Here is a 349,204-nt window from a genome sequence, read left to right as displayed (position 1 = left end):
CCCTTGTCCTGCAGTACGCCGAGCGGCGGGGTCAGCTTGTGGAGTTCGGGCATGCCGTTGGCCTTCGGGCCCTGGAAGCGCACCACCACCACCACGTCRCGGTCGAGCTCGCCCGCCTTGAASGCGGCGGTGACCTGGTCCTGGTCGTCGAACACGCGGGCCGGCGCCTCGATCGTCCAGCGGCYCCGCTCGACCGCGCTSGTCTTGAAGGTGCCGCGCCCGAGATTGCCCTGCACCAGCCGCATGCCGCCGTCGGGCTGGAACGGGCGGCCGTGCGGGCGCAGCATCGCRTCRTCGAGCGGYTCGGCCGGGGCATCGGCCCAGGCCAGCGCTTCGCCGTCGAGCCGGGGCTCCCTCGCATAGGCGCCRAGGTCGTCGCCAGCGACGGTCAGGATGTCGCGGTGGAGATAGCCGCCGTCGAGCAGGGTCGCGATGACATAGGCCATGCCGCCCGCCGCCTGGAAATGGTTCACGTCGCCCGCGCCGTTGGGATAAACCCTGGCGATCAGCGGCACCGCCGMGGACAGCCGGTCGATATCCTCCCAGTCGATGACGATTCCGGCGGCGCGCGCTATCGCCGGCAGATGGATGACATGGTTGGTCGAGCCGCCGGTCGCGAGCAGGCCGACCGCCGCGTTGACGACCGCCTTCTCGTCGACGCAGCGCCCCAGCGGCCGATAGTCGTCGCCGTCCCAGCCGATCGCACCGAGCCGATGGACCGCCGCGCGGGTCAGTTCCTGGCGCAGCTTCGTCCCCGGATTGACGAAGGCGCTGCCGGGGATGTGGAGGCCCATCACCTCCATCATCATCTGGTTCGAATTGGCGGTGCCGTAGAAGGTGCAGGTGCCGGCACCATGATAGGAGGCGCTCTCGGCCTCGAGCAGCTCGGCCCGCCCGACCTTGCCCTCGGCATAGAGCTGGCGGACGCGCTGCTTCTCCTTGTTGGCGAGCCCCGAGGGCATCGGCCCGGCGGGCACCAGGATCGTCGGCAGATGGCCGAAGCGCAGCGCGCCGATCAGCAGCCCGGGGACGATCTTGTCGCAGATGCCGAGCAGCGCCGCGCCCTCGAACATGCCGTGRCTGAGCGCCACCRCGGTCGACAGAGCGATGGTGTCGCGGCTGAACAGCGACAGCTCCATCCCCCGCTGGCCCTGCGTCACCCCGTCGCACATCGCCGGGACCCCGCCCGCCACCTGKGCGGTGATCCCCGCCTCGCGCGCCCACAGCTTCATCTGCTCGGGATAGCGGCCATAGGGCTGATGCGCCGACAGCATGTCGTTATAGGCGGTGACGATGCCGATGTTCATCGCGCCGCCGTCGCGGATCGCGGGCTTGTCCTCGCCCGACGCCGCAAAGCCANTGCGCCGACAGCATGTCGTTATAGGCGGTGACGATGCCGATGTTCATCGCGCCGCCGTCGCGGATCGCGGGCTTGTCCTCGCCCGACGCCGCAAAGCCATGCGCCAGATTGCCGCACGACAGATTGGGGCGGTCCACACCGCTGTCCCGCTCGCGCGCGATCAGGTCGAGATAGGCCGAACGGCCCGCGCGGGACCGCTCGATAATTCGCGACGTCACCGCCTCGACCACTGCGTGCAGGCTCATCGTCTCACTCTCCCATGCCGGGGCCATCCCACGCNCGATCAGGTCGAGATAGGCCGAACGGCCCGCGCGGGACCGCTCGATAATTCGCGACGTCACCGCCTCGACCACTGCGTGCAGGCTCATCGTCTCACTCCCTCGGGCACTTCGAATCCGGCAAGGATCATCGGTACGGCCTGATCACTCATGCCATGTGACGCCGTCGCGCTCGGTGAGTGCGATCGCGGCCGACGGGCCCCAGGTGCCCGCGGTGTAGGGCCTGGGCTTCATGCCGTTGGCGGCCCAGCCATCGCGGATCGCATCGACCCATTCCCACTGCGCCTCCACCTCGTCGCGCCGCACGAACAGCGTCTGGTCGCCCTCGACCAGGTCGAGCAGCAGCCGTTCATAGGCGATCCGNATCGACCCATTCCCACTGCGCCTCCACCTCGTCGCGCCGCACGAACAGCGTCTGGTCGCCCTCGACCAGGTCGAGCAGCAGCCGTTCATAGGCGATCCGCCGGCGGCTGTCGGCAAAGGCGTTGGGTAGCGAAATATCGAGCGGCACCTCGCGCAGCATCAGGCCGCCGCGGTCGAGCCCCGGCTCCTTCGCCATGAGCAGGAGCCGGATATTCTCTTCGGGCTGCAGCCGGATGACCAGCTTGTTGGGCTTGAGGGCGCGAGCACCGAAGATCGAGTGCGGCACATCGCGGAACTGGATGATGATCTCCGACTGGCGGCTCGGCAGCCGCTTGCCGGTGCGCAGGTAGAAGGGCACGCCCCGCCACCGCCAATTGTCGATATTGACCTTCAGCGCCACGAAGGTCTCGGTCGCCGACGGCTTGCCGAGCTCCTCGACATAGCCCGGCACCGGCCCCCCCGCCATCGCGCCCGCGCCATATTGGCCGATCACGCTGTGGCTCGCCGCCGTCGCCCGGTCGATCGGCCGCAGCGAGCGCAGCACCTTGACCTTCTCGTCGCGGATGCCCGTCGCATCGAATCGGGCGGGCGGCTCCATCGCGACCAGCGCGAGCAGCTGGAGCATGTGGTTCTGCACCATGTCGCGGATCGCGCCTGCACCGTCGTAGAAACCGACCCGGCCTTCGAGCCCCACCGTCTCCGACACGGTTATCTGGACATGGTCGATCCCGCCCTCGCGCCACAACGGCTCGAACAGGCTGTTGGCGAAGCGCAGCGCCAGCAGGTTCTGCACCGTCTCCTTGCCCAGATAATGATCGATCCGGAAGATCTGCGCTTCCGAGAAGACATGCGCGACCGCATCGTTGATCGACCGGCTCGATGCGAGGTCGAAGCCGAGCGGCTTCTCCAATGCCAGGCGGACATTGGAACCAGCCAGCCCTGCGCGGGACAACCCCGCGATGCTCGATTCGAACAGCGAGGGTGCGGTCGACAGGAAGATCGCCACATCGTCGGATCTGCGCGATCCCACCGCGTCGGCCAGCGGCCCGAAACACTCCGGCCTGGAGGCATCGAGCGGCACATAATCGAGGCGTTCGAGAAAGGTGGAGATATCCTTCGGGTCGCGGGCCTCGACCGGCAGATATTGCTCTAGCGCCGCACCCGTCATCGCCCGGAAGGCATCGCCATCCTCGTCGGTTCGCGCGGTGCCGACGATCCGCAGGTCGGGCGAGATCAACCCGTCGGCATGGAGCCCGAACAGGGACGGCAGCACCATGCGCCGCGCGAGATCGCCCGTCGCACCGAACAGGAGAAGCGTCTTGGCCGAGTCCGGCATCGAAGACCCTATCGGTCCCCGCAGACCGTCATCGGCACCGATCGATAGTCGATGCGGACGTCCGATATCGACAAGGCGAGCCCCGCCCCGCCCGAGAGGATGAAGGGCGTCGTGATCTTCGACATGTCGAGGCCGTCGCGCCGGAAGCAGCCCAGCGGAATGGCGAGCGTCGACCAGGCGCCGGGCTTCGCGCCGGCGATCGTGCGCGTGACCGTCATCAACTGGCGCCGATCGCGCGTGCCCATGCCGATCGCGACCGGCCCCCTGCCGGCGCTGTCGCGCCGATAGTCGACCACGAGGCTGATCTCGCCATTGGTCTCGCGCGCATAATCGAGCGCCCTGCCCGCCTCGATCCGCACCTCGGCAGGCCCGGCCCAGGCGAAGCGACGCGAATCCTCCTGCCTGATCCGGTCGATCGCCTTGATCTCGATCGGCGCCCCGTCCGGTGCGGTCCGGAAGCTCCACCCGTCGGGCATCCGTCCCCTGGCCCAGAAGGCGGTCGGCGTGCCGGCGGCCATGCCCTTGGGCCGGCGTTCGTCGAGCGGGCCGATATGCCCGGGTTTCGCATAGCTGAGGCCATAGCCATAGGCGAACAGCGGATCATAGCCCTGGTCGCGCCGGTTGAGCCGGTACTGGTCGGGTCGCTTCGGCCAGGAAAAGCTCAGGCGCCCGCGGAAATCATGCGGCACCGATCCGTCGGGCGCGCGGAACAGCATATCGGCCACGCCGCCGCCCTCGGTGCCGGGCAGGAAGGCCGCGACGAAGGCATCCGACGCATTGATCTCGGCGTTCACCCACAAAGGCCTGCCCGACAGGAAGACCGCGACGACGGGGATGCCCGCCGCCTTCAGCCGGCGCAGCAAGGCCAGGTCCGCCTTGTCCTCGGGACTGAACTCGAGGGTCGGGCGGTCTCCCCTGAACTCTGCATAGGGCTTCTCGCCGAACACCACGATCGCGGCGTCGGGCTTCCCGGCGAAATGGCCGTCGGGCGAAAGCGTCGCGCTTCCGCCCGCGGCCTTCACCGCCGCGGCGATCCCGCTCCAGATCGACTGGCCGTTGGGGAAGGCCGAATTGGGCACGTCGGCTCCCTGCCAGGTGATCGACCATCCACCGGACTGCTGGCTGATGCTGTCGGCCGCCTCCCCCGCCACGAGGATGTTCTGGGCGGGCCGGAGCGGCAGCACGCCTTCGTTCTTCAGCAGCACCATCGACTCGCGCACCGCCCGCCGCGCCAGCGCGCGATGCCCGGGCGATCCGATCGCATCGAACCTGCCCGCCATCGCCCGCGACGAGGGGCGACCGCGCTCGAACAGGCCGGCGCGGATCTTGACGCGCAGGATCCGGCGCACGGCATCGTCGAGCCGCGCCATGGGAATGATGCCCTTTTCCACCTGGGCGAGGGTATTGGTATAGAGCTTCTTCCAGCCCGGCCCCGAATACATGAACATGTCGAGCCCGGCGTTGATCGCCTGCGGGCAGCTTTCGTTGGTGCAGCCCTTGACCTGGCCATGGCTGTTCCAGTCGCCGACGACGAAGCCGTCGAAATGCATCCGGCCCTTGAGCACGTCGGTGAGCAGGCTCTTGTTTCCGCTCATCTTCTCGCCGTTCCAGCTCGAGAAGCTCGCCATCACCGACTGGGTGCCCGCTTCGAGCGCCGCCGGATAACCGCCGAGATGCACGTCGCGCAGGTCCTGCTCGGATATCCGCGCGTCGCCCTGGTCGCGCCCGCCGGTGCCGCCGTCGCCGAGGAAATGCTTTGTGGTCGCGATCACATGCGTCGGCGACAGGAAGTCGGCGGTGCCGACCTTGCCCTGCACGCCCTCGACCATTGCCCCCGCATAGGCGGTGGGGATCGCCGGCTCCTCGGAGAAGCTTTCATAAGTCCGCCCCCAGCGATCGTCCTGCACCACCGCCAGCGTCGGCGCGAAGGTCCAGTCTATCCCCGCCGCCGCCGTCTCGAGCGCCGTCGCAGCGCCGATCCGCCGGATCAGGTCGCGGTCGCGCGCTGCGCCGAGCCCGATATTGTGCGGGAAGAGGGTCGCGCCGACGATGTTGTTGTTGCCGTGGACCGAATCCGTTCCCCACATGATCGGGATGGGCGGCCGGCCATCGGTGCGCGCGATCGACGCGTCATAATATTCGTCCGCCAGGCGAAGCCATTGGGCCGGCGGCGCATAGTCGTCGCCATAAGGTCCCGAATTGCCACCGCTGAGCACCGCTCCGATCTTCCAGCGGCGGACATCGGCCGGGTCGATGCTGCCGATATCGACCTGGATCAGCTGGCCGACCTTGTCCGCCACGCTCATCGCCGCCAGCAGCTTGTCGATCCGCGCCTCGACTGCGGGATCGCGCCGGGGCTGCGCCTGCACCTCGGGCCAGAGTTCGGCATGCGCGACCGGCGAATGGGGATCCGCGGCCGGCTGCTTGCCGCAACCCGCTACCAGGACGAGGGCTGCGAGGGTGGCGGCGGTGGAAAGCTTCTTCATGGAACGATCCGACATCGGGCCTCGACGCGCTGGCGTCCGGCGGTTGGGGCAGGTTGCGGGAACAAGGCGGCGCGGCTCCGTCCGATCGGGCGGCGCGGGCATGTCAGCTGGACGGGGCCGCGGGATGGCGGTGGCAATATCGGCCGAACAGCGCGATCAGCATGTAGCAGATCGCCGGCACGATCAGCGCGAACCGCAGCGTGGCGGCGTCGGCCGCCCGCCCCGCGATCAGCGGCACGATCGCGCCGCCGACGATCGCCATGCAGATGATACCCGAGCCTTCGGCGGCGCGCCTCCCCAGCCCTTCGCTGGCAAGGCTGAAGATCGTCGGGAACATGATCGAGTTCATCAGCCCAACCGCGAGCAACGACCAGCCCGAGAGCGCGCCCGTGCTGTTCGCCGAGATCAGGATCAGCGCGATCGCACCCGCCGCGACGGCCATCAGAACCCTGGCGGGCGCGACGACGCGCAGCGCATAGGCCCCGAGGAAACGGCCGGCGAGCGCGCCGCCCCAGTAGAACACCAGCAGCTTGCCCGCGTCCTCGGCGGCGAGCCCGAGCACGTCGCCCTGCGCCAGATAGTTGACGATGAACGAGCCGATCGAGACTTCGGCCCCGACATAGAGGAAGATGCCGAGCGTGCCGAAGGCGAAGCGCGGCCGCGCAAGCAGGCCGAACGCCGCGAGGATATTGTCGTCCGACCGCTTCTCCCGCAGCTGGTTGCGCCCCAGCCAGACGACCGCCGCGATGATCAGCAGTGCAGCCGCCAGCGCGATGTAGGTGTGCACGATCGTCCGGGTTTCGGCGATGCGGAACGCCTCTAGCGCCGCCCCCGACAATGTCTGCGGGTCGACCGTCGCGAGGCTGCCCAGGATGACGATCGAGCCGACCGGCGGAAAGATCGTGGTGCCGAGCGAGTTGAAGGCCTGCGCGAAGGTCAGCCGGCTATGCGCGGTCCGGGCCGCGCCCAGCATCGAGATCAGCGGGTTGGCGACCACCTGGACGATGGTTATGCCCGATCCGAGCACGAACAGCGCCATCAGGAACAGCGAGAAGGTGCCCGACGACGAGGCGGGGATGAACAGCAGGCAGCCACCCATCATGGTGAGCAGGCCGATCGAGGCGGTGCGCATATAGCCCATCCGCTGCACGATCAGCGCCGCCGGCAGCGATATGATGAAATAGGCGGCGAAGAAGGCCGACTGGACCAGCATGGCTTCGTGATAGCTGAGCGTGAAGAGCCCCTTCAGCTTGGGGATCAATACGTCGTTGAGGCTCGTGATCCCCCCGAAGATGAAGAACAGGGCGAAGACGAACCAGCGCAGGCCGACGAGCGAACCCGTCGCCTGTGCCGGAGCTTCGTCCTCCGCCGTCGCTGCCGAAACCGGTGCCGGACCCATGATCAATTCCTCTCCCTGCCGCCGACGGCGATCGGTCCGCCCGCCGCGTTCATGGCGCCATCCGCCGGGCGGCGAGATCGATCGTGCCTTCGGCGATCATGTCGGTCGCCGACCGCCCGATCCGGAAGCGCCGCGCGCCACCATCGACGATCCAGCTTTTCGACGCGCTGTCAAAACGCGCGAACGTCCGTGGTTCGAGGGGAATGCGGACGTGCCCCGTCTGGCCGGGCTCGAGCGGTACCCGCGCGAAGCCGGCGAGGCGCCACCGACTATTCCCCTTCGGGCCCTGCACATAGACCTGGGCGACGTCGGCGCCGGCGCGACCGCCGTCATTGGTGATGTCGAGCGTCACGACCGGGGCCGCGCCGCTCTCGACGATCGGCTTGCCATAGCTGAAGCGCGTGTAGCTGAGACCGTAGCCGAACGGGAACAGCGGTTTCTGCCCGGTCTTCTCATACCAGCGATAGCCGACGTCGGCGCCCTCGCGATAGTCGACGGCGAACGGGGCGACACCGGCGGACATGCCGTAGTCGATCGTGTTTCCGGCCTTGCGCCGCGCGACCGCGGCCTTGAGATTGGCCAGCCCCATCGGCATCGGCCGGGGCGCCTGATCGGCCGAGGCCGGAAAGGTGATCGGCAGGCGGCCCGACGGATTGACCTTGCCGACCAGGATATCGGCGATCGCCTCGCCGCCGCGCTGGCCCGGATACCAGGCCTGCAGGATCGCCGGCACCTTCTCCACCCAGGGCATCAGCACGGGTCCGCCCGTCTCGAGCACGACGAGCGTCCGGCGGTTGGCCGCGGCGACGGCATCGATCAGCGCATCCTGCCCGTCGGGCAGCGAGAGCGTCTCGACGTCCTGGGCTTCGCTCTGCCATTGCCAGGCAAAGACGATCGCCATGTCCGCACCGCGCGCGGCTTCGGCGGCCGCCTTGGCGTCGGTGCCGTCGACATAGGTCACTTCGGCATGGGGGGCGGCGGCGCGGATCGCCTCGAGCGGCGACGACGCATGCCAGGTCATCCGCGCGAAGGAAGCCGCCTCGCCCTCGGTCAGCGCGATCTCGACGGGTGCGCCGCCGGTCGACCGGACCTGCGACGATCCGCCGCCCGACAGCACGCCGACGTCGGCATGCGCGCCGATCAGCACGATCCTGCGCGCGTCCTTCGCCAGCGGCAGCAGGCCGCCATCATTCTTGAGCAGGACCATGCCCTGCTCGGCGACGGCCTGCGCGACATCGGCATGGGTATCGAGGTCGATCGGCTGCGGCGTTTCGGGGACGGGATCATCCATCAGTCCGCTCGCGATGACGCCCGTCAGGATACGACGGACCATGTCGTCGAGACGCGCCTGCGGGATCCGTCCCGCGGCGACCGCCTTCTCGAACGGCTCGGAGAAGAACATCCCGCGATCGAGCTCCTGGCCTGACTGCTGGTCCAGACCGCCGAGCGCCGCCTTCTCGGTCGAATGGACCGCGCCCCAGTCGGACATCACCCAGCCCGGATATTTCCAGTCGCCCTTGAGGACGCCGTTCAACAGCGCGTCGTTCTCGCAGGCATAATCGCCGTTGACCTTGTTGTAGGCGCACATCACCGAGCCGGGCCGACCGCGCTCGATCGCGATCTGGAACGCGAGCAAGTCGCTTTCGCGCAAGGCCGCCTCGCCGATCCGCGCATCGAGGACATGACGCCCCGTCTCCTGCGCATTGAGCACGAAATGCTTGACCGTCGATACGATATGCGCGCTCTCGACCCCGCGGATCGCTTCGCCGCCCATCACGCCGGCGAGCAGCGGATCCTCGCCGAGATATTCGAAGTTGCGGCCGTTCCACGGATCGCGCGTCAGGTTCACCCCGCCCGCGAGCAGGATGTTGAAGGTCTTGGCGCGCGCCTCCGCGCCGATCATCGCACCGCCCATCCGCGCGAGCTCGGGGTTGAAGGTGGCGGCGGTCGCGAGGCCGGCGGGCAGGGCGGTGGCGGTGTCGCCCTTGCGCTGCTCGACCTGGTTGGCGACGCCGAGACTCGCGTCGCTTTCGCGCAGGGTCGGTATGCCCAGGCGCGGCACGCCCGGGATATGCCCGGCCGACGGAATCATCCCCAGTTCCTTCGCCGGCCTGGCGAGCGGCGGGAAATAGCCGTGGACGAGCGCGACCTTCTCCGCCGGCGTCATCGCCGCGACCAGCGCGGCGGCCCGCTCGCCCGCGCCGAGCGAGCGATCCTCCCACCGATGGGCCGAAGCGGCGGCCGACAGCGACAGCGCCGCCGCGCCGAGCAGCAGCCACGGCCTTCGGAAGCAAAGAGGCGACGGTGCGTGGGAACGCACCGTCGCACGAGGAAGCTGACGCGGGAATTGGGGCATGATCGACGTCAGCGTTCTGGTCATGGCCATCGGGGTCAGAACGACGCCTTGGCGCGGACGCCCCAGGTGCGCGGCGGCTGCAGGTTCGACAGGAACACCGGCGCGTAGCGGGTCGGTCCGAAGGTCGCGGCGTTGGTCCGGACGTGACTGTCCTCCAGATTCTGGACGAAGGCCTCGACACTGTAGCGATCGGCCGGTGCGGTGTAGCGCAGGGCCAGATCGGTGCGGGTATAGGCTTTCTGCTTGTCGAAGCTCGACCCGTAATAGACCTGCTGCCCTGCGGCGTTGGTCCGGGTGGTCCGGTCGCCGTTGAAGAAGGACAGCCAGCTGCGCGTCTCATAATGGATCGCCGCGCGCGGCGTGATGCGGCCGCCGCTCGCCAGCTCGAAATCATGCTCGTAGCTGGCGGTGCCCGAGAAGCGCGGCGCATGGGCAAGTTCATTGCCCTTCAGGTCGCGGATCGCAGTGACGTTGGCGGAGTCGTCAAAGCGCGCGTCGATGCTGAGCAGCGTCTTGAGCTTGGTCTTCTGGAGCGTGCCCGACATCTGGATCCGGTCGTTCGGCGTGATCTCGGCGACCAGCTCGCCCTCGAGGCCGTAGGAGGTCGCGCCCTTTGCATTCTGGGTGACGACCTGGCTGGCGATGGTGTTGCCGTTGGCGTCGCGGGTCGCGACGACCTGGTTTACCTGATAGCCCTTGAAGTCGGAATAATAGGCGGCGACGTTCAGGGTGAGCCGGCGATCGAAAAAGCGCGACTTGAAGCCCATCTCATAGTTGGTGATGCTTTCGGGATCGGTGGTCTGGCCGCCATCCTGAATGTTGCCCGACTTGAAGCCCGTGCTGACGCTGGCATAGCCCAGGATCGTGTCGGTCAGGTCGGCATCAACGCGGGCGAGCCAGGTGAGCTTGTTCCAGCTTCCCTTCACGTCGTTGTTCGAGATCGAGAAATTGCCGCCCTGCGCGTTGAGCAGCGCCACCAGCTCGGCCGCGGTGGCGTGCGGGAACTGGCCGAAGATGTTGACCGAGCATGAGATATCGGTCGGCGTCGGGCAGCCGAAGGCCGTTACGTTGCGGCCGCCGACATCCTTCTTCTTGTCCCGGGTGTAGCGCAGGCCACCGGTCAGGCGGATCTTGTCGTTGAAGTGATAGATCGCCTGCCCGAAGCCGGCCATGGAATCGATCTGGCGATGCGCCTGGATGAAGCTGCCGACGAACGCGCGGGTCGAGCCGCCGCGATAGCCGTCGCGCTGATCGACGTCGAAGCGGATCTTGTTGACCTCGTGAGAATAATAGGCGCCGATGATATAATCGAGCTTGTTGTCGCCGGTCGATTTGAGCTGAAGCTCGTGGCTCTGGAAGTCGTAGCGCGAATTGACGGTGCGGTTCTCGCCGAACGCACCGAGGTACAATTGTAGCCCGGTCGCGGGATCGAAGCCTCCGGTCGGCGGCAGGGCCCCGGCATCGGCATCGGTCTGGGTGCTGCCGCCGATCCGCGAGAAGCCCGCGATATAGCTGATCTGGGCGCTGTCGGTGATGTCGTAGTCCATCGTGCTCCGCACCGCGACCGAGTAGCGGTCGGTGTCGGGCGCGGTGTCGCTCAGGGTCGACCAGCGCTTGGTGCCGGCGCGTGGGGTCTGCAGCAGGCCGATGACCGGGGCGCCCTGATCGAGGAAGCCTTCCGCACTCAGGAACCAGCGGAATCTTTCGCTGGGGCGGAAGATCATGCTGACCCGGGCGGACTGTTGGTCCTGGGCATAATATTTCTTGCCGTTGGAGATGAAGGCCGACTTGTCGACGTTCGGCACGTTCGGCGCCGGCTGATAGTCGGCATAGCCGTCATGCCGCTCGGTCACGAAGGCGACGCGGAAGGCGAGCGTATCGCTGACCGGCAGATTGATCATGCCGCGTGCGCCGAACCGGCTGTAATTGCCAGCGGTCAGCTCGACATTGCCATGAACGTCGTCGAAGGTCGGCCTGGCCGAGATCAGGTTCAGCGCACCGACGGTGGCGTTGCGGCCGAACAGTGTGCCCTGAGGACCACGCAGCACCTCGGCACGCTCCAGATCGTAGAACAGCGTCGATGCGCCCTGCGAGCGCGGGGAATAGATGCCGTCGACATAGATCGCCACCTCGGGGTCGGCGACTTCCGTATAGGCGCTGTCGTTACCGATGCCGCGCAGGGTCAGCAGCACGGCCGACTGGTCGCCTTGCTGGGTGAACTGAAGGCTCGGCACGAAGCGCGCGAGATCGGTTACGTTGCTTACCTGCTGCTTGTCGAGCGTCGCCTGGCTGAAGGCGGACACCGCAACTGGCGTACGCTGAAGACTGGTCTCGCGGCGGGTGGCGGTTACGATGATGTCGCCGACGCCGTTCTGGTCGTCGGCCGCCGGCGCCGCGGCGGTGACCGCCGACTGCGCAGACGCCATCTGCGCCCAGGAGAACGCCACGCCGATTGCGGTGCCGGCAGCGAGAAGGGCCCTGTTGTGCATAAGAATCTCCCATGGCCGCACGCCGGCGGCGCAATCATTATTGTCGGAACTATAGATGATCCGATGATTTCTAAAATGAATGGCAGCAGAAATCGCTCGCCCATGCACGATGGCACGACGATCAAGGCGATAATTCTCTACTGATACCATGTAACCGCGCGGTGCGCGTCTAGGCCGTGCTTTCCATGAGCATTCCTCTCTCGCGTCGAGGCTCCCTGACCTCGTATGAATCGCCTTTAAGCAGAAATTAAGAACGTTCACAACAATAAATATCGGTCCAGTTTGGGATTGCAGTTCGGCCGATATCGTCGGATAGACCGCGCGGAGATCTGGCTGGAGCCAGCCGCGTACCCGGGGGTGCAGATGCGATCAGTAACGATCAGGCACGTCGCCGAGGAAGCCGGCGTTTCGTTGCAGACCGTGTCGCGCGTCATCAACAACGGCCCCAACGTCACCGACGCGCTGCGCGAGCGGGTGCGGGCCGCCGTCGAGAAGCTCGGCTATGTTCCCAACATCGCCGCGCGCCGCATGGGCGGATCGAAATCCTATCTGCTGGTCGCGTTCAACGACCGCGAACCCACGCTCGAGAAGTGGCGCGCGGGCCGGGGCAGCGACTGGGTCGCGCAGATGCTGCTCGGGGCGATGCCGCGCTGCGAGCGCGACGGCTATCATCTGCTGATCGAACTGCTCGACGGCCATTCGAGTGGCTTGCATGCCAGGATCGACGCGGTCATTTCCTCGCTGCGACCCGACGGCGTGATCCTGACCCCGCCGCATTCGCAGGACGTCAGGATCCTCGACCAGCTGGAGCGCCGCGGCGTGCGCTTCGCGCGGATGAGCCCCGGCGACGGCGATGCGCGGGGATTCCGTGTGATGATGGACGAGAAGGAGGCGGCCGCCGTTGCGACGCGGCACCTGATCGACCTCGGCCATCGCCGCATCGGCTTTCTGACGGGTAGCCCCGACTATGCCGTCAGCGCTGAACGACTCGCAGGATTTCGATCGGGAATGGCGGCCGCGGGTGCCGCGATCGACGAACGCTGGATCCGGCAGGGCGAGTTCAGTTTCGAATCGGGGCTCGCCGCCGCGGATGCGCTGCTGGCGCTGGAACAGAGGCCCAGCGCGATCATCGCCAGCAGCGACGAACAGGCCTTGGCCGTGCTGCACCGTGCCCAGGATGCCGGCCTGGCCGTCCCGTCGGACCTGTCGATCATCAGCTTCGACGACACCCCGCCGATCAGCTTCAGCCTTCCGCCGCTGACAGCGGTCCGCCAGCCGACCGCGGCGATGGCCGAGCGCGCGGCGTCGCTTCTGATCGGAGAGCAGGGATCGTCCGACTCCGGTGCGGATTCCCAGATCCTCCCCTTCGAGTTCGTCGTGCGGGGCTCCACCGCGCCCCCGCATGACTGACCCGGGCCAGCGCCGGTTCCTCTGGCTCTATCCGCTCGCCAATGCCGGCGCCTATATCGCCTTCCTGCCGCTGCTGACGATCATATTGCCGCTGCGCGCCGAGGCGCTGGCGGGCGAGGCCAAGGTGACGCTGCTGAGCGAGGCCCTCCTCGCCGGCGTGCTGGTCGCCACCATCGCCAATGTCGCGGCAGGCATGGCCAGCGACTGGACCCGCGCCCGCATCGGCACGCGCATGCCCTGGCTTTGGGCCGGCCTGGCCGGAACATGGTTGTCCTACGCCGTCATCGCGACCGCCTCCGAGGCCGTCGTGCTCGGCATCGGCCTGATGCTCTTCCAGCTCTTCTTCAACATGTTCTTCGGGCCGCTGGGCGCGCTGCTGGCGGACAAGGTGCCGGACCATTTGAAAGGGCGGGTGTCGGGGCTCGCCAATCTGGCGCTTCCCGCGGGCACGCTTGCCTCGGGCCTGGTGGGCCTGCCCTTGTTCGCGACCGACGGCGCCCGGCTGATCGCGGTCACCATGCTCACCGCGGCACTGGTCCTGCCGCTGCTGATCGCGGCGCTCGGCCACTGGCGCGACGTCGATACGTCCGATGATCCGCATAGACGCGGCGGTCCGCTGCCCCAGCGCGGCTGGCGCGCCTTCTTCAGCCTGTGGGTGGCCAAATGCCTTGTCCAGCTTTCGGGCAATGTGATGACCAGCTATTTCCTTTTCTATCTCAAGGACGAGGTCTTTCGTGGCGACGGGCCGTCGGACATATCGGCGCAGACCGGCTTTGCGGGGATCATCGTCATAGCCACGTTCGTCGGCGCCGTGACGTCGATCGGCGCGGGCCGCTGGTCGGATCGATCCGGCCGAAGAAGACCCTTTCTTCTCGGCGCCGTCGCCTTGATGATGGTCGGCCTGTCGGCGCTTCTCATCCGCAGCGACTGGGTCACTGCCCTGTTCGGCTATACCGTCTTCGTGGCCGGCCTCGGCAGCTTCCTGACGATCGACATCGCCCTGGTCGCGCAGATCCTGCCGTCGGACCGGCACCGCGGACGCGACCTGGGGATCATGAACGCGGCGAACACCGTTCCCGCGATCCTCGCGCCGGCCCTCGCCCTCACGCTGTTCGACCAGTCGCACGACGGCTACGGCCTGTTGTTCGCCTTCCTGCTGCTGGCGCTCGCGGGAAGCGGCGGTGCCCTGCTGACGAGCCGCTCGCTCCGGTAACGGTCGCATCGCGACCGGCGCTCATCGCCTTATCTCTACCCGACAGCTCGATCGCCGAACCATGATCCGGACGATCCCCGACCATGCCGGAAGGATCGAACGACCCCGTACCGACCGGTCACAGTCCAATCGGGAAAGCATTAGTCGCATCTGAAAAGACTCGGAACTGGCCCCGCCCCCGCCCGTGCGGGACTATGGCCCGGTCGACGATCCCACCTTGTTTCGGCGCCATGATCCGCCCTCGACTGTCGGGGCGCGTCGGGCGGCGCCGGGCACCGCGCCACCACGAGAAGCGTGCGGATCTCCGACATTTAGGAGAATTCGATGAACCAACATAATCCTATCCAGACCCGCCCCGCCTTTCTGAACGGCAAGCCGAAGAAGCTGCTGATCGACGGGAAATGGGTGGAGGCCCTATCGGGCAAGAGCTTCGGCTCCTTCAATCCCTCGACCGGCGAAGCGCTCGATCCGGTCGCCGAGGGCGGCAGGGAGGATGTCGATCTGGCGGTCGCCGCCGCCCGGCGCGCCTTCGAAGGCCCGTGGAGCAGGTTCAAGCCGGCCGAGCGACAGCGCGTCATTCTCAAGCTCGCCGACCTGATCGAGGCGAATTTCGAGGAGCTGTTCCTGCTCGACGCCATCGACATGGGCTCGCCGATCGCCGCCCTCCCCTTCCTGCAGCGGCTGGTCGTCGACACCTTCCGCTTCTGCGCCGGCATGGCGACGGGAATCCAGGGCGAAACGCTGCCCAATTCGGTTCCGGGCAACATCCTGTCCTACACGATGCGCGAGCCGGTCGGCGTCGTCGGCGGGATCGTGCCGTGGAACGGCCCGGTGTTCAACGCCACGTGGAAGATCGCGCCCGCGCTCGCCACCGGCTGCACGCTGGTGCTGAAGCCGGCGGAGCAGGCATCGCTCAGCGCGCTGCGCCTCGGCGAGCTCTGCCTGGAAGCAGGCGTGCCGCCAGGCGTCGTCAACATCCTGACCGGCTTCGGCGAGACGGCGGGCGCGGCCCTCGCCGCGCATCTCGACGTAGACAAGGTCGCGTTCACCGGATCGTGCGAGACCGGGCAGCGGATCGTCCAGGCCTCGGCCGGCAATCTCAAGCGGCTCACGCTCGAGCTCGGCGGCAAGTCGCCCGACATCGTCTTCGCAGACGCGGACCTCGACGCGGCGGTGCCCGGCGCGGCCATGGCCGTCTTCGCCAATTCGGGCCAGGTGTGCAGCGCGGGCAGCCGCCTGTTCGTCGAACGCCAGATCTACGACGAGTTCGTCGAGAAGGTCGGAGCCTTCGCGAAGTCGCTGCGCGTCGGCAACAGCCTCGACCCCTCCACCATGATCGGTCCGCTGGTCTCGCAGGGGCAACTGGAGCGCGTGACCGGCTATCTCGAAGCGGGCGCCAGGGAAGGCGCACGCGCGGTCGCGGGCGGCAGCCGGCTCACCGACGGGGACCTGGCCAAAGGCTATTTCGTGCCGCCGACGCTGTTCGCCGATGTCGACGACGACATGACGATCGCCCGCGAGGAGATTTTCGGCCCGGTCATCTCCGCGATCCCGTTCGACGATGTCGAGGAGGTCGTGAAGCGCGCGAACAACACCGTGTTCGGCCTGGGCAGCGGCGTATGGACCCGCGACGTGAAGAAGGCGCACAAGCTGGCCGGGCTGATCCGCGCGGGATCGGTGTGGGTCAATTGCTATCAGGCGATGGATCCGGCGGTACCGTTCGGCGGCTACAAGATGAGCGGCTACGGCTCGGAGAGCGGCAAGCACCATCTCGACGAATATCTCAACGTCAAGTCGGTGTGGATCAATATCGACTGACCGGCTCTTCCTCCGCGAAGCCAGCCTGCCCCGTCCGCCCTTCCGGCGGATGGGGTTTTTATGGGCGTGGCAGGATCAGCGCGGCGCTTCCCAGATGTCGGGGTCGCCGCGATCGGCCAGTTTGCGCGCCTCCTGGATCAGATAGGCCCGGATGTCCTCGGCGCCCTCGGGGCGGATATATCGGCCGAAGCCGACCATCCCCAGATCCTTGAACGCCCCGTCGAGCACGACCGCCCGGAAGCTGTCCGGATCCTTGACGATCTGCGAGCGGCGCAGGTCCGCGGTGAAGCGTCCGCGCGCGCTGAAGCCGTGGCAGACCAGGCAGGTGTCGTTATAGGCAGCCAGGCCACGCACCGGATCGCCGCTCGTGACAACCCCGGTCAGGTCGACCGGGGCGGGTTGCGGGATGTCGTAGGGCTTCGCCTTCGCCTTGCCGTCGATCGCGAACACCATCAAGCGACCGGGCAGGCGCGGCCGGTAGGGAACGATGGTGCCGTACATCGCGCTTGGCCCGCCATAGCCCACCATCACCGCGACATATTGCCGCCGGTCGATCGCGTAGCTGATCGGCGGCGCGACGATGCCGTTGACGGTGGGATAGGACCAGAGCGTGGCACCGCTGGTGGCGTCATAAGCCTTCAGCGTCCCCTCCCCGGTTCCCTGGAAGACCAGCCCGCCCGCGGTCGCCAGCACGCCGCCATTGACGAAGAACGGATGCTTCGCGCGCCAGCGCACCGTTCCCGCGAAGGGATCCCAGGCGATCAGTTCGCCATAGACCGACGCCTTCATCCGGGCGAGTTCGGCGGGATCGTCGGGCACCGCCAGGGTACGCGTATCGATGCCGACGTTCATATGGCCGGGGCGATAGGTGAAGGCGGGATCGCGGGCGAAATACTGCGCCATCACCTGAGTCGGTATGTACACCAGGCGGCTCTGCGGGCTGTAGGCCATCGGATGCCAGCTGTGCGCGCCAAGCCCCGAGGGCGACTGCAGGAAGGGCTTGTCCTGGTAATGCGCGCCGGGGGCCATGATCGGCCGGCCGGTCTTCGGATCGATCCCCTTCGCCCAGGTGACCTCGGCATAGGGCTCGGCCGACAGAAGCTCGCCGGTCGTACGGTCCAGGACGTAGAAGAAGCCGTTCTTCGGTGCCTGCAGCAACAGCTTGCGCGGCCGGCCGCGCCATTCGGCGTCGAGCAGCATGATGTGCTGGGTCGCGGTATAGTCCCAGCTGTCGCCGGGCGTGGTCTGGTAGTGCCACAGATATTCGCCCGTCGCCGCCTTCACCGCGACGATCGACGACAGGAAGAGATTGTCGCCCTTGCCGTCGGAGCGGATGTTCCAGTCATAGGGGCCGCCATTGCCGACGCCGAAGTAAAGCACGCCGCTTTCCGGGTCGTAGGCCATCGAATCCCAGACGGTTCCGCCCCCGCCGGCCTCGCGCCAGCCCTTGCCGAACCAGGTGGGCCCGGCCAGTTCGCGCAAAGGCTTGTCGGAGGGCTGGCCGTCCGGCTTCCCGTCCGGATGCGGGACCGTGTAGAAGCGCCAGGCGAGTTGGCCGGTCGCGACATGATAGGCCGAGATATAGCCACGCACGCCGAATTCGGCACCGCCGTTGCCGATCAGCACCAGGTCGCCCGCGACCTCGGTCGCGCCGGTGATCGTATAGGGCTTCGACGGATCGACCGTCAGCGTCGACCAGAGCCTGTGCCCGGTCTTCGCGTCGAGCGCGATCAGCCGCCCGTCGAGCGTGGCGACGAAGACGCGCCCGTTCGCCACGGACACGCCGCGATTGATCGCGTCACAGCAACTCTTGGCGAGAGTGGGCTTCGGCACTTCGGGATCGAACGACCAGAGCTGCCGTCCGGTGCGGGCATCGAAGGCGAAGACCTTGGACCAGGCCGAGCTGACATACAGCACCCCGCCGACCATGATCGGCGTCGCCTCCTGGCCGCGATCGGTGTCGAATTCATGATACCAGGCGAGGCCGAGACGCGAGATGTTGGTCCGATCGATCTGCGCGATCGGCGCGAAGCGCAGCGCGGCGTTGGTCCGGCCATAGACGGGCCACTCGACCGGCTGCACGGCGGGCCGGGCCGATATCAGCGTCATGGCGGCGAGCACCGCGACCGAACATTGCTTTACTGCCTTGGCCGCACGCATTCCAACCCCTCCCGATTCGCTCCCGCGCCATCGTGACGCTGGTATATTTGCAGAGAAGCTATAGATCGCCGGCCCCACATCGCCATGGCGGTAACGTCATCCTGGCCCAATAGGCAAATAAAATGCCAAATTTCCACAGTTAAGAAACGTTACTATGAAGTCCATTTTGTGAAATCTTGATCGTAATTCGAAAGTCCTTCGGAATTAGGATCGCTTTTCGCAATCTATACGCGCTTCCACAAAGGTGCGCGAGCATCCCGCCTCTTTCATTGCAGTCATAAATCCAGCGTCGGCTCACCACATCCCGGTGGGACCGATGACGACAATGGCCGTCACCAAGAACGGCCGTGCCTTTTGGAGAGGGGATAAGGATATGCGAAGCAAAGATATCCGCTGGCTGCTGCTGTCCGCATGCGCCGGCGTAATGATCCACCAGCCGGCGCAGGCGCAGCAGCCGGACGAGAGCAGCGGGCCGCAGATCGAAGAGATCGTCGTCACCGCGCAGAAACGGGCGCAGAACCTGCAGGACGTGCCATTGTCGGTCACTGCCTTCACCGGCGAGTCGCTCAAGGCGCGCGGCATCACCAGCGTCGGCGAACTGACGCTGACCACGCCGGGCCTGCAGATCCAGCCCGGCGGCGGCGGATCGGTCATCCCCTTCCTGCGCGGCATCGGCAGCACGGCGGCGGCGGTCGGCAACGAATCGAGCGTCGCGGTCTATCTCGACGGCATCTATTATACCCGCCTGCCACCGGGCTTCCTGACCCTCAACAATATCGAGCGGGTCGAGGTGCTGAAGGGTCCGCAGGGCACGTTGTTCGGGCGCAACTCCTCGGGCGGCGTCATCAACATCGTCACGCCCGATCCGTCGCACGATTTCGCCATGCGCGGGAGCCTGGGCTATGGCCGCTTCGACATGTTCCACGGCGACGCCTATGTCACGGGCTCGCTGGGCGAGAAGATCGCGGCGGACCTGTCGGTCGGCGGAACCCGGCAGAGCGACGGCTGGGGCACCAATCGCGCGACGGGCAACCGGGTCGGCTTCGTCGACGATTTCACCGCGCGCTCGAAGCTGTTGTTCGAGCCGGGCGAGACGACGCGTTTCGTGCTGTCGGGCTTCTATTCCTATTCGAAGTCGGGAAGCCAGGGGAACAGCTTTCCCGGCTTCACGCGCGGCACCCGGACGGTGCCGGGCCTGATCACACCGTCGCTCGACGATTTCTACGATCATGATTCCGATGTCGACGGCCGCCTGATGGCCCAGTTCTGGGGCGCGTCGCTGCGCGCCGAACAGGATTTCGGCTTCGCCAGGCTGACGAGCATCACCGCCTATACGCGCGACAAGGAGCGCGCGAAGGGCGATGGCGACTATGGTCCGCTGCCCGACTTCATCTACCACCAGCGCGCGGACCTGAAACAGTTCACGCAGGAGTTCCAGCTGGGCCATTCGGGGGGCCGCTTCGACTGGCTGCTCGGCTTGTTCTACTATGACACCAAGACGGCTTATCCGAACGACTTTTCAGGCCTGTTGTTCGACGCAACGATCTTCCCGGGGGCGCATCTGTTCCTCGAGAATTTCCAGCACGTGAAATCCTATGCCGGCTATGGCCAGGCCACCTATGAGGTGGCGCCGGGGCTCAGCCTGACCGGCGGCCTCCGCTACACGCGCGACGAACTCAGCGGCAACGGCATCCAGAACCTCGCGACCCGCAACGCCGTGCTCAACCCCGGCACGCCGCTGATTCCCATCGCCACCGCGTCCGACAAGACGACCTTCGAAAAGGTCACCTTCCGAGCCTCGGTCGACTACAAGTTCACGCCGGACATATTGGGCTATGCGTCGTTCAGCCGGGGCTACAAGTCGGCAGGTTACAATCTGATCCCCTTTTCGGCGCCGCCGCAGCGTCCCGAAACGCTCGATGCCTATGAGGTCGGCTTCAAGATGGACCTGTTCGACCGGCGCGTCCGGCTGAACACCGCCGCCTTTTTCTACGACGTCCAGGATCCCCAGGTGCAGCTGCTCCAGAACGGATCGCTGGCGCTGTCCAATGCCGACGGGTCGCGCGTCCATGGTTTCGAACTGGACGGGCAGGCGGCGATCTCCGACGCGCTGACCGCGCGCTTCGGCTTCACCTGGCTCGATTCCAAATATACGTCCTATGGCAGTATCGATCCGACGACCGGCCTATGCGTTCGCTGCGCACCGAGCGGCCCGCCCTCCCCAACGGGCGGTGCGGTATCGCCGCTGCTCAACATCGTCGCCGACGGCAACCGCACGCCGCTGGCTCCCAGGGCGACCTTCAACATCGGCGCCGATTACGGCTTCGATGGCGCCGGCGGACGCTGGACCCTCAGCGCCGATTATTATCACAACAGCGGCTATGACTTCGAACCGGACAACCTGCTCCACCAGCCGTCCTACGACCTGGTGAACGCCCAGGTGACGTTCGCCCCCAACGACAATCTCGCCTTCCGGCTGTGGGGCAAGAACCTGTTCGACGAGAAATATGTCTCGCTCGCGCTGACCCAGGAAGGCGGCCCCGGCTATCCCTTTCTGGCCGGCGCGCCGCTGACCTACGGCGTCTCGGTCGACTTCAGCTTCTGAAGCCGCGATGGAAAGGGCTCCGGCGCGGTGCGTCGGAGCCCGTTTCGGTTTCACCAGACGAGATCGAGGCTTTCGAGCCCCATGGTCTGCCCCTTGCGCACCACCGGCACATAATCGGGCGCGGTCCGGAACGTCGGGATCGCGGCCAGCCATTCCTCCAGGCACACCCGCAGTTCGAGCCGCGCGAGATGGATGCCGGCGCAGGCATGCGGCCCGGTATTGAAGGCCAGATGGCCCCGCGCGTCACGGTCGAAATCGACCGTCAGCGGGTCTTCCCATTGCCTCGGATCGTTGGTCGCCGCAGCGAGCGCGCCCAACACATGGTCGCCGCGGCGCAGACCGACGCCGCCCAGTTCGGTGTCGCTCATCACCCGACGGCCGGTGTTCACGAAGGCGTGCCGGCGCAGCATCTCCTCGATCGCCCTCGGAATGGTGCCGGGGTCGTCGCGAAGCCGCTGCTGATGATCCGGGTTTTCGGCCAGGAAGCGGGTCAGGAAGGTCAGCGCGTTGGTAACGGTATCGAGCCCCGCGGTGAACAGCAGGTTGCAGATGTCCAGGACCATCTTCCGGCTGAGCTTTTGACCATCGACCTCGGCCTGAAGCAGGAAGCTGATCGGATCGTCGCCGGGATTGCGTTCCCGCTCGTCGGCGAGTTGCCCCTGATAGGCGTAGAGTTCCTCCATCACCCGCCCCCGGTCGCCGTCCGAATAATGGCCGATGATGACGTGGACCCAGTTGATGATCTCTCGCCGCCGCGAGAAGTCCATGCCCATGATCGCCATCCAGATGCCGACCGGCAGGCGCGACGAGAATTGCTCGACATATTCGCACGCCCGCCCGCCGGCGACGATATCGGCGATCAGTTCGCGCGCCAGCGTCCGGACGGTGGCCTCCATCCGCCGCACCACCGACGGCGCCAGGAACCTGTTGAGCAGGGCTCGATATTTGCGATGCTCGGGATCGTCCATGTCGAGCGGCGGGAACGGCACGGCCAGTTCCGGCGGCGCCGCGGGAACGGCGGTGCCGCTGCTGGAGAAGATCGCGGGACTGAGCATCATCGTCCGGACGATGTCATAGCTGGTCGCGACCCAATGGCCGCCGTTGCGGCGCGTGTAGAACAGGCCCGGCGCATCGGCGTGGAGCGCGAAATAACCGCGATGGAGATCCCGGTCCAGCATGGGATCGCGGTGCAGGTCGAAGTCGAAGATCAACTCGGGCGGGACATGGCCCGGTACGTCCTTCATGTCGATCAGCTGGTCCATCCCGCCCTCCTTTATCGTTTAGGTCGATCGACCGACCTATACCCTCCAGGCGAAAAGCTACCAAGCCATCGAGGCTTTTTTCACTTGTCGAAAAGGATCATCGCGTTGCATTTGCTGACGGCACGGACGGTCGCCAGCAGCCCTTCGGCTTCGGCCGATGCCATGTCGCCGAGGCTGCGGTTGTGGAGCAGGCGCATCAGCGTGATCGGCCCGAACAAGGTGGTCGCGACCAGGCCATGATCCCGCCTGTCGCCGCCCAGCGCCGCGGCGAGCAGGGCGGCGGCGGCGGTGACGATCGGCTCCACGACGCCGCGATGGATCCGATCGACCTCGGGACCGCCGATCGCCAGTTCGCGCATGCCGAACTGGTTGGCCGCTTCCGCTTCATGCCCGGTCGCCAGCAGCGAGACCGCGACCGCGTCGATGAGTTGGACGAGCGCGTCGCGCGCCTGTTCGCGCGTCGGTCGCGCGGCGGCGATCGCTTCGGCCCGCGCCACATGCGCCTCGATCGGCGCGAACATCACCGTCGCGGCGCGATCCGCCACCGCTGCATAGAGTTCGGGCTTGCTGCCGAAATGATAGCTGATCGCCGACAGGGCGACACCCGACGCGCGGGCGATGTCGCGGGTCGACGCGCCGTCATAGCCCTGCCCCGCGAAGATGCGCAGCGCCGTCGCGATCAGCTGCTCGCGGGTCTCTGGCGATGCGGAGGGCGGGGCAGAGGGTGGCGCGGTGGACATCGCCTCCGTCGATGCGGTGCTTGCCATCGACGGTCAAGGCTCCTCGATCGGCAACGGCGGCACCATCGGGTCGCGCCTATCCGGCGGAGAACGGCTGCCGCATGCCGGTTTCGGCGGCGCGGGCGATGGTTTCGAGCTGCCGGTGCCGCATCACGCCATGGTCGAAATCGAGCGGGCCCGGCCGATCCTCGACCAGCGCCCGGGCGAAGTCCTGGAACATGTGCGCGACGTTGAGCGGCTGGGTATCGGGCGTCTCTCCCGGCACGGTGCGATATCGGGGCGGGATGCTCAGCGGTTCGAACGCGCCGCCAAGCTTCGGCGTGCCGTAGATGAGGTAATCATTGGGGACGCCGGGGTGGCGCTCGCTGGGATCGAGGTCGCCCTCGGTGGTGATGATCAGCGCGCCGCCCGATCCGCTGATCTCCAGGTGGAAGGGCTTATAGGTGGGCGAATTCTGCTTCATCACGATCGAAGCCACCGCCCCGCTGTCCAGTCGGCCATTGACCAGGATATGATCCTTGTGGGTCATCGGCACGACCTTGCCGCTGTCCAGCCGGATCTCCTTCATCCCGATCGTCATATAGGCCTGGAGATCGACGAACTCGCCGACATAGGCGGCCAGCGTGTCGAGCGCATGACCGCCCATGATGCGCAGGCCGGCATTGGCCTGTTCGAGAAAGTCGACATAGGCCTGGCTGACGGCCATCCGTGCGGTCTGATCGTTGGCACGGTCGAAGTTCACCGACCAGAGCGTGCCGACATAGCCCTGCGCGATCAGGTCGCGGACATAGGCGACGATCGGCGCGCAGCGATTCTGCAGACCTACGAGCGTGCGCACGCCCTTCGCCCGCGCGGCGTCGCGCATCTCGAGCGCCTGCGCCATGCTGGTCCCGAACGGCCACTCGCAGAAGACATGCTTGCCGGCCTCGATCGCCGGCATCACGAACTGATGATGATGCGCCGAACCGGTGCTGACGATGATCATGTCGAGATCGGGCTGCGCGAGCATCTCGTGATAATCGCCATAGGCGCGGGGGATGCCGTGCTTGGCGGCGGCGGCATCGGCATTGTCCTGGTTGCGCGAGGCGACGGCGACCAGCTCATATTCGGGAAGCGACCGGAGCGCCGGTATGTGCGCGGCGCTCGCCCAGGCGAAGGGGTTGGCGCTCGCCCCGAGGATGCCGATCCGGATCTTCGCGTCCCGCGCCTTTCCGTCATTGCCGCTCGCCGTCATCCGCGCCTTCTCCCGTCGTCGTCCTTCGCTTCCTTACCCTATGACGGTGGCATCAGCGCGCCAGCGCCGATCCGATGACGATTGCGAGCAAGATTCTCCCCTGCCGATCAATGTCCGGGATGACCCGGCAAGGTGCCCAGGACGCGCATCTCGGTGAAGGTCTCGACCGACGCGGTGGCGTTGAAGGCGACCGCCCGGATCGGCCCCTCGGGCGCCAGCTCCGCCAGCGGATCCTGCTCGAGCGAACCGAATTCGATGAAGGCGTCCTCGGCCTGCCAGGCGCGCAGCACCTGGTTGCTGCGATCGGTCGGCGAGCAGCACACCGTCCGGTCGACGAAGCCAGCATAGTTGACATCGGGTATCTCGCGCACCGTCAGGGTCTCCGACCCGCCCGCATTCATCGCGGCGACGCCCGCGGCATCGAGCTCGGCGCCGATACGCATCCGCATCGTGATCAGGCGCTGGCCCCGCCGGCTGACCGTCACCTCGAAGGCGTCGACGCTGGTCGGCACGAAGCGAATGTCGGCGAACTTCTTGAGCATGCCGAAATAGACGCCCCAGGGGCCCATGATGTCGACATGCGTCTTATCGCCGTCCAGGCTGTCGATATATTCCCAGCCCGCAAAACCCTTCACGCCTTCGAACGCGGTGTGCCCGCGGAACTGGAAGCCGTGATAGGGCGTCACCCGCCCGTCCATGGGCAGGGTGTTGCGGCTGGTGAAATACCAGGCGTGAACCTCGGGCGGCTTCGACCGGTCGACCTTCAGCGGCGGCGGAAGGATCAGCTTCTCGATCGCTTCATAGCTGCTGCGGAAGGTGACCATATAGACGGTCATGTCGGGGAAGCTCAGCCCGTCATATCGGAATGCCGCCCCGGGGCGGACGCCGGTGAGGTTGAGGATACCGCCGGTGAAAGCGTCGGTCGGCTGGGCCATGGCGGCTCCTTGCAGGACGGGAGGCGGCCCGATCCGGACCGGACCGCCTCGAAGGTTCAGAACGAGAAGAGCAGGTCGAGACCATAGGTGCGCGGCGATCCGGGCATCGCCGAGCTGCCGCGCGCGCCATCGCTCTGGACCTGCGCGACGTAATATTTTTCCTTGGTGATGTTCTTCGCCCAGGCGCGGACCGCGAAACGCTCATATTTGCCCGGCAGCGTATATTTCACCTGCGCGTCGACGAGCGAATAGGAAGACTGCCGCAGGGCATTGTCGGCATCCCAGGCGAAGCCGTCATTATAGGCGTAGTTGACGTCGAAATTGAACTTGCCCGCCTCGGTCACCAGTTCGTAGTTGAGACCCAGGTTGAGCGTCCATTTCGGCACGCGCACCATGTCGTTGCCGGTGGCGTCGAGTGGCGCGAAGCCGTTCACATAGCCGCCGACGGGGCCCAGCGCCGGATTGGTGTTGAGATTGGGAACCGGCGTCTGCGCGTTCGGGAAGTCGGTATATTTGGAGTCCAGATATCCCGCGCCGAACCGCAGCGTCAGCCCGCGGCCGAGCGCGGCCTGGCCTTCGAGCTCGCCGCCGTAGATCCGCGCGCCGGGCGCGTTGATGATGATCACGGTCGGTCCGTCGAACTGCTGGAACTGCGCGTTCTTGAAGTCATAATAGAAGGCCGCGCCGTTCAACCGCAGGCGCCGGTCGAACAGCTCCGACTTGAAGCCCAGTTCGCTGGCGTCGAGAATTTCCGGCTTCGCCGCGGTCGGCAGGAAGGGCAGCGTGTTGAACAACCCGGCCTTGTAGCCGCGGCTCTGCGACGCATACACCATCAGGTCGTCGTCCAGCCTGTAGTCGAGCGACGCCTTGTAGGTGAACTTCTTGAAGGTCTGTGCGCCGGTGATGGTCGCCCCCGGAACGACCGGACTGCCGACCAGGTAGAAATCCCCCCGGCCGCTGCCGCGGAGCTTGTCCCGCGTGTAGCGGCCGCCCAGGGTCAGGTTCAGCCGCTCCATCAGCGGGACGGTCGCCTGGCCGTAGACCGCGGCCGACTTGGTGCTCGAACGGCCATAGGTGTCGCTGACCGCCGGCAGGCCGCCGGCCGCGAAGTCGATCGCCGCGCCGGTGAACCGCGACGGCACATAGGCCGAGCGCGAATCCAGGTAGAAGGCGCCGACCAGCCAGTCGATGCTCGAGCCCTCGCGCGATGCGAGCTGCAGTTCCTGCGAGATCTGCCGGACCCGGCCGAACAGGTCGGCGCGCAGGAGATTCTGCCGGCCGAAGTCGGAATCGAAAGTGATGAAGCTCTTGTCGCGGCGATAGGCGGTGATCGAGGTCAGCGTCGCGAAGGAGAGATCCTGCTCGAGCTTGCCCGAGACGCCCCAGTTGCGGCTGCGGCTGACGGGCGTGTCGTTCGCTTCGATATCGTAGAAGCCGAGGCGCGGCTGCAGGCCGAAGGGCGGCAGGTCATAACCGCGCTGGACGCCCGGCAGATATTGGCTCTGCGCGATGAAATCGTTGTTCGAGCGGTTATAGTCGCCGGTCAGCGTGATCGTCGTTTCGTCCCCGGCTTCCCAGCGCAACTTGCTCCGGATCGCCTTGGTGTTCTCGCGGCCCCAGTCGCGGCCGTCGACGACATTCTTGCCCCACCCCTCGCCCTGGTCGATCAGCAGGCCGCTGACATCGATGGCGAGCCCCTCGGCCAGACCGGTCGAGGCATAGATGCTGGCGCGGGTCGTCTGGTAGTTGCCGTAGCCGATACTGCCCTCGATCACCGGCGTCTGGCTCGGATCGCGGGTGACGACGTGGATCAGGCCGCCGCTGGCGTTGCGACCGAACAGCGTGCCCTGCGGCCCCTTGAGCACCTCGACCCGCGCGATGCTGTTGAGCTGGAGCAGCGTCGAAGGCACCCGGACGAGATAGACGCCATCGATATAGACGGCGTTGCTCGCCTCGTTGCCGACCAGCGAACCGGGGTTGCCGATGCCGCGCAGAAACGGCTGGACCGAGCCCGAGGTGGCGAAGATCGTCAGCGACGGCACGAGCCGTCCGAGGTCGTTCGCGCTTGTAATGTTGGCGGATGCCAGCGCGGTGCCGTCGACCGCGCTGACCGAAACCGGCACGTCCTGCAGGTTCTGGCTCCGCTTCTGGGCCGTGACGACGATTTCCTGCAGGCCGTCATTGTCGTCGGCATCGGCGGCTTGCGCCGAAGCGAGCGAGGGCAGGCCGATCGTGGCGACGACCGCCAGGCCCGACAGCAACTGGCGACGAATTCCGGAATATTTACGCATCAATCCTCTCCCCCCTTTTCGTCCGTCGTCGCGTTCGGCCTGGTGTAGTTCCAGATCACGCTCGGCCGGTCGCGACCGGCGCATCGTCCTGAACGGGACGCGGACCATCATTGGTGCCTCCGTGATGAAGCGGAGGATCGCGGGCGACAATCGCCCGGGCCCAATCGAAAATGTAAAAGTCGATTTTCGAAAGCCTTGCACACCGCGCCCGCGGGCCATCCGCCACATAAAAACGCATTATGCCAAAGTCATGGATATTGCCTGGCGCATCGGTCCCGCGCGATACAGGGGTGCCAGTTCTTGTCACCTCGTGCGACAGCGGCAATGCTACGGAAGAATCAGACGATCAGGCTGAGGTGCCGCGATGCAGGCCGTCCTTGAAAAATGCCCGTCGACCATTATCGCCGAACGGCGTCTCGATGACGCCGCCATCGGCATTATCGACTATCAGTGGCAGGAATCCTTCATCTACCAGGATCGGCTGGACAGCATCCATTATCGGCTGCTGCCCTTCAGCCTCGACCTGCGGGGATCGCTGAGCGGGGGATCCGCGCACCATCTGGGCCACGTCTCGCTGTTCCCGGCGGGATCGACGCTGAAGGTCTTCGTCGACGACCCCGGCCACCATCACGCGCGCACCCTGAAGTGCAGCTTCTCGCAACACTGGATCGAAAAGCTCCTCGGCCAGAGCTTCGATGTCGGCGAGGTGGAGGTCGACAAATATCTGGGCGTGAAGAACGGCAACGCCCGCGCCTGCCTGCACCGGATCTCGCTCGAACTGCTGGAGCCGGGCTTCGCCTCCGACGCGCTCATCGAGTCGCTGCTGCAGACCGCCGTGATCGAGATCATCCGGGACGGTGGCGGGCAACGGACCGCCGGTTTCGGCGCCATGCCCGAAGCCAGGATGGGCCGGCTGTCGCCTGCCCAGCTCAACCGCATCCTCGCCATGGTCGAGGCACGGCAGGGCGACATTCCTACCGCGGCCGCGCTTGCGGGCGAGCTGGGTATGAGCGTCTCGCATTTCCGCCGCCGCTTCCGCGCGACCACCGGCCAGTCGGTGCTCGAGTTCATCTCGGTCTCGACCGTCGAACATGCCAAGAGCCTACTCGCGAACAGCCATCTGTCGATGAAGGAAATCACCTACCGGCTGGGCTTCACCTCGCCGAGCAGCTTCTCGGTCGCGTTCAAAAGAATGGTGGGCTGCTCGCCGAGCCAATTCCGCACCCAGGCGCGCGCTTAGCCAACCTCCGCCTTCGCCGACGGCAGGGACGGTCTCAGTCGGTCAGCGCCCGCATCTGTCCGCGTCCGGTCAGGAACAGCAGCGCCATCACCGGAAAGGACAATCCGCTGATCAATGCGATCGAATAGCCGACCGCAAGAGGATCGCGCATCACATAGTCGGTGACCAGCCCGGTCGACAGCGGCCCGAGCCCCGACCCGACGATCGCGCCGATCAGGATATAGGTCGCCGTGACCCGCCCACGCACCGCGGGCGGCGCGATCTTCTGCCAGGTCGAATAGGATGCGGCCGAGATCGTCCCGAACATCACGAGACCGCCGCTGAGCATCATCAGGGCGACGTTCGGCGACGCGACGAAAAAAGCGCCCGCGAACAACGGCGTCGCGATCAGCGAAGCGATCCCGGCGACGAGGAAATAGGCGTCGGTCCGGCCGCCGCGATAGATGCGATCCATGAGCACGCCGCCGAGGAAGGCGCCGGACGCCCCGGAAAGGCCGACGATCAATCCATAGGTCCAGCCGACATCGGTCGCCGACCATTTGAAGACGCGGATGAAGTAGGTCGGCGTCCAGGCGGTGATCGCGTAGCTGACGAAGGCGGCGATGCCGAAGCCGCCATAGGCCAGCGAAACCAGACGCCAGCGTCCGCGCAGGAAAGCGGCGACGCTCGCCTGGGCGGGCCGCGACCGGATCCTGCGCAGATGTTCGGGCGATCGCGGTTCGTAGATGGCGAAGGCCAGGAAGGCCACGATCACGCCGGGCAGGCCGGTGGCGATGAGGACCGCCTGCCAGGGCGCGGTCGCCCCGATGATCGGAAGGTCGACGACCGGTTGTCCGGAGAAAAGGCTGACGACCCAGCCGCCGACGGTCAGCGCCACGCCGCCGCCGATGTAGAAGCCGGCCGAGTAGACGCCGAGCGGCGTCGCCACCCGGTCGCGCGGGAACAGGTCGCTGATCAGCGACACGGCGGTCGGGCCCATGCTGGCCTCGCCCACCCCGACGAAGGTGCGGCCGATGAACATCTGCCAGAAGTTGCGCGCCAGCCCGCAGGAAGCGGAAGCGACCGACCATATCGCGATGCCGGCGAACAGGATGATCCGGCGTGGATAGCGATCGACCGCCCAGCCAATCGGCAGGCCCGCGACCGCGTAGAGCAGCGCGAAGGCCAGGCCCTGCAGCAGGCCGAGCTGGGTGTCGGTCAGCCCGAGATCCTGTTTGATCGGGTCGACGAGCAGCGCGATGATCTGCCGGTCGAGGAAGGAAAACAGCGAGAAGATCAACAGGATGCCGACCGAGCACCAGGCCGCCACCGGCCGATAGGCGGGACTGTCGGCCAATGCGGGAGCAGCCGCCGATCCGGACGCCCCTCCGCCGCCGAGGTCGGGCTGGTCGAGGGGCGGCGGTTCGGCCAATCGGGTCATTCGGACACCTGCTCCCGGAACGGAAAGGGCCGCCGGACGCCTCGTCCGGCGGCCCCCGCCTTGGTCAGAACTTGAACGAGACGGTCGCCCCGTAGGTCGCCGGCATGCCCGGGAAGCGGACGATGACCTCCGACACGCGGATCACGTTCGTCCAATAATATTTGTTGAAGATGTTCTTGCCCCAGATGAACGCCTTCCAGCGGCCGTCCGCATCCTCGACGCCGAGCTGGCCGTCGACCAGCATGTAGTCCTTGATATCGAACGGCTCGAGATTGGGCTGCGGCGTCGGCGGCGTGAACACAGCCGAGGTGCTGCTGCGGTAGGAGACGTTCACCCCGACAAAGCCGTTGAGGCTGCTGCTGACCGGCCGTTCATAGTTAATGTCGCCGTTCACGCTGTATTTCGGCGTGAAATTGAACGGCGATCCCGACTGGTCCTGCAGGACGCCGTCGACCGTCTGACCGGTGTAGCGGAGGATCTTGCTCTCGATATAGGTGCCGCTGGCGCCGAGGGTCAGTCCGTCCATCGGACGCAGCGTGGCCGAGGCCTCGAAGCCCTTCAGACGCGACTTGGGGATCGTGTCCTGGGCGTTGATGTTGCCGAACGGCGGGCCGACGAAGACGCGGGCGCGCAGTTGCTTGTTGGTATAGTCGTAGCGGAACAGCGCCGCTTCGAAGCGGAACAGCCGGCCGAGATTGAAGCGGCCGCCCAGTTCATAGGCCGTGAGCTCTTCCTGGACGACCGGGTTGTACGCAACGTTGTCGGTCGTGTTGAGCGTCGAGAAGTTGCCGGCCTTGAAGCCGCGGCTGACCCGCCCGTAGAGCAGCGAGTTCGACGAGGGCTTGTAGTTCAGGTTGACGTTCCAGGGGACATTGTCCTGCTTCAGCGTGCGGTTGGCGAAGCCCGGGGTCAGCAGCGGCAGGCCCGCCGTATCCTGCTGTTGCGTCGCCGCCGTCGTGTAGAAGGAATAGCAGTCCCCGGCCCGGAGCTGCGCGATCGGGGCCAGCCCGGCGCCGCCGCGGAACGTGTTGACGAGCGCAGTATAGCCCGGGCCCGAGAAATCGTCGATCGGCGCGCCGCAGCCGCGGAACTTGCGGGTGTCCTCGCTCAGGCGAATGCCGCCCGACACGGTGATCCGGTCGGTGATCGGGATATCGATACTGCTGAAGATCGCCCAGTTCTTGATCCGCTGACGCGCGAAGATCTCGCCGCCGTTCGACGTGAAGCCGAACAGATTCTGCACGGCCGACGCGTTGCGGAGGAACTGCGCGACGTCGTCACTGGTGCGGTCGCGGCCATAATTGGCGCCGACCAGCCAGTGGACGCCGGAGAAATCGGCGGTGAAGCGGATTTCCTGCGCGAAGGACTTGATCGTACCGCGCTGGAAATTACGGAGATTTTCCGACGCCGCCGTGCCGTCGAACTCGGCGTTCTGCTCACGCTTCAGATGGGCGTAGGAGGTGATCGACGTCAGCGCCAGTTCGTCGTTGAGCTGCCATTCGGCGCGCACCGAACCCTGGTAGAACTTGTCGTCGCGATCGAAATCCTGGCCCGCGTCCCAGTCGGCCCGGCGGGCGTTGCTGCCGGGCAGGAGACCCGGGCGAGTGACGACCGGATCGGTCGCGGCGGTGATCCGCGCTCCGGTCCGCGCGTTGATCGGGCAGCCCGGCAGGCGGCCGACCGGGGCGCTGCAACTGGCGGGGTTGCCGGCATCGAGCACCACCAGGTTGCGGTCGACATTGAACGAATTGCCCGGAAAGACCGAGACGAGCTGCGGCGCCACGGTGTCCGACTTGTCGATCCAGCCATTGGCGTTGAACGTCACCTTGAAGGTCTCGGCGGGCTCCCATTCGACGATCGCGCGGCCAGTGAAGTTGCGGACCTTGCCGAGGCCATCATCGCGGGTGAGGCTCTGCTGCCAGGTGTCGCCGAAGCTGCCGCGTACCGCGACGCGTGCCTTCAGGGTCGGCGCGAGCGGGCCGCTGACGAAGCCTTCGACATTGCCGCGCATGAAGCGGCCGAGCGTCGCCGAAATACCGGCCGAGAATTCGTCGGTCGGCTTGTTGGCGATATAGTTGATCGCGCCGCCGGTCGAGTTCTGGCCGTAGAGCGTCCCCTGCGGACCCTTCAGCACCTCGACCCGCTGCAGATCGAGCGTGGTGCCCTGCGTCATCACCGGATAGGCGAGCGGAACTTCGTCGACATAGATGGCGACCGAGGAGCTCGAACCGATCGACGGCTCGTTGATGCCGACGCCGCGCAGCGTGTAGATCGGCGTGCTGAAGCCGCTGTCGCTGACCGACAGGCCGGGAACGAGCTTAGACAGGTCCCCGACATCGGTGAAGTTGCGGGTGCGCAGCGCCTCGCCGCCGATCGCGCTGATCGACATGCCCACGTCGGACAGCAACTGTTCGCGGCGCTGCGCGGTCACGACGATCTCGGCCGTGTCCGTATCGCGAGCCGAAGCCTGCGGCGCGACATCCTGCGCGAACGCGCCCATCGGCATCGCGGCCAGCGCCGATGCCGAGAGCAGCAGAATCTTTCTGGAAATCATGCGGTCCTCCCCAATGCCTGAACGGGTATTCTTCGACCCTGAGATTTGCGGCGGACGAACGCGTCCGACGATGCTTTCTTAGACCAACGCGCTCTTTTGCCTTCCCCGTTTCGATTATCGGATGAGAGCTTCATTTTGGATTTCGGCGCATCCCCCCCGCGCTATGCGCGCATGCTCGCGCGCGGAAGAGATTGTGGAGAAAATCCGCGGGATTTTCGCTGAAATTCCGTCCGAAGCGATCCGCCGGCGGGGCCGTATCGTCCCGGTGCGTTCACATAGTCATTTGACGGCATGCGCACCGAACAGGATGCGGCGCGCTTCGTCGTCCATCATCGCGTGGTTCTTGACGACGGGGCCGCCGGTGAAGTCCGCCATCGTCGCATAGGCGCGCTCGACCGCCGGGCGTTCGCGGATCGACAGGAACCAGCGCTTGAGGTCGGGCAAGGCGTCCAGGTCGATCTGGTCGCGGCGGGCATGGGCGAAGATCCACGGGAAGCAGGCCATATCGGCGATCGAATAGGCACCGGCGATATAGTCACGGCCCTGCAGGCGACGATCGAGCACCGCGAGCAGCCGCTCGTTCTCGGCCCCGTAGCGCTTGAGCGCATAGTCGATCGGCTCGGGCGCGTAATTGCGGAAGTGGACGATCTGGCCGCCCATCGGGCCGAGGCCGCCGACCTGCCAGAACAGCCATTGCAGCGTCTCCATCCGTCGCACCGGATCGGCCGACAGATGCGCGCCGAACTTCTCGGCGAGGTAGATCAGGATCGCGCCCGATTCGAAGATCGCCAGCGGCTCGTCGGAAAAGGCCGGCGCATGGTCGACGATTGCCGGAATGCGGCTGTTCGGCGAGATGCGGACGAAGTCCGGCAGATATTGCTCGCCCCTGCCGACATTCAGCGGCGTGAGCGTGAACATGCCGCCGACCTCTTCCAGGAAGATCAGGATCTTCTGCGCGTTCGCCGACGTCCAATAGAACAGCTCGATCATCCTCGCCTCCATGTTCCGGCTGTGGTGGTGGAGCATGCGCACAGCCGGCGCCCGCGCGGCAAGGGCAGGCGGCGGAATGGCAAAGGCTTGTCGCGGAAACCTAAGCCATTGGCGGTGATGGGACCCGGCCGCGCCCGCTAAGCCATGGCCGACCGATCATGGCGCAGGAGACAGACGGTGAAATTCGGCCTTTCCATCCCCACCCTCACCGGTTTTCCGCGCGCCACCGAACCCCATGGCGGATGGAAGATCCGATGGGAGCGCACCTATGAGCTCGCCGCGCTCGCCGAGGATCTCGGTTTCGACCTCGGCACCGTCGGTCATCACCGCTTCACCCCCGAGCGTATCGACTCCCCGCAGCCGATGGTCGCGCTGGCGGCTCTGGCGGCGCGCACCTCGACGCTGCGGCTGTGCACCAACATCTGCATCCTGCCGCTGCACGACCCGCTCGATATCGCCGAGCAGGTGGCGATGGTCGACGAGATATCGAACGGTCGGATCATCCTCGGCGCGGCGATCGGCTATCGCCCTTATGAATTCGAGCAGATCGGCCTCGACTACAAGAAGCGCGTCGGCCGGTTCGAGGAGGCGATCGCGATCCTGCGCCAGGCGTGGAGCGACGAGCCGGTCCGCTTCGATGGGAAGCATTTCACGGTGAACGGCGCGGACGTCAGCCCCAAACCGGTGCAGAAGCCGTCGCCGCCGATATGGATCGGTGCGCAGGTCGACGGCGCGATCGCGCGCGCCGCGCGCCTGGGCGACGGCTGGCTGACCGACAATATCGAAAGCGCGGCGTCGCTGGGCCCGAAGATCGCCAGGTTCCGCGCGGACAGCCGCATCGCCAGCCGCCCGGGCGCGGTCGCGCTCAACCGCAAGATCGGCATCGCACCGACCCGGCGGCAGGTCGAGGACGAGTGGCTGCCGCCGATCCTGGACGTCTATCGCGATTATGTCCGCCTCGGTGTTCCGTTCGACGAAGCCTTCGTTGCCAAGCTCGGCTCGGGCAAGCGCCTGCGCCTGTCGGATCTGCCGCCCGACCAGATCGTCGGCGGCACGCCGGAGGACTGCATCGCGGCGCTGCGATCCTGCGTTGCCGCGACCGATTGCGACTATCTGATCGTCGACTTCGGACGCGGCGCGCATGGACAGGATTATGCGCGGCTGCGCGCGCAGATCGAATTGTTCGGGCGGGAGGTGATGCCCGCCTTCCGCTGAGCGTCGCGCTCAGGCCGGTTCGAGCGCGACGACGGGAATCGGCCGTGTCGTGCTGTTCTGGTAGGTCGCATATTGCGGCGTCTTGGTCTCGGCGAAAGCCCAGAGCTTCGCCCGCTCATCGGAATCGAAGTCGAGGAAGCGGGCCCGGCGCAGGCTGGTCCTGCGGTCGACGATGATCTTCGCGCGCGGATTGGCGCGCAGATTCTCCATCCAGAACGGATCGTTGGTCTTCGCCCCGTTCGATCCGATCAGGTAGATCAACCCGTCCATCTCGACATAGGGCATCACCGTCGACCGCTCGACGCCCGACTTCCGTCCGATCGTGTAGATCATCAGCACCGGCATCGGCGGAAAACCGACCATCGCCGAGAAGGTCTTCATCAGCAGCGAGAAGCCCGTCGTCCGGACCAGGAACTTGTCGATCTTCTTGCCGGTATCGCCACGCATGAACTGCACGAACTGCTTCCCGGGCCTGGTCCGGATCACGCTGGCCAACATTCCGCTCGCTCCCTTGTCCCGTGAATAGGCCGCGAGCGCTATCATGGCCGCATGGGCCGCCGCCATCCGACGACGGCCTTTTGCTCCAACGCCCAAAGAAGTCGCCACTTCCCTTAAAAGGCGCACCGGCCGCATTCGCCGCGGATGCGATACCCAATGGCCGAACGCCCCATGGGAAGATCGACATGACCAGCGACACCTTGCCGAACGAGATAGACCGGCAGCTGACCGATCCCGCCTTCTTCGCGGGGGGCGGGCATCACGAACTGTTCAGGCGCCTGCGCACCGAGGAACCGGTGCGCTGGACCGACGGCACCGCCGCCCGCCCCTTCTGGTCGGTCAGCCGCCATGCCGATTGCGTCGCGATCCTGAAGGATCCGCACAGCTTCAGTTCCCGTCTCGGCGGCCTGATGCCGCTATCCGCGCGGGAGCCCGACGAAGCGGAAAGGATCGCCGGCGGCTATGGCTTCATCCCCACCCACACCGACCCGCCCCGCCACATGACCCTGCGGCGGCCCTTCAACAAATTCTTCTCGGCGCCGACGCTCGCCCCGATGCTGGGGCGCGTCCAGCGATGCGTCGACCGCATCATCGACGAGATCCTGCCGCGCGGCGAATGCGATCTGGTCGACGATGTCGCCGCCCAGCTGCCGACCCGGATCGTCTGCGAGATGATGGGCGTTCCCGAGCGCGACCAGGAACGCATCCGCTATCATTGCGCCGCCTTCCTCGGCGCGCAGGACCCCTTCTACCAGATCGACGGCGATCCGCTGAAGACGCAGCAGACCAACATGCGCGCGCTGTTCGACTATATGTTCGAGCTGGCGATGCGCCGGCGCGGCGCGCCGACCGACGACTTCACCAGCGTGATCGGCAATCTGGAGATCGACGGCGAGAAGCTGAGCGAGCGCGACGTCGGCTGGTGGTGTTTCTCGATCGTCGCCGCTGGGCTGGAAACGACGCGCGACACCGTTTCGATCGGCATGCTCGAATTGCTCAACACCCCGAGCGAGATGGCACGCCTGCGCGACCAGCCCGAGTTGATGAACCTCGCGATCGACGAAATCGTGCGCTGGGTGAACCCGGCCATGCACAAATTCCGCATCGCCACCCGCGACGTCGAAATCGGCGGCAGGACGATCCGCGAGGGAGACTGGGTGGTGGCCTGGCTCGTGTCGGCCAACCGCGACGAGACCGTGTTCGAAGATCCCTATCGCTTCGACGTCGGCCGCAAGCCGAACCCGCATCTCGGCTTCGGCGTGGGCGAGCATAGCTGCATCGGCCGGCATCTCGCCCGCATGGAAATGCAGCTCATGATCACCGCGCTGCTCGATCATGTGCCCGACATGGAAGTCGCCGGACCTTGCGAGTGGCTCGTCTCGAACAAGCACACCGTGCTCAAGAGCCTGCCGGTCCGTTTCACCGCAAAGCCGCGCATGGCGGCCTGAACCAACAGCAGGGAGGAACGAGATGGCAAAGCTGCTCGAAGCCCGCAGCCGATTGTCCGCGATGGTCGCGGACGGGCGGCAGCCCTTCGGAATCTTCATATCGTCGCTCGATCCGGCCTCGACCGACATCATGGCCGATGCCGGCTTCGATTTCGTGATGCTCGACGGCGAGCATGGCCGGTTGGGCCGGATCGAGGTCGAGCAGCATGTCCGCGCCGCGCGGGCCGGCGATATGATCGCTTTCGTGCGCATCCTCGAAAACGCGCCCACGCTGATCCAGGCGACCCTCGACGCCGGTGCGGACGGCGTGATGGTGCCGCACATCGATACCGCGGAACAGGCGCGCGCGGCGGTCGCGGCGAGCCGCTACGCCCCGCGCGGCCGGCGCGGCATGTGCCCCGCCTGCCGCGCCGGCCGCTACACGCTCGAGGGTTGGCCCGAACATGTCCATGCGTCCGACGACAATGTCATGGTCATCCCGATCCTCGAATCGCGCCAGGCGATCGAGAATGTCGAGGAGATCCTGGCCGTGGACGGGATCGACCTGGTGATGTTCGGTCCCGGCGACCTGTCCGCCGACATGGCGATCGATTTCTCGACCCAGGGCCATCTGATGGATGCGGCGTGGGAACGCGCGCTGGCCGCCACCCGGGCCGCGGGCAAGCACATGCTCGCGCCGGCGGGCTTCACCTATGACGATGCCGACATGCTGATCGTCGAAATGGAACTGATGCTGCTGCGCCGGACGGTCGGCCGCCTGGTCGCCGATCATCGCGCGGCCGGTGACGCTCCCCGCCACGCCGCCGAAGGACGAGGATGACAAGCGACATGGAAGCCCCGTTCCAGACCAGCGCGCTGCGCGACGGCCTGCCCTTCGGCGCCGCGATCACCGGCCTCGATCCCACCCGCCTGTCGGACCCGCGGGTCCGCGAGGCGCTGCGCGAGATATGGACCGACAAGGGGGTTCTCGTCTTTCACGGATTGGAGGGCGAGGACGTCCATCTGGAACTCAGTCGCGTGTTCGGCACCCTGGTCCAGCACCCGACCCGCGAGACGCGCGCCGCGCATCCCGAACTGATGACGGTGCGCTACCGGCCCGAGACCGGCTGGCTGATCGACGTCGACGGCGAGCTGCGCGGTACCTGGCTGCCCTGGCATTCGGACCTGATCTATGTCGACCGCATCAATCGCGGCGGTATCCTGCGCCCGCTGGTGTTGCCCAGCAGGCTCGGACAGACGGGCTTCATCGACAAGATCGGCGCCTATCGGACGCTGCCCGATGCGCTCAAGGCGCGGATCGAGGGATTGAACGTCATCTACAAATATGACCTCGACGCCGCCCACCAGCGCTTCGGCCGTACCACCGACGCGAAGATGGTGCGGATCAGCCCCGACGTCGCCAGCATCCAGGCCCGGCTCGACGACTTTCCGCGCGTGATCCACCCGATGGTCTACGAACAGCGCGAGACGGGCCGCAAGGTGCTCAACGTCTCGCCCTGGTTCGCCGTCGGCATCCAGGGAATGGAGACGGCCGAGGGCGACGCGCTGCTGGCGGAGGTCGCCGACCATATCGTCCGCAGCGAAGAGGTCTACCTTCACGACTGGCAGCTCGGCGACATGGTGCTGTGGGACAATTGGCGGGTGCTGCACAGCGCCACCGGTTGCCCGCCCGACGAGGAACGGTGGATGCTGCGCACCACGATCGAGGGGGATTACGGCCTGGGCCGGACCGAGGCCGACGCCGCGATCGACCGCAGCGACTACATCACCGTCTGACCGCCGAACCGGAGACCATCATGGCAAGCATCCTCATCACCGGCGGGACCGGCCTCATCGGCTGGTGCGCTGCCGAAGCCCTGGTCGAGCAGGGCCACCGCGTCGTGGTCTATGATCTGAAGCCCAATATCGCGAACATCGCCCATTTCGGGGAGCGCGTGACGGTGGTGTCGGGCGATGTCACCGACCTGCCCAAGCTGCTGCATGTCATGCGGCAGAACGCGGTCGACCATGTCCTCCATCTCGCCGCCTTCATCACCGACCAGGCCAAGCTCGATCCCGCCGGCGCGTTCAAGGTCAACGCGGTGGGCAGCGCCAACATCTTCGACGCGGCGCTGGCGCTCGACGTCCGCCGCGTCGTGTGGACCAGCAGCGTCGTCGCGTTGGGCGTTGGTTCCGGCTATGACGGAACCCCGGTCGACGAGGACTACGCCACCGTCTCGCGCTCGCCTTATGGCGCGTCGAAATGGGGGTGCGAGGTTATCGCCGACGGCTATCGCGATCTCGGCCTCGACGTGGTCGGCATCCGCCCCGCGCTCAGCTATGGCCTCGGCCGGCTGACCGGGGGCACCGGCGTCTTCAACAACGCGATCCGCGAAGCCGCGCTCGGCCGCGCGACCGGCATCATGGCGTCGCCCAGCGGCCTTCACCAGCCGATGTACAACCGCGACATGGCCGGCCTGCTGATCGAGGCGATGCTGGGGCCGAAGACCGAACATGCGATCTTCAACGTCCCGGCCGAACATGATTACAGCGACACCGAGATATTGGAGATCGTCCGGCGGCTCTGCCCCGGCGTCGCGGTCCATACCGATCCGGTACCGGCCTATATCCCGGCCATCCCGCTCGTCGACGGCGGCCGGGCGCGGCGCGAGATCGCCTATACGCCGCGCTACAGGCTGGAGGACGGCATCCGCGAGATGGTCGATGCCTTCCGGCGCGAGGGAGGCTGAGCTCCTCCCGCCCATCGCGCCATCGCCGTTGCCGAGCGACCTGGGTTCAGCGAACCTGGGTCTGGTCCGCGCGGAAGTCGACCGGGGCCTTGTACCAGGCGCCCTCGTACAGCGCACGGACGTCTTCGGCGACCTCGCCCATGCCCACGAGCCGCGCCCGCTTGACCGCCGGCCGCGCTCCCATCGCGTGGAACCAGCGCGCGACGTGCCGGAAATCGTCGAGCGACTGGCCGTGCATCGGGTGGAACCAGGCCCAGCCCCAGCAGGCCATGTCGGCGATGCCGTAATCCGCCCCCGCAACCCATTCGCGATCGGCGAGGTTGCGATCGAGCACGCCGTAGAGACGGGCGCATTCCTTGACATAGCGGTCGGTCGCATAGTCGTTGCCTTCGGCGGCGTAGCGGCGAAAATGATGCGCCTGCCCCGCCATCGGCCCGAGACCGCCCATCTGCCACATCAGCCATTCGAGGGCGCGGACCCGATCCGGGCCCGAGGGCGCCAGGAAGCGCCCGGTCTTCTCGGCAAGGTAGATCAGGATCGCGCCGGACTCGAACACCGATTGCGGCTCGCCTTCGACATCATGGTCGACGATCGCCGGCACCCGGTTGTTGGGGCTCACCTTCAGGAAATCGGGCGCGAACTGCTCGCCCTTGGTGATGTCGATCCGGTGGATCCGATAGGGCAGCTCCAGTTCCTCGAGGAGGATGGCGACCTTCCAGGTGTTGGGCGTCGGGAAATAATAGAGATCGATCATGGCTCAGAAGTCCAGCGGGAGGCCGATATGACGGCGGTAGATCCTGTCGCGATGCTCGATCAGGATCGGGTCGAGCGCGGCGGCGATTTCGGGGCCGGCGTCGGCATAGCGGCTGTGGAGCGCCTCCGGCATCGGCGCGTCGGCGATCGGCAGCGGCGCGATCATGTTCGAGAAGCAGGCCCAGTGCAGGTCGCAGCCGCCCACCCGGTCGCCGACCAGATAATCCGATCCGGCGGCACGCTGGGTGTGGAGCCTTCCGGCGAGCATGCCGAGGATCGCGACGATCCGGTCGACAGCCTCCCCGGCGGCGGCAGCCGTATAGCCATATTGGCGACACATGTGCAGGACGTGCGGCGGCGCATCGGGCGCCACGTCGCCTGGTCCGAAATTGTCGCGGAACATCAACAGGCGCCGCGCCCAGCCGAAGCCTTGCGGGGCGCAGATCTCGGCCGAGATGCCGATCGACAGCGCGCGATCGATCGAGGCATCCGGCAATAAGGATGGTCCGGTCCCGATCCGCTCGGCGAGCATCAGCAGGTCGAGCCAGTTGCTGACCGGCGGATCCTCGTCGCGCATCGCGGTCGGCGCATTGCGCGAGCCCGTCCAGGCGACGAGATCGTCATTGGGTTCAAGTATCTTCTGCTCGACCGGATGATAGGGTACGCCCCGCGCCTTGAAGATCGCCTTGGCGGCCTCGCCCCAGGGCCCCGGCACATGGGCGGACAGCACCAGCCGCAATCCCGGCATGGCGCGCGCCTCGTCAACGCTCAGATATTTCATCTCGCTCCTCTCCCATCGGCGGGCGCAGTCTGCCCACCTGCGCGGCGCCGCGCCACCGGGCGGGCGGCGATTGTACCGATTGAACAACAGACGATCGATATCGCCAACGGGCCGGCGCTGCCGCCGGGCCGAGCCTGCCATAACCTGCGCAACGATCCAGACGGCCAGGGCCGCAGTGCAGGAGAGACAGGTGAAGAACCTCAAGGACAAGATCACACTCGTTACCGGCGGCGGGGCCGGCTTCGGACGCGCCATCGTCGAACGCTTCGTCGCCGAGGGTGCGAAAGCGATCGTCGCCGACATCGACGAGACGGCGGGCAAGGCCACGGCGGCGGCGGTCGGCGGCCATTTCGTCCGGACCGACGTGTCCGATGCCGCATCGGTGGAGGCGGCCATCGCCTTCGCGGTCGAAACCCACGGCCGGCTCGACATCATGGTGAACAATGCCGGGATCGAGTCCGCACAGGCGCCGATCCACGCCTGCACGATGGAGAATTGGCGCCGCGTGCTCGACATCAACCTCAGCGGCGTCTTCTACGGCATGAAATATGCGCTCGCCCAGTTCGTGAAGCAGGGCAGCGGCAATGTGGTGAACATCTCTTCGGTGGCGGGCATCGTCGCCTGCGCCAACCTGCCGCCCTATTCGGCGGCGAAGGCGGGCGTGTCGAACCTGACCCGCGAAGGCGCGCTGGAATATGCCAAGCTCGGCATCCGGGTGAACGCGGTCGCACCGACCGGCGTGATGACCGAGATGAACGAGCGGATGCGCCAGGTCGCGGACGATCCCGACGGCTTCGTCGATTACCTGACCTCGATGAACCCGATGCCGGGCACGCCGACCGCGGAGGACATCGCGGCCGCGACCGCCTTCCTGGCCAGCGACGACGCCCGCTTCATCAGCGGTGCGATCCTGCCCGTCGACGGCGGCTATACCGCCCAGTGACGGGTGCCGGGGCCGGACGGGATCAGCCCCCGTCCGGTCCCCGCATCGCCATGATGAAACGGGTCGTGGCAGAGGCGTGTCGCAACGGGATGCAGCGACCGTAATCCTCCGATTCCATGAACGCCCTTGCCCGGTCGAGCGAGGGGAATTTCAGGATGAAGAGGTGGTTCGCGGGCGGCGCGCCTTCGAACAGCAGAGGGCGATCGTCGCCCGACACCAGCTCGACATCGCCGAGCGCCGCGATCAGCGGAAGCGCGCCGTCCCGATAGCGGGCATAGCCCGCCGCGTCATGGACGTCGATCGCCCCGACCAGATAAGCCGCCATCGGGAGACTACAGCGTTGCCTGGTAGCGCTGCTCCAGCGCGACGAACTCGTCGAGCCGGGCTACGCGCATCAGCGCCAGGGGGTCGTGATAGGGGCCGGGATTGGCGGCGACATAATGCGCGTCGGTGCCCTTCTCCATCATGTCGCGGAAGACGGCGGCGACGGCGTTGGCCGCGACTCCCAGCGCGGTGCCCGCGAACATGGTGAAGGCATAGCCTGCATCGGCCAGGTCGGCGGTGGTGTAGCCGGGCGGCGGGCTGCCGCCCATGTTCATCACCGGCCCGTCGATAGCGCCGATCAGCCGGCGGGCCCACGCCATCTGCTCCGCGGGCGGCAGGCCGAAATAGGACTCGCCCTCGACCTGCATGATGATCGGCATCACCATGTCGGCGCCGGCCTCCAGGAACAGGTTGCAGCGCTCGACCACCTCGTCGAACGAGATGGTGTCGCCATCGGTGCGCGCGACGATGACGAAATCGGGGTCGGTCCGCGCATCGAGGGCCGCCTTGACCCGATCCACCGCCTCGGCGCGGCTGACGACCTTGCGCCCGGCGAGCAGCGGGCAATGCTTGGGCAGCGCCTGGTCCTCCAGGTGCACGCCGGCCACCCCGGCGCGTTCCATCTCCTGGATGGTGCGGCCGACGTTGAGGACGCCGCCGAAACCGGTGTCGATGTCGGCCAGGATCGGGATCGACACGGCGGCGGCCATGCGGGCGGCATGCTGCGCGATCTCGCTCATCGTCATGAGGCCCAGGTCGGGGGCGCCGAGCTGCGCCGCCTCGACGCCGAGGCCGGTCATGTGGATCGCCTTGAACCCGGCCTGCTCGGCGAGCCGTGCCGAGAGGGCGTCATAACAGCTGGGAGCGACGACGAGGCCCTTGGCCAGTTCGGCGCGGAGCTTGGTGGACATGCGCATGCAGTATCGGTCCTGTCTTGTCTGGATCGAGGGAAGGGATCAGGCGGCCGCACCGACCCGGCCGAGCGCCCAGTCGAGGCTGCCGCCCGCCTCGACGATATCGAGGATGAGCGGCGAGACCGGCTCGAACCGCCTTGTCGCGCAGCTGGTGCGGTTGGTTGCCTCGCCGCTGGCCAGATCGATCTCCAGCTGGTCCCCCGAGGCAGCGAAACTCGTGATGCCGGGGAAGGCCCATGTCAGGAAACCCTGGTCGATGGCGCCACGCTGGAACAGCGCGTTCACGCCCTCGCACAGCAGCGCGGCGATCCCCGCTTCCTTGCAGGCCATCACGGCGGCCGTGTAATAATGGGCATGGCCTCGGCCGAGATTCTCGCCGGCGATCACGATGTCGCCGGGGGCGACCGTGGCGCTGAACGCCGGGTCCACTTCCTCCATCAGATGCTTGCGGCACTCGGCCCAATCATGGCTCATGCCCGCCTTGTCATGTCGAGCCGAGACGATGTCGGTGGCGCCCAGTCCGTTGCCGAACACCCAGGCCTTTCCACTAAGCTTCATGGCTCGCCTCCATTGCGCGCGCGAGATAAGGGGCGGGGTCCGCGATCCGGCCCTCGATCGCCGACGCCGCCACGACGGCGGCATTGGCAAGCATCACTTCGGACTCCTGGCTACCCATGCGGCCCCGTAGCGTCTCGACCGAGGTCGAGATGCAGCGCTCCCCGTCGCCCAGTTTCAGCGGCGAGAGATTGCCGCTGTAGCAAGCGCCGCAGCCTGGCTGGGTGACGGTCGCTCCGGCGTCGAGGAACACCTCCAGCAATCCGGCATGGGCGGCCTCGCGGTGGGTGTCGGCGGAGATCGGTGTCACCACCAGCCGCACGGCGGGATGGACCTTGCGATCGCGCAGGACCTCCGCCGCCAGCCGCAGATCGGACAGCCGCCCGCTCGAGCAGGAGCCGATATTGGCGGCGGTCACCTCCAGCCCCAGCACATTGCCGAGCGGGCGAACCAGTTCGATGTCATGAGGCCCCGCGACCAGCGTGTCGAAGCTCGACAGGTCATAGTCGTAGGTGGCGACATAATCGGCATCGTCATCGGCGGCGACGGGCTCGAACCCCTCCCGCGCGCGACCGTCGAGATAGTCGGCCAGCACCTCGTCATGCGGGAAGACGATCGTCAGGGCGCCGATCTGCACCGCGCCGTTCGCGATCGCCAGCCGGAAGTCCATCGGCAGGCTCGCCACGCCGGGGCCCGAAAACTCCAACACCTTGCCGCCTACGGTCTCGCTCAGGTCGTCGATCAGCCGATAGACGACATCCTTGCCGTTCAGCCCCTGCGGCAGGCTGCCGGTCAGGTTGATCCGGACGCATTGCGGGACGATCATCCAGATGTCGCCGGTCAGGATGATCGGATCGACACCCCACAGGGCCGGCAAAGCGAAGCAGTTGGCCGCGCCCATCGTCGAGCTCTGGGTGTCGGCGCCGATGCAGACCGCACCGGGCAGCGCCCAGCCCTGCTCGACCGGGATATGGTGCGAAATGCCGTTGCGGCCGACATCGTAGATATTTTCCGCCGGAACGCCCTGTTCCTTCGCGAAGCTCTTTATCTTGGGATGCTCCTTGCCAGCCTGCTGCGGAAACCATTCGGGCTGGAAGAAATGGTCGAAGCAGAAGATCAGCCGCGACGGATCCCAGACCTTCAGGTTCCGCTTGCGGAACGTGTCGATGAAGGTCGTGCCGTCGAGGCAGGTCATCAGACTGACCTTCGCCAGCACCGCCGCACCTGTCTCGGCCCGCTCGATCCCCGCCGCTCGCGCCAGAATCTTGGCCGCCATCGTTGAACCCATGACGCGCTCACCCTCCTGCGGCGCCCCGGCCATCCGGGACCGCCATGATCGAGGACTAGCCTGTCTGCTTGGCCGGGGGGAGCCGGCTCGGCTTGCGAAATCCGGTGATCGCTTTGGCGCGCCGCTCGCCCGCCGCAGAAAGCCAAAGAATATGCCATTCTCGCAAATGTGTCTCGGTTGCGCCCGCCATCGGCCCTGTCATGCTGCCTGAAAACCCGGGAAAAGGATGTCCCCACGTGGAGACGGATGACGAGATGGCCGCCATGCGGGACAGGATCGGCCGTATCGAGGACCGCCAGGCGATCCACGATCTGCTGATGCGCTATTGTCGCGGCGTCGACCGGCTCGACCGCGACCTGATCCTGTCGGTCTATCATCCCGACGGCTGGGACGACCACGGGTCTTTCCGGGGATCTCCCGAGGCCTTCGCCGACTGGGTCCTCTCCGGCCATCGCGACACGGTCGCCTGCTGCACCCATTTCCTCTCCAACAGCCTGGTCCGCTTCGACGGTGCCGACGTCGCCCACGGCGAATCCTATGTCATCGCCGTCCACCGCCGGACGATCGACGGGGCGCTCCACGACATGATGGGGGCCGGCCGCTACATCGATCGCTTCGAGCGGCGCGACGGCGAATGGAAGATCGCGCGCCGCACGGTGATCGGCGACTGGGACCGGATCGATCCGGTCGACCGCCAATGGAGCGGACCGCTCACCGAGGCGCTGGCGCCGGGGCGGCGCTCGCCCGACGATCCCTCCTATGCGCTGGGAATGGCCGTCGCATGACGCGCCGCCGATCCGGCCCGGTCACGCCGAAGCTCGCCTCGCTGCTCGAAATGCTGCCGCTGCCCGCGCTGATGGCGGCCAGCGAGGCATTGACGCTCGAAGGCCATGGCTCGGTCGTCACCTATTCCCCGAAGGTGTTCATCCCGCTGACCCGACTGTGCCGCGACGTCTGCCACTACTGTACCTTCGCCAAGGTGCCGCGCGAGGTCGAGAAGCCGTTTCTGTCGCGCGACGAGGTGCTCGCCATCGCCCGGGCCGGAGAGGCGCTCGGCTGCCGCGAGGCGCTGTTCACCCTCGGCGACCGGCCCGAGGCGCGCTATGGCGCGGCGCGGCAGGCGCTGGCCGACAGCGGCCATCCGACCACCCTCTCCTACCTCGCCGAGATGGCGCGGGCGGTGGTCGAGGAGACCGGCCTGCTGCCCCATCTCAACCCCGGCCTGCTGACCGCCGCCGACTATGCCGCGCTCAGGCCCCATGCGGCATCGATGGGGATCATGCTCGAGAGCACGTCCGAACGCCTGTGCGAACCGGGCGGGCCACACCATGGATCGCCCGACAAGCACCCCGCGCGTCGGCTGGCCGCGCTGCGCGCCGCCGGCCGGGCACGCGTGCCGCTGACCACCGGATTGCTGATCGGCATCGGCGAGACCCGCGCCGAGCGGATCGAGGCACTGGCCGCGATCCGCGACATCCATCGCCGCCATGGCCATATCCAGGAAGTGATCATCCAGAATTTCCGCGCGAAGCCGGATACGCAGATGGCCGATCACCCCGAACCGTCGATCGACGAGCATCTCTGGACGATCGCGGCGGCGCGGCTGATCCTGGGGCCCGCGATGACCATCCAGGTGCCGCCCAATCTGCAGGCGCCCGAGACGCTCGCCGACATATTGCGCGCCGGCGCGAACGACTGGGGCGGCGTATCGCCGCTCACCCCCGACCATGTGAATCCCGAAGCACCCTGGCCGCATCGCGACCTGCTCGAACAGGCGACACGGGCGGCGGGCCGTCACCTCGTCGAGCGGCTCGCCATCGGACCGCGCCATGCGCTCGATCCCGCGCGCTGGATCCACCCCGGTCTCGCCCCGCGCATCTGGCGCACGGTCGACGGGCGCGGTCTCCCCCGGCCCGACGGTTGGGCGCCGGGACGCGGCGACGCGATTCCGGCGATCCTTCACACGGGCTCCTCGCGGTCGGCCTTCGACCGGGTGCTGTCCTCGGCCGGCAGCGGCGAGCGGCTCGACGAGGCCGACGTCGTCGCGCTGTTCCGGGCCGAAGGCGCCGATGTCGCCGCGATCGCAAACCAGGCCGATCGCCTGCGCCGATCCGCGGTAGGCGAGCAGATTTCCTATGTCGTGAACCGCAACATCAACTACACCAATATATGTCTATACAAATGCAGCTTCTGCGCCTTTTCCAAGGGTAGCACCCGTGCCGCGCGGGGCGCCGCCTATCGACTCGACCGCGACATGATCGCCGGCCGGGCCGCCGAGGCGGCCGAGCGGGGGGCTACCGAGGTCTGCCTGCAGGGGGGCATCCACCCGAGCTTCGACGGCAACACCTATCTAGACGTGCTGCGGACGGTCCGCGACGCGGCGCCGGGCCTGCATGTGCACGCCTTCTCGCCGCTGGAGATCATGCATGGCGCGCGAACGCTCGACCTGCCCCTGCCGCGCTATCTGGAGATGCTCGCCGCCGCTGGGCTCAACACCCTGCCCGGCACCGCCGCCGAGATCCTCGATCCGGAGGTGCGGGCGATCCTCTGCCCCGACAAGGTCACCGCCGACGAATGGGTCGAGGTAATGCGCGCCGCGCACCGGATCGGCCTGCGCAGTACCGCGACGATCATGTTCGGCCATGTCGACACCTATGCCCACTGGGCGCGCCATCTGCTCCGCATCCGCGACCTGCAGGAGGAGACCGGCGGCTTCACCGAGTTCGTTCCCCTGCCCTTCGTCCATATGGAGGCGCCGATCTGGCAGAAGGGCCGAGCCCGCTGCGGCCCGAGCTATCGCGAGGCGATCCTGATGCACGCGGTGTCGCGGATCGCGCTCCACGCCACGATCGACAATATTCAGGTGTCCTGGGTGAAGATGGGTCGCGACGGCGCGGCGGCGATGCTCCAGGCCGGGGCCAACGACATCGGCGGCACGCTGATGGACGAATCGATCACCCGCGCCGCCGGCGGCACCAACGGGCAGCAGTTCGGCCCGGAGGAGATCGGCGCGCTCGCGCTCAGCATCGGCCGGCCGCACCGCCAGCGGACGACCCTCTACGGATCGGCGGCGTGACCGCGGATGACGGCATCCCGAAACGCGGGACCGCAAAACATAAGAGACGGACGCGGCATCGCGGCGGCCCCGCCATTAGGATGCGGTAACCGACAAGGAAGGACTGGCATGGCCGCGACCGAACTCAAGCGCTATCAGATCACCCCGGACGGCTGGGAGCAATTCCTGGAGGTCTGGCGCCGCATCGTCACGGTTCGCCGTCGCCACGGCTTCGGCATCAAATTCGCCTTCGCCGATCGCGAGCAGAACATGTTCACCTGGGCGATCGACCATGACGGCGACTTCGACGCCGCCGCCAAGGCCTATTATGAGGATCCCGAGCGCATCGAGCTGGAGATCGTCGAACGCTACGTCACCGGCTTCGAGATCCGGAAGGTCGAGGTTCTCGACCTGCCCTGACGGTCGCGACCGCCGCCCCCCGGCACGTTCCCCGGCGCGCGCGTTTTCCACAAGAAAGCGCCGGTATCGCCATTTGACGGCTCCCATCGCTCCGCGCATCATGCACGATATCCCCGTTCCGACCTACCGGCACGGAAGAGACATCAGGATGCGGCCGACCGAACGATCGAGAGTCGGGGGCCGCGATGGCGAGAGGACGAGGCGTGGACGCGGCGCATTCCCAGCTTGGCGGCAAGGGCTACCACAAGCACGTCTTCGTGGAGCGCGCGACCAGCGGCGCCGCCATCGAGATCGTCGACTATGAATTCGACGGCACCGAGCTGGAAGGGTGCGAGGATCGGTCGCTGCTCCGCTGGCGGATCACCCCCGACTATTTCAGCTCGTCCTGGCGGCTCGGGCGCCGGGATGATTTCGTCAAGCTGGGCAAGCTGATGTTCCTGCCGGGGCGCGTTCCGTTTCGCGCCCGGCCGTCCAACCCGCTGCGATCGACCCGCAACCTGGTCTGCCATTTCCAGCCCGAGCTGGAACGCCGGATGCTGGGGGAGCTGGAAAACTGGAGCGACAACCAGCTCGCCGAATGCCAGGACATACGCTGTGGCCGGATCGAACTGACCTTGCGGCGGCTGTGGCAGGAAATGCTGCATCCGGGGTTCGCCAACGAACTGCTGATCGATGGCCTGCTGGCGACGCTGGTCGTCGACATCAGCCGCTATTTCCGTCGCATGGGACCCGTCGCCGACGACATGCCCAAGCGGACCAGCGCGCTGTCCAACGCCGACCTGCAGCGCGTGCTCGACTTCATCCACAGCGCGCGGGGCGGTTGCCCGACCGCCGGCCAGCTCGCTGCCGTATGCGGCATGAACCTGTCCAGCTTCCGCAACCGGTTCAAGCTGACCACGGGCCGGAGCGTCCATTCCTATGTCGAGGAGGTCCAGCTCGAGCGCGCCAAGGACCTGCTGGTCAACAGCGGCATGCTGATGAAGGAAATCGCCTATGAGCTGGGCTTCACCCATCAGGCGACCTTCACCTCCAGCTTCCGGCGCCTGACCGCCATGTCGCCAAGCGAGTATCGCACCGCCCATCTCAACTGAAGGCGGCGCGGCCGCGGCGTCCGTTCAGTAGAGCCGCGTGGTGGCTTCCAGCGTATAGGGCTTGAAGGGCTCGCCGCTGCGCGCCCGCACCGCCCATTCAGGATCGGCGATCAGCGAGCGGCCGACGCCGGCCAGGTCGAACTCGCCGGCCGCCATCCGCGCCATCACCCGATCGAGTCCGCTCGCCGCGATCGCCTGCGTCTCGGAGGGGCGTTCGTAGAGATCCTTGCTCAAGCCGATGCTGCCGACCGCCATGGTCGGCTTGCCGGTCAGCTTGCGGGTCCAGCCGGCGAGGCTCAGGTCGCTGCCTTCGAAGCCCGGCGCGTCGAACATCCGCGTGCTGGCGTCGAGGATGTCGACGCCGGCATCGACGAGCAGCCCCAGCCACGCACCGAGTTCATCGGGCGTGTCGGCGATCCGGGCGTCGAAATCCTGCTGCTTCCACTGCGAGAAGCGGAACATGATCGGCATGGCGGGGCCGACTTCGCGCCGGATCGCGCGGATCACCTCGGTCGCGAACCGGGCGCGCCCCGCCAGGTCGCCGCCGAAGCGGTCGTCCCGCCGGTTCGTGTCCGGCCAGAAGAAGACGTCGAACAGATAGCCATGGCCGCCATGCAGCGCGATACCGTCGAAGCCCACAGCCTTGGCGTTGCGCGCGCTGCGGGCGAAGGCGTCGATGACGTCGGCGATCTCGCTTTCGGTCATCGGCTGGGTCGGCGGCAGCATCGCCTCGACATAGTCGGCGGCCGACGAGGTGCGGCGCCCCGGCGGGCCCCATATGCCCGATGGGCGCATCGAGGGCGCATCGGGAAAGCGCCCGCTGCCCGCGATCCGCATGACGCCCTGATGCCAGAGCTGGGGGAAGATGCGGCCGCCCGCGGCGTGGACGCCATCGACCACCGACCGCCAGCCGGCCAGCGCCGCTTCGCCGAACATGTCGGGGACCGCGAATTCCTTGAGCCCGGCATTGCCGACCGCCGCCGGATGGTCGACCGCGACCCCTTCGGTCACGATCAGGCCGACATCGTTCTCGGCCCGGCGGCGGTAATAGGCCGCGACGTCCTCGCCCGGCACGCCTTCGGGCGATCGGTTGCGGGTCATCGGCGCCATGACGATGCGGTTTTGCAATGTCAGCATGTCGTTGATCCGCAGCGGTTCGAACAGCGGGCGGGAATCGACGCTCATCGGTGGATATTCCCTCAGGCGACCGCGCGCGGCTGGGCCTGGACCTCGAGCCGGAGCCGCGACAGCCGGATCGAGGCGAACAGCCATTGCCCGTCCCGGCGCACATAGGTTTCGTGATAATGGCCGGTGCCGTGGATCTCGCTCGCACCGGCCAGCCCGCGCGCACCGGGCGGGAAGTAGAGCGCGTCGCGCATCGCCCAGATCCCCCGCGCCTCGTCGGTATCGAGAATCTCGATCTCGGGCATCACGGCATGGTGGATGGTCACCCCGCCTTCCAGCGCGGGCCCCACCCCCTGCATGAAATCGTCGATCGACGACGCGGCATCGTAATTTTCGGGGAAGTACAGCGTCGCGTCGTCGGCGAACAGCGTCCGGAAGGCCGCCCAGTCCTGCGTGTCGACATAGCGGCAGTAGCGCGCCTTCAGGATCTTTATCGCCTCGACGGCGGCCAGGCGCTCGACGGTGTCCATGGGAAGCTCCTCTCGTTCGTCGCGTTTCTGCCTCAAAAGGGCGGACGTCGCCAAAGCGACCACTGTGCCATTCCAAGCACGATATGAAGAATCCGGGCAACCGGCCGCCCGTCTGCCGGAAAAGACAAGGGCAAGACGGCAAACGCAATCACCCGCCGTTGATCCACCGCGAGATGCGATCCCAAGCTGCGCGTCGAACCGGATATGCGATGAGGAGAGCGAAATGGGTGAGCTTCGACTGGACGGGCGGGTCGCCCTGGTGACCGGTGCCGGACGCGGCCTGGGGCGGGCACATGCCCGGCTCCTGGCGGCGCATGGCGCAAAGGTCGTCGTCAACGATCCGGGCGTCGGGCTCGGCGGCGAGGGCGGCGACGAGACGCCCGCCCGCGACGTGGTGGCCGAGATCGAGGCCGACGGCGGCACCGCGGTCGCCAATTTCGACACGGTCGCGACCGAGGACGGCGCCCGCGCCATGGTCCGCCAGGCGATCGACAGCTTCGGCCGGATCGACATCGTCGTGAACAATGCCGGCAATTTCTTCACCCGCCACGGCTTCGTCGAGACGAGCAGCGAGAGCTTCGCCTCCATCTGGCAGGTCCATGTGATGGGCAGCGTCAACGTCATCCGCGCCGCCTGGCCCCACATGGTCGATCAAGGCTATGGCCGGGTCGTCAACACCGCCTCGCACACCGGCTATCTCGGCTCGCGCCACAACCTGGAATATTCGGCCGCCAAGGCCGCGATCCACGGCCTGACGCGCACCCTGTCGCTCGAAGCGGAGGGGCACGGCATCGCGATCAACGCGGTCGCGCCGGGCGGCATCACCCGCCCCGTCAAGCTGATCGAGGGCATAGTGGAGCGCATGCCCGCGGGCGCCTTCGAGCCCGAGCTGGTCGCCCCCACGGTGGTCTGGCTGTCGCATGAGGACTGCAAGGCCAATGGCGAGATCTTCGGCGTCATGGCCGGCACCACGACCCGCATCAAGGTGGTCGAGACGCCCGGCTATTGCTCGCGCACGCCGACCCCGGAAGCGATCCGCGATGCCTTTGACGACGAGATTCTCGACCAGGACCGCTTCGACCGGTCGGGGCTGGTGATCGGCCGCGAAGCCGAACTCCGCGGCCTCGACCTGGTCGAGCGCTTCACGAAGGCGTGACGGCGCCCCGCGAGGCCAGCGTCTCGACCATGTAGAGCGCCAGCGAGCCGCGATCGAGGAACTTCTCCTCGTCGCGGCGGATGGGCTCGCCGATCGCGGGATCGGCGAGCGCGTCCAGCATGCGCTGATAATCCTCGACGCTGGCGAAGCTGATCTCGGTGACGACGTCGAAGTCGGGCCCGGTGAACCGGTCGTCGACATGCGCGGGCGCGAAATCGTAGCGCGCGTCGCGATAGTTGCGCTCATAGGCGGTGAAGAAGGGCAGCAGCCGCGTGATCAGCGGGACGTGGTTCGCCTCATAATAAGCGCGAAACGCCTCCGCGCTCATCCCGGCCTTGCGCTTCAGCAGGCATAGCAGCTTCATGCCCGGTCTCCCTCTCCGTCGGTGATCGTCAGCAGTTCGAGCAGATTGTCGTCGGGATCGCGGAAATAGACCGAAAGTCCGGCCGCGCCGTTCGAGGCATGGCGCTCGGACGGCCCGTCCTCGATCGCGACGCCCTCGCGGGCCAGCCGGTCCTGGGCTGCGGCGATCGGTCCTTCCCAGCGAAAGCAGATGTCGACGGCCCCCGGTGTCGGGCGGCCGGCGACCAACGGATGGCTGTGCCCCGCCTGATGAAGATTGACCATCGCGCCGCCGATGCGGAGCTGGCGCACCATCACCCGGCCGTCGATCTCGTAATCGCGGACGATCGCGGCATCGAGGACGTCGATGTAGAAGCGGGTCGAGCGATCGAGGTCGGCGACGGTGATCGCGACATGATCGATACGGCTGATCGGATGGGTCATCGAGCCTCCTTTCGCACGAGGATACCGGGCCAGCCCTCGGCCGGCCAACGAGGCGGTTTAGGAAAAGCGACCAGTCCTTACGGGCACCGTCCGATCGCACCGGCCATGCTTGCACGCGTCGGCACGGTGGGTCCAAGCGGGCCGGATCAGCAAGGAGAGCAGCATGCACCACCGTCGCCTCGGCCCCCGCCTCTCGGTTTCGGCGCTCGGGCTCGGCTGCATGCCGATGTCGGGCAATTCGGCCGGCAATTACGGCGCGATCGACGAGAGGGAGGCGATCGACACCATCCGCCGCGCGATCGACCTGGGCGTCACCTTCTTCGACACCGCCGAGGCCTATGGTCCATGCGCCAACGAAGCGCTGCTCGGCCGCGCGGTCGCCGGCCGCCGCGACGCTCTGGTGCTCGCGACCAAATATTCGATGCGCTACGACGAAAGCGGCCGCCAGGTCGGCGGTTTCGACGGCGGCCCGGCCAATGCCCGGCGCAGCTGCGAGGCGGCCCTCCGCCGTCTCGGCACCGGCCATATCGATCTTTTCTACCTTCATCGCGTCGACCCTAACGTGCCGATCGAGGAAAGCGTCGGCGGCATGGCCGAGCTGGTGGCCGAAGGGAAGGTCCTGCACCTGGGCCTGTCCGAAGCCGCGCCCGACACGATCCGCCGGGCGCATGCGGTACATCCGATCGCCGCCCTCCAGTCCGAATATTCGCTGTGGGAACGCGCGGTGGAGGACGACATCCTGCCGGTGACCCGCGAGCTGGGTATCGGGTTCGTGCCCTTCTCGCCTCTGGGGCGCGGCTTCCTGACGGGAAGCTTCGCCTCGCGCGGCGACCTGAGCGACGGCGACTATCGGCTGAGCGACCCGCGCTACGCCGAAGGCAATTTCGACCGAAACCTGGCGCTGGTCGCGCGGGTCCGGCAGGTCGCGGTTCGCCACGGCACCTCGCCCGCCCGCGTCGCGCTGGCCTGGCTGCTCGCCCAGGGCGAGGACATCGTGCCGATTCCCGGGGCGAAACGGCGCGTGACGCTGGAGGACAGCATGGCGGCGGTCGACCTGCGCCTGTCCGCCGCCGATCTCGCCGAGCTCGACGATGCCGCGCCGGTGGGCGTCGCGGCGGGCGACCGCTATCAGCCCGACGGCATGCGGATGGTACGCCTCTAGCAGCCCGATGCCCGGCGCGCCGCACGACGCGCCGGGTCCGCAGGTCAGCCGGCGGCGAGCATGCCCGCCGGCAGCGCGACGCTGACCGGCGCCTGCTCCAGGGCCTCGGAACTGTCGACGGTGGCGACGCGGCGCATCTCGCGGCGCTCGGTCATGTCGAAGCGACGGCCGCGATGCAGCACCGATCGGTTGTCGTACAGGATGACGTCGTGCGGTTGCCAATAATGGGAATAGACCCGCTCGCGCTGGCCGATATGCTCGATCAGCTCATGCGCCAGCGCCCGGCCCTCCGGGATGGACATGCCGGAGATCTCGCAGACCTTGCTGTCGCACCACAGCAGCTTGCGGCCCGATCCCGGATGGGTCCGGACCATCGGCCAGCGCACCGGCGGGAACACGCGCAGATCCTCGGGCCGGTCCTCGATCCCCAGCCATTGCCGCGTGAAATGCGAATAGAAGGTCGCGGTCCGGTCGGCGATCAGCGCCTTGGTGTCCTCGTCGAGCGCGTCGTAAGCGGCGCGCAGATCGGCATATTCGGTCGCCCCACCCTTGCTCGCTACGGTCTTCGCGGTGAGGATCGAATAGCGATACGGATGGCGGTCATAAGAAGAGTCGCTGTGCCAGAAGCGGTTGCCGACGTTCATGATCGCCTGCTTGTGCTTGCGGTCGGCGACATCGCCCGAACTGCCGTCGACATTGGAAATGTCGCTGATCGCGGCGCTGGCGTAGCGATCCTGCACCTTCTTCATCAGCTTTTCCTGCAGGCCGACATCGAGCGGACCGAAGCTGGCGCCGAAATTGACGAGCTGCTCGTCGGTCAACGGCTGGTCGTGGAAGACCAGCACCGCATATTTGTCGCTCGCCTCGACGATCGCGCCGACGCTTGCCTCGTCCAGCGGCCGGCTGAGGTCGACGCCGCTTATCCTCGCGACATAGTCGGCGCTGTCGGGCTTGATCTGCAGGGTCATGATGTAGGTTCCTCGATGGTCACGCCGGTATCCCGGCGCTCTGGAGCTTTCGGCTCTGCAACTTCCAGACGCCGTCCTGTCGGGCATGACGGCCACGAGCCGGACGCGAACGTCCCATTCCCCCGCGCTGATCCTACCGCGACCGATCGGGCCGGCAGGACGGTCGGTTTCGAACGCATGATCTGACCTCTCCGACGCTTGCAGCCACCTGCAGGAGAGCTATCCCCGCCCAGCGCGAACTCAATCGGCAAGTTTTTCGAAAACCGCCTCCTTATTGTCGATCCCGCTCATCGCGCTCCCGCCGTCGGCGGCGGCACCCGGAATCCTTATCATAAGTGCGGTTTCGAAAAGAGGATCGCTTTGCCCGCCCCCTGCGCGCGCGCCTAGGAATTCGGGGAGTTCAAGCCCGGTCGAACGCCGGAATGGGAGTTTTGGAAATGGATCAGACGATTCTCGAGGGCGAAGCATCGGGCGACCGCTGCCCGATCACCTTCACCGATCCCGAGACGCGCAAATGCCCCTTCCCCGTCTATCATCAGCTGCGCGAGGAACATCCGGTCTACAAGGATCCGGTCAGCGGCAATTATGTGCTCACCCGCTATGAGGACGTCCGCAAGGCGGTGATGAACAACAAGACGCTGTCCTGCAAGACCGGCGTCATCCAGACCCGCAAGTCGAGCGTCAGCGACGAGGTGGACCGCATCTTCCGCGAGACCGGCTATCTGCCGATGGACACGCTCGTCACCAACGATCCGCCGTCGCACAAGGCGTACCGTACGCTGGTCGACAAGGCCTTCACCCGCGCCAAGGTTCTCGGCCTGGAACCCCAGATCGAAATATCGACCAACGAGCTGATCGATCGCTTCATCGACAAGCCCGAGGTCGAGTTCTTCGACGAGTTCGCGATGCGCCTGCCGCTGACGGTGTTCACCGATATCCTCGGCGTCACCGACAAGGATCTCGACAAGTTCAAGCGCTGGAACGACCTGTCGCTCGAATCCAGCAACCCCGCGCTCGATCCGCAGCGCGAGCTGGAGATCGTGCCGGTGGTAACCGAGCTGCACCGCTATCTGGCCAAGAATGTCGAGCGGGTCCGCGAAACGCCGGACGACAGCCTGCTGAGCACGCTGGTCCATGCCGAGGTCGACGGCCGCACCCTGGACATGCGCGAGCTGATCTCGATCCTGTTCCTGCTGTTCCTTGCGGGCGGCGAAACCACCGCCAACGCCATCGCCGGCGGGGTGAAGCTGCTGATCGAGCGGCCCGAGCTGGCCGACGAGATCCGCGAGGACGACGCCAAGCTCGACGCCTTCGTCGAGGAGACGCTGCGCATCATGGCGCCGGCCACCGTGATGTTCCGCCGCGCGACCGCCGATATGGAGATCGGCGGGGTCGCGATCCCCGAGGGATCGATCCTGGAGACCCGCTTCGGCGCGGCGAACCTCGATCCGTCGATCTTTCCCGATCCCGAGACGGTCGATCTGGAACGCCCCAACATGCGCAGCCACCTGACCTTCGGCGCGGGCATCCACATGTGCATCGGCAACCAGCTGGCGCGCGGCGAGATGCGCATCGCCTTCAAGGCGCTGGTGACCCGGATGAAGAACTTCCGCGCGACCCGCGGCGACGACAGCTACGACTACACCACGACCTATGTGGCCTTCGGCCTGAAGCAGCTCTGGCTGGGCTTCGACAAGCGCTGATCGGAAAGCGAGGCCGCTTTCGGGCGGCCTCCCCTCACGCGGCCGGCCTGGCCGGATGCCAGAGGCGACGATCCGTCCCCGCCTCATAGCCCTTGCCGCTGGGGAAGCTGACCAGTTCCAGCTGCATGCCCCAGGGCGACAGGAAATAGACCCAGCTCTGCCCCGCGCTCGGCCCTGCGGTGCGCACGGTCGGCTCGCCGAGGACGCGGATGCCCGTGCCCCGCAGATAGGCCACCGCGGCGCCGATATCGTCGACATAGAGCGCGAGATGATGGCCGCCGACATCGCTGTTGCGCGGCGGTGCGCGACGCTGATCGGGCGCCTGATATTCGAACAGTTCGAAGTTCGAGCCGTTGCCGCAGCGCAGGAATTTCAGTCTTCGCATTACTGCGCGGGGATGGACGTTGAGGTGGGTCTCCATCCAGTCGTCCTCGGCCTGGAAGGGCCCCAGCTCGTAAAAGGGTTCGCATCCCAGCACATCGACGAAGAAGGCGATCGCCTCGTCCATGTCGGGTACGGTGAAGCCGATATGGTCGGTTCCCCGCAGCCCCGGCAGCCCCTTCGCGTCAGCCATGATCCGCTCCCAGCCCCGTGTCGTTGACGCCGACGCTGTAGCCGCCGTCGACATGGATGATCTGTCCGGTGGTATAGCCGGCATGCGGATCGGCGAGATAGAGCGCCGCATGCGCGATCTCGTCGGCCTGGCCGATGCGCCGCATCGCGGTCTTGCTCTCGAAATAGGCGAGGATCGCCGGATCCTGCACGATCGGCCGCGTCATCCCGGTCAGGATCGTACCCGGCTGGACGATATTGGCGGTGATGCCATGGGGACCGAGTTCGACCGCGAGGTTGAGGGTGAAGCCGGTGAGTGCATGCTTGCTGGCATTGTAGGCGCCCATCCCCGCCTGGGTGAGCCGCACGCAAACCGAGCCGATATTGACGATCCGGCCGGCCGCCGACCGCTTGAGCGCCGGGATCGCCTCCACGCAGAGCCGGGCGGGGCCGGTCACGTTGGTGGCGAAGGTCCGGTCCCAATGGTCGCGGTCGATCCGCTCCACCGGTACCATCTCGAACAGGCCGGCGGCGTTGACCAATATGTCGATCCCGTCGAACGCCCCGGTGGCGGCGTCGACGATCTTCCCGGCCGCGTCCGGGGCGGCGACATCGGCAGCGAACGGGATGACCGCCGCGCGGCCGCCATGCGCGGCGGCGAGCGCGTCCGCGTCCCGCGACACCGCCAGCACCCGGGCGCCTTCGTCGGCGAACAGGGCGGCGATCGCCCGCCCCATCCCGCTCGACGCGCCGGTGACGATCGCGGCCCGGCCCGCGAGCCGGCCGGCGCCGCTCATTCGGATCGCTCGACGTCGACCGCGCAGACCATCACCCGGCCACGGTCGAGGAATTTCTCCTCGTCCTCGGCCACCTGATCGAACACGCCGGGCGCGCGGAAGGCGTCGAACCACCGCTCGCAGGCGGCGCGGTCCTCGAACTCCATCTCCGTCACCACATCGAAGCCGATCTGATCCTCGTCGCGCTTGAAGGGTTCGTCGAAGTTGAGATAGTTGCGGCGGTAGACCGCCATCCTTGGGGCGAGCCGGCCGACCAGCGGTGCATGGTTCGCCTCGTAATAGGCGCGGAATTCCTCCCGCGAAATGCCCGGCTTGCGCGCCAGGAAAGCCATGACCTTGTACATCCCCGTCCCTCTCCTCTTCATCTCGTTCAGAAGGTGACCTTTACCTCCGCCGAGCGGGCGACCGCCTGGCAGGCGAGAATCAGGCCATCGGCCAGATCGCGGTCGTCGAGCACCTGATTCTGGATCATGTCGACCTCGCCCGCGTCAAGCTGGCAGATGCAGGCGCCGCAGGACCCCGACCGGCAGGAATAGGGCGGGCTGAGCCCGGCCTCCTGCATCGCGTCGAGCATCAGCGCGCCGCCCGCCCAGTCGATGGTCTCGGTCTTGCCGTTGAGCGTGAGTTCGAGCCGCGCGGCATCGGCGGCGGGCGCATCCCGGCCGGGGACGCTGGTGACCGGCTGGGCCGCGGCGAAGACGAAGCGTTCGAGGTGGACCTGGTGCCGGTCGACGCCGAGCTGGTCCAGCGCGGCGGCGGCGGCGTCCATGAAGGGCGCGGGGCCGCAGATGAAATGCTCGCGCTCGGCCAGATGCGCGGCATGGGCCGCCAGCAGCTTATGCGTCGGCAGGCCCTGCACCGTCTCCAGCCAATGGGTGACCGAAAAGCGATCGGGATGGTCGTTGGCGAGCCGGTTCAATTCCGCCTTGAAGATCACCGAGCGCTCGTCTCGATTGGCGTAGAACAGCGAGACCCTGCCGCCCGGCTGCCGCAGCCGGTCGCGCGCCAGCGACAGGATCGGCGTGATCCCGCTGCCGGCCGCGAACAGCGACAGATCGCGATCGCCGTCGCGCGCGACGAACATGCCGGCCGGCCGCATCACCGACAGCTGGTCGCCCTTGCGGACCTTGTCGATCATCCAGTTGGACCCGGGTCCGAACGGCACGCGCTTGACCGTGATCCGCAGATGCTCGTCGAGGCCGTGAACGCTCGACAGCGAATAGCAGCGTTCGAACGCGCCTTCCTCGGTGTGGCACCGAACCGTCAGGAACTGCCCCGATCGATAGCCGAACTGATCCCGCTTTTCGGCCGGCACCGCCAGGATGAAGGATCGTGCGTCCTCGCTCTCCTCGATGACGTCCAGAACCTCGAGCCAATGATGATTGTCGCTCACGCCGCTCCCGCTCCGTTACTTCGCGGCGGATTGTCTCAGCGGGCGATGCCGGGCGGAAGGCGCGGCGCCATGGCCAAGCTGCGCAGAGCATTGCCAATCCGGACGCGAGGCCCGGGCAGCGCGCCGGGGCGAGGCTCAAAACGTCAATGCAGTGATCGGTTTGTCACAAGCTTGTCGACTGCGGTCCGCAAGGCGCCGGACTAAGCTTCCTTCCATCCTGGAGGCCGGCTGCCCGAACGAGGCGCGGCCGGCGGCAAACAAGCATGGGAGCGTCTATGGTAGAGGCAGCTTTGAAGGTTATGCAGGGCGAAAGCCCGTCTCCCGCCGAACTGGTGGAGCGCGCCCGCAGCCTGATACCGGTCCTGCGCGAACGCGCGGCCGCCGGCGACGCGGGCGCCAATGTCGTCGCCGAGACGATCGAGGACATCAAGAAGGCCGGCCTGTTCCGTATCCTCCAGCCCAAGCGATGGGGCGGTTACGAGATGAGCCCGAAGGTCTTCTACGACGTCCAGATGGCACTGGCCGAAGGCGATATGTCGGTCGGCTGGATCTACGGCGTGATCGGCGTCCACAACTGGCAGATCGCCCTCTTCGACGACCGCGCCGCGCGCGAGGTGTTCGAGAACGATCCCGACGCGATCATCGCGTCGACGTATATGCCCAAGGGCAAGACCGTGCCGGTCGAGGGCGGCTATCGCTTCACCGGACGCTGGCAGTTCTCCAGCGGCTCGAAGCACGCCCAGTGGTTTTTCCTGGGCGGCCTGTTTCCCGGCGGCGGCGAGGGCATCCCCAATATGGGCACCTTCCTGATCCCGCGCGAGGATGTCGAGATCGTCGAGACCTGGAACACCCATGGCCTGAAAGCCACCGGCAGCCATGACGTGATCGTCAAGGACGCCTTCGTTCCCGACTATCGCACCCACACCCACCGCCAGGGCTTCGAATGCGACAGCCCGGGCAATGCGGTGAACAGCGGGCCGCTCTATCGCCTGCCGTTCGGCCAGGTGTTCCTGCGATCGGTATCGACCGCATCGATCGGCGCGCTCCAGGCGCTGCTCGACGAGGTGATCGGCTTCGCCAGCGGCAAGCTCGGCTCGTTCGGCGGCAAGACCGCGGACAATCCCTTCGCCCAGGTCGCGGTGGCCGAGGCGTCGGCGACGATCGCCGACCTGAAGAACACGCTCTATGCCAATTTCGACCATCTCGAGGCGCATGCGGCGGCCGGCACGACCCCGGCGATCGAGGATCGCCTGCGCTTCAAATATCAGTCGTCCGAAGTCGCCAGCCGCTGCGCCAACGTCGCGGGCAAGCTGTTCCGGGTGGCCGGCGGCAGCGGGCTGTTCCTCGACAAGCCGTTCGCGCGGATACTGGCCGACATCCAGTCGGGCGGCCAGCACCAGGCCAACAGCCACGAACTATGGGGTGCCAATTTCGGCGCCACGCTGCTCGGCCACGAGAACCAGGACATCTTCCTCTGACGGCCGCCGCATCGGCGGCCCCCCGACCCCATCGGCGCCCGCCGCGGCGGCGCCGGCACCACGAACATGGGATCGCCGCGCGGGGATCCCGCGAGAGGATCGAGATGAGTTTCATTGTACCCGATGCGTCCGAATATGATGTGGTCGTGGTGGGATCGGGCGCCGGCGGCATGCTGTCGGCGATCCGCGCGCACGACCTGGGCCTGCGGGTGATCGTCATCGAGAAATCGGACCGCTACGGCGGCACCTCGGCCGTCTCCGGGGGCGCGATCTGGATCCCCAACAACGCGTTTCTGGGCGACAAGGACAATCCGGACAAGGCGCTGGGCTATCTCGAGAGGGTTACCGAGGGCAAGGTGCCGACAGCGAAGCTCGGCCGCTATGTGAAGCTCGCGCCCGAGATGGTCGACTATCTCACCAAGCTCGGCATCGACTATTATGTCGATCCCCATATCAGCCACCCGGACTATTATCCGACCGTCGAGGGCGCCCTGCCGTCGGGTCGCACGATGTTCGTCCGGCCGATGGACGGCGCCGCGCTGGGCGAGGAGTTCTTCCGGCTGCGGGAGAGCTATCCCGAGTTCAAGATGTTCGACAAGATCTCGCTCGACCTGCTCGACGGCGGGATGATCGTCTCGCGCGCCAAGGGTTGGCAGCGCGTCGTCGCCCGCACCCTGTGGCGCTACTGGAGCGATCGCAGCTTCCGGAAGCGGACGCATCGCGACCGGTTGCTGACCATCGGCAACGCGCTGATCGGCGGGCTTCGCAAGGCGATGATCGATCGCGACATTCCGCTGGCGCTCAACACCGGAATGACCGGGCTCGACCTCGACGGCCGCCGGATCGTCGCGGTGAAGGCCTTCGCGCAGGGACGGCCGGTGCGGATCGGTGCGGGCAAGGCGGTGATACTGGCCTCTGGCGGCTATGAACAATCGCAGCAGATGCGCGCCGAGAATTTTCCGCAGGCGACCGAAGCGCGCTGGAGCGCGACGCCGCGCGACAACAATGTCGGTGATGCGCTGACCGCGGTGCGCGCAGCGGGCGCGGCGGTCGAATTCCTCGACGAGGCCTGGTGGGCGCCGACGATCAGCATCCCCTATCGCAACGCGCCGAACATGGTGCGCAACCAGGCGCTGTTCTTCGAGCGCGGCTATCCGCACAGCCTGGCGGTCAACCGGCTGGGCAAGCGCTTCACCAACGAAGTCTGCTCCTATCACCAGTTCGGCAAGGCGATGCTGCGCGACAATGCCGAGAGCGGCGCCAACCTGCCTTGCTGGCTGATCTTCGACGCGGAGTTCCGGGCGAAATATCCGCTCGGCGGTCTCCAGCCCGGCTGGGCGCTGCCCGACGCGAAGCTGCCGCCCGACTGGTTCGACACCTTCCTCTACAAGGCGGCGACGCTGGACGCGCTGGCGACCAAGATCGGGGTGCCGGGGGACACGCTCGCGGCGACCGTCGGGCGGTTCAACGACCATGCGCTCAAGGGCGAGGATCCCGACTTCGGCCGGGGCGGCAACCAGTACAACCAATATTTCGGCGATCCCGCGCACAAGCCGAACCGCAATCTGGGAACGGTCGCCAAGGCGCCCTTCTACGCGGTGCGGATCGACCTGGGCGACCTGGGCTCGAAGGGCGGGCCGCGTACCGACGAACAGGCCCGCGTGCTGCATGAGGACGGCGCGCCGATCGACGGACTCTATGCGATCGGCAACTGCTCGGGTTCGGTGATGGGCCCGGCCTATCCCGGCGCGGGCGCGACGCTCGGCGCGGCGATGACCTTCGGCTATGCCGCCGCCGCCCATATCGCCCGCAGGAACATGGCTTCGGAGGCCGGCGAATAATGGCGACCCACGACGATCTCATCCCCAAGGCCCCCTGGCGCGCGATCCACGTGACCGATGGCGACTGGGATGCCGCCGATCCGGCGCTGCTCGGCACGATGCTGACCGAGCTTCACCTGATCCGGGCGTTCGAGGAGAAGGTTCTCGAACTGGCGGCGCAGGGGCTGGTCCACGGTCCCGCCCATTCGTCGGTTGGCCAGGAAGGCGGTGCCGTGGGGTCGATCCTGCCGCTGCGGTCGTCGGACCACATCAACGGATCGCACCGCGGCCACCACCAGTTCCTCGCGAAGTCGCTGGTCCATCTCGCCCCGCAGATGGAGCCGCGCGCGACGTTCGGCGAACCCGTCCGCGAGCTGATGCAGAAGACCCTCGCCGAGATCTGCGGCCTAGCCCAGGGCTATTGCAAGGGGCGCGGCGGATCGATGCACCTGCGCTGGCTGGAGGCCGGCAACCTGGGCACCAACGCCATCGTCGGCGGCGGCGCGCCGCTCGCCGCGGGTTCCGCCTGGGCGCATCGCCATGCCGGCACCGCCGACGTCGCGGTCAACTATCTGGGCGACGGGGCGGTCAATATCGGCTCGGTGCTGGAGGCGATGAACATCGCGGCGGCGTGGAAGCTGCCGCTATGCTTCTTCATCGAAAACAACGCCTATGCCGTCTCGACCCATGTCGACGAGGTGACAGCCGAACCGCGCCTGTCGTCGCGCGGGCTGGCCTTCGGCATCCCGTCCTGGAAGGTCGACGGGATGAACCCGCTCGCCGTTCATCTGGCGATGGAGGAGGCGTTGGCGGTGATGCGCTCGGGCGACGGCCCGACGATCATCGAGGCCGACTGCTATCGCTATTTCCACCAGAACGGCGCCCTGCCGGGCAGTGCCTTCGGCTATCGGTCGAAGGAGGAGGAGGCGTCCTGGCGCGCGCGCGATCCGCTGGAGATGGTCGCCGCGAAGATGCAGCAGCGCCAGTTGACCGGCGAGGACGAGGTCGCCGCCCTGCGCAGCCGCTGCCTGACCCTGATGGACGACGTCGCGGCCGAGCTGCTCGAGAAGGTCGACGGCAAGACGCGGATCATTCCGGCTCTCTGGCCGCCGGCCGAGTTCCGCGATGTCGGCATCCGCGGCGACCTCTCCGAATTCGACGGCGTCCGCTACGAGGAACTGGAGAGCTTCGCCGGGGCGATCGTCGAGGACGAGAAATATATCAAGACCGTCGCCGACGTCATGCATCGGCGCATGAGTCAGGATCCACGCATCGTGATCATGGGCGAGGACATCCACCGGCTGAAGGGCGGCACCAACGGCGCCACCCGGGGCCTGTCGACCGAGTTCCCCGGCCGGGTGCTCGGCACGCCGATCAGCGAGAACGCCTTTTGCGGACTGGCTGGCGGCATCGCCATGGACGGTCGCTTCCTGCCCGTCGTCGAGCTGATGTACCCGGACTTTCTGTGGGTCGCGGCCGACCAGATCTTCAACCAGATCGCCAAGGCCCGCCACATGTTCGGTGGCGAAAGCGACATGCCGCTGGTGATGCGGATGAAGATCGCGATGGGCACCGGCTACGGATCGCAGCATTCGATGGACCCCGCCGGCATCTTCGCGACCTCGGTCGGCTGGCGCGTCGTCGCGCCGTCGACGCCGTTCGACTATGTCGGCCTGATGAACAGTGCGCTGCTGTGCCGCGATCCGGTGCTCGTGATCGAGCATGTCGACCTCTATAACGGCAAGGGGCCCGCCCCGGCCGACGACCTCGACTATTTCATCCCGCTCGGCAAGGCGAAGGTCGTCCGCCCGGGCACCGCGATGACGATCCTCACCTATTCGGCCATGGTGGCTCCCACCCTCGCCGAGGTCGAGGCGTCGGGCTTCGATGCCGAGGTGATCGACCTGCGCAGTCTCGATCGCGCCGGCCTCGACTGGGAGACGATCGAGGCATCGGTCCGCAAAACCAACAATATCCTGATCGTCGAGCAAGGGTCGATCGGCACCTCCTATGGCGGCATGCTCGCCGACGAGGCCCAGCGCCGGTTGTTCGACTGGCTCGACCAGCCGATCCAGCGCGTCCATGGCGGGGAGGCGTCGCCGAGCATCTCCAAGATACTCGAAACCGCCGCCTGCGCGGGCAAGGACGAGATCGCCGACGGCTTGCGCCGGGTGATGCGCGACCAAGGCCGGCTGATCGCCGCCGAATGAGAAAAGGGCTTCCGGTCGCGAGACCCGAAGCCCTTTCATTTCCGTTTCCGTCGGACGTACCGCCTCAGCAGCGCGCTTCCTCGATCCACCGCATCGTGGCGATCCGCCAGCCCTCGGGGGTGCGGACCAGGCTATCGGCATAGCGGCCATAGGCACGTTCGATCGCATCGGAACCCTTGTCGCGCATCATCGCCACGATCGTCCAGCGCGCCTCGGCCTCGTCGCCCCGCACCTCGACGAAGGGCGAATGGATCGCGTGCCACAGCCAGTCGCGCACCGGGCTGATCCCGTCGACGAGGAAAGCGATGATCGCATCGCGGCCCTCGAGCAGGCCATTGCCGTAATCGGCGACGGCATCGGGCGCGAAGACTCCGCGCAGCACCTCCGCCGCGCGGCCGGCATCGGTCGGCAACAGGTCGGCACCTTCGCAATAGAGCGCCTTGAGCGACTGGATCGCCAGCGTGTCGGCAACGGCCGCCTGGGTCATGGCCTCGGTCATGCGCGCTCTCCGCTTCCGGTCATTCGGCCAGGAAGGCGAGGCAGGCGCTGTTGAACAGCTCGGCCTCCTCGATCATGAACCAGTGGCCGGCCTGGTTGGAGATGATCACCCGACAATTGTCGATCTTCTCCTGCATGATCATGGCGTGGTTCACCGACAGGAATTGATCGTGATAGCCCCAGAAGGCGAGAACCGGCACCTTGATCTCGTGCAGCCGATCCCAGATCGGGCGGTGGATCGCGCGGGTGTAGATCTCGATCGGCTGGCTCTGGGCGATCGGCAGCCGCTCGGAGATCACCGCGTCGGTGAGGTGGCGCGGATCCCGGACGATCAGCGTCAGCAGCGTGCGGAAGCTCTCGGCCGTGAAGTTCTGCGGCCCCGCGCCGACCGCCGCCGCCATCGCCTGCAGGCCCGGCGACGACAGGCGGGTGCTCTCCTCGTGGACGCCGCCCGGCGCCATCGAAATGATCCTGGGCACCATGTCGGGATAGGTCAGCGCGAAGGCATGGCCGTAGAAGCCGCCAAGCGAATTGCCGACCGGAACGACCTGGGTCACGCCCAATTGCTGCACCAGCTCGTGCAGCATCGAGACCTGGTTCTCGGTGCTGTAATCGAAGTCGCGCGGCTTGTCCGAGTGGCCATAGCCGAGATAGTCGACCGCGATGCAGTGATAGCCGGCCTCGGCCATCGCCGGGTAATTGTTGCGGAAATTGCTGTAGCCGCTCGCGCCCGGTCCGCTGCCGTGCAGGAAGAGTAAGCTCGGCTTGTCGTTGGGCTGGTTGAGTTCATGATAATGGAACCGGAAGGTTCCGTTCCAGACCTCGGCGAACTTGCCGACCGGGAAGGCGGTCTCGGCGGCGGCGGGGGCGAGGATGTTCATGTCGCTCACTCCCCCTTGAACTTGGCCTGGTCCGCCGCCCAGCATTCGAGCGGGACGGTCAGATCCATGTCGAGGTGGAAACGGTCGGTCATCTCCGGCGTCACCGCGCCGGCGTCGACGTAGAATTGCTGGTACCAGCGGCGAAGCTGGTAGATCGGGCCGTCGAACTCGGACAGGATCGGGTTGTCGACCCGGGCCTTTCGCTTCCACAGCTCGACATCCTGGAAGAAGGCATCGACCGCCGCCTTGCCAAACGACCGGCCGAGCGCGATGCTCTCCTCCTCCGACACGCCCTCGACCCGCTTGGTGGTGACCCCGGCGTGCAGCATGAAGCTGTTCGGCGACACCGGATAATGGGCATTGATCAGGTAGAGCTCGACCGGCTTGCCGAGATATTCGGCGGTCTGGTTCACGATCATATAGGCCGGACCGTAATAGGTCGCGGAGCTGCGGAAGTCGAAATCGCTCTTGTCGGTCTCGACCTCGCCAAAATTGACGTCCTTGCGGGCTTCGAACCAGGCGTTCTGCGTCGCCATGTGCCGTTCGAATATATTCTCGAAGCGGTTCACGCTCCAGCCGTGGACATAATAGAAATGGGTCGCGTCGGCCGCATTGTCGATCAGTTCGCGACAGTTGGTCGGGATGTGAATCGTCTGCCATTCCCACGGCAGGGTCTCGCCGTTCATCACCGCGTCGATCGCCGGAATCGCGACCTCGGGCGGGGGCGGGTTGCCCTCCGGATCATTGTAGACGAACAGCTGCTGGTTCTGCTCCATCACCGGATAGGACTTGATCCGGGCCTTGCGGGGGATGCGCGGCGAATAGGGGATATGGGCGCATTCGCCCTTGCCGTTCCACTGCCAGCCATGGAATGGGCAGGCGACGTTTCCGTCGACCAGCGTTCCGGTCCCGAGATCGGCGCCCATATGCGGGCAATAGCCGTCGAGCGCCGCCATCGTGCCGTCGGCCTGCTCGAAGATCACCAGCTTGCCGCCAAAGGCCTCCAGCGTGTGGGGCTTGCCGCCCTTGAACAGCGCGGTGAGGCCCATGCAGTGCCAGCCCCTGGCGAAACGCTCGGGAGGCAGATCACCGCCGGCGCTTCCGAAAAGGGTCTTCTCGCTCTGATAATTCATGCTCGCCTACACACCCGCTATGGCGAACCGCCTGCGCGAACCGACAGGCATGTCGGCGGCGACCCGGCTGTTCCCGATCCTAAAACTCCAGGAAGATTAGCGGCTTTGATGCCCCGCTACAGCGCAGGGGCCTTTGGCGATCGGTGCATTCTGTGTGAAAATTGATCGGGGTGCCGGATGGCGGCACCCCGATCCGATCACTGGCGGAAACGGTAGCGATAGCCGCTCGGCGTCTCGCCCGAGCTGCGCTTGAAGGTCGACGAGAAGGTGCTCGAATCGGCGAAACCGAGCCGGTAGGAGATTTCCTTGAGCGGCAGGTCGGTCTCCGCCAGCAGCGACTGCGCCTTCTTCAGCCGCAGTTCCTCGACATATTCATGCACGGTCTTGCCGGTCGTCTTCTTGAACGAGCGGCGCAGATGCGCGGCGCTAATATCGCAGAGATCGGCGATATCCTCGATGCTCGGACAGCGATTGCTGAAGCTGTCGACATATTCGTAGATGCGGTTGAGGTCCGCCTGCGACAGCTTGCCGTCGCGGGTGCGGACGCGCAACGGCTCCTTCATGTCCTCGAAATAGCGCGCGATCTCGATCGCGATCACCGTCGCCAGCGATTCCACCATCAGGGAGCTGGCGAAGCCGGGGTCGGCCGCCTCGGCACCGAGCCGCTGGATCGCCTGCTCGATGCGCAGGTTGCGCATGTCGAAGCAGCGGGAAAGCTCTTCCTTGCTCCAGTTGGACGAGCCCGACCAGACCTTGCGGAACCAGCCGGCGTCGAACCGGCACATGATGTTGCGCGTCAACTCGTTGTTGTTCGCGCTCGCGGTGCGGATCTCGACGTCCGCCGGGAAGAACATCAGCTGGCCGAAATTCTGGAGGTCGCCTTCGGGCAGCCGCGCCGCGACGCTCACCTGCGCCGGAAACGGCCGGTAGCGCAGGATGAAGTCATGCTCCAGCTCCTGGATCTGCTCGCCGACGTTCCAGCGATAGTCCAACACCTGGATGTCGACTCCCGGCACTTCCATATGCGCCGCGACATTAAATGCTCGTGCGCTCATTCCTCTCTCCTCCACCCTCCGGCGACGTTACGGCATGTTTTTATCTTCGCCGCGTTTCACCAGCGATCGGTCATATACGACAGCCACCACTCGCTTCTATTGTCTGGGCCGTAACCCAACTTGCCTGATCCGATGCCAGAAAAGCTACGACATTGGCGATTTCTTCGACAGAACCTAATCTGCGCAACGCGGTGAGTCCAGAGACATACGCCTTGGTGTCGTCGGACAACCAGCTGGCGTTCATGTCGGTATCGACGATCCCCGGAACCACGGTGTTGACCGTGATGCCCCGCGCGCCGAGCTGCTGGGCAAGGCCCAGCGCCATATTCTCGATCCCCGCCTTGGTCAGGCCGTAGACCGACACCTCAGGATAGGCGATGCGGGTGCAGTTGGACGATATGTTGACGATCCGGCCACCTTCGCCCATCCGCTCCAGCGCATATTTGGTGACGAAATAGGTGCCGCGCAAATTGGTCGAGACGATCCGGTCGAAGATCTCCTCGGTGGTGTCCTCGATATAGGCGCTGGTCAGCGCCGCGGCGTTGTTGATCAGGATGTCGAGCTTTCCGCCACGGGCGTCCAAAGCCACGAACAGCTTCCTGATGTCGTCCATGCTGGCCAGGTCGGCTTGAATCCCGAACGCCTGTCCGCCGGCGGCCTCGATGGCGGCGATCGTCTCGCCGGCCGCCGCCCCGTCCCGTCCGTAATGGACCGCGACGGTCGCGCCATCGCGCGCCAGCCGCTCGGCTATGCCGCGGCCGATGCCCCGGCTCGATCCGGTCACCAGGGCGGTCTTGCCACTCAAGCCACTCATTCACCAACTCCCATGCAAACCGGAAAGGGGGCGCCGCCCGCGACAGGCACCGACGGGGTCGGTGCCATCATGCAACGCGTCGCGCCGGACGTGGCATGGTGGCCAGCCCGGTCGATATCGGATGCGGCGAGCGGAACACCGCACGCGCAGACGCTTTCCGTCGCTCCATTTCCTCTCCCGGCCACGTTCTTTGCCCGCACCTTATTACGCGCACGCAGGGTTCGCCGCCATATTGGTTGCGCGCATCGCCCATATGTTGCTCATTTTGCCAACACCCCCGCGATGTCTCGCCATGTCCGGACGTCCTAAACCCGACCCCGAACCTCGAAAAAAGTCGGGGGAAGAGGACGTCATGGCAATCAGCGAACTTGGTTATATCGTGCTGCGGTCGGCGAAGATCGACCAATGGCGGCATTTCGCCGAACAGGTCGTGGGCATGCAGGCGATCGATGGTCCCGACGGCGCGCTCTATCTGAAGATGGATCGCCGCAATCATCGCTTCCTGATCCTGCCCGGTGCCGAGGAGCGCTATGTGGCCTCGGGCTGGCTGCTGCGCGACAAGGCCGATTTCGACGGCTTCCGCACGCGCCTGGAAGCGGCGGGCGTGCCGCTAACCAACGGGTCGCGCGAGGACAGCGCGCTGCGCAAGGTGCAGGATTTCTTCAGCTTCAGCGACCCCGCCGGCAACCGGCACGAGGCCGGCTGGGGGCCGATATCCAACTTCCAGCCCTTCGTCTCGCCGATCGGCACGGGCCGCTTCGTCACCGGCGAACTCGGCCTGGGCCACACCGTCCTTCCCGCCCTCAACATCGAGGAGACGTTGGAGTTCTGGACAACGGTCATGGGCTTCGAGGCATCCGACAGCCTGCTCCAGCCGATCACCGAGGACCTGACCGTCCAACTCTATTTCCTGCACTGCCGCAACCGGCGCCAGCACAGCCTGGCGCTGGCACAGATGCCGAGCGACGTCGGCTGCGTCCACCTGATGGTCGAGTTCGCCGATTTCGACGATGTCGGCCGCGCGCTCGACCGGCAGCAGGCGAACAATGTCCCGCTGGCCATGACCCTGGGCAAGCATGTCAACGACGACATGATCTCCTTCTACATGATGACCCCGGGCAAGTTCATCATCGAGCTGGGATGGGGCGCGCCGCCCAAGGAGTGGGAGAACGAGATCTTCTTCGAAACCACCCTGGGTTCGCATTGGGGCCACAAATGGGTGCTGCAGGATCCCGACTTCCAGCTCGATTAGAGCCTGCTTCTCGGGACAAAGTGCGCGCGATTTACCAAAGGCCGCGATCACAATGCGTAAATAAGGCGCGCTGATCCAAGACCACGGGCCGCGATGACGCGAAGGGCGCCGGTTAGAACGACCTCGTGCGCTCACGCCGCAGCTCGCCGCGGCCGACGGAGAGGATCATCATGAACGACATGCAGCTGAAGCGACGGGCCCATGAGGAGCTGGCCGCCTATCGGGCCGAACATGTGCCGCTGTTCAACGACCAGCCGCTCAAGTTCGGTGTCTTCTCCATCAACTCGAACGGATCGGTGTTCATGAGCGAACCGCCGAGTTCGTTCGAGGTAAGCTGGCCGCACAGCCTCGCGATCGCCGAGCAGGTCGACCGAATGGGTTTCGAGCTGATCGTCCCCGTCGCCCGTTGGCAGGGCTTTGGCGGCACCACCAACTGGGCGGGTGAAAATTTCGAGACGCTGACCTACGCCGCCGGCCTCGCCGCGCGCACCAGCAAGGTGATGACCTTCGCCACCGTCCACGCTTCGGTCGTCAATCCGGTCGCCGCCGCCAAGGCGATAACCACGATCGACCATATCTCCAACGGCCGCGCCGGCCTGAACGTCGTGATGGGCTGGAACGAGGCCGAGATGGCGATGCTGGGCGTGCGCATGCGCGAGCATGGCGACCGCTACAAGCTGGGGGCCGAATGGCTGGAGATCGTCGACCGCCTTTGGACCGAGACCAAGCCGTTCGACTATGACGGCGACTATTTCCAGCTCAAGAATCTGGAAGCCGCGCCCAAGCCGATCCAGATGCGGCCCGTGGTGATCAACGCCGGTGGGTCGCCCGCCGGGATCGACTTCTCGGCACGCTATGCCGACGTCAACTACACCGTCTTCACGACCTCCGAGCAGGCGTCGCGCTATTGCCAGAGCATCCGCGCGACCGCGTTCAACGACCATGGCCGCACGCTCCAGATGGTGACGATGGTGATCGTGGTGTGCCGCGACACCGAGGGCGAGGCGAAGGCCGCATATCAGTCGATCATCGACCATGGCGACTGGACCGCCGCCGGCAATTTCGCGCGTGGCCTCAATATCCAGACCTTCGGCGAGCATCTCAAGCCCGAGATCCTCGCCAAGTTCGTCGCCGGATCCGGCAGCCACGCGATCGTCGGGACGCCCGAACAGGTCGTCGACGGCCTCCGCGCGGTGAAGGCCGCCGGCATCGACGGCGTCTTCCTGGGGCTGATCGATTATGTCGAGGAGCTCAAATATTTCGAGGAGCGCGTGATGCCGCTGCTCGGACAGGCCGGGCTCCGGCGCTGACGCCGTCGGCCCTTCCCCTCCCAAAAAAGACGATGGAGAGCGATCGTGCGCCAGGAAGAAACCGAGATCACCGTCGAGGAGCTGCTCGACCGTGAGAAGATCCGCCACAATATGGCGCGCTACAGCCGGGGAATGGATCGGCAGGACGCCGACCTGATCGCCTCGACCTACTGGCCGGAGGGCTGGGACGACCACGGCGTGGTCGAAGACACCGGCCGGGGCTTCGCCGACGGCATGCTGCCGATGTGGCCCACGCTGCGAATGGGCCATATGCTCGGCCAGAGCTGCATCGAGATCCACGGCAATCTCGCCAATTGCGAAACCTATTTCTTCGCTTATCACCGGATGGGCGACGGCGAGGCCACACGCGATGTCTATCTCGGCGGCCGCTACAACGACCGGCTCGAGAAGCGCGGCGACAGGTGGAAGTTCATTCACCGCGTCGCCGTCTACGACTGGTGCCGCGATGCGGGGCCCAGCGTGCCCTGGAACGACTTGATATTCCCCTTCTCGGCCATGCCGGTCCGCAGCTACGGCGCGACCGCCGACGACTATAGCTGGGATCTGTTCGCCAATGCGCCCTCGAGGAAGGGCACCGACTATCCCACGGGTCCGGGTGGCCACAAATGAGCAAGGCATGCCTGAGCGGCAGGGTGGCGCTGGTCACCGGTTCGTCGCGCGGCATCGGCGCCGCCATCGCGGTGCGACTGGCCGCCGACGGCGCCCGGGTGGTGCTGCACGCCAGCAAGGACGGCCGCGAGGCGACCAAGGTGGCCGAGGCGATCGGTGCCGCCGGCGGCATCGCTTCGGTGGTGCTGGGCGACCTGTCGACCGCCGAGGCGCCGATCGAGATCGTCCGTGCAGCCTTCGGCCTGCACGGTGCGCTCGATATCCTGGTCAATAACGCGGCGGTTTCCGAATATGGCCTGGTCCAGGATTTCACGGCCGACCGGATCGATTTCGAGCTCGCGCTCAACCTGCGCGCGGTCCTGCTCACCACCGCCGAGTTCGCGCGGGTCACTGCAAGCCCGCATGGCCGGATCATCAACATCTCCTCGGCGGCGGGGCGCCATCCCGCCCATGGCCGTTCGGTCTATTCGGCGACCAAGGGTGCGATGGAAGCCTTCACCCGATCGGCTGCGCAGGAACTGGGCGCGCGCGCGATAACCGTCAACGCAGTGGCGCCGGGAACGACCGTCACCGAGCTGTTCGAGGCGAACGAGCGCAAGGACAGCCGCGACTGGCGTGGCCTGTTCGCGCGCTGGACCGCGCTCGGCCGGGTCGGCCAGCCGCAGGACATCGCCGACATCGTCGCCTTCGTCGCCAGCGACGACGCGCGCTGGCTGACGGGCAACACCCTGTCCGCCGACGGCGGACTGGTCACGACGGGCGTGAACATCGCCCGCAATACGCAATAGGAGAGGGACGATGCGCAGGGTCATCACCGGCGTCGACGCCAACGGCAAATCCACCATACTCTACGACGGTCCTCCGCAGTCGATCCACCATGTCACCAATACCAAGGTCGGCCAGTTGCAGATGCATCACGCCGAGACCTTCCCCGCCGAAGTACCCGCCGGCCATTGCTGTGCCGTCGATATCTGGGAAACCACCGGCCTGCCCCGTCCCGACGATGCCGATCCGATGGCAAGCCCGCAGCCGTTCGGCATCGAGCCGGAAGGCAAGGGCCTCCGCGTCCGCCACCAGACCTGGGGAGCGAACGTCGACTCCTCGACGATGCACGCCACCGACACGCTCGATATCAACATCATTATCGAGGGGTCGGTCGAGCTGCTGCTCGAGGAAGGCCGTTCGGTGACGCTGACCAAGGGCGATTCGGTCGTACTGCCCGGAAACGAGCATGGCTGGCGGGCGGGACCCGAGGGCGTGACGATGATCAACATCATGCAGAAACTGGCCTGACGGGGACACCATGACGGAGGGGGAGCAGGAGAGGCCGCCGACGGCGGTCGCGCGGAGGATTTTCGCCCTGGTGCTGGGAGTGACGGCGCTGCCGTTGCTCGCCGGCGGCGGCTATCTCCTCCTGCTGGGGGGCTCGCCTTATTATGCCCTGGCCGGGCTTGCGCTGCTCGCGAGCGGGCTGTGGCTGTGGCGCGGCCGGACCGAGGGCCCGCTCGCCTATGCCCTGCTGCTGTTCGCGACGCTGCCCTGGGCGCTGTGGGAAGCGGGCTTCGACGGGTGGGCGCTGATGCCCCGGCTGGTGGCGCCCGCGGTGCTCGGCATCCCCTTCCTCTTCTCCGCGATCCAGCGCGGCATCGCCACGCCGAACCCCACCGTCGCGCGCCTCGCCCGGCCCCGCCCGCTGCTGCTCGGCGCACTGGCCGCGCTGTTGGCCGGCATCGGCCTGGCCACGGTCCGCACACCCGATCCGGTCGATCCGATCGATCGGACCGTAGCGTTCGGCGGCAGCATCCCGGCGGCCTCGCGCGGCGGTGCGGTCGACGGCGACTGGCTGCATTATGGCCGCGACGAAGGGGGCAGCCGCTACAGCGCGCTCGACCAGATCACTCCCGCCAACATCGCCGGCCTGAAGCCCGCCTGGACCTTCCGCGTCGGCGAAACCCATGGCCTGGAGGTCACCCCGATCAAGGTGCGCGACAGCCTCTATCTGTGCACCGCCTATAACGACGTGATCGCGCTCGACGCCGAGACCGGCCGCCAGCGCTGGCGCTTCAACGCGAAGGTGAATCGCGAGAAGGTGCCCTATCATGTCTGCCGCGGCGTCGCCTATTTCCGCGCGCCCGGCGCGAGCGGCACCTGCGCCGAGCGGATCATCACCAACACCACCGACGCGCGCCTGATCGCGCTCGACGCGCGGACGGGCCGGCTGTGCCCCGGCTTCGGCCGCAACGGACAGGTGTCGCTGCTGACGGGGCTCAGCAGGTCGCCGGCCGGCTATTATGCCGTAACCTCGGCGCCGACGATGGTCGGCGGCAAGGTTGTGCTCGGCGGCTGGGTCAGCGACGGGCAATATTGGGGGGAGCCGGCCGGCGTCGTGCGCGCCTTCGACGCGGTCACCGGCGAACTGGCCTGGGCCTGGGATATCGGCCGTCCCGACCGGCGGACCCTGCCCCCGCCGGGCGAGACCTATACCCATTCCACGCCCAACGCCTGGGCGCCGTTCAGCGCCGACGAGAAGCTGGGGCTGGTCTATGTGCCGACCGGCAATCCGGCGATCGACTATTTCGGCAGGCGGCGTCGCCCGTTCGACGAGGCGTTCGGCACGTCGGTGGTCGCGATCGAGGCGGCGACCGGCAAGACCCGCTGGGTGTTCCAGACCGCGCATCACGACCTGTGGGACTGGGACGTCGCCTCGCAGCCGACGCTGGTCGATATCCGCTACCCCTCCGGCGTCCGCCAGGCGCTGATCCAGCCCACCAAGCGCGGCGAGATCTTCATCCTCGACCGCGCGACCGGCAAGCCCCTGAGCCGGGTCGACGAACGCCCTGTGCCCCAGCGCGGCGCGGTACGCGAGGAGCGGCTGGCCCCGACCCAGCCCTTTTCGGTCGGCATGCCGTCCTTCGCCGGCCCAGATTTCACCGAGCGCTTCATGTGGGGCATCACCCCGCTGGACCAGCTCTGGTGCCGCATCCGTTTCAAGGAATCGCGCTACGAAGGGACCGCCACCCCGCCGGGCCTCCAGCCCAGCATCGCCTATCCCGGCTTCAATGGCGGCATAGATTGGGGCGGCATCTCGGTCGATCCCGAGCGGCAGCTGCTGTTCGTCAATTCGAACCGCGTCGCCAATTACGACCGGCTGCTGACGCGCGCAGAGGCCAATGCCCGGGTCAGGCAGTTCGTGGCGCGAGAGGTGGGCGGACCGGTACGCCAGGGCGGAACGCCCTATGCCGCGCATATCCAGATCTTCCGTACGCCGCTGGGCATCCCCTGCAACCAGCCGCCTTATGGAATGCTCTCTGCCATAGACCTGCGATCGGGCAAGCTGGTCTGGGCGCAGCGCTTCGGCAACGGCCGCGCCGCCGGCCCATGGGGGATAAGATCGATGCTGTCGATCCCGGTCGGCACGCCAAATAATGGCGGATCGCTGGCGACGCGCAGCGGCCTGCTGTTCGTCGGCGCGACCCATGACGGCGACTTCCGCGCCTTCGACGTCCGGAGCGGCAAGGCATTGTGGCACGTCCGCCTGCCCGCCGGCGGACAGGCCACGCCGATGACCTATGTCTCGCCGAAAAGCGGGCGCCAGTTCGTCGTGATCGCGGCGGGCGGCCATCCGGCGCTGGGTTCGGTGCTCGGCGACTATATCATCGGCTATGCGCTGCCGGCACGGTGATCGACAGCGGGGTGCGATCCTTGGCGAGCCGGACGACCAGATCGGCGCGGCCCGGCATTTCCGACAGGATGTGCCGGGTCAGCCGCTCGTAGAAGCGGATGAAGCGTTCCACCTGGGCATCGCTCATCACGCCAGAGGCGTCGGCACCGGCCGAGCGCGCCAACCCGTGCTCCTGCTCGACGCGCCAGTCGCGCACCGCCTCGAAGCCCGGGGCGGCCAGCAGGACCAGCATGTCGAGGCGGGCGAACAGCGCCTGATAGTCGCCTGCCAACGCCCTGTTGACGGCACGGCGCCAGCGCCCTTCGCCGTCTTCCACGCGTTCCAGTTCATTGACGGGTTCGACCAGCGCCCCATCCTCCTCGGGGCGGGCGCCGACGCACCACCCCTCCAGGATCAGCAAGGCGGTATCGGCCGGGGCGATCTCCCAGGCATCGGCCGGCGCACGGTCGTCGCGCGCCTTGTCGAAGCGCGGCAGCGCCGCCTCCCTTCCCACGGTGAGCGCGGCCACGATGTCGAGTCCGAGGCCGACGTCATGCGTACCCGGAACGCCGCGCACCCCGAACAGCGGATGGATCTCGCGCGCCATGCGCTCGCGTTCGGCCCTCGTGCGATAAAGATCGTCGATCGACAGCACCGCCGTGGGGACGCCCTTCTCCCGCATCCAGGCGGACAAGGCGTTCGACAGGGTCGACTTGCCGCTCCCCTGTGCGCCGCAGATGCCGAGCACGAAGGGGCGACGCGATGCACCGGCCATCGCGGTCCGGACGGCGTCTCCGATCGCGCTCAGCGCGATGCCGGCGTCAGACGACACGATCGGGCGGCTCGCGGCCGTCGAGCACCGCCTCGAGGTTGTTCACCGCCGCGCACCCCATCGCCTCGCGCGTCTCGACCGTCGCGCTGCCCAGATGCGGCAGCAGCACGAGATTGGGCGCTGCGAGCAGGCGCGGATCGACCGCCGGCTCGCCCTGATAGACATCGAGCCCCGCCCCGCCGATACGTCCTTCGGTCAGCGCCTGGGCGAGCGCCGCCTCGTCGACCACCGAGCCGCGTGCGGTGTTGATCAGCACCGCGTCCGGCTTCATCCGGCGCAGCATCGCGGCATCGATCAGATGATGCGTCGCCGCACCGCCGGGGCAGTGAAGCGAGACGATATCGGCCCCCGCCACCAGTTCCTCGGCCGATCGGCAATAGCGGGCGCCCAGCGGATCGTGAGCGGGATCCAGAGCGCGGCGGCTGTAATAAGCCAGCTGGACGCCGAGGGCCGCCTGCGCGCGACGGGCCGTCTCCTGCGCGATCCGGCCATAACCGATCAGGCCGAGGGTTCGTCCGTGCATCGAGCGGCCGAGCAGATGGGTCGGCCGCCAGCCGGTCCATTCCCCCGAGCGGAGCTCGCGTTCCCCCTCGCCGGCCCGGCGGCTGACCATCAGCATCAGCAGCACCGCCAATTCCGCGGTGGCCTCGGTCAAGACATCGGGGGTGTTGGTCACGATCATCCCAGCCGCCCGCGCCGCTGCCAGATCGATATGGTCGACCCCGGCGCCAAAATTGGCGAGCATGCGCGCACCGCCCCCCTGCCCGATCACAGCGGCGTCGATCCGGTCCGACACCGTAGGACATATCACGTCGAATGCGCGGACCGCCTCCGCCAGCGCCTGCTGGCTCATCGGCCTGTCGCTGTCGTTGCGATGGAGGTCATGGCGCGCCGCCAGTTCGTCCTCGACCGCGCGGGGCCAGCGCCGCGTCAATAATATCCGCGCCAAATCCGTCCTTTCTCAGCCGTGGCTCGCCCAGCTATATTCGTGCTGCCCGGTCTCGAGCGAGGCGACATAGCCGGCACGGTAAGAACCGTTGCGGATGTCCTCGATCACGTCCAGATGGCGCGGCCTCCAGCCCAGCTCCTCGACCGCGCGTCGTGCGATCGAACGGCTGTTTACGGCCAGCGCAAGATCGACCCAGACATCGCCCCAGAGCAGGCAGGCCTCGTCGTAATTCAGGCTCTTGGTGCCACAGCCCACCACGCTGGCGACGGCTTCCGCGATCGAGCGGAAGTTAGCCTCGCCGCAGACCGTGTGATACAGCGCGCCGGGCCTGCCCTTTTCGACGGCGAGGCAATATGCTTCCGCCAGATCCTCGACATGGACGGCGGAATAGAGGTTCAGCCCATGCCCGAGATAGCAGGCCATGCCGGTCTTGCGGGCGGACTCCAAGATTTGCGGGATCTGGATGCTGCCCGCATTGCCATAAATCAGCGGCGGCCGGATCACATAGGTGCTGAGCGTGGCGTCCGATCCCTCGCGCACCGCCGCCTCGGTCTTGATCCGCACCGTGCGGTTGTGCCGCGCCGGAAAAGGAAAGGGATCGTCCTCGGCAAAGGTATATTGGCTCCACGCTCCGTCCTTAGCCTCGATCGACAGCACGCCGGTCCCCGAGGTGAAGAGCAGGTGCCGAACCTTTCCCGCCCGGCAGGCACCGACCATCGACGTCATGATGTCCAGTTCGTCCTCGAACGGCACCATCCCGGCCATCACGACCACGTCGAAGCCGGCGACCGCCGAAGCCAGCGAAGCGGGATCGCCGGGGGAACCGTCGCGCGCGCCGAGGCCGGCCCCCGCCAGGCGCTGGCGGCCGCCCGCATCGCGTGCCAGGCCGGAAACCTCATGGCCACGCTGGGCGAAGGCCTTCGCGACATGCGAGCCGACATAACCCGTCGCACCGACGATCAATATCTTCATAACGGCACCTCTCCGCATTCCATCGGCGCCATGCCTAGTCCGCCGGAGGCGACGCTCCCAACCCAAAGCGGCGCCGAATGCGTACATTATGTGGTTCTTTCGTGCACAGGAGCCGCGTGGCGCCGACATCTCACCGGCGGCCAGACCGCTTTGGCACATTGATCATCGAAAATCCCAAGCCTCGGGGACTCATCATCGCCCCGCCCGGCCCCCTATGAGGATCGACATCCTCGATGCTGGCGACACTCGTCCGTTGCGCGGGGATATCGGAACTGCCGACCGGGACCGGACCAGGTCGATGCATCCCGGCCCGGTCGCAGCGGCGGCGGCATATTGCCGCGGGCCGAGCCCGTCGGCGACGGTCGCCGCCCATCGCCCACCGTCCCAAGGCGGCACCGGCAAGAAGAGGCTTGGCGGTGGCCAGCGGCTTTCCAGCATAACATGGTTGTGTGACACGGGTGCGGGAATGGCGCAGGTCGACCGGGCATATTCCTTGATCGAGGTCCGATATGCCGCCGCGTGCCTTCGATCGGCGCCGTCCGGAAATGGCAGGATCCGAAATAGGTCGCCGGAGCGCCTCTCCTTTCCCCTTTCCGGCCGTAGTTGTCCCGCCCCGTCGGGATTATGGCGTGGCGGATCGCCAGGAGCTGAATGTCACAGGATCAGGCGTCAGCGTCGATCTCCGGGCACTGCTACTCGACGTCCTGCGCTTATTGTCGTCCGAGAAGGCAAATCGGCTGGACACGGCGACGCGCGAATAATCCGCCGGAAAAAAGGCGTGCAAGCTCGGGAGGGGACCATATGAAGACGTTTACCCATTCATGTTGCTGGGCGGCTCTAGCCATCGCCATCGGTGCATCCGGCAACGCCCTCGCCCAGGAGCGCGCGCCCGCCGAAGCGATCACCAACAGCGCCGATGCGACGGCGGCGGCCGGGGACATCGTGGTGACCGCGTTGCGCCGCGACCAGCGTCTCCAGGAGGCTCCGGCTGCCATGTCGGTGCTGACCTCCGCCACGATCGAAGCCGCAGGCATCAAGAATCTCGACGACGTCAGCAAGCTGGTCCCGAGCCTTCGCTTCGAAGCCGGCCTGCGCGCGGGCGTTCCCAGCATCTCGCTGCGCGGCATCGGATTGGTCGCGAAGGCATCGGTAAAGAAGAACTCCCCGGCCGCCTCCACCGTCGCATAATTGTCGACCTGGAATTCGAGATGATTGCCGTCCGGATCGTTATAATAAAGCGAGGTTGTCGGCCCGTGGTTGACGCACCACGCCGGCTCGATCCCCCGCTCGGCCAGTCGCGCATGATTGTCGAGGAGCTGTGTGAGCGAGCCATAGGTGAAGGCGACATGGTGCATACCCGCCGCAGTACCCGGCTGCTCGCCGAGGCCGGGGACATGGATGAAGGCGACGCGGTGGTGTTCGTCGTCATAAGCGAGGAAGGCGATGCCTTCGTCCTCGAACGCCATCGAGCCGTTCAGGACGAGCCGATACCAGTCGATCATCTCCTGGAAGCGCGATGTCTTGAAAACGATATGGGCCAGCTTGATGGGCGAGACGATCCCGTCCGAACCCTGCGCGGTCCCGTTCCCTGGGGTCTCTGCAGCAACCATCGCCATCTCCTGTAACCAAGTCCCCTGAGGGCTCTCGGTCCGGTTATGACAGCGTGGAGATATATCTCACGATGATGCTTTTTATCATGCGATACCCGCCTGCTATCGATGGAAGCGCCTGGGGGGGTGTCTTGGTTGAAGCGCAGGCTGCGACGCAGCGCCAGATCGCAGCGGCAGGCTATTACAAATGACCGTTCCCGCTGCCGCCGGCAGCACCAGCCGATCCTGTCTCCGCGGACGAGCGCGCCTGCTCGTTGACCCCGCGGCGGTCATGCTCATCGCCGGCTCGTTATTGCCCTTCGTCGCCCCCCACGGTTCTCGCTGGTCGACTATCGCTGCTGTCGCCGACGACTACCGCGTCGCCTGGCCGGCCAACCACAGGAAGCTTGCGACCGATCCCGGCTTTCTGCCGGTCGGGATCGAGCTGAACACGGGATACCATGCGCCGTCCCGCGCCCCCCACGGCACCTCCAGCGTCGCGCAGAGGCACCGGAATCGGCGCGCGGCGCGCTGACTGATATAGCGCAGCGTGTTGGCCTCTCCCGCCGAAGAGGGCGATTTTTCCATGCACCATTGAATTTATGTCAAGGCGTGGGAGGAGCTCGATCAGGGGTGGGGCGCGACCAGACTGTCGCGGCCGAGATCCGCGATCCGGCCGGCTCCCGTCAGCGTCATCGCCACGCGCATCTCGGCCTCGATCAGCCTCAGCATATGCGCAACGCCCCTCTCGCCGCCGCCCGCGAGGGCATAGGCCCAGGCGCGGCCGAGCAGCACTCCCTTCGCGCCGAGCGCCAGCATCCGCACGACGTCGAGGCCGGAGCGCACGCCGCCATCCGCCAGCACGGTCAGACGGTCGCCGACCGCTTCGGCGATCGCCGGCAGTGCGCGGGCCGTCGATGGAACACCGTCGAGTTGGCGTCCGCCATGGTTCGAGACCACGATCCCGTCCGCCCCAGCATCGGCCGCCGCCGCCGCATCCTCGGCGTCGAGGATGCCCTTGATGATCAGCGGTCCGCCCCACGTCTGCCGAATGAAATCAAGGTCGCGCCAGCTGACCGATGGATCGAAATTGTCGCGCATCCAGGCGAAGAAGTCTTCGAGCCCGCTGTTGGCGCCGAGGACCGGCGCGACATTGCCGAGTTGATGGGGTCGTCCCTTCACGCCGACGTCCCACGCCCAGCCGGGACGCCGCATAGCCTGCCAGCCGCGGCGCAACGATCCCGCGATCCCGGGAGCACCGGCTAGGCCCGAGCGGTAATCGCGATAGCGCGAACCCGGCACCGGCATGTCGACGGTGAAGACCAGCGCCGAACATCCGACCGCCTTCGCCTTTTCCAGCAGATCGCGCATGAAGCCCCGATCCCGGATCATGTAGAGCTGGAACCACAACGGCCGGCTTGCGGCGGCCGCCACCTCGTCGAGGGGGCAGGCGGAAACCGTCGACAGACAGAAGGGGATGTTCGCCGCATCGGCGGCGCGAACCGCCTGCACCTCGCCGCGACGGGCATTCATCCCCGCAAGGCCGATGGGCGCGAGCGCGACTGGAAGCGCCACTTTCCGCCCGAACAGCTCGGTCGACGGATCGACCTGGTCGACGCCGGTGAGCACGCGCTGGCGCAGCGCGATCGCCTCGAGATCGGCCAGGTTGCGGCGCAGCGTGACCTCCGCATAGGACCCGCCATCAATATAGTCGAAGAGGAAGGGCGGAAGTCGCCGCCGCGCGAGTGCTCTGTAATCGGAAATGGACGCTGCGATCACGATGGACCTGCCGATCAATGTGCGAATGGATCATGTTCGCCACGCGAAGATCTTCGGCCGCGGCGGACGCTATGCCGAGCCCGCATAGCCCAAAACGAACCGCGCTCAATTTCCAAAACCAACAATGATAATTTCCGCCATCGGCGTTGACCGGGCAGCATGCCAAAGCCATGCCCCGATCATGTCCGACTTCCTCTCCTACATGATCGATCAGGGGCACGGCCTTCCGCACAGCCCGCTGAAGGCGCTGGTGGCGCCGCGTCCGATCGGCTGGATTTCGACGCGCTCCACCACAGGCGTTCTCAATCTCGCACCCTACAGCTTCTTCAACATGATCTGCGACAGCCCCCCACTGATCGCCTTTTCCAGCGGCGGGCGGAAGGACAGCCTGAGCAATGCGCAGGCCACCGGGGAGTTCGTCTGGAATTTGGTGACCCGCCCCCTGGCGGAAAAGATGAACATGACGTCCGCCGCCGTCGGTTCGGACGTGGACGAGTTCGATCTCGCGGGACTCACGCCCATTCCCGGGATCGCGATCGGAACGCCTCGCGTCGCCGAAAGCCCCGCCGCGCTCGAATGCAGGGTGACGCAGATCCTGCGCCTGACCGCGCTGGACGGCAGCGAAGCCGACCAATGGCTCACCATCGGCCAGGTGCTCGCCGTCCACATCCGCGACGACTTGATCACGGAGGGCATCGTGGACACGGGGGCCGCGGAGCCGATCATGCGCGCGGGCTATGCGGCCGATTATGCCGCGATCGACCCCGGTTCGATGTTCAAGATGCGTCGCCCGGACGTTGGCCAGGGCTGATCCCGGTCAGGTCACGCGACGGCCGATTCCACATTGCCTTCGGCCGCCGACTCCGACCGATTTTCCCGGCGGATCATCTTTTCGATCTCCCGCCGCACCCGCACCGATGCGACGTCGCTGCTCAATATGGCGGGCCGGAGCGACCAGAGTTCGGCGCCCTCCATCCGTTCGTCCACCGCTTCGATCATGGGATTGTCCTCGGTGACGAAGGCGGCGGTCTGCGCGGTGCGGATCATCTCGGCGAGTTCGCGCTGCTCGGGGCCGAACACGCCGCAGGTGCCATAGAAATAGTGGGTCGTCCGCTCGGTTTCGGGCGTCAGGATGTGGACGGCGACATCCTCCGGCTGCTGCACGGCCGGCGCGCCGGGCGGAACGGCGCCATAATCCAGCCGCATGGCGCTCGGCGCCATCCAGACGATGTTGGTCCACTGATCACAAGGCCGGCCGAACAGCGCGCTGTAGATCGGCGCGATGGTGCCCGGCATCCACAGATCGGCATGGATGGCGCCATTCTCCTCGTGGACGTTCACCTTGTGACCGCGCATGCTGTCGTTGCCGAGGGTGCCGCGGTGCAGATAATTGACGTGACTGAGGTCCATCAGATTGTCGATTTCGAGCAGGTAGTTCGCCCGGACGTGGAGATGGTTGCCGATATTGGCGCACTCGCCCGGGTCTTCGGGAATGCACGACAGATCGGCGATGCGATCCGGATCGGCGAGCGCGGCCTCCCCCATCCAGATCCACAGGATGTGATGCCGCTCATGGACCGGGAAGGTCCGGACCTTCGCCTGCGGGGGTATCGTTTCTCCCGCGGGGTTGTGGACGCATGCGCCGGCCGAATCGAACCGGAGCCCGTGATAGGCACATTCGACCTGGCCATCGGCGAAGCGCCCCATATGAAGCGGCGCGAAGCGGTGGGGGCAGCGATCGTGCAAGGCGACGACGCTGCCGTCGTCGCGGCGGAACAGGACGACCGGGATGTCCAGGAGCCTGCGCGCCAGCGGGCCTTCGCCCACTTCGGAAGACCAGGCCGCCATATACCAGGCATTCATCGCGTAACCCACAACGCCCTCCTCGACACTATCGTCTATTATTCGACACAATAGTAGCACAGGCTCTCGGGTCGGCAAAGAGGCCGCCTCACCGCCAGTCGGAACAGGCCGAGGTCTGGCCAATGCCCGGATTGAGCGCGTTGCAGGGATCGAGCGCCTGATAAAATGCGGCGAGCGTGGGTTTGGCGGGATAGAGATGCCCGACGTTGTGCTCGGCGGGATATTCCGCGCCCCGCGCGTCCAGCAAGGTCAGCATCTCACGCTCGAGCGCATGCGGGTCATGCCCGGCGGCGACCAGATAATCCTGATGGAAGACCTGGCAGAAGAAATGACCATAATAGAGCTTGTGGGCGATCCGCCCGTCGAGCTTGGCCGGCAGTTGCTCGACCCAGTCGGTCGTGTTGCGCGGCAGGGCGATGTCGAGCGCCACGATATCGGCGATCTCGCGAGAATGGACCGCCCGATAGCGCACCGCCGCTCCGGCCACGGCGAAGCGATGCAGATAGGCCTTGCGCGCTTCGTCGGCCGTACATTCGAACATGCCGGAGTGGGCATGATCGAGGCGATCGGCGAAATATCGGCGCGCTTCCTCCACGCCCGCGCCTGCCATCTTGAGGATGAGATGATGTTCGAAGCGATCGCGAAACGCGCGCATCCGCGCCGGCAGATGCTGCGGAAACAATCGGCTCGCGGCCTGCAGCACGCGATCGCTGAGATGGATGCCACCCAGCCCGATCCGCGCCGTGAACGCATCCACCCACGCACGCGCCGCGAACAGCGCCGGCAGGCGCTGGGTACCGAGCCTCTCGATCGCCAGGAAAACGTCCTTCCCATAGACGGCGGCGATGTCGAAAGCGGTGCGGTGGATATATTCGCCGGTCACCGGCAGCGCGGCGAACTCCGCCAGCATGTCGCGCCGCAGGCTGGTGAACACGGCAGGATCGTTGGTGCCGACGTAGAAGGTCGCGCTGTCGCCATCGTCCGGGAAGGTATCGAGACGCACCGCGAAGACAATCAGATGGCCGGCGCTGCCCGAGACGTCATAGAGGCGGCCCGGATCGGCATTGAAGCGTGCGGGGGTGGGCTCGTCGATCTTGCGGACATGCGCGGCATAGCCGGTGTCCGACGCCTGGCGCCCGGCATCGTCGCGAATGTCCGCGGGGTCGTAGCGTTCCTCCTCCAGCCGGGCGAGCATCTCTTCCGGATCGTCGCCCAGGTCGATGCCCAGCTGGTTGACCAGCGCGAGCCGCCCATCCGCCTCCACCCGGGCGTAGAGCGCCCATTCGGTATAGGCCGGCCCGCGCTGGACCAGCGCCCCGCCCGAGTTGTTGCAGACGCCGCCGACCACCGATGCGCCGATGCAGGAGGAACCGATCACCGAATGGGGCTGCCGCCCGATCCGCGACAGCGCGCCTTCCAGCTCGTACAGCGTCGCCCCGGCCAGGCAGATCGCCTGATCCCCATCCCTGATCAGCCGCACCCCCTTGATCCGCCGGGTGCTGATGATGACCACCGGGCGATCATAGCCTTCGGCTCTGGGCGTCGACCCGCCGGTGAGCCCGGTATTGGCCGCCTGCACGATCATCACGATGTCGGCCGCACGGCAGCGCAGCGCCACGCGCCATTGCTCGACGAGGCTGCCTGGCATCACGACGGCGAGCACCGGCCCGCCGCCGAAGCGATAGCCGGTGCGATAGCGGCTGGTCTCGCGATCGCCGGTCAGGACATGACGCGCGCCGACCATCTGCCGCAGATCGGCGAGGCATGAAGCGTGGTGCTCAGCCATCGGCCATCAGCCTTTCCCACGGGCGCGAGCCGCGGGTCAGACCGTCCATTCCGGCGGCGTCCGGAAAGCCTCCCGTACATGATCGATAAAGGCGCGGGTCTTGAGCGGCAGGTTGCGCCGTTCCGGATAGACCACGTAGATATGGCTGGCGATGATGCGCAGGTCGGGAAACAGCTCGATCAGCCGGCCCGCCTTGATGTCGTCATAGACCAGGAAGCGCGACAAATGGCCGACGCCGAGCCCGTCCAGGATCGCGCGGCGATAGACCTCGCCGTGGTTGATCACCAGATTGCCGGTGACGGATACGAACTCGCCATTGTCTCCGCCCTTGATCGGCCATTTCGCCGTGCGCGCGGTCTCGTTGGCGAGGATGCAATTGTGGCGCACCAGCTCCTGCGGCGAAGCCGGGAGGCCGTGTTCCTCGATATAGGATGGCGCGACGCAGAAGGTGCGGATGTTGGGGGCGAGCTTCACCGCGATCAGACTGGGATCGAGATTGCTGCTGATCCGGATGGCAACGTCGATCGCATTGTCGATCATGTCCAGCGTGTCCGGCGTCAGCTTAAGATCGAGGCTCACCTTCGGATAGCGCGCCAGGAATTGCGGGATGATAGCCGGCAGATAATAGGCGCCGAACGTGGGGCCCGCGGTGACGCGAAGCTTGCCCTGGGGCTCGCTCTGATATTCGCCGAGCTCGTTCTCGGCCTCCTCGACTTCGTGGAGGATCGTCAGGCAGCGCTCGTAGAAGCGCCGCCCGAGCTCAGTGATCGACAGCTGCTTGGTGGAGCGGAGCAGCAGCTGGCCCTGCAACCGCTCCTCCAGCAGGGAGACATGCTTGCTGATCGTCGAGGGAACGACATTGAGGCGATAGCCGGCCTCCGAGAAGCTGCCGCATTCGACGACCGCTACGAAGGCCCTGAGCGCGCTCAGATTATCGATCGTCGACCGGTACAGCCCGCTCGCCTCACTCCTCACCATTTCGCCGCCTCCGCCGCGCTCGAGGTCGATCCTCACCTGGCGTTGTCTAGCGGTTCTTCAGAAAAAATCGAGCCGACGGGCAGTTTCATGTCGAGGAGCCGTCCGACCGAGCAGACGTCGCGAAAGCGCGTGACCTGGAACAACGCGGAGATGGCCACGGCTTCGCTCGTTTCCGACGCCAATGCGGCGAGCGCGGCCCGCGCATCGTCGAGGCGGTCCGCGAGAATGGCGAGTGCGAGCGCGCGCGCATGGTCCTGCGCTGGCGTGAGCACGCCCTCGTCCGATCGACCGACCAGAGTGGCAATCCAGGCGCGGTCGAGACCCAGCTTCAGCGAAAGCCGCTCATGCTGGATTCGCTCATAAGCAAAGCCGAGCTCGGTGCAGACGGTCAGCGCGATAGCCTCGTTCAGGTCATCGGGCAGCGCACCCTTCAGCGCCCCGCTATATTGCATGAAGCCCGTCACCACGCCTGGCGCGTGTCCGACATATTGGAAGAACTCGCCGAAATAGCCGAGACGGTCGACCGTCGGCTGCAGCATCTCGCGCAGCTTCGGGTCTACCTCGTCGAGCGACAGGGGGCGGATCGTCGTCATGGCAAATCCCCCGGTCTCAGCTGTGCGCGAACTCGGCGATGTTGGTCTGGAAGCCGATCTGAGTGCCGAGATTCTTGATCGGATCCTTCATCGTCTCCTGCCAGATCAGCGATTCCTGCGCGATCATCAGGGGATGGTCCTGGATGGTCAGCGAATAGAAGCCGTCGGGACCGGACGCGTGGTTGTGGATCGCCCAGCCCGGCGCCGAGAGCATCAGGTCGCCGGCCTTCCATTCGAGCTTGTCGCCACTCACCGTGCTGCGCCCCGAGCCTCCGAACCAATAGTTGATCGCCGCCGAACTGTGGCGGTGCGGACGATCGACGATTCCGCCGGGATAGGAGGCGATCGACGCGAAGAAGCTGTGCGTCGTGCCGTTGCGCCGCTCGGTGGCCGGATTGTAGAGGATATAGAGGCGGCGGCCGGTATAGCCGTCGCCGATCATGCGGACATTGGCGAGCTTCGGCTCGACAACGCGCCACGGCCACACCAGCGCCTCGTTGGTCACCGTGTCCGGATCAACGAGATGTTCATAGGGCATCAGGAAGGCGCCGTCGTCGATCGGGACGATCGGTGCGCTGTCCTTAGCGCGCGGCCCGGCACTGCCCTCTTTGAGCGACCGGAACCAGTTCTCCTCCTCGCCGATCGCATCCGCCTGCTCGGCATAGAACACCATCAGTTTCTCGAGCATTGGCCGGTTGGAGAAGGTCAGCCGCGCTTGCAGGTCGGACCCATGGTTGGTGTAGACCACCGGATGCATCGACGGCGTGTTCCAGACGTCGCGCTCGACGAAGTCGATCGTCTTGCCGCCGATCCGGGCATGGCCCTCGCCGCGGATGTTCATCGTCACCGAGGCTCCATTGGACCGGCGGACGACGGTGCTTTCCCCCGGCTTGAGCACCTCGATCCGCGCATCGATGCCGGGCGCGAGGCCGAGCCCCGGAGCGGTGGCAAGCGGGTGGACCAGATTGACCGATCGAACGCCGTTGTCGGGCCGCGCCTCATCGGCAAGGCGCTCGATCTCGCCCTCGATCTCTTCGCGGCGAATGATGACGGAAGGCCAGGTTTCCGGCGCTTCGGGTTTCTCACCAGTGACATCAATCAGTCTCGCACGGCCGTCCATCGCACCATCTCCTCTCATATTTCCATAGGCGCGGCGGTCGCCGCGCGCCATTTCGGCATTACCCTGCTGGGCTGATCGATGATCAGACCCACGCCGCGATCCTTGGCCCGTTCGTGGGCCATCGTCGCGACCGCCAAGTCGGACAGGCCGCTGCCCATCGGCTTGAAGAAGGTGAAGGCGGATCCCGCCGGGCGGGTGACGCCGTCGCGCAATATCGCGCCGAGCGGACGCACACCGCTCCAGCCGTCCGCGCCCTCGCCGAAATGGTCGCGCAACTCGCGCGAGCCGCGCTGGGCATTACCGAGGCTGTCGACCACGACGAGGCCGCTGCCCCGCAACACGTCGCGATGGCATTCCGCCTGGGCCGGCAGGATCGCGCCCGCCGCGATCACCAGCGCGCCGGGCGCGAGCATCCCGGCCGTGAGGAAGGGCTCGCTCGACCGCGTGATGAGCGTGACCAGCGGCACGCCGTCGACCGCAGCCTCGATCGTCGGACTGTCGATCACCTCGATGCCGAACGCTTCCCGCGCCCGCTGCACGAAGGCGGCGCGGGGTTCGGCACGACGGCTGAACACCCGCAGGCGCCGGATCGGCCGCACCGTGGTGACGGCGGCGACCTGGGTCAGCGCCTGCGCGCCGGTGCCGATGATCGCCATCTCGTCGGCCTCCGGCGGAGCCAGGAGATCGGCGCCCAGCCCGGACACGGCCGAGGTGCGGATCTGGCCGAGCGTGGCCGCCTCGAGCACGGAGAGCAAACGGCCGTTGCGCATGTCGAACAGTGCGTAGATGGCGGTCGCGCCCGCGGCGGTATGCGCCCAGGTCTTGAAGCCGGCGAAATGCTCGTTCGGCATCATCGAGCCGAGCGCGTGCATCGCGCCGCCCTCCCAGGTGCCCAGCGCCTTGTCGACCGTCCTGGCAATGCCGTCGGCCTCCTCGACGAAGCCCACGCGCAGCGCCGCCATCGCGTCATTGATGTCGACAAGGTCCGCGACCTGCGTCTCGGTCAGCCAGCGCAGCGGACCACGTACCGGGGCTGCGCTCACCGTGCGGCCTCCGCTCCGGTGGAGTCTTCGCCGACGACCGCATTGCGCAGCAGGCCCACGCCTTCGATCTCGACCTCCACCACGTCGCCGACGCGCAGCCATTTGGGCGGGTCCCGAAAAAGGCCGACGCCATCGGGCGTGCCGGTGGAGATCACATCGCCGGGCAGCAGTTCCGTGAAGCGGGTTATGTAGGCGATCAGCGCGGGCACGCCGAAGATCAGCTGCGAAACGCTCTCGTCCTGCACGACCTCGCCATTCACCCGCGTCACCAGGGTCAGCTCCGACGGATCGGAGACCTCGTCGGTGGTAGTCAGCCAAGGCCCAACGGCGCCGCTGCGCAGGAAATTCTTGCCTGCCGTCGCCTGCCTGGCGTGGTTCTGGAAGTCGCGCACCGAATTCTCGGCGAAGCAGCTATAGCCGGCGACGTAGGACATCGCGTCCGCCTCCAACACCCGCCAAGCGCGGCGGCCGATGATCACGGCAAGCTCGCCCTCATAGTCGAACTGTTCGGAGTCGGACGGAGCCAGCACCGGCTCGCCATGGCCGACCTGGCTCGATGCGAACCGCACGAACAGCGAGGGATGCTCCGGGATCGGCGTGCCGGTTTCGGTCAGGTGGCCGCGATAATTGAAGCCGACGCACAGGATCTTGTCGGCGTCCGGGATCGGAGGGAGGAAGCGGACCTGGTCTGCGGCCACGACGGTGCCCTTCGCATCGCGCAGCGTGTCGATCCTACCCTCGGCCAGCAGCGTGCGAAGACTGGTCCCCATTTCGGGCGGCAGGAGGACGAGATCGCCCCCGTGCTCGCGCGCCAGGCGCTGCTGTCCGTCGTAAAGGCATGTGGCCAGCCGCATCCGATCCTCGTCCCATTGTTTCTCGAACGCAGATTAGGGCGGCGGCGGCGGCCATGAACAGGCGGTGCGATTGCAATTCTGTCTTTCCGTTCTGGAAAGCCGGAACTCAGAACCGACGCATAAATGGAAATTCATCGCCCTCGCAGATCGGCGATGCGGATGGTGCGGACCTGATCTTTTCCAATTTGGAATGCGATCCCTGCCCGGAGGAAATTGCTCAATTGCGCCAGCCTCTGCACTGTCCGGGGAACATAACCGGTGATAACCGACGAGAGGTCATATGCTGAAAAGCTGGAAGGACGATCCCCGCGCTGCGACGAATCCGCTGTTCGGGGATAATAAACTGAAACTGGGGCTGTTCGGGCTCAACGGGATCGGCATCAGCATGACGAACGTGCCGGAGGCGCCCAACGCCCGCTGGTCCGAATCGGTTGCGGTGTCGAAGCTCGCCGACGCGGCCGGCTTCGAGGCGAACGTCCCCTATGCCCGCTGGCGCGGCTATCATCCCGAGGATCCCACGCATCGCAGCGGGCTCGCCATGGATCCCTATACCTGGGCGGCTGCTACCAGCCAGGCCACCGAGCGAGGCGGCGTGTTCGCGACGTCGCACGTGCCCACCATCCACCCGATCGCCGCCGCCAAGCAATGTGCCACGATCGACCAGATCTCCGGCGGGCGTTTCGGCCTCAACGTCGTCGCGGGCTGGAACAAGCCCGAGCTCGACATGTTCGGTGCCGCCATGCGCGAGCATGACGACCGCTACGATCAGGCCGCCGAGTGGATCGAGATCGTCCGTCGCCTGTGGAGCGAGGACGACGAGTTCGACTATGAGGGCCGCTATTACCAGATCAACAAGGCGGTAAGCTTCCCCAAGCCGCTCCAGCGCCCCTTTCCGCCGATCATGAATGCCGGCGGCTCCGATCGCGGCCGGCTGTTCGCGGCCAAATATGCGGACATGGCCTTCGTCATCGTCAAGTCGGAGGAACCCGAAGCGATCCGCGCCGAAGTCGATCTCTACCGCACGACCGCGCGCGAGGAGTTCGGCCGCGACATCCAAGTATGGACCTATGCCTATGTCGTCCAGCGCGACACCGAGGCCGAGGCACGCGATTATCTGAAGCATTATGCCGTCGACCATGGCGACGATCGCGCGCTGGACGGCTGGATGGAGCTACAGGGCATGCACACCAAGCTGATGCCCAAGGACGTGATGGAACAGCTCCGCTTCCGCTTCAAGGCGGGCAATGGCGGCTTCGAGCTGGTCGGCACCCCGGACCGGATCACCGCGCGGCTCGAAATGCTCTCTTCGGCCGGCATCGACGGCGTGCTGCTGGGCTGGGTGGGGTTCGAGGACGGCATGCGCCGCTGGATCGACGGCGTCTCGCCGCTGCTTGTACAGGCAGGCCTGCGCGGCTGAGGAGATCGTCATGTCGCTTTCTCCCTCCCTGATCGAGACGCTGGCGTCGCGCCTCCACGAAGCCGAAAAGAGCCGGACCCAGATCGGACAATTCTCGCTCGCGCATCCCGAGATGACGATCGAAGACGCCTATGCGATCCAGCACGCGTGGATCCGGCAGAAAATCGATGGCGGCCGCCGGAGCATCGGCCACAAGATCGGCCTCACCAGCCGCGCCATGCAGCGCGCCGTCAACATCACCGAGCCCGATTATGGTGTGCTGCTCGACGACATGTTGTTCCATGACGGACAGACCATCCCGATCGAGCGGTTCATCGAGCCGCGAATCGAGGTGGAACTCGCCTTCATCCTGCGCGAGGCGCTCGAAGGCCCCGGCTGCACGATCTTCGACGTGCTGAACGCCACCGACTATGTCGTCCCCGCGGTCGAGATCATCGACGCCCGCATCCAGCGAATCGATCCCGAGACCGGCACGACGCGAAATGTCCTCGACACCATCTCCGACAATGCCGCCGATGCCGGCATCGTCCTGGGCGGGCGGCCGGTGAGGCCCGATGCGATCGACCTGCGCTGGGTCTCGGCGGTGCTTTACCAGAATGGCGCGATCGAGGATTCGGGCGTGGCCGCCGCGGTGCTGAACCATCCCGCCAACGGCCCGGCCTGGCTCGCCAACCGGCTCGCGCGCTTCGACGTGAAGCTCGCGGCCGGCGAAATCATCCTCGGCGGATCGTTCACCGCACCGCTGTTCGTGAAGCCCGGGGACAGCTTCCATGTCGACTATGGCCCGCTGGGTTCGATCGGAATGCGGTTCGCATGAACCCCTTCAAGGAAGCAGTGGCCGCCGGCCGCCCACAGATCGGATTGTGGCAGGCGCTCGCCAGCCCCTATACCGCCGAGATCTGCGCGGGCGCCGGTTTCGACTGGCTGCTGATCGACGCCGAGCATGGCCCGAACGACCTCCCGCTCGTCCTCCAGCAGCTTCAGGCGGTCGCGGCCTCGCCGGTCGAACCGGTCGTGCGGCTGCCCGTGGGCGATCCCGTCCTCATCAAGCAATATCTCGACCTGGGCGCGCGCAGCCTGCTCATCCCCATGGTGGAGAGCAACGACCAGGCGGCGCGCATGGTCGCCGCCACGCGCTATCCGCCCGAGGGCATCCGCGGGGTCGGCTCGGCGATCGGCCGCGCCAGCCGCTGGAACAGGACGCCGGGCTATCTGCACCAGGCACAGCAGGAGATCTGCCTGATGGTCCAGATCGAGAGCGTCGCCGGTCTCGACCAGCTCGAGGCGATCGCGGCCACGCCCGGCATCGACGGCGTGTTCGTCGGGCCGTCCGACCTCGCTGCGGCGCTGGGCCATCTCGGCGACCCCGGTCATGCCGAGGTGCAGCAGGCCATTGAGGATGCGATCGCACGGCTGAAGGCACGGGACATGCCGTCCGGCATGCTGATCGCCGACGAGAGGCTGGCGCGCCGTTACCTGGAGCTTGGGGCGTGCTTCGTCGCGGTTGGGACCGATGTCACCATTCTGGCGCGGGGCGCCGAGGCGCTCGCCAGGCGTTTCGGCGCGGGGGGCGCAGCACTGGCATCACCGGTCGATAAGACCTCCGTCTACTGACGCCTGGCTCGCCGCGGGCGCCGCGCCCCGGTCCTCCTCCAAGATCCGCTTGGCGAGGATGCGCCGGGCGCGGATGCCGCCGGCATCGGTCGGAAGGATCACAGGGCGCATTTTGAGCAGGTCGCGGTCCCGAACCCGCGCCTGCTGCGCCTCGAGGATCGGCTTGTCCTGTTCGCCGAAACCGATCCGCTGCCATTCGCGGACCCGCTCGTCGACCTCCGGATCGCCGACACCATAGTCCCGGCTGTGCGCGTAGAAATAGTGGCAGGCGCCCGGACGCTCGGGCGTGACCAGATGCGCGCTGTCATTGCCCATGAGATAGGCTTCGGGCTTGGCGGGCTCAGTCACCCGCGCGGTGAGCTTGACCAGCGAAGGCACGCTCCAGCGCGTTTCCATGGTGACGTCGATCTGCTTCTCCGCATCCATAATGCCGGCGAAGAATGGCGCGGGACGGCCATTGGGAAAGGTGATCGCGCGGAAGACGTCTTCGCCTTCCTGCCAGGTCCGATGTTCCAGACGCGGATAGGCTTCCGAGGCCTGATAGTCGCGGTGGACGAACTGCACATGGGTCAGGTCGGTGAGATTGTCGATCGCGAGCTGATAGTCGGCATGGGCATAGGTATAGCCGGTGACCGTGGCGCGGGCGGGATCGGTCAGGAAACCGAAGTCGGGGATCAGCTCAGGATCGGCCTGGCCCGGTTCCCCCGTCCACACCCAGATCGCGTCATGGCGTTCCGCGACCGGGTAGACCCGCACCCGGGCGGCCTCGGGCGGATCGCCCAGGGGATTGAGGACGCACCGCCCCGAGCCGTCGAACCGAAGGCCGTGATAGGCGCATTCGAGCACGCCGTCGGCCACGCCGCCGCGGCTGAGCGGCACGAAGCGGTGCGGGCACATGTCCTCGAGGCCGACCAGCCCGTCCTTGCCCCGGTAGACGACGATCGGCAGCTCGATGATCGTGCGGCCGAGCGGCGCGGCGCCGATTTCGTCCGCCCAGGCGAAGACGTACCAGCAATTGCGGAGATAGGCCTGCGCGCTCATTCCTGCACCGTCTCCGCCGCCCGGGCGGCGGCGCCAGCGCCAGCGCGGAAGGAAGAGCCGACATGCTCCGCGGGAAGGCGTCCGTCGGTGCTGGGGAAGAATTTCTCGCGCATTGAACCCTGCCGATAGGCGGTCTTGTAGGCACCCCGGTTTTGAAGCTCGGGCACGACCAGGTCGACGAACGCGGTCAGCCCGCCCGGCTCGACGGTGCGGACGAGGTTGAAACCGTCGATATCGGCCTCGTCACGCCAGCGGATCATCTCATCGCAGACCTCGTCGACCGAGCCCACGAAAAAGGCCTCGCGTCCACCGACCTTCGCGAAGGCGCCAAGATCGCGGACCTTCCATTCGCGGCCGCCGCTCTCCTTGGTCATCGCCTCCATGATCGACTGGATGGCATTGCTCTCGACATAGGTAATGGGATCGTCGGGGGCATATTTCGACAGGTCGATGCCCAACCATTGCGAGAACATGGCGAGATTGCCGGTCTCGTCGCTGTAGCGGGCGATGTCGGCCTCGATCTCGCGCGCTTCGGCGCTGGTCTCGGCGACGATGACGGTCGCGGCGTTGAAGACCTTCAGGCTGTCCGGCCGGCGGCCGGCTTTCACCGCTTCCTCGCGATAGGCCTGAACCGTCTTCTTCGCGAACGCGATGCTGTTGGTCGACATGAACGTCGCCTCGGCATGGCGTCCGGCAAAGACCCGCCCGCGCGTCGAGGCGCCTGCCGCGTAGATCAGCGGGGTCCGCTGCGGCGACGGTTCGGCGAGATGGATGCCCTCGCAGTCATAATGGGCGCCATGGTGGCGGACGGCGTGCACCCTGGACGGATCGGCGAAGACACGCGCGGCCCTGTCCCTCACCGCCGCACCGTCCTCCCAGCTTCCTTCCCAGAGCTTGTACATCAGCTCCATATATTCGTCGGCGATGTCGTAGCGGGCGTCGTGCCCAGTCTGCTTCCCGGCGCCGACCGCCTTGGCGGTGCTTTGTAGAATGCCGGTGACGACGTTCCAGGCGACACGCCCCTTGGTAAGATGATCGAGGGTCGAAAAGCGGCGCGCCAGCAGATAGGGCGTTTCATAGGTGGTGTTGCCGGTGATGCCGAAGGAGAGATTCTTCGTCACCGCCGCCATCGCCGAGACCAGCATCATCGGGTCGTTGTTCGGCAGCATCGTGCCGGATCGGAGTGCCGCGTCCGGCGTGCCGCCATAGGCATCGTTGGCGCCGAGGATGTCGGCCAGGAACACGCAGTCGATCAGGCCCCGTTCGCACAGCTTTGCCAGGTCGGTCCAGAAATCGAGATCATTGTAATCGAGACCGTTGGAAGCCGGATGCGCCCACAGCCCCGCCCAAGACTGGGTCGGAGCCGCCATCGAAAATGCATTGATGGCGATTTCCTTCGCTTCCGGCACGCGCCTCTCCTTTTTCGCTTTTCCGCTCGGGAAAGGATCATGGACCGAAGAGACCTTGCGGGCAGGCAGATTCTGCGTTCCCGAGGCTCAAAGCATTTTTTCCAGTTCGGAATTTGCTTTCGCGCGAGGAGCGGGGAGTATCGGCCAGACGCCCGGGATATCCGGCGCTGCCGAGGAGAGGTCCATGATCGAAGCCGCAAGCACCGTACAAGGCCGCCTGTCGGGTATTCGATCGCGCAGTGGCAGCGCTTTCCTTGGCATTCCCTATGCCGCGCCCCCGGTCGGGCCGCTGCGCTGGCGGCCCCCGCAGGCGCCGCCGACATGGCAGGGCGTTCGCGCCGCCGACCGCTTTTCGCCGGTCGCGCGGCAACCGCTTCCGGCGTCCAACTCACTCTATTTTCCAGGCGACCTGCCGCAAAGCGAGGACTGCCTCACGCTCAACGTCTGGACCAATGCCGAAAGCCGCTCCGAGCGCCGTCCGGTCATGGTCTGGTTCCATCTCGGCGCCTTCATCTTCGGCTCTTCGCGCGTGCCCGCCAAGCCGGACGGCCCTCCGGTGTTCGACGGTTCGCACTTGGCCGAAATGGGCGCCGTGGTGGTGACGGTGAATTATCGGCTCAACCGGCTCGGCTTCCTCGCCCATCCATGGCTCACCGCCGAAAGCGAGCATGGCGCGTCAGGCAATTACGGCTTCATGGACCAGGTCGCGGCGCTGCGCTGGGTGCGCGACAATATCGCAGAATTCGGCGGCGATCCGGACAATGTCACGATCTTCGGCGTTTCGGCGGGGTCGGCGAGCTGTTCGCTGCACATCGCCTCCCCGCTGTCCCGCGGCCTGTTCCAGCGCGCGATCGCCAGCAGCGGCGGGTTCATGGCGCCCGCCGCGAAGGACAGCGGCGTGTTCGACCGGCTGCTGACGCTCGAGGCGGCGGAGAAGCGCGGTACCGCGCTGACAGACGCGCTGCAGGTCGGCGATCTCGACGCGCTGCGCCAGCTGTCCTTCGAGGATATCCTGATGGCGCCAGTCCCGCCGACACCAGGCCCCTGGGTGATGGACGCGCTGGGCGGCAGCTTCGGCGAAGGCGTGTCCGACACGCAATATCCGATCGTCGACGGCTATGCCCTTCCCGACAGCCCGGGCACGATCATCGCCGCAGGGCGGCACAATGATGTCGGCCTCCTCACCGGCTCGACCCTCGACGACGATACCGGCCTGCCGGGCATCGAGACGCTGGCGGAGTACGAGGCCTATGTCCGCGGCGACATGGGCTCGCTGGCCGACGACGCCCTTGCGGTCTACGCCGCGAACGACGACGCCTCCGCTTATGCCGCGAGCGGCGACATGATCGCCGACAGGGTGTTCGGCTGGAACAATTGGAGCATGGCGCGCGGCCTTGCGGCCAACGGCAGCAAGCCCGTCTTCTATTATGACTGGACCCAGATACTGCCGATCCCGGACATCTATATCGAGCGCCGTCGCGGCGCCGCGCACGGCGCCGAAATGCCTTATGTCTTCGGCACGCTCGCCGCCTATGACTGGCCATGGGCGGATGCCGATGCGACGCTGTCCGACATCGTCTCGCGCTACTGGTTCAACTTCGCCAAGACCGGGGATCCGAACGGCGAAGGCCTGCCCACCTGGCCCGCCTTCGAGGGCGAGGACGGCCCCGCCATGCAGATGGCGCACGCGCCGGAGGCGGATGTCCCGACGCGCCGCGACCGCTTCGCGATCCTCGACCGATATTACGGCCGCTAGAGGGCGTTTAGCCTTCCAGGGCGACGAGGCGGCGGATCGACCGTTCCGGCCGCAGCGTCGCCCAGGATATGATGCCGCCGATCAGCGTGACGGCCGCGAGTACCAGGAAGGCGCGATCCCAGCCCAGATCGCCCTGGACCAGGGCGCCCGTCACCAGCGGCGACGGGATCGCGGACAGCGTCACGATCGAGAAGATGATCGTCACCAACCGGTTGCGATGTGCCGTCGGCGACACCTCGCTCAGCATCGCCGCGCCGAGCGTGAAGATCACCAGCGGCAAGGCGGTCCCGATCGTGACGAGCACGACCGCGAGATGCGCGTCCGTCGCCATTGCCGCGCCGATGAAGGCGGCTGCGCTGATCAACAGGCACGATGCCATCACGATGCCGCGCGCGGCGCGTGACGTCGCGCCGGCGCGGAGCATGCGCTGCGACCCGAAGGCGATCAGCAACAGCAGCAACGCCTGGACCAGATAGATGGCCGACAGCACCCAGCCGGATTCGATCAGGCCCAGGCCGAGCCGATTGCGTACGAACAGGGGCAGCCACGCCACCGTGAAGCCGACCACCCAATAGGCCGCGAAGCCGGCCACGAAATTGCCGATGACAGACGGGTCGGCCCAGAGATCGCGCTGACGGATAGGGCTGGAAGACCCGGTGGCGGGTCCCACCTCTCGATGCGCGGCTTCCGGGCCATCCGCCGAGAAGCGCAGCCAGAGGACCAGGATCACGAAACCGGCGGCACTGCACGCCAGGAACGCCGCACGCCAGCCGAAGCCGGCGATGATATAGCTCAGGATCGGCGCGGCGAGCAGCGATCCCACCTGCGATCCGAACAGCGACAGCGCGGTCGGCATGTTGCGCTCGGCCGGCGCAAACCATTCATGGCACGCATTGATCGATGTCGGCGTACCGGGCCCCTCGCCCATGCCGAGGATAACGCGTCCCGCGATCAGCGTCGTGAAACTCGCCGACACCAGCACGGGCAATTGTGCGAGCGACCATATCACCAGCAGCACCGCCATGATCGACCGCGGCTTGAAGCGGGGCGCAGCGAAGAGCGCGACGAGAACGCCGGTGACCGCGTAAAGGCTGAAGAAGGCGCTGGCGACCAGCCCATAGCGTTCGGACGTCAGATCCAGCTCGGCCATGATCGACGTGGCCGCCACGCCGACCACGGTCTTGTCGAAATAGTTGAGCATCTGCGCGAGGAACAGCAGGAACACGATCAGCCACGCCGTCCTGCGCGATTGCGCGGCCGTCCGGCCCTGCATGTCGGTCACATCGCTTCTCCCCGAAAACAGTCCGGCCGCCGCCTGCATGAAACATGCGGACGGCGGCCGAAACGGGTGGGACCGGAGTCCCCGCCCCGCGGTCAGGACATCAGAACTTAGTGCCGATCTCGACGCCGAAGGTCCGCGGCGGGGATACCGCGCCATGGACCGGCGAACCCAGGATCGGCGTCGAGACCTGGCCGCTGGTCCAGGTGTCCTTGTTGCTGATGTTGCGGGCATAGGCGGTCACGTGCCAGCCAGCGTTGCTGGTGTAGGTCAGGAAGGCGTTCTGCTTCACATAGCCCGACTGGGAAATCATCTCGACATTGTCGGGCGTGAAGTAGACGCGGGTGGTGAACTCCAGCTCGCCGCGCAGCGACAAATTGCCGTTCGGCATGTCCCAATTGTAGGTCGCCGCGGTGTGGCCGCTGAAGGTCGGCGCGTTGTTGAGCTTGCGGCCGCTGAAGTCGATCACGCCCAAGGCGGGCAAGGCGCCCGCCGTCGGAGAGCAAATGCCGGCCGGCGTCTGGAACGCCACCTGAACCGACGACGGTCCGCAATATTCCCGATAGCGGGCGTGCAGATAGGAGGCCGCGACGTCGAGCTGGAAGTTGTTCGTCGGCGCGAATGTCACCTCGGCCTCACCGCCGTAGATGCGGGCGGTGGCGGCGTTGGTGGTGAAGACCGACGAGCCGATGACCTGGGCGACCTGAAGATTTGAATAATCATAGTAGAAGCCGCCCAGGTTGATGCGCAGCCGATTGTCGAGGAGCGTGGTCTTGATGCCCGCCTCATAGTCGGTAAGCTTCTCGGGCTTGAACGGCGGAGCCACCGCGGTGACGTCATATCCGCCCGATTTGAAACCCTTCGAATAGGTCGCATAGACCAGGGTGCGCGGATCGACCTGATACTGGATGCCGAACTTCGGGGTGGTTGACGAGAAGGTCGTCGAGTCCCGATAGCTGACCGCGGGCTGCGGTGTCTGCGGCGTCCAGGGGGCGGTCAGGCTGAAGCTGTTGTTGAGCGCCGCGCTCTTCTTCTCATGGCTGTAGCGGATGCCGGCGGTCAGCGTCAGGCCGTCGGTGGCTTCGTAGGACAGCTGGCCGAACGCCGCCTTGGCGGTCGTCTTCAGCGTGCCGCCGATCTCGACAAAATCGACATAATAGTCCTGGTCAGCGGGGATGGGCGGTATGCCGAAGATGGGTCCGAAGAACCGCTGGAGGGCGGAATATTTGAACGGCGACACACCCGGGTTTGAGGCGTCCTTCTCATGGAAATAATAGACGCCCCCGGTCGCATGGAGACGGTCGGTGTTATAATGGAACTGCAGTTCCTCGCTGAACTGCTTCGCCGGCTCGCCCGCGACGTAGAAGCCGTTCGCGGTGCTGCCATCGTCGAGCGGAGTGAAGGTCCGCGAATCCTGGTCGCGATAGCCGGTGATCGACTTCACGCCGAACGGGCCGCTCGTCCATTCGAGGATGCCGGTGACCGCCGAGGTGCGCAGGCGGAATGCCGAATCCAGTGGCGTGACGGTGTTCTGGCGATCGGTGGTGACGAAGCCGCCCTGCAGCAGCGACAGGATCGGCTGGCCGCTCGTCCCGGGCAGCGGGATCAGGCCGGCCGAGCCTTGATAGTGAAGCGCCGCGCCGCGATCGCTCTCCTTGAAATATTCGCCGATGATCGTCGCCTTGAAGTCCGGCGTCGGTTCGAACACCAGCGTGCCGCGAATGCCGCGCGCGTCCTTGTCGGCTACCTCGTTGCCGGTGGTCTCGTTGCGGCCATAGCCATTATGCTTGTCGATGAAACCGGCGACGCGGATACCCACCGTCTCTCCGAGCGGACCGCCGACGGCGGCCTCGGCATTCACCGCGGCATAGTTGCCGACGGTGAGCCGCCCATAGCCCGACCAGCTGTCGGTCGGCCGGGTCGTCGTCATGTTGATGGCGCCGGCGGTCGCGTTGCGTCCAAACAGCGTGCCCTGCGGTCCGCGCAGCACTTCGAGCGACGACAGGTCATACAGGCCCGTCAGTTGCGCGATCGGGCGCGAAACATAGACATCGTTCAGGTTGAGTGCGACGGCGCTGTCGGCGCCAGGCACGAAGTTTGCGATGCCGATGCCGCGGATGGTGATCTGGGCATAGCCGTCGGTTTCGCCCATCTGCATGCCGGGCACGAGGCTCTTCACGTCGATCAGGGTGCGAATCTGGGCCTTGCGCATCGAATCGCCGCTCAGCGCGGTGATCGAAATCGGCGTCTTCTGCAGATTGGTGGCGCGCTTCTCGGCGGTGACCACGATCTCCTGCAGCCCCCCCACGCCGATATCGGCGGCATCTGCTGCCGGCGCGGCGTCGGACACGGCCTGCGCATGAGCGGCGCTGATCGCCATCGTCGACGAAGCGGCCATGAAGCAGACAGCCGCCATCGTTCTGAAAGAAGCCACAGGCATCCCAGTTCTCCCGGATAATATGCGCGGTAATCCGCGCTTTTGTTGAGATCAGGACGGAGACGACTTCTCCACCGCGATCGGTTTATTCTTCGCTTTTAACGCCAGCGAAGCAGTGCGAAACAGTCACTTCGAGCAAATTGTCTTTTCCAATGTGGCAAGCGCAAGCGGCCCCTACTCGATACAGCCCACTCAATGTGCGAGCGCGAAACCACTGACCGATGTGAACGCGTTTTCGGGTGCGATCCCGGTGTGCACTGCGGTCAGACAGGACGGACAGAAGTATTGCTGCAGCGTCACCGGCTCGTCGATGAACTGGTCGGGCGTGGCGCGCATGCTCGGCCCCGCCGCCCGGCTGTCGATCGAGAGGCTCGCCAGATGGAGATGCTGTTGATCGTCGCTGAGCTGCTGGCCGCAATGGCGGCAGGTGACGATGCCGCCATCCTCGCTCTTGATAAGGAGATTGTCGTCGAGCAGATGGCCATGCCCCTGATGACGGACGTCGGGAAGCCCGGCCGGCGCCACCGATGCGCTGCGCCGCTCGGCCCGTATCGTGTCGCGGCGCCGACTGGTGCCCACCGCATCCACGGCCCCTGCGGGATCGAACAACACGCCGTAGAGCAGGCGCGCGCCTTCGATGCTGACGAGACCGTCCTCGACATCCTCGGCCACCGCCTGCGGCTCGCGCAGCAGGGGATCGCCATAGCCGCCGCCGCCCTGGCAGTTCAGATACAGCAGATCGCCGGGCTCGAGCATGGTTTCCGCGAAGCATTGGGTCGCCTCCGCGGTGCCGGGCAGTCCCTCCAGGCTGGTCGGCATCCGCCCCGCCTTGAAGCTGTCGGTTACGCCCGCGCCGTGGACGATCACGTCATAGCCGAGGCCGCCGGGATAACCGCCCGCGAGGCCGGGGCTCTGCGCGGTCGCCTTGCCGGACGACGCCAGCCCCACCGACGCCGGGATCGACGTGCCATGCGGGGTCAGCGCGATGGCGGAGCTTGCCCCGCCGCGCTGGCGCCCGGCGCCGCCGGTGTCGACCTCTTCGCGGCGCCACAGAACCAGCAGCGGATAGAGAAGTTCGGTGATCTCCGCATCGGGCACCCGGCCCATGGGAATGCAGAACAGGCCGCCGGTGCTGATGCCGTCCTGCGCGGTGCGCGCGCCATAGCCGCCCGCGACGCTCTCCATCACCACGTTGATGAACGGGGTCGGCTGCTCGTGGCGCTCGTCGATGCCGGCGATGCACGCGAAATTATAGGTTCCGCAGCAGCTCGCCTGTACATTCTTGCGCAGTTCGACGCTGCGGTCGAGCATCTGCGACAGGGTCTGCGAGACGAGATTGCCGATCGTCCAGCCGGTGCCCAGCGGCGCGCGGTTTACGGCCGCGGGGAAGGTGGCGTTGGCGAGCGTTCCCTCCGGCGCGATGATATCGAAGCAGCGCATCAGGCCGCCCACCGACCAGGGAATGTCGCCGGCCAGCATCGGCAGGAAGGCGAGCATGATGCCGCCACGGCAGCCGCCATAGGTGCAATTGATCACCCCGGCCTGCTGGTCGGTCCCGGTGAAATCGAAGAGGAGGCTGTCCCCCGTCTTGGTCATGGAGAGCTGTACGCGGTGCGAGACGCGATCGCCCTCATACGCCTGGTCCTGATAGCCGGTCGCGGTCCAGGTGCCGTCGGGTGCCTGGCGCAGCTTCTCGCGCAGCCGCTGCTCGGCGTCATTCATCATCCGCTTCATGACGGCCTTCACGACATCGGGGCCATATTGCTCGATGACGGCGAGAAGGCGCTTGCGGCCGATATTGTTGGCCCCAACCTTGGCGCGCAGATCCAGGCCGATGATCATCGGAACGCGCGAGCGTCGAATCCACACGTCCATCACGTCGCGCTGAAGCTCACCGTTGCGGACGATCTTGACCGGCGGGGTGGGAAGCGATTCGGAGAAGACGTCGACATTGCCGATAGGATGCGAACCGATCACCGAACCGCCGAGATCGGGTTGGTGACAGATCGCGCTGGTCCAGGCGAAGAGTTCGCCGTTGTAGAAGACCGGCTGGTAGACCAGCACATCGTTCTGATGAAGTCCCCCACCGACCCACGGATCATTGGTGAGGAACATGTCCCCTTCCTCGATCCCGGGATTCTCGGCGCGGTTCTGCAGCGTCCAGGTAAGCGCGAGGTCGATCGCGCCGACCAGCATGGTGTTGTAGAGGCCGACCTGGACCTGCTGGCCCATCTCATCGTTGATCGTGAAGTCGAAGTCGTTCGCGTCGGTGACGATCGGCGAACCCGACATGCGCTTGAGCGTCTCGCCCATCTCGTCGGTGACCGACCAGAGGCGATGGCGCACCACCTCATAGGTCAATGGATCGAGCGCATCGATCTGCTCCTGGGTCACGCTGTGGACCTTGAGCTTCGGTGGAAGCGAGCGGCGGAGCACCTCCGGATCGATCGGACGGCTGGCGAAGATTTCCGAACCGGGGATCATCAGGCAACACTCCTCTGCGTCGGAAGCTGGACGACGTTGCTTCGCGTCTGGATGCGTAGATTGCCGAACCGATCGATCTCCCCACGCATGCCGCCGGGGATCACGACCGACGTCGTTGGAACCTGGATGACCGCCGGTCCGTGGATGATGTGGCCGGCGCGAAGCTTGCGATAATCGTAGACGGGCGTGGTCACGAAGCCCTTGCGGCCGTCGAGGCAGACCGGGCGCTCGACGAGCAGCGCCGACGACGGGTCCTCGGAGGGCGCCGCCTCGAGTTCCTCGAAGTCGGGATCGACCTTGAGCACGCCGACGCCACGGACGCGGAAGGTGATACCATGGACGCCGGCCTCGCGAAAACCAGAGCCTTCGCCATAGAGCCGCGCATAGCGGCGTTCGAACTCCTCGACGCTTCCGGCCAGCGCGACATTGTCCAGCGTCCCGGACGCGACCGGGGTGGTGACCTCGCCCATCTGCAGGCCATAGCGCATGTCGAGTTCGCGGTGCAGCTCGACCCGGTCGAGCGGGATGCCCTGACGCTTCATGGCACCGAGCACTTCGGCTTCGAGCCGTTCGAAATTGGCCTGGACGCGCACGGGATCATAGGGCGCGGTCATCGGGTCGGAATGTTCGCGCACCAGCACGATGTCGGAAACCGCCAGACCGAAGGCCGAGAAGGCCGACGCCACCGGACCCAGTGGCACCACGACCTCCAGCACGCCGACCTCGGCCGCATAGGCCGCGCAGTGGGCCGGGCCGGCGCCGCCGAAGGCGTAGATGGTGAAGTCGCGCGGATCATAGCCGCTTTCGACGACGATCTTGCGCAGCAGGTCGCCCGTCTGGGCGTTCTGCACCGCGTAGATCGCGGCGGCCGCCTCCTCGACGGTCAACCCCAGCGGTTCCGCGATCCGGCTCCGTATCGCCTCGATGGCGAGATTCTTGCGGATCGGGCGCAGTCCGCCCAGCAGACCGGTCTCGGGCAGGATGCCGAGGACGAGGTTCGCGTCGGTGTTGGTCGGCTCGGTGCCGCCAGCGCCATAGCAAGCCGGCCCTGGCACGGCCTGCGCGGAGGACGGACCGACATGGAGGTTGCCACCGCTGTCGAGCCAGGCGATGGCACCGCCACCCGAGCCGATAGCCTCGACGCGAAGCGAAGGGACGTTCACCGGATGCTGATTCACGATCGTCTCGGACGAACGGACCGGCTCACCGTCGACGATCAGCCCCGCCAGGAAGGTGGTGCCGCCGACATCGGTGGCGATCACATTCTTGTGGCCAAGCTGCCCGGCGAGCTGGACGCAACCCACCACGCCACCCGTCAGCACCCCGCCGATGGTGGTGATCGCGGACGCCGCGGCCTCGCTCGCCGCGATCGCGCCGCCGGAACTCTGCATGACGAGCAGCGATCCCTTGAGGCCTCTGTCGCGAAGCTTCCCCTCCAGTTCGGAGAGATAGAGTGCCAGGCCCGGGCCAATCTGCGTGCTCATGATCGTGGTCGAATGGCGCGCGAACTCGCGGATGCGCGGCGACACTTCGGACGACAGCGCGACGTAGATGTCGGGGTCTTCCTCGCGGATGATCTCGCGCAGCCGCTGTTCGTGGACGGGATTGCGGAACGCCCAGAGCAGCGATACGGCGATCGCGCGCACGCCCTGCGCCAGGATGTCGCGAACGACCTGTCGCGCCTGGTCCTCGTCGAGCGTCACCACGACCGAGCCCGCCCGATCGATCCGCTCGACCACCTCGCGCGCCAGCCGACGCGGCACGATGCCGCGCGGCTTGGACTGGCGCATGATGTCCTGGACCTCATGCTGCGGCTTGCCGAGATAGCGGCCCTCGACGTTCATGATGTAGATCGAATCCCGGTGGCCCATCGTTGTTATGAAGCCGACGTCGGGCACCTTGCGCATCACCAGCGCATTCAGGGACGAAGTTGTCCCGTGCGAAATATAGTCGGTATCGGCGAGCAGCGCCTCGGTCGACAGTCCGAGCTCCTTCGCAAGGATCTCGACCGCCGCGACCACCCCTTCGCCATAATCCGGGGGCGTGGAGGGCGTCTTGGCGGACACCATGCCGCCGTCGTGTCCAATTGCGACGGCATCGGTGAACGTGCCTCCCACATCGATGCCGATCACATGGCCCATTACCGAATCTCTCCAAGTCCGAGTCTTGTTATCGACTCTGATGTCGATAAATTGACGAATACGTTGATCCACGTCAATGGAAATTGACGCCTTTCGCGCTACGCGGTCGCCTCCGTAAAGCGGCTGACGCGGTCGCTATAAGCCAGGCTCTGATCATAGGCGTCGCGCACGTCGCGCTGTCCGGCGACATCGACGATCGCGTCGAAATGCTGCGCCACTGCGTCCGCGGTCAGCGCGTTGGGCGGCAGGAATATGCCTTCGGTCTCGGCGATCGTCGCGCGGGCGAACACGCCGCCGCCGGCGCACAGGATGACCCGCGACGGCGCCTGTTCACTGGCGAGAAACAGCACGCCGGGCGTTACCGCTTCGGGCTGCAGCCGTTCGATCGATTGTTCGGGGAACAGGCCCTGGGTCATCGCCGTCGCGGCACTGGGCGCCAGCGCGTTGACCCGGATCCCATATTTCGCGCCCTCGATATGGAGGACGTTCATAAGGCCGACCAGGCCGGCCTTCGCCGCGCCGTAATTGGCCTGGCCGAAATTGCCATATATTCCGGAGGCCGACGTGGTGAAAATGATGCGCCCGTAGCTACGCTCGCGCATGCCGGCCCAGACCGCCTTAGCGCAGTTCGCGGAACCGATGAGGTGCACGTCGATGACGCGGCGGAACTCGTCCATCGTCATCTTGCCGAACGACCTGTCGAGCAGGATGCCGGCGTTGTTGACCAGGATGTCGACACCGCCCCACCGTGCCTCGGCGCGTTCGACCATCGCCGAGACCTGCGCAAAATCGGAGACGTCGGCTCCGTCGGTGAAAGCCTCCGCGCCTAGCGCCTCGATCTCCGCGACCACCGACTGCCCCGCCGCGCTCCCGCGCTCGGGTCCGATATCGTTGACGACGACGTTGGCGCCGAGACGCGCGAAGCCGATCGCGTGGGACCGCCCGAGCCCGGAGCCCGCCCCGGTGACGACGACCGTGCGCCCCTGAAAGTCGATGGTCATGCCGGAATCGTCCCGTTCGCCGCAGCGACGGCCTCGTCCTTCAGCTTCTTCGCGATGATCTCGCGCATGATAGGCTTCGAGACCTTGTTCGAGCTCGTCATCGGCAGGTCCGCGACGATCTCGATGCGTTCGGGCCACTTGAACTTGGCCAGGCCCTGCGTCTGCAGATATTGCCCGACCTCGTCGAGGCCCGGCGGCTCCGCGCCTCCGCGCGCGACGATGAAGGCGCACATCCGCTCGCCATAAAGCGGGTCGGGCATCGCGACGCAGGCGACCGCGCCCACCGCCGGATGCAGGATGAGAGCTTCCTCGATTTCGGAGCAGTTGATCTTCTCTCCGCCGCGATCGACCACGTCCTTCACCCGGCCCTCGAAGACGAGATAGCGTTCGCCGTCGATCGTCAGGAAGCGCATGAGATCGCCCGATCGGTAGAAGCCGTCACCGGTGAACGCCTCCCGGTTGCGATCCGCCGCGTCGAAATAGCCGCGGATCGTGCAGGGGCCACGGACCAGGAGTTCGCCGGTCTGTCCGTCGACGACCTCGACCTCGGTGCCGGGCTCAACGATGCGAAGCTCGTCATAGGGCGAGGTCGGGCGGCCAAGGCTGTGAAGCTGGGCCTCTTCCGGGTCGCTCGGCCGGGCGAAGGCCAGCAGGCCCTCCGTCATGCCGAAGATCGGGATGCATGGGGCGCCGATCATCCTGCGCATGCTCTCGGCGCTGTCGAGGATGATGAAGCCGAAGACATTGTCGAAGCTCAGCCGGTCGAACGCGCCGATCTCCGCGAGGCGGACCAACTGGACCTTCGCGATCGCGATCCAGGTCGGCCGACGCTCGGCCAGGACGCCTTCGATATCGTCCAGTGTCGGCCCCGTCGCAATCGCCACTTCCCCGCCCAGCATCAGCGCGGGGGCCCAGTAGCAGGCCATAGGCGCGTTGTGCATGAGGGGGTTGGGGGTGAAGGAGACCATGTCCCTATCGAACCCCAGCCAGTCGATCACGCTCTGCACGGTGTAGCGATATTCGTTGCCAAACCGCGGGATGATCTTGGGAATGCCGCTGGTACCGCCGGACAGCTGGAACAGCACGACCTGATAGGGATCATGCTCGATCGCATCGACCAGCGCCCGGGCGGCGGCGGGGTCCTCGGCGGCGATCAGATCGCCGAAGGACAGGATCCCAGGCCTATCCGCCGGGCCGCGCACTGTGAGCACATGCGCAAGACCGGGGATGTCCGCGCGGAGCCCGTCGGCGAAATCGGCCAGGTCGAATTTCGGATCGTCGCTGTGGATGAAATGCAGCTTGGCCCCGCCATGGTTCCCGAGATAGCGGATTTCCGCCTGGCGGTGCGCGGCCAGCGCGCAGATTGGGATAACGCCCAGCTTCAGGCAGGCGATGAAGGCGTAGAGCACCTCCTTGCAATTGCGGACCTGGAAGAGCGCGCGGTCGCCCGGACGAATCCCGAGCCGATGCAAAGCGGCGGCGCCGCGATCACTGAACTCGTCGAGTTGGCGATAGGTGACCTCGATGCCGGGCTCGGAGATGGCGACGCGGTCGGCATTCGCGGCGAAGCTTCGGCGGAGGGCGGCGATGAACGTCTCGTCGGTCAGCACGCCCTCACGGACATAATGTTCGAGATCGGCTGCCGGCATGTATACGACACCCGGAATCGGATTCTTCACGCCCGTCATCGGACTTCCTCGTTCGGCTCGGGTTGTTTCTCCACGGCACCGGCGCGGATCAGCGCCGCGCGCAGCACCGGCGGCACCGGACGCGCGCGCCACGCCGCCTCCTCCTTGCAGACCAGATTCATCTCGACGTCGAAGACGGCACGGTCCCCACAGGTGCCGGCGAGCGCCAGCGTGAAGGTGGTCTGGCCGACGCGCAACGGCGTCACCTGGAACCGGACCATGTCGTCCGGCCAGAGCGGCGAGCGGTGGACGAAGGATGCGGCCTTCATGGGCGCGGTGACGCCGGCGAATGCGCCATTGAGCGCCCGATGCCGATAGAGATCGTAGGTCCACAGCGCGAAATCGTAGAAATTGCCGGCAAAGACGACGCCGGCAGGATCGCAGTCCTGAAACCCCACGCGTCGCTGCGCGATGAAGGGGGCCAACGACACGATGCCGTCGATCGTCTCGATCATGATGCGCAATCCAGCTGGCCCCGGTTTTCACGATAGAGCTTCGCGAAGCCGGGAGCGTAGGTCTCGAGCCGGGCGGCATCGACGCGACCGGTGCGGGTCAGGAAATCATAGCTGAAGTCCAGCACGGTCTGCGACATCACCGTCTCCATCCGCTCATACCATTCGAAGCTGCGTTCCGCCGCCTCCCCGAATTGATCGCGGCCGGACTTCCGGAGCGCGACGAACTGGTCGAGGATATCGGCGACGGATGCCGCATCGAGGGTAGCCTCGAACAGGGCCAGGGCGTCCTCCATGGCGAGGCGCGTTCCCGATCCGATCGAGAAATGCGCGCTGCGCAGCGCGTCGCCGATCAGCACCATATTGCCGTGACGCCAGCGGGCATTGGTGACGGCGGGAAACTGGCGCCAGATCGAGCGATTCTCGATCAGGGGAGCGCCCTCGAGTTCGGTGGCAAAGACCTCCTCCACCAGCTGCCGGCGCTGCTGGTCGTCCATGTTGTCCATGCCGGCGGCCTGCCAGGTGGCGTCGTCGCATTCGGCGACGAACGTGCTCATGTCCGGCGTATAGGCGTAATAATGGGCCACGAAGCGCCCCCCCTTGGTATCCCGAAAGACCAGCGCGTTGGGCGACATCGCATGGCCGACGCCGTACCAGGCGAAATGGTTGGTCAGCACCCGCGTCTGCGTTCCGAACGCGGCCGCATGTTGCTGTCGGAGGGTGGAATTGATGCCGTCGGCCGCCACGACAAGATCGTAGCCGTCGAGTTCGGCACTGCTCGCGATCCGCGTGTCGAACGCGATATCGACGCCCAGTTCGAGGCAGCTGTCGCGCAGGATGGCGAGCAGGCGCAGGCGGGCGATGCTGCCGCCGGGCTTGGCATAGTCGATGACGATCTCTTCGCCGTTCAGATGGATTTTCTGCGCGGTGTCGAACACCATCGATTCCGAAAGCCTGCGGGCGACATCGCGGTCCGCATCGGCGATCTTGCCGAGTGAACTTCCGCCGAGCGTGACACCGAAGCCGAAGGTCGCGTCCGACGGATTCTGTTCGAAGATACGGATGACGGCAGCTGGATTATGCCGCTTGTAGAGCCTGGCGAAGAACAGGCCACCGGGGCCTCCCCCCACGATCGCGATCTTCATTTAGCGGGCCCCTCTCCATCGGCGACGATCCGCACCCTGTCACGACCGAATTCGGCGATCCTGCCGTGGACGCCGCCGGTGAAGGCTCCGTACCAGATGGCGGGCTTGAACCCGAGTTCCTTGCGGTCGAACAGGATGTCGCCGTCGCTCTCGATCTTCAGATATCCGAGCCCTGGCTCGGTGACGCGATAATGGGGTTTCGTGCGCGCGACATCGGCCAGCGCGCGGAATTCGGGAACGTCGAGGACATAGATTGCGGGCATGATCAGGCGGCCTGTGCCAGACGGGCGGTGACCAGGTCGGCCTTGCGGCGCCACACCGTCTCGACGTCGGCGACCGGCTTGCCCGTCTCCTCCTCGATGGCGATGGCGGCGGCGAGCGTCAGCTCGGCGTCGAGCCCGTCATGCTCGTTCATCTCGCGGACCTGCCAGGTGAACTCGATCATATAGCCGTTGGGATCGGTCACATAGATCGACTCGATGATCTCGTGGCGGACCTGCAGCACGTCCAGGCCCTGGCCCTCGAGACGTTCCTTCCAGGCCAGCAGCTCCTCCCGCGTCTCGACGCGCCAGGCGGTGTGGACCGACTTGTAGAGCCAATTGTCGAACGGCAGCGCGTCGTCCGGTCGGGCCGTGCCGAGATAGTAGAAGAAGGCGATGGTGCTGTCGCATCCCGAGCCGAAGAAGAGGTGGATGAAGTCGGGATGGTCTTCCGGACCCCAGCCGACCGCCGAGATGGCATGGACGATCGGAAGGCCGAGGATGTCGTGGTAGAAGTCCACGGTTTCCTTGAGTTTCCAGGTAGGCCTTGCGGTGTGATGCACACCGCCAAGGATCGTCGGGGTTCCGGACATCGTCATCTCCTCAGGCCGCCGTGTTTGCGAGGGGGAAGTGATCGCCGAGCCAGCCGCACAGATGGGCGCCGACCTGGACCTTGGGATTGGGCGTGTCCTCGGACAGCGGACGGCCATGATGATCGCCGGCGAACGCGGCGCGGCTCTTGTCGGTGGCGCCCACCATGTCGAACAGCGCGTCGACCTCGCTCGGGAAGGTAGAGTTGTCGCCGGTGAACTCGATCAGCAGCGTCGGCTGCTCGATCGCCGGCGCGCATTTTGCCATCGACGCGTTCGAATGGATGCCCGACCAGGTCGAAAGCCAGCTTTCGGGCGTGCAGACGCGGCCGAAGCCAATGCTGCCATAGTTCGACGCGAAAGGATTGGCGCCCCACAGCGACCCGGCATGGCGTTCGGACGGATCAATCGACAGGTCCCAGCAGCGCAGATCGGCATCCGTGCGCCATATCGGGAAGATCGGCGTATGGGCGGCGCGCGCCTCGTCGCCGCGGCGGCCGGTACCCGATTTCAGGCGCTGCCGCGCTTCGGCGCGCTGGCGCACCTGATCAAAGGCGAACGCATCGATCTTCTCGACACGCTGGCGCTGCGCGGCGCGATAGCGGGTCACGAATTCCGGCGCGTAGCGGGCCTGCCCCTCTTCAGCATAGCCATTGGCCACGTCGAAGGGATCGAGCGCCGCATCGATCGAAAAGGCGTCGCCCTCGTCGGTTACCGACGGATCGAGACCGTTCATGAGCAGCGCGCCCTGACCCAGATGCGCCGATACGAATATGATGCCATCGGGCACCGCCAGGCTCGTATCGGACAATTTGGTCGGGCGTCCGCCCGGTGTCCTGGCGATCCGCCGCGCGGGCGCGAGCAGCGCCTGCTGGTTGTAGAGCGCCCAGAGCGGGCCGCCGCCGGAATTGCCTAGGGCGACGATCTTCTCATAGCCGCGGCCCCGGAGGAAGCCCATCGCCGCCGCGAGATCGTGCAGGGCGATCTCGTGCTCGAGGCGGATGTCGTTGCCGGTCAGGCGCGGCGCCTGGAGGAAGACGGCGACCCCGCCGGCGACCAGTTCCGCGGCGAGGTAATGCGGCACCAGATGTTCGCGCGGGTGCGCGATCACGCAGACGGTGCGCTCTCCCCCGGCGGCGAGGAGGAATCCGCTGACTGTCTGGCCATCCTGCGTCCTGAGCGGATGGACCGAGAGCCGCGCGCCGGCCGGAAGCCGGGACGGGTCCCAGAACGCGCCGCGCAGGCCTGCGGTGGAGGTGCGAGCCATTGCGCGACTCAAGACGCGGCGCGGGGCGGGGACCGGCGAGCGTAGGCGCCGCTGAGCAGCGCTCCCGCATCCGGCGCTACCGTCTCGAGGCCCAGTTCCTCCAGCATTCGAAAGGTGGTGCAGACCGCCGAGGAGATTACCGGCTTTCCGATCGCGTCCTCGACGAGCTGGATGGCGGGCAGCGACGGCATCTGCACGCAGGCCGAAAGCACCAGGACATCGGCCTGCGACAGGTCGATCGTCTTGGCGATGTCTATCAGCTTCAGCGGATCGAGACGGCCGACCGCCAGATTGTCCTCCACCTCGAGCGAGACGCGATCGACCACGGTGAACCCCTCCGCCTCGATATAGTCGGCCACGACCTGGGTGAGCGGCTTCATATAGGGGGTGATCATCGCTATCTTCCTGGCGCCAAGGGCGCCCAGCCCGTCGATCAGCGCGCCGGCGCTGGTGACGACCGGCGCCGGATGGCCGTTTTCGACCGTCCGCCCGTGGAGCCGTTCCTGGGACTGGCGATGATAGCCATGCCCCATGCTCATCGTCGCGACGAGGCAGGCATAGCCCAGCACGTCGACGCTGGCGTCGGAAAGCTCGAGGGCACAGCGATCGGAATCGCCGTCCATCGCGGCAAGCTCCTCGCGCGTCACCTTCTTCATGCGCATGCGGCTCGAGTGGAAGGTGAACCGCTCGGATGGCCGGATCGCCTCGCGACCGCGCAGGATCGCGGGGATCTCGGTTTCCATGGTCGTGTTGGAGCTGGGGACGATCTGTCCAACCCGATATGTACCGCCGCGCATCGCGTCGCCCTCCACTAGTTTTACTATTTTGTCGAAAATACAACGATAGCGTCGAACGTCAAGGGATTCGACGCGGGCGTCGATTTTTTTAATTGACCGCGCCAGTGACTTGCTGATTGAACGGGCCGGTATCAGGGAGCGCGGGATGGCAGTAACGGAAGGCAAGAAGCGGAGCGCCGGAGCGACGGCCGCGAAGACGGTCCCTGCCGCCAAGTCGCGCGCCGAGCCGTCCGGCCGCCGGCGGCAGCTCGTCGATGCCGAGATCTACAATGTGGCGACCGAACTGTTCTCGACGAAGGGCTATGGCAGCACATCGCTGCAGGACATCGCCGATGCGATGGGCCTTAGCCGTCCGGCCCTCTACCATTATGTCCGCAGCAAGGAGGACATCATCGCGAAGCTGGTGGCCGAGTTCGCCGAATCGCGGGCGCACGAACTCGCGGCGGTCGTCGCCAATGCCGAGCTGACGGCGACGGAGAAGCTCAGGCGGGTCGTCATCCCCACCGTCCGCAACGTGGCCGAACACCCTCAGCGCTTCCGGTTGCTCGACAGATGCGAAAATGAATTGCCCGAGGAGCTCTTCAAGAAGCATCGCGCGGCGAAACGCGCGGTTCGGGACGCCTTCGTGGCGGTCGTGACCGAGGGGGTGGCTGCTGGCGAGTTCCAGCCGATCGACCCCAGCACGACGGCCTTCTCGCTGATCGGCATGTGCACATGGGTCGCCTGGTGGTTCACACCCTCCAGCCCGGCGGATATCGAGACAACGGTGAGGTCGATCGCCGACCTCGCGGTCAACACGGTGACAGGCGCGCCAACGACCGCTTCCAAGGCGCAGGCATCCTCGCCGGTCGAAGCCCTGCAGTCGATCCGCCGCCAGGTCGAAGCGCTCGAGATCCAGTTGTCGAACACCCAATAGCGACGGGCGCTATCTCATCATTATGCGATCTACCACCGCCGGCGGATCCGTCCGACCTTGTCACTGGCCGCCGGATGAGAAGTAGCTCAACTCACGAGTGGAATCGGCGAACAGATTCCAGGCACCTTCAGCTCTTCGGCCTGTTGGACGCTGAGCTTGTGTTTGGCGGGCACGACGGCGCGCTTAGTGCGACCACGACAGGTCTGGCTCTACTTCCTAAATCTGGCTCTGTCCGAGTGATTGGTACGGAGACCTGTCTTGGCCATTTGCCGCAGGTTCTGAGCGGCGGCGGCCGGGTGGAACTCATCTCTTGCGCCATTTGGGCCTCGCAGGCGCAGGCGATCCAGCTTCAGGATGCGCTTGAGGTGGGCGAACAGCATTTCGACCTTCTTCCGCTGGCGGCGCGACATGCGTCCATCCCAAGGCCGCCATTCGCAAAAGATCGCGAAGGGAACGGCCCGGTGGAAATCCACCGGCTGTCGCATCAGACCGGCCAGCAAGTCACTCAGGTGACAGATAATGGACAGGCCGTCGTCAGGGTTTCAGCGAGGGTGCGGTCTACTCAGCCGTCTTCGCGCCTGAGCGGGCGGCTGAGCAGCGCCGCGACCAGCACGGTGCCGCCGACGAAGCGGATCAGTTGGACCGTCGAGAAATTGTCGAGCCAGGCGACCTGCCCTTCGAAGATGTCATCGCGCGACGCATAGCCGCCCACCGTCCAGGACAGGTCGGGCGTGCTCTTCGACAGGCGGATCTCCTGCGACAGCGAATTGATATGGCCGCGCGGCGTGTCGCTGATCCGCGCGGCTTCGATCGCCTCCCCGCTGAGCGCCGTGATCGACAAGCCGATACGCGACGCGCTGCCGGAACGCTTTTCGGCGGTGACGACGATCTCGCCGCCCTCGAGCTGGTCCGGCACCTGCGCGGCGGCGGATGGAGCGGCGGCCAGCGCTGGCCCGGCGGCAACGACCAGGCAGGTCAGGGCTGAAGCCGACAGTAATTTCTGGATCAGGCTCATGCGGTGCATCGATTTTTCCCCGTTTCGAGTCTCCCGCAGGCATTTGACAACATGTTGCCCTATGAGCAAACTAAATTTGTCTTGCTGTCTGACAGATATTTTGCGACGCCCTATACGATTATGGAGCGACCGAAATTCACCCTTGAGGCCGGAGGTAAAACCGCTTCTTGCCCGTTCATTCCATTGCCTATTGGACATCGTATTGATAAAACCGTTTTCGGGAGGACCGACCTTGGCACTGAGTAACCCGACCATCGTCCTCATCCACGGGTCCTGGCTCGGCGGCTGGTGCTGGCGCCGTGTCCAGGACGTACTGGATCGCAAGGGCCTCCCCTCCTCCGCGCCGACCCTGACCGGCATGGGCGACCGCGCCCATCTCGGCACTGAAGAGACCGGACTGCAGGCGCACGTCGCCGACGTCATCGAGCATCTCCGCTTCATCGACGGCGACGAGATCGCCCTCGTCGGCCACAGCTACGGCAGCGCCGTCGCGGCCGAGGTCGCGGCGCACCTGCCCGATCGGGTCAAGATGCTGATCGCACTCGATGGCTTCACCCTGGCGCCGGGGGAGTCGGTGTTCAGCCGCCATCCCGAACTGGAACAGGGCTTCGCCCCCCTGACCACGACCGAGCCGCCTTATCTCGTCCAGGCGCCCGACAGAGCTTTTCTGGGCCTGCCCGACACGGCCGACACCGCTCGGCTGATGGAGCGCCTTCGCCCCCTGCCCGCGCTCGCCAACCGCGAGGCCCGCCGGGCGGGACAGGAACCCGCCGGTTGCGCACGCCATTATGTCCGCTTTACCGGCTTCCCCTTCTTCGAGGAGACCGCCCGGCTCGCCGCCGACAATGGCTGGCAGGTCAGCGCGATCGACGCCGGTCACATGGCGATCATCACCGACGGCGAAACGGTCGCCGACCGCATCGCCGCCATTGTCACCAAGGGAGAACGACCATGAGCCGGGTAACCCGCCTCGATCCGCCGACGCTGGCGCCGCCGATCATGGGCCTCTATGCCCAGATCATGGTGGCCCCGGCCGGCCGCCTCGCCTTCATCGCGGGGCAGGTGGCGCTCGACGCCGGTAGCAGCTTCATAGGGGTCGGTGACCATGCCGCCCAGGCCCGCCAGTGCTTCGCCAATATCCGCGACGCGGTAGCGGCGGTCGGCGCGTCGCCCGCCGATATCGTCAAGATGACGATCAACGTCGTCGATCACAGCGCCGAGTTGATCGGCCCGATCTTCGGCGCCGGCCGCGAGATCTTCGGCGACGATTGGCCGATCACCGCGAGCACTTTGCTGGGCGTCGCCGCGCTGGGCCTGCCCGAATGGCTGATCGAGATCGACGCGATCGTGGCACTGCCCGCCGAGGGCTAGGCGTTCGCCGTCGCCGCGACCGCCTTCGGGGTTCGCTCCGCCCGGATCGCGCTTTCCAGCGCCCAGCGGACCATCACCGCGCCCTTGTCGAGCGGCAGGATCGCGGGGCGCAGCGCCCAGAAATCCTCGCCGCCCATCGATTGTTCGATCGCCTGAAGGATCCACTTGTCCTCGCCGTCGAAGATCGCGTGCATGCCTGCCTGGATCTGCGCCGACAGTTCGGCATCGTTCTGGCGAAAATTGCGCCCGGCCGCCGAGAAATAGAGAGAGCTGGTCTCGGTCGCGGGCGTGATCAGATGCGCTACCCGCATGCTCAGTCCGTCTTCGCCCGCTCCGCCGAGTGCGACGATGCCGGCTTCGACACACAGCAGCGCCGCCATCTGCCAGCGCGACGCCGCCCAATGATCGATCGGCTGCTCGTGATCCCCCAGGAACTCGCCGAAAATGAAAGACGGCTTGCCGTTCGGCGCCCAGCTTTCGACCCGCATCCCGTCGCCATCGCGCCAGACGCGGGGTTCGGCGCGGGTCAGCGCCTCGCTCGCCAGGCTGCTACCGTGCAGGACGGTGACATGGGCCGGGTCCATCAGATTGTCGATCACCAGCCGGTAGTCGCAGCCGAGCGGCATATAGCCACGCGCCAGCACCGACAGATCGACATCGTCGAGAAAGGCATATTCGTTGTCGCGATGACGTCGGTCGCGAGCGCCGGCTCCCCATCCACGCCCAGATCAGCTTATGCTGCTCGCGCACCGGAAAGGCCTGCACGCCGATGTCTGGCACCGCGCCGTCACCATGGGGATTGTGGACACGGCGCCCGTCCGGCCCGAAATGCAACCCATGATAGGGGCACTGGATGGCATCGCCGATCCGCTTGCCCAGACTGAGCGGCGCAAAGCGGTGCGGGCAGCGGTTCACCATCGCCCGCGCCTGCCCCTCGACATCGCGATACAGCGCCAGCTCGCGGCCAAGGATCTTGCGCGCAAGGATGGCGTCAGCGGATATCTCGTCGCACCAGGCGACCGGATACCATGCGTTTTGAAGGAACATCCTCTCTCTCCTCCTCTGTTCGCGAACGACGTGAGCGGGGCAGCTGCGGCCACCCCGCCCGGTCATCAGAAGCGGTAGCTGAGCTCCATTCCATAGGTGGAGCCGACCGCCGGGTAATAAGCGTCGATGCCGAGCGGATGGCCCGAGTTGGTGAAGGGCTGATAGTCACCCGTCACCTTCTGGTTGAGCGCGTTCTTGACCCAGCCGGCCAAGTTCCAGCGGCCCTCATCCCCTTCGATCCCGACGCGCAGATCGACCAGGTCGACCGCAGGGCGGCGATATTGGTTCTCGAGATCCCAATAATAGCTGCTGGTGAAGCGATATTCGGGCCGGACGTAGAAGGTCAGGCCATCGCCGATCGGAATCTCCGCGTCGAAACCGACATTGACCGTGTAGCGCGAAATGCGCGGCGGCAGGTTGCCGATATAGTTGATCGCGCCGCCATAGCCGGGCGGCAGAGTGAACGCGGTGACCTTCGGGTCGGTGTGTCCGAAGCTGCCGGTGAAGGTGAAGCCGCGCACGACACGCAGGGCGCCGGCGATCTCGAAGCCCTGAAGCCGGGTCTTGTCGATGTTGATACCGACATTGGTCGCGCCAACCGCGTCGAAAATCTTGAACTGACCGTTCTTCAAATCGGTGCGGAAGAAAGCGCCCTCGATCGACAGGGTGCCGTCGAGCAGGCGGGCCTTGGCGCCGACCTCGTAGTTGGTCGCCACCTCGGCCGCGATGACCGGATTGCCGAAGCTCGATCCGCTGGCGTTGAAATCACCGCTGCGGAAGCCGCGACCGACCGAACCGTAGACCATCAGGCCGGGCAGCGGCTTGTAGGTCAGCGTGCCCTTGGGCTGCCATTTGGTGAAGCTCGTCTTCTTGTCCGCACTCGCACTGGGGAACTGGTGCAGGCTGTCGTCATCGTACCGGGCGCCGATCGCCACTTCGAGGTTGGGCAACAGATCATATTCGACGTTCGCGAAGCCCGACCAAGTCTCGTACCGGTTGAGGTCGTTGCTGCTGGCGATCAGGAAATCGGCCTGGGTCGGCGCGGGCGTGACGCCCAGGAAGAAGGGATCGGCCAAGATGTCCGCGCCAAGCCGACGCTTCGAGCGAACATGATAGCCGCCCACCAGCCAGCGCAGGCTTCCACTGGTCGGCGAAGCCATCCGCAATTCCTGTGAGAAACCGCTTTCCTTCTGACGCTGGTGGACCGCGAAGATGTCGAGCGGGGAGAAGTCGAAGTCCGCAAGGAGATCCTCCCTGACGTTCACATAGGCAAGCACCGCGGTCAGCATGCCGATGCCGGTGTCATAGGTCGCCCGGCCCGACAGATCGTGCAACTTGCGGGGGTTGCTGCCGATCCGGTTGGCATCGAACGGATCGGAACTGATCCGGGGGTTGCCCGAGCGGCTGGTGATATAGCCCGGATCGCGGCCTTTGGCGTCCGAATAGGTGTATTTCAGGTCGAGCTCCAGACCTTCGGACGGCTTTACGATCGCGCGCAGGCGGCCGGTGAAATCCTTCATCTTGTCCGAATATTCGCCGGTCGTGACGTTCTTCACCTGGCCGCGCCGGTCGGTGAAGGAAACACCCGCCAGAACCGAGAGCATATCGGTCACCACCGGGCCACTGGCCATCGCTTTGGCCTTCCACTCCTGACCCCGACCGTAGCCGGCCATGACACGGGCGTCGAAGCTGTCGCCGGGTTTGAGGCTGCTGATGTTGATCGCGCCGGCAATTGCGTTGCGACCGTAGATCGCGCCCTGCGGGCCTTTCAGTACTTCGACCTGCTGCAAGCCGAACTCGTCAACGTTGAACTGGAGCGGGGAGATGGTGAGCACCCCGTCGACGACGATCGCGGCGGGCGGCGGCGAATATTGGCTCTGCCCTTGACCGCGGATCGTCAGGTAATTGGTGCCTAGATTGAGCGCATTGTCGAAGCTGACATTGGGGGAGAGATTGGCGATGTCGCCAACCCCCTCGACCCCCGAGCGGGCGATATCCTGCGCGGTCAGCACCGTGATCGCGATCGGCACCGACTGGACCGACTCGTTGCGGCGCCGGGCACTGACGAGGATCTCCTTCGTCGCCCCGTCGGACTCGTCGACGGCCGGAAGGGCGTGTGTCGCCTGCGCCAGAGCCGGCGCCTCCGCCGCGAAACCGATCGCGAGGATCATCGCCCATGGGGCGACGCTCGCCGCGAGCCGTCGGTTGTGCCGTGAATATCGCATGATGTTATCTCCCTTTTGACCCGATCGCCCTTCGGCAGTTTTCTTGTCAGGCTGTCAGACAGATTACAGCAGATTCCGTGCTTGACAAGCCTCACCGACAATCGAGGCAACAATTCGGTCAGATCGCTCGAAAGCGACGGATTTTCTACAGTGCAGGTTGACGCCGCTCTATCAAATCTGTCAGACAGCCAGACAAATGGAGACAAAAATGGACGATCGATTCTACATGCCTGAATGGCAGGAGGCGCAGCAGCAGATCGGCTTCGCCCAGGCCGTGCGTCACGGGAACATGCTCCGCCTGTCGGGCACCGCCAGCATGGGTGACGGCTTCGTTTCGGTCCATGCGGGTGACTTCGAGGCGCAGCTTCGCCACGTCTATGGTGCGATCGGCAGGACGCTCGATCATTATGGCGTCGGTTTCGAGGCAATCGTCCGCGAGACGATGTATGTAACCGACATGGATGCGCTGGCCGCGGCGATCCCGCTGCGTCGCTCCTTCTACGGTGACGGCACCTTCCCCGCCGCCACTGCGGTTGAGGTCCGCCGCCTCCTGCTTCCCGAGCTTCTCGTCGAAATCGAGGTCGACGCCGCCCTGCCGGGCTGACCGCCCTCCTCCGCATCTGAAAGGCATCCATCATGGCTACCCACGTCAAGCCGGCCACCGCCCAGACGCCGCGCCGCCGCACCCTCGGGCCCCAGGTCCCGCTGGAAGGCGACAACGGCCTCTACACCCAGGCCTGGTTTCCGATCTGCATGAGCAACGATCTCGCCCCAGGCGAAGTGAAGGGCTATCCCTTCCTCGGCGGCCGGGTGGTCGCCTTTCGCGGCGAGGACGGCATCGCGCAGGTCACCAGCGCCTATTGCACCCATCTCGGCGCCGACCTGTCGGTCGGCAAGGTCGTAGGCAACCATGTCCAGTGCGCTTATCATATGTGGGAATTCGACCGAGCCGGCGCCTGCAAGAAGACGGGCTGCGGTGACCCCGCACCTGCCCGCGCCAACCTCTTCGCCTTTCCGACCCTGGAAAAGCACGGCCTGGTCTGGGCCTTCAACGGCGAAGAACCACATTACGACCTGCCCGAATGGCCGTTTCCGGAAGCCGATCTTGTCGTCCAGACGCAGGAATTTCCGGTGCCGATGGCGGTCGATCCGTGGGTGATCTGCGCCCAGACTCCCGACATCCAGCACCTGCTGCTGCTCCACAAGTTCGAAGTGCTGCCCGGCGGCATCGCCCGCGAGGTCGAATGGACCGACCACAGCATGTTCTACGACATCGACGGCATCTGGGGCGGTCGCCATATGCAAGTGCGCGGCGGCATCATCGGCACGTCGATCTTCTTCCAGACCGGAACGCTCGACGGCCGCTGGTTCGGCTTCCTTGCGGCTTTCGGACTGCCTGCGCCGCAGCAAAGCCGGCTGTTCTCGGTTTTTGCCGGCGAACGGACAGAGGACGAAGTGGAGGTCCGCGCGTTCCTGACGGAATGCCACGAGTTCGAGACCGCCATCGCGATGGAGGATTCGGAGATCGCCATGAAGATGCATTTCAAGGTCGGCTCTCTGACCAAGCAGGACACGACGCTCGCCCGCTATCTCGAGATGGTCCGCAACTGGCCGCGCAGCCATCCGTCCGAAGAATTCATCCACTAATCACGACATAGCATCCGACGGAGACGATCATGGCCGAAGACGATCCCTTTCAGATCGCGACGATCGATGAACTGCGCATCCATTATGATGCGCCCAACCCGCTGATCCTGCGATCGAAGCTCGATTTCCTGCATGATCACATGCTGCACTACATGAAGCTCGCGCCGATCGTGTGCATCGCGTCGGATACGCCCAGCGGCCTCGACGCGTCGCCGCGCGGCGGCGAGCCGGGGTTCATCAAGCCGCTCGACCGCAAGACCCTCGCCTTCGCCGACTGGCCGGGCAACAACAAGATGGAGACCTTCTCGAACGTGATAGAGAGCGGCCGGGTCGGCATGTTGTTCATGGCACCGCAGCTAGACGTCTTCATGCGGATCAACGGCGCGGCTATCGTCACCCGCGATCCCGCCGTGCTCGATCGGCTCATCGAACAGGGCAAGACGCCCAAGGCTGCGGTCAAGGTCAGCGTCGAGGAGGCTTATTTCCACTGCGGCAAGGCGTTCCGCCGCTCGGGCCTGTGGAAACCGGAGACCTGGCCCGACACGTCCGGCTTCCCGTCGGTCGGCAAGGTCCTGTCGGACATGGCGAAGATCACCGAGATGTCGGTCGAGCAGCTCGACGCCTTCTACAACCATGGTCTCGAACACGAACTCTATTGATCGGACCGAACGGCCGCACCACTTTCTTCGAGCGGGCACTGTTGTTATGAGACCCCATCGCGAGTTGGGCGCAGGGCTGTAATGACAAAAGACGACCGTCCAAATCTCTATGCCCAGCAGGTCAAGCCGCACTATCTGGTCGACCAAGTCATCACCGCAATCCAGGAATCGATCGACAAGGGCCTGTTCAAGGTCGGCGAGCGCCTCCCCTCCGAGGCGCGGCTGGGCGCAGATTTCGGCGTCGGCCGCTCGACGATCCGCGAAGCTCTGCGGGTGCTCGGTCATCTGAACCGGGTCGAGACGCGGACGGGTTCTGGCTCCTATGTCGTCGATAACAGCCGCTTCGAGCCCGTGCCGAGCGAGATGAGCCTGGAAGAGGTCGAGGCCATCTACGACTTCCGCTACAGGATCGAGGCGCCCGCCGCCGAGCGCGCCGCGCAGCGCCGCAGCCCCGCGCAGGTCAAGAAGATCCGCCGGCTGTTGGAGATCACCAAGAAGCAGGTCGACACGCGCGATCTCGACAAGATCGCGACCGCCGACACCGATCTCCACATGGCCATCTTGGAAACCGCCGGCGAGAGCATCGCGCTCGAAATCTGGCAGGCCAATCGTTCGCGCTGGGAACAGGCGTTGAAATCTCTCGTCAAGCTCACCGGCCCGATCGTCGCCACCAACGCCGCGCATGCGATCCAGATGCTCCACGACGAACTGATCGACGCGATCGAGCGCGGCGACGGCAAGACCGCTCTCCGTCTGGTCCACCGCGACCAGCATGAGGTGGAAATCCGCATCGGCCTTGCCCGGCGCAACGCCGCGCCGAAGCGCAAGAACGCTGCCGCCAAGGCTTGAAGACACAGCTGATCAACGTGTTGCCCAAAAGGCAATAGACTGATAGTCCATCGTCAGGGGTGCGATGCCGCGCCCGGGGGATGCCGGCCAGCGATGATCTACCGCGACTGCGACGAAGGAGAGAGCCGGAGCGGCCCCGATGCCCGCGAACTGGGCGCCAACATCCGCGCCGTTCGCCGCCGCCGGGCAATGACGGTGTCCGCGCTTGCCGACGCGACCGACCTCGACAAAGCCTATATCTCGCGGATCGAGCGCGGTCAGAAGGCGCCCTCGCTGGCCGCCCTGCTCAGCATTTCAGGAATATTGGAGGCGCCGGTGGCGCAATTGCTCGGCGAGACCGTCGACGAAGGGGAGTTGCGGATCCTGCGCGCAGCCGATCGCGGCGCGGTCCCGGCGACGATCAGCGGCAAGCGCCTGGCGACGGTATTGCTCACCCTCACCGACAAGCCCCTCGACCGCGATCCCGAACAGGGGGGCGAGACGGTGATCCATACGCTCACGGGTGCGATCGAGATCAGCCTGCCCGACCGGCGGATCGCGCTCGACGCGGGCGACTGCCTGCTGTTCGAAGGCCATATCCGCCACCGGCTGCGCGCACTGAACGACGCGCCGGCTTCTGCCTTGATCGTGGTGGCGCAGGACGACGGTTAAAAGCGTCGGCGGGCGATGAGCAAGGCCACCGTGCCGAGAGCGGCGGCCGGCAGCGATATGACCGCGATCGCCCTCCCCAGCCCCAGACCGAGATGATCGGTCAGCAGGCCGACCAGCAGCGTTCCGACACTGGCCGAAAGGCCGCAGCACAATAGCAGCGCGGCGATCGAGCGTGCCTGGATGGCGGGCGGCGCGCTCAGCTGGACCGGCACGATGAACAGCGACGCGAACATTGCCGACAGGAAGGCGAACAGCACATAGCAGCCTATCGAGACGTCAAAGCTGGGCGCCATGGTGATCGCCCCCGCTACCGGCACCAGCAGCGCGAGCACCAGCGCCGTGAGCCCCGCGACCGGCCCGACGCCGCGCCGGGCGCGCGATCCGACCAGCGCCACCGCCAGCAAAGCGCCCGCGATCCCCGCGATCATATAGGCCGGCCCCGTGACCCTTCCGACCAACGACGGATCGCGCCCGAAGCTGCGCACCAGATAGCTGGGATACCAGGCCATCAGCGCGTTGTTGAACAGGGCGAACAGTGACGCGCCAAGGAAATAGGGCGCCATCGCCTTCTGTTCGGCGAACAATGTGCCGATCAGACGCAGCGACGGCGCCTCTGCCTGCCCTGACGTAGCGCGCCGACCTGGGGGATCGGACAGGATCACGACCAGCAGGCCCGCGAGCAACAGGCCGGGCGCCGAGATCAGCAGCAATACCCAGCGCCAGGCGTCTTCGCCCGCGCCCATGCCCCGGAACAGCGCCAGCAGCGCCGCTCCGCCGAACAACGCCAGCCCCACACCAGCGAAGGGGGCGAGCATGAACAAGCTGCTCGCCCGCGCCGCCGCCGCGTTGGATCGGCCATCCCGGAAATAGGAGATGGCGGCCGGCGGAAGCCCCGCCTCCGCCGCCGCAACGCCCATGCGGCACAGCGCCAGGATCGCGAAGGAACCGGCAGCGGCCGACAGCATCGACGCGATGCTCCAGATCGCGACGCAGGCGGCGGCGATCCGCACCCGGTTGCCGCGATCGATCAGCCGCGCCACCGGCAGGCCCATCAGCGCATAGACCAGCGCGAAGCCCGCCCCCTGGAGCAGGCCGACCCCGGTATCGCTGATCGCGAAGCTGCGCTGCACCGCCGGCAGCAGCAGGCTCAACACATAGCGATCGGCATAGGAGAAGACAAAACAGAGGCCGAACAGCAGCAGCGGCACGCCGATCGGCCGCTCCTGTTCTGCGGCCGGCTCAGTCATTGCGCGGCGGCGCGATGGTGCGGTCGGCGATCCGGTCGTGCACCCGGTTGAACAGCGGCCCCGCCGCACCGGGATTGCCGCGCACCTTCAACCGGCCGCTGGCGAGCCGCCCGGCGTTGAGCTTCTCGAGCTCGGGCCCGTGGCGCAGGCAGACGCTACGCCAGGCATCGTCGAAGCCGCAGTCGATCTCCAGATCGGCGGTCTCATGCCCCTCGATGCCATAACGGACCGTGACTGCGCCGCGATCAACCTCCAGCCACAGCGCAGCTTCGCCCGCTTCGGGGCGTGGCGCATGGTCGGGCATGTCGATATAGCGCTCGACCACCGTGAAGCGCAGCTTCTGGGCCCGCGCGTCGATCGCGATCGCGGTCGCCAGCTCGTCACGCGCCATCTCCAACCATTCGGGCGACATGAAAGCATGCCGGGTCATCGTCGACGCGACGAACTCAGCCTCCATCGCCCGCGCCGTGATCGCGCTCGGCAGGGCTTCGAACCGCTCCGACAGCTTCCGATAGGCGGGATAGGCGTGGAGCGAGATGCCGAACTGGCGCGCCCAGCCATAGGCGGCGGCGGCATAGATGTCGGCGATGGTCATGCGGTCGCCGACCAGCCAGTCGCGCTCCGCCAGCGCATCCTCGATCACCCGGAAGAAGCTCGCCACGATGGTACGATAGCTGTCACGCAGCGATTCCGGATCGGCGCAATAGCGCTCCGCCCCGGCGAGCATTTTCAGCGCCGGGTGGACATCCGAGTTGAGAAAGCCCAACCATTCGAGCACCCGGCGTCGATCGGCGCTGTCAGGCCTCGGTAACAGACCGCTGTCTGGCGCGAGATCGGCGATATAGGGCAGCACCACCGACGACTGGGTGATCGTCTCGGCGTCGTCGACGACGATTGTCGGCACCTTGCCCAGCGGGTTCACCGCGGGCAGCGGCGATGTCGGCGAGCGCAGCACGACATGCTCGACCCGATGGTCCAGCCGGCCCTCGATCAGCGCGACATGCGCGCAGATCGAACAGCTTCCTGGTGCCGCATACAGATGTATCATCCTGTTCCCTCCGTCGGTGCCACCGGCCCCGTCCTTCAATAATGCCAGTTCAGCTCGATGCCGTAAGTTCGCGGCGCGCCAGCATAGGCTAGAGCGAGACCGAAACTGTCGAGGAACGAGACGCCGCTCTGGATATAGTGGCGGTTGGTCAGGTTCTTGCCGAACAGCGCCAGCTCGACATTCGGCCGCTCAACCTTGATCGCGGCGCGGGCGTTGAGCAGGCCGTAGGCCGGCTGTGCGATCGAGGGCGTATTCTGCGGATCATAATAGGTCAGGCTGCGCCGGCTGTAATTGACGTCGAGCAGCCCGGTGACGCCGTCGCGTAGCGGCGCGTCGAAGGTGGCGCCGATCATGCCGTTATATTTGGGCGTGTAGGCGAACTCAAGGAAGGATACGTCGCCCCTCACGGCATCGAAATACCGGTCATATTTGGCATCGGTGATGCCGCCGCTGGCATAGAGGGTCAGCCAGCTGGTCGGCCGCGCGGTCACCTCCGCCTCCAGACCCTGGATGTGCGACTTGCCGGCATTGGTGGTAAGCTGGAACAGATTGCCGTTCTGGACGGTCATGACCTGCAGCTGGATGTCCGAATAATCGGTGTAGAAGGCCGCGAGGTTCAGGGTCAGTCGCTTGTCGAACCATTGCGACTTGATCCCCGCCTCATAGGCCCAAGCGCGTTCGGGCAGATAGGGATCGAGCGTGCCGAACGGCCCTGCCCGACCGTTGAAGCCGCCACTCTTGAAGCCCTTCGAAGCGCTGGCATAGCCGAACAGCGTCGGCGTGAACTTGTAGTCGACCTCGAACTTCGGCGAGAAATCGTTGAACGTGTCGTCGTTCGACAGCGGACCGAAGAACAGCAGCCCGGTGGTCAGCCGCCGCGAGCTCACCGTGATGTGCTTCTTCTCCCTGGTGTAGCGGGCGCCGACCGTCGCCGAGAGGCGGTCGTTGATGTCCCAGCTCGCATTGCCGAAGGCGGCATAGCTTTTCGTCTTCAGGCCGAGCGACTGGCGGACCGTCTGGTCGAGCGCCGGATTGATCGCGATCAGACCAGGGAAGAAGTTGCCATTGGTGATCTGGTCGACATGCTCCTGATAATAGAACAGGCCGCCCAACCACTTGACCGCGCCATCGGCGAACTGGCCGGAAAGCTGGAACTCCTGACTGACCTGCCATTGCTTCAGGTGATCGGCGAAATTCTCGATGATGAACGGGCTCGCGTCGGCGTCGATCACCCGCTTGCGGTTGATCTCGCGATAGGCGCTGATCGACTTCAGGTTGAAATCCTCATCGCCGATCGTCGCGCGGAAGGAGGCTCCCCAGATGTCCTCCTTGGGCGGCGCAAACTCGCCCAAGGCCGGATCGGACTGGGCATCGTAGGAACCGCGCCAAATGTTGCCGCCGACGGGCTTCACATAGCTGTTCACCGGTCCGATGACGCGGTTAAGCAGACCGTTGATCGTGGTCGGCGCGGTCGCTGTCAGGAAACCGTGATAGGGATCGGATCGGTCGCGCGATCCGTCGATCGACAGCAGCAGTTCCAGGTTTTCGGTCGGCGTCGCGCGCAGCATGAAACGGCCCGACAGGCGATCGGTGTTGTTGGTGCGGGTCCCGTCGAACAGGTTGCGCATGAAGCCGTCATTGCGGACATATTCGCCTGAGACGCGCGCGGCGAGCTTGCCGGTGACGAGCGGCAGACTCAGCGATCCGGCGAGACGATAGGCGTTGTAATTGCCGTAACCGGCCGAGGCGTAGGCCTCCAGCGCGTCGCCCGGCACCTTCGAGGTGAACTTGATCGCGCCACCAATCGTGTTCTTGCCGTAGAGTGTCCCCTGCGGGCCGCGCAGCACCTCAATCGAGCGGACGTCGTTGACGTTGAGCAGCGCCCCCTGAAGCCGCCCCAGATAGACGTCGTCGACATATTGCGCGACGCCCGGATCAGCCGAGGGATTGTCATCGGCCTGGCCGATGCCGCGGATGAAGATGAAGCCGATCGAATTGCTCGAACGGCCAGCCGAGATCTGCAGGTTCGGGGTCTGCCGGCCGATATCCTGCAAATTGGCGATGCTGCGGGTACCGATCAGGGCGGCATTGTAGGCAGTCACCGCGACCGGCGTCGTCTGCAGCGATTCATCGCGGCGGCGCGCGGTCACCACGATCTCGCTCGACAGCTCCGCATCCGCCCCGGTCTCAGGCGCCATCTGCGCCTGCGCCGGCAGGACCGGAAAGACCGCGGCCGCACAGAGCGCGATCAGCAGGGGGCGCCGATGCGACGGGCCGGACCGAGGAAAAGCGTGGATTCCGAGCATCGACATCTTCGTAGACTCCCTGATAGCCTAATTGTTCTTTGGTCAACTTGTTGACCTGATGATTATCACCTCCCTTGAAGATGTCAATTCGACGTGCAAAGTCCCCACGGACCGCCGGTTTCGCGAGGCAACATGTTGTTTTTACATGACATGCGCCTTGATCCCTCTCCGCGCCAACGGCGGCCGGGCAGCGTCTATCGGCGAATCAGCGGGACTGGCCGGCCAGTCCGTTCATGGCATTTCCGGGGGTATCGCTTCCGCGATCAATCTTCGGAGCGGGTCGAGAGATTCTGCGCGATGATCACCAGCGCGCGCGCCTTGGCGCGGCCGACCTGGCGGATGTCGTGGCGCAAATGGCCGTCGAAATGGACGCAGCCCCCTCGCGCAACCCGACGCTACGGTCGGGAACGTCGATCACCAGTGCGCCGGACAGGACATAGACGGTCTCGTCGCCGGGATGATCGGCGGCGCGGCTGTTCACCTCCTGACCGGGCTCGATAAGGAACAGGCTCAGGCCGCGCGGTTGCTGGCGGGCAGGATCACCTGGAGCAGGCCCATGCCGGGCTGCTCGTCGGTCTTCATGTCGATACGCTCGTCGCCGCGAACGACGAGGATCGCGTCCTCGCTTGTCGTTTCGCCGAACAGTTGGCCGACCTGGACGCCGAGCGCCAGCGTCAGCCCTCGCCGGCGGCGCGCACTGTAAATACTGTTAGCGATCATAATGTGGCTTGGCCGGATCTCTGCCTCGGCCTTGCCTTTTGCTTTCGGCATCAACGCCACCCACCCCGCTTTGCGCTTCGGATTGCCCGCCGAGACCATTTACGTAAGTCTCATTTTTCCCGGCTGGTGGTCCATCTTTCCGCCCCACGGCTCCGCGTGCATCCTTGCGGCCTCCATTTCGAGGCCGATCTTCCGACGACATCGATGACGTCGGCTGCGGCCGCCGTCCGGAAAAGAAGCAAATCGATTGTGAAGCGATTTACTGGATTAGGAAGCTGTGCTCCGCCAGCTCCCAGCGCGGGATACCTGAAATCCGCTTTAGAAGGCGATGAGGCAATTGGATTCAGCTGTCGCTCACGCAGCATCGTATCGCAGCGGTTAATCTCTCGCCCGAAGCGCTAAGGCCACAGAATAAGTCATCCGACCATCGTCAGGCCGCCAGACACGCTGATGATCTGCCCCTGAACATAGGAGGCGTCGTCGCTGGCGAGGAAGGTGATCATCGCCGCGACCTCGCCCGGCTCGCCGATGCGGCGGAGCGGGATCTGGCGCTCGTTCTTCTCGTCGAAGCGCTCCGGGTCGGGGCGGCTATATTTGACATTGTCGTAGCCGGCCGTGCGCGTGGCGCCGGGGCTGACGACGTTGCACAGGATATTGTCGCGCGAATGCTCGCGGGCCAGCGCCTTGGTGAAGGTGATCACGCCGCCCTTGCAGCCCGAATAGACCGCCTCGTGCGCCGCGCCTAGCCGGCCAGCGTCCGATGCTACATTAATGATCCGTCCGCCGCGCTTCGCCGCCGCCATCAGCTTGAGCACGGTCCAGCAGGTGTTGAGCACGCCCTTGAAATTGACGTGGATGAGCTTGTCCCAGAAGTCCGGCTGGCTCTCCAGGAACCAATAGGCTTGGTCCCAGCCGACATTGTTGACCAGGATGTCGGGGCTGTCGCCGGCGGCAGCGTGGAAGGCGGTAACGGCGGAATCGACCGTGGCGAGATCGCCGACGTCGACCTTGTAGGCGAGGATCTTGGCCTGGCCGTTGTCGATCTGCGCGATCGTCTCCTGCGCGCCGGCCTCGTCGATGTCGAAGATGGCGAGCGCAGCGCAGCCCTCATCGACGAACTGGCGGCAGATTTCCCGGCCGATCCCCGACCCGCCGCCGGTGACGATCGCGATCTTTCCCGTCAGTCTACCCATGTCGCTTCCTCTCCATCATGGCGTTCGCGCCGTTTCGTAAATGCCGCTTCGTCCGATCAGCAGTTCGGCAGCGGCGTCAGGATCACCGATTGCAGTTCCTCGAGCATCGGCAGGATGGTGGCGGTGTAACCGCCCCACACCTGATCCTCCTTCAGATGCGCGCGGACGGCGGCGCGCTCGTCGAGGCTGCGATAGCCCCACATGTGCAGCACCTGTTCGCACCGCCCCGACAGCGACGACCAGACGCCGACATTGGGCGAATGACGCTGCCGCACCGGCAGCATTCGGAGCATCAGGTCGAGAAAGCGATCCCCCTGCCCCATACGTGCGCTGTAGGTGCGCAGCTCGATCACGCCGAAATCGGCCGGGCTCGGATGAAGGGGGCTGCGCGCCCGCAGCCATTGCCGCTCGCGCCGCTCGATCACGAAGGCGGAGGGCACAATTGGTGCGGCAGGCGGCTCCAAGCCATCCTGCTCCTGGAGGAACAGGACCCGCGTCACCGGCCCGAAGGCGACCGACCAGCCCGCGCGGATGTTCGGCGCAGCCGACCAGTCCTGGCCGATATAGGCGCCGAGCTGTTCCGCCGGGACGAGGTCGCTGGTCAGGATGTGGATCGTCATCTCCGGTCAGCGCATCAAGAGGCCGCCATTCACATCGATGCACGCCCCGTTGATGTAGGACGACTTGGTCGATGCGAGGAAGGCGACCGCCGCGGCGATCTCCTCGGCGGAACCGGCGCGGCCGGCGATGGTCGCGCCGAAATAGGCCTCGTCGCGTTCCTTGGGCATGACCCCGCGCAGCATCGGCGTATCGACCGCCCCCGGCGCCACGACATTGACGCTGACGCCCAGCGGCGCCGCTTCTCCCGCCGCGACGCGGGCCAGCGCCATCATCGCGCCCTTCGAGGCGACGTAGGAAGCCGGGCTGTTGATCGCCAGCGCCTGCGCCGCCATCGATCCGATCAGCACGATGCGGGCATCGGCCACCGGCCGGGCCTCGCGACGGCGGAGCATCTCGCGGATGCAGATCATCGGCCCGCGCGCGTTGAGCGCCATCACCGCATCCCAGGCGTCGACGGGCATGGTGCGGATGGTCGGCCGGACGCCGTCGATATAGCCCGGGGTTCCGGCCGCCACGACGACGACGCGGATGTCCCCCATGTCGCGTTCGACCGCGTCGAACAGCGCGACGAGGCTGCCCTCGTCCGACGCGTCGGCGGCATAGCCTCGGCCATGGCCGCCGGGCAGGGAATCGGCGACCTCGCAGGCCGCCGCTGCGCGCAGATCGGCGACCGCGACCTGGCAGCCGTCTGCCGCCAGCGCCTGCGCACTGGCCGCGCCGATCCCGCTGCCGCCGCCCACGATCAGGGCAATATCCGTCATATCCTCGATCCCTGCCTGTCTGCCCGTGGCATCATGCCTCGCTGGGGAAGCGCTTGGTGAAACCGCCCCACGCCTTTTCGCAATTTGCGATGCGGAAGTCCGCATCCATCGCCTGCGCAGCGACGTCGAGGGGGTAGCGGGTTTCAAGCATGAAAATCAGGGCTTCATCGATCTTCTGCGGGACGAACGGCGCCACCCGAGCGGCCTCGAGCGTACCGACGTCCGGACCATGCGCGGTCCAGGGATTGTGCAGGCTGATCGACCCCGGCGGAAAGCCGCCCGCGCGGGATTCGTTCGAACCCTCGATCAGACCGAGGATCTCGGCCACCGAATTGCGATGATAGCCAGGCGGCCGGAAGGTATGTTCGGCCACCACCCAGCGCGGCGGCAGGATCATGAAGTCCACATTGCCGCCGGTCACCTGGTGCGACGGCGAGGTCAGCGCGCAGTAGATCGACGGATCGGGATGATCGACGCCGACCGTGCCCATCACCATGAAGCGCGTCATGTCATATTTGACCGGCGCCCAGTTGCCGCGCCACGCAACGACATCGAACGGCGAATGATCGAGCTCCGCGGTCCAGAACGTCCCGCACAGCTTGTGGATCAGCTCGACCGGGCCGTCGCCCTCCTCATAGGCCGCGACCGGAACCTGGAAGTCGACCGCATTGGCCAAGCCGTGCGAGCCGATCAGACCCAGGTCTGGCAACACGAAGGGCAGGCCGAAATTCTCGCAGACGAAGCCCCGCGCAGGCCCGCACGGCAGGTCGACCCGGAGCTTCATGCCCCGGGGAACGATGCCGACCTCGCCCGGCGCAAGATCGATGATGCCGGCTTCGGTGACGAGGCGGATCGCCCCCTCCTGCGGCAGGATCAGCATCTCGGCATCGGCGTTGGAGAAGACTCGCTGCTCCATCGAACGGCCGGCGCGATAGAGGTGGAAGGCCATGCCGTGCTGCAGCCGCGGCGAGCCATTGGCGCAGAAGGTGAACAGGCCGTCGAAGAAATCGCCCGATGGCGCCGTCATGCCTGCCGGCCCCCAGCGCAGCGCCCCCGGATAGGGATCGGGCGCGATCGGCGGGGTCAGGAAGGTCGGATGCTCGATCGACTGGAAAGCCCCCGCGATCGTCGATGGTCGGATGCGGAACAGATAGCTGCGCCGGTTGAGCGCGCGCGGGGCCGAGAAGGCCGTGCCCGACACCAGTTCGCTGACCAGGCCATAGGCCGGGCGCTGCGGACTGTTCTGCCCTTCCGGCAAGGCACCGGGCAAGGCTTCGGTCGCGAACTCGTTCGCGAAGCCCAGCTGATAGCTCAGCCCAGCCTTCGTCGCGGCCAGCGCGGGAGTGGCATTTTCGAGACCCACGGCACCCTTCCATATCAGAGCCGGCCCTTCGACATGCGCCATGTCCGGCGGCCCGCTTCTTGTCGTTGGCATGCAGGTTACACACTTCACATATTGCACACAATATAATCATTTACTTCTATCATCGTAATTTTCAAAGCCGCGGCCTCACGCAAAAATTAAGATTTTCGGTGACTTAGGCGTTTAACTCTTGCTTTCAGCGACGATCCGTAGCGCCTCCGGCGATTGACCGCGCAATAGCTGTATGCAATTAATTTCCGTAAGGATCGGCCGATTACGGCTGCATGGAGAGGTGACTTGTGAGCGAAGACAATCTGCCCAGCCCCCTGCGCGCACTTAAGGACCGGATCGAAATCCAGGATGTCATCTGCGCGGTCACCCTGCACTCCGACCTCGACGAGCCCGAGGCCGCACTCGCGCTCTACAAGCCCGGCGCGGTCATCGACTATAGCGCGGTATCGGGTCCGGAAAGCGCCAATATCCCGGTCGAGGATCACCGCAAGAATCTCGCCGCCTTCCTCCCCGGCTTCGACAAGCGCCAGCACCAGACGACCAATTTCGAGATCAGGGTCAACGGCGACGAGGCTGTGTCGCGCGCGCAGGTGCGGGCGATCCACACGCTCGATGGGGAAGTGTGGCTGGTTCACGGCACCTATCATCACCGGCTGGCTCGCACCGAACAGGGCTGGCGGATCACCTATCAGCGCGCCGACATGCTCCACCAGGAAGGCGCCCATCTCCCCGCCGTCGCCCGGCAGCGGGTGAGCGACCGCGCCGCGGCCTGAGGACGTCATGCTGACCGAATTGCGCCGCTACGCGATCGAGCCGGGTCATATGGACGCGATGCACGTCCGCATGCACGAGATGCTGTTCCCGATGTTCCGCGAGCATGGCATCCCCGCCCCGCGCGCGATCTGGGAAAACCGGGACGAGAGCTCGACCCTGACCTGGATGATCGATTGGCCGAGCTTCGAGCGGCGCCTAGCAGCCTGGACCAGCTTCGCTCCGCTGTTCGCCGCGGCCCGGCGGGCGGAAGGCACGCCCGAGATCGTCACCCGCACCACCCTGACGATGATCGCGCCATGGCCCGGCCATGTGCCGGGCTTCACATCCGATGGCGGGTGCGAAGCGCTCTGGCTCGTCCAGCCGCGTATCGGCTTCGGTGCCGCGTTCATGGCGCTGTGCGAGGCCGAGATCTTCCCGCGCTTCCGCGACGCCGGCGCCTCCGCCGTCAGCGCGAGCAACCTGCTGTTCGGTCCGCTGCCGATGGCCACGGTCTTCCTGAGCTGGCCCGACGCTGCGGCGCGTGTCGCCGGCTATGATGCGATCCGGCAGGCCGCGATGCCCGCCGCGCTGGCCGAAGCACTGCTCGGCGACGGCGCCCGCTTCGGCGATCGCGGCAATTGGGAAGGGCTTGACCGCGCGACCTACCTCCCCCGCGCGCAAGCAGAGTGATGGGCCGAAAGCCTCAATCCTCCAGTAGCTTCCGCTCGCGCAACCAGTCGATGATGATCCGTACCGCCTGATCAAGCTCCTCGGGCTGGCCGGCATAATAATGATCGGCACCCGCGATCGTCTCCATCCGCTTGTCGGCGCTGCCTGCCGCATCGAGGAACAGTCGCGTGTGGGGCTGCGGCACCGCGTCGTCGGCGCTGTTCTCGATCGCCAGCAGCGGCACCGTGATCGACGGGGCATTGTCGAGCGCGCGCGCCTGGCTGTCGTCGATCGACCATTGCGACAGCCAGGCGCGCAGGGTCGAGAAGCGCGCGACACCGGCCGGCGAGCTGTTCGAAGCCTTGGGCTCGCCCAGGAAGCACCAACCGGGCCGGCGGTCGTTGGGATCGATCGTCGGATCTAGCCAGCGCGGATCGGCCAGGGTGCGATGGGTCAGCAGCCCCCGCTCATTCTCGCCCGTGCGACCGCTGCGGATATCGTGGAGCAGTTCCTTGACCAGCGCTGTGCGCCGCCGGACACGGGCAAGCTGCGCCGCGCGGAAACGGTCGAGATAAGCCTGGTCATAGGGCGGCTGGTGCGGATTGCGCGGATCGTAGAGGTCGAGCTCGGGATCGCGGATCGTCGGATCATTCTCATCGAGCACCGACGGATCGATGAAGTCGGCGAGGACATCGGCGCGCGACAGATGCGCCGCCTGCCAGATGAAGGCATCGCCGGGGATGAGATCGCCCAGGTCGATGGGATCGCCGGCGGCGGTGTGCGTCACGGTCCGCCTCTCTGCCTGCGCCTGGTAGAAGGCACTGAGCGATCCGCCGCCCGACCAGCCGCAGACGATGATCTTCTCATAGCCCCAGACCTCGCGCGCATGGCCGACATAGGCGCCATAATCGAGCAGCAGCTTCTCCATGATCAGCGGCGTGTCGTTGCGCGCATAGCGGCTGCCGGCGCACAGCACATGTAGCCCCGCCGCCGCCATCGCGCGCGGCACGGGCAGCAGTTGCAGGGTCGACGCCGGATGCATGAAGATCAGCAAGGTCTTCGACGGGCGACTGCCCGGAAGCATCCGGATCCCCTCGACGTTGATCGTCCCCTGCGTGCCGGCATAGCCATAGACCTCACGCATCGGTGTCGGTTCGGCATAGCTGACATGGACCCATTCGGTCACGACCGTGGCTACCGTGTCCGGCATCGCTCCCTCCCCTTTTATCGTGTCGTCGTCAGGCCGGAACGAGGCGCAGCGGCAGCGCTTCCAGGGTGCGCAGCGTGTTGAGCGGGCGATAGACCGGCTCACCGGTCAGCTCGATCCGCTCGACCCGGTCGAGCAGCGCGCCGAGCACGGCCTCGGCCTCCATGCGCGCGATCAGCTGGCCGATGCAGACATGGATGCCCGCGCCGAAGGCCAGGTGTCCGGCCATCGTGCGGTTGATGTCGTAGCGGTCGGGATCGTCCCATTTGCGCGGGTCGCGGTTGGCGGCGCCGATGAAGATCTGGATCTTCGTCTCGGGCTCCAGCGCGATGCCGCCCAGTTCGGTGGCGCGGGTGGTCGTCCGGAAATAGGACTGGATCGGTGCCTCCAGGCGGATCGTCTCCTCGAACACCATCTTCAGCCGGCCGCGGTTCTCGCGCAGGCTCGCCCAGATCTCCGGATGCCGCGCCATCAGCAGCAGCGAGCTGCCGATCCCGCTGATCGTCGTGTCCATGCCGCCGCGCAACATGGTGCGGACCATGCCCTTGGCGACGCCCTTCTCGACCAGACCCGCATCCTCGGCGGCATAGACCTGGTCGCTGAAGCTGCCCGGCTGGATCAGCTCGCGGCCCTGCGTTTCCTCATACCAGTCCATGATCCCGGCGAGCTTGCGGTTCGATTCCTCGAACAGCGCGTTGCGCGGGCCCAGCGCGTTGAAGTTGAAGTCGCCGACGATCACCATGTTGTGCGGGTGCGACTGCAGCCCCAGCGACGCAGGGAATACCGTCATCACGAAATCCTCGGCGATGTCCTTCGCGCCGTTGATCTCGCCCATCTCCACCACCCGGTCGGCCTGGGTCGCGGCATAGGTAGCGAAATCCTCCTGCCAGCCGCGGATCACGCGGGGCGAGATGATGTTGGTCAGGACCTTGCGGATGCCGGTATGGTCGGGCGGATCGGACTCGACCACGGGCCCCGGCTGCCGCCAGTTGTCTGGCTTGCGGATATCGGCCAGCCCGGCGCCATAGGTCGAGGTGAAGGTCTCCCAGTCGTTGAGGACCGCTTTCACCTCGTCATAGCGGCCGGTCACATAGGTCGCATATTTCTCGACATAGGATACCGGCGCATGCTCGCGGATGGTCTCGTGCAACGGATAGGGATCGAGGATATTCTCGATCGTGAACTGGTCGATATCCAGCACGGGAGCGCTGCTCGACAGGGTGGCATCCATCGCCTTCATCCTCTTTCCCATCGATGGCGATGCTGCGGGCATCGATCGGGATCGGACGGGCGCCACGATCCCTCAGCCATCTCCTTGTCTTTCCGAGGGCTATCACGCGAATATTATGTATGCAACCTAAAACCAAGGCGCCACATCAACTAGCAATTTCCGATAAAATCGGACTTTCTAAGTGCCGTGACGGGAAAAAACCTTGCCTCGGCCAACCATTCTGCATACATTTCGCAACAAAGGGCCGCCCTGGATCGATAGATGGGAATCGCACGGCCCAACAAGGAGGATGTCGATGAATGCCGCCCGTCCGTCCGCGATCGCCGACGACACAGCCGCACGCCCCGATCCGGATCGCCTGCGCGCCGCGCTGGCGCTCGCCGATCCGAACATCCTTCGCCTGACCCTCTACCATCTCAGCGGCGATCCGTCGCTCGCGGCGATGACGGCGCAGGAGACCGCGCTGTGGGCGGGGGCTCTGTTCACCTACACCCTGCCCGAGAGCTTTCACCAGGACGTGCGCGACCGCGCCTTCGACTGGCTGATGGCGCATTGGGACGAACCGGTCGACGCGGGGCGCCTCGACCGCGCCCATATTCGCGAGACGATGGAATTGTTCGGCCACGGCCCGCTGTCCGACGCCGATTTCCGCTTCGGCGCGGAGGAAGCCGCCTTCGATCCCTTCCCGCGCGGCGTCCACTGGACGGACAAGCCGTCCGCCGAGATCCTCGCCGATTATCCGGTGCTGGTGGTCGGCGCCGGCGTCAGCGGGCTTTCCGCCGCGATCCACCTCGAACAGCTCGGCATCCCCTATCAGGTGATCGAGCGGCAAGACGATGTCGGCGGCACCTGGAACCTCAACAATTACCCGGAAGCGCGCGTCGATTCGACGAGCATGATCTACCAGTACAAGTTCGAGAAGCGTTATCCCTGGAGCGAGTTCTTCGCATCGGGGCCGGAGACCCGCGCCTATCTCAACCACTGCGCCGACAAATACGGCGTGCGCGACAAGCTGCTGCTCAACACCGACCTGCTGTCCGCGACATGGATCGGGGACGAGGCGATGTGGTCGGTCGAGATCCGCACGCACGGACAGGAGGCGCGGCGGATCAAGGCCCGCTTCATCATCAGCGCGAGCGGCCTGTTCAGCACCCCCAAGCTGCCCGACATCCCCGGCATCGAGGGTTTCGAGGGGCTGATGCGCCACACCACCGACTGGCAGGATGTCGGCCCGCTCGACGGTAAGCGGGTCGCCCAGATCGGCACCGGCGCCAGCGGCGCGCAGGTGATGCCCTATATCGCCCGCCATGCCGATCATGTGACGGTGTTCCAGCGCACCGCCAATTATGTCCTGCCGATGGAAGGCTATCGCGACGCGGTGCCGGCCGACATGCAATGGCTGTTCGACCATGTGCCGCTCTACTGGCACTGGTACAGCTACGGCATGCACTTCCTGAACGCCCAGCTCGAAAAGCTGCAGGAGTTCGACCCTGAATGGCAGGCCAAGGGCGGCATCATCAACCAGCGCAACGATCAGCTTCGCGAGAATGCCGTCGGCTTCGTCCGCGAGCGTCTGAAGGAACGGCCCGACCTGGTCGAGAAGATGATCCCCGATTATCCACCGATGGCGCGGCGCCCCACCGTCGACAATGGCTGGTACGACGCGCTGCTGAAGCCGAATGTCGATCTCGTCACCACGCCGATCGACCATGTCCGCAGGGATGCGATCGTCACGAAGGACGGCACCGTCCATCCGTGCGACGTCATCGTCTGCGCGGCGGGCTTCGCCACCACCCGCTATCTGTGGCCGGCGCATTATGTCGGCCGCGACGGCACGACGCTCGACGACCTGTGGGGCCATGACGGGCCGCGCGCGCATCTCGGCATCGACATGCCGGGCTTCCCCAATTTCTTCATGTTCTTCGGGCCGAGCGCGCAGGGTCGCGCCGGTTCCTTCTACAGCATGGCCGAGATGTGGACCCGCTATGCGCTGAAGGCGATCGTCCGGGTGATCGAGAGCGGCTCGACATCGATCGAGGTGACGCAGGACGCCTTCCGCGACTTCAACCAGCGGCTCGACGCGCAGAACAAGAAGCTGCTGTGGGAAAGCTATGGCAAGGGCTTCTACTATCTCACCGACAGCGGCCGCTCGGTGGTCAACTCTCCCTGGCCGGTCGCCGACATCCACGAGATGCTCTACGAGCCCGACCCGGCCGACTATCATCTGCGCTGAAAAGATCGAGCGCGACGGATGACACCATCCGCCGCCCTCAAAGGCTACCGATCATAGGTCGAGGAAGGCTCAGCCGTTCGCCGCCGACGCGGCGTCCACCTCGGCCGCGCGCTCCTCCAGCCGGCGGCGGATGCCCTCGGCGGAGCCGGCGATATGGCCGCGCATCAGCGTTTCGGCGCGATAGCCCTCGCCCGCGCGGATCGCCACCAGGATCGCGTGATGCTGCGCGTGGAGCGAGCGGAGCTGGAACAACCCTTCGGGATCGTCCTGGCTATACCAGTGCGCCACCCGGCTCGACGAATAGGGGATGTTGGTCGCGCTGCTCAGCGCCTGACCGAGCACGGCATTGTCGGCCGCCTCGACGATGAAGCGGTGGAACTGGTCGTTGATCTCGCGCAGCGGCGCGCGCGCCTCGTCCTTCAGGCCGACCTCGTTCAGGATGCGGTCGGCCTCGCCGAGCACCGCCTCCATCTTGCGATAGCTTTCCTCGCTGATGCCCTTCTCCGCCGCCAGCCTGCAGGCGACGCCTTCCAGGGTTTCGCGGATGATGTAGGCATCCATGATATAATCGAGGGTGAAGGTCCGCACGACATAACCGCGATTGGGCCGATATTCGACGAGCCCGTCCTCGGACAGAATGATCAGCGCCTCGCGGATCGGGGTGCGCGACACCTGGAGCTTTTCGCTGAGCGCGATCTCGAGCAGCCGGTCGCCCCCGGCGAGTTCGCCGCTCATGATCAGCTCACGCAAGCGGTCGACGACGATCTGCTGACGGACGAGGCCGGTCTGTTCCATGGTTATGGCCTTCGACATTGAGCGATATTGGCGGAACGCTGTGCGGGGCGCCACCCTTTTTCAAGCGGTTTCGGAGCCTTGCGCCGTCCTTTCATGCGGGAACCAACAGCCATTTGCGGTTTTCCGCCATTTGTCGCTCGAACGCAGCGATCTGGTCTTCGAGATCGAGGCTCAGGCCGATCTCGTCGAGACCGTTCAACAGGCAATGCTTGCGGAAGGGATCGATCGCGAAGGCGAAGCTCGTGCCATCGGGCAGGATCACCCGCTGGTCGCCCAGTTGGATATCGATCGCCCCAGCGCGCGCCTGTTCCAGAACATGGTCGACGGCATCCGGATCGAGGACGACGGTGAGCAGCCCATTCTTGAACGCGTTGCCCGCGAAGATGTCGGAGAAGCCCCGGGCGACGACCGCCCTGATCCCCATATCCATCATCGCCCACACCGCATGTTCGCGGCTCGATCCGCAGCCGAAATTCTCGCCCGCGATCAGGATCGGGGCACCGGCATAAGCGGGATCGTCGAGTGCGTTGCCCGGCTCAGCCCGAATCACCTCGAACGCCACGCCGCCCAGCCCGGCCCGGGTGATCGTCTTCAGGAAGCGGCCCGGCAGGATGATGTCGGTGTCGATATTGTCGCGGCCGAGCGGATAGGCCCGCCCGTGGATCTGGTCGACCGGCTGCATCATTGTGCTCCCATCAGGTCGCGGACGTCGGTGAGGCGCCCGGTCACGGCCGCCGCTGCCGCCATCGCCGGTGACATCAGATGCGTGCGCGATCCCGGCCCCTGCCGGCCCATGAAGTTGCGGTTGCTGGTCGATGCGCACCGTTCGCCGGCCGGTACCTTGTCGGGGTTCATCGCCAGGCACATCGAGCAGCCGGGCTCGCGCCATTCGAAGCCCGCCTCGATGAAGATGCGGTCGATCCCCTCCTGCTCGGCCTGCCGCTTGACCAGCCCCGACCCCGGCACGACCAGCGCGCGCTTGATGCCGGGCGCCAGCCGCCGACCGTGCAGCACCGCCGCCGCGCCGCGGAGGTCCTCGATCCGGCTGTTGGTGCAGCTGCCGATGAAGATATGCTCGACCGCGATGTCCTGCAGCCGCATCCCCGGCGCCAGCCCCATATAGGCCAGTGCCTTGCGCGCGGTGTCGCGCCGAGCACTCTCGTCGAAGCTGTCGGGATCGGGGACAATCCCGGTGATCGCCCCGACATCGTCGAGGCTGGTGCCCCAGCTCACCGTCGGCGCGATCGCGTCGGCGGCGATCGCCACCCGCTTGTGATAGGCGGCGCCCGGATCGGTCGACAGCGTGCGCCACTGCGCCAGCGCCTCGTCCCAGTCGATCCCACGCGGCGCAAGCGGCCGGCCCTTCACATAAGCGAAGGTCTTCTCGTCGGGTGCGAACAGCCCCGCCCGCGCGCCCGCCTCGATCGACATGTTGGCAACCGTCAGCCGTCCCTCGATGGACATCGCCCGCGCCGCCTCGCCGGTATATTCGATGACATGGCCTGCGCCGGCCCCGGCGCCGATCCGGCCGATCAACGCGAGGACGATGTCCTTGGGGGTGACGCCGAAGCCCAGACCCCCGTCGATCCGCACCTCCATCGTCCGCGACGGCTTGAGCTGCAGCGTCTGGGTCGCCAGCACATGCTCGACCTCGGACGTGCCGATGCCGAAGGCGAGCGCGCCGAGGCCGCCATGCGCCGATGTGTGGCTGTCCCCGCAGACCAGCGTCGTGCCCGGCAGCGAGAAGCCCTGCTCGGGGCCGACGACATGGACAATGCCCTGCTCGGGCGCGACCGCGTCGATATAGCGGATGCCGAAGGCCGGAGCGTTGCGCTCCAGCGCGGCGAGCTGGGCCGCGGATTCGGGGTCCTCGATCGGCAGGCGCGCGCCGGCGGCATCGACCCGCGCCGTCGTCGGCAGATTATGATCGGGCACCGCCAGGGTCAGGTCGGGCCGGCGGACCTTGCGCCCCGCCGCGCGCAGCCCATCGAACGCCTGCGCGCTCGTCACCTCATGGATGATGTGACGGTCGATGTAGAGAAGGCAGGTGCCGTCGTCGCGGCGGTGGACGACATGATCGTCCCATATCTTCTCGTACAGCGTGCGGGGCCCGGCCATGGTCAAGCCCCCACCGGATCGCCCACGGGCAGCGCCAGCGCGGCGAGCACCGCATCGCCCATCCCCGCCGCGTTGGCGGTGCCGCCCAGGTCGGGAGTCCGCACGCCGGCATCGAGCGCGCTCGCTACCGCTGCGTCGATCCGGTCGGCGATCTCGGGCACGCCCAGGCTGTGACGGAACGCCATCGCCAGGCTCAATATGCTCGCGCAGGGGTTGGCCACGCCGCGCCCGGCAATGTCGGGCGCCGATCCATGGATCGGCTCGTACAAGCCAGGTGCTCCCGGATCGCCGATCGCCGCCGATGGCAGCATCCCGATCGATCCCGTCAGCATCGCCGCCGTGTCGGACAATATGTCGCCGAACAGATTATCGGTCAGGATGACGTCGAACTGGCGCGGATTCTTGACCAGCTGCATCGCGCAATTGTCGGCGAGCATGTGGCTCAGCTCCACATCGGCATATTTCTCGGCGTGGAGCGCGGCTACCTCCTCGCGCCACAACAGCCCGGCCTCCATCACATTGCCCTTCTCGACCGAGCAGACCTGGTTGCGGCGGGTTCGGGCGATCTGGAAGGCGATCTCGGCGACTCTGCGGATTTCGGCGCTGGTATAGACATGCGTGTTGATCCCACGCCGCTCGCCATTGTCGAGCGTCTCGATCCCACGCGGCGCGCCGAAATACACGCCACCCGTCAGTTCGCGCACGAACAGCATGTCGAGTCCCGCGACATGCTCGCTCTTCAGCGTCGACGCGCTCGCCAGTGGCGCGAAGCAATAAGCCGGGCGCAGATTGGCATAAGCGTTCATCTCGGCCCGCAGCCGCAGCAGCCCCGCCTCGGGCCGCACGTCATAGCTGCAATCCTTCCATTGCGGGCCGCCCACCGCACCCATCAGCACGGCATCGGCGGCCAACGCCCGGGCCAGCACATCGTCGGGCAAGGGAGCGCCATGCCGGTCGAACGCCATGCCGCCGAAATCGCCGCTGTCGATCGTCAGGGCGATCGCGCCGCTATCGGCGATCGCCTGGGCGATGCGGCGGCTCTGCTCGGTCACCTCGGGCCCGATCCCATCCCCCGGCAACAGCAGTAATGTCTTGGTCATGACGCCCCCCTCCCAACAAAATGTGGACAATCTGGATTTATCCTTCCAGTTTGCCGTATCAAATTGGCTGCATCCAGACAACATGTATGCAATCATAATGGGAGAGGGTGAAATCATGTCCCGCAAAGCATGGCGTGACCAGATCGTCGAAACCGCGTTGGAACCCGATATCGCGATCGTCGACGCGCACCACCATGTCTGGGAAAACCAGCCCTTCCCGCCCTTCGATCCCTATGACGATGGCGATCTTCTCGCAGACAAGACGCAGTCGGGCCACCGCATCGTCGGCACGGTGTTCGTCGATTCCCACACCAGCTACCGGACCGACGGGCCAGAGCAGCTCCGCGTCGTCGGCGAAACCGACTATGCCGCGCGCATCGCCGAAGCGGCACTCGCCCGGGGCGGCACCGAAGTCGGCATCTGCGCGGCGATCGTTCCCAGCGCCGACCTGCGGCTGGGCGCCGCCGTCGGCGAGGTGCTCGACGCCCATGCCGCCGCGACCCGCCGGTTTCGCGGCATCCGCCACATGGTCGCCTATGATCCCGACGTACCCCACAGCCATCACAATGGCGCGGGACTGATGCTGCGCGACGATTTCCGCGCCGGCTTCGCCGAACTGGTCCGGCGCGACCTGAGCTTCGAGGCCTGGCTGCTGCAATCGCAATTGCCCGAGCTGGTCGACCTCGCGCGCGCCTTCCCCGACGCGCGCATCATCCTCAACCATCTCGGCGGACCACTGACGATCGGCCGCTTCGCCGCCGATCCCAAGGCCTCCTTCGCCGCGTGGAAGGCCGACATGGCCACCCTCGCCACCTGCCCGAACGTGTCGGTCAAGGTCGGCGGCCGGCGGGCGTCGACGCGGCCGGCCGTGGCGCTCCGCTCGGTTCGGCCGACCTCGCGGCGGCGCAGCGCGACTATCTGCTGACCGGGATCGACCTGTTCGGCCCTGCCCGCTGCATGTTCGAAAGCAATGTGCCGGTCGACTCGCACAACGCCTCGTTCACGGTGATCTGGAACGTCTTTAAGCGGATCAGCGCCGGCTTCACCGCCGACGAGCGCGCCCGGCTGTTCAAGGGCACCGCAATGGAGATCTACCGGATCGATCCGGCGCTCGTCGCGCAGGACTGATTGCCGGGATCAGGCCGCCTCGCCGGAGGCGGCCAGCGCCCGCAGCGCCTTCTTGTCGATCTTGCCGGTCGATCCGATCGGGATCGCGTCGATGATCTCGACCTCGTCGGGCATCCACCACCGCGCGATCCGCCCGTTGAGAAAGGCGATGAAATCGGCGGGCGCGCTTTCGCCGGGGCGGCGCTCCTGGACATAGAGCTTGGGCCGCTCGCCCCATTTGGGATGGGCGATCGCGACGACCGCGGCCTGCGCCACATTGGCGTGCGCCATCACCATATTCTCGATATCGACCGAACTGATCCACTCGCCGCCCGACTTGATGATGTCCTTCGACCGGTCGGTGATCCGCACGAATCCCTGCGGATCGATCGTCGCGATATCGCCGGTGTCGAACCAGCCGCCCCGCTCGAGAGCGCTGTCCGCGATGCCATAATAGCGATCGATGACTGCAGGCCCGCGCACCATCAGCCGCCCGGCGCTCTCGCCATTATGCGGCAGTGGCGCCAGCGCGTCATCGACGATCATCGCATCGATACCAACCGGATGCCCCTGCTTGGCGGCGAGTTGCCGCTGCTCGGCCACAGGCAGCGCCAGGCTGTCGGGGGTCGGTGTCGCCGCCAGCCCGACCGGCGACAATTCGGTCATGCCCCAGGCGTGGATCACATGGATCCCCAGCGCCTCAAGCGCCTCCATTAGCGCGACCGGACAGGCCGCCCCGCCGATCACCACCCGCTTCAGCCCCGACCGATCGACGCCGATCGCCGCCAGATGGTCGACATAGGATTGCCACACCGTCGGCACCCCGGCGGAGAAGGTCACCCCTTCGCCCTCGATCAGTTCGTGCAGCGCCGCGCCGTCGAGCAGCGGCCCCGGCAGCACCAGCTTCGCCCCGACCATCACCGCGCTAAAGGCGAGCCCCCAGGTGTTGGCATGGTACATCGGCACCACCGGCATGATCACGTCGCGGCTCGACAGCGCGAAGGCGTCGGGCAGGCTCGTGTTCATCGCCAGCATATAGTTGGAACGGTGCGAGTAGAGCACCCCCTTGGGATTGCCCGTCGTCCCCGACGTGTAGCAGAGCCCCGCCGCCATATCCTCGGCGAAGCCGCCCCAGACGACCTCGGCCGACGCGTCGCCGACGAAGGCGGACAAGCCGGGAAAGGCCACGCCCTCGGCCGGCCCGTTGATCAGATGCACCGCCTCGATGGTCGGGCAGCGCGGCAATATCTGCTCGACGAGCGCCACCTGGCCCACATCGGCGAACAGCAGCCGATCTTCGGCATGGTTGGCGATGAACACTAGTTGGTCGGCGTGCAGCCGCGGGTTGAGCGTGTGGCAGACGATGCCGACGCCCATCGCGCCATACCAAAGCGCGAGATGGTCGAAATTGTTGGAGGCCAGGGTCGCGATGCGATCGCCGGGCCGGATGCCGGCGGCGAGCAGCGCCGACGACAGGCGCCGGGCGTCCCGCTCCAGCGCGGCATAGTCCGACCGCCCGATTGATCCGTCGGCCTGGCGCCAGACGATCGCGCGTTTCCCGTGCCAGCGCGCCGCCTGCACGATCAGCTTGTCGAGGGTCAGCCCCCATTGCTGCATCTGGCCGGGGAGCCCGTTTGCTTCCTGCTGGCGGCCGGTCATCGCGCTCCTCCGAACAAGGGGGCGCCCGCGACGCCGGCTGAGCGTCGCGGGCGCGAATTGGCCTGGGGCGGCGTCAGAACTTGACGCTCAGCTCCACGCCATAGGTCCGCGGCGGGGCTGCGGCATATTCGTCACCGAAGGCGAAGGCCACCATCCACAGCGCATATTTCTCGTTGGTCAGGTTCTTGCCGAACGCCCTGACCCCATAGCGGCCGCTGCTGTCGGTCCAGCCGATCTGGCCGCTGAGCAGCGAATAGGAGGGCTGCTTGAGGCGGTTGTCGGGTTCCCAGAAGAAGCCGCTATTATAGGCGTAGGTCGCCGACAGATCGATCCGGCCGACATCGGTGTCGAAACCATAGGACGGCGAAATCGTGAAGGTCGTCTTCGGCGAGCGGGTCAGCCGGTTGCCCGAGGCGTCGCAGACGAACTGGGTGGTCAGACCGACGGCGCTGCGGCTTGAACATTGGGCGTTGGGGAAATCCTCGAACTTGGTGTTCAGATAGGCCGCGCCGAACCGGATCCGGAAATCGCGATTGAAGGCGAATTCGCCGTCGAGGTCGAGACCGTAGATGCGCGAATTGGCCGCGTTGATCGTCGCCAGGTTGAAGCCCTGCAGCACCGAAAGCTGCAGGTTGTTATATTTGTAGTAGAAGCCGGCAGCGTTGAACCGCAGGCGGTTGTCGAACAGCTTGCTCTTCAGGCCAACCTCGTAGGCGTCGACCGTCTCGGACTTGAACGGCGCGTCGGTCGCGGTGACGGCGTTGAAATTGCCGCTCTTGAAGCCGCGATTGTAGGAGACATAGCCCATGACGTCGGGGGCGAAGTCGTGGTTCACGACCAAGCGCCAGGTCGGCTTCTTCTCGCGGCTGCTCTGTTCCGGCGAAGGCACGCTGACCAGCAGCGGCGCACCCGGTACCGAGGCGGTGAGAACATCGGTCTTGCCGAAGATCGTCCGCTTGTCGCTGGTGTAGCGGATGCCGCCGGTGATCTCGGTGCTTTCGCCCAGCGGGACGGTCAGTTCACCGAAGGCCGAATAGGAACGCGTCTTGATCGTGTTCTGGATCAGCACCGCGGTTCCGACCCCGCTGCCGAACAGGCCGAGACCGTTGGGTGCCGCGAAGGACGAGCGATCATCGAGGAAGAAGGCGCCGACGATCCACTTCAGATTGGCGCTCGGATCGGACAGCAGCTGGAGTTCCTGGCTGTAGGTCCGGGTGCGCTGGGAATCGATATATGCATCGAGCACGACCGCGGGCGTCGCGTCATTGTCGAACGACTGGACGACCTTCGACTTGCGCCACGAACTGATGCTGACCAGGCTGATTCCGCCGAAATCATGGTCGACATGGAGCGAGGCGCCACCCTGCTTGGTCTGGATGCCCTCGATCGCACCACCGCGCACGTCCCACCAGCCGCCGGCCCCGCTGAGCCCGTCGACGCTCGAGATCGAGCCGGGCAGATAGGTCTTGGCCGAACCTTGGTCCGAATGCTTGGTGACCGCATAGTCTGCCGCGAACTTGATCGTCGTGTCATCGGTGGGCTTCCAGACGAGCTTGCTCCGTCCCGCGCGATCATTGCCGGCGAAGCCGACGTCGCGGTTGAGCGTCGTGTTGCGGCCGAAGCCATTGCCCTGGTGCGAAAAGATGCCCGCCACGCTCAGCGACAGCGTATCCGACAGCGGCGCCGCGCCATAGGCCTGCGCCTTCACCGTGTCATAATTGCCGTAGGAAAGACTGCCCTCGAACGCGGTGGTCTGGCCGGGGTCGCGCGTGATGACGTGGATCAGGCCGCCAGTCGCGTTGCGGCCGAACAGCGTGCCCTGCGGCCCCTTCAGCACTTCGACCCGCTCGATATTGTTGAACGAGAAGAGCGAGGCATAGGCCGACGGAATGTAGACGCCGTCGACATAGACCGCGACCGCGCCCTCCTGCCCCAGCGTGTTGTCGACCGCGCCAATGCCGCGGATGAAGGGGGTGATGCCCGCCGACTGGTTGGCGATGGTCAGGCCCGGGGTCAGGTTGCCCAGATCCTGGACGGTGTTGGCGCCCGAAGCCTTCAGCTCCTGCGAACCATAAGCGGCGACGGCGATCGGCACATCCTGCAGCCGCTCGGCGCGGCGGTTGGCCGTCACGACGATGTCGGTGATGCCCCCGTCCTGCTGCTCCGCCGGAGCGGCATCCGCGTCCTGAGCGTGGGCCGGCATGGCATAGGCCAGGATCGCGGCAACGCCCGCCATCCAATGAGCCGTCGTGTTGCGCTTCATCGTCTTCCTCTCCCCGGCGTCTCGCACCGCCTCCTGGCGGTTTTTCTTAACGCCCCAACATGTATGCAATAATAGGATTGTAGGCAATCCATTTTTGAAGGGAGCTGCCGGTTATCGCGGCGCCATACGGAACACCCACAAATCTACCGAATAATCGAGCTTTTCAATTGACAGAGGATCGAGGTGCCGGGACGACATTACGATCATTGTGTGCATTTGCCTGATCGGTCACGTCTAGCGCCCCTGAAAGCCCCGGCAGCGCCGGAACGTCGTACCGCTTCAGGCCCTCGGCCTCGGTGAAGGCGAGCCACACCGGCCCCGGCTCGTCGGTCGTCGCGAGGGTGGCGACCGCCTCTCCGATGAAGCCCGCGGGCTCCTGATGGATGGCGGCGCGAATATCGGGCGCGGTCAGGTCGGTGCCGATCGCCCCGGGACATAGGACGTCCAGCCGCACGCCGCGCTTCTCCAGGGTCGGTGCGAGCGCCAGCCCCATCCCCAGCACACCATATTTGGACGCGGTGTAATAGGGATCGAGGTCGAGCGGCAGGATCGCCGCCCCCGATGCGGTGATCAGGATGCGCGACAGGCCCGGCGCCTCGAGCGCGGCCTTGATGCCATGCGCCACGCCGCCGAGATTAACGTCCATGACCTTGGCATAGCCTTCGGCGGTGAACCAGGTCAGCGGATCGTCCATCAGCGGCGCGCCCTTCGGGCGGCTCATCACCCCAGCGTTGAGATGGACGAAATCGAGCCGGCCGAAGCGGTTGACGATCTCCCTGACCGTGCGGGCCCAAGCCGCCGGATCGCGGACGTCGAGCGGCAGGAACAGGTGCGGCGCACCGAGCGCGGCGAACAGCTTCTCGCCACGGACGACGTCGACGTCGGTCCCCACCACCACCATGTTGCGGGCCGCCAGCGCGCGCGCCGCGGCCTCGCCGATACCGGTGGCCGCGCCGGTGATCAGGGCGATCGACTGGGATGCCGCGACGATCATCGCGCGGCCTCCGTGGCGAAGGCCCGGCTCAACGCATGACGGCGATCGGCGATGAACCGCTGCGAGGTGACCGCGTCGGCCTTGTGGACGTCGAAGCCATGGTGGACGGCCGGATAAAGGTGCAGCTCGGTCGCCACCCCGGCCGCGATCAGGCGGCGGGCATAGTCGATGCTCTCGTCAAGGAAGACGTCGAGCTCTCCGACGAAGATCGTCGCCGGAGGCAGCCGGCCCAGATCGGTCGCACGGCTCGGTGCGGCATAAGGCGACACGTCGTCGGTGCCATAAGCACTGCCCAGATAGGCCTTCCACGCGAGCCCGTTATTCTTGCGCGACCACAATTCCGGATCGGTGATCCGCCGCGCGGACTCGCTGTCGTTGCGATCGTCGACCATCGGGTAGACCAGCAACTGGTGGACGAAGGCGAAATCGCCGCTGTCCCGCGCGCGCAGTGCCAGCGCGGCCGCCGCCCCGCCCCCTGCGCTCGCGCCGCCCACGACGATGCGCGACACATCGACATGCAGCGCCCCGGCCTGCGCGAACAGCCAGCGCGCCGCAGCGTAACAATCGTCGCTCGCGGCCGGGAACGGCGCCTCGGGCGCCCGGCGATAGGCGACCGACGCAACCAGGCATTGCTGCTCGATCGCCAGTTGCCCGCACAACGCATCATCGAGATCCGCCGCGCCCAGCACATAGCCGCCACCCTGGATCCACAGCAGCGCCGGCAGGTCGCCGACCGCATCGACGGGACGGAACGTCCGCACCAGCACGTCGGGCGCGCCTTCCCAGCCCGGGACATGATGATCGGCGCTCGCCACGCGGGGATCGGCCGGCGCCGTGCCCGCGGCCTCGAACACCGCCTTCAGCGCGGCGCGCGCCTGGGCGACATCCTCGAGGTCGATGATCGGGACCATCTTCACGATGGGCAGATATTCCGGATCGATCCGGTCCAATACAGACATGAGAGGCTCTCCTGGCGAAACGGATCAGCGGCCGAAGACGATGTCGTTCGGTCCATCGTCGCGGAACATCCGCCACATTTCCGACGGGCCCAGCGGGCACATTACCGACGATCGCGCATGCTTGTTCATGAAGAAATTCTGCGCGCGGCTGTCGGTGTAGATCTTCAGCACCTCGCGCTTGTCGAGATGCGCATTGTAGCGGTCGAAGGCGTCGCGTCTGACGTCGACGACCCTGTCACCACTCAGGATCATATGCGCCATCGCCTCCATCGCGAAGCGGGTGACCATCTCCTCATGGTTGACGATGCCGCCGCCATGCGCCGGGTTGGTGTTGGGGCCGTAGAGGATGAAGAAGTTCGGGAAGCCTGGCATCATGCTGCCGGCGATGTGGGCGCGGCAACCGTCCGTGTCCCAGAACTGCTCGACGGTCAGCCCGTCGCGGCCGACGATCTCCATCGGCCACAACAGGTCGTTGGCCTTGAAGCCGGTCGCATAGACTACGACGTCGACCGGATGGGTTTCGCCGCCGGCAACGACACCGTCTGCGGTGATCCGGTCGACCCCGGCGGACACCAGGTCGACATCGTCGCGGAGCAGCGCGTCATAGATGTTATAGTCGGCATCGACGAGGATCGGCCGCGCCGAAAAGGGCGGATGCGGCGGGATCATCTTCTCGATCAGGTCGGGCCGGCCGGCGAATTTTTCGCGGATATAGGCAAGCCGGCCCTCGCGGATTTCGTGGTTCAGCGCGCTGCGCGACAGATCATGCTTCCAGTCGGGATCGAGGGTGAACACGTCGCCATAGACATGCTCGCCGGTCAGCCAGTTGGTACGGAAGCGCAGGAAATTAATGTGATAGGGCAGGTTCCGGTCGAGCCAGGTCACCTGGTCGGGCAAGGCGCTCAGATAGCCCGGAACCGGGAACAGCCATTGCGGCTTGCGCTGGAACAGCACGACATGCTTGGCGATCTTCGCCAGCTCGGGGACCATCTGATAGCCGGTCGCTCCGGTGCCGATGACCGCCACCCGCTTGTCCGACACGTCGAGGTCAGCGGGCCAGCGCGCGGTGTGGAAGGACGGCCCTGCGAAATCCCCCATGCCGGGCAGGTCGGGCAGGTTGGGTCGCGCCAGCAGCCCGGTCGCGCAAATGATCGCATTTGCGGTGTAATGCTTCTCGCCCTCTGCATCGCGCGCGACGATCCGCCACAGCTTCGCGGCCTCGTCCCAGCGCATCGATGAGACTTCGGTGTTGAAGCGGATGTCCCCGCGCACCCCGAAATGATCGGCCACCCAGTTGAAGTAGCGTTCATTGTCCTCCTGCGGCGAGAAGGGATGGTCAAAGACGAAATCGGCGCCGAAGATATGGGTATAGGCGCGGCTCGGCGTGTCGACCCGCGCGCCGGGATAGCGGTTCTCGAACCAGGTGCCGCCGACCTCGGGATTCTTCTCCAGCACCATATAGTCGATACCGGCATGTTTGAGCTGCACAGCGGCGTTGAGCCCGCCCATCCCCGCGCCGATGACGATGACCGAGAAGCCGGCAAGCTGCTCGGCGGTCGGCTGCGCGGGCCAGTTCAGGCCCCGCGCCCAGCGATCGATCGCGGTTTCCTCGATCCACATGCCAAGCTCGTCTGCCGGGATCGGATCGCCCGCCGCCAGATGCAGGCTGCGCGGCAACCGATCGGCCGGGCCCGGACCGATCGGCCCGGCGCCCGCATCGCGATAGGCCTTCAGGAAGTCGGCGGCCTTGCGCTGGATCAGCGCGACGCCTTCCTCGGTCGCGACATTCCAGGCCTCGGCCAGGAAGACGCGGTTCTTGACGGTCTCGACCGCCGCCAGTTGCTCGTCACCGGTCAACTGGTAGATCAGGCCACGCAGCGACATCGGATCGGAATAGCGCACCACATCGTCGATCTGCGCATCGCTGGCCGCCAGCAACTCGGTACGGACGCCCCCTGCCGGTTCCCGGGCAGGCGCGATCGCGGCGGCGGAAGATGTTGGCATGGCGATGTCCCTCTAGCGGCAATCTGGATGCAAACCGGATTCTGCGCGCGGAAATCGATCGATCATCGTACATCGCTCTCCAGACGCCGGACTCTCCGGTCCGACGGCGCGGCACAGGCCGGCTAAAAAATGTATGCATTGATTATCGCGACAGCGCAAGCCTTCCGTCATCGGTGGGAAAAATCCCGAAAATCCGTACCAATGATCGAAAAACCGGCAGCCAGCAGGAGCGCCTCCTTGACCTGAACATCTGCTGTATGCAATTGATCAAGCATATATCGGGAGAAGATGGATGGTCGGCAAGACCCCTGAAAATGGTCCGGCGAAAGGCCCGCTCGACGGCTATCGCATCCTCGAACTGGGCGCGAATATCTCGGTGCCATGGGCGACGATGCTGCTCGGCGACCAGGGGGCGGAGGTCATCAAGCTCGAAGTGGCGGGCGGCGACCAGACCAGGGTCGCTGGCAATTTCCGTCGCGACATCGACGGGATGGCCAGCCTCTTCCTCAACAGCAACCGCAACAAACGCTCGATCGTGCTCGACATGAAGAGCGCCGAGGGCCAGGCCGCCGCGCAGAAGATCGCCGCTCAGTGCGACGTGATCGTCCAGAATTTCCGCCCCGGCGTCGCAGAGCGGCTGGGCATCGGCTATGAACAGGTCAAGGCGCTGCGCCCCGACATCATCTATGTCTCGGTCGACGGGCTCGGCAGCGAAGGCCGCGGCGCCCAGCGGCGCGTCTACGACATCGTCGTCCAGGGCCTGGCCGGCTTCGCCAAGATGCAGGCGCCGCGCGGCACCGGCGAGCCGACGATGGTCAACACCATCATCACCGACAAAATCGCCGCGATGACGGTGTGGCAAGCGGTCACCGCCGCGCTGCTCGCCCGCGAGCGGCAAGGTATCGGCCAGCATGTGACGATCAGCATGCTCGATGCCGCCATCGCTTTCCTATGGCCCGACGTGATGGCCGACGCCAGCCTGACCGGCGACCTGGTCCAGCGCGGATCCTTCCCCTCGTCGGTCCGCTACATCTTCCCGACGGCCGACGGTCACATCATCGTCGGCATGTTCGCCCAGCCCGAGTGGAAGGGGCTGTGCACCGCTATCGAACGGCCCGATCTGATCGAGGATCCCCGCTTCCTGACCCTCAAGGACCGGCTGATCAACGTCGAGGAGATGAACGCCATTCTTTCCGGCGCCTTTCAGGGACGCTCTCGCGCTGAATGGGTCGAGCGGCTCGAAGCCAATGACGCGGTATTCGCGCCGGTCAACGGGCCGGAGGACGTCGCCAGTGATCCCTATGTCATCGCGCTAGGCACGATCGAGGACAGCGAGCATCCGGTGATCGGCCCCTATCGCCTGTCGGCGCACCCCGCTCGCTTCGGGGAGACTCCGGCCAGTGTCCGTCGCCATGCCCCGGTCCTGGGCGCCGATACCGCCGAGGTTCTGGCCGAGTTCGGAATCGAACCCGCCTGACGTCGCGGATGGCCCGATCAGCCGACCGGCGCCTCGAGCGCCGCGACCGCCATCGACATCGCGTCCGCGACCGCCTCGTCGAAATCGCGATAGGCGCTCTGCCAGCTGCCGCCACCATGGTCCCAGTGCAGCGACGCCTGCAGGAACAGCGTGGCACTGGCGGAGATGCGGGCGGCGAACAATTCCTCGGTCAGGTGCGGTACCGCCTCGACGATCAGCGCCATGACCTCGTTGGACACAGGGAACAGTTCGTTCATCTCGTCGCGCAACTGCATATAGGGATGCGCCCACATCACCCCAAGCAAGAAGCGCGCATAGCTGCGGTTGCCATGGTGATCGAGCTCCTCGATCACCGGCAGGAACAGCACTTCGAGCAGGCCCCGCGCACTCTCGCCGCGCCCCGACCGGCGGAGCGCGTCCAGCCGCTCGGCGCGCTGGCCCTCGATCGAAACCGCACGCCGGCGGAAGATCGCGCGGATCAGTTCGTCCTTGGTGTTGAAATAATGCTGGACCGCGAAATGGTTGCTGGTCCCGGCCGCGACCGCGATCTCGCGCATCGAGACCGCCTCGACCGAGCGGCTGCCGAACAGCATCTCGGCGGCATCGAGCAGGGCCGCCTCCAGCGCTTCCCGCTTGCTCACCCGCGAAGTCGATGTTCCGGCCTGACTCATGTGCTTTCTTCGCTCCCGATCGCCTGCACATCCACGCCATTCGCACAGATCGACCATAAGGCAATAGAATAATTGTCATCTGACAATTATCGTGGCACGACAGCTATCAACGATCGCAGCCCGGGCGGCGCGCCGACCGCCCCACGGATCGTCCCCCATCCCGAGGAGCGATATGACGTGACGACCGATCGAACGGCCGGCCTTCTGGTCTTCGAGGCGAGCTGGACCGCGATGGCGTCCGCGCTCGCGGCGCTGCCGGCGCACATCGTCGTGGCCCATGCCGACGGGCGCCTCTCCTGCGACACGGCGACCGCCACCGATCTGCTGTCGCTGGTCGAGGGCGCCCTGCTCGATTCGCGGGCCTGGCTGTCCGACGCCGCCCCCATCTTCCACGATGCCATTCGCCGCGCGCCCAATCTGCGCTGGGTGCAGAGCGCCAGTTCGGGGTTCGATGCCCCCTTTCTGCGTGAACTGGCCGATCGCGGCGTGGCGGTGAGCCGGACGACCGTCCAGTCGCTGGGGATCGCCGAGTTCGTGATGGCCCGGTTGCTGTCGCTGTTCCAGCGCGAGCCCGAGCGCCATGCGCTGCAGGCCGCGCGCGACTGGCGCGCCCTCCCTTTCCGCGAAATCCACGGAACCCGTTGGCTGATCGTCGGCTTCGGCACGATCGGCCGCGACATCGCGATCCGCGCGAAGGCGTTCGGGGCGGAGATCGTCGGCATGCGGCGCGATCCGTCCCCCGATCCCGCCGCCGACCGCATCGCCCATCCCGAAAGGCTGAGCGACGAACTGGCCGGAGCGGACGTGGTGGTGCTGGCGCTGCCGCTGTCCGATGCGACCCGGCACATGATCGACGCGGCGGCGCTGGCGGCGACGAAGCCTGATGCGGTGCTGATCAATGTCGGTCGCGGCGGCCTGGTCGACCATTATGCGCTCATCGCGGCGCTCGACGCCGGGCGCCCGGCCCACGCCATCCTCGACGTCGCACCGCTGGAGCCGCTTCCCGCCGACGATCCGCTCTGGTCGCATCCGCGCGTCTGGATGACGGCGCATGCCTCGGCCTATGGCGACGGGCTCGGCAACCGCGCCGACCGCTTCGCCCTAGACAATATCCGCCGTTTCCTCGTCGATGGGACCCCGCTCAATCTCGTCGGCGCGCGGGATTAGGCCGCGGCCGGCACCGAAGCGCGGCAATCCTGGCGATAGGTCAGCCGGGTGCCGAACAGTAGCAGCCCCGACAGCAGGAAGCAGCCCGCGCCCAGCAAACACGCACCGGCATAGCTGCCGGCATGATCGTAGATCCCGGCGAAGCTGATGCCGCCCAGCGCGATGGTCAGCGACGCCACCATCGTCCACAGGCCGACGATCGTGCTGTAGGCGCCGAGGCCGAACAGGCGCAGCGCGAAATAGCCGATCATGTCGGCCTCCGCCCCCTGCCCCATGCCGACCAGCAGCACGGCCGCCACCAACAGCGGCATCGGCATCACCCCGCCCGCCAGCATCAGCGCGCCCGCCCCCGACAGCAGCATCAGGCCCAGCGCCACCCCGCCATCCCAGAAGCGATCCATGCAATAGCCGCCGAGCAGCCGGCCGAGCATGATCGACAGCGCATAGACCATGCCCAGGATCGTCGCGTCGCGGATCGGGATGCCGTTGCTGGCGAGCATCGGCTGTAGGCTCGCGAGGAAGCCGCCCAGCGGGATCGAGGCGAGCCCGATCGCCAGCGTGACCAGCCAGAAGGCCGGCTGCCGGAGCGCCGGACGCAAGGACGCGTCGCCGCCGCGCCGCGCCGCTGGCGCCGATCCGGCGCGGTCGGCCAGCAATGCATAGACCAGCGGCCAGCCGACCAGCAGGCTCACCCCCGCCAGCGCCAGATAGCCGCTCCGCCAGCCATGCGCATAGATGATCCAGCTCACCAGCGGCGTCACGACGAAGGCCATCACCGGCACCCCGTTCATCGCGAGGCCCAGCGCGAAGCCGGTCCGCCTAGGGAACCAGCCGGCCACGCAGCGCAGGAATGGCGTCGTGCTCGACAGCGCGCCGACGAGGCCGATCGCCGCCGCAGCGCCATAGAGCGTCATTGGCCGAAGCGGGGCCATCGCGAGCAGGCACAGGGTCGCGCCGAGCAGCGCCAGCCCGATCAGGCTTATCCGCCGGCTGCCCCAGCGATCGACCAGCATGCCGGCGAACGGCGAGCAAAGCCCGACCAGCAGGCTGATGATCGGCGAGATGGTGACCGCGCTGGTCGACCAGCCGCTCTCGCGCTGCACCGGCAGGATGAACAGGCTGGAGAGATAGGTGACGAGACCGAGGCCGCTGCCGAAGCCGACCGTACTCGCCAGCAACGGCCGCCAGCCGGCCCGCCATTCGCCATCGCCCGGCGTCGCCTGCACGGCGCTCAGCTCCCAACTCCCGCCCCGGCGCTTCGCCGCACCGCGCCCGATCGAACGAGTTGGCCGGGCAGCAAGCCGGTGGGTTCGTCGTCGATCAGGATCGGCCGGCCGCCGACCAGGGTGCAGCGGAAGCCGCTCGCCGCCTGATCGAGCCGCCGGCCGCTGGCGGGGAGATCGAACTTCACCCGGGGCAGGTCGAGCGTCAGCCCTTCATGGTCGATCACGTTGATATCGGCCTTCAGCCCCGGCGCCAGCCGCCCGCGATCGGCCAGCCCCATCAACCGCGCGGGCACGTCGGTCAGCGCCCGTACCGCCTGGGCCAGGTCGACCCGGTCGCCCGGGCGGTCGCGTGCCAGATAGGTGAGAACGAAGGTCGGATAGCTCGAATCGCAGATCAGGCCGTAATGCGCGCCCCCGTCGCCCAGGCCGAGCACGACATGGGGATCGCGCATCATCTCTAGCACCGGCCGCAGGTCCCCATCGGCATAATTGGCCGCAGCGATGAACAGCAGCCCCCGCCCCCCGTCGGCCAGCATCAGATCATAGGCGACCTCCTCGGGGCTGACGCCGCGCGCCGCCGCCTGCGCCGTCACGCTGCTGTCGAGCGGCGGCTCGTAACTGGGCGGGTCGGCCATCGGGAACATCCGGTCGTAGCTGCGCGACAACTGGTGGATCGGCAGCACCGGCGCATCGGGCATCTCGTCCAGAAGCTGCGCCCGCACCGCTGGATCGCGCAGCCGCGCCAGCCGGGCGTCGATCGTCGCGGGCAACGCCTTGTAGGTCGGGCAGTCGCTGAAAGGATTGAGCGATAGTTCATGGCCCATGATGATGCCGACCGGCCGGGGGAAAATCTGCGGCCGCAGGTCCGCGCCCGCGGCGACCTCCTCGCCGATCCAGCCCAATATCGCGCGCCAGCGGTCGGGGTGTGCATTGTCCTGTGCCAGGGTGAAGGTAACGACTAGCCCGGCCTGGCGCGAGATGCGGCCGAGCATCTGGATCGATCGCTTCGTGTCGGCGGCGTCAGCCTGGTCGAGGTGGAGCACCATCTGGAAGATGCCGCCATCGGCGTCGGCGACGGCGCGCGCGATGTCGAGCAACTCGGCCTCCGCCGCGTCGAAGGAGGGGATCAGCTCACCGTCGATCCGGCGGTGGAAGGCGAAGTTCGACGTCGCGAACCCGAAGGCACCGGCCCGGACAGCCTCACGCACCAGCGCGGCCATGCGCGCGCGGTCCTCGGCCGTCGACGGCTCGCGTAGCGCGCCGCGCTCACCCATTGCATACACACGCAGGGCCGAATGCGGGATATAGCTGCACAGGTCGATATCGTGCCGCCGCCCCGCCACCGCCTGCAGATATTCGGGGAAGGTCTCCCACTCCCAGGCGAGTCCTTCGGTCATGACGATCTCGGGGATATCCTCCACCCCCTCCATCGCGGCGATCAGCATCGCCCGGTCTTCGGCTCGGCAGGGAGCGAATCCGACCCCGCAATTGCCCATAACCGCCGTCGTCACCCCATGCGCCGACGACGGGACCATCCGTTCGGCCCAGATCGCCTGCCCATCATAATGTGTATGAACGTCAATGAATCCGGGGGTTACGATACAGCCCTCGGCATCCATTTCCCATAGCCCCTGCTCTTCGATCGACCCGATTCGCGCAATGCGGCCATCGCGCACGGCTAGGTCGCCGCGCAGCGGTCCCGCCCCCGTTCCGTCGACCAGCAGGCCATTGCGGATAACCACGTCATAATCGGCCATAGCAACCTCTCGCTGTTCCCCGGCGCCCGCCTTTTTCACCCGCAGGGTCAACGGGTTTGCAGGTCGTCCGTTATCGCCACGTCGCATGCCCGGCGGCATCGTCACGCTTCGATAATTGACAACTGCCAAAATGAATGCAATTTGTCACCTGACAATTTTAATGCCGCATCGACGGTACGGAGAGGACCAGACGGTCTTCCTGGCAGGAGAGAGATTGTGAGCTATCCGATCATTTCGGCCGATTCTCACATTACGGAAACGACCGACACCTACGCCCGCTACATCGACGCGCGGTACAAGGATGACGCCCCCTTCGTGGTCGAGGAGAACGATAGCGTCGCCTTTGCCATCAAGGGCATGGGGACGATCGCGATCGGTGGCGCCGCCGCGGCCGGCATCGCGCCGGCCGAGCGCAAGAAGGCGATGCGCCGCTATCTCGACCTGCATCGGGGTGGCTGGGATTCGTCGCACCGCCTCGCCGACCAGGATCGCGACGGGGTCTCGGCCGAGGTCATCTACCCGACGGTGGGAATGATCCTGTGCAACCATCCCGATCTCGATTACAAGGACGCCTGCTTCAAGGCCTATAATCGCTGGCTCAGCGATTATTGCGACTTCGATCGCTCGCGCTTGCTCGGCATGGGCCAGACCGCGATGAAGACCCCCCAAGCGGGCATCGAGGATCTCGCGGGGATCAAGGCGCAGGGGCTGCGCGGCATCATGATGCCGGGCGTCCCCGGGGTCGAGGATTACGATTCCCCGGTCTATGACGACTTCTGGGCGGCGGCGGTCGACAGCGGCCTGCCGGTCGCCTTCCACATCATCGCCGCGGGCGGCTTCACCCCGCCGGTGCGCGGATCTAAGATCAACACCTTCATGAACCATGTCCGCGGCGTGCAGGACATATTGGGGATGCTGATCTTCGGCGGCGTGTTCGAGCGTCATCCCGACCTGAAGGTCGTCTGCGTCGAAGGCGACGGCGGCTGGATCGCGCATTATGCGCACAAGATCGACCGCGCCTATACCGAGCATCGGCATCACCTGCCGACTGGCGACCTGAAGCAGATGCCGTCGCATTATCTGTTCCAGAATCTCTACTTCACCTTCCAGGACGATCCGCTGGCGTTCCGCAACGCCGACCTCGTCAACTGGCGCCGCCTGCTCTGGGCGAACGACTTTCCCCACTCGGACTCGACCTGGCCAACCAGCCAGTCGCTGCTCGCGGAGCATACCCGCTTCGTCACGCCCGAGCAGAAGCAGGCGATCCTGTCGGGCAACGCCGCCGAACTGTTCGGCATCGATCTGACCGCGCTCGACCAGAAGCGCGCGGCCTGACCTTTCGGACGTGGAACGGGCAGACCCCAGCATGGCACAGGCCGACCTGATCATCCGCCAAGGCACGATCGTCGACGGTCACGGCGGTGAACCCTATGTCGCCGACGTCGCGGTCCGCAGCGACCGTATCGTTGCGATCGGTACACTCGATGGCTGGGCCGCCGAGCAGGCGATCGACGCGCGCGGCAAGCTCGTCACCCCGGGCTTCGTCGACATCCACACCCATTATGACGGCCAGGTGATCTGGGAGGATCGGCTGATCCCGTCCTGCTACCACGGCGTCACCACCGCGCTGATGGGCAATTGCGGGGTCGGCTTCGCCCCCTGCCGCGCCGAGGACCGCGACCGGCTCGTTTGCCTGATGGAGGGGATCGAGGACATTCCCGAGATCGTTATGACCGAGGGGTTGACCTGGGAATGGGAGACCTACCCCGAATATCTCGACGCGGTCGAACGCCGGTCGCACGACATCAACATCGCCAGCCTGCTGCCGCATTCGGCGCTGCGCGTCTATGTGATGGGCGAGCGGGCGGCGACGGGCGCCGCGACCCAGGACGATCTCGACCGCATGGCCGCGCTGACTCGCGAGGCGATGGCGGCTGGCGCCCTCGGCTTCGGATCGTCACGCACCATCTTCCACCGCAGCAGCGATGGCGAGAAGGCCCCGACCCTCGCCGCCGGCGAACGCGAGTTGAAGACCATCGCCACGGCGATGAAGGAAGCCGGCGGCGGCATCATCGAGATCGCCACCGACTATGACGAGGGCCGCAACGTCGCGGGCGAGTTCAGCCTGCTGCGGCGCGTCGCCGGGGAGACCGGCCAGACGCTGATGGTGCCCACCGTTCAGTTCCACGACACTCCCGATGCCTGGCGGGAGGTCCTCGCGCTAATGGATGCCGCCAATCGCGACGGCGCCTCGGTCAAGGGACAGGTCACACCACGCGGTGTCGGCATGCTGTTCGGGCTCGAACTGTCGATGCACCCCTTCATCCTCTCCCCCGCCTATCGCGAGATCGCGCATCTCCCGCTTCCCGATCGGCTCGCCGCGATGCGCGAACCAGCCCGGCGGCAGCGGATCATCGAGGAGGAGCCCCTGCCCCCACCGGTGCCGCTGCTGGCGTCGGTTCGGCAGTTCGACCGGATGTTCGTGATGGGTGCGCGCCCCGACTATGAACCCTCGGCCGACAGCTCGGTCGCGGCCGAAGCCGCGCGTCTCTCCCTGTCCCCAGCCGCATTCGCCTTCGACGTGCTGACCGCCGGCGACGGCACCGACACGCTCTATCTGCCGTCATCCAACTATGCCGACGGTAATCTCGAACCCGTGCTGGCAATGATGCGGCACCAGCACACCGTCCTCGGCCTCGGCGATGCCGGCGCGCATTGCGGGGCGATCTGCGACGCGAGCTATCCCACCTTCATGCTGACCCATTGGGTCCGCGACCGTACGCAAGGCGAGCGGCTGCCGCTGCCGCAGGTGATCAAGGCGCTGTCGCACGACACCGCCGCGATGGTCGGCCTGCACGATCGCGGCGTGCTGCTGCCCGGCTACAAAGCGGACATCAACATCATCGATCATGATGCGATGGTCCTGCACGGCCCCCGCATCAGCTTCGACCTGCCGGCCGGCGGGCGACGGCTGACGCAGGAGGCGACCGGCTATGTCGCCACCATCGTCAACGGCCGGATCGTCTATCGCCACGGCGAGCATAGCGGCGCCCTGCCCGGCGAGCTCATCCGCGGCCGCCGGGCAGCGCCCGAAGCGCGGGCGGCGATGACCGTCGGCGAGGCGATCGAGGCCTGACCGATGAAACGCTGATCGAACGATATCCAGGGACGTAGCCGACACGAGAGAATCGTGCGGCGCGGCCCGGAGAGACTGGGAGACGCGAACCGCACGTGGCGGGTCGCCGATCTCCCGCCGGCCGAAGGGCCGGTGAATGGGGAGGATGCCAATGACCGTCATTCATGACTTCGCACCGTCGCGCCCGATCTGCATGGCGCTGCCCGTCCGGCTCCGGGCGACCGCAGCCACCATCGCCTTGCTGGCCGCGCCGCTGGCACCGCTCGCGGCGCAGACCACCGCGATACCATCCCCGGCGCCCGCAGAAGCCGCCACAACCGACACCGCCGCCGTCAACGACATCATCGTTACCGCCACCCGCCGCTCCGAGCGGCTCAGCGACGTGCCGATCGCCGTCTCGGCCTTCTCGCAGCAAAGCCTGACCAATGCCCGGGTCGAGAACACCATCGACCTGGCGAACGTGACCCCGGGTCTTGCCGTCGCCAAGCAGGCCGGCGGGCAGATCATCTTCCTGCGCGGCGTGGGGTCGGCCGACGGCACCGCAGGACAGGAAGCCGCTGTCGCGACCTATGTCGACGGCGTTTACATCGCCGCCGCCAAGATGGGCTTCAGCGCGCTCAACAATATCGACCATGTCGAAGTGCTGAAGGGGCCGCAGGGCACCCTGTTCGGGCGCAACGCCACCGGCGGCCTGATCCAGATCATCACCCGCACGCCGACCCACACCCCCACGGTCGAGGGATCGCTCAGCTACGGCAATTTCGAAACCGTCGCCGGCAAGATCTACGCCAGCACCGGGCTGTCGGATGCCATCGCAATGGACGTGGCGGTCGCTGCGCAGCGGCAAGGCAAAGGCTATGGCACCAACCTGACCTCGGGCCGGGACGTTGGCATCGAGGAATATACCGTCGTGCGCAGCAAGCTCGTCTATGACAATTCCGGCCCGATCCGTGTCGTCCTGACCGGCGACTATTCGGAAAATATGAACCGCAGCGACGCGCGCGTCGCCCTGCCCGGCGTCGTCAATCTCGATGGTGCCCGGACACCGGCCGGCTTCTGGGACACCAACACCGGCGTGGATCCGCTCTACAAGGCCAAGGGCTGGGGCGTCTCCGCACGGGTCGATGCCGAATTGTCCGACGAACTGACCCTCGTCAGCATTTCCGCCTATCGCCATGGCGAGGCACGTCAGCGCTTCGACAACGACCTGTCGGTCACCTCCGCGACCGATGTGCAGACCAACGAATTGTTCAAGACCTTCACCCAGGAGGTCCAGCTTCAGTCGGCACCCGACAAGCCCTTCACCTGGATCCTCGGCGGCTTCTACATGAAGGACCGCAACGGCTTCCGCGACCCGGTCGGCCTCGGGTTGTTCGGAACCGCTTTCGGCGGCGGGGTCGGGCTGAGCAACGTCGTGCGCACCAATTCCTATTCGGCGTTCGGAGAGGCGACCTATGCGCTGACCGAGAAGCTCCGGCTGCGCGCCGGCGCCCGCTACACCATCGACAAGCGCCGGCTGACGGGTACAACCTTCCGCTTTGCCGCCGCCGATGGCACCGTGGTGACGCGCAGCCCCTTCGTCCCGCCGACGCCGACCAGCGCGACGCCCATTGTGCCCAAGGAAGCGACCTTCAAGGATCCCAGCTACCGCGTGGTGCTCGACTACAAGCCCACCGAGGATATCCTGCTCTACACCTCCTACAGCCGTGGCTTCAAAAGCGGCAGCTTCAACGCCACCAGCGGCACAGCGCCCGCCTTCGAGCCGGAAACGATCGACGCGGTCGAGGTCGGCGCCAAGGGATCGCTGTCACGCGCCTTCCGTTTCGCCATCGCCGGCTATCATTACTGGTATGACGACCTGCAGTTGCCGGTGTCGAACGGAACTTCGATCCAGACGTCAAATGCCGCCAAGTCCAAGATCTACGGCATCGACCTCGACGCCCAATTGTCGATCACCCGCGAATGGTCGATCTCGCTGGGCGGCGCCTGGACCCACGCCCGTTACACCTCTTATCCCAGCGCGCAGTGCACCGAGCGACTGGCGACGACCCGCAACCGCCGCTTTCGCTGCGACGTCTCGGGCAACGACGTCGCCCGCACCCCTGAATATACCTTCACCGCCGGCGGCAATTACAGTCTGAAGACCGACGCCGGCACCTTCAACGCCAACGGCACCCTGGCCTATAATGACGGCTTCGCATGGGACGCCGACAACCGGCTGCGGCAGGATGCCTATTGGCTGGTGAGCGGGCAACTCGGCTGGCGATCGCCCGACGATCGCTGGGGGGTCAACCTGTTCGGCCGCAACCTGCTCAACACCCGCTATTCGGTCTATGAGAGCGCGGTCGATTTCGGCGACCAGCGATCGGTCGCGCCACCCCGTACATATGGCGTTGAAATCAATCTAAAACTTTAGGTTTAGAAAGGATTTCGGACGTCCCGGCTTAGCGAGAGCTTCCCAAAAGTGCGTTACCGGATGCTCTTGTAAGGCTATTCGCGCGAACCTTCGAGAAATCGGCTGGAAGCCATGAAGGGCTGGGATTGAAGCGCGAGCGGACGATGGTGTCTATCCGGACCAGCTTTGTGGCGATCGTGCACGATATCGCCACAACGCTGTTCGGCGCGCTGACCCCATCGTCATTACCGGTTCGATCGCAGCCTTCGGCGTGAAGAGCAGTCCAGGTGTTTTCATGATGGTCATCGCGGCGCTGGCCTTCGGCTGTCTTATCGCGCTCCGTCGACCTGCCCACTACCTAGGCGCGCTTGATTTTCGTCAGGGGAAGATGCCTCACGCTCACTTTCGAGGTTAGCGAACAGCGCAAAACTAAATTTGATCGACACCCCGAACAATCCGCTCGACTTCGCTCAAAAACGGAGCACTGGTGCTGCTACTAGATCGCAGCCCTTAACGGTGCTGCCACCCCGATCGGTCCGACCGACGGGGCTCCGGGTGGTGGGACGCAATCACGCGCCCTGAGGAGAACCACCATGGAAGACATCCCGCAGACGGTCGACAGCGCACCCGTTATGCCCGGCCCTCCAAGGCCGCAACCGTCACCAAGCTGCTCTCGCGCCATCGGGATGCGACGCTCACCGAGATCATGGAGGCCCCACTGGCAGCCGCATAGCGCCCGCTCCTTCCTGTCGGGGATCCGCAAGAAGCAGGAGCTTCTGAAGGAAACCCGCCGCACCGGCGAGACCAGCTATCGGCTGGCCAACTGATGGCCGCCATCGACGACCAGCTGGCCGGGCTTGCTACATTGTCGCAGGCCCAGCTCCGCACCGAATGGCGCAAATATCACAAGGGCCAGCTGATGCCGCTCGGCCTGGGTTGCGACCTCGCCAGCCGTGCCATCGCCTGGCAGAGGCAGGAGCGCGTCCGCGGCGGCCTCACCACCGCCACCCGCCGCGAGCTGAAGCGCCTGACGAAGCAACTCGTCGAGACCGGTGACATCGATCTGGGCAAGGATCGCTCGATGAAGCCGGGGACCAAGCTCGTCCGGCAATGGCATGGCACCATCTACCATGTGCTGGTGCGGGAGGACGGCTTCCAGTTCCAGGATCGCCAGTATCGCTCGCTCACCCCCATCGCCCGCGAGATCACCGGGGCGGCGTGGTCAGGCCCGCGCTTCTTCGGCCTGAAGGCGAAGCCCGATGCCGCCCGGTGACGGCAAGCCGATCCGCTGCGCGGTCTACACGCGCAAGTCCGACGAGAAGGGCCTGGAACAGGCGTTCAACAGCCTCGACGCCCAGCGTGAGGCCTGCGAGGCCTATATCGCCAGCCAGCGCCACGAGGGCTGGAAGCTCGTCCCCACCGCCTATGACGATGGCGGTTTGTCGGGCGGTACTATGCACCGCCCTGCCCTCAAACAGCGCCTCGCCGATATCAAGGCCGGCAAGGTCGACTGCATCGTCGTCTACAAGATCGACCGGCTGACCCGCAGCCTCGCTGACCTTGCCCGGATCGTCGAGGTGCTTGACCAGAGCCAAGGCGTGAGGCCGCATAAGGTCTTGAGGCGGTGCCCATAGTTGTAGTCGCTGAGGTGTGCGGTCAGTTGGTCGAGGCGCTGGCCAACCAGGCGATGAACTATCTCGCCTCCGGCATCGCACCGACGCGGCTCGGCAACACCCATCCCAACATCGTGCCCTACCAGACCTATCCGACCCAAGACGATCGATTCATCCTCGCGACCGGCAATATGAGCGCTTCTCCGAGGTGATCGGCATCGCACCGGGCGACGATTCAGAACCAATCCGACACGCTTCGCCTGCCGTGACGAACTGGCGCGATTCTCGCCGCCCTGCCTCGCCGCTCCCCGGCCGGCGCCGAAGCGGCTCGAATGAGCGCTCGCCCCCCTGGCCCGTCGTTCTGCGCGCCGGACCAAGGGGCCGAGAGATGCTCTCAAATCAGAAGTCGTACCGGAGCTGGGCGGAGATGCTCCACGGCTCCTCGGTGCCGATGATATAGGATCCGTTGCTCCCCGCCTCGAAGTTCATGATCCGGCGATCGGTCAGGTTCTTGCCGATGACCGAGAACTCCCAGCCCTGCGATGGGTTGGCCACCGACACGGTCGCGCCGAGCTTGACGAAGCCCTCCTGCCACAGCAGCGGATCGTTGTTCGGCGAGATATTGTAGCGGGTGGTGAAGCTCGCCTCGGGCCGCAGCTTGACCTGCAGCGACTGTCCGAGGTCGAACATATATTCGACGTTGAAATTGCCGCTCAGCTCGGGAGCGTAGCGGCCGCGCTTGCCCGACAGATCGATCGTCGGATGGCCGAGCGCGATGTCGGTCGGCGATCCGCCGGCATTCTTGAAATCGGTGAACTTGGAATCGAGCCAGGTCAGGCTCAGGCTGGTGTTCCAATGCTCGTTCACGCGCCAGGCCATGTCGGTCTCGATCCCCTGCGAGCGCGCGCCCTTGGCGTTGCGCACGACCGGGAAGATGCCGCCCTGCACGCCGTTGGTGCCGATCGCCGACTGCTGGAGCCCTTCGAAATCGCTGCGGAAGGCGGCGATGTTGAAGGTCAGGCGGCGGTTGAACCACTGGGTCTTCAGGCCGATCTCGTAGGAGTCGACATATTCGGGCCCGAAGGACAGCGTGCCCGGCAGGCCGGTATGCTCGAGGCCGTTATAGCCGCCCGCCTTGAAGCCGTTGACATATTTGGCATAGCCGCGGATTTCGGGCGCGACGTCGTAGCCGATGGTGATCGACGGGCTGAAATGCGCATCCGAGCGGTTCTCGGCGCGATAGCCGGCGACCCCCAGGCCGAGCTGCTGCCCGACCGCGGCCCCGATCGGCGCGAGCGCCGCCGGCAGCGGAATGATCGGACCGAAGGGCTGCGTCCCCGTGCCGAAATACTGGTTGATGCCGAAATGCTTGTCGACCCACGACTGGCGCGCCGCCAGCGTGACGTCGAGCTTGTCGGTCGGGCGGACGACGACGCTCGCGAACAGGCCGTATATGTCGGAGGTCTGGCGGAAATCGTCGGCCTGGCCGAACGGCAGATAGGGCGCGAGCGGCGGGACGAGCCCCGGCAGGATCGGCGAGAACAAGCCGTAGTTCGCGTAGATCTGGCCGCGCAGTCTGTCATGCTCATAATAGGCGCCGAACATATAGTCGAACGGGCCGGTGCCGTTCGACGCCACTCGGAATTCCTGGCTGAACTGGCTGAACCGCTCGGGCACGGTGAAGTTGGCCAGGTCGGGGCTCGCCGCGTCGACGTCGAGCTTCAGATTATATTTGTGATGGTAATAGCCGGTCACCGAGGTCAGCGTGAACGGATCGGCCTCATAGCTGATCGTCGAGATCGCCGACTGCGCGTCGAAGTCGATGCCCTGGTCCGGGTTCTGGCTGCGGACATAATTGGGGCGGGTGTCGTCGCCGGCGGCGATCGCCGCGGTGCAGCCGAAGTTGACGTTGGTGAAGATCGGCAGCGGCGGGCAGTTCGTCAGCTTGGCGGCGAGGCCGCCCTTCTGGCGCCCGCGCTCGGCATGCGCCTTCAGGTTGACCGACAGCCGGTCGGTTGGCTTCCACAGCAGCGTGACCCGGCCGGCATAGTTGCGGACGCGCGGGATGTGGATGCCGCTGCTCTTGTCGAGCAGCCAGCCGTCGCCGCGCTGGACCAGCCCGGCGACGCGGATGCCGAGCGTGTCGGTGACCGGCCCGCCGACCGCGCCCTCGATCGTCGCATTGTCGAAGTTGAAATTATACAGGCCGCGGACGTAGCCTTCCCAATGGTCGCCGGGATTCTTGGTGGCGATGTTGAACACGCCCGCGATCGAGTTGTTGCCGAAATAGACGCTCTGCGGGCCCTTCAGCACCTCGACGCGCTCGATGTCGAGGAAGGAGGACTGGGTCGAGCGCGAACGGCCGCGATAGATGCCGTCGACGAAGGTCGCGACCGACTGCTCGAACAGCGGGTTGTTGTCGCCCGATCCGACGCCGCGGATGAACAGCAGGTTGGCGGGGCCGGCCTGCGACACATAGACCGCCGGCACATGCTGCACGGCGTCCTGGATCGAGCCGACGCCCTGCTTCTGGAGGGTGATGCCCGAGACGACCGAGGCGGAGACCGGGACCTTCTGGAGCGGCTCGGCGCGCTTCTGCGCGGTGACGATGATCTCGCCGCTGTCGGCGGCGGCATCGGCCTCGCGGTCGGCCGCCCAGGCCGGGGCCTGCAACAGGACGCCCATCAGCATGGCGGCCAACGACGCTCCCTGGATCGACTTCTTCTTCATCTTGGACACTCCCCTTCTATAATGTCTATACAAATAGGGTGGATATTGTGCGGCCGGCCGGCGGCCTGCGGATCATGCGATCGTCCGGACGATCGCCGGGGTCGCGTCGGCGACCCGGTTGAGGCCGACCAGCGCCATCGCCATGTCGAGCTCGGTGCGGAAGATGCCGAGCGCGTGGCCGACCCCGGCCTCGCCCGCGGTCGACAGGCCGTAAAGGGTGGCGCGCCCGACCTGGACGGCGCTCGCCCCCAGCGCGACGGCCTTCAATATGTCGGTGCCGGTGCGGACGCCGCTGTCGATCAGCAGCGGAATACGCTGCTTGGCGGCGGCAGCGAAATCGGGGAGGACGTCGAGCGTCGACACCGCCCCGTCGAGCTGCCGCCCGCCATGGTTGGAGATGACGATGCCGTCATAGCCGGCCGCGATCGCCGGCTCGACCTGCCCCGGATCAAGCAGCCCCTTGACGATCAGCGTGCCGGGCCACTGGTCGCGCAGCCATGCGAGGTCGTCCCATCCGATCGCGGGGTTGATCTGCGAGCGGACGAATTCGGAGACGGTCGCCCAGCTCCGCCCCTGTTCCATCGGCATCAAGCCGGGCCGGGGCGCGCCGTGCGGCAGCGCGCGCAGCATCCAGCCGGGATGGCGGAGCACGTCGACGACCTTGTCCGGGGTCCAGCTATAGGGCACGGTGAAGCCGTTGCGGATGTCGCGGATCCGCCGGCCCGGCAAGGCGGTGTCGACCGTCACCTCGAGTGTCTCGAAGCCAAGCGCCCGCGCCTCGCCGATCAGGCCCAGCGTCGACTGCTTGTCATGGGCGATGTAGAGTTGGAGCCAGGCCTGGCCGCCCGAGGCCTCGGCGATGTCCCTGAGCCGCGAATTGGCGCCGTTGCTGACGACGAACGGCACGCCCGCCGCCGCCGCGCCGCGCGCCAGCGCCAGATCGCCCTTCGGCCAGAAGGCCGACGCATAGCCGGTCGGGCCGATGATCAGCGGCATCGCCAGCGACTGCCCGAACAGCGTGGTGGCGGTGCTCCGCCGGCTGACGTCGACTGGCGCGGCCGACAGCAGGCGATGGCGCTCGAACGCGGCGCGGTTTTGCCGCATCGTGCTTTCGGACTGGGCGCCGCCGTCGACATAGTCGAACACCATCCGCGGCAGCGTCCGCCGCGCGGCGTCGCGCAGGTCGTCGATCGAATGGGCCGCGCGCAGGCGCCGGCGGCACAGGGCATCAAGCAGAGCCATGTCGGTGTTTCCTGAAATCGGCCGGGACGATCACTTCCGCGCGGCAGGCGGAGCGTCGACCTCCCGGAGAAAGCCGAGGATGGGCGCGGCGACGGTCTGCGGCGCGGTCTCGATCATGAAATGACCGACGTCCTTCAGCTCGACGACGCGATAGGGGCCCGTCGCATAGCGTGCCGACGCCTTGACCGTGGATGCCGAGACGGCCGGCCCCTTGCTCCACACGAACAGCGCGGGCACGCGCACCGGCGGCACGGCGGCGAACTGCGCCGGCACCAGCGCGGTTCCCCAGGACAGGCCGCCGACCAGCACGCCCGGCTGCGAGAGGCGCGCGACATAACGGTCGGTCGCATCCTCGGGCAGGCCGCTCTTGCGCAGGAAGGCGCGCAGTCCGGTCGCACCGTCGGCGAGCAGCGCGGCGGCGCGCTTGTCGATATTGTCGGGACCGATCTCCTTGCGCACCGCTTCCCACGACGCCCGCTGCTCGGGATCATGCTCGATCCCGTCGACGAAGGCGGCGGGATGCGGATAGCGCAGCGTCGTCATCGAGCGCACCCGATCGGGATGATAGGCGGCCACCATCCACGCCATCGCCCCGCCCCAGCCGAAGCCGACGACGTGGAAGCGGCGCAGCCCGGTGGCGTCGGCGACCGCCAGCGCATCGGTCATGAAATTGTCGAAGACATAGTCGCCGGACCGCGACAGCGTCGCGGCGGACGCGCCGCGCTGGTCGAAGGCGACGACATTGTAGCCGGCGGCGGCGAGGGCCGACGCCACCGGCCGCCAGCTGTCGGCATCCTGCGGGAAGCCGTGCAGCAGCAGCACGCCGATGCCGTCGCGCGGCCCCCAGCGCAGTACCCGCCAATGCATGTCGCGGGCGGCGACCGTCTCGACGGTCGGCGCGGCCACCGCGTCCGCCGCGCGCGCCTGTGGCGACGCGACGGCCAGGCCGAGTAGGACGGCGGCATAGGCCAGGCATCGGCCCATCCATCTCGATCGGGAAACATCCTTGCCCGCCATAGCCGACCTCCCTCTGCTCCCGCCCACATCTTTTAACTGAATGTTTAGTAAGTTTATTCCGAACAGCTTCGTTGTCAAGAGCGTTTCGCGGCAGCGTTTCAATGAAATATCTTTGAAATTCAATATGTTAAAATGTCGCCTATTTCGGCATCCAGACGCCGCCGTCGACTCCGATCACCTGGCCGGTCTGCATGCCGCCCGTCACCGGCGAGGCGAGGTAGAGCACGGCGTGCGAAACATCCTCCGGCCGGCCGAGCCGCCGCAGCGGAACCTCTGCCGCCAGCCCCTGCTCGACCGCCTTGAACTGCTCCATGTCGCCCATGAACCCGCGGAAGCAGCTATTGGCGCTGACCTCGCTCAGGTCGGCGGGCGGGGTGCCGCCGGGGGCGACGACGTTGATGCGGACGCCATGCTTGCCGACGTCGAGCGCCAGCGTCTGGGCGAGGTGGATCAGGCCGGCCTTGAGCGCGCCATAGACCGGCTCGATCGGGGTCGGCTTGCGGCCCATGACGCTGCTCATCGTGATGACGCAGCCGCCCTTCTGCTCGATCATGATCGGCAGCACGATCTTGTAGGCGGTCAGCACGCTCTTGAAATTCTGCTCGTAGATCTTGTCCCAGAGCTGCGGGTCGAGATCGAGGAAATGGCTGAGGATGTCCCAGGCCACGCCATGATATAGGATATCGATACTCCCCATCGCCCGGGTGGCCGCGATGCCATTCTCGACCGACGACCAGTCGGTCGCGTCGACCGACACGACCGAGACCTTGCCCGAGCCCAGCTCGCGCGCCCGCGCGGCGACCTTCTCGGCACGGTCGAGGTCGCGCGCGCCGATGACGATGTTCGCGCCCGATTCTGCGAAATGCCAGGTCACATGCTGGCCCAGGTTCGAATGCCCGCCGATCAGCAGGACGTTCTTCCCCTCGAGTCCCGGATAATACATTCCCGTCTCCCTTATGTCCGTGGCGCGCCCGCGACCTCGTTCGCGAGCGTCCCGATCGGCGCGCAGCCTATTTCGATGCGATCGCCCGGCGCGATCCGCGCGGGCGTGGGCGGGCAGCCCAGCGCGACCACGTCGCCCGGCTCGAGCGTCATGAAGCGCGAGATGTGGCTGACGCAGCGCTCGACCCCGAACAGCATGTCGCGCGCGAAGCCCGCCTGCACCCGTTCACCGTTGACGGAGGTCACCAGCTCCGCCGTGGCGAGGTCGAGCCCGGTCGCGATGCAGGGGCCGAGCGGGGCGAAGCCGTCGCGCCCCTTGGCGAGGCTCGGATTGCCCTTGTCCTTGTGGAAGCGGGCGACGTCCATCAGGTCGTTGGTCAGCGTGTAGCCGATGACGTGCGCGGCGACGTCGCCCTCGGCGACGTCCCGCCCCCGCCGGCCGATCACCGCCGCGAGTTCGCCCTCGCACACCACGTCGCCGTCGGCGGGCAGCACGATCCTGTCGCCGTCGCCGATGATGCAGCTCGGCGGGCGGACATAGACGACCGGCTCGTCGGGCACGGCCATGCCGAGCGCTTCGGCGGTGGCGCGATAGTTGATGCCGATCCCGACATATTTGCCGGGCTCGCACGGCGGCAGCAGGACGACTTCGTCGCGGCCGAAGACGACGCCGTCCTCGACACAGCCGGCCAGGTCGCGTCCCTGCTGGAAGGCGCGGAACGGGCTGGTCGACAGCGGGCGGACGCCATCGCCGTCGAGCAGGCCGTAGCGGCGGCGGCCCAGATAGCGGAAGCGGACGATCCGCATCGCGCGATCAGGCGAAGCGCGAGACATAGCTGCCATATTCGCTGACCGTCATCGCCGTGCCGGGCATGACCACCACCGTCGTCGTCGGCTCCTCGATCACCGCCGGCCCCTCGATCCGGTTGCCGCAGGTCAGCCTGGTGCCGTCATAGACCGCCGCGTCGACGAAGCCGCCGAGATCCTTGAAGAAGGCCTTGCGGGTTCCCTTCAGCGCATGATCGGCGCCCTCGCCGCCGAACGGCAGCTTGCGGATCGCCGGCTTCGGCGTCGCGCCGATCGCGCGGACCTTCCAGTGCAGGCATTCGATCGGCTGGGACGGGTCCTTCACCGCGTACATCCGCTCGTGGATGTCGTGGAAGTCGGCGACCAGCGCGTCGAGCTGCGCCTGATCGGCGATCCGCCCGGTCCGCAGGGGCACGGGCAGCTCCCAGATCTGCTCGGGATAGCGGGCCTCGGCATAATATTCGAGGCGGCGGTCGGCGGGATCGATGCCATGGCCGTCGAGGAATGCGACCGCGCTCCTCTCCAGCGATTCCAGCAGGGCGTTGACGCCCGCGAAGTCGAAGCGGTTGCTCTCGACGAAGGCGATCGCGCTATACTCCTTCACCAGGTCGGCGAAGGCGCCGCCATAGGCGCTGAGCACGCCGGCCGCCTTGGGGATGATCAGCTCCCTGATGCCGAGCTCCATCGCCATCGCCTGGATGTGCATGCCCGCAGCCCCACCGCCCGAGACGACTACGAAGTCGCGCAGGTCGATCCCGCGCGAGATGGCGAGGTCCTGCATCGCCGCCTGCATGTCGTTGTTGACGGTGCTCCATATGGTGAAGGCGGCCTGCGCCACGTCGATGCCGAGCGGCTTCGCGACATGCTCCTCGATCGCCGCGGAGGACAGCGCCGGGTCGAGCGGGGTGCCGCCCCTGGCGAACGCCTCGGTGTTGAGATAACCGAGGACGAGGTCGGCGTCGCTGACGGTCGGGCGGGTGCCGCCGCGCCCGTAGAAAGCCGGCCCCGGATTGGCGCCCGCGCTCTCTGGCCCGACATGGACCAGCCCGCCGGCGTCGACGCGGGCGATGCTGCCGCCGCCCGATCCGACGCTGCGGCTGTCGACCAGGTCGACGCCGAGGAAGCAGCCGCCCATCACGATCTCGCGCGACAGGTTGATCTTGCCGTCCTGCACGACGCTGACGTCGAAGCTGGTGCCGCCCATGTCGACGACCAGCACATTGTCGATGCCCTGCTCCATCGCGACCGTGGTCTGGCCCGCGATCGGCGCCATCGAAGGCCCTGAATTGATGCTGTAGATCGGGCGCTCCATCATATCCTGGACGCTGGCGATGCCGCCGGCCGAGGTGACGAGCGACAGCGGGCAGGCATAGCCGTTGTCGCTGAGCTGCGCCTGCAGGTCGGAGACATAGGTGCGGATCACGTCGAGCAGCGAGGCGTTGACCACGGTCGACGAGGTGCGCCGATATTCGCGCAGGATCGGGTTGAGCTGCGAGCTGAGGACGACCGGCACCTCGGGCCATTCCTCGCGGATGATCGCCTCGATCCGGCGCTCATGGTCGCCGTTGGTGATCGACCAGAGCAGCGCAACCGCGATCGCCTGGACGCCATGACCCTTGAGCTGCCGCACCGCCGCGCGGACCTCGTCCTCGTTCAGCGGAATCTCGACGCCGCCCTCCGAATTGACGCGCTCGGTGACCGGCAGCGTCAGGTAGCGCGGCACGAACGGATCGGGATAGTCGGTCTTCCACAGGAAGGGCTCGCTGCGGCCCTGCTCCCGCGTCGTCAGGATGTCGCGGAAGCCGCGGGTGCAGATCAGCCCGACCTTCGCCACCTTGCCCTCGATCAGGGCGTTGAGCGCCACCGTCGAGCCGTGCACCAGCGACACGCAGTCGCGCAGGAAGCCGTCGAGCGTCAGCTTATAATGATCGGCCGCCTGGCGCAGCCCCGCCATGATGCCGTCGCTCGGCCGGCGCGGGACGGTGAACGCCTTGAAGATATTCCACTCGCCATTGTTTTCGTCGAACACGAACAGATCGCTGAACGTGCCGCCCACGTCGGAGCACACCCTGAAACGCATGTCTGTTGACCCTTATCTATTCCGGAGTTCCAGGCGGAGCTGCGCGGTCCGCTCCTGGTCGACGCGACAGTCCTCGTCCGACAGGTCGAGGGCGACGCCGTAGATGGCCCGCGCCTTTTCGGGCGAGACCCAGCCGTTGCGCACGCGGTGGCGCACCCGTTCGGGATCGCGATCGAGCGGATCGCCGAAGCCGCCGCCGCCCGGCCACAGGCTGCCGATCCATTCGGTCGGCTGGATCTCCTCGCTGGAGATGTCGGGGATCGCGACCTCGTTGCCGGCCGCATCGACCTTCCACGCGGCCGAGGGCGCGCCGGCATGGCCGCCGTGCAGCCCCTTCGGCGGGAAGACCTTGGAATCGAGGAAATAGGACCAGAGCGCCGGGTTGCCGCGCGGCCGCATCAGGCAGCGTATGCCGGGCGCGCCGTCCCACTCGCCCGCGCCGCCGCTGTCCGTCTCGACCTCGCAGCAGCCGAACATGATCGGCATCTTGAGCTCGAAGATCTCGGCGCTGATGAAGTCGACTTGGCAGCCGCCGGGCGGGCCCAGATAGGTCAGCCAGCCGTCATGGCCGTGCAGCGCGGGCCCGCCGCCGAAGCCGTAGATCACCGCGTTGACGAACAGCCGGTCGTCGTAGCGGAAGTCTTTGCCGCAGACCGAGGCGACGCTGGGACTGAACGAGGTGGCCCCCTCGGCAAGCCCCTTGTCGGGGCCGAGCTCGGCGAACATCGACTGGATCAGGTTGATCAGCCGCGCGGCGACGCCCACCGTCGCCATCGAGGTACTGTAGGGCGGCTGCACCCCGCCGACGATCGCATTCTCGCGCGCCAGTATCTCGATGCAGTTGTAGACGCCGTCGTTGCGCGGCAGATCGGACGACAGGTTGTTGAGGATGCCGGTGACGACCGCCGACCGGGTGGTCGCCTCGCTCAGATTATAGCCGGCCTCGAGGCAGGCGATATTGTCCCGCAGGTCGACCTGGATCTTGCCCTCCTCGGGCAGGATCGAGAGCCTGACCTTGAGCGGGATGCCGTCGGGCGCCAGCCCCTCGATCGGGTCGTGCGCGTTGGTGGCTTCCCAGCTCTTGCGCGGCAGCTTGCCGATCTCGTCGACCATGCGGCGGCGCGAATAGTCCTGCCATTCTGCGAGGAACGCCTTGATCGTCGCGGCGCCATATTTGTCGCATAACTCGATGATCCGCTTCTCGCCGATCCGCACTGCGCCGACCGCCGCCAGATAATCGCCATACCATTGCTCGGGATTGCGGATGCGGATCCTGGCCATCCGCACTACGTCCTCGACATCGGCATAGTCGCGCTGGACGCGGACGCAGGGGAAGTCGAGCGCGCCTTCCTCGTACAGGTCCTTCGCGAAGGGCATGAAGGTGGTCGGCTGGCTGTTGCCGATATCGGCCTGGTGAGCGACGCTCAGCGTCGTCAGGATATGCTCGCCCTTATAGAAGACCGGCGCCATATAGGCGAAGTCGCCATGGTGGCTCGACCCGTAATAGGGCGAATTGTTGAGAAAGCAGTCACCGGGGCGGAGATCGCCGAACAGGCCGGTCATCTGCTTCGCCGCCATGCTGCACGACGCGACGATGATCGGGATCGCCTGGGTCAGGCAGAACAGGTCGCCCTCGCTGGTTAGCACCGCCGACGAGAAATCCTTCGCGAGATTGAGCGCCGCCGACCGCGACACCTTCTCCAGCGTGTGGTTCATCTCGTTGACGATCACGTTGAACTTCCTCGCGAGGATGGCCAACATGTGGGGTTCGATCTTCACCGCAGTCCCGCTCACTTCCAGCCTCTCGTCCACGTCTGCCTCATAAACTTACTGAATATTTAGTAAGCTGATTATGTCAGTTCCGTCGGGCTGTCAAATTCACTTTTCAGCGGATCGTCAGAAGCCGCAGGCGGGTTCCGCCAGCCCTTTCGCGCCGGGCTTCAGCGCGAAGAGGCCGCCCGCCCCCGGTGCGGTCGCGGCGCCTTCTGCCGTGCCGGGATCGAAGCCGATCGCCGCCACCATCCGGCGCGGCAGCGCGACCGCGCCGGTAGTGATCAGCAACGTCGCGTGGTCCGCGCCGCCGAACGCGCAGCTCGTCACGAACGGCGCCGTTACCCGGACGCGCAGCCGCAGTACGCCATCGGGCGAATAGCGGCGCACTTCCGAGGTCAGCGGGATCGCGACCCAGAGGCAGCCCTCGGCATCGACGCACAGCCCGTCCGCCCAGCCCTCGCCTACAGCAAAGTTGAGCACGGTGCGGCGGTTGGCCAGCACGCCGGCCGCGCCGTCGAAGTCGAACGCGTCGACCCGGCCGGTCGGCGAATCGACCAAGTAGAAGGTGGCGCCGTCAGGGCTCCAGCCCATGCCGTTGCCGATCGTCAGCCCTTCGAGGACGCGGACGCAGCGCCCCTCGCCATCGACGCGATGGAGCGCGCCGCCGCCGATCGACAGCGCCGCGTCTACCGTCCCCGCCCAGACGCGGCCCTGGGGATCGCATGCCGCCTCGTTGATCCTCACCGACGACGGGTCGGCGTCGATCGTCGCGAGGGGCCGTTCGCCGCCGTCCGCGTCGAGCAGCGTGAAGGCGCAGCCTTCGGCGAGCAGCAGGCCGCCGTCCGCGCGCAGCAGGGCGGCGGCGGTCGGGCGGCCGCGCCGGATCGTCCGGCGGATGCTCCAGTCGCTTCCCAGTTCGATAATCTCGCCGCTGACATTGTCGAGGCACCAGAAGGCCTGGCCGTGCTCGTCCCAGACCGGCGCCTCGGCGATCGCGGCCTTCCAGTCGTGGACCAGCGGCGCGTCGACGATCGGAACCCCGGCGCTCACCACATGTCCTTCGCGGCGGCCGGCGCGGCGCGATGGTCGCCATTTGTGTCGAACCAGGGCAGCTCGGCGAGCAGGCGGCGTTCGGCGCCGCGCGGATCGCGGACGATCGACGGCGCCGCGTCGATCGCCAGCACCTCGCGCCCCGCCGCGCTATAGGGCGGCCAGGCGATCGACGACGGCCGGGGGGCGCCGCCGCCCGCGAAGCTCGACCAGCCCTGCCGGATCAGCGCCGACACCGCCGTCGAGCCGGCATCGACCGGCACCATGCTCGGCACCTGCGCCATCGTCCCGAACGCCAGCGGCACCGACAGCCCGTGCGGGACGCCTAACCTCCCGCCCATGATCGGCGTCGGCCATTCGAGGCTGTACACCCAGGTCGGCGCGCTCGCCCCGGCGGCGCGGAGATTGGCGACATAGGCGGACGAGCGGACGATCAGGAACTCACTCATCACCGCGAAGAAGATGTCGGCTGGGCCCTTGGCCGGATAGAGCCGGCGATAGCCGGCCACCAGCACCGCCATGTCGCCGGGGAACATCTTCGCCAGCGCGGCCCGGAGCCCGTCCCAGTCGAGCGCGAAGATCGGCGGCGACCCGACCAGGATCGTCGCCTCGTCGCGGCTGGTGCCGATGATCATCGGCACGTCGCGGCTCGCCGCCGGGACGCCCTCGGCGAAGGGATGGTTCGGCAGGCTGCCGCCGATCACCGGCAGGAATTTGCGCGCCCATCCGTCGCCGAGCGCAGCCACACCGTCGAGGATCGCCTGCGCCGGCAGGTCGAGCAGCCGCTGCGGATCGCGGCCGAGGCCGAGCTTATCGAGCAGCGCGTTCGCCGCCTCCGCCGCCTGAGCTCGTTCCATGCCCCAGACCAGCACCCCGCTCTGGGTGATCGCGCCGTGGAACAGGCCGCGCGCCTCGGGCATCGCCATCAGCGCGCAGACCTTGGCCCCGCCGCCGGATTCGCCGAAGATTGCGACACGGTCGGGATCGCCGCCGAACGCCCGGATGTTGCGGCGAATCCATTTCAGCGCATCGACGATATCAAGCATCCCGATATTGCCCGAATCGGCGAAGGCCGGATCGAGATGGTCGAGCGACAGATAGCCGAACACGCCGAGCCGGTGGTTGAGCGTCACGACGACGACGCCGTTCTCGGCGGCCAGCACCTGCCCGTCACTCGCGTTGATGCTACCCGATCCTTCGCGGAAGCCGCCGCCGTGCAGCCAGACCAGCACCGGTCGCGCCGCGCCGGGGTCGGCCTCGGGCGTCCAGATGTTGAGCCGCAGGCAATCCTCGCCCTCGGGCGCGGGATCGGTGAAGGAGGCCCAGGGCCCGGCATCGGGGGCCGGCAGGCCGATCTGCGGCGAATGCTTGCCCGGCTGCGGCGCGCGATCGCCGAAGTCCCGGAAATCGCGGATACCCGGCCAGGGCTGCGGCGGCGCGGCGCGCCTGAAGCGCGCCCGCCCGCCGACCGGCGCGCCGTAGCGCAGCCCCTTGAACAGCGAGACGCCACCGCTGCGCGCGCCGCGCGCCAGGCCCTCGCTGGTCCGCACCACCGGCGCGGGCGAAGCCGCCTTCGCCGTACGCCGACCCGCATATGCCGATCCCTGCATCCACCCCATCCCGGCGATCGATGCCAAGAGAAAGTCCCGCCGCTGCATCGATCCTCTCCTTATCTAAATCCGATCGGCTTCAGGCCACCAGCCGGAACGTCTTGGCGACGATCTTCCACTCGGCCCCGAACTTCACGAAGGACAGGATATCCTCGAAGTCGTGGCCGCCCCAATGCCGCGCCGCGACCACCGCCGAGGCGATCCCGTCGAGGCATTGGATCGACCGGATCGAGACCACGATGTCGGGCGACGGCCCCGCCCCGTCGACGTAGGCGAACAGCATCTCGATCGGGCCGGCGAATTTGTCCGGGCCGAGGAAGCCGCAGATTGTCGCCTCATCGGAGAAGACCTCCCGCATCGGCCCGCTGTCGCCGGCCCGCGCGCCGTCGACATAGCGCCCGATCAGACGCGCGATCTCCGCATGATCGCCAAAGCCATTGGACAGGTCGGTCATCAGAATCTCCATCGCGTCGGATATATTGTTAACTGAACGATCATTTAGTAAAACAATGATACTCAGCGAGTCAATGATGCGTGACGCGCTCCCGATCCATTCCTCCATGCGGAAATATCCGGGGGAGGCGGCCGGCCTCTTGACAGCGCAGGCGGGAGCCAGTTTATTAAATGACCATTCAGTTTATCCGCAAGAAGCATCGCAAAGAGGAGAGGATATGACGCTGGCGGTCGACCTGCTGATCGTCGGCGGCGGCATCAACGGCGCGGGCATCGCCCGCGACGCGGCCGGGCGCGGCCTGTCGACGATGCTCGTCGAGCAGGACGACCTCGCCGCCCATACCTCCTCGGCCAGCACCAAGCTGATCCATGGCGGGCTGCGCTACCTGGAATATCATGAGTTCCGGCTGGTGCGGGAATCGCTGCAGGAGCGTGAGCGGCTGATGGCGATCGCCCCGCACCTGATCGCCCCGCTCGACTTCTTCCTCCCGCATGCCGCCGGGCAGCGGCCCGCCTGGATGATCCGCGCCGGGCTGTTCCTCTACGACCATCTCGCCCGCCGCCGCCGGCTACCCGCGTCGCGCGCCGTCGTCGCCCCGCACCATCCGGGCTTCGCCGTGCTCAAGCCCGGCTACCGGCGCGGCTTCACCTATGCCGACTGCCGCGTCGACGACAGCCGGCTGGTCGTGCTCAACGCGCTCGACGCCGCCGAGCGCGGCGCGCTGATCCGCCCCTATACCCGCCTGCTGTCGGCGCGCCGGACGGGCTCCGTCTGGCAGGCTGGGATCGAGGACCGCGGCTCGGGCGCGCGGACCACCGTCGCCGCCCGCGCGATCGTCAACGCCGCCGGCCCCTGGGTCGCGGAGCTGCTCGAGACCCGCCTCGGCCGGCGCGACGCCGCCCGCATCCGCCTGGTCAAGGGCAGCCACATCATCGTGCCCCGCCGCTTCGACGGCGACTATGCCTTCATCCTCCAGAATCCCGACGGCCGGGTCCTGTTCGCCATCCCCTATCAGGACCGCTTCACCCTGATCGGCACGACCGACATCCCCTATGACGGCCATCCCACGGAGGTCGCGATCTCCGACGAGGAGGTCGCCTATCTCTGCGCCAACATCTCGGGCTATTTCCGCACGCCGGTGACCCCGGCTGACGTCGTCCACAGCTTCTCCGGCCTGCGCGCGCTCCACGACGACGGCGCGGCGAGCGCCTCGGCGGTCACCCGCGACTATCTCCTCGCCCTCGACGGCGGCGGCGGCGAACCGCCGCTGCTGTCGGTGTTCGGCGGCAAGATCACCACCTATCGCCGCCTCGCCGAGCATGCGATGGCGAAGCTGCTGCCCACGCTCGGCCGCCCCGTCGCGCCGGGCTGGACCGCGCAGGCGCCGCTGCCCGGCGGCGACATCGGCGGCGGATCCTTCGACGCCTGGTCGGACGCGCTCGTCGCCAGCCGTCCCGGCCTGCCGCCCGCGCTGCTGCGCCGCCTCGGCAAGGCCTATGGGACGCGGGTCGAGGCGCTGCTCGGCGGCGCCGCGACGATGGACGACCTCGGCGCGGACCTCGGCGGCGGCCTGACCGAGGCCGAGGTCGACTATCTCGTCGCCCATGAATGGGCGCGGCATCCCGACGACATCCTCTGGCGGCGCTCGAAGCTCGGCCTGCACGTCCCGCCCGGCACCGCCGCGCTGGTCGCGCAACGGCTGGACCGCATCGCCGCGCCGCCGCTTTCGCCACAAGGGACAAACCCATGACCCAGTTCGTCGGCGCGATCGACCAGGGCACCACCAGCTCGCGCTTCATCGTCTTCGACCGGCAGGGCGCGATCCTCGCCGTCGCGCAGAAGGAGCATCGCCAGATCTATCCCCGGCCGGGCTGGGTCGAGCATGATCCGCTGGAGATATTGGCGAACACCCAGGAGGTGATCGGCGCCGCGCTGGCCCGCGCCAACCTGACCGCGTCGGACCTGGCCGGCGTCGGCATCACCAACCAGCGCGAGACCACGCTGCTGTGGGACCGCGAAACCGGCCGGCCGCTGTACAACGCGCTGGTGTGGATGGACACGCGCACCGACGAACTGGTCCAGCACTATCTCCGCGACGGCGGGCAGGACCGGTTCCGCGACAAGACCGGCCTGCCGCTGGCAACCTATTTCTCCGCGCTCAAGCTGCGCTGGATCCTTGACAATGTCGACGGCGCCCGCGCGCTGGCGGAGGCGGGCCGGGCGCTGTTCGGCACGATCGATAGCTGGCTGGCGTGGAACCTGACCGGCGGCCCCGACGGCGGCGTCCACCTCACCGACGTCACCAACGCCAGCCGCACCATGCTGATGGACCTCGCGACCTGCCGATGGGACGACGAGCTGCTCGCGACCTTCGGCATCCCCCACGCCTGCCTGCCCCGGATCGTCGCCTCGTCCGGCGCGCACGGCACGATCCGGACGCCGCCGCTCGACGGCGCGCGGCTCGCCGGCATCCTCGGCGACCAGCAGGCGGCGCTGGCCGGCCAGGCCTGCTTCGCGCCGGGCGAGGCGAAGAACACCTACGGCACCGGCTCCTTCCTGCTGATGAACACCGGCACCGAACCGGTCCGGTCGCAGGCCGGGCTGCTCACCACCCTCGCCTACCAGTTCGGCGACGAGCCGCCCCGCTATGCGCTGGAGGGGGCGATCGCCATCACCGGCGCGCTCGTCCAATGGCTGCGCGACAATCTCGGCCTGTTCGACAGCGCGCCCGAGATCGAGGCGCTCGCCCGATCGGTGCCCGACAATGGCGACGTCTATGTCGTGCCCGCCTTCTCCGGCCTCTACGCCCCCTATTGGGACGACAGCGCGCGCGGCGTGATCGCCGGCCTCACCCGCTTCTCGAACCGGGGCCACATCGCCCGCGCCGCGCTCGAATCGACCGCCTATCAGGTCTGCGACGTGGTCGCGGCGATGGAGGCCGACAGCGGCATCCGCCTCGCCACGCTCAAGACCGACGGCGGCATGGTCGCCAACGAGCTGCTGATGCAGTTCCAGGCCGACATGCTCGGCGCGCCGGTGGTCCGCCCCCGCATCACCGAGACGACCGCGCTCGGCGCCGCCTATGCGGCGGGGCTGGCGGTCGGCTATTGGTCGGGGACGCAGGAGCTGCGCGACAATTGGGGCGTCGACGCGACTTGGCGGCCGACCATGCCGGCCGATCTCCGCGCCCACCACCAGCGGTCCTGGAAGAAGGCGATCGGCAAGTCGCTCGGCTGGATCGATCGGCCGCAGGCCGCGGCGGACGATGCCGCGTGAATATCTTCCTCGGGGAATTGCTGGGTACCGCCGCGCTGATCCTGTTCGGCAACGGGGTCGTCGCCGGCGCACTGCTCAAGGCGTCGAAGGCGGAGAATGCCGGCTGGATGGCGATCACCGCCGGCTGGGCCTTCGCCGTGTTCGTCGGCATCGTCGTCGCCAAGGCATGCGGCAGCGCAGCCGCCTATCTCAACCCCGCCTTCGCGATCGGCATGGCGGTCCGGCACGGCGACTGGACCGGCATCCCGCAGGCGATCGCGGGCGAGCTGCTCGGCGCGATGCTCGGCGCCGCGCTGGTCTTCCTCCACTATCTTCCGCATTGGCGGGGCACCGCCGATCCGGCGATCAAGCGCGCGGCCTTCTGCACCGCGCCAGCGCTGCGCGACGTCAAGGCGAACCTGATCAGCGAGATCATCGGCACCTTCGCGCTGACCTTCGCGATCGGCGCGATGCTGTCCCCGGCGGTCGCGCCGCACGGCCTGGCCGACGGCGTCGCGCCCTATCTGGTCGCGGTGATCGTCTGGGCGATCGGCCTGTCGCTGGGCGGGACCACCGGCTATGCGATCAACCCGGCCCGCGACCTCGGCCCACGCATCGCCCATGCGCTGCTGCCCATCCCCGGCAAGGGAGATTCCGACTGGCGCTACGCCCCCATCCCGGTGCTCGGGCCCGTGATCGGCGCCGCGCTGGCCGGCCTCGCCCTGTCGCGCATCGGCGCCTGACACACGCGCAACGCACTGAATGAACGATCAATCATGGACGCGGCGCTATTCTCTGGCATAGTGGCCGGCAGATATTGCATAGGCGTTCGGGCATGGCAGTTGGCGGGGGCGACCATCCTATCATCATGATCTGATGGCGTCGGCGCAGCCGATCCTCCGCCCCGCCGGGGCCCATTCCCGAAGAACAGACACAGATGGATTGCCCGAATCCATACCCCTTATGGAGCGTTCAATGGACGTAGAAGACGGAACCAAAGCCGCTATCATCGAAGCGTCCATCAAGCTTTTCTACAACAAGGGCTATCGCGGCACGTCGATGCCGGACATCGCCAGCGAATGCGACATCACGCCGGCCGCGATCTATTATCATTTCAAGAACAAGGAGCAGGTCCTCTGGTCCTGCTACGAGAACCTCATCAAGGAACTGGACGAGCGGGTCATCAAGGAGGTCAACAAATTCACCGATCCCAAGGCCAAGCTCGAACGGTTCATCGAAATCGTCTTCAACATATGGTTCGACCGGCCGGAGCTCTCGCTGCTCCAGGCGGGGCCGATCGCCGACCTCTCGGCCAAGCGGACCTTCCAGTACAAGGTCCACCGCGCCAACTGGTTCAAGTTCATCCACGACCTCATCGCCGAGCTGGGCGGCTCCTTCCGCTCCGACGAGGAGCTGCGCTTCTCCTCGCTGATATTGTCCAAGTCGCTGTCCTATCCCGAGACCCTCATCGGCGAGTTCGGATACGACCACGAGGACGTCAGCGAGGACGTCAAGAAGAACATACTGGTCATGCTGAAGAAGTTCTACGTGCAGGCGCTGACCGGCGAACGCTTCCCCGCGTGACGCTTCGCCCGCGACAGCCGCGGATCGACCCGCTCGGATACGCGCAGGAGAAACATGCTCGTTCCGACCTATGTGCAGATTGCGACGGACGCTTGACCGAGGAGACGGCAGGTTTCACGTTGAGCCGCCCGTAAACGGACGGACAGCAATCCACCCCCAAGCTGACGCTAAGCTGCCGCGGCCGCGCCTAAAAGCCGACGGTCCGCTTTTGGTAAACCGGAAGGGCTCGCCGATCGTCCGCTATGTCGGCGAAAGCGGTCGTCCGCTTCCCCGCCCCGCTTGCCGACACGGCGGCCTCACCTAGCGAAATAGGCGGTCGCCCGAGGCGATCCGCATCAAGCTGCAGCCGCGATGGGCCGCCTTCTATAAGCCCCCACTTTATAGGAAAACATCGCACCGAAAGGTGCACGCAGCATCTGCCTGACGTCTCAACTGCATCGCATCTGCCGACCACAAATCAGCGGTAGCTGAGAAGAGCCGCGCAGAAGCCCAACCATGCCTGTCTAAAAACGTCTCCACGCACTGCACCAGATGCGCCGCCCAGCACGAAAGCCCCGCATTCCCGCGGCCAATCGCGACAAAGGCGTATATGGCGGGTCGAGGCAATCGATACGCCGCGACCAGAGACATCTTCGTGCCGTCTTGCAGCTGGATGATCAGGCCATCCCGGAACTTCTCCCAACCGCTGATCCGCTGCCCGATATTGTCCTGGATCTCATTGATCGCGGCCCCGCATTCGGCAGGTGTGAGATGGACCCAAGTGCACGAGCCAGAGGCATTCAGGGCGTAGAGTTCACCGCTTGTTGGCTGTTTTGCACCGCATCGACTTTGTTCGATTCCATTGACAAATCAGACGCCTGCGGAGAGCAGGCTGCGGTCAGGGCAAGCGCTGTCAGCGATGCCACGGAGATTGTTGGCCGCCAGAGGCCGCGCATGCGTCGGCGCGCTCCGGTATCAGGCTGTGATGTCTTCTTCACGACGTCCCCAGTTCGGGCGACGCCTTGGCCTCGGCTTGTCTCGTCGCGCCTATGTCCTCTCGGGGCGACGGCCAAAGCCGGATGTTAGTAACCTGCTACGCACAGGCGCATGCGCCTTTACCGTTGCCGGCTGGACATACGCGCATGCCACCCGGCCTCCAGAAACTGGTGACCGAGTCTGCGTAGAGAGGTTACTAGGCCCCGCTCCCGAGTGTCGCGGGAGCACGGGTCTGATTGCTCGCTTCGCGGCAGGAAGCAGGCCCAATGTGCCCCATTCTAGTCGGCTACAGCGAGGCGCTTCCAACTTGCGATCTGGCCAAAGGCCATAATTCCTCAGCCCGTGTCCGGGTGCCTCGCTGCGTCTATTGCAGTTCGTCCAACATCCTGCCTGAGTTCCTCTCAGACTGTAAAAATGCGCCACTCAAGGCCGACATGCCCGCCAACGGAACTCTGTACAAAATTAGTGTGGTGTCTGATCGATAAGGGATGGGACGCCGAGCACAAAATTTCCTTAACCCAATGATCCATCTGATTTATTTCGAGAATTAATAGCAGCACCGATATCGCAGCCCTAGTTGGCTCAATTGTGAGAGCCCAGCCGGTCATTTAGCTTGGGGCTTCCGCCACCACAGGAAGAAAGCCATGAACTGGAATGATACCCGCGATCATTTGCTCGCCAATGTCGGCAAATTGCACGAACTGTCTCCCGACACCGTGGCGGGCTATCTCACCGCCTCCGGTGCCGGTCGCAAGACCGCCCGGCTCGATGAAAAGACCCGCCAGCTCATTGCCTTGGCGGTCGCCGTGACAACGCGCTGCGACGGCTGCATCTCAGTCCATAGCAACGAGGCTATGAAGGCTGGCGCGAGCCGCGAAGAACTGGCCGAAGCCCTAGGCGTCGCGGTGTCCATGAACGCCGGTGCAGCCTTGGTCTACTCCACCCGCGCCCTTGACGCCTTCGACAACACCACAGGGCAATGACCCCTACCCCGTCGGCGGGAAAACGGTCGTCGCATATCATCTGCCCGATCTGCGAGGCGGGGTGCGGGCTGCTGGTCGAACTGGACGGCGAGACCGTCACGTCGATCCGCGGCAATCCGGCCGATGTGGCAAGCCGGGGCCATGTCTGCCCCAAGGGTGTGGCGCTGAAGGATCTACTTGAAGATCCCGATCGCCTGCGAACGCCGATGATCCGACATGGCGATGACTGGAGACGATGTAGCTGGGACGAGGCCCTGGACCGGGTAGCCGATCGGCTTCACGAAATCCGCTCCGGCCACGGCGGCGACAGCATCGCCGTCTATGGCGGCAATCCTACCGCCCACAATTTGGGTATCCATAGCCACTACCCGCCGTTTCTGGCCGAACTCGCCACCCGCAACATCTATTCCGCTGCGTCGCTCGACATCCTTCCGGTGCAGTTGGTCGCGCTCGCTCTGTACGGACATCAGTTCCTGCTGCCCGTCGCGGACATCGATAGAACCAGCCACCTGCTGGCGATCGGGGCCAACCCTATGGTCTCCAACGGCAGCATGATGACGGTTCCCGACTTTCCCGGACGCCTGCGGGCACTGAGGGCGCGGGGTGGACGAATGATCGTGATCGATCCGCGCCGCACCGAAACGGCGAGGGTCGCGGACGAGCATCATTTCATCCGACCGGGAACCGACGCCTTCCTGCTGCTGGCGATGATCCATGTCCTGTTCGAGGAAGGACGCGTCGATCTCGGCAAGATGAGCCATCATGTCGATGGTCTCGAGGCGGTACGGCGACATTGCGCCACGATTTCGCCCGAACGCGCCGCTCTGCGGACCGGCATCGCACCGGAGGTGATCCGCGCGCTCGCACGCGATCTGGCCGATGCAAAAGGCGCGGCATGCTATGGTCGAATCGGCATATCGGTGCAGCGGTTCGGTAGCCTGTGCCAATGGGCGATCCAGCTCCTCAATCTTCTGACCGGCAACTTCGATCGTCCGGGCGGCGTCATGTTCGCCGATCATGTCGCACCGGACATGCCGTCGATAGCCGATGCGGGCGCCGTCGGGAGATGGCATAGCCGGGTTTCAGCCTATCCGGAGTTCAGCGGCCTGATGCCCGTCGCGGCACTTGCCGAGGAGATCCTCACCCCCGGCGAGGGCCGCGTTCGTGCACTTGTCTCGCTGGCCGGCAATCCGGTGCGGTCCGCACCGAACAGCAACAAGATGTCCACGGCGTTACGCTCGCTCGATTTTTTCGTCGCCATCGACTTCTATCTGAACGAGAGCAACCGACTGGCCGACATCGTGCTTCCACCGGTTTCGCTGCTCCAGCGCGATCATTACCCGATGTTCACGGCCCGCTTCGGTGTCCGCAACTCCGCCCGCTATACCCGCGCGCTGTTACCGGCAGGCCCCGACGAGCGGCAGGACTGGGAGATATTAGAAGAGTTGACCCGGCGCCTCGCGTCTCGCGGCAATAGGCCCGCTACGCCCATTTCGACGCCGGAGGCCATGCTCGCCGCCATATTGGCGCGCAGCCCGCGTCCCGACATCACCGTCGATGCCTTGCTGGCCCGACCGAACGGTATCGATCTCGGCCCACTACAACCCTGCATGCCCGGTCGGCTGATGACCGCGAGCAAGCGCATCGATCTGGCCTGTCCGGCGATCCTCGACGACATAGGCCACCTGCTCGACCAGGCCAGCGATGACGAGCATCTGCTGATCGGTCGCCGCAACGCTCGCTCCAACAACAGCTGGATGCACAATCTCCCTCGCCTGATGGCGCGCAGGCCGGACCATCATCTGCTCATCCATCCCGTCGATGCCGCGCAGCTCGGGCTGGTCGACGACGACTGGGCGGAAGTCAGCACGGCAACCGGCGCGGCGACCACCCAGATCCGGATCTCCGACGAGATCATGCAGGGCAGCCTCTGCTTGCCGCATGGATGGGACCACCGTGTAGCAGAACCGCACTGGAAGATCGCCGGCCGGCTGCCGGGTGCCAATTTCAACCTGCTCGTCGACGAGAAACTCGTCGATCGGCCATCGGCGGGCTCGGTGTTTCAGGCTATCCCCTGCCAGGTCCGAGGGCTGCGGCCGGATCACCAGGCGGAACGTGCCGGCCAGGATAATATAGCGAGGTCCGAATGACAGTCGCGAGGGCAATCCTGATAAGCTAATCCGGCTTCGCACTGGAAATGAGAGGGTGCGCTATTTGGTCGCGCAGGGAGACGAACGGCGCTCCCCCTCTATTCTGCTGCCAACCCACCTTTATGGGGATGAGGCCATTCCCTACCCCTCGCGTAGCATTTCCATCTCTTCCCGGGAGCCCAGAACATGCCCCGGGACGCGAAAGGGGAAATCAATGATCAAAATCAGTAGTGGAACTATCGCGATCCTCATGGCGTCCACCGCGGCGATCTCGACGTCGGCGCTGGCGCAGACCGGCGGGGCTGAAGGCGGCAGCGCCGGCGACATCGTCGTGACGGCGCGCAAGCGTTCGGAGAACCTCCAGAAGGTTCCGGAATCCATCAGCGTGATATCGAGCACCGTCATCGCGAATGCGGGCGTCCGGAACGTGGAGGATTTTTCGAAGTTCACCCCCAATGTGAACATCAACACCGGCTTCGGGCCGGCCTATACGGTGCTCACCGCACGCGGCATCACCACCCCGCAGGGCGCCGAAGCGCCGATGGCGATCGTGATCGACGGCGTGCAGCTGAGCGACCTCACCTTTCTGAACATCGATCTGGTCAACATCGACCGCATCGAGGTGCTGCGTGGTCCCCAGGGCTCGCTCTATGGCCGCAACGCGATCGCGGGTGCCATCAACATCACCACGAAGAAGCCGACCAACGCCCTGTCGGCGATGGCGAAAATTTCCTACGCCAACGGCGATGACAAGGTCGCCCAGGCGAATGTCTCCGGGCCGATCGCCCGCGATGCGCTCTACTTCTCGCTGAGCGGTTCCTATCGCAAGTTCGACGGCAATTATAAGAATGATCCCGCGCAGCGGATCACGACCTTCCCGGATCCCGCCTTCAACGGCTATTTTCCGAATGTCGGAACCCGCCGCAACGCCAACATGATCGACGACAAGTCGGTGCGGGCGGCGCTGATCTACAATGAAGGCGGCGCCCTGAACGTCGAACTCCGCGGCAGCTACACCGATTCCGTTTTCGGTTCGTTCGGCAACGAACTCGTGCTGGGACAGTCGGACCTGAACGACAAGCGATCGCACCTCGCCACCAACCTCGATCTCGACCTTTACAGGAAACTGTACGAGGGGTCGCTGAAGGTCGATTATGATTTCGGCGGCGCGACGCTGTCATCCATCAGCTACCGCAACCGCGCGCGCCAGTCCCAATATGGGGACGGCGATTTCTCCACGCTGCCCGCGCTCACGCAGGACGTGCGGATCAATATCGACGCTTTTTCGCAGGAAGTCCGCCTGGCTTCGAACAACAGCTCGGGCATCACCTGGCTCGTCGGCGGCTTCTACCAGGACCGCAAGACCGGGCGCGTCCTGGTGATTCCGTTCGAGCTCAATCCGACCGTGTTCCTGCAGGACAGCAACGATCATAATCGGAGCAAGGCCTACGCCGTTTTCGGCCAGACCACGGCCGACATCGGCTCGGCGTTCCAGCTGACGCTCGGACTGCGCTACGATCATGACAAGCGCAGCTCCGACGACGATGGCTCGACCGCCCCGCCGAACAATGCGGTGGCGAAGTCGTTCAAGGCGCTCCAGCCGAAGATGTCTCTGAAATATAACTGGGATCAGAATTTCCAGACCTATGCGACCGTTGCGCGCGGCTTCCGCAGCGGCGGGTTCAATGCGGCGACGAGCACCCAGCGCCAATATGCCCAGGAAACCAACTGGAGCTACGAACTCGGCTTCAAGGGCAGCTTCCTCGACAACCGGTTATTCCTGAGCGGCGCCGTCTATTATATCGAGCTCAAGAACGAGCAGATCTACTTCGTCACCACCAATCCGCCGGCGCAGAATCTGACGAATATCGACAAGACCAGCAAGACGGGGTTCGAGCTCGAAATGACGGCTCGCCCCATCGACCGGCTCGATGTGACGCTCGGGATCGGTACCGCCGACAGCGTGATCAAGGGCTTCGCTGCGCAACCAGCCACCATCGACAACAAGACGCCCCAGTCGAATGGCTATAGCGTGACCGGCTCGATGCAATATCGCATCCCGCTGGGCGGCGACTTAGAGCTTCGTCCGTTCGTCAGCTTCGAACGCCGCGGACCGATCTACTGGTCCGCGGACAACAGCTTCCGCACAGGACCGAAAAATCTAGCGGATCTCCGACTGTTCCTCGACAGCGAGCACTGGTCGATCGGCGCGTTCGCCAAGAACATCACCAACACCCGCTTCCCGACAGTCGTCGGCCCCAACGCAGCCAACTTCGCGCCGCTCGGCGGCCCGGTGCTGACGCTGCGGACCATGAACACCCCGCGGTCCTACGGCATCGAAGCCAACGTCCGCTTCTGACGGCGTCAACGTCCGACTGGCCGGGGTTGAAAAGCCCCGGCCATTTTTTCACATGATTCCGGGCCCCGCCATGCGGGGCTTTTGCGCAACGGGACTTCATCATGGCACGAGAGCAAAAGCTGGAGGCCGTCTATCGGCTGTTTCGCTGGCTGAACCGGGTGGGATCGACCGGTGAGGACATGACCCTGGCGCATATCGCCGCGATCTTCACGCCGCGAGCGCCGATGTACCTGAACGGCGACATAATCTGCCACGATCACGCGACCCATCTGCAGCACGCGCTGGATCTGCGCGCGCAGATGGCCAAGTGGAGGTTCAACATTCCCTTCGAGCGCGTGGTCGTCGAGGGCGACAACGTCGTCGGCTATTATACCGTCGATTTCGAGGACAAGACCGGCAAGAAGAACCGCATGTACGACTTCTGCTTCTTCACGGTCGAGGACGACAGAATATCGAGCATCCTGGAAACGGTCTATTTTTCCGAGCAACCGCTCGACATCAAATCCTTCGCCCAGGACGAAGCCGCACCGACCTGATCGTCGATCGAAAGCCGCCGATCGTCGACCAGCCTCTACATCGCCCAAAAGACCGCCGCGCCCTCCCCTCCGGGAAGGCGCGGCTTTTCATACGCCCGGAGGACAGCATCGTCACCGATCCGATCGATCAGCGGCCGACCGCATCCGACGGGTCGCGAGCAGGATGAGCAGCGCCGACAGCAGCAGCGAAATCCCCGCCGCCGGCCCGATCCACATGGCCGAGTGCCGGGCGCTGACGAGCGCCCCCATGCCCGATCCCAACGCGACGCCCGCCACCAGGAAGGCGGGCCCGACCGATGCGATCCGACCCGATCGGTCAAGTTTCGCGAGCAGGGTGAAGAAATAGGGGACGATGAACATCGTCGTCGTCGACATCCAGAACAGCCCCGCCAGGAACAGGTTGCTGTCCCCGCCGAGCGTCATGACCTGGAAGACCAGCGCAAGCACCAGGGTCGAGCCGACGATGGGCAGGCGCATGCCCCAGCGTTCGCCGACCACATCCGCCAGGATCGCGCCGATGAGCGCCACGGCCAGGCCGATCGAGATCGTCCCGGTGACCCAGGACGGCTCCAGCCCCATCAGCCGCCCAAGCGGGACCGAATAGGACAGGATGCCGTTCTGGCCGATGAAGAACAGCGTGATCGCGAACAGGGCCGGGATCGCCATCGGGCTGATCGTCGCCTTGATGCCCTGGTCGACCTGCGGTGCGATACGCTTCACCGGCAATCTGTGGAGCAGCGCCACGCCCACGACGCATATGAGCGCGTTGCACAGGAATATACGCACGATGTCGGTGGTCGCGACGACCAGCGTCCCGACCATGATGAACGCTGCCGAAAAGGCGCTCTCGGTCAATTGAAAGATCACATAGCCCTTCTGGACATGAACCGATTCCGCCACGATCCGGTTCGTCGCGTTGAGCACGATGCCGAGCAGCCCGCCCGCCAATAGGCAGGCCCCGAAGAGGAGCTCGGGGGTGGCAGCCTGGGTCGCAAGATAGATCAGCGCCGCCGCCGGCAGGATCATCCTCGCGAGCCGGTCGGGGCGCACTTTCGCGAAAAGGACGGGCGTCAGCAGGTTGAACAGGGCGGTCGCGATCAGCTGGCTGGTGGCGACGAAACCCCCGAACCATGGCTCGGCCCCTACCCTTTCCCCCATGCCGCTCACCCATACGGGGACCAATGTTGAACCCGAAAAGCCGATCGAATTGACGATGGCAAGGCGCAGCAGCAGCAGCCACGGAACCTTGCCCGAACTCGCCTCCGCGGGCGCCGATTGCGGAATCACGACTGGATCGACTTGTACTGGCGCATGCGCATGAAAAGGCTCCGGTTCGGTTTACGACCGAGAGATTGTCTGCAGGTGCGATCCCGACCAAGGCGGTCCCGCGAGTGGTTCGGCACAGCTTACGGGTGGTGCCGCACCAATCGACCGAACGCTCCCGCACCAACGGCGCGGAAACGTTCGACCAAGGATGGCGAGCGGCTCGCAGGACCGCTCGCCGAACCTCAATATTGCAGCTGGACGCGCAGGCCGATCTGACGGCCGCGCGAAATCGACGCCATCTCGCCACCCGACGCGATCACCGTTTGCGCCGCGAACTCCTTGAACTGCTTGTCGGTCAGGTTCTTGCCGAACAGCGCGACTTCCCAACGCTTGTCCGTCGATTTGAGGCCGAACTGGGCGTTAATCTGAACATAGCCGTTCTGGTAATGGTTCGGATTGTTGATCGTCCCCGCCATGTAGCGGCTGCGCCCGAACGCTTCGAAGCCTTCGATCATCTGCAGATCATCGGAGATCGCATGTTCGTTGTTGATCCGAACGCCGCCGCTCCACTTGGACGACATCACGGTCGCGGTGCCGGAAAGATCCTGTCGGCATACCTGCCCGGCCGGGGTCGCGATCTGCAGGGCATAATAACAGGCGACACCCGGATAGCTCAGATATTTGGCGTCCGTGTAGGCGAAGACGGGGTTGATCGAGAGACCTCGTACCGGCTTCCATAGGAGCTCCGCCTCCACGCCCTGAGTCCGGGCCTTGCCGACGTTCGCCACCTGGAAGGATGCGACCCCGTCGAACACCGAGACCTGCAGCCCCTTGAAGGTCGTCCGGAAGGCATCGATCGAGAAGCTCAGCTGATTGTTCAGCACCAGCCCCTTGAGACCGATCTCGAACGACTTGGCAGCTTCGGGACCGAAGCGACCCGCCTGGTTCGGGTCGGTCCCCGAATAGACGCCGTCGAAACCGCCCGACCGCGCGCCTTTGACGAACTTGCCATAGGCCATCAGTTCGTCGCTGAACTTATATTGGGTCACGACCTGCGGCTGCCAGTGATCCTCGCGGTTCTTCAGGCCGAAGAAGGCGTGCGGCGCTCCGCCGAACCGCGAGAAAGCCGAATTGAGGGCGCTGTTCTGCTGGGCGAGATATTGCGCCTCGGTGAAGTCGTCCATGCCGGGCACGATGGAGAAGGCGATGGCCGACTGATCCGCCGTCATGTTGATCTTCGTATAGCGGACCCCGGCCTCGACGCTGAACTTGCTGGTCAGATGATAGGTGAGGTCCGCATAACCCGAATAGGTGTGGGTCACCCGGTCGAGGATGAAATAGCGGCCGACGGGCGGTGTGGGAGCGCCCAGCGGCTGGATGTTGAAAAAATTGGCGCTGGCGATCTTGAACCGGTTCCGCTCGTAATATCCGCCGGCGAGATATTCCAGCTTGCCGACATCGCCGAAGATCCGCGCTTCGTGGCTGAACTGATTGAAATGCGTGGTCACGAGCGCGTGGAACAGCGCGAGCGGAGAAGCATCGGCATCGATACCGATCCGATAGAGCTCCGTGCGATAGGCGGTGGTGGTGGCGATCGTCGCGCCGCCAAGGATCAGCTGTCCATCGATCTGGTAGGTCTGGTTCCGCAGACGGAAGAAGTCGGTATTGCCGAAGGGCGCGACATCGTTGGTAACGGATCGGTGCCCATCCAGCTTGATTTCCGGAAAGGCGATCGCCGGGATCGCATTCTGGACATAAGGCTGCAGCACGCCGCCCTTCTGGTTGAAATGATCATATTCCGCCTTCAGGTAGAAGGTCAGGTTGGGCGAAGGTTCGACCTTCACCGTTCCGCGCAGCGCATATTTGTTGTCGCGCGGCTCGGTCTTTCCGGAAATGTCGTTGCGGATCCACCCCTTCGCAAGCCGGTTGTAAAAGCCCGCGAAGCGCGCGCTGAGGCCTTCCGCGACGGGGATGGTGAAGCCGCCCTGGGTCAGTATTTCGCGATTGTTGAACTCGTAAGAGGTCGACAGATCGGCCTCCAGCTGATCGCCGGGCTTCTTGGTGGTGATGTTGAGCGCACCTGCCGTCGTGCTGGTGCCGTAGAGCAGTACCTGCGGGCCCTTCAGGATTTCGACCCGATCGATGTCGAACAGCGGGATCCGCGCATCCTGATCGCGGGCATAGACGACATTGTCGACGAACTTGCCGACGGCCTGATCGAACGAGCCGTTGGATCCCGAACCGAAGCCGCGAATGAGCGTGAACGGGGCGGCCGATCCGTAGGACACGAACAATGCGGGCTGGGTCACGACGAGATCACGAATGGCCGCGATGTTCGCGGTCTTGAGCTGGTCGCCGCTCACGGCGGAAATGGCGACCGGAATGTCGCGCATATTCTCGCTCTTGCGGCGGGCGGTGACGACGATGTCCATCGCCCCGCCTGCGCTGGCCTCATCGGCGGCGGCCTGCGCTGCGGACGGCGCGGGTATACAGATCGCCCCGGCGATGGCTGCTAAACATGTAGCCCCCTTCACAGAGGCAAGACCGTTCATCTTTTTGAAATACATGTTTCCTATCCCCTTTTTATAGAAAGCCTTCTAATTCAAGTCGCTACTGGGACGATATTTTCAGGATGATAGTATCTTGATACAGTCGGTTTCCGATCCGGGATCTATGGGTGGTTATGGTATTTAATGGGTGGGCTCGATCCACATCGGATATTATTGGCCAGCCATTGACCAAGACAGCCAATTCCGAGCCCGTTACAAGGAAATGATTGCCGGCATCATGAAATGCTGGTGGGCGCGGCCGACGCGCCGGAATCGGCCTCCGCCGGCAGGTTTTCCCAGAGCTTCAGGTCCTCGACCGCGGCGCGATAGGGCTTGATCGCGCACCCCAGCAACACGGCCGCCAACGGCAGCGACAGCGCCGCCAGCAGGGCCAGCGCATGGGCCAGCCCCGAACTCGCCGGGAAGAGATGATCGCTGAACAGTCCGGCGAGCGGCGGACCGACGGCAAATCCCCCGAAGGTCAGGCCGAACAGATACAGCGCGGTGATCTGGCCGCGGAAACGGTTGGGCGTGGTCGCGAGCAGGGCGGCGAGGCTGACCCCGAACGGCGCCGCCCCGGCCATGTTGAACAGCGCGAGGCTGGCCATCATCGACATCGTATCGCGCGCGACGATCGTGATCAGGATCGCCGAGATCATCAGCAGGATCATGCTCCAGAAAGCGATCTTGAGCGTCCGGCCCGGATCGCCCGCCCGGACGCCCCGGTCCGCCAGCATGCCGCCGCCGATCATGCCGACCACCGATGCGACGAGCAAGGCCGGGCCATAAAGACCGGCGACATCGATGGGAGTCCATCCGAGTTCGCGGATCAGGAGGGTCGGAATCCACATGCTGAAGGCATAGGTGCAGACCGCACAGAGCCCCATGCCGCCGATGTGAAACGAGAGGAGCCGACGCCGATAACGCAGATAGGCGAGGATGCCGCTCGTCTGCTGCGTCTCGACGGACTGGCGCCGGGGGGGCTCGCGTATCAGCATGACGAGCAGGCCCAGCACGAAGCCCGGGGCGCTCACCGCCAGCAAGGTGAGCTGCCAGGTCCGGAGGTCACCGAAGACGGGAAGATGGACCGAGCCGCCCTGCCCCACAACTCCCGCCAGCCAGCCGCCGACCATTACTGCCAGCGCACCGCCCACCGAGGCTCCGGTGATGAAGACACTGGCCGCCCGCGCGCGCATCTGCGGACGGAAATAGTCGGCGATGAGCGACAGCGCGGCCGGCGACAGCGCGGCTTCGCCCAGCCCCAGCCCCATGCGACACAGGAACAGCGTCCAGAAGGATTGAGCGAAGGCACTGAGGGCCGTCATCGAGACCCACAGCAGCACGCCGGTCATGATGAGCCACTTGCGGCTGATGCGATCCGCCAGCAGACCTAGCGGATAGCCCAAGGTCGCATAGAACATAGCGAAAGCCAGCCCATGAAGCAGGCCGAGTTGCGTGTCCGTCAGGCCGAGGTCCGCCTTGAGCGGCCCGACCAGTAGGGTCAGGATCATCCGGTCGATGAACGAGAGGCAATAGAGCATTGCCAGGAGCATCACGACTGACCAGGCCCGGACGGGTGACGGCCAGCGTGCGCCGCCGCCGGTCACGCTCTCATCCTGCGAAGTGGTCGCCGCCTTCGTCCGATGACGATTCGTTCGCGCCCATCCCAGGCGCGACGGACGCCCGTGCGGGGTGCGCCGGATGCCATCAGGCGGCGTCCTCCAGGATGGTGGTCCGTCGCAATTCCCTGCGCTGCGACGTGTCGTAGGGCCTACCCCGATGCAGCGTGGTCCGATTGTCCCAGATCACCAGGTCGCCGGGCGCCCATTGATGTCGATAGACGAACGATCGCTGCGTGGCATGTTCGAGCAGGTCCATGAGGAGCATGCGTCCCTGAGCCGTGGGTATTCCCAGCACCTTGCGCGCATGCGCTCCTATGAAGAGCGAACGCCGGCCGTTCCTCAGTCTGCTCACGATCGGCCAGACCGCGGGAGGAATGCTGTCGCGTTCCTCCTCGGTCGGAAAGGCGCCGAGAAGTTCGCGCGAATGAAAGGCGAAATGCTCCGCCTCCAGGGGCTCGAGATAGGCCTTCGTCGCGTCGTCGAGCGCGTCATACGCCATGCGCATGTCGGCGAATTCGGTGTCGCCGCCCGATGCCGGGCAGATCACCGCCGACAACATCGAATAGCTGACCCGATCCTGCTGGAACGAGCTGTCGCTGTGCCACAGCTGGTTAGCGAGATTCGAAAGCATGCGGCGGCTTTCCGGGCCGGACAGCGCACCGTCATTGTCGACGTTCGAGATGTCCATCAGCGCCTCGTAATCGAGGCGGGTGGCCGCGTAGGTCCGGTCCTTCGAATGGATCACTGCCTTGCGGAGGCCGAGGTCGAGCGCGCCGAAGCGGCAGGCGAAGGCGATCTGCTCGGCCTGCTCCAGCGGCTGTCGATTGAACACCAGCACCGCATAGCGGTCCATGCCGTCGTTGATCGCCGCAACGGTCTCCCGATCGAGTTCGCTCGCCAGCGCCACGCCGGTCACCCGCGCCGCGAAACCGTCCTGAATGGGTTGAAACGCGATTGCCACGACGTCCGTCTCCTTCTTCGAAAAGCCGACATGCCAGGCGCCACCCCGTGCAGGCCCGCGCCCATGGCCGATGCTGGCTCCCATCCTTGTCGTTGAAGCTAGGCGGCTACGGATCGGCCGCCATCGGATTATGGTGTGGTAGGGCCGCTAATTGGGAGGGGATTTCTCCACGCCGCCCGTCCGTGCCGCGGTGGCCGCCACCTGAATCTCAGGACAACCCACTCGTAAAGCCTGTGCCCGCGCGTCCGCGCTCCGCTTAGGACCATGGCAGCAGCCGCAACCGCGGCATGCCGGTCCGAAGAGAGCCCCGTGCATGAAGCTGTATATCTTTCCCGAAGGCCCCTTCCCGCGTCGCATCCTGTGCTACCTCAAAATGAAGGGCATCGGCGGCATCGAGATCGAAGAGCGTGACATCTTTGATCGGGAGGCAATGACGAGTCCGGAATTTCTGGCCCTGACGCCTGCGGGAAGCCTGCCCGTGCTGGTGACCGACGGCGGCGTGTCGATCACCCAATCGTCCGCCATCATGGATTATCTCGAGGAGATGTTCCCGGATCCGCCGATGGGCGGACGCGACGAGGGTGAACGCAGGCGGCTGGAAACCCAGGCGCAACTGATCAACGACGTGATGGCCTATCGCAAGATATCGCTGGCCACGACCACGCCCTACCTCACTTATTATCAGAAGGTCCGGGCGCCGGAAGCATCGCTGGTGACGGACAGGCTGGATTGGAGCCGGTGCGAGCAGATCAGCCTGGTCATGGGGCAGCACGCCTTCCTGACCTCCGACGTCCCGACCATCGCGGACATCATGCTCTATACGATGCTGGAATATATCCGGCCGGTCTACGACCGCTTCTTTCCGCCGCACCTCCTCAACCTCACGGCCTGGTACGAGCGCTTCGGCGCGATCTACCCGCTGGAGCCGTACCGGCTGGAGCCCGGCTACATCCACCGAATGAGCAATGGCATGGTGAAAGAGCGGATATGACACCGACCATCTATGTGGAAGACTGGGCGCCATACGCCTATCTGGTGAAGGCGCTGTTCCGGGTGGCGCCCAACCTCAAGGTCAGGCTGGGCCGCTATGACGAACTCGATCATCCCGTCGTGGCGGAGCGCTTTCTGGTGTCCGCGTTCATCGCCTATCGGGACGAGCTGGAACCGACCTTCTCCTTCCTGAGCGTGGGCGAGGCGCTGGATCGTCGCTTCGCCGAACTCTCCCTGTGCGGAGAAACCCCGGTCGCGCGCGGCGTGGTCCGCTCGCTGTGCCAGATCATCGACGAAGGCCACCTCATGCTGGCAGCCAGTCATATCGGCGATTTGCCCGGTTATGACGGCCCGATGTGGCATGCGGGATCGCCGGCACCGGATGCCCTGCTCGAAACCTATGGCAAGAAGATGGGCATCGTCGAACGCTACGCCACGGGCGACAGCTTCCTGTTGGGGCCAAAAGCCTATCTCCCCGATCTGATCGTGGCGGCCTGCATCTGGTATGCCTGCGACATCGGCATCGAACCGATCCCCGACAACTGCCCGAAATTGCAGGCCTGGTATCGACGCAACGTCGAGACAGGCATCTTCCGCCATCCGACCCCCTGACGGCCAATATGGCGGCGGGCACGGCGACGGGGGGCCGGGCCGGCTTTTGGAGTGGGTCGCTTCCCCCCCGCCTGACGGCCACCGATAAGCTCGCATGATGCAAGAGACAGCCGATCTCATCATCCGCGCCTGGCACATCGTCACGATGAATCCCGCGCGCGATATCCTGCTCGATCAGGCCGTCGCGGTCAGGGGACGGCGGATATGCGCGATCGGAGCGCCGGACGACCTGCGCCGCCGCTTTCCCGGCGCTCGGGAAATCGGTGGTCAGCGCTTCGTACTCGCGCCGGGCATGGTCAACACGCACATCCACGTCACGGGCGAAACGCTGTTCAAGAGCTTCATTCCCGACCACCTCGGCTTCGAGGAGCATGTGTTCGAATGGCTAGGGCCCCTGCTCGCCGCGCGACGCCCGGGGGACGATCGGCTGGCAGCCCGCCTGACAGCGGTGGAGATGCTGCGCAGCGGCACGACCTGCTTCCTCGAGGCGGGCTCGAGCCAGTTTCTCGACGAAACCGTCGACGCGCTGCTGGAGACCGGCATTCGCGGACGGGTCGGCGGCTGGATCTGGGACGTTCCCGACGAACCCGCGCCCTATCGGCAGACGACTGATCAGGCGATCGCCCGTCTTCAGGATCAGCTGGAACGCTATCCCGATCGAGACGGTGGCCTCATTGCCGCTTGGGCGATCCTCGTCGGACACACCACGGGCACCGAACATCTCTGGAGAGCCGCGACCGCCCTCGCGATGGAGCATGCCGCCGGCTTCGCCTTCCACATGTCGCCGGATGCGATCGACATTCGCGATTTCGATCGCCGCTATGGCCGGCGACCGCTCGAACGGCTCGCCGACATCGGGGTCATGGATCAGCGGCCCGTCGTCACCCACCTCGTCCATGCGAGCGATTCCGAAATCGACATCCTCGCGCAGAGCGGTGCGCATGTGAGCCACTGCCCCACCTCGGCGATGCGCTGTGGTTATGGCGTCACCCAGATCGGCCGCTTTCCCGAGATGGCCGATCGGCGGATCAATGTGACCATCGGCACCGACGCGGCCAATTCGGCCAACCACGCCGATCTGATGCGTGCCGCGCATGCCGTCGCGGGTCTGTTCAAGGACGCGAGGCGCGATCCGTCCATCTTCCCAGCCGCGCAGGTGTTCGAAATGGCGACGCTGGGCGGCGCCAGAGCCTTGCGGCTCGACGATGAGATCGGGTCGATCGAGGTCGGCAAATACGCCGACCTGGTCCTGCACGATACCGACCGGCCCGAATGGCGCCCGCTCCTCGACGTCGTCAATCAGCTGATCTGGTCCGCCGACGGGCGGGGCGTCCACACCGTCCTCGTCGATGGCCGGATCGTGGTCGAGAACGGCCGGTGCGTCACCGTCGACGAAGATGCCCTCTGGCGCGAGGCCCAGCAGGCCGGAGAGGCGCTCGTCGCGCGCTTCGGCAAGCCGATGCGGGACGGCACCCGCGCGCTCCCCCCTTCCCCGAACCACGATTGGAGACGAACATGAAACTCTATCAATTCCCCTGGGGCATCTATCCCCGGCGCATCCACGTCTATCTCAAGGAAAAGGGAATTTCCGGGATCGAGATGGTCGAACTCGACGTCGTCGCCGGCGACAATCGCAAGCCGGACTATCTGGCGCGGAACCCGACGGGCACCATTCCGGCCCTGGAGACAGATGATGGCCGCGTCATCTGCCAGTCCTCGACCATCCTGCTGTATCTCGAGCAGCTTCATCCGTCGCCCGACATGATCGGCGGGACGCCCGCCGATCAGGCGCGCACCCACGACCAGCTGGCGCTCGTCAACGAAGCCTATAACTTCGCCGGCATCTGCACCTATTATGGCAGCCCGCTCTTCGTGCAGCGGCGCAAGCCCAGCGACGAAGTCGCCAAGGCGATGCACTTCGAATATGCGCGCGTGTTGGCCAGCCTGGAGGGGATGGCCGGTGGCGGCGATTATCTCGGTGGTGAGACGCCGAATATCGCCGACGTCACCTTCTTCGCGTCCGAACAGTTCATGCGCGATCTGTACAAGCTGCGGCTTCCGAAGGAGCTCACCAAGCTCGAAGCGATCTTCAACCGCTTCCTGCAGCGCCCCAGCGCGGCCCCCGAAGCCTATCCGGATTTCATGGTCCCGATCGCGCCGCTGCGCGATTTTCTCTAAGCCGCTCGCGGCGGAACCCGTCGTCCACGGCCGATCCCCGATCGGCCGTGGCGGGCCGTCTCACAAGGCCCGTGCGATCTCCTCCTCGATGAGCGACATGTGGATGGCCATCGCGGCCGCGACGCCATCCGCGCTGGCGAAGCTGGCATTATGGGGCTGGCGGGCACAGTCGCCTGCCGCATAGATCCCACCGGCCGTGGTCGCGCGGCGCTCGTCGGTCCGGACGATCGGCCCCAAAGGCCCCTCGTCGACCACGACGCCGAGACCATCGAGCCAGTCCAGACCCAGGCTAATCCGCGGGACCGTGTAGAGAACGTCCACCGCTATCCGACGACCGTCGTCCAGTTCGACGCCCTCCAGCGCGCCATCGCCACCGACCAGCCGCCGCACCGGGCCCGTCTCGACCAGGACCTTGCGGGCACCAAGCCGCGCCCGCTGCGTCTCGTCCAACTCGATCAGCCCGCTGGTGAAGAGGGTCACCGGCCCCCAATCCGCCACGACCAGCGCCTGATGCACCGCCATGGGGGTGGTCGCGAGAACGCCCGTCGGACGATCGGCGAACGCATAGCCGTGGCAATAGGGGCAGTGCAGCACGGTCTTGCCCCATCGGCCTTCCATGCCTTCGATATCGGGCAGCATGTCGCTGACACCAGCCGCGAGAAGCAGGCGGCGGGACTGAAGGACGTCGCCGCCGGTGGTGAGGACCCTGAACCCCTTTCCGCTCCGCTCGACCGCCGACACCTCGCCCTGGACGATCCGCACCGACGGATAGCCGAGCGCTTGGTCGCGCTGCCGGGCCGTCATGTCCGCAGGACCCGCGCCGTCCCATCCGAAGACGCCGTGCGAATGGTCGGCGAACCGGTTCCGCGGTCGGCCGGCATCGATCACGGCCACCTTTCGCCGCGCCCTGCCGCACAGCAGCGCGGCACTCAGCCCGGCGATGCCGCCGCCTATGATGATCAGATCTTCGGACATGGGTCTTCTCGTCCTGTCGCTAGGGGAAAAAGCGCGGCCCGGATGGCGCGCGGGCGCGGTATCGCTCCGGCCGGATCAAGCCGGCGGAACGACCATTTCCATGTCGCCGATCGTCGCGGGGGACGGCTGCCGCCACGTCCCGAGCACGAAAAGGCATCCCGCCAGCAGGACGAGCACCGACGCCACGATGCCGACCAACGGATAGCCGCCGATGCGGATGAAGCTTTCGGCGAGCAGCGGCCCGCCGGCCACCCCGATCAGGAGCAGCGCCGGCCCGCGCGAAGGTAGTCGACCGGTCGGATCGAGCCCGGCCAATATCGCGAAGACATAGGGGACCGTGCCCATGGTCAGCGCCTGCACCAGGATCGCGCACAGGGCGAACAGGATCGGGCTGTCGGTCCGGACGGCGAAGACCAGGATCGTCGCGAGGCTGCAGGTGGTGAGGATCAACGGCGCGACCACGCCATAGCGCACCCCGACGAACTTGCTCGTCACGGCGCCCATGATGCCACCTACCGTCGCGATGGCCATCAGCCGGCTCATGTCGATCGCCCCGATCCCGAGCTGTCCGCCGATCGCCATCTGATGCTGATAGAAGGCGCCCTGCCCGATGAAGAAGGTGACGAAGGCGAGCATGGCAACCGGGACGCGCCAGTTCGGCCCGCCATGCGTTGCGTCCGGCGCGTCCCGCGGGCTCTTCGTCCCGATCGAAAGCCTGTGCATGAGCAGCGCCACCGCGAGCGCCATGACGGCCAGCAGGCCGAACACAGACCGGAGGCCGAACATCGCGAGAAGGCTTCCGGCCACCACATAGAAGGTCGACGAGAAGACGACCTCGCACATCTGCGCCGTCGCATAGTTGCTCTGCACGCTATGCGAGCGCGCCAGCAGCGCGTTGGAACCGCTCAGCAACAAGCCCAACGCCATGCCCAGACCGATGGCGGCGGCAGCGAAGATCCAGCTGTTCGTGCTGCTGGCCATGACCACTCCGCACAGCGCCGCGGCGCCGGCCGCGACCTTCGCCAGATCCTCGCAAGCCATGCGACGGAACAGATAGGGCGCGGCCAGATTGACGACGGCAGCAGCACCGAGTTGCGCCGAACCGACGACGCTGCCCCACCAGACCGGCACGGACAGAAACCGGTCGATGGTCGTGATCCACAACGCCATCGCCGTGGTCGCCGAAAAACCGACGCTGTTGGCGAAGGCGAGGCTCAATACGCGCTGTGTGGACCTCATCATTCCCCTTTCGGCACCAATGGCTCCTATCGCCGACTATGCTTCGAACGCTGGCCGAAAATCCCGGTCCATTCGGGTGGCTCCGATGAGGATAAGGGTGGCCGGAAGCCACGGCCGCCCGGTCATTTGTAACGGCCGGGCCTTCGGGCCCCGGCCTGGCGCGATCGGCACCGTGCCCCCTTCGCTTTGGTCATGTTTCCACCCGCGATCATCCTTGCCGCGACACCCGCTCGGACAGCATGGCTTGGGCGAAGGAGACCATGTCATGAACCTGATCTACAAGAATAGCGGCCCCCGGCTCAGCCACATCGTCATCGCCGGCAACACCGCCTATGTCGCCGGCCAGCTGCCGGAACCCGATTGCGCGCCCGACGTCGCGCTTCAGGCCCGCCTGGTTCTGGAAAAGGTCGACAAGCTGCTCGCCGAGGCGGGCTCCGGACGCGACCGCATCATCATGGCAAGCGTCTATCTCGCCGATATGGACGACTTCGCGACGTTCAACGACGTGTGGGACGCCTGGGTCGTCCAGGGGCGCACGCCGGCCCGGGTCTGCCTGGAATCGCGCCTCGCCCGACCCGAATGGAAAGTCGAAGTCGCGGTCATCGCGGCGGTTTGATCGGATCGGCAGCATGGATTTCGACAAGACCCCACCCGTTCCGGTCGCCGACTACCGGACGTTCCAGAACATCGTCCCCGGCATCGCAGCGCTCTACGAGAATATCGATGCGATCCTCCGGCACAGCCTGCCGGACCATGCGGAGATCCTTGTGGTCGGCGCCGGCGGCGGGCGCGAACTCGAAACCTTGCTGGCATCCCCGGGCGCGTTCAGCCTGACCGGCGTCGATCCCTCCCAGGCGATGCTCGACCTGGCGCGCGACCACCTTCCGGCCGGAAGCGCGGACCGCGTCTCGTTGATCAAGGGGTATGTCGACGACGTCCCGGCCGACCGTCAGTTCGCGGCCGCGACCTCCGTCCTCGTCATGCATTTCCTGCCGGACGACGGCGCGAAAGCCGCCTATCTGAGCGCGATCCGGGCCCGGCTTCCTGCCGGGGCTCCCTACATCCACGTCGATGTGAGCATCGAAAGCGATCTGGAAGCCGACAATATCGCACCCGTCTTTCGCCAGAGGGGCGCGATATTGGGCCTGCCCGAGGATGTCGCGACGAGGCCGGCCGATTTTGCCCGGGCCATGCGCTCCCCCATCGAGAAGCGCGTGGTCGATCCCGCCAGGAACCGCACATTGCTCCACGATGCGGGGTTCGAGGTCATCTCACCATTTTTTCGCAGCCTGTGGTTCACGGGCTGGTGGGCGCGCGCGGTCTGACCGCCGAGCGCCGCCGCCGCTCACTGTATGCGGAAACTGGTCATCGACACGCTGACATTATGCTCGGTGCGCTTCTGGAGATTGATCAGGTAGGACGTCACCAGCTCGGAGCGGCTGGTGACGTGGAACAGCCTGAAGAGATTCTTCAGATGCCACTTCACCGTGTTGTCGCTGGCATCGAGCAGCCGTGCGATTTCCTTGTTCGACAGCCCCTTGATCAGAAGATCGGCGATCTCTTCTTCCTTGGCGGTCAACGACACGCCTTCGACGGCGAGGCGGTGCATTCGCCGCTCCCGCCGGATCGACATCAGGATATCGGTGACGAACTCGTCCTCGGCATGATTGGCGAACCGTCCCTTGCGTTGCTGGGTCCGCTGGCGATCGCGCAGGATCGGATAGATGTCCCGGCCGCGAGCGATGAACAGTCGGGTGAGGCCTTCGGGCATGGCGTATTGGATCGCCTCTCCAACCGCCTGGATCGCAGCCTCCATCGCATTCTGCCGTGCGAACGCCAGGCTCGACAGAACATGCCACTGGCTGCGCGACGCCGTGTTCTCGAGCCATAGATCGGACTGCCGGAATGCAGTCAGGCGGGCCAGGGCGGCTGCCGGCTCGTCGCTGCCGATCTCGATCTCTGCCAGCATCATCGTCGCCGCGAGCGCCAGCAGCCGATCATCGCGGTTCTGCGTGAGCTGCTGGAGGCTGACCTGTTCGGCCAGGCGGCCTGCCGCCTTGGCTTCGTCGGCACCGCACAGCTGTTCGAGCCAGCAGATCTGGGCGAGCCGTTCGAGCCGTCCGAGCCCCCGTCGCTGCGCGAAGCGGATGCAGGTGTCGATGATGTCGGCGCCGGCATCGAGCCCCTTGTCGAGCACCGCAAGCTTGGCCGACGTCAGGAACGTCGCCGCGTGGAACACCGGCTCCTGCGCCTCGACCCATGGAAGCGCATCGGCGAGGCACGATTGCGCGGTCGCGATGTCGTTCCCCTTGAACGCCTCCTGCCCGATCAGCGCGCGGGAGCAGCGCGCCAGGTCGGAGTTGAAGCCAAGCCGCTGCTGAACGGCCTCGAGCGATGCCCGAAAATACTGGATTGCGAGATTGCGCATCCCTGCGTCCGAACAGGCGCGCCCCTGCACGAGCCCCACCACCGCAATCGGCACCTCGGACCCCAGCCGGGTGTAAAGACGGCGGGAGCGTTCCCCCGACTCCAGCGCATCATCGGTTTCGCCGCGCTGCGCGGCCGCGATGCTCAGCGCATTCTCCATCAGCGCGACCGTCATGATGTCACTCGACGGAATCTGCTCGAGGCACTGCTCGATCTCCCGCCGGCTCTCGATCGACGGCGGGCGCTCTTCGAGCATGCGCATCAACTGCCCGACGATGGCGATCTCGAGCTGAAGATCGGCGCCGAGGCTCTCGCGCTGGCTGACGAGCAGGTCATAGTCGCGCATCGCCTGCCGGATTTCGCCGGAGCAAAATCGCAGCATCGCCCGCGCCAGGCGCAGGGCCGGGCTTGCTTCGACGAACTCTTCCGGGAGATCCTCGACGCAACTGTGCAACCAGTCCCGGCTCGACAGCCGATTGCGCCAGTCGACAGCCAACCGCCAGCCGCCGCTATGCTCGACCCATCGTGCGAGCTGCGCCCAGTTCTCGGCATAGCGTGCGTAGACGATCGCCGTTTCATGTTCGCCGATCGTCGAGAAGTAATCCGCCGCCGCATTATGGCGCGCGCGGATGGCGCCGAAACCCTTTTCCCGCTCGATCTCGCCCAGATGCCGCGCGAGGACGGGGTGGCACATTTGCCAGCGCGCAGCGCGGTCCGGCATGCGGCGTATCAGCCCGAATTTCAGACCGACGTCGAGCGCGCCGCTCCCCTGCCCGCTCCCGACCAGAAGATCGGTGACCGGCCCGTCCAGTTCCAGCATCGCCGACAATATGCCGAGCTGGCGGCGCTCCTCGGCGGTCGCTCCGGCCAGGATATGGTTTTCGCAGAAATCGTGGAAAGCCGCGGACAGCCCGGCAAAGACGCTGTCCATCTCCGCCGTGCCGCCCTGGCCCCGGTTCAGCCGGGTCACGATGGCCTGGACCGCGATCGGCCACCCGCCGGTCAATTCCAATATGCGGGCGACGGCAGCATGGCTGATGCCCGGCAGGGCGACCAGCACCTCGTCGCCGTTCATCCGCAACTGCTCGGCATCGAGAATCGACAGGGTTCCGTTGAGCTGGGCGACCGAAAGGTCCCGGGACGGGCACTGGCCCGCAACGACGATCAGCTTCCAGGCACGTTCGCCGCTCTCTCCGAGGCGATCGAGCACCGCCCCGTTCCGATCGCTCGCGATGACGATGGCGGCGTATTCGGGGGGCGGCAGCTCGGCGTCGTCCGAGAGCCAGACAAGCGGCTGCGATCCAGCCTGCGCAGCCCAGGTGCGCAACAATGCGCGCTTGCCGAAACCGGCACCACCGACGACCAGAAGGTCGCCGGTGGACAAGGCTTGTTCGATGCTCGCAATGAGACGCGGTCGGGGCGCTACCTCGGGAATGTTCGCCCGAAAGGCCATGCTCACCGCCTGCAGCTCGTCGGACCAGCCGTCATGCTTCGCACTCGGCGCTCTGGTCTTCTTCTGATCGGATGGTCTTCGACGATCGATCATTGAGCATCTCTACGGGCACATAATCGCAATCGATATCATATGCTCGCGGTCCGAGAAGCGAAAGGCCCCGTTCGGTCCGCCACATCGCCGGCGCGCGGGCCACCATCACCGTCACGCGCTGCCCGTAGCGCAGGCGGTCGGTGCCGATATGCTCGCCGGTCTCGCTGTCCAGAACGGTGATGAGATCGGGCACGGTGCCGCGAACCTCGCCGTTGATCCGCGCGACCAGATGCTCGTTCTTGAACTCGAGCTCGAGCTCGTCCTGCCCGCCCCCAAGCGACCGGATCACCGTGCGGCCGATGGTGAACCCCGTATCGCTGCGTCGGTGCACGTCGACGATCTTGCCCTCGATCAGCGTATCGGCCCAGCCGTAGAGCGGGGTATCGGTGAGCAGCCTGGCCACCGCTTCGAACGGACTCTTGCCCGATGCGCGCGCCTCGCGGATGGCCCGTCCGACCGCGATCGGATGCGTCACCGCGCCGGGCAGCGCGATCTTGCGCAACTGCGCTCCACTGATAGGACAGAAGGCGAAGATCGCGCTCCCGCCCATCTCGACGATCATCGAACGGGTCAGGCGTTCGCCCTTCAGATGATCGTCGGTGCGGATCACCACGGTGTTCATGAACTCGTCGGCGATGACGATCGGCGAGATGTCGAGATGGTTGATGTTGAACGCCGTCGCATGCACCGAAGGGACGCAACGCCCCGTCGGATCGGCATCGATCAGCGGCAGGCCGAGCCTCGCCGCGGTGACCGCCGGCAGGATCGAATTGAGCCCGCCCACTTCGCCGATCAGGATCCCGAAGACGGGCTTGCCGCACTCCTTCTCGACCTGCTCGATGACGCGGCGATCCTCACCGCCATTGGGCACCTTTTCGAGAAAGACGCTCGGTGCCCCCACGACGGCGGTCAGCACCACCATCGCATCGTCGGGCACCTCGTCGACGGACAGCAGCGGGATCTCGCCGCAGCGCTCCATTTCGATTTCGAGCATCAGCTTGCCAAGGTAGGTATCCCCGCCCCCGCCGCAGCCGAACAGACCTCCGCCAAGAGCGAAATCCTCGATATCTTCCCGTCGCAGCGTCTTCACTGAACCCCTCCCGCCACCAGGTCGCCCGCCGCCTTGACGCGGACGCGGACCGCCTGGCCCGGCACATAATCGATAGGCACTTCGTCCACTTCGACGATCTCCAATGTGCGCTCGTCGGCGCCCGCCTCGATGGCCCTGGACCGCGCCAGTTCCCGCGCGCCCTGCAAGGCGTTGTCGCGCCCGACCTGGCTGTAGACATAGATCTGGTCGACCTCGCCGCCCACCTGGGCGAGCGCGGCGCCGACCGCATTGGCGACCCCGCCATGGTCGAGCCTGACGATGTCGGCCGCCCCGTGGAGGTCGCCCTCCACGAGGATCGCACCGCCGCCGACGAGCACCACCGGCACCTCGTGCGAGGAAGACTTCATCCGGTCGATCCCGTCTTCCAACAGGCGCCGGATCGCATTGCGGGCGCGTTGCAGCATCGTCTTGTCGAGATGGCGAACCAGCGAGACGTCGCCGACATCGGCGAGGCCCGACGCGACCGCGATATCGGTCGCCGTCAGCGTCGCGCCGCCGAACACCAGTCCATCCTCGATCAGGCGGTAGCCGACCGAGCGCGGCCCGACCGAAACCATGTCGCCCTCGACCGACACGAGGCTTCCGCCACCAAGGCCGATCGACATCATGTCGGGCATGCGGAAATTGGTCCGCACCCCGCCGATGTCGACCGGAATATTCGATTCCCGCGGATAGCCGGAATGAATCACGCCGATGTCCGATGTCGTGCCGCCGATGTCGATCACGATCGCATCCGAAAGCCCGCTCAGCAGCGCGGCACCCCGCATCGAATTGGTCGGCCCCGATGCGAAGGTGAGCACGGGCGTCTTCGACACCGCCGCCGCGCTCAGGATCGTGCCGTCGTTCTGGCTGACGTAGAAGGGCACGTCGAGATCCATCTCGACGAACGCCTGCTTGAACGAATCGACGACATGATCGGCGAGAGTCAGCAGCGAGGCATTCATGATCGTCGCCGCCTCGCGCTCGAGCAGGCCGATACGGCCGATACGATGCGACAGCGAGATTCCCAGTTCGGGAAGCTCGTTCTGCAATATCTCCGCGGCGCGGAGCTCGAAGGCGGCGTTGGTCGGCGAGTAGACCGAGCATATCGCCGCGGCCGTCAGGCCCTTCGCCTTGATCTCGCGCGCGATGCCGACGAGCGCCTTCTCGTCCAGCGGCGTGATTTCGCGGCCGTCGAACTGGTTGCCGCCGCCGATGATCGCCGTCACGCCTTCGATGGCCGAGCGCATGGCCGCCGGCCAGCCCGAGAAGGGCGGCAGCGCCATCGTTGCCGGCGCTCCCAGGCGGATCGTCGCGACCGGGTTCAGATCGCGTGCCTGGACGAACGCATTGGTGAAATGCGTGGTCCCGATGACGGCATAGTCGATCGCCGAACGCTCGACCTTCGAAGTGTCTAGCAATGTCCGCAAGGACCGGATGATGCCGCCGCGCACGTCCGACGACGTCGGCGACTTGCAGGCGGAAACTACTTTGCTTCCATCCATCAATACGGCGTCGGTATTCGTTCCCCCGACGTCAATTCCGATTCTCATCTAAATCATTCTCCGTTCGGAGCCTCTAATTTCCGCAGTCGATTTCTAGCGGGCGCTCCGACGCGGCCTCAACCGCGCGCGAGAGTGGGATGGAAAGCCGGACGAGTGGCCAACGACACCGCGCCAGCGCTCCGGCGATCCAGCGATCCGGCCGGTCATGCCGCCCGCCGCAGCTCGTCCTTGCGCAAGGCCCCGTCCATCATCACCATCGCGACATTGTCGGGATCTTCGAGGACGGCGATGTCCGAAAGCGGGTCGCCCTTCACCGCGATCAGGTCCGCCAGGGCGCCCGGAGCGACCCGGCCCAGCTCGCCGCCCCGCTGCAGGATCTCCGCGTTGATCGATGTGGCCGATCGGAGGATGTCGATCGGCGCGTCGACCTTGCGCCGCTGCGTGAACTCGCTGCCCTCGCGGTCATGGGCCTTGCCGAACAGATCGGTACCGAACCCCATCGGGATGCCCGATTTGCGCAGCAGCTTGAGACTGTCCTGCGCATGGGCAAGGACGATGTCGAGCTTCTCCATATTCGCCGCATCGAGCCCCATGTCCCTGCCCTCCTTCTTCAGGATACCAAGGAGCGACAGGGTCGGGACGGCGTAGCAATCGTTTGCGATCATCGCCTCGGCGGCGACCTCGTCCATCATCGTGGCATGCTCGATCACCCGCACGCCATATTCGGCGCAACGGCGTATCGCGCCGGCGGGATGGCAATGCGCGCTCACATAGGTGCCGTGGTTCGTCGCCTCCTCGACCGCGGCGCGGATTTCGGACTCGGAGAATTGCAGGCTGTGCAAGGGATCGGCGGGCGACAATATGCCGCCGGACGCCATGATCTTGATCTGGCTTGCGCCGAGCCGCAGTTCCTCGCGCACCGCGCGGCGGACCTGCGAGACGCCATCGGCCACCCATGCGAATTTGTCGCTGCCCGAACAGCAATTTCCGAGCACCGATGCCATGTCATAGTCGCGCGGCCGAGCGTCGCCATGCCCCCCGGTCTGGGACAGCAGCTTGCCCGAATAGAAAAGCCGGGGTCCCGTCACCAGGCCTTCGCGCAGCGCCCGTCCGATGCCGGCATTGGCACCACCCATGTCTCGCAACGTGGTGAAACCGGCCATCAGCCGGCGCTCCATGAGCCGGAAGGCAAAAGCCGACAGATAGCTCCAGTGACTGCTGGTCGCGTTGATGATCGGCAGTTCCGCTCCGCAGATATGGACGTGCGCGTCGATCAGTCCCGGCATCACCAGCATGCCCGAGACGTCGATCGTCCGGATCGCGGTATCGCCCGCCTCGATCGCGCCGACCTCGGCGATCCGCTGGCCGACGACCAGCACGTCCTGCTGACGGACCTCGTCGGCAACGCCATCGAAAATCTTTGCGCCCTTGAGCAGTATCTTGTCGGTCATTCGCGGATCTCCCATGCCTCAGCATGGGGGAAGCCTTCACGGGCTTGAACAACGGCAATAGGTAGGAAGTGGTGGCAAAGGGGTGGGGCTGCCCCAATCACCCCCGCGCAGCCGGAAAATTGTCGCGCCAATGCCGGGCGATGTCCACGCCCCGGCAAAACCAGACCCGTTCGAAACCCCGCATATGGTCGAGCAGGCGACGCAGGCCCTCGCTGCGGCCGGGGCGCCCGATCAGCCGATCGTGCAGCGCGATCGATAGGATCCGCGGCGAGCCGCGCTGGCCTTCGCGATAGAGCGCGTCGAACGCATCGCGCATGTAGATGAAGAAGTCGTCGGCCTTGTTGAACCCACGCGCGCAATCGAAGCCGTTGTCGTTCGTTTCGAGCGAATAGGGAACGATCAGATGCGTATGATCGCCGACGCCCACCCAATAAGGCAGTTCGTCGTTCAGACAGTCGCGATCGTAGAGGAACCCGCCGACATCGAGCGAGAGACGCCGCGTATTGATGCTCGGTCGCCCGGTCAGCCAGCCCAGCGGCCGCTGTCCGGAGCTCTGCTCGAGGCTCTTCGCAGCCTGGGCGATATGCTCCCGTTCGATGTCCGGCCCCACGGCGGTGTAGTCGATCCAGCGATAGCCATGGCTGGTGATCTCATGCCCCCGCGCCGCACAGGCCCGGGCGAGCGCCGGGTTGCGCTCGAACGCCTGGGCCACGGCGAGAACGCTCATCGGCACCCGATATTCGTCGAAGATGTCGAGCAGGCGCCAGGCGCCACGCCGGCTGCCATATTCGAAGGTGCTTTCGGTGTAGGGCACGCGCAAACCGGGCATGGCCGGCATGCCGACGTCGTTCATGACGCCCTCCGACGTGGCGTCGCCCCATAGCGGGCAGAGCTCACCCCCGCCCTCGACATTGAGGTTGAAGTTCACCGCGATGAAGGCTTCGCCCGGCCATTCGGGATCGGGCAGGCGTTCCCCATAGCCGGTGAAATCCCGCTCGATCGCGGGGTCGGGCCACAGCCGCCGTCGGGGATCAACCATGCATCAGCTCCTCGATCGGGATATAATCCGTCTCAAGGCCAAACGCCTTGGGGCCGAACCATTCGAGCGCCACCGGAGAGCGCAGCATCGGACCGACGCTGACGCCGATCAGCTTGACCCGCTGGCCATGACGCACGGTCTCGGTGGTGATTGGTTCGATCGTCTCGGCATCGACTAGGACGAGAAGGTCGGGAACCATGCCCAGGATCCTGCCGCCCTGGCGCGCGACCAGATTCTCGTTCTGCACCATGATCTCGACCATCTCGCCTTCGCCGGTGGTAGGCGCGAGCTTGTAGCGGGCGAAGGTGAACCCCTTCATGGAAGTCTCGCGATCGACGTCGACGATCTTTCCATCGAACAGCAGCTTATGATGCGCATGAGTTGGAATGGTGCCGAGGGTGTCGAACAGAGCCTCCAGCGGACGTCCCCTGGACCGCCCCTCCCGGATTGCGCGGCCGATCCGGAGGGAGATCGTCAGCACCTCGGGCACGGACGCGCGCCGCGCCTCTTCCCCGGTCATCGGATAGAGCGCCATCGCGGTGAACAGGCCCATCTCGATCGTCACCGCGCGCGCCACGCGCTCGCCGGCATAGGCGTTGCGGGCGTTGATGATGACGCTCTCACCATGTTCGTTGGCCATCGCCATCGGTGACAGGCTGATGCCGTTGGCGTTGAACGTCGTCATGTGCGCCTCGGGCACCGCCCGGCCGACCCCATCGGCATCCAGCACCGGCAGGCCGCGCCGCGCCGCGATGGCGATCGGCAGCAGGCCATTGAAGCCGCCGGCCTCCCCCGACATCACCACCGTCGCCGGCCGGCCGGTATATTTCTCGAGCTGCGCCAGCGCGATGTCGAAATCCTCGACGGAAAACAGCTTCTCGATGATCACGGTGGGGGCGCCGTGCATCGCCAGCACGTAGACGGCAGCGTCATCGGGCAGCTCGTCGAGACCGATGACCTTCGGCATGCCGTAGGTCTCGATCGCATGCTCGCACAGCAGCTGGCCCAGATAAGGATCGCCGCCGCCGCCACAGGCGAGGAAGGCCGCCCCCCGTGCCAGATCGCTCATGTCTTCGATGGTCAGTTGCACGCGCGGTCCCCCTGCGACTGAGTGCTGGCAAGATCGCCGACGGCGCGCACGCGTAGGCGCACGGCATCGCCGGGCATCGATGTGAGGTTGAGTTCGAGGACGTCGACCACCTCGACGGTGTCGGCCGTTGCCCCGGCCTCGATCGCGCGGCGCGTCGCTTCGGCGCGGGCCTCCGCCAGCGCACCCTCGCGGCCGTGATCGGCGTAGAGGAACACGCGATCGATCTCGCCGCTCACCTGCGCGATCGAAGCGCCGATCGCGTTGGCGACCGATGCGTTGGTCGGGACGATCGTCTCGGTCGTGCCGGGGATCTTCTCCGAGATGAGGATCGAGCCACCGCCGACCAGGACGAGCGGAATGTCCGCCGCTTCGCTCTTGATGCGGTCGATCGCGTCGTTGAATTGGGCGTGCATCGCGGCCAGCGCTTCCTTGACGACCTCCGCGGGGAGCCCCCGCACCCGCCCGGGTTCGCCGACATCGGCATAGCCGGCCGCTACGGCGATATCAGTCGTGGTCAGCGTCTCGCCGCCGAACACCATCGCCTCGCGCATCAGCCGATACCCCACCGAATCCGGTCCGATGGTCGTGGCCCCGCCGGTTCGCCGCACGATGCTGCCGCCGCCCAGGCCGACCGAGACGACGTCCGGCATTCGGAAGTTCGTCCTGACCCCGCCGAAGTCCGCCGCCAGCGACGCCTCGCGGGGAAAGCCTTTGACGAGCACGCCCGCATCGGTGGTCGTGCCGCCGATATCGGCCACGATCGCATCGCGCCTGCCGGACAGATAGGCCGCGCCCCGCATGCTGTTGGTCGGGCCCGACGCGAAGGTGAACACGGGAAAGCGGGCGGCGTTCTCGGCGCTCATCAGCGTGCCGTCATTCTGGCTCACGAAGATCGGCACATGAATGTCCAGCTGGGCGAGCGCCGACTGGAAGGCCATCATCACCTTCTGCCCCATGTCGACCAGCGATGCGTTGATGATCGCCGCATTCTCGCGCTCGAGCATGCCGACGCGTCCGACCTCGGACGACAGCGTCGCCGCGATGTCCGGCGCTTCCTGTGCGAAGATGTCGCGGGCACGGTGTTCCATGCTGTCGTCGACATGGCTGAAGATGCAGGAGATCGCGACCGCGCTCAGCCCCGCGTCGCGGGCCTGGCGTGCCGCCTCGGCAATCGCCCGCTCGTCCAGCGGCAGGATCGGCGCGCCGTTGAACTGGAAGCCGCCCTCGACCTGGACGACATGCGCACGCATCGCCGCGCGCAGATCGGCCGGCCAGCCGGAGGTCGGCGGCACGCCCCGTCCGGCGGGAAGGCCGATCCGCAGGATCATCGGCGGGCGCAGGTTCTTCCGCTCGACGAAGGCGTTCACGAAATGGGTAGTGCCGATCATCACCGACCGGATCTGCGCGACGTCGATCGCGGTGGCGTCGATCAGCGATCGCACCGCTTCGAAGATGCCGCTGCTCACGTCGCCGGTCGTCGAAGCCTTGACCGCCCCCACCACGGATCGGCCGTCCATCAACACGGCATCCGTGTTGGTGCCGCCCACGTCTATTCCAATTCTCATAGCTTCCAGCCTTCTTGCCGGACGATCGCGCGGGGACACCCGACGACCGATCGTCGTCCAGTATTCTGTCAGTCGAGCAGCAGGAGCCGCGCGGGCCCGTCCGTGCAGACGCGGTGCGCCGCATCGCCGAAGGACGATACGAGAAAGGCCTCGCCGGCCTTCAACTCGACCGAAGGCTTGTCCTTCAATTCGATCGTGACCGTGCCGGAAAGCACATAGCCGAAATGGCCGATGTCGCACCAATGGTCGGCGACATAGCCCGCGCTGTAATCCGCGATCCTCATGCGGATATCGCCGGCATCCTTCTGACGGTAATCTGCGCCGCCGCTGTCACCGGGCAGGTGCGAGGCTTCGAGCGTCTCGAAGGCTATGACGGTAAACGGGCAAGCTTCGATGTTCATGATCGGATGTCCACCACATGGAGATATGGGGCCGACCGATCATGTTTCGGAAAGCGGCGCAATCCACGCCACCCGGATCACCAGGCTTACCACTCCCATCGCCCGACGCATCCGCGAACGGCGCCTTCCAACCCCTCAAAAATCGCGTGAACCCTACCCCTGATCGGCGTTGCGCCGAACCCGCCCGCTCCCGACACCGTGGAGCAGGCGACGAGGGGCGATATCGGCATGCATGAGCTTAGAGGGAAAACGGCGCTGGTCACCGGTGCGACCAAGGGCATCGGCTTTGCCGTGGCAGGGCAACTGGCGGACAAGGGCGCGCGCGTTCTGGTGCATGCTCGCAATCGGAAGAGCGGCGAGGAAGCCCTCCGCAAGCTGCGCAAGAAGCGTCCGGGAGCTCTGTTCGACCTGGTCGTTGCCGACGTCGCGAGCATGGCCGGAACCCGGGCCCTCGCCGAAGCGGTTCTAGCCCAGGCGCCCCGGCTCGACATCCTCGTCAACAATGTCGGCGCGATGTACAGCGACCTCAGCTATTCGCCGGACGGCATCGAGACGACCTTCGCTGTCAACCATCTGTCGATCTTCCTGCTGACCGGATTGCTGCTCGACCGGCTCAGGGCCTCGGCTCCAGCACGGATCATCACGATCGCGTCCGAAGTCCATCGCAAGGCGCTGTTCGACTTCGACGACCCCAACCTTGCGCGCAACTACACCGTGACCGGTGCGCTGGCACAGTCGAAGCTCGCCAACATCCTGTTCACGCGTGCCCTGGCCAGGCGGATCGAAGGCTCCGGGGTCGAAGCCTATGCGGTGCACCCCGGCCATGTCCGCACGGCCTTCACCCGCGATCTCAGGGGTTGGTTCAAGATCTTCGTGGCAATCCTTCGCATTCGCTTCCTGTCGCCCGACGAGGGTGCGAAGACGGCGGTCCATCTGGCCAGCGCACCATCCTTGCCCGGCGGAAACGGCGGCTATTTCGACGATTGTGCGGCGGTAAGGCCCAGCGACCATGCCTGCGACGAAGATGTCGCGGAACGGCTGTGGTCGCTCAGCGAGACGATGACGGGCATGCGCCTCGCCTGACCGACATAGCGAGCGGCCCCGCAGGACGGCCGATCGCCAGAAAACCTGTGACGAGGGAGCTTCACATGCGATTTATCGGCCTGGACTGGGGTGCCTTCCCCCGTCGCGTCACCATCTACATGGACGAGAAGGGCATCTCCGATATCGATCGAATCTCGATCGACTATGCCCGGGGTGAAATCCACGCGCCCTGGATCCGCGAGAAAAATCCGACCGCCTCCCTGCCCGCTCTGGAACTGGACGATGGGCGATGGCTCACGGATTCGATGGCCATCATCTATTATCTCGAGGAACTCTATCCCGATCCCTGCATGATCGGCCGAGATGCGGTCGAACGGGCGCGGATCCGCGCCTACGTCGCGCATTGCAACGATCTCAACGTCCGGGCAGGCCCCGTCTTGGCGAACAGCTGGCCGCAATGGGCCCGCGCCGTCAAGCAGAGCAAGGAGACGGCGGAATGGATGCGCCCCGCCTTCAATCGTTCGCTCGACTGCCTCGAAACACTGGCCGACGAGGAAGGCCCGTTCGTGATGGGCAAGGACGTGACGGTCGCCGACTGCGCGCTGTTCCCGCTCCTCTATCATGAAATGTCGAATTACGGGCGCAGCCTGCTCACCGACGCCCACCCCAGGCTCCAGCGCTGGTATGATATGTTCGCCGCCCGCCCCAGCGCGCCCTGCCCCCTGCGCGACGACGGCATGCGGGAAAGCGACGAGGAACTCGATCCCGACATGCCCTATTGGTGGCGCAACGCGAAGCTGAACCTGACCACCTGGGCCGCGCGGCGCGACGGCTTCCAGGACGAGACCGAAGCCAAGGCGCGCTGATGACGACGCGAGGGCCGACCGATCCCGTCATCGAGCGCGCTCGCACGCTCATCGCGAGCACCGGGTCCGACAAGCGGCCGGTCATCAAGGCCTTCTTCGATCAGGTCACCAAGAGCGTTTCCTACGTCGCCCACGATCCAGCGACCGGCACCGCGGCGATCATCGACAGCCTGCTCGATTTCGATCCGGCGTCCGGGCGGACGTCGACGAGATCGGCGCAGATGATCGTCGATCATGTCCGCGAACAGGGTCTGCGGGTCGATTGGATCCTCGAAACCCACGTCCATGCCGATCATCTTTCGGCGGCCTGCTGGCTGCAGCAGCGACTGGGCGGTGGCCTGGGCATCGGTCGCGAGATCAGCGCCGTCCAGAAGGCCTTCGGCCCACTGTTCGATGCCGGGCCTGATTTCGTTTCCGACGGCAGCCAGTTCGACCGGCTGTTCGAGGACGGGGAGCCGTTCGCGATCGGGACCATCGACGCGATGGTCCTCCATCTGCCGGGCCATACGCCGGCCTGTGTCGGCTATGTGATCGGCGATGCCCTTTTCGTTGGCGACACCATCTTCATGCCCGATTTCGGAACCGCGCGCGCGGACTTTCCGGGGGGCGACGCGGCGCAGCTCTATCATTCGATCCAGCGGCTCTTCGCGCTTCCGCCGCATAGCCGACTGTTCCTGTGCCATGATTATCTGACCGCCGGCCGATCCGAGCATTGCTGGGAAACCACCATCGCCGCCGAAATCGCCGACAATGTACATGTGCATCGCGGCGTGACCGAAGACATGTTCGTCGCCATGCGGTCGCGACGCGATGCCGCACTGCCGATGCCGCAGCTGATACTGCCTTCGGTTCAGGTCAACATGCGCGCCGGCGATCTCCCTCCGCCCGCGGCCAACGGCCTGCGCTACCTCAAGATCCCGCTCGATGCCTTCTGACCCGTCGGGGTCGACGCCGGCGCCATCTGGCCTCGGCCGCGGAGCGATCGTACACGCCCCTTTCATCTGATCCGAATTGCAGGAGGAGATTTCCCATGAGCCAGCTTTCGCTCGAACAGGCCCGGACCATCATCGCCAATGCCGCCAACCACGGCAACGGGCGCAGCCTCAAGCCGCTGTGCATCGCCGTACTGGATGCCGGTGGCCATCTCATCGCGCTGGAGCGCCAGGATGGGGCCTCGACGCTGCGCCCGAACATCGCGATCGCCAAGGCGGCCGGTGCTCTGGGCCTCGGCACGTCGTCCCGCAACATCGGCGAGATCGCGCAGGAGCGCCCCTCGTTCATCGGCGCCCTCGCCGCGCTTGCCCCGCTCGGCGTGATCCCAGCCGCCGGTGGCTTGATCATCGTCGACGACCAGGATCGCCCGATCGGCGCGGTCGGTATCACCGGCGACACGTCGGACAATGACGAGGAATGCGCCCTCGCCGGCATCGCGGCCGCCGGCCTGCGCCCGCTGCGGTAACGATGCGGCTGCTCGCAACATGAAGAAAAAGGACGGGAAGGCTCGGCTGAGCCCTCCCGTCCCGCAACGATCCGATCAGAAGTTGGCGCGGATCGCGGCGTAGAATTTCCGGCCGAGCACGTCGTAGGTCTGCTGGTCGGTGGCGCCGAAGCCCGTCCACTGCGGCAGCGCCTTGTCGAACAGGTTATCGACGCCGAAGGTCAGGCGATAATCCTTGTTGATCGTGATGCCGGCGTTCAGATCGAAATAGTTGACCGACTTTACGCCGGGCGTCGCGGCACCGGTGACACGCCCCGAATCCCGCATCGCGTCGATGAAGCGCCAGCGCAGCTGGGCGTCGAACGCGCCATTAGCATAGCCGGCGGTCACCGTGCTCTTCCATTTCGGCTTCGAGATGCCGAAGGCATCGATCTGCCGGTCGCCGATCGTACCGGCATAGTCACGCGTCTGCGCGAGGGCGTCGGCCTTGATGTCGAACGAGCGGAGATAGTTCACCACGGCGTTCAGGCGGACCGTGCCCGCATTTTCGCCGAAGCCGATGTCGGCCAGGCCGATCCGCCAGTCGACCTGGAAATCGAGACCGGTGGTCTTGAAGGTCGCGAGATTCAGTGTCGGGATGGCGATCTCGATCGGAACGCCGCTGCCGGCATCGCGACTGATTAGCTGGCAGTAGAAATTATCGACAGCATAATTGGGATTGGACCCGTCGCGGTTGAAGCATTTGGCCAGCGATATGTTGCCCGGCACCTCGCCGATCGCGTTGTCGATCTTGATGCTGTAATAGTCGACAGAGATCTGAAGGCCGGAAAGCCAGGGCGAGCTCATCGGCGAGGTCCAGACCGCACCCAGCGACAGGGTGTCGGCCTTCTCTTCCTTCAGGCCAGCGTTCGACAGGTTGCGCGAGACGGCGACGGGGTAGTTGTAATTGTAGCTGTCGACCGTCGAAGCCGGGACACCCGCGGCAAGGCAGAGCGCCCGGACCTGCGCGGCATTCGGACCATTGCGATACGAGCCGCCCAGCGAGCAGGGATCGCCCTCGCCGTTGCGCGGGTCGCCGATCTGGGTGAACCCGCCGGCCGCCGCCTTGTAGAGCTCGCCGACGCTCGGTGCCCGGACGGCGCGGTTGTAGCCACCGCGCACCCGGAAGCCGCCGCCGACCCGCCAATCGCCTTCGGCCTTGTAGGTCCAGACCGAACCGACCGTATCGTACCGCGAGTAGCGGCCTGCGACGTTGAGGTTGAGTTCCTGGACGAAGGGCAGGTCCCTGAGCAGCGGGACGAGCAGCTCGCCGTACAGTTCGTAAACGTCGGTCGATCCCGCGGCCGGCGGCGAACCGAGATTGCCGAGGAAATCGGAGGTGGCGGGATCGCGGACCCCGGCCGGACCGTCAGTCACGGTAACCAGGAACAGCGAGTCCGGATCATAGGAATAGGACGTCTTGCGATAGCCCGCGCCGATGGCGAAGCGCATCTCGCCGGCCGGCAGGTCGAGCAGCTTGCCTTGGAGATTTGCCTCGACCAGATCCTGCCGCGTTTCGGTGCGGTTGCGCGCGGTGCGGCGGATGAAGTCGACGCAATCCTGCGGCTGCGGGGCATCGCTGAAGACATTATAGCCGCTGCACAGCCCTGGCTCGGCCAGCAGCCGCTGGATCGCGGTGAGGCTCGCCCCTTCCAGCGATTCCGTCGTCTCGACCCGCCCGCGCGATCCATAGACGTCCCAGGTCAGGCTGGTCCCCGGAAGCTCGCCGCGCAGGCCCGCGAGAAACTGGGTCGTCACATAGCGCGCCTCGGCATTACGTGCGCCGATCGAATCGTCGGTGAAGCCCTTGTAGATGTTGAAAGCGGCGTTCGGGTTGGGCCGGGTGTTCAACAATGCCCGCAGGTCCGCCGGGATGAACGGGTTCGACATCGGAACATAGATGCCGAAGGTCTGCCCGGTGAACACAGTCTCCAGCGGCGAGCGCGCGGTGTTCTCAGCATAGTTGAACTGGGCATAGGCGGTGATGGCGTCGGTCAGCTCGTAATCGAGGCTGCCGAAGGCATTGTAGCGCCGCAGGTCGGGCACCAGGAAACGCCCCGAGGAGTAATTGGTGTTGAGCAGGCTGCCGCGATCGAAGGCGTCCTCGGGTGCCAGCGAGCCCTTGTAATTGGCGAAGCCGGCGGGATTGCCGAAGACGCCCAGGTTGAACAGGCTGTACAGCGTTCCGTCGCTGCCGTTCGTGCCCAGGAACAGGCTCGATACCGTGCCGATCTGGGTCGGCACGGCGCCTCCGACGAAGGGCGTTCCGTACTGTGCGAACTGCGCGGCCAGCGCAGCGGAGCTGAAGGGATTGGCGGCGTCCCCTGGGATCATCGCGCTCGGCGGGATGAAGTTGCCGTTCACCTGCGAGAAGAAGCGGCGGCTGTTCGCCCGAACGGCGTCGCGGTCGTGATAGCCGAAGCTGAGCATCGCCTTGCCGCGCCCATCGGCGAATTTACCGCCCCAGGACGCGGTGATGTCGCGGTTTGCGCCGTCACCCTTCTCGGTTACGCCGGTCTTGGCGTCAATCTGCAGGCCTTCGAGATTCTGCCGCAGGCGGAAATTGAGCACGCCCGAAACGGCGTCGGAACCATAGACCGCGGAGGCACCGCCCGTGATCGCCTCGATATTGCCGATCAGGGCGTCGGGGATGTTGTTGAGGTCGACCGTGCCGTCGGGATTGCTAGGTGTGACCCGGCGGCCGTCCAGCAGCACCAGCGTCCGGCGCGGACCAAGACCGCGGATGTTCGCCGTGGTCTGGCCGAGACCGGCGCCGCCCTGCGCCGAACCACCCGAGGTCGCGCCGCGCGAGGGCGTGAATTGCGGCAACTGGTTGAGAACCGCATCCAGCGTCGCGCCCGCCGTCTTGGTCAGACTGTCTCCCGCCACGGAGATCGTCGGACTGGTCGCAGCATAGTCCGGCCGGGCGATGCGCGATCCCGTCACCACGATCTCCTCGATCGGGGCCGGCTCGCCGCTCTCCTGCGCATGGGCCGGTGTTGACAAGGCAACAGCGATCCCCATCGCGCCGACGGTGCTCCGCAGCGCGTTATTCAACCTGATCTTCATGACCTCTCCCCTTAGTGCGACCGGACCATCACGCCGGTTCGTTTGCTCCCTTTTCCGTCAACCGGAACGACACGCCGTCCCGGCCGATGGGCGTCGAAATGACGATGGCGCCCGCCGGATCGATCCGGGCTTCGCCGCCGCCTGGCAGCATGCGGACCCGACCATCGGCGAAGGTCAGGAAAGGCTTGCCGTCGCGAAGCACGAAGCCTTCCTTACGCGGATCGACATTCTCGATCCTGAAGCTCGTGGACATGTCCGCCGCCACGGCGTCCCGCGCGCGGCGAAGCTCGATCCTGAGCGCACCGCCCTCATATCCGGCCGCCGCGACCTGGACCGTCGGATAGTCGACCCCAGCCAGGCGCGGACGCGCAAAGTGGGTCTTGTCGATCGGCTGCGCGAACATCGTGTAGAGCCGGTCGCGCCCGCCCATGCGCGCCAGCGCGATCAGGCCGTTGCCAGTCATCGGCTGCACGCGGCGCCAGACATTGGCGCCGTCGTCGGACAGCCGATAGCGATCTTCGCGCGGATAGCGCAGGGCGGGCCCGTCCCAGGTCGGGTTCCAATAGGCATCGGCATAGGCGAGCAGCGCATCCCGGCTGTCGAGATCGCCGACCTCTGCCGCCAGCGCCGCCATGAAACCATGGCCATGGCTATAATCATGATCCTGATCGTGCGCCCGGACCGTGGCGGTCCCGTCGGGCAAGCGCACGAGGAAGCGATCGCGCTGGAGAGGGAAACAGCTTTCCGGTTCGGCGCGGTCCCAGCCGTGCAGGAAGGTGCCCGTCCAGCCATCCGACCAGGCGCTGTCGGCACGCACCACCTTCTCCTGCTTGACCAGGAAGAAGGCCATCACCGATCCGCTCTTCCGGTCGAGATAGCCGAGTTGATCATATTGCTCGCGGAAGCGGGTGGAGATGAACGGGAAATGCTCGCTCCCGTAACGCCGGTCGTAGAGCTTGAAGCCCAGCAGCGGATGCTGGTTGCATTCGGGAAAGATCGCGTTGGGCTCGCATTCGATGCCGCGCCACTGGTTGATCCGGAATTGATCGATCAGCACCTGCGCCAGGCTGTGAACGTCATATTCGAACCGCTGCGGCCCCATGCCGCGCGCTACGGGCCGATAATCGAACAGGATCGACCCGGGCTTCTCGAAACTATGATCGTCGAACAGCATGTGATGCGTCGTGACCATCTGGAACAGGTGGCCGCTATACATGATGTTCTGCAGCTTGACGGGATCGAGCTGGCTCTCGCGCAAGGTCACCAGATCGGGCTCGAGCGCCTTCACGCCCCGGCTCGTCAGTTCCCAGAAACCCCACACGTCGAACTGCATCATCTTGTCGAGCAGACGGCGGCTGACCGCCTGATGATGTTCGGGCCAGGCCGGCGTGTGATGATAATGGGCCAGCGACAGCGCATAGCTCATCATCGCCAGCTGGTAGCGATAGGCATCGAACCCGCCCTGCCCCGGCTCAGCCGATCCCATATGCGCCCAGTCGCTCGGCAGTTGCCGGGACAGGTGATCGATGAACGCCAACTGGCCGCGCTGCTTCTCGTCCAGCACCGGCAATTGGCGCGCGCCGGCGGAAGACGAACCCGCGCCGGTGCCGATCACCCCCGCGCACAGGGCAGCCCTTCCGATCGACCGCAACGCGGCCCGGCGGGACAATGGGGGAAACAGGCCGGCCATCATGACTATGCGGCCTTGCCGCGATTGATCACCAGCGTCTGAGCGTTGGTATATTCGGCAAGGCCTTCCAGCGAGTTTTCGATCCCGATGCCGGACTGCTTGTGACCGCCGAAGGCGACATGCGGCGAGAAGCTGTGGATCTCGTTGATCCAGACTGTGCCTGCCTCGATGCGTTCGGCGATCCCGCGTGCCGCCTCGACGTCACGCGACCAGACAGACGCGGCAAGACCATATTCGGTATCGTTGGCGCGGGCGATCACATCGTCGAGGTCACGGAACTTCAGGAGCGGCAGCACCGGACCAAAGGCTTCCTCGACCACCACGTCACTGTCCTCAGGCGGGTTGTCGATGATGGTGATTGGAACGAAGAAACCCGCCTGGTCCTCGGCGACGTCCCCACCGGCCAGGAATTGCAGACCCTGCTCGCGAGCGCCCTTTAGCAGCGCTTTGAGCTTGTCGAATTGCATGCGGTTCTGGATCGGGCCCAGATCGGTGCCCTGCTGCAGCCCGTCGCCGACCTTCACCGTGGCGGCATAGTCGACAAGGGCGGCCGACAGGTCGGCGTAGATGTCCTCATGGATGTAGAGGCGCTTGGCCGCGACGCAGAACTGCGCACTGTTCTGGAAGGCTGCCCAGAACAGCTTCTTCGCCGTATCTTCGACATCGACGTCGGGCATGACGATCGCCGGATCGTTACCGCCGAGCTCAAGGGTGATCCGCTTGAGATTGCCCGATGCGGATTCCATGATCTTCCGGCCGGTCGCGGTCGAACCGGTGAAGCTGATCTTGCGGACATCGGGGTGCTGCGTCAGCCAGGCGCCGAGATCGTTGCCGCCCGAGACGATGTTGAGCACCCCGTCCGGCAGGATGCCACGGAGGACTTCACCCAGCTTCAATGTGCACAACGGCGTGAACGGGGACGGCTTCACCACCATCGTGTTGCCGGCGACCAGCGCGGGGGCGATCTTCCAGATCGCCAGCAGCACCGGGAAATTCCAGGGTGTGATTGCGCCGATCACGCCAAGCGGCACCCGCCGCGTCTCGACGGACCGCCCCCCGCTGTTCTCGGCGACATGGACCGGAAGCTCCTGCTTGGCGATCTCGCGGCACCAGGCGACCGAACCGCCGATTTCCCATTCGGCACCGGCGCGCGCCTTGCCCTGTTCCATCGTCAGGAGGCGCATGAACGACTCCGCATTGGCCTCGATCGCATCGCCGATCCTGGCCACGAGCGCCTGGCGCTCGGCCAGCGGACGGGCGCTCCATGCCGGGAAACTAGCCTTCGCCGCAGCCACGGCGGCGTCGAGCTGGCCGCGGCTCGCATCGGGGACCGAGGCGATGACCTCCTCGGTCGCAGGATTGATCGCTTCGATCCGCCGGTCGGAATCCGCCGCACGGCCGTCGATCGTCATCTGGTAGCCGGAGAAGAAATCAATGCTCATCCGTGGGTCCTTCATAGCGGTTCGGTGATCGCCGGCTCCGGGCGCAAGGCGCGCCGCAGGATCTTGCCGGTGCTGGTGCGGGGCAGTTCGTCGACGAAGGCGAAGGCGCGCGGCTGCTTGTAGGCGGCCAGGTGCCGGCGGCAGTGGGCCGCCAGTTCGTCCGCGTCACAGGCCATGCCGGGCCGAAGCACCACGAAGGCCTTCGCAAGCTCGCCCTTTTCCCGATCGGGGATCGCCGCGACGGCGACCATGGCGATCGCGGGGTGCATCGCGATGACCTGTTCGAGTTCGGCCGGATAGACGTTGTAGCCGGCCGTGATGATGAGATCCTTGCGGCGGTCGACGATCCGCAGATAGCCGTCGGGCTCCCGCACCGCGACGTCGCCCGTCGCCAGCCAGCCGTCCGCGTCGATGGCCGCCTGGGTCGCGTCGGCATTCCGCCAATAGCCTCGGGTCACCAGCGGCCCCCGCACGCACAGCTCGCCGGCTTCGCCCGCCGCCACCGTCCGCTCGGCATCGTCGAGGTCGGCGATGCGGACCTCGAAACCCGGAAAGGGGAGACCGATGGTGCCAGGCCGCGACGGCCAATAGGGGGAATGGGTCGTGGCCGGGCCGGCGACCTCGGTCATCCCCCAGAGCTCCAGCACCGGGCATCCCATCTTCGCCGAGACTTCCTCGATGACCGAGACGGGAATGGTCTGACCGCCCACCGTGCAGCGGCTGAGCGCCCCGAAATCGGTCGCCGAAAAGGCCGGATGCGAGAGCATCTGGTAATACATGGTCGGCACGCCCTCGAAGAGGGTGATGCCCTGCCCTTCGATCGCGGCGAGCGCGGCCCCGGCTTCGAACCGCGGAAGGACATAGAGCCTGAGCCCCGCGAGGAAGGCCGCGTTCATCACGACATTGCCGTAGACATGGGGAAAAGGCAGCGCCGTCAGGACGCGGTCCTCGGCCGACCGGACATGGACGGTCGCGGTCATCGCGGTGCTGAGGAAGACCGCTTCATGCGTCTGGGTCGCGCCCTTCGGCCGCCCCGTCGTTCCCGAGGTGTAGCCGATGGTGAAGACGTCTTCCGGTTCCACCGACACGGGGGCGCGGTAATCATGCCCCAGCATCGCCGGCGGCATCCCGGCGCGGCTGCTGTCGGCATGGACGATCGCCGCTAGGTCGCGGCCGACCAGATCGACCAGCGCTTGCGAGATATCGACCTTCCGCTCCGCGCCGAGGATGATCAGCGATGCTTCGGAATCGGTGGCGATGAACGCCACTTCGGCGGGAGACAGCAGGATATTGGCGGGCACCACGATCGCGCCCAGCCGCGCGAGCGCGTGATAGGCGACGATCCAGCCGATCCCGTTGGCCAGGTGGATGATCACGCGGTCGCCCCGCCCGATCCCCAGGGCCGCGAGACCGCCGGCATAGCGACCGGCGAGATCGTCGATCTCGCGGAAGCTGATCTCCTCCCCGCTCCCCAGCACCGACACGGCGATCCGATCGCCGAAGCGATCCGCGCCATGCCGCGCGAGGCCGGACATCGCTGCGCGCATCGGCTTACTGCCCCGGCACGAGGATCGCCTTCAGCACGTCGCCGCGCTCCGATGCGGCGGCCGCCTCCTCGATCCGGCTGAGCGGATAATATTGGACGAGCCTGTCGAACGGGAAGCGGTCCTGCCGCCACAGTTCGATCAGCTGGGGAATGAAGATGTCGGGAACGCTGTCGCCCTCGATGATGCCGCGCACCGACCGGCCGAACAGGATGCCGTTCATGTCGAGCGTGAGTTCGGTCCCCAGCGGGGAAACGCCGATGATGCCGCAGGTACCGGTCAGGCGCAGCGCATCGACCGCCTGGCGCGCGACCGCGGGCAAGCCCGTGCATTCGAGCGAGTATTGGACGCCGTCACCGGTCAGTTCGCGGATCGCATCGACCACCGATCCGGCGCCTGCGTCGATCACGTCGGTCGCCCCCAGCGACCGGGCCAGCGCCAGGCGTTCGGCATTGAGGTCCACCGCGATGATCCGCGTGCACCCGACCACCCGCGCCGCCATGACCGCGGCCAGCCCGACCGACCCGGCGCCGAAGATGGCGATGCTGGTGCCGGCCTCCGGCTTGAGGGCATTGATCACCGCGCCTGCGCCGGTCTGCAGGCCGCATCCCAGCGGCCCCATCAGCTCGATCGGCACGTCCTTGGCGATCTTCACCACATTGCGTTCGGAGGCGAGCGCATGATCGGCGAAGGAGGATTGCGCGAAGAAATAGGCGCTGACCTCATGGCCGTGCGCATCATGGCAGGGCGTGGAGCCGTCCGGCCGCCGCCCGCTGAAATTGCGACCGTAGAGATCATTGCAGTAACCGCCCCGGCCGCTAAGGCAATTGGCGCAGGTTCCGCAGCTGGCGACGGTCAGGACGACATGATCGCCTGGCGCCACCTTGGTGACCGAACGGCCGATCTTCTCGACCACGCCGGATCCTTCATGACCCAGTATCGCCGGCAGAGGGGTCGGGAAATACTGGTCCCTGACCACGAGGTCGGTGTGACACAGGCCGACACCGCTGATCCGGATGAGCACTTCGTCGTCGCGCGGCTCGTCCAGCTCGATCCGCTCGATGCCGAACGGCCCTCCCTTTTCCCGAACCACGGCCGCAGCGATGCTCGTCATTACCATCCTCTCCAGGCGATCGCGGGTGCCGGGCACAGCTCGTGCCATCGCTCTCCCCGACTATGATCCTAAAGATAACAGTTATACTTCAGTCGTCAATATGGACATTTAAAGTTTAATTTGGATTGCTAATGCTCAGGGATGATGCCGCTCGCGATGCCGGTCATCGGGACGCACGCGAAGAGGCGACCGCAGCGGAGCCACAGGCCAAAAGGCGAAACCAGGATCGATCGACCACCCTCGAGGGCGGCAATGGGCGCTCAGGCCGGGTCGGTCGCGGGCGAGAGGACAGGCAGTTCGGGCAAAGGCCGCGCGACAATCTCCCGCGCTTCCGCATCGCCGATCGACAGGGCCTTGAGCAGCAGAACGCAGAGCGAGTCGCCGCAGCGCAGCGGGCGCCCTTCCTCGAGCACCGCGCGCAGTCCCCAGCGCACCGATCCGACGACGAGGTCGCACGCCGCCGACAGGTCGTCGAACTGGAACCGGCCCTGCTTGCGTCCGATCTCCAGATCGGGCCGGGGATAGCTCAGCAGATCCTCCGACACCGTGTCGTTGTCCGCCGACATCGAATAGACGAGCCAGCCCCAGGCTTCGTTCTGCGTCGCCGACGCGAACACCAACCGGGCCTCGGTGGCCAGCCGCGCCGCCGGATCGTCGAGCGACTCGCAGGCCTTCTGAATCTGGTGAAATGGCGCCTGGCCGATCGACGCCCACAGATCGTCGATCAGTTGCTCGCGGGTCGAATAATGATTGTAGAAGGTCCCCCGGGCGACGCCGGCCGCGCGGATGAAGTCGTCGATACTGGCCTTCTTCTCCCCGAGCTCGGCAACCACCCGGGCGCTGGCCGCCAGCAACCTCTGCCGAGTCCGTTCGCGCCGCTCCGCGCCGATTTCCTGCCGCCTTGTCATGCGGTCATCCATAGAAAGTCGCCCCACCGGTTGGAAAGCCCGAACTCCAGATTGACATGTATCAATCCATAATGACATTATATGTCTAATTTTGAAGTGCAAACTCCCATTGATCGGCGGGTGCGTCCAGCCCTTCTTCGTGAGAGGATAGATTCGTGTCCACGCTCTCCCCCGTCGTAGCCGATCCCAACGCCCTTGCCTGGGCGAACAGGCTGCCGGAACTCGACGACCTGCAGCTCGGCAGTCTGCGCCGCATGCTCAACCTTGCGGGGCAGCTTCCCGACGACTGGTCGGGGATGATGGGACCGACCACGATGCAGGAAGACTTCGGCGGCCTGCGCTTCCAGCTCGCCTATATGAGCTATGCGTTGGCGCTGGCGCACGTCCACCGCCTGCCCGCCGCGCCCGGCCTGTTCAAGCAGCCGTTCGAACAGCTGATCGAGAAGATGCTCTCGCCCGACGTCTGGTCCTATTGGCACTATGTCAGCACCGGCAACGGACCGATCAACCGGGCCCAGGGCGAGCTTCCCGCCCAGTGGAACCCGGTGGGCAACGACAACATCATGTACAGCGCCTACATCCAGTCGATGGCGCTGATGTATCACTACATCTTCCGCGACGATCGCTATGCCCGTCAAGGAGCGCTGACGTTCGCGGTGAAGGCCATGTTCTGGGGCGATGGCAGCCTGCGCTTTCCCTATGACGAGCGCTCGCTGAGCGAGCATCTCTATTGGGGCATGGTCGAGCGCGGCTTTCTGGGGATAGCCTGCGAACCCAATTGCGTCTTCCAGATCTGCAACCAGCCGCCAATCCTGGGCTTCCGCATGCATGACCTCGTCTACGGCACCGACCGCGCCGATGAAGTGATGCAGGGCTATGAGCGCGCGTGGGAGGATTTCGGCATCCTGACCGAAGACGGTCATTTTAACATGATGGTGATGGAACAGGAGCGGGTCGTCGTGACGCCGCCCGAGGCGCCCTGGGTCGATTTCTGGCTGGCGGCCCTGATGCACGCCTGGAAGCCCGAGCTCGTCGAGGAGCGCTTTCCCGACCATATTGCGCGCTGGGGCATTGCGGCTCCGCATGATACGCTATGGGTTCCGCCGACAGTGCAGTATAAGATCGATATGTCGCCGCTGGTTTCAGCACGCGACCATGGCTGGGCAGCCGTCGCCGCATCGGAGGTTGGCGACGACCAGGCTCTGGCCCGACTGCTCGGTTATGCTGATCGCTTCCTGAATCCGGTCCGGGAAAAGGGTGCCTATTATTACCCACGGCACGACGCGCCGACCGATGCCGAGGGCCGGATGTCGGTGATGGACCCGCATACCGGCAACGTATTGCTCGGCTATGCCCGCCTCAACGTGAAGGGCGGCCTGCGCAAGCTGTTCGAGGGCCCTTTGACTGACGCGCATTTCGCGGCGCCAGCCTTGGCCGCGCTGTCGCCGGGCATCGACGTCCGGCGGGCCATCTACGACGCCGAGCGGCGGATGCTAGCCCTGACGCTGCAACCGATCGAAGGACCCGTCGATGCGACCCTGGCCTTCGACAACGCGCTCGTCGGCGGCATGCCCGCGATTGTCCATGACGCCAATGACGAAATGCGGTCGGATGTGGATGGCGACCGTCTCGAGCTACGGCTGACAATCGCGCGCGGCACAACTCTGGTGCTATCATGGTAGGGGCACCCGACAGCCCCGGCTTTGCGCTCGTCGACCATCATGGTCGGCACGTGAGCGAACAGGATTTTCGTGGCCGCTATATGCTGGTCTATTTTGGTTTCACCTCTTGCAAGGTCGTCTGCCCGCGCGCCTTGGCGAAGCTGTCGACCGTACTGGACAGGCTCGGCCCCTTGGCCGCGCGCATCGCTCCGCTCTACATCACGGTCGATCCGGACAGGGATACGCCGGAAACGATGCGTGCCTATCTGGAAGCCGGCTATCCGCGCTTCTTGGGATTGACCGGTCCCCAGCCGGCCATCGACGCAGCGAAGTCCGCCTTCCGGATTTTTGCTCAACGCAAAGAAATCCGCGCGGACTCGGACGACTACCAGATCGCCCATACCGCGATCGCCTATCTCATTGGCCCGACTGGCGACTATATGCTCCATTTCTCCGATGCGACCGATGCCGACACCATCATCACGAAGCTCCGGCAGTGTGTATCGGCGACACCCGAGATTTAGCCCGAGTATTGTTTGGTAAAATCGTCGAGTCCGTCACAGCCTGCTTCGTACTCATACGCCTGATCGGGCATCCGACGATCCACTCGACTTCGGTCCAAAACTGAGCACTATGGCTGTTGGTGAATCGCGGCCCCGGAAGTGGGCCGCACTGCCCCGATCGGTCCGACCGACGGGGCTCTTGGTGGTGGGGCGCAATCACGCGATCCCGAGGAGAACCACCATGGAAGATATCCCGCAGCCCACCGAAGTCGCGCCCGCTGCCCCCATCCCTGCCCGACCGTCCAAGGCCGCCACCGTCACCAAGCTGCTGTCGCGCAATCGCGGCGCCACGCTCACTGAAATCATGGAGGCCCCCCACTGGCAGCCGCATAGCGCCCGCTCCTTCCTGTCGGGGATCCGCAAGAAGCAGGAGCTTCTCAAGGAAACCCGCCGCACCGGCGAGACCAGCTATCGGCTGGCCCACTGATGGCCGCGATCGACGACCAGCTGGCCGGGCTCGCTACATTGCCGCAGGCCCAGCTCCGCACCGAATGGCGCAAATATCACAAGGGTCAGCTGATGCCGCTTGGCCTGGGTCGCGACCTCGAAGGACCGCTCGATGAAGCCGGGGACCAAGCTTGTCCGGTCAATCCACCAAGGCGCGCGCGACCTAGCCCGCGATATCGCCCACCAGCGGAAGAAGGTTGAGATGCTGTTCGCCCACCTCAGCGCATCCTGAAGCTGGATCGCCTGGCCCTGTGAGGGCCAAATGGCGCAAGAGACGAGTTCCACCTGGCCGCCGCAGCACAGAACTTGCGGAAAATGGCCAAGATCATCCCCGTGGCAAGGCAGGCACTGGTCTGTCCGGCGCGGAACGCCGCTCGCGTCTGCCGTGGAGCACACCCCAAACGCTCCCGCGCCGGGTTTTCCAACTTAATAAGGGCGCAAAGCGGTCAGGTCCTCCCTTCAAATAGATGGTCGTTTCTGAGAGGCCTGTTCCCCGATCGAATGCTTGAGATAGACCCGGTGGGAGGTATTTAGAGGCCGCCTCGACCTCCGGAATCCCCTTCTTCCAAGGCGGGGCCCTTCGGAACGCAGCGCGGAACTACAGGAAAAACCGAGGGGAGAGCTCCGACGCCCTCCCCGTTAGAAAAAATATATTCTCTAATGACAGTTGGAACTCGCCTTTGATTTAGATCGGTCTTTAAATTTTTCTAGCGTGCGCCCCCGAACTTCACGCCGATTTCCAGACCATAATAGCGCGGCTCGCCGTAGATCGAGTAGCGGAACAGGCTGCCGACCGTCTGTGACCCCGTGCGATAGCGCTGGTTACCCAGGTTCCGTCCGATGATGCGAACCTGATAGCGCTCGCCGGCATCAGTGAAGCCGATCGATCCGTTGATCAGCGTGTGCGCATCGAGATAGGCGTCGTTGGTGGGCACACGCACATCAAGCGTGAACAGGTTGCGGCTTTCATGCGCGACAGAGGCGTCGAAGACGACCTTGCCGACATCGCCCACCGGCAGCGCATAGTTGATGCCGCCCGTCGCCTGCCATTTTGGCGTACGCGCCAGCGCCGTATCGGCGAGGTTGCGGCCGGTCGGCACCGGGCTAGCGAACTCCTTATATTTGCCCTCCTGATAGCCAAGGATGCCGCGCAGGGTCAGCCCCTCGACCGGGATTGCGGTCGCTTCGGCCTCTATACCTTTAACGATCGCCTTGGCCGCATTGAAGAAGCGGGTTTCCTGGAACAGCGTGCCGTTGGGCCGGGTCACAGGCACGACCACCTGACGTTGGGCATCCTTATAGGTAACGTGGAAGCCCGCGAGGTTGAATCGGAGCCGCCGGTCGAATGCCTCCGCCTTGACGCCAAGTTCGAAGGAGTCGGCGGTCTCCGGGTTGGTCGGTTTGATCTGGGCGGGAACCAGCGGCGCGCCCGAACTGCCAGGGGAGTCGCCATAGGCACCACTCTTGAAACCGCGCGAATAGGTGAAATAAGAGAAGACGTCGTCATTGACCTTGTAAGACAGGCTGCCACGCCAGGTGGCCTGTTTCCAGGTCCGTCGATCGCTTAGCACCGCGAAGGGAAAGCGCTCAAAATCGCCGGCGTCGAGCAGGTTTCCAAGCTGCCGCCAGGTGAAGCCCGGATCGGACACCCCGCTCAGCATCTGGACGAAGATCTGATGGCGGCCCGCCCAGAATTTACGCTCATTGGTGTAGCGCGCGCCCGCCGTCAGGGTCAGGCGATCGGTGATCTCGTAATTGCCCTCGATATAGCCGGCATAGCTGCGTGCCCGTTGTTTGCTGCACAGCACGAGCGGATTGTCGTTATAGGCGCCATAGGGCGTCGTCTGGCCGAGCAGGTCCTGGTAACCCAGCACCTGGGCAACGCAATAATCGACGCTGTCATGCTGGTAGAAGGCGCCCGCGACGAATTGGAACGGGCCCTCCAGCTTCGATGCGAAGCGCCATTCCTGCTGCCAGGTACGGCGGTTGTCTTGGCGATCATAGTCGAACAGCGACAGCGGCGCATTTTCCGGGATCGAACTCTGCGGCAGGCGCGAGCGCTGCTTGCGGTGGCCGGTGACCGAGGAGAAGGTGCCGAAAGGCACGTCCCAATCGACGTTCAGATAATAGCCGTCGATGAAGACGCGCTGCCCCTTGTCCATGTCGATCAGCGCATCGCTGCGCAGGGTCAGGCCGCCATTCTTGATCGGATCGCCCGCATCCTGGGTGAAGCCCAACCGGTTCATCGTGAAGGCCGGATCGCCGATTGGTGTCTCGTTGACCTGGACCGGCGTATCCGAATGGTCGCGAACCCGCTCATATTGCAGCAACGCCCGGATATTGTCGGTTGGTTCCCACAGCAGCTTGGCGCGGCCGTAGAAGGCGTCTTCGCCGCCATGCCGCTTGCCGCTGCCACAACCCGTCTGCCCGGCGAAGGGAGAGGTACCGACCGGCGTAATCGGGCCATAGCAGGCACCAAGCCGCATATAGCCGTCGGACTTGCCCCAACTTCCCACCAGACGCAGGCCGAGCCTGTCATCAACGATCGGGACGTTGATCGCCGCTTGAAGCTGGCGGTTGTTGAAGCTGCCATATTGCGCCTGCACCTGCGCGCCGAACTCAGTCAGGCTCGGTTTCTTGGTATGGACTACGACCGCGCCGCCGGTGGTGTTCTTGCCGAACAACGTGCCCTGCGGACCGCGCAGCACTTCGAGCTGTTCGAGGTCGAACGTATCGAGCAACTGGCTCTGCACATGCGGCACAACGAAATCGTCCACCACCACCGCGACGGGCGGCTCGTTATAGACGAGGATGCTGGTCTGGCTGGTGCCACGGATAGCGAAGGACGCCGCGTTGAAGCCCGTGATCTTCGCCGCCGAGAAATTGGGAACGAACCGGGCGAGATCGCCGATGTCACGCGGTGCGGCGCTGTTGATCGCAGCCTGGTCGATAGCCGACACCGCGATTGGTGTCTCCTGAAGGTTGGTCGCGCGGCGGGTCGCGGTCACGACGATTTCGCCAAGTCCGGAATCGGTTTCGGAAGCCTGCGGCGCAGTCGTCGCGGCACTATCGATCGTCTGGGCAAATCCCGACGTGCTCAGGACGCACGCCACCGAGCTGGCAAGCAGCGATATCTTCTTCATCTTCCCCTCCGATCAGGATTTTTATGTTTCCACGGCCGGTCGCTCATCTGTGGGGCGCCGGTGCAAATCTTCGATGGTCGAGACCGTCTCTCACACGCCTCGATCGATCAAGGCCAAATTGCTCGCAGTTTTGCGGACATGTTTTGCGTCCCTGCAATCAAGGGGGCGAACCCGGCCGGATCATTTCAAACATCTGAGAAACCTCGAAATAATCACCACGATATCCGCAACGTCCGATCGCCTTGGCCGCCAACGCATCGTAACGACCATCGCGCAAGGCGTGGGCGGCGATGTGAACCCCGACAATCTGCCCCTTGATCAGCCGGGTCGCCGTCGGCGCGCCGTCTATGTCCACCATCCGATCGATGCCGATCAGTCGGCATTCGAGCGATGCTGGCGCCCCGGCGACGCGGGGCGCGCGCACCAGCCGGCTGGGCGCGAGCGCGATTCCCGCCTCCGCCGCCTCGCTGCTGCCTTCCGGATAGGACAGCGAGGTCAGGTTCATCTGCTCCGCCATCGGACGCCCGACGCTGTTGACCACAAACTCGCCCGTGGCATCGATGTTGGCGACCGTATCCTTCCAGCCGTCGCTGCCGATTACCAGCATCGGCGGCCGTTCGCTGATCATGTTGAAGAAACTGTAGGGCGCGAGATTGACGACGCCCGCGGCCGACACCGTCGAGACCCAAGCGATCGGACGCGGTGCGATGATCGCGCGCAGCGGGCTCGCGATCAGGTCATGGCCGTCCTCTACCGCATAGAAATAGGGATCAGCCATCCGCCAATGTGCCTTCGTGGCAGGCGCTCACGCGCGCTAGGCCAGCATCCACCGACCGCGAGCCGAGAACATAATGCAGGCTCGCCCACAGGCTCAGCATCGACACGATCAGAATCGAATATTTGAGCGAATGCGCCCCGCCGATGACGTCGCTAAGGCCGCCGACCAGCAACGGCCCGAATCCGAAGCTCAACAGGTTCGTGGCCACCTGAAGCGCCGACATGGAAACGCCGCGCATCGGCGAGGCCGAAAGGCTGAGCACCAGGCTGTAGGCCGGACCGAAATGGGCATTGAGGAACATCGCCAGCACCATCATCGCGACAACGGCGCCGGTCGTACCGTTCGACAGGACCATGGCGGCCGTGATCGGTCCCACGCACAGCGCGACGAGGGCCGGAGCCAACGCCAGCCGGGCCGGTCGCCCGCGGGTCAGCTTGTCGGCGAGCGAACCGCCGAGAGCCGATCCGATCGAACCGAACAGGCCCGCGCCGATCCCGACCATCAACCCGGCACCCTTGATGTCGAAGCCATGCTCCCGGATCAGGAACGAGGCGATCCAGACGAGGAAGGACGACAGCACCAGGTTCGAAATGATCATGCCTACGCTGATGTGCAGCAGGGCGGCCTGCCGGCGCGCGAAGCGCCAGGCCTGTCCGGCGCCCATCGGTGGCGGCGGGGTATCGGCTGCCATGTCCATGGCACCGCGCTTCGGTTCGCGCATGGTCAGCACCATGAGCAACGCGAGCAGCAAGCCCGGCACGCCCGCGACCCAGAAGGCCGCCCGCCAGCCATAATGGGCCGCGACCACGCCACCGATAATGAAGCTGCCCCCGGTGCCGAAGGCGACGCTGAGGTAATAGAGGCTGACCGCGGTCGCGCGCCGGTTGGGCGCGAACATGTCAGAGATCATCGACAGGGCCGAGGGGCTTGCGCCGGCCTCGGCCATGCCGACGCACATCCGCGCCACCAGGATCATCGTGTAGCTGCGCGCGAACCCGACCAGGATGGTGAAGCCGCTCCAGATCGTCAGGACCGTCGCGAGCAGGTTGCGCCGATTGATCCGGTCGATCAGCAACCCGATCGGGATGCCGACGATCGCGAAGGGAATCGCATAGGCGAGACCGCTCAGGAAGCCGATCTGGCTGTCGTTCAGATCGAACTCATGCTTCAGCGGTTCGATCACGATCGAGATGACGGTCCTGTCGATGAAATGGCAGGTATAGGCCAGGGTGAGAATGAAAAGCGGATACAGCCCCGCCCGGATGCTGCCCGCAGGCGCCGTTTTCGCGATCATGCCGACACTCTACCCGGCTCCTGCCGACAATCCAGGAAAGCGCGCAAAACTGCGGCGGACGACCGCGCGTGCGAAACCGGCAGCCCGTGACGGGCATGGGCGAATATCTGCAGTCGGGCGTTTGGCACCAGCGCAGCCAACGCACAGGTCACTCCCACCGGGATGAAAGGACTGTGATCGCCCTGGAGCAGCAGCACCGGCGCCGCGATCTTCGGAAGGTCGGGCGAAAGATCGACTTCCACCAGCGCTGCGACGGTATCGAGGAATATGCTGGGCGACAGATCGGCCTGTTGCGCCTCGTACCACCGGGCCACCCGAGCATCGAGCGCGCCTGCGGGAAAGCGTTTCGGCATCATGGCGCGGGACCAGCCGACCATGCCCTGTTCGGCAATATAGTTGCGAAACGGCTCGATCGACTCGATCGCCTCGCCGCGATGCGCAGCGTTACTGGCGGTCAGGGTCAGCAGCCGTTCGGGATGCGAGATGCCGAGCATCAGCCCGATCGTTCCACCCACCGACTCCCCGACGAAATGGAAGCGATCGAGCCCGGCGGCGTCGGCAACGGCGATGCTGTCGTCGCACAACATACCGAAGCTGACCGGCTGATCCTCTGCCCCCTTCTTCGACCCATGATGCCCCCGCAGATCGAAGCGGACGATGCGGTAGCGATCGACCAGTGCGGGCAGCCATTCGGCCCACGCCGCAGCTCCTGATCCGAGGCCGTGGTTGAACAGGATCGTCTCGGGCTCCTCCACCCAAGGAGCAACGAGGTCGATAACTTCATAATGTAGTTCGCAACCATGCGAGACCGTCGTCGGCATCTGGCGCCCTCTCGGCTGGCGGCCGGAATGCCGCCTCTTCCGAAAAATCCTAGGAGCCGCGTGACACGCGGCCAAAGGTGCATTTCTGCAAAAGCACATCGCAAGACAACCGACTGCCCAGCGGCTCGTCGGCGACTACAAAACATGTTTGCGAAAATGAACTATGGCGGTCGGAAAGGCCGCCCCGCATCACGACGCCACCGAATGGCAGATTGACAGGGAATGCAGACGGATGGCGAAGGCGGAACACAAGGCGATCATTACCTGCGCGGTAACGGGCTCGATCCATACCCCGTCCATGTCGCCGTATCTCCCAATCACGCCCGACCAGATCGCGGCGGAGGCGGTCGCCGCCGCCGAGGCCGGGGCGGCGATGCTCCATCTGCACGCACGCGACCCCGAAACGGGCCGACCCGACCAGTCACCGGCGCTGTTCCGGCAGTTCTTGCCGCGCATCAAGCAGCAGAGCGACGCGATCATCAACATCACCACCGGTGGCGGACTCGGCATGACGCTCGACGAGCGGCTGGCAGCGGCAAAATGGGCCAAGCCCGAGATCGCGTCGATGAACATGGGGTCGATCAACTTCAACATCGCCGATGCCGCGAGCCGGGTGGAAAGCTTCCAGCATGGTTGGGAGAAGCCCTATCTCGAAGGCACGCGCGATTTCATACTGTCGAACACCTTCGCGCAGATCGAGCGCGGCATCTCCGAACTCGGCGCTCAAGGCACGCGGTTCGAATTCGAATGCTATGATCTCGGCCATCTCTACAACCTCGCCTATTTCGTCGACCGCAAACTGATCGAGCCGCCCTTTTTCGTGCAGTGCGTGTTCGGGATCACCGGCGGGATGGGCGCCGATCCGAACAACGTGATGGTGATGAAGGCGACGGCCGACCGGCTGTTCGGCGATCAATATCTCTTCTCGGTGCTGGCGGCCGGACGGCACCAGCTTCCCTTCGTCACGCTCAGCGCGATCCTCGGCGGGTCCGTGCGCGTGGGGATGGAGGACAGCCTCTATATCGCGAAGGGCGAGCTCGCCCATTCCAATGCCGATCAGGTCCGCAAGATCCGCGGCATCCTCGAGGCGCTCAGTATCCCGATCGCGACGGCCGACGAAGCCCGCACGATGCTCGCAACCAAAGGAGGGGACAATGTCGGTTTCTGATCGGCCAAACCGCACCATCTTGGTGACCGGTGCCGGCAGCGGGATCGGTCGTGCTGCCGCGGTAGCGCTCGCCGCTTCGGCGCGGGTCCGCGGCGAACGTCCCCGGCTCCTGCTCGTCGATCGGATCGAGGATGGACTGTCGGGCACGATCGAGGCGCTCGGCGAGAATGCGGGTGCAAGCGTCACCCTGATCGCCGATTTGGCCGAGGCCGATAGCGCCCGAGCGATCGCCGAAGCGGCCGACCGCCATTTCGATGGCCGGCTCGACGTGCTGGTAAACAACGCCGGGATGCTGGCCAATGCACCGCTCGAGTTGCTCGAAACCGATATGTGGGACCGCACCTTCGCGGTGAATGCACGCGCGGCCTGGCTGATCGCCCGCCATTGCCATCCGATGCTGAAAGCCGCGCAAGGCTGCATCGTCGCCACCGCTTCGCTGTCGGCGACCCAACCCACCCCGCCGCACGGCGCCTATAGTGCAAGCAAGGCCGCGCTGCTGATGCTGATCCGCCAAGCCGCCTATGAATGGGGACCAGACGGGATACGCTGCAACTGCGTGTCGCCGGGCATGATCCACACCGGCATGAGCGACGCCGTCTATTCCGACCCCGCCAAACGCGCCGAACGCGCGCGCCACATCCCGCTGCGGCGCATCGGTTCGCCCGAGGACGTCGCGCGGGTGATCGCCTTCCTGGCCAGCCCCGAGGCTGCCTACGTCACCGGCGTCGACATCGCCGTCGACGGCGGCGTCGCGACCGGCCTGATGCCCACATTGCGCGGCGCCTCCGTACCCGGCGGCGAGCGCTGACATCATAGAATGAGGAGAGATTGGATGCCCGAGGCCTTCCCCACCATCGTGCAGGATTTCGGCTATTCGCCGATCGCCCCCGCATTGTGGCGAACCGACACGGCAAGCGGCCTGGTCGAGCGCGACCTGAGCCTCGACCAGGCGAGCCATCAGGTGCTGCTGGGCCAGCATCTGCGCGCGGCCGGCGTGGTGACCCAATCGGACAGCCTGATCTCCGCCGACGCCCCCTTCGTCTTCCTGTTTGTGCTCGCCGGCCGGGTAACCCTCGCCCATGACGGCGGCGTCGCCCAGCTGAACCAGCTCGACGCCGCGACGCGCTACGGCACCGGTGGATCCGTCACGCTGGGCCTGTCGCAAGACGCCGAGATCATCCTGATGCAGGGCGCGAGCGGTGCCGACGAAGCCTTCGGCAGAGGCGGCAACGGCGAGTGGACCTTTAGCATCGAGGACGAGGACGTCTACATCTCCGGCGACGGCCCTCGGAAATTCTTCAAATATCGAGACCTCGGCGTCGCCGACGCCACCCAGCGCCGCATTCACATCCACATCGTCCGCGCGACCGAGCCGTCGGAAAGCGGTGGGACCGGCTGGCACTCGCACAGCATGGGCCAGCTTTTCTACGTGCTGCGCGGCTGGGCGGATCTCGCGGTGCAGAACCGGCCGTCGGTACGCATGCTGACCGGAGACGCCATGTGCCTGGGCGCGCGGATGAAACATGACGTACCGGCCTTCTCGCGGGACTATCTGGTCCTCGAAATGTGCATCCCCGCCGACTACGACACCGTCGACACCGTCGCGGACTGAGGGGAGCCTCCGATGAAACTCGCATCGCTCGTCCGGGGAGGTCGCGACGGCACGCTGGTCGTGGTAAGCCATGATCTCGGCCGGGCGGTCGAGGTGCCGGGCATCGCACCGACCCTGCAGGCGGCGATCGAGGATTGGGATCGTTGCGAACCGCTGCTCGACGCCGTCTATGACCGGCTCAACGAGGGCGGGCACCCCGACAGCTTCGCCTTCGATGAAGCCGAGGCCCATTCCCCCCTGCCCCGCGCCTATCTCTGGTGCGAGGCGAGCGTGTGGATTATCCACCTCGAACGCTGCCGCAAGTCAACAAACCGCGAATTGCCGGCCCAGCTTTATGAAGAGATCGGCATGTATCAGGGCGGCTCGGACAGCTTCGTGCCGCCGCATTCGCCGCTTTGGTGTTTCGACGATGACTGGGACGCCGATCTCGAAGCCGGCATCTGCGTCATCACCGACGACGTCCCGATGGGGGTGACGCCCGAGCAGGCCGCCGGACACATCAAGCTTGTGCTGCTGGTCAATGACTTCTCGCTGCGCCGCCTGCAGATTCCGGAAATGGCCAAGGGCCTGGGCGTGCTGATTTCGAAACCGGCCAACGCCTATTCGCCGGCGGCCGTATCGCCGAAGACGCTCGGTGCCGCCTGGCGCGATCACATGCTGGCGCGGCCGGTGGAGGTCAGCGTCCGGGGCGAACGCATCGGCAGCCCGCGCGGCGATCTCGACGCGCTGTTCCGCTTTCCGCAATTGATCGCCCACCTCGCCCGCACCCGCGACATAGAGGCGGGATCGATCATCGGCGCGGGTACCGTCGCCAATCGTGATCAAGCCGCCGGCTCGGCCTGCCTGATGGAGAAGCGTGCGATCGAGATTCTCGAACAGGGCGGCGCGCGGACGCCCTTCCTCAAATTCGGCGATCGCATCCGCATCGAATGCCACGACGAAGACGGCAGCTCGATCTTCGGCGCGATCGACCAGCAACTGACCTTCGCCGGCGACCGGCCGGTCGGAACCAAGGGAGAGTGAAATGATCGACCTCGAACGACAGGTCCGCTCATTGCTGGATCGCGAGACGATCCGCACCAAGCTGCACGACTATTCGCGGATCATCGATGCCTGGGACGTCGAGAAGCTGCGCGACTGTTTCACCGACGATGTCCGCGCGACCTACAATTATAACGAGATCGATGGGATCGAGGCGCTGGTCAACTATTTCAAGGCCTATCAATTCGCTCCCGCCTGTCAGGTGCAAAAGCTGCTCGCGCGATCCCACTTCATCGGCAACATGGACATCACGCTCGACGGCGACAGCGCGAAGAGCACCACCTATCTGCTCGCGTTGAACATCGCCGAGGACGACAGCCTGCATACGCGCTGCAATTATTATCACGACCAGTGGGTGCGCGGTGCCGATGGCGACTGGAAGATCCGCCACCGCCACCATGTCACCAACTGGCTGGCTCGCTCGGAGATCGAGATCGATCCCGACAATCATGCGCTGCGCAAAAGCGCGGCCTGATCCCTACATGATCGCGCCCTATTTGATCGCGGTGGCGTTGGCCGGGGAGCCCACGCCCCCGCGCAGATTGAGTGGCTTGATCGTCAGGAAACATTCCCACACGCCGTCGCGTGCGCAATCCTCGGCCAGCGCCTCGAGATTCCATAGCTCGCCCAGAACCAGACCCAGCATCGCGATCAGATTGGGATGCATCAGCCGGGGCTGCATATCGCCCGACACGCCCGGCACGCCCTTCAGCTCTTCGGCAAAGGGCGATGACGGATCGGGCGGGATCGCCTCGACGCCGGGATTGTCGGCCGCGATCACCGACACCCGTTTGTCCCACAGCCAGGCCAGCGTTTCGCGCGACTGAAGAAGCCCGGGAGAACATAGCCCCTTGTAGAAATTGCGACGTTCTTCGTCGTCGATGCCGTGGAAATAATGGTCGAGCCAGCCGGTGCGCAGCATGACGATGTCGCCGGGCCGGATTTCCACCCCCTGCGCCTTCGCCGCATCGTCCAGCGTCGAAACGGGTATCGGCTGGTTCGAACGCTGGTCGAGCGGCGTGCCGAGACGCCTGTAATGCCGGTCCAGATCGATCAGCACCCCGCGGCCGGCGATACCATGCTCGGCCCAGCGACCGACGCCGTTGCGTGCGCTGCCGACCTCGATCGCCCCATCCGGCGCGCCGTTATAGAAGCCGTGGATCGGGTGGCGCATATGCCGCAGCGAGTCGATCTGGGTGCCCGCCTGCAGGTAGAAGCCGTCGAGAAAATCGTCGCGGTGGTGCGGATTGTTCCCGAAGATGGTGTGGCTGCAGGTGCTGCGCTGGTGCGAGGTCGGCGGATCGAAGGCGTCGAGCGGGCAATCGAGATTGAACAACGCGCCGCGCCGGATGCAGGCGGCGGCGGCCTTGATCCGCTCGGGCGTCTGGAAATTGATCGTGCCCAGTTCGTCATCCGCGCCGAATAGGCCCCAGGAGGAGCCGGCCGGCGCATCGCTACGCGCCATCAGGCCGGCATAATCGGGTAAATCCGCTTCGTTCATCGGCCGTCCTCCGCTCAGTTGAACCGGTCGAGCACGCGGCCCGGCCCGCGACCGAGCGCCAACGCCTTGTCGCCGTCGGCCACCCGTACGCCGTTCACCCACAGGCCATGCACGCCATAAGGCTCGCGCACCATGCGGCTTGAACCGCCCGGCATGTCGGTACGCTGGACGAGCCCGCTCACCCCGACTGTCTTGGGATCGAGCAGCAGCAGGTCGGCATGGGCCCCTACGGCGACCCGGCCCCGATCGCGGATGCCATAGCGGTCGGCCGGCAGGCTGGTGAGGCGACGGACCGCGTCGGCCCATTCGAAATCGCCACGCTGACGTACCCAATGGCCTAGCATGTAGAGACCGTAGCCCGCGTCGCACAGGAAACCGAGATGCGCGCCGGCATCGGACAGGGCGATGATGCTCGCCTCATGAGCGAGCAGCGGGCGGACGCCTTCGTCGACGGCGTTGTAGAGCAGGCCGACGAAGGTGGTGTCGAGATCCTCATCCAGTGCCAGATCGAAGAAAGCGTCGATCGGATCGACGCTCCGCTCGGCCGCGATCTCGGCAACCGACCGGCCGCGAAGCCCCGCATTGCGATCGGTCGCCGGCACGCTGACCAGCACCCGCGCCCAATTGCCCGAGAAGGCGGCGGCGGGATCGGGATTGCGCAGCCCGTCGCGGAACGCCTCACGGAAGCTGGGATCGGCGTAGACCCGGCGCAGCTCGGCCGGATCGTTGACGTTGCGCACCGCGTTCAGCGCCGAATAGGTATAGAAGGGATAGGGATCGCGCGGGGTGAAATCCATCGACAGCGGCTGGCAGGAGACCTGCCCATAGACCGGATTGCCGCGGTCCATCGCCTCGCGACAGCGATCGAGCGTTGCCACCGCGCGGGCCGGCTGGCTTTCACTGTACAGCGTCATGCCGCCGCTCATCGAGACCGGGCGCCCAGACTGTTCGGCGATCGTCTCCAGGAAGTCGACCGTGGCGCGGGCGCCCGCGGCGATCTGGAAGATGCCGCAATTCTCTTCGCGAAGTACGTCCACGAGCGAGCGCAGTTCCTCTTCCTGGGCGATGGTCGACGGCATCGGCACGCCTCCATAGCCGCTGTGGTTGGGCGAGAAGGAGGAGGCGAAACCGATCGCGCCGGCGCGCATCGCCTCGCGCACGGTCTCGCGCATTCGGTGCAGTTCCTCGGCGGTCGGCAGGCACCGTTCGCTCGCCGCCTCGTTCATCGCGTCGAGCCGCACCGCCGAATGGCCGATCAGCACACCGATGTTGAGATAGGGGGACTGCGCCTCGACGAAGCGCCGATAGCTCGGATAGTCGGTATAGTCCCAGCGTATTCCCTGTCTGAGTGAGTCGAGGTCCATCCCTTCGACGACCGACAGATTCTTCATGATCGTCTCGTTGTGCGGCGGCGCACAGGGCACGATGCCGAAGCCGCAATTGCCCATCACAACGGTCGAGACGCCCAATGTGGACGAGGGCGAGAGCGTCGCATCCCAGCTGATCTGGGCGTCGTAATGGGTGTGGACGTCGACGAAGCCCGGGCAGAGATAGAGGCCGTCGGCATCGACCTGTTCGGCAGCATCGCCGGCGATGTCCCGGCCGATCGCGGTGATGCGGCCGTCCTTCACCGCCACGTCGCCCCGCTGCGGATCGTTGCCCAGCCCGTCGACGACAGTCGCGTTGCGGAAGATGATATCCTGCACCTTGGTCTCCGTGAATTACCGCGCGCCGGGCGCGTCGAACAGAACATGCAGCGGCCGGAAGGACCGCACGTAGAAACTCGCGAACCGCGGCGCCGGCTTAGTCGGATCGAGCCGAACGTTCGCCAGGCGATCCAGCACCATCGCCACCGCCTCGCGGATCTCGGACCGGGCGAGCGACGATCCGACGCAGGCGCGCGGGCCGGCGTTGAAGGCGAGATGGTCGCGCACCGCCGACCGATCGAGATCGAGCGCCCCCGGATCGGCGAACCGTTCCGGATCGCGGTTGGCGGCGGCGTTGATCGCGATCACCCGATCGTTACGGGCGATCGCCACACCACCCAGCTCGATATCCTGGTTGGCGAGACGGAAACGGTGCTGGACCGATCCATACAGGCGCATCACCTCCTCGACGAAGGCGGCCATCGCCTTGTCGCCACCCCCCGCGATCCGCGCCTTCAGTCCGTCCTCCGTCAGCAGGAGATAGATGGCATTGGCGATCGCATGGACGCTGGTGTCGCTGCCGCCCAGGAACAGTTCGCGGCAGATCGACAGCATGTCCTGGTCGCTGATGTCGTCGAACAGCGCGGGCGCCTCCGCCCAGAGGCGGCTGATCAGATCGTTGCCGGGCTGCTCGCGCCGCGCGCGGATCACCGGCAGCAGAAGTTCGTTCAGTTCCGATGCCGCGGCTTCGGCGGCGGCGGTGCTGGCCGCGTCCTTGGTGCCGCCGATCCAGTGCATGACGACGCCGTGTAGCCGCAGCATCGCATCGACCAGCGCATCGTCGCGCCAGTCCATGCCGAAGAGCGAGACGAGCACGCGCGGCGGCAACTGGTCCGCCAGTTCGAAAGCCAGATCGGCCGAGCCGCGCTCAGCGAACCGGTCGAACAGATAGTCGAGGATCGGCAGGACATGGTCGGCCGCGTAGCTCTTCACCGCGACAGGCGTGAACAGCTTGAAGAGATAGCGGTGCATCCGCCCATGCTCCTCGCCCTGCAGGATCGTGATGTTGCGACGACCGCCCTTGATGAAGGTCAGCGTCTCGTCCGCATCGGCATAGGGATGCCGGAACAGGTCCTCGCGAGATTCGACGAACTTGCACAGCTCGAAGGAGGTGACGAGCCAGCCCTGCATCTCCGGATCCCACACAACGCCCTGCGCGCGGCGGTCGTCATAGAAGGGATAGGGATCGACATCGACGGTCGCGAGCAGTGAATCCTGATGGGGTTGGTGCGACATGGGCTCCTCTGCGCTGCGCCGCCTCGATCCGGCGGCCGGTGATCCCACACCTAGTCCCCGTCGGCCGCGCCCGCATGTGGATTATATGCGAAGCGGCTTTGCACGCTTTGCGTCCCCCTCCCCCCTCGGACGGCGCGAAGCGCGGTACCCCGGCTCACCGTTTGGCGGCCGGAGTCTTAGGATCCTCGACCGGGTTGCGGGCAACCCAGCGCAGATAATGGCGCAGATTCTCCAGGTCCCGGTCGCTGAACTCGTCATAGACCGGCATGCCCTGTTCGAGCAGCGCGCCGTCATGCACGACCTGGCGGAAGGCATCGGCATCGAGCGGGATCTGCGACGCGCGCAGGTCCGGCGCGAAGCCCCCCGCGACGGCGCCAGCACCGTGGCACATCAGGCAGGTGCGCGCGTAGAGTACCCGGCCCGCCTGCGCCTTGCCGTCATCGACCGCGAAGGACGGCTCGAGCAACGGTGTCACTTGCTGCGGCGCGGGCAGATTCGCGGGTAGGCGCGCCTTGCCGTCGAGCCGGAAGGTCACCACGCGATTGGTGTGGACCCGCGACACCCAGCCGTGCTGCGCGGCGAGCGACCCCATATAGGCCGGGCCCGACGAACCCCAGCCCGCGACGACGGTGACATATTGATGCTTGCCTGCGCGATATGTGATCGGCGCGCCGTTGATCCCCATCTTCGCGTCGAACGACCAGAGCGGCTTCCCGCTGTCAGCGGCATAGGCGACGAACTTGCCGTCGGCCTGGCCCTGGAACAGCAGATTGCCGGCGGTCGTCATCGTGCCGCCGTTCCAGATGCCGGGGGTCGGACGCTCCCACACCTTACGCTGGTTGACCGGATCCCAGGCCTGGATCGTGCTCTTGCCCAGGCTGGCGGGGCCATCACTCAGATAATCCGAGACGCCCAGATTGACTTGGCCCTCGTTGAAGCGCCAGTGCTGCGGCTCGATCCCCTTGTCGCTGTAGAGCGCCATCAGCTCCATGGTGGGGATGTAGACCAGCCCGGTGCGCGGATTGAACGACTGCGGTTGCCAGCTATGCGCCCCGCTGGACGCCGGCCAGATCACGGCATCCTTGCCCTGGAAACGCGCATCCGGATCCTCGATCGGACGGCCGGTGGACAGGTCGATCGATTTGGCCCAGGTCGCCTTGCTAAACTTCTCGGCCGAGAGCAGCTTTCCGTCCTTGCGGTCGATCACATAGACGAAGCCGTTCTTCGGCGCATGGATCAGCACCTTGCGCCGCTGGCCGCCGATGGTCAGGTCAGCCAGGGTGATGTCCATCACCGAATTATAGTCCCAGGTGTTCCCGGGATTTTCCTGATAATGCCAGCGATATTTGCCGGTCTTCGCGTCGAGCGCCACGACCGAGGAGAGGAACAGATTGTCGCCGCCGCCCGGGCTGCGGATCTTCTGGTTCCACGGCGCACCGTTGCCGGTGCCGATATAGACGGTATCGAAATCGGGATCGTAGGTGATGGCGTTCCATGCTGTGCCGCCGCCGCCCATCTTCCACCATTCGCCGGTCCAGGTCTTGGCCGCCATCCGCTGGGCATCATCCTCGAAGCCCTTCGCCGGATCGCCGGGCACGGTGTAGAAGCGCCAGCGTTGCTTGCCGGTCTCGGCGTCATAGGCAGTGACATAGCCGCGGATCGGCGTGACGTCGGCGCCGGCTTGGCCGATGATCACCATACCGTCGAACACGCGCGGCGCACCGGTGATGGCGCTGCTGTCCTTGGGATCGAGCGTCATCGTGCTCCACACCGGCTCGCCGGTGCGGGCGTCAATCGCGATCAGGCGGCCGTCGGTCGTGCCGACATAGACCTTGCCCTTCCAGAAAGCGATGCCGCGCGGGCCCCAGCTGTGGCGCAGCTTGTGGCCGGCGACCTTCGCTGCTTCGGGATCATATTTCCACAACAGGCGGCCGGTGACGGCATCGACCGCATGGACGATGCTCTGGTCGACCACGAAATAGAGGACGCCGTCGACCGCCAACGGCACCGTCGCCGCGCTGTGGACACCCGGAAGCTCCATCGACCAGGCAAGCCCCAGCTTGCCGATCGTCCTGTCGTTGACCTCGGTCAGCGGGCTGTAATGCTGTTCCGAATGCGTGCGTCCATAGGCCGCCCAGTCGTTGCCATCCTGTTCGTCCGACAGCAGCGCATCGTCGACGGTGCGGCCGGCCTGGACGCCGGTCGCGACCGTTGGCGCCAGTGATCCCGCATAGATAAGAAGCGACAGCGTCGATGCGAAAGCCAGCAGCAAACCGCGCTTCATGTCATAGGCTCCCAATATCAACGACATGACCATCCGCCCGGACCGAGCCTGGGGCCGCCGACATGTAGATCGTCTTCACTTCGCTATAGACGTGCAAGCCCTCGAAGCCGCCTTCGCGACCGACGCCCGACTGCTTGAACCCGCCGAACGGATAGGCGGGATCGAATTCCCAGCCGTTGTGGGAAACATTGCCCGTCCGCATGCCGCGCGCCACCCGGTAGGCGGCATCGGCATCGTTGGTGAACACCGCCCCACCGAGGCCGAAGGGGGAGTCGTTGGCGATCGCGATCGCATCGGCCTCTCCATCATGGGCGATCACCGTCGCCACCGGGCCGAAGATCTCCTCCCGCGCTATACGCATGGCATTGTCGGCACCGTAGAAGACGGTCGGCTCGACATAGTAGCCGCTGTCCAGTCCGCTAGGCCGGCCACCACCGGTGGCGATACGGGCGCCCTCGGCCACGCCGCTGCGGATGAAATCCTCCACCCGGTCGCGCTGGCGCGCGATGGCGAGCGGGCCGAGTTGGGTGCCGCCGTCGAAGGGATCGCCCACCGCAATCGCACGATAAGCTTCGGCCAGCGCCTCGACATAATCCTTCTGGCGGTGCGCGGGGACGAGGATGCGGGTGAGGCCCGAACAGGCCTGCCCGGCGAGGAAGGTGCTGCCCGCGACGAGGCCGGGAACGACATCGGCCGGGTCCATGTCCTCCAGCACGATCGCCGCCGATTTGCCGCCGAGTTCGAGCGTGTAGCGCGCCACCCGTTCGGCGCAGATGCCGGCGATATGCTTGCCGACGGCGCTGCTGCCGGTGAAGGCGACCTTGTCGACGCCGGGATGGCGGACGAGATATTCGCTGGCGGCGCGATCGGCCGAGACGATGTTGATCACGCCGGGCGGAAAGCCGATCTCCTCGACGATCTCGGCCAGCATGTGCGCCTCGACCGGGGTCTCCGGTGCCGCCTTGACGACGACGGCGCCACCCATCGCCAGAGCCGGGCCGAGCTTACTGGTGGTCAACAGCAACGGCGCGTTCCAGGGAATGATCGCCGCGGTGACGCCCACCGACTCCCGGACGACAAGCGCCTGGCCGCCGGTCGCGCGGTCGTGCCGTTCGACCAGCGGATGGCGACGGATCAGGTCGGCATAATATGCGAGGTGGATGCCGCCGCCGCCTTGGGTGGCGTAGCGGGACAGCGCGATCGGGGTTCCCACCTGCGCGGTCCAGGCATGAGCGAACGCCTCCCAGCGGCGCTGGATACCATCATAGAGCGCCTGGATCAGATCGGCCCGATCGGCTGCCGCCATGCGTGGCCACGGGCCGTGATCGAAGGCGAACCGCGCCGCCGCGACGGCGCGGTCCATGTCCGCCCGGTCGGCGGCGGCGACACGAACGATCTCCCGCTCCATCGAAGGTGAGATCACCCGCGACTGGAGGTCGGACGAGGGTTTCACCCATTCGCCCCCGATGAACAGCCTGTCGGCGTTGCGAACCTCGATCTGTCCTGCCTCGAGCACTGTCATCTCCCGTCTGTCGGTCGATCGCCGGCCGCCATAGCCGGCGATCCGTCACGTCACTTGTTCCCCAGCTTCACGCCGAGTTCGAGGCCTAGGAAGCGCGGCTCGCCATAGTTGCTCATGATCCACAGGCCGCTGACCGTCTGGCTCGCGGTCTTGTAGGTCACGTTGGTGAGGTTGCGGGCGATGAGCCGTGCGAAGTAGCGATCGTCGGCCTGCGCCAGAGTGATCGAGGCATTCACCAGCGTACGGGCATCCAGATAGGAGTCGAAGGCCGCGTTGTTCAGGTCTATCGTGAAGGCGTTGCTCGCCTGATAGGTCACCGTGCCGTTGAACAGCAGCTTCCAGTCGCCCAGCGGCACCTGGTAGGTCGCGGCCCCCGTCAGCTGCCATTTCGGAGCGCGGGTCACCGGGGAGTCGGCGAGATCGCGGCCCGTCGGCAGCGGACTGACGAAGCTGCGATATTTCGCGTCCTGATAGCCCAGCACGCCGCGCAGGGTGAGCTGTGAGGTGGGCCGGATTACCGATTCCGCCTCGATCCCCTTCACCCGGGCCGCCGCGGCGTTGAACAGCTTGATCTCCTGAAACTGGCTTCCGTCCGGACGGGTGACCGGCACCACGACTTGGCGCTGCATGTTCTTGTAATCGACGAGGAAGCCGGTGACGTTCATGGTCAGACGCCGATCGAAGAACTGCGTGCGCACGCCCGCTTCATAGGATTCGGCGATCTCGGGATCAGTCGGCCGGATCTGATCCGGCACCAGCGGAGCGCCCGAGGTGCCGGTCTGGTCGTTATAGGCACCGCTCTTGAAGCCGCGCGTGAAGGTACCGTAGCCGAAGATATCGTCGGTGAACTGATAGGACAGGCTGGCGCGCCACGTCGGCTCCTTCCAAGTCTGCTTGTCGGTCAGCACCCCGGTCGGGTAGCGCTTGAAGTCACCCGCGTTCATCAGGCCGCCGAGCTGTTCCCAGGTGAAGCTGGGATCGGACACGCCCTTGAGATCTTGGACGAAGACCTGGTTGCGGCCGGTCCAGCGTTTGCGCTCGACCGTGTAGCGGAAGCCGGCGATGAACTTCAGCTTGTCGGTGATGTCGTAGGTGCCCTCGGCGAAACCAGCCCAGGAACTTGCCCGCTGGTTGTTGCACAGCACCTGCGGGTTGGTGTTGAACGGCCCATAAGGGTTGGTCACCCCGGCAAGGTCGAGGAAGCCGAGCACCTGACCGACGCAGAAGTCGGTCTTGTCGTTCTGATAGAAGCCGCCAGCGACTACCTGGAACGGCCCCTCGAACGAGGACGAGAAGCGGATTTCCTGCTGGAAAGTCTTGTGATCGTCCGAGCGGTTGCCATCGAACGCCGACACCGGCGAAACTACGCCCGGGAAAGTACCCGGCAGGCGCGAGCGCTGCGACCGGTAGCCGCTGACCGAGGTGAAGGTACCAGCGTCGGTCTCGACGTCGACATTCAGATAGATGCCATCGACATTGATCGTCTGCCCGGCACCCACGCCGACCAGGAAGCCACGGCGGTTCGAGACGCCGGCGCGCTTGTGCGGATTGCCGCTGTTCGCCCCGAGGCCGAGCAGGTTGAACAGGAAGGTCGGATCGCCAGCGGGCGTATCGCTGACGGTCGGGGTCGCGTCCGAACTGTCGCGCAGGATTTCGTACTGCAACAGCGCGGAAACGGAATCGCTGGGCTTCCAGAGCAGCTTGGCCCGGCCGCTGGCGATGTCCTGACCGCCGACCCGCTTGCCATCGCCGCACCCGGTCGCGCCGGCGAAGGGCGACGGGCCCAGCGGGGTGAGCGGGCCGTAGCAATAGCCGTTGCGCATGAAGCCGTCGGACTTCTCATATCCGCCGACCAGGCGCAGGGCGAGCACGCCCTCGCTGATCGGCAGGTTGAGCGACGCCTGCGCCTTGTAGGTGCCGAAGCTGCCGATCAGGCCCCGTGCCTCTGCGCCAAAGCCTTCGAGATCGGGATGCTTGGTGTGGACGACGACGGCGCCGCCAGTGGTGTTCTTGCCGAACAGTGTTCCCTGCGGGCCGCGCAACACCTCGATCTGGGCGATGTCGAAGGTGTCGAGCAGGTGCCCCTGCGCGGTCGGCACGACGAAGTCGTCGATCAGGACCGCGACGGGCGGGTCGTTATAGACATTGGCGTCGGTCTGCGCGACGCCGCGCATCGCGAAGGACGCGGCCGGGAAGGCGGTGATACGGGCGGCGGAGAAGTTCGGAACATAGGCGGCCAGATCGCTGATGTCGCGCGGCGCGGCCTGATCGATGATGTTACGGTCGACCGCCGACACCGCAACGGGGGTGTCCTGCAGGTTGGTCGCACGGCGGGTCGCGGTGACGACGATATCGTTCACGCCGACATCATCCACCGCCTGTGCCCCGGCAGGCGATCCCAGGACAATGGCCAGACACGAAGCGCTCGCGAGAATGTGGCGACGACGCATAAACTCTCCCCTTTTTGCTATCGAGGCCGGAGTAGGAGAGCCTCCGAAATGGTGAAAGCAGCATTTCTGCGAAGATATTTCGCAGAAGCCGTCGGCGCACCGGTCCGCGGAAAACCACGCCAAATCGACAACCCTCCCCCATCGTGAAACACCGGGCGCCGCGGCGGCCGGACCTGTCGTTTATATGCGACGCGGCTTCGCATATTTCATTGTGCCGCCCCGCCAACACTCTGTCCTATCCTGCACCGAAGGCTGGTCGCGGGCAGGAAGGGAGCGGGAGTTGGACGGTTTCGACTGGAACGACCTGCGCTATTTCATCGAGTTGGTTCGCAACAACAACCACATGGCCGCCGCTCGCCGACTGAAGGCAGATCACACCACCGTCCGCCGCCGCATCGCGGCGCTGGAGGATTCGCTGCAGACGCGGTTGCTAAGCAGCCGCGAGCAGCCTTTCGTCCTGACAGAGGAAGGCGAACGGTTGCTGGCCTTCGCGGAGGAGATCGAGGCGCTCGCGATGCAAGCGTCCGAGCGGGTGATGAACGCCGATGTGCAGATATCGGGTACCGTACGCATCGGAGCACCCGATGGCTTCGGCAGCTGGTTCCTGACGCCGCGCATGCAACCGCTCCTGGCGGCACATCCGGGATTGAAGATCGAACTGGTCGCGATCCCGCGCGTGTTCAATCTGTCGAAGCGCGAAGCGGACATCGCCATCGCTCTGTCGCCGCCCAGCCAGAACCGGCAGATTGTCCGCAAGCTTACCGCGACCCGGCTCGGCCTCTACGCCTCCCCGAATTATCTCGCGAAATATCCGCCGCTCCGTTCGCTCGACGAGCTCGCCAAGCATCGACTGGTCACCTACATCCCCGACCTGCTCTATGCGCCGGAACTCGATTACTCGACCTATCTCGACGCACCGATCGGAGACACGTTCGAGACCACCAGCCTGATCGGCCAGTTGCGGGCGGCCAAGGCCGGGATCGGCGTGGCGATATTGCCCCACTATGTCACCGCCGGGGAGAGCGGGCTCGAACGGGTGCTGGTCGACCAGTTCAGCCTGGAACGGGAGTTCTGGCTGATCGTCCATCCGGACCTTGTGAAGCTGGCGCGCATCCGCACCGTGATCGACTTCATCGCCGATCAGGTTCAGGTGAGCCGCGGACTTTTCCTTGGCGAGACCGATGGATGATCAGTGGAAGGTCCGGCCGCCATCGACCGCGAGGGTGGCACCATTGACGAAGCCCGCCTCGTCGCCGAGCAGGTAGACGATCATGCTCGCCACCTCCTCGGGCGTACCGCGCCGCCGCATCGCGTTGTTCTCGATCGGTGCGTCGGCCGGGATCGCGGCCTGCGACATCGGCGTGTCGATCGTGCCGGGGCAGATACAGTTGACCCGGATCGCGGGTGCGAGTTCGGCCGCCAGCGACCGGGTCATCGCGACCACCCCCGCCTTGGCGGCGGCATAGCCGCTGAGCTTCGCCTCGGGTCGCAAGGCCTGGTTGGACGAGATATTGACAATCGCTCCGCCAGCCGCCGCCATCAGCAGCGGCAGCGTGGCCCGCGTCACCAGGAAGGTGCCCGTCAGGTTGACGTCCATCAGCCGCCGCCATTCGGCAAGGCTGGTTTCGGCCAGGAGTCCCTGCCCCACCACGCCGGCGCAGTTGACCAGCCCGTCGAGCCCACCCAGAGCTTCGGCGGTGCGGGCGATCGCCTGCGCCACGGCATCCTCGTCGGCGATGTCGGCCGCCACCGCGATCGCCGCCGTCCCGAGCCGGGTCGCTACGGCCTCGACCGCCGAGGCGTTGCGATCGAGCAGCACGACCCGCGCCCCTTCCGCGACACAGGCCTCGGCCGCGGCAAGGCCGATGCCCTGCGCCGCGCCCGAGATCAGAATTCGCCGCCCGCGCAGCCGCCCGCCCGCCACCGTCAGGCCCGATCGAAACGGATGTCGAGCCGTTCGAGCCCGTGCACCGTGAAGCTGGGAATATAGGCCAGATCGTCTGTCGGCATGGCGAGGCGGATGTTGGCCAGCCGCCGCAGCAGCGCGTTGAAGCCGATCTCCAGTTCGCGCTTGGCGAGTTGGAAGCCGATGCAGAAGTGCGTGCCGCCGCCGAAGGCGACATGGGTGGCGAGGTTCGATCGGTCGAGATCGAGCCGGTCGGGATCGGCGAACTGGCGTTCATCGCGGTTGGCCGACGCAAGTCGCAGATGGACGGCCGCCCCCGCCGGCAGGGCGACGCCGCCCAGCACGGTATCTTCGCGAACCACCCGCCAGATGCCGGACGCCGGAGATTCGAGCCGCAAAAGCTCCTCGATGAATTGCCGCATCCGTGCCGGCTCGGCGCGCAACCGCTCCATCTCGTCCGGGTTCTGAAGCAACATGAGGAGCCCCGAAGCGAAACTGTGGGTGGTGGTGAGGTTGCCCGCCGTCATCAGTTGCTCGGCGATCGAGATGAACTCGGGCAGGTCGAGCTCGCGATCAAGATCGTCGAAATGGGTGGTGGCCAGCACCGAGATGATGTCGTCGCTGGGCTCGGCGCGCTTGCGGTCGAGCAGATCGGCGAAATAGCGCTGGAATTCGAGCCGGCGGCGGGCGGCCTCGCATTCCTCCTCCAGCGATGTGACGAGGCTGAACTGGACGACGCGGGCATCGGACCAGCGCTTGAACTTCCAGATGTCCTCGCGCGGCACGCCCAGTTGATCGGCGGTGATCGATATGGTCAGCGGTACCGCGAACTGCCCGACGATGTCGGCCTCACCCGCCTCGATCAAGCCGTCGATCAGGGTTTCGACCTCGGCAACGATGCGATCCGAGATCGCGTTGACCCGACCGGGGGTGAAAGCCTTGTTGACCAGCCGACGGTAACGCGCATGGTCGGGCGGATCGAGGGTCGCCAAGGTCGAGACGCTGGGCACGCCCTGGTCGAGAATCTGGGCGACGTCCGGATGGCGATTGAACAGCGATCGATAGTCCGCAGAGAATATCTCGGGCCGCTTCAGCACCTCCGCCACGTCCTGATAGCGGCTGACGATATAGAAATCGGTGCCCGGCGCCTTCAGCACCGGTGCATTGTCGCGGATCTGCGAATAATAGCCGTAGGGGCATTGCGCGATGTCCGCTGACAAAGGGTTGGCGGTCTGCCAGTCGATATCCTTCGACGCTGCTATGGTCATGGCGATCCTCGTCCAATCTTCTATCTGGATCGCAGGCTAGGGCGAGCCGCCCGACAGCCGCAACGTTCAAAAATGCCAAGCCCCTTTGCAAATGCGTCGGGATCGATGCGGCCGAACTCAGTCCAGCTCGCCGGTGAAAAGCTTGTGGTCCGCCTTCACGATCGCGACGAGATAGTCGATGACCGTGCGGATTCGCGCGATGTTGATCGTGTCGGGATGCGCAACCAGCCAATATTCGCGGTCGAGCGAGAAACGATCGGGCAGCACCCGGCGCACATTCGGATAGCGCGCCGTCATGAAATAGGGGAGCAGGCCGATCCCGATCCCGCCCGCGACGGCCTCCAGCTGCGCGATCACGTTGGTCGCCTCGAAGGTGCGGCTGACCGGCGGATCGATGAAGTTCAGATAGTCCATCTCCGGCGAGAAGACGAGTTCGGGCAGGTAGGTCACGATCCGGTGCGAGGAGATATCCTCCAGCTTCTCGATGGGATGCTCGGCCAGATAATCATCCGACGCCGAGAGGAAGAGACGCGAGTCCGTCAGTTTGCGGACAATCAGGCGGCGCTGCTCGGCCGGCGCCGGGGCGATCGCGATGTCGGCCTCGCGGTTCGACAGGTTGAACAGCCGCGATAGCACGACCAGTTCGATCTTCAGCTGCGGATGCTTGTCAAGCAGCGGCTTCAGCCGCGGGGTCAGGAAGCAGGTGCCGAAGCCGTCGAGCACGCCGATGCGCACAGTGCCGATCAGTTCATTGTTGGCGCCGTTCAGGCTTTCGGTCGCTTGCTGGGTCAGAGCCTCGATCGACTCGGCATAGCGCAGCATCTGCTCGCCCGCCGCCGTCAGTTCCAGCGGTTGCTCGCGGGTGCTGAATAACCTGGCCTGGAGCGCATCCTCTAGCGAGGTGATCCTGCGTCTGACCGTCGTGTGATCAACCCGCAGACGACGGGCCGCGCCCTGATAGCTGTTCGTTCGAACGAGATTCAGGAAGAAGCGCAGGTCGTTCCAGTCGAAATTCACCCCCGGATCTCCTGGATCTCCGCTCCTCTTGGCCAGTCAATCGTAGCATCCGGTGTAGCCGCCGTCGAGATGAGGCATAGCGGCATAGTCTGGTAATTAAATGTCCATGCACCCAAATCAGCGCGGCTCTTTCGGAAAACACTGTCATCCAGATCGCACCGGCATGCCGGGGGCTAAAAAGCGGTGCGACCCAAATCCATTATGAGCGTCGTTTCGGCCGCAGTACGGTCTGCGGAAGACCACCCTTGCCAGCGAGTCAGGACCACCATATGGTGTTTCTGACGGGTTTGTTCGAGACACCGCCGCCCGGCTATCGAAGGCCGCCACGGTTACGAAGCTGCTCTCCCGCAATCGCGCGGCCTCTCTCGCTGAAATCATGGAGGCGACCCACTGGCAGCCGCATAGCGCACGCGCATTTCTGTCGGGCGTCCGAAAGAAGCGAGAGCTGCTTAAGGAAACGCGCCGTACGGGTGAAACTTCATATCGGCTGGCCAATTGATGGCGAGCCTGGAAGATCAGCTAGGTGGGCTTGCGACGTTGTCCCCGGCCCAGCGCCGCACCGAATGGCGGAAATATCATAGGGGGCGGCTCATGCCGCTTGGCCTGGGCCGCGATCTCGCAAGCCGGGCGATTGCCTGGAAGATGCAGGAGAGGCTTAGCGGCGGGCTTGCGCCCGCCATTAATCGTGAGCTGAAACGCCTCGCCAAACAACTCCTTGAGACCGGCGATATCGATCTCGGCAGGGGGCCGATCCTGAAACCGAGCACGAAGCTCGTTCGGCAATGGCATGGCACAATCTATCATATTCTGGTGCTCGACGACGGCTTCCAGTTTCAGACCGCCATTACCGCTCGCTCACGCCCATCGCCCGCGAGATCACCGGGGCCGCATGGTCCGGTCCGCGCTTTTTCGGCCTGAAGGAGAAATCCGATGCGCCGGCCTAGTGACAGCAAAGGGATCCGCTGCGCGGTCTACACGCGCAAATCCGACGAGAAAGGCCTGGAGCAGGAGTTCAACAGCCTCGATGCGCAGCGCGAAGCTTGTGAAGCATACATCGCCAGCCAGCGCCATGAGGGCTGGAAGCTCGTGCTCACCCCCTATGACGATGGCGGTCTATCCGGCGGCAACATGGACCGCCCTGCCCTTCGGCAACTGCTTGACGACATTAGGGCGGACAAGGTCGACTGCATCGTCGTCTACAAGATCGACCGGCTGACCCGCAGCCTCGCCGACTTCGCCCGGGTCGCGCAAACCAGCCGGTCGGCTATGCGCCCTCCTTCCGGTCGTTCGTGGGCGAGCTGCGGTACCCGAGAGCGGACGTGCCATACCGGGTCAAGTTAAAGTCCCCCAAGGCCGATCTTGCTTCTCAATGATGCTTTGCAATGAGCGACGGCATCGCATGCAGAAAAGGTGCTATTGCATCAATGAGCTTCGGCCCCGCCTACTTCGGATTATCGAGAGCTACGGTCATGAGAATTGTAGCGCCGCCGCCGTCAAGGATCGGACCAGGCGTTCTTCGAGATGATCGGGCGACAGATCGCTTGCGAGGCCCTTGCCGACGATGGCGGCTTCGTCGGGATCGGCGGCCATGACGGCGCTGTGGATCGCCATACCTAGGACGAAGACGATGTCGCTCCTCTGCGCCGCAGGCAGCGAGCGCTGGAGGACGTCGGCGAAGCGGCGCATGACCACAGCAAGCGACTTTTCGTTGACGACGCGCCAGATTTCCGTCCCCGTCTCGCGCATGTAGGCGCGGATAAAATTGGTCCAGACTTCAGGATTCTCCGCCTTCAGTTCGAAGAAGGGACGGATGAAGGCACGAATAACCCCCGCGACCGGGGGAACGCCCGACGGATAGCGTTGATGCAGCTCTTCGAGAAGGATCTCGCGCCGGCTGTTGAACTGTATCGCGCGGACATGGTGCACCTCGACGTACAGTTCTTCCTTGGTGTTGAAATGATAGCCGATCAGGTTGACGTTGACGGCCGCCTCGCGCGCGATTTCGCGAAGCCCGGCGCCATGCAGACCCTTGGCGGCGAACAGCCGTTCCGCCGCGAGGATGATCCGATCGCGCGGGGTGGGTTCATCCCTGTTCGTTTCCGATGGCGGCATAACATTCCAACGCTTGTCGACAGGGCGACTGTCTAGGTCACGGCCCGATCAGCACCAAGCCCAATCGCACGATGGTGATCAACTGCCCGGCGACACGACCCGATTGCGCAGCACGCCGATTCCAGAGACCTCCAGTTCGACCAGATCGCCATCCTTCAGGAAGAGATCCTGTTCCAGCCCGCAGCCGCTGCCCACCGTGCCCGATCCGAGCACCTCGCCGGGAAAGAGGGTCTGCGAACGGGTTACGTCGGCGATGCAATCCTCGAACAGGTGATGCATCTCCCCCGAATTGCCGAACGACCATTGTTCGCCGTTGACGCGCGCCTTCATGGTGAGCGCATAGGGGTCGTCGATCTCGTCCGCGGTGACGATGCAGGGGCCGAGGGTGAGGCCCTGATCGAAATCCTTGCCCTTTCCGGGGCCGAGCATGCCTGGCATTACCTCGCCCTGCTCGTCGCGGGCGGACCAGTCATTGTAGATGGTGTAGCCGAAGATGTGCGCGCGAGCCCGATCGCGGGCGATATCCTTGCCGCCACGCCCGATCACGGCGGCGAATTCGAGTTCATAGTCGAACAGTTCGCAATAGGCCGGGCGGACGACATCCTCGTCGGGCGCGGCGATCGCCAACCGGTTGGCGGCATAATAGACCGGCTGCCTGTACCAGATAGGCGGCACGGGCCAGTCGCCGCGCGCATCGATCTCGCGGAGCCGCGCCTCGGGATCATCGGATCGTCGGGCGACCACCTTCGCCATACCCTTGAACGCGCCGACGAGATGCTTCTCGAAACAGAGGAAGTCGCGGACCTGGGTGGGGCGGGGCAGCGGCGCGCAGAGCCGATGCGCCGCGCTGTCGCGCAAGGCGTCGTCGGGCGGCGATGCCGTAAGCAGGCGTGCCCGATCCCAGGCGGCATCGCCCGCTCCGATGAGGGCGAGCATCGAGGCGAAGGGCGACGGATCGGAAATGCCGTGGAGGCGCGACGCGATGTCCAGATCGACGATCTTTCGATCCTGGTCGATCCATGAGCCGAGGCGCTGGCGGCCGTCGTCGATATAGGTGATCAGGCGCATGTCGGTATGCCCTCAAAAAGGCGGGGCCGCCCGTGAGCGGCCCGGTGTCGTCATGGTCGCGGTCAGAAGCGATAGCCGAGCTGGATGCCGTAGGTGCGAGGGGCATCGAGCGTGCCGGTGATCGGCAGGCCCACCGTCACCGAACTGACGAGGCCGTTGGCGATCGTGGTCTTGTCGGTCAGGTTGCGGCCGTAGATCGACAGATCGAAATTGCGCCACCGATAATTGAGGAAAGCGTTGAGCTTCGTGTTGGGTACGCGCGATGCGGGTTTCTCGTTGAACGGCGTGAACCAAATGCGATCCTGGAACGCCATTTCGCCGCGCAACGTGACCTTACCCTCGCCCATGCGATGGCTATATTGCACAGCCATGTTCAGCGAGATTTCCGGCGCCTGGGTCAACTGCTTGCCGTCGAGCACCACGGGCGTTGAATTGCCCGGATCGGCGGGATTGGCGGACTGGAAATTCTTGTATCGCGAGTGGAGCCAGGCCGGCGCGACCTCGAACTGCAGCCCCTCGACCGGCACGACGGTCAATTCGGCCTCAGCGCCATAGATCGTCGAGGATGCGGCATTTTCGATCAGGACGTTGGCGAAGACGACCTTGGAAACCTGCAGGTTGCGATAGTCGTAATAGAAGCCGGCGAAGTTGAGACGGACGCGGCCATCGGCGAACGTCCCCTTCATGCCCGCCTCATAAGCCCACAGCTTTTCAGGTGCGAAGCCGTTGTTCGCGTCGCCGGCATTATAGCCACCGCTCTTGAAACCCTTTGAGGCGGACACATAGAAGAGCAGCTTGTCGCGCGGGCGGAATTCGAGCGCCGCCTTCGGCGTGAAGGCATTTTCGGAGCGAGAGGCCGAGCGCGTGAACAGCGGCAGGTTGGGCAGGCGCGGCGGATAAGGCCGGAACAGATCAAACTGCAGGAAGTCGTCGATGCTGTGCCGTTCCCAGCTGTACCGCATGCCCAACGTAGCGGTCAGCCATTCGGCGACAGCATAATCGACCTGGCCGAAACCGGCCACGGCTTTGGTGCGGAAATCGCCTTCGACCCGATAGCCTTGAACGGTGCCGGCTGGCAGGCCGACGATAGCGGCGTCGAGGGGGATCGCCGAGCCGCCGAACACCTTCTCGTCGAAATAATAGCCGCCGACGATATATTTGAGCGAACCGCTGTCGCCCGACAACTGAAGCTCCTGGCTGATCTGCCGGCCATGTTCGAAGAAGGAAAAGTCGCTCAACGGCGCGCTGGTCACGTCCAGATCGGTGCGGACAGTATATTTGCTATGGCGATAGGCGGTGATCGATCGCAGCGTCGCCGCGCCCAGATCGAATTCCGCGCGCCCCGCCACGCCCCAGGACGTACGGTTGTTCGACGGATCGAAATTATTCGCGATGTCCCGCCGGCGGGCGGGAATGAAGCCGCCGAACAACAAACCCGTCGGGGTGATGAACGGATTGGCCTGGCCCAGATAATGATTGCCGTAGTTGCGGTCGTTCTCGTGATAATAATCGCCGCTTAGGTCGAACGTGCCGACCTCGCCCAGTTTGAAGGACAGCGTGGCGCGGGCGGCGCGATGCTTGGCGTCGTCGATGTCGGTGCCGGTGACGATGTTCTTGCCATAGCCGTCGCGATCCTGGGTCGAGAAGGCGATGCGAAATCCGATTGCGTCGCTCAATGGTCCGCCGATCGCGCCTTCGGTGGTGATGTCGCTGTAATTGCCATATCCGGCGCGGACATAGCCTTCGAACGTATCGGTCGGCCGCCGGGTGACGACGTTGATCGAGCCGCCCGTGGCGTTGCGGCCATAAAGCGTGCCCTGTGGTCCGCGCAGCACTTCGACGCGATCGATGTCGAAGAAGGTGCCGAAAGTAGCGCCCGGCCGCGAGACATAGACGCCGTCGAGATGATAGGCGACGCGCCCTTCGCCGCCGGGGTTGATGGTGTCGAAGCCGATGCCGCGGATCGAGATGCGCGCGGCGCCGCCATAGGTGCCGAAGTTCATGTTGGGGACCGACGTCGCCAGCCCCGCGACGCCGTCGATATGTCGGTCGTTCAATCTTTCGCCCGACAGCGCCGCGATCGACAGCGCGACGTTTTGGACGCTTTCCGACCGCTTCTGCGCGGTCACCACGATGTCGGCGATAGCCGAGTCGTCGGCAGGTGCCGATGCGCCGGCTTCGGCCGGGACCGTCTGCTGGGCGGTAGCCGGTGCGCTGATCATCGCGGTGGTCGCCATCAAGGACGACATCAGGAACTTCATCATTTTTCCCCTCCTCATGCCCATGTCGGCTTTCGTCCGCTGTGGGGCGACGACGCCTTGGTGCACGACGATTCTCTATCTCCTTGATGTACGATTGTCTATATAGAGTTGCGAGAATCAAAGCGGCATGCCACAAGATCGTGACGTCATTTTGCAGAAATTCGAGAATTCTCCAGAAAAATGGACATTTCGTCGGTCTGTGTCGCAAATTGATGTATTGGACAATTGTATAAGTCGGACAACGGGCCGGCGCTTTAGAGAGAGGCAAGTGTTTTGACAGCTTTCACCAAGGGGTTGCACGATCTCGGCAACGGGCATTTCGCCTATCTCCAGCCATCGGGCACATGGGGCTACAGCAATGCCGGACTGATCATCGACGGCGATCAGTCGCTGCTCGTCGACACGCTGTTCGACGAGCGCCTGACCGCCGAGATGCTCGATGCGATCAAGGCGTCGACCCGGCTGGGCGCGGGCGACATCACCCAATTGGTCAACACCCACGCCAATGGCGATCACACCTTCGGCAACCGACTGGTCGCCAATGCGCGAGTCATCGCGACCGAGGCCGGCGCGCATGAGATGGAGCATGAGGCCCCGCCCGAAATGCTGGCGGCGATCATGGCGCAGGCCCCACAGATGGGGGCGCTTGGCGAGTATCTGCAGCTGATCTTCGGGCCGTTCGATTTCGCGGGCGTGAAGTTGCGCCTGCCCGATGAGACGTTCACCGGCGACAAGACGATCATGGTCGGCGACAAGCAGGTCGATCTGATCCAGGTCGGCCCCGCGCATACCGGCGGCGATCTTCTGGTCCATGTTCCTGCTGACAGGATACTCTACACCGGCGACATATTGTTCGTGGAGGGCACCCCGATCATGTGGGCGGGGCCCGTCCGTAACTGGATCGCGGCGTGCGACCGGATGCTCGCGATGGATGTCGAGGCGATCGTGCCCGGCCATGGGCCGATCACCGACAAGGCGGGCGTGCGGGCGATGCGCACCTATCTCGCCTATGTCGAGACCGAGACGCGCAAGCGGCACGCCGCAGGCATGGATGCTTGGGAAGCCGCGCAGGATATCGCGCTGGCCGAATTCGGCGCCTGGGAAGATCCGGAGCGGATCGCCGTCACCGTCGATACCATCTATCGCGAGATCGACGGCGACACATCGTCGCGCGATATCATCGGCTTGTTCGACAAGATGTCGAAGCTCCACAGCCATTATGGGCAACAGGGCCTGTGCGCGTCCGGGCACAAGCACTGACATGGCGGCGATGGCGGGCGATGCCGTCGCGGTGATCGGCGCGGCTGGACAGACCGGTCGCGCCGCGATCGCCGAATTGCAGCGGCGGGGCGGCATTCCGGTCCGCGCGCTGATCCGGCGACGCGAGCAGGCGGGCCTGTTCGCCGAGGCGGTCGACTGTCGCGTGGCGGACCTCGACGATCGGGCTTCGCTGTCCGACGCGCTGCGGGGGGTAGGCGCTCTGCTCTATATCCCGCCGGTGTTCGAAAGCCGGGAAGAAGCGTTCGGAGCGAATGTCATCGCCGCGGCGGAGGCGAGCGGGTGCCGGCACATCCTCTACCATTCGGTGCTTCATGCCGCGACGCCGGACATGCCCCACCATGCGCGCAAGGCGCGGGTGGAACTGCATCTGCGCCATTCGAGCCTGACATGGACGATCATTCAGCCGGCGATGTACGCCGAGACTGTGCTCGCCTTCTTCGATGCGGACCGCGCCCGGCTGGCGCCCGGCCTCGACGTGACGCGGCCGTTCAACCCGGTCGCGCTGCGCGATCTGGCGGAGGTCAGCGCGACGATCCTGACGCAGCCGGGTTACGACCATGCGACCTACGAGCTGGCGGGCCCCGATCGGCTGGACGTGCGGGGGATGGCGGCGTGCCTGTCCCGCCTGATCGGTCGACCGATCTACGCCGAGAACGGCAACCGGGAGGAAATCGTCGCCAGCGTCTCGAACCGGCTGGGCTTCGGAAGCGCACAGGCGGCTGAGCTTCGCGCGATGCTCGACCATTATGATCGCCATGGGCTGGTGGGGAATGCGGGGGTGCTGGGCATGTTGCTCGGCCGCCCGCCGACCTCTTTCGCCGATGCCCTGCACGGCGCGCTGACGAACAATGGGCTGCACATCGCAAGCCACTGAACCGGAATATGACAGGAGGGTGAGATGGGCGAGTTTCTGAGGAACAGCTGGTATTGCGCCGGCTGGGGCGCGGACCTTTCCGACAAGCCGATCGGGATCAAGATCATCGGCGAGGATCTGGTCCTGTTTCGCACCAGCGACGGCAGCGCGGTCGCACTGGCCGGGCGGTGCCCGCACCGTTTCGCGCCGCTGGCGCAGGGCAAGGTGATCGGAGACGTGATCCAATGCTGCTATCATGGCCTTCAGTTTGACAGGAACGGCGCCTGTACTCTCAACCCGCACGGTCAGGGCAAGATACCGCCGCGCGCGCATACCCGCAGCTATCCGCTGGTCGAGCGCAACGGCGCGCTCTGGGTCTGGATGGGGGATCCGGCGGCGGCGCGCGAGGATCAGATCATCGATCTCTATTTCTGCGGCGGCGCCGAGGGCTGGGCGGGGCTCACCGGCTATCTCAAGATCAAGGCCGACTATCAGCTCGTCATCGACAATCTGCTCGACCTGACCCACGGCACCTATCTGCACCCCGACACGGTGGGCGTGGATCCCGAACATTCGCTGGGATCGTCGCTGGTCTATGATTTCAAGACCGAAGGTACGACGGTCCATTCCAATTACAGCTTCTTCAATTCGCCGCCGACCGCGCTGTTCAAGCCCTTTTTCCATTCCGAGCGCGGCGACATCTTCGCCTTCATGCGCTGGGAGCCCGCGGGCGCGCTGATCCTCGATATCAGCACCACCGAGCTGGGTATGGCCAAGGGCACCGGCGTCCAGATTCCAAGCGCCCATTTCATCGTGCCGGAGACCGATAACAGCTGCCATTATTTCTTCGCGCTCTACCGCAATGTGGAGCTGGACGACGAGGAAAAGACCCGGGCGATGGGCGCGATCGCGGCGAAGGCTTTTGTCGAGGAGGACGAACCCGTCATCCATGATTGCTATGAGATGATGAACGGCGAGGATTTCTTCGACCTCGAACCCGCGATCCTCGAAACCGATGTCGCGGGCATCCAGGCGCGGCGGATATTGTCCAAGCTGATCCGCGCGGAGCGGCGGCAGATCGCGGATGCCGACGCGTGACGCAGCCCGCTTATGCCGATGCCTATGCGTGCCTGAGCGAGCATTTCGGCCATGACATGCTGGCGGGTGATCCCGATGGCGCAATCAATGCCTGCTTCGAACTATGCGACCGCTGGTGCGGGCAGGGGCGCACTGCGTTGCGCTGGGTGTCGAAGGACGGCGGTGCCGTCGAGATCGGCTATGACGAGTTGCGCGCGCGATCGTCACGATTTGCCTCGTTGCTGATCGATCTCGGCGTCGGCCACGGCGATCGGATCGCGGGACTGTTGCCGCGCACGCCCGAGCTGCTCGTCGTGCTGCTGGGTACCTTGCGTATCGGCGCGGTCTATCAGCCACTCTTCACCGCCTTCGGCCCCGGCGCGATCGCCACCCGGCTGGACGGCAGCGGCGCGCGCGTCGTGATCACCGATCGCTGCAACCGGCCCAAGCTGGACGGCATGGATGTTCGCATTTTCGTGACCGACGAACCGACTGGAGCCGAGAGTCTGTCGGCTGCACTCGACGGGCGTGCCGGGAATGTGGAGCCCGTGCCGCTGTCGGCTGGCGATCATTTCCTGATGCTGTTCACATCGGGGACGACCGGCAGCGCCAAGGGGGTCGCCGTTCCGATCCACATGCTCCGCGCGATCTGGGCCTATATGCGCTTCGGCATCGGGCTTCGCGATGAAGACAGCTATTGGAACCTCGCCGATCCGGGCTGGGCCTATGGCCTCTATTATGCGGTGTGCGGTCCACTGCTGCTCGGCCAGGCCGCGACGATGAGCGAGGCGGGTTTCTCGGTCGAGACGGCCTATGACCTGATCGCGCGTTTCGGCATCACCAACCTGGCCGGCGCGCCGACTGCGTTTCGCGCTATGGCCGCCAGCGATCTCGCGCCGCCGCGCGCGCTGCGGGCGATCAGCAGCGCGGGCGAACCGCTCGATCCCGAAACCGGCGCGTGGCTGGCGCGCGCCTTCGGGTGCCGGGCCGGCGATCATTATGGGCAGACCGAACTCGGCATGGTGCTGTGCGACCATAATGGCCTCGATCATCCGCGTGACCGGGGTGGGCTCGGCTATCCGATGCCGGGCTTCGCGGTCACCACGATCCGCGAGGATGGGAGCGCGTGCGACGCCGGGGAGCCGGGCACACTCGCGGTGCGGCGATCATCGCCGCTCTTCTGGTTCACCGGCTATCCCGGACGGGAGGAACAGCCCTTTCTCGGCGATCATTATCTGACCGGGGACAGCGCGGTGCGCCTGGCCGATGGATCGTTCCGTTTCGTCGGGCGCGACGATGACGTCATCACCTCATCGGGCTATCGCATCGGCCCATTCGAGGTCGAAAGCGCCCTGATGGAACATCCCGCCGTCATCGAGGCGGCGGTGATCGGCAAGCCTGATCCGGTGCGCACCGAGCTGGTAAAGGCGTTCGTCCGGCTGACTCCGGGAGCCGAAGCGTCGCCCGCTTTGGCCGACGAGATCGGCCTGTTCGTGAAGACGCGGCTGGCCGCGCACGCCTATCCTCGTGAAATCGCTTTCGTCGACGAGCTGCCGAAAACACCCAGCGGTAAGGTCCAGCGCTTTAAGCTCCGCACCGGGAAATTTCTCAATAATCCTGTGGAGGACACTCCTAGCCGACGGGCGTAGCCGGATCCTCGCCCTTTATGCTGTCGTAGAATAGTCTCGAGGTCGCGAGTTGGATCGGTAGCCTCGCGTCGAGCGCGCGGGTTTTGAGCGCTTGACGCAAGTCACGCTTGAAAAGGTCATCTGCGCCCTCCTCGATCTCATCCAGCAAGTCGAAGTCGCACTGACGGCTGGCCTTAGCTTGCGGATAAACTAGAGGCAGCTAGCCGAACATTGCCGCTTGGAACCTGCCTGTCCGCTTCCGGCCCAATCTCCCTCGTTCTGCCGTGCCGGTCGGGCAAGCGCCCGACGTCGGCTTCTGGCCAGACCTGCCGTTCAACACGTCGCCACGGAACGGCCGAAAAGTCCCAAAAGCCGACCTTTCTCCAGGAGATGAACGAACGGCGGGTTTTGGGATCGCAACGTCATCCTCTGAACGTCTGATTACAATCGCGTAGCGGACGCTGTGGGTGTATGCATTAATGCCCACTGTAGTGGAGCTGGACTCGACCAGCGAATATCCAAGATCAGAGCGCAGGCTGTCATCGAGATGCGGAGTTCTCCTTCGCGAGCGGCGGGATGACAAACCAGTATTCCCAGGAGCTTATGGTTTCGCAGACTTAGTGAAGTTCACATCTCGGTGAAACTAGTGATCAAGTCAATTTGGCAGCTTGCGCGTTCCTCCCTCCTGGGCGCTCGGACGGCTGAGGATTTCGCGTCCTGACGCATGTTTCAGGCGCAAACGCGTCCGCTGCTGAGAGGAACTGCGCGCATGCCCTCCGTCAGAACATGGAGAGAGGCACATCGCGTGGGCTTTCAAACGTAACGGCCGTACCTTACCAAAGGCGCTTTATCGCGAAGCCGTCGAAAAGTGCCTCATTGGAAACCAGCACCAAGTCCTCAGCCTGCGCCTGCGCGATCAAAAGACGGTCGAACGGGTCTTTGTGAGGGATATTCATTTCCCCGGCTAGTTGCGCGTGGTGGACACTGATGGCAAGTTCGTCGAAACCCTGCTCAGCGACTATGCCTTCGAAGTCCTGCGCCAGAAGCGCCGCGTTAGGCAGCTTGCCGATGCGGTACTTGGTGGCGATCTCCATGGCGGAGGCAGCGCTGACCGCGACGGGATTGCTCTCGCCGCTGATGGCCTCGCGCGCTGCCGAGCTCAGCGCATCGTCACCCGCAAGCCACCAGATCAGAGCATGGGTGTCGAGCAACAGCCTCAAGCCAGATTCCACCCGCCCAGTTCATCCTCGGGCAGCGGCTCATTGAAGCGAGCATCCATGGCGATCTTGCCCTTGAGTGCTCCAAAGCGCCGACGCCCGCGTGGATTGACCGGCACCAGACGCACCACCGGCACGTTGCCGCGTGCGATCACCACCTCCCCGCCGGCGAGCGCGTCAGCGATCAGGCGGGACAGGTTGGTCTTGGCATCGTGGACCGAGAACTGGGTCATGGAATCTCCTTGGCTAACTATATAGCTAATGCACCCGTGCGGGGCAAGGACAGCACCGTCCACGATACGGAGAGCCCAAAAGAGAACATCAGCAAGAGGAGCGATTTTGCGTAGGCCTCCTGGCTGATGAGCCTGCGCCGGAAACGCCGTTGTCCGCGGTTCGTCTGTACCCTGCATCTTATACGGGCCGAGAACCATGGCGCTTATAGCCCAACCTATCAATTGCACCCTTAAGCGTTCCGCCAACGGCGAAAGCAGTTCCACCGACGCTATGATCGCGGTGCTGGCAAAGGCATTTACGGCAAAAGACGTGGAGATCGCCGAGACAATTCGCATCGCAGATCACAATGCCCATCCTGGCGTGCTGTCCGATGAGGGTGCTGGCGATGCTTGGCCCGGAATTCGGGAAAAGATCCTCGCTGCCGACATTCTGATTTTCGGCACACCGATATGGATGGGTCAGGCGTCCAGCGTCGCCAAGCGCATTCTCGAACGCATGGATGCCTTTCTGGATGAGACCGACGACAATGGCCGCATGCCGAGTTATTCCAAGGTCGCGGTCGCCGCCAATGGAGCGCGTTGAAGCCCGTCGGTGCAATTATAAGGGGAAGCGGCAGGGAGCGGCTGAAGATCGTCGCCGGAGGTGGTTCGCCCCCGCCTGTCAGCACCCGAGGACGCAAGGCAAGCGATGCGAAAGCATCGCGATTGGCGGCGAGCGATCGCTCCCCCTCCGCGCCACCCTCGAGATATTCCTTTACGAAGGCCGGCAGACGCCGTCGGGCCATCGCCGCGATATCAGCGATCGTGACGGCGCGCTCTATGCTGCGCCCGGCATGGAGTCGGCACCTAGCCGGATGGGTTTCAGTCACGCAACAGTGCCGAAAATCCGTCCACGCGCGAGGATGTGGTTGGGATCGAGGGCCGCCTTGATCGCACGCATAGCCGCGAGGTCACTTGCGCTTCGGCTCTGCGGCAAAACGTCGCGCTTCTTGAGGCCGATGCCATGTTCGGCGGAAACAGCGCCATTCAATTGGCCGACGATCGCATAGACGTCCTGCTCGATGGCGCGCTTGGTCGCCGCGTCGGTCACAAGAGGATCGACAATCAGGTGAATGTTGCCGTCGCCGATATGGCCGTAGAACAAAGCGGTAGCTTGCGGGAAAGCGGCGGCCAGCATCCCGGTGATGCGATCGACCGCCTCCGACATCTGCGAGACGGCGAAGCTGATGTCGAACGCAACCATCTCCGGCATCATCCGGGGAAATTCTCCGGGCGCATCTCGGATTGCCCAGAAATCGGCCGCATCGCGATCGGAATTGGCGACCGCCGCGTCGGCGATAAGCCCGTCCTCCAGCATGTCGGCGAGAAAGGCGATGAACTCATCTTGCTGGTTCGCCGCGCCGCTGCCGTCGGTTTCCAGCAAGACGTTGAAGGCGTGGCTACCCTCCAGAGGCCGGCGCAGCTTCGGAAAATTTGTGAGAACGAAGCCATAATAGCTCGGCCACATCAGCTCAAATGCCGAAACCCCTCCGGACAGACGCTCCTGCGCGCGTCGGAGCAACGCCGTTACCGCTTCAAAACTCGCGAGACCACACCAGGCGGTAGACTTTACAGTTGGCGCCTGAAGACGCAGGACTGCGCGGGTGACAACGGCCAGAGTCCCCTCGCTGCCGACCAAAAGGCCGGGGAGATCGTAGCCGGTATTATTCTTGAGCATTTTACGCTGGCCGCCAATCACACTGCCATCGGCCAGCACGGCTTCGACATCTAGGACATGGGCGCGGGTCATGCCATATTTGATCACGCGGTTGCCGCCGGCATTGGTCCCGATCAGCCCTCCGACGGTGCAACTACCGCGCGCACCGAGATCGAGCGGGAAATAAAAGCCAGCCGCTTCTGCCGCTTCCTGCACATGCTGAAGCGCGGCACCCGCCTGAACAGTCAGCGTCGCGGAAACGGGGTCGAGCTCCTCAATCGCGCGCATTCGTTCGAGGCTGATCATGATCTCGCCATCCTGGCAAGTCGCGGCGCCAGCGAGCCCGGTCAACCCGCCTTGTACGATCACCGGTGCACGATGGCGGTTGCAGATTGCCAGCGTGAGAGAGAGGTCCTCCGTTGTGCGGGGCCGGACAAGTGCAGCGCCCGTCCCCCCAGCATAACCGCTCCAGTCAGCCATCCGGCGGTCATGCAGTGCTTCGGCCGGCGTGATGGTGTCGGGCTCGAGGACATTGATCAACTCTTCGACACAAGCGTACACCATTCATTGCTCCCCGGTCGCTGGGTCTGCAAACCCAGCCATCACCGCACCAATATCGTCTGCGGTCGTCACGATGCTGAAACCGCGTTCGATCATCTCCCGCCAACTGCGTCCGGCAGGCGTGAAAATGCCGCAAGGTTTCCCCGCACCGCGGCAGGCAACGAGGATCGCATCACATGCCCGATCGAATGCGGCATCGTCGGTGGCAGCCAGCGAGAGCCTGAGATCGCCTGAGCCGATAAAGATGAAGTCGACACCGTCGACCGCCGCGATCGCCTCCGCGTTTTCCACCCCGGTCCGGCTTTCGATCATGATGCCAATCACTGGACGGCCGCTCCGGACATAGTTTCCGAGACCGTTCACGATCGGGCGGACGCCGCCGGCAGAGCGGCGCCCCGCCGGCATGAAGCCTGCCGCAAGCACGGCGGCGGCAGCCTGCGCGGCTGTTTCGATCATCGGAACGATCACGCCCGCGGCGCCCGTATCGAGCGCTTGGGAGATCGCCGCGTCATCACCATTCGCCGATCGGATCAACGCACGCGAACCACCAATCAAACCGACGGCATTGTGCGCCGATAAGCGATCCCACAGCCCATGCTGGAGATCGATGACCGCGAAATCGGCGCTCGACATCATACCAATCTCGACAACCGGCAAGTTGCCGAGGCTGAACCAGGCAAGCCGTGTGGACCTGCTCCAGTCACGTGCCATTCCGCTCATGGACGCGCTCGTTTCATCCCGTGATCTCCTTCACGGTGATCGTCTGCGGATTGGTATATTCGGCCAGGCCGTCGAGCGCGTTCTCGACGCCCATGCCCGACTGCTTGTGCCCGCCAAAGGCGATGTGCGGGCCGAAGACGTGGATCTCGTTGATCCACACCGTCCCCGCCTCAATCCGCTCGGCGATGCGCAGCGCGGCAGCGGTATCCTTCGACCAGACCGATGCGGCCAGGCCATATTCGGTGCTGTTCGCCCGCGCGATCACATCGTCGACGTCGGAGAATTTGAGCAGCGGAAGGACCGGGCCGAACGCTTCCTCGGTCACGACGCGGCTGTCGTCGGGCGGATTGTCGACGATGGTGACCGGGATGAAATAGCCCGGCCCTTCGCCGGCCTCACCGCCGGCGACGATATTGGCGCCGATCCGCCGCGTGTCGGCGAGCAGATCCTTGACCTTCTCATATTGCATGCGGTTCTGGATCGGGCCGAGATCGGTGCCNCCGGCGACGATATTGGCGCCGATCCGCCGCGTGTCGGCGAGCAGATCCTTGACCTTCTCATATTGCATGCGGTTCTGGATCGGGCCGAGATCGGTGCCCTGCTGCGATCCGTCGCCGACCTTCACCGTCTGCGCATAGGCGATCATCTCGTCGCGGACCGCGTCGTAGATATCCTCATGGACATAGAGCCGCTTGGCCGCGACGCAGAATTGCGCGCTGTTCTGGAAGGCCGCCCAGAACAGCTCCTTGGCAACCGTCTTCGGATCGACGTCGGGCATGACGATCGCCGGNGCGCATAGGCGATCATCTCGTCGCGGACCGCGTCGTAGATATCCTCATGACATAGAGCCGCTTGGCCGCGACGCAGAATTGCGCGCTGTTCTGGAAGGCCGCCCAGAACAGCTCCTTGGCAACCGTCTTCGGATCGACGTCGGGCATGACGATCGCCGGATCGTTGCCGCCCAGTTCCAGGGTGATCCGCTTCAGATTGCCCGACGCGCTTTCCATGATCCGACGCCCGGTCGCGGTCGATCCGGTGAAGCTGATCTTGCCGATCGCCGGATGCTGCGTGATCCACGCACCGAGATCGTTGCCGCCCGACACGATGTTGAGCACGCCCGGCGGCAGCACGCCCTGCAGCAGCTCGCCCAGCTTGAGCGTGCCGAGCGGCGTGAACGGCGACGGCTTCAGCACCATCACATTGCCGGTCGCCAGTGCCGGGGCGATCTTCCAGATCGCGAGCAGGATCGGGAAGTTCCACGGGGTGATCGCCCCCACGACACCGATCGGCACCCGCCGCGTTTCGACCCGGCGATCGGGCTGGTCGGCGACCGTCTCGACCTCCAGTGTCTGGGCGGCGACGGCACGGCACCAGGCGGCCGATCCGAAAATCTCCCATTCGGCGCCCGCTCGCGCCTTGCCCTGCTCCATCGTCAGCAGCCGCATGAAATCCTCGGCATGCGCCTCGATCAGGTCGCCGATCTTCGCGACCAGCGCCTGGCGCTCGGCCAGCGGCGTATCGCGCCACGCCGGATAGGCGCGCTGCGCGGCGGCCACCGCCTGCTCCAGCTGATCGCGGCTGGCATCAGGGGCGCCCGCGATCACCTCCTCGGTGGCGGGGTTGATGACGTCGATCGTCGCGCCCGCCGTCGCCGGCTTGCCGTCGATGGTCATCACATGATGTCTGAAGAAGTCGGTCATGATCCTGTCCTCGCGATCGTGTCGTTGTCCGTGGAAAGTTCGGCGAGCGCGCGCCGCATGATCTTGCCGGTGCTGGTCTTCGGCAGGTCGTCGACGAAGCGGTAGGCGCGCGGCACCTTGTAGGGCGCGAGGTGGAGCCGGCAGTGGGCATCCATCTCGTGAGCACTCAGTGTCGCGCCGGCGCGCGGAACGATGAAGGCGACCGGTACCTCACCCTTGGCGGCATCGGGAAGGCCCGCGACGGCGGAGAAGGCGACACCGGGATGCATCGCGATCACCCGCTCCAGCTCGGCCGGGTAAATGTTGTTGCCCGCGGTCAGGATCATGTCCTTCTTTCGATCGACGACGAAGATGAATCCCTGCCCATCGATCCGCGCGAGATCGCCGGTGCGCAACCAACCATCGGGATCGATCGTCTCGCAGGTCAGCTCGGGAGCATTGTGATAGCCCTGCATCACCATCGCGCCGCGCACCAGCAGTTCGCCGACGCCTTCCTCCGGTGCATCGATCCGGGCTTCCATGAAGGGCAAGGGCACGCCGATCGAACCGTGGCGCCGAGGGCCGGTGTGGGGATGGGTGGTGCCGAGTCCGCCGAGTTCGGTCATCCCCCAAAGCTCGATCAACGGGCAGCCGAAGCGCGCCTCGACCGTTTCCATCACGCTCACCGGCATGGTCTGACCGCCGACAGTGCACAGCCGAAGCGATGAAAGATCGGCCTGTGCCAGCGCCGGGCTCTGCAGCAGATAATGATACATGGTCGGGACGCCCTCGAGCATCGTCGCGCGGTGAGCAGCGATAGAATCGAGGATGGTACCCGCTTCGAAGCGAGTGTGAAGGACCAAGGTGGCTCCTGAAAGGACCGTGCTGCTCATAACGACATTGCCGTAGACATGCGGCAGCGGCAGGGCCGTGACGATGATATCGTTCGCTGAGCGGCCGTGCATCACCGCGGTCATGCGAACATTCGTCACAATGCTGCGATGCGTGAGCAGTGCACCTTTTGGCCGGCCCGTCGTGCCCGAGGTATAGGCGATCGTCGCGAGATCATTTTCTGACCGAGCGACGTTCGGTTCGAGCATTTCTTCCGCGATCAGTTCGGGAATATCAGCATAGGACAGCATGATGCGCACGCCGCTTCCGGACAGCGCGGGAACGAGATCGGCCAATTTCGAGGGGCTCGCGATTACGGTGCCAACATCGCAATCGTCGACGATGTATCGCACCTCCTGCGGCGTCAGAAGCATGTTGACCGGATTGATCACGGCGCCAGCGCGCGCGATCCCATAATAAGCGACGATCCATTCCCAGCTATTCTCGCCGTACAGCGTCACCCGGTCGCCTGGGACGATCCTGCGGGCTGTTAAAGCACCCGCAAGATAGGCAGACTGACGGTCGATCTCCGCGAAGCTAAGCCGGTGCTCGCCGGCGATCACCGCGGTTCTGTCACCGAACAAGTGCGCGGCGACCCGCGGGAGATCCGCCAGCATCATGTCCGTTGGGTCACGTGCAGCCGGCCGATGAGAACCGCCGCGACCGCCATCAGCGCCGCCGTCCCGCCGAGCGCAAGACGATAGCTGCCAGTATGATCGTACACCTGCGCGAAAATCAGGCCTCCTACCGCCATACCGATCGAGATCACGAAAGCCATCACCCCGAATAAGGTCGACGCAATCTTTTCCCCGAAAATACGCACGCTGAAGAAGACGATGAAATCGCTCTCCGCGCCATGTCCGAAACCGATCAACATGATGCACAGAGCAATCAGCGCGATCGGCGCGTCATCGGGCATCAGCGCTACCCCCAGCCCGCCGAGTGCGGCCAACAGTAGACACACCCGCACGACCAAGTGGGGATGGAAGCGGTCGAGCATGAAACCGGCACACAGACGGCCGATGCCGATGGTGACCGTGTATGCGGTGACCAGTGCTGTGGCGGCGAGCAAGCTGAGACCGTGGCTCACGAGCAGCGGTTGCGTTTGACTGAGAACTCCGCCGAGCAGCAGCGAGGCCGCGCCGAAGCCCACCACCATGATCCAGAAGCGACCGTCGCGCGCAGCACCGTTGAGTTCAGCGAGCGGGTTGCCACGCCGCGCGGCGGGCAGTTCGTCGTTGCCCGGCTTTTCGCTGAACCAGGCAAATATGATCGGCAAGGCCAGAACGAGCAATGTAGCAGCCAGCGCGTAGTAGGCCTGCCGCCAGCCAAAATCGGCGATCACCAGCCCGACCAGCGGCACGAGCACGAAGCCAGCCACCGAGATGCCGGTCATCGCGATGGCTACCGCCGCACCGGTGTTACGCCTAAAATATGGCAGCACTCCGCGGGTGAAGCTGACCGGACTAGAGAGGGGGCTGACCACCGCAATCACCAGCACCATTGCAAGGAAGAAGCCATTGCTGGGCGGTGCGAGCGCGAGGCCGACATAACAGGCTGCCATCGCCGCGAGGCCAATCATCCCAAGCCGTCGCGCGCCGACGCGATCGGTCAGCCAGCCGGTCATCGGCATGAAAAAGGCAGCGATCAACCCCACCATCGGGCCGAAGGCCAGTTCCGAACGGGACCAACCGAATTCCGCTTGCATCGGCAGGATGAACAAGCCGGCGGTATACATGAAGAGATTATAGCCGGTGCCTATCCCTACAGCCGCAGCCGCCAGGGGGCGCCAGCCTTCGCGCCATTCGGACGTTTGCGACGGGGAAGCTACCATGGCCAATCCTTATCGAATGCGATGGAACGATCGCTATTGGCAAACCGCAGCGATTATTCGGCGGGCGCAGCCTCGCGAGAGAGAGGAGGCCGCCGAGCCCGGATGCGACGGGGATCCGCACCTCGCCCCACCGCAAGCCACTCCATCGTCGCCGTCCCAGCGGATGGAAGGCCCTCATCTCCGGCATGATGTCCGTCTAATGTTTGAGCAAGCTGCGCAGGGTTCGATCAGCCGGAGCGATCAAACCCTGCGTGGCACGCGCCGCCTAGGCCGGCGTATTTTAGGCTCATCGCCGATAGGATCGACTAGAGACGGAAACTGACCTGCACGCCGTAGGTGGCGGGCTGACCAGCAAAGCGCACGATCGTGTCCAGGTTTCGCGGCACGCCGGTCCAGTAATATTTATTCGTCACGTTGCGGCCGTAGAATTGAACCCGCCAGAGCCCATCTCGTGCCGCAAAGCCAGCCCGCAGATCGATCAGGCTATAGCCGGCGATGGCGAATTCAAGCCCGTCGCCGAACGCCGCAGCCGTGCTCGAACGATAGGAGATGTTACCGCCGACGAACATGTCCATGTCCGACCGGATCGGGAAGTCATATTGGGCATCGCCAACCAGGAGCCACTTCGGTGTGTTGGGAAAGCTCTCGCCCACGAAGCTGTTCACCCGGCCCAGAGGATCGCGTGGTTGCGCCGGCGGACGCGGATCCTCCTTTACACGCGAGTTGAGATAGGTGGCCCCCGCGCTCAGCCGAAGGCCGCGTACAAGCGTCACAAGCAACTCCAGCTCCGCGCCATAAACACGCGACTTGGGAATGTTGACCAGCTGGGAGACCGGTCCGAAGAAGGGATTGATCACGGTGCCGGCCAGCTGCTTGTTCGTGTAATCGTAGTAGAAAGCGGCCGACGTCAGCTGAACCTTGCGGTCGAACAGACCTAGCTTGGCACCAGCCTCATAGGTCAGCACGGACTCTTGCGTGACCGGCGTGAATTGGGAAGCGAACGCCGCTGCGGGCACAGTATAGCTGCCAGCCTTGTAGCCACGGGTAAGGCTTGCATAGAGCAAGGTATCGGTAGCGGGCTTCCAGCTGACCACGCCACGCCAGGAGACGTTGTCCTCATCGAGATCCGAGGCGACGATCGGCAGCGACTTAAGCGTGGAATCTTCAAGCGTGAGGCACGATCCGTTGGGCAGTACCACGCCACTGAACACGCTGAAGGCCAGCGCAGCCTGGCCATTGCCATAGTCGGCGAAGCATCCCTCGAACCGACGCTTCTGGTCGGAATAGCGTGCCGATCCGGACAGGGTCAGTGTTGGCGTGATGGCATAATCGAGGCTGCCAAAAATCGATTTCGTCTCGATTTTCTGATTATTGATCCGGTCGCCGCTCGGGAAATAATAGGGCCCTGCGGTGACATTGCTCGAGAAGAAGATGTCGTGAGAATATTCGTTGACCGTCTCATCCTGATAGTTGGCACCAACCATATATTTGAGCGGGCCGGAGGAACCGGACAGACGCAGCTCCTGCGAGAATGACTCGACGAAGCCGTACTTGTGGATGCGCAGGTTTGGATAATCGGTTCCGTCGGAATCGAAGGGAGCTTCACCCTTGTAGTGGACATAGCCGGTGATCGACGAGAGCGTCAGGTCGCTCGCCATGTCCCAGTCGCCGCGCAGGGACAGCATGTAGAACTTGTCGTCTCGCTCGAAGCTGACACCGTTGTCCCAATCCGCCGCGCGGTTGTTCCGAGGAGAAACGGGATAATTGGTGAGAGCATTGAAGACGCCCTGGGTCAGAGGGCCCGGCGTCGGACGCGATGGCGTGAACCGCTGGAACTGGGCCGACTGTGTTTCCGACTGGTCTCGCCAACCACTGACATTCAACTGGAAGCCGAGTGTCTCCGTCGGCTTCCAATCGACGAGTAGGCGCGCATTGGTGAAGTCCACGCGGCCGAGTTCGTCGTCGCGGGTGAAGCTCTTCTGCCAAGCGCCCTGGGACTCGTGCCGCACCGCGAGGCGGAAGGCTAACGTGTCGTTGAGCGGGCCACTGACGAAGCCTTCGAGTTCGACACGATTGAAGCGGCCATAGTTCAGCAGCCCGCCGGCATGGAAGCTATCCGTTGGCTTGGCGGCGATGTAGTTGATCGCACCGCCGGTGGAATTCTGCCCGAACAACGTGCCCTGTGGTCCCTTGAGGACTTCGACACGCTCCAGATCGAGCGTCGCGCCGCGCGTCAGAACGGAATATGGCAGCGAGACCTGATCCATATAGGTCGCGACGGCCGGCGTCGCTCCGATCGAGAAGTCCTTGTAGCCGACACCGCGGATCGAAAAGACCGGAACGCCATATTCGCTGATCTGCACGGTCAGGCTGGGAACGATCTTCGTCAGATCGGCGGTCGTCGTGATGCCCTGCACCTGCAACTGCGCACCTGTTGCCGCGGTGATCGCCAGCGGCACCTCGCTCAGGCGCTCGCTTCGCTTCTGGGCGGTAACGATGATCTCGGTCGTGCCATCATCGTTCGCCGCCTGTGCGAAGGCTGGCGATGCGACGAGGCAAAGTGCCGTTGATAGCAAAAGCATGACGCGAGTTGGCTTCATGACTGGATTCCCCTTCGATGTTTGTTTTCGATTATTCTCGGATCAGAATGCGACGAGATTGTCGCGAAGCGTGCCGCCGCTGTAATCCTTGCGTGTCAGGCCGCTTTTCTGGAGAAGTGGGACAACCTTCCCGGTGAACTCGAGAAGATCATAAGGCAAATAGAGCGGGTGATAGACGAAGCCGTCGCCCCCGACATATGCCATCACATCGTGCATCTGTTCGACGATCTGTTCGGCAGTGCCGACGAAAGCCATGCCCGCACCGGCTGCGTGGCCTATCGTGGCATCGAACACGGTGTTGTGGCCACTCTTCGACCAGGCTTCGATATGTCCCTGAGCACCAGGTACTTGGAGCTCTGAGATCGGAGCTGTCGGATCGACCGTAGAGAGATCCACGCCGAGTAGCCCCGACATCGTCACCATCGCGCCCTCGGGCGTGATCATGGCGCGATGGCGATCGTATTTTTCGCGGGCCTCGGCCTCGCTCTCGCCGACGAACGCGTTCATCGCGAACATCACCTTGACCGAGCTGGGGTCGCGCCCTGCATCGGCGGCGGCTGCCTTCACGCGATCATGATAGGATTTCATGCCCTCTCGATAGGGCTGGATCGCGAACATCAGCTCGGCATGGCGCGCGGCGAAGGCGATGCCGACCTTCGACGCACCGGCCTGTGCCAAGACCGGCCCGGCCTGAGGCGAGCGATGGAGATTGAGCGGCGCATAGCTGCGGTAGAAGCGCCCCTCGAAGTGGATGTCATGGACCTTCGTCGGATCGATGAAGACATCGTTATGCTTGTCGACGACGACGGCGCCTTCGTCCCAGCCCTGCCAAAGCGCCTTGCAAAGATCGACATATTCGTCGGCCTGGGCGTAGCGATCGTCATGGGAAGGAAGCTCTGTAAGGCCAACCCCGAGCACCCCTGCCTTATGGGTCGAGGTCACGATATTCCACGCGATACGACCACGCGACAGATGATCCATCGACGCGAAGCGTCGCGCAGTCAGGTAAGGCTGACTGGCCGTAGTCGAAACCGTGGCGACCACACCGAGATGGCGAGTGTGAGCGAGGATATAGTCCGCCACCACCGTCTGATCGAAGGCAGGAACAAATTTCCCGCCTTTCAGCGTGCCGTCGCGGCTGTTCTGATATTCGGCAAATATCCCCTCGCTATCGGCGGCGAAAAGGAAGTCGAACCGTGCATCTTCGCAAGCTTTTGCCACCTCGATCCACAGTTCCGGGCGGTCGAAAGACCGGTCAAAAAGATAATTCTCGCTCTTCCACGTCCCGATGCTGTTGTGCGTCTGGATTGGAAACGAAAGCATACCGAGATGGAACATGACCTACCCTGTCGAGCGTTAAGCGTGGGTGATCGAGGAGCGGCCGACCGGACGCTGCATTGAAGCGATCCCATTCAGACACCCCCGCGATCTGTCTCGAATAGGACAGGTCCGCCGAGCAACGGCTATGCGACCGCCGCAGTCGTATGCGCACGCCGCAGAAATGTTTGAAATGACAGTGGTCGTGCGACGTGGCGCCGACGGATCTAGCTAAATGCTGCGCCGGTTTCTCGCTTGAGGAGTAGGGCTTCGGACGGGAGGTGGCCGTACAACTCCTTGTAATCGGCCGAAAAGCGCCCGAGCTGCCAGAAGTTGAAGCGCGTCGCCACGTCCGTCACCCTCGTCGTCCCTGGGGTCCCATTGAGCAAGGCGTGGTGCGCGCCTTCGAGCCGCAGAAGCTTCAGGTGGCGCAGGGGCGTGGTACCGTGGGCGCGACGAAAGCCCGTTTGCAGACTACGCTCGCTCACTCCAGATGCTGCGACGATGTCGGCAAGGCTGATGTCATGCTCGAGATGATCGAGCATGAACCTTTCCGCTCGCAGGACATAATAAGGAATGACTGCCTGGTTGCTGCGCGTAACACTAACCGACTGGCTGTGGCCGGTCAGGAGCAGCGACATCAACATCCGTTCGATCTCAAGCGCGACATTGGGCGCATCGAACAAACCCGCGTCTAGGCCGTTCAGGATGAAACCGACCAATCCGGAAAATGCTCGTCCTTCCGGCGAGAGATTGCTCATCGATGACACAAGCGCGAGCGAAGAACCCGCGGCACCGCGCAGCATCGCGTGATGCGCCTCCAGGCGTGCCTTCGGAATCTGAATGACGAGAGCCGTGATTCCCCTCGACCATTGCATCACCCGGTGGTCCTCCGGCGCATAAATGAGCCCTCCGCCCTCCGAGCATTCGTAACGCTCGGAGTTGATCTGCGCCTGGATCGTACCATTGAGCGGGATCTGAATGATAAACCGGGTCGATCGATCGAGCTCGACTATGACGGATGGACCGATCGTCATCGCGGTGAACGTCGTGCCTCCGAGCGTAGCCCGGTTGACCGAGGCATCGATTGTGGATGCCCGGTCGACCAGAGTTAAGCGGTGCGGCGCCATTTTCCGCGTCATCCACTGCCGTACATGATCGACGCTACGGGTCGAAAAGCAGGGGCGCGACGCGAGCGGCAACCAGTTCTGCCCCAGTGGCAGCGGAGCTATAGTGGATAATGCGACACTCGAAACGTCAGACATGAGCAGAACCTCGCATAGCCTGCATATACCCGAAAGACGGCCTCGCCAACATCCTTAAAGCCTAAAGGAGTTCCACGGAACGCTCGCGCACTCAAGACAAGCGATCGTCCGCCATATTGAGTATCCAATCGCCGCGCACATGCTCCATCGATGAGGTCGGCACGCTACCAGATGTCATGATATAAGCACCTCAGCTTCGGAAGATAACCAGCACGCGACGTGCTGCTACAGACTGGTCCGTTTCGTCATCCCGCATGAGAATATGATGACGGAAGCCATAAATGACCGGACCGGATAGCTGCACCAGTTGCCCCGCTTTCAGCTTCGTCCCTCGCCAGCGCCAACGACACCAGCGCAACCCCCTGCCCGGGAACGGCTGCCTGGATTGCATCGCTCTCGTCGGAGAAGCGCAAAGCCGGGCGCTCTTCGGCTCAGCTATGTCCGCAGCAGCGCACCAGCGCGCCCAGGTCGGATTTTCAGGACGTTTGCGGCACCATTCAAACTCAATCAGCGGCCATCCGGCGAGATCGACGCCCTCCACTATCTTAACATCGGATTGGCGACCGGCGCAAAGCGATCGGCGAACATCAGCTGGACTTTCAAACCCGGATAGGGACCGGCGCCGTACCGGATCGCGATATCGACATTCGCCGTCGCGAGATCGACCAGCTCGATGAGAATGACGATAGAGGACGAAATCGTTCTTCAATTCTGCGGTTCAAAAAAATCGCTCGCCAGCGGCCTGCTCATGGCCAGCGTCCTGTTCGCCAGCCCGCAGCTCGGCCTGATCATTCTTCCGCTGATGCTATTCCATCAGCTTCAGCTTATTGCCTGCGCTATATTGGCTATGCAATATAGCAGTCGCCCGGGTGTCGACCCACCCTGCTCATCGCGCACCACTCTCAACGCATAACCAGGGGTAAACGCGGAGCCGCGATCCGCAGACAGCGCGGTGGCGGCTTCGCGTTTCTGCGGGTGCTGATGTGCGGCATCCCGTACGGGTTCACAGGCTCGTTCACGCATAACTAATGCAGCGCGAGCGCGCAGCGACTGCTCGTCAATCCCCTGATCAGAGACGGCGAGCGAACAGCATGTCGACATTCGATATGATGCTCAGCGTCACTGGACGAGGCTGCCCCTGCCCCGTTGCCACACCAACGCCTTTAGACTTTGGTAGATCACGAGAGACGTTCTCCCGATATTCACAGCCTTGAGGTCGCCGGTTTTTATCAATGTTCGGATGTGTGCCTCGCTGAGACCCGTTAGCTCAGAGGCAACAGCAACCCTAACCGTCAATGGTTCTAGGGTCACGCCAGCCACCGAGGGCAGCTGCAAACTGTGCTTAGGTGCCAAGGGCTTTCTCCGCTTCATGGACCGGAACCCTTCTCGACCCGGAGCTAATTTCGGAAAAGGCCCTTTAGTGTGCCGCCAATAGCAATTTGGGGGCACGCGTTACGCCGGCACACTACTGAACAAGTATATGCGTTGCGGAAAGAGCGGGAGGGATTCGAACTCTCGATACGCGTCGAAGTTAAAAGGTCCCCGCATGATTGGCGGAAAATCGAAACCATGGCCCGGAAAGGCAGCCGGTGACCCTCGCGAGGCGCTTTGTTTCGAAGATTGCTCGGCTCACAATGCGGCGCCCATGGGAACCGCATATGTTGAACAAAGATACACCATCGAGCCACATGATCACGGTCAACGAGTTTGCAAGCATGGCTGGTCTTTCGCGCTGTCAGATCGATCGCTTACGCAAACAACGTTCAAGCGGCTTTCCGCGCGAATATGACCTCGCCGCCAGTGGCAGCAAACCATGTCCTCGTTTCAAGCTCGCCGACGTGGAACGTTGGTTCGAAAGCCGGGCGCTGTGGTAAAGCGAGCTCAGCTTTAGCTGCTATTCTAAGAGATTGCATCCGGAGGAACGCTGAGTTCCTCTACCAGTTTTAGCTCAACGACGAGCCCAACAATGTGCCTTTCCCAGGCAGCGAAGCCGGCCGCCCGAAGTTCAAGCTGCTGGTTCTTGTCGTAGATGCCTTCCATACCGTGCCGCCTGTGATTGAGCATCAGTTCGGCGATATCCCGATCGATGCCGACGCGCCGCGCATTCGACCGAAAGGTCCGTCGCAGGTCATGGAAATGCCACGAGGGGATTTCGGCACCCGCCAGCTTCTCCATTGCGGCGTGGATCCGATCGCGAGCCTGGAACCATCCGCCACGTTGCGGACCATCCAGACGTGGTGAGGGGAAAAGCCATTCGTGGTTGGTGTGGGTCAGGCTCCACCCCCACGGCCCCAACGCAATGACGTTGACGTCCCCATTTTTGGATCGGTCGGAAGGCAAGGTTCAGACGCCATCGACAAACTCCGACGATGGTGCGCAGTGAACCTCGGTGCGCCGACCGGCTGTGAGCAACAATAGCAGAAAGCCCCGACGATATTGGAGGGCTTCCCCGACTAGCGCTTGCAGCAGCCACTTGATCTCCTGGTCCGAAGGAAACCGCTGATTGGCTTTGGGGCCGGTGGAGAACCAGGTCGATGTCAGCGTTGGTGCCGGGTGCGTCAATGGTTCGATGCCGGCCATCCGCCCTTCGCGGCCGCTGCACCAGCGCAGAAAACAGTTGAGCTCGCTCGCCATCTTGTTCGCGCGATCCTTCGAGGCCTTCGCCTTGTCGTATACCGCCTCCCAGCATTGATCGTCGGTAAGATCGTATATTAGCTGAGTACCCAGTCTCGGCTTGATGTCCCGGTCGAAGATGAGCTGTTTGTCCGAGAGCGTGCGCGGCTTAAGCTTCTTGCGATCCCCGCGCGTGAGGACGGCCATGTAGAGCTTGTGGGCTGCGCTCAGCGTCATTCCGAGATGGGCCTGCTCGGCACGCGCCTCCTCGCGGGGGTCGATCCCGCGCTCGATCTTCTCGTTGAGCGTTGTTGCCCACTCGCGCGCTTCGGCAAGCGAAACCGCGGGATAATCGCGTGTCAGGGAGAGAATTTTCTTGGATCCAGGCAGTCGCCGCCTGAAGCTCCAGCTCTTTCGGCCGCTTGGCGCGTTCACAAATGTCAAGCCGACCACCGCTGGGTCGGGTCGTCGGCCAAATGCCATTGCGTCAAGCGTTGCGGGGGTGAAGTCGTGTCTTCTCATGCGAATCTCGGCATTGAGAGACGACGAAACCAGTTCACAAACTCGTTCACAAGAGGGGTCCAAATGGGTCCAAATGGGCCTAAATGTGACCAATCAGTACGATTTGGGAGTGAGAAAAATCGCCATCTCGAAGGCCGCAAAAGCGGCGGAAATGCGAGGTTTCTTTGAGGTTTGCGATGGTAGCGGAGGAGGGACTTGAACCCCCGACACGCGGATTATGATTCCGCTGCTCTAACCAGCTGAGCTACTCCGCCCCAAAGCGTCCGCGAATGCGGTGGAGCGGGCCTATAAGCGGGGTGGTGAACGCGGTCAACTGGACATTGCCGCGTCGCGCGATAGAGAGCGCGTGGAACGAAGCAAGCCTGGGAGATTCGGAATTGGCGCAATATGACGTTCTGATCGTGGGTGCCGGCCATGGTGGCGCGCAGGCTGCGGTGGCGCTTCGGCAGAACAAGTTCGAGGGCACGATCGCGATCGTCGGCGACGAGCCCGATCTCCCCTATGAGCGCCCGCCGCTTTCGAAGGAATATTTCTCGGGCGAGAAGACGTTCGACCGGATCCTGATCCGTCCGGCCACCTTCTGGGCCGAACGCGGCGTCGACATGCTGCTCGGCAAGCGGGTGGCGTCGGTCGATCCGGCCGCGCACCAGGTCACCCTCACCGACGGGTCGACCATCGGCTATGGCAAGATGGTCTGGGCGACCGGCGGTGCGCCGCGGCGGCTCACCTGCTCGGGCCACCATCTCGCCGGCGTCCACGGCGTCCGCACCCGCGAGGACGCCGATCGCATGCTTGGCGAGCTCGACCGCACCACCAACGTCGTCGTGATCGGCGGCGGCTATATCGGCCTCGAGGCCGCCGCCGTCCTCTCCAAGTTCGGCAAGAAGGTGACCGTGCTCGAGGCGCTCGACCGCGTCCTCGCCCGCGTCGCCGGCGAGGCGCTGTCGCGCTTCTACGAGGCCGAGCACCGCGCCCATGGCGTCGACGTGCAGCTTGGCGCCAAGGTCGACTGTATCCTCGGCGACGAGCAGGACCGCGTCACCGGCGTCCAGATGCACGACGGCAGCGTGATCCCGGCCGACATGGTGATCGTCGGTATCGGCATCGTCCCCGCGGTCGAGCCGCTGATCGCGGCCGGTGCCGCCGGCGGCAACGGCGTCGACGTCGACGAATATTGCCGCACCAGCCTGCCCGACATCTATGCGATCGGCGACTGCGCGATGCACGCCAACGCCTTCGCGGGCGGCGCGCGCATCCGTCTCGAATCGGTGCAGAACGCCAACGACCAAGCGACCACTGCCGCCAAGCACATCCTGGGCGGGACCGACGTCTATCATGCGGTGCCCTGGTTCTGGTCGAACCAATATGACCTGCGGCTCCAGACGATGGGCCTGTCGATCGGCTATGACGAGACGATCGTCCGCGGCGATCCGGCGGCGCGCAGCTTCTCGGTCATCTATCTGAAAGACGGCCGGGTACTGGCCCTCGACTGCGTCAACGCGGTGAAGGACTATGTCCAGGGCAAGGCGCTCGTGACAGGCGGTATTTCCCCCGACAAGGCCGGGCTCGCCAATCCGGAGATCCCGCTGAAGTCCCTTCTTCCCGCCTGATGCGGACGGGTCGGGAACCCTAGCATCGCGTCCACGTTGAAAATCCCGGCCGGACTGCCGGGGACGAGGATGGGACAATGGAACTGACGGTTTCGCTGGATATGGTATGTCGGCTGATCGTGCGCGCGCGCGAGCTGGAGGCGCAGGTCCCCGCGATCGAGACGGACGACGAGGAGGACCCCACCGACAGCGACGACCCGATGGCCGTCCTGGAGGATGAGGCCAACGAGGCGATCGAGGACGAGGTCCGTACGCTGCTGGAGGATCTCGCCGAGGACGAGATCGCCGATGTCCTGGCCCTCGCGCTGGTCGGTCGCGGTACCTATGACGCCAGCGAGTGGGACGAGGCGCTCGAGGCCGCGAGCGAGGACGATCCGGAGACGATCATCGAGCAGCTGCTCGATATGCCGATGCTGGCCGGCTATCTGGATGCCGGGCTGACCGCGTTCGACCTCAGCTGCGACGGAATAGGCCAGATCGACTGAAGCCATAGCCGGCGATCGGCTCCCACGGCCCCCCGCGATACCAGTGCAAAGCGAGGCCCGTGATAGCGATCGGGCGTGGCGCGAAATCCTGGCGCAGCGCCTGCAGCAACGCCCGCGCCTCGGTCGGGCTGACCTTGTTCTGGATGGTGATATGCGGGCGCCAGCCGGCCTCGTCCTGCGGGGTCAGCGCGCCGTGCAACGCCTCGGCCAGCCGCGCGCGGATCGCGATCAGTCCCGGACTGTCCACGGCCAGCGCCACGCCCCGGCCGAGCGATATCAGCCGCGCGACCCGCGCCGCCGGCTGGGTGGCCGTCCGCGCCTCCCCCGACAGCAGCCGCTTGACCTCGCCGAGCAGCGACGGCGGCAGATGATGGAACAGGGTCAGATGCGCCGGGAGCCGGTTTCGCTCGGGCGGGAAATGCGCGCGGCGCAGCCCGTCCGCCCAGGCGAGGTCCGCGGGGCCGATCGTGGCGGTGACGATGATGGGGGCCTGGGGTGCGGAGGCGGGGGGAGCGGGCATCGCTCCTTATAGCGCGTGACATCGCCTCGGAAACGGTCACCCCCTCCCCGCCTTCGCCGGAGAGGGCCGGACAAAAGCCCTCAGATCTCGACCTGGCTACCCAGTTCGACCACGCGGTTGGTCGGCAGCTTGAAGAACTCCATCGCGCTTTCGGCGTTGCGCAGCATCCAGGAGAACAGCTTCTCGCGCCAGATCGCCATGCCGGGCCGGTCGGACGGCAGCAGCGTCTGCCGCGCGAGGAAGAAGCTGGTGTCCATCATCTTGAAATCGGGCCCGCATGTCCGCGTCTGCGCCAGCACCGCCGGCACGTCGGGATCCTCCATGAAGCCGTAGTTGATCACGATCCGGTAGAAGCCCTGGCCGAGATCGGCGAAATCGACACGCTGGCCGCCGGCCACATAGGGCGCGTCGGCGATCTTCACCGTCAGCAGGATGACGCGTTCGTGCAGCACCTTGTTGTGCTTGAGGTTGTGGAGCAGCGCGTGCGGCACGCCCTGCGCCTGCGATGTCATGAACACCGCGGTGCCGGGCACCCGCACCGCCGAATTGACCGCCGACTGGACGAACACCTTCACCGGCATCGCCGCCTCGCGCAGCCGGTTGATCATCAGCAGCCGTCCCCGCGCCCAGGTGGTGAGGAGGGTGAAGGCGATGAACCCGATCAGCAGCGGGAACCAGCCGCCGTCGGGCACCTTGGTCAGGTTGGCACCGAAATAGGCGAGGTCGACCGCCGCGAACACCGCGATCAGCGGCGCCGCCAGCCACTTGTTCCAGCCCCACAGATGGACCAGCACCACCGCGATCAGGCAGGTGTCGATCGCCATCGCCCCGGTCACCGCGATGCCATAGGCGGCGGCGAGATTGGACGAGGTGCGGAAGGAGATGACCAGCAGGATCACCATCACCATCAGGCCCCAGTTGATCGCCGGAATATAGATCTGGCCGATCGATCCGGCGCTGGTGTGGGTGATGCGCAGGCGCGGGATGAAGCCGAGCTGGATCGCCTGCTGGGTGACCGAGAAGGCGCCCGTGATCACCGCCTGGCTGGCGATCACCGTCGCCATCGTCGCGAGGATGACGAGCGGCAGGCGCAGCATTTCGGGCGCCAGCAGGAAGAAGGGATTGTGGATCGTCCTGAGCGCGGTCGCCATGTCCTGCGACAGGATCATCGCCCCCTGCCCCAGATAGTTGAGCATCAGAGCCGGTACCACGAAGGTCAGCCAGCTGAGCCCGATCGGGCGGCGGCCGAAATGGCCCATGTCGGCATAGAGCGCCTCGGCGCCCGTCACCGCGAGGACGACCGATCCCATGGCGAGGAAGGCGAGCGTGCCCTCCTCCATGAAGAAGCGGATCGCATACCAGGGGTTGAGCGCGATCAGGACGTGCGGGTTGCCGAGGATATGCCAGGTCCCGAGTACGCCGAGCGTGGTGAAGTAGATCAGCATGATCGGGCCGAACAGCATCCCCACCTTCGCGGTCCCGCGCGACTGGATCATGAACAGGCCGATCAGGATGCCCACCGCGATCGGCAGCACCATCGGCGCGAAGCCGGCCTCGACGGTGGTCAGGCCCTCGACCGCCGACAGCACCGAGATCGCCGGGGTGATCATGCTGTCGCCGTAGAACAGCGCGGTCGCAAAGACGCCGAGCAGGATGATGCCCTTGCTCCAGCGCTTGCCCTCCGACTTGCGGTTGATCAGCGCGAGCAGCGCCAGACTGCCGCCTTCGCCCTTGTTGTCGGCGCGCATGATGATCGCGACATATTTGAACGTCACCACGAGCATCATCGACCAGAAGATCAGACTGAGAACGCCGAGGATGTGGAGTTCGTCGGGGGGCAGCGGGTGATGGCCGGCGAAGGTCTCGCGGAAGGCGTAAAGCGGGCTGGTGCCGATATCGCCGAAGACCACGCCGATCGCGCCGACGACCATCGCGCCGAGACTGCCATGGGCATGCCCGGCGTGGATCGGGGACGATCCGGCCTGTTCGGCGCCCACTGCGGCGTCGCTGCTCATGCGAGGATGGACTTCATGTTTGAAACACGCCCAATTCCGCGCCCTCCCTCCCCCGGTCAGGCGCATAGCGGCGGGCAACTAGCATTTGTTCCCTGCCCCCGCAACAAGCCACGCCGCCGCGCGCCGTCCCCGTCCGGCTATCCGTCCGCCCGGAGATCCGTTGGTGCCCCTATTCCTTGGCGATCACCGTGCGCAGGGTGACCTGGCTCACCAGCCGCTGCACGCCGGGCAGCGCCGACAATATGTCGCGATGCACCCGTTCGTAGCTGTCGTGGTCGGGAATTTCGACCTTGATCAGATAATCCGATTCGCCGCTGAGCAGATAGGCCTCGCTGACCTGGATGGTCCGTTCCAGCGCCTGTTCGAACGCCATCATCGTCGCCTGCCGCTGGTCGGACAGGGTTACCTGGACATAGATGGTCGATGGATTGCCACGCGCCTCGCGCGACAGCCGGGCGCCATAGCCGAGGATCGCCCCCGCCTGCTCGAGACCCCGTACCCGCCGATGCGCCGCCGATGGCGACAGGCCGATCCGGGTGCCGAGTTGTTCGCTGGTGAGACTCGCGTCCTTGGCGAGTTCGGCGAGGATTTTGCTGTCGATCCGATCCATGCGGGAGATTTTCGCACGAGTGACGGCATTCGCGCAATTCACTCGGCGGATTTGGTTCGTTACGCCACCACTTCACGATCTTTTCCCGCCGACGGCGCGTTATGCTGGATCATCGGTACAAGGGGAGAAAGACAATGCGGATCGGCGTTCCCAAGGAAATCAAGAACCACGAATATCGGGTCGGCCTAACCCCCGCTTCGGTGGCCGAGTTGGTCGCCGCCGGGCACGAGGTGATCGTGGAGACCCGCGCGGGTCTCGGCATCGACTTCGAGGACCAGGATTACGCGCAGGTCGGCGCATCGATCGTCGCCGATGCGGCGGCGGTGTTCGCGGGCGCCGACATGATCGTCAAGGTCAAGGAACCGCAGCCGTCGGAGATCGCGCTGCTCGAACCGCGCCACACGCTGTTCACCTATCTCCACCTCGCCGCCGACAAGCCGCAGGCCGAAGGACTGATGGCGTCGGGCGCGACCTGCATCGCCTATGAGACGGTCACCTCGCGCTCGGGCGCGCTGCCGCTGCTCAAGCCGATGTCCGAAGTTGCGGGCCGCATGTCGATCCAGGTCGGCGCCCATTATCTCGAGAAGGAACAGGGTGGCCGCGGCGTGCTGCTGGGCGGCGTGCCGGGCGTGGCGCCCGCGCGGGTCGCGATCCTCGGCGGCGGCGTCGCCGGCATCAACGCCGCCCAGATGGCGGTCGGCCAGCGCGCCGACGTCACCATCTACGACATCAACAACGATCGCCTCGCCGAACTCGACATGCATTTCGGCAGCCAGATCAAGACCGCCTATGCCTCGCGGGCGGCGATCGCCGCGGCCGTCGCCAAGGCCCATCTCGTGATCGGCGCGGTGCTGGTTCCGGGCGCGGCCGCACCGAAGCTGGTCACCCGCGATATGCTGAAGACGATGAAGCGCGGCTCGGTCCTCGTCGACATCGCGATCGACCAGGGCGGCTGTTTCGAAACCAGCCATGCCACCACCCACGACGATCCGGTTTTCGAAGTCGACGGCGTGATCCACTATTGCGTCGCGAACATGCCCGGTGCAGTAGCGCGCACATCCGCCTTCGCGCTCAACAACGCGACGCTACCCTTCGTTCAGAAGCTTGCGAATCTCGGCGCGGAAGCCGCGATGGCGGCCGATCCGCACCTGGCCGCCGGCCTGAACGTCTCGGGTGGTGCGATCCGCCATCAGGCCGTCGCAGAGGCACTGAGCTTGCCCTTCCAGGGCTGACGCCTTTCCTCCCCTCTCCCCTGGAGGGGTGGAAAAGGGAGAGGGGAGAAAGGCCCACCCCCCTATCTCCGGGCGACACATGGTGCCCCCCGCCATGTGCTCCCCTCTCCCGACCCCTTCGATCGTCAGCTGAAGTTGAGCTGCTGGCCGCCCTTGAACAGGTTCTCCAGTTCGCGCCGGGTGCAGAGCCAGCGGCCGGCTGCCTCGTCCCAGCGGAAGGTCTCGGTCGCGCGGCTGATGCGCGTCGGCGCGGTGCTTTCGAGCGGCGCCTCGCCGTCGGCGCCCCACAGCAGCATGTACCAGTGGGCGGTGGCACCGCCGGCCCCGTCGAACTCCGCGCGGAAATTGGTGAAGCCGTGGACCGCGACCCGGGCGCCGCGCCCCTCGCGCCAGCTGTAGAAGCCCTCGATCGCCTCGCGGCCCTCGAGCAGCAGCTTGCCCGATTTGTAGACTCCTTCCGGCGCATAATAGTCGCCGGCCTGTCGTCCCCAGTTGGTGTCGACGTCATGCCAGAAATCGGCGAGCCCCATTTCCAGCTCGGCGGTGGCGATCGCCCTTTCCCTGCGGTTCATCACTTCGGCTCCGTTATTGAAAGTACAGCGCGAGCGCGCTCTCGTCGATCGCCCGGCGCGTGGCCGCGTCGGGAACCAGGCGGCGGTAGAGATCCAGCGCGGCGGCATAGTCGACGCTGTGCTCATGGTTCACGAACGGTGCGTCGCTGCCCCAGATCAGCCGTCCGGGCCCGGCCTCCGCAAGCAGCCGCGCGGTGCACGCCTCGGCCGTCTCATAGGCCATGCGGAACCCGGCCGAGATCTTGATCCATGTGTCGCCGCGCTCGGCAGCCCGGAGCATCGCATCGATCCCGCCGCCCCAGGCACCCTTGTCGCGGCTCGGCACCCCGAAATGGTCTACGACGACCCGAACCCCCGTCTGCGCCAGCGCGGGCAGCAGCACCGGCAGGCTGTCGCCGCCCGCCAGCAGCTCGACATGGAGGCCCGCATCGGCGAGTGCGCGCAGGTGCGACCGCCAGGGATCGGCGCCGAGGTCGGGCAACTCGGCCAGCCGCCGCCAGGTCAGCCGCACCCCGACCACCCCCTTCGCCGCGAGATCGCGCAACCTTCGAGGGTCGACGTCGGGCCGCAGGATGATCGTGCCGCGCAGCTGGCCGGAATGCGCGGCCAGCGCCGCTAATGTATAGTCATTATGATCGCCATAGAGGCTGGCCGCGGCGATCACGCCGTACCGCAGGCCGTGGCGCGTCATGTCGGCGAGCCAGTCCTCGACCGCATAGTCGTAATCGGGCCGCGAATGGGCGTCCGCCGCGAACGGCATCGCCCGTGTGAAGACATGGGCGTGGCCGTCGACCACCGGGGCCTGCCCCTCCGCTGCCTCGCCGATGGCCACGGCGTCAGTGCTTCAGGTTGGCGCGGGTGATCTTCGGAGCGTCGGGCAGGCTCATCAGCCAGAAGGAGAATATGCCAGCCGAGGCCAGCGGTACCGCCAGCAGCGCGAAGATGCCGACCGGGCCATAGCCCTCCCCCAGCACGAAATTGCCGAACAGCGGCGCGAAGATCGATGCGATGCGGCCGGCGCCATAGGCCCAGCCCACGCCGGTCGCGCGGTGGCTGGGCGGGTAGAGCGCGGCAGCCATCGCCGCGATCCCCGCCTGTCCGCCATGCTGGAAGATCGCCATCAGGAACACCGCGACGAACATGCCCGCGGTCGGGGCCAGCACGCCGATCATCACCGCGCCGGCCGCCGCGAGGAGGAAGGTCCAGGTCATGACCAGCTTGAAGCCGAGCCGGTCGATGCAATAGCCGATCAGCATCATGCCGGCGACGCCGGCGACCGTGTTGGTCGCGTTGATCGCGGCGACCTGCTGCCAGTTCAGCCCGACGACATCCTTGAAGATCGTCGTCTTCCACACGCCCGCCGTGATGAACACGAAGCTGGAGATCGCGACCGCCCACATCAGGAGGGTCTTGAGCAGCCGCCCGGGTCCGAGGATGTCGGAGATCAGCGCCCGCTTGCGCTCGCGCTTCTCGCGCGCGACGGCATGGACGGCGACGGGCGGTTCGCCGGCCGGCTGCATCCGATCGGCCAGCGCCTGGATGCGGGGATCGTCCGGGTCGCGCGCCGCGAGCGAACGCAGCGATTCGGGCAGCAGGAACCAGATCAGCGGCAGCATGATCGCCGGCATCAGCGCCGCGATCCAGAAGGCGCCGCGCCAGCCGAAGGGTTCCAGCACGAAGGCCTGCATCCCGGCCCCGAGCAGCGCGCCGAACATCGTCCCCGACACGGTGATCGTGCTCATCGTCGAGCGCAGCCGCTGCGGTGCGGTTTCCGAGGCGAGCGTGACGAGGATCGGCACCATCGCCGTGCCGCACAGCCCCGCGATGAAGCGCCAGGCGGCGAAGGGCACCAGCGAATGGGTATGCACGATCGCCAGCGCGCTGAGCATCATCCCCGCATAGCAGAACATCAGCACCCTCGGGCGGCTGAGCTTGTCGGCCAGCGGCGGGATGACGAAGGCGCCGAGCAGCATGCCGACCTGCTGGGCGATCATCGCCGAGGTGATCGCGGTGCGCGGCACGCCGAAATCCTCGGCCAGCTTGGGCAGCACCCAGCCGACCACATAGAGTTCATAGCCGTCGATAGCCGTCAGCAGGGTGCAGAGGACCAGCACCGTCAGGTGGAATCGGTTGAACTTGAGGCCATCGAGAAAGGAGTCGACGTCGACCGACCGGGAGTCCGCGCCCGTCATCCAAAATTCCTCCCCTGGCTGCGGCAGTTTCTGTACGGATTGAACAGGACGTCAGCTAGGCTGTCAATCATCTTTGTCATATGCCATTCATTATAGTAGAATTCGATTCCGCGATTTCGTACAGGATCGCCACCCGCTCCGCCGGCCATCGCCGGGAGGAGGAACGAGGAAGGGAGCAAGATGCCGCCGGTCGCCCATATTTCCGCACCCGATTTCGACGTCGATGCCGATTGGGAACGGATTCCGGCGGGAATCAGTCATCGCGACGTCACCGGCGTGGCGGTCGATTCGCAGGACCGGGTCTATCTGTTCACCCGTTATCCGCACCGCATCCTCGTCTATGATCGCGACGGCAACTATCTGCGCCACTGGGGGGACGACATCTTCTCGATGGCGCACGGGCTGACGATCGGCCCCGACGATCGCGTCTACTGCGTCGACAATGGCGACCACAGCATCCGCGTGTTCACCCTCGACGGCGAGCCGGTCATGACGATGGGCGTGCCGGGGCAGGCGTCGGATACCGGCTATGCGCCCACGCCACCCTATGAGGTCCATGCCTGCGAGTGCATCCGCTACCCGGGCGGGCCGTTCAACCGCTGCACCAACCTGGCGGTCGCGCCGAACGGCGAGCTCTACGTCGCCGACGGCTACGGCAATTGCCGGGTGCACCGCTTCTCCGCCGACGGCACGCTGATCCAGAGCTGGGGCGAGATCGGCACCGGGCCGGGCGAGTTCCATCTGCCGCACGGCATCGGCTGCGACGCCGAGGGCCGCGTCCTCGTCTGCGACCGCGAGAATGACCGCATCCAGATCTTCTCGCCCGACGGCGACTATCTCGACCAGTGGACCGACGTCCAGCGCCCCTGCGACCTCGCGATCGATGCCGACGGGCTGGTCTATGTCGCCGAGCTGTGGCGGCCCAAGGGCAAGAAGAGCTTCGTCCATGGCGAGATGCTGGACGACAAGCCGGGCCGGGTCAGCGTGCTCGACCGTGACGGCCGGGTGCTCGATCGCTGGGGCGGTTCGTCCGAACGCCGCCACGCGCCCGGCAATTTCATCGCCCCGCATGCCATCACCGTCGACAGCCGCGGCGACGTCTATGTCGCCGAAGTGACCTTCAGCTTCGCGCTCCGGCCCGGCTGGGTCGACGAGGCGCATGCCGGCCACCAGATCCAGAAATTCACGCGCCGGCGCTGAACCGCCCGGCCCGAACCATAAGGGAGAGAGACAGAGATGCGCCGTTCCACCGACCAGATCCTGACGACCCATGGCGGCAACCTGCCCCGCCCCGCCGACCTCGACGCGCTGCTCGCCAAGGCCGACGACAACCGCGAGGCGATCGAAGCGCGCCTGCCGCTCGCGGTGCAGGAGGTGGTCGACAAGCAGATCGCCTGCGGCGTCACCGTCATCAACGACGGCGAATATGTGAAGGCCGCCAACATGGGCAGCTATACCAGCTATATCCAGAGCCGGGTCACCGGGTGGGAGACGCTGCCGCGCGATCCGTCGGCGGCCGCGAAGCGCGCGGGTCCCGGCGAGCGCGATCGCCGCGACTTCCCCGGCTTCTACGAATCCGGCCTGTGGTTCGCGGGCGCGGGCGGCCCGGTCCGCCCCGGCTTCATGACCCCGGGCGCAGCGCCCAAGCGCCCGTCGACCGAGCGCGTCTGCACCGCTCCGCTGACCTATGTCGGCGGCGACGCGATCAAGGGCGACATCGACGCGCTCAAGACCGCGCTGAAGGGCAAGGAAGACCAGGTCGAGGGATTCATCGCCGCCCTCGGCCCGCTCAGCGCGGGCGCCGGCGCGCGCAACGCCCATTATCGCGACGAACGCGACTATATGATGGCCGTCGCCGCGGCGATGCGGAACGAATATAAGGCGATCACCGACGCCGGGCTGATCGTCCAGGTCGACGAGCCCGAGTTCGCGACGAGCTGGATGTTCTACCCGGACTGGTCGGTCGAGCAGTATCGCGACTATCTCAATTTCGCGGTCGAGGTGATCAACCATGCGCTGGAGGGTCTCCCCGAGGACCAGGTCCGCTTCCACATGTGCTGGGGCAGCGGCCATCGGCCGCACGTCCACGACATCGACTTCCGCCACATTGTCGACCTGCTGCTGAAGGTGAACGCCCAGGCCTACAGCTTCGAGGCGAGCAACGTCCGCCACGCGCATGAATGGCGCATCTGGGAAGATGTGAAGCTGCCCGAGGGCAAGATCCTGGTGCCCGGCGTCGTCGGCCACATGACCGACCTGGTCGAGCATCCCGAACTGGTCGCCGAGCGCCTGTGCAACTTCGCCGGCCTCGTCGGCATGGAGAATATCCAGGGCGGCACCGACTGCGGCATCGGGTCGCGCGTCGGGCATGAGGAGATCGTCTGGGCCAAGCTGTCGGCGATGGCCGAGGGCGCGGCGCTGGCGACCCGCCGTCTCAAGGGCAAATAGCGCCATTCGGTCCGGGGGCGCCCGTGCCGCGGGTGCCCCATTTGCGGGGGTTGGAGGCGCTGGACATGCCGTCTGCGATCGGACAGTAAGGGCCATGGAAAAAGCCGCCCGCCCGAAGAAGGATCGCACACCGCCATCGATCCTCCATCTCGTCAAGCAGGTCCAGTACAAGGCCTATGTCCGGCTGGAATCGGTGTTCCAGCCGCTCGGCATAACCGCGGTCCAGTTCCGCATCCTCATCACCCTCTCGTCCAAGCCGGGCACCTCCTCGGCCGAGCTGGCGCGGCTCTACGACGTCAAGCCCCAGACGATGATCAAGCAGATCGCGATCCTCGAGACCAAGGCACTGATCGACCGGCAGGTCAGCTCGACCAATAAGCGCCTTCTCGAACTCCGCCTCACCCCCGCGGGCGAGGAGATATTGCGCCAGTGCCAGAAGGATTCGCGCGCGATGGAACGCGACATCCTGACCCCGCTCGACGCGGAAGAGCAGGATGCGCTGCGCAATTATCTCAGCCGGCTGCTGGACTCGCTCAACGCCTATAAGGGCGAAGAGGTCGAGATCGAGGAGTTTACCGAGGAATATAGCCGGGCCGGCGTCCAGCGGGTCTGACGACCGACAGATGGCCCCTCTCCTGCACAGGGGCGGGGTTGGGGGTGGGGCCCCTCCTCCCCCTGACGGTTATCTCGGTGGGACGCGAACGCCCCACCCCCAGCCCCCCCGAAGGGGAGGGATGAATATGTTGGCTCAATGCCCCGCCACATGCCCGACCTTCGCCAGCGGCTTGACCGTCAGCAGGATGAGGATGACCACCCCGGCCGAGGCCAGCGGTGCCGCCAGCAGGAAGAAATAGCCGAGCGCCCCCCATTCATGTTCGAGCGCCAGCGCTCCGTACATCGGTCCGACGATCGACGCCGCCCGCCCCGCGCCATAGGCCCAGCCGACCCCCGTCGCGCGGTTGCGGGTCGGGTAGAGCGTCGACGCGATCGAGGCGAGCCCGGCATGGGCGGCGTGCTGCGCGGTGGCGTTGATCGCCAGCGCGACATACATGCCCCAGCCCGGCGCGAAGATCGCCATGCCGACCGCCGCCATCGACGCGACGATGAAATAGGACGGCACGATCGCCTTGAAGCCGAAGCGGTCGATCATGATCCCGATCGTCACCATGCCGACCGCGCCGAAGGCGGTGCCGAGCGCGGTGGTGATGCCGACCTGCTGCCACTGCAGCCCGATCAGGTCGTGGAACACCGTGGTCTTCCACAGCGCCGCGCTGATGAAGCCGAACGAGCTGATGAAGCCCAGCCACAACAGGATGGTCGGCAGCGCAAGCCCGGGCGCGAACAGTTCGCGAACCAGCGCCACGCCGCCGGCCTTGCCCGTATGCACCGGCGGGGCGATCTCGATCGCGCCCTGTCCGGGGGCAAGCGCCTGGAGCGTCCGCAGCAGCCGCGGATCGGCGGGATCGCGATATGCGAGGAATTTGGGGCTTTCGGGCAGGAAGAACAGCATCACCGGCAGCAGCAGCAGCGGCAAGGCCGTCCCGATGTAGAAAGCGATATGCCAGCCATGCTGGTTGAGCAGGAATGCCTGCATCGCCGAACCGAGGATCGCGCCCGGCATCGAGCCTGCCAGCACCATCGTTACCATCGTCGAGCGCTGCCGCGCCGGAGCCAGTTCGGAGGCGAGCGCAACTATATTGGCGATCACCGCGCTGGCGAACATGCCCGTGACCAGACGGCAGAGCGCGAGCGCCAGCACGCTGTTCACGAAGATCGTCACGAAGCAGCTGACCGAGACCGCGAGCAGGCACAGCATCAGCAGCCGCTTGCGGCCGATCTGGTCGGCGATAGGGGCGATCAGATAGGCGCCGAGCACCATCCCCGCCTGCTGGGTCGACAACACCCAGGTCAGCGAGGTGCGGGTCACGCCGAAGTCGTCGGAGATCTTCGGCAGCACCCAGCTCAGCACGCCCAGATCGAAGCCGTCGACCAGCATGGCGAGCGCGCCGATCAGCATCACCCGCATGTGGAAAGGCGAGAATTTCACCCCGTCCAGGAAGGTCTCGACGTCGATCGGACCCGATCTTCCGGCCGGCGCATCGGATATTGCCATGATATGTCCTCTCCTCCCCGGGGCTCGCGCGGCCCGGCGGCTATTTGCTGGGGTCTTCGGCGCCCTTAGCGTCGACGATGGTCTTCAGCCTGCGTGCGGCGCTGACCGCCACCGGCCAGCCGGCATAGAAGGCGATATGGGCGATCGCCTCGCCGATCTCCTCGACCGTCAGGCCGTTCTCGATGCCATATTCCATATGGCCCTGGGCCTGGTCGCGGTTGAGCGCGATCAGACAGGTGATGGTGATCAGGCTGCGGTCGCGCGGCGACAGCTCGGGCCGCTCCCACACCTTGCCGTAGAGGATCTCCTCGGTGATCTCGTCGAGCAGCGGCGCGACAGCCGCCAGTTCCTTGCCCCGTCCGCCGGCCGGTCGTTTCATCGCCTGTCTCCCTCTGTTCCGTCAGGCCGCGCGATAGGGCGTGAAATTGGCGGCGGCCGCCTTGAGCATGTTGCGCACCATGACGAGGTCCGACTGCCAGGCAATATATTTGACGCCGCGCTCGACATAGGTCTTCAACTGCTCGGCATTGCTGACGACGGTGCCGATATGCTTGCGCCCGGCGGCGACTTCGATCACTCGGTCGATCGCTGCGACGACGTCGGGATGCCCTGCATTGCCCGGATGGCCGAGCGACTGGCTGAGGTCGCCGGGGCCGATGAACAGCACGTCGAGATGCTCGACCGCGCACAAGGCCTCGATATCCTCGACCATCTCCTTGTTCTCGACATGGACCGAGACCAGCGTGTCGCGATTGGCCCGCTGCTCATAGTCGGCGCCCGAGAATCCATAGGCCGCCGCGCGGCAGCCCCGCGCCGATCCGCGCTCGCCGATCGGCCAGTATTTCGCCTTGGCGATCGCCTCGCGCACCTCGGCCGCGCTCCTGAGCGAAGGCACCTGGATCCCGCTGGCGCCGCTGTCGAGGACATGGAGGATGTTCGCCTCGGCCGCGTCTGGCGTGCGCACGATGCTGCTCATCCCGACCAGCTCGCAGGTGCGGATGATGTTCTCGATCCCGGCATGGGTGTAGCAGCTATGCTCGGCGTCGATGATCAGGAAATCGAAGCCGGACAGGCCGAACAGCTCGGCCATCGGGGCCGAGTCGAACTTGAAGAAGCTGCCGAACACGACCCCGCCGGCGTCCAGCTTGTGCTTCATCGTGGCATTGAACATTGCCTCTCCCACTCCTCCGGGCGCCCCCCGAAAACGGCTGTTTCCCGTTCCGCAGAGTCGCTATTTACAAATATCATTCAACATGGCACCAAGATAACTATAAGCCAAGCTTTCATTCGCATGCCGTTCACGGCAGCGTGTTAGAGCCCAACCGATAGCATAGGAGATGATGTGAGGCGCAGCACCGACCGTATCCTGACAACCCATGTCGGGAGTCTTATCCGCCCCCTCCCCGTCCTCAGGGACATGATGGCGAAGACGCTGGGCGAGCCCGTCGACGAGGCCGCCTTCCAGGCGCACGTGACGCAGGGCGTCGCCGATGTCGTCGCGAAACAGGCCGAAATCGGCATCGACATCCCCAGCGACGGCGAGATTTCCAAGCCCAGCTTCCACAATTATGTGACCGAGCGGCTGGGTGGGCTGGAGAAGGTGCCGCCGGAGGCGAAGGGCCCCTATTATGCCCAGCTGAGCGAAGAATTTCCGGGCTTCATGAAGCAGTACAACGCCATGTACAAAACCATGTGGATGCCGCCCGAACTCGATGCGGAGAAGACGCGCCAGGCCGCGAAGACCCCCCCGAACCGGGTCCGCGTCGCCGCGCCGATCACCTATGTCGGGCAGGACGCGCTCCAGCGCGATCTCGACAACTACAAGGCTGCGCTTGCGGGCAAGGATTTCGTCGAGGCGTTCATGCCGTCGGCCACGCCGGCGCGCGACGACGCCGATGCGGGCGAGGTCTATGAGAACGAATCGGCCTATCTCTATGCGCTCGCCGACGCGATGCACGTCGAATATAAGGCGATCGTCGATGCCGGCTTCGTCGTCCAGCTCGACCTCGGGCTGCCGGCCCGCAACCAGGTGCTGCCCGGCAATCCCAACCCGACCCCCGAGGATCTGCGCCGCGCGTCCGAACGGCAGGTCGAGGCCTATAACCACGCGCTGCGCGGCATTCCCGAGGACCGGGTCCGGTACCATATGTGCTGGGGATCGATGAACACCCCGCACACCACCGACGTGCCGCTGCGCGAGGTGATCGACATCATCCTCAAGATCAAGGCGCAGGCCTATGTGATCGAGGGCGCCAACCCGCGCCACGAGCATGAGTGGACGGTGTGGAAGGACGTGAAGCTGCCCGACGGCAAGATCCTCGTCCCCGGCGTGATCAGCCACCAGACCAACGTCGTCGAGCATCCCGAGTTGATCGCTATGCGGATCGCTAATTATGCCGGCGTCGTCGGCCGCGAGAATGTGATCGCGGGCACCGACTGCGGCTTCTCGCAGGGCTGGAACATGGCGCGGGTCCATCCCGAGGTGCAATGGGCGAAGCTGTCGGCGCTGGTCGAGGGCGCGAAGCTCGCATCCGAGCGCCTCTGGGCCTGAGGTGACGGCCGGCCCCACCCTCGCGGACGGGATCGCCGACTATATCGAAGCGGTCCGGCTGGCGCCGGCCGGACAGCGCCCGCCGCTCGAGGCGGCGCGGCTGCTGGCCGATCGCCATGCCGACCGCATCGCCATTCCCCGTCCCGAGGGGATGGAGGTCGCCTCGAGCTTCGTCGTCGGCGACGGCTGCGAGACGCCGGTGCGGATCTATCGCCCGGCGGGCGACGGGCCCCAACCGGCGCTGGTCTATTTCCACGGCGGCGGCTTCACCATCGGCAGCATCGAAAGCTACGAGCCGCTGGCGATGGCGCTGGCCGAGGCGAGCGGCGCCACGGTGATCAGCGTCCATTATCCGCGCCTGCCCGAGGCCACCCCGCGCGCGATGATCGAGGCGAGCTTCGACAGCCTCGCCTGGACGCACGCGATGGCCGAAGGCCTGCGGATCGATCCCGCGCGGATCGGCGTCGCGGGGGACAGCGCGGGCGCTTTCATCGCCGCGCAGCTCGCCATCCTGGCGCGCGATCGCGGCGGCCCGGCGATCGCCTGCCAGGTGCTGCTCTACGGCGTCTTCGACATCGCCGAACGCGCGGCGCACCGCGCCGCCGTCGATCCGGTGCTGACCCTTCCCGTCATCGAGGCGATGCTCCGCACCTGGCGCGCCTGCGACGCGCGCGATCCGATCGGCCTCGTCCCGCCGCTGCGCAATCGCGACCTTTCCGGCCTTCCGCCCGCGACCATGATCGTCGCCGAGCATGATCCTATGCTGGAGGAAGGCCGCGACTATGCCGGCGCGCTGCGCAAGGCCGGCACCGCGGCCGATATCCGCACCGCTCCGGCGATGCCGCACGGCTTCCTCCGCGCGCTCCGCTTCTCCGCCCCCGCCCGCGACGAAATGGCGCAGCTGGGCCGATCGATCCGAACCCTCCTCTGAACGACAGGAACCAGACCATGGCCCTCAAGCATGACGACCCCGCCTTCGAAGCCGGCCGCGAGATGCGCAAGACGCTGTTCGGCGCCGCCAGCGTCGAGCGGCTCGACGCTGCCGACGACTTCCACGAGCCGCTGGAGAATTACGTCACCTCGGCCTGCTTCGGCGAGACCTGGACCCGCCCGGGCCTGACCCTGCGCGAACGCAGCCTGATCACGATGGCGATCTGCGCCGCGCTCAACCGCCACACCCCGCTCAAGCGCCTCGTCAAATGCGCGGTCGCCAACGGCGCGACCAAGGAGGACATCCGCGAGGTTCTGCTGCAGACCACGCTCTACATCGGCGTAGCGGGCGGCGTCGAAAGCTGGGGTCTCGCCGCCGAGGCGCTGAAGGAAATCGACGCCTATTGAGGCTGGGGCGGCTTGTCGGTCTTCAGCCCCGCCGCCGCGATCCCGCCGGTGGCGCAGCCGACATCCTCATCCGGCCGGCCGCCCGACACGCCCACGCCGCCCAGCGCGACGCCGTCGGCGGTATAGACCGCGACGCCGCCGGGAATCGTCGCGACATTGGGCACGTTCGGGGCCGGGTTGAGCTTGGCGATGTCGGCGGTCGCCCTGCCGAAGCGCGATGCGGCGGTCGCCTTCCAGCGCGCCATCTCGCCGGCCTGGTAGGAGGCGCCGTCCATATGCGCATAGACGACCAGCATGCCGTGCGTGTCCATCACCGCCACGGTCATGCGCTTCCCGTTCTTCGCGGCCCAGTCGAGGCAGGTGTCGCGGATCTTCGCCGCACTGGCATAGTCGAGTGCCGGGCGCGCGGTCTGCGCGGGGGCGATCGTGGCGGTGGCGAGCAGGGCAGCCGCGATCCAGCGGGCGGGTTGAAGTGCTTTCGTCATTCCATGGCTCCCGATATCCTCATCACGGCGACAGCCGGGATCTCCCTTCCCTTTGCGGACCATGGCGCAATCGAGCGCCAAGGGCAGTGAGATTCCGGCTTTCGCCGGAATGACGGGAAAAGTTCGTCAGCCATGCGCCGGCGCCGGCTCGCCCTTCGCGCTCGACCGCGCGTAGATCGCCGCGACCACCGGGATCAGCAGGATCACCGCGAACAGGAACAGCGTCCAGAAACGGCCGAACCCCGCGCCGATCGCGAAGCCGCCGAGCAGCGGCCCGACGATCCCGCCGACCCGCGAGCAGCCGAGCATGATGCCGAGACCCGCACTGCGGACGGCGGGCTCGAAATAGTTGAGCGTCACCAGCATGATCGCGGTGAACGCCCCGACGTTGAAGAAGCCCGACAGGGCCGATGCGACGATCAGCGGCAGAATCGCGCCGTCGGGCACCATCCCGAGCAGTGTGAAGGCCAGCCCCATGCCGATCAGGAAGATCACCGCTATCTTGCGCTCCCCCACCCGGCGCGCGATCGCGCCGACGAAAAGATGGGCGAAGATGCCGGCGCCGTGGGTGCAAACCCCGGCGATGCCGTTCCACGTCATCGTCATGTGGGCCATGTCGAGGAGCTTCGGCCGCCAGCTCGCCATGAAGCCGCCGCTGATCGTGAAGACGAAGCCGGCGAGACAGAGCAGGGCGGTGCCGAACCACAGCGCGCGCGGGATGATCGTCGCGCTTTTCTTGCCACCGCGCGCGGTCTCGGGCGCTGGCGGCAGGCTGTCGAACTCGGGTTTGTTCATCCGGCGAAAGGTCGCGTTGAGCCGCTGGAGCGCGTCGGCCGGGCGGCGCGCGACGAGATACATCGGCGATTCCGCAAGGACGAACAGGCTGAGCAGGAAACTGACGACGCTGAGCATCGCGGCCGCGTAGAACAGCGACCGCCAGCCGAGGGGTTCGAGCAGCAGCGCGGCGAGCGCGCCACAGACCATCCCGCCGGCCGAATAGCCGGTATGGAGAATGCCGACGAGCAGGTTCGAACGCTCCTCGTTGCTGAACTCCGCCACGGTGACGTTGAGGCAGACCACCAGCGCCCCGAGGCTGACGCCGGTCAGCAGGCGCAGGGTGACCAGCATCAGCAGCGAGGAACTGACGGCGGTCAGGAACAGCATGATCACCAGCGAGCCGAGCAACCAAAGGGTCAGCGTGCGGCGGCCAATCCGGTCGGCGAGCGGGGACAGGAAGAAGGAGCCGATGGCGATCCCGACCGGGGTCGCCGTATAGGCCAGGCCGAAGGTCTCGGCCGAGATGCCCCATTCCTTCATCAAGGCGGGAGCGGCGTAGGACAGGGTGACGACGTCGACCCCGTCGGAAGCGTAGCTGAGCACGCACAGCGCGATGATCGCATATTGATAGACGCTCATCGGCGTCTGGCGGATCACGTCGGTGGGCGATCTGGACACGCGCATATCCTTGTCGTTGAAGACGAAGGGGACGGGCCCGGCGCGTCGTCGCGCCGGAGCCCGCCCCCTTCTGGCCGGCGGCCGGGATCAGAGTTTCAGCCGGACGCCCGCCACGTAGAAACGGCCGATCCGATCGAACATCTGCGAATTGGATACGGTCGGCTGGACGATGTTGTTGGGAATGATCGGCGGCGCCTTGTTGAACAGGTTGTCGATCTTGCCGTAGAGCTCGATATTGTCGGTGATCTTGTAGGCCCCCGACAGGTCGACATAGGCACGACCCTTCACATGGTTCTGATCGGCGGGCAGGTCGACGTCGTCGACGTAGAAGGACCGGAACTTGCCGTTGCCGATATAGCGGACATAGGCGCCGAGCTTCAGCGGACCGCCGCTGTAGGTCAGGTCGAAATTGGCCTTCCAGCGCGGCTGGCCGCTATAGTCGGTGGCGAGATCGCCGACATAATCGATCGTCACGCCCGAGGTGGTGAGCTCGAGATCGCGGACATAGGTGACGAGCAGGCGGGCGCTGATGCCGCCGTCCTGGCCGAACCATTCCACCGGACGGCGATAGGCCGCCTCGAAGTCGACACCGCTGGTCTTCACCGTCTGGGTGTTGATCAGGGTCGCGGTCACGCGGCTGATCTTGCCGGCGCCGTCGAGCTCGACGAACGGACAGAAGCTGTCGATGTTGAGCTTCAGGCAGTTGTCGACGATCGTCTGCGCCGGAACCGAGGTGATCGCGTCCTTGATCTTGATCGAGTAATAATCGAGCGAGACGCTGAGCCCGGGGATGAAACCGGGCTGGAGCACCACGCCGACCGCCTTGGTGTCCGCCTTTTCCGGATCGAGCGCGGGATTGCCGCCGGTCAGCTGGGTCACGAAGTTCGCCACATTGTCACGCGGGTCGATGATCGTGTTGATCACCTGGTTGCGGCCCGCATAGAGCTCGTTGACGTTCGCGGCCCGGATGTCGCGGCTGATCGTGCCCCGGAAGCGGATGTCCGAGATCGGGGAATAGTTGACGCCGACCTTCCAGGTGGTGACCCCGCCCGACGAGCTGTAATCGGCATAACGGATCGCGCCGTTCAGCTCGAGGTTCTTGGCGAAGGCCATGTCCTTGGCCAGCGGGATGCCGACCTCGGCATAGACTTCCTTGACGTTCAGGCTACCCGAGAAGGGCTGCTGGTTGATCGACCGCCAGCCGCTGATCTGCGAGATCGCGTCCGACTTGCTGTCGATCTTCTCGCGCCGATATTCGCCGCCGAAGGCGAGCGACACGTCGCCCGCCCATGTCGCGAAGGGGGCACCGGCGACGTTCAGTCCGGCCGCGTTCTGGCTCATCTTCGCATCGTAGAAGGATGTGCCGCGATACCAGTCGAGCGCCGCCGGACTGATCGATCCGGCGCCGAACACGTTGATCGGCACGCAGGCCGGATTGTCGTTGGCGGTGCCCGCGTCGGCGTTGATGCGGCAGACCGGCTGACCGGTCGTCGGGCTGACCACCGAATCCACCCCGGCGAACCAGTTCGCCTGGATGCGATTGTTGACGCTTTCCTGACGGAAGCGGTTGTCCGACCGCTGGACGAAGGCGTCCCAGGTCCAGCCGTCGCCGAACTTGCCCTCCGCGCCCGCCGCATAGCGCATGGCGCGGGTGACGCTGTTGTTTTCCGAGAAGCCATCTTCCAGGTTCACGCGGCCGAAGCTGAACTGGTTGATGTTGTTGGCCGTCATGATGTCGCGGATCGACGACGGCAGGAACGCATTGTCGCGCCGGATCGTCAACGTGCCGCTGTCGTAATTGGGAGCGAGGTCCGACTTGACCTCTACCCGCGACCAGAGGAGCTCAGACCAGAAGGACAGGCTGTCCGAAGCCTCGTAGCTCAGCCGTCCATAGCCCGAATAGCGGGTGATGTGCGGCATCAGATTGCCGTCATCCTCGAGCGAATCGCCCTGCCCGCCGAGCTGGAAAACCGTGTTGATCTGGCTGCCATAGTTGAACGGCTGCGGCGTTCCGTTCGGTCCGAACTGGATGCCGTAGAGCGGGCTGGTCGCAGGTGCGACGATCAGGCCGCCGAAGGTCATGCGGGAGAAGGTCGCACCCCGGGCGATGAAGCTCTTCGTCTGTCCGTTGGTCGGCGTATAGCCGAGATTGTTGAACAGCACCGGTCTGCCGCGGCCCCAGGGCCGGCTGGCCACCCGGGTCTGGCCGGTGTTGCGGAAGAAGTCGCCCGCTGCCGTCACGTGCAGCCGGTCGTCGAGGAAGCTCCTGCCGACCGCCGCGGAGATCACCGGCCGCCTGAAGTCGTCATATTTGGACTGGCCGTAGGAAGCGTCGACCTTCAGCCCCTCGAACTTCTTGTCGATCGAGAAGTTGATCACGCCCGCGACCGCGTCCGATCCATAGGCCGCCGATGCGCCGCCGGTCACCACCTCGACCCCGTTGATCAGCGAGACCGGGAAGATGTTGGTGTCGATACCGCCGAACGGGCTGGTCGCGGCAAGGCGGCGACCGTCGAGCAGCAGAAGCGTGCGGGCCGAACCGAGCGCGCGGAGATCGGCGACGTTCTGGCCGACCGGCTCGCTCGACCGGCCGATATTCTGGTTGATGCGCAGCTGGGGGATTTCATAGTTGAGCTCGCCGACCGTCGTGATCGCGCGGCTTTCGATCTGCGCGTCGCCGATCGCGGTGACCGGGGTCGGCGCGGTGAAGCCGGTACGCAGGCGCGAGCCCGTAACCGTGATCTCCCGGCTGTCGTCGTAGCGGCTGTCGCTCTCGGCCGTCGCCGGTACCGGACTGGCGACCTGCGCCCCGGCCGGGGAAGCGACCGCCAGCAGCGGCAGCGAAAGCGCCGCGATGCTCGAACCGGCCAACCAGGCCGACGGCACGCGCGCGGATACGGAAATAGTCCTTTTCATCGATCCTCCCCAAGGTTTGGTGCGGCCGTTCTTCCTGTGCCGCTGTTGCCTTCAGATCATCGTTCGCCGGCGTTGCCGGCCTTGCGGCCAACCGACGAGCCACGCCCCTGACTCATTATGATATGACGAACGATACTTGTTTATGACATACAGTTTCCAGTTTGCGCAAGCGGTGAAATCGCATATTGACGAATGAAATTAGATATAGGCAAAAACCCGTACCGCACCGGCGCGACCGCGGGTTCCGAAAAGCAGGAGAGAGGCGTGGCTGGAACATCGCGGGGCACTGGGGACGAAAGGCCCGGCCTGCTGGCGGTGGCGATGAGCCCCTACCAATATCTGGTCGTGGCGCTCTGCTGCTTCTGCAACGTCGCGGACGGGTTCGACGTCGTCTCGCTCGCGCTCGCCGCGCCGGTCCTCACCAGGGAGTGGGGCGTTGCGCCCGCGGTGCTCGGCACGATCTTCGGCGTCTCGTCGGTCGGGCTGTCGATCGGCGCCTTCGTGGTGGCGCCCTTTGCCGACAAGATCGGCCGCCGTCCCGTGATGCTCGCCGCGATCGGATCGCTGGCGGCGGCGCTGCTGCTGACCAGCATCGCCGGTAACGTCTATGAACTGCTGGTGCTGCGCTTCGTCACCGGGATCGGGCTAGGCACGCTCGTCGTATGCCTCAACACCACCGTGGCCGAGGTCACCACCTACAAGGTGCGCAACATCTCGCTCGCCATCCTCCATCTCGGTTTCACCATCGGCACGATGACGGCGAGCGGCATCGCGGTGCTCGCGCTCGAATTTTCGGGATGGCGGACGATCTTCGTCGCGGCGGGCATCCTCAATGCCATCACCTTCGCCGCCAGCCTGGTCCTGCTCGGCGAGTCGCCAGACTTCCTCGCCAAGCGCCGCAAGGCCGGCGACCTGGCGAAGCTCAACCGCCTGCTTGCCCGCGCCCGGAAGGCGCCGCTGGCCGACTTCCCGCCGCTCCCGGTCGAGCGCGCGGAGCGTGGCAGCATCAAGGCGCTGCTCGCTCCCGACCTGCGACGGGCGACCATCCTCGTCTGGGTCGCCTCGCTCACCTACGCGATCGTCGGCTATTTCCTGCTCAACTGGAAACCGACCATCCTCGCCAATGCCGGCCTGTCGCCCACGCTGGCGGCGGCCAGCGGCATGATCACCGGCGCCTGCGGCGCGCTCGGCCATCTCACCATGGGGCTGTTCGCCCGGCGGATCGGCGAGGGCCGGCTGACCGCGATCTATTTCGCGCTGGCGGCCGTCTCGCTGGTCATCTTCGGCATCCAGCCGCCCGACCCGGTGCCCTTGCTGGCGATGGCGGGGGTCACCACGCTGTTCGTCGTCGGCGCCTATACCGGCCTCTTCCTCGTCGCGGTGAAGATGTATCCTAGCGACGTCCAGAACACCGGGGTCGGCTTCGTCGTCGGCTTCGGCCGGGTCGGCGCGATCATCGGCCCCATGATCGGCGGATTCCTGGTCGGCGCGGGACTTGACCGCATGGACACCTATTTCGTCTTCTCGGTGATCGCGGTCGTCCCCGCCGTCACCATGCACCTCGCCAACCGCCTCGCCGCCCGCCAATCGCCCCATCGCCTGCAATCCGGAGACCAAGATGCCGCAAGCCCGGCTGTTTGACACCCACGCGCACTTCTTCACCAGCGATACCGCGCGCTACCCAATCGACGTCACCGGCGCGCGCGAAGGCGAGCAAGCGGTCCGCGCCCGTATCGCCGCAAACCCGGCAACCCCGGCCAGCCTGATCCCGCTATGGGACCGGCTTGGCGTCGCCGGCGGCGCGGCGGTCCAGTACAACACGGTCTACAAGAGCGACAACAGCTACGCGCTGGCGGTCGGCGACGCGCATCCCGACCGTCTCTCGACGGTGCTGATCCTGCAGGCGGCCGATCCGGCGACCCCGGCGACGCTTCGCACCCTCGCGACCGGCCACAACGTCAGCGGCCTGCGCCTGTTCGGCTATCCCGACGGCGAGGGCGAATATCCGTGGCTCGACTCGCCGGCGGCGCTGGAGACGTGGGAGGTCGCGAACGAGCTCGGCCTCCACATGGTGCTGATGTACGCGCCCGGAGTGCCATCGGCCGCGGCGCTCGGACGGGTCATCGCGCTGGCGAAGCGCTTCCCCTCGACGGTGATCTGCCTCGACCATTGCGGCTGGCCCGCCGTCGACAAGGGCGACGAAGGGACGATCGGGGCCGAGCATCTTTCATTGCTCTACGTCCCGAACGTCCGTTTCAAATTCACCCAGATCAACTTCAACCGCTTCGCCGAGACCGGGATCGATCCGCAGCGCTTCGTACGCCGCATGGTCGACAGCTTCGGCGTCGAGCGGGTGATGTGGGGGTCCGACTATGGCAACACCAAGAACAGCTATGAGGAGATGGTCGAGCAGGCGATCGCCGCGACCGCGCTGCTGACCGACGCCGAGCGGGCGAAGGTGCTGCACGACAACGGGCAGGCGCTGTTCGCAGCCCGGCGATGATCGCGCCCGAACCGCCGGTCATCGACGCGCATTGCCACGTCTTCACCCGGGCGATGCCGTTCACCGACAGCGCCTGGACCCGACCCGATTACGACTATCCGGTCGAAACCTATCTGGCCGAGCTGGACGCGCATGGCGTCAGCTTCGGGGTGGTGACCGCCGCCAGCCTGTTCGGCGAGTATAATGACTATACATTATCGGTGCTGGCCCGGCACAGGCGCCTGCGCGCCACGGTGATGCTCGATCCCGACACCGGGCCGGCCGAGATGGCGGCGCTGAAGACGCAGGGCGTCTGTGGCATCCGCTACCAGCTGCCTGTCGCCGCGCCGCTGCCCGATCTCGCTGGTTACCGCTTCCGCCGATTCATCGGGCGGCTGGCGGACGCCGGGCTGCACATCGAGCTGAACCTGAGCGGCGCGCAGCTGGCGGCGATCCTGCCCGCGCTCGACGACAGCGGCATCGATATCGTCGTCGACCATTTCGGCCTGCTGCGTGCCGAACGCGGCATGGAGGGCGAAGGCTTCCGGGCGGTGCTCGACGCGGTCGAGCGGGGCCGGACGCGGGTCAAGCTGTCGGCGGGTTTCCGACTGCCGGAGGACGCGCTGGCCGGCTATGCCGCGCGGCTGATCGAGGTCGCTGGGCCCGAGCGGCTGTTCTGGGGCAGCGACGCGCCCTTCGTCGGCTGCGAGGACCGCATCGGCTATGCCGGAACGCTGCAGACCTTCTACCGCATCGTCCCCGATGCGCGGATGCGGCGGCAGATGTCCGATGCGGCGCTGCGCTTCTATTTCTTCTGAGGGCGAGCCTAGACCGCCTCGACCGGCGTAACCCTACTCCGCCATCCAGCGATCCAGCTCGACATGGAAATGGCGGAGCCGCGCCTCCTGCTCGCCCCATAGCGGGCCGCGGAAGCCGCGCGAGCGGGCGCCGGCCTGGACGATCGGCAGCAGGTCCGAATCCTGGTCGAGCACCTCGCCCATCCCCGGCGGTTCGCCGAGGCCGGTGTGGACGACGTCGGGCCGGGTCGCCCCGGTCAGGTCGACGTCGTCGCCCAACCCCATCCACAAGGGCGCGCCATAGCCCGGCAGGTCGACATGGCGATAGAGGATCGTCGTTTCATAGGTGAACTGCTCGGGGTCTTCGGCGTGCGGCTTGAAGCGGTGCAGGAACACCGCCTCGGGATGGCAGCCGATCTGCGCGTTGGGGAAGATGCCGAAGATCACGCTGTCGGTCAGCTGCGCGTCGCTGAACCTCTCATAGCCGAGCCCCAGTTTCGCCGAGCGGTCGCGCTTCGCCATGGCGATCGCCGAACGGCTCTCCCGCGCGCTGCCCTGGAAGGTTGCGGGGTCGAGCCCGGCGTCGCCCAGCATGGCGGCGATGCCGGGATTGATCCCCTCCTGGTCGGGGAAATGCGAATTGGGCTGGCCGAACGGCACGAACTGCCGGCTCATTCCGCCCGGATAGAGATCGATATGGGTGCGGTCGTCGAGAATGCCCATCGTCTGGGGATGGATCGCGTGGAGATGATAGCTTTCGTAGAAGGCGTCGATGCCGCCCTTCCAGTTGGCCGCCCAGTCCGATCGCCGGTGCTGGACGACGTGCATCTCGTCCATCCGGTAGTTCTCCAGCATCGGCAGGATCGGGCCGAGATACTCCGCCAGCGGCGGCGGATCGTCGGCCATCGAGATGAAGACGATGCCGGCCGCCTCGGCGACCTTCACCGAGGACAGGTCGGTACCATGGCACAGCACTTCCGGCCGGAAGGTCTCGGGATCGGTGACCGAGACGTTGACGCCGTCGAGGCCGAAGCGCCAGCTGTGGAAGGGGCAGGTGAAAGCGTCCTGCGACCCGACGTCGCCCTGGACCAGCCGGCTGCCGCGATGCGGGCAGACATTGTAATGGGCGGCCAATCCGCCGTCCCCGGTCCGGACGATGATGAAGCTTTCGACGCCGATGTCGAACTTCATCCAGTCGCCCGGCTCGCGAACGTCGCTGACCGGCCCGGCCATCAGCCAGGCCTGGACGAAAACCTTCTCCCATTCCGCGCGCGCGAAGGCCTTCGAGGTGTATCGGACGGGATCGGGCCGCGCCGATCCATTGTCGATATGGCCGGCGGGCAGGTCGAAGGGATGCTCCGAATCCTTGTGGACCGCCCAGCCGCGCAGATCGTAGTTCATGCCGGCTCTCCCTTCGCCATGCGCCGGTCGAGCTCGGCATGGAAATGGCGCAGGCGGCCCTCCTGCTCGCTCCACAGCGGCCCTCGAAAGCCGCGCGAGCGGGCGCCGGCCTGGACGATCGGCAGCAGGTCCGAATCCTGGTCGAGCACCTCGCCGAGGCCCGGCGGCTCGCCGAGGCCGGTGTGGACGACATCGGGCCGGGTCGCGCCGCTGGTGTCGATCTCCTCGCTCAGGCCCATCCAGGCCGGCGGCGTGTAGCCCGGCGCGTCGACATGGCGGTAGAGGATGATCGTGTCATAGGTGAACTGGTTCGGATCGGTCGCGTGCGGCAGGAAGCGGTGGAGGAACACCGCCTCGGGATGGCAACCGATCTGGGCGTTGGGGAACAGGCTGTAGACGGTGCTGTCGCTCAGCTGGGAATCGCTGAACTTGTCATAGTCGAGCCCGTAGCGCGCGGCGCGCTCGCGCTTGGCGATCTGGACGGCGGCGCGGGTCTCCCGGGCGGTCCCGCCATAGGTCGCCGGATCGATGCCCGCGTCGCGCAGCATCAGGGCGATGCCCGGGTTCACGCTCTCCTGGTCGCCGAACCGAGGGGACGGCTGGGCGAAGGGAACGAACTGGCGGCTGAGCCCGCCGGGATAGAGGTCGATCTGGGTGCGGTCGTCCATCAGGCACTGGGTCTGCGGGTGGACGGCGTGGAGATGGTAGATCTCGGCGAAGGCGTCCACCCCGCCCTTCCAGTTGGCGCCCCAGTCCGAGCGGCGGTGCTGGATCACATACATCTTGTCGATGTCGTAGAGTTCGAGTTGCGGCAGGATCGGCGCGAGCCATTGCTTGAGCGGCTCGATGTCGGGGTCCATCGATATGAACACCAGCCCCACCGCCACCTCGCAGCGCACCGAGGTCATGTCGCGATCGTGGCACAGTACCTCGGGGCGGAAGGTCTCGGGATCGGTAACGGCGATATTCTCGCCGTCCAGGGCGAACTGCCAGCTGTGGAACGGGCAGGTGAAGCGGGAGACGCTGCCGAAATCGTCGAGCACCAGCCGGCTGCCACGATGCGGGCAGACATTGTAATGGGCATGGACCGCGCCATCCGCGCCGCGCACGACGATGAAGCTTTCGCGGCCGATGTCGAAGCGGGCGAAGTCGCCCTCCTCGGGAATGTCCGACAGCGGGCAGGCGACGAGCCAGCTCTTCGCGAAGACCTTCTCCCACTCCTCCGCGGCGAAGGCCGGGTCGTGGTAGCGGGCCGGCGTCGGCCGCGCGGTGCCGTTGTCGACATAGCTGTGCGCGTAGAATGGGTGCTGGGCCCCAACGTGAATGTCCCACAGCCGAAAATCGTAGTTCATCACGTCTCTCCTCGATTCCGTCGTCGCGGATCGACATGTATAAAAAAACATGCATGATTGTTTTGCAAGGCCAAACTGAAGGCCGTTACGGGAGAGAGCCGATGAGTCGCTTGTTCGGGCGGATATTCCAGATCTGCTGGGTGGTGGAGGACATGGAGGCGGCGATCATCCATTGGACGCGGACGATGGGCGTCGGTCCGTTCGTCCGCTTCCCGATCCCGCTCCAGGCCGAATGGCTCGAGGTGCGCGGCCAGCGCATCCCGCAGGACAACGACATCTATCGCGGGGTCTCGATCAGCTACAGCGGCGACACGATGATCGAGCTGATCCAGCCCGGTTCCGATCCTTCCCCCTATCGCGAGTTCCTCGCCGCCGGGCGGCAGGGCGCGCATCATGTCGGCACCTATGCCGACGACTACGACGCCCAGATGGCCGCCGCCCGCGCCGCCGGGATCGGGGTGGCGATGGAAGGCGTGCTGCCCTTGTCGCGCTTCGCCTATCTCGACACCGACACGCTGTGGCCGGGCACGATGGTCGAGCTGATCGAGGCCGGGCAGGACATGCACGACTATTTCGGCGCGATCCATGAGGCGACGCGCCGCTGGGACGGGAAGGAGGCGGTGGTCTCGATCTGACGCACCGCCTGGCATCTCACGCCGCACCCCACCCAAAATCGTCATGCCAGCGCAGGCTGGCATCTCGGGAGATAAGGGTGGCCGCTCCTCTCCTGAGATGCCAGCCTGCGCTGGCATGACGGCTGGGGGAGGAGGGCCCTCTCCTACTTGCCCTTGCGAAGATCGTCCGCCCGGCTGCGCAGATAATGGCGCAGGTCGTCGCGCTGTCCGGCGGTCAGCTCCTCGAAGCGCGGCATGCCGTTGGGCACCAGCACGCCGTCATGCACGACCGATGCGAAGGCATCGGCGTCGAGGATGATGGCCGAGGTCCGCAGATCCGGCGCGGTCCCGCCCGGGATCGCCAGCCCGCCGTGGCAGACGGCGCACCGCATGTCGAAGGTCTCGCCACCCGCCGCAACCTTTGCCGGGTCGCGCCGGAAATCGGGATCGTCGACCGCCCTGGGCGTATAGGGGATCTTCGCCGGCAGGGTCGCCTTGCCGTCGAGCGCGAAGGTCAGCACGCGGCGCGCCTGGGTGCGATAGTCGATCCCGAACTGGGTGAGCAGCGGCCCGAACATGCCGCCGCTGGTACCCATGCCCGAGATCACCGTGACATATTGCCGCCCGTCGACGCTGTAGCTGATCGGCGGCGCGACCACCGGCGCCTTGGCGTCGTAGTTCCACGCGATCCGGCCGGTCTTGGCGTCATAGGCGGTGAAGGTCGAATCGGGATGCCCCTGGAAGACGAGCCCCCCCGCCGTCGCCATCAGGCCGCCGTTGAAATGGGCGCTCATCGGCAGACGCCACGCTTCCTTCTGCGTAACCGGGTTCCACGCGACCAGATAGCCGGTGGTATCGCTCGGCCTAGCCTTCCCCACCGCGATCCGGACGCCGTAGTTGAGCGCCATTCCCTCGGCCGGCTTCCAGTTTTTCCGGTCGATGCCGCGATCGTCATAGGTCACCTGCATGTCGATCGCCGGAATATAGGCGAGCCCGCTTTGCGGGCTGTATGCCATCGGCGGCCAGCTATGCGCGCCGACCGGCGTCGGCCGGAAGGTGACCGGGCCGTCCTCATAGCGGATATTGGGCTCCTCGACCGGGCGGCCGGTCTTCAGGTCGATGCGCTTCGCCCAGCTGGTGGCGACGAAGGGCTTCGCCGAGATCAGCTTCCCGTCGGTCCGGTCGATCACGTAGAAGAAGCCGTTCTTCGGCGCGGTCATCAGCACCTTGCGGGCCTTGCCGTCGATCACCAGGTCGGCGAGCTCCATGTCCATCGCGGCGTTGAAGTCCCAGCTTTCGCCGGGGTTGATCTGATAATGCCACTTGTACCGGCCGGTCCGCGCGTCGAGCGCGACGATCGAGCAGAGGAACAGATTGTCGCCCTTGCCGGCGCTGCGGATCTTGCGGTTCCACGGGAAGCCGTTGCCGGTACCGAGGAAGATCGTCTTGCTTTCGCCGTCATAGGTGATTGCGTTCCAGACGGTCCCGCCGCCGCCATATTTCCACCATTCGCCCGACCAGGTCTTCGCGGCCATCCGCATCGCATCATTCTCGAACCCGTCGGCGGGGTTGCCGGGGACGGTGTGGAAACGCCATGCCTGCTTGCCCGTCTCGGCGTCGTAGGCGGTGACATAGCCGCGCAGCACCGGCCCGACGTCGCCGCCACCATGGCCGATGATCACCATGCCGTCGAACACGCGCGGCGGCCCGCTGATGAAGCGGCCGTCGTCCTTGCCGACCGTCATCGCCGACCAGACCGGCTTGCCGGTCTTCGCGTCGACCGCGATCAGCCGCCCGTCCTGGGTACCGGTGTAGAGCTTGCCGTTCCAATAGGCGATGCCGCGGCTTCCCCAGCCCTGGCGCAGCTTGTGCCCGGCGGCCTCGGGCGCCTTGGGATCATAGGTCCACAGCAGCTTGCCGGTGCGGACGTCGATCGCGCGGATGACGCTGTAGCCCGAGGCGAGATAGACCACCCCCCCGACCTCGACCGGTCCGGTCGCGGGATTGCCGGCCGGCAGGTCGAGCGACCAGACGAGCCCGAGCCGCTTCACCGTGTCGCGGTTGACCTGGGTCAGCGGGCTGTAATGCTGCTCGCCATAGGTGCGGCCGAAGGCCGGCCAGTCGCGGCCGTCGCTGCCATCGGCCAGTTGCGCGCGCCATCCGTCGGGCCCCGCCCCCGCATCGGCCGCCGCGACTGCCGCCTTTCCGCTGGCGGGAACAGTTGGCCTGCTGCACGCCGGCAGCGCCAGGATCGGTAGCGAGGTCGAGAGAAGCGCAAGACGAACGACGGCATGCATCGAAAGATATCCTCCGATTTCACAGAGACTTGAACGGATTTTCGGTCGTGCAACGCGACCGGTACGATGCTATGATCGGTTCAATAGCCTGCTCCTCGACGCCCGCTTCTCTTCTGCCGTGAAGATGATGTGCCGAAGGAGAGAGACAGATGCCCAACATCCATATCCCTGCCGACGATCTGGCCGATCCGCTCGGCTATGCGCTGCGCCAGCACTCGCCCGCGATCGGGGCGGCCGCCGGCGATTTCGTGCGCGCCGTCTATCAGTCGCTGCGCCTGTCGCTGCGCATCGCCGAGGCGGCGCGCTACCGCATCGCGCAGATCAACGGCTGCCTGGTGTGCCAGGGCTTCCGCGCGGCCGACCATCTCGATGGCTATCTCGCCTCGGTCGGCGGCGATCCCTCGCGTTCGCTGGTCGCGCGCGGCGGCGCCAGGCCCGACGAAGCCTTTTATGCGGCGGTGGACCAGTGGAAGACCAGCCCGCTGCTCGACGACCGCGAGCGGCTCGCGGTCGATCTCGCCGAGCGCATGGCCTTCTCGCCCGACGAACTCGGCTATGACGACGGCTTCTGGTCGAAGATGCGCGCCGCCTACAGCGACGCGGAGATCACCGACCTGACGCTGGCGATCGGCATGTGGATGGCGATGGGCCGGTTCACCCACGCGCTCGGCCTCGACACCGTCTGCCTTCCCGCCGAGGCCGCGGCCTGAGAAGGCGGGAGCGGCGCCCGTCGCGCTGGCATCGCCATCGCGCGGGCGCCGCTCCATCGCTCAGTTGCCCAGCTTGAAGCCCAGTTCCGCGCCGAAGTAGCGCGGCGGGCCATATTGTCCGTTCGCCCACAGGCCGCCGACGACCTGCGAACCGGTGACGTAGCGCTTGTCGGACAGGTTCCGGCCGATCAGGCGGACATAATATTTGTTGTCCGCTTCGGCGAGCGTGATCGAGGCGTTCAGCAGGGTCCGGGCGTTGAGGAACGTGTTCTCCGCCGGGCTGGTGATCGACTGGGTGAACAGGTTGCGGGCGACATAGTTGATGTTGCCGTTGAACTGCAGCCTGTAGTCACCGATCGGCAGCTCATAGGTGGCGTCGGCGGTCCACTGCCACTTGGGCAGGCGGTCGAGCGGCGCGGTCGACAGGTCGTAGCCCGCCGGGATCGGCGTGACATAGCTCTTATATTTGCCGTCCTGATAACCGACGAGCCCGCGCAGGGTGAGGCCCTGCATCGGGATCAGCGTGCTTTCCAGTTCGAGGCCCTTCACCGTCGCCTTGGCGGCGTTGAAGAAGCGGGTGACCTGGAACTGCTGCCCGCCGACGACCAGCGGCACCACGATCTGTTTCTGCAGGTCGCTATATTCGACGTAGAAGCCGGTCAGGTTGAAGCGCAGGTGGCGGTCGAACAGCTCGGTCTTCACGCCGGCTTCGTAGCTGTCGGCGCGTTCGGGCTTGGTCGCCGACGCCGCCGCCGCGAAGGCGGTGGGATTGTCGGTGCCGTCGGCGTTCACGAACGGGTGGAAACTGCCGATCTGGTCGTTGAAGCCGCCCGCCTTGAAGCCGCGCGAATAGGTGGCGTAGCCGAAGATGTCCGGCGTCGCCTGCCAGCCGAGACTGATCCGCCAGGTCGGCTCCTTGGCGCTGTCCTTCACCTTGATGACGCCGGCGGTATAGTCGAACACATTGGCGTCGAGCGCGTGGCCCAGCGTGATCGCGTTGTCGAACCCGCCGTTGAGCTGCTGCGCGAACACCTGCTGGCGGCCGTACCAGGTCTTGTTCTCCCAGGTGTAGCGGAAGCCCCCCGTCAGGGTCAGCGTCGGCGTGAACTTGAAGGTACCTTCGACGAAGGTGGCCTTCGACCGCGCCTTCTGGGCGTTGCAGAGGATATAGGGGTTGTCGTTCCAGTTGCCGAAGCCCGGCCCGCCGCTGGCGAGGTCGAGGAAACCGAGCAGCTGGGCGACGCAGAAGGTGGTGTTGTCCTTCTGGTAGAAACCGCCGGCGACGAAGTTGAACGGCCCGTCGAAGGACGAGGCGAAGCGCAGCTCCTGCTGGTAGGTTTTGCGGTTGTCGTCGCGCTGCGCGTCGAACAGCGACAGCACGGTGCCGTTGGACGACACCGGGGCGGTCCCCATATAGGTATTGGGCAGGCGCGACCGCTGGTTGCGATAGCCGCTGACCGAGGTGAAGGTACCCCAGTCGGCCTTGTAGTCCATGTTCAGGTAGACGCCGTCGACATTGACGATCTGCCCGCTCTTCATCTGCAGCAGCGCGCCCTGACGGTCGGTCAGCGCGGCATTCTTCAGCGGATCGCTGTTGCGGTTCGGCACCGAGCCCAGGCCGAGCGAGTGGAACAGGAAGCCGTTCGAGGCGGGGGTCTGGTTGACCGAGGGAACGCTGTCCGAACGGTCGCGGAGATATTCATATTGGAGCAGCGCGCTGAACTCGGGCGTCGGTTCCCAGAGGAGCTTGGCGCGGGCGTTCCAGACGTCCTGCCCGCCGAGCGAGCGGCCGTCGCCGCAGCCGCTCTGGCCCGCGAAGCTCTGGGCGAACGCGCTGGTGGCGAAGGGCGTGACGGGACCGAAGCAGCCGCCATTCTTGTAATAGCCATCGGACTGGGTGTGGCCGATCACGCCGCGGAAGGCGAGCGTCTGGCCGATCGGCAGGTTGAACGAGGCCTGCGGGATCACCGTGCCGAAATCACCGACCTGCAGCCGGCCCTCGACCTCGATCTTCTCAAGCTCGGGCCGCTTGGTCTTGACGACGACCGCGCCGCCGGTGGTGTTCTTGCCGAACAGCGTGCCCTGCGGGCCGCGCAGCACTTCGACCTGCGAGACGTCGAAGGTATCGAGGAGCTGGGTCTGCACCGAAGGCATCACGAAGTCGTCGACCAGCACCGCGACCGGCGGTTCGAAATAGACGATGATGCTGTTCTGGCCGACGCCGCGGATCGAGAAGGATGCCGCGTTGAAGTTGGTGATCGTCGCCGCCGAGAAGTTCGGCACGAACGCGGCGAGGTCACCCACGTTGCGCGGGCTCGCCTGGCGGATCAGGTTTTCGTCGACCGCCGAGATCGCGATCGCGGTCGACTGGAGGTTGGAGTCGCGCCGGGTCGCGGTGACGACGATTTCCTGCAGCGCGCTGTCCGATGCCGTTTGCGCGGCCTCGGCCGGCGCCGTCTGCGCCGATGCCGGCATGGCCGTCAGCCCCGCGACGAGCGCCGCGCACGCGGAACCCAGATACCAATGATTCTTGAACATCCCCATCCTCCTCTCCTGAACCGGACTCTTGACGGCCGGCATCGCTGGACGCCGCGGAGATTACCGCAGGCAACACAAATTGCAATCAGTCATGCATGTTTTATTTTTTCCACATATCTCCCGTGGCGCGGCGGGTTGATGCGTCGCAACAAAAGCGCAGGATCGCAAATTGCCCCCTTGAAAAATCAGTCATGATTGTTTTCTAATGGCCCGACATGGCGCCCGAGCGTCGAATGGCGGAGAGGATCGCCGAATGGCCTACAGCTTCCTGTCGCGCTTCCGGATCAAGGCGGAGCGCGAGGATCAATTCGTTTCGCTCGCCCGGCAGATGGAGGCGCTCGTCGATCGAGAGCCGGGCACGCTGGCCTTCAAATTCTTCCGGCTGGGAGAACCGGGCATGTTCGCGGTCTACGAATCGTTCGTCGACGAGGCCGCCGACGCGGCGCATATGGAAACCGATCATGGCAAGCCGCTGATCGAACAGATGATCGGTTGCATGGACGGCAGCTATGAGCGCGAGATGCTCTACGATCTGGAGCCGGCCCGATGAGCGCGATCTACACCTATGGTGCGATGCTGCGATCCAGCGCCTCGGCGCGCGGCGATGCCGACGCGCTGGTCTTCCCCGACCGGCGGCTGAGTCATGCCGGCCTCTATGCCTCCGCCCGCCGCTGGGCGAAGGCGCTGCTGGCGATGGGGGTCGAGCCCGGCCAGAATGTCGGAATCCTGCTGACAACGCGGCCCGAGTTCGTCGAGGTTATGTTCGGCATCACCATGATCGGCGCGGTCGCGGTGCCGGTCAACGCGCGCTATCAGGCGCATGAGCTCGCCTTCCTCGTCCGCGACGCCGATCTCGTCGCGCTCGTCACCACCGGGGCGGTGACCGACCAGCTCAACTTCTCGCAGCGCCTCCAGGCCGCCTTCCCTGCGCTGGGCGATGCCGATCCGCATGCGCTGACGCTGGACGACGCGCCGCTGCTGCGCCGGATCATCTGCATCGATCCTCCCTGCCAGCCCTTCATGGTGTCGAGCGAGGCCGTTCTCGCCGAAGGCGCTTCCGTGGCGGACGCGGAGCTCGACGCACGGATCGACGCGGTCGACCCCGAACAGATCGCGCTGGTCCTCTACACCTCCGGCACCACCGCCAATCCGAAGGGGGCGCTGATCAGCCACCGCGCGATCGTCGGCAACAGCCGCAATCTCGGCCGGCGCTATGCGGTGACCGCCGAGGACAAGGTCTGGTCGCCGCTGCCGATCTTTCACATCGCCGGCATATTGCCGCTGACGATGGTGATCGACGCCGGCGGCGCCTATCTGACGGTGCCGCATTTCGACGCGGCGACCGCGCTCGCCATGCTCGGGCGCGAAGGGGCGACGGTCGCCTATCCCAGCTTCGTGACGATCATGCAGGACCTGATCACCCACCCGGCCTTCATCTCGACCGACCTGTCGAAGCTCAGGCTGATGAACTCGAACTTCGCGGTCCAGCCCGCCTGGATCAAGGAGGCGATGACCAAGGCGATGCCGCACACCATCCAGGTCGGCACCTATGGCCTGACCGAGGGCGCGGGCACGATCTGCACCAGCAACATCGACGATTCGTTCGAGCTGCGCACCGGCCGGCTCGGCGTGCCGCTCGAGGAATGGGAAGTCCGCATCGTCGATCCCGAAACCGGGCGCGACTGCGGGCTGGGCGAGCGGGGCGAGATCGTCGCGCGCGGCCCGAACATGCTCAAGGGCTATTACAACGCCCCCGAGAAGACCGCCGAGGTGCTGCGCGACGGCTGGTTCCACACCGGCGACATCGGTTCGTTCGACGAAAGCGGGCACATCATGTTCCATGGCCGTACCAAGGACATGCTGAAGGTCGGCGGCGAGAATGTCGCGGCGGCCGAGATCGAGGCGATGCTGCAAAGCCATCCGGCGGTGAAGCTCGCGCAGGTCGTCGGCCTGCCTGATCCGCGCTATGTCGAGGTGCCCGCCGCCTTCGTCGAGCTGGTCGACGGCGCGCAAGCGTCGGAGGCCGAGCTGATCGCCCATTGCAAGGGCAAGCTGGCCACCTTCAAGCTGCCGCGCCATGTCCGCTTCGTCAGCGACTGGCCGATGTCGACGTCGAAGATCCAGAAGTTCCGACTGCGCACGCAGCTGGTCGAGGAACTCGGGCTGGGAGAAGCCGCATGAAGGGGAAGAGCTTCATCGCCGAGCTGCGCGCCAAGCCGGGCCGCGGGCCCGAGCTGATCGCACTGCAGGCGGAACTCAAGCGGCTGGTGTTCGAGCGGGAGCCCGACGCGCTGGTCTACGAGCTGTTCCAGTCGGACGAAGACCCCGACCTGTTCCAGATCGTCGCGACCTTCCGCGACGATGCGGCGTTCGACCATCATATGCAGATCGACTTCCACGACCGGCTGGTGCCGCCGATCCTGGCGTGCGTGGATGGCGAGATGAAGCTCGCCTTCTATCGGTCGCTGGGGTGAGAATGACGGTGGCGTTCGAAGGAATGCCACCTCAACCGACCAGATATCCATGGTTGGGTCGTGGCCTTGACGCAGGTCCCGTCCATGCGGAAGCCCAGCCCTCTATTGCCACCCTCCCCTCATCGTCATGCCAGCCTACGCGGGATCTTTGCGTAACGCCGTCCCCTTCCGTCATCCCGGCGAAAGCCGGGATCTCCCTTCATCTTCGTCTTTCTTCCCGAAGGCGGAAAGGCAGAGGGGATGACGATGACGAGAATGGAGATGGGCTCTTACGCAAAGGCCCCGCGCAGGCTGGCATCTCGCGAGATAGGGGAGCACCTCTCATGCGATGCCAGCGCAGCCTGCGCTGGCAAGACGACGGCGCGTGGCAGTTGATCTCGGCAAGACGCGAAAGCCCCACCCCGCCCCCTCCCCGCGAGGGACGGTCTACAACAGCGCCGGAGTCTCGATCAGCGCCGCCAGCGCCGCCATGAAGCGCCCCGCGTCGGCACCATCGATCGCACGGTGATCGCAGGACAGCGACAGGTGCAGCACCGGGACGATGCGGATCGCGCCGTCGTCGTCGATCGGCTCGGGCCGGGCGGAGCCGACCGCGAGGATCGCGCCCTGGGGCGGATTGATGATCGCGTCGAACTGCTCGACCCCGAAGCCGCCGAGATTGGACAGCGAGAAGCTGCCGCCGCTGAACTCCTCGGTCTTCAGCTTGCCACTGCGCGCGCGCTGGGCGAGGCCCGTCATCGCTTCGGAGATTCGCGCGACCGACAGTTCGTCGGCGGCGCGCACGATCGGCGTGACGAGCCCCTTCCCGGTTGCCACCGCGACGGCGATGTCGGCATTGCCGAAGCGGTGGATATCCTGCCCATGGACCTGGATATTGACCTCCGGCACTTCCACCAGCGCCAGCGCGCATGCCCTGATCAGATAGTCGTTGATGCTCGGCCGCGGCCCCTGGACGGCGGCGCGCAGCGCGAGAAGCCGGTCCGCGCGCACCCGGCGGCGGACGTAGAAATGCGGTATCTGCTGCTTCGACTCGGTCAGGCGCCGCGCGATCGTGCGGCGCATCGACGACATCGGCAGCACCTCGACCTCGCCCGGCGCTGTAGACACCGGAGCTTCGGCAGGCGGGGCCGGTGCCGGGATCGCGGCCAGCACGTCGGCCTTGCGGACGCGGCCGCGCGGACCGCTGCCGGTCAGCTTTTCGAGCGCGACGCCGTGCAGCACCGCGACCCGGCGCGCCATCGGCGTCGCGAAGACGCTCGAAGCCGGGGTAGCCGGCAGCACGCCGACCAGCGCGGCCGGGGCCGGCGGGCTGATCGCCCGGTCGACGTCCTGCGCGGTGATCCGGCCTGCCCGGCCAGAACCGTCGATGCTGATCACGTCGAGCCCGGCGGCGACCGCCTTGTCGCGCGCGGCCGGGCTGATCGCGATACCATCGGGGATGGCTGGCGCCGTCGGCACCGGCGCCGGCACCTCGACCGGCGACGGCGACGCGGCGGGGGCCGTCTCGCCGCCATCGGTCGCGAAGCTGGCATCGACCGGCTTGAAGCCGGCGACCAGCGCGTCGATCTCGGCCGGATCGGCCTCGCCGCCGTCGGACAACACCGCAAGCAGGGCACCGACCGGATAGGTCTGGCCCGCCTCGGCGATCAGCCGGACGAAGCGGCCATCGGCCTCGGCCTCGACCTCGTTGGTGATCTTGTCGGTCTCGATCAGCGTCAGGACCGTGCCCTTGGCGAAAGGCTGGTTCTCGGCCACCATCCATTCGGCGATCGTGCCTTCGCTCATCTCGATGCCCCATTTGGGCATGGTGAACGGCTTGAGCTTGGCCATGTCCGCCCCCTCAGCCGGCCGCCAGGGCGCGGCGGACCGCGGCCTCGATCTTCTGCGGCGACGGCACCCAGGCGCGCTCGAGCTCGCGGGCGAAGGGGATCGGGCTGTGCGGCCCGGTCACCAGTTCGGGCGGCGCCTTCAGGCTGGTGAACGCCTTGGTCGCGACCAGCGCGCAGATGTCGGCCGCGAGGCTGCAGCGCGGCGGGCTTTCGTCGACGACGATCAGCCGGCCGGTCGCCTCGACCGAGTCCAGGATCGCCTCCTCGTCGAGCGGGCTGGTCGTGCGCAGGTCGATCACGTCGCAGCCGATCCCGTCGGCGGCAAGCTTGTCGGCCGCCTTTTCGGAGAAGTTGACCATGCGGCCGCAGGTGACGATCGTCGCGTCGCCGCCCTCGCGCACCATTCGCGCCTCGCCGAAGCGCTGGCGATGATCCCCATCGGGCACCTCGCCTTTCACGCCGTAGAGCGCCTTGTGCTCGAAGAACATCACCGGATCGTCGCCGCGCAGCGCCTCGGTCAGCAGGCCCTTGGCGTCGACCGGGGTGACGGGGAGCACCACCTTCAATCCCGGCATCGCGGTCAGCATCGCATAGACCGACTGGCTGTGCTGGGCCGCGGTGTTCATGCCGGCGCCGTAGACGAGACGGATCACCGCCGGGCATCGGGTCGTGCCGCCGAACATGTAGCGGAACTTGGCGATCTGGTTCCAGATCTGGTCGAGGCTGACGCCGACGAAATCGGCGAACATCAGCTCGGCCACCGGCCGCTTGCCGGCAAGCGCGGCGCCCGCGGCGGCGCCGACGATCGCGCTTTCGGAGATCGGCGTGTCGATCACCCGGTCGGGGCCGAACTTGTCGTAGAGTCCGCCCGACGTCCCCCATATGCCGCCGATCGCCTCGGGTCCGCCGGCGGTGCCGTTGCCGCCCACGATATCCTCGCCGAGCAGCATGATGTCGGGATCGCGTTCCATTTCCGCGTGGAGCGTCTGGAGGATCGCGTCGCGGATGGTCATGATCGCCATGTCAGCGGCCCCCTTCAGTAATAATCGACATAGACATCGTCGGCGACCGTCGCCGGATCGGGCGCGGGCGCGGCGCGGGCCTCGACCACCGACGCCTCGATCAGCTGGGCTACCTGGGCATCGACCGCGTCGAGTTCGGCGAGGTCGAGCAGCTTGGCTTCGGCGACTTTCGCGCGGAACGCCTTCAGGCAGTCGCGCTCCTCGCGGATGCGGTCGAGTTCGCCCTTGCCGCGATAGCGCTGCGGATCGCCCTCGAAATGGCCGAAGAAGCGCTCGGTATCGAGCTCGATCGCCGCCGGGCCGTTCCCCGCGCGGACATAGTCGAGCAGCTCGCGCATCGCCTCATAGGTATCGAAATAGTCGCAGCCGTTGGCGCGCCAGGCCTTCATCCCGAAGGCTTCGGCGCGGCTGGCGATGTCCTTGGCGGTGCCGACCGCATAGTCGACCCCGGTATGCTCCGAATAATGGTTGTTCTCGAACACGAAGATCGCGGGTGCCTTCGTGACGACGGCCATGTTCATCGCCTCGAAGGTGGTGCCCTGGTTACAGGCGCCGTCGCCCGAGAAGGCGATCGCCACCCGGCCCTTCTTGTCGAGCTTTGCCGCCAGCGCGGCGCCCACCGCCTGCGGCGCGCCGCCGCCGACGATGCCGTTGGCGCCGAGCATGCCGATCGACAGGTCGGCAATGTGCATCGATCCGCCGCGACCCTTGCAGGTGCCGCCGGCGCGGCCGAAGATCTCCTGCATCATCCCCTTCACGTCGCAGCCCTTGGCGATGCAATGGCCGTGGCCCCGGTGGGTCGAGACGATCTTGTCCTCGATGGTGAGCTGGTCGCAGATTCCGACCGCGACCGCCTCCTGTCCCGCATAGAGATGGGTGAAACCGGCGATCTCGCCTGACTTGATCTCTTCGTGCAGGCGTTCCTCGAACTGGCGGATCGTGGCCATGCGGCGATAGGCGCCGATCAGATCCTCGCGGCTCAGTTGCATCGTCATTTCCTCAGAGGTCGTTCGGCGTCTTGCCACCCGGGCCATAGACATAGTCGTCCAGCACCTTGTGGAAGTGCCGGATGCGGAGTTCCTGGTCGCCGACCCAGAGGCCGGGGAAGGCATCGCTGTGCATGCCCTTCTGCACCGTCGGCAGGTTGAAGGCGTCCTGATCGAGCACCTGCCCGATCGAGCGGTCGCCATGCTTGAACTGCCTGTGCTTCGGACGCTCGGGCCATTCCTCGCCCTCGGGCACCAGCTCGAGCATCCAGATGTCGTACAACATCTTGTCAGGATCGGTCGGATGCGGCCGCTGCCGGAACATCATCACGTCGTCGGCATGGACGTTGAGCGAGACGTTCGGGAAGATCGTGTAATGATAGTCGTCGGTCAGCTGGTCGTCGTTGAGCCGCGAATAATCCTTGCCCTGCGCAGCACCATGCTCGCGCTTGAACAGCTGGACGTCGCGGCGGATGTCGCTGACCCGGCCTTCATAGTCGGCCGGATCCATGCCCGCCTTGACCATGATCTCGTAGATCGCCGGCGGGATCGACGAGGGCAGCGCGACCCGGCCCGACACGCAGGCGAAGGGGACGAGGTAGCGGCTGTGCCGTTCGTAGACGTCGATCTGCGCGTTGGTGTCGTCGAGATACCATTGCAGCTGCGGATGGATGCCCTGGACGTGATAGACCTCACTGAAGGCGTCGACGCTGGCCTTCCAGTTGCAGTCCCATTCGACGGTGACGTCGCGGGTCCAGGCCATCCGCTCGATATGATAGGGGTCGAGATGCTGCTGCATCGGCGCCAGGAAATCGGCGAGCGGCCCGACGTCGGGGTTGAGCGAGAACCAGACGAAGCTGCCCCATTCCTCGCACGGATAGGAGGGCAGCTTCATCCCCGGAGGCCCGCCCTGCGGGAAGGTGTCGAGATCCGGGATGCGGGTGATGCAGCCGTCGAGGCCATAGGTCCAGTGATGGTACATGCACCGGAAGTCCTCGGCATTGCCGAGACCTTCGGGCCGCAACTTGTTGCCGCGATGGAGGCAGACATTGGGAAAGGCGCGGACCGACCCGTCCTGCTGGCGGACGATCAGCACGCTCTCCTTGCCGATGTCGGTGCAGATGTAATCCCCCGGCTCCCGGATGTCGCAGGATCGGCCGCCGAGCAGCCAGACCTTGGTCCACACCCGGTCCCATTCGAGCTTCATGAACTCGGCCGAGGTGTAGCGGCCTGCCGGGATGACGTCGTAGCCGAGGTCGGGATCCTCGGCCTTCCACGCGGGCGTGCCGTCGGGCCAGTCCTGCGGATTGACCCGGATCACGTCGACCTTGCGCTTCACGTCCATCGCGCGCGGCCCCTCAGAAATGCGTCCGGTTGGTGAATGCACCGTCGACGACGAGGTGCGATCCGTTGCACCAGCTCGCCGCCGGGCTGGCGAGGAAGACGACGCAGCGGGCGATCTCCTCGGGCGTACCGAGCCGGCCGGCGGGCTGCTGGCGCAGCTGCGACTGGTAGAATTTCTCCATCGTGCCCTTGATCATGTCCCAATTGCCGCCCTCGAACTCGACCGGGCCGGGGGAGACGACATTGACGCGGATGCCGTCCTTGCCGTGGAACAGCGCGAGCTGCTTGCCCCAGGTGACGAGCGAGGCCTTCATCGCGTTGTAGGGCTGCGGACCGCCCATCGCCTCGCCGGCCGAAGTGGTGGCGATCAGCACGATCGAACCCGACTTCTGCTCGGTCATGGTCGGCAGCACCGCGTCGACCGCGCGCACCGGGCCCATCACGTCGACCTCGAAGGCGTTGTTCCAATATTTCTCGCTGCCCAGGCCACCGCCGGCCGAAGTGATCGGGATCAGGATGTCGCACCCTTCGAGCGCCTCGACCGCCCAGGCCAGCCATGCCTTGTAATCGTCGGCCTTCTTCACATTCGCGGCCTTGCCGACGACCTTGGTGCCGTAGCGCTTGAGGCTCGCCACCGCATCCTTGACGCCGTCCTCGGACCGGGCCGTGATCGCCAGGTCGCAACCCTCGCGCGCGAGCGTCTCCGCCACCGCCATGCCGATGCCGCGCGCGGCGCCGACGACGATCGCCTTCTTGCCCTGCAAACCGAGATCCACCTTCACCTCTCCGCCTGTCGCCGGGTCCCCGGCCTCCCCCTTCTTCTGCACCGCCTCCACGACCGGAGCAAGATGAAAACATGCATGAATGTTTTTTATTCGGGGCGAACTATCGGCATATCATCGGGTGTCCGCTGTGCTATGGACAGGCTGCAAAGGCTGCTTGACAGCCCCTATGAAAAACAAACATGATTGTTTCTTGAGCAAGGATCGAAGTTCATGGCGTTGGCAGCTGTACGTTCCGGTTCCCCCGCCCGCCAGCCGCGCGAACGCGGCCAGGGCGGCCAGACCCAGCAGTCGCTGAAGAGCGCGCAGACGCGCGCCAGGCTGATTGACGCGACCATCCGCTGCATCGTGAAAGTCGGCTATGCCAATACCACCACCCCGCAGGTCGCCGCCGAGGCGGGCCTGTCGCGCGGCGCGATGCTCCACCATTTCGAGAACGGTTCCGCGCTGATCAAGGCGGCGATCGTCGAGCTGCACGAGAAGCGCCTGCGCGCCTTCCGCCGCGCGGCCGACACGGAGAACCACGACGTCGACGCGCTGGTCCGCGCCTATTGGCGGCAGGTCCAGAAGCCCGCCTTCATCGCCTTCCACGAACTCGCGCTGGCCGCGCGCACCCATGCCGATCTCGCCAAGATCCTGCAGCCGCTGCAGGTCGAGTATCGCGAGCGCTTCAACGCGCAGGCGGTCGCGCTCTTCCCCGAATGGCAGGGCAATCGCGAACGCTTCGACCTCGCCATGACGCTGTCGCAGACCATGCTGGAAGGCATGGCGATCAACGTGCTGACCGGGGCGATGGCCGAGGCGATGGTCGAGCCGATGCTCGCCCTGCTCGAGGACCAGATCCGGGCGATGAACCCGAACCTGTCCAAGGCCTAGCCCGTTTGCGGAAGGCCCCAGCGAATGCCTCGGCGGAGCAGCTCGGCGAAGACCGGGTAATTCCACGAGCAGCGTTGGGGATGCGGCCAGAAATCGGCCAGCGGGCGCAGATCATAATGGCCTCGGCAATGGCCGAGCGTGAGGTAGAGGATCGCACCATCGCCCACCCGCCGCTCATAGAGCACCGGCACCTGCGGTTCGTCCCACTCCGAGTCCCGGAACTCGGGGCAGGAGCCGGTGAAGCTGGTGTGCAGCAGCACGTCGATAGCGGCGGTGCGGTGAGTCAGGTAGAGTTCGTCCTCGACGCGGAAATCGCGCAGGCCTGCGGTCATGACATGGTCGCCGCGCGTCACGGAGACCTTGAACGGCGCGATCGGCGGATGGCCGGCGAAACGCGTCCCGAGCAGGCCGGTGAAGACCGGGGCCGCATCGGGCGTGTCGACCACACCGTCAGAACCGAAGCGCAACGTCGCGTTGGTGCCGTGCAGCGCCAGCCAGCGTCCGCCCCGCGCCAGGAACGCGGCGACCGCCTCGGTCTGCACCGCATCGGGCAGCAGGTCGCAGGTGTAGGTGATCAGCAGGTCCGCCGCGGCGAGGCTCGCGAGGTCGCCATAGTCCGACGCCACCGAGGTCCGGACCTCGGGCAGTTCCGCCAGCAGCTTCAGCAACTCGAGACGTGCAAAGTCGATGTCATGAAATTTTCCCGCCGCGATCAGATGAGCCTTCATGCCCTCGCCTCCCACATGTGCATGCGCATGAGGCTATGCCCCCCGCCGATGCTGGCAAGGGGGCATGTCGCATGAGCGGCCGCCTGCAGGGACCGCTGGCCGGCGTCCGGGTGATCGACTGCACCAGCGTGCTGATGGGCCCTTATGCCACGCAGATCATGGCCGATCTGGGTGCCGACGTGATAAAGGTCGAGAGTCCCGACGGCGACACCACCCGCTATCTGCCGCCCGGCCCCGACGCGACGCGCGGCGGCATGTTCCTGAACGTCAATCGTGGCAAGCGCAGCCTGGCGCTCGACCTCAAGCAGCCCGAGGCGCGCGCGGCGCTGGTCAGGCTGGTCGAGGGCGCCGACGTGTTCGTCCATTCGATGCGGCCCGGCGCGATCGCGCGGCTCGGGCTCGACTATGCGTCGCTCAAGGACGTCAATCCGGGGCTGATCTACACCAACCTCTACGGCTTCGCGCGGAACGGCCCCTATCGCGACTATCCCGCCTATGACGACATCGTCCAGGCGGCGTCGGGCCTGGTCGACCTGCAGGCGCGGCTGTCGGGCGGCGAGCCGACCTATCTGGCCACCGTCGTCGCCGACAAGGTGACCGGGCTGACCGGTCTCTATGCGATCATCGCGGCGCTGTTCGCCCGCGAACGCACCGGCCTGGGCCAGGAGGTCGAGGTGCCGATGTTCGAGACGCTGGTCTCCTTCACGATGATCGAGCATCTGTGCGGGTCGCTGTTCGATCCGCCGCAGGGGCCGCCCGAATATCCACGCGTCACCGCCGCCGCCCGCCGCCCGTACAAGACGAAGGACGGCCATATCGGCGTGATGATCTACAACGACAAGCATTGGCGGAACTTCTTCCACGCGATCGGCGATCCCGAATGGACGCGCGATCCGATGTTCGCGTCGATGCGCAGCCGTACCCAGAATATCGGCACGGTCCTGCACAGGCTGGCCGAGGTGATCGAGGAACGCACCACCGCCGAATGGCTCGACCTGTTCCGCGTCGCCGAGGTTCCGGCGATGGCGATCGCGACCCCGACCGATCTGCTCCACGACGAACATCTCGAGGCGACCGGCTTCTGGAACGAGCGCGACAGCGAGTTCGGCAAGCTGCGCTTCCCCGGCATCCCGACGAGCTTTTCCGCGACGCCGGGCGCGATCGGCGATCCCGGCCCGGCGCTGGGCGCCGACAGCCGCGCGATCCTGGAGGAAGCCGGCTTCGACGCGGCGGCGATCGACGGCCTGATCGCCGGCGCCAACCGGGTGCCGGCATGAGCGGAGGCGAGACCGGCCCCGAGCGCCACTGGCGCGCGGCGCTCGCCGACGGCCGCTTCCTGCTTCAGCGCGCCCGCGCCAGCGGCACCGTCTTCTTCCCGCCTCGGCTGATGGAGCCGGGCAGCGGCGACGCCGAATGGGACTGGATCGAGGCGAGCGGCATGGGCACCGTCCACGCCGTCACCGTGATCCACCCGAAGCCGCCCGAGACGCCCCGTGCCATCGTGCTGGTCGATCTCGACGAAGATGTCCGGCTGATGAGCGAGGTCGAGGGGATCGCCGCCGGGGATATCGCGATCGGGCTGAGGGTGCGGGCGCGGATCGGCGAGCGCGACGGCGCGGCGCTGCTCCTGTTCGACGCGGCGGCCTGACCATGGGCGGCAGCTTTCCGCGCGCGGCCACCGCGATCGCCGGCGTCGCCACCTTCGGTGTGGGCGAATGCCCCGGCTGGACGACGCTGGAGATGGCCGCCCGGGCCGGGCAGCTCGCGATCGCCGATGCGGGGATGCGGATGGGGGAGGTGGATGCGCTGTTCATCTGCCTGCCCGACGATATCCTCGCCGGGCTGAGCTTCGCCGAATATCTCGGCCTCTCGCCGCGTTTCACCGATTGCAACCGCACCGGCGGCTCGGCCTTCATGAGCCATGTCGCGACCGCCGCGACGATGCTGGCGGCGGGCTATATCGACACCGCGCTGATCGCCTATGGGTCGAACCAGCGCAGCGCGGGCGGCAAGCTGTCGACCCCGGTCGGCAGCAATGGCTGGGAGGCGCCCTACAAGCCGCTCTTCCCCGTCTCCTCCTATGCGCTGGCGGCGTCGCGCCACTTCCACGAGTTCGGCACGACGCGCCGCCAGCTGGCCGAGGTCGCGGTCGCGGCGCGCGCCTGGGCGAACACCAATGCCGAGGCCTTCGCCAAGGGGCCTCTCGGCATCGACGAGGTGCTGGCCGCGCGGATGCTGTCGAGCCCGATCTCGGTCAAGGATTGCTGCCTCGTCACCGACGGCGCCGCCGCGATCGTGATGACGCGAACCGACCGCGCGCGCGACTGCCCGGTGCCGCCCGTCCCGGTGCTCGCCGCCGCCGCCGCGACATGGCACAACGCGATCTCGCAGATGGCCGATCTGACGACCACCGCCGCCGCCGAGTCCGGTCCGCGCGCCTATGCGATGGCGGGAATCGCGCCCGGCGATGTCGACGTCGTCCAGCTCTACGACGCCTTCACGATCAACACGATCCTGTTCCTCGAGGATCTCGGCTTCTGCCCCAAAGGCGAAGGCGGACGCTTCGTCGAGGACGGCGCGATCGGGCCGGGCGGGCGGCTGCCGGTGAACACCAATGGCGGCGGGCTGTCCTGCTGCCACCCCGGCATGTACGGCCTGTTCGCGATCGTCGAGGCGGCGCGGCAGGTCCGAGGCCAGGCGGCCAACCAGATCGCCGATGTCGAGATCGCCCTCGCCCATGGCAATGGCGGCGTGCTGTCGAGCCAGGCGACGGTGATCCTGGGATCCACCGCGACGATCTGAAAAGCCTCCGCGATCGGGCTCCGGAGTACGCCGCCGCCGGGTGGAAAGAAAAAGGGCCGGCCCGAAGGCCGACCCCAATTCTCGCGTCATCGACGGATCGATGACATCGCCGCTTACATGCCGGCGCCGAAGGTGATTTCGACGCGACGGTTCTGCGGTTCGCGGACGCCATCGGCGGTGTCGACCAGCGGACGNGACTTGTCGGCGTGGCCGGCAAGCTGGACGCGGGCCTGGCCGGTCGTCGCATAGGCGTTGGCCGCATTGTCGAGGATCGACGCAGCTTCCGCCGTGATATCCGACTTGTCCCAGTCGAAGAACACGATGAACGGACCCGGGGCCTCAACCACCGGCGGCGGCGGAGGCGGCGGCGGGGGCGGAGGCGGCGGGGGCGGAGGCGGCGGCGGGGGCGGCGGCGGAGCGGCCGGCGCGCCGAGGTTGTAGACGAGGCTCACCAGCGCGCTGTGCGAACGCCACTTCGCGTCGTAGCGAGCGCCCGCCGCATCGAGCGGCCGCACCTTGGTGATGTTGTAGTAGCGATATTTCAGGCCGACATCGACATTGCTGCTGACCGCGTAGCGGACGCCGGCGATGGCCTGCCAGGCGAAGCGCTTGGAGACATCGTAATCGATGAAATCGCCGCCCGAGACATTATAGTTCTGGAGCTTCAGCGTGGCTATGCCCGCGCCGCCGCCCGCATAGGCGGAGAAGCCGTCCTCGTCGCCGAAATCGAGCAGGGCGTTGACCATCACGCCGAACGCGACGCTCTTGCCCGACGCGTCCGGATAGACGCCGGGAGGCGCTCCGGCGCCGCCGGGCCCAGCCGGGGTCCGCGACGGGCCCGTGGTGATGCTCTTCACGCGGCTGCGCTTGTAGGCGATCTCTTCCTCGAGCCGGAACATGCCGAAGTCATAACCGAGGATCGCATCGACATCGTAACCGAGCTTGTTGTCGACCGTCGTGCGACCACCCGGCGACAACGGCGATGGGCCGACGTCGAACTTGGTGTCTTGCGGCTGCATCACGCCGCCTTCGACGCCGACATACCAGCTGTTGTCGCGCGCGAAGGCCGGCGCCGCGAGCGCGGTCGCGGCAAGTGCTGCCAATAGAGTTAGTTTCCTCATGTCGTTCCCCTGTTCAACATGTCCGACCGGACATGGGTTCACCCGAAACTGCAACAGTCCGGTGACTGATCCCGAAACAGGGCCTCGAACCAAATAGACGTTTCGGCCGCGCATCGGAGTTCCGAACGGGCGGTAAACGATGCGATCGCGATCCGGTTTCCTCCTTTTGGCTTAATCCGCGGAACGGTTCGCGACCGTTGCATGAAAGCAACATTCCCAAACACCCGCTCCCGCACCTCAGGACGGGACCCGTCCCTCCGCATAGGCGCGGACAGCCTCGCGCTCCGCCGCCGAGCCCAGCGTCTCCTCGCCATAGGCGCGGCCGAAGCTGAGGCTTTCATGGATCGGTGCGTCCGCCGCGAAATCGTGGAGCGCGAGGGCGCGGCGCACCGTGTCGCGGTCGAACCCCGCGATCGTCCGGGCCACCGCCAGCGCACGGGCCTGCAACGCGCCGCCCGGGACGACTTCGGAGACCAGCCCGAGATCGAACGCACGCCGTGCACCGATCGTCTCGCCGGTCAGGATCATGGCGAGCGCGGTCGCGCGCGGGACGGCGCGCGCCAGCCGCTGCACGCCGCCCGCGAAGGCGAACAGGCCGCGCTTCACCTCGGCCAGCCCGAACGTCGCATGGTCGGCGGCGATGACGATGTCGGCGGCCAGCGCGATCTCGAACCCGCCGGCGACCGCCGCGCCGTTGATCGCGACGACCAGCGGCTTGGTCCGCCGCCGCTCGGTAAGCCCGGCGAAACCCCGGCCTGGGATCAACCCCTGACCCGCCCCGCGCTCGGCCGCCTCCTTCAGGTCCATACCCGCGCAGAAGGCGCGGTCGCCGGATCCGGTCAGCAGCAGCACGTGGACGGCGGGATCGCGTTCGGCAGCGTCCACCACGGCGTCGATCGCGGCTGACGCGGCGGCGTCGAGCGCATTGCTGCGCGCTTCCCGATCGATGCGGATCGACCGGACGGCGCCATGGTCCTCCACCGCGACGGCAGACCGCTCAGCCATGCGCCGCCCCGTCCGCGCTGCCCCAGGTCGGCAGCGCTTCGGGGAAGTCGGCGGGCAACGGCCTGTCATAGGCGCGGTTGCGGTCGCGATGGCCCAGGATGCCGGGATAGTCCGCCGCATCGACATAATAGAGGAAACCGATGATCCGCTCCCCGAAGCGCCACCCGGCCGGGGTGCGGACATAGCGGTCGCGGTAACGCAGGCCCGCCACCATCATCCGGTCGCGCCGCCACAATTCGGCATGGCCCGAGACGCGGCCGGTGGCCCAAAGGGTGCCGGTACCGGGGTCCCCCTCCGAAAGGTCGATCAGGATGTCGTGCATATAATGCGCACCCGGCCCGAGCACCGAGAAGCGCTGACGATATTGCGCCATGATCGCGTCGATGCCGCGCGCCTCCATCACCCCGTCCTCCGAGGCTACCCGCGCGTCGTCGGCAAACAGCGCGGCGATCGCGGGGAGGTCGCGATCGTCGATGGTGAAGCAATAGGCCGCGATCAGCCGCCGTATCGCGGCTTCCGCCTCCAGCCTGACGATCCTCGCCTCAAGGTCCATGGCACCCTCACAATAAAATCAGCATTGCTGCTTTTATTGTCTCGACTATGGCGACAAGGCCCGACGTTGCCAATGGCCTTCGTCACCATCGGCCAAAGCCTCAGAAACCGAAGTCGCCGAGACCGGGATGATCGTCCGGGCGCCGGCCGAGCGGCCAGTGGAACTTGCGTTCGCTCTCCCGGATCGGGCTGTCGTTGATGCTGGCGACCCGCCGCCGCATCAATCCGTCCGGGTCGAACTCCCACAGCTCGTTGCCGTAGGAGCGAAACCAGGTGCCGCTGTCGTCATGCCATTCATAGGCGAAGCGCACCGCGACCCGGTTGCCGCGAAAGCCCCACAATTCCTTGATCAGCCGATAGTCGAGCTCGCGCGCCCATTTACGGGCCAGGAAGGCGATGATGGCCTCCCTTCCCTGCAGGAACTCGGCGCGGTTGCGCCAGTGGCAATCGGGCGTATAGGCCAGCGCGACCCGGCCGGGATCGCGGCTGTTCCAGCCATCCTCGGCAAGCCTGACCTTGAGCGCGGCGTCCTCCTCGGTGAGGAAGGGCGGCAATGGCGGGCGCTGCTTGTCCATGATCATATCTTTCCTTGGAGGTCGAGGGTCGCCCGCAACCGGGCATTCTCGTTCTCGAGCGCCGCGATCCGTTCCTGGACGGGTACCAGCACGCTCGCAAGCTCGGCTTCGGTGAAGCGGGGCGTGATGTGCTGGGGGCAATTCCAGTCGAAGGCTTCGAGGCGAAGGCGGAATATCCGCTCCGGACGCCCCTTGCCTGCCGGATCGCCCACCAGCGCCGCAAGCCCGGGATCGGCATCAAGCGCGACGATCTCCACATGCGCGTAGATCTTGAGCCTCGCGCGACGCGGATAATCGACGAGGATCAGGCAGGCGCGGTCGTCGGCCGCGACATTCCCCACGCTGATATATTGCCGGTTGCCGCGATAGTCGGCGAAGGCGAGCGTCCGGTCGTCGATCGCCTTGACGAAACCCCGAGGACCACCGCGATGCTGGACATAGGGCCACCCGGTCTCGGACACCGTCGCCATGTAGAAACTGTCGCGCGCGGCGATGAAGGCCATCTCGCGTTCGGTGAAGCGGTCGAACGAGCGGTCGCTCTCGAAACCCTCCCACAGTCCCGCACTGCCCATCTGCGCCTGGGCGGCGCGCACGCTTGCCGTCGTGGCGACGTCGAGAAAGCCGTAGGCCATTTCTTCAAGCTCCTTCCAACGCATTTGCTGCGGTCGGAAGGAGAGTGTCACCTCTCACACGAAATTATAATCTGCTATGATCGAGATTATTTCTCTCATATTATGGGATAATGGACCGGTTCGAAGCCATGGCGATCCTGTTGCTGACGGTGGAAAAGGGAAGCTTCACCGGCGCCGCCAAGGCGCTCGGCATGCCGCTGGCGACGGTCAGCCGCAAGGTCGCCGAACTGGAGCAGCATCTGGGCGCGCGGCTGCTCGTCCGCTCGACGCGCCGGCTGGCCCTGACCGACGCGGGCAGCGCCTATGTCGTCGCGGCGAAGCGCATCCTCGCGGAGGTCGAGGAGGCCGAACGCTCGGCGTCGGGCGAATATGAGGCGCCGCGCGGCGAATTGGTGCTGACGGCGCCGATCCTGTTCGGCCGCCTCCACATCCTGCCGATCGTCACCGACTTCCTGTCCGCCTATCCCGACATCAACGTCCGGCTGCTGCTGTCGGACCGCAACCTTCATCTGATCGAGGATCATGTCGACCTCGCGGTGAGGATAGGCTTTCTCCCGGACAGCAGCCTGATCGCCACCCGCGTCGGGACGATGCGGACGGTGCTGTGCGCCAGTCCCACGCTGCTCGCGACGCTCGGCCCGCCGCGCCGTCCCGCAGATCTCGCGGCGATGCCCTGCGTCAGCTTCGACATGCAGGCGGAGACGCCGGCCTGGCGCTTCGGCCGCACCGACGGGCAGGGCGTCGAGGAGGTGCTCCTGGTGCCGCGGCTGGCGGTCTCCACCGCCGAGGCGGCGGTCGAGGCAGCGATCGAGGGCGTCGGCGTGACGCGGGTCCTGCACTATCAATGCGCCGCGGCGGTCGAGGCGGGCAGGCTGGAGATCATCCTCGCGACGTTCGAGAATCCGCCTTTGCCGGTCAGCCTGATCCACGCCGCGCGCGGCGCCTTGCCGCTCAAGACCCGCATGTTTCTCGACTTCGCCGCGACGAAGCTGCGCCAGCGCCTTTCGGGCGCGTAAAAGCCGCCGTCGGCGGCGCATCGCGCAGGCCGACGACGCCTCCGGACATCAGGCGGCGGCGGACAAGCCGCCGACCTCGATCGCCTCGACCCTCGACAGCGCCTGGTTGATCGTCGCCTCACGCTGCTCGGCCCCGAGGGCGAGACCTTCGGCGACGATGCTTTCGATATCGGTGATGCCGATGAAGCCGAGCATCCCGCGCAGATGGCTTTCGGCGTGCTCGATGCCCGCGCCGGGGCTGCCTTCGGAATAGATGCCGCCCCGCGACAGCGCCAGGATCGCGCGCTTGCCCCCGGCCAGCCCTTCGACGCCGTCCGCGCCGTAGCGGAAGGTCCGTCCTGCCACCAGGATATGGTCGAACCAGGCCTTGAGCTGGGTCGGAAGGCCGAAATTATACATCGGCGCGCCGATCACGAGGATGTCGGCGGCCAGGAACTGTTCGATCACGGCGACGGCCTCCCCGGTCGCGAAACCGCCGAGCGTGATGTGGGGCAGCGGCGCGGCGGCAAGGTCGCGATAGTCGACCTCCAGCCCGGGATGGATCGCCTTCAGGCGTTCGACCGCCGCCGCCGACACCAGCCGGCTGGCCGAGCTGTCGCCCTGGATCGAGGAATCGAGATGGAGAAGTTTCATGAGGGGGGCTATCCAAATCCGTCTATGACCCCACCTAGCTAGGGGGCCCGGCCCGACCGGCCAAGAACGCATATTTTTGGGACCTAGTCATATGGATATGACCACCACCGTGCTGGCCCATGGCGATTGCCTGCGGGTCAGCGAACTGCTCGGCCGCATCGGCGATCGCTGGACGCTGCCCGTCGTGGTTGCCCTCCATGACGGCCCGCTGCGGTTCAACCAGATGCGCCGCGCGGTGACGGGCATCTCCCAGCAGATGCTGACCCGGACCCTGCGGGCGTTGGAGCGTGACGGGATGGTCGATCGCACGGTTCACCCGACCGTGCCGCCGCAGGTCGAATATGCGTTGACCCCGCTCGGCCGTTCGCTGGCCGCCGAAGGGCTGCGGCTTGGCGGATGGGTCCGCGACAATATGCAGCGGATCGACGACAACCGGTCCCGATTCGACCGCCGTCAGCAGGATTGAAACCGGGCTCGGCCCGTGGTGGAGTCGGATCGCCGCGGCGCTGCGAGGTCAGGCCGCCGCGCGGCCACCGGCTTCGGACAGGAACCCCTCGATGGCCGCAATGGCGGCGGCGCGGGCCGCTTCGGAGGGTTCGGCCCCCATCTTCTGCGCCTCGACCCCGACGACGGCCTGCACGATCACCGGTTGCCTCCGCGGCGAGCGCGAGAGGCCGAGCGGCTCGCGCACGCTATAATGGTCGCCCCTGTGGTTGAGGACGTCGAGCTTGCTCTCGTCGATGAACTGCCCCGTCGCCTCGTCGGCGACACGTGCGCCGGCCTCCCAGCTGTCCCACAGGCCTTTCACCACCGCCAGATATTCGTCGGCGACCTGATAGCGCAGCTCGTGCGGCGGCAGGTCGCGGCCGAAATTCTCGGCGACGCCGGGCTGGCCGGTGGTGACGACGTTCCACCCGGCCCGTCCGCCGCTGATCCGATCGACGGTGCCGATCGCGCGCGCCAGATTATAGGGCTCGGTGAAGATCGAGGAAACCGTCGCGATCAGCCCGATCCTGCTGGTGGTGGCGCTGAGCGCGCCGAGCAGGGTCGTCGGCTCAAGCCCGAAGATGAAATTGGGATTGCCCCTGACCGACGACACCGGGGAATCGGCCAAGAAGACGAAATCGAGTTTCCCGCGCTCGGCGGTCCTGGCGATGTCGAGCAAGGCGCCAAAATCCTCGGCGTCGGTGATCGCGCCGGGGATGCGCCATCCCGCGACATGATTGCCCGCCGCCGCGACGAAGACGCCGAGATGGAGCGGGGTCGCCTGGTTGTTCCATGTCCATGGCTTCCCTCCCCTCAGGCCCTGTGCATGTCCCAGGGCGTCTTCCCGTCCGGGAGTGTCGGTCGGCGGGTGATGGTGTCGAGGGGGATGCCGGCCTCGAAGTCGGCGATCATGNNNCGACGCCGTCGACGTCGAAGACGTCGTACTGGAGCTCGACCTTGGTGCCGTCGGGATCGCGATAGTACATCGAGATGGTCGGGCCGTGGTTGATCGTCTAGAAGGGTAGGATCCCCTCGGCCTCGAGCCGGCGATAGGTGGCGAGCAGGGCGCCGAGGTCCGCATAGGTGAAGGCGATGTGCTCGGGACCGGCATTGGCCATGTCCTGATCCTTGAGGTCGGGCATGTTGATGATGCCGCTGCGGTGGTGCTCGTCGTCATAGGTCATGAAGCTGAGCTGCGCATTCTCGTAGGAGGGCTGCGCGTCGAGCACGCTCGACCACCACGCCTTGCTCGCCTCGAAGCGCGGCGTCCGGATCACCACATGCGCCAGCTTCGACGGCTTCACCGGCTCCGGATATGTGGCGGAAAGGTCACGTGCGACCAGGGTGGCCATGTTCTTGAATCCTTGCAGGAGGTGTGGGGCAGTGGCTCAGCCGACCGCTTCGGCGCGCGGGGCGGGCGTCGCCGCCGGATGCTCGGCCTGTTCGGCGGCGATCATCCGGTCGAGGGTACGGCGCAGTTCGACCGCACCGACGTCGGCCTGCAACAGCGCCGGCTTCATCGACCAGAATTCCCGCTCGCCCATCGCTTCCTGGACGGCGTGGAGCATCACCTCGTCCTCATGGACGAAGGCATATTCGGTGCCCGTCCGGATGCCGTCGTCCAGCGCATCGTTCCCGGTCTCGAAATTGCGGCAGATCGCCCAGAAATAATGGGTCGTGGTTTCCGTCTCGGGGGTCAGCAGATGGGCGTTCTTGGTCTCCAGCCCCTCCTCGCGCGGGCGGCCGTGCAGGACCACGCCGGTGTTATTGCGCACGAAGGACGGCGCGTTCCAGCCGCCCTCGACCCAATGGTCCATCGTCCCTTCATAATCGTCGCGGGTCATCCGCCACATCATGTCGAAGATGTTCGGCGGCGCGCCGTCGGTGCCGTAGCGATTGGCCCAGATCGTACCGTCGGGATCCTTGACCAGCTCGGTCTTCGCGCGGCGCACCATGTCGCACGCCAGCGAGTCGTGATGGACCATGTGCAGATGCGCCTCGTCCATCAGATTGTCGTTGATGTAGCGGTAGTTCGCCCGCACGTGCAGCACGCCCTTCACCGTCCGGTAGTCCGGATCGTCGAGGAACTCGAAGTCGGGGATCATCGACAGGTCGACCCGCGCGGGATCACCCATCCAGATCCAGGCGGCGCCGAGCCGCTCGGTGATCGGATAGCTGCGCAGGCGCGCACCGGCCGGGATGCGGCCGTCACCATCGGGATTGAAGACGCAGCGGCCTTCGCCGTTGAAGCGCAGCCCGTGATAGGGGCACTCGACCGCGCCATCGACGAGCTTGCCGAGATGGAGCGGCGCGAAGCGGTGCGGACAGGTGTTGCCGGTGGCGACGAGATCGCCATACGCGTTCCGGTAGAGCAGGACCTGCTCGTTCAGGATCTTGCGGGTCAGCAGGTTGTCGGAGACCTCGTCCGACCAGGCCGCCACATACCAAGCGTTGCGCAGGAACACCATCCCGACTCTCCCTCGTCACCGGGCCGCCCTTTCGCGGCGGCCATTTCGATTTGACCTATTTCATCAATTTGAACATAAACGTCAAAAAGGTCAACGATGCTTTTTCGGGGCGTTGGCGCGCCGGAGGAGAGGAACGAGAAAGAAGCCCCCATGAAGATCGTCACCGTCCAGGACGGAAACCGCGTCGGCTATGGCGTCGTCGAGGGCGAGGAGATCATCGACGTCTCCTCCGCCCCGCAGGCGCCACCGCACGTCCGCGCCCTGCTCGACCAGCATGGCGGCGACCCGGGACGAGATCGCCGATCCGCATGCCCTGCGCCTGACCACCCATGTCAACGGCGAGCTTCGCCAGACCGCGTCGACGGGGGACATGATCGCGCGCATCGGCGACATGATCGAGGAACTGACCAGCGCCTTCACGCTCGAACCGGGGGATATACTTTCCACCGGCACACCCGCCGGGGTTGGCGGCCTGATGGACCCGCCCTGCTACATGAAGGCCAGCGACGTTGTGCGGGTCGAGATCGAGGGGCTGGGCCACATCGAGAATCGGGTGGAGTTGCAGCCGGAGCCGATTCGCCCCACGGTGCCGGGCTATTCCTGACGGAGCGCCGGGCCGGGGGGAAAATGTCCGTCCGGTCGGACTTTTAATACACGCCAAGCTTGTTATGCCTTCGGGCAAGAGGCCGACAAAGGAATTGCACATGGCGAGGGCGCCCTATCGATCCGCGACCATCACCGACGGCATCGTCCGCACCACGACGCGCAGCTTCCTCCACGCGCTGGGGCAGGACGACGAGGACATCGCCCGGCCGCATATCGGCGTGATCCACACCGGCGGGGAGATGAGCCCCTGCAACCTGACTCTCCAGGCGCAGGCGCAGCACGCCAAGACCGGTATCTACGCGCATGGCGGGACGCCGCACGAATGCCCGGTGGTGTCGGTGTCCGACGGGCTGTCCGTCGCCCATTCTGGGATGCGCTTCTCGCTGATCTCACGCGACCTGATCGCCGATAGCGTCGAGGCGACGGTGCGGGGCCATCAATGGGACGGCATCTTCGGCATCGGCGGCTGCGACAAGAACATCCCGGGCATCATCATGGGCATGGTCCGCTGCAACGTGCCGTCGGTGTTCCTCTATGGCGGCTCCGCCCTGCCCGGCCAGCGGCACGGCAAGGACGTCAACATCGTCGACACCTATGAGATGATCGGCAAGGTGCTGGCCGGGACCGAACCGGTCGAGGAGTTGGAGGAACTGGCCAAGGCGTGCCTGCCCACGGCGGGCTCCTGCGCGGGCCAATATACCGCCAATACGATGGGCATGGTGTCCGAGGCGCTCGGCCTGGCGCTGCTCGGATCGTCGATGGTCCCGGCGGTCTTTTCCGAGCGCGCGCCGCTCGCCCGGCGCAGCGCCAAGGCGCTGATGGCCGGCGTGCTGGCCGACGCACCGCTGCCGCGCGACATCGTCACCCGCCGCTCGATCGAGAATGCCTGCGCGCTGGTCGCTGCCACCGGCGGCTCGACCAACGCCGCGCTGCACCTGCCCGCCATCGCACATGAGGCAGGGTTCGCCTTCACCATGGATGACGTCGCCGAGGTGTTCGCACGCACCCCGCTGATCGCCGACCTGAAGCCGGGCGGCCGCTATCTGGCGCGCGACGTCTTCTATGCGGGCGGCGCGCCGGTGATCCTGAAGGCGCTGCTCGAGGGCGGCTACCTCCACGGCGACGGCCTGACCGTCACCGGCCGCACGATCGGCGAGGAACTGCAGATGGCGCGCGACCCCGATGGGGACGTGGTGCGGAGCGTGGCCGATGCGATCGCGCCGACCGGCGGGGTCGTCGTGCTCAAGGGCAGCCTCGCGCCCGACGGTGCGCTGCTCAAGGTCGCGGGCCTCAAGACGCTCCAGCATCGCGGGCCCGCGCGGGTTTTCGAATCGGAGGAACATTGCCTCGAGGCGATCAAGGCTCTCGCCTATGCGCCCGGCGACGTGATCGTGATCCGCAACGAGGGACCGCGCGGCGGGCCGGGCATGCGCGAGATGCTGGGCATCACCGCGCTGATCTACGGCCAGGGCAATGGCGAGAAGGTCGCGCTGGTCACCGACGGCCGCTTCTCGGGCGCGACGCGCGGCCTGTGCATCGGCTATGTCTGCCCCGAAGCGGCCGACGACGGCCCGATCGCCTTCATCCGCGATGGCGACGTCATAGCGATAGACGCCCGCGCCGGCGAACAGACGCTCCACATCGAGGTGGACGCCGCCGAGCTGCAGGCGCGCCGCGCGGCGACGCCGCCCAGGGCCGAGCGCCGCCTCGGTGGCCTGCTGGAGAAATATCGCGCGACGGTCGGCTCCGCCCATCTCGGCGCCGTGACCCATTCGGGCGGCGTCGTCTGGGAACGCGACCAGTGACCCGCCTGGGCTTCGCCGGGCTGGGCGACATCGGCGGTCCGATGGCCGAACGACTGCTGGAGCATAGCGGTCAGCTCCATGTGTGGAACCGCACCGCCGCGAAGGCCGAGGCCGTGCTGTCACAGGGCGCCGTCTGGATGGCGTCACCCGCCGCCCTGGCCGATCGGTGCGACGTCGTCGGCATGTGCCTGACCAGCGACGACGCGGTCGAGGATCTGGTGTTCGGGAGCGAAGGCCTGCTGGGCGCCCGCTCCGGACACCGGCCGACGATCGTCAACCTCTCGACCGGATCGGCCGAGCGCAACCGGCGCTTCGCCGAACGGGCCGAGGCGTTGGACGCGCGCTGGGTCGATGCCCCGGTCTCGGGCGGCCCTGCCGCCGCGCGCAAGGGCATGCTGACGATCTTCCTCGGCGGCCGCGACGACGCCATCGTGGCTGCGGCGCCGCTGCTCGACGCGCTGTCGGCCCACCGGTCGCACATGGGACCCGCCGGCGCCGGGCAGGCGACCAAATTGTGCAACCAGATGATCGTCGCCAGCAACATCGTCACCATCGCCGAGACGATCGCGGTCGCGCGCGCGGCGGGTGTCGACGTCGCCAGCCTACCGGAGGCGCTGAAGGGCGGCTTCGCGGATTCGATGCCCCTGCAGCTGTTCGGGCCGCGCATGGCCGCCCACAGCTACCTGCCCCGCCTCGGCGCCGTCGCGCTGATGGCGAAGGATGTCGGGCTCGCGCAGGCGATGGCGGCGAAGGCCGGGACCGCGACGCCGCTGATCGACCGGGTCGGTGAATTGCTGCAAGGCGTGTCGGCTATCGACGGCCTCTCGCAGGACGATGACCTGTCGGTGCTGGTGCGCCTGTTCGAGGCTCCGCTGCCCGGAGCCCCCTGAAATCCGCTGGGTACAGCGAAACCGTCCGGAGGGCTGAACGCCGATCAGCCCGCCGGGCGCCGCGCATGCGCGAAGCGGAGGGCCAGGCCGCTCAGCAGGACCGGCACCGCGATGCAGGCGAACAGGACCTGGTCCGACAGATCGGCCTCAAGCATCTCGCCGCCGATCAGCGGCCCGGCGATCGATCCCAGCCGGCCGACGCCCATCGTCAGCCCCACGCCCCGGCCCCGCGCGGCGGATGGGAACAGCGAGGCCGCGAGCGACGGCAGCGTCAGTTGCGCGCCGATGACGGTGGCGCCCGCCAGCACCAGCAACGGGGTCGCGACGACCGCGCTGGGAAGCCGGGCGCCGAGCGCGACGGTGAAGGCGGCGCCGGCCAGCAGGGTCAGCCCGGCGACCCGGAACGGACCCAGCCGGTCGAGCAGGCGGGTCAGCGCCAGCGCCCCGACGATGCCGCCGACGTTGAGCAGCACCGCGCCCACGATCGCCCGCTCGGGCGTCGCGCCCGCGCGGACGAGGATGGTCGGCGCCCAGGAAATGAGGAAATAGCCGACGAGCAGGATCAGGAAGGCGCCCGCGAACAGAGACAGCCCCGCGATCCGACGCCCGCCGCCGAGGACCGGTTCGCGCACCGGTCCGGCCGCTTCGGGAAGGTGCGACCGCGGTCGGACATCCTCGATCCGGGCCCAGACGATCGGCACCAGCAGCAACGCCAATAGGCCGCCCAACCACAGCGCGGATCGCCAGCCGAACGGTCCGATCATGGCCGCGACCGTCATGCCGCCGAGCACGGCGCCCAGTGGAAAGCCGAGGAACATGCGCGTCACCGTCGCGCTGCGGCGCTCGGCCCCCACCGTCGCCGCCGCCAACGCGGAGATGGCGGGGATCGCACCGCCGAGACCGAGGCCGGCTAGGAATCGCAACAGGGTGAGCGTGCCCATGTCGGGGGCCATCGCGCAACCCAGAGTCAGCAGCCCGAACAGGGCGATGCAGCCGAGCAGGGTCCGCCGGGGGCCGATACGATCGACCAGCACGCCGCCGCCGATCGCGCCGGCTGCGGCGCCCACCAGTCCCGCCGCGAAGATCCTGCCGACCTGCGCTTCGCCCAGCCCCCATTCGCTCGCGAAGGCGGGGGCGATGAAGGAGACGACCAGCGTATCGAAGCCGTCGAGCATCGCGACGGCGAAGCAGATCCAGAAGGTGCGGGCGGCGGTCATGCGTTACGATCTCCGTCGAAAGAGGTCAGCGGATGGGCGCGTGGACGATCGCGTCCCATTGCATCACCGCGCCGGGTGCGATCAGCGGGTCGCCGCCGCCCATCGCCATCACCGACAAGGCCGGCGGGTCCTGGGGAAAGGCTGCGCGCCAGCCGCCCAGCATCTCGGGCAGGTGGGCGAGGTCATCGAAGAAGGCCTGCACCTTGCAGACATCGGCGAGGGTAGCTCCGGCTTCCGTGCACAGCCGCGCGAGCGTCTGCAGGATCGCCTCCGTTTGCTCCCGCGCGGGCGAACGGAAATGCGGGACGCCGGTGCCCGCGCGCCAGGCGGCCGGCACCCTGCCCTCTTCGTCGAGCGCGAGCAGCCCGCTGGTGAACAGGAAATCGCCGGCATGGACGGCGTGCGGCGCATGGCCCGGCGGCGCCGGCCCGTCCGTCAGGGTGATGCTGCGCCGTGAGAGACCGGAATCGTCGGCAAGCAGGAGCAGCGCGATCTCGACGCGCGCGCCCTTCACGACCAGCTCCGCGCCGGTGACGAGGTTGCGGGCGGGCGGCTCGTCGGGGAAATAGCGGCGCCAGACGCGTTCCATGCCCGCGACATCGGACGGGTGGCGCAGCGTCACGTCCGCCTTCACGCAGCGGGCCAGGCTGGTGCCGGCCGCCGCGGCGATCTTCGCCAGGGTCCTCAGCGTATAGTCGGTCTGCGTCTCGATCTCGGAGCCCAGCCAGATATAGGGGTTCACCCGCGCCTCGGGCGCGACCATGCCGGGCTTGCCCATATGCGCGGTCGCCATCCAGTCGCCCTTGAAGTCGGTCGCGCCGAAGCCGGCGAGGAACACCCAGTCGCCGATCCGCGTCGCGGGCGAATAGCCGATCCTGGGCTGGGGCACGTCGTCGGGCATGGCGAAGCCCTGCTTCTCGACGCCGGGACGCGGCTCGACCGCGATGAAGTCGACCGACAGCAGCGCCTCGGGCACCGCCAGCTGGCGCACGCCGATGCCGGTCGACGAGCGCAGCTGATCGCCGACCATCGCGGCGAGGTTGCGGGCATAGGGCGTGCCCGACGGGAAGGCCGGCCAGGCGGGCTCGCCCGCCGCATAGATCGCGTCGTCGGGATAGCGCGCGCGGATCCATTGCCAAAGCCGAACCAGGTCGCGCCGCCGGTCGCAGCCCGCCGCTTCGAGGATCGCTCCGAGATCGTCGAGGATCAGCCGCGATTCATGGTCGAGCGGCTCGCTCGACCATGGCCGGTCGGGGTCGATCCTGGCTTCCACGCGCAGGCCGTCGCGATAGTCGGTCGCCATCAGCCCGCTACCGAACAGCCAGCCGCCGGCGGCGACCGCATGGCTCCATCCCGGGGCCGCCGGCATCGACGGCGGGTTGATCGCCCGGCGGACCGATCGGGGCTGTTCGCTCATATCCTCTCCATCGTCGCGGGAAAACGGATGGGAGGACGCGCCCCCATCCCGTCCGCATCACTCCTCGGCGGCGTTCGGATTGGCGGTGTTGGTCGCTTCGGCGGCACCGTTCATGATCTTGTCCACGACATTCTGCCAAGCGCCGTGCATCGGGCCGACATTGGGCTCGCGCTTGCGGTAGAGATAATCCCACATCGTCACGATGTCGGCCTTCAGCCACATCGAATAGCCGCGCCAGTCCTTGAACGCGGGCATGGTGACGGTGTCGATCATCTTCGGCAGCGGCGTGCCCTTGACCATCTCGTCGAGCACCGCCTTGCGGAGCGCGGTGACATATTCGATGTTGTTGAGAATATCGCTCTTGGGCGAGATCCCGCCGTGACCGTTGATGATCACGTCGATGTCGTACATCCGATAGACGTAATTCCAGGTGTCGAGCATGTTGTCGACGTCCATGTCGCGGAAGTCGGGGATCAGCCCCTTGCCGCGCTGCATGAAGTCGGGGGCGATCAGGACCTTCTCGTCGGGCAGATAGGCCTGGATCAGGTTGTCGCTGTGGGTCTGCCCGAAATAGAGCAGCCTGACCTGCTTGCCGCCCAGCCAGATCGTCAGTTCCTTGCTGAAGGTGATGTCGGGGACCGAGGTGTTGCGCCCCTCGCGGACGATCGCCTCGCGGTTCTTGTCGTGCGCGACGGTGACGGCCGTGTCGTCGAACACGTCGAGGTCGCAGATATGGTCCTCATGGTCGTGGCTTTCGATCACGTAGCGCACCGGCAGGTTGAAGCGCTTCTTGAGCTCGCCCTTTAGCCATATCGCGTTGCCCTCGCTGCGGCAGGTCGCGTCCATGACGATCAAGCCGTCTTTGGTCACGATCACGCTCGATATCGCGGCACCCGGGCGGTCGCCCTTCACCCACCAGACGCTCGGGCTTGCCTGGACGAGCTGGGCGGCCTGCGCGCCGGCGGCCGCGAGCGTGGAGGCGGCCAGGGTCAGGGCCAGTTTGGCGATCGGTCTCATCATGCATTCCCCTCGTTTCGTAATTGCGGCGTCGCTGGGTTCAGGAAGGGTCGGGGCCGGGCGCCGAAAGGCGCCAGGACTGGCGCGGCGCCTCGGCGAGCGAGCAGCTACTGACGGTCAGCGCGCGCTGGAGCCAGGGCTGCCCGGGCACACGATTGCCCGCCTCATGTGCCTCGACGCCGATGGTCAGACATTTGGCGCCGTCCGCCTGCGAGCGGATCTCGCCATTGGCCGCCATCGTGAAGCGCTGGCGCGGACTGTCGCTGCATGGCGCGAGGATCACCCAGCTGTCCTCCCGAACGACGGTATCGGGCGTGGCACCGGTACGGTGGACCTCGGCACAGAGATCGAAACGGGTGAAGCGGATACGGCCGCCATCGATAAAGGCGCTGCGCGACACGAGCTGGTCTACGAAGAAATAATGCGACTTGGGCAGGCCGAGCTTGCAGCTGTGCACCTCAAGCGGCCAGCGCGGTTCCCAGCCGGTCAGCCCCGCGCTCAGCACGCCGAAGCCGGGCACGTCGGCGCAGAAATGCCGCGTCTCGCCCAATTCGTCGGCCGATTGCAGCATCACCTCGTCCCGCGAAGGCGGCGGGGCGGCGAACCTTTCCATGTTCGCCTGCGCGGCCGCATGGGTCGCGTTCAGCGCCAGCGCCGCCGCAACGGCGGCGAGTGCCGCCCTCATCGGCGGAACCTCACGCCGACACGAAACTGTCGCCCGATCGTGTCGAAGAAGCTGGCATTGGTGCCGACGCTGCTGAAGGCATTGCCGCTCGTCGCGACCGACACTGCAGGATCGGTGTCGAACAGATTCTGGACGATCCCGAAGATCTGCATCTCGGTGCCCTGGGTCCGGGCGAAGGTGTAGCTGGCCGACAGGTCGAAATAGGTCCGGCCGGCGGTGCTGTTGTCGTCGATGTCGGCCGGCCCCCAGGCCTTGTTGAGGACGCCGCCGCTGACGTAGCGCCCCGTCAGTGTCGTCGAGAGGCCGCCCAGATCATAGGTGACGGTGGCCTGCGCGCGCCATTTCGGCAGGCCGAGCGCGTCCCCGGTCACGCCGTCATAGCGCAGGAGCGTGCCGAAGGAGTCGACCTCGCGCTTGAACACATGGCTGGCCAGCGCACGGATCGACAGCTGCCCGTCGCCCAGGCCGGCGCGGTAGGAGGCGTCGATGTCGAGGCCGCGTGCCCGTTCGGACAGGACATTCTGCGGCAGCACGCGGATCTCGGTGACGAGATTGCCCGCGCCGCGGGTGATGGCGGCGCAGAGCTGCTGGACCCCCGACTGGCACTGGTTGAGCACTACCTGCGCGTCGGGGGTGAAGATCGCGTCGTCGATCTTGATGTCATAGACGTCGACCGAGGCCGAGAAGCCCGGCAGCCAGTTCGGCCGGTAGACGATCCCCGCCGACTTGGTGAGGGCGCGCTCGGGTCCGAGGTCGCGGTTGCCGGCGGTGACGCGGCGTACCGAATAGCTGCCGCCGGTGACGGGATCGACGATCGCGAAGTTGAGCGACGCGCTGGCCAGGAACAATTCGTTAAGATTGGGCGCGCGGATGTCGCGCGAGATGGTGCCGCGCAGCCGGATCTGGTCGTCGAACTCCCAGGAAAGGCCGGCTTTCCACGTGGCGATGCTGCCGCTGGTGCTGTAGTCGGTGTAGCGGACCGCGCCGTCGAGTTCGACCCGCTTGGCGATCGCGGAATCGACCAGCAGCGGGACCACCGCTTCGAAATAGCCCTCGCGGACATTGTAGGAGCCTGCCGACGGCTTGTAGTTGCCGAGGAAAAAGCCGTTGACCAGCGAGGTCGGATCCGGCTGCCGGGCATTATACTCCTCCTTGCGCCATTCGACGCCGAGCGCCACCGAGACCGGCCCCGCCCACAGGTTGAAGGGCTCGCCGCGCAGGTTGGCGGCGGCCACCTGCTGCTTGATGACGGTGCTCTGGGT

Annotated in this window: 300 protein-coding genes, 1 tRNA gene and 9 pseudogenes (1 of these 310 cut by a window edge); 120 read left to right on the top strand and 190 right to left on the bottom strand. The window is 65.8% G+C overall.

Annotation, left to right across the window (positions count from 1 at the left end):
• The 8 genes and pseudogenes from edd to ASE22_RS15140 form a co-directional block, all read right to left on the bottom strand.
• Positions 1-1,359 (bottom strand): annotated as a pseudogene (gene edd, locus ASE22_RS15165) (phosphogluconate dehydratase); the annotation flags it as partial.
• Position 1,360: 1 nt separating this feature from the next.
• Positions 1,361-1,605 (bottom strand): annotated as a pseudogene (locus ASE22_RS27665) (phosphogluconate dehydratase); the annotation flags it as partial.
• 177 nt (positions 1,606-1,782) lie between these two features.
• Positions 1,783-2,001, bottom strand: a pseudogene (locus ASE22_RS27660) (glucose-6-phosphate dehydrogenase); the annotation flags it as partial.
• Position 2,002: 1 nt separating this feature from the next.
• On the bottom strand, positions 2,003-3,337 hold a 1,335-nt coding region (gene zwf / locus ASE22_RS15160; protein ID WP_268801324.1), incomplete at its 3' end, for a glucose-6-phosphate dehydrogenase.
• Positions 3,338-3,345: 8 nt separating this feature from the next.
• On the bottom strand, positions 3,346-5,823 hold the full coding sequence (locus ASE22_RS15155) for a glycoside hydrolase family 3 protein (protein ID WP_056361027.1): 2,478 nt from the start codon (positions 5,821-5,823) through the stop codon (positions 3,346-3,348).
• A gap of 103 nt (positions 5,824-5,926) precedes the next feature.
• Positions 5,927-7,222, bottom strand: coding sequence for a sugar MFS transporter (locus ASE22_RS15150; RefSeq protein ID WP_056361024.1), 1,296 nt, complete (start codon positions 7,220-7,222; stop codon positions 5,927-5,929).
• A gap of 49 nt (positions 7,223-7,271) precedes the next feature.
• Entirely contained in the window at positions 7,272-9,608 is a 2,337-nt protein-coding gene (locus ASE22_RS15145) for a beta-glucosidase family protein (RefSeq protein ID WP_235536374.1), read from the bottom strand.
• 5 nt (positions 9,609-9,613) lie between these two features.
• Positions 9,614-12,067, bottom strand: coding sequence for a TonB-dependent receptor (locus ASE22_RS15140; RefSeq protein WP_056361021.1), 2,454 nt, complete (start codon positions 12,065-12,067; stop codon positions 9,614-9,616).
• Between the two features lie 363 nt (positions 12,068-12,430).
• Between ASE22_RS15140 and ASE22_RS15135 the strand changes: the two genes are divergently transcribed.
• The 3 genes from ASE22_RS15135 (at position 12,431) to ASE22_RS15125 (ending at position 16,508) form a co-directional block, all read left to right on the top strand.
• The gene (locus ASE22_RS15135) at positions 12,431-13,477 is read left to right on the top strand and encodes a LacI family DNA-binding transcriptional regulator (protein WP_082591531.1); all 1,047 of its coding nucleotides are present in this window, start codon (positions 12,431-12,433) and stop codon (positions 13,475-13,477) included.
• A complete protein-coding gene (locus tag ASE22_RS15130) occupies positions 13,470-14,690 on the top strand; it encodes an MFS transporter (protein WP_056361013.1) in 1,221 nt (406 codons plus the stop codon). Before ASE22_RS15135 ends, ASE22_RS15130 begins: the two co-directional genes overlap by 8 nt.
• 324 nt (positions 14,691-15,014) lie before the next feature.
• The gene (locus ASE22_RS15125) at positions 15,015-16,508 is read left to right on the top strand and encodes an aldehyde dehydrogenase family protein (protein WP_056361010.1); all 1,494 of its coding nucleotides are present in this window, start codon (positions 15,015-15,017) and stop codon (positions 16,506-16,508) included.
• A 75-nt stretch (positions 16,509-16,583) separates the two neighbouring features.
• Here ASE22_RS15125 and ASE22_RS15120 read toward each other — a convergent pair whose 3' ends face one another.
• The gene (locus ASE22_RS15120; RefSeq protein WP_056361008.1) at positions 16,584-18,668 is read right to left on the bottom strand and encodes a PQQ-dependent dehydrogenase, methanol/ethanol family; all 2,085 of its coding nucleotides are present in this window, start codon (positions 18,666-18,668) and stop codon (positions 16,584-16,586) included.
• A gap of 373 nt (positions 18,669-19,041) precedes the next feature.
• On the opposite strand from ASE22_RS15120, the gene ASE22_RS15115 reads away from it, so the two are divergent.
• Complete coding sequence (locus tag ASE22_RS15115) at positions 19,042-21,273, top strand: TonB-dependent receptor (RefSeq protein ID WP_056361005.1); 2,232 nt, start codon at positions 19,042-19,044, stop codon at positions 21,271-21,273.
• A gap of 50 nt (positions 21,274-21,323) precedes the next feature.
• Here ASE22_RS15115 and ASE22_RS15110 read toward each other — a convergent pair whose 3' ends face one another.
• The 5 genes from ASE22_RS15110 to ASE22_RS15090 all read right to left on the bottom strand — a co-directional run bounded on the left by ASE22_RS15110 (position 21,324) and on the right by ASE22_RS15090 (position 27,735).
• Positions 21,324-22,535 carry a cytochrome P450 gene (locus ASE22_RS15110; protein ID WP_056361002.1) on the bottom strand — a complete coding sequence of 404 codons (1,212 nt, stop codon included), beginning with the start codon at positions 22,533-22,535 and terminating at the stop codon, positions 21,324-21,326.
• A gap of 80 nt (positions 22,536-22,615) precedes the next feature.
• On the bottom strand, positions 22,616-23,302 hold the full coding sequence (locus ASE22_RS15105; RefSeq protein WP_056360999.1) for a TetR/AcrR family transcriptional regulator: 687 nt from the start codon (positions 23,300-23,302) through the stop codon (positions 22,616-22,618).
• 49 nt (positions 23,303-23,351) lie between these two features.
• Complete coding sequence (locus ASE22_RS15100) at positions 23,352-24,509, bottom strand: Gfo/Idh/MocA family protein (RefSeq protein ID WP_056360996.1); 1,158 nt, start codon at positions 24,507-24,509, stop codon at positions 23,352-23,354.
• Positions 24,510-24,616: 107 nt separating this feature from the next.
• Positions 24,617-25,444, bottom strand: coding sequence for an acetoacetate decarboxylase family protein (locus tag ASE22_RS15095; protein WP_056360992.1), 828 nt, complete (start codon positions 25,442-25,444; stop codon positions 24,617-24,619).
• Positions 25,445-25,500: 56 nt separating this feature from the next.
• The gene (locus ASE22_RS15090) at positions 25,501-27,735 is read right to left on the bottom strand and encodes a TonB-dependent receptor (protein WP_162248224.1); all 2,235 of its coding nucleotides are present in this window, start codon (positions 27,733-27,735) and stop codon (positions 25,501-25,503) included.
• Between the two features lie 364 nt (positions 27,736-28,099).
• Here ASE22_RS15090 and ASE22_RS15085 point away from each other — a divergent pair, with 364 nt between their 5' ends.
• Entirely contained in the window at positions 28,100-28,975 is an 876-nt protein-coding gene (locus ASE22_RS15085; protein ID WP_056360988.1) for a helix-turn-helix transcriptional regulator, read from the top strand.
• A gap of 34 nt (positions 28,976-29,009) precedes the next feature.
• Here the strand turns inward: ASE22_RS15085 and ASE22_RS15080 are convergent, their stop codons facing one another.
• The 3 genes from ASE22_RS15080 to ASE22_RS15070 form a co-directional block, all read right to left on the bottom strand.
• Positions 29,010-30,395: a spinster family MFS transporter gene (locus tag ASE22_RS15080; protein WP_082545502.1), complete on the bottom strand. Its 1,386-nt coding sequence runs from the start codon at positions 30,393-30,395 to the stop codon at positions 29,010-29,012.
• Positions 30,396-30,459: 64 nt separating this feature from the next.
• On the bottom strand, positions 30,460-32,949 hold the full coding sequence (locus ASE22_RS15075; protein WP_056360982.1) for a TonB-dependent receptor: 2,490 nt from the start codon (positions 32,947-32,949) through the stop codon (positions 30,460-30,462).
• A gap of 279 nt (positions 32,950-33,228) precedes the next feature.
• Complete coding sequence (locus ASE22_RS15070) at positions 33,229-33,939, bottom strand: glutathione binding-like protein (RefSeq protein WP_056361339.1); 711 nt, start codon at positions 33,937-33,939, stop codon at positions 33,229-33,231.
• 177 nt (positions 33,940-34,116) lie between these two features.
• Here ASE22_RS15070 and ASE22_RS15065 point away from each other — a divergent pair, with 177 nt between their 5' ends.
• On the top strand, positions 34,117-35,154 hold the full coding sequence (locus tag ASE22_RS15065) for an LLM class flavin-dependent oxidoreductase (RefSeq protein WP_056360980.1): 1,038 nt from the start codon (positions 34,117-34,119) through the stop codon (positions 35,152-35,154).
• Positions 35,155-35,163: 9 nt separating this feature from the next.
• On the opposite strand, the gene ASE22_RS15060 is transcribed toward ASE22_RS15065, so the two are convergent.
• Positions 35,164-35,652 (bottom strand): nitroreductase/quinone reductase family protein, encoded by a 489-nt coding sequence (locus ASE22_RS15060; protein WP_162248223.1) that lies wholly within the window; start codon positions 35,650-35,652, stop codon positions 35,164-35,166.
• A 185-nt stretch (positions 35,653-35,837) separates the two neighbouring features.
• Between ASE22_RS15060 and ASE22_RS15055 the strand changes: the two genes are divergently transcribed.
• Genes ASE22_RS15055 through ASE22_RS15040 form a run of 4 tightly spaced genes read left to right on the top strand, consistent with a single transcriptional unit; the run spans position 35,838 to position 39,829 of the window.
• A complete protein-coding gene (locus ASE22_RS15055) occupies positions 35,838-37,100 on the top strand; it encodes a cytochrome P450 (RefSeq protein WP_056360972.1) in 1,263 nt (420 codons plus the stop codon).
• A 22-nt stretch (positions 37,101-37,122) separates the two neighbouring features.
• Positions 37,123-37,920 carry an HpcH/HpaI aldolase family protein gene (locus tag ASE22_RS15050; RefSeq protein WP_056360969.1) on the top strand — a complete coding sequence of 266 codons (798 nt, stop codon included), beginning with the start codon at positions 37,123-37,125 and terminating at the stop codon, positions 37,918-37,920.
• Positions 37,917-38,876 carry a TauD/TfdA dioxygenase family protein gene (locus ASE22_RS15045; RefSeq protein ID WP_082545498.1) on the top strand — a complete coding sequence of 320 codons (960 nt, stop codon included), beginning with the start codon at positions 37,917-37,919 and terminating at the stop codon, positions 38,874-38,876. Before ASE22_RS15050 ends, ASE22_RS15045 begins: the two co-directional genes overlap by 4 nt.
• 20 nt (positions 38,877-38,896) lie before the next feature.
• Positions 38,897-39,829, top strand: a complete 933-nt coding sequence (locus tag ASE22_RS15040; protein WP_056360962.1) for an NAD-dependent epimerase/dehydratase family protein — start codon at positions 38,897-38,899, stop codon at positions 39,827-39,829.
• A gap of 46 nt (positions 39,830-39,875) precedes the next feature.
• Here the strand turns inward: ASE22_RS15040 and ASE22_RS15035 are convergent, their stop codons facing one another.
• On the bottom strand, positions 39,876-40,583 hold the full coding sequence (locus ASE22_RS15035) for a glutathione S-transferase N-terminal domain-containing protein (RefSeq protein WP_056360959.1): 708 nt from the start codon (positions 40,581-40,583) through the stop codon (positions 39,876-39,878).
• Between the two features lie 3 nt (positions 40,584-40,586).
• Positions 40,587-41,363, bottom strand: a complete 777-nt coding sequence (locus tag ASE22_RS15030; protein WP_056360955.1) for a hypothetical protein — start codon at positions 41,361-41,363, stop codon at positions 40,587-40,589.
• 190 nt (positions 41,364-41,553) lie between these two features.
• Here ASE22_RS15030 and ASE22_RS15025 point away from each other — a divergent pair, with 190 nt between their 5' ends.
• Positions 41,554-42,306, top strand: a complete 753-nt coding sequence (locus ASE22_RS15025) for an SDR family NAD(P)-dependent oxidoreductase (RefSeq protein WP_056360952.1) — start codon at positions 41,554-41,556, stop codon at positions 42,304-42,306.
• Between the two features lie 22 nt (positions 42,307-42,328).
• On the opposite strand, the gene ASE22_RS15020 is transcribed toward ASE22_RS15025, so the two are convergent.
• The 4 genes from ASE22_RS15020 to ASE22_RS15005 are packed head-to-tail and all read right to left on the bottom strand — an operon-like array spanning position 42,329 to position 45,375.
• The gene (locus ASE22_RS15020) at positions 42,329-42,631 is read right to left on the bottom strand and encodes a DUF1330 domain-containing protein (protein WP_056360949.1); all 303 of its coding nucleotides are present in this window, start codon (positions 42,629-42,631) and stop codon (positions 42,329-42,331) included.
• A gap of 7 nt (positions 42,632-42,638) precedes the next feature.
• Complete coding sequence (locus ASE22_RS15015; RefSeq protein WP_162248222.1) at positions 42,639-43,541, bottom strand: isocitrate lyase/PEP mutase family protein; 903 nt, start codon at positions 43,539-43,541, stop codon at positions 42,639-42,641.
• A 45-nt stretch (positions 43,542-43,586) separates the two neighbouring features.
• The gene (locus tag ASE22_RS15010) at positions 43,587-44,102 is read right to left on the bottom strand and encodes a hypothetical protein (protein WP_056360943.1); all 516 of its coding nucleotides are present in this window, start codon (positions 44,100-44,102) and stop codon (positions 43,587-43,589) included.
• Positions 44,092-45,375 carry a 3-isopropylmalate dehydratase large subunit gene (locus ASE22_RS15005; RefSeq protein WP_200933182.1) on the bottom strand — a complete coding sequence of 428 codons (1,284 nt, stop codon included), beginning with the start codon at positions 45,373-45,375 and terminating at the stop codon, positions 44,092-44,094. The genes ASE22_RS15010 and ASE22_RS15005 overlap by 11 nt, the downstream gene beginning before the upstream one ends.
• A gap of 248 nt (positions 45,376-45,623) precedes the next feature.
• Between ASE22_RS15005 and ASE22_RS15000 the strand changes: the two genes are divergently transcribed.
• The 4 genes from ASE22_RS15000 to ASE22_RS14985 all read left to right on the top strand — a co-directional run bounded on the left by ASE22_RS15000 (position 45,624) and on the right by ASE22_RS14985 (position 49,953).
• Positions 45,624-46,172 carry a nuclear transport factor 2 family protein gene (locus tag ASE22_RS15000; RefSeq protein ID WP_056360938.1) on the top strand — a complete coding sequence of 183 codons (549 nt, stop codon included), beginning with the start codon at positions 45,624-45,626 and terminating at the stop codon, positions 46,170-46,172.
• A 50-nt stretch (positions 46,173-46,222) separates the two neighbouring features.
• Positions 46,223-48,463, top strand: coding sequence for a 5-amino-6-(D-ribitylamino)uracil--L-tyrosine 4-hydroxyphenyl transferase CofH (cofH, locus tag ASE22_RS14995; RefSeq protein WP_414886595.1), 2,241 nt, complete (start codon positions 46,223-46,225; stop codon positions 48,461-48,463).
• 108 nt (positions 48,464-48,571) lie between these two features.
• Positions 48,572-48,862, top strand: a complete 291-nt coding sequence (locus tag ASE22_RS14990) for a hypothetical protein (RefSeq protein WP_056360933.1) — start codon at positions 48,572-48,574, stop codon at positions 48,860-48,862.
• A 203-nt stretch (positions 48,863-49,065) separates the two neighbouring features.
• On the top strand, positions 49,066-49,953 hold the full coding sequence (locus ASE22_RS14985; protein WP_056360931.1) for an AraC family transcriptional regulator: 888 nt from the start codon (positions 49,066-49,068) through the stop codon (positions 49,951-49,953).
• 24 nt (positions 49,954-49,977) lie between these two features.
• On the opposite strand, the gene ASE22_RS14980 is transcribed toward ASE22_RS14985, so the two are convergent.
• Together ASE22_RS14980 and ASE22_RS14975 are read right to left on the bottom strand one after the other, a co-directional pair.
• The gene (locus ASE22_RS14980) at positions 49,978-51,138 is read right to left on the bottom strand and encodes an NADH:flavin oxidoreductase (protein ID WP_056360928.1); all 1,161 of its coding nucleotides are present in this window, start codon (positions 51,136-51,138) and stop codon (positions 49,978-49,980) included.
• A 14-nt stretch (positions 51,139-51,152) separates the two neighbouring features.
• The gene (locus ASE22_RS14975; protein ID WP_056360925.1) at positions 51,153-51,608 is read right to left on the bottom strand and encodes a nuclear transport factor 2 family protein; all 456 of its coding nucleotides are present in this window, start codon (positions 51,606-51,608) and stop codon (positions 51,153-51,155) included.
• A gap of 223 nt (positions 51,609-51,831) precedes the next feature.
• On the opposite strand from ASE22_RS14975, the gene ASE22_RS14970 reads away from it, so the two are divergent.
• Complete coding sequence (locus tag ASE22_RS14970) at positions 51,832-52,764, top strand: SDR family NAD(P)-dependent oxidoreductase (protein ID WP_056360922.1); 933 nt, start codon at positions 51,832-51,834, stop codon at positions 52,762-52,764.
• On the opposite strand, the gene ASE22_RS14965 is transcribed toward ASE22_RS14970, so the two are convergent.
• Together ASE22_RS14965 and ASE22_RS14960 are read right to left on the bottom strand one after the other, a co-directional pair.
• Positions 52,751-53,128, bottom strand: coding sequence for an EthD domain-containing protein (locus ASE22_RS14965; RefSeq protein ID WP_056360919.1), 378 nt, complete (start codon positions 53,126-53,128; stop codon positions 52,751-52,753). The genes ASE22_RS14970 and ASE22_RS14965 overlap by 14 nt on opposite strands.
• Positions 53,125-53,550: a VOC family protein gene (locus ASE22_RS14960; RefSeq protein ID WP_056360916.1), complete on the bottom strand. Its 426-nt coding sequence runs from the start codon at positions 53,548-53,550 to the stop codon at positions 53,125-53,127. Before ASE22_RS14960 ends, ASE22_RS14965 begins: the two co-directional genes overlap by 4 nt.
• Positions 53,551-53,713: 163 nt before the next feature.
• On the opposite strand from ASE22_RS14960, the gene ASE22_RS14955 reads away from it, so the two are divergent.
• Positions 53,714-54,712: an aldo/keto reductase gene (locus ASE22_RS14955; RefSeq protein WP_056360914.1), complete on the top strand. Its 999-nt coding sequence runs from the start codon at positions 53,714-53,716 to the stop codon at positions 54,710-54,712.
• Between the two features lie 44 nt (positions 54,713-54,756).
• Here the strand turns inward: ASE22_RS14955 and ASE22_RS14950 are convergent, their stop codons facing one another.
• On the bottom strand, positions 54,757-55,680 hold the full coding sequence (locus ASE22_RS14950) for a TauD/TfdA dioxygenase family protein (protein WP_056360911.1): 924 nt from the start codon (positions 55,678-55,680) through the stop codon (positions 54,757-54,759).
• A gap of 437 nt (positions 55,681-56,117) precedes the next feature.
• Between ASE22_RS14950 and ASE22_RS14945 the strand changes: the two genes are divergently transcribed.
• On the top strand, positions 56,118-57,383 hold the full coding sequence (locus ASE22_RS14945; RefSeq protein WP_056360908.1) for a cytochrome P450: 1,266 nt from the start codon (positions 56,118-56,120) through the stop codon (positions 57,381-57,383).
• 34 nt (positions 57,384-57,417) lie between these two features.
• On the opposite strand, the gene ASE22_RS14940 is transcribed toward ASE22_RS14945, so the two are convergent.
• The 4 genes from ASE22_RS14940 to ASE22_RS14925 are packed head-to-tail and all read right to left on the bottom strand — an operon-like array spanning position 57,418 to position 60,125.
• Positions 57,418-57,957, bottom strand: a complete 540-nt coding sequence (locus ASE22_RS14940; RefSeq protein ID WP_056360905.1) for a VOC family protein — start codon at positions 57,955-57,957, stop codon at positions 57,418-57,420.
• Complete coding sequence (locus ASE22_RS14935; protein WP_056360902.1) at positions 57,950-58,732, bottom strand: SDR family NAD(P)-dependent oxidoreductase; 783 nt, start codon at positions 58,730-58,732, stop codon at positions 57,950-57,952. The genes ASE22_RS14940 and ASE22_RS14935 overlap by 8 nt, the downstream gene beginning before the upstream one ends.
• On the bottom strand, positions 58,729-59,076 hold the full coding sequence (locus ASE22_RS14930) for an EthD domain-containing protein (RefSeq protein WP_056360900.1): 348 nt from the start codon (positions 59,074-59,076) through the stop codon (positions 58,729-58,731). The genes ASE22_RS14935 and ASE22_RS14930 overlap by 4 nt, the downstream gene beginning before the upstream one ends.
• 26 nt (positions 59,077-59,102) lie before the next feature.
• Entirely contained in the window at positions 59,103-60,125 is a 1,023-nt protein-coding gene (locus tag ASE22_RS14925; RefSeq protein ID WP_056360897.1) for a ferredoxin--NADP reductase, read from the bottom strand.
• Between the two features lie 275 nt (positions 60,126-60,400).
• Between ASE22_RS14925 and ASE22_RS14920 the strand changes: the two genes are divergently transcribed.
• The 3 genes from ASE22_RS14920 to ASE22_RS14910 all read left to right on the top strand — a co-directional run bounded on the left by ASE22_RS14920 (position 60,401) and on the right by ASE22_RS14910 (position 65,633).
• The gene (locus tag ASE22_RS14920) at positions 60,401-61,603 is read left to right on the top strand and encodes an acyl-CoA dehydrogenase family protein (protein ID WP_235536373.1); all 1,203 of its coding nucleotides are present in this window, start codon (positions 60,401-60,403) and stop codon (positions 61,601-61,603) included.
• A gap of 104 nt (positions 61,604-61,707) precedes the next feature.
• Positions 61,708-63,444, top strand: coding sequence for an FAD-dependent oxidoreductase (locus tag ASE22_RS14915; protein ID WP_056360889.1), 1,737 nt, complete (start codon positions 61,708-61,710; stop codon positions 63,442-63,444).
• Positions 63,444-65,633 carry an alpha-ketoacid dehydrogenase subunit alpha/beta gene (locus ASE22_RS14910; RefSeq protein ID WP_056360885.1) on the top strand — a complete coding sequence of 730 codons (2,190 nt, stop codon included), beginning with the start codon at positions 63,444-63,446 and terminating at the stop codon, positions 65,631-65,633. The genes ASE22_RS14915 and ASE22_RS14910 overlap by 1 nt, the downstream gene beginning before the upstream one ends.
• A 64-nt stretch (positions 65,634-65,697) precedes the next feature.
• On the opposite strand, the gene ASE22_RS14905 is transcribed toward ASE22_RS14910, so the two are convergent.
• From ASE22_RS14905 to ASE22_RS14885, 5 genes are all read right to left on the bottom strand, one after another.
• Entirely contained in the window at positions 65,698-66,132 is a 435-nt protein-coding gene (locus ASE22_RS14905) for a nuclear transport factor 2 family protein (protein ID WP_056360882.1), read from the bottom strand.
• Between the two features lie 19 nt (positions 66,133-66,151).
• Complete coding sequence (locus ASE22_RS14900; RefSeq protein WP_056360879.1) at positions 66,152-67,012, bottom strand: alpha/beta fold hydrolase; 861 nt, start codon at positions 67,010-67,012, stop codon at positions 66,152-66,154.
• Positions 67,013-67,017: 5 nt separating this feature from the next.
• Positions 67,018-68,145, bottom strand: a complete 1,128-nt coding sequence (locus tag ASE22_RS14895) for a Rieske 2Fe-2S domain-containing protein (RefSeq protein WP_056360877.1) — start codon at positions 68,143-68,145, stop codon at positions 67,018-67,020.
• 197 nt (positions 68,146-68,342) lie between these two features.
• On the bottom strand, positions 68,343-69,200 hold the full coding sequence (locus ASE22_RS14890) for a helix-turn-helix domain-containing protein (RefSeq protein ID WP_082545491.1): 858 nt from the start codon (positions 69,198-69,200) through the stop codon (positions 68,343-68,345).
• Positions 69,201-69,270: 70 nt separating this feature from the next.
• Positions 69,271-70,014, bottom strand: coding sequence for an SDR family oxidoreductase (locus ASE22_RS14885; protein WP_056360871.1), 744 nt, complete (start codon positions 70,012-70,014; stop codon positions 69,271-69,273).
• A gap of 352 nt (positions 70,015-70,366) precedes the next feature.
• Here ASE22_RS14885 and ASE22_RS14880 point away from each other — a divergent pair, with 352 nt between their 5' ends.
• The 6 genes from ASE22_RS14880 (at position 70,367) to ASE22_RS14855 (ending at position 76,888) form a co-directional block, all read left to right on the top strand.
• Entirely contained in the window at positions 70,367-71,266 is a 900-nt protein-coding gene (locus ASE22_RS14880) for a VOC family protein (protein ID WP_056360868.1), read from the top strand.
• A gap of 170 nt (positions 71,267-71,436) precedes the next feature.
• Entirely contained in the window at positions 71,437-72,576 is a 1,140-nt protein-coding gene (locus tag ASE22_RS14875; RefSeq protein ID WP_056360866.1) for an LLM class flavin-dependent oxidoreductase, read from the top strand.
• Positions 72,577-72,621: 45 nt separating this feature from the next.
• Positions 72,622-73,206, top strand: coding sequence for a nuclear transport factor 2 family protein (locus tag ASE22_RS14870; RefSeq protein ID WP_056360863.1), 585 nt, complete (start codon positions 72,622-72,624; stop codon positions 73,204-73,206).
• On the top strand, positions 73,203-73,994 hold the full coding sequence (locus tag ASE22_RS14865; protein ID WP_056360860.1) for an SDR family NAD(P)-dependent oxidoreductase: 792 nt from the start codon (positions 73,203-73,205) through the stop codon (positions 73,992-73,994). The genes ASE22_RS14870 and ASE22_RS14865 overlap by 4 nt, the downstream gene beginning before the upstream one ends.
• 10 nt (positions 73,995-74,004) lie before the next feature.
• Positions 74,005-74,499 carry a hypothetical protein gene (locus ASE22_RS14860; protein ID WP_056360856.1) on the top strand — a complete coding sequence of 165 codons (495 nt, stop codon included), beginning with the start codon at positions 74,005-74,007 and terminating at the stop codon, positions 74,497-74,499.
• A 10-nt stretch (positions 74,500-74,509) separates the two neighbouring features.
• Entirely contained in the window at positions 74,510-76,888 is a 2,379-nt protein-coding gene (locus ASE22_RS14855; RefSeq protein ID WP_056360852.1) for a membrane-bound PQQ-dependent dehydrogenase, glucose/quinate/shikimate family, read from the top strand.
• Here the strand turns inward: ASE22_RS14855 and ASE22_RS14850 are convergent.
• Genes ASE22_RS14850 through ASE22_RS14840 form a run of 3 tightly spaced genes read right to left on the bottom strand, consistent with a single transcriptional unit; the run spans position 76,860 to position 79,620 of the window.
• A complete protein-coding gene (locus tag ASE22_RS14850; protein ID WP_056361336.1) occupies positions 76,860-77,642 on the bottom strand; it encodes a kinase in 783 nt (260 codons plus the stop codon). The genes ASE22_RS14855 and ASE22_RS14850 overlap by 29 nt on opposite strands.
• A gap of 46 nt (positions 77,643-77,688) precedes the next feature.
• Positions 77,689-78,648, bottom strand: a complete 960-nt coding sequence (locus tag ASE22_RS14845; protein ID WP_056360849.1) for a 2-hydroxyacid dehydrogenase — start codon at positions 78,646-78,648, stop codon at positions 77,689-77,691.
• Between the two features lie 12 nt (positions 78,649-78,660).
• The gene (locus tag ASE22_RS14840; protein WP_056360846.1) at positions 78,661-79,620 is read right to left on the bottom strand and encodes an NAD-dependent epimerase/dehydratase family protein; all 960 of its coding nucleotides are present in this window, start codon (positions 79,618-79,620) and stop codon (positions 78,661-78,663) included.
• A gap of 801 nt (positions 79,621-80,421) precedes the next feature.
• Here ASE22_RS14840 and ASE22_RS26830 point away from each other — a divergent pair.
• On the top strand, positions 80,422-80,808 hold the full coding sequence (locus ASE22_RS26830) for a TonB-dependent receptor plug domain-containing protein (protein WP_235536372.1): 387 nt from the start codon (positions 80,422-80,424) through the stop codon (positions 80,806-80,808).
• Positions 80,809-80,879: 71 nt separating this feature from the next.
• On the opposite strand, the pseudogene ASE22_RS28015 reads toward ASE22_RS26830, so the two are convergent.
• A pseudogene (locus ASE22_RS28015) lies at positions 80,880-81,122 on the bottom strand (VOC family protein); the annotation flags it as partial.
• Between the two features lie 379 nt (positions 81,123-81,501).
• On the opposite strand from ASE22_RS28015, the gene ASE22_RS14830 reads away from it, so the two are divergent.
• A complete protein-coding gene (locus ASE22_RS14830) occupies positions 81,502-81,744 on the top strand; it encodes a hypothetical protein (protein ID WP_056601522.1) in 243 nt (80 codons plus the stop codon).
• Between the two features lie 92 nt (positions 81,745-81,836).
• Here the strand turns inward: ASE22_RS14830 and lldD are convergent, their stop codons facing one another.
• Positions 81,837-82,988 carry an FMN-dependent L-lactate dehydrogenase LldD gene (gene lldD, locus ASE22_RS14825; RefSeq protein ID WP_056360840.1) on the bottom strand — a complete coding sequence of 384 codons (1,152 nt, stop codon included), beginning with the start codon at positions 82,986-82,988 and terminating at the stop codon, positions 81,837-81,839.
• Between the two features lie 181 nt (positions 82,989-83,169).
• Here lldD and ASE22_RS14820 point away from each other — a divergent pair, with 181 nt between their 5' ends.
• Complete coding sequence (locus ASE22_RS14820; RefSeq protein WP_056360837.1) at positions 83,170-83,799, top strand: flavin reductase family protein; 630 nt, start codon at positions 83,170-83,172, stop codon at positions 83,797-83,799.
• 11 nt (positions 83,800-83,810) lie between these two features.
• Here ASE22_RS14820 and ASE22_RS14815 read toward each other — a convergent pair whose 3' ends face one another.
• The 7 genes from ASE22_RS14815 to ASE22_RS14785 form a co-directional block, all read right to left on the bottom strand.
• Positions 83,811-84,863, bottom strand: coding sequence for an aromatic ring-hydroxylating dioxygenase subunit alpha (locus tag ASE22_RS14815; RefSeq protein WP_235536370.1), 1,053 nt, complete (start codon positions 84,861-84,863; stop codon positions 83,811-83,813).
• Positions 84,864-84,939: 76 nt separating this feature from the next.
• Positions 84,940-86,637, bottom strand: coding sequence for a D-lactate dehydrogenase (gene dld / locus ASE22_RS14810; RefSeq protein ID WP_056360834.1), 1,698 nt, complete (start codon positions 86,635-86,637; stop codon positions 84,940-84,942).
• Positions 86,638-86,673: 36 nt separating this feature from the next.
• Positions 86,674-87,651 carry a LysR family transcriptional regulator gene (locus tag ASE22_RS14805; RefSeq protein WP_235538165.1) on the bottom strand — a complete coding sequence of 326 codons (978 nt, stop codon included), beginning with the start codon at positions 87,649-87,651 and terminating at the stop codon, positions 86,674-86,676.
• On the bottom strand, positions 87,648-88,208 hold the full coding sequence (locus tag ASE22_RS14800; RefSeq protein ID WP_056360832.1) for a hypothetical protein: 561 nt from the start codon (positions 88,206-88,208) through the stop codon (positions 87,648-87,650). The genes ASE22_RS14805 and ASE22_RS14800 overlap by 4 nt, the downstream gene beginning before the upstream one ends.
• A 16-nt stretch (positions 88,209-88,224) precedes the next feature.
• Positions 88,225-89,328 carry a hypothetical protein gene (locus ASE22_RS14795; RefSeq protein ID WP_056361327.1) on the bottom strand — a complete coding sequence of 368 codons (1,104 nt, stop codon included), beginning with the start codon at positions 89,326-89,328 and terminating at the stop codon, positions 88,225-88,227.
• A gap of 14 nt (positions 89,329-89,342) precedes the next feature.
• Positions 89,343-90,371, bottom strand: a complete 1,029-nt coding sequence (locus ASE22_RS14790) for an ornithine cyclodeaminase family protein (protein WP_235536369.1) — start codon at positions 90,369-90,371, stop codon at positions 89,343-89,345.
• Positions 90,368-91,225 carry a fumarylacetoacetate hydrolase family protein gene (locus tag ASE22_RS14785; RefSeq protein ID WP_056360830.1) on the bottom strand — a complete coding sequence of 286 codons (858 nt, stop codon included), beginning with the start codon at positions 91,223-91,225 and terminating at the stop codon, positions 90,368-90,370. Before ASE22_RS14785 ends, ASE22_RS14790 begins: the two co-directional genes overlap by 4 nt.
• A 280-nt stretch (positions 91,226-91,505) precedes the next feature.
• Between ASE22_RS14785 and ASE22_RS14780 the strand changes: the two genes are divergently transcribed.
• From ASE22_RS14780 to hpaI, 3 genes are read left to right on the top strand one after another with little or no spacing between them, the layout of a single operon-like run.
• On the top strand, positions 91,506-92,642 hold the full coding sequence (locus ASE22_RS14780; RefSeq protein WP_235536368.1) for an LLM class flavin-dependent oxidoreductase: 1,137 nt from the start codon (positions 91,506-91,508) through the stop codon (positions 92,640-92,642).
• A gap of 10 nt (positions 92,643-92,652) precedes the next feature.
• Positions 92,653-93,459: a 2-oxo-hept-4-ene-1,7-dioate hydratase gene (gene hpaH / locus ASE22_RS14775; protein ID WP_056361319.1), complete on the top strand. Its 807-nt coding sequence runs from the start codon at positions 92,653-92,655 to the stop codon at positions 93,457-93,459.
• A complete protein-coding gene (gene hpaI / locus ASE22_RS14770) occupies positions 93,456-94,256 on the top strand; it encodes a 4-hydroxy-2-oxoheptanedioate aldolase (RefSeq protein ID WP_056360827.1) in 801 nt (266 codons plus the stop codon). Before hpaH ends, hpaI begins: the two co-directional genes overlap by 4 nt.
• On the opposite strand, the gene ASE22_RS14765 is transcribed toward hpaI, so the two are convergent.
• Positions 94,227-95,297, bottom strand: coding sequence for an aromatic ring-hydroxylating dioxygenase subunit alpha (locus ASE22_RS14765; protein ID WP_056360825.1), 1,071 nt, complete (start codon positions 95,295-95,297; stop codon positions 94,227-94,229). The genes hpaI and ASE22_RS14765 overlap by 30 nt on opposite strands.
• A complete protein-coding gene (locus ASE22_RS14760) occupies positions 95,294-96,706 on the bottom strand; it encodes an LLM class flavin-dependent oxidoreductase (RefSeq protein ID WP_200933181.1) in 1,413 nt (470 codons plus the stop codon). The genes ASE22_RS14765 and ASE22_RS14760 overlap by 4 nt, the downstream gene beginning before the upstream one ends.
• A gap of 184 nt (positions 96,707-96,890) precedes the next feature.
• Between ASE22_RS14760 and ASE22_RS14755 the strand changes: the two genes are divergently transcribed.
• The gene (locus ASE22_RS14755; RefSeq protein ID WP_056360822.1) at positions 96,891-98,462 is read left to right on the top strand and encodes a carboxylesterase/lipase family protein; all 1,572 of its coding nucleotides are present in this window, start codon (positions 96,891-96,893) and stop codon (positions 98,460-98,462) included.
• A 7-nt stretch (positions 98,463-98,469) separates the two neighbouring features.
• On the opposite strand, the gene ASE22_RS14750 is transcribed toward ASE22_RS14755, so the two are convergent.
• The 12 genes from ASE22_RS14750 to ASE22_RS14695 form a co-directional block, all read right to left on the bottom strand.
• Complete coding sequence (locus ASE22_RS14750) at positions 98,470-99,735, bottom strand: MFS transporter (protein WP_235536378.1); 1,266 nt, start codon at positions 99,733-99,735, stop codon at positions 98,470-98,472.
• 109 nt (positions 99,736-99,844) lie between these two features.
• On the bottom strand, positions 99,845-102,157 hold the full coding sequence (locus ASE22_RS14745) for a TonB-dependent receptor (protein ID WP_056550064.1): 2,313 nt from the start codon (positions 102,155-102,157) through the stop codon (positions 99,845-99,847).
• A gap of 213 nt (positions 102,158-102,370) precedes the next feature.
• Complete coding sequence (locus tag ASE22_RS14740; protein WP_056360814.1) at positions 102,371-104,662, bottom strand: hydantoinase B/oxoprolinase family protein; 2,292 nt, start codon at positions 104,660-104,662, stop codon at positions 102,371-102,373.
• Positions 104,662-106,803 (bottom strand): hydantoinase/oxoprolinase family protein, encoded by a 2,142-nt coding sequence (locus tag ASE22_RS14735; RefSeq protein ID WP_056360811.1) that lies wholly within the window; start codon positions 106,801-106,803, stop codon positions 104,662-104,664. The genes ASE22_RS14740 and ASE22_RS14735 overlap by 1 nt, the downstream gene beginning before the upstream one ends.
• A gap of 98 nt (positions 106,804-106,901) precedes the next feature.
• Positions 106,902-107,804, bottom strand: a complete 903-nt coding sequence (locus ASE22_RS14730) for an SDR family NAD(P)-dependent oxidoreductase (protein ID WP_056360808.1) — start codon at positions 107,802-107,804, stop codon at positions 106,902-106,904.
• Positions 107,801-109,492, bottom strand: a complete 1,692-nt coding sequence (locus ASE22_RS14725) for an AMP-binding protein (RefSeq protein WP_056601519.1) — start codon at positions 109,490-109,492, stop codon at positions 107,801-107,803. Before ASE22_RS14725 ends, ASE22_RS14730 begins: the two co-directional genes overlap by 4 nt.
• On the bottom strand, positions 109,489-109,947 hold the full coding sequence (locus tag ASE22_RS27150) for an acyl-CoA thioesterase (RefSeq protein ID WP_056360803.1): 459 nt from the start codon (positions 109,945-109,947) through the stop codon (positions 109,489-109,491). The genes ASE22_RS14725 and ASE22_RS27150 overlap by 4 nt, the downstream gene beginning before the upstream one ends.
• The gene (locus tag ASE22_RS14715) at positions 109,944-111,089 is read right to left on the bottom strand and encodes an FAD-dependent monooxygenase (protein WP_056360800.1); all 1,146 of its coding nucleotides are present in this window, start codon (positions 111,087-111,089) and stop codon (positions 109,944-109,946) included. The genes ASE22_RS27150 and ASE22_RS14715 overlap by 4 nt, the downstream gene beginning before the upstream one ends.
• Positions 111,086-111,352: a hypothetical protein gene (locus ASE22_RS27325; protein WP_056360797.1), complete on the bottom strand. Its 267-nt coding sequence runs from the start codon at positions 111,350-111,352 to the stop codon at positions 111,086-111,088. Before ASE22_RS27325 ends, ASE22_RS14715 begins: the two co-directional genes overlap by 4 nt.
• A gap of 2 nt (positions 111,353-111,354) precedes the next feature.
• A complete protein-coding gene (locus ASE22_RS14705; protein WP_056361313.1) occupies positions 111,355-111,942 on the bottom strand; it encodes a VOC family protein in 588 nt (195 codons plus the stop codon).
• Between the two features lie 10 nt (positions 111,943-111,952).
• On the bottom strand, positions 111,953-113,206 hold the full coding sequence (locus ASE22_RS14700) for a hypothetical protein (protein ID WP_056360794.1): 1,254 nt from the start codon (positions 113,204-113,206) through the stop codon (positions 111,953-111,955).
• An 8-nt stretch (positions 113,207-113,214) separates the two neighbouring features.
• Positions 113,215-114,003 carry a maleate cis-trans isomerase family protein gene (locus ASE22_RS14695; RefSeq protein WP_056361309.1) on the bottom strand — a complete coding sequence of 263 codons (789 nt, stop codon included), beginning with the start codon at positions 114,001-114,003 and terminating at the stop codon, positions 113,215-113,217.
• A 145-nt stretch (positions 114,004-114,148) separates the two neighbouring features.
• On the opposite strand from ASE22_RS14695, the gene ASE22_RS14690 reads away from it, so the two are divergent.
• Positions 114,149-114,919: a TetR/AcrR family transcriptional regulator gene (locus tag ASE22_RS14690; protein WP_056360790.1), complete on the top strand. Its 771-nt coding sequence runs from the start codon at positions 114,149-114,151 to the stop codon at positions 114,917-114,919.
• 209 nt (positions 114,920-115,128) lie between these two features.
• Here ASE22_RS14690 and ASE22_RS14685 read toward each other — a convergent pair.
• Positions 115,129-115,329 (bottom strand): annotated as a pseudogene (locus tag ASE22_RS14685) (transposase); the annotation flags it as partial.
• A gap of 152 nt (positions 115,330-115,481) precedes the next feature.
• Entirely contained in the window at positions 115,482-115,943 is a 462-nt protein-coding gene (locus ASE22_RS14680; protein WP_156397229.1) for a hypothetical protein, read from the bottom strand.
• A 223-nt stretch (positions 115,944-116,166) separates the two neighbouring features.
• On the opposite strand from ASE22_RS14680, the gene ASE22_RS14675 reads away from it, so the two are divergent.
• Positions 116,167-116,889 carry an alpha/beta hydrolase gene (locus ASE22_RS14675; RefSeq protein ID WP_056360781.1) on the top strand — a complete coding sequence of 241 codons (723 nt, stop codon included), beginning with the start codon at positions 116,167-116,169 and terminating at the stop codon, positions 116,887-116,889.
• Positions 116,886-117,305, top strand: coding sequence for a RidA family protein (locus ASE22_RS14670; protein WP_056360776.1), 420 nt, complete (start codon positions 116,886-116,888; stop codon positions 117,303-117,305). The genes ASE22_RS14675 and ASE22_RS14670 overlap by 4 nt, the downstream gene beginning before the upstream one ends.
• On the opposite strand, the gene ASE22_RS14665 is transcribed toward ASE22_RS14670, so the two are convergent.
• The 3 genes from ASE22_RS14665 to ASE22_RS14655 form a co-directional block, all read right to left on the bottom strand.
• Positions 117,302-117,949, bottom strand: coding sequence for a hypothetical protein (locus tag ASE22_RS14665; protein ID WP_056360774.1), 648 nt, complete (start codon positions 117,947-117,949; stop codon positions 117,302-117,304). The genes ASE22_RS14670 and ASE22_RS14665 overlap by 4 nt on opposite strands.
• Positions 117,855-118,352, bottom strand: coding sequence for a Rieske 2Fe-2S domain-containing protein (locus ASE22_RS28010; RefSeq protein WP_162248219.1), 498 nt, complete (start codon positions 118,350-118,352; stop codon positions 117,855-117,857). The genes ASE22_RS14665 and ASE22_RS28010 overlap by 95 nt, the downstream gene beginning before the upstream one ends.
• A gap of 65 nt (positions 118,353-118,417) precedes the next feature.
• Positions 118,418-120,577, bottom strand: coding sequence for a TonB-dependent receptor (locus ASE22_RS14655; protein ID WP_056601517.1), 2,160 nt, complete (start codon positions 120,575-120,577; stop codon positions 118,418-118,420).
• A 208-nt stretch (positions 120,578-120,785) separates the two neighbouring features.
• Between ASE22_RS14655 and ASE22_RS14650 the strand changes: the two genes are divergently transcribed.
• The 5 genes from ASE22_RS14650 to ASE22_RS14630 all read left to right on the top strand — a co-directional run bounded on the left by ASE22_RS14650 (position 120,786) and on the right by ASE22_RS14630 (position 124,383).
• Positions 120,786-121,181: a RidA family protein gene (locus ASE22_RS14650; protein WP_235536367.1), complete on the top strand. Its 396-nt coding sequence runs from the start codon at positions 120,786-120,788 to the stop codon at positions 121,179-121,181.
• 32 nt (positions 121,182-121,213) lie between these two features.
• On the top strand, positions 121,214-122,224 hold the full coding sequence (locus tag ASE22_RS14645) for a Rieske 2Fe-2S domain-containing protein (protein WP_056360767.1): 1,011 nt from the start codon (positions 121,214-121,216) through the stop codon (positions 122,222-122,224).
• 29 nt (positions 122,225-122,253) lie between these two features.
• A complete protein-coding gene (locus tag ASE22_RS14640) occupies positions 122,254-122,883 on the top strand; it encodes an MSMEG_1061 family FMN-dependent PPOX-type flavoprotein (RefSeq protein ID WP_056360765.1) in 630 nt (209 codons plus the stop codon).
• An 81-nt stretch (positions 122,884-122,964) separates the two neighbouring features.
• Entirely contained in the window at positions 122,965-123,732 is a 768-nt protein-coding gene (locus tag ASE22_RS14635; RefSeq protein ID WP_056360761.1) for a FadR/GntR family transcriptional regulator, read from the top strand.
• Positions 123,733-123,825: 93 nt separating this feature from the next.
• Complete coding sequence (locus tag ASE22_RS14630; RefSeq protein ID WP_056360758.1) at positions 123,826-124,383, top strand: helix-turn-helix domain-containing protein; 558 nt, start codon at positions 123,826-123,828, stop codon at positions 124,381-124,383.
• Here ASE22_RS14630 and ASE22_RS14625 read toward each other — a convergent pair.
• The 8 genes from ASE22_RS14625 to ASE22_RS14590 all read right to left on the bottom strand — a co-directional run bounded on the left by ASE22_RS14625 (position 124,380) and on the right by ASE22_RS14590 (position 133,642).
• The gene (locus ASE22_RS14625; protein ID WP_056360756.1) at positions 124,380-125,630 is read right to left on the bottom strand and encodes an MFS transporter; all 1,251 of its coding nucleotides are present in this window, start codon (positions 125,628-125,630) and stop codon (positions 124,380-124,382) included. The genes ASE22_RS14630 and ASE22_RS14625 overlap by 4 nt on opposite strands.
• Positions 125,623-126,678, bottom strand: a complete 1,056-nt coding sequence (locus tag ASE22_RS14620; protein ID WP_056601514.1) for a glutathione S-transferase family protein — start codon at positions 126,676-126,678, stop codon at positions 125,623-125,625. The genes ASE22_RS14625 and ASE22_RS14620 overlap by 8 nt, the downstream gene beginning before the upstream one ends.
• 35 nt (positions 126,679-126,713) lie before the next feature.
• Positions 126,714-128,990 carry a TonB-dependent receptor gene (locus ASE22_RS14615; protein ID WP_056360751.1) on the bottom strand — a complete coding sequence of 759 codons (2,277 nt, stop codon included), beginning with the start codon at positions 128,988-128,990 and terminating at the stop codon, positions 126,714-126,716.
• 504 nt (positions 128,991-129,494) lie between these two features.
• Complete coding sequence (locus tag ASE22_RS14610) at positions 129,495-129,803, bottom strand: hypothetical protein (protein ID WP_056360748.1); 309 nt, start codon at positions 129,801-129,803, stop codon at positions 129,495-129,497.
• Positions 129,804-130,120: 317 nt separating this feature from the next.
• Positions 130,121-130,897: an SDR family NAD(P)-dependent oxidoreductase gene (locus ASE22_RS14605; RefSeq protein WP_056360745.1), complete on the bottom strand. Its 777-nt coding sequence runs from the start codon at positions 130,895-130,897 to the stop codon at positions 130,121-130,123.
• A 56-nt stretch (positions 130,898-130,953) separates the two neighbouring features.
• Positions 130,954-131,517, bottom strand: coding sequence for an NIPSNAP family protein (locus ASE22_RS14600; RefSeq protein WP_056360743.1), 564 nt, complete (start codon positions 131,515-131,517; stop codon positions 130,954-130,956).
• A gap of 6 nt (positions 131,518-131,523) precedes the next feature.
• Positions 131,524-132,279: an SDR family NAD(P)-dependent oxidoreductase gene (locus ASE22_RS14595; protein WP_056360740.1), complete on the bottom strand. Its 756-nt coding sequence runs from the start codon at positions 132,277-132,279 to the stop codon at positions 131,524-131,526.
• 31 nt (positions 132,280-132,310) lie between these two features.
• On the bottom strand, positions 132,311-133,642 hold the full coding sequence (locus tag ASE22_RS14590) for a homogentisate 1,2-dioxygenase (protein ID WP_235536366.1): 1,332 nt from the start codon (positions 133,640-133,642) through the stop codon (positions 132,311-132,313).
• Between the two features lie 299 nt (positions 133,643-133,941).
• On the opposite strand from ASE22_RS14590, the gene ASE22_RS14585 reads away from it, so the two are divergent.
• A complete protein-coding gene (locus ASE22_RS14585; RefSeq protein WP_056360737.1) occupies positions 133,942-134,427 on the top strand; it encodes a nuclear transport factor 2 family protein in 486 nt (161 codons plus the stop codon).
• Positions 134,428-134,434: 7 nt separating this feature from the next.
• Entirely contained in the window at positions 134,435-135,097 is a 663-nt protein-coding gene (locus ASE22_RS14580) for a hypothetical protein (RefSeq protein WP_056360735.1), read from the top strand.
• 13 nt (positions 135,098-135,110) lie between these two features.
• Here the strand turns inward: ASE22_RS14580 and ASE22_RS14575 are convergent, their stop codons facing one another.
• Both ASE22_RS14575 and ASE22_RS14570 read right to left on the bottom strand, forming a co-directional pair.
• The gene (locus ASE22_RS14575) at positions 135,111-136,286 is read right to left on the bottom strand and encodes an alpha/beta hydrolase family protein (protein WP_056360732.1); all 1,176 of its coding nucleotides are present in this window, start codon (positions 136,284-136,286) and stop codon (positions 135,111-135,113) included.
• Between the two features lie 28 nt (positions 136,287-136,314).
• Positions 136,315-137,523, bottom strand: a complete 1,209-nt coding sequence (locus ASE22_RS14570) for a cytochrome P450 (RefSeq protein ID WP_056360729.1) — start codon at positions 137,521-137,523, stop codon at positions 136,315-136,317.
• A gap of 280 nt (positions 137,524-137,803) precedes the next feature.
• Between ASE22_RS14570 and ASE22_RS14565 the strand changes: the two genes are divergently transcribed.
• On the top strand, positions 137,804-139,747 hold the full coding sequence (locus ASE22_RS14565; RefSeq protein ID WP_056360726.1) for a flavin-containing monooxygenase: 1,944 nt from the start codon (positions 137,804-137,806) through the stop codon (positions 139,745-139,747).
• Between the two features lie 69 nt (positions 139,748-139,816).
• Here ASE22_RS14565 and ASE22_RS14560 read toward each other — a convergent pair whose 3' ends face one another.
• The 4 genes from ASE22_RS14560 to leuB all read right to left on the bottom strand — a co-directional run bounded on the left by ASE22_RS14560 (position 139,817) and on the right by leuB (position 143,760).
• On the bottom strand, positions 139,817-140,560 hold the full coding sequence (locus ASE22_RS14560; protein WP_056360723.1) for a GntR family transcriptional regulator: 744 nt from the start codon (positions 140,558-140,560) through the stop codon (positions 139,817-139,819).
• Between the two features lie 73 nt (positions 140,561-140,633).
• Entirely contained in the window at positions 140,634-141,224 is a 591-nt protein-coding gene (gene leuD, locus ASE22_RS14555; protein WP_056361300.1) for a 3-isopropylmalate dehydratase small subunit, read from the bottom strand.
• Positions 141,224-142,660, bottom strand: a complete 1,437-nt coding sequence (leuC, locus tag ASE22_RS14550) for a 3-isopropylmalate dehydratase large subunit (protein ID WP_056360720.1) — start codon at positions 142,658-142,660, stop codon at positions 141,224-141,226. The genes leuD and leuC overlap by 1 nt, the downstream gene beginning before the upstream one ends.
• Before the next feature lie 2 nt (positions 142,661-142,662).
• The gene (gene leuB, locus ASE22_RS14545; protein WP_056360716.1) at positions 142,663-143,760 is read right to left on the bottom strand and encodes a 3-isopropylmalate dehydrogenase; all 1,098 of its coding nucleotides are present in this window, start codon (positions 143,758-143,760) and stop codon (positions 142,663-142,665) included.
• A 115-nt stretch (positions 143,761-143,875) separates the two neighbouring features.
• On the opposite strand from leuB, the gene ASE22_RS14540 reads away from it, so the two are divergent.
• The gene (locus ASE22_RS14540; RefSeq protein WP_235538164.1) at positions 143,876-144,685 is read left to right on the top strand and encodes an amidohydrolase family protein; all 810 of its coding nucleotides are present in this window, start codon (positions 143,876-143,878) and stop codon (positions 144,683-144,685) included.
• 32 nt (positions 144,686-144,717) lie between these two features.
• Positions 144,718-144,888: a hypothetical protein gene (locus ASE22_RS28005; protein WP_235538163.1), complete on the top strand. Its 171-nt coding sequence runs from the start codon at positions 144,718-144,720 to the stop codon at positions 144,886-144,888.
• Between the two features lie 9 nt (positions 144,889-144,897).
• Here ASE22_RS28005 and ASE22_RS14535 read toward each other — a convergent pair whose 3' ends face one another.
• The 5 genes from ASE22_RS14535 to ASE22_RS14515 all read right to left on the bottom strand — a co-directional run bounded on the left by ASE22_RS14535 (position 144,898) and on the right by ASE22_RS14515 (position 152,746).
• Positions 144,898-146,526, bottom strand: a complete 1,629-nt coding sequence (locus tag ASE22_RS14535) for a long-chain fatty acid--CoA ligase (RefSeq protein ID WP_056360713.1) — start codon at positions 146,524-146,526, stop codon at positions 144,898-144,900.
• A 73-nt stretch (positions 146,527-146,599) separates the two neighbouring features.
• Positions 146,600-148,789: a TonB-dependent receptor gene (locus ASE22_RS14530; RefSeq protein ID WP_056601508.1), complete on the bottom strand. Its 2,190-nt coding sequence runs from the start codon at positions 148,787-148,789 to the stop codon at positions 146,600-146,602.
• A 163-nt stretch (positions 148,790-148,952) separates the two neighbouring features.
• Positions 148,953-149,783, bottom strand: a complete 831-nt coding sequence (locus ASE22_RS14525; protein ID WP_056360701.1) for an SDR family oxidoreductase — start codon at positions 149,781-149,783, stop codon at positions 148,953-148,955.
• Positions 149,780-150,742 carry an alpha/beta hydrolase gene (locus ASE22_RS14520; RefSeq protein WP_156397227.1) on the bottom strand — a complete coding sequence of 321 codons (963 nt, stop codon included), beginning with the start codon at positions 150,740-150,742 and terminating at the stop codon, positions 149,780-149,782. Before ASE22_RS14520 ends, ASE22_RS14525 begins: the two co-directional genes overlap by 4 nt.
• A gap of 24 nt (positions 150,743-150,766) precedes the next feature.
• The gene (locus ASE22_RS14515) at positions 150,767-152,746 is read right to left on the bottom strand and encodes a flavin-containing monooxygenase (RefSeq protein ID WP_082545481.1); all 1,980 of its coding nucleotides are present in this window, start codon (positions 152,744-152,746) and stop codon (positions 150,767-150,769) included.
• Between the two features lie 292 nt (positions 152,747-153,038).
• Here ASE22_RS14515 and ASE22_RS14510 point away from each other — a divergent pair, with 292 nt between their 5' ends.
• Complete coding sequence (locus tag ASE22_RS14510) at positions 153,039-154,223, top strand: CaiB/BaiF CoA transferase family protein (protein ID WP_056360696.1); 1,185 nt, start codon at positions 153,039-153,041, stop codon at positions 154,221-154,223.
• Between the two features lie 17 nt (positions 154,224-154,240).
• On the opposite strand, the gene ASE22_RS14505 is transcribed toward ASE22_RS14510, so the two are convergent.
• A complete protein-coding gene (locus tag ASE22_RS14505) occupies positions 154,241-154,864 on the bottom strand; it encodes a TetR/AcrR family transcriptional regulator (RefSeq protein ID WP_056360693.1) in 624 nt (207 codons plus the stop codon).
• 207 nt (positions 154,865-155,071) lie between these two features.
• On the opposite strand from ASE22_RS14505, the gene ASE22_RS14500 reads away from it, so the two are divergent.
• On the top strand, positions 155,072-156,061 hold the full coding sequence (locus ASE22_RS14500) for a D-2-hydroxyacid dehydrogenase (RefSeq protein WP_056601503.1): 990 nt from the start codon (positions 155,072-155,074) through the stop codon (positions 156,059-156,061).
• Here the strand turns inward: ASE22_RS14500 and ASE22_RS14495 are convergent.
• Together ASE22_RS14495 and ASE22_RS14490 are read right to left on the bottom strand one after the other, a co-directional pair.
• On the bottom strand, positions 156,058-157,287 hold the full coding sequence (locus ASE22_RS14495; RefSeq protein WP_056360688.1) for an MFS transporter: 1,230 nt from the start codon (positions 157,285-157,287) through the stop codon (positions 156,058-156,060). The genes ASE22_RS14500 and ASE22_RS14495 overlap by 4 nt on opposite strands.
• A gap of 5 nt (positions 157,288-157,292) precedes the next feature.
• The gene (locus tag ASE22_RS14490; RefSeq protein WP_056360685.1) at positions 157,293-159,044 is read right to left on the bottom strand and encodes an N-acyl-D-amino-acid deacylase family protein; all 1,752 of its coding nucleotides are present in this window, start codon (positions 159,042-159,044) and stop codon (positions 157,293-157,295) included.
• 216 nt (positions 159,045-159,260) lie between these two features.
• Here ASE22_RS14490 and ASE22_RS14485 point away from each other — a divergent pair, with 216 nt between their 5' ends.
• The 6 genes from ASE22_RS14485 (at position 159,261) to ASE22_RS27320 (ending at position 166,400) form a co-directional block, all read left to right on the top strand.
• Complete coding sequence (locus ASE22_RS14485) at positions 159,261-160,379, top strand: amidohydrolase family protein (RefSeq protein WP_056360682.1); 1,119 nt, start codon at positions 159,261-159,263, stop codon at positions 160,377-160,379.
• A 10-nt stretch (positions 160,380-160,389) separates the two neighbouring features.
• Positions 160,390-162,180: an N-acyl-D-amino-acid deacylase family protein gene (locus ASE22_RS14480; RefSeq protein WP_327196973.1), complete on the top strand. Its 1,791-nt coding sequence runs from the start codon at positions 160,390-160,392 to the stop codon at positions 162,178-162,180.
• A 151-nt stretch (positions 162,181-162,331) separates the two neighbouring features.
• A complete protein-coding gene (locus ASE22_RS14475) occupies positions 162,332-164,596 on the top strand; it encodes a TonB-dependent receptor (RefSeq protein WP_056360677.1) in 2,265 nt (754 codons plus the stop codon).
• 805 nt (positions 164,597-165,401) lie between these two features.
• Positions 165,402-165,848, top strand: a complete 447-nt coding sequence (locus ASE22_RS14470) for a DUF2924 domain-containing protein (RefSeq protein ID WP_056360674.1) — start codon at positions 165,402-165,404, stop codon at positions 165,846-165,848.
• The gene (locus ASE22_RS14465) at positions 165,835-166,209 is read left to right on the top strand and encodes a recombinase family protein (protein ID WP_082545477.1); all 375 of its coding nucleotides are present in this window, start codon (positions 165,835-165,837) and stop codon (positions 166,207-166,209) included. The genes ASE22_RS14470 and ASE22_RS14465 overlap by 14 nt, the downstream gene beginning before the upstream one ends.
• Positions 166,210-166,235: 26 nt before the next feature.
• Positions 166,236-166,400 carry a CoA transferase gene (locus ASE22_RS27320; RefSeq protein WP_235536364.1) on the top strand — a complete coding sequence of 55 codons (165 nt, stop codon included), beginning with the start codon at positions 166,236-166,238 and terminating at the stop codon, positions 166,398-166,400.
• Between the two features lie 187 nt (positions 166,401-166,587).
• Here the strand turns inward: ASE22_RS27320 and ASE22_RS14460 are convergent, their stop codons facing one another.
• The 10 genes from ASE22_RS14460 to ASE22_RS14415 form a co-directional block, all read right to left on the bottom strand.
• The gene (locus ASE22_RS14460; RefSeq protein WP_056361295.1) at positions 166,588-168,918 is read right to left on the bottom strand and encodes a TonB-dependent receptor; all 2,331 of its coding nucleotides are present in this window, start codon (positions 168,916-168,918) and stop codon (positions 166,588-166,590) included.
• 72 nt (positions 168,919-168,990) lie between these two features.
• Entirely contained in the window at positions 168,991-170,160 is a 1,170-nt protein-coding gene (locus ASE22_RS14455) for an alpha-hydroxy acid oxidase (protein WP_056360671.1), read from the bottom strand.
• A 30-nt stretch (positions 170,161-170,190) separates the two neighbouring features.
• Entirely contained in the window at positions 170,191-171,177 is a 987-nt protein-coding gene (locus ASE22_RS14450) for an alpha/beta fold hydrolase (protein ID WP_056360668.1), read from the bottom strand.
• Positions 171,178-171,316: 139 nt separating this feature from the next.
• Positions 171,317-172,120 carry an SDR family NAD(P)-dependent oxidoreductase gene (locus tag ASE22_RS14445; RefSeq protein ID WP_056360665.1) on the bottom strand — a complete coding sequence of 268 codons (804 nt, stop codon included), beginning with the start codon at positions 172,118-172,120 and terminating at the stop codon, positions 171,317-171,319.
• Between the two features lie 11 nt (positions 172,121-172,131).
• On the bottom strand, positions 172,132-172,926 hold the full coding sequence (locus ASE22_RS14440; RefSeq protein WP_235536363.1) for a fumarylacetoacetate hydrolase family protein: 795 nt from the start codon (positions 172,924-172,926) through the stop codon (positions 172,132-172,134).
• Between the two features lie 7 nt (positions 172,927-172,933).
• Positions 172,934-175,006: a hydantoinase/oxoprolinase family protein gene (locus tag ASE22_RS14435; RefSeq protein WP_056360659.1), complete on the bottom strand. Its 2,073-nt coding sequence runs from the start codon at positions 175,004-175,006 to the stop codon at positions 172,934-172,936.
• Between the two features lie 12 nt (positions 175,007-175,018).
• Positions 175,019-176,818 carry a hydantoinase B/oxoprolinase family protein gene (locus tag ASE22_RS14430; RefSeq protein ID WP_235536362.1) on the bottom strand — a complete coding sequence of 600 codons (1,800 nt, stop codon included), beginning with the start codon at positions 176,816-176,818 and terminating at the stop codon, positions 175,019-175,021.
• Between the two features lie 84 nt (positions 176,819-176,902).
• The gene (locus tag ASE22_RS14425; protein ID WP_235536361.1) at positions 176,903-177,829 is read right to left on the bottom strand and encodes an SMP-30/gluconolactonase/LRE family protein; all 927 of its coding nucleotides are present in this window, start codon (positions 177,827-177,829) and stop codon (positions 176,903-176,905) included.
• Complete coding sequence (locus ASE22_RS14420; protein WP_056360651.1) at positions 177,826-179,487, bottom strand: carboxylesterase/lipase family protein; 1,662 nt, start codon at positions 179,485-179,487, stop codon at positions 177,826-177,828. Before ASE22_RS14420 ends, ASE22_RS14425 begins: the two co-directional genes overlap by 4 nt.
• A 31-nt stretch (positions 179,488-179,518) precedes the next feature.
• Positions 179,519-179,893 carry a nuclear transport factor 2 family protein gene (locus ASE22_RS14415; RefSeq protein WP_056361292.1) on the bottom strand — a complete coding sequence of 125 codons (375 nt, stop codon included), beginning with the start codon at positions 179,891-179,893 and terminating at the stop codon, positions 179,519-179,521.
• Positions 179,894-180,110: 217 nt separating this feature from the next.
• Here ASE22_RS14415 and glpD point away from each other — a divergent pair, with 217 nt between their 5' ends.
• The 8 genes from glpD to ASE22_RS14375 all read left to right on the top strand — a co-directional run bounded on the left by glpD (position 180,111) and on the right by ASE22_RS14375 (position 191,735).
• Positions 180,111-181,643 (top strand): glycerol-3-phosphate dehydrogenase, encoded by a 1,533-nt coding sequence (gene glpD / locus ASE22_RS14410; protein WP_056360648.1) that lies wholly within the window; start codon positions 180,111-180,113, stop codon positions 181,641-181,643.
• Complete coding sequence (gene glpK / locus ASE22_RS14405) at positions 181,640-183,169, top strand: glycerol kinase GlpK (protein ID WP_056360645.1); 1,530 nt, start codon at positions 181,640-181,642, stop codon at positions 183,167-183,169. The genes glpD and glpK overlap by 4 nt, the downstream gene beginning before the upstream one ends.
• A complete protein-coding gene (locus ASE22_RS14400; RefSeq protein ID WP_056360643.1) occupies positions 183,166-183,891 on the top strand; it encodes an MIP/aquaporin family protein in 726 nt (241 codons plus the stop codon). Before glpK ends, ASE22_RS14400 begins: the two co-directional genes overlap by 4 nt.
• 232 nt (positions 183,892-184,123) lie before the next feature.
• Positions 184,124-184,732, top strand: coding sequence for a TetR/AcrR family transcriptional regulator (locus ASE22_RS14395; RefSeq protein ID WP_056360640.1), 609 nt, complete (start codon positions 184,124-184,126; stop codon positions 184,730-184,732).
• 1,619 nt (positions 184,733-186,351) lie between these two features.
• Positions 186,352-186,690 carry a carboxymuconolactone decarboxylase family protein gene (locus tag ASE22_RS14390; RefSeq protein WP_056360638.1) on the top strand — a complete coding sequence of 113 codons (339 nt, stop codon included), beginning with the start codon at positions 186,352-186,354 and terminating at the stop codon, positions 186,688-186,690.
• Positions 186,687-188,840 carry a molybdopterin-dependent oxidoreductase gene (locus ASE22_RS14385; RefSeq protein ID WP_056360634.1) on the top strand — a complete coding sequence of 718 codons (2,154 nt, stop codon included), beginning with the start codon at positions 186,687-186,689 and terminating at the stop codon, positions 188,838-188,840. The genes ASE22_RS14390 and ASE22_RS14385 overlap by 4 nt, the downstream gene beginning before the upstream one ends.
• Before the next feature lie 250 nt (positions 188,841-189,090).
• A complete protein-coding gene (locus ASE22_RS14380) occupies positions 189,091-191,199 on the top strand; it encodes a TonB-dependent receptor (RefSeq protein WP_056360628.1) in 2,109 nt (702 codons plus the stop codon).
• Positions 191,200-191,300: 101 nt separating this feature from the next.
• Complete coding sequence (locus tag ASE22_RS14375) at positions 191,301-191,735, top strand: nuclear transport factor 2 family protein (protein ID WP_056360625.1); 435 nt, start codon at positions 191,301-191,303, stop codon at positions 191,733-191,735.
• Between the two features lie 111 nt (positions 191,736-191,846).
• Here the strand turns inward: ASE22_RS14375 and ASE22_RS14370 are convergent, their stop codons facing one another.
• From ASE22_RS14370 to ASE22_RS14355, 4 genes are all read right to left on the bottom strand, one after another.
• The gene (locus ASE22_RS14370; protein WP_056360623.1) at positions 191,847-193,022 is read right to left on the bottom strand and encodes an MFS transporter; all 1,176 of its coding nucleotides are present in this window, start codon (positions 193,020-193,022) and stop codon (positions 191,847-191,849) included.
• A gap of 221 nt (positions 193,023-193,243) precedes the next feature.
• Positions 193,244-195,433: a TonB-dependent receptor gene (locus ASE22_RS14365; RefSeq protein WP_056360619.1), complete on the bottom strand. Its 2,190-nt coding sequence runs from the start codon at positions 195,431-195,433 to the stop codon at positions 193,244-193,246.
• 353 nt (positions 195,434-195,786) lie between these two features.
• Positions 195,787-197,157 (bottom strand): MFS transporter, encoded by a 1,371-nt coding sequence (locus ASE22_RS14360; RefSeq protein ID WP_082545885.1) that lies wholly within the window; start codon positions 197,155-197,157, stop codon positions 195,787-195,789.
• 100 nt (positions 197,158-197,257) lie between these two features.
• Positions 197,258-198,133 (bottom strand): TauD/TfdA dioxygenase family protein, encoded by an 876-nt coding sequence (locus tag ASE22_RS14355; protein WP_056361288.1) that lies wholly within the window; start codon positions 198,131-198,133, stop codon positions 197,258-197,260.
• A gap of 313 nt (positions 198,134-198,446) precedes the next feature.
• Here ASE22_RS14355 and ASE22_RS14350 point away from each other — a divergent pair, with 313 nt between their 5' ends.
• The 4 genes from ASE22_RS14350 (at position 198,447) to ASE22_RS14335 (ending at position 201,913) form a co-directional block, all read left to right on the top strand.
• Entirely contained in the window at positions 198,447-199,124 is a 678-nt protein-coding gene (locus ASE22_RS14350; RefSeq protein WP_056360614.1) for a glutathione S-transferase family protein, read from the top strand.
• On the top strand, positions 199,121-199,735 hold the full coding sequence (locus tag ASE22_RS14345) for a hypothetical protein (RefSeq protein ID WP_056360611.1): 615 nt from the start codon (positions 199,121-199,123) through the stop codon (positions 199,733-199,735). Before ASE22_RS14350 ends, ASE22_RS14345 begins: the two co-directional genes overlap by 4 nt.
• A 94-nt stretch (positions 199,736-199,829) precedes the next feature.
• Positions 199,830-201,254, top strand: coding sequence for an amidohydrolase family protein (locus ASE22_RS14340; RefSeq protein ID WP_200933180.1), 1,425 nt, complete (start codon positions 199,830-199,832; stop codon positions 201,252-201,254).
• Entirely contained in the window at positions 201,251-201,913 is a 663-nt protein-coding gene (locus tag ASE22_RS14335) for a glutathione S-transferase family protein (protein ID WP_056360609.1), read from the top strand. Before ASE22_RS14340 ends, ASE22_RS14335 begins: the two co-directional genes overlap by 4 nt.
• A 60-nt stretch (positions 201,914-201,973) precedes the next feature.
• Here the strand turns inward: ASE22_RS14335 and ASE22_RS14330 are convergent, their stop codons facing one another.
• Positions 201,974-202,888, bottom strand: a complete 915-nt coding sequence (locus ASE22_RS14330; RefSeq protein WP_056360606.1) for an NAD(P)/FAD-dependent oxidoreductase — start codon at positions 202,886-202,888, stop codon at positions 201,974-201,976.
• A gap of 75 nt (positions 202,889-202,963) precedes the next feature.
• Positions 202,964-204,130: a hypothetical protein gene (locus ASE22_RS14325; protein WP_156397226.1), complete on the bottom strand. Its 1,167-nt coding sequence runs from the start codon at positions 204,128-204,130 to the stop codon at positions 202,964-202,966.
• 262 nt (positions 204,131-204,392) lie between these two features.
• Between ASE22_RS14325 and ASE22_RS14320 the strand changes: the two genes are divergently transcribed.
• Positions 204,393-204,743 carry a RidA family protein gene (locus ASE22_RS14320; RefSeq protein ID WP_056361283.1) on the top strand — a complete coding sequence of 117 codons (351 nt, stop codon included), beginning with the start codon at positions 204,393-204,395 and terminating at the stop codon, positions 204,741-204,743.
• A 13-nt stretch (positions 204,744-204,756) separates the two neighbouring features.
• Complete coding sequence (locus tag ASE22_RS14315) at positions 204,757-205,452, top strand: class I SAM-dependent methyltransferase (RefSeq protein WP_056360600.1); 696 nt, start codon at positions 204,757-204,759, stop codon at positions 205,450-205,452.
• Positions 205,453-205,472: 20 nt separating this feature from the next.
• On the opposite strand, the gene ASE22_RS14310 is transcribed toward ASE22_RS14315, so the two are convergent.
• The 8 genes from ASE22_RS14310 to ASE22_RS14275 all read right to left on the bottom strand — a co-directional run bounded on the left by ASE22_RS14310 (position 205,473) and on the right by ASE22_RS14275 (position 216,241).
• Positions 205,473-207,938 carry a LuxR C-terminal-related transcriptional regulator gene (locus tag ASE22_RS14310; protein WP_056360598.1) on the bottom strand — a complete coding sequence of 822 codons (2,466 nt, stop codon included), beginning with the start codon at positions 207,936-207,938 and terminating at the stop codon, positions 205,473-205,475.
• 100 nt (positions 207,939-208,038) lie between these two features.
• On the bottom strand, positions 208,039-209,190 hold the full coding sequence (locus ASE22_RS14305; protein ID WP_056360595.1) for a DUF917 domain-containing protein: 1,152 nt from the start codon (positions 209,188-209,190) through the stop codon (positions 208,039-208,041).
• Entirely contained in the window at positions 209,187-210,743 is a 1,557-nt protein-coding gene (locus tag ASE22_RS14300) for a hydantoinase/oxoprolinase N-terminal domain-containing protein (protein WP_056360591.1), read from the bottom strand. Before ASE22_RS14300 ends, ASE22_RS14305 begins: the two co-directional genes overlap by 4 nt.
• A 155-nt stretch (positions 210,744-210,898) precedes the next feature.
• Positions 210,899-212,146 (bottom strand): metal-dependent hydrolase family protein, encoded by a 1,248-nt coding sequence (locus tag ASE22_RS14295; RefSeq protein ID WP_056360588.1) that lies wholly within the window; start codon positions 212,144-212,146, stop codon positions 210,899-210,901.
• A gap of 97 nt (positions 212,147-212,243) precedes the next feature.
• Positions 212,244-213,185: a polysaccharide deacetylase family protein gene (locus ASE22_RS14290; protein WP_056360585.1), complete on the bottom strand. Its 942-nt coding sequence runs from the start codon at positions 213,183-213,185 to the stop codon at positions 212,244-212,246.
• On the bottom strand, positions 213,178-214,275 hold the full coding sequence (locus tag ASE22_RS14285; RefSeq protein ID WP_200933177.1) for a DUF917 domain-containing protein: 1,098 nt from the start codon (positions 214,273-214,275) through the stop codon (positions 213,178-213,180). The genes ASE22_RS14290 and ASE22_RS14285 overlap by 8 nt, the downstream gene beginning before the upstream one ends.
• A complete protein-coding gene (locus ASE22_RS14280; RefSeq protein WP_056360582.1) occupies positions 214,266-215,840 on the bottom strand; it encodes a hydantoinase/oxoprolinase N-terminal domain-containing protein in 1,575 nt (524 codons plus the stop codon). The genes ASE22_RS14285 and ASE22_RS14280 overlap by 10 nt, the downstream gene beginning before the upstream one ends.
• A gap of 68 nt (positions 215,841-215,908) precedes the next feature.
• Positions 215,909-216,241, bottom strand: a complete 333-nt coding sequence (locus ASE22_RS14275) for a DHCW motif cupin fold protein (protein ID WP_056360579.1) — start codon at positions 216,239-216,241, stop codon at positions 215,909-215,911.
• 228 nt (positions 216,242-216,469) lie between these two features.
• Between ASE22_RS14275 and ASE22_RS14270 the strand changes: the two genes are divergently transcribed.
• From ASE22_RS14270 to ASE22_RS14255, 4 genes are all read left to right on the top strand, one after another.
• Complete coding sequence (locus ASE22_RS14270; protein WP_056361278.1) at positions 216,470-217,324, top strand: SDR family oxidoreductase; 855 nt, start codon at positions 216,470-216,472, stop codon at positions 217,322-217,324.
• A 65-nt stretch (positions 217,325-217,389) separates the two neighbouring features.
• Positions 217,390-218,151 carry a glutathione S-transferase family protein gene (locus ASE22_RS14265; RefSeq protein ID WP_056360577.1) on the top strand — a complete coding sequence of 254 codons (762 nt, stop codon included), beginning with the start codon at positions 217,390-217,392 and terminating at the stop codon, positions 218,149-218,151.
• Positions 218,151-219,086 carry an MBL fold metallo-hydrolase gene (locus tag ASE22_RS14260; protein WP_056360574.1) on the top strand — a complete coding sequence of 312 codons (936 nt, stop codon included), beginning with the start codon at positions 218,151-218,153 and terminating at the stop codon, positions 219,084-219,086. Before ASE22_RS14265 ends, ASE22_RS14260 begins: the two co-directional genes overlap by 1 nt.
• A gap of 95 nt (positions 219,087-219,181) precedes the next feature.
• A complete protein-coding gene (locus tag ASE22_RS14255; protein ID WP_056360570.1) occupies positions 219,182-219,610 on the top strand; it encodes a GlcG/HbpS family heme-binding protein in 429 nt (142 codons plus the stop codon).
• A 75-nt stretch (positions 219,611-219,685) separates the two neighbouring features.
• Here ASE22_RS14255 and ASE22_RS14250 read toward each other — a convergent pair whose 3' ends face one another.
• The 6 genes from ASE22_RS14250 to ASE22_RS14225 all read right to left on the bottom strand — a co-directional run bounded on the left by ASE22_RS14250 (position 219,686) and on the right by ASE22_RS14225 (position 229,395).
• A complete protein-coding gene (locus tag ASE22_RS14250) occupies positions 219,686-222,697 on the bottom strand; it encodes a TonB-dependent receptor domain-containing protein (protein ID WP_056360567.1) in 3,012 nt (1,003 codons plus the stop codon).
• Positions 222,698-222,725: 28 nt separating this feature from the next.
• Positions 222,726-224,366 carry a linalool dehydratase/isomerase domain-containing protein gene (locus ASE22_RS14245; protein ID WP_156407247.1) on the bottom strand — a complete coding sequence of 547 codons (1,641 nt, stop codon included), beginning with the start codon at positions 224,364-224,366 and terminating at the stop codon, positions 222,726-222,728.
• A gap of 26 nt (positions 224,367-224,392) precedes the next feature.
• Complete coding sequence (locus ASE22_RS14240; RefSeq protein ID WP_056360561.1) at positions 224,393-225,829, bottom strand: aldehyde dehydrogenase family protein; 1,437 nt, start codon at positions 225,827-225,829, stop codon at positions 224,393-224,395.
• Between the two features lie 11 nt (positions 225,830-225,840).
• Positions 225,841-227,376, bottom strand: coding sequence for an AMP-binding protein (locus tag ASE22_RS14235; protein ID WP_056360558.1), 1,536 nt, complete (start codon positions 227,374-227,376; stop codon positions 225,841-225,843).
• 4 nt (positions 227,377-227,380) lie between these two features.
• The gene (locus ASE22_RS14230; protein WP_056360555.1) at positions 227,381-228,487 is read right to left on the bottom strand and encodes an NAD(P)-dependent alcohol dehydrogenase; all 1,107 of its coding nucleotides are present in this window, start codon (positions 228,485-228,487) and stop codon (positions 227,381-227,383) included.
• A 260-nt stretch (positions 228,488-228,747) separates the two neighbouring features.
• Complete coding sequence (locus ASE22_RS14225) at positions 228,748-229,395, bottom strand: TetR/AcrR family transcriptional regulator (RefSeq protein WP_162248218.1); 648 nt, start codon at positions 229,393-229,395, stop codon at positions 228,748-228,750.
• Between the two features lie 155 nt (positions 229,396-229,550).
• On the opposite strand from ASE22_RS14225, the gene ASE22_RS14220 reads away from it, so the two are divergent.
• The 5 genes and pseudogenes from ASE22_RS14220 to ASE22_RS26250 all read left to right on the top strand — a co-directional run.
• Positions 229,551-231,077: a linalool dehydratase/isomerase domain-containing protein gene (locus tag ASE22_RS14220; RefSeq protein WP_056360548.1), complete on the top strand. Its 1,527-nt coding sequence runs from the start codon at positions 229,551-229,553 to the stop codon at positions 231,075-231,077.
• Positions 231,071-231,580: an SCO family protein gene (locus ASE22_RS14215; RefSeq protein WP_056360545.1), complete on the top strand. Its 510-nt coding sequence runs from the start codon at positions 231,071-231,073 to the stop codon at positions 231,578-231,580. The genes ASE22_RS14220 and ASE22_RS14215 overlap by 7 nt, the downstream gene beginning before the upstream one ends.
• 220 nt (positions 231,581-231,800) lie before the next feature.
• Complete coding sequence (locus tag ASE22_RS14210; RefSeq protein ID WP_056360543.1) at positions 231,801-232,046, top strand: DUF3489 domain-containing protein; 246 nt, start codon at positions 231,801-231,803, stop codon at positions 232,044-232,046.
• Positions 232,046-232,267 carry a hypothetical protein gene (locus ASE22_RS27140; protein ID WP_162257092.1) on the top strand — a complete coding sequence of 74 codons (222 nt, stop codon included), beginning with the start codon at positions 232,046-232,048 and terminating at the stop codon, positions 232,265-232,267. Before ASE22_RS14210 ends, ASE22_RS27140 begins: the two co-directional genes overlap by 1 nt.
• Positions 232,185-232,411, top strand: a pseudogene (locus ASE22_RS26250) (transposase); the annotation flags it as partial. The gene ASE22_RS27140 and the pseudogene ASE22_RS26250, both read left to right, overlap by 83 nt.
• A gap of 362 nt (positions 232,412-232,773) precedes the next feature.
• Here ASE22_RS26250 and ASE22_RS14205 read toward each other — a convergent pair.
• The 4 genes from ASE22_RS14205 to ASE22_RS14190 form a co-directional block, all read right to left on the bottom strand.
• Positions 232,774-235,209: a TonB-dependent receptor gene (locus ASE22_RS14205; RefSeq protein WP_056360541.1), complete on the bottom strand. Its 2,436-nt coding sequence runs from the start codon at positions 235,207-235,209 to the stop codon at positions 232,774-232,776.
• 157 nt (positions 235,210-235,366) lie between these two features.
• Positions 235,367-235,987 (bottom strand): flavin reductase family protein, encoded by a 621-nt coding sequence (locus ASE22_RS14200; RefSeq protein WP_056360539.1) that lies wholly within the window; start codon positions 235,985-235,987, stop codon positions 235,367-235,369.
• Positions 235,980-237,281, bottom strand: coding sequence for a spinster family MFS transporter (locus tag ASE22_RS14195; RefSeq protein WP_056360536.1), 1,302 nt, complete (start codon positions 237,279-237,281; stop codon positions 235,980-235,982). Before ASE22_RS14195 ends, ASE22_RS14200 begins: the two co-directional genes overlap by 8 nt.
• Positions 237,278-238,102: an alpha/beta fold hydrolase gene (locus ASE22_RS14190; RefSeq protein WP_162248216.1), complete on the bottom strand. Its 825-nt coding sequence runs from the start codon at positions 238,100-238,102 to the stop codon at positions 237,278-237,280. Before ASE22_RS14190 ends, ASE22_RS14195 begins: the two co-directional genes overlap by 4 nt.
• A 232-nt stretch (positions 238,103-238,334) precedes the next feature.
• Here ASE22_RS14190 and ASE22_RS14185 point away from each other — a divergent pair, with 232 nt between their 5' ends.
• Genes ASE22_RS14185 through ASE22_RS14165 form a run of 5 tightly spaced genes read left to right on the top strand, consistent with a single transcriptional unit; the run spans position 238,335 to position 242,398 of the window.
• A complete protein-coding gene (locus tag ASE22_RS14185) occupies positions 238,335-239,270 on the top strand; it encodes a 3-keto-5-aminohexanoate cleavage protein (RefSeq protein ID WP_056361275.1) in 936 nt (311 codons plus the stop codon).
• Positions 239,257-240,078 (top strand): SDR family NAD(P)-dependent oxidoreductase, encoded by an 822-nt coding sequence (locus ASE22_RS14180; protein ID WP_056360530.1) that lies wholly within the window; start codon positions 239,257-239,259, stop codon positions 240,076-240,078. Before ASE22_RS14185 ends, ASE22_RS14180 begins: the two co-directional genes overlap by 14 nt.
• Before the next feature lie 24 nt (positions 240,079-240,102).
• On the top strand, positions 240,103-240,882 hold the full coding sequence (locus ASE22_RS14175) for a hypothetical protein (protein ID WP_056360527.1): 780 nt from the start codon (positions 240,103-240,105) through the stop codon (positions 240,880-240,882).
• Between the two features lie 12 nt (positions 240,883-240,894).
• Entirely contained in the window at positions 240,895-241,905 is a 1,011-nt protein-coding gene (locus tag ASE22_RS14170) for a fumarylacetoacetate hydrolase family protein (protein ID WP_056360526.1), read from the top strand.
• A 1-nt stretch (position 241,906) separates the two neighbouring features.
• Positions 241,907-242,398: a nuclear transport factor 2 family protein gene (locus ASE22_RS14165; protein ID WP_056360523.1), complete on the top strand. Its 492-nt coding sequence runs from the start codon at positions 241,907-241,909 to the stop codon at positions 242,396-242,398.
• Positions 242,399-242,416: 18 nt separating this feature from the next.
• On the opposite strand, the gene ASE22_RS14160 is transcribed toward ASE22_RS14165, so the two are convergent.
• The 6 genes from ASE22_RS14160 to ASE22_RS14135 all read right to left on the bottom strand — a co-directional run bounded on the left by ASE22_RS14160 (position 242,417) and on the right by ASE22_RS14135 (position 252,532).
• Complete coding sequence (locus tag ASE22_RS14160) at positions 242,417-243,424, bottom strand: cyclase family protein (RefSeq protein ID WP_056360521.1); 1,008 nt, start codon at positions 243,422-243,424, stop codon at positions 242,417-242,419.
• 14 nt (positions 243,425-243,438) lie between these two features.
• A complete protein-coding gene (locus tag ASE22_RS14155; protein ID WP_056360518.1) occupies positions 243,439-245,130 on the bottom strand; it encodes an N-acyl-D-amino-acid deacylase family protein in 1,692 nt (563 codons plus the stop codon).
• Between the two features lie 15 nt (positions 245,131-245,145).
• Positions 245,146-246,366 carry a cytochrome P450 gene (locus ASE22_RS14150; RefSeq protein WP_056360515.1) on the bottom strand — a complete coding sequence of 407 codons (1,221 nt, stop codon included), beginning with the start codon at positions 246,364-246,366 and terminating at the stop codon, positions 245,146-245,148.
• A gap of 154 nt (positions 246,367-246,520) precedes the next feature.
• Positions 246,521-248,650, bottom strand: a complete 2,130-nt coding sequence (locus tag ASE22_RS14145; protein ID WP_056360512.1) for a PQQ-dependent dehydrogenase, methanol/ethanol family — start codon at positions 248,648-248,650, stop codon at positions 246,521-246,523.
• A 1-nt stretch (position 248,651) separates the two neighbouring features.
• Positions 248,652-250,172, bottom strand: a complete 1,521-nt coding sequence (locus ASE22_RS14140) for an aldehyde dehydrogenase (RefSeq protein WP_056360509.1) — start codon at positions 250,170-250,172, stop codon at positions 248,652-248,654.
• A 50-nt stretch (positions 250,173-250,222) separates the two neighbouring features.
• Complete coding sequence (locus ASE22_RS14135; protein WP_235536357.1) at positions 250,223-252,532, bottom strand: TonB-dependent receptor; 2,310 nt, start codon at positions 252,530-252,532, stop codon at positions 250,223-250,225.
• Between the two features lie 370 nt (positions 252,533-252,902).
• Here ASE22_RS14135 and ASE22_RS14130 point away from each other — a divergent pair, with 370 nt between their 5' ends.
• Complete coding sequence (locus ASE22_RS14130) at positions 252,903-253,811, top strand: LysR family transcriptional regulator (RefSeq protein WP_056360504.1); 909 nt, start codon at positions 252,903-252,905, stop codon at positions 253,809-253,811.
• Here the strand turns inward: ASE22_RS14130 and ASE22_RS14125 are convergent, their stop codons facing one another.
• From ASE22_RS14125 to ASE22_RS14115, 3 genes are all read right to left on the bottom strand, one after another.
• Positions 253,812-254,546, bottom strand: a complete 735-nt coding sequence (locus ASE22_RS14125; RefSeq protein ID WP_056360501.1) for an SDR family NAD(P)-dependent oxidoreductase — start codon at positions 254,544-254,546, stop codon at positions 253,812-253,814.
• A 2-nt stretch (positions 254,547-254,548) separates the two neighbouring features.
• A complete protein-coding gene (locus ASE22_RS14120; RefSeq protein WP_056360498.1) occupies positions 254,549-255,796 on the bottom strand; it encodes a cytochrome P450 in 1,248 nt (415 codons plus the stop codon).
• A 117-nt stretch (positions 255,797-255,913) separates the two neighbouring features.
• Positions 255,914-256,813, bottom strand: a complete 900-nt coding sequence (locus ASE22_RS14115; protein WP_056360494.1) for a LysR family transcriptional regulator — start codon at positions 256,811-256,813, stop codon at positions 255,914-255,916.
• A 229-nt stretch (positions 256,814-257,042) separates the two neighbouring features.
• On the opposite strand from ASE22_RS14115, the gene ASE22_RS28000 reads away from it, so the two are divergent.
• From ASE22_RS28000 to ASE22_RS14105, 3 genes and pseudogenes are all read left to right on the top strand, one after another.
• A complete protein-coding gene (locus ASE22_RS28000) occupies positions 257,043-257,312 on the top strand; it encodes a DUF3489 domain-containing protein (protein WP_082545464.1) in 270 nt (89 codons plus the stop codon).
• Positions 257,312-257,757 (top strand): annotated as a pseudogene (locus tag ASE22_RS14110) (DUF2924 domain-containing protein). Before ASE22_RS28000 ends, ASE22_RS14110 begins: the two are co-directional and overlap by 1 nt.
• Positions 257,744-258,154 (top strand): recombinase family protein, encoded by a 411-nt coding sequence (locus ASE22_RS14105; protein WP_082545463.1) that lies wholly within the window; start codon positions 257,744-257,746, stop codon positions 258,152-258,154. Before ASE22_RS14110 ends, ASE22_RS14105 begins: the two are co-directional and overlap by 14 nt.
• 126 nt (positions 258,155-258,280) lie before the next feature.
• On the opposite strand, the gene ASE22_RS14100 is transcribed toward ASE22_RS14105, so the two are convergent.
• From ASE22_RS14100 to ASE22_RS14090, 3 genes are all read right to left on the bottom strand, one after another.
• A complete protein-coding gene (locus ASE22_RS14100) occupies positions 258,281-258,925 on the bottom strand; it encodes a TetR/AcrR family transcriptional regulator (RefSeq protein WP_056360489.1) in 645 nt (214 codons plus the stop codon).
• Between the two features lie 78 nt (positions 258,926-259,003).
• The gene (locus ASE22_RS14095; protein ID WP_056360486.1) at positions 259,004-259,993 is read right to left on the bottom strand and encodes a fumarylacetoacetate hydrolase family protein; all 990 of its coding nucleotides are present in this window, start codon (positions 259,991-259,993) and stop codon (positions 259,004-259,006) included.
• A 62-nt stretch (positions 259,994-260,055) separates the two neighbouring features.
• Positions 260,056-262,257 (bottom strand): TonB-dependent receptor, encoded by a 2,202-nt coding sequence (locus tag ASE22_RS14090; protein ID WP_056360483.1) that lies wholly within the window; start codon positions 262,255-262,257, stop codon positions 260,056-260,058.
• Between the two features lie 270 nt (positions 262,258-262,527).
• Here ASE22_RS14090 and ASE22_RS14085 point away from each other — a divergent pair, with 270 nt between their 5' ends.
• The 4 genes from ASE22_RS14085 to ASE22_RS14070 are packed head-to-tail and all read left to right on the top strand — an operon-like array spanning position 262,528 to position 267,114.
• Positions 262,528-263,514 carry an MBL fold metallo-hydrolase gene (locus ASE22_RS14085; protein ID WP_056360480.1) on the top strand — a complete coding sequence of 329 codons (987 nt, stop codon included), beginning with the start codon at positions 262,528-262,530 and terminating at the stop codon, positions 263,512-263,514.
• A 1-nt stretch (position 263,515) separates the two neighbouring features.
• Entirely contained in the window at positions 263,516-264,409 is an 894-nt protein-coding gene (locus ASE22_RS14080; protein WP_056360477.1) for an SDR family oxidoreductase, read from the top strand.
• Positions 264,410-264,433: 24 nt separating this feature from the next.
• Entirely contained in the window at positions 264,434-265,486 is a 1,053-nt protein-coding gene (locus tag ASE22_RS14075) for an aromatic ring-hydroxylating dioxygenase subunit alpha (protein WP_056360474.1), read from the top strand.
• Positions 265,483-267,114 carry an AMP-binding protein gene (locus ASE22_RS14070; protein WP_200933175.1) on the top strand — a complete coding sequence of 544 codons (1,632 nt, stop codon included), beginning with the start codon at positions 265,483-265,485 and terminating at the stop codon, positions 267,112-267,114. Before ASE22_RS14075 ends, ASE22_RS14070 begins: the two co-directional genes overlap by 4 nt.
• Before the next feature lie 812 nt (positions 267,115-267,926).
• Here ASE22_RS14070 and ASE22_RS14065 read toward each other — a convergent pair.
• Positions 267,927-268,313 carry a type II toxin-antitoxin system VapC family toxin gene (locus tag ASE22_RS14065; protein WP_056360472.1) on the bottom strand — a complete coding sequence of 129 codons (387 nt, stop codon included), beginning with the start codon at positions 268,311-268,313 and terminating at the stop codon, positions 267,927-267,929.
• Complete coding sequence (locus ASE22_RS14060) at positions 268,310-268,543, bottom strand: type II toxin-antitoxin system Phd/YefM family antitoxin (protein WP_056360469.1); 234 nt, start codon at positions 268,541-268,543, stop codon at positions 268,310-268,312. Before ASE22_RS14060 ends, ASE22_RS14065 begins: the two co-directional genes overlap by 4 nt.
• Before the next feature lie 196 nt (positions 268,544-268,739).
• On the opposite strand from ASE22_RS14060, the gene ASE22_RS14055 reads away from it, so the two are divergent.
• Positions 268,740-269,126 (top strand): flavodoxin family protein, encoded by a 387-nt coding sequence (locus ASE22_RS14055; RefSeq protein WP_082545459.1) that lies wholly within the window; start codon positions 268,740-268,742, stop codon positions 269,124-269,126.
• A 37-nt stretch (positions 269,127-269,163) separates the two neighbouring features.
• On the opposite strand, the pseudogene ASE22_RS27995 reads toward ASE22_RS14055, so the two are convergent.
• The 11 genes and pseudogenes from ASE22_RS27995 to ASE22_RS14010 all read right to left on the bottom strand — a co-directional run.
• Positions 269,164-269,328: pseudogene (locus ASE22_RS27995) on the bottom strand (alpha-hydroxy-acid oxidizing protein); the annotation flags it as partial.
• An 80-nt stretch (positions 269,329-269,408) separates the two neighbouring features.
• A complete protein-coding gene (locus ASE22_RS14050) occupies positions 269,409-270,803 on the bottom strand; it encodes an FAD-binding oxidoreductase (protein ID WP_056360466.1) in 1,395 nt (464 codons plus the stop codon).
• Positions 270,804-271,520, bottom strand: a complete 717-nt coding sequence (locus ASE22_RS14045) for an HpcH/HpaI aldolase family protein (RefSeq protein WP_082545458.1) — start codon at positions 271,518-271,520, stop codon at positions 270,804-270,806.
• A 13-nt stretch (positions 271,521-271,533) separates the two neighbouring features.
• Positions 271,534-272,019: pseudogene (locus ASE22_RS27640) on the bottom strand (aldehyde dehydrogenase family protein); the annotation flags it as partial.
• 1 nt (position 272,020) lies between these two features.
• On the bottom strand, positions 272,021-272,298 hold a 278-nt coding region (locus ASE22_RS27635), incomplete at its 3' end, for an aldehyde dehydrogenase family protein (RefSeq protein ID WP_235538167.1).
• A 25-nt stretch (positions 272,299-272,323) separates the two neighbouring features.
• Positions 272,324-273,220, bottom strand: coding sequence for an aldehyde dehydrogenase family protein (locus ASE22_RS14035; RefSeq protein WP_235538161.1), 897 nt, complete (start codon positions 273,218-273,220; stop codon positions 272,324-272,326).
• The gene (locus ASE22_RS14030; RefSeq protein ID WP_235538160.1) at positions 273,217-274,674 is read right to left on the bottom strand and encodes a class I adenylate-forming enzyme family protein; all 1,458 of its coding nucleotides are present in this window, start codon (positions 274,672-274,674) and stop codon (positions 273,217-273,219) included. Before ASE22_RS14030 ends, ASE22_RS14035 begins: the two co-directional genes overlap by 4 nt.
• A 32-nt stretch (positions 274,675-274,706) precedes the next feature.
• Positions 274,707-275,924: an MFS transporter gene (locus tag ASE22_RS27630; RefSeq protein WP_082545456.1), complete on the bottom strand. Its 1,218-nt coding sequence runs from the start codon at positions 275,922-275,924 to the stop codon at positions 274,707-274,709.
• 305 nt (positions 275,925-276,229) lie between these two features.
• Positions 276,230-278,524: a TonB-dependent receptor gene (locus ASE22_RS14020; protein ID WP_082545455.1), complete on the bottom strand. Its 2,295-nt coding sequence runs from the start codon at positions 278,522-278,524 to the stop codon at positions 276,230-276,232.
• Between the two features lie 42 nt (positions 278,525-278,566).
• Positions 278,567-279,862 (bottom strand): NtaA/DmoA family FMN-dependent monooxygenase, encoded by a 1,296-nt coding sequence (locus tag ASE22_RS14015; protein ID WP_056360450.1) that lies wholly within the window; start codon positions 279,860-279,862, stop codon positions 278,567-278,569.
• A 206-nt stretch (positions 279,863-280,068) separates the two neighbouring features.
• On the bottom strand, positions 280,069-280,983 hold the full coding sequence (locus tag ASE22_RS14010) for an AraC family transcriptional regulator (RefSeq protein WP_056360447.1): 915 nt from the start codon (positions 280,981-280,983) through the stop codon (positions 280,069-280,071).
• Positions 280,984-281,737: 754 nt separating this feature from the next.
• Between ASE22_RS14010 and ASE22_RS14005 the strand changes: the two genes are divergently transcribed.
• Positions 281,738-282,019 carry a bile acid:sodium symporter gene (locus ASE22_RS14005; RefSeq protein WP_268796345.1) on the top strand — a complete coding sequence of 94 codons (282 nt, stop codon included), beginning with the start codon at positions 281,738-281,740 and terminating at the stop codon, positions 282,017-282,019.
• 745 nt (positions 282,020-282,764) lie between these two features.
• A complete protein-coding gene (locus tag ASE22_RS14000; RefSeq protein ID WP_156397759.1) occupies positions 282,765-282,980 on the top strand; it encodes a hypothetical protein in 216 nt (71 codons plus the stop codon).
• A gap of 25 nt (positions 282,981-283,005) precedes the next feature.
• Here the strand turns inward: ASE22_RS14000 and ASE22_RS27135 are convergent, their stop codons facing one another.
• The 3 genes from ASE22_RS27135 to ASE22_RS13985 all read right to left on the bottom strand — a co-directional run bounded on the left by ASE22_RS27135 (position 283,006) and on the right by ASE22_RS13985 (position 284,495).
• A complete protein-coding gene (locus ASE22_RS27135; protein ID WP_327196976.1) occupies positions 283,006-283,401 on the bottom strand; it encodes a tyrosine-type recombinase/integrase in 396 nt (131 codons plus the stop codon).
• 48 nt (positions 283,402-283,449) lie between these two features.
• A complete protein-coding gene (locus tag ASE22_RS13990) occupies positions 283,450-284,241 on the bottom strand; it encodes an integrase arm-type DNA-binding domain-containing protein (protein WP_056601498.1) in 792 nt (263 codons plus the stop codon).
• A 177-nt stretch (positions 284,242-284,418) separates the two neighbouring features.
• A tRNA-Met gene (locus ASE22_RS13985) sits at positions 284,419-284,495 on the bottom strand.
• Positions 284,496-284,618: 123 nt separating this feature from the next.
• Between ASE22_RS13985 and ASE22_RS13980 the strand changes: the two genes are divergently transcribed.
• Positions 284,619-285,851 carry an NAD(P)/FAD-dependent oxidoreductase gene (locus ASE22_RS13980; RefSeq protein ID WP_056360431.1) on the top strand — a complete coding sequence of 411 codons (1,233 nt, stop codon included), beginning with the start codon at positions 284,619-284,621 and terminating at the stop codon, positions 285,849-285,851.
• Positions 285,852-285,928: 77 nt separating this feature from the next.
• On the top strand, positions 285,929-286,336 hold the full coding sequence (locus ASE22_RS13975; RefSeq protein WP_056360428.1) for a DUF3775 domain-containing protein: 408 nt from the start codon (positions 285,929-285,931) through the stop codon (positions 286,334-286,336).
• On the opposite strand, the gene ASE22_RS13970 is transcribed toward ASE22_RS13975, so the two are convergent.
• The 3 genes from ASE22_RS13970 to ASE22_RS13960 all read right to left on the bottom strand — a co-directional run bounded on the left by ASE22_RS13970 (position 286,305) and on the right by ASE22_RS13960 (position 289,481).
• The gene (locus tag ASE22_RS13970; protein ID WP_056360425.1) at positions 286,305-286,856 is read right to left on the bottom strand and encodes a 2'-5' RNA ligase family protein; all 552 of its coding nucleotides are present in this window, start codon (positions 286,854-286,856) and stop codon (positions 286,305-286,307) included. The two genes, ASE22_RS13975 and ASE22_RS13970, sit on opposite strands and share 32 nt — an antisense overlap.
• A gap of 80 nt (positions 286,857-286,936) precedes the next feature.
• On the bottom strand, positions 286,937-288,871 hold the full coding sequence (locus ASE22_RS13965; protein WP_056360422.1) for a potassium transporter Kup: 1,935 nt from the start codon (positions 288,869-288,871) through the stop codon (positions 286,937-286,939).
• A 169-nt stretch (positions 288,872-289,040) separates the two neighbouring features.
• On the bottom strand, positions 289,041-289,481 hold the full coding sequence (locus tag ASE22_RS13960) for an Lrp/AsnC family transcriptional regulator (RefSeq protein WP_056360419.1): 441 nt from the start codon (positions 289,479-289,481) through the stop codon (positions 289,041-289,043).
• A 134-nt stretch (positions 289,482-289,615) separates the two neighbouring features.
• Here ASE22_RS13960 and ald point away from each other — a divergent pair, with 134 nt between their 5' ends.
• Positions 289,616-290,713: an alanine dehydrogenase gene (ald, locus tag ASE22_RS13955; protein WP_056360416.1), complete on the top strand. Its 1,098-nt coding sequence runs from the start codon at positions 289,616-289,618 to the stop codon at positions 290,711-290,713.
• Between the two features lie 125 nt (positions 290,714-290,838).
• Here the strand turns inward: ald and ASE22_RS13950 are convergent, their stop codons facing one another.
• The 3 genes from ASE22_RS13950 to ASE22_RS13940 are packed head-to-tail and all read right to left on the bottom strand — an operon-like array spanning position 290,839 to position 293,477.
• A complete protein-coding gene (locus ASE22_RS13950) occupies positions 290,839-291,285 on the bottom strand; it encodes a hypothetical protein (RefSeq protein ID WP_056360413.1) in 447 nt (148 codons plus the stop codon).
• Positions 291,286-291,298: 13 nt separating this feature from the next.
• On the bottom strand, positions 291,299-292,117 hold the full coding sequence (locus ASE22_RS13945) for an amidohydrolase family protein (protein WP_056360410.1): 819 nt from the start codon (positions 292,115-292,117) through the stop codon (positions 291,299-291,301).
• A 4-nt stretch (positions 292,118-292,121) separates the two neighbouring features.
• A complete protein-coding gene (locus ASE22_RS13940; RefSeq protein WP_056360407.1) occupies positions 292,122-293,477 on the bottom strand; it encodes an MFS transporter in 1,356 nt (451 codons plus the stop codon).
• Positions 293,478-293,657: 180 nt separating this feature from the next.
• Between ASE22_RS13940 and ASE22_RS13935 the strand changes: the two genes are divergently transcribed.
• The 3 genes from ASE22_RS13935 to ASE22_RS13925 all read left to right on the top strand — a co-directional run bounded on the left by ASE22_RS13935 (position 293,658) and on the right by ASE22_RS13925 (position 296,538).
• On the top strand, positions 293,658-294,677 hold the full coding sequence (locus ASE22_RS13935; RefSeq protein WP_056360404.1) for a peptidyl-alpha-hydroxyglycine alpha-amidating lyase family protein: 1,020 nt from the start codon (positions 293,658-293,660) through the stop codon (positions 294,675-294,677).
• Between the two features lie 36 nt (positions 294,678-294,713).
• Positions 294,714-295,925, top strand: a complete 1,212-nt coding sequence (locus ASE22_RS13930; protein WP_056360401.1) for a hypothetical protein — start codon at positions 294,714-294,716, stop codon at positions 295,923-295,925.
• A 94-nt stretch (positions 295,926-296,019) separates the two neighbouring features.
• Positions 296,020-296,538: a MarR family winged helix-turn-helix transcriptional regulator gene (locus ASE22_RS13925; protein WP_056360398.1), complete on the top strand. Its 519-nt coding sequence runs from the start codon at positions 296,020-296,022 to the stop codon at positions 296,536-296,538.
• A 135-nt stretch (positions 296,539-296,673) separates the two neighbouring features.
• Here the strand turns inward: ASE22_RS13925 and ASE22_RS13920 are convergent, their stop codons facing one another.
• The 3 genes from ASE22_RS13920 to ASE22_RS13910 are packed head-to-tail and all read right to left on the bottom strand — an operon-like array spanning position 296,674 to position 299,209.
• A complete protein-coding gene (locus ASE22_RS13920; protein WP_056360396.1) occupies positions 296,674-298,038 on the bottom strand; it encodes an MFS transporter in 1,365 nt (454 codons plus the stop codon).
• A gap of 40 nt (positions 298,039-298,078) precedes the next feature.
• On the bottom strand, positions 298,079-298,417 hold the full coding sequence (locus ASE22_RS13915; protein WP_056360393.1) for a carboxymuconolactone decarboxylase family protein: 339 nt from the start codon (positions 298,415-298,417) through the stop codon (positions 298,079-298,081).
• A 21-nt stretch (positions 298,418-298,438) separates the two neighbouring features.
• Positions 298,439-299,209, bottom strand: a complete 771-nt coding sequence (locus ASE22_RS13910) for an HpcH/HpaI aldolase family protein (RefSeq protein WP_056360390.1) — start codon at positions 299,207-299,209, stop codon at positions 298,439-298,441.
• 171 nt (positions 299,210-299,380) lie between these two features.
• On the opposite strand from ASE22_RS13910, the gene ASE22_RS13905 reads away from it, so the two are divergent.
• The 3 genes from ASE22_RS13905 to ASE22_RS13895 are packed head-to-tail and all read left to right on the top strand — an operon-like array spanning position 299,381 to position 301,927.
• Entirely contained in the window at positions 299,381-300,589 is a 1,209-nt protein-coding gene (locus ASE22_RS13905) for a cobalamin-independent methionine synthase II family protein (protein WP_156397224.1), read from the top strand.
• Position 300,590: 1 nt separating this feature from the next.
• Positions 300,591-301,520, top strand: coding sequence for an alpha/beta hydrolase (locus ASE22_RS13900; RefSeq protein ID WP_056360384.1), 930 nt, complete (start codon positions 300,591-300,593; stop codon positions 301,518-301,520).
• A gap of 17 nt (positions 301,521-301,537) precedes the next feature.
• Positions 301,538-301,927, top strand: coding sequence for a carboxymuconolactone decarboxylase family protein (locus ASE22_RS13895; protein WP_056360381.1), 390 nt, complete (start codon positions 301,538-301,540; stop codon positions 301,925-301,927).
• On the opposite strand, the gene ASE22_RS13890 is transcribed toward ASE22_RS13895, so the two are convergent.
• From ASE22_RS13890 to ASE22_RS13880, 3 genes are all read right to left on the bottom strand, one after another.
• The gene (locus ASE22_RS13890; RefSeq protein WP_056360379.1) at positions 301,921-302,412 is read right to left on the bottom strand and encodes a GlcG/HbpS family heme-binding protein; all 492 of its coding nucleotides are present in this window, start codon (positions 302,410-302,412) and stop codon (positions 301,921-301,923) included. The genes ASE22_RS13895 and ASE22_RS13890 overlap by 7 nt on opposite strands.
• Positions 302,413-302,538: 126 nt before the next feature.
• The gene (locus tag ASE22_RS13885) at positions 302,539-303,867 is read right to left on the bottom strand and encodes an MFS transporter (protein ID WP_162248214.1); all 1,329 of its coding nucleotides are present in this window, start codon (positions 303,865-303,867) and stop codon (positions 302,539-302,541) included.
• Positions 303,868-303,954: 87 nt separating this feature from the next.
• Positions 303,955-306,783: a TonB-dependent receptor domain-containing protein gene (locus tag ASE22_RS13880; protein ID WP_056360374.1), complete on the bottom strand. Its 2,829-nt coding sequence runs from the start codon at positions 306,781-306,783 to the stop codon at positions 303,955-303,957.
• 264 nt (positions 306,784-307,047) lie between these two features.
• Between ASE22_RS13880 and ASE22_RS13875 the strand changes: the two genes are divergently transcribed.
• Genes ASE22_RS13875 through ASE22_RS13865 form a run of 3 tightly spaced genes read left to right on the top strand, consistent with a single transcriptional unit; the run spans position 307,048 to position 310,083 of the window.
• Positions 307,048-308,424, top strand: coding sequence for an MFS transporter (locus ASE22_RS13875; protein WP_162248213.1), 1,377 nt, complete (start codon positions 307,048-307,050; stop codon positions 308,422-308,424).
• The gene (locus ASE22_RS13870; RefSeq protein WP_056360367.1) at positions 308,402-309,286 is read left to right on the top strand and encodes an amidohydrolase family protein; all 885 of its coding nucleotides are present in this window, start codon (positions 308,402-308,404) and stop codon (positions 309,284-309,286) included. Before ASE22_RS13875 ends, ASE22_RS13870 begins: the two co-directional genes overlap by 23 nt.
• On the top strand, positions 309,283-310,083 hold the full coding sequence (locus ASE22_RS13865; RefSeq protein WP_056360364.1) for an amidohydrolase family protein: 801 nt from the start codon (positions 309,283-309,285) through the stop codon (positions 310,081-310,083). The genes ASE22_RS13870 and ASE22_RS13865 overlap by 4 nt, the downstream gene beginning before the upstream one ends.
• 33 nt (positions 310,084-310,116) lie before the next feature.
• On the opposite strand, the gene ASE22_RS13860 is transcribed toward ASE22_RS13865, so the two are convergent.
• Together ASE22_RS13860 and ASE22_RS13855 are read right to left on the bottom strand one after the other, a co-directional pair.
• Positions 310,117-311,463, bottom strand: coding sequence for an aromatic ring-hydroxylating oxygenase subunit alpha (locus ASE22_RS13860; RefSeq protein WP_056360361.1), 1,347 nt, complete (start codon positions 311,461-311,463; stop codon positions 310,117-310,119).
• Positions 311,460-312,815, bottom strand: a complete 1,356-nt coding sequence (locus tag ASE22_RS13855) for an aromatic ring-hydroxylating oxygenase subunit alpha (RefSeq protein WP_056360358.1) — start codon at positions 312,813-312,815, stop codon at positions 311,460-311,462. Before ASE22_RS13855 ends, ASE22_RS13860 begins: the two co-directional genes overlap by 4 nt.
• Before the next feature lie 101 nt (positions 312,816-312,916).
• On the opposite strand from ASE22_RS13855, the gene ASE22_RS13850 reads away from it, so the two are divergent.
• Complete coding sequence (locus ASE22_RS13850) at positions 312,917-313,450, top strand: VOC family protein (RefSeq protein ID WP_056360355.1); 534 nt, start codon at positions 312,917-312,919, stop codon at positions 313,448-313,450.
• A 143-nt stretch (positions 313,451-313,593) separates the two neighbouring features.
• On the opposite strand, the gene ASE22_RS13845 is transcribed toward ASE22_RS13850, so the two are convergent.
• A complete protein-coding gene (locus ASE22_RS13845; protein ID WP_082545448.1) occupies positions 313,594-315,726 on the bottom strand; it encodes a PQQ-dependent dehydrogenase, methanol/ethanol family in 2,133 nt (710 codons plus the stop codon).
• A 149-nt stretch (positions 315,727-315,875) separates the two neighbouring features.
• On the opposite strand from ASE22_RS13845, the gene ASE22_RS13840 reads away from it, so the two are divergent.
• Positions 315,876-316,436, top strand: a complete 561-nt coding sequence (locus tag ASE22_RS13840) for a carboxymuconolactone decarboxylase family protein (RefSeq protein WP_056360353.1) — start codon at positions 315,876-315,878, stop codon at positions 316,434-316,436.
• A gap of 60 nt (positions 316,437-316,496) precedes the next feature.
• On the opposite strand, the gene ASE22_RS13835 is transcribed toward ASE22_RS13840, so the two are convergent.
• The gene (locus ASE22_RS13835) at positions 316,497-318,974 is read right to left on the bottom strand and encodes a TonB-dependent receptor (protein ID WP_056360351.1); all 2,478 of its coding nucleotides are present in this window, start codon (positions 318,972-318,974) and stop codon (positions 316,497-316,499) included.
• A gap of 253 nt (positions 318,975-319,227) precedes the next feature.
• Here ASE22_RS13835 and ASE22_RS13830 point away from each other — a divergent pair, with 253 nt between their 5' ends.
• The 3 genes from ASE22_RS13830 to ASE22_RS13820 are packed head-to-tail and all read left to right on the top strand — an operon-like array spanning position 319,228 to position 321,448.
• A complete protein-coding gene (locus tag ASE22_RS13830; RefSeq protein WP_056360348.1) occupies positions 319,228-319,524 on the top strand; it encodes a putative quinol monooxygenase in 297 nt (98 codons plus the stop codon).
• On the top strand, positions 319,521-321,155 hold the full coding sequence (locus ASE22_RS13825) for a class I adenylate-forming enzyme family protein (protein ID WP_056360345.1): 1,635 nt from the start codon (positions 319,521-319,523) through the stop codon (positions 321,153-321,155). Before ASE22_RS13830 ends, ASE22_RS13825 begins: the two co-directional genes overlap by 4 nt.
• On the top strand, positions 321,152-321,448 hold the full coding sequence (locus tag ASE22_RS13820) for a putative quinol monooxygenase (protein WP_056360342.1): 297 nt from the start codon (positions 321,152-321,154) through the stop codon (positions 321,446-321,448). The genes ASE22_RS13825 and ASE22_RS13820 overlap by 4 nt, the downstream gene beginning before the upstream one ends.
• A gap of 426 nt (positions 321,449-321,874) precedes the next feature.
• Here ASE22_RS13820 and ASE22_RS13815 read toward each other — a convergent pair whose 3' ends face one another.
• From ASE22_RS13815 to ASE22_RS13795, 5 genes are read right to left on the bottom strand one after another with little or no spacing between them, the layout of a single operon-like run.
• Positions 321,875-323,278: a 2-oxo acid dehydrogenase subunit E2 gene (locus tag ASE22_RS13815; protein WP_056360338.1), complete on the bottom strand. Its 1,404-nt coding sequence runs from the start codon at positions 323,276-323,278 to the stop codon at positions 321,875-321,877.
• A gap of 10 nt (positions 323,279-323,288) precedes the next feature.
• Positions 323,289-324,299 carry an alpha-ketoacid dehydrogenase subunit beta gene (locus ASE22_RS13810; RefSeq protein WP_056360335.1) on the bottom strand — a complete coding sequence of 337 codons (1,011 nt, stop codon included), beginning with the start codon at positions 324,297-324,299 and terminating at the stop codon, positions 323,289-323,291.
• A gap of 14 nt (positions 324,300-324,313) precedes the next feature.
• Complete coding sequence (locus ASE22_RS13805; protein WP_056361269.1) at positions 324,314-325,288, bottom strand: thiamine pyrophosphate-dependent dehydrogenase E1 component subunit alpha; 975 nt, start codon at positions 325,286-325,288, stop codon at positions 324,314-324,316.
• A 10-nt stretch (positions 325,289-325,298) separates the two neighbouring features.
• Positions 325,299-326,630: an aromatic ring-hydroxylating oxygenase subunit alpha gene (locus ASE22_RS13800; protein WP_056360334.1), complete on the bottom strand. Its 1,332-nt coding sequence runs from the start codon at positions 326,628-326,630 to the stop codon at positions 325,299-325,301.
• Between the two features lie 13 nt (positions 326,631-326,643).
• A complete protein-coding gene (locus tag ASE22_RS13795; protein WP_235536351.1) occupies positions 326,644-327,456 on the bottom strand; it encodes an SDR family NAD(P)-dependent oxidoreductase in 813 nt (270 codons plus the stop codon).
• A 168-nt stretch (positions 327,457-327,624) separates the two neighbouring features.
• Between ASE22_RS13795 and ASE22_RS13790 the strand changes: the two genes are divergently transcribed.
• Complete coding sequence (locus ASE22_RS13790) at positions 327,625-328,287, top strand: TetR/AcrR family transcriptional regulator (RefSeq protein WP_056360329.1); 663 nt, start codon at positions 327,625-327,627, stop codon at positions 328,285-328,287.
• Here the strand turns inward: ASE22_RS13790 and ASE22_RS13785 are convergent.
• The gene (locus tag ASE22_RS13785) at positions 328,284-329,015 is read right to left on the bottom strand and encodes a ThuA domain-containing protein (RefSeq protein ID WP_056361262.1); all 732 of its coding nucleotides are present in this window, start codon (positions 329,013-329,015) and stop codon (positions 328,284-328,286) included. The genes ASE22_RS13790 and ASE22_RS13785 overlap by 4 nt on opposite strands.
• A gap of 71 nt (positions 329,016-329,086) precedes the next feature.
• On the opposite strand from ASE22_RS13785, the gene ASE22_RS13780 reads away from it, so the two are divergent.
• Genes ASE22_RS13780 through ASE22_RS13770 form a run of 3 tightly spaced genes read left to right on the top strand, consistent with a single transcriptional unit; the run spans position 329,087 to position 331,817 of the window.
• Positions 329,087-330,292, top strand: a complete 1,206-nt coding sequence (locus ASE22_RS13780; RefSeq protein WP_056360325.1) for a CaiB/BaiF CoA transferase family protein — start codon at positions 329,087-329,089, stop codon at positions 330,290-330,292.
• On the top strand, positions 330,289-330,663 hold the full coding sequence (locus tag ASE22_RS13775) for a Zn-ribbon domain-containing OB-fold protein (RefSeq protein ID WP_056360322.1): 375 nt from the start codon (positions 330,289-330,291) through the stop codon (positions 330,661-330,663). The genes ASE22_RS13780 and ASE22_RS13775 overlap by 4 nt, the downstream gene beginning before the upstream one ends.
• Positions 330,664-330,665: 2 nt before the next feature.
• Positions 330,666-331,817 (top strand): thiolase, encoded by a 1,152-nt coding sequence (locus tag ASE22_RS13770; protein WP_056360319.1) that lies wholly within the window; start codon positions 330,666-330,668, stop codon positions 331,815-331,817.
• 195 nt (positions 331,818-332,012) lie between these two features.
• On the opposite strand, the gene ASE22_RS13765 is transcribed toward ASE22_RS13770, so the two are convergent.
• The 5 genes from ASE22_RS13765 to ASE22_RS13745 all read right to left on the bottom strand — a co-directional run.
• Positions 332,013-332,938 (bottom strand): outer membrane beta-barrel protein (locus ASE22_RS13765; RefSeq protein WP_235538159.1); only part of this gene is annotated, 926 nt, incomplete at its 3' end.
• A 237-nt stretch (positions 332,939-333,175) separates the two neighbouring features.
• Positions 333,176-333,943, bottom strand: coding sequence for an enoyl-CoA hydratase/isomerase family protein (locus ASE22_RS13760; RefSeq protein WP_056360315.1), 768 nt, complete (start codon positions 333,941-333,943; stop codon positions 333,176-333,178).
• Positions 333,936-334,496 carry a nuclear transport factor 2 family protein gene (locus tag ASE22_RS13755; protein WP_056360312.1) on the bottom strand — a complete coding sequence of 187 codons (561 nt, stop codon included), beginning with the start codon at positions 334,494-334,496 and terminating at the stop codon, positions 333,936-333,938. The genes ASE22_RS13760 and ASE22_RS13755 overlap by 8 nt, the downstream gene beginning before the upstream one ends.
• 100 nt (positions 334,497-334,596) lie before the next feature.
• Positions 334,597-335,070 (bottom strand): nuclear transport factor 2 family protein, encoded by a 474-nt coding sequence (locus ASE22_RS13750; protein ID WP_056360309.1) that lies wholly within the window; start codon positions 335,068-335,070, stop codon positions 334,597-334,599.
• Between the two features lie 2 nt (positions 335,071-335,072).
• Positions 335,073-335,702: a pyridoxamine 5'-phosphate oxidase family protein gene (locus ASE22_RS13745; RefSeq protein WP_056361259.1), complete on the bottom strand. Its 630-nt coding sequence runs from the start codon at positions 335,700-335,702 to the stop codon at positions 335,073-335,075.
• A 110-nt stretch (positions 335,703-335,812) separates the two neighbouring features.
• Between ASE22_RS13745 and ASE22_RS13740 the strand changes: the two genes are divergently transcribed.
• Complete coding sequence (locus ASE22_RS13740) at positions 335,813-336,718, top strand: LysR family transcriptional regulator (RefSeq protein WP_056360306.1); 906 nt, start codon at positions 335,813-335,815, stop codon at positions 336,716-336,718.
• 48 nt (positions 336,719-336,766) lie between these two features.
• On the opposite strand, the gene ASE22_RS13735 is transcribed toward ASE22_RS13740, so the two are convergent.
• Entirely contained in the window at positions 336,767-337,351 is a 585-nt protein-coding gene (locus ASE22_RS13735) for an FMN-dependent NADH-azoreductase (protein ID WP_056360303.1), read from the bottom strand.
• Positions 337,352-337,442: 91 nt separating this feature from the next.
• On the opposite strand from ASE22_RS13735, the gene ASE22_RS13730 reads away from it, so the two are divergent.
• Positions 337,443-337,817, top strand: a complete 375-nt coding sequence (locus tag ASE22_RS13730) for a winged helix-turn-helix transcriptional regulator (protein WP_056360300.1) — start codon at positions 337,443-337,445, stop codon at positions 337,815-337,817.
• Between the two features lie 48 nt (positions 337,818-337,865).
• Here ASE22_RS13730 and ASE22_RS13725 read toward each other — a convergent pair whose 3' ends face one another.
• From ASE22_RS13725 to ASE22_RS27620, 4 genes are all read right to left on the bottom strand, one after another.
• Complete coding sequence (locus ASE22_RS13725; protein ID WP_327196975.1) at positions 337,866-338,555, bottom strand: LLM class flavin-dependent oxidoreductase; 690 nt, start codon at positions 338,553-338,555, stop codon at positions 337,866-337,868.
• A 295-nt stretch (positions 338,556-338,850) separates the two neighbouring features.
• Complete coding sequence (locus ASE22_RS27625) at positions 338,851-339,189, bottom strand: VOC family protein (protein ID WP_235538158.1); 339 nt, start codon at positions 339,187-339,189, stop codon at positions 338,851-338,853.
• Between the two features lie 36 nt (positions 339,190-339,225).
• Complete coding sequence (locus ASE22_RS13715; protein ID WP_056360296.1) at positions 339,226-340,305, bottom strand: aromatic ring-hydroxylating dioxygenase subunit alpha; 1,080 nt, start codon at positions 340,303-340,305, stop codon at positions 339,226-339,228.
• Between the two features lie 90 nt (positions 340,306-340,395).
• Positions 340,396-340,581 (bottom strand): hypothetical protein, encoded by a 186-nt coding sequence (locus tag ASE22_RS27620; RefSeq protein ID WP_056360293.1) that lies wholly within the window; start codon positions 340,579-340,581, stop codon positions 340,396-340,398.
• Here ASE22_RS27620 and ASE22_RS13705 point away from each other — a divergent pair.
• From ASE22_RS13705 to ASE22_RS13695, 3 genes are all read left to right on the top strand, one after another.
• On the top strand, positions 340,580-340,909 hold the full coding sequence (locus ASE22_RS13705; protein WP_056360290.1) for a fumarylacetoacetate hydrolase family protein: 330 nt from the start codon (positions 340,580-340,582) through the stop codon (positions 340,907-340,909). The two genes, ASE22_RS27620 and ASE22_RS13705, sit on opposite strands and share 2 nt — an antisense overlap.
• Positions 340,910-341,009: 100 nt before the next feature.
• Complete coding sequence (gene ilvD / locus ASE22_RS13700) at positions 341,010-342,716, top strand: dihydroxy-acid dehydratase (RefSeq protein WP_056360286.1); 1,707 nt, start codon at positions 341,010-341,012, stop codon at positions 342,714-342,716.
• Positions 342,713-343,606, top strand: coding sequence for an NAD(P)-dependent oxidoreductase (locus ASE22_RS13695; protein ID WP_056360282.1), 894 nt, complete (start codon positions 342,713-342,715; stop codon positions 343,604-343,606). The genes ilvD and ASE22_RS13695 overlap by 4 nt, the downstream gene beginning before the upstream one ends.
• Positions 343,607-343,650: 44 nt before the next feature.
• On the opposite strand, the gene ASE22_RS13690 is transcribed toward ASE22_RS13695, so the two are convergent.
• The 5 genes in view from ASE22_RS13690 to ASE22_RS13670 are tightly spaced (at most 57 nt apart) and all read right to left on the bottom strand, a layout consistent with a single transcriptional unit that may run on beyond the window.
• Positions 343,651-344,823, bottom strand: coding sequence for an MFS transporter (locus ASE22_RS13690; RefSeq protein ID WP_056360279.1), 1,173 nt, complete (start codon positions 344,821-344,823; stop codon positions 343,651-343,653).
• A 25-nt stretch (positions 344,824-344,848) separates the two neighbouring features.
• Positions 344,849-346,240, bottom strand: coding sequence for a RidA family protein (locus ASE22_RS13685; RefSeq protein WP_056360277.1), 1,392 nt, complete (start codon positions 346,238-346,240; stop codon positions 344,849-344,851).
• 57 nt (positions 346,241-346,297) lie between these two features.
• Entirely contained in the window at positions 346,298-347,260 is a 963-nt protein-coding gene (locus ASE22_RS13680) for an MBL fold metallo-hydrolase (RefSeq protein WP_056360274.1), read from the bottom strand.
• Between the two features lie 37 nt (positions 347,261-347,297).
• The gene (locus ASE22_RS13675) at positions 347,298-347,942 is read right to left on the bottom strand and encodes a hypothetical protein (RefSeq protein WP_056360271.1); all 645 of its coding nucleotides are present in this window, start codon (positions 347,940-347,942) and stop codon (positions 347,298-347,300) included.
• Positions 347,939-349,204, bottom strand: partial view of a TonB-dependent receptor domain-containing protein gene (locus ASE22_RS13670; protein ID WP_056360268.1) — the 3' portion only. The gene runs 1,515 nt beyond the window's last position; the window shows 1,266 of its 2,781 coding nt (coding positions 1,516-2,781); its start codon lies off the right edge, out of view; the stop codon is at positions 347,939-347,941. Before ASE22_RS13670 ends, ASE22_RS13675 begins: the two co-directional genes overlap by 4 nt.

This window comes from Sphingomonas sp. Root720 (assembly GCF_001428605.1).
Taxonomy (GTDB): domain Bacteria; phylum Pseudomonadota; class Alphaproteobacteria; order Sphingomonadales; family Sphingomonadaceae; genus Rhizorhabdus.
The sequence above is the reverse complement of the archived record's forward strand: the minus strand, read 5'-3'. Positions and strand labels throughout refer to the sequence as shown.

Excerpts from the sequence above, each read along its gene's own strand:
- ASE22_RS15155 (WP_056361027.1), bottom strand. The coding sequence starts at position 5,823 with ATGAAGAAGCTTTCCACCGCCGCCACCCTCGCAGCCCTCGTCCTGGTA.
- ASE22_RS15150 (WP_056361024.1), bottom strand. The coding sequence starts at position 7,222 with ATGGGTCCGGCACCGGTTTCGGCAGCGACGGCGGAGGACGAAGCTCCG.
- ASE22_RS15145 (WP_235536374.1), bottom strand. The coding sequence starts at position 9,608 with ATGGCCATGACCAGAACGCTGACGTCGATCATGCCCCAATTCCCGCGT.
- ASE22_RS15140 (WP_056361021.1), bottom strand. The coding sequence starts at position 12,067 with ATGCACAACAGGGCCCTTCTCGCTGCCGGCACCGCAATCGGCGTGGCG.
- ASE22_RS15135 (WP_082591531.1), top strand. The coding sequence starts at position 12,431 with ATGCGATCAGTAACGATCAGGCACGTCGCCGAGGAAGCCGGCGTTTCG.
- ASE22_RS15130 (WP_056361013.1), top strand. The coding sequence starts at position 13,470 with ATGACTGACCCGGGCCAGCGCCGGTTCCTCTGGCTCTATCCGCTCGCC.
- ASE22_RS15125 (WP_056361010.1), top strand. The coding sequence starts at position 15,015 with ATGAACCAACATAATCCTATCCAGACCCGCCCCGCCTTTCTGAACGGC.
- ASE22_RS15120 (WP_056361008.1), bottom strand. The coding sequence starts at position 18,668 with ATGCGTGCGGCCAAGGCAGTAAAGCAATGTTCGGTCGCGGTGCTCGCC.
- ASE22_RS15115 (WP_056361005.1), top strand. The coding sequence starts at position 19,042 with ATGCGAAGCAAAGATATCCGCTGGCTGCTGCTGTCCGCATGCGCCGGC.
- ASE22_RS15110 (WP_056361002.1), bottom strand. The coding sequence starts at position 22,535 with ATGGACCAGCTGATCGACATGAAGGACGTACCGGGCCATGTCCCGCCC.
- ASE22_RS15105 (WP_056360999.1), bottom strand. The coding sequence starts at position 23,302 with ATGGCAAGCACCGCATCGACGGAGGCGATGTCCACCGCGCCACCCTCT.
- ASE22_RS15100 (WP_056360996.1), bottom strand. The coding sequence starts at position 24,509 with ATGACGGCGAGCGGCAATGACGGAAAGGCGCGGGACGCGAAGATCCGG.
- ASE22_RS15095 (WP_056360992.1), bottom strand. The coding sequence starts at position 25,444 with ATGGCCCAGCCGACCGACGCTTTCACCGGCGGTATCCTCAACCTCACC.
- ASE22_RS15090 (WP_162248224.1), bottom strand. The coding sequence starts at position 27,735 with ATGCGTAAATATTCCGGAATTCGTCGCCAGTTGCTGTCGGGCCTGGCG.
- ASE22_RS15085 (WP_056360988.1), top strand. The coding sequence starts at position 28,100 with ATGCAGGCCGTCCTTGAAAAATGCCCGTCGACCATTATCGCCGAACGG.
- ASE22_RS15080 (WP_082545502.1), bottom strand. The coding sequence starts at position 30,395 with ATGACCCGATTGGCCGAACCGCCGCCCCTCGACCAGCCCGACCTCGGC.
- ASE22_RS15075 (WP_056360982.1), bottom strand. The coding sequence starts at position 32,949 with ATGATTTCCAGAAAGATTCTGCTGCTCTCGGCATCGGCGCTGGCCGCG.
- ASE22_RS15070 (WP_056361339.1), bottom strand. The coding sequence starts at position 33,939 with ATGATCGAGCTGTTCTATTGGACGTCGGCGAACGCGCAGAAGATCCTG.
- ASE22_RS15060 (WP_162248223.1), bottom strand. The coding sequence starts at position 35,652 with ATGTTGGCCAGCGTGATCCGGACCAGGCCCGGGAAGCAGTTCGTGCAG.
- ASE22_RS15055 (WP_056360972.1), top strand. The coding sequence starts at position 35,838 with ATGACCAGCGACACCTTGCCGAACGAGATAGACCGGCAGCTGACCGAT.
- ASE22_RS15050 (WP_056360969.1), top strand. The coding sequence starts at position 37,123 with ATGGCAAAGCTGCTCGAAGCCCGCAGCCGATTGTCCGCGATGGTCGCG.
- ASE22_RS15045 (WP_082545498.1), top strand. The coding sequence starts at position 37,917 with ATGACAAGCGACATGGAAGCCCCGTTCCAGACCAGCGCGCTGCGCGAC.
- ASE22_RS15040 (WP_056360962.1), top strand. The coding sequence starts at position 38,897 with ATGGCAAGCATCCTCATCACCGGCGGGACCGGCCTCATCGGCTGGTGC.
- ASE22_RS15035 (WP_056360959.1), bottom strand. The coding sequence starts at position 40,583 with ATGATCGATCTCTATTATTTCCCGACGCCCAACACCTGGAAGGTCGCC.
- ASE22_RS15030 (WP_056360955.1), bottom strand. The coding sequence starts at position 41,363 with ATGAAATATCTGAGCGTTGACGAGGCGCGCGCCATGCCGGGATTGCGG.
- ASE22_RS15020 (WP_056360949.1), bottom strand. The coding sequence starts at position 42,631 with ATGGCGGCTTATCTGGTCGGGGCGATCGACGTCCATGACGCGGCGGGC.
- ASE22_RS15015 (WP_162248222.1), bottom strand. The coding sequence starts at position 43,541 with ATGTCCACCAAGCTCCGCGCCGAACTGGCCAAGGGCCTCGTCGTCGCT.
- ASE22_RS15010 (WP_056360943.1), bottom strand. The coding sequence starts at position 44,102 with ATGAAGCTTAGTGGAAAGGCCTGGGTGTTCGGCAACGGACTGGGCGCC.
- ASE22_RS15005 (WP_200933182.1), bottom strand. The coding sequence starts at position 45,375 with ATGGCGGCCAAGATTCTGGCGCGAGCGGCGGGGATCGAGCGGGCCGAG.
- cofH (WP_414886595.1), top strand. The coding sequence starts at position 46,223 with ATGCTGCCGCTGCCCGCGCTGATGGCGGCCAGCGAGGCATTGACGCTC.
- ASE22_RS14990 (WP_056360933.1), top strand. The coding sequence starts at position 48,572 with ATGGCCGCGACCGAACTCAAGCGCTATCAGATCACCCCGGACGGCTGG.
- ASE22_RS14980 (WP_056360928.1), bottom strand. The coding sequence starts at position 51,138 with ATGAGCGTCGATTCCCGCCCGCTGTTCGAACCGCTGCGGATCAACGAC.
- ASE22_RS14975 (WP_056360925.1), bottom strand. The coding sequence starts at position 51,608 with ATGGACACCGTCGAGCGCCTGGCCGCCGTCGAGGCGATAAAGATCCTG.
- ASE22_RS14970 (WP_056360922.1), top strand. The coding sequence starts at position 51,832 with ATGGGTGAGCTTCGACTGGACGGGCGGGTCGCCCTGGTGACCGGTGCC.
- ASE22_RS14965 (WP_056360919.1), bottom strand. The coding sequence starts at position 53,128 with ATGAAGCTGCTATGCCTGCTGAAGCGCAAGGCCGGGATGAGCGCGGAG.
- ASE22_RS14960 (WP_056360916.1), bottom strand. The coding sequence starts at position 53,550 with ATGACCCATCCGATCAGCCGTATCGATCATGTCGCGATCACCGTCGCC.
- ASE22_RS14955 (WP_056360914.1), top strand. The coding sequence starts at position 53,714 with ATGCACCACCGTCGCCTCGGCCCCCGCCTCTCGGTTTCGGCGCTCGGG.
- ASE22_RS14950 (WP_056360911.1), bottom strand. The coding sequence starts at position 55,680 with ATGACCCTGCAGATCAAGCCCGACAGCGCCGACTATGTCGCGAGGATA.
- ASE22_RS14945 (WP_056360908.1), top strand. The coding sequence starts at position 56,118 with ATGGATCAGACGATTCTCGAGGGCGAAGCATCGGGCGACCGCTGCCCG.
- ASE22_RS14940 (WP_056360905.1), bottom strand. The coding sequence starts at position 57,957 with ATGGCTGACGCGAAGGGGCTGCCGGGGCTGCGGGGAACCGACCATATC.
- ASE22_RS14935 (WP_056360902.1), bottom strand. The coding sequence starts at position 58,732 with ATGAGCGGCGCCGGCCGGCTCGCGGGCCGGGCCGCGATCGTCACCGGC.
- ASE22_RS14930 (WP_056360900.1), bottom strand. The coding sequence starts at position 59,076 with ATGTACAAGGTCATGGCTTTCCTGGCGCGCAAGCCGGGCATTTCGCGG.
- ASE22_RS14920 (WP_235536373.1), top strand. The coding sequence starts at position 60,401 with ATGGTAGAGGCAGCTTTGAAGGTTATGCAGGGCGAAAGCCCGTCTCCC.
- ASE22_RS14915 (WP_056360889.1), top strand. The coding sequence starts at position 61,708 with ATGAGTTTCATTGTACCCGATGCGTCCGAATATGATGTGGTCGTGGTG.
- ASE22_RS14910 (WP_056360885.1), top strand. The coding sequence starts at position 63,444 with ATGGCGACCCACGACGATCTCATCCCCAAGGCCCCCTGGCGCGCGATC.
- ASE22_RS14905 (WP_056360882.1), bottom strand. The coding sequence starts at position 66,132 with ATGACCGAGGCCATGACCCAGGCGGCCGTTGCCGACACGCTGGCGATC.
- ASE22_RS14900 (WP_056360879.1), bottom strand. The coding sequence starts at position 67,012 with ATGAACATCCTCGCCCCCGCCGCCGCCGAGACCGCCTTCCCGGTCGGC.
- ASE22_RS14895 (WP_056360877.1), bottom strand. The coding sequence starts at position 68,145 with ATGAATTATCAGAGCGAGAAGACCCTTTTCGGAAGCGCCGGCGGTGAT.
- ASE22_RS14890 (WP_082545491.1), bottom strand. The coding sequence starts at position 69,200 with ATGAGCGCACGAGCATTTAATGTCGCGGCGCATATGGAAGTGCCGGGA.
- ASE22_RS14885 (WP_056360871.1), bottom strand. The coding sequence starts at position 70,014 with ATGAGTGGCTTGAGTGGCAAGACCGCCCTGGTGACCGGATCGAGCCGG.
- ASE22_RS14880 (WP_056360868.1), top strand. The coding sequence starts at position 70,367 with ATGGCAATCAGCGAACTTGGTTATATCGTGCTGCGGTCGGCGAAGATC.
- ASE22_RS14875 (WP_056360866.1), top strand. The coding sequence starts at position 71,437 with ATGAACGACATGCAGCTGAAGCGACGGGCCCATGAGGAGCTGGCCGCC.
- ASE22_RS14865 (WP_056360860.1), top strand. The coding sequence starts at position 73,203 with ATGAGCAAGGCATGCCTGAGCGGCAGGGTGGCGCTGGTCACCGGTTCG.
- ASE22_RS14860 (WP_056360856.1), top strand. The coding sequence starts at position 74,005 with ATGCGCAGGGTCATCACCGGCGTCGACGCCAACGGCAAATCCACCATA.
- ASE22_RS14855 (WP_056360852.1), top strand. The coding sequence starts at position 74,510 with ATGACGGAGGGGGAGCAGGAGAGGCCGCCGACGGCGGTCGCGCGGAGG.
- ASE22_RS14850 (WP_056361336.1), bottom strand. The coding sequence starts at position 77,642 with ATGGCCGGTGCATCGCGTCGCCCCTTCGTGCTCGGCATCTGCGGCGCA.
- ASE22_RS14840 (WP_056360846.1), bottom strand. The coding sequence starts at position 79,620 with ATGAAGATATTGATCGTCGGTGCGACGGGTTATGTCGGCTCGCATGTC.
- ASE22_RS26830 (WP_235536372.1), top strand. The coding sequence starts at position 80,422 with ATGAAGACGTTTACCCATTCATGTTGCTGGGCGGCTCTAGCCATCGCC.
- ASE22_RS14830 (WP_056601522.1), top strand. The coding sequence starts at position 81,502 with ATGCTCATCGCCGGCTCGTTATTGCCCTTCGTCGCCCCCCACGGTTCT.
- ASE22_RS14820 (WP_056360837.1), top strand. The coding sequence starts at position 83,170 with ATGTCCGACTTCCTCTCCTACATGATCGATCAGGGGCACGGCCTTCCG.
- dld (WP_056360834.1), bottom strand. The coding sequence starts at position 86,637 with ATGGCTGAGCACCACGCTTCATGCCTCGCCGATCTGCGGCAGATGGTC.
- ASE22_RS14800 (WP_056360832.1), bottom strand. The coding sequence starts at position 88,208 with ATGACGACGATCCGCCCCCTGTCGCTCGACGAGGTAGACCCGAAGCTG.
- ASE22_RS14795 (WP_056361327.1), bottom strand. The coding sequence starts at position 89,328 with ATGGACGGCCGTGCGAGACTGATTGATGTCACTGGTGAGAAACCCGAA.
- ASE22_RS14785 (WP_056360830.1), bottom strand. The coding sequence starts at position 91,225 with ATGCGGCTGGCCACATGCCTTTACGACGGACAGCAGCGCCTGGCGCGC.
- ASE22_RS14780 (WP_235536368.1), top strand. The coding sequence starts at position 91,506 with ATGCTGAAAAGCTGGAAGGACGATCCCCGCGCTGCGACGAATCCGCTG.
- hpaH (WP_056361319.1), top strand. The coding sequence starts at position 92,653 with ATGTCGCTTTCTCCCTCCCTGATCGAGACGCTGGCGTCGCGCCTCCAC.
- hpaI (WP_056360827.1), top strand. The coding sequence starts at position 93,456 with ATGAACCCCTTCAAGGAAGCAGTGGCCGCCGGCCGCCCACAGATCGGA.
- ASE22_RS14765 (WP_056360825.1), bottom strand. The coding sequence starts at position 95,297 with ATGAGCGCGCAGGCCTATCTCCGCAATTGCTGGTACGTCTTCGCCTGG.
- ASE22_RS14755 (WP_056360822.1), top strand. The coding sequence starts at position 96,891 with ATGATCGAAGCCGCAAGCACCGTACAAGGCCGCCTGTCGGGTATTCGA.
- ASE22_RS14750 (WP_235536378.1), bottom strand. The coding sequence starts at position 99,735 with ATGCAGGGCCGGACGGCCGCGCAATCGCGCAGGACGGCGTGGCTGATC.
- ASE22_RS14745 (WP_056550064.1), bottom strand. The coding sequence starts at position 102,157 with ATGGCGGCTGTCTGCTTCATGGCCGCTTCGTCGACGATGGCGATCAGC.
- ASE22_RS14740 (WP_056360814.1), bottom strand. The coding sequence starts at position 104,662 with ATGATCCCCGGTTCGGAAATCTTCGCCAGCCGTCCGATCGATCCGGAG.
- ASE22_RS14735 (WP_056360811.1), bottom strand. The coding sequence starts at position 106,803 with ATGGGCCATGTGATCGGCATCGATGTGGGAGGCACGTTCACCGATGCC.
- ASE22_RS14730 (WP_056360808.1), bottom strand. The coding sequence starts at position 107,804 with ATGACCATCGACTTTCAGGGGCGCACGGTCGTCGTCACCGGGGCGGGC.
- ASE22_RS14725 (WP_056601519.1), bottom strand. The coding sequence starts at position 109,492 with ATGACGGGCGTGAAGAATCCGATTCCGGGTGTCGTATACATGCCGGCA.
- ASE22_RS27150 (WP_056360803.1), bottom strand. The coding sequence starts at position 109,947 with ATGATCGAGACGATCGACGGCATCGTGTCGTTGGCCCCCTTCATCGCG.
- ASE22_RS14715 (WP_056360800.1), bottom strand. The coding sequence starts at position 111,089 with ATGAAGATCGCGATCGTGGGGGGAGGCCCCGGTGGCCTGTTCTTCGCC.
- ASE22_RS27325 (WP_056360797.1), bottom strand. The coding sequence starts at position 111,352 with ATGCCCGCAATCTATGTCCTCGACGTTCCCGAATTCCGCGCGCTGGCC.
- ASE22_RS14705 (WP_056361313.1), bottom strand. The coding sequence starts at position 111,942 with ATGTCCGGAACCCCGACGATCCTTGGCGGTGTGCATCACACCGCAAGG.
- ASE22_RS14700 (WP_056360794.1), bottom strand. The coding sequence starts at position 113,206 with ATGGCTCGCACCTCCACCGCAGGCCTGCGCGGCGCGTTCTGGGACCCG.
- ASE22_RS14695 (WP_056361309.1), bottom strand. The coding sequence starts at position 114,003 with ATGCGCGGCGGTACATATCGGGTTGGACAGATCGTCCCCAGCTCCAAC.
- ASE22_RS14690 (WP_056360790.1), top strand. The coding sequence starts at position 114,149 with ATGGCAGTAACGGAAGGCAAGAAGCGGAGCGCCGGAGCGACGGCCGCG.
- ASE22_RS14680 (WP_156397229.1), bottom strand. The coding sequence starts at position 115,943 with ATGCACCGCATGAGCCTGATCCAGAAATTACTGTCGGCTTCAGCCCTG.
- ASE22_RS14670 (WP_056360776.1), top strand. The coding sequence starts at position 116,886 with ATGAGCCGGGTAACCCGCCTCGATCCGCCGACGCTGGCGCCGCCGATC.
- ASE22_RS28010 (WP_162248219.1), bottom strand. The coding sequence starts at position 118,352 with ATGTTCCTTCAAAACGCATGGTATCCGGTCGCCTGGTGCGACGAGATA.
- ASE22_RS14655 (WP_056601517.1), bottom strand. The coding sequence starts at position 120,577 with ATGCGATATTCACGGCACAACCGACGGCTCGCGGCGAGCGTCGCCCCA.
- ASE22_RS14650 (WP_235536367.1), top strand. The coding sequence starts at position 120,786 with ATGGACGATCGATTCTACATGCCTGAATGGCAGGAGGCGCAGCAGCAG.
- ASE22_RS14645 (WP_056360767.1), top strand. The coding sequence starts at position 121,214 with ATGGCTACCCACGTCAAGCCGGCCACCGCCCAGACGCCGCGCCGCCGC.
- ASE22_RS14640 (WP_056360765.1), top strand. The coding sequence starts at position 122,254 with ATGGCCGAAGACGATCCCTTTCAGATCGCGACGATCGATGAACTGCGC.
- ASE22_RS14635 (WP_056360761.1), top strand. The coding sequence starts at position 122,965 with ATGACAAAAGACGACCGTCCAAATCTCTATGCCCAGCAGGTCAAGCCG.
- ASE22_RS14630 (WP_056360758.1), top strand. The coding sequence starts at position 123,826 with ATGATCTACCGCGACTGCGACGAAGGAGAGAGCCGGAGCGGCCCCGAT.
- ASE22_RS14625 (WP_056360756.1), bottom strand. The coding sequence starts at position 125,630 with ATGACTGAGCCGGCCGCAGAACAGGAGCGGCCGATCGGCGTGCCGCTG.
- ASE22_RS14620 (WP_056601514.1), bottom strand. The coding sequence starts at position 126,678 with ATGATACATCTGTATGCGGCACCAGGAAGCTGTTCGATCTGCGCGCAT.
- ASE22_RS14615 (WP_056360751.1), bottom strand. The coding sequence starts at position 128,990 with ATGTCGATGCTCGGAATCCACGCTTTTCCTCGGTCCGGCCCGTCGCAT.
- ASE22_RS14610 (WP_056360748.1), bottom strand. The coding sequence starts at position 129,803 with ATGGTCTCGGCGGGCAATCCGAAGCGCAAAGCGGGGTGGGTGGCGTTG.
- ASE22_RS14605 (WP_056360745.1), bottom strand. The coding sequence starts at position 130,897 with ATGGGTAGACTGACGGGAAAGATCGCGATCGTCACCGGCGGCGGGTCG.
- ASE22_RS14600 (WP_056360743.1), bottom strand. The coding sequence starts at position 131,517 with ATGACGATCCACATCCTGACCAGCGACCTCGTCCCGGCGGAACAGCTC.
- ASE22_RS14595 (WP_056360740.1), bottom strand. The coding sequence starts at position 132,279 with ATGACGGATATTGCCCTGATCGTGGGCGGCGGCAGCGGGATCGGCGCG.
- ASE22_RS14580 (WP_056360735.1), top strand. The coding sequence starts at position 134,435 with ATGCTGACCGAATTGCGCCGCTACGCGATCGAGCCGGGTCATATGGAC.
- ASE22_RS14575 (WP_056360732.1), bottom strand. The coding sequence starts at position 136,286 with ATGCCGGACACGGTAGCCACGGTCGTGACCGAATGGGTCCATGTCAGC.
- ASE22_RS14570 (WP_056360729.1), bottom strand. The coding sequence starts at position 137,523 with ATGAAGGCGATGGATGCCACCCTGTCGAGCAGCGCTCCCGTGCTGGAT.
- ASE22_RS14565 (WP_056360726.1), top strand. The coding sequence starts at position 137,804 with ATGTCGATGAATGCCGCCCGTCCGTCCGCGATCGCCGACGACACAGCC.
- ASE22_RS14560 (WP_056360723.1), bottom strand. The coding sequence starts at position 140,560 with ATGTCGAAGGCCATAACCATGGAACAGACCGGCCTCGTCCGTCAGCAG.
- leuD (WP_056361300.1), bottom strand. The coding sequence starts at position 141,224 with ATGCAGCCGGTCGACCAGATCCACGGGCGGGCCTATCCGCTCGGCCGC.
- leuC (WP_056360720.1), bottom strand. The coding sequence starts at position 142,660 with ATGGCCGGGCCCCGCACGCTGTACGAGAAGATATGGGACGATCATGTC.
- leuB (WP_056360716.1), bottom strand. The coding sequence starts at position 143,760 with ATGACCAAGACATTACTGCTGTTGCCGGGGGATGGGATCGGGCCCGAG.
- ASE22_RS14540 (WP_235538164.1), top strand. The coding sequence starts at position 143,876 with ATGTCCCGCAAAGCATGGCGTGACCAGATCGTCGAAACCGCGTTGGAA.
- ASE22_RS28005 (WP_235538163.1), top strand. The coding sequence starts at position 144,718 with ATGTTCGAAAGCAATGTGCCGGTCGACTCGCACAACGCCTCGTTCACG.
- ASE22_RS14535 (WP_056360713.1), bottom strand. The coding sequence starts at position 146,526 with ATGACCGGCCGCCAGCAGGAAGCAAACGGGCTCCCCGGCCAGATGCAG.
- ASE22_RS14530 (WP_056601508.1), bottom strand. The coding sequence starts at position 148,789 with ATGAAGCGCAACACGACGGCTCATTGGATGGCGGGCGTTGCCGCGATC.
- ASE22_RS14525 (WP_056360701.1), bottom strand. The coding sequence starts at position 149,783 with ATGATCGTCGCGGCATCCCAGTCGATCGCCCTGATCACCGGCGCGGCC.
- ASE22_RS14520 (WP_156397227.1), bottom strand. The coding sequence starts at position 150,742 with ATGTCTGTATTGGACCGGATCGATCCGGAATATCTGCCCATCGTGAAG.
- ASE22_RS14515 (WP_082545481.1), bottom strand. The coding sequence starts at position 152,746 with ATGCCAACATCTTCCGCCGCCGCGATCGCGCCTGCCCGGGAACCGGCA.
- ASE22_RS14510 (WP_056360696.1), top strand. The coding sequence starts at position 153,039 with ATGGTCGGCAAGACCCCTGAAAATGGTCCGGCGAAAGGCCCGCTCGAC.
- ASE22_RS14490 (WP_056360685.1), bottom strand. The coding sequence starts at position 159,044 with ATGGCCGATTATGACGTGGTTATCCGCAATGGCCTGCTGGTCGACGGA.
- ASE22_RS14475 (WP_056360677.1), top strand. The coding sequence starts at position 162,332 with ATGACCGTCATTCATGACTTCGCACCGTCGCGCCCGATCTGCATGGCG.
- ASE22_RS14470 (WP_056360674.1), top strand. The coding sequence starts at position 165,402 with ATGGCCGCCATCGACGACCAGCTGGCCGGGCTTGCTACATTGTCGCAG.
- ASE22_RS14465 (WP_082545477.1), top strand. The coding sequence starts at position 165,835 with ATGCCGCCCGGTGACGGCAAGCCGATCCGCTGCGCGGTCTACACGCGC.
- ASE22_RS14460 (WP_056361295.1), bottom strand. The coding sequence starts at position 168,918 with ATGAAGAAGAAGTCGATCCAGGGAGCGTCGTTGGCCGCCATGCTGATG.
- ASE22_RS14455 (WP_056360671.1), bottom strand. The coding sequence starts at position 170,160 with ATGGCTCTGCTTGATGCCCTGTGCCGCCGGCGCCTGCGCGCGGCCCAT.
- ASE22_RS14450 (WP_056360668.1), bottom strand. The coding sequence starts at position 171,177 with ATGGCGGGCAAGGATGTTTCCCGATCGAGATGGATGGGCCGATGCCTG.
- ASE22_RS14445 (WP_056360665.1), bottom strand. The coding sequence starts at position 172,120 with ATGTATTATCCGGGACTCGAGGGGAAGAACGTCCTGCTGATCGGCGGG.
- ASE22_RS14440 (WP_235536363.1), bottom strand. The coding sequence starts at position 172,926 with ATGCGGATCGTCCGCTTCCGCTATCTGGGCCGCCGCCGCTACGGCCTG.
- ASE22_RS14435 (WP_056360659.1), bottom strand. The coding sequence starts at position 175,006 with ATGCGTTTCAGGGTGTGCTCCGACGTGGGCGGCACGTTCAGCGATCTG.
- ASE22_RS14420 (WP_056360651.1), bottom strand. The coding sequence starts at position 179,487 with ATGCAGCGGCGGGACTTTCTCTTGGCATCGATCGCCGGGATGGGGTGG.
- ASE22_RS14415 (WP_056361292.1), bottom strand. The coding sequence starts at position 179,893 with ATGACCGACCTGTCCAATGGCTTTGGCGATCATGCGGAGATCGCGCGT.
- glpD (WP_056360648.1), top strand. The coding sequence starts at position 180,111 with ATGACGCTGGCGGTCGACCTGCTGATCGTCGGCGGCGGCATCAACGGC.
- glpK (WP_056360645.1), top strand. The coding sequence starts at position 181,640 with ATGACCCAGTTCGTCGGCGCGATCGACCAGGGCACCACCAGCTCGCGC.
- ASE22_RS14395 (WP_056360640.1), top strand. The coding sequence starts at position 184,124 with ATGGACGTAGAAGACGGAACCAAAGCCGCTATCATCGAAGCGTCCATC.
- ASE22_RS14390 (WP_056360638.1), top strand. The coding sequence starts at position 186,352 with ATGAACTGGAATGATACCCGCGATCATTTGCTCGCCAATGTCGGCAAA.
- ASE22_RS14385 (WP_056360634.1), top strand. The coding sequence starts at position 186,687 with ATGACCCCTACCCCGTCGGCGGGAAAACGGTCGTCGCATATCATCTGC.
- ASE22_RS14380 (WP_056360628.1), top strand. The coding sequence starts at position 189,091 with ATGGCGTCCACCGCGGCGATCTCGACGTCGGCGCTGGCGCAGACCGGC.
- ASE22_RS14375 (WP_056360625.1), top strand. The coding sequence starts at position 191,301 with ATGGCACGAGAGCAAAAGCTGGAGGCCGTCTATCGGCTGTTTCGCTGG.
- ASE22_RS14365 (WP_056360619.1), bottom strand. The coding sequence starts at position 195,433 with ATGGACATCGTCGTCACCGCCCGCCGCAAGAGCGAGAATATGCGCGAC.
- ASE22_RS14350 (WP_056360614.1), top strand. The coding sequence starts at position 198,447 with ATGAAGCTGTATATCTTTCCCGAAGGCCCCTTCCCGCGTCGCATCCTG.
- ASE22_RS14345 (WP_056360611.1), top strand. The coding sequence starts at position 199,121 with ATGACACCGACCATCTATGTGGAAGACTGGGCGCCATACGCCTATCTG.
- ASE22_RS14340 (WP_200933180.1), top strand. The coding sequence starts at position 199,830 with ATGATGCAAGAGACAGCCGATCTCATCATCCGCGCCTGGCACATCGTC.
- ASE22_RS14335 (WP_056360609.1), top strand. The coding sequence starts at position 201,251 with ATGAAACTCTATCAATTCCCCTGGGGCATCTATCCCCGGCGCATCCAC.
- ASE22_RS14330 (WP_056360606.1), bottom strand. The coding sequence starts at position 202,888 with ATGTCCGAAGATCTGATCATCATAGGCGGCGGCATCGCCGGGCTGAGT.
- ASE22_RS14325 (WP_156397226.1), bottom strand. The coding sequence starts at position 204,130 with ATGATGAGGTCCACACAGCGCGTATTGAGCCTCGCCTTCGCCAACAGC.
- ASE22_RS14320 (WP_056361283.1), top strand. The coding sequence starts at position 204,393 with ATGAACCTGATCTACAAGAATAGCGGCCCCCGGCTCAGCCACATCGTC.
- ASE22_RS14315 (WP_056360600.1), top strand. The coding sequence starts at position 204,757 with ATGGATTTCGACAAGACCCCACCCGTTCCGGTCGCCGACTACCGGACG.
- ASE22_RS14300 (WP_056360591.1), bottom strand. The coding sequence starts at position 210,743 with ATGAGAATCGGAATTGACGTCGGGGGAACGAATACCGACGCCGTATTG.
- ASE22_RS14295 (WP_056360588.1), bottom strand. The coding sequence starts at position 212,146 with ATGACCGACAAGATACTGCTCAAGGGCGCAAAGATTTTCGATGGCGTT.
- ASE22_RS14290 (WP_056360585.1), bottom strand. The coding sequence starts at position 213,185 with ATGGTTGATCCCCGACGGCGGCTGTGGCCCGACCCCGCGATCGAGCGG.
- ASE22_RS14280 (WP_056360582.1), bottom strand. The coding sequence starts at position 215,840 with ATGAGAATTGGAATAGACGTGGGCGGCACCAACACGGATGCCGTGTTG.
- ASE22_RS14275 (WP_056360579.1), bottom strand. The coding sequence starts at position 216,241 with ATGAACATCGAAGCTTGCCCGTTTACCGTCATAGCCTTCGAGACGCTC.
- ASE22_RS14270 (WP_056361278.1), top strand. The coding sequence starts at position 216,470 with ATGCATGAGCTTAGAGGGAAAACGGCGCTGGTCACCGGTGCGACCAAG.
- ASE22_RS14265 (WP_056360577.1), top strand. The coding sequence starts at position 217,390 with ATGCGATTTATCGGCCTGGACTGGGGTGCCTTCCCCCGTCGCGTCACC.
- ASE22_RS14260 (WP_056360574.1), top strand. The coding sequence starts at position 218,151 with ATGACGACGCGAGGGCCGACCGATCCCGTCATCGAGCGCGCTCGCACG.
- ASE22_RS14255 (WP_056360570.1), top strand. The coding sequence starts at position 219,182 with ATGAGCCAGCTTTCGCTCGAACAGGCCCGGACCATCATCGCCAATGCC.
- ASE22_RS14250 (WP_056360567.1), bottom strand. The coding sequence starts at position 222,697 with ATGAAGATCAGGTTGAATAACGCGCTGCGGAGCACCGTCGGCGCGATG.
- ASE22_RS14240 (WP_056360561.1), bottom strand. The coding sequence starts at position 225,829 with ATGAGCATTGATTTCTTCTCCGGCTACCAGATGACGATCGACGGCCGT.
- ASE22_RS14235 (WP_056360558.1), bottom strand. The coding sequence starts at position 227,376 with ATGCGCGCAGCGATGTCCGGCCTCGCGCGGCATGGCGCGGATCGCTTC.
- ASE22_RS14230 (WP_056360555.1), bottom strand. The coding sequence starts at position 228,487 with ATGACGAGCATCGCTGCGGCCGTGGTTCGGGAAAAGGGAGGGCCGTTC.
- ASE22_RS14225 (WP_162248218.1), bottom strand. The coding sequence starts at position 229,395 with ATGACAAGGCGGCAGGAAATCGGCGCGGAGCGGCGCGAACGGACTCGG.
- ASE22_RS14215 (WP_056360545.1), top strand. The coding sequence starts at position 231,071 with ATGGTAGGGGCACCCGACAGCCCCGGCTTTGCGCTCGTCGACCATCAT.
- ASE22_RS14210 (WP_056360543.1), top strand. The coding sequence starts at position 231,801 with ATGGAAGATATCCCGCAGCCCACCGAAGTCGCGCCCGCTGCCCCCATC.
- ASE22_RS27140 (WP_162257092.1), top strand. The coding sequence starts at position 232,046 with ATGGCCGCGATCGACGACCAGCTGGCCGGGCTCGCTACATTGCCGCAG.
- ASE22_RS14205 (WP_056360541.1), bottom strand. The coding sequence starts at position 235,209 with ATGAAGAAGATATCGCTGCTTGCCAGCTCGGTGGCGTGCGTCCTGAGC.
- ASE22_RS14200 (WP_056360539.1), bottom strand. The coding sequence starts at position 235,987 with ATGGCTGATCCCTATTTCTATGCGGTAGAGGACGGCCATGACCTGATC.
- ASE22_RS14195 (WP_056360536.1), bottom strand. The coding sequence starts at position 237,281 with ATGATCGCGAAAACGGCGCCTGCGGGCAGCATCCGGGCGGGGCTGTAT.
- ASE22_RS14190 (WP_162248216.1), bottom strand. The coding sequence starts at position 238,102 with ATGCCGACGACGGTCTCGCATGGTTGCGAACTACATTATGAAGTTATC.
- ASE22_RS14185 (WP_056361275.1), top strand. The coding sequence starts at position 238,335 with ATGGCGAAGGCGGAACACAAGGCGATCATTACCTGCGCGGTAACGGGC.
- ASE22_RS14180 (WP_056360530.1), top strand. The coding sequence starts at position 239,257 with ATGTCGGTTTCTGATCGGCCAAACCGCACCATCTTGGTGACCGGTGCC.
- ASE22_RS14175 (WP_056360527.1), top strand. The coding sequence starts at position 240,103 with ATGCCCGAGGCCTTCCCCACCATCGTGCAGGATTTCGGCTATTCGCCG.
- ASE22_RS14170 (WP_056360526.1), top strand. The coding sequence starts at position 240,895 with ATGAAACTCGCATCGCTCGTCCGGGGAGGTCGCGACGGCACGCTGGTC.
- ASE22_RS14165 (WP_056360523.1), top strand. The coding sequence starts at position 241,907 with ATGATCGACCTCGAACGACAGGTCCGCTCATTGCTGGATCGCGAGACG.
- ASE22_RS14160 (WP_056360521.1), bottom strand. The coding sequence starts at position 243,424 with ATGAACGAAGCGGATTTACCCGATTATGCCGGCCTGATGGCGCGTAGC.
- ASE22_RS14150 (WP_056360515.1), bottom strand. The coding sequence starts at position 246,366 with ATGTCGCACCAACCCCATCAGGATTCACTGCTCGCGACCGTCGATGTC.
- ASE22_RS14145 (WP_056360512.1), bottom strand. The coding sequence starts at position 248,650 with ATGAAGCGCGGTTTGCTGCTGGCTTTCGCATCGACGCTGTCGCTTCTT.
- ASE22_RS14140 (WP_056360509.1), bottom strand. The coding sequence starts at position 250,172 with ATGACAGTGCTCGAGGCAGGACAGATCGAGGTTCGCAACGCCGACAGG.
- ASE22_RS14120 (WP_056360498.1), bottom strand. The coding sequence starts at position 255,796 with ATGACCATAGCAGCGTCGAAGGATATCGACTGGCAGACCGCCAACCCT.
- ASE22_RS14105 (WP_082545463.1), top strand. The coding sequence starts at position 257,744 with ATGCGCCGGCCTAGTGACAGCAAAGGGATCCGCTGCGCGGTCTACACG.
- ASE22_RS14100 (WP_056360489.1), bottom strand. The coding sequence starts at position 258,925 with ATGCCGCCATCGGAAACGAACAGGGATGAACCCACCCCGCGCGATCGG.
- ASE22_RS14095 (WP_056360486.1), bottom strand. The coding sequence starts at position 259,993 with ATGCGCCTGATCACCTATATCGACGACGGCCGCCAGCGCCTCGGCTCA.
- ASE22_RS14090 (WP_056360483.1), bottom strand. The coding sequence starts at position 262,257 with ATGATGAAGTTCCTGATGTCGTCCTTGATGGCGACCACCGCGATGATC.
- ASE22_RS14080 (WP_056360477.1), top strand. The coding sequence starts at position 263,516 with ATGGCGGCGATGGCGGGCGATGCCGTCGCGGTGATCGGCGCGGCTGGA.
- ASE22_RS14075 (WP_056360474.1), top strand. The coding sequence starts at position 264,434 with ATGGGCGAGTTTCTGAGGAACAGCTGGTATTGCGCCGGCTGGGGCGCG.
- ASE22_RS14060 (WP_056360469.1), bottom strand. The coding sequence starts at position 268,543 with ATGACCCAGTTCTCGGTCCACGATGCCAAGACCAACCTGTCCCGCCTG.
- ASE22_RS14055 (WP_082545459.1), top strand. The coding sequence starts at position 268,740 with ATGGCGCTTATAGCCCAACCTATCAATTGCACCCTTAAGCGTTCCGCC.
- ASE22_RS14050 (WP_056360466.1), bottom strand. The coding sequence starts at position 270,803 with ATGGTGTACGCTTGTGTCGAAGAGTTGATCAATGTCCTCGAGCCCGAC.
- ASE22_RS14045 (WP_082545458.1), bottom strand. The coding sequence starts at position 271,520 with ATGAGCGGAATGGCACGTGACTGGAGCAGGTCCACACGGCTTGCCTGG.
- ASE22_RS14035 (WP_235538161.1), bottom strand. The coding sequence starts at position 273,220 with ATGACCGACTTCTTCAGACATCATGTGATGACCATCGACGGCAAGCCG.
- ASE22_RS27630 (WP_082545456.1), bottom strand. The coding sequence starts at position 275,924 with ATGGTAGCTTCCCCGTCGCAAACGTCCGAATGGCGCGAAGGCTGGCGC.
- ASE22_RS14020 (WP_082545455.1), bottom strand. The coding sequence starts at position 278,524 with ATGAAGCCAACTCGCGTCATGCTTTTGCTATCAACGGCACTTTGCCTC.
- ASE22_RS14015 (WP_056360450.1), bottom strand. The coding sequence starts at position 279,862 with ATGTTCCATCTCGGTATGCTTTCGTTTCCAATCCAGACGCACAACAGC.
- ASE22_RS14010 (WP_056360447.1), bottom strand. The coding sequence starts at position 280,983 with ATGACGCGGAAAATGGCGCCGCACCGCTTAACTCTGGTCGACCGGGCA.
- ASE22_RS14000 (WP_156397759.1), top strand. The coding sequence starts at position 282,765 with ATGTTGAACAAAGATACACCATCGAGCCACATGATCACGGTCAACGAG.
- ASE22_RS13990 (WP_056601498.1), bottom strand. The coding sequence starts at position 284,241 with ATGAGAAGACACGACTTCACCCCCGCAACGCTTGACGCAATGGCATTT.
- ASE22_RS13975 (WP_056360428.1), top strand. The coding sequence starts at position 285,929 with ATGGAACTGACGGTTTCGCTGGATATGGTATGTCGGCTGATCGTGCGC.
- ASE22_RS13970 (WP_056360425.1), bottom strand. The coding sequence starts at position 286,856 with ATGCCCGCTCCCCCCGCCTCCGCACCCCAGGCCCCCATCATCGTCACC.
- ASE22_RS13965 (WP_056360422.1), bottom strand. The coding sequence starts at position 288,871 with ATGAGCAGCGACGCCGCAGTGGGCGCCGAACAGGCCGGATCGTCCCCG.
- ASE22_RS13960 (WP_056360419.1), bottom strand. The coding sequence starts at position 289,481 with ATGGATCGGATCGACAGCAAAATCCTCGCCGAACTCGCCAAGGACGCG.
- ald (WP_056360416.1), top strand. The coding sequence starts at position 289,616 with ATGCGGATCGGCGTTCCCAAGGAAATCAAGAACCACGAATATCGGGTC.
- ASE22_RS13950 (WP_056360413.1), bottom strand. The coding sequence starts at position 291,285 with ATGAACCGCAGGGAAAGGGCGATCGCCACCGCCGAGCTGGAAATGGGG.
- ASE22_RS13940 (WP_056360407.1), bottom strand. The coding sequence starts at position 293,477 with ATGACGGGCGCGGACTCCCGGTCGGTCGACGTCGACTCCTTTCTCGAT.
- ASE22_RS13935 (WP_056360404.1), top strand. The coding sequence starts at position 293,658 with ATGCCGCCGGTCGCCCATATTTCCGCACCCGATTTCGACGTCGATGCC.
- ASE22_RS13930 (WP_056360401.1), top strand. The coding sequence starts at position 294,714 with ATGCGCCGTTCCACCGACCAGATCCTGACGACCCATGGCGGCAACCTG.
- ASE22_RS13925 (WP_056360398.1), top strand. The coding sequence starts at position 296,020 with ATGGAAAAAGCCGCCCGCCCGAAGAAGGATCGCACACCGCCATCGATC.
- ASE22_RS13920 (WP_056360396.1), bottom strand. The coding sequence starts at position 298,038 with ATGGCAATATCCGATGCGCCGGCCGGAAGATCGGGTCCGATCGACGTC.
- ASE22_RS13915 (WP_056360393.1), bottom strand. The coding sequence starts at position 298,417 with ATGAAACGACCGGCCGGCGGACGGGGCAAGGAACTGGCGGCTGTCGCG.
- ASE22_RS13910 (WP_056360390.1), bottom strand. The coding sequence starts at position 299,209 with ATGTTCAATGCCACGATGAAGCACAAGCTGGACGCCGGCGGGGTCGTG.
- ASE22_RS13895 (WP_056360381.1), top strand. The coding sequence starts at position 301,538 with ATGGCCCTCAAGCATGACGACCCCGCCTTCGAAGCCGGCCGCGAGATG.
- ASE22_RS13890 (WP_056360379.1), bottom strand. The coding sequence starts at position 302,412 with ATGACGAAAGCACTTCAACCCGCCCGCTGGATCGCGGCTGCCCTGCTC.
- ASE22_RS13880 (WP_056360374.1), bottom strand. The coding sequence starts at position 306,783 with ATGAAAAGGACTATTTCCGTATCCGCGCGCGTGCCGTCGGCCTGGTTG.
- ASE22_RS13870 (WP_056360367.1), top strand. The coding sequence starts at position 308,402 with ATGCCGCAAGCCCGGCTGTTTGACACCCACGCGCACTTCTTCACCAGC.
- ASE22_RS13865 (WP_056360364.1), top strand. The coding sequence starts at position 309,283 with ATGATCGCGCCCGAACCGCCGGTCATCGACGCGCATTGCCACGTCTTC.
- ASE22_RS13860 (WP_056360361.1), bottom strand. The coding sequence starts at position 311,463 with ATGAACTACGATCTGCGCGGCTGGGCGGTCCACAAGGATTCGGAGCAT.
- ASE22_RS13855 (WP_056360358.1), bottom strand. The coding sequence starts at position 312,815 with ATGAACTACGATTTTCGGCTGTGGGACATTCACGTTGGGGCCCAGCAC.
- ASE22_RS13850 (WP_056360355.1), top strand. The coding sequence starts at position 312,917 with ATGAGTCGCTTGTTCGGGCGGATATTCCAGATCTGCTGGGTGGTGGAG.
- ASE22_RS13845 (WP_082545448.1), bottom strand. The coding sequence starts at position 315,726 with ATGCATGCCGTCGTTCGTCTTGCGCTTCTCTCGACCTCGCTACCGATC.
- ASE22_RS13840 (WP_056360353.1), top strand. The coding sequence starts at position 315,876 with ATGCCCAACATCCATATCCCTGCCGACGATCTGGCCGATCCGCTCGGC.
- ASE22_RS13835 (WP_056360351.1), bottom strand. The coding sequence starts at position 318,974 with ATGTTCAAGAATCATTGGTATCTGGGTTCCGCGTGCGCGGCGCTCGTC.
- ASE22_RS13830 (WP_056360348.1), top strand. The coding sequence starts at position 319,228 with ATGGCCTACAGCTTCCTGTCGCGCTTCCGGATCAAGGCGGAGCGCGAG.
- ASE22_RS13825 (WP_056360345.1), top strand. The coding sequence starts at position 319,521 with ATGAGCGCGATCTACACCTATGGTGCGATGCTGCGATCCAGCGCCTCG.
- ASE22_RS13820 (WP_056360342.1), top strand. The coding sequence starts at position 321,152 with ATGAAGGGGAAGAGCTTCATCGCCGAGCTGCGCGCCAAGCCGGGCCGC.
- ASE22_RS13815 (WP_056360338.1), bottom strand. The coding sequence starts at position 323,278 with ATGGCCAAGCTCAAGCCGTTCACCATGCCCAAATGGGGCATCGAGATG.
- ASE22_RS13810 (WP_056360335.1), bottom strand. The coding sequence starts at position 324,299 with ATGGCGATCATGACCATCCGCGACGCGATCCTCCAGACGCTCCACGCG.
- ASE22_RS13805 (WP_056361269.1), bottom strand. The coding sequence starts at position 325,288 with ATGCAACTGAGCCGCGAGGATCTGATCGGCGCCTATCGCCGCATGGCC.
- ASE22_RS13800 (WP_056360334.1), bottom strand. The coding sequence starts at position 326,630 with ATGGACGTGAAGCGCAAGGTCGACGTGATCCGGGTCAATCCGCAGGAC.
- ASE22_RS13790 (WP_056360329.1), top strand. The coding sequence starts at position 327,625 with ATGGCGTTGGCAGCTGTACGTTCCGGTTCCCCCGCCCGCCAGCCGCGC.
- ASE22_RS13785 (WP_056361262.1), bottom strand. The coding sequence starts at position 329,015 with ATGAAGGCTCATCTGATCGCGGCGGGAAAATTTCATGACATCGACTTT.
- ASE22_RS13780 (WP_056360325.1), top strand. The coding sequence starts at position 329,087 with ATGAGCGGCCGCCTGCAGGGACCGCTGGCCGGCGTCCGGGTGATCGAC.
- ASE22_RS13775 (WP_056360322.1), top strand. The coding sequence starts at position 330,289 with ATGAGCGGAGGCGAGACCGGCCCCGAGCGCCACTGGCGCGCGGCGCTC.
- ASE22_RS13770 (WP_056360319.1), top strand. The coding sequence starts at position 330,666 with ATGGGCGGCAGCTTTCCGCGCGCGGCCACCGCGATCGCCGGCGTCGCC.
- ASE22_RS13760 (WP_056360315.1), bottom strand. The coding sequence starts at position 333,943 with ATGGCTGAGCGGTCTGCCGTCGCGGTGGAGGACCATGGCGCCGTCCGG.
- ASE22_RS13755 (WP_056360312.1), bottom strand. The coding sequence starts at position 334,496 with ATGGACCTTGAGGCGAGGATCGTCAGGCTGGAGGCGGAAGCCGCGATA.
- ASE22_RS13750 (WP_056360309.1), bottom strand. The coding sequence starts at position 335,070 with ATGGACAAGCAGCGCCCGCCATTGCCGCCCTTCCTCACCGAGGAGGAC.
- ASE22_RS13745 (WP_056361259.1), bottom strand. The coding sequence starts at position 335,702 with ATGGCCTACGGCTTTCTCGACGTCGCCACGACGGCAAGCGTGCGCGCC.
- ASE22_RS13740 (WP_056360306.1), top strand. The coding sequence starts at position 335,813 with ATGGACCGGTTCGAAGCCATGGCGATCCTGTTGCTGACGGTGGAAAAG.
- ASE22_RS13735 (WP_056360303.1), bottom strand. The coding sequence starts at position 337,351 with ATGAAACTTCTCCATCTCGATTCCTCGATCCAGGGCGACAGCTCGGCC.
- ASE22_RS13730 (WP_056360300.1), top strand. The coding sequence starts at position 337,443 with ATGGATATGACCACCACCGTGCTGGCCCATGGCGATTGCCTGCGGGTC.
- ASE22_RS27625 (WP_235538158.1), bottom strand. The coding sequence starts at position 339,189 with ATGGCCACCCTGGTCGCACGTGACCTTTCCGCCACATATCCGGAGCCG.
- ASE22_RS13715 (WP_056360296.1), bottom strand. The coding sequence starts at position 340,305 with ATGGTGTTCCTGCGCAACGCTTGGTATGTGGCGGCCTGGTCGGACGAG.
- ASE22_RS13705 (WP_056360290.1), top strand. The coding sequence starts at position 340,580 with ATGGCGGCGACCCGGGACGAGATCGCCGATCCGCATGCCCTGCGCCTG.
- ASE22_RS27620 (WP_056360293.1), bottom strand. The coding sequence starts at position 340,581 with ATGCTGGTCGAGCAGGGCGCGGACGTGCGGTGGCGCCTGCGGGGCGGA.
- ilvD (WP_056360286.1), top strand. The coding sequence starts at position 341,010 with ATGGCGAGGGCGCCCTATCGATCCGCGACCATCACCGACGGCATCGTC.
- ASE22_RS13690 (WP_056360279.1), bottom strand. The coding sequence starts at position 344,823 with ATGACCGCCGCCCGCACCTTCTGGATCTGCTTCGCCGTCGCGATGCTC.
- ASE22_RS13685 (WP_056360277.1), bottom strand. The coding sequence starts at position 346,240 with ATGAGCGAACAGCCCCGATCGGTCCGCCGGGCGATCAACCCGCCGTCG.
- ASE22_RS13680 (WP_056360274.1), bottom strand. The coding sequence starts at position 347,260 with ATGATGAGACCGATCGCCAAACTGGCCCTGACCCTGGCCGCCTCCACG.
- ASE22_RS13675 (WP_056360271.1), bottom strand. The coding sequence starts at position 347,942 with ATGAGGGCGGCACTCGCCGCCGTTGCGGCGGCGCTGGCGCTGAACGCG.